This window comes from Olleya sp. Ti.3.14 (genome assembly GCF_038154885.1).
GTDB lineage: Bacteria > Bacteroidota > Bacteroidia > Flavobacteriales > Flavobacteriaceae > Olleya.
Genome location: NZ_JBAKAO010000001.1, coordinates 288,357 through 749,729, shown reverse-complemented (window position 1 = coordinate 749,729; position 461,373 = coordinate 288,357). Strand labels below are relative to the sequence as shown.

Annotated in this window: 430 protein-coding genes, 2 tRNA genes, 1 other RNA gene, 1 pseudogene and 1 riboswitch (2 of these 435 running past the window's edge); of the genes and pseudogenes, 217 read left to right on the top strand and 217 right to left on the bottom strand. The window is 31.3% G+C overall.

Annotation, left to right across the window (positions count from 1 at the left end; genetic code table 11):
- The 8 genes from V6251_RS03485 to V6251_RS03450 form a co-directional block, all read right to left on the bottom strand.
- Nucleotides 1-243: the start of an acetyl-CoA C-acyltransferase gene (locus V6251_RS03485; protein ID WP_341587052.1), read on the bottom strand. It extends 948 nt beyond the left edge of the window; 243 of the gene's 1,191 nt are visible here — the first part of the coding sequence; its start codon is at nt 241-243; its stop codon lies off the left edge, out of view.
- A 5-nt stretch (nt 244-248) separates the two neighbouring features.
- On the bottom strand, nt 249-2,657 hold the full coding sequence (locus V6251_RS03480; RefSeq protein WP_341587051.1) for a 3-hydroxyacyl-CoA dehydrogenase NAD-binding domain-containing protein: 2,409 nt from the start codon (nt 2,655-2,657) through the stop codon (nt 249-251).
- Between the two features lies 1 nt (nt 2,658).
- Nucleotides 2,659-3,114, bottom strand: a complete 456-nt coding sequence (locus V6251_RS03475) for a MarR family winged helix-turn-helix transcriptional regulator (protein ID WP_145002185.1) — start codon at nt 3,112-3,114, stop codon at nt 2,659-2,661.
- Between the two features lie 140 nt (nt 3,115-3,254).
- A complete protein-coding gene (locus tag V6251_RS03470) occupies nt 3,255-5,024 on the bottom strand; it encodes an AMP-dependent synthetase/ligase (RefSeq protein WP_341587050.1) in 1,770 nt (589 codons plus the stop codon).
- 263 nt (nt 5,025-5,287) lie between these two features.
- Nucleotides 5,288-6,094 (bottom strand): helix-turn-helix domain-containing protein, encoded by an 807-nt coding sequence (locus V6251_RS03465; protein ID WP_341587049.1) that lies wholly within the window; start codon nt 6,092-6,094, stop codon nt 5,288-5,290.
- Between the two features lie 69 nt (nt 6,095-6,163).
- The gene (purL, locus tag V6251_RS03460) at nt 6,164-9,862 is read right to left on the bottom strand and encodes a phosphoribosylformylglycinamidine synthase (protein WP_341587048.1); all 3,699 of its coding nucleotides are present in this window, start codon (nt 9,860-9,862) and stop codon (nt 6,164-6,166) included.
- Nucleotides 9,863-10,026: 164 nt separating this feature from the next.
- The gene (locus V6251_RS03455) at nt 10,027-11,865 is read right to left on the bottom strand and encodes an endonuclease (protein WP_341587047.1); all 1,839 of its coding nucleotides are present in this window, start codon (nt 11,863-11,865) and stop codon (nt 10,027-10,029) included.
- A 68-nt stretch (nt 11,866-11,933) separates the two neighbouring features.
- Nucleotides 11,934-13,145, bottom strand: a complete 1,212-nt coding sequence (locus tag V6251_RS03450) for an RsmB/NOP family class I SAM-dependent RNA methyltransferase (RefSeq protein ID WP_341587046.1) — start codon at nt 13,143-13,145, stop codon at nt 11,934-11,936.
- Between the two features lie 166 nt (nt 13,146-13,311).
- Between V6251_RS03450 and V6251_RS03445 the strand changes: the two genes are divergently transcribed.
- The 11 genes from V6251_RS03445 to V6251_RS03395 all read left to right on the top strand — a co-directional run bounded on the left by V6251_RS03445 (nt 13,312) and on the right by V6251_RS03395 (nt 21,785).
- Entirely contained in the window at nt 13,312-13,890 is a 579-nt protein-coding gene (locus V6251_RS03445; RefSeq protein WP_341587045.1) for an RNA polymerase sigma factor, read from the top strand.
- Between the two features lie 35 nt (nt 13,891-13,925).
- Nucleotides 13,926-14,240 (top strand): hypothetical protein, encoded by a 315-nt coding sequence (locus tag V6251_RS03440; RefSeq protein WP_341587044.1) that lies wholly within the window; start codon nt 13,926-13,928, stop codon nt 14,238-14,240.
- A gap of 2 nt (nt 14,241-14,242) precedes the next feature.
- The gene (locus V6251_RS03435) at nt 14,243-14,704 is read left to right on the top strand and encodes a Spy/CpxP family protein refolding chaperone (RefSeq protein ID WP_341587043.1); all 462 of its coding nucleotides are present in this window, start codon (nt 14,243-14,245) and stop codon (nt 14,702-14,704) included.
- A gap of 133 nt (nt 14,705-14,837) precedes the next feature.
- Nucleotides 14,838-15,122: an EF-hand domain-containing protein gene (locus V6251_RS03430; protein ID WP_341587042.1), complete on the top strand. Its 285-nt coding sequence runs from the start codon at nt 14,838-14,840 to the stop codon at nt 15,120-15,122.
- A gap of 32 nt (nt 15,123-15,154) precedes the next feature.
- Nucleotides 15,155-16,606, top strand: a complete 1,452-nt coding sequence (locus tag V6251_RS03425; protein ID WP_341587041.1) for a CotH kinase family protein — start codon at nt 15,155-15,157, stop codon at nt 16,604-16,606.
- Between the two features lie 168 nt (nt 16,607-16,774).
- The gene (locus tag V6251_RS03420) at nt 16,775-17,308 is read left to right on the top strand and encodes a hypothetical protein (RefSeq protein WP_341587040.1); all 534 of its coding nucleotides are present in this window, start codon (nt 16,775-16,777) and stop codon (nt 17,306-17,308) included.
- Nucleotides 17,309-17,330: 22 nt separating this feature from the next.
- Nucleotides 17,331-18,473 (top strand): YHYH protein, encoded by a 1,143-nt coding sequence (locus V6251_RS03415; protein WP_341587039.1) that lies wholly within the window; start codon nt 17,331-17,333, stop codon nt 18,471-18,473.
- A 73-nt stretch (nt 18,474-18,546) separates the two neighbouring features.
- Nucleotides 18,547-19,371 (top strand): YHYH protein, encoded by an 825-nt coding sequence (locus V6251_RS03410; RefSeq protein ID WP_341587038.1) that lies wholly within the window; start codon nt 18,547-18,549, stop codon nt 19,369-19,371.
- A 142-nt stretch (nt 19,372-19,513) separates the two neighbouring features.
- Nucleotides 19,514-19,969, top strand: coding sequence for a toxin-antitoxin system YwqK family antitoxin (locus V6251_RS03405; RefSeq protein WP_341587037.1), 456 nt, complete (start codon nt 19,514-19,516; stop codon nt 19,967-19,969).
- Nucleotides 19,956-20,612 (top strand): SCO family protein, encoded by a 657-nt coding sequence (locus V6251_RS03400; protein ID WP_341587036.1) that lies wholly within the window; start codon nt 19,956-19,958, stop codon nt 20,610-20,612. The genes V6251_RS03405 and V6251_RS03400 overlap by 14 nt, the downstream gene beginning before the upstream one ends.
- 75 nt (nt 20,613-20,687) lie before the next feature.
- Nucleotides 20,688-21,785, top strand: a complete 1,098-nt coding sequence (locus V6251_RS03395) for a WD40/YVTN/BNR-like repeat-containing protein (RefSeq protein ID WP_341587035.1) — start codon at nt 20,688-20,690, stop codon at nt 21,783-21,785.
- A 129-nt stretch (nt 21,786-21,914) separates the two neighbouring features.
- Here the strand turns inward: V6251_RS03395 and V6251_RS03390 are convergent, their stop codons facing one another.
- The 7 genes from V6251_RS03390 to V6251_RS03360 form a co-directional block, all read right to left on the bottom strand.
- Complete coding sequence (locus V6251_RS03390) at nt 21,915-22,364, bottom strand: glycosyl transferase family 90 (protein WP_145002160.1); 450 nt, start codon at nt 22,362-22,364, stop codon at nt 21,915-21,917.
- Nucleotides 22,365-22,375: 11 nt separating this feature from the next.
- Nucleotides 22,376-22,858, bottom strand: coding sequence for a hypothetical protein (locus V6251_RS03385; RefSeq protein WP_341587034.1), 483 nt, complete (start codon nt 22,856-22,858; stop codon nt 22,376-22,378).
- Nucleotides 22,859-22,891: 33 nt separating this feature from the next.
- Nucleotides 22,892-23,437 carry an RNA polymerase sigma factor gene (locus tag V6251_RS03380; protein ID WP_341587033.1) on the bottom strand — a complete coding sequence of 182 codons (546 nt, stop codon included), beginning with the start codon at nt 23,435-23,437 and terminating at the stop codon, nt 22,892-22,894.
- A 274-nt stretch (nt 23,438-23,711) separates the two neighbouring features.
- Nucleotides 23,712-25,550, bottom strand: coding sequence for an ABC transporter ATP-binding protein (locus V6251_RS03375; protein ID WP_341587032.1), 1,839 nt, complete (start codon nt 25,548-25,550; stop codon nt 23,712-23,714).
- A 4-nt stretch (nt 25,551-25,554) separates the two neighbouring features.
- Complete coding sequence (locus V6251_RS03370; protein ID WP_341587031.1) at nt 25,555-27,282, bottom strand: phospho-sugar mutase; 1,728 nt, start codon at nt 27,280-27,282, stop codon at nt 25,555-25,557.
- Nucleotides 27,283-27,353: 71 nt separating this feature from the next.
- Entirely contained in the window at nt 27,354-28,307 is a 954-nt protein-coding gene (locus V6251_RS03365; protein ID WP_341587030.1) for a glycosyltransferase family 2 protein, read from the bottom strand.
- A 36-nt stretch (nt 28,308-28,343) separates the two neighbouring features.
- Nucleotides 28,344-28,874, bottom strand: coding sequence for a DUF4199 domain-containing protein (locus tag V6251_RS03360; protein WP_341587029.1), 531 nt, complete (start codon nt 28,872-28,874; stop codon nt 28,344-28,346).
- Nucleotides 28,875-29,034: 160 nt separating this feature from the next.
- On the opposite strand from V6251_RS03360, the gene V6251_RS03355 reads away from it, so the two are divergent.
- The 4 genes from V6251_RS03355 (at nt 29,035) to V6251_RS03340 (ending at nt 32,149) form a co-directional block, all read left to right on the top strand.
- Nucleotides 29,035-29,286: a type B 50S ribosomal protein L31 gene (locus V6251_RS03355; RefSeq protein WP_145002153.1), complete on the top strand. Its 252-nt coding sequence runs from the start codon at nt 29,035-29,037 to the stop codon at nt 29,284-29,286.
- A 147-nt stretch (nt 29,287-29,433) separates the two neighbouring features.
- Nucleotides 29,434-30,609: a GlmU family protein gene (locus V6251_RS03350; RefSeq protein WP_341587028.1), complete on the top strand. Its 1,176-nt coding sequence runs from the start codon at nt 29,434-29,436 to the stop codon at nt 30,607-30,609.
- A gap of 110 nt (nt 30,610-30,719) precedes the next feature.
- Nucleotides 30,720-31,442 carry a lysoplasmalogenase family protein gene (locus V6251_RS03345; protein ID WP_341587027.1) on the top strand — a complete coding sequence of 241 codons (723 nt, stop codon included), beginning with the start codon at nt 30,720-30,722 and terminating at the stop codon, nt 31,440-31,442.
- 2 nt (nt 31,443-31,444) lie between these two features.
- Nucleotides 31,445-32,149 (top strand): lysoplasmalogenase, encoded by a 705-nt coding sequence (locus tag V6251_RS03340; RefSeq protein ID WP_341587026.1) that lies wholly within the window; start codon nt 31,445-31,447, stop codon nt 32,147-32,149.
- A gap of 16 nt (nt 32,150-32,165) precedes the next feature.
- Here V6251_RS03340 and V6251_RS03335 read toward each other — a convergent pair whose 3' ends face one another.
- Together V6251_RS03335 and V6251_RS03330 are read right to left on the bottom strand one after the other, a co-directional pair.
- Nucleotides 32,166-33,785: an ABC transporter substrate-binding protein gene (locus V6251_RS03335; protein ID WP_445933612.1), complete on the bottom strand. Its 1,620-nt coding sequence runs from the start codon at nt 33,783-33,785 to the stop codon at nt 32,166-32,168.
- Nucleotides 33,786-34,008: 223 nt separating this feature from the next.
- On the bottom strand, nt 34,009-34,305 hold the full coding sequence (locus tag V6251_RS03330) for a GNAT family N-acetyltransferase (RefSeq protein WP_186439197.1): 297 nt from the start codon (nt 34,303-34,305) through the stop codon (nt 34,009-34,011).
- Nucleotides 34,306-34,429: 124 nt separating this feature from the next.
- Between V6251_RS03330 and V6251_RS03325 the strand changes: the two genes are divergently transcribed.
- From V6251_RS03325 to cls, 3 genes are read left to right on the top strand one after another with little or no spacing between them, the layout of a single operon-like run.
- The gene (locus V6251_RS03325; RefSeq protein ID WP_341587025.1) at nt 34,430-35,089 is read left to right on the top strand and encodes an alpha/beta hydrolase; all 660 of its coding nucleotides are present in this window, start codon (nt 34,430-34,432) and stop codon (nt 35,087-35,089) included.
- 51 nt (nt 35,090-35,140) lie between these two features.
- A complete protein-coding gene (locus V6251_RS03320) occupies nt 35,141-36,070 on the top strand; it encodes a lytic transglycosylase domain-containing protein (protein WP_145002147.1) in 930 nt (309 codons plus the stop codon).
- Nucleotides 36,071-37,528 carry a cardiolipin synthase gene (cls, locus tag V6251_RS03315; protein ID WP_341587024.1) on the top strand — a complete coding sequence of 486 codons (1,458 nt, stop codon included), beginning with the start codon at nt 36,071-36,073 and terminating at the stop codon, nt 37,526-37,528.
- Nucleotides 37,529-37,587: 59 nt separating this feature from the next.
- Here cls and V6251_RS03310 read toward each other — a convergent pair whose 3' ends face one another.
- A complete protein-coding gene (locus V6251_RS03310; RefSeq protein WP_145002145.1) occupies nt 37,588-38,166 on the bottom strand; it encodes a DUF2892 domain-containing protein in 579 nt (192 codons plus the stop codon).
- Nucleotides 38,167-38,377: 211 nt separating this feature from the next.
- Here V6251_RS03310 and rpmH point away from each other — a divergent pair, with 211 nt between their 5' ends.
- The 3 genes from rpmH to V6251_RS03295 all read left to right on the top strand — a co-directional run bounded on the left by rpmH (nt 38,378) and on the right by V6251_RS03295 (nt 42,188).
- Nucleotides 38,378-38,539 carry a 50S ribosomal protein L34 gene (rpmH, locus tag V6251_RS03305; protein ID WP_028281753.1) on the top strand — a complete coding sequence of 54 codons (162 nt, stop codon included), beginning with the start codon at nt 38,378-38,380 and terminating at the stop codon, nt 38,537-38,539.
- A gap of 101 nt (nt 38,540-38,640) precedes the next feature.
- Complete coding sequence (gene carB / locus V6251_RS03300) at nt 38,641-41,493, top strand: carbamoyl-phosphate synthase large subunit (protein WP_341587023.1); 2,853 nt, start codon at nt 38,641-38,643, stop codon at nt 41,491-41,493.
- A gap of 65 nt (nt 41,494-41,558) precedes the next feature.
- Nucleotides 41,559-42,188, top strand: a complete 630-nt coding sequence (locus V6251_RS03295) for a T9SS type A sorting domain-containing protein (protein WP_341587022.1) — start codon at nt 41,559-41,561, stop codon at nt 42,186-42,188.
- Between the two features lie 51 nt (nt 42,189-42,239).
- On the opposite strand, the gene V6251_RS03290 is transcribed toward V6251_RS03295, so the two are convergent.
- The 7 genes from V6251_RS03290 to V6251_RS03260 all read right to left on the bottom strand — a co-directional run bounded on the left by V6251_RS03290 (nt 42,240) and on the right by V6251_RS03260 (nt 47,943).
- Nucleotides 42,240-42,794 carry an acyl-CoA thioesterase gene (locus V6251_RS03290; protein ID WP_145002142.1) on the bottom strand — a complete coding sequence of 185 codons (555 nt, stop codon included), beginning with the start codon at nt 42,792-42,794 and terminating at the stop codon, nt 42,240-42,242.
- Nucleotides 42,794-43,045, bottom strand: coding sequence for a hypothetical protein (locus tag V6251_RS03285; protein WP_341587021.1), 252 nt, complete (start codon nt 43,043-43,045; stop codon nt 42,794-42,796). The genes V6251_RS03290 and V6251_RS03285 overlap by 1 nt, the downstream gene beginning before the upstream one ends.
- Nucleotides 43,046-43,047: 2 nt before the next feature.
- The gene (locus tag V6251_RS03280; RefSeq protein WP_292946571.1) at nt 43,048-43,413 is read right to left on the bottom strand and encodes a 6-phosphogluconate dehydrogenase; all 366 of its coding nucleotides are present in this window, start codon (nt 43,411-43,413) and stop codon (nt 43,048-43,050) included.
- Between the two features lie 12 nt (nt 43,414-43,425).
- Nucleotides 43,426-44,811, bottom strand: coding sequence for a DNA recombination protein RmuC (gene rmuC, locus V6251_RS03275; RefSeq protein WP_341587020.1), 1,386 nt, complete (start codon nt 44,809-44,811; stop codon nt 43,426-43,428).
- Nucleotides 44,812-44,907: 96 nt separating this feature from the next.
- The gene (locus V6251_RS03270; protein WP_341587019.1) at nt 44,908-45,702 is read right to left on the bottom strand and encodes an ABC transporter ATP-binding protein; all 795 of its coding nucleotides are present in this window, start codon (nt 45,700-45,702) and stop codon (nt 44,908-44,910) included.
- 1 nt (nt 45,703) lies between these two features.
- Nucleotides 45,704-46,735: a FecCD family ABC transporter permease gene (locus V6251_RS03265; protein WP_341587018.1), complete on the bottom strand. Its 1,032-nt coding sequence runs from the start codon at nt 46,733-46,735 to the stop codon at nt 45,704-45,706.
- Nucleotides 46,732-47,943 carry an ABC transporter substrate-binding protein gene (locus V6251_RS03260; RefSeq protein WP_341587017.1) on the bottom strand — a complete coding sequence of 404 codons (1,212 nt, stop codon included), beginning with the start codon at nt 47,941-47,943 and terminating at the stop codon, nt 46,732-46,734. Before V6251_RS03260 ends, V6251_RS03265 begins: the two co-directional genes overlap by 4 nt.
- Before the next feature lie 128 nt (nt 47,944-48,071).
- A riboswitch (cobalamin riboswitch) is annotated at nt 48,072-48,295 on the top strand.
- Between the two features lie 31 nt (nt 48,296-48,326).
- On the opposite strand from V6251_RS03260, the gene V6251_RS03255 reads away from it, so the two are divergent.
- Both V6251_RS03255 and V6251_RS03250 read left to right on the top strand, forming a co-directional pair.
- Nucleotides 48,327-50,177: a TonB-dependent receptor plug domain-containing protein gene (locus V6251_RS03255; protein WP_341587016.1), complete on the top strand. Its 1,851-nt coding sequence runs from the start codon at nt 48,327-48,329 to the stop codon at nt 50,175-50,177.
- An 8-nt stretch (nt 50,178-50,185) separates the two neighbouring features.
- Nucleotides 50,186-51,232: a DUF5074 domain-containing protein gene (locus V6251_RS03250; protein WP_341587015.1), complete on the top strand. Its 1,047-nt coding sequence runs from the start codon at nt 50,186-50,188 to the stop codon at nt 51,230-51,232.
- An 87-nt stretch (nt 51,233-51,319) separates the two neighbouring features.
- Here V6251_RS03250 and V6251_RS03245 read toward each other — a convergent pair whose 3' ends face one another.
- Nucleotides 51,320-52,039 carry a Dph6-related ATP pyrophosphatase gene (locus V6251_RS03245; protein ID WP_341587014.1) on the bottom strand — a complete coding sequence of 240 codons (720 nt, stop codon included), beginning with the start codon at nt 52,037-52,039 and terminating at the stop codon, nt 51,320-51,322.
- A gap of 19 nt (nt 52,040-52,058) precedes the next feature.
- The gene (locus tag V6251_RS03240; protein WP_341587013.1) at nt 52,059-53,486 is read right to left on the bottom strand and encodes a S41 family peptidase; all 1,428 of its coding nucleotides are present in this window, start codon (nt 53,484-53,486) and stop codon (nt 52,059-52,061) included.
- A gap of 114 nt (nt 53,487-53,600) precedes the next feature.
- On the opposite strand from V6251_RS03240, the gene V6251_RS03235 reads away from it, so the two are divergent.
- From V6251_RS03235 to V6251_RS03220, 4 genes are read left to right on the top strand one after another with little or no spacing between them, the layout of a single operon-like run.
- Nucleotides 53,601-54,110 carry an RNA polymerase sigma factor gene (locus tag V6251_RS03235; protein WP_341587012.1) on the top strand — a complete coding sequence of 170 codons (510 nt, stop codon included), beginning with the start codon at nt 53,601-53,603 and terminating at the stop codon, nt 54,108-54,110.
- Nucleotides 54,097-54,573 (top strand): hypothetical protein, encoded by a 477-nt coding sequence (locus tag V6251_RS03230; RefSeq protein WP_145002129.1) that lies wholly within the window; start codon nt 54,097-54,099, stop codon nt 54,571-54,573. The genes V6251_RS03235 and V6251_RS03230 overlap by 14 nt, the downstream gene beginning before the upstream one ends.
- Before the next feature lie 24 nt (nt 54,574-54,597).
- The gene (locus V6251_RS03225; protein WP_145002128.1) at nt 54,598-55,164 is read left to right on the top strand and encodes a DUF4252 domain-containing protein; all 567 of its coding nucleotides are present in this window, start codon (nt 54,598-54,600) and stop codon (nt 55,162-55,164) included.
- A gap of 4 nt (nt 55,165-55,168) precedes the next feature.
- Nucleotides 55,169-55,711 (top strand): DUF4252 domain-containing protein, encoded by a 543-nt coding sequence (locus V6251_RS03220; RefSeq protein WP_341587011.1) that lies wholly within the window; start codon nt 55,169-55,171, stop codon nt 55,709-55,711.
- 48 nt (nt 55,712-55,759) lie between these two features.
- Here the strand turns inward: V6251_RS03220 and V6251_RS03215 are convergent, their stop codons facing one another.
- The 6 genes from V6251_RS03215 to V6251_RS03190 form a co-directional block, all read right to left on the bottom strand.
- Nucleotides 55,760-58,396, bottom strand: a complete 2,637-nt coding sequence (locus V6251_RS03215) for a carboxypeptidase-like regulatory domain-containing protein (RefSeq protein ID WP_341587010.1) — start codon at nt 58,394-58,396, stop codon at nt 55,760-55,762.
- Between the two features lie 2 nt (nt 58,397-58,398).
- A complete protein-coding gene (locus V6251_RS03210; protein ID WP_341587009.1) occupies nt 58,399-59,163 on the bottom strand; it encodes a GLPGLI family protein in 765 nt (254 codons plus the stop codon).
- Between the two features lie 55 nt (nt 59,164-59,218).
- Nucleotides 59,219-59,485 (bottom strand): hypothetical protein, encoded by a 267-nt coding sequence (locus V6251_RS03205; protein ID WP_341587008.1) that lies wholly within the window; start codon nt 59,483-59,485, stop codon nt 59,219-59,221.
- A 239-nt stretch (nt 59,486-59,724) separates the two neighbouring features.
- Nucleotides 59,725-59,928 carry a hypothetical protein gene (locus tag V6251_RS03200; RefSeq protein WP_341587007.1) on the bottom strand — a complete coding sequence of 68 codons (204 nt, stop codon included), beginning with the start codon at nt 59,926-59,928 and terminating at the stop codon, nt 59,725-59,727.
- Between the two features lies 1 nt (nt 59,929).
- Nucleotides 59,930-61,273, bottom strand: coding sequence for an adenylosuccinate lyase (gene purB / locus V6251_RS03195; protein WP_028281772.1), 1,344 nt, complete (start codon nt 61,271-61,273; stop codon nt 59,930-59,932).
- 93 nt (nt 61,274-61,366) lie between these two features.
- Nucleotides 61,367-61,930, bottom strand: a complete 564-nt coding sequence (locus tag V6251_RS03190) for an adenylosuccinate lyase (RefSeq protein WP_341587006.1) — start codon at nt 61,928-61,930, stop codon at nt 61,367-61,369.
- A 35-nt stretch (nt 61,931-61,965) separates the two neighbouring features.
- On the opposite strand from V6251_RS03190, the gene V6251_RS03185 reads away from it, so the two are divergent.
- Entirely contained in the window at nt 61,966-62,439 is a 474-nt protein-coding gene (locus tag V6251_RS03185; protein WP_341587005.1) for a heme-binding domain-containing protein, read from the top strand.
- A gap of 25 nt (nt 62,440-62,464) precedes the next feature.
- Nucleotides 62,465-63,709: a glycosyltransferase gene (locus V6251_RS03180; RefSeq protein WP_341587004.1), complete on the top strand. Its 1,245-nt coding sequence runs from the start codon at nt 62,465-62,467 to the stop codon at nt 63,707-63,709.
- A 100-nt stretch (nt 63,710-63,809) separates the two neighbouring features.
- On the opposite strand, the gene V6251_RS03175 is transcribed toward V6251_RS03180, so the two are convergent.
- Together V6251_RS03175 and V6251_RS03170 are read right to left on the bottom strand one after the other, a co-directional pair.
- Nucleotides 63,810-64,256, bottom strand: coding sequence for a KTSC domain-containing protein (locus V6251_RS03175; protein WP_145002118.1), 447 nt, complete (start codon nt 64,254-64,256; stop codon nt 63,810-63,812).
- 348 nt (nt 64,257-64,604) lie between these two features.
- Entirely contained in the window at nt 64,605-65,192 is a 588-nt protein-coding gene (locus V6251_RS03170) for an RluA family pseudouridine synthase (RefSeq protein WP_341587167.1), read from the bottom strand.
- Nucleotides 65,193-65,592: 400 nt separating this feature from the next.
- Between V6251_RS03170 and V6251_RS03165 the strand changes: the two genes are divergently transcribed.
- Nucleotides 65,593-67,230 carry an ABC-F family ATP-binding cassette domain-containing protein gene (locus V6251_RS03165; RefSeq protein ID WP_341587003.1) on the top strand — a complete coding sequence of 546 codons (1,638 nt, stop codon included), beginning with the start codon at nt 65,593-65,595 and terminating at the stop codon, nt 67,228-67,230.
- Here the strand turns inward: V6251_RS03165 and V6251_RS03160 are convergent, their stop codons facing one another.
- From V6251_RS03160 to V6251_RS03150, 3 genes are all read right to left on the bottom strand, one after another.
- Entirely contained in the window at nt 67,231-68,238 is a 1,008-nt protein-coding gene (locus tag V6251_RS03160) for a hypothetical protein (RefSeq protein ID WP_341587002.1), read from the bottom strand.
- Between the two features lie 117 nt (nt 68,239-68,355).
- A complete protein-coding gene (locus tag V6251_RS03155) occupies nt 68,356-69,282 on the bottom strand; it encodes a DUF4421 family protein (RefSeq protein ID WP_341587001.1) in 927 nt (308 codons plus the stop codon).
- Nucleotides 69,283-69,284: 2 nt separating this feature from the next.
- The gene (locus V6251_RS03150; RefSeq protein WP_341587000.1) at nt 69,285-69,956 is read right to left on the bottom strand and encodes an SIR2 family NAD-dependent protein deacylase; all 672 of its coding nucleotides are present in this window, start codon (nt 69,954-69,956) and stop codon (nt 69,285-69,287) included.
- Nucleotides 69,957-70,061: 105 nt separating this feature from the next.
- Here V6251_RS03150 and V6251_RS03145 point away from each other — a divergent pair, with 105 nt between their 5' ends.
- Both V6251_RS03145 and V6251_RS03140 read left to right on the top strand, forming a co-directional pair.
- Nucleotides 70,062-70,889 (top strand): hypothetical protein, encoded by an 828-nt coding sequence (locus tag V6251_RS03145; RefSeq protein WP_341586999.1) that lies wholly within the window; start codon nt 70,062-70,064, stop codon nt 70,887-70,889.
- Between the two features lie 62 nt (nt 70,890-70,951).
- The gene (locus tag V6251_RS03140) at nt 70,952-71,611 is read left to right on the top strand and encodes a TrmH family RNA methyltransferase (RefSeq protein ID WP_292946636.1); all 660 of its coding nucleotides are present in this window, start codon (nt 70,952-70,954) and stop codon (nt 71,609-71,611) included.
- Between the two features lie 79 nt (nt 71,612-71,690).
- On the opposite strand, the gene V6251_RS03135 is transcribed toward V6251_RS03140, so the two are convergent.
- From V6251_RS03135 to V6251_RS03115, 5 genes are all read right to left on the bottom strand, one after another.
- A complete protein-coding gene (locus tag V6251_RS03135; protein WP_341586998.1) occupies nt 71,691-72,536 on the bottom strand; it encodes a carboxypeptidase-like regulatory domain-containing protein in 846 nt (281 codons plus the stop codon).
- A 114-nt stretch (nt 72,537-72,650) separates the two neighbouring features.
- Nucleotides 72,651-74,531 (bottom strand): DEAD/DEAH box helicase, encoded by a 1,881-nt coding sequence (locus tag V6251_RS03130; protein ID WP_341586997.1) that lies wholly within the window; start codon nt 74,529-74,531, stop codon nt 72,651-72,653.
- A gap of 318 nt (nt 74,532-74,849) precedes the next feature.
- Entirely contained in the window at nt 74,850-75,425 is a 576-nt protein-coding gene (locus V6251_RS03125) for a non-canonical purine NTP diphosphatase (protein ID WP_341586996.1), read from the bottom strand.
- A gap of 33 nt (nt 75,426-75,458) precedes the next feature.
- Entirely contained in the window at nt 75,459-75,932 is a 474-nt protein-coding gene (gene rlmH, locus V6251_RS03120) for a 23S rRNA (pseudouridine(1915)-N(3))-methyltransferase RlmH (protein ID WP_145002106.1), read from the bottom strand.
- 31 nt (nt 75,933-75,963) lie between these two features.
- On the bottom strand, nt 75,964-76,740 hold the full coding sequence (locus V6251_RS03115; RefSeq protein WP_341586995.1) for a hypothetical protein: 777 nt from the start codon (nt 76,738-76,740) through the stop codon (nt 75,964-75,966).
- 198 nt (nt 76,741-76,938) lie between these two features.
- On the opposite strand from V6251_RS03115, the gene nadC reads away from it, so the two are divergent.
- The 4 genes from nadC to priA are packed head-to-tail and all read left to right on the top strand — an operon-like array spanning nt 76,939 to nt 81,670.
- Nucleotides 76,939-77,799, top strand: a complete 861-nt coding sequence (gene nadC / locus V6251_RS03110) for a carboxylating nicotinate-nucleotide diphosphorylase (protein WP_341586994.1) — start codon at nt 76,939-76,941, stop codon at nt 77,797-77,799.
- A gap of 36 nt (nt 77,800-77,835) precedes the next feature.
- The gene (locus V6251_RS03105; RefSeq protein ID WP_145002103.1) at nt 77,836-78,765 is read left to right on the top strand and encodes a YihY/virulence factor BrkB family protein; all 930 of its coding nucleotides are present in this window, start codon (nt 77,836-77,838) and stop codon (nt 78,763-78,765) included.
- A 2-nt stretch (nt 78,766-78,767) separates the two neighbouring features.
- Nucleotides 78,768-79,187 carry a DUF2147 domain-containing protein gene (locus V6251_RS03100; protein ID WP_145002102.1) on the top strand — a complete coding sequence of 140 codons (420 nt, stop codon included), beginning with the start codon at nt 78,768-78,770 and terminating at the stop codon, nt 79,185-79,187.
- A 29-nt stretch (nt 79,188-79,216) separates the two neighbouring features.
- Nucleotides 79,217-81,670, top strand: a complete 2,454-nt coding sequence (priA, locus tag V6251_RS03095; RefSeq protein ID WP_341586993.1) for a replication restart helicase PriA — start codon at nt 79,217-79,219, stop codon at nt 81,668-81,670.
- A 74-nt stretch (nt 81,671-81,744) separates the two neighbouring features.
- Here the strand turns inward: priA and V6251_RS03090 are convergent, their stop codons facing one another.
- Nucleotides 81,745-82,440 carry a LytR/AlgR family response regulator transcription factor gene (locus V6251_RS03090; protein WP_145002100.1) on the bottom strand — a complete coding sequence of 232 codons (696 nt, stop codon included), beginning with the start codon at nt 82,438-82,440 and terminating at the stop codon, nt 81,745-81,747.
- Between the two features lie 212 nt (nt 82,441-82,652).
- On the opposite strand from V6251_RS03090, the gene rpsF reads away from it, so the two are divergent.
- The 7 genes from rpsF to hisS all read left to right on the top strand — a co-directional run bounded on the left by rpsF (nt 82,653) and on the right by hisS (nt 89,990).
- Nucleotides 82,653-82,991, top strand: a complete 339-nt coding sequence (gene rpsF / locus V6251_RS03085; protein ID WP_145002099.1) for a 30S ribosomal protein S6 — start codon at nt 82,653-82,655, stop codon at nt 82,989-82,991.
- A gap of 2 nt (nt 82,992-82,993) precedes the next feature.
- Complete coding sequence (rpsR, locus tag V6251_RS03080; RefSeq protein WP_028281796.1) at nt 82,994-83,290, top strand: 30S ribosomal protein S18; 297 nt, start codon at nt 82,994-82,996, stop codon at nt 83,288-83,290.
- A 13-nt stretch (nt 83,291-83,303) separates the two neighbouring features.
- Complete coding sequence (rplI, locus tag V6251_RS03075; protein ID WP_145002098.1) at nt 83,304-83,747, top strand: 50S ribosomal protein L9; 444 nt, start codon at nt 83,304-83,306, stop codon at nt 83,745-83,747.
- 129 nt (nt 83,748-83,876) lie between these two features.
- Nucleotides 83,877-86,993: a TonB-dependent receptor gene (locus V6251_RS03070; RefSeq protein ID WP_341586992.1), complete on the top strand. Its 3,117-nt coding sequence runs from the start codon at nt 83,877-83,879 to the stop codon at nt 86,991-86,993.
- Between the two features lie 87 nt (nt 86,994-87,080).
- A complete protein-coding gene (locus V6251_RS03065; protein WP_341586991.1) occupies nt 87,081-88,019 on the top strand; it encodes a glycerophosphodiester phosphodiesterase family protein in 939 nt (312 codons plus the stop codon).
- A gap of 5 nt (nt 88,020-88,024) precedes the next feature.
- Nucleotides 88,025-88,492: a DUF6495 family protein gene (locus tag V6251_RS03060; protein WP_341586990.1), complete on the top strand. Its 468-nt coding sequence runs from the start codon at nt 88,025-88,027 to the stop codon at nt 88,490-88,492.
- A gap of 127 nt (nt 88,493-88,619) precedes the next feature.
- Nucleotides 88,620-89,990: a histidine--tRNA ligase gene (gene hisS / locus V6251_RS03055; RefSeq protein WP_341586989.1), complete on the top strand. Its 1,371-nt coding sequence runs from the start codon at nt 88,620-88,622 to the stop codon at nt 89,988-89,990.
- Nucleotides 89,991-90,249: 259 nt separating this feature from the next.
- Here the strand turns inward: hisS and V6251_RS03050 are convergent, their stop codons facing one another.
- The 3 genes from V6251_RS03050 to V6251_RS03040 all read right to left on the bottom strand — a co-directional run bounded on the left by V6251_RS03050 (nt 90,250) and on the right by V6251_RS03040 (nt 105,374).
- Nucleotides 90,250-95,619, bottom strand: a complete 5,370-nt coding sequence (locus tag V6251_RS03050) for a LamG-like jellyroll fold domain-containing protein (RefSeq protein WP_341586988.1) — start codon at nt 95,617-95,619, stop codon at nt 90,250-90,252.
- Nucleotides 95,620-95,863: 244 nt separating this feature from the next.
- Nucleotides 95,864-100,516 (bottom strand): LamG-like jellyroll fold domain-containing protein, encoded by a 4,653-nt coding sequence (locus V6251_RS03045; protein WP_341586987.1) that lies wholly within the window; start codon nt 100,514-100,516, stop codon nt 95,864-95,866.
- 178 nt (nt 100,517-100,694) lie between these two features.
- Complete coding sequence (locus V6251_RS03040) at nt 100,695-105,374, bottom strand: M14 family zinc carboxypeptidase (protein ID WP_341586986.1); 4,680 nt, start codon at nt 105,372-105,374, stop codon at nt 100,695-100,697.
- A 477-nt stretch (nt 105,375-105,851) separates the two neighbouring features.
- Here V6251_RS03040 and tssD point away from each other — a divergent pair, with 477 nt between their 5' ends.
- Nucleotides 105,852-106,247 carry a type VI secretion system tube protein TssD gene (gene tssD, locus V6251_RS03035; RefSeq protein WP_292946680.1) on the top strand — a complete coding sequence of 132 codons (396 nt, stop codon included), beginning with the start codon at nt 105,852-105,854 and terminating at the stop codon, nt 106,245-106,247.
- Between the two features lie 153 nt (nt 106,248-106,400).
- On the opposite strand, the gene V6251_RS03030 is transcribed toward tssD, so the two are convergent.
- Entirely contained in the window at nt 106,401-106,796 is a 396-nt protein-coding gene (locus V6251_RS03030) for a hypothetical protein (RefSeq protein WP_292946683.1), read from the bottom strand.
- A gap of 150 nt (nt 106,797-106,946) precedes the next feature.
- Between V6251_RS03030 and V6251_RS03025 the strand changes: the two genes are divergently transcribed.
- Nucleotides 106,947-107,939, top strand: a complete 993-nt coding sequence (locus V6251_RS03025; RefSeq protein WP_341586985.1) for a hypothetical protein — start codon at nt 106,947-106,949, stop codon at nt 107,937-107,939.
- A 24-nt stretch (nt 107,940-107,963) separates the two neighbouring features.
- On the opposite strand, the gene V6251_RS03020 is transcribed toward V6251_RS03025, so the two are convergent.
- Genes V6251_RS03020 through V6251_RS03000 form a run of 5 tightly spaced genes read right to left on the bottom strand, consistent with a single transcriptional unit; the run spans nt 107,964 to nt 115,990 of the window.
- Entirely contained in the window at nt 107,964-108,599 is a 636-nt protein-coding gene (locus tag V6251_RS03020; RefSeq protein ID WP_341586984.1) for a response regulator transcription factor, read from the bottom strand.
- A gap of 6 nt (nt 108,600-108,605) precedes the next feature.
- Nucleotides 108,606-110,573 (bottom strand): tetratricopeptide repeat-containing sensor histidine kinase, encoded by a 1,968-nt coding sequence (locus tag V6251_RS03015; protein WP_341586983.1) that lies wholly within the window; start codon nt 110,571-110,573, stop codon nt 108,606-108,608.
- Nucleotides 110,574-110,600: 27 nt separating this feature from the next.
- A complete protein-coding gene (locus V6251_RS03010) occupies nt 110,601-112,844 on the bottom strand; it encodes a tetratricopeptide repeat protein (RefSeq protein ID WP_341586982.1) in 2,244 nt (747 codons plus the stop codon).
- Nucleotides 112,844-113,500, bottom strand: coding sequence for a DUF1266 domain-containing protein (locus V6251_RS03005; protein ID WP_341586981.1), 657 nt, complete (start codon nt 113,498-113,500; stop codon nt 112,844-112,846). Before V6251_RS03005 ends, V6251_RS03010 begins: the two co-directional genes overlap by 1 nt.
- A 3-nt stretch (nt 113,501-113,503) precedes the next feature.
- Complete coding sequence (locus tag V6251_RS03000) at nt 113,504-115,990, bottom strand: hypothetical protein (RefSeq protein ID WP_341586980.1); 2,487 nt, start codon at nt 115,988-115,990, stop codon at nt 113,504-113,506.
- A gap of 412 nt (nt 115,991-116,402) precedes the next feature.
- On the opposite strand from V6251_RS03000, the gene V6251_RS02995 reads away from it, so the two are divergent.
- From V6251_RS02995 to V6251_RS02985, 3 genes are read left to right on the top strand one after another with little or no spacing between them, the layout of a single operon-like run.
- Nucleotides 116,403-117,539 (top strand): hypothetical protein, encoded by a 1,137-nt coding sequence (locus V6251_RS02995; RefSeq protein ID WP_341586979.1) that lies wholly within the window; start codon nt 116,403-116,405, stop codon nt 117,537-117,539.
- Nucleotides 117,540-117,578: 39 nt separating this feature from the next.
- A complete protein-coding gene (locus V6251_RS02990) occupies nt 117,579-118,253 on the top strand; it encodes a hypothetical protein (protein WP_341586978.1) in 675 nt (224 codons plus the stop codon).
- A 57-nt stretch (nt 118,254-118,310) separates the two neighbouring features.
- Entirely contained in the window at nt 118,311-118,742 is a 432-nt protein-coding gene (locus V6251_RS02985) for a hypothetical protein (protein ID WP_341586977.1), read from the top strand.
- Nucleotides 118,743-118,892: 150 nt separating this feature from the next.
- Here V6251_RS02985 and V6251_RS02980 read toward each other — a convergent pair whose 3' ends face one another.
- The 7 genes from V6251_RS02980 to V6251_RS02950 all read right to left on the bottom strand — a co-directional run bounded on the left by V6251_RS02980 (nt 118,893) and on the right by V6251_RS02950 (nt 128,631).
- The gene (locus V6251_RS02980) at nt 118,893-119,267 is read right to left on the bottom strand and encodes a hypothetical protein (RefSeq protein WP_341586976.1); all 375 of its coding nucleotides are present in this window, start codon (nt 119,265-119,267) and stop codon (nt 118,893-118,895) included.
- 91 nt (nt 119,268-119,358) lie between these two features.
- Nucleotides 119,359-119,979 carry a hypothetical protein gene (locus tag V6251_RS02975; RefSeq protein ID WP_341586975.1) on the bottom strand — a complete coding sequence of 207 codons (621 nt, stop codon included), beginning with the start codon at nt 119,977-119,979 and terminating at the stop codon, nt 119,359-119,361.
- 164 nt (nt 119,980-120,143) lie between these two features.
- Entirely contained in the window at nt 120,144-120,659 is a 516-nt protein-coding gene (locus tag V6251_RS02970; RefSeq protein ID WP_101202601.1) for a GNAT family N-acetyltransferase, read from the bottom strand.
- A 192-nt stretch (nt 120,660-120,851) separates the two neighbouring features.
- The gene (locus V6251_RS02965) at nt 120,852-121,265 is read right to left on the bottom strand and encodes a hypothetical protein (RefSeq protein WP_101202600.1); all 414 of its coding nucleotides are present in this window, start codon (nt 121,263-121,265) and stop codon (nt 120,852-120,854) included.
- Nucleotides 121,266-121,385: 120 nt separating this feature from the next.
- The gene (locus V6251_RS02960; protein WP_341586974.1) at nt 121,386-126,389 is read right to left on the bottom strand and encodes a DUF4132 domain-containing protein; all 5,004 of its coding nucleotides are present in this window, start codon (nt 126,387-126,389) and stop codon (nt 121,386-121,388) included.
- A gap of 140 nt (nt 126,390-126,529) precedes the next feature.
- Nucleotides 126,530-127,861, bottom strand: coding sequence for an exonuclease domain-containing protein (locus tag V6251_RS02955; protein WP_341586973.1), 1,332 nt, complete (start codon nt 127,859-127,861; stop codon nt 126,530-126,532).
- Complete coding sequence (locus tag V6251_RS02950) at nt 127,858-128,631, bottom strand: XRE family transcriptional regulator (protein ID WP_339808844.1); 774 nt, start codon at nt 128,629-128,631, stop codon at nt 127,858-127,860. Before V6251_RS02950 ends, V6251_RS02955 begins: the two co-directional genes overlap by 4 nt.
- A gap of 52 nt (nt 128,632-128,683) precedes the next feature.
- On the opposite strand from V6251_RS02950, the gene V6251_RS02945 reads away from it, so the two are divergent.
- From V6251_RS02945 to V6251_RS02870, 16 genes are all read left to right on the top strand, one after another.
- Nucleotides 128,684-129,898: a DNA polymerase Y family protein gene (locus tag V6251_RS02945; RefSeq protein WP_341586972.1), complete on the top strand. Its 1,215-nt coding sequence runs from the start codon at nt 128,684-128,686 to the stop codon at nt 129,896-129,898.
- Nucleotides 129,898-132,855 (top strand): DNA polymerase III subunit alpha, encoded by a 2,958-nt coding sequence (locus V6251_RS02940; protein ID WP_341586971.1) that lies wholly within the window; start codon nt 129,898-129,900, stop codon nt 132,853-132,855. The genes V6251_RS02945 and V6251_RS02940 overlap by 1 nt, the downstream gene beginning before the upstream one ends.
- A gap of 497 nt (nt 132,856-133,352) precedes the next feature.
- A complete protein-coding gene (locus V6251_RS02935) occupies nt 133,353-133,715 on the top strand; it encodes a DUF6567 family protein (RefSeq protein WP_099569642.1) in 363 nt (120 codons plus the stop codon).
- 106 nt (nt 133,716-133,821) lie between these two features.
- Nucleotides 133,822-134,217, top strand: a complete 396-nt coding sequence (locus V6251_RS02930) for a hypothetical protein (protein WP_341586970.1) — start codon at nt 133,822-133,824, stop codon at nt 134,215-134,217.
- A 5-nt stretch (nt 134,218-134,222) separates the two neighbouring features.
- A complete protein-coding gene (locus tag V6251_RS02925; RefSeq protein ID WP_341586969.1) occupies nt 134,223-134,651 on the top strand; it encodes a hypothetical protein in 429 nt (142 codons plus the stop codon).
- 10 nt (nt 134,652-134,661) lie between these two features.
- A complete protein-coding gene (locus V6251_RS02920; protein WP_341586968.1) occupies nt 134,662-134,868 on the top strand; it encodes a hypothetical protein in 207 nt (68 codons plus the stop codon).
- A gap of 154 nt (nt 134,869-135,022) precedes the next feature.
- Nucleotides 135,023-135,937, top strand: a complete 915-nt coding sequence (locus V6251_RS02915; RefSeq protein WP_341586967.1) for a hypothetical protein — start codon at nt 135,023-135,025, stop codon at nt 135,935-135,937.
- Between the two features lie 43 nt (nt 135,938-135,980).
- Nucleotides 135,981-139,307, top strand: a complete 3,327-nt coding sequence (locus V6251_RS02910) for an AAA domain-containing protein (RefSeq protein ID WP_341586966.1) — start codon at nt 135,981-135,983, stop codon at nt 139,305-139,307.
- Nucleotides 139,300-140,121, top strand: coding sequence for a hypothetical protein (locus tag V6251_RS02905; protein ID WP_341586965.1), 822 nt, complete (start codon nt 139,300-139,302; stop codon nt 140,119-140,121). The genes V6251_RS02910 and V6251_RS02905 overlap by 8 nt, the downstream gene beginning before the upstream one ends.
- A 68-nt stretch (nt 140,122-140,189) precedes the next feature.
- Nucleotides 140,190-141,758 (top strand): type I restriction-modification system subunit M, encoded by a 1,569-nt coding sequence (locus tag V6251_RS02900; protein ID WP_341586964.1) that lies wholly within the window; start codon nt 140,190-140,192, stop codon nt 141,756-141,758.
- Nucleotides 141,742-143,040, top strand: coding sequence for a restriction endonuclease subunit S (locus tag V6251_RS02895; protein WP_341586963.1), 1,299 nt, complete (start codon nt 141,742-141,744; stop codon nt 143,038-143,040). Before V6251_RS02900 ends, V6251_RS02895 begins: the two co-directional genes overlap by 17 nt.
- Nucleotides 143,041-143,045: 5 nt before the next feature.
- Nucleotides 143,046-145,196: a hypothetical protein gene (locus V6251_RS02890; RefSeq protein WP_341586962.1), complete on the top strand. Its 2,151-nt coding sequence runs from the start codon at nt 143,046-143,048 to the stop codon at nt 145,194-145,196.
- 376 nt (nt 145,197-145,572) lie between these two features.
- Nucleotides 145,573-147,171, top strand: coding sequence for a reverse transcriptase domain-containing protein (locus V6251_RS02885; protein ID WP_341586961.1), 1,599 nt, complete (start codon nt 145,573-145,575; stop codon nt 147,169-147,171).
- A 5-nt stretch (nt 147,172-147,176) separates the two neighbouring features.
- A complete protein-coding gene (locus V6251_RS02880; RefSeq protein ID WP_341586960.1) occupies nt 147,177-148,208 on the top strand; it encodes a hypothetical protein in 1,032 nt (343 codons plus the stop codon).
- Nucleotides 148,209-148,352: 144 nt separating this feature from the next.
- The gene (locus V6251_RS02875; protein ID WP_341586959.1) at nt 148,353-150,050 is read left to right on the top strand and encodes a DUF262 domain-containing protein; all 1,698 of its coding nucleotides are present in this window, start codon (nt 148,353-148,355) and stop codon (nt 150,048-150,050) included.
- A 1-nt stretch (nt 150,051) separates the two neighbouring features.
- Nucleotides 150,052-153,189, top strand: a complete 3,138-nt coding sequence (locus V6251_RS02870; protein WP_341586958.1) for a type I restriction endonuclease subunit R — start codon at nt 150,052-150,054, stop codon at nt 153,187-153,189.
- 165 nt (nt 153,190-153,354) lie between these two features.
- On the opposite strand, the gene V6251_RS02865 is transcribed toward V6251_RS02870, so the two are convergent.
- The 4 genes from V6251_RS02865 to V6251_RS02850 form a co-directional block, all read right to left on the bottom strand.
- Nucleotides 153,355-153,786, bottom strand: coding sequence for a hypothetical protein (locus V6251_RS02865; RefSeq protein WP_341586957.1), 432 nt, complete (start codon nt 153,784-153,786; stop codon nt 153,355-153,357).
- Nucleotides 153,787-153,836: 50 nt separating this feature from the next.
- Nucleotides 153,837-154,592 (bottom strand): hypothetical protein, encoded by a 756-nt coding sequence (locus V6251_RS02860; RefSeq protein WP_341586956.1) that lies wholly within the window; start codon nt 154,590-154,592, stop codon nt 153,837-153,839.
- Nucleotides 154,589-155,938 carry a tyrosine-type recombinase/integrase gene (locus V6251_RS02855; protein ID WP_341586955.1) on the bottom strand — a complete coding sequence of 450 codons (1,350 nt, stop codon included), beginning with the start codon at nt 155,936-155,938 and terminating at the stop codon, nt 154,589-154,591. Before V6251_RS02855 ends, V6251_RS02860 begins: the two co-directional genes overlap by 4 nt.
- 53 nt (nt 155,939-155,991) lie before the next feature.
- Nucleotides 155,992-156,065 (bottom strand) — tRNA-Met (locus V6251_RS02850).
- Nucleotides 156,066-156,207: 142 nt separating this feature from the next.
- Here V6251_RS02850 and V6251_RS02845 point away from each other — a divergent pair.
- Complete coding sequence (locus V6251_RS02845) at nt 156,208-156,594, top strand: START-like domain-containing protein (RefSeq protein WP_145002055.1); 387 nt, start codon at nt 156,208-156,210, stop codon at nt 156,592-156,594.
- A gap of 52 nt (nt 156,595-156,646) precedes the next feature.
- Nucleotides 156,647-157,489: an aminotransferase class IV gene (locus V6251_RS02840; RefSeq protein WP_341586954.1), complete on the top strand. Its 843-nt coding sequence runs from the start codon at nt 156,647-156,649 to the stop codon at nt 157,487-157,489.
- Here V6251_RS02840 and V6251_RS02835 read toward each other — a convergent pair.
- From V6251_RS02835 to V6251_RS02815, 5 genes are all read right to left on the bottom strand, one after another.
- Nucleotides 157,486-158,046, bottom strand: a complete 561-nt coding sequence (locus tag V6251_RS02835; protein ID WP_145002053.1) for a YqgE/AlgH family protein — start codon at nt 158,044-158,046, stop codon at nt 157,486-157,488. The genes V6251_RS02840 and V6251_RS02835 overlap by 4 nt on opposite strands.
- Nucleotides 158,047-158,165: 119 nt before the next feature.
- Entirely contained in the window at nt 158,166-158,438 is a 273-nt protein-coding gene (locus tag V6251_RS02830; RefSeq protein ID WP_028281811.1) for an HU family DNA-binding protein, read from the bottom strand.
- 192 nt (nt 158,439-158,630) lie between these two features.
- Nucleotides 158,631-159,581 carry a methionyl-tRNA formyltransferase gene (fmt, locus tag V6251_RS02825; protein ID WP_341586953.1) on the bottom strand — a complete coding sequence of 317 codons (951 nt, stop codon included), beginning with the start codon at nt 159,579-159,581 and terminating at the stop codon, nt 158,631-158,633.
- On the bottom strand, nt 159,578-161,479 hold the full coding sequence (locus V6251_RS02820; protein WP_341586952.1) for a RecQ family ATP-dependent DNA helicase: 1,902 nt from the start codon (nt 161,477-161,479) through the stop codon (nt 159,578-159,580). The genes fmt and V6251_RS02820 overlap by 4 nt, the downstream gene beginning before the upstream one ends.
- Nucleotides 161,479-162,021, bottom strand: coding sequence for an ATP-binding protein (locus tag V6251_RS02815; protein ID WP_341586951.1), 543 nt, complete (start codon nt 162,019-162,021; stop codon nt 161,479-161,481). The genes V6251_RS02820 and V6251_RS02815 overlap by 1 nt, the downstream gene beginning before the upstream one ends.
- A gap of 89 nt (nt 162,022-162,110) precedes the next feature.
- On the opposite strand from V6251_RS02815, the gene V6251_RS02810 reads away from it, so the two are divergent.
- The 4 genes from V6251_RS02810 to V6251_RS02795 all read left to right on the top strand — a co-directional run bounded on the left by V6251_RS02810 (nt 162,111) and on the right by V6251_RS02795 (nt 164,850).
- Nucleotides 162,111-162,404, top strand: a complete 294-nt coding sequence (locus V6251_RS02810) for a DUF493 family protein (protein ID WP_145002049.1) — start codon at nt 162,111-162,113, stop codon at nt 162,402-162,404.
- 72 nt (nt 162,405-162,476) lie between these two features.
- Nucleotides 162,477-163,136, top strand: coding sequence for a DUF4290 domain-containing protein (locus tag V6251_RS02805; RefSeq protein ID WP_145002048.1), 660 nt, complete (start codon nt 162,477-162,479; stop codon nt 163,134-163,136).
- An 8-nt stretch (nt 163,137-163,144) separates the two neighbouring features.
- Complete coding sequence (gene murA / locus V6251_RS02800) at nt 163,145-164,461, top strand: UDP-N-acetylglucosamine 1-carboxyvinyltransferase (RefSeq protein ID WP_341586950.1); 1,317 nt, start codon at nt 163,145-163,147, stop codon at nt 164,459-164,461.
- 5 nt (nt 164,462-164,466) lie between these two features.
- The gene (locus V6251_RS02795; RefSeq protein WP_341586949.1) at nt 164,467-164,850 is read left to right on the top strand and encodes a lipocalin family protein; all 384 of its coding nucleotides are present in this window, start codon (nt 164,467-164,469) and stop codon (nt 164,848-164,850) included.
- 388 nt (nt 164,851-165,238) lie between these two features.
- Here the strand turns inward: V6251_RS02795 and V6251_RS02790 are convergent, their stop codons facing one another.
- The 20 genes from V6251_RS02790 to V6251_RS02695 form a co-directional block, all read right to left on the bottom strand.
- Nucleotides 165,239-166,543, bottom strand: coding sequence for a cryptochrome/photolyase family protein (locus tag V6251_RS02790; protein WP_341586948.1), 1,305 nt, complete (start codon nt 166,541-166,543; stop codon nt 165,239-165,241).
- Nucleotides 166,544-166,546: 3 nt separating this feature from the next.
- Nucleotides 166,547-167,008, bottom strand: coding sequence for an SRPBCC family protein (locus tag V6251_RS02785; RefSeq protein WP_339809109.1), 462 nt, complete (start codon nt 167,006-167,008; stop codon nt 166,547-166,549).
- Nucleotides 167,009-167,018: 10 nt separating this feature from the next.
- Nucleotides 167,019-167,480 carry a TspO/MBR family protein gene (locus tag V6251_RS02780; RefSeq protein ID WP_341586947.1) on the bottom strand — a complete coding sequence of 154 codons (462 nt, stop codon included), beginning with the start codon at nt 167,478-167,480 and terminating at the stop codon, nt 167,019-167,021.
- Nucleotides 167,477-168,019 carry a glutathione peroxidase gene (locus V6251_RS02775; RefSeq protein ID WP_341586946.1) on the bottom strand — a complete coding sequence of 181 codons (543 nt, stop codon included), beginning with the start codon at nt 168,017-168,019 and terminating at the stop codon, nt 167,477-167,479. The genes V6251_RS02780 and V6251_RS02775 overlap by 4 nt, the downstream gene beginning before the upstream one ends.
- Before the next feature lie 4 nt (nt 168,020-168,023).
- Nucleotides 168,024-168,707, bottom strand: a complete 684-nt coding sequence (locus V6251_RS02770; protein ID WP_341586945.1) for an SDR family NAD(P)-dependent oxidoreductase — start codon at nt 168,705-168,707, stop codon at nt 168,024-168,026.
- Nucleotides 168,708-168,807: 100 nt separating this feature from the next.
- A complete protein-coding gene (locus V6251_RS02765; RefSeq protein WP_145002039.1) occupies nt 168,808-169,032 on the bottom strand; it encodes a hypothetical protein in 225 nt (74 codons plus the stop codon).
- 4 nt (nt 169,033-169,036) lie between these two features.
- Nucleotides 169,037-169,714, bottom strand: a complete 678-nt coding sequence (gene folE, locus V6251_RS02760; RefSeq protein ID WP_445933615.1) for a GTP cyclohydrolase I FolE — start codon at nt 169,712-169,714, stop codon at nt 169,037-169,039.
- A gap of 80 nt (nt 169,715-169,794) precedes the next feature.
- Complete coding sequence (locus tag V6251_RS02755) at nt 169,795-170,073, bottom strand: TIGR03643 family protein (protein ID WP_341586943.1); 279 nt, start codon at nt 170,071-170,073, stop codon at nt 169,795-169,797.
- Entirely contained in the window at nt 170,074-170,502 is a 429-nt protein-coding gene (locus V6251_RS02750) for a hypothetical protein (protein WP_341586942.1), read from the bottom strand.
- A gap of 111 nt (nt 170,503-170,613) precedes the next feature.
- Complete coding sequence (locus V6251_RS02745; RefSeq protein WP_341586941.1) at nt 170,614-172,098, bottom strand: cryptochrome/deoxyribodipyrimidine photo-lyase family protein; 1,485 nt, start codon at nt 172,096-172,098, stop codon at nt 170,614-170,616.
- A 177-nt stretch (nt 172,099-172,275) separates the two neighbouring features.
- Entirely contained in the window at nt 172,276-173,808 is a 1,533-nt protein-coding gene (locus V6251_RS02740; protein WP_341586940.1) for a cryptochrome/photolyase family protein, read from the bottom strand.
- Nucleotides 173,809-173,879: 71 nt separating this feature from the next.
- Nucleotides 173,880-175,193: a DASH family cryptochrome gene (locus V6251_RS02735; RefSeq protein WP_341586939.1), complete on the bottom strand. Its 1,314-nt coding sequence runs from the start codon at nt 175,191-175,193 to the stop codon at nt 173,880-173,882.
- The gene (locus tag V6251_RS02730; RefSeq protein ID WP_090840598.1) at nt 175,163-175,315 is read right to left on the bottom strand and encodes a DUF2256 domain-containing protein; all 153 of its coding nucleotides are present in this window, start codon (nt 175,313-175,315) and stop codon (nt 175,163-175,165) included. Before V6251_RS02730 ends, V6251_RS02735 begins: the two co-directional genes overlap by 31 nt.
- Nucleotides 175,308-176,732 (bottom strand): SDR family oxidoreductase, encoded by a 1,425-nt coding sequence (locus V6251_RS02725; protein ID WP_341586938.1) that lies wholly within the window; start codon nt 176,730-176,732, stop codon nt 175,308-175,310. Before V6251_RS02725 ends, V6251_RS02730 begins: the two co-directional genes overlap by 8 nt.
- A gap of 258 nt (nt 176,733-176,990) precedes the next feature.
- The gene (locus V6251_RS02720; RefSeq protein WP_341586937.1) at nt 176,991-177,608 is read right to left on the bottom strand and encodes a flavin reductase family protein; all 618 of its coding nucleotides are present in this window, start codon (nt 177,606-177,608) and stop codon (nt 176,991-176,993) included.
- The gene (locus tag V6251_RS02715; protein ID WP_341586936.1) at nt 177,609-178,919 is read right to left on the bottom strand and encodes an ABC1 kinase family protein; all 1,311 of its coding nucleotides are present in this window, start codon (nt 178,917-178,919) and stop codon (nt 177,609-177,611) included. It lies immediately after the preceding gene.
- Nucleotides 178,920-179,028: 109 nt separating this feature from the next.
- On the bottom strand, nt 179,029-179,688 hold the full coding sequence (locus V6251_RS02710) for a TetR family transcriptional regulator C-terminal domain-containing protein (RefSeq protein ID WP_101202698.1): 660 nt from the start codon (nt 179,686-179,688) through the stop codon (nt 179,029-179,031).
- A 224-nt stretch (nt 179,689-179,912) separates the two neighbouring features.
- Nucleotides 179,913-180,401 carry a GNAT family N-acetyltransferase gene (locus V6251_RS02705; protein ID WP_341586935.1) on the bottom strand — a complete coding sequence of 163 codons (489 nt, stop codon included), beginning with the start codon at nt 180,399-180,401 and terminating at the stop codon, nt 179,913-179,915.
- A gap of 1 nt (nt 180,402) precedes the next feature.
- Nucleotides 180,403-180,873 (bottom strand): DUF6428 family protein, encoded by a 471-nt coding sequence (locus V6251_RS02700; RefSeq protein ID WP_341586934.1) that lies wholly within the window; start codon nt 180,871-180,873, stop codon nt 180,403-180,405.
- Between the two features lie 34 nt (nt 180,874-180,907).
- Nucleotides 180,908-181,237, bottom strand: a complete 330-nt coding sequence (locus V6251_RS02695; protein WP_090840584.1) for an ArsR/SmtB family transcription factor — start codon at nt 181,235-181,237, stop codon at nt 180,908-180,910.
- A 147-nt stretch (nt 181,238-181,384) separates the two neighbouring features.
- Between V6251_RS02695 and V6251_RS02690 the strand changes: the two genes are divergently transcribed.
- The gene (locus V6251_RS02690; RefSeq protein WP_341586933.1) at nt 181,385-182,233 is read left to right on the top strand and encodes a DUF2911 domain-containing protein; all 849 of its coding nucleotides are present in this window, start codon (nt 181,385-181,387) and stop codon (nt 182,231-182,233) included.
- Between the two features lie 348 nt (nt 182,234-182,581).
- Here V6251_RS02690 and V6251_RS02685 read toward each other — a convergent pair whose 3' ends face one another.
- The 3 genes from V6251_RS02685 to V6251_RS02675 form a co-directional block, all read right to left on the bottom strand.
- Complete coding sequence (locus V6251_RS02685; RefSeq protein WP_341586932.1) at nt 182,582-183,211, bottom strand: tRNA (guanine-N1)-methyltransferase; 630 nt, start codon at nt 183,209-183,211, stop codon at nt 182,582-182,584.
- 129 nt (nt 183,212-183,340) lie between these two features.
- Nucleotides 183,341-184,789, bottom strand: a complete 1,449-nt coding sequence (locus tag V6251_RS02680) for a glyceraldehyde-3-phosphate dehydrogenase (RefSeq protein WP_099569598.1) — start codon at nt 184,787-184,789, stop codon at nt 183,341-183,343.
- A 151-nt stretch (nt 184,790-184,940) separates the two neighbouring features.
- Nucleotides 184,941-186,353, bottom strand: a complete 1,413-nt coding sequence (locus V6251_RS02675) for a S1C family serine protease (protein WP_191098896.1) — start codon at nt 186,351-186,353, stop codon at nt 184,941-184,943.
- Between the two features lie 125 nt (nt 186,354-186,478).
- On the opposite strand from V6251_RS02675, the gene dapF reads away from it, so the two are divergent.
- The 5 genes from dapF (at nt 186,479) to V6251_RS02650 (ending at nt 190,475) form a co-directional block, all read left to right on the top strand.
- A complete protein-coding gene (gene dapF / locus V6251_RS02670) occupies nt 186,479-187,258 on the top strand; it encodes a diaminopimelate epimerase (RefSeq protein WP_341587166.1) in 780 nt (259 codons plus the stop codon).
- Entirely contained in the window at nt 187,252-187,785 is a 534-nt protein-coding gene (locus V6251_RS02665) for a GNAT family N-acetyltransferase (protein ID WP_339809091.1), read from the top strand. Before dapF ends, V6251_RS02665 begins: the two co-directional genes overlap by 7 nt.
- Nucleotides 187,775-188,818 carry an endolytic transglycosylase MltG gene (mltG, locus tag V6251_RS02660; protein WP_341586931.1) on the top strand — a complete coding sequence of 348 codons (1,044 nt, stop codon included), beginning with the start codon at nt 187,775-187,777 and terminating at the stop codon, nt 188,816-188,818. The genes V6251_RS02665 and mltG overlap by 11 nt, the downstream gene beginning before the upstream one ends.
- A gap of 36 nt (nt 188,819-188,854) precedes the next feature.
- Nucleotides 188,855-189,730, top strand: a complete 876-nt coding sequence (locus V6251_RS02655; RefSeq protein WP_341586930.1) for a DUF2279 domain-containing protein — start codon at nt 188,855-188,857, stop codon at nt 189,728-189,730.
- A 106-nt stretch (nt 189,731-189,836) separates the two neighbouring features.
- Nucleotides 189,837-190,475: a peptidoglycan-binding protein LysM gene (locus V6251_RS02650; protein ID WP_292948527.1), complete on the top strand. Its 639-nt coding sequence runs from the start codon at nt 189,837-189,839 to the stop codon at nt 190,473-190,475.
- On the opposite strand, the gene V6251_RS02645 is transcribed toward V6251_RS02650, so the two are convergent.
- From V6251_RS02645 to dnaA, 3 genes are read right to left on the bottom strand one after another with little or no spacing between them, the layout of a single operon-like run.
- Nucleotides 190,472-191,185 carry an SAM-dependent methyltransferase gene (locus V6251_RS02645; protein ID WP_341586929.1) on the bottom strand — a complete coding sequence of 238 codons (714 nt, stop codon included), beginning with the start codon at nt 191,183-191,185 and terminating at the stop codon, nt 190,472-190,474. The genes V6251_RS02650 and V6251_RS02645 overlap by 4 nt on opposite strands.
- Nucleotides 191,186-191,211: 26 nt before the next feature.
- Nucleotides 191,212-191,664 (bottom strand): low molecular weight protein-tyrosine-phosphatase, encoded by a 453-nt coding sequence (locus tag V6251_RS02640; RefSeq protein ID WP_341586928.1) that lies wholly within the window; start codon nt 191,662-191,664, stop codon nt 191,212-191,214.
- Between the two features lie 12 nt (nt 191,665-191,676).
- Entirely contained in the window at nt 191,677-193,104 is a 1,428-nt protein-coding gene (gene dnaA / locus V6251_RS02635) for a chromosomal replication initiator protein DnaA (RefSeq protein WP_028281850.1), read from the bottom strand.
- 185 nt (nt 193,105-193,289) lie between these two features.
- Here dnaA and V6251_RS02630 point away from each other — a divergent pair, with 185 nt between their 5' ends.
- Nucleotides 193,290-193,694: an acyl-CoA thioesterase gene (locus V6251_RS02630; RefSeq protein WP_341586927.1), complete on the top strand. Its 405-nt coding sequence runs from the start codon at nt 193,290-193,292 to the stop codon at nt 193,692-193,694.
- Here the strand turns inward: V6251_RS02630 and V6251_RS02625 are convergent.
- From V6251_RS02625 to V6251_RS02605, 5 genes are read right to left on the bottom strand one after another with little or no spacing between them, the layout of a single operon-like run.
- Nucleotides 193,683-194,294, bottom strand: coding sequence for an IMPACT family protein (locus V6251_RS02625; RefSeq protein WP_341586926.1), 612 nt, complete (start codon nt 194,292-194,294; stop codon nt 193,683-193,685). The genes V6251_RS02630 and V6251_RS02625 overlap by 12 nt on opposite strands.
- Before the next feature lie 3 nt (nt 194,295-194,297).
- Complete coding sequence (locus V6251_RS02620) at nt 194,298-195,161, bottom strand: DMT family transporter (RefSeq protein WP_341586925.1); 864 nt, start codon at nt 195,159-195,161, stop codon at nt 194,298-194,300.
- Nucleotides 195,161-195,772: an HAD family hydrolase gene (locus V6251_RS02615; RefSeq protein WP_341586924.1), complete on the bottom strand. Its 612-nt coding sequence runs from the start codon at nt 195,770-195,772 to the stop codon at nt 195,161-195,163. The genes V6251_RS02620 and V6251_RS02615 overlap by 1 nt, the downstream gene beginning before the upstream one ends.
- Before the next feature lie 30 nt (nt 195,773-195,802).
- Entirely contained in the window at nt 195,803-196,897 is a 1,095-nt protein-coding gene (ribD, locus tag V6251_RS02610; protein WP_445933611.1) for a bifunctional diaminohydroxyphosphoribosylaminopyrimidine deaminase/5-amino-6-(5-phosphoribosylamino)uracil reductase RibD, read from the bottom strand.
- 2 nt (nt 196,898-196,899) lie between these two features.
- Complete coding sequence (locus V6251_RS02605; RefSeq protein ID WP_341586923.1) at nt 196,900-197,355, bottom strand: hypothetical protein; 456 nt, start codon at nt 197,353-197,355, stop codon at nt 196,900-196,902.
- Between the two features lie 65 nt (nt 197,356-197,420).
- On the opposite strand from V6251_RS02605, the gene V6251_RS02600 reads away from it, so the two are divergent.
- The 5 genes from V6251_RS02600 (at nt 197,421) to V6251_RS02580 (ending at nt 203,195) form a co-directional block, all read left to right on the top strand.
- Nucleotides 197,421-197,912 carry a GNAT family N-acetyltransferase gene (locus V6251_RS02600; RefSeq protein ID WP_341586922.1) on the top strand — a complete coding sequence of 164 codons (492 nt, stop codon included), beginning with the start codon at nt 197,421-197,423 and terminating at the stop codon, nt 197,910-197,912.
- Between the two features lie 9 nt (nt 197,913-197,921).
- A complete protein-coding gene (prmC, locus tag V6251_RS02595) occupies nt 197,922-198,794 on the top strand; it encodes a peptide chain release factor N(5)-glutamine methyltransferase (RefSeq protein WP_341586921.1) in 873 nt (290 codons plus the stop codon).
- Nucleotides 198,794-200,395, top strand: coding sequence for a hypothetical protein (locus V6251_RS02590; RefSeq protein WP_341586920.1), 1,602 nt, complete (start codon nt 198,794-198,796; stop codon nt 200,393-200,395). Before prmC ends, V6251_RS02590 begins: the two co-directional genes overlap by 1 nt.
- 1 nt (nt 200,396) lies before the next feature.
- Nucleotides 200,397-202,391, top strand: coding sequence for an NAD-dependent DNA ligase LigA (ligA, locus tag V6251_RS02585; RefSeq protein WP_341586919.1), 1,995 nt, complete (start codon nt 200,397-200,399; stop codon nt 202,389-202,391).
- A gap of 141 nt (nt 202,392-202,532) precedes the next feature.
- Nucleotides 202,533-203,195: a hypothetical protein gene (locus V6251_RS02580; RefSeq protein ID WP_341586918.1), complete on the top strand. Its 663-nt coding sequence runs from the start codon at nt 202,533-202,535 to the stop codon at nt 203,193-203,195.
- A gap of 2 nt (nt 203,196-203,197) precedes the next feature.
- On the opposite strand, the gene V6251_RS02575 is transcribed toward V6251_RS02580, so the two are convergent.
- Nucleotides 203,198-204,115 (bottom strand): bifunctional metallophosphatase/5'-nucleotidase, encoded by a 918-nt coding sequence (locus V6251_RS02575; RefSeq protein WP_341586917.1) that lies wholly within the window; start codon nt 204,113-204,115, stop codon nt 203,198-203,200.
- A gap of 7 nt (nt 204,116-204,122) precedes the next feature.
- Complete coding sequence (locus V6251_RS02570; protein ID WP_341586916.1) at nt 204,123-204,881, bottom strand: 5'-nucleotidase; 759 nt, start codon at nt 204,879-204,881, stop codon at nt 204,123-204,125.
- Nucleotides 204,882-204,951: 70 nt separating this feature from the next.
- On the opposite strand from V6251_RS02570, the gene V6251_RS02565 reads away from it, so the two are divergent.
- From V6251_RS02565 to V6251_RS02500, 14 genes are all read left to right on the top strand, one after another.
- Complete coding sequence (locus tag V6251_RS02565; RefSeq protein ID WP_341586915.1) at nt 204,952-205,479, top strand: DUF6913 domain-containing protein; 528 nt, start codon at nt 204,952-204,954, stop codon at nt 205,477-205,479.
- Nucleotides 205,472-206,359 (top strand): 4-hydroxy-tetrahydrodipicolinate synthase, encoded by an 888-nt coding sequence (gene dapA, locus V6251_RS02560; RefSeq protein WP_145002002.1) that lies wholly within the window; start codon nt 205,472-205,474, stop codon nt 206,357-206,359. Before V6251_RS02565 ends, dapA begins: the two co-directional genes overlap by 8 nt.
- A gap of 108 nt (nt 206,360-206,467) precedes the next feature.
- Nucleotides 206,468-207,268 (top strand): outer membrane protein assembly factor BamD, encoded by an 801-nt coding sequence (locus tag V6251_RS02555; RefSeq protein ID WP_145002001.1) that lies wholly within the window; start codon nt 206,468-206,470, stop codon nt 207,266-207,268.
- A 6-nt stretch (nt 207,269-207,274) separates the two neighbouring features.
- Nucleotides 207,275-207,604 (top strand): DNA-directed RNA polymerase subunit omega, encoded by a 330-nt coding sequence (locus V6251_RS02550; protein ID WP_292948562.1) that lies wholly within the window; start codon nt 207,275-207,277, stop codon nt 207,602-207,604.
- A 4-nt stretch (nt 207,605-207,608) separates the two neighbouring features.
- Nucleotides 207,609-208,820, top strand: coding sequence for a bifunctional phosphopantothenoylcysteine decarboxylase/phosphopantothenate--cysteine ligase CoaBC (gene coaBC, locus V6251_RS02545; RefSeq protein ID WP_341586914.1), 1,212 nt, complete (start codon nt 207,609-207,611; stop codon nt 208,818-208,820).
- Nucleotides 208,813-209,700, top strand: a complete 888-nt coding sequence (gene porD / locus V6251_RS02540; protein ID WP_341586913.1) for a type IX secretion system protein PorD — start codon at nt 208,813-208,815, stop codon at nt 209,698-209,700. The genes coaBC and porD overlap by 8 nt, the downstream gene beginning before the upstream one ends.
- Before the next feature lie 77 nt (nt 209,701-209,777).
- Nucleotides 209,778-211,430 carry a DNA repair protein RecN gene (gene recN / locus V6251_RS02535; protein ID WP_341586912.1) on the top strand — a complete coding sequence of 551 codons (1,653 nt, stop codon included), beginning with the start codon at nt 209,778-209,780 and terminating at the stop codon, nt 211,428-211,430.
- A 97-nt stretch (nt 211,431-211,527) separates the two neighbouring features.
- On the top strand, nt 211,528-212,352 hold the full coding sequence (locus V6251_RS02530) for an enoyl-ACP reductase FabI (RefSeq protein WP_145001996.1): 825 nt from the start codon (nt 211,528-211,530) through the stop codon (nt 212,350-212,352).
- Between the two features lie 245 nt (nt 212,353-212,597).
- Nucleotides 212,598-215,189: a T9SS type A sorting domain-containing protein gene (locus tag V6251_RS02525; protein WP_341586911.1), complete on the top strand. Its 2,592-nt coding sequence runs from the start codon at nt 212,598-212,600 to the stop codon at nt 215,187-215,189.
- A 73-nt stretch (nt 215,190-215,262) separates the two neighbouring features.
- On the top strand, nt 215,263-216,267 hold the full coding sequence (locus tag V6251_RS02520) for a glycosyltransferase (protein ID WP_341586910.1): 1,005 nt from the start codon (nt 215,263-215,265) through the stop codon (nt 216,265-216,267).
- Nucleotides 216,268-216,360: 93 nt separating this feature from the next.
- The gene (locus V6251_RS02515; protein ID WP_341586909.1) at nt 216,361-217,230 is read left to right on the top strand and encodes a CdaR family protein; all 870 of its coding nucleotides are present in this window, start codon (nt 216,361-216,363) and stop codon (nt 217,228-217,230) included.
- Nucleotides 217,227-217,826, top strand: a complete 600-nt coding sequence (gene coaE, locus V6251_RS02510; RefSeq protein WP_341586908.1) for a dephospho-CoA kinase — start codon at nt 217,227-217,229, stop codon at nt 217,824-217,826. Before V6251_RS02515 ends, coaE begins: the two co-directional genes overlap by 4 nt.
- Nucleotides 217,827-217,932: 106 nt before the next feature.
- Nucleotides 217,933-219,468 (top strand): sensor histidine kinase, encoded by a 1,536-nt coding sequence (locus V6251_RS02505; RefSeq protein WP_292948579.1) that lies wholly within the window; start codon nt 217,933-217,935, stop codon nt 219,466-219,468.
- 4 nt (nt 219,469-219,472) lie between these two features.
- On the top strand, nt 219,473-220,183 hold the full coding sequence (locus V6251_RS02500; RefSeq protein ID WP_028281877.1) for a response regulator transcription factor: 711 nt from the start codon (nt 219,473-219,475) through the stop codon (nt 220,181-220,183).
- 49 nt (nt 220,184-220,232) lie between these two features.
- Here the strand turns inward: V6251_RS02500 and V6251_RS02495 are convergent, their stop codons facing one another.
- From V6251_RS02495 to V6251_RS02460, 8 genes are all read right to left on the bottom strand, one after another.
- On the bottom strand, nt 220,233-221,228 hold the full coding sequence (locus V6251_RS02495; protein WP_341586907.1) for a hypothetical protein: 996 nt from the start codon (nt 221,226-221,228) through the stop codon (nt 220,233-220,235).
- Nucleotides 221,225-222,139 carry a tRNA (adenosine(37)-N6)-dimethylallyltransferase MiaA gene (gene miaA / locus V6251_RS02490; protein WP_341586906.1) on the bottom strand — a complete coding sequence of 305 codons (915 nt, stop codon included), beginning with the start codon at nt 222,137-222,139 and terminating at the stop codon, nt 221,225-221,227. Before miaA ends, V6251_RS02495 begins: the two co-directional genes overlap by 4 nt.
- A gap of 23 nt (nt 222,140-222,162) precedes the next feature.
- Nucleotides 222,163-223,023 carry an ion transporter gene (locus V6251_RS02485; RefSeq protein WP_341586905.1) on the bottom strand — a complete coding sequence of 287 codons (861 nt, stop codon included), beginning with the start codon at nt 223,021-223,023 and terminating at the stop codon, nt 222,163-222,165.
- 31 nt (nt 223,024-223,054) lie between these two features.
- On the bottom strand, nt 223,055-224,425 hold the full coding sequence (locus V6251_RS02480) for an exonuclease domain-containing protein (protein ID WP_341587164.1): 1,371 nt from the start codon (nt 224,423-224,425) through the stop codon (nt 223,055-223,057).
- 12 nt (nt 224,426-224,437) lie between these two features.
- Nucleotides 224,438-225,097, bottom strand: coding sequence for a YggS family pyridoxal phosphate-dependent enzyme (locus V6251_RS02475; protein WP_341586904.1), 660 nt, complete (start codon nt 225,095-225,097; stop codon nt 224,438-224,440).
- 17 nt (nt 225,098-225,114) lie between these two features.
- Entirely contained in the window at nt 225,115-226,353 is a 1,239-nt protein-coding gene (locus tag V6251_RS02470; protein WP_341586903.1) for a DUF1015 domain-containing protein, read from the bottom strand.
- Between the two features lie 112 nt (nt 226,354-226,465).
- Nucleotides 226,466-227,353, bottom strand: coding sequence for a 3-hydroxybutyryl-CoA dehydrogenase (locus V6251_RS02465; RefSeq protein WP_341586902.1), 888 nt, complete (start codon nt 227,351-227,353; stop codon nt 226,466-226,468).
- Between the two features lie 160 nt (nt 227,354-227,513).
- Nucleotides 227,514-228,473, bottom strand: a complete 960-nt coding sequence (locus tag V6251_RS02460; RefSeq protein WP_028281886.1) for a Gfo/Idh/MocA family protein — start codon at nt 228,471-228,473, stop codon at nt 227,514-227,516.
- 160 nt (nt 228,474-228,633) lie between these two features.
- Here V6251_RS02460 and V6251_RS02455 point away from each other — a divergent pair, with 160 nt between their 5' ends.
- The gene (locus V6251_RS02455) at nt 228,634-229,275 is read left to right on the top strand and encodes a protein-L-isoaspartate(D-aspartate) O-methyltransferase (RefSeq protein WP_145001983.1); all 642 of its coding nucleotides are present in this window, start codon (nt 228,634-228,636) and stop codon (nt 229,273-229,275) included.
- Between the two features lie 11 nt (nt 229,276-229,286).
- Here V6251_RS02455 and V6251_RS02450 read toward each other — a convergent pair whose 3' ends face one another.
- Nucleotides 229,287-229,961, bottom strand: coding sequence for a YiiX/YebB-like N1pC/P60 family cysteine hydrolase (locus V6251_RS02450; protein WP_341586901.1), 675 nt, complete (start codon nt 229,959-229,961; stop codon nt 229,287-229,289).
- A gap of 185 nt (nt 229,962-230,146) precedes the next feature.
- On the opposite strand from V6251_RS02450, the gene V6251_RS02445 reads away from it, so the two are divergent.
- Nucleotides 230,147-230,770 carry a LysE family translocator gene (locus V6251_RS02445; RefSeq protein ID WP_341586900.1) on the top strand — a complete coding sequence of 208 codons (624 nt, stop codon included), beginning with the start codon at nt 230,147-230,149 and terminating at the stop codon, nt 230,768-230,770.
- A 19-nt stretch (nt 230,771-230,789) separates the two neighbouring features.
- On the opposite strand, the gene V6251_RS02440 is transcribed toward V6251_RS02445, so the two are convergent.
- The 5 genes from V6251_RS02440 to deoC all read right to left on the bottom strand — a co-directional run bounded on the left by V6251_RS02440 (nt 230,790) and on the right by deoC (nt 235,877).
- The gene (locus tag V6251_RS02440) at nt 230,790-233,258 is read right to left on the bottom strand and encodes a DUF5686 and carboxypeptidase regulatory-like domain-containing protein (protein WP_341586899.1); all 2,469 of its coding nucleotides are present in this window, start codon (nt 233,256-233,258) and stop codon (nt 230,790-230,792) included.
- 202 nt (nt 233,259-233,460) lie between these two features.
- Complete coding sequence (smpB, locus tag V6251_RS02435; RefSeq protein ID WP_145001975.1) at nt 233,461-233,919, bottom strand: SsrA-binding protein SmpB; 459 nt, start codon at nt 233,917-233,919, stop codon at nt 233,461-233,463.
- Nucleotides 233,920-233,953: 34 nt separating this feature from the next.
- Nucleotides 233,954-234,460, bottom strand: coding sequence for a GNAT family N-acetyltransferase (locus V6251_RS02430; RefSeq protein WP_341586898.1), 507 nt, complete (start codon nt 234,458-234,460; stop codon nt 233,954-233,956).
- Between the two features lie 10 nt (nt 234,461-234,470).
- Nucleotides 234,471-235,169 (bottom strand): purine-nucleoside phosphorylase, encoded by a 699-nt coding sequence (gene deoD / locus V6251_RS02425; RefSeq protein ID WP_145001973.1) that lies wholly within the window; start codon nt 235,167-235,169, stop codon nt 234,471-234,473.
- Between the two features lie 36 nt (nt 235,170-235,205).
- Entirely contained in the window at nt 235,206-235,877 is a 672-nt protein-coding gene (deoC, locus tag V6251_RS02420; protein ID WP_341586897.1) for a deoxyribose-phosphate aldolase, read from the bottom strand.
- Between the two features lie 178 nt (nt 235,878-236,055).
- Here deoC and V6251_RS02415 point away from each other — a divergent pair, with 178 nt between their 5' ends.
- Nucleotides 236,056-236,673 (top strand): OmpW/AlkL family protein, encoded by a 618-nt coding sequence (locus tag V6251_RS02415; RefSeq protein WP_341586896.1) that lies wholly within the window; start codon nt 236,056-236,058, stop codon nt 236,671-236,673.
- Nucleotides 236,674-236,778: 105 nt separating this feature from the next.
- Nucleotides 236,779-238,266 (top strand): malate dehydrogenase (quinone), encoded by a 1,488-nt coding sequence (gene mqo, locus V6251_RS02410; RefSeq protein ID WP_341586895.1) that lies wholly within the window; start codon nt 236,779-236,781, stop codon nt 238,264-238,266.
- 36 nt (nt 238,267-238,302) lie between these two features.
- Here mqo and V6251_RS02405 read toward each other — a convergent pair whose 3' ends face one another.
- The 3 genes from V6251_RS02405 to clpB form a co-directional block, all read right to left on the bottom strand.
- Complete coding sequence (locus tag V6251_RS02405) at nt 238,303-238,704, bottom strand: hypothetical protein (protein WP_341586894.1); 402 nt, start codon at nt 238,702-238,704, stop codon at nt 238,303-238,305.
- 321 nt (nt 238,705-239,025) lie between these two features.
- A complete protein-coding gene (locus V6251_RS02400) occupies nt 239,026-240,942 on the bottom strand; it encodes a PEP/pyruvate-binding domain-containing protein (RefSeq protein ID WP_341586893.1) in 1,917 nt (638 codons plus the stop codon).
- A gap of 149 nt (nt 240,943-241,091) precedes the next feature.
- The gene (gene clpB, locus V6251_RS02395) at nt 241,092-243,701 is read right to left on the bottom strand and encodes an ATP-dependent chaperone ClpB (protein ID WP_341586892.1); all 2,610 of its coding nucleotides are present in this window, start codon (nt 243,699-243,701) and stop codon (nt 241,092-241,094) included.
- 268 nt (nt 243,702-243,969) lie between these two features.
- Between clpB and ytxJ the strand changes: the two genes are divergently transcribed.
- The 15 genes from ytxJ to V6251_RS02320 all read left to right on the top strand — a co-directional run bounded on the left by ytxJ (nt 243,970) and on the right by V6251_RS02320 (nt 257,366).
- Nucleotides 243,970-244,350: a bacillithiol system redox-active protein YtxJ gene (ytxJ, locus tag V6251_RS02390; protein WP_409994622.1), complete on the top strand. Its 381-nt coding sequence runs from the start codon at nt 243,970-243,972 to the stop codon at nt 244,348-244,350.
- Between the two features lie 4 nt (nt 244,351-244,354).
- Nucleotides 244,355-244,861: a DUF3124 domain-containing protein gene (locus V6251_RS02385; RefSeq protein ID WP_341586891.1), complete on the top strand. Its 507-nt coding sequence runs from the start codon at nt 244,355-244,357 to the stop codon at nt 244,859-244,861.
- A gap of 5 nt (nt 244,862-244,866) precedes the next feature.
- On the top strand, nt 244,867-245,472 hold the full coding sequence (locus tag V6251_RS02380; protein ID WP_145001963.1) for a MarC family protein: 606 nt from the start codon (nt 244,867-244,869) through the stop codon (nt 245,470-245,472).
- A gap of 115 nt (nt 245,473-245,587) precedes the next feature.
- Nucleotides 245,588-246,355, top strand: coding sequence for a hypothetical protein (locus V6251_RS02375; protein ID WP_341586890.1), 768 nt, complete (start codon nt 245,588-245,590; stop codon nt 246,353-246,355).
- Between the two features lie 174 nt (nt 246,356-246,529).
- Nucleotides 246,530-247,831: a metal-dependent hydrolase family protein gene (locus tag V6251_RS02370; RefSeq protein ID WP_341586889.1), complete on the top strand. Its 1,302-nt coding sequence runs from the start codon at nt 246,530-246,532 to the stop codon at nt 247,829-247,831.
- Nucleotides 247,832-248,007: 176 nt separating this feature from the next.
- Nucleotides 248,008-248,559: a hypothetical protein gene (locus V6251_RS02365; RefSeq protein ID WP_341586888.1), complete on the top strand. Its 552-nt coding sequence runs from the start codon at nt 248,008-248,010 to the stop codon at nt 248,557-248,559.
- Nucleotides 248,560-248,730: 171 nt separating this feature from the next.
- On the top strand, nt 248,731-249,558 hold the full coding sequence (locus V6251_RS02360; RefSeq protein ID WP_341586887.1) for a hypothetical protein: 828 nt from the start codon (nt 248,731-248,733) through the stop codon (nt 249,556-249,558).
- Between the two features lie 142 nt (nt 249,559-249,700).
- Complete coding sequence (locus V6251_RS02355; RefSeq protein ID WP_341586886.1) at nt 249,701-250,201, top strand: phosphoribosylaminoimidazolesuccinocarboxamide synthase; 501 nt, start codon at nt 249,701-249,703, stop codon at nt 250,199-250,201.
- 149 nt (nt 250,202-250,350) lie between these two features.
- Complete coding sequence (locus tag V6251_RS02350) at nt 250,351-250,908, top strand: hypothetical protein (RefSeq protein WP_341586885.1); 558 nt, start codon at nt 250,351-250,353, stop codon at nt 250,906-250,908.
- 337 nt (nt 250,909-251,245) lie between these two features.
- The gene (locus V6251_RS02345) at nt 251,246-253,003 is read left to right on the top strand and encodes an FAD/NAD(P)-binding protein (protein WP_341586884.1); all 1,758 of its coding nucleotides are present in this window, start codon (nt 251,246-251,248) and stop codon (nt 253,001-253,003) included.
- A gap of 166 nt (nt 253,004-253,169) precedes the next feature.
- Complete coding sequence (locus tag V6251_RS02340; protein ID WP_341586883.1) at nt 253,170-254,354, top strand: YHYH protein; 1,185 nt, start codon at nt 253,170-253,172, stop codon at nt 254,352-254,354.
- 181 nt (nt 254,355-254,535) lie between these two features.
- On the top strand, nt 254,536-255,147 hold the full coding sequence (locus V6251_RS02335) for an outer membrane beta-barrel protein (protein ID WP_341586882.1): 612 nt from the start codon (nt 254,536-254,538) through the stop codon (nt 255,145-255,147).
- A gap of 203 nt (nt 255,148-255,350) precedes the next feature.
- Entirely contained in the window at nt 255,351-255,917 is a 567-nt protein-coding gene (locus V6251_RS02330) for a hypothetical protein (protein ID WP_341586881.1), read from the top strand.
- 127 nt (nt 255,918-256,044) lie between these two features.
- On the top strand, nt 256,045-256,647 hold the full coding sequence (locus V6251_RS02325) for a short chain dehydrogenase (protein WP_341586880.1): 603 nt from the start codon (nt 256,045-256,047) through the stop codon (nt 256,645-256,647).
- A gap of 29 nt (nt 256,648-256,676) precedes the next feature.
- The gene (locus V6251_RS02320; protein WP_341586879.1) at nt 256,677-257,366 is read left to right on the top strand and encodes a M949_RS01915 family surface polysaccharide biosynthesis protein; all 690 of its coding nucleotides are present in this window, start codon (nt 256,677-256,679) and stop codon (nt 257,364-257,366) included.
- 94 nt (nt 257,367-257,460) lie between these two features.
- On the opposite strand, the gene V6251_RS02315 is transcribed toward V6251_RS02320, so the two are convergent.
- Nucleotides 257,461-258,642, bottom strand: a complete 1,182-nt coding sequence (locus V6251_RS02315) for a hypothetical protein (protein ID WP_341586878.1) — start codon at nt 258,640-258,642, stop codon at nt 257,461-257,463.
- A gap of 118 nt (nt 258,643-258,760) precedes the next feature.
- On the bottom strand, nt 258,761-260,053 hold the full coding sequence (gene fahA, locus V6251_RS02310; protein WP_292944575.1) for a fumarylacetoacetase: 1,293 nt from the start codon (nt 260,051-260,053) through the stop codon (nt 258,761-258,763).
- Between the two features lie 144 nt (nt 260,054-260,197).
- Between fahA and glyA the strand changes: the two genes are divergently transcribed.
- Nucleotides 260,198-261,472, top strand: a complete 1,275-nt coding sequence (glyA, locus tag V6251_RS02305) for a serine hydroxymethyltransferase (protein ID WP_341586877.1) — start codon at nt 260,198-260,200, stop codon at nt 261,470-261,472.
- A gap of 69 nt (nt 261,473-261,541) precedes the next feature.
- Here the strand turns inward: glyA and V6251_RS02300 are convergent, their stop codons facing one another.
- From V6251_RS02300 to V6251_RS02275, 6 genes are all read right to left on the bottom strand, one after another.
- The gene (locus V6251_RS02300; RefSeq protein WP_341586876.1) at nt 261,542-262,159 is read right to left on the bottom strand and encodes a hypothetical protein; all 618 of its coding nucleotides are present in this window, start codon (nt 262,157-262,159) and stop codon (nt 261,542-261,544) included.
- 95 nt (nt 262,160-262,254) lie between these two features.
- Complete coding sequence (locus V6251_RS02295; protein WP_341586875.1) at nt 262,255-262,476, bottom strand: YgaP family membrane protein; 222 nt, start codon at nt 262,474-262,476, stop codon at nt 262,255-262,257.
- Nucleotides 262,477-262,552: 76 nt separating this feature from the next.
- Entirely contained in the window at nt 262,553-264,106 is a 1,554-nt protein-coding gene (locus V6251_RS02290) for a hypothetical protein (RefSeq protein ID WP_341586874.1), read from the bottom strand.
- A gap of 71 nt (nt 264,107-264,177) precedes the next feature.
- Nucleotides 264,178-264,561, bottom strand: coding sequence for an acyl-CoA thioesterase (locus tag V6251_RS02285; RefSeq protein WP_341586873.1), 384 nt, complete (start codon nt 264,559-264,561; stop codon nt 264,178-264,180).
- A gap of 27 nt (nt 264,562-264,588) precedes the next feature.
- Complete coding sequence (locus V6251_RS02280) at nt 264,589-265,341, bottom strand: hypothetical protein (protein ID WP_341586872.1); 753 nt, start codon at nt 265,339-265,341, stop codon at nt 264,589-264,591.
- A 109-nt stretch (nt 265,342-265,450) separates the two neighbouring features.
- The gene (locus tag V6251_RS02275; protein ID WP_341586871.1) at nt 265,451-266,488 is read right to left on the bottom strand and encodes a glutaminyl-peptide cyclotransferase; all 1,038 of its coding nucleotides are present in this window, start codon (nt 266,486-266,488) and stop codon (nt 265,451-265,453) included.
- An 88-nt stretch (nt 266,489-266,576) separates the two neighbouring features.
- Between V6251_RS02275 and ffs the strand changes: the two genes are divergently transcribed.
- The 4 genes from ffs to fsa all read left to right on the top strand — a co-directional run bounded on the left by ffs (nt 266,577) and on the right by fsa (nt 268,890).
- Nucleotides 266,577-266,675: signal recognition particle sRNA small type (ffs, locus tag V6251_RS02270), an RNA gene on the top strand.
- A gap of 140 nt (nt 266,676-266,815) precedes the next feature.
- On the top strand, nt 266,816-267,616 hold the full coding sequence (locus V6251_RS02265) for an SDR family oxidoreductase (protein WP_341586870.1): 801 nt from the start codon (nt 266,816-266,818) through the stop codon (nt 267,614-267,616).
- Between the two features lie 2 nt (nt 267,617-267,618).
- Nucleotides 267,619-268,050 carry a hypothetical protein gene (locus V6251_RS02260; protein WP_341586869.1) on the top strand — a complete coding sequence of 144 codons (432 nt, stop codon included), beginning with the start codon at nt 267,619-267,621 and terminating at the stop codon, nt 268,048-268,050.
- Between the two features lie 186 nt (nt 268,051-268,236).
- On the top strand, nt 268,237-268,890 hold the full coding sequence (gene fsa, locus V6251_RS02255) for a fructose-6-phosphate aldolase (protein ID WP_090840428.1): 654 nt from the start codon (nt 268,237-268,239) through the stop codon (nt 268,888-268,890).
- Between the two features lie 88 nt (nt 268,891-268,978).
- Here the strand turns inward: fsa and V6251_RS02250 are convergent, their stop codons facing one another.
- The 8 genes from V6251_RS02250 to V6251_RS02215 all read right to left on the bottom strand — a co-directional run bounded on the left by V6251_RS02250 (nt 268,979) and on the right by V6251_RS02215 (nt 276,029).
- On the bottom strand, nt 268,979-269,395 hold the full coding sequence (locus V6251_RS02250) for a hypothetical protein (RefSeq protein WP_341586868.1): 417 nt from the start codon (nt 269,393-269,395) through the stop codon (nt 268,979-268,981).
- On the bottom strand, nt 269,388-269,828 hold the full coding sequence (locus tag V6251_RS02245) for a DUF2452 domain-containing protein (protein ID WP_341586867.1): 441 nt from the start codon (nt 269,826-269,828) through the stop codon (nt 269,388-269,390). Before V6251_RS02245 ends, V6251_RS02250 begins: the two co-directional genes overlap by 8 nt.
- Before the next feature lie 35 nt (nt 269,829-269,863).
- Complete coding sequence (locus V6251_RS02240) at nt 269,864-270,373, bottom strand: peptide-methionine (S)-S-oxide reductase (RefSeq protein ID WP_341586866.1); 510 nt, start codon at nt 270,371-270,373, stop codon at nt 269,864-269,866.
- A gap of 122 nt (nt 270,374-270,495) precedes the next feature.
- Nucleotides 270,496-272,058, bottom strand: coding sequence for a protein adenylyltransferase SelO (locus tag V6251_RS02235; protein WP_341586865.1), 1,563 nt, complete (start codon nt 272,056-272,058; stop codon nt 270,496-270,498).
- An 84-nt stretch (nt 272,059-272,142) separates the two neighbouring features.
- Complete coding sequence (locus V6251_RS02230; protein ID WP_341586864.1) at nt 272,143-272,904, bottom strand: patatin-like phospholipase family protein; 762 nt, start codon at nt 272,902-272,904, stop codon at nt 272,143-272,145.
- Nucleotides 272,905-272,911: 7 nt separating this feature from the next.
- Nucleotides 272,912-273,754, bottom strand: a complete 843-nt coding sequence (locus V6251_RS02225; protein ID WP_341586863.1) for a universal stress protein — start codon at nt 273,752-273,754, stop codon at nt 272,912-272,914.
- 89 nt (nt 273,755-273,843) lie between these two features.
- The gene (locus V6251_RS02220; protein WP_341586862.1) at nt 273,844-274,893 is read right to left on the bottom strand and encodes a response regulator; all 1,050 of its coding nucleotides are present in this window, start codon (nt 274,891-274,893) and stop codon (nt 273,844-273,846) included.
- Nucleotides 274,893-276,029: a PAS domain-containing sensor histidine kinase gene (locus tag V6251_RS02215; protein WP_341586861.1), complete on the bottom strand. Its 1,137-nt coding sequence runs from the start codon at nt 276,027-276,029 to the stop codon at nt 274,893-274,895. Before V6251_RS02215 ends, V6251_RS02220 begins: the two co-directional genes overlap by 1 nt.
- Before the next feature lie 130 nt (nt 276,030-276,159).
- Between V6251_RS02215 and V6251_RS02210 the strand changes: the two genes are divergently transcribed.
- The 9 genes from V6251_RS02210 (at nt 276,160) to V6251_RS02170 (ending at nt 282,429) form a co-directional block, all read left to right on the top strand.
- Nucleotides 276,160-276,543 (top strand): hypothetical protein, encoded by a 384-nt coding sequence (locus V6251_RS02210; protein WP_341586860.1) that lies wholly within the window; start codon nt 276,160-276,162, stop codon nt 276,541-276,543.
- Complete coding sequence (locus tag V6251_RS02205) at nt 276,540-277,619, top strand: efflux RND transporter periplasmic adaptor subunit (RefSeq protein ID WP_341586859.1); 1,080 nt, start codon at nt 276,540-276,542, stop codon at nt 277,617-277,619. Before V6251_RS02210 ends, V6251_RS02205 begins: the two co-directional genes overlap by 4 nt.
- Complete coding sequence (locus V6251_RS02200; protein WP_341586858.1) at nt 277,619-278,881, top strand: ABC transporter permease; 1,263 nt, start codon at nt 277,619-277,621, stop codon at nt 278,879-278,881. The genes V6251_RS02205 and V6251_RS02200 overlap by 1 nt, the downstream gene beginning before the upstream one ends.
- A complete protein-coding gene (locus tag V6251_RS02195; protein WP_341586857.1) occupies nt 278,881-279,555 on the top strand; it encodes an ABC transporter ATP-binding protein in 675 nt (224 codons plus the stop codon). Before V6251_RS02200 ends, V6251_RS02195 begins: the two co-directional genes overlap by 1 nt.
- 82 nt (nt 279,556-279,637) lie before the next feature.
- Entirely contained in the window at nt 279,638-279,850 is a 213-nt protein-coding gene (locus tag V6251_RS02190; protein ID WP_145001923.1) for a hypothetical protein, read from the top strand.
- Entirely contained in the window at nt 279,851-280,744 is an 894-nt protein-coding gene (locus V6251_RS02185) for a J domain-containing protein (protein ID WP_341586856.1), read from the top strand.
- 2 nt (nt 280,745-280,746) lie between these two features.
- A complete protein-coding gene (locus V6251_RS02180) occupies nt 280,747-281,043 on the top strand; it encodes a chaperone modulator CbpM (RefSeq protein WP_341586855.1) in 297 nt (98 codons plus the stop codon).
- A gap of 7 nt (nt 281,044-281,050) precedes the next feature.
- On the top strand, nt 281,051-281,959 hold the full coding sequence (locus tag V6251_RS02175; RefSeq protein ID WP_341586854.1) for a mechanosensitive ion channel family protein: 909 nt from the start codon (nt 281,051-281,053) through the stop codon (nt 281,957-281,959).
- A gap of 5 nt (nt 281,960-281,964) precedes the next feature.
- Entirely contained in the window at nt 281,965-282,429 is a 465-nt protein-coding gene (locus V6251_RS02170) for a pyridoxamine 5'-phosphate oxidase family protein (protein ID WP_341586853.1), read from the top strand.
- A 65-nt stretch (nt 282,430-282,494) separates the two neighbouring features.
- On the opposite strand, the gene V6251_RS02165 is transcribed toward V6251_RS02170, so the two are convergent.
- Nucleotides 282,495-283,265 (bottom strand): RNA polymerase sigma factor, encoded by a 771-nt coding sequence (locus tag V6251_RS02165; RefSeq protein ID WP_341586852.1) that lies wholly within the window; start codon nt 283,263-283,265, stop codon nt 282,495-282,497.
- A 192-nt stretch (nt 283,266-283,457) separates the two neighbouring features.
- On the opposite strand from V6251_RS02165, the gene V6251_RS02160 reads away from it, so the two are divergent.
- Complete coding sequence (locus tag V6251_RS02160; RefSeq protein WP_341586851.1) at nt 283,458-284,834, top strand: sugar porter family MFS transporter; 1,377 nt, start codon at nt 283,458-283,460, stop codon at nt 284,832-284,834.
- A gap of 255 nt (nt 284,835-285,089) precedes the next feature.
- Nucleotides 285,090-285,833 carry a hypothetical protein gene (locus tag V6251_RS02155; protein WP_341586850.1) on the top strand — a complete coding sequence of 248 codons (744 nt, stop codon included), beginning with the start codon at nt 285,090-285,092 and terminating at the stop codon, nt 285,831-285,833.
- Between the two features lie 133 nt (nt 285,834-285,966).
- Here the strand turns inward: V6251_RS02155 and V6251_RS02150 are convergent.
- Nucleotides 285,967-286,051 (bottom strand) — tRNA-Ser (locus tag V6251_RS02150).
- Nucleotides 286,052-286,257: 206 nt separating this feature from the next.
- Here V6251_RS02150 and V6251_RS02145 point away from each other — a divergent pair.
- From V6251_RS02145 to V6251_RS02130, 4 genes are all read left to right on the top strand, one after another.
- Complete coding sequence (locus V6251_RS02145) at nt 286,258-286,890, top strand: NAD(P)H-dependent oxidoreductase (protein ID WP_341586849.1); 633 nt, start codon at nt 286,258-286,260, stop codon at nt 286,888-286,890.
- 67 nt (nt 286,891-286,957) lie between these two features.
- Nucleotides 286,958-287,425 carry a thioredoxin family protein gene (locus V6251_RS02140; RefSeq protein WP_341586848.1) on the top strand — a complete coding sequence of 156 codons (468 nt, stop codon included), beginning with the start codon at nt 286,958-286,960 and terminating at the stop codon, nt 287,423-287,425.
- 107 nt (nt 287,426-287,532) lie between these two features.
- The gene (locus V6251_RS02135) at nt 287,533-288,726 is read left to right on the top strand and encodes a DegT/DnrJ/EryC1/StrS family aminotransferase (RefSeq protein ID WP_341586847.1); all 1,194 of its coding nucleotides are present in this window, start codon (nt 287,533-287,535) and stop codon (nt 288,724-288,726) included.
- A gap of 40 nt (nt 288,727-288,766) precedes the next feature.
- Nucleotides 288,767-292,507: a DUF3857 domain-containing protein gene (locus tag V6251_RS02130; protein ID WP_341586846.1), complete on the top strand. Its 3,741-nt coding sequence runs from the start codon at nt 288,767-288,769 to the stop codon at nt 292,505-292,507.
- A gap of 70 nt (nt 292,508-292,577) precedes the next feature.
- Here V6251_RS02130 and ribB read toward each other — a convergent pair whose 3' ends face one another.
- Genes ribB through tpx form a run of 6 tightly spaced genes read right to left on the bottom strand, consistent with a single transcriptional unit; the run spans nt 292,578 to nt 299,951 of the window.
- Nucleotides 292,578-293,732 carry a 3,4-dihydroxy-2-butanone-4-phosphate synthase gene (gene ribB, locus V6251_RS02125; protein ID WP_292944677.1) on the bottom strand — a complete coding sequence of 385 codons (1,155 nt, stop codon included), beginning with the start codon at nt 293,730-293,732 and terminating at the stop codon, nt 292,578-292,580.
- Between the two features lie 50 nt (nt 293,733-293,782).
- On the bottom strand, nt 293,783-295,945 hold the full coding sequence (locus tag V6251_RS02120) for an LptF/LptG family permease (protein ID WP_341586845.1): 2,163 nt from the start codon (nt 295,943-295,945) through the stop codon (nt 293,783-293,785).
- A 6-nt stretch (nt 295,946-295,951) separates the two neighbouring features.
- Nucleotides 295,952-296,587 carry a LolA family protein gene (locus V6251_RS02115; RefSeq protein WP_341586844.1) on the bottom strand — a complete coding sequence of 212 codons (636 nt, stop codon included), beginning with the start codon at nt 296,585-296,587 and terminating at the stop codon, nt 295,952-295,954.
- A 12-nt stretch (nt 296,588-296,599) separates the two neighbouring features.
- Nucleotides 296,600-299,023, bottom strand: a complete 2,424-nt coding sequence (locus V6251_RS02110; RefSeq protein WP_341586843.1) for a DNA translocase FtsK — start codon at nt 299,021-299,023, stop codon at nt 296,600-296,602.
- A gap of 60 nt (nt 299,024-299,083) precedes the next feature.
- On the bottom strand, nt 299,084-299,452 hold the full coding sequence (locus tag V6251_RS02105) for a diacylglycerol kinase (RefSeq protein ID WP_341586842.1): 369 nt from the start codon (nt 299,450-299,452) through the stop codon (nt 299,084-299,086).
- Nucleotides 299,445-299,951 (bottom strand): thiol peroxidase, encoded by a 507-nt coding sequence (gene tpx, locus V6251_RS02100; protein WP_292944692.1) that lies wholly within the window; start codon nt 299,949-299,951, stop codon nt 299,445-299,447. The genes V6251_RS02105 and tpx overlap by 8 nt, the downstream gene beginning before the upstream one ends.
- Before the next feature lie 214 nt (nt 299,952-300,165).
- On the opposite strand from tpx, the gene katG reads away from it, so the two are divergent.
- Together katG and V6251_RS02090 are read left to right on the top strand one after the other, a co-directional pair.
- Nucleotides 300,166-302,397: a catalase/peroxidase HPI gene (gene katG / locus V6251_RS02095; RefSeq protein ID WP_341586841.1), complete on the top strand. Its 2,232-nt coding sequence runs from the start codon at nt 300,166-300,168 to the stop codon at nt 302,395-302,397.
- 173 nt (nt 302,398-302,570) lie between these two features.
- Nucleotides 302,571-303,038, top strand: coding sequence for an ankyrin repeat domain-containing protein (locus V6251_RS02090; RefSeq protein ID WP_341586840.1), 468 nt, complete (start codon nt 302,571-302,573; stop codon nt 303,036-303,038).
- Between the two features lie 507 nt (nt 303,039-303,545).
- Here V6251_RS02090 and V6251_RS02085 read toward each other — a convergent pair.
- The 10 genes and pseudogenes from V6251_RS02085 to V6251_RS02040 all read right to left on the bottom strand — a co-directional run bounded on the left by V6251_RS02085 (nt 303,546) and on the right by V6251_RS02040 (nt 312,024).
- Nucleotides 303,546-305,048: an aldehyde dehydrogenase family protein gene (locus V6251_RS02085; protein ID WP_341586839.1), complete on the bottom strand. Its 1,503-nt coding sequence runs from the start codon at nt 305,046-305,048 to the stop codon at nt 303,546-303,548.
- Nucleotides 305,049-305,255: 207 nt separating this feature from the next.
- Nucleotides 305,256-306,088, bottom strand: a pseudogene (locus V6251_RS02080) (helix-turn-helix domain-containing protein).
- 50 nt (nt 306,089-306,138) lie between these two features.
- Nucleotides 306,139-306,861 carry an SIP domain-containing protein gene (locus V6251_RS02075; protein ID WP_341586838.1) on the bottom strand — a complete coding sequence of 241 codons (723 nt, stop codon included), beginning with the start codon at nt 306,859-306,861 and terminating at the stop codon, nt 306,139-306,141.
- 4 nt (nt 306,862-306,865) lie between these two features.
- Entirely contained in the window at nt 306,866-307,393 is a 528-nt protein-coding gene (locus V6251_RS02070; protein WP_341586837.1) for a DUF4405 domain-containing protein, read from the bottom strand.
- Nucleotides 307,394-307,463: 70 nt separating this feature from the next.
- The gene (locus V6251_RS02065; RefSeq protein ID WP_341586836.1) at nt 307,464-307,619 is read right to left on the bottom strand and encodes a hypothetical protein; all 156 of its coding nucleotides are present in this window, start codon (nt 307,617-307,619) and stop codon (nt 307,464-307,466) included.
- A 118-nt stretch (nt 307,620-307,737) separates the two neighbouring features.
- Nucleotides 307,738-308,172, bottom strand: coding sequence for a MarR family winged helix-turn-helix transcriptional regulator (locus V6251_RS02060; protein ID WP_341586835.1), 435 nt, complete (start codon nt 308,170-308,172; stop codon nt 307,738-307,740).
- 104 nt (nt 308,173-308,276) lie between these two features.
- Entirely contained in the window at nt 308,277-309,392 is a 1,116-nt protein-coding gene (chrA, locus tag V6251_RS02055; RefSeq protein WP_341586834.1) for a chromate efflux transporter, read from the bottom strand.
- Between the two features lie 191 nt (nt 309,393-309,583).
- Complete coding sequence (locus V6251_RS02050; RefSeq protein ID WP_341586833.1) at nt 309,584-310,057, bottom strand: hypothetical protein; 474 nt, start codon at nt 310,055-310,057, stop codon at nt 309,584-309,586.
- A 267-nt stretch (nt 310,058-310,324) separates the two neighbouring features.
- Complete coding sequence (locus V6251_RS02045; protein WP_341586832.1) at nt 310,325-310,846, bottom strand: hypothetical protein; 522 nt, start codon at nt 310,844-310,846, stop codon at nt 310,325-310,327.
- Nucleotides 310,847-311,142: 296 nt separating this feature from the next.
- Nucleotides 311,143-312,024: a LysR family transcriptional regulator gene (locus tag V6251_RS02040; protein WP_341586831.1), complete on the bottom strand. Its 882-nt coding sequence runs from the start codon at nt 312,022-312,024 to the stop codon at nt 311,143-311,145.
- 107 nt (nt 312,025-312,131) lie between these two features.
- Between V6251_RS02040 and V6251_RS02035 the strand changes: the two genes are divergently transcribed.
- A complete protein-coding gene (locus V6251_RS02035; protein ID WP_341586830.1) occupies nt 312,132-312,758 on the top strand; it encodes a LysE family translocator in 627 nt (208 codons plus the stop codon).
- 71 nt (nt 312,759-312,829) lie between these two features.
- On the opposite strand, the gene V6251_RS02030 is transcribed toward V6251_RS02035, so the two are convergent.
- The 6 genes from V6251_RS02030 to V6251_RS02005 all read right to left on the bottom strand — a co-directional run bounded on the left by V6251_RS02030 (nt 312,830) and on the right by V6251_RS02005 (nt 318,485).
- Entirely contained in the window at nt 312,830-313,933 is a 1,104-nt protein-coding gene (locus V6251_RS02030; RefSeq protein WP_341586829.1) for a polysaccharide lyase family 7 protein, read from the bottom strand.
- Nucleotides 313,934-314,063: 130 nt separating this feature from the next.
- Nucleotides 314,064-314,321, bottom strand: a complete 258-nt coding sequence (locus tag V6251_RS02025) for a DUF6952 family protein (RefSeq protein ID WP_145001895.1) — start codon at nt 314,319-314,321, stop codon at nt 314,064-314,066.
- 81 nt (nt 314,322-314,402) lie between these two features.
- Complete coding sequence (locus V6251_RS02020; RefSeq protein WP_101202575.1) at nt 314,403-314,711, bottom strand: thioredoxin family protein; 309 nt, start codon at nt 314,709-314,711, stop codon at nt 314,403-314,405.
- 6 nt (nt 314,712-314,717) lie between these two features.
- A complete protein-coding gene (locus tag V6251_RS02015) occupies nt 314,718-315,362 on the bottom strand; it encodes a peroxiredoxin (RefSeq protein ID WP_341586828.1) in 645 nt (214 codons plus the stop codon).
- A gap of 141 nt (nt 315,363-315,503) precedes the next feature.
- Nucleotides 315,504-316,976, bottom strand: coding sequence for a Na+/H+ antiporter NhaC (gene nhaC / locus V6251_RS02010; RefSeq protein WP_341586827.1), 1,473 nt, complete (start codon nt 316,974-316,976; stop codon nt 315,504-315,506).
- Nucleotides 316,977-317,270: 294 nt separating this feature from the next.
- Nucleotides 317,271-318,485, bottom strand: a complete 1,215-nt coding sequence (locus tag V6251_RS02005; RefSeq protein ID WP_341586826.1) for an aminotransferase class I/II-fold pyridoxal phosphate-dependent enzyme — start codon at nt 318,483-318,485, stop codon at nt 317,271-317,273.
- Nucleotides 318,486-318,648: 163 nt separating this feature from the next.
- Between V6251_RS02005 and V6251_RS02000 the strand changes: the two genes are divergently transcribed.
- From V6251_RS02000 to V6251_RS01975, 6 genes are all read left to right on the top strand, one after another.
- Complete coding sequence (locus tag V6251_RS02000; protein WP_028281948.1) at nt 318,649-319,107, top strand: Lrp/AsnC family transcriptional regulator; 459 nt, start codon at nt 318,649-318,651, stop codon at nt 319,105-319,107.
- Between the two features lie 49 nt (nt 319,108-319,156).
- Nucleotides 319,157-319,927 (top strand): response regulator transcription factor, encoded by a 771-nt coding sequence (locus V6251_RS01995; RefSeq protein WP_341586825.1) that lies wholly within the window; start codon nt 319,157-319,159, stop codon nt 319,925-319,927.
- A 191-nt stretch (nt 319,928-320,118) separates the two neighbouring features.
- Nucleotides 320,119-320,679: a porin family protein gene (locus V6251_RS01990; protein WP_341586824.1), complete on the top strand. Its 561-nt coding sequence runs from the start codon at nt 320,119-320,121 to the stop codon at nt 320,677-320,679.
- Between the two features lie 93 nt (nt 320,680-320,772).
- On the top strand, nt 320,773-322,173 hold the full coding sequence (gene lpdA / locus V6251_RS01985) for a dihydrolipoyl dehydrogenase (RefSeq protein ID WP_341586823.1): 1,401 nt from the start codon (nt 320,773-320,775) through the stop codon (nt 322,171-322,173).
- A 152-nt stretch (nt 322,174-322,325) separates the two neighbouring features.
- The gene (locus V6251_RS01980; RefSeq protein WP_341586822.1) at nt 322,326-322,817 is read left to right on the top strand and encodes a nuclear transport factor 2 family protein; all 492 of its coding nucleotides are present in this window, start codon (nt 322,326-322,328) and stop codon (nt 322,815-322,817) included.
- A 162-nt stretch (nt 322,818-322,979) separates the two neighbouring features.
- Nucleotides 322,980-323,945, top strand: a complete 966-nt coding sequence (locus tag V6251_RS01975; RefSeq protein WP_341586821.1) for a toxin-antitoxin system YwqK family antitoxin — start codon at nt 322,980-322,982, stop codon at nt 323,943-323,945.
- 12 nt (nt 323,946-323,957) lie between these two features.
- On the opposite strand, the gene V6251_RS01970 is transcribed toward V6251_RS01975, so the two are convergent.
- The gene (locus V6251_RS01970) at nt 323,958-325,307 is read right to left on the bottom strand and encodes a DEAD/DEAH box helicase (protein ID WP_341586820.1); all 1,350 of its coding nucleotides are present in this window, start codon (nt 325,305-325,307) and stop codon (nt 323,958-323,960) included.
- Nucleotides 325,308-325,349: 42 nt separating this feature from the next.
- Nucleotides 325,350-326,261: an aldose 1-epimerase family protein gene (locus V6251_RS01965; protein WP_341586819.1), complete on the bottom strand. Its 912-nt coding sequence runs from the start codon at nt 326,259-326,261 to the stop codon at nt 325,350-325,352.
- A 54-nt stretch (nt 326,262-326,315) separates the two neighbouring features.
- On the opposite strand from V6251_RS01965, the gene V6251_RS01960 reads away from it, so the two are divergent.
- The 13 genes from V6251_RS01960 (at nt 326,316) to V6251_RS01900 (ending at nt 341,892) form a co-directional block, all read left to right on the top strand.
- A complete protein-coding gene (locus V6251_RS01960; protein ID WP_445933614.1) occupies nt 326,316-327,620 on the top strand; it encodes an anthranilate synthase component I family protein in 1,305 nt (434 codons plus the stop codon).
- A gap of 22 nt (nt 327,621-327,642) precedes the next feature.
- Entirely contained in the window at nt 327,643-328,968 is a 1,326-nt protein-coding gene (gene tilS, locus V6251_RS01955; protein ID WP_341586817.1) for a tRNA lysidine(34) synthetase TilS, read from the top strand.
- Nucleotides 328,968-331,373 carry a protein-disulfide reductase DsbD family protein gene (locus V6251_RS01950; protein ID WP_341586816.1) on the top strand — a complete coding sequence of 802 codons (2,406 nt, stop codon included), beginning with the start codon at nt 328,968-328,970 and terminating at the stop codon, nt 331,371-331,373. The genes tilS and V6251_RS01950 overlap by 1 nt, the downstream gene beginning before the upstream one ends.
- A 55-nt stretch (nt 331,374-331,428) precedes the next feature.
- The gene (ade, locus tag V6251_RS01945; protein WP_341586814.1) at nt 331,429-333,051 is read left to right on the top strand and encodes an adenine deaminase; all 1,623 of its coding nucleotides are present in this window, start codon (nt 331,429-331,431) and stop codon (nt 333,049-333,051) included.
- A gap of 341 nt (nt 333,052-333,392) precedes the next feature.
- Nucleotides 333,393-334,352 carry a YheT family hydrolase gene (locus tag V6251_RS01940; RefSeq protein WP_341586813.1) on the top strand — a complete coding sequence of 320 codons (960 nt, stop codon included), beginning with the start codon at nt 333,393-333,395 and terminating at the stop codon, nt 334,350-334,352.
- 65 nt (nt 334,353-334,417) lie between these two features.
- Complete coding sequence (locus V6251_RS01935; RefSeq protein ID WP_341586811.1) at nt 334,418-336,295, top strand: CocE/NonD family hydrolase; 1,878 nt, start codon at nt 334,418-334,420, stop codon at nt 336,293-336,295.
- Nucleotides 336,296-336,342: 47 nt separating this feature from the next.
- Nucleotides 336,343-337,878, top strand: a complete 1,536-nt coding sequence (locus V6251_RS01930) for a YifB family Mg chelatase-like AAA ATPase (RefSeq protein WP_341586809.1) — start codon at nt 336,343-336,345, stop codon at nt 337,876-337,878.
- Nucleotides 337,879-337,948: 70 nt separating this feature from the next.
- Nucleotides 337,949-338,308, top strand: coding sequence for a hypothetical protein (locus V6251_RS01925; protein WP_341586807.1), 360 nt, complete (start codon nt 337,949-337,951; stop codon nt 338,306-338,308).
- A 5-nt stretch (nt 338,309-338,313) separates the two neighbouring features.
- The gene (locus V6251_RS01920) at nt 338,314-339,030 is read left to right on the top strand and encodes a hypothetical protein (protein ID WP_341586805.1); all 717 of its coding nucleotides are present in this window, start codon (nt 338,314-338,316) and stop codon (nt 339,028-339,030) included.
- Nucleotides 339,031-339,151: 121 nt separating this feature from the next.
- Nucleotides 339,152-339,652 (top strand): hypothetical protein, encoded by a 501-nt coding sequence (locus tag V6251_RS01915; protein WP_341586804.1) that lies wholly within the window; start codon nt 339,152-339,154, stop codon nt 339,650-339,652.
- 9 nt (nt 339,653-339,661) lie between these two features.
- Nucleotides 339,662-340,369, top strand: coding sequence for a hypothetical protein (locus tag V6251_RS01910; protein ID WP_341586802.1), 708 nt, complete (start codon nt 339,662-339,664; stop codon nt 340,367-340,369).
- On the top strand, nt 340,370-341,074 hold the full coding sequence (locus V6251_RS01905) for a hypothetical protein (RefSeq protein ID WP_341586800.1): 705 nt from the start codon (nt 340,370-340,372) through the stop codon (nt 341,072-341,074). It abuts the gene before it with no gap.
- Nucleotides 341,071-341,892 carry a sensor histidine kinase gene (locus tag V6251_RS01900; RefSeq protein ID WP_341586798.1) on the top strand — a complete coding sequence of 274 codons (822 nt, stop codon included), beginning with the start codon at nt 341,071-341,073 and terminating at the stop codon, nt 341,890-341,892. The genes V6251_RS01905 and V6251_RS01900 overlap by 4 nt, the downstream gene beginning before the upstream one ends.
- Before the next feature lie 10 nt (nt 341,893-341,902).
- Here V6251_RS01900 and V6251_RS01895 read toward each other — a convergent pair whose 3' ends face one another.
- From V6251_RS01895 to panB, 3 genes are all read right to left on the bottom strand, one after another.
- Complete coding sequence (locus V6251_RS01895; protein ID WP_341586797.1) at nt 341,903-343,273, bottom strand: aldehyde dehydrogenase; 1,371 nt, start codon at nt 343,271-343,273, stop codon at nt 341,903-341,905.
- 144 nt (nt 343,274-343,417) lie between these two features.
- Complete coding sequence (locus tag V6251_RS01890) at nt 343,418-344,113, bottom strand: RluA family pseudouridine synthase (RefSeq protein ID WP_341586795.1); 696 nt, start codon at nt 344,111-344,113, stop codon at nt 343,418-343,420.
- A 47-nt stretch (nt 344,114-344,160) separates the two neighbouring features.
- Nucleotides 344,161-344,979, bottom strand: coding sequence for a 3-methyl-2-oxobutanoate hydroxymethyltransferase (panB, locus tag V6251_RS01885; RefSeq protein WP_145001868.1), 819 nt, complete (start codon nt 344,977-344,979; stop codon nt 344,161-344,163).
- Between the two features lie 108 nt (nt 344,980-345,087).
- Between panB and V6251_RS01880 the strand changes: the two genes are divergently transcribed.
- Nucleotides 345,088-345,540 carry a nuclear transport factor 2 family protein gene (locus tag V6251_RS01880; protein ID WP_341586792.1) on the top strand — a complete coding sequence of 151 codons (453 nt, stop codon included), beginning with the start codon at nt 345,088-345,090 and terminating at the stop codon, nt 345,538-345,540.
- Nucleotides 345,541-345,544: 4 nt separating this feature from the next.
- On the opposite strand, the gene V6251_RS01875 is transcribed toward V6251_RS01880, so the two are convergent.
- On the bottom strand, nt 345,545-346,966 hold the full coding sequence (locus V6251_RS01875; RefSeq protein ID WP_341587163.1) for an L-serine ammonia-lyase: 1,422 nt from the start codon (nt 346,964-346,966) through the stop codon (nt 345,545-345,547).
- Between the two features lie 179 nt (nt 346,967-347,145).
- Here V6251_RS01875 and dnaK point away from each other — a divergent pair, with 179 nt between their 5' ends.
- The 5 genes from dnaK to V6251_RS01850 all read left to right on the top strand — a co-directional run bounded on the left by dnaK (nt 347,146) and on the right by V6251_RS01850 (nt 354,893).
- Nucleotides 347,146-349,047, top strand: a complete 1,902-nt coding sequence (gene dnaK, locus V6251_RS01870; protein WP_341586791.1) for a molecular chaperone DnaK — start codon at nt 347,146-347,148, stop codon at nt 349,045-349,047.
- 131 nt (nt 349,048-349,178) lie between these two features.
- Entirely contained in the window at nt 349,179-351,956 is a 2,778-nt protein-coding gene (locus V6251_RS01865; protein WP_341586789.1) for a BspA family leucine-rich repeat surface protein, read from the top strand.
- A gap of 93 nt (nt 351,957-352,049) precedes the next feature.
- Nucleotides 352,050-352,997, top strand: a complete 948-nt coding sequence (locus V6251_RS01860; protein WP_341586787.1) for an NAD(P)H-dependent flavin oxidoreductase — start codon at nt 352,050-352,052, stop codon at nt 352,995-352,997.
- 8 nt (nt 352,998-353,005) lie between these two features.
- Nucleotides 353,006-353,479, top strand: a complete 474-nt coding sequence (locus V6251_RS01855) for a hypothetical protein (RefSeq protein ID WP_341586785.1) — start codon at nt 353,006-353,008, stop codon at nt 353,477-353,479.
- A 163-nt stretch (nt 353,480-353,642) separates the two neighbouring features.
- Entirely contained in the window at nt 353,643-354,893 is a 1,251-nt protein-coding gene (locus V6251_RS01850) for a hypothetical protein (protein ID WP_341586783.1), read from the top strand.
- Here V6251_RS01850 and V6251_RS01845 read toward each other — a convergent pair.
- The gene (locus V6251_RS01845) at nt 354,890-355,462 is read right to left on the bottom strand and encodes a GNAT family N-acetyltransferase (protein ID WP_341586782.1); all 573 of its coding nucleotides are present in this window, start codon (nt 355,460-355,462) and stop codon (nt 354,890-354,892) included. The genes V6251_RS01850 and V6251_RS01845 overlap by 4 nt on opposite strands.
- Before the next feature lie 43 nt (nt 355,463-355,505).
- Between V6251_RS01845 and V6251_RS01840 the strand changes: the two genes are divergently transcribed.
- From V6251_RS01840 to V6251_RS01820, 5 genes are all read left to right on the top strand, one after another.
- Nucleotides 355,506-355,931, top strand: coding sequence for a PaaI family thioesterase (locus V6251_RS01840; RefSeq protein ID WP_341586780.1), 426 nt, complete (start codon nt 355,506-355,508; stop codon nt 355,929-355,931).
- A 3-nt stretch (nt 355,932-355,934) separates the two neighbouring features.
- Nucleotides 355,935-357,050, top strand: coding sequence for a chorismate-binding protein (locus V6251_RS01835; protein WP_341586778.1), 1,116 nt, complete (start codon nt 355,935-355,937; stop codon nt 357,048-357,050).
- Between the two features lie 42 nt (nt 357,051-357,092).
- Nucleotides 357,093-358,844 (top strand): 2-succinyl-5-enolpyruvyl-6-hydroxy-3-cyclohexene-1-carboxylic-acid synthase, encoded by a 1,752-nt coding sequence (gene menD, locus V6251_RS01830; protein WP_341586776.1) that lies wholly within the window; start codon nt 357,093-357,095, stop codon nt 358,842-358,844.
- A gap of 118 nt (nt 358,845-358,962) precedes the next feature.
- The gene (locus tag V6251_RS01825) at nt 358,963-359,304 is read left to right on the top strand and encodes a DUF2853 family protein (RefSeq protein ID WP_028281981.1); all 342 of its coding nucleotides are present in this window, start codon (nt 358,963-358,965) and stop codon (nt 359,302-359,304) included.
- 70 nt (nt 359,305-359,374) lie between these two features.
- Nucleotides 359,375-360,214: a CvfB family protein gene (locus tag V6251_RS01820; RefSeq protein WP_341586775.1), complete on the top strand. Its 840-nt coding sequence runs from the start codon at nt 359,375-359,377 to the stop codon at nt 360,212-360,214.
- On the opposite strand, the gene V6251_RS01815 is transcribed toward V6251_RS01820, so the two are convergent.
- Nucleotides 360,198-360,629, bottom strand: a complete 432-nt coding sequence (locus V6251_RS01815; RefSeq protein WP_341586773.1) for a hypothetical protein — start codon at nt 360,627-360,629, stop codon at nt 360,198-360,200. The two genes, V6251_RS01820 and V6251_RS01815, sit on opposite strands and share 17 nt — an antisense overlap.
- A gap of 179 nt (nt 360,630-360,808) precedes the next feature.
- On the bottom strand, nt 360,809-361,252 hold the full coding sequence (locus tag V6251_RS01810) for a hypothetical protein (RefSeq protein ID WP_341586771.1): 444 nt from the start codon (nt 361,250-361,252) through the stop codon (nt 360,809-360,811).
- A 300-nt stretch (nt 361,253-361,552) separates the two neighbouring features.
- On the opposite strand from V6251_RS01810, the gene V6251_RS01805 reads away from it, so the two are divergent.
- Nucleotides 361,553-362,392, top strand: coding sequence for a 1,4-dihydroxy-2-naphthoyl-CoA synthase (locus V6251_RS01805; protein ID WP_341586769.1), 840 nt, complete (start codon nt 361,553-361,555; stop codon nt 362,390-362,392).
- Between the two features lie 3 nt (nt 362,393-362,395).
- Nucleotides 362,396-363,298, top strand: a complete 903-nt coding sequence (menA, locus tag V6251_RS01800; RefSeq protein ID WP_341586767.1) for a 1,4-dihydroxy-2-naphthoate octaprenyltransferase — start codon at nt 362,396-362,398, stop codon at nt 363,296-363,298.
- Here menA and V6251_RS01795 read toward each other — a convergent pair whose 3' ends face one another.
- Nucleotides 363,299-364,090 carry an SDR family oxidoreductase gene (locus V6251_RS01795; RefSeq protein WP_341586766.1) on the bottom strand — a complete coding sequence of 264 codons (792 nt, stop codon included), beginning with the start codon at nt 364,088-364,090 and terminating at the stop codon, nt 363,299-363,301.
- Nucleotides 364,091-364,147: 57 nt separating this feature from the next.
- Here V6251_RS01795 and V6251_RS01790 point away from each other — a divergent pair, with 57 nt between their 5' ends.
- The 5 genes from V6251_RS01790 (at nt 364,148) to V6251_RS01770 (ending at nt 369,438) form a co-directional block, all read left to right on the top strand.
- Complete coding sequence (locus V6251_RS01790) at nt 364,148-365,182, top strand: o-succinylbenzoate synthase (protein ID WP_341586764.1); 1,035 nt, start codon at nt 364,148-364,150, stop codon at nt 365,180-365,182.
- Nucleotides 365,183-365,185: 3 nt separating this feature from the next.
- Nucleotides 365,186-366,142, top strand: coding sequence for a CPBP family intramembrane glutamic endopeptidase (locus V6251_RS01785; RefSeq protein WP_341586762.1), 957 nt, complete (start codon nt 365,186-365,188; stop codon nt 366,140-366,142).
- A gap of 2 nt (nt 366,143-366,144) precedes the next feature.
- The gene (locus V6251_RS01780; protein ID WP_341586761.1) at nt 366,145-367,203 is read left to right on the top strand and encodes an AMP-binding protein; all 1,059 of its coding nucleotides are present in this window, start codon (nt 366,145-366,147) and stop codon (nt 367,201-367,203) included.
- Between the two features lie 94 nt (nt 367,204-367,297).
- On the top strand, nt 367,298-368,773 hold the full coding sequence (locus V6251_RS01775; protein ID WP_341586759.1) for a VWA domain-containing protein: 1,476 nt from the start codon (nt 367,298-367,300) through the stop codon (nt 368,771-368,773).
- An 83-nt stretch (nt 368,774-368,856) separates the two neighbouring features.
- Complete coding sequence (locus V6251_RS01770) at nt 368,857-369,438, top strand: YfbK domain-containing protein (protein ID WP_341586758.1); 582 nt, start codon at nt 368,857-368,859, stop codon at nt 369,436-369,438.
- A gap of 85 nt (nt 369,439-369,523) precedes the next feature.
- Here V6251_RS01770 and V6251_RS01765 read toward each other — a convergent pair whose 3' ends face one another.
- From V6251_RS01765 to V6251_RS01750, 4 genes are read right to left on the bottom strand one after another with little or no spacing between them, the layout of a single operon-like run.
- Nucleotides 369,524-370,408 (bottom strand): hypothetical protein, encoded by an 885-nt coding sequence (locus V6251_RS01765; RefSeq protein ID WP_341586756.1) that lies wholly within the window; start codon nt 370,406-370,408, stop codon nt 369,524-369,526.
- Complete coding sequence (locus tag V6251_RS01760; protein WP_341586754.1) at nt 370,401-371,252, bottom strand: hypothetical protein; 852 nt, start codon at nt 371,250-371,252, stop codon at nt 370,401-370,403. The genes V6251_RS01765 and V6251_RS01760 overlap by 8 nt, the downstream gene beginning before the upstream one ends.
- Before the next feature lie 30 nt (nt 371,253-371,282).
- Nucleotides 371,283-373,268 (bottom strand): DUF3352 domain-containing protein, encoded by a 1,986-nt coding sequence (locus tag V6251_RS01755; protein WP_341586753.1) that lies wholly within the window; start codon nt 373,266-373,268, stop codon nt 371,283-371,285.
- A 4-nt stretch (nt 373,269-373,272) separates the two neighbouring features.
- Nucleotides 373,273-374,901 (bottom strand): acyl-CoA carboxylase subunit beta, encoded by a 1,629-nt coding sequence (locus V6251_RS01750; RefSeq protein ID WP_341586751.1) that lies wholly within the window; start codon nt 374,899-374,901, stop codon nt 373,273-373,275.
- Nucleotides 374,902-375,110: 209 nt separating this feature from the next.
- On the opposite strand from V6251_RS01750, the gene V6251_RS01745 reads away from it, so the two are divergent.
- The 5 genes from V6251_RS01745 (at nt 375,111) to ettA (ending at nt 378,856) form a co-directional block, all read left to right on the top strand.
- Entirely contained in the window at nt 375,111-375,641 is a 531-nt protein-coding gene (locus tag V6251_RS01745) for an NADPH-dependent FMN reductase (protein WP_341586750.1), read from the top strand.
- A 24-nt stretch (nt 375,642-375,665) separates the two neighbouring features.
- Nucleotides 375,666-376,106, top strand: coding sequence for a MarR family winged helix-turn-helix transcriptional regulator (locus tag V6251_RS01740; protein ID WP_341586749.1), 441 nt, complete (start codon nt 375,666-375,668; stop codon nt 376,104-376,106).
- Between the two features lie 13 nt (nt 376,107-376,119).
- Nucleotides 376,120-376,836: a pirin family protein gene (locus tag V6251_RS01735; RefSeq protein WP_341586748.1), complete on the top strand. Its 717-nt coding sequence runs from the start codon at nt 376,120-376,122 to the stop codon at nt 376,834-376,836.
- Between the two features lie 96 nt (nt 376,837-376,932).
- Complete coding sequence (locus tag V6251_RS01730; protein WP_028281998.1) at nt 376,933-377,115, top strand: CAL67264 family membrane protein; 183 nt, start codon at nt 376,933-376,935, stop codon at nt 377,113-377,115.
- A 49-nt stretch (nt 377,116-377,164) separates the two neighbouring features.
- A complete protein-coding gene (gene ettA, locus V6251_RS01725) occupies nt 377,165-378,856 on the top strand; it encodes an energy-dependent translational throttle protein EttA (RefSeq protein WP_341586746.1) in 1,692 nt (563 codons plus the stop codon).
- Nucleotides 378,857-378,919: 63 nt separating this feature from the next.
- Here the strand turns inward: ettA and V6251_RS01720 are convergent, their stop codons facing one another.
- The 3 genes from V6251_RS01720 to V6251_RS01710 form a co-directional block, all read right to left on the bottom strand.
- Nucleotides 378,920-379,111, bottom strand: coding sequence for a hypothetical protein (locus tag V6251_RS01720; RefSeq protein WP_341586745.1), 192 nt, complete (start codon nt 379,109-379,111; stop codon nt 378,920-378,922).
- A 53-nt stretch (nt 379,112-379,164) separates the two neighbouring features.
- A complete protein-coding gene (locus V6251_RS01715; protein WP_341586743.1) occupies nt 379,165-379,353 on the bottom strand; it encodes a hypothetical protein in 189 nt (62 codons plus the stop codon).
- Between the two features lie 214 nt (nt 379,354-379,567).
- Nucleotides 379,568-380,350 (bottom strand): MBL fold metallo-hydrolase, encoded by a 783-nt coding sequence (locus V6251_RS01710; protein WP_341586742.1) that lies wholly within the window; start codon nt 380,348-380,350, stop codon nt 379,568-379,570.
- A gap of 168 nt (nt 380,351-380,518) precedes the next feature.
- On the opposite strand from V6251_RS01710, the gene V6251_RS01705 reads away from it, so the two are divergent.
- The 9 genes from V6251_RS01705 to V6251_RS01665 all read left to right on the top strand — a co-directional run bounded on the left by V6251_RS01705 (nt 380,519) and on the right by V6251_RS01665 (nt 391,012).
- Nucleotides 380,519-381,859, top strand: a complete 1,341-nt coding sequence (locus tag V6251_RS01705; RefSeq protein WP_341586741.1) for a microtubule-binding protein — start codon at nt 380,519-380,521, stop codon at nt 381,857-381,859.
- Nucleotides 381,860-382,015: 156 nt separating this feature from the next.
- The gene (locus V6251_RS01700; protein ID WP_341586739.1) at nt 382,016-382,213 is read left to right on the top strand and encodes a hypothetical protein; all 198 of its coding nucleotides are present in this window, start codon (nt 382,016-382,018) and stop codon (nt 382,211-382,213) included.
- Between the two features lie 60 nt (nt 382,214-382,273).
- Nucleotides 382,274-383,335 carry a hypothetical protein gene (locus V6251_RS01695; protein ID WP_341586737.1) on the top strand — a complete coding sequence of 354 codons (1,062 nt, stop codon included), beginning with the start codon at nt 382,274-382,276 and terminating at the stop codon, nt 383,333-383,335.
- Nucleotides 383,336-383,469: 134 nt separating this feature from the next.
- Nucleotides 383,470-385,431, top strand: a complete 1,962-nt coding sequence (locus tag V6251_RS01690; protein WP_341586736.1) for an AAA family ATPase — start codon at nt 383,470-383,472, stop codon at nt 385,429-385,431.
- Nucleotides 385,421-386,005, top strand: coding sequence for an NUDIX domain-containing protein (locus tag V6251_RS01685; RefSeq protein WP_341586734.1), 585 nt, complete (start codon nt 385,421-385,423; stop codon nt 386,003-386,005). The genes V6251_RS01690 and V6251_RS01685 overlap by 11 nt, the downstream gene beginning before the upstream one ends.
- A gap of 45 nt (nt 386,006-386,050) precedes the next feature.
- Nucleotides 386,051-387,286: a DUF6638 family protein gene (locus V6251_RS01680; protein ID WP_341586733.1), complete on the top strand. Its 1,236-nt coding sequence runs from the start codon at nt 386,051-386,053 to the stop codon at nt 387,284-387,286.
- 67 nt (nt 387,287-387,353) lie between these two features.
- Nucleotides 387,354-387,890, top strand: coding sequence for a hypothetical protein (locus tag V6251_RS01675; RefSeq protein WP_341586732.1), 537 nt, complete (start codon nt 387,354-387,356; stop codon nt 387,888-387,890).
- A gap of 65 nt (nt 387,891-387,955) precedes the next feature.
- Entirely contained in the window at nt 387,956-389,719 is a 1,764-nt protein-coding gene (locus tag V6251_RS01670; RefSeq protein ID WP_341586731.1) for a hypothetical protein, read from the top strand.
- A 243-nt stretch (nt 389,720-389,962) separates the two neighbouring features.
- Nucleotides 389,963-391,012 carry a T9SS type A sorting domain-containing protein gene (locus V6251_RS01665; protein ID WP_341586730.1) on the top strand — a complete coding sequence of 350 codons (1,050 nt, stop codon included), beginning with the start codon at nt 389,963-389,965 and terminating at the stop codon, nt 391,010-391,012.
- Between the two features lie 53 nt (nt 391,013-391,065).
- Here the strand turns inward: V6251_RS01665 and V6251_RS01660 are convergent, their stop codons facing one another.
- From V6251_RS01660 to V6251_RS01650, 3 genes are read right to left on the bottom strand one after another with little or no spacing between them, the layout of a single operon-like run.
- Complete coding sequence (locus V6251_RS01660) at nt 391,066-391,542, bottom strand: GNAT family N-acetyltransferase (RefSeq protein WP_341586729.1); 477 nt, start codon at nt 391,540-391,542, stop codon at nt 391,066-391,068.
- A 2-nt stretch (nt 391,543-391,544) separates the two neighbouring features.
- Nucleotides 391,545-391,835: a hypothetical protein gene (locus V6251_RS01655; protein ID WP_341586727.1), complete on the bottom strand. Its 291-nt coding sequence runs from the start codon at nt 391,833-391,835 to the stop codon at nt 391,545-391,547.
- Complete coding sequence (locus V6251_RS01650) at nt 391,828-392,856, bottom strand: formimidoylglutamase (protein WP_341586725.1); 1,029 nt, start codon at nt 392,854-392,856, stop codon at nt 391,828-391,830. The genes V6251_RS01655 and V6251_RS01650 overlap by 8 nt, the downstream gene beginning before the upstream one ends.
- A gap of 94 nt (nt 392,857-392,950) precedes the next feature.
- On the opposite strand from V6251_RS01650, the gene V6251_RS01645 reads away from it, so the two are divergent.
- Complete coding sequence (locus tag V6251_RS01645) at nt 392,951-393,835, top strand: chromosome partitioning protein ParA (protein ID WP_341586724.1); 885 nt, start codon at nt 392,951-392,953, stop codon at nt 393,833-393,835.
- Nucleotides 393,836-393,935: 100 nt separating this feature from the next.
- On the opposite strand, the gene hutI is transcribed toward V6251_RS01645, so the two are convergent.
- Nucleotides 393,936-395,171: an imidazolonepropionase gene (hutI, locus tag V6251_RS01640; RefSeq protein WP_341586722.1), complete on the bottom strand. Its 1,236-nt coding sequence runs from the start codon at nt 395,169-395,171 to the stop codon at nt 393,936-393,938.
- A gap of 157 nt (nt 395,172-395,328) precedes the next feature.
- Here hutI and V6251_RS01635 point away from each other — a divergent pair, with 157 nt between their 5' ends.
- Entirely contained in the window at nt 395,329-395,919 is a 591-nt protein-coding gene (locus V6251_RS01635; protein ID WP_341586720.1) for a Crp/Fnr family transcriptional regulator, read from the top strand.
- Nucleotides 395,920-396,072: 153 nt separating this feature from the next.
- Here the strand turns inward: V6251_RS01635 and fumC are convergent, their stop codons facing one another.
- Together fumC and V6251_RS01625 are read right to left on the bottom strand one after the other, a co-directional pair.
- Entirely contained in the window at nt 396,073-397,470 is a 1,398-nt protein-coding gene (fumC, locus tag V6251_RS01630; RefSeq protein ID WP_341586718.1) for a class II fumarate hydratase, read from the bottom strand.
- Between the two features lie 148 nt (nt 397,471-397,618).
- Entirely contained in the window at nt 397,619-397,924 is a 306-nt protein-coding gene (locus V6251_RS01625; protein ID WP_341586717.1) for a winged helix-turn-helix transcriptional regulator, read from the bottom strand.
- Nucleotides 397,925-398,055: 131 nt separating this feature from the next.
- Between V6251_RS01625 and V6251_RS01620 the strand changes: the two genes are divergently transcribed.
- Nucleotides 398,056-398,568 carry a VOC family protein gene (locus tag V6251_RS01620; protein ID WP_341586715.1) on the top strand — a complete coding sequence of 171 codons (513 nt, stop codon included), beginning with the start codon at nt 398,056-398,058 and terminating at the stop codon, nt 398,566-398,568.
- Between the two features lie 140 nt (nt 398,569-398,708).
- Entirely contained in the window at nt 398,709-398,882 is a 174-nt protein-coding gene (locus V6251_RS01615) for a hypothetical protein (protein ID WP_162874834.1), read from the top strand.
- Between the two features lie 147 nt (nt 398,883-399,029).
- Here the strand turns inward: V6251_RS01615 and V6251_RS01610 are convergent, their stop codons facing one another.
- From V6251_RS01610 to prfB, 4 genes are all read right to left on the bottom strand, one after another.
- Nucleotides 399,030-401,450, bottom strand: a complete 2,421-nt coding sequence (locus tag V6251_RS01610) for an outer membrane beta-barrel family protein (protein WP_341586713.1) — start codon at nt 401,448-401,450, stop codon at nt 399,030-399,032.
- An 86-nt stretch (nt 401,451-401,536) separates the two neighbouring features.
- A complete protein-coding gene (locus tag V6251_RS01605; protein ID WP_145001818.1) occupies nt 401,537-401,914 on the bottom strand; it encodes an arsenate reductase family protein in 378 nt (125 codons plus the stop codon).
- 40 nt (nt 401,915-401,954) lie between these two features.
- Entirely contained in the window at nt 401,955-402,296 is a 342-nt protein-coding gene (arsC, locus tag V6251_RS01600) for an arsenate reductase (glutaredoxin) (RefSeq protein WP_145001817.1), read from the bottom strand.
- A gap of 2 nt (nt 402,297-402,298) precedes the next feature.
- Nucleotides 402,299-403,409 (bottom strand): peptide chain release factor 2 gene (gene prfB / locus V6251_RS01595; RefSeq protein WP_145001816.1). Its coding sequence is split into 2 segments (ribosomal slippage): nt 402,299-403,345 and nt 403,347-403,409, totalling 1,110 coding nucleotides; the frame shifts between segments, so codons are not numbered across the junction.
- A 100-nt stretch (nt 403,410-403,509) separates the two neighbouring features.
- Between prfB and V6251_RS01590 the strand changes: the two genes are divergently transcribed.
- Together V6251_RS01590 and V6251_RS01585 are read left to right on the top strand one after the other, a co-directional pair.
- Complete coding sequence (locus V6251_RS01590; RefSeq protein WP_341586710.1) at nt 403,510-404,529, top strand: threonine aldolase family protein; 1,020 nt, start codon at nt 403,510-403,512, stop codon at nt 404,527-404,529.
- A gap of 209 nt (nt 404,530-404,738) precedes the next feature.
- Nucleotides 404,739-406,970, top strand: coding sequence for an OmpA family protein (locus V6251_RS01585; RefSeq protein WP_341586709.1), 2,232 nt, complete (start codon nt 404,739-404,741; stop codon nt 406,968-406,970).
- Between the two features lie 74 nt (nt 406,971-407,044).
- Here V6251_RS01585 and V6251_RS01580 read toward each other — a convergent pair whose 3' ends face one another.
- Nucleotides 407,045-407,359, bottom strand: coding sequence for a YbaB/EbfC family nucleoid-associated protein (locus V6251_RS01580; protein WP_292945011.1), 315 nt, complete (start codon nt 407,357-407,359; stop codon nt 407,045-407,047).
- A 136-nt stretch (nt 407,360-407,495) separates the two neighbouring features.
- On the opposite strand from V6251_RS01580, the gene V6251_RS01575 reads away from it, so the two are divergent.
- The 3 genes from V6251_RS01575 to V6251_RS01565 all read left to right on the top strand — a co-directional run bounded on the left by V6251_RS01575 (nt 407,496) and on the right by V6251_RS01565 (nt 412,122).
- Nucleotides 407,496-409,565, top strand: a complete 2,070-nt coding sequence (locus V6251_RS01575) for a S9 family peptidase (RefSeq protein ID WP_445933610.1) — start codon at nt 407,496-407,498, stop codon at nt 409,563-409,565.
- A gap of 72 nt (nt 409,566-409,637) precedes the next feature.
- Nucleotides 409,638-410,678 (top strand): PLP-dependent cysteine synthase family protein, encoded by a 1,041-nt coding sequence (locus V6251_RS01570; RefSeq protein WP_145001812.1) that lies wholly within the window; start codon nt 409,638-409,640, stop codon nt 410,676-410,678.
- Nucleotides 410,679-410,862: 184 nt separating this feature from the next.
- Complete coding sequence (locus tag V6251_RS01565; RefSeq protein ID WP_341586706.1) at nt 410,863-412,122, top strand: aminotransferase class I/II-fold pyridoxal phosphate-dependent enzyme; 1,260 nt, start codon at nt 410,863-410,865, stop codon at nt 412,120-412,122.
- 197 nt (nt 412,123-412,319) lie between these two features.
- Here V6251_RS01565 and V6251_RS01560 read toward each other — a convergent pair whose 3' ends face one another.
- A complete protein-coding gene (locus V6251_RS01560; RefSeq protein WP_341586704.1) occupies nt 412,320-413,438 on the bottom strand; it encodes a GTP cyclohydrolase in 1,119 nt (372 codons plus the stop codon).
- 15 nt (nt 413,439-413,453) lie between these two features.
- Nucleotides 413,454-414,515: a transporter gene (locus V6251_RS01555; protein WP_341586702.1), complete on the bottom strand. Its 1,062-nt coding sequence runs from the start codon at nt 414,513-414,515 to the stop codon at nt 413,454-413,456.
- A 119-nt stretch (nt 414,516-414,634) separates the two neighbouring features.
- Between V6251_RS01555 and V6251_RS01550 the strand changes: the two genes are divergently transcribed.
- The 4 genes from V6251_RS01550 to V6251_RS01535 are packed head-to-tail and all read left to right on the top strand — an operon-like array spanning nt 414,635 to nt 420,151.
- Nucleotides 414,635-414,886 carry a DUF4834 family protein gene (locus tag V6251_RS01550; RefSeq protein ID WP_145001808.1) on the top strand — a complete coding sequence of 84 codons (252 nt, stop codon included), beginning with the start codon at nt 414,635-414,637 and terminating at the stop codon, nt 414,884-414,886.
- Between the two features lie 30 nt (nt 414,887-414,916).
- Nucleotides 414,917-417,355, top strand: a complete 2,439-nt coding sequence (locus tag V6251_RS01545; RefSeq protein ID WP_341586701.1) for a YfhO family protein — start codon at nt 414,917-414,919, stop codon at nt 417,353-417,355.
- Between the two features lie 36 nt (nt 417,356-417,391).
- Nucleotides 417,392-418,678, top strand: coding sequence for a glycosyltransferase family 4 protein (locus V6251_RS01540; protein WP_341586699.1), 1,287 nt, complete (start codon nt 417,392-417,394; stop codon nt 418,676-418,678).
- Between the two features lie 21 nt (nt 418,679-418,699).
- Entirely contained in the window at nt 418,700-420,151 is a 1,452-nt protein-coding gene (locus V6251_RS01535; RefSeq protein WP_341586698.1) for an oligosaccharide flippase family protein, read from the top strand.
- A 78-nt stretch (nt 420,152-420,229) separates the two neighbouring features.
- Here the strand turns inward: V6251_RS01535 and V6251_RS01530 are convergent, their stop codons facing one another.
- Nucleotides 420,230-421,342: a hypothetical protein gene (locus tag V6251_RS01530; protein WP_341586697.1), complete on the bottom strand. Its 1,113-nt coding sequence runs from the start codon at nt 421,340-421,342 to the stop codon at nt 420,230-420,232.
- A 170-nt stretch (nt 421,343-421,512) separates the two neighbouring features.
- Nucleotides 421,513-422,163, bottom strand: a complete 651-nt coding sequence (locus V6251_RS01525) for a hypothetical protein (RefSeq protein WP_341586696.1) — start codon at nt 422,161-422,163, stop codon at nt 421,513-421,515.
- A gap of 368 nt (nt 422,164-422,531) precedes the next feature.
- On the opposite strand from V6251_RS01525, the gene V6251_RS01520 reads away from it, so the two are divergent.
- Nucleotides 422,532-423,581, top strand: a complete 1,050-nt coding sequence (locus V6251_RS01520; protein WP_341586695.1) for a DUF3667 domain-containing protein — start codon at nt 422,532-422,534, stop codon at nt 423,579-423,581.
- Nucleotides 423,582-423,604: 23 nt separating this feature from the next.
- Here the strand turns inward: V6251_RS01520 and uvrA are convergent, their stop codons facing one another.
- On the bottom strand, nt 423,605-426,388 hold the full coding sequence (gene uvrA / locus V6251_RS01515; protein WP_341586694.1) for an excinuclease ABC subunit UvrA: 2,784 nt from the start codon (nt 426,386-426,388) through the stop codon (nt 423,605-423,607).
- 232 nt (nt 426,389-426,620) lie between these two features.
- Here uvrA and V6251_RS01510 point away from each other — a divergent pair, with 232 nt between their 5' ends.
- On the top strand, nt 426,621-427,205 hold the full coding sequence (locus V6251_RS01510) for an RNA polymerase sigma factor (protein WP_028282040.1): 585 nt from the start codon (nt 426,621-426,623) through the stop codon (nt 427,203-427,205).
- Nucleotides 427,206-427,260: 55 nt separating this feature from the next.
- Nucleotides 427,261-427,416 (top strand): hypothetical protein, encoded by a 156-nt coding sequence (locus tag V6251_RS01505; RefSeq protein WP_186439184.1) that lies wholly within the window; start codon nt 427,261-427,263, stop codon nt 427,414-427,416.
- Nucleotides 427,417-427,450: 34 nt separating this feature from the next.
- On the opposite strand, the gene V6251_RS01500 is transcribed toward V6251_RS01505, so the two are convergent.
- The gene (locus V6251_RS01500; protein ID WP_341586691.1) at nt 427,451-428,098 is read right to left on the bottom strand and encodes an endonuclease III domain-containing protein; all 648 of its coding nucleotides are present in this window, start codon (nt 428,096-428,098) and stop codon (nt 427,451-427,453) included.
- Between the two features lie 35 nt (nt 428,099-428,133).
- On the opposite strand from V6251_RS01500, the gene bcp reads away from it, so the two are divergent.
- Nucleotides 428,134-428,589 carry a thioredoxin-dependent thiol peroxidase gene (gene bcp / locus V6251_RS01495; protein WP_145001799.1) on the top strand — a complete coding sequence of 152 codons (456 nt, stop codon included), beginning with the start codon at nt 428,134-428,136 and terminating at the stop codon, nt 428,587-428,589.
- A gap of 69 nt (nt 428,590-428,658) precedes the next feature.
- On the opposite strand, the gene V6251_RS01490 is transcribed toward bcp, so the two are convergent.
- From V6251_RS01490 to V6251_RS01420, 16 genes are all read right to left on the bottom strand, one after another.
- On the bottom strand, nt 428,659-429,387 hold the full coding sequence (locus tag V6251_RS01490) for a YebC/PmpR family DNA-binding transcriptional regulator (RefSeq protein ID WP_028282043.1): 729 nt from the start codon (nt 429,385-429,387) through the stop codon (nt 428,659-428,661).
- Nucleotides 429,388-429,475: 88 nt separating this feature from the next.
- Nucleotides 429,476-429,769 carry a 4a-hydroxytetrahydrobiopterin dehydratase gene (locus V6251_RS01485; RefSeq protein WP_028282044.1) on the bottom strand — a complete coding sequence of 98 codons (294 nt, stop codon included), beginning with the start codon at nt 429,767-429,769 and terminating at the stop codon, nt 429,476-429,478.
- A gap of 23 nt (nt 429,770-429,792) precedes the next feature.
- Nucleotides 429,793-430,623, bottom strand: a complete 831-nt coding sequence (locus V6251_RS01480; RefSeq protein WP_341586689.1) for a sugar nucleotide-binding protein — start codon at nt 430,621-430,623, stop codon at nt 429,793-429,795.
- A 15-nt stretch (nt 430,624-430,638) separates the two neighbouring features.
- Nucleotides 430,639-431,553: a glutaminase gene (locus V6251_RS01475; protein WP_341586688.1), complete on the bottom strand. Its 915-nt coding sequence runs from the start codon at nt 431,551-431,553 to the stop codon at nt 430,639-430,641.
- 9 nt (nt 431,554-431,562) lie between these two features.
- The gene (gene gcvT, locus V6251_RS01470; protein WP_341586686.1) at nt 431,563-432,633 is read right to left on the bottom strand and encodes a glycine cleavage system aminomethyltransferase GcvT; all 1,071 of its coding nucleotides are present in this window, start codon (nt 432,631-432,633) and stop codon (nt 431,563-431,565) included.
- Nucleotides 432,634-432,773: 140 nt separating this feature from the next.
- On the bottom strand, nt 432,774-433,010 hold the full coding sequence (locus V6251_RS01465; RefSeq protein ID WP_341586685.1) for a hypothetical protein: 237 nt from the start codon (nt 433,008-433,010) through the stop codon (nt 432,774-432,776).
- Nucleotides 432,961-433,182, bottom strand: a complete 222-nt coding sequence (locus tag V6251_RS15530) for a DUF3108 domain-containing protein (RefSeq protein WP_445933609.1) — start codon at nt 433,180-433,182, stop codon at nt 432,961-432,963. The genes V6251_RS01465 and V6251_RS15530 overlap by 50 nt, the downstream gene beginning before the upstream one ends.
- Before the next feature lie 113 nt (nt 433,183-433,295).
- Entirely contained in the window at nt 433,296-433,889 is a 594-nt protein-coding gene (locus tag V6251_RS01460) for a type 1 periplasmic binding fold superfamily protein (RefSeq protein WP_341586683.1), read from the bottom strand.
- 17 nt (nt 433,890-433,906) lie between these two features.
- The gene (locus tag V6251_RS01455; protein ID WP_341586681.1) at nt 433,907-436,303 is read right to left on the bottom strand and encodes a TonB-dependent receptor; all 2,397 of its coding nucleotides are present in this window, start codon (nt 436,301-436,303) and stop codon (nt 433,907-433,909) included.
- 33 nt (nt 436,304-436,336) lie between these two features.
- Complete coding sequence (locus V6251_RS01450) at nt 436,337-436,666, bottom strand: hypothetical protein (RefSeq protein WP_341586680.1); 330 nt, start codon at nt 436,664-436,666, stop codon at nt 436,337-436,339.
- On the bottom strand, nt 436,667-437,158 hold the full coding sequence (locus tag V6251_RS01445) for a DUF6787 family protein (protein WP_341586679.1): 492 nt from the start codon (nt 437,156-437,158) through the stop codon (nt 436,667-436,669).
- 36 nt (nt 437,159-437,194) lie between these two features.
- A complete protein-coding gene (locus V6251_RS01440; RefSeq protein WP_341586678.1) occupies nt 437,195-437,626 on the bottom strand; it encodes a DUF6146 family protein in 432 nt (143 codons plus the stop codon).
- Between the two features lie 100 nt (nt 437,627-437,726).
- The gene (locus V6251_RS01435; RefSeq protein ID WP_145001789.1) at nt 437,727-438,365 is read right to left on the bottom strand and encodes a DUF937 domain-containing protein; all 639 of its coding nucleotides are present in this window, start codon (nt 438,363-438,365) and stop codon (nt 437,727-437,729) included.
- 122 nt (nt 438,366-438,487) lie between these two features.
- On the bottom strand, nt 438,488-439,444 hold the full coding sequence (locus tag V6251_RS01430; RefSeq protein ID WP_292945095.1) for a D-2-hydroxyacid dehydrogenase: 957 nt from the start codon (nt 439,442-439,444) through the stop codon (nt 438,488-438,490).
- 11 nt (nt 439,445-439,455) lie between these two features.
- Nucleotides 439,456-440,517 (bottom strand): 3-phosphoserine/phosphohydroxythreonine transaminase, encoded by a 1,062-nt coding sequence (gene serC / locus V6251_RS01425; protein ID WP_145001787.1) that lies wholly within the window; start codon nt 440,515-440,517, stop codon nt 439,456-439,458.
- Between the two features lie 107 nt (nt 440,518-440,624).
- Entirely contained in the window at nt 440,625-441,686 is a 1,062-nt protein-coding gene (locus tag V6251_RS01420) for an acyl-CoA reductase (protein WP_341586676.1), read from the bottom strand.
- 78 nt (nt 441,687-441,764) lie between these two features.
- Between V6251_RS01420 and V6251_RS01415 the strand changes: the two genes are divergently transcribed.
- Entirely contained in the window at nt 441,765-442,118 is a 354-nt protein-coding gene (locus V6251_RS01415) for a 4Fe-4S dicluster domain-containing protein (protein WP_341586674.1), read from the top strand.
- A 67-nt stretch (nt 442,119-442,185) separates the two neighbouring features.
- Here the strand turns inward: V6251_RS01415 and V6251_RS01410 are convergent, their stop codons facing one another.
- Both V6251_RS01410 and V6251_RS01405 read right to left on the bottom strand, forming a co-directional pair.
- Nucleotides 442,186-442,929, bottom strand: coding sequence for a class I SAM-dependent methyltransferase (locus tag V6251_RS01410; protein WP_341586672.1), 744 nt, complete (start codon nt 442,927-442,929; stop codon nt 442,186-442,188).
- A 109-nt stretch (nt 442,930-443,038) separates the two neighbouring features.
- Entirely contained in the window at nt 443,039-445,849 is a 2,811-nt protein-coding gene (locus V6251_RS01405; protein WP_341586671.1) for a TonB-dependent receptor, read from the bottom strand.
- A gap of 228 nt (nt 445,850-446,077) precedes the next feature.
- Here V6251_RS01405 and ychF point away from each other — a divergent pair, with 228 nt between their 5' ends.
- The 6 genes from ychF to V6251_RS01375 all read left to right on the top strand — a co-directional run bounded on the left by ychF (nt 446,078) and on the right by V6251_RS01375 (nt 453,968).
- Nucleotides 446,078-447,172, top strand: coding sequence for a redox-regulated ATPase YchF (gene ychF, locus V6251_RS01400; RefSeq protein WP_341586669.1), 1,095 nt, complete (start codon nt 446,078-446,080; stop codon nt 447,170-447,172).
- Nucleotides 447,173-447,254: 82 nt separating this feature from the next.
- Nucleotides 447,255-447,722, top strand: coding sequence for an SRPBCC family protein (locus V6251_RS01395; protein ID WP_341586668.1), 468 nt, complete (start codon nt 447,255-447,257; stop codon nt 447,720-447,722).
- A 103-nt stretch (nt 447,723-447,825) separates the two neighbouring features.
- Complete coding sequence (locus V6251_RS01390) at nt 447,826-449,685, top strand: DNA topoisomerase IV subunit B (RefSeq protein WP_341586667.1); 1,860 nt, start codon at nt 447,826-447,828, stop codon at nt 449,683-449,685.
- Nucleotides 449,686-452,358 carry a DNA gyrase/topoisomerase IV subunit A gene (locus V6251_RS01385; RefSeq protein WP_341586666.1) on the top strand — a complete coding sequence of 891 codons (2,673 nt, stop codon included), beginning with the start codon at nt 449,686-449,688 and terminating at the stop codon, nt 452,356-452,358.
- 43 nt (nt 452,359-452,401) lie between these two features.
- Entirely contained in the window at nt 452,402-452,758 is a 357-nt protein-coding gene (locus tag V6251_RS01380) for a hypothetical protein (protein ID WP_341586665.1), read from the top strand.
- Between the two features lie 169 nt (nt 452,759-452,927).
- The gene (locus V6251_RS01375; RefSeq protein WP_341586663.1) at nt 452,928-453,968 is read left to right on the top strand and encodes a hypothetical protein; all 1,041 of its coding nucleotides are present in this window, start codon (nt 452,928-452,930) and stop codon (nt 453,966-453,968) included.
- Nucleotides 453,969-454,029: 61 nt separating this feature from the next.
- Here the strand turns inward: V6251_RS01375 and V6251_RS01370 are convergent, their stop codons facing one another.
- The 3 genes from V6251_RS01370 to V6251_RS01360 all read right to left on the bottom strand — a co-directional run bounded on the left by V6251_RS01370 (nt 454,030) and on the right by V6251_RS01360 (nt 455,887).
- Nucleotides 454,030-454,815, bottom strand: coding sequence for a TerC family protein (locus tag V6251_RS01370; RefSeq protein WP_341586662.1), 786 nt, complete (start codon nt 454,813-454,815; stop codon nt 454,030-454,032).
- 3 nt (nt 454,816-454,818) lie between these two features.
- A complete protein-coding gene (locus V6251_RS01365) occupies nt 454,819-455,193 on the bottom strand; it encodes a DNA topoisomerase IV (RefSeq protein ID WP_341586660.1) in 375 nt (124 codons plus the stop codon).
- 256 nt (nt 455,194-455,449) lie between these two features.
- Nucleotides 455,450-455,887, bottom strand: a complete 438-nt coding sequence (locus V6251_RS01360; protein WP_145001778.1) for a helix-turn-helix domain-containing protein — start codon at nt 455,885-455,887, stop codon at nt 455,450-455,452.
- Between the two features lie 313 nt (nt 455,888-456,200).
- On the opposite strand from V6251_RS01360, the gene V6251_RS01355 reads away from it, so the two are divergent.
- The 3 genes from V6251_RS01355 to V6251_RS01345 all read left to right on the top strand — a co-directional run bounded on the left by V6251_RS01355 (nt 456,201) and on the right by V6251_RS01345 (nt 458,489).
- Entirely contained in the window at nt 456,201-457,337 is a 1,137-nt protein-coding gene (locus V6251_RS01355; RefSeq protein ID WP_341586659.1) for a M14 family zinc carboxypeptidase, read from the top strand.
- Nucleotides 457,338-457,410: 73 nt separating this feature from the next.
- On the top strand, nt 457,411-457,890 hold the full coding sequence (locus V6251_RS01350) for an Lrp/AsnC family transcriptional regulator (RefSeq protein ID WP_028282071.1): 480 nt from the start codon (nt 457,411-457,413) through the stop codon (nt 457,888-457,890).
- An 83-nt stretch (nt 457,891-457,973) separates the two neighbouring features.
- Entirely contained in the window at nt 457,974-458,489 is a 516-nt protein-coding gene (locus V6251_RS01345; RefSeq protein ID WP_341586657.1) for a DinB family protein, read from the top strand.
- Nucleotides 458,490-458,491: 2 nt separating this feature from the next.
- On the opposite strand, the gene V6251_RS01340 is transcribed toward V6251_RS01345, so the two are convergent.
- Both V6251_RS01340 and aroB read right to left on the bottom strand, forming a co-directional pair.
- On the bottom strand, nt 458,492-458,806 hold the full coding sequence (locus tag V6251_RS01340) for a hypothetical protein (RefSeq protein ID WP_341586656.1): 315 nt from the start codon (nt 458,804-458,806) through the stop codon (nt 458,492-458,494).
- A gap of 86 nt (nt 458,807-458,892) precedes the next feature.
- Nucleotides 458,893-459,957: a 3-dehydroquinate synthase gene (aroB, locus tag V6251_RS01335; protein WP_341586655.1), complete on the bottom strand. Its 1,065-nt coding sequence runs from the start codon at nt 459,955-459,957 to the stop codon at nt 458,893-458,895.
- A gap of 94 nt (nt 459,958-460,051) precedes the next feature.
- Between aroB and V6251_RS01330 the strand changes: the two genes are divergently transcribed.
- Entirely contained in the window at nt 460,052-461,227 is a 1,176-nt protein-coding gene (locus V6251_RS01330) for a proline dehydrogenase family protein (protein WP_341586653.1), read from the top strand.
- On the opposite strand, the gene V6251_RS01325 is transcribed toward V6251_RS01330, so the two are convergent.
- Nucleotides 461,224-461,373 carry the 3' portion of a hypothetical protein gene (locus V6251_RS01325; protein WP_341586652.1) on the bottom strand. It continues 234 nt past the right edge of the window, so 150 of the gene's 384 nt are visible here — the last part of the coding sequence; the start codon falls outside the window, past its right edge; the stop codon is at nt 461,224-461,226. The genes V6251_RS01330 and V6251_RS01325 overlap by 4 nt on opposite strands.

Genomic DNA, 461,373 nt, shown 5'->3' with positions numbered 1-461,373 from the left:
ATCCACTATGTCTAATCCCATTAAAGAGATTAAACGTGCCATATTTAATCCTTGAGAACCTTCTGGCATTGCGTTACCAACAATTACATCGTCAATACGCTTTGGGTCTAAACCTGGCAATTCCTTCATCATATACTTGATGGTTTCGGCTGCCAATTCATCTGTTCTTTTAAAACGGAACACGCCTTTTGGTGCTTTACCAACTGCGGTTCTATATGCTTTTACTATATATGCTGTTTTCATTTTTCTTAGTTTCTTAAAGGTTTACCTTTTGTTAACATGTGCTGAATACGCTCTAAAGTTTTACGTTCTGTACATAAACTTAAGAAAGCTTCACGCTCTAAATCCAATAAATATTGTTCTGTTACGCGTGTTGGTTCAGATAAATCTCCACCAGCCATTACGTAAGCTAATTTATTAGCGATTTTCATATCGTGTTCAGAAATGTAGTTAGAGTCTTCCATAGAGTCTGTACCTACCATAAACATTCCTAATGCTTGTTTACCTAGAACTAAAACGTCATCTCTTTTTACGGGTTGTGTGTAACCTGAATTAGCCATTAGCATAGCGTGTTGTTTTGCAACTGCTATTTGACGGTCTTTGTTTACAACCACAACATCTTTTCCTTTTTGCAATAAGTTTAAGTCAAAAGCTTCGTAAGCAGAAGTAGATACTTTAGCCATACCAATAGTTAAGAAATGCTCTTGTAAAACGTTTAATTGTACATCGCCTTTATGGAAAAGGTCTTGCGCTCTTAAAGCCATTTCTTTAGAACCACCACCACCAGGAATAACACCAACACCAAACTCTACAAGTCCCATGTAAGTTTCTGCTGCTGCAACTACTTTATCTGCGTGTAATGATAATTCACATCCACCACCTAAGGCCATTCCGTGAGGAGCAGAGATAGTTGGTATAGAAGAATAACGCATACGCATCATAGAATCTTGGAAATATTTGATAGCCATGTTAAGCTCATCATATTCTTGCTCTGCAGCCATCATGAAAATCATTCCGATGTTTGCACCAACAGAAAAGTTTGCAGCTTGGTTACCAACTACTAAACCAGCAAAATCTTTTTCTGCTAAATCAATAGCTTTATTTAATCCAGCTAAAACGTCTCCACCAATAGTGTTCATTTTAGATTGGAATTCTAGGTTAAGGATTCCGTCTCCGATATCTTCGATAACAACACCAGAGTTTTTAAACACTTCGTTTGTTTTTCTAATATTATCAAGGATAATGAAACTGTCTTGACCAGGTATTTTAGTTTGTTTTTTAGACGCAATATCATAAAAGAAAGAAGCTCCTTCTTTTACAGAATAGAAAGATGTGTTACCAGAAGCAACCATATCGTTAACCCAAGCAGCAGGTTCTAAACCTTCCGCTTTCATTAATTCAATTCCTTTTTCTACGCCTATAGCATCCCAAATTTGGAACGGTCCGTGTTCCCAACCAAAACCAGCTTTCATGGCATCATCAATCTTATAAAGCTCGTCTGAAATTTCAGGAATACGATTAGATACGTAAGCAAATAATGCAGTGAAGCTTTTTCTGTAAAACTCACCTGCTTTATCTTTTCCTTTTACTAATACTTTAAAACGGTCAACTACTTTATCAATCGTTTTCGTTAATTCTAAAGTTGCAAATTTTGCACGTTTAGCAGCACGGTATTCTAGTGTGTTTAAGTCAAGAGATAAAATTTCTTTTTTCCCTTCAGCAGACACCGTTTTTTTGTAAAAACCTTGTCCGGTTTTACTTCCTAACCATTTGTTTTCCATCATCGTGTTGATGAAATCTGGTAGTTCAAATAACTCTAAACGTTCGTCTTTAGGACAGTTTTCTCTAATCCCGTTTGCCACGTGAACTAAAGTATCTAAACCTACAACATCAACCGTACGGAAGGTTGCAGATTTTGGGCGACCAATTACTGGTCCTGATAATTTATCTACTTCCTCGATAGTTAAATCTAAATCTTTAACTGCGTGAAATAAACTTTGTATGCTGAAAATACCAACTCTGTTTCCGATAAAAGCAGGAGTATCTTTAGCAACAACAGAAGTTTTTCCTAAGAATTTTTCACCATATTCATTTAAAAACTCTAATACAGAAGGATCTGTATCTGGTCCAGGAATAATTTCGAATAATTTTAAGTAACGTGCTGGGTTAAAAAAGTGTGTACCACAGAAATGCTTTTGGAAATCTTCGCTACGACCTTCATTCATGAATTTTATTGGGATTCCTGAAGTGTTTGAAGTAATTAAAGTTCCTGGCGTTCTGTATTTTTCTAGTTTTTCAAAAACTTGTTGTTTAATGTCAAGTCTTTCTACTACAACTTCCATAATCCAGTCTACATCTGCTACTTTAGCAATATCGTCTTCTAAGTTACCTGTAGTAATACGACTAGCAAAAGCTTGGCTGTAAATAGGAGAGGGTTTAGATTTTAAAGATGCGGTTAAGGCATCATTTACTAATCTGTTTCTTACGACTTTGTCTTCTAAGGTTAATCCTTTAGCTTTTTCTTTGTCGTTTAGTTCTCTAGGAACGATGTCTAATAATAATACATCTACACCAATATTGGCGAAGTGACAAGCAATACCAGATCCCATAATTCCGGAACCAATAATCGCTACTTTTTTAATTCTACGTTTGCTCATATTATTTTAATGTGTGTTCTTTTTGATTGTATATTTTTTTGTTTGAGATCAATTCATTAATTGTATCCGAAACTTCGTAAAAGCTTTTTAATTTTTCATCAGATACGTGTTCTCTAATTGCTTCGTTAAAAACTAAAACACGCTCTTTGGCATCTTTACGTTTTTCTTTACCAAAAGGTGTTAGATAAATTAATACACCACGACCATCATTTGGGTTTGGTCGACGTACTATTAAATCTAATTCTTCCATACGTTTTAGGATTCTGGAAAGACTAGTTGCTTCCATACCCATAATTGGACCTAATGAGGTGGAAGGTGTTCCTTCTTCTTGATCAATACTTAACAAAGTAAAACCAGTAGCCATAGTTGTACCAAATTTAGCAGCTTCTTCGTTGTACATTTTATTAACTGCTAACCAAGTGGTTCTAAGGACGTAATCTATGGTTTTGTCTTTCATATTGTAATCATTATAAATGGTTATCTTTTCAAAGATAGTAAAAATTTATTATGCATGCATAATAAATTTAAAATTAGTGCATAAAAAAAAGCTACCTAAATTTAGATAGCTTTTTTGCAGATAAGATTTATTTTAAAGTATTAATAACCGTAAATATCGTTGTATAATGCTTTATATTTTTCTTTAATTATTTTACGCTTAAGTTTTAAAGTAGGAGTTAAGTGTCCACCTTCTACAGTCCAAGGTTCGGCTGTTAATCTAAATTGTTTAATTTTTTCCCACTTAGCAAATTTAGTGTTTGCTGTGTCTATCTCTTCTTGTATACGAGCTATTACTTCTGGATTAGCAACTAACGCTTCGTTAGTACCTAATGTTTTGTTATGTATTTTGGCCCAATTTCTGATAAATTCAAAATCTGGTTGTATTATCGCTGCTGGCATTTTTTCGCCTTCACCAATAACCATTATTTGATCTATAAATCTAGATTGTTTACATCTGTTTTCTAATAATTGTGGTGCTACATATTTACCACCAGAGGTTTTAAACATTTCCTTTTTACGATCGGTAATTTTTAAAAAGCCTTCGTCGTCAATGACACCTATATCTCCAGTGTGGAAATAGCCATCTTTAATAACTTCGGCAGTTTTGGCTTCGTCTTTATAATATCCCATCATGACCTGAGGTCCTTTTACACAAATTTCTCCGTCTTCGGCAATTTTAACTTCAGTACGATCTAATAATTTGCCGACAGTACCAATTTTAAATCCTCCGTTGCGCATATCATTTACAGATACAACAGGAGAGGTTTCGGTTAATCCATAACCTTCCATAACACCAAATCCTGCAGCATTAAATACACGTGCTAATCTAGGTTGCAAAGCAGCACTACCAGATGCCATTACTTTAACTTCCCCTCCAAGTGCAGCTTTCCATTTGCTAAATATTAATTTATTAGCAAGATTGAGTTTTTGTGTGTACCACCAACCATTTTCGTCATAGGGCTTGTATTGTAGTCCAACGTCTACAGCCCAGAAAAATAATTTTTTCTTAATTCCTGTTAACTCAGCGCCTTTAGCAATAATTTTGTCATATACTTTTTCTAGTAATCTAGGTACAGCAGTCATTACTTGTGGTTTAACCTCTTGTGCGTATTCGCTTATTTGGTCAATAGGAGCGTAGTGTATTGAGGCACCACAGTATTGGTATAAATATATAAGCATGCGCTCATATACGTGGCATAATGGTAAAAAACTTAAGGCTTTAGCTGTTCCTAATCCGATAGGTATTCTTTTAAAACTTTCTAAAGCATTGCTAACTAAATTATCGTGTGATAGCATTACACCTTTAGGTTTTCCAGTAGTTCCGGAAGTATATATTAAAGTAGCTAGGTCACTAGCTTTTACATTATCTTTTAACTTTTCAACTTCATTTTGGTTAGATTGGTCTTTTCCTAACTCTAACACTTCGTTCCAATTTTTGCAATTTTCTAACTGATCAAAGCAATAAACTTCTATTAACGATGGTACTTCTGCTTTTATTTTTATGACTTTATCATAAACGTCTTGACACGATATAAAACAATATTTAGCTTCTGCATGATTTAAAACGTATGCATAATCCTCTTCGGATATTGTAGGATAAACAGGGACATTTTGTGCACCAAGTTGTAAAATACCAATATCCATTATATTCCATTCTGTACGATTGGTAGAGGATATTACTGCTATTTTATCGTTTTTTGCAACACCTAATCTTAGTAGACCTCTACTAATTGTATTTGCTTGTTCTAAGTATTTTTTTGTAGAAATTGATACCCATTTACCATCATATTTTGTTGATAATGAATTTTCAAGATTGTATTTTTCAAGTTGATAGTATGGGAAATCGAAGAGTCTAGTTATTTCTATCATTAGTTTATTTGCGAAGTTGTTAAGAGTTGCAAAGTATGAAATTTTATTTCCATTTCAAATAGCAGTAAAAAAAAGGAGCTGTAATTAAACAGCTCCTATGCTAACTGATTGATAGCGTGAATATATGCTTTTTTGATTTTTATTTAATAACTAACTATTTTTAAATGAATCCCTTAACTTTCATTTAAATTAAATAAAACACATAAATTCGAAGCTAAATTATGTAAAATCTTTTGTTTAAATGATGTAAAAAATCGTAAAAATTAGAGTTTTAAATAATTATTTAAGAAAATATTCTCAGATTTGAAGTAATCTGAGGGCTTTTGGTTCATAAATAATTTAAAGTCTTTAGTAAAATGCGACAGGTCATAATAAGCATAATACTCTATTAATTGTGTTATTGATGCTTTTTTAGATTCATATTGCCTCATTAAACTTAAAAATTTATAAAGTTTTATAAATTTTAAAGGTGTTAATCCTATGGTTTTTTTAAACTGTACTTCTAGATGTTTTTGCGAAATTGGAAATATTTTAAGAAGTTCTTCTACATTAATTTTACCTTCCTTTTTGTATATCACCTTAATAGCTTCGTCCACTAATTTTGTGTTTTTACTTTCGTAAATTTGAAGCTTTGATAGTTGGCTTTCAATACGTTGTGCTAATGCTGTTCCGTGGAGATTTTCTTTAAAAACAGGATGTAATAACTCATATAATTTAGTATCTATTTTAGATAGGCTAATATGTTTATCTGTTAATTTAGAAATATCTGTTTTTAAAATTTTGTATAGTGCAGTTGGATGCAAATTAATCCCAAAATTAAAATAGGGGTTTTGTGCCTTCATCGTGTAAGATTTATAGGATTGCCCAAATACAACGATTCCTTTATTCTTATAAATTTTATTTCTTACGCCTGTTTCTAGTGGTGATTTTGATTTAAAAAATAATATATGCGATTGTGCAGTTGGTATAACTTTAGAAACTAAAGGTATACTGGTTTGCTCAACAGTAAGCTCAAAAAAGTTTTGTACCAACTGGTTAGTGTTGGTACATTCTATATATCTAAAATTCATTAATAGCTTTATGTTCTGAATTATTACAGCATAAACCTAAGAAATTTATTAAAAAAAATATGAATTATCTTACTTTTTATTTTCAATCCATTGCTTCGCATTTGTAAATGCTTCTAACCATGGAGATACTTCATCTTGTCTGTTATCTGGATAGTTAGCCCAATTCCATTGAAAAGTAGAACGCTCTATATGTGGCATCATTACTAAATGACGACCAGTTTTATCACATAGCATTGCAGTATTAAAATCTGATCCATTTGGATTTGCAGGATAACTATCGTAACCATATTTTGCAACAATGTTATACTCTTGCTCTGACTTAGGAAGATTAAATTTACCTTCTCCATGACTTATCCAAACACCTAAAGTTGTGTCTTTTAATGTTGAAAGCATTACCGAGTTATTGTCTTGAACTGTTACTGAAGTAAATGCGCTTTCGTGTTTTTTAGAGTCATTATGAAGCATTTTTCCATGCACCTCATGTTCTGGATTAATCAACTCTAATTCCATAAATAATTGACAACCATTACAAATACCAATGGATAAAGTATCTTCTCTTTTAAAGAAGTTATTTATGGCTTTATTAGCGTTTTCATTGTATTTTATTGCTCCAGCCCAACCTTTTGCAGACCCTAAAACATCACTGTTTGAGAAACCACCAACAGCACCTAAAAATTGAATTTCTTCTAAGGTTTCGCGACCAGAAATTAAATCTGTCATGTGTACATCTTTAACATCAAAACCAGCTAAATACATTGCATTAGCCATTTCACGTTCAGAATTACTACCCTTTTCACGTAAAATTGCTGCTTTAGGTCTTGGTTTATTTTGGTTAATAATTGGAAGTTTTCCCGTAAAATGTTTAGGGAAGCTATATTGTAAGGCTTGATTTTTATAGTTGTCAAAACGCGTTTTGGCAAGTCCGTTTGCAGTTTGTTTTTGGTCTAATAAAAAAGATGTTTTGTACCACATGTCTCTTAATCTAGAGACAGTCATAGTAAAGATTTCAATACCATTTATAACACTTAATGTATCACTATCAGTAACTTTACCAATGTTATGAAAAGCAATATTAGCGTCTGTAAGTACTTTTTCTATAGCAGCATCTTTAGATTGAAAAACAATCCCTGAATTTTCAGAAAATAATACTTTACAAGAGTCCTTTTGGTTTAAAGCAGTAATATCTAGTTCTGCACCTAAATTTACATCTGCAAAGCATAACTCTAATAATGTAGTAATTAGTCCACCAGAAGCGACATCATGTCCAGCTATAATTTGATTATCCTTGATTAATTTTTGGATAGTATTAAATACGGTTTTTACGTACTTGGCGTCTTTAGTGTTTGGAGTGTTATTACCAACTTTGTTTAATATTTGAGCAAAACTACTTCCTCCTAATTTAAAGTCGTCTTGAGATAAGTGTATATAATATATATCACCACCTTGTCTTTTAAAAACAGGCTCGATAACATTTTTAATATTATTACAGTTTGCTGCAGCAGAAATAATTACAGTTCCAGGAGAAATAACTTCTTCGTTAGGATACTTTTGCTTCATTGATAACGAGTCTTTTCCTGTTGGAACATTGATTCCTAAGTCAATTGCATATTCTGAAATAGCTTGTACTGCTTCGTACAAACGTGCGTCTTCACCTTCATTTTTACAAGGCCACATCCAATTGGCAGATAATGATACAGATTCTAGTCCATCTTTTAATGGAGCCCACATAATGTTAGTAAGTGCTTCTGTAATACTGTTTCTACTTCCAGCAACAGGATCAATTAATCCAGAGATAGGAGAGTGTCCAATAGACGTAGCAATACCTTCTACACCATTATAATCCAAAGCCATTACACCCATATTATTTAATGGGATTTGTAATGGACCAACACATTGTTGTTTGGCAACTTTACCACCAACACAACGGTCCACTTTATTTGTTAACCAATCTTTACATGCTACAGCTTCAAGTTGTAATACTTGGTCTAGATAATCGTAAAATAAGTTTGGATTATAAGAGACACCACCATAATTTCTGTCAATTGTGGTATCTGTCATTATTGTTTTTGGAGAGCTTCCAAACATATCCTCTAAAGCTAAATCCATTGGTGTATCACCTTTGGTTTTAGATTTAAATGTAAATCTATTGTTTTCTGTTACGTCACCAACAGTATAAATCGGAGAACGTTCTCTTTCTGCAATTCTATTTAAATGATCTAAATGTTTTTCTGCAATAACTAATCCCATTCGTTCTTGAGATTCGTTACCAATAATTTCTTTAGCAGAAAGGGTTGGATCACCAACAGGTAAGGCATCTAAATCTATAGTTCCACCTGTATCTTCAACTAATTCTGATAAGCAGTTTAAGTGTCCACCAGCACCATGATCATGGATAGAGACTATAAAATTCTCGTCACTTTCTACCATTCCACGTACAGCATTGGCAGCACGTTTTTGCATTTCTGGGTTAGAACGTTGTACAGCATTAAGCTCTATGCCAGAAGCAAATTCTCCTGTATCTGCAGAGGATACTGCAGCTCCACCCATTCCTATACGATAGTTTTCACCACCTAATATTACTATTTTATCACCTTTTTTAGGTGTGTCTTTTAAAGCTTGATCTGCTTTACCGTAACCAATACCTCCAGCTTGCATGATTACTTTATCGTAACCAATTTTTCTGTTGGTTCTTTTTTCACCATTAATAATCGTGCTTTTTGCTTCGTCGTGTTCAAACGTTAATACAGAACCACAAATTAAGGGTTGTCCAAATTTGTTACCAAAGTCCGATGCACCATTACTAGCTTTTATTAAAATATCCATTGGTGTTTGGTATAACCAAGGACGTGCATCCATAGCTTGTTCCCATGGTCTATTTTCTTCCAATCTAGAATAAGAAGTCATGTAAACAGCGGTTCCTGCTAATGGTAACGATCCTTTTCCACCAGCTAATCTGTCTCTAATTTCTCCTCCAGATCCTGTTGCAGCTCCATTAAATGGCTCTACGGTTGTTGGAAAGTTATGTGTTTCCGCTTTAAGCGAAATAACAGAGTCGTAATCTTTTTTTACATAGAAATCAGGAATATCTGCACGTTTTGGCGCAAATTGCTCCACTTTAGGACCTTTTATAAAAGCAACGTTATCTTTATAAGCCGAAACAATAGTGTTTGGATGTTGTTTGGAGGTTTCTTTAATCAGTTTAAAAAGCGATGTTGGTTTTTCTTTTCCATCAATGACAAATGTCCCATTAAATATTTTATGACGACAATGTTCTGAGTTGACTTGAGAAAACCCAAAGACTTCTGAATCTGTTAATGGACGACCTATTTTTTTTGATACGCCTTCTAGGTATTCAATTTCTTCATCATTTAGAGCTAAACCTTCTTGTTGATTATAAGATGCTATATCCTCAATATTTAATATTGGATCTGGTTGGATATTAATTGTAAAAGACTCTTGGTTTAATCCATTATATTTTTCTGAAATCATTGGATCAAAGCCTGTAAAGTCTTTTTGGCAAGCTTCAAATTCTTCAATTCTGATGATACCATCAATACCCATGTTTTGAGTAATTTCTACTGCATTTGTACTCCAAGGTGTAATCATTGCAGCTCTAGGACCAACAAAAAAAGCATCTAAAGATGCTTGTTCTATTTTTGGCTGGTTGCCAAATAACCAAATCAATTTAGAGATGGTTTGCGTTGATAATTCTTTTGTTGCTTGAACAGCAAAAAGGTTACTGTTTTGGTTTCCGAAGAAATGAATCATTATATTTTAGTTTGAGTGTTGTTTTTTATAAAGACACAAATTTAGGTTTTTTAAGGCTAATTATTGATAATAATTACCGCTTAATTTAAGAGTTATTCACTAGGTTTTAAACAAAAAAAAGCGGCTTAATTAAGTCGCTTTTTAAATTTTGGATTAAGATCTACTTATTCTTTAATCAGTTTTTTAGTAATACTACCGTTTTTGTTTTGTAGTCTTAAAATGTAGACACCTTTACTTAAGCTAGATAGACTAACTTTATTATTTTTAGAAGTCACATTACCCTTTAAAATCTTTTTACCTAAAATATCATAGATTTCAAAGCTAGAGTTTTCATTAACCTCAATAGTTAATAAGCTAGATTTAATAGGGTTTGGATATATTTTTATTTCTTGTTTATTAAAGTCTGTTGTGCTTAATGTTTGATTATGTTGTCCTAAGTTGGTACATGTATTAGATGGAGATTCGGTCCATTCATTTAGGTTAAAGGTACTATTTCCTCCAGAAATATTTGAATTTCTTACCAAAGTAGTGTTAGCAGCATAAATTGTATTATCTCCTAAAGTACCAATTATGTCAATTAGGATTCCGTTTTTAAATAATCCTATAGCATCATTACCATTAAATCCGGTAATGGTATTATTAGAGTCATCTACAGCAGCTGTACATACTGTTAAATTACTATTTCCTATAACATACACATCATTATTATTGATTGACGCACCACTAGGAAAGTTATATGTTGCTGTCCATCCCGAGTTACCGTTAGAGCTTAATCTTAGTTCATAACCTGCTAAGTCTGTTATAGCTGCTCCTGTAAAGTTTGCAATTTCCAAAGCTTTATTATTACTAGAACCTTCTATATATTCTGAAAAGTATAAATCGTTACTTATACCTGTACTTCCAGCTAATGTAGTTTCAGTAGCTGTTGTACTTAATGCAGAGGTGTTGTCTTCTGCGTCTTTTGCTCTTACAGATAGCGTGTAAGTCGTTTCTGGTGTTAATCCTGAAATAGTATATGTGGTTGCGTTTGATCCTGTATTTACGTAATTGCTACCATCAAAAACATCATAACTTACAACAGCTGTATTGTCAGTAGATGCTGACCAAGATAAATCAATTGTAGTTGATGTTGGATTAGAAGCTACTAAATTTGTAGGCACTGTTGGAGCTTGTGTATCTGTAGGTCCAGGATTCCATATAGCATTTGCGTATTCTGGATGACTAATAAATGGATTAGCGTTACCTTGAAAATTGTAAGCTGAGTTGTTACGTTGTATATCTCTGGCATCTACTGGATCAACATTATTATGCCAATCTAATAACAAACTAATAGCCCAACCCTGAAACACTTGGTCATTAGTACCATTAAACATGTCAAAACTGGTATAACCATCAACTGTGTTTTCATAACGTGTTGCAAAGTATAACAAAGCTCTAGCAACATCACCTTTAAACTCGTCAATTGGTTCAAAAACAGTTCCTGAATATCCAGCAACAGCACTTGTTCCTTTTTTAGATCCGTTAGAATATGTATGACTAGCAGAGCCAACAATACCAAATGCAAAGCTTCCGCGTCCACCATTAACATAGCCATCTGTTGGGTACACGTGATGTATATCATTTTTCATTGGAGAGGCTTCGCCAAATGATGATTGAGGCACTAAATGTTCTCTGTTATAACAAACACCTTCAGCATTGTAATTTCCGCATTGATCAGAATTGTATGTGTAGCTGTATTGGTCTGTAGCAGTAGGTTTTTCAGAATAAATATCTAAAATTGTATTATCGTTTTCATAATAAAGGTCTCTATCTGTGGTTTCATATCCCAACCATAAACCTGAATAGCCTTGATCAGAATGTCCATTAGTAATAATACTTCTTAATTCTGATTTAAGAGCATAACCAGTTAATCCAGTAGCACTATCATAATAATTAGCTGGTACTTGAGCAAAACTAGTAAGTGTTAGTAATAAGGTTAATGATAATAAGTAAAATTGTTTCATTGTTAAATTTTAAAGGGTATTACGATATGTAAATTAAATTTATATATGTTATTTAAGTTTAAATACAATTATTTTCTTTCTAAAAGGGCCATGTAAAAGCCATCATAGCCTGATTGGTGAGATAAAATTTTATTATCCTTGATTAAAGAAAACTCTTTACCACTTTCTGAAGCTAAAAATTTGGTTACTTGATCTTGATTCTCTGATGGTAAAATAGAACATGTAGCATACACTAATTTTCCTCCAGACTTAACCATTCTAGAATATGAGCTTAATATTTCGGCTTGAGTTTTTTTGATTTTTTCAATAAATTCTGGTTGCATTTTCCATTTAGCATCAGGATTTCTTCTTAAAACGCCTAATCCAGAACATGGTGCATCAATTAATACACGATCTGCTTTATCATAAAGTTTTTTAATAACTTTAGTAGAGTCTATGTGTCTTGGCTCAATATTATGCGCTCCAGCGCGTTTAGCACGACGTTTTAACTCTTTTAATTTATTATCGTAAATGTCTAGTGCAATTATTTGACCTTTATTTTCCATCAAACTTGCAAGGTGCAATGTTTTTCCTCCTGCACCAGCGCATGTATCTACAACACGCATTCCTGGTTCTACTTGTAAATATTCTGCAACTAATTGAGAAGAGGCATCTTGCACTTCAAAATGACCATTTTTAAAGGCTTCTGTAGTAAATACATTACCACGTTCGGCTAATTTTAAAGCATTTGGATATTTTGCTAATTCTTCAGTTTCAATATCTAAATCAAATAAATCGGATTTAAGTTTTTCTCTAGTTGTTTTAAGTGTGTTTACTCTTAAAATAACATCTGCTTGCTCATTTAAAGCAGCAGCTTCTTTAGTCCAAACAGCTTCGCCTAAAGCTTCAGCAGCTAACTCATCCATCCAATCTGGAAACGACTCTTTTATTTTTCTAATTTTAGAAAATTCGTCAAAACGACCTTTAATTTTTCTTGTCGGTGTATTTTCAAAATATTTCCAATCAGGTAGTGTAATACCTTTTAGTGTAGCCCAAACCGCAAACATACGCCAGATTTCATCTCTGTTAAATGGTTCTTTTACTTCAGCAATTTCTGCATAAAGTCTTTTCCATCGTACGATATCGTATGTGGTTTCTGCAACAAAACCTCTGTCACGACTTCCCCAGCGTTTGTCGCGTTTAAGTAATTGTTGAACAACTTTATCTGCATAATGACCGTCGTTAAAGATTAATAATAAACCATCAACTGTGGCAAAGCATAAATTTTTGTGTAAGCGCATTTTTTTGTATTTAATAACGTGCAAAGTTACTTAAATAACACCAATTTGTATTACTTTTTAGTATTAAGATATTATAGATTTGTCATTTAAAAAATAATTTTAAATAAATGCACAAGTTTTTTAAAAGTATTGCATCTAAACTTATTAATAGAATATCTAATCATTTTTGACAGAAACAGATTTTATACACCAGCTTAAGGCTAAAAGTAGCGCTTCTTATAGTAAGCTTTTGGAGGATTTTCAGCACAAAGTGTTTGGGACTTGTCTGTCATTTGTGCCAAATAGGGAAGATGCAGAGGATATCGCACAAGAGGTTTTTGTGGAGGTTTTTAATTCTATTCATAAATTTAAGCAAGAATCTAAGTTATCCACATGGATTTATAGGATTACAACCAATAAATGTTTAGAATTTATTAGAAAAAAAAATGCTAAAAAACGGTTTGCTTTTTTAGAGTCATTATCAAGTAATGACTATAATCTAGATAAAGCTAGTTACTTTACAGAGATTAATCATCCAGGATTAGTGTTAGAACAAAAGGAAACTAGTGAAATCTTATTTTTAGCAATTAATAAACTGCCAGAAGCACAACGTATAGTTTTTACACTAAATAAAATTGATGATAAAAGCTATAAAGAAATTAGCGAAATTACTAATAAAAGTATTGGATCTATTGAGTCTTTGCTGTTTAGAGCAAAAAAGAATTTACAAAAAACACTAGAAAATTTTTATAAAAATCAAGAGTAACACAAGTTTTTTAAGACTATTACATCTAAATTAATATGAACACAAATAATAACATTCAAGATAAAATAGATAGCACATTAAATGCTTTAGATACTTTAAATAGTGTCCAAGTTTCTCCTTTTTTTAAGGATAAAACTATGCAAAAAATGTTTGCAGAAAAACAGGTAACTTCTAAATCTTGGAGTTGGTTTACACCGCAATTACAATTAGCAACGTTAGTTTGTGTTGTAATTGTTAACGTATATGCTATCCGCCAAATTAATAGCGCAAAATATAACGACGCTATTTCTAGTTTTGCCTCAGATTATGGATTGAACTCAGATTCAGAATCTTCATTTTTAAAATTATAATCATGAAAAAACACACCGTTTTATATCTTTTACTTATTGTTTTAATTATAATGAATGGCTTTTTTCTATTCAATTATATAGGTCGTCCAGGTCAGAATGGACCTAAAACATCAGGAGATTTTATTGCAACTGAGTTAAAATTTAATGACCAACAATTAGCACAATTTAAAAGTTTAGAAGCTAAACATCACAATAATATGCGTGCAGTTGGTGATGCTATTAAGTCTTTAAAAGACCAATTGTTTAGTAATATTACTGCAGCTTCAATTGATCAACAAGAGATAGATAACTTAATAGCAAATATTGCAGACAAAACAATTACAAGAGAACACGAATTGTTTAAAAGATTAAGGGCAATTTATAATTTGTCTGACGATAAACAAAAAGAACAATTTAAATCTATAATAAAAAAAGCACGAAGATTTGATAATCAAGGACCAGAACATCCTAGAAGACCAGAGTAAAACACTTTTCTAAAATTTAAAAAAGACCTTCAGTAAATTGAGGGTCTTTTTTTTGTGTTTTGTTTAACATAGTTGGCCACAAGTTATTTTAAAACAAAACATCTAAATACCATAACAAATAAATTATTTAGATATGAAAAACAACATATTAAGTACAGCAGTATTAGTGTTTGGTTTAACAGTTTTAAGTGTAACTAGTGTTAACGCTCAATCTAGCGATAAACAGAAAAAAGAACCACCAACATTTAGTCAGTTATTAAAAGAATTGGATAAAGATGAAGACGGTAAATTATCTAAATCCGAAATCAAAGGACCTTTAAAAGAAAATTTTGATAAAATTGATACAGATGAAGACGGATTTATATCTGAAGCTGAATTTAAAAAAGCACCAAAACCAAAAAAAAGAGAACGTAACTAATTAGATAACATAACCAATAAACCATAAATAATATGAAGCATATAAAAAGCAAACTAAATCTTATATTAATCGTAGTTGTATTTGGTATAACGCTTACAGTCTTTACTTCTTGTAATGACGATGATAGTGTTACAACAACTGAAATAGAGGATGAAGACGTTGGAGTAATTGACGATACTGATTTTGAAGCCACAGATTGGACTTCTGAGACGCACAGTAAAGATGCAGATCCTAATTTTGAAGAAGTATTTGAAGATAACGCTGTAAAAAGATTAGATATAGTAATTACTGAAGCACGTTGGCAATCTATGCTTGATAATATGACAAGTCTTTACGGAGCTTTTGGAGCTGGTGCAGGCGGTCCAGGAGGAGGAGCTGGTGGTGGTGTTTTAACAGAAATTGACGAAGATCCAATTTTTGTACCTGCCGAAGTATTTTATAACGGTATTGAATGGTATCGCGTAGGTGTTAGATTTAAAGGTAATTCTAGTTTGCAAACTAGCTGGCAAAATGGAATTTTAAAACTATCGCTTAAATTAGATTTTGATGAGTTTGAAGATGATTATCCACAAATAGACAACCAACGTTTTTATGGTTTTAAAAAGTTAAGTCTTAAAAATAACTTTGATGATAAGTCTATGTTGCGCGAAAAAGTAGCGACAGATGTTTTTAGAAACTCAGGATTAGTAGCCTCACATACTGCATTTTATACCGTTTATGTAGACCATGGTGATGGACCACAATATTTTGGACTTTACACTATGGTGGAAGAAGTAGATGATACAGTTTTAGATACACAGTTTTCTGATGATGATGGTAATTTATACAAGCCAGATGGTGTTGCTGCTAGTTTTGCTATGGGAACTTATAATGAAAGTGAATACGTTAAAAAAACTAACGAAGATGAAGGCGATTTTGATGATGTTGCTAGTTTATTAGCTGTAATAAATGATGGTTCAAGAACTACAGACCCAGAATCATGGAGAGCAAATCTTGACGCTGTTTTTGATACAGATGTCTTTATAAAATACTTAGCAGTTAATACAGTCGTTCAAAATTGGGATACTTATGGAAGGATGACACATAATTATTTTTTATATAACAATCCAGATACTAGTAAACTAACATGGATACCATGGGATAATAACGAAGCTTTGCAAACAGGAAAAATGGGAGGCTCATTACCATTGGATTTTTCAGGATTAAATAACTCTGAATGGCCTTTAATTGGCTATTTGTATCAAGACTCGGTTTACAAAGCGCAATATGATACCTATGTTCAAGACGTAGTAGATAATGCTTTTAATGTTAGCACAATTCAGTCTCTGTACGCAAATTATGCAGCATTAATACAACCTTATGCAACATCAGAAGTTGCAGGTTATAGTTTTTTAGAAAATGGTTCGGATTTCCAAAATGCAGTTAACCTGTTAAATACACATGTATCATCTCGTTCAACAGCAGTTAGTGATTACTTAGATTAAAAATAATTAATTAGTTTTTTAATAGCAGTTAAAGGCTTCATTATGTAAAACTTATGAGGCCTTTATAATAACGATATGCTATTAAGAAGAAATAACTTCAATATAAAAACATTTTATCACAAGTTTTAAAGAATAAAAGCATCTAAAGCTTATAAACAGTATTTAAAAATGAAAAATAACCAATTAAAAACAGTATTAACAGTCTTTTCAATGCTATTATGTTTTAGCGTATTTGCTCAAAGAGGTGGAGGTAGACAAGGTGGAAGAGGAGGCGAAAGAGGAGGTGAAAGAGGTCAGCAACGTGGAGGAGCACCAGATGCGTCTGAAATTCTTTCAAAATTAGACACTAATAAAGATCTAGTGATTGATAAAGATGAAGCAGCTAGTGATGAAAGAGGGAAAATGTCAGAAGATTTTGATTTAATTGACGCTAACGAAGATGGAGTGATTGATTTGGATGAATTAAAAGTGTCTTTAGATGATAGTAAGCCTAGAAAAATTTCAGCTAAAAAAATAATCAAAGCTATTGATGATAATGGTGACGGAACATTAAATGAATTAGAAGTAGCTGCTAAAAAGAAAATTGAATTATCTGATAATTTTAGTAAGATAGATACTAATAGTGATGGTGAGTTAGATTTGGAAGAATTAAAGGCGTTTTTTGAAACTGATGATAAGCCTAAACGTAGAAAAAGAGATTGATTTAATTTCAAAAAAAAAGAATATGAAAAGCCTATATAAAGTTTTAGTAGTTGTAATGCTTGGTCTGTTATTTGGTTGTAATAGTCAAAAAAAGACAACAACACATAGCCATGATGGATCACAAAATCATTCGCATGATACAGATCATACATTTAAAACAACAAATAATTACTATGGTAATTATGAGCTTGAAGACACTACGTATGGTACAAAAACTAAGGTGACAATTAATGGTGATACACGTGTTATGGTAACTAATTCATTACCAAACCATGACACAGGAGCTTTTCCTAATCCAGGTAATCCAAATACTATTGCGCCTCAGGATATCACTTATTCATTTCCATTAATACCAAAATATACTGGTAAAGCGCAATGGATGAGAGAACCAGGAATTGCTTTAAACGGAATTAAATTTGAGCCTCAAACAGCAGAGGTTGTAGTGTGTGATACAGGAGAAAATTATCGTGTAGAGGCTATTCAGGACGTTATAGATCTTGGTTTGGATTTTAATCATGCACATGTACAACCCACAGGTGCTTATCATTATCATGGGACACCAACATCTATAATTTCAAAATTTGATACAGGACAAGATTTGGTTCATATTGGATTTGCTCATGATGGATTTCCTATGTACTATTCTAAAAGTGGGCAATATAAACCTAGCTTTAAATTGTTAGACGGATCCAGAGAAGGTGAGGATTGTACTTATGATAATCCACATCAGCATATGGATATTGCTGTTGCAGGACATCATGACGGAACGTATGGTTCAGATTACGAGTATGTCGCTGGTTATGGTGATTTGGACGAGTGTAATGGTATTACTGTCGATGGTAAGTATATGTATTTAGTAACTAATCAGTTTCCTTATGTTGGTCGTTGTGTTATGGGAGAAGTAGAAAGTCAAGAACAAGGACCTCCAAATGGTCAACATAATGGTCAAGGTGGACGTCCAGAACCATCACAGATTATTAAACAAATGGATGATAATAAGGATGGCAAATTGTCTAAAAAAGAAGTTAAAGGACCATTAAAAGAAGATTTTTCTAAAATAGACGCTAATAACGATGGGTTTTTAACTAAAGAAGAATTGCAAAAAGTCTCAAATAACAGAGGTCAAAGACCACTCGGGAAAAAAACTCAAGCTGCAAAAAATTAAATTTCGCTAAGACCACAAGTTTTTAAAATATCACGCATCTAAAATAACATAATCCGCTAACAACAACGCAAAAATGAAAAACGTATTTAAATTATCTATTTTAGTATTAACTATATTTGTATCATGTAGTGATGACGATGCAGCAACTACTGGTACAACAACAGATGGAGAAGTGACCACAGCAACATTGCATAATGCATTTTCAGAATTTAATGCAACTAATACCACCATTACATTAAATGGTACCAATATTACAATACAAACTAATGGGTTGCCTGACCATACGTCACCTTATTGGTCCAATACAGTTTCAAGATCTTTAGTAGGTCCGCAAGGTGTAACTTTTACAACAGTTTCTAACGCTGACCATCCATTATGGGTTGAGCCAACAGTAACTAGTTATGATCAAATGGCACCAGGAAATATTGACGATTTTAATGGATCATACTCCTTAACAGTATCTGCAAATCCGCAATTAGCAAGTAGCAGTACAGCAACAGGATTAGGTGCTATTGGTATCTCAATTTCAGGATCTGTAATTTATAATGATGAGGAAGGACCAAACGTACCTTTGGATAATGCAGTAGGATCTCTAGATTATACAGCAGCACATACAGGACCACAAAGTTATCACTACCATTTAGAGCCTAAAGCTTGGTCTAATGATGACGAAGCATTAATTGGTATTATTGCAGATGGGTTTTTTCTTTATGGTCGTAAATGTAACGCAACAGGTACATACCCTACAGATTTGGATGCATCAGGAGGACATACAAGTACAACGCAACATACAACAACAGCAGAGTACCATTACCATATCCAAAACGAATTATATTTAAACGCATATTATATTTTATTTCCAGGTGATTATCAAGGTACTCCAAGCAATATCCTTTAAAAACTGTTTTTTATTCAGTTTAATACTTATTTTTAATTGTCAAAATCAGACTAATAATACAGCGCTAGTTAGTAACGCTCAAACGGAAATAATAACTATTAAAATACCTAAGTCACAATTAGTCTTAAAACCAAACATTGGGTTGGTCTACTTCCAAGATAAGCCTTTTAGTGGGACGTCAATTTTAAAATATAATAACAACACTATTGCTGAAGCTATTGATTACAAAAACGGAATTAAAGATGGTGTTTTTAAAAAGTGGTTTGAAGATGGCATATTAAGTTTTGAAGCTTTTTATACCAATGGACAATTACATGGTGTGTCAAAATCATGGTGGTCAAATGGTAATTTAAGATCAGAGTCACATTATATAAACGGAAAAGCTAATGGTATTCAAAAACAATGGTATGTCTCTGGACAAAAATTTAAACTAATGACATTAGTCGATGGTAAAGAAAAAGGTATGCAGCAAGCCTGGAGACGTAACGGAAAAATTTATAATAACTATCAAGCTAAAAATGGTCGCATTTTTGGATTAAAACGCGCTAATCTGTGTTTTCAATTAGAAGAAGAAATTGTACAAGATGAAAAACTATAGCTTATTTTTTTTAGTAGCATTATTATGTAATTGTAAAGGTAAAACCGAAGTTAAAAGTAGTAGGGTAGATGTCTTACCTTATTATAGCGATGCTAGTTTTACGCCTCATTGGTTAGAGGGTAAAACAACCGATTTAAAATCGTTTCATAAAATACCAGAGTTTACATTAACAAATCAAGATGGACAACAAATTACTCAAAAAACGTTTGAAAATAAAATTTACGTAACAGATTTCTTTTTTACATCATGTCCTGGGATTTGTCCAAAAATGACAGAAAACATGTCTGTATTGCAAGACGCGTTTAAAGATGATGATCAAGTCTTATTACTATCACACTCCGTAACACCAGTTAAGGATTCTGTATCGATTTTAAAACATTACGCAGAAGGTAAAGGCGTAATAACTAATAAATGGCATTTAGTTACAGGAGATAGAAAACAAATTTATGATTTAGGAAGACAAGCTTATTTTGTTGAAGAAGATTTAGGAAACGAAAAGACAGATGATGACTTTTTACATACCGAAAACTTTGTATTAATAGATAAAAACAAACATATACGAGGGATTTATAATGGATTAAATAAAACTGCTGTACAACAATTAATTGCAGATATAAAAACCTTAGAGATTGAAGATAAATAATTTTGGTTGATTATTTTTCAGGAAAGCTTCGCTGTAATGGTGGAGCTTTTCTATTTTTATAGAAAATTAATAATCATGAAAAAAATAATATATCTAATATTTAGTATTTCGCTTATAATTGGATTAGGTAGTTGTGGTATTGGTAAATATAAAACGGTACCAAAACCAATAAAAACCACTTTTACAGCTGTTGAGATAGAAACGTTAATAGAAGATGACGCTTTAAATGTAAGAGCTATTGAAATTATTGATACTGTTGGTTTAGCCTACTTAACTTCTGAAGGAAAATTTGGTATGTATTTTAATAGTGATTTACCAGGATATAATGCGATTAAAAAGGTATTACCCATTCAAGTAAAACACGATAGCATTATTCCAAATTTTAGAGCTTTGGCTGTTACTAGTAATAAAGGTTATGGGTTAAGTATAGGGTCACCTGCTTTGATTTTTAATTTAGATGTTGATTTACATAAAAACACAGTCGTGTATCAAGAAAATCATGAAAAAGCATTCTACGATGCTATGGAATTTTGGAATGACCAAGAAGGTATTGCAATTGGAGATCCAACAGATGATTGTTTAAGTGTAATTATAACACGAGATGGAGGAGAGTCTTGGACAAAACTATCGTGTGATGTGTTACCAAAAGCAAAAGAAGGCGAAGCTGCATTTGCTGCAAGTGATACTAATATAGCTATTGTAGGCGATAAAACTTGGGTGGCTACAGGTGGTAAGGCTAGTCGTATTTTATATTCTCCAGATAAAGGAAACACTTGGGAGGTCTTTGATACACCAATTATACAAGGCTTAGAAACTACAGGTATTTATAGTATAGATTTTTATGATGAAAACAATGGTTTTGCAGTAGGTGGAGATTACACCAAAGCGGATGATAATGTGGCTAATAAAATAAAGACTACTGATGGCGGAAAAACATGGCAACTTATGTCTGATGGTACTGGACCTGGTTACAGAAGCTGTGTACAATACGTGCCAAATAGCAATGCGCAACAATTAGTTGCAATTGGATTTAAAGGAATAGATTACAGTAGTGACGCTGGTAATACGTGGACGCATTTAAGTGATGATGGGTATTATACTATTAGGTTTATAGATGAAACAACAGCGTATGCTGCAGGAAATAAAAAGATTAGTAAATTAACCTTTAAATAGATTGTTTTAATAGTAGAAGTAGCGTAATTATAAATTTATTTCAGAATCTCATAAGTATTCAATCAAAGAATTTAAAATCAAAACAAGTTAAGTTTAATGCAAAAAAAAGAAGCCTATTGGCTTCTTTTTTTAGTCTTTTTTATTGTCTTTGTGTCTTCCTCTAAACTCTTCTATCATTTTTCTTTTAAAGGAGCGTTCAGCATTAAAAAGTAGTACAATTTTTTTGTAACTAATTATTTTTGAAAGCTTATCAACGTAAATTTTATAGCTTTTTACTCTAGCGTCTTCCAAATCTTGCATGTCCTTAATTAGGGTTTCGGCTTCTTTGTTTGTTAATTTTGTAACATCAATATCCTTACGTTTGATGTCAGACGCTTCTCTTAATTTACTTTTTTGTTCTTCAAAGTCATTGTAAATAGGCCAAAAAGCTTCTGCTTCCTTGGAAGAAAAATCTAATTGCTCTGTAATGTGTGCTACTTTTAAAGCTTTAAGTTTTTCGTGTTGTTTTATTTTTTCTTTTTGTGCAATTGCACTAAAAGAAAACACTAAAACTAGTAATGTTATAATATGTTTTTTCATTGTAATATGTTTTATTCTTGGTATAAGTCGTTTAAATCTATGTCGTCAATATAGTCTTCAACTTCAATTAAATTATAATCTATAAAATCTGTTTGTGATAATTCCGAGTCATTAATTAACATATTAAGATCGTTAATTTCTATTTCATCTAAAATATAGTTTTCTACAGTATCTGTATCTAAGCTGTCTAATGTAGGAGCTGCTTTAAATAGGTTTAAATTAAATAATAGTACTATGGCTGCAGCAACGCTAGATAATGATACAATAGTTTTTTTGTTAAACAGATTAAATACTTTAGGTTCTGGCTTATCTAATTTAGATAAAATCGTATTTTCTAAAGTTTCAAAATAACCATCTGGAACATTAAAACCAGAGGTTTTAGAATGTGCTTCTAATGTTGCTTGCGCTAGAATGGCATCTTCTAATCCTTCAAAGTAGTCCTTAGGGATTTTGAATCCTGAAGTCTTGATTGTATTTAAGCTTTCTTTTTTCATTGTATTATTAAGACTAAAAAAAACGTAATTGGTTTAATGTTCTTTTAAATAGGCTTCTATTTTTTTAGAAGCTAAATGGTAGGATGCTTTTAGGGCTCCTTCACTGGTGTCAAGTATTTCTGATAGTTCGCTGTATTTTAAATCTTGAAAATATTTCATATTAAACACTAATTGTTGTTTTTCAGGAAGTGTTGTTATTGCTTTTTGAAGTTTAAGCTGTATGGCTTCTCCTTCAAAGTAAACGTCCGATTGTAAATTGTTTATTGCTAAATCCTGAGTATCGTGACTAGCAGTATTTTTTAATTTTGCGTTTCTTTTTAAATGTGTTAAAGCTTCGTTAGTTGCTATTCTATAAATCCAAGAGTATAATTGGCTGTCGCCTTTAAATTTATTAATGTTTTTAAAAACTTTTATAAACGTATTTTGTAAAACGTCATCAGCATCGTCATGAGATTTTACTATATGTCTAATGTGCCAATACAATCGCTCTTTGTATAGCGTGATTAGTGTTTTAAAAGCAGCGTTTTTTTCTGATTCAGATTGTAATTGCTGCACTAAAAGTGTTTCGTTCTCTGACATATTAATTATTAGACTCTAATTTAAGCTAATAGTTTAAAAGTTTTATTAGAATTTTTAATGATTATTAACTATTTGTAAATCATAGTTTTATAAAAAAATAAGCGATTAAACGCGTGGTTTATCGGTTTAAAAACAAATTATGCTTGTTTTTATGTATTATTTGCTTTAGATTTATGTTGTTAAATTTACTTTTGTTGTTGGCCCCAAATCTAGCAATGCACAAAAAAAAGGATAAACTTAGTTTATCCTTTTTTTAATTTATAGATTGTTTTAATTACTCAAAACTCTGCATTTCTACTAGCTTTTTATACATACCGTTTTTTTCTAATAGTTCTGTGTGTGTACCTTGTTCTACAATTTCTCCTTTTTGCATCACAATAATTTGATCTGCATTTTGGATGGTAGATAGCCTGTGAGCAATAACAATAGATGTCCTGTTTTTCATCATATTTTCTAAGGCAACTTGGACTAAACGCTCGCTTTCAGTGTCTAAAGCTGAGGTAGCTTCATCCAAAATCATAATAGGAGGGTTTTTAAGTACAGCTCTAGCAATACTTAGACGTTGTTTTTGTCCACCAGAAAAATTATTTCCAGCATCTCCAACATTGGTTTCAATACCTTTAGGTAACTCACTAACAAACTCCCAAGCGTTTGCAATTTTTAAAGCGTCAATAATTTGGTCTTCGGTTGCATCAGGTTTACCTATTAAAATATTGTTTTTTATAGTGTCATTAAATAGGATAGAGTCTTGTGTTACTAATCCCATTAGACTACGTAATGACTTTTTTGTAACCTTTTTTATGTCATTACCATCAATAGTAATGTTACCTTCATTTACATCATAAAAACGAGTCAGTAAATTAGCTATTGTACTTTTTCCACTTCCAGATTGTCCGACAAGAGCAACAGATTTTCCTTTAGGTACTTTTAAGTTGAATTTTTTAAGCACATTTTCTTCTTCGTATCTAAAATTGATGTTTTCGATTTTGATTTCGTGAGAAAAGCCTGTTAAGTCAATAGCATCACTATTTGATGTTATTGTTTCCTCTTGTTCTAAGATTTCAAATACACGCTCTGCAGCAGCTAGTCCATTTTTTACAGAATAGGATGCTTTAGAGATTGCTTTGGCTGGCGTTAAAATATTATAAGCTAAAAGTAGATACACTAAAAATAATTCGCCTTCTAGTGTTTTTTCAACTAAAACTAAATTACCTCCATACCATAAAAGAATAGCAATTGTAACAATACCCATAAATTCACTCATTGGTGAGGCTAGGTTGTTTTTGTTACCTATACTGTTTGATAATTTTAATAAACGGTCAACAGAATTATTGAATTTTTTTGTAAAACTAGATTCTGCATTGTAGCTTTTAACAACCTTTAATCCTGTTAGGCTTTCTTCAACAATTGAGATAAGTTTTCCAGATTCTTCTTGAGCTTTTGTTGATTTTGATTTTAAATTTTTACCGATTCTAGAAATTATAAAGCCAGAAATAGGCATGAAAACAAAAACAAAAAGTGTAAGATTTACACTAATTTTTAGCATAGCATAAATCGTGAATAGTATTGTTAAGGGCTCTCTAACAATAAGTTCTAAAATAACAAAAAATGACGATTGTACTTGGCTAATATCACCTAACATTCTAGCCATTATATCTCCTTTTGTACGATTTGAATAAAAAGGTATTGATAAGCTTATAATTTTTTGATACATTTTTTTACGCAGATCACTTAAAACTCCATTTTTTAAATGCATCATATGAAAGGATGCTAAATAGTTAAATAAGTTTTTAAGTAAAAATGTAGTAATTACTAAACCAACAGCTAACAATAATGAATATTGAGGACCATGTATTTCATTAAGTTTACCAATTTCATAGAAGAATGAATCTTTTAAATAATCAGTAATATTCCAAATGTCAGTGTATACAGGTTTTTTTGGAATAGTAGTGGGCTCTGAGTTTTTTTGAAATAACACTTCTAACAATGGAAACATTGTTATAAATGATAATGTGCTAAAAAGCGCGTATAGAATATTAAAAATAACATTCATCACTATATTAAACTTATAAGGTTTAATATATGGGATTATTTTTTTTAGATTTTGATCCATTTAATTATAACTGCATATCTTTTAATATAGCATCAATCTTGCTTTCCAATTTCTGTTCCTTAGCTTCAAATTCTGACACATTGTCTAAAGTTGTATTAACGCTAATGTAGAATTTTATTTTAGGCTCTGTACCACTTGGTCTTAAGGCTATTTTACTTCCGTCTTCGGTGTAATAAATTAATACATTTGATTTAGGTACATCAATAGTACTTGTAGTATTGTCTGTTGTATTTTTAGCTTCAGATAATTGATAGTCTTCTATCTTGATAACTTTTGACCCATTAACTGTTGTTAGAGGGTTTTCTCTTGCATCAATCATCATTTGTTTGATTTCTTGCGCACCTTCGATACCTTTTTTAGTCATGGATATTAAACGTTCTTTATAAAAACCATGTTTAATGTACAGTTGTATTAATTCTTTGTAAAAACTACTGCCTTTTGCTTTTGCTTGAGCTGCAATTTCGCAAGCAAGTAAAGCAGATGTTACAGCATCTTTGTCACGTACAAAATCACCAACCATAAACCCAAAACTTTCTTCTCCACCACCAATAAACTCTTGGTTAGGAAAGTCTTTAATCATTTTAGCAATCCATTTAAATCCAGTAAGACCAATTTTACATTCTACCTTAAAGGCATCTGCTAAAGCAGTCATCATTGGCGTAGATACAATGGTGCTTCCTATAAATTGATTGTCATTTATTTTGTTGTTATTTTTCCATTGTTGCAATAAAAAATCGGTCATCATGACCATGGTTTGGTTTCCGTTTAATAAAATCATTTTATTATCTAAACCTCTAACAGCAATACCAACTCTGTCGCTATCAGGATCTGTACCTATAACAATATCTCCATCTACTTTTTCTGCTAATTCTAAAGCCATTTTAAGAGCTTCAGGTTCTTCTGGATTTGGAGATTTTACAGTTGGGAAATCGCCATTAGGCTCACGTTGTTCTTCAACAATATTTACATTATTGTAACCTGCACGTTTAAACGTTTCTGGTATGCTAGTAATGGAGGTTCCGTGTAAGGATGTAAAAACTATTTTCAGATTATCTTTGGCAGCTTTGGTTGTATCAAAACTTCCGTTTTTTACTGCTGCATCAATAAAAACATCATCAACTTCTTTTCCTATATATTCTATTAACTCCGGCTTTGCTTCAAATTTTATTTCGGCATAGTCTAAGGCATTTATTATTTTAATAATTTCGGCATCTTGAGGTGGTACTAATTGTCCACCATCTTGCCAATATACTTTGTAACCATTATATTCTGGTGGATTATGTGAAGCAGTTAAAACGATACCACAATGACAGTCTAAATGTTTTAAAGCAAAAGATAACTCTGGAGTAGGACGTAGGTCTTCAAATAAATAAACTTTGACATTGTTTGATGAAAACACGTCTGCTACAACTTTTGCTAAACTTTTACTGTTGTGTCTACAGTCGTAAGCGATAGCAACTTTTAAGTCTTCTCCTGGAAAAACAGTTTTCATGTAATTACAAATACCTTGTGTGTTTTTTCCTAAGGTATATTTATTAATTCTGTTTGTCCCAATTCCCATTACACCACGCATACCTCCAGTACCAAACTCTAAGTCTTTATAAAAACTTTCTTTAAGCTCAGTAGGCTCTAAAGCGATAAGATTTTTTATATAATCTTGTGTTTCATTATCAAAAGCTGGAGTTAACCAAGTATTGACTCTGTTTAAAAGTTCTGGTTCAATATGTCTCATAGGTTGTGGTCTTAAATTAAGATAAATAATTACCTAAAGGTAGTTATTTGTTTTGTTAATAATTAATAAGTTTAGTCCTTTAAATTTAAGGATTCTTTAATTAAATATCTTTTTTTGTCTGATTTTTGACGTAAAATTATTTCGCCTAAAAAACCAGCAACAAAAAATTGTGATCCTAAAATCATGGTTACTAATGCTAGATAAAACTGAGGTCTTTGGGTGATTAGCCTACCTGAGGTATTAAAAAATAGTTTGTCTATTCCTAAATACAATGCAAAAACAAGTCCTAAGCCAAACATAATAACGCCTAATGCACCAAATAAATGCATTGGTCTTTTGCCAAATCTGGATAAAAACCAAATGGTAATTAAGTCCAAAAACCCGTTAACAAAACGATCCATTCCAAATTTGGTTTCGCCATATTTTCTGGCTTGATGTTGGACTATTTTTTCGCCAATGTTAGAAAATCCAGCATTTTTGGCTAAAACAGGTATGTATCTGTGCATTTCGCCATTTACATCAATGTTTTTAACAACATCTTTATTGTAGGCTTTAAGTCCGCAATTAAAGTCATTAAGTTGGACACCTGAAGTTTTTCTTGCTGCCCAATTAAATAATTTTGAAGGTAAGTTTTTAGTTAACTTATTATCGTAACGCTTTTTTTTCCATCCAGAAACTAACTCAAAACCTTGATTAGTAATCATGTTGTAAAGTTCAGGTATTTCCTCTGGATTATCTTGTAAATCGGCATCCATAGTGATTATTACATCTCCTGTCACTGTAGCAAAACCAGCATGTAATGCTTGGGATTTTCCAAAGTTTTTTAAAAATCTGATACCTTTAACGTTGTTGTCCGTTTCTTGAATTTTTTCAATAATTTTCCAAGAATTATCTGTACTACCATCGTCTATAAATAATAGCTCATAAGAAAAACCATTGGTTTGCATGACATTTGCAATCCAATGGTGTAATTCTGTTAATGATTCTTCTTCGTTAAGTAGTGGTATGACTACTGATATGTTCATAATTTAATTTGAAATATATTTTCAAATATAAAACTATTATAGGTCTTCGTTAGTTTTTTTCATTATTAATGAAACAATAAGTCCAATAACAGCTTGTATTACTAAAAACATGGCTGTTGATTGTATTTGTGGCATTAACGCGAATTGGTTTTTTTGCGCTTCCATAAGATCTAAAGTTTTAGCGATTTCCTCTTCGGGAGCATTAAAATTTTTCATGATTTGTAATGTTGCTTCAATTGTTTTTTCTTTTAAAGCAACAGCAGCTTCAGGGTCGATAAAATTAAAAACAAGTACACTTACCAAAGTGCTAATTATTACACCTATTGCAACCGTAATAAAATAGGAGCTAAAACTTTCTTTAAATGAAATATAACCACCTAATGATGCTTTAGATTTTGATACAGAAATAATTCCGTAGACAATAATTATAACGAATAATAAAATACCTAACCACCATTTAGTTAATAGGTCTAAGTACAAAGCATAGGCTAATACAGTGATTCCGCCTAAGGTTGCACCAAGGTACATACCAAAATTAATTGCGATTGATTTTATAGTTTTTTCCATAATTTTGTTGAGTTAATTAGTTAATAATCTATTAGTCTTAAAGTGCAATAATATGTTACAATATTACATAATTAATTTTTTTTCATAAATTAGTTGCTCATTTGTAAAAAATACTTAAATTTGCACCTCGAATTTAGTTAAGATAAAAAAGCATTTAGCGATGAAAAAAGGTATACATCCAGAAAATTATAGAATGGTAGCATTTAAAGACATGTCAAACGATGACGTATTTTTAACTAAGTCTACTGCAAACACTAGTGAAACTATTGAAGTTGATGGTGTTGAATATCCAGTTATAAAAATGGAGATTTCTAGAACGTCTCACCCATTTTATACAGGTAAGTCTAAACTAATTGATACAGCAGGTCGTATCGATAAATTCAAAAACAAATACGCAAAATTTAAAAAATAATTTTAGCGTTAACTATATTTTAAAAGCCTTTCATTTTTATGAAAGGCTTTTTTTGTTATCTTATTTTCAACTATTTTTGAATGCTAAACACAAAAAAGCAAAATGCTTAATTGTGTTTTGATGTCTAAACTTAAAATAAAAACCACAATGAATTATATCCTTTTTGATGGACCAGTACGCAACCAATTACTTCCATTTACTTATACTAGACCTGTTGCAGATATCAGAGTTGGTATACTGACAATTAGAGAGAAGTGGGAGATGTATTTACAAACGACAACTACAACAGTAACAGAGGATTATTTGGCAGATAAATATCCTATGGTTGAGTTAGAAGAAAATGTTATGTTAAATGCATCTTATTTACCAAATAATGAATTAGTTGAATTGATTATAGGGTTAGAAAAAAATCAAGCTATTTTTAAAGATGAGGATATAATTGCTTTTTATACAACAGATACTCAGGAAGACATAGATTTTGATACGTATGAAGCTATTGAGTTTGATAATGATGTTACTAAAATTGAACACACTTGGGAGATATTTTCTAAAAACGGAGAAGCTATACAACAAGATTTTGAATTGTTAACTAAAGACAGAAAATCTGAACCAATACCTACAAGTAATAATATTATTGCACCAGAAAACATTTTTATTGAAGAAGGAGCGGTTGTCCAGTTTGCTACATTAAATGCTAGTGCAGGACCAATTTATATTGGTAAAGATGCAGAGGTGATGGAAGGGAGTTTGGTTAGAGGTCCTTTAGCTTTATGTGATCATGCAACTTTAAAATTAGGAGCAAAAATATATGGGCCAACTACAATTGGACCACATAGTAAAGTAGGAGGCGAGGTTAATAACTCAGTGTTATTTGGGTATTCTAACAAAGGACATGATGGATTTTTAGGGAATTCCGTAATAGGAGAATGGTGTAATTTGGGTGCAGATACTAATAATTCTAACCTTAAAAATAATTATGTCGAAGTTAAACTATGGGATTATGAAACTGAGCGTTTTGCTAAAACGGGATTACAGTTTTGTGGTTTAATGATGGGAGACCATAGTAAATGTGGTATTAATACCATGTTTAATACAGGAACCGTTATAGGTGTTAATGCCAATATTTTTGGTAGTGGTTTTCCAAGAAATTTTGTGCCAAGTTATAGTTGGGGAGGCGCTTCTGGTTTTACAACCTATTTAACGTCTAAAGCTTTTGAGGTTGCTAAAGTTGTAATGGCAAGAAGAGGTGTGGAATTTTCTAGTCAAGATGAAGCTATTTTAACTCAAGTTTTTGAAGATTCTAAAAAGTACAGAAAAGAGTAATTATTATTTAGTACAATCTATTGGTGATTAAAGGTTATTCGTCGAAATTGTAAGTTTTTATGTGTTAATTCTGAATTAAATTTTTATATTGATTAGGCTTAATAATCAATATGAGTTTTATTTTTAAAAATACGCTTAGATTTACCATCTTATATCTTTTTCTATACGTTTTAGATTCTTTTTTTAAGAATAATGAAGCGTTATATTCCTATAGATACTTTACTAAATTAGCTCTTGGCATTACTTTGTTAGTTTTTTATTTATTTAAAACTAAGCAAAAGGACATTTCTAAAAAACGACTGGTAATTTATGCTTTATCTTTATTTATAATTGGAGATGTTTTTTTTATTACCGGAAATTCTGGCGAAATGACTCATTTTGTATTTGCAGCATTTTTATTTATTGGAGCTAAAATTTGTTATTCGATACGATTTTTAAATAGTAAAGATTTCAAGATTTCTAAATTAATTCCTTTTTTAATACTTGGTTTTGCTTACATGACTATTATCACAGATTTGGTGTATAATAATTTAGGTCATTATTTTTTTCCATTTTTAATCTACTTATTTGTAGTACTGTTATTAATGCAATTTGCTTATTTAAGAAAAAGTGAGGTCAATGGATTAAGTTTTTGGTTAGTCTTATTTGGTGTGTTTTTCTCAATGATAGCAGATAGTATTAATATTCTTAAAATATTTTATGATCCATTAATTGCTTATAATAAAATTACTGTTATGTTTTTTTATTGTTTGTCTCAGTACATGATTATATTGGGAGTGCTAAAAGAAAGTAGACTTACAGATAATATTGAAAAACTGAAAGTGAATACATAATTATGGATAAATTAATACGCTATTTTACACCTGTATTTTTGGCTTTGTTATTTTTAGATATTTATGTAAAAACTAATTTGCCTATAATTCCTTGCAGGTATTATTCTAAAATATTGGTGCTAGTCACTCTTATAATATTTACGGGTTATTGTGTTTACAAGAAAAAAAAATTGAACAATAGGTATGTTTTTTATGGATTAATTATTTTTTTTATAGGTGATATTTTAATTATTGACCACTTAAATAAAGTAAAGTTTATTATTAGTTTAATACTTTTTGTGTTTGGTAAATTGATCTACATTTTTAAATTTACACACAAGGAAGACTTTAGTAATAAACGTTTATTACCGTTTTTAGTGGTTTGTTTTTTATTTGTTGCGTTTTTGTATAATTTAATTTTTGTAAACCTCAAAGGATATTTTATTCCAGTAACGTTGTATTTTTTTATATCCTTAGTCATGACTCTTTTTGCCTATCTTAGAAAAGATGTAGCAAACAACAAAAGCTATTATACAGTTTTATCAGGTGTAGTTTTATTTGTATTCTCTGAAGCTACAATGGTTGTTAAAACATTTTATGGAGACATCCTATTTCAGGATTTTATAGTAATGTTTGGTTATGGATTTGGACAATATCTTATAATTTTAGGTTTAATGATTGACAAACCTAACTATGTTGAAAATAGTGATCTTATCTCTAAAATATAAAAATTAAAACTAGTAACTATTGTTTTTTAACATGCTTTAACTCTAATAAATTGATAGGATTATTACCAAGTCCAATAACATTTTTTTGAGTAAATCTAATCACTTCATCATAATATAAAGGCACTATAGGAGCATTTTTTATAACCAAACTATCCATTTTGGTGTACAATTTAGTTCTTTCAGATACTTCTGTAGTAATAAAAGCCTGGTTGTACCATCTATCAAAATCAGTATTGCTAAAATGAGTATAATTAGGACCATTTGGTGCAAAATTTTCTGAATAAAATAATGATAGATAATTTTGAGCGTCTGGATAATCTGCAACCCAACTAGCTCTAAATAAATCTAATTTTCCGTTGGCTTTACCTTCTTTTAAAGTTGATGCAGGAATGACATCTACCTTTATATTTAAACCAATTTTAATAAGCTCGCGTTGTATGTATTCGCAAAAGTTAAGATAATTACTAGTTGTGGTAATTGTTACCTCTGGCGTTTTATTATTGTTTTGTGCTTTGTATTCAGCAATAAGTTTTTTTGCTTTTACGGTTTGGTAAGTGTATCCAATATTAGCATTGTAACCTGGTAACCCTTTTGGTATAAATCCACCATTTGCAGCTATTCCAATTCCGTTACGTAAATAGGTCATCATTTTTTTTCTGTCAAAGCCATAATTTATAGCTTCACGTATTTGTTTGGATTGGATTTCATTTAAATCCGAATCCATATAAAAAGCCAAATATTCTGTATTTAAGTAAGGACCTCTATTTATGTTTATAGTATTAAGATATTTATCTCTTAATTCTCCATTTGTAGTCAATATTTCATCTTGATAAGAGGCATCTAAGCTATTTAAAAAGTCTAAATTACCTTGAATAAATTGCATAAATTCACTCTGCTTATCAGGTAAAAAGGTAATAGCTACAGCTTCCAAATGTGGTAGTTTTTGACCATCTTTAGTAGTTTCAAAATAGTTTTCATTTTTTCTAAAAACCAGTTTGATGTTTTCTTCCCAGCGTTTAAACTTAAAAGGACCTGTACCTATTGGATTTGATCTAAAATCACTACCATAATATTCTGTTATTTCTTTAGGCACGACACTACAATACTTCATTGTTAATAAGCCCAAAAATGCAGGAAAGGGTTGTTTTAAAGTGATATTAAAAACGGTGTCGTTTATTGCCTTAAAGGTGTCTACTTTATTAAAAATCCACTGACCTGACGACGCTATATTTTTATCCAACAATCGGTTAAAACTATAAACAAAGTCAGAAGCAATAACTTGTCTGGTAGAATCCTTACCAAATAATTTATGTTTATGAAAATAGACATTGTTTTTTAGCACAAAATTATAACTTAAACCATTATCTGATAGTGTCCAGTTTTTAGCAATACTAGGTTTAACATGTAAGCTGTCATCCATTTGAACCAATCCATTAAATAATTGATGTATTGCCCAAATATCTGCGTTGTCTTTTGCAAATGCAGGATCTAGTGATCCTATGTTTTTGTGTTCGTTATATCTAAAAACTAAATGGTCATTGTTTACGTTTTTAGTGTCCTTACAAGATACTAAAAATGTAAAAATAAAAATTAAGCTATATATAGGTAACGCTTTGTTGGTTATAATAGTTGTCAAGGTGCTGTTATTACTGTTTCTCTTTTTTTAGTGTAAAGAAAAGTGCTTTTTTTAAACTAAAATTATATAGTGTAAATATACACAATATAGCTAATTCTTTTTTTTATAGTTATAGCATGGTTTAATTGTTTCGAGTAGCATAATTATAATTAGTATAATCTTTATTTCAAAAAAAAAACCGAAGGTGTTAGCTTCGGTTTTAATTATGTTTTTATTGTAAAAGTTAGATTCTGACACCTACAGGTAAAAGTTTTTTGTATTGCCTATTGCGTCTCATGAATTTTGCTATCTCTGGACTGGTAGGCATTACGCTTAAATTACGTTCTTCAATATTGTCAAAAACAATTTTTAAAAACTCGTTTACAAAATCTTCATTATCCTGCTCCTCAGGCACTATTAATTTAGTTAAAAAGATTTTTCTTTCTTGTAAAGAGTATTCTATTTTAGCGAAATGATTATCAATTTTCAGTTCAAATTGACGTAAAAAATCATTGTCAACTAACTCAGCTGCATCAATCATAATGTATAAAGTTTTATTAATTATTAGGGGAGTTTCAAAAATAGTACCAAACTATTTTATAGCTTTACAGCACAAAGATACTCAAAAATCTAATAGCACTGTGTTTGTTTATTGTTAAAAGCTTATGAATCAAGAAGTAATACCTGTTTATCTAATGCCTGGTATGGCTGCTAATCCTACGATATTTGAGCACATTAAATTGCCTGAAAATCAATTTAAAATTTACTGGTTAGAATGGAAATTACCTAATCCAAATGAAACATTATCTAGCTATGCAAAACGCATGTGTGAAGATATAAAACATGATAATCCAGTACTCTTAGGTGTCTCTTTTGGAGGGATTTTAGTGCAAGAAATGAGTAAGTATATTAAGTATAATAAAATTATAATAGTATCCAGTGTAAAGTCCAAACACGAGTTGCCTAAAAGAATGCGTCTGTTGCGTATGACAAAAGCATATAAAATACTACCCACACAATTACTTAGTAATGTTGATTTGTTGGCTAAATATGCGTTTGGTAATACTATAACTAAACGTATTGAGTTATATAAAAAATATTTGTCGGTAAGCGATAAAATGTATCTGGATTGGGCAATACAGCAAGTGGTTTGTTGGGATCAAGACCAAGCATTAGATAATGTAATCCATATACATGGTGATAATGATAAAGTATTTCCTTTTGCTAATTTAGGAGCATGCGTAAGTATAAAAGGAGGTACACATATCATGATTATTAATAAATATAAATGGTTTAATGAAAACTTACCAAAACTAATCGCTTAAATATTAAGTGGTTTGAATAAAAAATTTTAAATTTAAACAAAAGATAAGAAGATGAAGATTGTACAAAAAAGTTTAGCTATTGTTGGCTTAGGTGTTTTAGGATTGTTATTTATTAACGCCTATCAAGATGCTCCTACTGACGAGAATTTTGAGAAAAAAATAATAAACGATTATAATGTATACGCAATTCAAATGCCTAGCTATTTGGAGTTTGCAGGAGAAGCTGTGCCATTATCAAATCCAGATATTTATGAGCGCATGGATAAAGAGCTTTTAGTTAATACCTATTGGCAATCTAATGGTTTGTTAATGTTTAAGCGTGCCAAAAAATATTTCCCTATTATCGAACCTATTTTAGCAAAAAACGGAATTCCTGACGATTTTAAATATTTGGCAGTTATTGAAAGTGGTTTAACAGACGCACGTTCTCCAGCAGGAGCAAGTGGGTTTTGGCAAATCATGAAAGCAACAGGTCGCGAACATGGACTAGAAGTAAACGATAATGTAGACGAACGTTATAATTTAGAAAAAGCCACAGAAGTAGCTTGTGATTATTTAAAAAAAGCTAAAGAAAGTTTAGGATCTTGGACATCTGCAGCAGCAGCATATAATGCAGGTAATTATGGTATTTCTAGACGCTTAAAAGAACAAGACGTTACTAGTTATTATGATTTGCTTTTAGGTGAAGAAACAGGAAGGTATGTGTTTAGAATAATAGCTTTAAAAGAAATTTTATCTAATCCAGATGCTTATGGATTTAATTTTAGAGACAAAGATTTGTATAAAGCAGTGCCAACCTATCAAGTAGCTGTAGATACTGCAGTAACTGACTTTGCAGGTTTTGCTAAGCAATTTGGTATAAACTACAAGATATTAAAATTACACAACCCTTGGTTAAGAGAACCACATTTAAATAATAGTTCTAGAAAACAATATTTTATTGATATCCCAAGAGAGGGTTACTACCAAACTAATCCGTAAATGCTTGATTTTTTAACTCAAAATTGGTGGACTATAGCAATTGCTATCAATTACATATTGGTAATAATTGCAGTTGCTACTATTTTATTTAAATCAATAAATCCAACAAAAACACTAACGTACATCATTGTATTGTTAGTGTTTCCTTTTTTTGGATTAGTAGTTTATTACTTTTTTGGACAAGAGTATAGAAAGAATAAAATTTTTAATCGTAAAGACGTTTTAAATAACCATTTAATACAATCTATTAATAAAGATTTAAAGATTCAGCCAGAATCCTTAACGCAATATGAAGCTAAAATTGACGAAGATCAAATTAGATTAATACATCTGCTTCAAAAAAATGATAAATCACCATTAACTAAATTTAATGATGTAGAAATCATAATTAATGGCGAAAATAAATTTGAAAAGCTATTTACAGATATTGATAATGCTAAAGAACATATCCATATTGAATATTATATCTTAAAAGATGATCATATTGGGACTAGATTTTTAGATTTATTATGCAAAAAAGCCAAGGAAGGCGTAACGGTAAGACTTAGTTTTGACGATGTAGGTAGTAAAATTTCTTCTAAAATGAAGAAAAAACTAACCAATGCTGGAGTTCAATATTTTGCTTTTATGCCAGTATTGTTTCCTAGATTTACAGGTAAAATGAATTATAGAAATCACAGAAAAATTGTGATTATAGATGGAGAAATAGGTTATGTAGGCGGAATAAATGTCTCTGATACTTACGTTAATTATCCCGAAAATAAAGACTATTGGAGAGATACACATTTAAAAATTATTGGCGAATCTGTTTTTACCTTACAAACTCAATTTTTAACCAATTGGAATTTTGTAGCAGATACTAGCTTGACATTAAACCGTTCGTTTTTTCCGCAAAACAAGGTTAAAACAATTACTCCAGTACAAATAGCAGCAAGTGGTCCAGATACAGATTGGGCTAATATTATGGAAGCTATATTTTTTGCAATAGTAACTGCCGAAGATTACGTTTACATAACAACGCCTTATTTTATACCTAATGATCAAATCATTACAGCCATGCAAGTGGCATCAAAAAGTGGAGTAGATGTCAAACTTCTAATTCCAGATAAATCGGACTCGTGGACAGCAAAACATGCCACAAACTCATATCTAGAACAATTATTAGAAGCCAATGTCAAAATTTATAGGTATGAAAAAGGCTTTATTCATGCTAAAACTATGGTTGTGGATGATGTTTTTACAACTATAGGAACCTGTAATATGGACTACAGAAGCTTTAATATTAATTTTGAAATCAACGCGCTTATCTATAATAAAGAAAAAGCAATTGAAGCTAAAAGCATATTTAATAATGACCTAGAAAGTGCTATCCAAGTTAATCTAGAGCAATGGACAGAGCGATCTAATATTAAGCGTATGCAAGAAGCCTATTGTAGACTTTGGGCGCCTTTACTGTAAAAAAAAAGGGTCAAACAAGTATTAATTAGTTTGACCCTTTTTAATTTATAAAAGTATAATTATCTACTACGTCTTTTTTGTGCACGTATTGATCCACCTTGACCAAAGTGTTGTTTAGGCGCTTGTGCGCGTTTCATGTTTTCTTTCATCATTTTAATTTGATCAGTTAACATACCTTGTTTATCAAGCTTTTGTGCTTCGGCTAATAATGTAACCGCTTCTTGCTTTCTTCTTTTAGACATTGCAACTCCAGCTAAATTAAGTTTAACCATTGCCATATCATGATCCATAGATAAACCTAATTGCTCTGCTTTTTTAAAATAACGTTCAGCTTCAGTCATATTATCCTGAGAAACCATAATACCATTTAAAAAGTTATAATACCCTTGTTGCTTTTTAACTAAAGCAGTATCTGGATTTTTAATTTTATCTAACCATTTTTTAGCACCAGGAAAATCTTGTTTTCTTAATCTTAAAAAAGCTAATAAAATAAATTCATTTTTAAAATATAAGAAGACAAATATTAGGGCTAAAAAGATGTACATGATACCATTACCGATGTTTCCTTCCACAAATTGCCAGATGGCTACACCAAAAATTCCGATTGCTAATATTAGTTTTATTACTTTATTGTACATTTTTTAAATTTTAAAAGTCTTGTATTACTTGATTTGTAACGTTTTTAAGCGTTATTTTTATTGGAGTACAAAGAAACTAAAAAAATCTTTAAAAATATTTTTTAAATTAGGTTTGTGAAATAAAAAACTCGTTGTATATTTGCGCTCAGTTTTACGTAAAGCATAAAACTAAATAAAACATATACTATTCAGATTTTAAAAAAATAAGACAATGCCAAAAAGAACGTTTCAGCCATCAAAGAGAAAAAGAAGAAATAAACATGGTTTTAGAGAAAGAATGGCTTCTGCTAATGGTAGAAAGGTATTAGCTCGTCGTCGTGCTAAAGGAAGAAAGAAAATATCTGTTTCATCTGAAACTAGACATAAAAAATAATGTTTAACAATTGTTAACATTTTAAAGGCGTTACTTAGGTGTAACGCCTTTTTTTGTATCTAATAATTACTATTTTTGATAATCGAAAAAAACAAACAAAAATGCCAAAAAATCCTAAGTTAAAGTCTATTCTTATTATTGGTTCAGGTCCTATCGTTATTGGGCAAGCCTGTGAGTTTGATTACTCTGGTACGCAAGCACTAAGATCTTTAAGAGAAGACGGAATCGAAACAATTTTAATCAATTCTAATCCAGCAACAATCATGACAGACCCAAGTATGGCTGATCATGTATATTTGTTGCCTCTTAATACAAAGTCTATTGTTCAAATTTTAAAAGAACATCCTCAAATTGATGCAGTACTACCTACAATGGGTGGACAAACTGCACTTAATTTATGTATTGAAGCAGATGAAAAAGGCATTTGGAAAGACTTTGGTGTAGAGATTATAGGTGTCAATATTGACGCTATTAATATTACAGAAGACAGAGAGCAATTTAGAGAGTTAATGCTTAAAATAGGAGTCCCTATGGCACCTCAAGCAACAGCTACATCATACTTAAAAGGTAAAGAAATTGCTCAAGAGTTTGGGTTTCCTTTAATAATTAGAGCCTCATTTACTTTAGGTGGTGCAGGCGCTTCATTTGTATATAAAGAAGAAGATTTTGACGAGTTATTAACACGTGGATTAGAAATTTCTCCAATTCACGAAGTCATGATTGACAAAGCCTTAATTGGCTGGAAAGAATACGAGCTAGAATTACTAAGAGACTCTAATGATAATGTAGTAATTATTTGTTCTATTGAAAATATGGATCCAATAGGGATCCACACAGGTGACTCCATTACTGTTGCTCCTGCAATGACATTAAGTGATAAAACATATCAAAAAATGCGTGATATGGCTATCCATATGATGCGTAATATTGGTGATTTTGCTGGTGGTTGTAACGTGCAATTTGCAGTTAGTCCAGATGAAAATGAAGATATAATTGCTATCGAGATTAATCCTCGTGTATCACGTTCTTCAGCTTTAGCTAGTAAAGCAACAGGATATCCAATTGCAAAAATAGCTGCAAAATTAGCTATAGGTTATCATTTAGATGAGTTAGAAAACCAAATTACTAAATCTACATCAGCATTATTTGAGCCAACTTTAGATTATGTAATTGTTAAAATACCACGTTGGAATTTTGATAAGTTTGAAGGAAGTGATCGTACACTAGGACTGCAAATGAAGTCAGTAGGAGAGGTTATGGGTATTGGACGTTCTTTTCAGGAAGCACTTCATAAAGCAACACAATCTTTAGAGATTAAACGTAATGGTTTAGGTGCTGACGGTAAAGGTTATACTAATTACGAACAAATTATTGAAAAGCTAACCTACGCAAGTTGGGATCGCGTGTTTGTAATTTATGATGCCATTCAAATGGGAATTCCTTTAAGTCGTATACATGAAATTACTAAAATTGACATGTGGTTTTTACGTCAATATGAAGAATTGCACCAATTACAAAAAGAAATTTCGACCTTTAAAATAGACACCATCCAAAGAGATTTACTTCTAGAAGCTAAACAAAAAGGGTATGGAGACAGACAAATAGCACATATGTTAGGCTGTTTAGAAAGTCAAGTATATAATAAAAGAGACGAGTTAGGTATTAATCGTGTTTACAAACTTGTAGATACTTGCGCTGCCGAGTTTGAAGCTAAAACACCTTACTATTACTCAACATTTGAAAATGATGTAGAAACAGCTGACGGAACTCGTTATGCGCATAATGAAAGTATAGTTTCTGATAAGAAAAAAGTTATCGTTTTAGGATCAGGACCAAACAGGATTGGACAAGGTATCGAGTTTGATTATTGTTGTGTACATGGTGTATTAGCTGCTGCAGAATGTGGTTATGAAACCATCATGATAAACTGTAATCCAGAAACGGTATCTACAGACTTTGACACAGCAGATAAATTATATTTTGAACCCGTTTTTTGGGAACATATCTATGACATCATTAGACATGAAAAACCAGAAGGTGTTATCGTGCAATTAGGTGGACAAACCGCTTTAAAACTTGCTGAAAAACTATCTAAATACGGAATTAAAATTTTAGGAACTAGCTTTGAAGCTCTAGATTTAGCCGAAGATAGAGGGTTGTTTTCTAACATGCTTAAAGAAAACAATATTCCTTATCCAGAATTTGATATTGCTACAACTGCAGATGAAGCAGCTGCAATTGCAGACGTGCTAGATTTTCCAATATTAGTTAGACCTTCATACGTACTTGGAGGACAAGGGATGAAGATTGTAATTAATAAACAAGATTTAGAAGAGCATGTAGTTGATTTATTAAGACGTATGCCTGGAAATCAACTGCTATTAGACCATTATCTGGATGGAGCTATTGAAGCTGAAGCAGATGCTATTTGCGACGGAGAAAATGTTTACATCATTGGTATAATGGAGCATATAGAGCCTTGTGGAATCCACTCTGGTGATAGTAACGCAACATTACCACCTTTTAATTTAGGAGAGTTTGTAATGCAGCAAATAAAAGACCATACCAAGAAAATTGCATTAGCATTAAATACGGTTGGGTTAATCAATATACAGTTTGCTATTAAAGATGATATTGTTTACATCATTGAAGCTAATCCAAGAGCATCACGTACAGTTCCATTTATTTCTAAAGCCTATGGAGAGCCTTATGTAAATTATGCAACTAAAGTTATGTTAGGCGAAAAGAAAGTTACTGACTTTAATTTTAACCCACAGTTAAAAGGTTATGCTATTAAACAGCCAGTGTTTTCTTTTAATAAATTTCATAATGTGAATAAAAAACTTGGGCCAGAAATGAAAAGTACTGGAGAAAGTATTTTGTTTATAGACGATTTAAAAGATGATCAGTTTTACGATTTATATGCAAGACGAAAAATGTATTTAAGCAAGTAATAAAAATAATCGATTGGTTTTTAGTAGGTTATAATTATTTTTTGTATTTTACAATAAAAGAGATTATGACAAAAAAACTACTATTTATTTTATTTGCTTTTGTAGCTTTAAGCGTATCAGCTCAAAACCAAACAGTTAATATAGATTGGAGTTTCGGCTCTAACTCTAATGCAACAGGACCAAATAATAATGCAGATCGCACCATTGAGGTTGGAGATACAGTTATTTGGGATTGGTATTCTAATGGTACGCATAATGTAGAAAGAACAGGAGGTACGTCCTCAGATAATTTTGTAAGTGGTTTTATGACTACAGGAGCAACGTTTTCACATACGTTTACATCTGTTGGTACAAATACATACCAATGTAATCCACATCCAACAAGTATGTTTGGTGTTATTACGGTAGTACCAGAAGGGACTTTAAGTGTGCCTAATTTTGCGACACGTTTATCTGCGATAAATTTGTATCCAAATCCTGCATCATCAACTTTAAATGTCGAAATACCTTCTCAGTTTAAAGAAGATTTGACTATTGAAGTGTATAATGTTTTAGGAAAAAAAATACTATCAAAAACAATTAGTCAATTAAAGACTAGTTTGTCTATTTCTAATTGGAATGATGGTGTGTATTTAATAAAAATAACTTCTGTTAGTCTAGGGACCACAATAACTAAACGATTTGTAAAAATTTAATACAAGTATTTTAAAATAAAAAAGCCTTCATTTCTTGAAGGCTTTTTTATTTTAAAAATTATCAGGTAAATCTATTCTAACTTTGTAATCTTTTAATATTGGAAGATAATCTGTGTGCGAAAAATCTTCATGGTCAAACTCATATTGTCGTTGTTTTTTAGTCTCCATTCGCTTAATAGCTTTTAAAAAACGTTTGACTTCAACCTTATCATTTAAAATAAGTCCAGCAACTTCCATGGATTGTCCATTATCATCTTTGGCTACCATTGTAAAGTAAGACGAGTTACAATGCTTTACAATACCAGTTTGTATATTTTCGGCTTCAACACGTATTCCTACAACCATAGATGTGTTTCCAACAAAATTTACAGAAGCTTTCATGGTTACTAGTTCGCCAACCTCAATAGGACTTAAAAAATCTACAGTATCTACACTAGCAGTCACACAGTAGGTTTTGGAATGTTTAGAAGCACAAGCAAAAGCTATTTGATCCATCAAATTTAGTATGTAACCACCATGTATTTTTCCACTAAAGTTAGAGTGTGATGGTAACATTAATTCGGAAATACTAATTCTAGAATCGTCTGCTTTTTTATATGCTTTCATTATAGTTTTTGTTGTTGTATGTAATATTCAATTTGGTTTTTTCTGTAAAATCCGACAATAATTAAAGCCAGTCCAAAGAAGAGACACATGATAATAATAAAGTTATTTAATTCTTCTCTTTTACTAAATTTTCCTGGCTCTATAAGCGTATCAAAACCAAAAGACAGTAGTCCTGCTCCTGCAATAAATATAAAAATATATTTAGCTCTTAAGCTCCATTTATATATTACATTTTGAGTAGAATTTGTCATAATTAATAATTAGAACGTCGTTCTTTATCTTCTTCTACCTTGGTAATAAAGTACTTAGTATCACCTAACCAAAAGAAGGTTTTGTAACGTTCAAAATATGAAAGTTTTACAAATTTACCTTGTAGACGATTTAAATCATTAATAACTTGTTTCTCTTTATCCTCTACAGAAAATTCGAAAAGTTGAGCTTCAGACACACCTTGACTGACCTCGCCTTCCCAAGTTTTAAACATAACACCTTTACTGCTAAATTTAACTAATTCTCCTGCTCTAACACCTTCGCTGTAAGTCGCAAAGTATATAAAACAAAAATATCCTACTAAAATTAGGACTATAATAACTAAGGTTTTTACTAAAAATTTTATCATAATTGTTTTCTGTTAATCGTCAAATTCTGCTCTTCTAATAATGGTTTCGGGTAATGCTTTTTTAGCTTTAGCACCTAATTTTTTCAATTTTTCAACACTTGTAATTAGGTTTCCTTTTCCTTCTACTAATTTATTCATTGCAGAGGAATAATCCTTTTTAGCATCGTCTATTTTTTTTCCAACACCAGTTAAGTCTTTGACTAAACCTTCAAATTTATCATATAATGCTCCTGCTTGTCGTGCAATTTCGATAGCATTTTGTTGCTGCTTTTCGTTATTCCACATACTGTCAACTGTTCTTAAAGTTGCTAATAACGTGGCAGGTGTAACAATAACTATGTTTTTTTCGAATGCTTTATTGTATAAACTATTATCGGCATTAATAGCAACTGCAAACGCAGGTTCTATTGGGATAAATAGTAATACAAAATCAGGACTTTCTATGTCATATAAATCCTCGTATTTTTTCTCAGATAATTGGTCTACGTGACGTCTTATAGAATTAATGTGGGCTTTTAAATATACCTCACGCTCGTCATCTTCAGCATTCACGTAACGTTCGTAATCTGTTAAAGACACCTTACTGTCAATAATCATTTTTTTATTGTCAGGTAAATGCAACACTATATCTGGTAGTACTCTTGTACCATCAGCTCTGGTAAAATTTTGTTGTACAAAGTACTCTCTGTCTTTTTCTAAACCAGATTTTTCAAGGACACGCTCTAGCACTAATTCTCCCCAATTTCCTTGCATTTTACTATCACCTTTTAAGGCTCTCGTTAGGTTGGTGGCTTCTTTAGTCATTTGCTGGTTTAAATCTTTTAAACCTAGTAATTGTTCTTTTAAAGCACTATGCATACTGATACTTTCCTTTTGAGTATCATCTACTTTTTTTTCGAAGGTTAGTATTTTTTCCTGTAGAGGATTTAAAATATTTTTGATATTTTCTTTATTCTGAAGGGTGAACTTTTCGCTTTTTTCGTCTAAAATTTTAGTTGCTAATAACTCAAAATCTTTACGCAGTTGCTCTTGACGTAATTCAACTTCTTCCTCACGTTTTAGATTTAATTGCTGTAAGTTTTCAAAATCTGCATTTTTTCTAGCTAAATCTTCATTTAAAATATCCTTTTCACGTCGGATACCTTCGCGTTCTATTTCAATTTTAGAAATAGTTTGTTTCAACTCTTGTAATTGGGTGTTAAATGTTGCGTTTTGTCTTTCGCTTTCAGTGGTGTAAAACTGTTTTAAATCCGATAGTTGCTGTTGTAAATTAGCATTCCTTTCTTCCAAGGTGCTTTTTTCGCTTTTACTTTTGAGTTTAGTGAAAAGCATACCTAAATAACCACCAATTATAGCACCAATTAAAATAGCCAAAACAAGGATAATGTTGTCGTTCATTTAAAATAAAAGGAATTTAATCAAAGATAGTTAATTTGTCTTTTAGTGCGAAGCTAAGCCTGAAATTCTAATTATGATTAAATTTCAAAGTAAAGATTACTTTTTAACTCTAAAACTGCCTGTTTTTTCATCAAAAACAATCATATCTTCCGGAAATAGCTTAGAAAACGCTCCTTTTTCGATTAAATTACAAGGTGTGTCACTTACAATACCCTGTTCTGACATGACAATCATACTGTCGCATAATTGGATGGCTAGATCTATTTCGTGAGACGAAAATAAGATGGTTTTACCAGTATCTTTTGCTAATTTTTGAAGCAGTTTTAGGATGTATGTTTTATGATACATATCTAAATGCGACGTCGGTTCGTCTAGAATAATTAAATCTGTGTCTTGTGCTAAAGCACGAGCAATCATAACCTTTTGAAGTTGACCATCACTAAGCTCGAAACATTTTTTATGTTTCAAATCTTCAATAGTTGTTTGCTTGATTGCATTATTTATAATGGTTACATCTTTGTCAGATAAATTACCAACCCAATTGGTATAAGGTTGACGTCCTAGAGCAACCAATTCAAACACGGTTAAGTTTTTTGCAGCAATAGGCTCTGTTAAGACTAAACTTAAAGTTTTGGCAAGCTCTAAATTAGAATAGTTATCTAAACTTTGATTATTTATTAAAACTTGACCACTTAAGGGTGTTATAACCTTTGTTAATGTTTTTAAAAGTGTGGATTTACCAATCCCATTACCACCAACCAAACCAATTAATTCGCCTTTATTTAAAGCAATATTAATATTTGACGCTACAATAGTTTGTGTTTTTTTAGACTGATAACCAACAGTTAAATTATCAGTTTTTAGGATGTTATGTTGGTTGTTTTCTTTCATTTTAAAACACCATTTTACGTTGTCTTACTAGTAACCAAACTACAATTGGTGCACCAAATAAAGAGGTAATAGCATTAATAGGTAGCATGTAATCTGTGTTTGGTAATTGGGCAATACTGTCGCAAATTAACATGATAATGGCACCAAATAAAAATACAGCAGGTAATAATATTTTATGATTGGACGTGTTAAAAACTTGTCTAGTAACATGCGGAATAGCTAAGCCAATAAAGGCTATTGGTCCTGCAAAAGCAGTAATAGTACCTGCTAGTAGACTAGTAGCAATAATAATTAATAATCGACTTTGTTTAATGTTTAAACCTAGACTTTTAGCATAATTTTCGCCTAACAATAAAGTGTTAAGACCTTTTATAGACAGGATACTAAATAGGATGCCAATACAATAAATGATTGTAAAAATAGTAACCTCGTTCCAGTCCAAATCTCCTAAACTACCAAAACCCCAAAAAATGTATTGCTGTAATTGTTCTGCACTACTAAAGTAGGATAGTACACTAACTATTGCTGCTGTAATACTACCAAACATTAATCCGATAATTAAAATAGCCATAGTATCTCTTACTTTTGAGGATACAATTAGGACTAATAATAAGACTAAAAAACTACCTAAACTTGCAGCAATTACTAAACTCCATTTAGTAAGTAAAAAAGTAGCTAAAAATCCACCAAAAATGCTGCTGCCTAGAATAACTAATGCAACACCTAGACTTGCTCCAGAGGTAATTCCTAAGACAAAAGGACCAGCTAAAGGATTTCTAAAAAGGGTTTGCATTAATAACCCAGAAATACCTAAACCAGAGCCTACCAAAACAGCTGTAATGGCTTTTGGTAAACGATAGTTTTGTATTATATATTGATGATTGTTTAAACTATCCGAATTTGTAAAAAAGCTGTCTATAATAGTATTAAAAGTTATGGATACTGATCCTAAACTTATGTTTACCAAAAATAATAGCACAAGCAGTATTGCTAATACTATAAAGGGAATGGTATAAGATTTGGATGTTATCACTTTAACGGTTTAAAAAAGTAAGTTTGATAATCTGGCAATAAGTCTGGATGACAAATTTTAATGATGTCTTTTAAAACTAAATCAGGTCTAGATAAACCAAGCTCATAATACAAAACGCCTCTTGTTTTTCCTGTTGTATTTGCAAAAGAGTAGATAGCATTATTTTTAAAAGCATCAAATTGTGTGTAATGCGTATTTGCGGTCTTTAAAGCCTCTAGACTACTATAATAGGATGGACTTAACCATAAATCTGCATGCTTTGCTTTTTCAAAAACAGCTTCAAAGCTTAAAGCCAAACTGCCTTGAGATTTAGTGTCAGCATATAAATAATTGACATTTGCATCTTTTAAAAATTGAGCTTCGGTACTTGTTCCATTTGGTAAATACCATACATCCTTATACATTGCTCCACTAATTACTGTTGGTTGCTCAGTGACACTTTGCGCTAATTGTTTTGCTGCTTTGTAATTGGTTTCGATAGTTTTAAAAACAGAATCTGCTTGTTTTTCTTTATTATATAAAGCTCCAAAAAACTTAATCCATTCGGCTTTAGCCAAAGGTGTTTTTTCTACCCAATCACCATTATAAATTACAGGTATTCTGGCATTACTTATTGTTTTTAAAGATTTACTTGTACCATCAACACCAAATCCAACCACTACATTTGGATTTAACTCTAATAACACTTCGGTGTTTAAACCTTCGTTTTTACCTAATTCTCTTACGTGTCCATGATCAATACGTTGTCTGATTTTTTCTGAAGAAATATAATCACTACCAGGAAATCCAATTAATGAGTTTTCTTCATTTAAAAGCTCTAAAGCAGGAATATGCGTTGTAGAGGTTACTACTATAGACGTTATAGGAGTAATGATAATGCCATCATATTCATCTTTCATAAAAGACGTTTTTGCAGCGTCTTCTTTACTAATTAAAACGTATTTATAGGTTTTTTCTGCTTTAGGCCAAGGATTGTTAACGGTTAACACTTTAAAATTACTATGATTTGTAATACTAAATCCTTCAGCGTAAGCGATACTATTATCCTCTTGTATTAAAGCAGGAAGTTTCCTGTCAATACCTGGATCTTCCTTACAGTTTAGAAATAATAAAAATGAAAGTAATAGTAATAAAAAAGCTTTGTTATGTAACATTTGTAGCGCTTTAGCGGAATATTTTCCTTTAAATTTATATAAAATTTTAGTCATGAGAGACGGTTCAAATTTAACAATATATATAGTAGGAGGAATTATATTATTACATTTTTTAATTGGCTTTATTTATTTAATCTATAAAATGAATAAGAAAAATGAAGAATGAATTAATTTAAAATAGTACATTCGCGCTGAATTTTGGTTTGACTTTGTGCTAATGCAAAGTCGATTAAAAGGGAATCTGGTTTAAATCCAGAACTGTTCCCGCAACTGTAAGTTTATGTTCAACATAGGTTGGACACCTTTTAAAGGATGTTATTCAAACTTAGACCACTGTTTTATTAAAAATGGGAAGGTAGAGTAACATATAACAAGTCAGGAGACCTGCCAGAATTTGTCATCTAATATGATCTTCGGGAGAAAGATCTTTAAGATTTATGAAAAAAACTATTGGATTACTAATTGCTGTATGTTGTAGTGTTGTGTCTTTTGCACAAACACAGCTAGACTCTGTTCAATATTTAGATGTTATTGAGCTTAGTGATATTAAGTTGAAACAAAATGCTGCAGGATTTAAAGTTACTATTTTAAACGACTCTGTTTTAAGTAAAAACACTTCTAATTTTACGGATTTATTACGATTTAATTCTAATATTTATTTTAAAGAAAACGGTTATGGGATGGTGTCTTCACCATCGTTTAGAGGGACTAATGCCTCGCAAACTGCTGTGATTTGGAATGGTATAAACATTAACTCTCAGTTAAATGGTCAAACGGATTTTAATACCATAAATACCAATAACATTAATCAAGTGGTTATTAGAAATGGAGGAGGTAGTGTGCAATACGGAAGTGGAGCAATTGGAGGTAGTGTGCATTTGGATAACAGATTAAGTTTTACGAAACATTTAAAAAATGAGGTCAAACTTAACTATGGTAGTTTTGAAAGTAAAAGCATTAGTCTTGTTACAGATTACGGACAAGATAAATTTGCTTTTAATTTAGGGGTAAATTATATAGATTCTGATAACGATTATAAATATTTGGACTCTGATAAAATAAATGAAAATGGTGCATTTAATAATCTAAGTCTTAATGTTAATTTAGGGTATTTTATTTCTGAAAAGGATGTAATTAAATTATACCATCAGTCTTTTATTGGTGAACGTGAGTTTTCCGGAACAACTGCAACACCATCTAAAAGTAAATATGAAGATGAAAACTCTAGGTCGATGTTGGAATGGGTTAGTACACATCAAAACTATAAATCTAATTTTAAAGTCGCGTATTTAAAGGAGTATTTTGAATTTTACCAAAACAAAAATTCTGAGTTTTTTACTTTTGGACAAGTCAATACTTTTCTGGCAAAACATAATTTTAATTATAAATTATCTAAGCAGTTAAGTGTTACTAGTATCTTGGATTACAATCTCTTTAAAGGTGAAGGCAGTAGTTTTGGTAATCCAGAGCGTTCAATCTTTTCTGCTACAGGATTATTACAGTATAATCCAAAAACGAATTTAAACTTAGGTTTTAATGTAAGACAAGATGTGACCTCTGATTTTACTAGTCCATTATTGTTTTCAATGGACGCTTTGATTGGTATTACCAAGTTTTATAAAGTCAAAATTAATGGTTCAAAAAATTATAGAATTCCAACGTTTAACGATTTGTTTTGGCAACCTGGAGGAAATCTTGATTTAGTGCCAGAATCGTCTTATCAATTTGATTTAGGTCATGTTTTAGACTTTAATTGGTTGCAACTACAGTTGAATACCTACTATATTAAGTCGAAAGATTTGATACAATGGAAACCAAATATCTCTGGGTTTTGGTCGCCACAAAACATAGCTGAAGCCCATAGTTATGGTGCAGAAGTAGGGTTAACTATTTCTAAAAAAGTTAATAATCATCAATTCAGGTTTAGCTCAAATTATTCTTACACAGTATCAGAAAATTTAGAAACAAACAAGCAATTAATTTATGTGCCTTTTCATAAAGCTAATGCCACATTAGCTTATAGCTTTAAAAGGTTTAGCGCACATTATCAGCAGCTTTTTAATGGAGACGTCTTTACAACTTCCGATAATTTAAAAGGTCCATTTTATAGTTTACAATCTTATAATGTAGCCAACTTAGGCGTTAATTATAAAGTATTACAACATTCTAATCACGAATTAGAGTTGGGATTAAAAGTAAATAATCTGTTTAATAAGCTATATCAAAACGTAGCATTTAGACCAATGCCAAACAGAAATTTTAATATTCAATTACACTATAAATTTTAAATCAAATTATGAAAAAAATCATTTACTCAATTGTAACCTTATCATTATTAGTCTTTTCATGTTCTAATGACGATGACGCATTTACACAACCAGAACCATTAGGAGCTTATGAAAACGGAATTTTTGTAAGTGCAGAAGGTGGACCATCTTCAATTTCTTACATATCAAATGATTTTTCTGTAACAGAAAATCAAGTCTATTTTAATGTTAATAATGAAAACTTAGGCGTGTATTTACAATCTGTAGGTTTTAATGATGATAAGGCTTATATCGTTGTTGATGCAGGAACAATCACAGTTGTTAATCGTTATACTTTTGAAAAATTAGGAACGATAGACACTGGTTTAACGTTACCAAGATATATTGCTTTTGATGGTAATACTGCTTACGTTTCTGATTGGGCTGATCCAAATGATGCTACAGATGATTACATTGCTGTTGTAGATTTAAACTCTAATACAGTAACATCTACCATAGCTGTTGCTGAAGGACCAGAGCAAGTTTTAGTTAATTTGGATAAAGTGTTTGTATCACATAAAGGAGGTTACAATACTAATAATATAGTAACAGTAATTAATACTGTGGATAGCACTACAGACACAATTACTGTACAATCTAAACCAGACGAAATGGCCATAAATAATCAAGGTCATTTGGTTGTGCTTTCTGGAGGTAACGAACCATGGACAGGTAACGAAACACCAGCAGCAATAACAAAAATAAATGTTGCAGATAACGCTATTGTATCATCTTTTGTTTTTGGAATAGGTCAACATCCAGGTTTAATGAGTTATAGTGATGGTAATACATATTACATTTTAGATAATGCAGTATATGGATTGTCTGATACAGATACTAGTTTACCAACAGCTTCATTATTTGACATTACTGCGACTAGTGCTTATGGAATGGCAGTAAAAAACAACTTGCTATATGTAACTGATGCTGGAAACTTTTCAGGAAATAGTACTTTAAAAGTATATGATTTGTCTTCTGGATCAGAAACCAATAGTTTTGACGTTGGAGTCATTGCTTCTAAAGTGTACTTCAACTAAGAAATAGTCAATAAAACCACAAACCAACCATTAAAAAGCCTCTAAATAATTTAGAGGCTTTTTTATATTTTATACTTAAGGTGATAGTTACGGAATTAAGTCACAATACCACACACCATAGGTTTCGGCATCACTTTTACAGATATCATTATCATTGGTTTTAGGTGCATTATATTCTCGGTATACTTTTTCTCCAATAGTAAATGGGATTGGGTTTTTAAAGATTGGTCCATCAAAACAAAAGGTATGGAATTCGCCATTTTCTCCACAAGAATCAACACCTTCGGGTAGATTATCTATAAAATGTTCATCTATAATAGTCCCTACAAAATCTTGATCAAAGTATTTAGAGTTTGCACAAACCACTATGGTTTTAAAACCAAGCGCTAAAAACTCAGTAATAAGTTGTTTTGTATCGCGCTTCCATAACGGAAAAACGGTTTTTATATTTTGTGTGGCTAGTTGGTTTTCTCTGTATACTTTTAAGTCTTCTAAATAGATATCGCCAAATGCACTATGTGTAAAATTGTCATCCTTTAACGTGGTTACAGCCTTTAGCATAATGTCTTCATAAGTGTCCATGCTTGGCATTTCTGGAAGTTCTATTAGACTGGACTTAATACCTAAAGCTTTGGTTTGTGCTGTTAGTAACTCCAATCTTAAACCATGCATGGTCACACGATTAAAATGGGTGTTAACCGTTGTAATTAATTGTTCAACAGAATAAGTTTCGTCTTGTTGTAAATAATATAAGGCTAAAGCCGAATCTTTTCCTGTGCTCCAATTAAAATATGTTTTATAGCTCAATAGGTTTTGTTTTTTTTCTTTATTTAAATACGTTTAATCCTTCACTGTCAATGTACATGTTGTCTTTTGTAATAGTATTAAGCTTTGAGTAATCTACTATTTTTAAGTTATTTAAAATAGGTTGGTTGCTAAAACGTCCATTACCTGTAATATGTTGAATGGCTCTTGCTAAAAGAGGTTCGTCTTGTTGTCCTAAAACTCCATAATTTACTACGTTTTCTTCTAAAGTTAATGTTGGTATTAAACCAGTTTCATATTCAAAAAAACCATCAGCATTCTCGCTTTTTCCAACTAGAGGCTGCATTGCCCAAGTGTGATTTGGATTAATACCTGTGGTGCAATTATAATTACAACTTGGACTATCATATAAAGTCGTCGAAAATTCATTTTTACCAACAGTAATATCACCAATATGTATGACATCAAGGTGTGGTCTTAAGCAATTTATAACCAACTCGCTAGCAGAAGCAGAACTGCCTTGCGCTAAAATGTATACTTTATTTAAGTTTAAGGTATTAATAGATGTACCATCAGAGAGTTGATTGGTAAAGTATTTGTTAACCTGAGTATCGCTAAGGGTTGCTTGTATTTTATTATTCCATTGTTGTTTTAAAAATACTGAGGTTGTAGGTTCTCCTGCAATCATACTTCCTAAATTAATAGCACTATTAACGCTACCTCCAGGATTGTAACGTAAATCTAGGACCAAGTCTTGGACACCTGCTGCAGCAAATTGACCAAAAATACTATTAAGCTGTTGGTCATAACCGCTTGTAAAACGATTATACATTAAATAACCAACTTTAATACCTTCCACTGTAAAGGTATTTGCTATTAAAATTGGATTTTCTTCATATACTTGTTTTGTAAGTGTAACGGTTTCGCCTGTTAGAACAGGATTGTCGGATGCATCTAATTCGGCAAGACCAAGAGTATAAGTATCGCTTCCAAAAAATAATAAGTTTCTGTAATTGTTTTCTGTTAGTTGTATTCCGTCTACGGTTAAAAAAAAGTTTCCACGTTGTAAGTTGTTTGTGGATGCGCTTGTATTTGGTAATACATATTGTACAACACCAAAAGCATTACTGCCACCATCAATTAAACCAACACCAAACTCCATTCCGTTGCTTTTAGATACACCATTTAAAGCGTTGTTTAAAGCAAAATAATCGTCTACAATCCAACTAAAACGATCTTGGTCAGATAATAAGCTATAAAACATTTGGTCAGGCGTATCAAAACTATTTAAAAACTGAGTATAGTCTGCAGTATCTAAAAATCGGTCATCTGCTAAGTCCGTAATTTGATCCTGCCAATAATACCACGTATTTAATCCAGACCAAATAAAATCTTTAATCTCTGTGTCAGAGATTGGGTTGTCATCCATATCTTGATAACATCCAAAAATAATAAACGGAAGTATAAGGACTAGGTATTTTATATTCATTTTTTTCATAGCACTAAAGGTTCTTTTTCATTATAAAAGTACTTACTTTATTTTATATTGAAAATAAATTGTAACAATTATAATAGTTGTTCGTCGTAATAGAAACCAACCAAAATGACGCAGTCAGAGTTTTTAAAATTAGTAATGCCTTTTAAAGATAAGGTCTTTCGTTTAGCAAAACGATTGCTAGTCTCTAGAGAAGAAGCAGAAGATGCCACTCAAGAGGTGTTGTTAAAATTATGGCGAAACAAAGGTCAAATAGAAAATTATAAAAATGTGGAAGCATTTTCCATTACTATGACTAAAAACTTTTGTTTGGATAAATTAAAATCCAAGCAATCGCAAAATTTAAAAATAGTACATAGTAATTATCAAGACCACAATGTAGCACTACAAAAGCAAATAGAATTAAATGACAGCTTACAATGGGTAGCAAAGATTATTGAAGATTTACCAGAACAACAAAAAATGGTAGTCCAATTAAGAGATATTGAGCAATATGATTTTGACGAAATAGCAAAAATGTTAGATATGAATCCTACAGCAGTGCGTGTAGCACTATCCAGAGCTAGAAAAATAATAAGAGAAAAATTAACAAGTACACATAATTATGGTGTTAAATAATATAGAAGACTTACTAGAAAAATACGAGAATGGCCAAACCACTCTACAAGAAGAAGCACAGTTAAAAGACTATTTTAACCAAGAGACTGTCGCACCACATTTAGAGTATTATAAAGCAATTTTTGGTTACTATACGGTTAACCAACAGGAGACTTTTACTAAACACGTACCACTAAACACTAAAAAGAAAATCAATTTTAAGTGGTTAAGCGTTGCAGCAGTAGCAGTGTTAATGGTTGGTATTTATCTGACCAGACCAAAAGAAGAAGTTATTACAGAAGCCGATAGGATAGCCTATAATCAAGCAAAAGCTTATCTAGAGTTGGTCTCAAAAACCTTTAATAAAGGGACTGCACAAGTTAGCTATTTAGGTGAAATTAATAAGGCTGGCACACAAGTTGACTATTTAAAAGAAATGGAAAACCCAATAGGACGTATTTTAAAAATTAGAAACATAAAATAATATTAAAATTTAAAACCAAATACAATGAAAAAATATATAACAATTACAGTATTAGCCATATTATTAATGCCATTAACAGGTATGGCTCAGGATATTTTTGAAAAATATAGTGATGATGACAAAGTAAGTTATGTGTCCATCAAACCTAAAATGTTTCAGATGTTAGCAAAAATAGATATAAATACAAATGATGCTGAAGCTAAAGCTTATATGGATATGGTAAATAGTATTACCAGTTTTAAAACTATGGCAACAGGTGACAAAACTATAGCTAAGGATATCACTAAATGGGTTGCAACACGCAGCGCTGTTTTAGAAGAATTAATGGAGGTTAAGGACAATGGAGTGGTCATGAAGTTTTATGTAAAAGAAGGTAAAGACAGTGACCATGTAAGTGAGTTGTTAATGTTTATTAATGGATTAGAAGCAGCAATGAAAGATTCTGATATTGAAATTAATGGAGAAAAGCGTACTATCGAAACTGTAGTAATATCTTTAACAGGTGATATTGATTTAAATCAAATTTCTAAATTAACTCAAAAAATGAATCTTCCAGGAGGAGAGGAGTTAAAAAAGAAAAGTAAAAAATAAACCCATGAAAAAAACCTTCCAAACCGTAATAACACTTCTTGCTTTAAGTATTGTTTTAGTAAGTTGTAGAGACCAAAACTCTATACAAACCTATTTTGTAGATCATCAAGAGTTGCCAGCTTTTATGTCCTATGACGTATCTGCAGATGTAATAGATTTTTCTAAAGCTAACTTAAATCCAGACGAGCAAAAAGCATATCAATCTGTAGATAAACTAGACATTTTAGCCTATCGTATTAAAGATAATAATTTAGAAAGTTACAAAACAGAGTTGCAAAAAGCTAAAAAGGTCTTTAATAACAAAAAGTATGAAGAACTAATGGAGTTTAAAGACAAGGGTGTTAACGTTAAGGTTAGTACATTAGGTAACGCAGATGCAATTGACGAGTTTTTAGTGCTTGCTAGCTCCAATGATTTTGGATTTACTATTGTACGTATTTTAGGTGACAACATGAAGCCAGAAGAGTTAGTCAAGCTAAGCGATAAACTTAAAAATGCAGATGTAGATCAAGCACAACTTAAAAGCTTAACTAACTTTTTTAAATAAAAATTAAATTACTATAAACAAAAAGGCTTATCCATTGGATAAGCCTTTTTATATTTTAAATCTAATTGACAGTAAAAAATATCTCTCTAATAAAGTTTGTGTACTTAAAGTAGTAGAGTAGTCAGTAGAATTCAATTCTTCAAAAAACTTTCTGTTAAGCAAATTATTAAATCGTAATTCATATTCTATTTTCTCATTTTTTTGAACATAATTAAAGATGGCATCCAAAAAGGTAAAACTGTTATTTCTAGTTTTTAAATTTGAATCAAAATATTTTGCTTCCATAATAAAATTAAATCTGTCATTTACAAATTTAGTCGAGAAGTTATTTTGAAAAGTTGAAAAATTCACTTGGTTTAAACCTTCTGTTGAAAATGAATTATTTTGAAATACAATCGAATTTTCAAAGTTTAGTTTATTATTAAAGCCAGTTCTAATGTCTAGTTTTAGCAATAAAGATTGACTTTTGTTATCTCTTATATCATTATTATTTAAAGTATTTTTATAATTATTGATCGTTAAAGTACTTTTTAAATCTATGGTAGATTTAATAAAATTAATATATTTTTCAGTTTCAATTCCTAATCGATAATTACTATTATCTAATTTTTCTAAATTAGTTATGTTTAATGAAGTGTCTTCCTCTATAAATAAAGTGTTTAGATAGTCATAATTTACTTTCGCATAGTTGAAATAAGAATTAAATTGAAATAAATTATAAAAATCATTTATTTTATATCCTATAGATACATTTTCACTTCTTATACGATTAAACTCAAAAGTGTTAGATAGTATGCTTCTATTTCCAATTTGAATAAGTCCAGAATACATTTTATCCAGTTCTGGTAATCTGTTGTTAATATTATAATTAATATAGATATTAGAGTGTTTAGTTAAACCCAAATAAGTAGTTAGTGATGGATTATTAATAATCTTTTTATTTTTTGTTGAGCTTGAATTGTTATTTATTTTTACATCAGAATAAAATAAGCTGTTTTCAAAAACAAATCTCCATTTGTTAATTTTAAATAGATAGTTAAAGTCAAAATATAAATTATTATCTCTAAATGTAACATCATTATTATTACTAAAATGGTTAAAGTTAACAATGTCATTATTAGATGTTAATAAGTTTTTTTCGCTTTTAATACCTAACGATAACGAATAATTTCCATTTTTTAGTTTAGATAAATATTTTGAAGATATATTAAAAGAGTTTTTAATAAATTTTGCGTCTTGATTTATGGAACCACTAGATGTTACGTCTATATTATTGAAGTCTAATTCTTGAGGAATGGTATTTTTTGATAGTTTACCAACCAATTGAAAAGCACTATTATTATTTAATTTATTTGTGTACTCTATGTTTTGATTAATAAATAAATCTTCACTCTTTTTTATTTCCCTAAATACTGAATTATTATTTGTACTAAATGAATTTATATCTAAGGTAGTATAATCTATTTTACCTTTAACATTTAAAATAGAGTTTTGTTTAGGTCTATGTATTAACTCATAATCTAAAACATTTACTTTTGGTTTTTTATTTTGGTCATAAATATTTGTAATTGATAAATCAATATTATTAAAATTTGTTTTAGTTGTATTGTTTAGTTCTAAGTTATCGGTTAAATAATTTGCATTAATCCTTAATGATGTTTTGTTTGAAAACTTATTTAAAACATTAAAACTTCCAAATAAGTTGTTATTTGACCCAACATACTCTTCGGGTATAAGAATATTAAAATTGTTTGATGCTAAATAATTATTAGTTCTAAACCTAAGCTCATTAATTTTTGATAAGTCAAAATTATTCGAGACAAAATTATAAGGACTAACATTTTGATTAATGTTATTATAATTAAGTAATCCAAACCCTTTTATTTTTTTTGAAATAGAAAGAATATTAGACATTAATCTATATTTATTTTCAACACCCAAGCCAATATTAATATCTCCAGAGACGTCAGTTTTACCTTTTTTAAGTGTTAAATTTAATGCTACATCCTCTGTGTTTTTAATGCCTTTTAATAATGGGTTTTTTTGGTAATCTTCAATAGCTTCAATTTCCTCAATTATTTCCGGATCAATATTTCTTGTACCTATTGTATAATTATCATCAAATAAATTGTCATTATCTAAAAGTACACGTGTTACTCGTTTGCCTTTAAAAGTTATAGACCCGTTTTTTGCAATATTTATTCCAGGTAGTTTTCTTAATAAATCTTCAACGTCTCTTTCTGTTCCATCTTTAAAATTATTTGGTCTAAAGACTGTAGTGTCGTTTTTTATTAAAATTGGTTTTTTACTTTTAACAATGACTTCTTCTAAAGTAGATATGGTTTCTTCTAGCTCAAAATTTACAATATATGTTTTTTTAGAAATTTTCTCTTTTTGAAGTTTTTTTAAAGAAGATTTATGACTTAATATTGATGTTTCTATTATTATTTCATCGTATTCGGAAGGAAACTCGATTAGATAAGTTCCGTTTTCATTACAAGTTGTATATGATAGAATAGTATTTTCATTATTCTTTATCAAAATATTTACAAAAGGTAATTTCTCATTTGATTGATTGTCTATAATAATGCCAGAGATAAAATGTTGTGAAAATAAATTATCACTATTTAAAAATAAGAAGACCATAATAAATATGGCTTTAAGGGTTGTTTTTATAGTGTTCAAAATCAATCTTTAATATATGGAGCGGTTTCTAATATTATCGTTTCAATTTTCTTTTTTGGTAGTGATCTTGTGGTACCATTTTCTCCTCGATAGTTTTTTAATTCATAATATTTTTTTTCATATTCTTTTTTGTAGGATTCCCAAGTTATGGGTTTTAAATCAATTTCGTCAAATGGGTTACTAATAGTTTCATTTGTTTTTTTTATAACAATCTGGTTTGCATTCATTTTAAAAACTTTATCTGTAGATTCTACAGATAAAATAACTCCAGGTAATCCATAAAATTTCCATGGTCCTGTTGGATATGGTATTTCTAAAGTGAAATATGCAATATATTCTCTTCCTCTAAAATGGGTTTTAGCTTTCTGACACTTGTAACCTAATATTTCTCTTTTTGAAGTATCAATTTTCCAATCAAAAAGATTCATAGTGTCTTTTACGTAAAATGGTTTCATTGAAACTCTTTCAATGCTGCTTATTTTTTTTTCTATAAAATTTTTAAATATATGAGGATTTTTTTTTGCCTTTATCGCATAAACAGAGCCACCTTCTTTACCTGCTTTTTCTTCCTCAAAGTTTAAATTTCCAACAAAGTCCATTTCGTAATTTGATGCAGTATGGTTAAAAGTTAATCTAGCATCAACACTTGTGGCTGAGGGTAATTCTTTCATATGAATATGGTGCGTATAATCAATTATGATTATATTTTCTTGTGCAAAAGATATTTTTAAAAAAAAGAAAAGTAAAATTAAAAGGTTTTTTTTCATAGTGCAATTTTTTTAACTCAAGGTTTAAAATTTTAAACCTTGAGTAAGTATTTTATTAAGGATAAGTACCACCTTGTTCTGAAATGTATCGATGTGCTGCCATAGTAGCAAACAAACAATCTGTTTCAGGAGTAGTCCCATAACCATAAACTGTTTCAACAACTTCTCCATTGTAAGTTATTTCTGCTCTACATCTATAACCTTTGTCGTAATGAAAATTGTATACTGCAAAATTAAGGTCAGATGTTTTAGAGTTTAAAATTTTAATAGTTGCATTTTGTTTTTCTATCACTTCTGCTTTAGAAAAAGAAAATAGTCCCAAACTAAGTACAAGTTAAAAAAAAAATATTGGATAAAAACGATGAAATTCTGTATTTAAAAAACAAACTTAACAAGTTAGAAGATAAATTGTTTAGCTAACAAACTGCAAAAGCATACATAGATCAAGCACAACTTAAAAGCTTAACTAACTTTTTTAAATAATAATTAAATTACTATAAACAAAAAGGCTTATCCATTGGATAAGCCTTTTTGTTTATTACAACAATAAACCTGTTGTTTTTACTTTTTAATTTTTGTTTCAAAAAAGTCATCGTCTCCATTACTGGATTTTTTAACTAGTACAAGGTTTAAAATAACGGTTAAATAAACAACAACAACCAACCCAACGTAAATCGGGTTACTTAATAAGTCTGTAATACCTCCAATAAATAAAAGTATAACAGTTACAGTGCAAAGTATTAAAGATGTCTTGTCATTAAACATGTTATATTCCTGTGTAATTACTTGGCGATATGGCTTTTAATTCTGTTTTAATAGCATCACTGACCTCTAAGGTATCAATAAAATTTGAAATAGAGGTTTTATTAATCGCTTCATTGGTTCTAGTTAATCCTTTTAAAGCCTCATAAGGATTAGGATAGCCTTCACGTCTTAAAATAGTTTGTATAGCTTCTGCAACGACAGCCCAATTGTTTTCTAAATCAGCTTCAAATTTAGCTTGGTTTAATAATAATTTGCCTAAACCTTTAAGCGTTGATCCAAAACCAATTAAAGTATGACCAAAAGGGACACCAACATTACGTAAAACAGTACTATCAGTTAAGTCACGTTGTAATCTTGAAATAGGTAATTTTGCAGATAAATGTTCAAAAATAGCATTAGCTATTCCTAAGTTACCTTCACTGTTTTCAAAATCTATTGGGTTAACTTTATGTGGCATAGCACTACTACCAACTTCTCCAGCTTTAATTTTTTGTTTAAAATAATCCATAGATACATAGGTCCAAATATCTCTATCTAAATCTATAATAATAGTATTAATACGTTTTAAACAATCAAACAAAGCAGCCATGTGGTCATAATGCTCGATTTGAGTTGTTGGAAACGAGTGGTATAATCCTAATTTTTCTTGTACAAATGTTCCTCCAAAAGTTTTCCAATCTATAGTTGGATAGGCCACTTTATGTGCATTAAAATTTCCGGTTGCACCACCAAATTTGGCAGCACTTGGGATATCATTTAATAAGTTAAATTGCTCTTCTAAACGTACAGCAAATACTTCAATTTCTTTTCCTAAACGGGTTGGAGACGCTGGCTGACCATGTGTTCTAGCTAGCATTGGTATATCTTTCCACTCTTCAGCAAGACGTTTTAATTCTTTTAAAACATTTAAGTATTCAGGTACGTAAGCCTCATTCATAGCATCCTTAATACTTAATGGGATTGCTGTGTTGTTAATGTCCTGAGACGTTAATCCAAAGTGTATAAACTCTTTAAATTCGCTTAAACCTAAAGCATCAAATTGTTCTTTTATAAAATACTCAACCGCTTTAACATCATGGTTGGTAACTTTTTCAATATCTTTTATAGCCTGAGCATTTTCAGTAGTAAACGATTTGTAAATGTCACGCAATGCTTCAAATTTACTAGAATCTACACCTTTAAGTTGTGGTAGTGGCACTTCGCATAAAGCAATAAAGTATTCGATTTCTACTAAAACACGGTATTTAATTAGTGCTTCTTCAGAGAAAAAATCTTGTAGTTTTTCAATTTTATTTCGGTAACGACCATCAATTGGAGAGATCGCATTAAGTTGATTTAAAGACATAAAAATAGTTGTTTTTTAACAAGCTATAAATATAGTTTTTTTAACGGGAAGACTAAAGGATTACGCTTTAAGAATTAATTAAAATAACAATTTTTATTTTTTAGTTTTATGTAAAATTTGCTTTGCTCTGGCTTTAAAAGCTGCACTTTGAGAAGCAAAATCACGTTCCAAAATGGTTATTAATTCTGGATGGACCCAATCATAGTCTTTACCAAACAAAAATAAAGTATTCATGCTATACGCTTTTGCAGCAACTTTAGCATCTGTAATTAACCAATCAAAACAAGCTTCAATAATTTTTTCCCGATGTCTCGGAAGTAAGGCCTTTTTTAATTTAGAAGGCGTTTTACCATAGTAGGCAATTGCAATATATTCGCAAATTTTTGCAACAGGTCTTTCTGCCGAATCTATATGCACACGACCCATGTTTTCTGTAAATGTATCTAAATAAGGGATTAAGGCATCTAGGTTTTCTTTACACATAAACTCTAAAACCCAAGCTGCTCTTGGAGATATTTTATCATCTACCTTAAAGGTAATATCTAAAATTTTAGGAATCAAACTGGTATTAGCCAATAACATTTGTGCATAATACAAACGTTTTTCACGAGAATGATTAACATAATTTAATTCTTGATATAAAGCGTCAGTCGTCAAAGATTTATTATTTTTAAAGTCTAAAAATAACTAAAATGAAATTACTTAAAAAGATTGGACTAGTTTTATTACTGGTTTTTATAGTTGCACAATTTTTTTCGCCTGAAAAAAACCAAGGTAATACAGAAGATTTAACCGCTTTTTTAAACGAAACAAAACCTTCTCCAGAAGTTAAAACCATTCTTGAAACCACATGTTTTGACTGTCATAGCAGTAATACTAACTATCCATGGTATGATAAAATTACACCAATAAACTTTTGGTTAAATGAACATGTTGAAGACGGTAAAAAACATTTAGATTTTTCTAAATGGTCAGATTACTCTATAGAACGTAAAGACCATAAATTTGAAGAACTTGCTGAAGAAGTTGAAGAAAAGAAAATGCCTTTACCAAGTTATACTTGGACGCATGGAGACGCTAAATTATCCGATTCGCAAATAAAAGCAGTAGTGGATTGGGTAAATCAAGTTAGAATGGGCTATGCATTAGCACCAAAAGCAGAATAAATTTTAATATCTAAATATCCCTCAATTGGCACCTAAAGTTTTAATAATTGGATTTGTTTGGCCAGAACCTAAAAGTTCTGCAGCTGGAAGTAGGATGATGCAATTGATTGAAGTATTTCAATCAGCTAATTATGACATTACTTTTGCTAGTGCTTGTGCTAAATCGGATAATGCATTTGATTTATCAAGTATTGGTGTTACCATAAAAAACATTGTATTAAACGATGCTAGTTTTGATACATTTATAAAAGACCTAAATCCATCCATAGTTATTTTTGATAGATTTATGGTGGAGGAGCAGTTTGGTTGGCGTGTGGCAGAACAATGTCCTGATACCTTACGTATCTTAGATACCGAAGATTTGCATTGTTTACGTAAAGGACGTGAGCAAGCGTTTAAAGATCAAGCTATTTTTGATAAAAATTACTTGCAAAATGATACTGCTAAACGCGAAATTGCAAGTATTTTACGTTGCGATTTATCATTTATTATATCACAAGTTGAGGTAGAGATATTAGTAAATCAATTTAAAATAGATGAGCATCTATTATATTATTTACCATTTTTATTAGATCCTGTATCGCCAGAAGCCCAAAGAAATAGTCCTAAATTTAAAGACAGAAACCATTTTATTACCATTGGTAATTTTATGCATAAACCTAATGTTGATGCAGTCATGTTTTTAAAATCTAATATTTGGCCACTTATTAAAAAGGAATTACCTAAAGCCGAAATGCATGTGTATGGATCCTACGTATCAGAAAAAGCAATGCAATTACATAATCCAAAAGAAGGATTTTTAATAAAAGGTTTTACGGACAATGTTAATCAGGTTATGCAAGACGCTAAAGTCTGTTTAGCACCTTTACGTTTTGGTGCAGGACTTAAAGGGAAGTTAATAGATGCGATGTTAAATGGTACACCATGTGTTACCACAACTATTGGAGCAGAAGGTATGTACGGAACCTTAAAAGATACCAATGCATTTATTGCTGACGATCCTGTTAATTTTGCTAAGCAAGCAGTGGAGTTGTATTCTAATAAAATTTATTGGAATGGGAAGCAAAAAAATGGATTTATGATTATTAATACATTGTATGATAAAGCTATTTATACCAAGGATGTTTTATATAAAATAGAATTGCTTAAAGCAGGATTAAAAGCACATAGGCAACAACATTTTTTTGGACAAATGCTAATGCATCATACCATGCAAAGTACTAAGTTTATGAGTAAATGGATTGAAGAAAAAAATAAACCTAAAGATTAAAGATTAATGATTTAAAAATTAGTAGTCAATTAATGTTAAATAAAAAAGAGCTAAAATTTAAAATTTTAGCTCTTTTTTTATGTGTATTAAGTATTAGCAATTAAGCTGTAACTTCACTCTTTTTAATTTTTCTGTAAGGAAAAGAATTAAAAATACTACGTTTAGCAAAACGTGTTTGCTTGTCGCTTTGAGAAAACTTAATGTATAACGCTTTATTTACACCAAAGTACTCATAAGTATCTCCATTTAAAAAAGTAACTTCTAATAATAAACCTTTATGCTTCCAATCCATAATAGGACTAGTAACCGTTACTGCATATTCTTCTTTGTTAGCCTCAATAGTTTCTGGAGAGATACTAACTAAAAAGTGGTATCCATCAATAACCTTACGACTCATTAATTCTGCTTCTTGCGCTTTTTCATCACCTGCTTGAAACTTATCAGGATGCCATTCTTTAACCAAATTACGGTAAGACGATTTTAACGTTTTTAAAGATAAATCTTGATCTACGTTAAATAGTTTTTTGTACTCATTAATACGCTTCATAACAGATGCTTTTTTTTAATAAGGCGCGAAAGTACTATTTTGTTTTGAATTGAGTGTTAGAAAGTTATAATAAATTAACGTATTTGTAATTTATAGTCTCTAAAACAGCTAATTAGTCTTAAAAGTTAGTTTTTGCTCTCTCTTTTTTTTATATCTCTCCTGGTAAGTATCATGGCTATAATTATAAGAAGATTAGATATTATTCCGCTAAAGGGTCCATTTTTAATATTATTAAAATCTAGATCATAAATATTAATAATTAATAATACAGTAGCAGCTAGAATAATGAAATTTGTAAAATGGAAGCGTGTCATTTGTGGGAGGTTTCTTTTTTAAATTTAATAAAAATTAAATGTCTGTAAATAACTTTTTAAAACGTTTAGGTAATTGATCCTTTAAATATAAGCTTTCATTAGTAAAAGGATGGATAAATTGTAAAGAATAAGCATGTAGATATAGACCTTTTCCGTTTAATATTAAATTTTCAAAGCCATAATCTTTGTCACCTAAAATAGGGTTACCTATACTAAAAAGATGTTTGCGTAATTGATGTCTTCTTCCAGTAAAAGGCTCTAATTGAACTAAATTTAATTTTCCAAAACGTTTAGAATCTATCGTTTGATGTACCTTATATTTTGATTTTGAAGTTTTACCATCTACAGTAGTGGTAATAAAACCTTCTTGTTCCATAGTACCTATAGTTACTGCGTAATACGTTTTTTTTATCGCTCTGTTTTTAAACAAAGTATTTAGGGCACGTATACTACTACTAGTTTTACCAATTAGTAAAATACCAGTGGTAGGGAAGTCTAATCTATGCACAGGCTGTGGTTTTGTTACGTCGCTAAGTTTACTTCTAGTTATATTTTGTGTCAGTGCATTGGTTATAGTTTTAAAGCTATTACCATTAACCAAAATACCTGCTGGTTTGTGGATAGCAGCTAGATAATCATCTTCAAATAAAACCTCTAATTTAAACGTTAGACTTTTTCTTGGAGGTGCATCTTGTGTTATTGTTAAGCAAATAGTTTCGCCTCCATTAATATAAGTTGCAGACGTTGCAATGTTACCATTTACAGTTATGTATTGCTTTTTTAAAACTTTTTTTAAAGCAGATTTTGTTAATGCAGCTTCAAAAATACCAACACCATAATCTTGAAGTCTTATTGGTACATGTTGTTTAGGTACAATATGGGTTTGAGATAAATTGATATTTGTCTAAATTATAATAGGGTTAGAATATTATCGAAGGTACTTGAAATAACAGACAAAATCAAATATTAAATAGAAGTAAATCCACACTTTTTATTACTTTCGCAACTTTAAAAAACAGACTATGATTTCTATAGATAATTTAGCAGTAGAGTTTAGCGGAACCGCCTTGTTTAGTGATGTGTCTTTTGTAATTAATCCAACAGACAAAATCGCTTTAATGGGTAAAAATGGTGCAGGTAAATCAACCATGATGAAGATTGTTGCAGGCGAACAAAAGCCTACAAGAGGTCATGTAAGAGCACCTAAAGACGCTGTTATTGCTTATTTACCGCAACATTTATTGACAGAGGATGATTGTACTGTTTTTCAAGAAGCAGCAAAAGCGTTTAAGCACGTTTATGCTATGCGTGACGAAATGGAAGCGCTTAATAAAGTTTTAGAAACTAGAACAGATTATGAAAGCGATGAGTACATGGCTATCATTGAAAAAGTATCTGATTTAGGCGAAAAATATTATGCTTTAGAGGATGTTAATTACGATGCAGAAGTGGAAAAAGCACTTAAAGGCTTAGGTTTTAAACAAGAAGATTTTACGCGTTTAACTAACGAGTTTTCTGGTGGATGGCGTATGCGTATTGAGCTAGCTAAAATTTTATTACAAAAGCCAGATTTAATTTTATTAGATGAGCCAACAAACCATATTGATATAGAATCTGTTATATGGTTAGAAGACTTTTTAGTTAATAAAGCTAATGCAGTAATGGTAATATCGCATGACAGAGCTTTTATTGATAATATAACCAATCGTACTATTGAGGTAACAATGGGTCGTATTTACGACTATAAGGCTAATTATAGTCATTATTTACAATTAAGAGAAGATAGACGTAGTCATCAAATTAAAGCCTATCAAGAGCAACAAAAATTTATTGCAGACAATATGGCTTTTATTGAGCGTTTTAAAGGGACTTACTCTAAAACAAACCAAGTCACATCACGAGAGCGTATGCTTGAAAAGCTACAAATTATAGAGATTGATGAAGTTGATAACTCAGCTTTAAAACTTAGTTTTCCGCCAGCACCAAGATCAGGAGATTATCCAGTATCTGTACAAAATTTGACAAAAAAATATGACGATGTCGTTGTGTTTAGTGACGCTAATATGTCTATTAAAAGAGGCGAAAAAGTTAGTTTTGTTGGACGTAATGGAGAAGGTAAATCTACTATGATTAAAGCTATTTTAGGGCAAATTGATTATGATGGAGCGTGTAGTCTTGGACACAACGTGCAAGTCGGTTATTTTGCACAAAACCAGGCAGCTTTGTTAGATAATGATTTAACGGTTTTTCAAACTGTAGATGAGGTAGCTAAAGGTGACGCTAGGACTGGAATTAAAAATATTTTAGGTCGTTTTATGTTTAAAGGCGATGATATTGATAAAAAAGTAGGTGTGCTATCTGGAGGAGAAAAAACAAGATTAGCAATGGTTAAGTTATTATTAGAACCTGTTAATTTATTAATACTAGATGAGCCTACTAACCACTTAGATTTAAAATCTAAAGATGTTTTAAAAGAAGCATTAAAATCCTTTGATGGTACATTAGTTTTGGTGTCTCACGACAGAGATTTTTTACAAGGTTTATCAGAAAAAGTTTTCGAATTTAAAGACCAACGTGTAATTGAGCATTTTGAAACTATTGATGCCTTTTTAGAACGAAACCGTATTAAAAGTATTGCAGATATTAATTTAATGAAATAGCTATTTTAGCTTATAGTTTTTAATAGAAAAGACTTCTTTTATTGTTAGCGCATTTAAAGGAAACTCTAAAAATACGTGCAAAAAACTTAAAAAGAATAAAGCAACTAATCCTGTTTTATAATCATATAAGTATAATGCAACTGAAGCTATCCATATACCTAATATTAAAAACCCTTTTTTAACAGAGATAGCTTTTTGCCAACCTATTATTGATGTTTTTGAAAACCAATTTAAATAATGGTAGGTATACGCAAAACCTATAAATATTTGAATCTTTAAACCTACTTCAGATAGTGCATAAAATTTTCCGTTTTCAAATAGATTTAAAAAGCCTGCTATAGTACTATTTACTCCCATCATATTACTATCTACATAAGTGTCAATAGCACTTTGTGACAAATTATAACCTTTGGCATTTATCGGAATTTGCCAAATAATAATAGGAACGCATAATAATATAAAAGCCAATATAAATCCATACTTGCTTTTAGCTTTTAAAGCTCCAAAAATTATAAATAAAAAAGTAAACAGATACACATGTATAAGCGTTGGTAAAAATAGCCCAACAAATAACAAGTATTTTGGCACATACAATGTTAAAGTGAAGGCTAATACTATAGCAATAAATAATATGAGTATTAGATGTTTAACCTTGCTAACAAATATTAATCCTACAGCAAGAAAAAATCCTATTAACAGCAAAGCGTTTGTGTTTTGGTTTATTAATTTTAAAAGATCATTAAAGGTATTATTTAAGCCTAAATCTAAAAATTTGTAAACAGGATATATAGCCAGTATTATGGCAAAAACAGTAAAAAAATACGTCCACTTTATATTATTCTGTACAAAGTAATTACGTTCTTTTAACCAATTAATTTCGGTTAAATAGTGTAATGGTCCTAAAATAGCATAAGAAAACAAAAACAATTCAAAAGGAATTTTTATTGCAATCAATAATGATATGGTAATAAGTCCAATATTAAGAAGGTCTATCTTCTTAGTATTCATATTTATTTAGTGGTTGGTTAATAGCGATTATTGATTAAATATATAACACCTTGACCATAATAACTAATTTGATTAAGTATATTTAACCATTTGGTTTTCAGTTTGTTTGATTGTTTTTTATAAGCCTATGGTGGATTCTATTTGTTCTACCGTTCGTTTTAAAAAATTTGGAGGCGTAAACCTATAGCCAAAATAAAGACTAGCATAACTTTTATCGTTAACCATACTTTGTGTCAGATCCTTATTAATAGCATTAGAGTCAAAATTAAAACTAGCTCCTGCACTTATCGTTTCAGAAGTATATCCAAATTGTAGTGTTAAATCTAATGCTCTCGATATAAAAGTGTCTTTATTTATAGCAGTGTTTAGTTTTTCGGTAGTAAACCTAACACCTACAGCTGGAGCAATAGACGAGGATATAAACCAATGTTCCTTGAAGGCCCAAGTATAATAATAAGCAGGAGCAAAGGAAAGGTCAAAACTATTTTCTGCTACTTTTTGATAATCAATAATATTACTTAATCTATTAAAACCGTATTTTAAAGTTGGGACAAAACTACCAGCTGTTTCTCGTTGCCATTCATTTAGATGTGTTAAATGTTTCAACGAAAAATTATCATTTAAAACATAAGAGGTTGTACCAAGCCAACTTGTTGTTTTTAAATCAGGAAATTGAGCCAACAACTGCGCATTGTTTTCTTGATAAAAACCTTTTACTTTTCTATACTCAAAACTTTGTATCCACTGTTTAATAAAGATATTTAATTGCGAATTCAAAAATTTTGATTTAAAATCAGAAGATCTGCTGCTTGGCGAAAATCCAATTTTTAATCCTAAAAATTTATAGTTAGCACCAACTTCTAACCGATAGGTATTATTAGCATTAACAAGAATAGATTGGTTGTTGTTTTGTATTGAAAAGGATTCGTTTTGCGTGTTAATATTTGATTTTAATAATAGATTTTCTCTAAACGAAAGTACAGCGTTTTGACCAACTACAATTGTACATAAAAACAAAATTAATACTACAAGCCAATATCTCATAATTATAAAACAGAGATAAATGTGTCAATACCCTTAGTGGCAGTTTCTGCAATGACAGTTAAGTTTTTTGAGCTAGAAATTGAAGGATCAGGATCAATAAAAAAGGTTGGTGTGTTTTCTGGCACATAATGCATTAAATTAGCAGCAGGATACACTTGTAATGAGGTACCTATAATTAATAATTTATCTGCAGTCGCGCAAACCTCTACAGCTTTGTCTATTAAAGGTACAGCTTCTCCAAACCATACAATATGTGGTCGTAATTGATGACCATTACTGTCTAAATCACCAAGGTTTAAATCTTTTTTCCAATCTAAAATGTTAGTTTCGGTTTTTGTACTTCGCACTTTTAATAATTCGCCATGTAAATGGATAATATTTGTACTTCCAGCACGTTCATGTAAGTCGTCAATATTTTGAGTAATTATAGTAATTTTAAAATGTTTTTCTAAGTTAGCCAACTCTAAATGTGCTTTATTAGGTTTTACTTGTAATAGTTGACGTCTACGTTGGTTGTAAAACTCTAGGACTAATGCTGGATTATTTACAAAGCCTTCTGGAGAGGCTACTTGCATAACGTCATGACCTTCCCAAAGCCCATCTGCACCTCTAAACGTTTTAATTCCGCTTTCAGCACTAATACCTGCACCTGTAAGTACTACTAGATGTTTCATTTTTTTTACTACATTTGAATTTCGATTATAAACTTAAGATTAATTCCCTTTAATATCTTAAAGCTTAGTAAAAAATTTAAGTTATTCATTTTAAAAAATTAATCCATGAAAACCCTCAAGTATCTTTTTCTTTGTATTTCTATTACATTATTTACCAATTGTTCTGATGATGATGCTTCAGAACAAATAACATCAATAGCTTCAGAAATTTTTAATATCGAAGCATTTGGTGACTCTAATATCTTTGGTACAATAGAATATTTTAAAAATTCCAACAGTACAATAACTATCGAAGTTAATTTGGTTGGAACCGAATCTAATCAGTTTTATCCTGCCAAAATCGCTTTTGACACAGCAGCAGATTATGATGGTGCAAATAGCCAAGTAGCAATAAATCTAGTTCCTATTGATGGTAATTCTGGAAAAAGCAGAACCACCTTTTCTACACTAGAAGATGGTACCACTATATCTTATGAAGCCTTATTAGATTTTGATGGAAATATTGTGATCAATCAAAGCGAAACAAGCAACGTTATTGTAACACAGTCAGATATTGGTCAAAATATATTAACAACAAATACTTTTAGTTATCCTTTAAGCGAAGTTGATGTGAGTGATATTTCTGGAACCATAACCTTTACTGAACGCGTTAATGGTGAAGCTCTTGCTGAAATATCTTTAGTAGGAAGCCCTGAAGGAGGTGTACATCCAGCACATATCCATTCAGGAAGTGTAGCAACAGCACCAGGAGCTATTGCTTTTACATTTAATCCTGTAGTTTCTAGAATTAGTAAAACTAATGTGGCACAATTAGATAACGGTACACCATTTGGGTTTGACGATGTTTTTACTGTCAATGGATACGTTAATGTGCACTTAAGCGCAACTAATTTAGGGGTTATACTAGCACAAGGTAACATAGGAGCCAATTAATTATATTATTAAACTATTTAAAAACCTGATGCTAATACCATCAGGTTTTTTATTTTTATACCATGATAGACTTACAATTATTACAACATCTAGAAACCTATTTAACAGACCATAGATTAGCACGGTTTAAACAAGTTTTAGATCAACGTACAAAACATTTTACTGTCGCAACAGAAGATGTTTACCAATTACATAATACTAGTGCTGTCATGCGTACTTGTGATGTTTTTGGTTTACAAGAATTAAATATTGTAGAAGAAACTAATAGTAAAAGTATTGATGGTGAAATAGCCATGGGAGCGCAAAAATGGGTAGACTTAAACCGTTTTGATACGGTAACAGATTGTATTAAAAACTTAAAACAAAAAGGGTATCAAATTGTAGCAACAACACCACATACCGATGATTGTGATTTGTATGATTTTGATGTCACTAAAAAAGCGTGTTTTTTCTTTGGAAGAGAAACTGAAGGCTTATCTGATGCTGTTTTAAATCAAGCAGATAGCTTTTTAAAAATACCAATGGTTGGTTTTACTGAAAGTTTAAACATATCTGTTAGTGCTGCAATTATTTTACAACATGCAACATCTAAGTTGAAAAAAACAGATATTAATTGGCAATTAACTGAAGACGAAAAGTTAGAAAAAAGACTAGATTGGTGTAAAAAAACAATTAAGAGTTATGACGACATAGTTGCGCGATTTTACAGCGACAAATCGTGATTGACTTTAATTTAGTATATAAAAAAAGCTCAAATTAAATTAATTTGAGCTTTTTTGTATTTCTTGTAAAATAGTTTAATTATAGTCTTTTTTTACGACCACGATTTAAAACCTTATATTCTTCATAACACTCACTAATAGCATCTAATATTTGTAAGTCATTAGCTGTTGTTACAAACTCTTCCGAGTAGTTGCATTGGCTAACAATTTCGTCTAAATCAACTTTATTAACACCAAGTAATGCTATCAACATTTCTCTGTCAAAGCGTGTAGCTAACGTGTTACGTATATTATCATCCTCTTTCATTTTTTTTAGCTTTCTAAGCTCTTTCCCTTTATTACTAAAGGTATTGTATAAAAAGTCAAGCGGATTAAATATTGATCCTAAAACCTTAGTTACAGCACTAGGTTGCTTTTTTCCGGCTTCATAACCATTAGAAAGACCTGAAATACTATATCTATAATTTGTGTTAATATTTACTTGCTTAATGTCTACTTCTAAATAACCTGTTAATTTTAATCCAGTAACAACAACTTCTTCGAGAGCTAAAGCTAACTCTGTAAGTGTAATAGTAGATTTTTCGATTTGATCAACCCAGTCGTTAGTTACTTTAACTTTAATGGATTTAAAACCTAAATAGGATAGGTGAAGGGTATCATTTGCTTGTGCACGCAATTCAAATTCACCTTTATCATTTGTAGCTGTACCTATAACTTGATTTAGATTAACAATGTTTACGTTTTCTAAAGGTTGTCTTGAAGTGGCATCAATAATTATACCTTTGACAGTAGATTCTGCTTTTACAGCAGAAGAGTCAATACTTTTTTTGATAGAAGTTACTACTTTTGTGTTTTCTTTTTTAGTTTGAGAAAAACCAAAAGTTGTGCTTAAACCAACTAGTAAAATAAATAAGTAGTACTTCATGTATGAAATTTCAGTTATAAAAATAACAAAGAAAACGCTATAAATAGCGTCTTCTTTTATTTTTGACTAAATATTAACAAAAAGGTTTAATTTTAAGTTAACTAGTAGGTTGTATTAATCTTTACGTCTAGAGCGTGTAGGTCTAGAGTGCGAGGTTTTAAACTCTGATTTATCTCTGTTAGAACGACTAGATCTCTCAGAACTACTATCGCTACTTCTGCGTCTGTCACTTCTGTTACCAGAACTGTCATCGCTTCTTCTAGACGATCGTCTTTCTCCTCTTGGTTTATCGTCACGACGTCTTCCGCCACCACTTCCACCATCGCGACGTCTTCCGCCACCTCCACGGTTTCTATCACGACCACCACCACGACTTCCGCCTCTGTCTTCTGTAACTTCTACATTAACAAAACGTCCGTTGTCCTTGTAGTCTGTAAAGAATGCTAAGACTTTTTCTTGGTGTTCTTTTTCAGTATTAAAGAAAGAGAATGTTTCTTTAACATCAACTTTAAATACATCATCACGACCTAAATTTAAAACTTCTTTTAAGAAATCTTTTAATTTCATCCAGTCATAACCATCTTTTTCTCCAACGTTAATAAAGTAACGTGCAGCACTTCCAGAAGATTGTGATCTTCCTTCACGACCACCATCACGTCCAGAGTCTCCAGCTGTAACGTTTAGGTTTTTAGATTTTTGATAGTAATTAAAGAAACGTGTAAACTCTACAGAAAAGAATTTTTTAATTAACTCTTCTTTAGATGTATCAGCAAACAACGCGTTGATGTCTTCTAAATACTTGTCAATTTCGTGATTAATTTCTGTGTTATGTATTTTGTTTGCTAAAGACATTAATTGTACTTCGCAAATTTCCATTCCGTTAGGAATTTCTTTTAATTCAAATTTTTGATTGATAATACGTTCGATACTTTTTAAACGACGTACTTCACTTTTAGAAACAATTACCATTGATACACCAGTTTTACCTGCACGACCTGTACGACCAGAACGGTGTGTATAAGTTTCTATCTCGTCACTTAATTGGTAATTAATTACGTGTGTAATATCATCTACATCAATACCACGTGCAGCAACATCTGTTGCAACAAGCATTTGGATTTGACGAGATCTAAATTGTTTCATCACAATATCACGTTGGTTTTGTGATAAATCACCATGTAATGCTCCTGCACTATAACCATCTTCGATTAAGTTTTCTGCTACTTTTTGAGTATCACGTTTTGTTCTACAAAATATAACCGAAAAAATATCTGGATTAGCATCTGCTAAACGTTTTAAAGCTTGGTAGCGATCACGTGCATTTACTAGATAGTATTCGTGCGATACGTTATCTGTACTTTGGTTTTTATGACCAACAGTAATTTCTTGTGGGCTGTTCATAAAATCTCTTGCAATACTTGCCACTTCTTTTGGCATAGTTGCAGAGAATAACCATGTGTTTTTGTCTTCAGGAGTACCAGCTAAAATATCTGTAATATCTTCTTTAAAACCCATGTTTAGCATCTCATCTGCTTCGTCTAAAACAGAATATTGAATTTTAGTAATATCTACTAAACGACGGTTGATCATATCTTTCATACGACCAGGAGTTGCTACAATAATTTGTGCACCTCTTTTTACTTCTCTTGCTTGATCCGTAATACTTGATCCTCCATAAATAGCAACAACGTTTAACCCTTTAAGGTGTTTTCCGTAAGCTTTCATCTCGTTAGCAATTTGTAAACATAGCTCACGAGTTGGAGATAATATTAAACCTTGTGTAGTACGACTGTCTACATCAATTTTTTGTAACATTGGAAAACCAAATGCTGCAGTTTTACCAGTTCCAGTTTGCGCTAACGCTACTAAATCTGTTTCTTGGTTTAATAAAATTGGGATTGCTTTTTCTTGTACTTCAGATGGTGTTTCAAAACCTAAATCTGCAATACCTTTTAATAGATCTTCGTTTAGACCTAAATCTTGGAATGTGCTCATTCTTTTATAGTATGTATTTCAATGTCAATCTGTTTGGTGTTACAAATAGAAGCGCATTGAATATACTTAACCTAAACTTCTAATAACACATCCTCTCTCTGAGGAATAAAATAACCCTCTTGGGTTTTTCAAGGTGCAAAGGTACGTTTTTATTTCTGATATTCAATTTTTATTATTTTATCCTCTGTAAGTGCACTAAATAAAAGGCGTAAGTGTTTTTGTGACTATGATGAATACATTACAAACAGTCATGAAATTAACCTTGAAAAGATAATTATTGGCTTAATTGAATTCAATTTGTTAAATCCTGTAACCTATTTAAAGATTATTAAGAAAATTGACTAATAATTGTACCGCTTTACCACGATGTCCAATACTGTTTTTTTCTGTTAAATCCATTTCGGCAAAAGTGTATGTGTATCCATTTGGTTTAAAAATGGGATCGTAACCAAAGCCTTTTTCTCCATACTTAACTGTAGTAATTTTGCCTTTACAAATACCAGTAAACGTGTCTAATTTGTTATTTATGTGTAACGCAATGACTGTTTTGAATTGTGCGTTTCTATTATTTTTACCTGTAAGATTGGTTAATAATAAATCCATATTATCGCTGTCGTTGCGTTGTGGTCCAGCGTATCTGGCACTAAAAACGCCAGGTTGTCCATTTAAAGCATCTACTTCTAATCCTGTGTCATCTGCAAAGCAATCATAACCATAGTTTTGTTTGATATATTCTGCCTTTTGTATAGCATTACCCTTGATATCTGGTTGGGTTTCTGGTACATCCTCAAAGCATCCAATATCTTTTAGGGTAAGTAGTTTTATGTGTGAAGGAATTAAAGCTTGGACTTCTTTAACTTTATTTAGATTATTAGTAGCAAAAACAAGTTGCATGTATATAATTTTTGATTATTAATTTAAATTGATTTACCTATGATGGTATGGTTCGTTCCTTAAAATGGTAAAGCCACGATATAATTGCTCGATAACAAATAGACGTACCATTTGATGAGAAAATGTCATTTTAGATAGCGATATTTTTCCTTGTGCTTTGGCATAAACTTCTGGGCTAAATCCATAAGGACCACCAATTACGAATACTATTTGTTTTGCTCCAGAATTCATATGTTTTTGTAAATAATCTGCAAAACCAACGCTGTCAAATTGTTTGCCATTTTCGTCTAATAATATTAAAATATCCGTAGGTTTAAGTTTGCTTAAAATTAGTTCGCCTTCTTTCTGTTTTTGTTGGTCTTCGCTAAGGTTTTTTACTTTTTTTAAGTCTGGTATAATTTCTAAATCAAAACCTATATAAAAGCCTAATCGTTTTGTGTAATCATCAATTAACTGTTGTAGTTGTTTATTGTCTGTTTTGCCTATAGCAAGCAGTTTGATAGTCATATGTTAATTTTAGAATTAGTTTGATGTGTTACTAAAAGCAGTGTTTGCTGTTATGGTAAAATTCATATTTACTAAATATACCTTTTCCTTCGGTAAAATTTTTAGTGTTAGACGCTTCAAGGTCGGCTTTAAATTTTGTCCAATCGTCTGTTTTAAGTAGCTTTTCAAATTTACTATTTGTTAGATGTCCACCACTTAAAAAGTATTCGCCATCAGATTTAATTATTAGTAGGTTATAATTATTCTGAACGTCAAAAAACTTGTTTTTAAAAGCGCCTTGATCTTTAATCCATTCAAAATCCACATAAGTACTTAAAGCGTTTTCTTCAGTTTTGTACATATGAACAAAATCTAATGGATAGCGTTTTTCATATTTTTCAATACATTTTTCTCTTCTTTTTTGCCAATCTGCTCTTTCTTCTTTAAATATGTCTTCATTAAACGGATGACTTTTTACTTGTCTTACATACACTTTGCCTGAGCCTCTATAAAAAGACTCTGTTATTTTGTGTTTAGTATGAATTTTTTCTGCTCTTTCAAATCCAAAAATCGAATCATAATATTTTATAACAATGTATTTATTATCCTTAGTATTGTTGGATTGAGATTGTATTAAGGTCTTAATTTGATCGTATTCATCAACCTTTAATTTGCCAAAACGATACATTGGAGAAAGCTTATTTACAGTCAAACTATCTGTTTTGTATTGTAAACATTTTTTTGTAATCCCTTTGCATTTTTTATAATAGCTAATAGAATCCATTGTTGTAAAATCTTCATCTATGTAAACTGAGTTTTGACTAAGCATAGCAGTACAAAAAAGAAAAATTAGTAGCAGAAAAAAAGTAGAACGATTAAACATGGGTGTATTATTTAGGTTTGAAGTTTACTAACTTAGTATTGTAAGTGATTAAAGGTCAATAGTGATAGATTTATTTTCAAAAATAATGTTTCTTAAATAATTATTCAACAAGCATTTGTTATTTTTACATCAAATAAGAAACACATGATAAGTCAAGCCCAATTTGATAAAGAAATAGATTTAATCATTACCAACGCGATTAGAGAAGATGTTGGCGATGGTGATCATAGCTCATTATCTTGTATTCCTGCTACTGCAGAAGGTAAAGCAAAATTGTTAGTTAAAGACGATGGTATTATTGCTGGTGTCCAGTTTGCTAAACAAGTATTTAAATATGTAGATCCAAACCTAGTTGTAGAGACTTTGATTGAGGATGGAAGCAGAGTGAAATATGGTGATATTGTATTTTATGTTACAGGTGCATCACAATCTATATTAAAAGCAGAACGTTTAGTATTAAATGCTATGCAACGTATGAGTGCTATTGCAACAAAAACAAGACAATTTGTAGATTTGTTAGAAGGCACAGGTACTAAAGTTTTAGACACACGTAAAACTACTCCAGGTATTAGAGCTATTGAAAAATGGGCTGTAAAAATTGGAGGAGGAGAAAACCATAGATTTGCACTTTATGACATGATTATGTTAAAGGATAATCACATAGATTTTGCAGGAGGCATCACAAAAGCTATTGATAAAACAAAGCAATATTTAAAAGAGACCAATCGTGATTTAAAGATAATTGTAGAAGCTAGAGATTTAGACGAAATTAAAGAGATTTTAAAATCGGATGGCGTTTACAGAATCTTGATAGACAATTTTAATTACGAAGACACTAAAAAAGCAGTTAAATTAATTGGTGACCAATGTTTAACAGAAAGTTCTGGTGGTATTAATGAAAAAACGATTAGAGAATATGCCTTATGTGGTGTAGATTTTATCTCTTCTGGTGCATTAACGCACTCGGTTTATAACATGGATTTAAGCTTAAAAGCAGTTGATTAATACATCCTGTAACAGTACAATAATTTTATCTAAATAATGTCTCAAGCAATAGAAGAAAAGCTTAGTAAAATCCCTGTGGTTAACCTTTTGGTTAAGCTATTAGGTAGGTTTAAATTGCCTGGACTAGAAGGTTTGTCATTATACGATTTAATAGAGTTGTACATTATTGGTATCGCTAGAGGAGCCTTAACAGCACGAGCAAGTGCAATTGCTTACAGCTTTTTTATGGCGTTATTTCCGTTTTTGTTATTTGTAATTATTGTTATTCCTTATATTCCAATAGAAGATTTTCAAACAGATTTTTTGGTGTTTTTAGAATCTATTTTACCGCCAACCACATCAGATTTTTTCTCGGATAATATATTTAACAATATTGGCGGAAATCAAAATGGAGGATTATTATCATCCGTATTTTTATTATCCATTTTTTTAATGGCTAATGGTATTAATGCTTTATTTTCTGGGTTTGAAAACTCGTATCACGATCAATTAACACGCAATGTGTTTAAACAATATTTTTACGCATTAGGCATTGCGTTAATTTTGTCGTTTTTACTAATTATAACCGTTGCTGTTTTAGGTTATTTTAATATCTATGTAATCGATAATTTAACCAATCATGGTTATATTGCCAAAAGGCAAGTTAGTATATGGAGTACGTTGGCACAATACGGATTTTTTGTAGTCATGGTATACATAGCAACAGCAGTGTTGTACTATTTTGGTACAGCAGAAGGGAAGTCGTCTAAATTTTTCTCGATTGGTGCATTATTTACTACCATTTTAATTTTAGTAACCTCCTTTTTATTTGGTGTTTATATTGAAAATTTTGCTCAGTATAATGAGTTATATGGATCAATTGGAGCATTATTAATTTTATTATTTTATTTATGGCTTAATGCTAATATTTTGTTATTAGGTTTTGAGTTAAACATGTCTTTAAAACAACTACGTAAAAGTTTTTAATTATGAAAAAGAGTATCATTATTGTAATAGTATTAATCTTTGGTTTTTCAGTAAACGCACAAGATATTTTAGGAAAATGGAAAACCATTGATGACGAAACTGGAGAGGCTAAGTCTATTGTTCAGATTTACAAAAAAGACGGAAAGGTCTTTGGCAAAATTATCGAGATTTTTAATAAAGAAAGACGTGACTTACCTTGCGTAAAGTGTAAAGGTGACGATTATAATAAGCCAATTTTAGGTTTAGATATTATTAAAAGTATGACCAAAGATGGTAAATACTTTAAAAACGGAACTATCGTAGATCCGCAAAATGGTAAAGAGTACGATTTAAGACTAATCGTAACAGATGAAGGAAAACTTCAGGTTAGAGGCTATATTGGTTTTTTCTACTCGACACAATATTGGGAAAGAATACAATAATATATTAATTAAACACAACAGCCTAACCATTGCATTTTATAGATGTCATACTGCCAATACCATTAGAAAAACGTTTTACATATAGTATCACGCAAGCAGAAAGCGAGTTTTTAACTATTGGTATGCGTGTGTCTATCCCTTTTGGGAAAACAAAAATTTACACAGGTATTGTAGCTGCAATACATCAAACAGCACCTGTTATATATGAGGCTAAAGAGATTCATCAAATTTTAGATGAACAACCCATTGTAACCCAAACACAATTACAATTGTGGCATTGGATTGCTAAATATTACATGTCTACAGAAGGCGAAGTAATGCGTGCAGCTTTACCAAATGCTTTTTTGCTTGAAAGCGAAACTATAATAAGTAAAAACAATGCTTTAGATTTAAATGAGAACGATTTAAAAGACGACGAGTATTTGATTTACGAAGCATTGCAGCATCAATCGTCGCTTAAAATTCAGGATATTTCTAATATTTTGGATAAAAAAAATGTGCTTCCGGTTGTCAAGAGATTAGTAGAAAAAGAAGCTATTATTTTAAATGAAGAAATCTACGATAAGTATAAACCAAAATATGTTAGATATGTCAAGCTAACAGACGCTTACAATAGTCAAGAAGCATTAAATCAATTATTAGAAACGTTAAGTAATCGTGCTAAAAAGCAACGTGACGTTGTGCTTACATTATTTTCTATTTCGGCAAAGACCAAAAAACCTGTTAAAGTAACAGATTTGATCACAGAAAGTCAAGCGTCTTCTGCAACCGTAAAGGCTTTAATTGATAAAAATGTTTTGGAGGATTATCATATCCAAACAGATCGTGTGGTGTATGAAGGTGAGGATACTGAGGATTCAAAAGCATTAAATCAGTATCAAACTGAAGCATTGCAAGAAATTCAGACTAGTTTTCAAACACAAAATGTTGTGTTATTACATGGTATAACATCTTCCGGTAAAACAGAAGTATATGTAAAACTGATAGAAGCTGTTATAAGTAAAGGACAACAGGTGTTGTATTTATTGCCAGAAATAGCATTAACAACACAATTAGTAACACGACTTCAAAATTACTTTGGAGAGCAGGTTGCAGTGTTTCATAGCAAGTATTCTGCTCATGAGCGTGTTGAGGTTTATAACCAAGTGCTAAATAATTCCGCGAAAGCGAAAATAATTTTAGGAGCACGATCGTCCATTTTTTTACCATTTAACGATTTAGGTTTAATTATCGTCGATGAGGAGCATGAGTCTTCCTTTAAGCAGTTTGATCCAGCACCACGTTATCATGCCAGAGATGTCGCTGTAGTTTTAGCTTCAATATTTAAAGCAAAAACACTATTAGGAAGTGCAACTCCAAGTATTGAAAGCTATCACAATGCACAAGATAAAAAATACGGTTTAGTCGAAATAAATCGACGATACAATAACGTGCAATTGCCTGATATCGAGCTTGTAGATATTAAAGATAAGCAGAAACGGAAAAAAATGAAAGGTCATTTTTCTGATAGATTAATAGAAGAAATGACTGAAGCTATTGCAGATGGACATCAGATTATATTGTTTCAAAACAGAAGAGGATATTCTCCAATTGTAGAGTGTAATACGTGTGGACATTCGCCACAATGCCCTAACTGTGACGTTAGTTTAACTTATCATCAATACCGCAAACAATTACGTTGCCATTATTGTGGTTATAATAGTGCTATGCAGCTAAAATGTATGGCGTGTGGTACACCAGGTTTAGATACTAAAGGTTTTGGTACAGAGCAAATAGAAACCGAAGTCAAATTACTGTTTCCAGATCTTAAAGTAGGTCGTATGGATTTGGATACTACAAGAGGTAAGTTTGGTTACGAAAAAATTATTACAGCTTTTGAGCAGCAAGAAATTGACGTTTTAGTTGGTACGCAAATGTTAACTAAAGGACTTGACTTTAGAAACGTCAAGTTGGTAGGAATAATGAATGCCGATAATATGTTAAACTTTCCGGATTTTAGAGCGCATGAAAGGAGTTTTCAGTTAATGTTACAAGTTTCTGGTAGAGCAGGACGTACCCAAAAACAAGGAAAAGTATTAATCCAGACGTATAATCCTTACCATAAAATTTTGCAGCAAGTATCTACCAATGATTATATTGGAATGTATAAGGAGCAACTGGAAGAACGTTATAATTATAAATATCCACCATTTTACAGATTAATTAAAATAACGATTAAGCATAGGGATTATAATAAGGTAGATTTGTCAGGAGATTGGCTAGCAAAAGCATTAACACAGTTGTTTAAGCATAATGTTTTAGGACCAGAGTTTCCGCCAATATCAAGAATAAGAAACCAGTATCATAAAAACATTTTAATAAAGATTCCGCAAGGTCAACCCTTAGGTAAAACTAAAGAAGCTATCAAAAAAGTACATACTAGTTTTGAGGCTATTGGTAATTTTAAAGGTGTTAGAGTTGTTATTAACGTCGATAACTATTAAGTTTAATTAACTACTAGGTATAAAAAAAACCTGCTTTTAAAAGCAGGTTTTTTTTAGGGCATTTTATTTTGTGATTAGATACTGTTTAAAGCATCTACTAATTGTGTTTTTTTGTTTCTACTTAACGGGATTTCATAAGCACCAACTTCAACATTTTTACTGTTAAAGCGATCAACCTTGTCAAGGTTTACAATGTAAGACTTATGGATTCTTAAAAACTTACCGTCAGGTAATTCGCTTTCAAAAGCTTTCATTGTAGATAATACCACTAAGCTTGTATCCTCAGTAACTAGTTTTACATAGTCACCAAGTGCTTCAATCCATTTAATATCTCTGATATAAACTTTTCGCTTTTTAAGATTACTCTTAACAAAGATATGTTCTCCTTCCTCTTGGTTATAATCTAACTTTAATTTATGATGCTCTACAGCTTTATCAACAGCTTGACTAAAACGTTCTCTAGTAATAGGTTTTTGTAAATAATCAGTCGCATCGTAATTAAATGCCTTAAAAGCGTATTCTGTTTTACCTGTAACAAAAACAATTTGGGGTTTATTGTTAAGTACGTCAAGTAATTCAAAACCATTTAAAACAGGCATCTCAATATCTAAAAAGATAAGATCAACTTTGTGGGTATTTAAACCGTTTTTAGTCTCTAAAGCACTGCTGTATTCAGCAATTAAATTTAGATGATTATTATTCTCTATTAATTTTACAATAGAAAGTCTTTGTATCGCTGAATCATCAACTACTACACAATTTAATATCATAGTATATGTTCTTTATAGGTTAAGTTATCGACAATAGTACAAAAAAAAGGGATTAAAACCAAAAAACATCGCTAAAATGTAGTTTTTAACATTTAGTTAAGACTTTTAATTGGCTGTAAATTAAGTTTAAATTTAGATTAAAAACTATTTGTGGGATTAAATAAAAAGAAGTATTTTTGCACTCATTTTTAACACAAATAAATTAGATTTTTATGAATCATTATGAAACTGTTTTCATCTTAAATCCCGTTTTATCTGAAACACAGATAAAGGAAACAGTACAGAAATACGAAGAATTTCTTGTATCTAGAGGAGCAAAGATGGTATCAAAAGAAGATTGGGGACTTAAAAAGTTAGCTTACCCAATACAAAACAAAAAAAGTGGATTTTATCACTTATTTGAGTACCAAGTAGAAGGAGAAGTAATCAATCCTTTAGAAGTAGAGTTTAGACGTGATGAGCGTTTTATGCGTTACTTAACTGTAACTATGGACAAACATGCAGTGTCATGGGCGGAACGTAGAAGAGTTAAACTTAAACAAAAAGCGTAATTATGTCAAGTATAGAACAACAATCAAAAGGAAAAAAAGAAGGAGAAATTAGATATCTTACTCCTTTAAATATTGAAACTAACAAAAACAAAAAGTATTGTCGTTTCAAAAAGTCTGGTATCAAGTATGTAGATTACAAAGATGCAGATTGGTTATTAGGATTTGTTAACGCTCAAGGTAAAATTTTACCAAGACGTTTAACAGGTACGTCATTAAAGTATCAAAGAAAAGTGTCTGTAGCTGTAAAAAGAGCACGTCACTTAGCTTTAATGCCATACGTAGCAGATTTATTAAAATAAAAATATCATAACAATGGAACTTATATTAAAACAAGACGTTGAGAATTTAGGATTTAAAGACGATGTTGTAACGGTTAAGAACGGTTATGGTAGAAACTTTTTAATCCCTACAGGTCATGCTGTTTTAGCAACAAAATCTGCTAAAAAAGTATTAGAAGAAACTTTAAAGCAACGTGCTTACAAAGAGTCTAAAGAAGTTGAAGAAGCTAATAAAGTGGCTGAAGCAATAAAAGCTTTAGAAATTAAAATCGCTGCTAAAGTTGGTCAAGGAGACAAATTATTTGGATCTGTAAACAACATTGACGTTGCTGAAGCATTAGCTAAAGAAGGTCAAGACATCGATAAAAAATACATTTCTGTAACTACAGTTAAGCGTTTAGGTAAATATAACGCAGCAGTACGTTTACACAGAGCTGTAAATGTTGATTTAGAATTTGAAGTTGTAGCGCAAGCATAACTTAGATTTGTTAACAATACGTTAATAAATTATATCATAATATTAAAGCCACTCTATTTAGAGTGGCTTTTTTTGTTATATTTTTGTTAAATATTATGCACGCATAATGTCTAACAAACACACAACACAATGAAAAAACTAAATTTAACTATAGCTTTATTGCTATTTACAGTATTAAGTTTTGCACAAGTTACCACAGCTAATATTAAGGGACTTATTACAGAAGACGCTAATATGCCATTATTTGGAGCTAATGTTGTTGCTATCCATGAGCCAACAGGAACAAAGTATGGTGCAATTACAAATTTGGATGGTCGTTACAATTTACTTAACCTTAGGGTTGGAGGACCATACAAAGTATCTATAACCTATGTTGGTTTTAAAGATCAAATTTTTTCTGATGTATATTTAACATTAGGTAAAACAACAAATTTAGATGCGGTTATGAGTTCTAGTGAAGTATCGCTAGATGAGGTCGTAATTACAGGATCGTCTTCCGGAACGTTTGGAAGTGATAGAACAGGAGCAGAAACAAGTGTTGGACGACGTGAATTAACTACGTTACCAACAATTTCTAGATCAGCTTCAGATTTTACTAGGTTAGAACCGTCATCATCAGGAAACTCTTTTGGAGGTAGAAACGACCAGTTTAACAACTTTACACTGGATGGAGCAGTATTTAATAATCCGTTTGGATTAGATGCAGCAACTCCTGGAGGTCAAACAGACTCGCAACCAATATCTTTAGATGCTATCGATCAAATACAAGTATCATTAGCGCCTTACGATGTGACATTATCTGGTTTTACAGGTGCTGCAGTAAATGCAGTAACAAAAAGTGGAACTAATGAGTTTCATGGTACAGTTTATGGTTTTACAAGAAATGAAGACATGACTGGTGGTAAAATAAGAGGAGAAGACGTGTTTCAATCAGATTTAGAGCAGAATCAATACGGAATTAGTATTGGAGGTCCAGTAATTAAAAATAAATTATTCTTTTTTGCAAACTTTGAAAAAGATGAGCGTTCAGATTTAGGAACAAACGGATTTGCTCCAAATAGAGGGACAGGTGCAATTAATGAAAGTCGAGTAGAGTTAGAAGACTTATTAACTGTACAAAATGCATTATTGGATTTGGGATATGATCCAGGAAGATTTGAAGGATTTAATTACGACTCAAACTCTACTAAAGGATTATTTAAATTAGATTGGAATATTAATGATAATAACCGTTTAGCGGTAATTTATAATTTTTTAAATGCCTCTAAAGAAAAGCCAGCCCATCCATCTGCATTAGGATTTAGAGGTCCTAATACTAATACACTACAATTTGAAAATACGGGTTATGAAATTAATAACAATATACAGTCAGTACAAGTTGAGTTAAATTCTACTTTATCAGGAAATGTGACTAATAAATTTCAAATGGGTTATACGCATTTTGATGATTTTAGAGACGCATTATCTTCACCAGCACCAACGATTACAATTACAGATGGTGGATCAAACTATATAATTGCTGGTCATGAGCCATTTTCAATTAATAATAGATTAGACCAAAAGGTGTTTCAATTTTCTAATAATTTAAATTATGTAGAAGGTGATCATACATATACTGTTGGTTTTTCATATGAAAAATTTCAATTTGATAACTCTTTTAATTTAGGTGCTTATGGTGCACAAGGGGTTTTCTTCCCAACCACAACAATGGATGATTTCCAAAACTTTGTGGATTCTGGTCAATTACAAAATTTATTTAACGAAGCTGCTGCTGCAGATGCTAGTTTACAAGCAAACGGAGAAGGTGTTGCAGGAGGATTTGCTCTGGCAGAAACTAATGTTGGACAATTAGCATTTTATTTACAAGATGAATGGAATGTTACAGAAAACTTTAAATTAACCTATGGTGTAAGATTTGATAAACCATTATTTTTTGATTCTTCTACAAAAGCACAAGAGGTTATCGACAGAGCATGTTGTTACTCTCCAGGTATTGAGTATATCAATCCAAATACAGGAGAAGGTGTGTTTTTAGATAACACTAAAATGCCTTCAAACAAAGTGTTAATTTCTCCAAGAGTTGGTTTTAATTACGATGTAAAAGGAGATAACAGTTTTCAAGTACGTGGTGGGACAGGATTATTTACAGGTCGTTTACCATTTGTTTGGTTAGGTAATCAAATAGCTAATCCAGAAGTATTTTTTTACCAAGTAGTAGATCCTGATTTTAAATTTCCACAAGTATGGAGAACAAACATAGGTACAGATTACAGATTTGAAAACGGTATTATTGCAACAGGAGATATCTCTTATACTAAGGATATTAATGGAGCACACGTTCAAAATTGGGGACTTCGTAATCCGTCAGGAACACTAAATGCTCCAGGAGATACAAGACCAATTTATACCTCAGGTGACATTATTAATAATGCTTATGTTTTTACAAATTCGGATAAAGGACGCGTTTGGAATTTTACAGCTAAAGCACAAAAGACATTTGATAACGGATTGTATACAACTATAGCATACAACTATTTAAATTCAAAAGACGTTAACTCAATTGAAGCCGAAATCACTGGAGATGCTTTTGCATTTAACCCAGTAGTTGGTAATGCTAACAACGACGTGTTGTCTTACTCTAAATATGGAGACACACACCGTTTTATTGGTGTAGCAAGTAAAAAGTTTACTTATGGTAAGGACAAATGGGCTACTACAATCTCTACATTTTTTGAATACGCACAAGGCGGACGTTTTAACTACACTTATGGAGGAGATTTAAATGGAGATGGATCTAACTTAAATGATTTGTTATATGTTCCAACTTCTTCAGAGTTACAACAAATGCAATTCTCAGGTGCAGGTCAAGCAGAAGCTTTTGAAGCGTTTATCCAACAAGATGATTACTTAAGTGATCGTCGTGGTGATTATGTAGAGCGTTACGGAGCATTAGCACCATGGAGAGGACGTTGGGATTTAAAATTATTACAAGACTATAAATTTAACGTAGGTGGAGATAATTATAACACAATCCAATTTAGCGTTGACATATTAAACTTAGGTAACTTATTAAATAGTGATTGGGGAGTAGTACAACAACCAACATCTGTACAACCAGTTGGTGTAGATGTAGATGCATCTGGTGTGCCAACCTATACCTTTACAGGTGTAACCGAAACTTTTTCATACGACACAAGTCTTTTGTCAAGATGGCAAGCACAATTTGGAGTTAGATACATTTTCTAGTCCATACGTCACAGATATTTTTTAAATTTGCGCTCCTTTACAGGAGCGCATTTTTTTTACACTAAAAAATATAAAAACCAATACTCAATGAAATTATTAAATCGCTTTCGCGGAAAGCAAGCCATTAACCCAATATATTTTTTATTAATTGCAATTAGCTTTATATCGTGCAAGAATAATGATAAAAAGGCAACTGTTGTAAATGAAACAGTAGTTACAACACCAAAACTAAAACCTTCTGCTTTAATTAACACGTTTAAATATACACCAGAGCAAGACGTTATTATCAGTGTGCATAGAGGTGGTAAAGGGTTAAAAAACTATCCAGAAAACTGTTTAGAAACCTTAAAATACATTAACGATAGCATACCTGCTATTTATGAAATTGATGTCGCACAAACTAGAGACAATGTATTAGTGCTAATGCATGATAATACTTTAGAGCGTACAACCACAGGAACAGATAGATTAAATAAATATACTTTTGAAGAGCTTCAGGCTTTTAATCTGCAAGATGATTACGGTAATGAGACTACTTTTAAAATTCCAGCATTAAAAGACGTTTTAGTATGGGCTAAACAAAACAATGTCGTGTTAACTTTAGACAAGAAAAAAAGCGTGTCTTTTGATGCTATTGTAGCATTAGTAAAACAAGTAGAAGCAGAAGATGTATCAATAATTATAACTTATGATATGGAGCAAGCAACAGAAGCACATAAATTAGCACCTAATTTATTACTATCTGTTTCTGCCAGAAATCAAAAAGAATTAGATTGGTTATTACATTCTAACATACCAACTCAAAATATGTTAGCCTTTACAGGTACTAAGTTATCACCAAATGACTTTTATAAAACAGTACAATCTCATGGTATTAAAACTATTTTAGGAACTTTAGGTAACTTAGACAAACAAGCTCAAGCTAAAGGAGAAGTACCATATACCATATGGAAAGACAAAGGAATAGATGTTTTTGCAACAGACAGACCTTTTGCGGTCGCTAAAGCGTTAAATATTAAGAAATAGAAAAAATGAAGTATTCTAGACTTACAAAAGAACAATTTGAAGAATTACATAAAGAGTTTATAAACTTTTTAGCAACACAAACTATTACAGCAGACGAGTGGGAAACTTTAAAAAAAGATAAACCAGAAGTAGCAGAACAGGAGCTAGATGTTTTTAGTGATTTAGTTTGGGAAGGTGTCTTAAACCAAGTAAATTATGTGGAGCAAATATCTGCACATAACTTACACTTATTTACTTTTAATGACGACCATATGCACGTCATAGGTATCAAGATAGATGGTCCAATAGATGTTACAACACCAGATGGTTTTAATTGGTTGCGCGAAAATTTAATGGACGAGTCAGTAACATTTACACAAGGTAAAAAGGACTATTCTCAGGATAAAAACTTAGATAAATTTAAGCTTATTCAATCAGGAAGTGCTATTACTAAAGGAGAATTGTATGAGTACATGAATAAGTTAATCAACTAACTAATTCCTGAAAACACAATAGTCCTTAAAAGAAATTAAAATTAAAACCAGTATTTTTGTTATTCTGTTAAACCTACAGAATATTAAAAGTAACACTAAAAAAATCCTTATAATATAGGGAATATATATGGCACAAAAACCAAGTATACCAAAGGGAACAAGAGATTTTAATCCAGAAGAAGTTGCAAAACGTAACTATATATTTAGTACTATAAAATCACAATTTCAACGTTTTGGATTTCAGCCAATAGAGACGCCAAGTTTTGAAAATTCTGATACCTTAATGGGTAAATATGGAGAAGAAGGTGATCGTTTGATTTTTAAAATTTTGAATTCTGGTGACTTTTTATCAAAAGTAGACGAGCCATTATATGCTTTAAAGGATTCAGGAAAAATAACACCAAAAATCTCAGAAAAGGCATTACGTTATGACTTAACAGTGCCATTTGCAAGATACGTAGTGCAACACCAAAACGAAATAGAGTTTCCGTTTAAACGTTATCAAATGCAACCTGTTTGGCGTGCAGATAGACCACAAAAAGGACGTTTTAGAGAGTTTTATCAATGTGATGCAGATGTTGTTGGTAGTGATAGTTTATGGCAGGAAGTAGAGTTTGTGCAGTTGTATGACAACGTTTTTACAGCTTTAAAGCTAGAAGGTGCTACAATCAAAATTAACAATCGTAAAATATTATCTGGTATTGCTGAGGTTATTGGAGCAAGTGATAAGTTAATCGATTTTACCGTTGCTTTAGACAAATTAGATAAAATAGGAGAGGATAAGGTAAAGGAAGAAATGCTTGGTAAAGGTATATCTCAAGACGGTATAGCTAAGCTTCAACCTTTGTTTACTTTAAAAGGTGATTTTGGGTCGCAAATAGAGAGTTTAAAATCTATTTTAAGTACCTCTGAAGAAGGTCAAAAAGGAATAGAAGAGTTAAGTTTTATTAATGAGGCTATAACTGCATTAGGTTTAAATTCTGCTAAATTACAGTTAGATGTAACCTTAGCTAGAGGTTTAAATTATTACACAGGAGCTATCTTTGAGGTATCTGCACCAGAAGGTGTAGCAATGGGATCTATTGGTGGAGGAGGTCGTTACGATGATTTAACAGGAATATTTGGTCTTAAAAATGTAAGTGGAGTAGGCATTAGTTTTGGATTAGATCGTATTTATTTAGTTTTAGAAGAATTAGGTTTGTTTCCAGAAACTATTACAAAATCTACAGAAGTATTGTTTATTAACTTTGGTGATAAAGAATCCTTATTTAGCTTAAAAGCAATTAAAGATTTAAGAGAAAATAATATAAATGCCGAGCTGTATCCTGATAGTGCTAAAATGAAAAAGCAAATGAATTATGCCAATAAGCGTAACATACCATTTGTTGTTTTAGTAGGAGAGGAGGAACTTAAAAATAATCAATTCACTCTTAAAAATATGATTTCAGGGGAACAGGATAAAGTAAATTTAGAGGTATTAATTACTAAGTTGAGATAATTGTTTCTTGGATTTTTCTTTAGACATAATTATCGATTTTGTTCTTAGATTTTCAGGTCAAACTATAAGATGGTTGTTTTATCCAGGAAAAATTAAGTTTAAAGATTTAAATAACAGTGTTTATAATTATATTTTGTCAGTACTTTTTATTCTGGTAATAGTCATTATTCTTAATGCTTAAATAGTATAAAATTAAAAAGCCGAAACATATGTTTCGGCTTTTCTTTTTAGTGAATTATAAAATGATTTGGGGCAATACTTATTCAACTAAAACTTTCTTTGAAATCTCACCTTCGCTCGTTTTTAATTTGATGATATAATTTCCAGTACTTAACTCGCCAGAATTTAATTCTATATAATCTTGTGTGTTTATATCCTTAAAGTTAGTTATGTGCTGACCTAAAATATTGTACAAATTAACAGACGTAATGGTGTTTAACTTAGGGTTATTAATAACAATGTGTTGTAAGCTGTTAGAGTAGTAGACGTTAATGTCGTTCTCTAATTCAGTATCCTCTACACTTAAACTTTCTTGTTGGTTGCTAAATACCAATTCAAATCTGTTACTATGTTCTCCTGCAGGTAAATTAATTATAAAATCACCTTGTCTTAAATCGTGATAAGTAGCATTTAAAACATCGTGTAAGTAAATGTCAAGGCTATTTGGTACGTTTTCTAAAGCATCTAAGGTAAGTGTATTATCACCAGCTGCATCTGTAATTAGACCTATTGGTAAAACCGTGTTTTGGTCAATAACATTTGTCCCTTGTATGATATAGTTATTGTTGTCAATAGTCCAATACATATCATCCATTTGAGCGTCTTTTTTCTCGCCATCATAAGCCCAATCATATCCTGGAGTCGCATGACTGTCTTGAGTTACTAGCAATTGTCTGTGTATTCCGTTAACAGAATTTAATCCTAATCTAATTTTTAATCTAGAGTCAGAGTTGTAATTATCTGCTACAGAGTTTTCAGAAGACATTCTAACAAACACAGATGATGATCCTTCTTTTTCAAAAACACGTTGGTTATTAGTAAATCTTAGTGTACCTGTATTTTCACTTTTTACAAAAAATCCTTGTGCAACCGGAATATAGCGACCTGGAAGTTTAGAAGGTGTACCACCTGTTGCTACCATAGGATCATTAGTACCATAACTTGCAGCAGGAGTTGCACCTGATAAATTATAGGTTGCATATCCACCTTGATAATCTGCTAGATTATGTGAGCCTCCTCCCCAATGTTCCCAAAAATATAATGTACCAGTCGTTCCTCCTGCTCCTAATATTGTTGGTGCATTATCCATAATAAATTGATGAGCATCTATTGCAGATGCATATGGATTACCAATTAAATATTCGTTTGAAGCAGTTATAGGTAAAGTTATATCACCATTATTTGGTTTTCCTTGTAACACATAATTTTGTTCTAAAGCTACATTTCCGCTTGTGTTTGTAACACCTTTCATTGTAAAGCCTTCACCAATTTGTAAAGATCCTGTGCTTCTTACATGTTGCCAATCAGCATAAGCACCAGATTGGTTAGCGTATTTCCATATCCAATAATCTGCAATACCAATTGGTGTTCCAGAAGTACCATTATAACTATTAGTAATAAAGTTGATATTAGTTGGAGCAGCAGGATTGGTACCATCTTTATAAATTGTTGGTAATGTGTAGCTGTTATTATTTGTAGTTGCATTGCTAGTTCCAACAGGCGACGACCAATAGTTATAGGTGTATAAATCCTGAGTACCTTGTTGGTCACGCTCTAATGTTCCTGAACTTGTAACATCTAGATCACTATTTAATGTTTGGATTAATTGTGATTCGCCTTCTAAATCTATCTTACCATCTAATTTTAAATAGTGTGTAATAGTCAAACCGTTACCTTGATTTAAACTGGTGTCACCATTGGCAGTTAGTTTATTACTTTCTACAAACAAACCTAAAACTGTTCTGTTTTGATTATTTCCAGAAGGAAGCGTGTTGTTATCTAATGTTAAATTATGGTTGGTTTTAACAATATTCCAATCTATAGTTACACTAGGATCAACAATACTAGCTGTTCCAGGCATATATAACTCGGCTCCATTAACCCAAGTACTGTTATTATCCCAACTACCATCACTTGAAGTGTTATAAGGTAAAGGAGAGGATTGGTACTCTAAAGTAAATTGATTAGGGTCTGTTAGACTACCTCTGTTACCATTACCAGAGACATCGTTAAGATGCGTTCCAATATAAGAATTCATGTTGTAATAAGCCTCTAGATTAGACCAGTCGACAACTTCAATATCATTTTTAGTAATTGCATTTGGGACTACAACACCATTTACAACAGTGCCTGCTTTTTGCAATTCTTGATTCATGACATATCGTAATTGAGTCAATGTTAATGCTTGGTCCCAAATTCTGATTTCGTCAATATCTCCTTTAAAAAAGTCTAAAATATTTAATTTGTCAATATAAATTGCACCAATAGCAAACTCGGCACCATTAGGCGTTGGATTGACAATGGTTTTTGAGTTATCTAAAACCCCATCAATATAAAGACTAGCAATGTTGTTATCGTAAATTACAGCTACATGATGCCAAATGTCGTTTGGTAAAGTTGTAATAGAATTTATTCGGTCTGTTGGATTGTTTCCTATTGAAAAACTTACAGTATTATTATCTGTTAAGAAAAATTTGTAACCATCTACACCATCATTTTTTGCAACTATTGTTTTGTCGCTAGCTAAGTTGTTAGAACCTTCAGGTTTTACCCAAGCCGAAGCAGTAAAGTCACCAGCTAGATCTACTTTATTACCTACTAAAGTAAAATTATCCACACCATCAAATCCTAAATGTCTAGATTTAACCTCTTCGTGTGCCACACCAAAAGTAAAATATTTAGTACCATCAAAATCGTAAGTACCTTCTCTAGTGCCTTGACCGTTAAAAGTACTTGGGTCTAAAAATACCGTTTGTAAGTTAGTTGTAAAACCAGCATCATCTGATACAAGCATAACATAAGCGTCATTTCCTGTTAATGGAGGTAATCCGGTTAAATCAGTATCAAATACAGATACCTCAACCGTTCCAATATCATCTCCAGCAGTTTCTACAATTTTCCATTTTCTGTTCATTACATCTGTAATAGTTGTAATAGTAGCAGGTCCTAAGCTAACTGTAACAGAAGCACCAGAAGTATTAGTGTTTTGACCATCATTACCCCAAACTAAAAACTCTTTATCAGTACTAAATGAGCTAGAGTTTAAGTTGTTTGTTAAAGCTGTGTTAGTTAATGATATAGCTACAATGCTTGAGTTATTTACACTTTTAGATTGTTTTTGGATTAAATCCGAATCATCATCACGTCCAATTCCTGCAATATCATAATTAAAACCAGAATTTGCAGACACATCCCAAATTACGTTTCCATTGGAATCTACATAATCCTGAGACGTACCATTAATACCTAAGGTAACACCATATTTGATAGCTAAATAGGATTGGATTTTATTACGTTCGTCTAATAAGTTAGCATCATTTTTTCTTGAAGAAAAAGAGATAATTTCTACAATTCTAGCGTTAGTAGCAGCCTCATAACCTTCGCTTCTTCCAATCCAATAACGCGAATCATTAACATTAGAAAAATCTGCAACGTCATTGTGCACTGTTGCTACATTATTAGCATTATAAAATAACTCTTGTCTAGTTGCAGCAGTATTGTTTCTAGCATTTAAAATACCAACATTATTATAATTTGTAGTCGTATTATTATCTGCGACACCATAACCTGTATATGGAGCCGAATTAGTTGTAGGTCCAACGCAATAGGCAAAAACCTCATTAGTAAATCTAGCCGAATAGCGACCATATCCAAAACCTGTAACGTCTTCAGTATCTGTAGCTAAATCTTCGTCACCACAGAAAATGTCCATGTTTCCAAAAGTGTTGTTAATGTTGTTATCAGGTAAAACAACAGCAAACATATCCTGAGTGTAAAAACCAGAATCACTCTTTAAAAAGTCTCCATTAGTATTGTCAAAAGAGTAGTCATTATCTGTAGGAGCTAAGCTGTAAGAACTATCAAAATCTACAACAGCATTAAAGTTAACATTATAACTAGGATGATCTCTGTACGTAGGTTCTTGTCCAGCCATATTTACTGTGGCATGATTAGTATTAGCTTGATCATACCAAGTTGTTAACGGTTGGTTGTCGGTAAGTCCTGCTCCATCATTTGCTTTTAACCACGTTTCAAGATTAGATGTTACACCTCCTGGACCTTGTGCTAAAGGCGTATTTCCATAACCCTGAACGTAAAAAGTGTAAGGGTTTTCATTTGAATCGTCATTAGCAATAGTAATTATGGCAGATCTTAATCCATTTGAAGAAGGATCAAAGGTGATGCTAAAAGTTGTATTACTTCCTGAGGCAATTGGAGTAGTTGGAATACTAGCTAAGGTAAAATCCGAGGCATTTGCTCCAGTTATACTAACATAAGGTAATCCACCTGTTAATGATAAAGGTAGTGTACCATCGTTGTTAATAATAAACATATTTGTATTACTACCAGAAGCAACATTAACAGACCCAAAATCTGTGTCATCTGTTGTGCTAGGTGTATTATCTCCACTATTAATTGTTGTACCATTTCCTGTAATATTAATTTCAGGTAGAGGCGTAGTAACCGCAGTTAATGAAATATCATCAATAGCCATATCACTTCTGTAATCAGTTCCTGTGTTTCCAGAAAATCTTATATTAATAGATTGCCCAACATAAGCGGTTAAGTTTATAGTTACTAAAACCCATGGAGATCCATTATTGGTTTGTACTTGGTTGCTTTGTGACCAAAGATTAACTGGGTATGTTGTACCTCCATTTGTACTTAAATCTACATTTAGGGTTCCCATGTTAGCACCATACATATGATGGTAAAATGAAAATTGAGCAGAAGTCGCTCCTGTTAAATCAAAACATGGACTTAATAAGTTTGCTGTTCTGTTGTTATTGCTAGATGCTTCAGTATATAAATACCAATTTCCGCCATTAGCATTTGAAGGTCCAGTATTACTAGATGGTGTACCATTTGAGTTTCTTGTCCAATTTAAATTTTCACTAGTATCCTGTGTCCAACTTCCTAAACCAGATTCAAACCCTTCGTTATAAGGAAAACTACTTACTATAGAAGAGCAACTAGTTGCACAACCTCCAGATACATTGAAAAATTGAGTAGCACCTCCTGGTGTTGCTCCATTACCTGAGTTTGTTAATACAGTGGTACCACTAGATGTAATGGTTATATTAGATGTCGTTCCATTCCAACCATCATTATAAGTATCATAAAGTACTGCGTAATAATTAATACCATCTGCTATACAGCCTAAATCTAATGTAGTGCTGTATGAGTTATTAGCACTACCGTTATATCCATTATCGATAGTAGCTAATAAAGTGCCTCCAGGATTATAAATTTCAACTCTGTTTTCAGAGGACCAACTTGGCCAATTTACAGAGACTTGTACAATAGACGTCTGAGCAAACGTATTACATAAAGTAAATAGACTTATTAGTAATATATGTTTCTTACTGAATAAGTTAGCTAATAAAGCTTTAAAAGTAAAGGTTGTCATAAGCAGGAATGTGTTTAGTTTAGGGACTAATTCAAAATTCGAGGTAAAACTATCGCTTTATTGGGTAAAATACAAATATTTTCGATGAAATGCACTTTTGAGGATTATGTCGAATCATTTATGGGTTTAAAAGCATAAAAAAGGGTATAAAGCATTATGTTTTAAATTAAGGTGAAATAAAAAAAAACCAAGACATCATGTCTTGGTTTTTTTGTTAATAAGAATAAAGTAGATTTGGGCTATATTATTCGATTAAAACTTTTTTAGATAATTTACCATCTTCTGTAATTACCTCTAAAACGTAAGTACCAGTGCTTATTTTGTTCGTTTTTAATTCGATTAAATCTGTAGATTCAAAATCATTAAAAGAAACAATTTCTTGTCCTAATATATTATAAAGACTTACTGTTTTTACATTTTCTAATTTAGGGTTATTTACTACTATAGTATTAGACCCATTTGCGTAGTAATAATTGATTGTAGTTTCTATTTCAAAATCTTCTGTAGACAATGAGTTAGATACTTGACTAAACCTTAAATCAAATCTGTCTAAATATGCTCCAGTTGTTAAGTCTAAAGCCACGTCATTTTGTCTTAGGTCATGGTAAGTATTTGTAACGTTGTCATAGATATAAATTTCTAAGTCATCTGGAACATTTTCTAAAGCATCAATTGTTATGGTGTTTATTCCATCAGTATCAACATGAATTCCTAGAGGTAAAATAGTTGCGTAATCAATAACATTAGTACCTTGTATTGTATATTTATTATCGCTAATCATCCAATACATATCGTCCATTTGCTCTGTTTTGGCTTCACCATCATAACCCCAATCATATCCAGTAGAAGCATTAGTATCTTCTGTGACTAATAATTGTCTGTGTACAGTGTTAACAGAATTAAAGCCTAATCTAATTTTTAATCTGTCATCAGCATTGTAACTATTAGATGTTGTTGCAGCTTCAGAAGTAGATCTTACAAATACTGAAGAAGCTCCTTCTTTTTCAAAAATACGTTGTCCATTATTAAATCTAATGTTACCCGAGTTTTCGCTTTTCACAAAAAATCCTTGAGACACTGGAATATAGCGACCTGGTAATTTAACAGGTGTACCACCTGTAGCGACTAATGGATCATTGGTACCATAGCTTGCAGCAGGAGTAGACCCTGATAAATTATAAGTAGCGTAACCACCTTGGTAATCTGCTAAATTGTGAGATCCTCCTCCCCAATGTTCCCAGAAGTATAATGTTCCGGTTGTACTACCAGCACCTTCTATTGTTGGCGCATTGTCCATTATAAATTGATGCGCATCTAATGCTGATGCATAAGGATTACCAACTAAATATTCGTTTCCTGCAGTAATAGGTAGGTTAATATCTCCATTATTTGGTTTTCCGTTAAAAACATAGTTTTGTTCTTGTGACAAATCATTACCAGTATTTGTAACTCCTTTTAAAGTAAACCCTTCTCCTGTTAATAAAGAACCTGTGCTTCTAACATGTTGCCAGTCAGCATACGCTCCAGATTGGTTAGAATATTTCCATATCCAATAATCTGCAATACCGATTGGTGATCCTGAAGTACCATTATAACTATTTGTTATAAAGTTTATATCAACCGGATTATTAGGATCAGTACCATCTTTAAATACCTGAGGTAAAGTATATGCATTGTTATTAGTACTATTATTTGTCACACCAACAGGAGAAGACCAGAAGTTGTAAGTAAACAAATCTTTAGTCCCTTGTTGGTCACGTTCTATCGATCCTGTACTTGATGGATCTAAATCACTGTTTAAAGATTGAATTAATTGCGACTCACCTTGTAAATCTATTTTTCCGTCTAATTTTAAATAGTGAGAAACTGTTATTCCGTTACCTGTATTTAAATCGTTATCACCATTTACAGATAATGTGTTATTAATAACATTTAAACTTAATACCGTTCTGTTATCATTGTTATTTGCTGGTAGGTTGCTGTTGTTTAAAGTTACGTCATGACTTATTTCAACAATATTCCAATCTACAGTAACATCAGCATCTACTATTGATGTAGATCCAGGAATGTAATACGTATTTCCATTAGTCCATGTGTTATTATTTGCCCAATCACCAGATGTAGTAGTAGTGTATGGTAAAGGTGCTGTTTGGAAATCAACCGTATTTAAGTTTTTTAAAGCCCCTTGTATATTATTCCCTGAAGCGTCGTTAGTATTAGTATAGGTATAAATTGACATTGGATAATATCCTTTTAAATTACTCCATGGTAATGAAGCTACCTCATTATTTGTTATTGTATTAGGTACTATTTTTCCGCTTGTAAACGAACCGTTTTCTTCAATTTCTTGGTTCATTAAATAGCGCAATTGTCCTTCGCTTAGATTAGTACTCCATACTCTAATTTCATCAATATTTCCTCTAAAAAATTGATCAGTAGATGTTTTTGAAGCAGCAGCAATTAAAAATGATTCGTCAGTATCAATAGGAGCAGACCTGTTAGCCGATTTATCTAATACACCATCGATATAAATTTTTACATTAGATCCATTATATATTGCTGCAACATGATGCCATTCGTTATCAGGAATTTTTGTTGTACTTGTTAGTCGTTGTCTACTACCATTTTGCCATTCTATTCTAATACGATTGTTATTTAAAATCTGAAAATCATATCCTGCATTAAAAGTACTATTACGTTTAGATAAAATTGATTTAGTACCAGAATCTCCAGCATCTCTTTTTATCCACGCAGAAACTGTAAAAGCAGATGGGTTTAAATCCAAATTATCTTCCATGTCAATATAGTTACTGGCACCATTAAAATATACAGATCTAATAACTTCTACCTGTGATGCATATCCAAATGTTATGTATTTAGTGCCATCAAAATCGTATGTAGTTTCTAAGTTTGTACCATTCATGGTCATTAATCTATAATCTGCAGTTGGGTCAAAAACTGGAGTATCTGATATAAACATGTAGTAACTACCTGGAGGAGAAATGTTTCTAATCGCGTTTTGCGGAATGGAAACTTTTACCTTACCAATATCTCCACCATTTTCTACTACTTTCCAAGTGCGTTGCATACCTAAAAAGCTTACTAAAGTTGATAAACCTGGTATACCACTACTCATGTCAACACTTATTACTTCTGGAGCTGCATCTAAATCTGCATTATTGTTTCCCCATGTTAAGTATTCACGATTATTTAATGATACAGGATTTGACGCTTTATTTAAACTATTTGTGTCGTAAATGTCAGTTAAGCCCATAGTAATTAATCCTCTAGTTTCTCCTGTAGCATCTAATTCCGAGTTTACACTTCTTGATTGTCTTTGGTCTAACTCAGCACTATCGTCACGTCCAATACCAGCAATATCATAGTTGTATCCATTATTTGCAGATTGATCCCAAATTACATTTCCTTGACTATCAACATAATCCTGAGAGATTCCGTTAACACCTAATGTGATTCCATATTTTATACCTAAATAGGACTGTATTCTATTACGTTCTTGTGTAAGGTTGTTATCAGATTTTCTTGAATTGTAAGTAATAACCTCAGCAATTCTACCATCAAAACTTCCGTTCCAATATTGACTTCTTCCTAACCAATACCTACCATTATTAATTGTTGCATATCTAGATATGTCATTAGTTTGATTACCAACTTGTTTGGCATTAAAATATAATTCCATGTTATTGTTAGCATTGTTTTGTCTAACATTAATAATTTGTATTTGATTGTAATCTGTCCCTGAATTTGTATCGGATAATCCATAACCATTTTCGGTTGGGTTTGATGGCGTTTCACTAGTCGTACCAATACAATAAGAAAGACGCTCATTAACAACCCTTGCAGTATAAGATCCATATCCAAAACCTGTAACATCCTCAGTAAAACTATCTGTTAATGGATCAGATCCAGTAAAGGTGTCTAAAGGATTCATGTTTGTGGTAATTTCTGGATCTGGCATTAAGACTACAAAAACGTCATTTGTACTAAAACCTCCAGTTCCTTTTAACTCATCCCTATTTGTTAAATAGGTCATATCTGCTTGAGAGGTATTGTTGTTATTTTCAAACTCGATAACAGGGTTAAAATTTAAGTTTTTAGAGCTATTGTCTCTATACACTGGTTCTTGTCCTGCAACTACAACTTCTGCATTGTTTCCTTTTCCGTTATCTACCCATTTACTAACGTTTGCACCATCTAAACCATAATTAGAACCATCTAATTGATCTGCTTTTAACCATAAGTCTAAATTACTTACAACACCTCCAGGTCCAGTAGTTGGTGTGTTAAATGTTGTACCAGTAATTGTAATGTTATCTATCATTAAATAATCATTAGTGTCACTTGCATCACATCTTATTCTAAATCTACCTGTTCCAAATAAAGGAAAGTTAAAATCAGTAGCCATTAAGGTTGCTGTTTTACTATAAAATATAGTTGAGTTACCTGATTGAAAGTCACCATTTTTATTAGCAACACTACCACTAACAAATCGTGCAACGGTTTGCCAACTACCACCTCCAAAGAAACCTCCTGAGCTATATTCTATAAAAAAGTCTTCTCCATTTTCCATACTATAGGTAGTAAAGAAAAATTTAAAGTCAATTTTGTCGTAAGCTCCAACATAAAACGATGGAGAAGTCATTGAAGAGTTGTCACCTAAATTATCTCTTAACCAAAAACTAGTATTTCCTTCGTAAGCATAAAAGGTATTAATTGCTCTGTAGGCTTGAGAGGACTCTGACCAACCTTGAGTTCCAGATTCAAAATCATAAAATCCTAAAGTCGTTTCGGTTTGACCAATTGCAGAATAGTTATTAGCAATACTTAATAATGCTAAAAGAATTAGTAGGGTTTTGTTGAGGGTAATGTTTTTCATAGTTTAAAAGGTCGATTTGAGGGGAATCTTTTTTTGTTAATATGATGTAAAATTAAATTTAAGCAAGCACTAAATAGGTTGACTTTAGTTTGAATGCAATTAACTGTCGACGAATGGATCGTTTCTTACTTTAGACCGTTTTCAGGCTATTTATTGCTTGCTTGTAGGTTGTTGTTGGTTAAAATTTAATTAGTTTTTGAGTTTGAACAAATGTATTTTTAGAATCTGAAATACGTAAAAAGTAAGGTGCTTGTTCTAAGCTTTCTAACTGATTTAGTCTAATCTTTCCATTAATAGGTTGCGTTACCCTATTGTATATCACTCTACCATTTAAATCAAATATTGAAACAGATATGGTGTCGTTATTTAAGCGTATTGGTAGTTTAATGTCTATAAAAGCATTAAAAGGGTTTGGACTAATAACAATGTTCTCATTTTCAAATTCAGTAACTCCTAAAGTCTCGGTTTCGTCAGATCCATTACAGTCTTCATCAATTCCGTTTTGTGGGATTTCGGTTGCTCCAGGATATACAGTGTCATTAGTGTCATCACAATCTGTGTTATCCGTTACATAACCAATAGGCTGCGTACATGTTAATATTGAATTACTAGCGTCTCCAAAACCATCTGCATCATTATCTGCATAATATGTGTTAGTAGCAGTTGTTACAGTGATGTTTAAAGTTTGATCTGCATCACATCCAGAACCAGTTACTGTAACATATGTATCTCCATCTGCACCATTATATGTTACACTGTTTACTGACCATGTGTAGGTTTCGTTTGAACAAATAGCAACATTGGTAATTACAGGTTCTGGAGGTGTTCCTGTAACAACCCAAGTACAAGTACTAGAGTTGTAAGTTGCTGTTTCATAACAAGCAGTTGTTGGAGCATCTTGTTGTAATATAGTAACAGTAGCAGTTGCTGTATCTATATTAGCATTTGTGTCGGTAACGGTAAGTGTTACAGTGTTTTCTCCAATATTAGAGCAATCAAAACTGGTTTGTGATAGACTGTAAGATGCAATTGCACAATTATCTGTTGATCCATTATTAACATCAGCAGGAGTAATGGTTGCATTTCCGTCTTGATCTAATTGCACATTTATATTTTGTGTTATGGCAATAGGATTAGTTAAATCTTCAATAATATTTACGGTAAAAGAAGCTGTTTCAGTATTACCAGAACTATCAGTCACGTTGTAACTAATTGTTGTTATTCCGTTAGGAAAAGTATCTCCACTATTTAATCCAGTAGTATCTGACCTGTTAGCTGTTAATGTATTATCACAATTATCCGTAACTGTTGGATCTGTCCAAGTTGGATTATTAGCGCCACAAGTCAATGCAATATTTTCTGGTACATTGGCAAATACAGGCTTAATTTGGTCTAATACAGTTATAGTAGCTGTACAAGTATCAGTTTGACCATCTGCATCTTCCACAGTTAATGTTACTGTAATAGGCGTACCAATATTGGAACAGTCAAACGTGTCTATATTAATACTATAATTTGTAATGGCAACATCGTCTGTTGATCCATTATCTATTTGTGATGCTGTTATTGATGCGTTTCCAGTAGCGTCCAACTGCACATTTATATTTTTACAATTAGCCACAGGTGGAGCAGAAGTCGCTAAATCAGAGGTAATACCTAATTTATCAATTGCAATGTCTCCAGACCATCCATCAACTGCGTTGGCGCTAGTTGTAGCACTTAATCTTAACTTAATAACTTGACCATCAAAAGATGATAAATCAACAGTTTGAGTTTTCCAAGCCTCTGTATGGCTAGCTTGTTGACTTCCAGAAAGTGTATAATCACTTAAAGTAATATAGTTTGCACCATTATCTGTACTTACATCTACTGTTAATACGCCAATAAAGTCTCCAAACATGTGGTAATCAAAATTGAAAGATGCATTTTCTCTGTCAGAAAAATCAATACATGGACTTAATAAACTAGCTGTTTTGCTAGGAAAATTAGGATCTGATGCTTCAATATAAATAAAGTAAATACCATCTGATGCTAATGAAGGTCCTGTGCCTGCAGATAGCGTAGAATTACCATCGGCTTCTTGCTGTTTGATTGTCCAATTAAAATCGTCAGTAGGTGAGGTTTGATCTGTCCAAACACCTAATGTGTTTTCAAAACTTTCAAAATATGGGAAGTTCGCAATTGCTGTTCCTGTACAAGGTGCAGAGGTAGTTGTTGTAAAATTAGTTATTGCACTGTAACTAGAATTACTAGAAGTACACTTTGTTCTTACTCTAACATCATAATCTGTAGCCTCATCTAAGCCATAAATAGTATACGTATTTGTAGCAATATCTGTAATGGTTGTCCATCCAGCAGATCCAGAACCTGTTTCTCTGTAACGTAAATCGTAAGTTGCTAACACGCCTTCATCCCAATTTACTTCTGCAGTAGCTGTTGTAATATTTGTTACAGTTACGTTGTTAGGTACAATAGGTTCACATGCATAAGTGATGCCTATAATTTTAAAGTCATCAATAAAAAAACCATCATTAGTTGTAGAGTAGTTTTCATTAACATTTAATGCGTCAGTCCTGAAGTTAAATCTGATTTTTACATTGTCAGAATTTAAAATTGAGGCATAATCACTGTCAATTGAAAACTCTTCCATAACCCAATTATCCATTTGGTCACCATCATATATCTGTCCAGAACTATTAGCTTGATAATTAGCATAAGTACCACTTTTATTGTCATGACTAGTTGTGTTACTAGTTGCGTTAGGTTTAGTGTAATTTCCGCAAAGCGAAATCCAATTTGATCCACCATCTGGTGAAGCTAAAACTTCTGCAAAGTCATAATTTCTTTCAATATCCCATTTTGAATAAAACTGAATTATTACTTCATCTGAATTAGAAAAATCATAACTATTAGTCGTAGTTAATGTTTTTGAAGCATTTGCCACATAAGATCCTGTGCTTATTGCACTACTACCATCATAAGAGTTTGATGTAATAGACCAACTTCCAGATTGTGTCCAACCATTTAATCCGTCTGTATCAGGACTGTTTTGGAACAATATCGTAGGTTGATAGTATTTTGTGTATTCAGCTTCATAAATAACTCCATTATCGTTTGATAACGCGACGTTGTAGACAATTTTTTCGTTTGGAGAAATGCCAGTATTTAAATTTAAAGAAAAACTAACGTTTCTTTGTTCTAGTACAGACATGCCTACTTCTGTTATTGGAGAAGCTATACTTGAAATGTTAGAAGATATTGGTGTTACAGTTACAGTAAAATTACTTGCTGTTTGTCCAATACGTTCAATACCTAATACAATATCATCACCAATTGCATTGCTAATTGTACTTTGAGTTAAATCGTGTAGTTTAGCATATTTACCTCCATAATAAGCAGTTGCTAAGGAGATACGCATGGAGTTTACCGCATTTAATCTTACGTTTGCATTATTAGGCCAAAATCCAGAACTGTTTGCACCATGTTCAGGTGTTGTTGCTAAAATAGCTTGACCAGAACCATTTTTTCCATTATTATCATCAGCTCCACCCATCATCCAATCATCTGGTAAACCATTAGATTCGTAAAAAATAGTTGCTCCGTAAAGGTATCTATTATACCTAGTCATTTCTTCATGCCATTTATAAAACTCATTTTCTCTACCAGAACTTAAAGTTGGTACACCACCATATGGATGCGGAACAGAATTAGCATAAGAGTGATTCCAAACACCTGTTTTAAAATTACGGTTAGTAATAAAATCTACCATAATTTGTGTTTCAGGTTCTGAAGCAGCAGATGGACCTCTATATAAATTACTTGTAGGAGATCCAGAAGAACCAACATCGTTATAATCCCAATAGTAGTCAAAGTTTCGGTTTAAATCTACACCTCTTGTTGCAGTCGAATTAGATGTGCTTCCAGTATTTGGTCTTAAGTTTTTACGCTGCATTCCACCTCCTCCTGGACTTAAATGTTGATTCCAACGTAAACCGTCAGGATTAACTACTGGTACAAAATATAACTCGTTATTATCAACTAATTCTTTAATCGCGTCGTTTGTATTATAGTTTTCAATTAAATACCACATAAAATATATGTTATTCATTAAAGCACTTACTTCTCTAGAGTGTATCATAGAAGTAAATAATATTTGTGGTTTTGTACCTTCAGCAGTAGCGCTTTCGTTACCTGTAATACGTATATAGTTAATGGTTTGTGGGTTCCATCTAGATGTACCTTGCCCAGAATAAGTTAATCCGTTGTTGGTAATTGTATTTTGTGGATTACCCCAAGTTTTTTTATTATTAGATGATGCATCTTGTCTAGCAGATACTATATTTAAGTTATTTGTAGCATCATAGGAATTCATATTATCCAGTTCGGTTAATACTTCGCTTATTGTTAAGCAATTTCCCATTGATCCAAAATGAAAATTAGTTGGTTCTACCCAATTAAATTCGTCACACCCTGTATATTGTATAATATTGTCTTTAATAATATTAGATACAGAAGCTCTTAATTGACCTTGTGATGCATCGTTGTTATAAGTTTGTTTACTGGTTGTAGTATTAATGTCATTTTTAATTCTATCCGCATAAAATTTTGTTAAGTCATCTATCACGACTTCAAACTGTATATTGTTTTCAGATAATATATCAAGTTCAGTATCTGCTAACTCTAAAGTTAAATTATCATGATCATGAGATGCTCCACAATTTAAATCAATACCTCCAGTTGCAATAATACGTTTTGTAGCAGCGTCTGGATTTGTGATTTTAATTCTAGAATGTTTTTCTTGTGAAAAAGAAAACGTACAAGTAAGTGTAATAAGAATAAGTAATGTAATTTTATTCATTGTTGTTGGTTTGAGGTATAAAGGATTTTATAATTAGACCGCTAAACTAGGAAAAATATTACGAAAATCTTCTTTTAAATGCATAAAAACACGACAAAATACATCTTTTTAATCTAATTAGTTGAAAATGTGTAATTTACAAAATGCTTTTTTTATCGATAAAGTGTAATTTTTTGTAAAAATCTTCGATAAAAAGCACTTTTTGTTAACTAAATATTATAATTAGCTGCTGCAAAATCATAAAATTATTCTAATTTTTAGGTGAAAAGTAAGAGGTTTCTTTACTTTTTATTGTCTTTTTTTCAATTGAATTTAATGCTAAAATTAGTAGTCCAATTACCTTGTTTTTTTTGTTTAATTAACAAGTTTTAGCATGACTAATTTATAATTTCACGGAATACCGTTAGTTTATTTGTTGATAAAAACCTCAATTTTGTAGTATAAGTGTATAACAATAATTTAATAGATGCATTAACTATGGAAAACGCTAGTAATATTAAAATAGAATTAATAATTAGAAAAGATAACACGACTACAAAACAGTTTGAGCTTACCCAATGTGACTATAATTTTTCGACAAATTATTATCAAGAGGAGGATAGTAGACCTGTAGAGGTTAATTTATCTGGCGGAATTAAAAACGGTTTAGATCCTTTGTTTATAGCTTGGATTACTAATCAACCAGGAACTTGGTCTGGTAGTATAACCATTTTTATTGAGGATAACAACCAACCTGCAGTGTCATTAAAGTTTGATAAAGCTACTGCTACAGGTTGTAGTCAATCTTTTAGTGAGTATAATACAAGTATTAACGAAACTTATTTTAATGCTAATTTAAAAGGTGTTGTCTTTAATGATTTGGCACTTAATTAATAGCTAATAAAATAATCAGATAAAAAGCCTTTAAGATTACATCCTTAAAGGCTTTTTTTATATCTAAATTTTAAATTAAAATGGACTGTATAAAAAAAGGAAAGCGCTTTATGCTTTCCTTTTTTTTATAGTTTTTCAAAAATATAATTTAGCTTATAAGTTGTTTTCTAAAAACTCGCGTATTACTAAGTCCGTAAAAAATCCACTATGGTGTCCTCCCCAACAAGCGGTTAATGCAAATACGCCTGCTTCTAATGTTAAAGATTTTTTGTCTTCAGCACCTTCGTTAGGTATACAATAGACTTCAATGGAGTTAATACTTTCTTGTATTGCTTCTTTTCCCATATCATCACTACAAACTTCTTTTAATCCATCTGTAAGCCTTTGTAAACAAACGCTTGGTACAAACTTTATATAATCCATTTCAAAAGTATCCCAATTAATATTAATAGGTAAGGCTTTACCAACAATGTCGTTAATCTCTTTTTGATAATCTGATAAATATTGGTCTTCAATTGATTTTGCTGCTTTTTTTTCTTTTAATCCCATGGTAAATGTTTTAGGTGTTATTTATGATTCAAAGGTATTTTAAGAGCTTATAAATTTTACACCTCATTTAAGTGAATATTAAAACTCACGGAATTCCGTGAGGTGGTAGCTTTTAATTAGCTCTAATTTTATACTCTTAAAAATTAAAAGATGAGGATTGTAATTATACTAGGTATATGCCTATTTGTACTAGTAATATTAGCCAAAGGATTTACCAGGTTAGTTGGAGGTATTTCTAAAAGGCAAGCATCAAATAATTTAGTGCAGTATTTAACCAGAGAATATAAAGGTGAGCTTAACTTTAAAGATTTAAACCGTTTTTTTAATAGCGGAAACATGAATCCAAATATGTTTAGTGTCCATATTTTTAATGCAGATAAACCTGAAATTGAATTTTATTGTCATATAAACTTAAAAACAATACTAGAGGATGGAGGAATAACGATGAATGGTTTGGATGTAAAAACGATAAATGATTATTATTTAGAAGCAATTAAACGTTACGACACAAGGCAAGCTATTAAACGAATTTTTAAAACTGAATTTTCTTTAATTGTATTTAATAACAATAGTATTGATTTAACCACTGATGTTAATTTAGAATCTGAAGCCTTACTATTGTTGCTAAATAAGTTTATTACACGTTTAAATTATTTTTATGAAGATTTAGATATCTATTCTGATATTGCTTTAATTATAAAAACACCTTATCATCCAGAAGGGTTTATTGAAGTCCCTTTGGAGGTTTACGATAACAAATGGAGTATGTCCTGTTTTATGTTATCGGATAAAGCAACAAATTTTAATATTATAGAATCCAGAATTAAACGTGATCTTATTAAATATTTAGAGCAGTCACAGCCAAACTTTGAGATATATGACTCTAAAAAGGTGTATATAGATAAAAATGAATTGTCAAGAGCAGCTAGTGTCCAATACCTTAGCGATAAAACTGTTAATAATGAAGGCACAGTAAAATACCAAAACCCGCTAAAAGGGGTTTATGCAACTTATTTTGATTTAGAAACAGGTCATATATACAAAGGCGAATTAATTACAGTAAAAAATGATAAAATCTCTTATGATGAAGAACTTGTTTTGATAAAAAAAACGCTTCAAGCAGAAGGGGTTTTAGCTTGGTAAAGTAATATTGCTGTTAATTATTAATTAATCAAATAAACCAGATTCTATTGCATATTTTACAGCACCAGTTGTTGTTTTAGAACCCGTTTTTAATAAGATGTTTTTTCGATGTGTTTCTACGGTATTAACAGAAATAAAAAGTTTTTCCGAAATTTCTTTAGACGTTAATTCTTCAGCTAAAAGCGCTAAGACTTCTTTTTCACGAGGTGATAACTCAATGTTTTTATATTTTTTTCGTTCAAAAACACTTTCCATGTAACGCTGTTTGATAATTTCAGAAAAATATTGTTCGTCACCTAAAACAGTTCTAACCGCTTTTTGTAATTCGTCTTTACTAGTAAATTTTGGAACAAATCCATCAGCACCTTTTTGAATAACTTTATGTACAGTTCTGTGGTTGTCTAACATACTTAGCATGATGATTTTAACGTGACTATGCTTTTTCTTTATTTCGGTTAGCAACTCAATACCATCCATTTTAGGCATATTTATATCGCTAATAATTAAGCCAATTTTAAACTGCTTAAGTAATCTAACCACTTGTTTTCCTTCGGTAGCTAGATGTACTTCTCCAATCTCTTCCATGTCACTTAATATGGTATTAATGCCTTCTAAAAACATTAAATGGTCGTCTGCTATAATGATATTTGTTTTTTTCAAAATGTCTTAATTTATAGGAATGTCTATGGTAATTGAAGTTCCGTTTCCAGAACTACTATCAATAGTTATTGAACCCTTAACTTTTTGTAAACGTTCTTTTATATTACGAAGCCCAATACCTTGTTTTTTATTGGTTTTAAACCCTTTGCCATTATCATTTATTACAATGTTTAGGTAGTCTTCATGTTTAGTTAATTGCACTTCTGCTTGTGTTGCTTGTGCGTGTTTAATAATGTTATTTACTAACTCTTGTACAATGCGATAGGCATCTGCCAAAAGGTCTTCAGGTAGTTTATCAATGTCTTCTTCTGGAAAGAAAAAAGTTTGAATCGCTAATGTTGTATTATTAGTAATTTGTGAGACAAAATCGTTTAAAAAACTAGTAAACCCTATTTTAGAAAACGATAAAGGATGTAATTGATGAGAGAGACTGCGTATGTCAATACAAGCATTTTCTATAGCAGTGCCAATACGTTTGGCTTGTGGTTCTGTATTGTGTTTTTCAACATAATGCTCAAAAGCTATTTTTATACCAGCTAAATCACTTCCAATACCATCGTGTATATCTCTTGCTAATCTAGCACGTTCTTCATCTTGACCTTCCTGATAACGCTCTATTACAGATAATTTATGATCCTGAATCATTTGATTAATTTTCTGCTTTGCGTTTTCCTCTTGTTGAAGATTTAATTGTTTTTGTACTCGTAATCGCTGTATATACAACAACCTTAAAACTATTAGTGTTATTAAAACTAACACAAAACCAGCAATAAATGCGTTTCTAACAAAACGTTGGCGTTTTAAGGTAAGTTCGGCTTTTTGTAACTCGGCATCACTTAATTTTTGTTCTTTTTCTAATAACTTAATTCGTGTTTCTTTTAGTTGTGTCTCATAACGTTCTTGTATTTTAACAACATATTTTTCTTTGTCAAGAGCGTTTTGTTCTGCTACTGTAGTGATTCCTTTTCGATAAAAAGTTAACGCATTTTTGTAATCACCTTCGTCTTGATATAATTGTGCTAAGTTTTTGTAAATATCAGATTTGTAGCTAAGTAAAGATTGTTCTTCTCCTAAAGATAAGGCTTCCTGAAAATAATTTATAGCTGCTTTTGTGTGTCCTAATTTACTTTCGCATAAACCTAAGTCGTTTAACACAATTACAATATCTGATGTAAAATTAAGTGCTTTTAATTGTGTTAATGTTTTTTTTAAAGACACTACAGCGTCTTCACATTTGCCTTCTTCCACAAGCATTTGCGAAAGGTTGATATTTATATACGCAATAACAGCTTTATTGCCTTCTTTTTCTCGATATCCAAGTACTGTTTGATAGTGCTTTCTGGCTTGGTCAAACTTGTTTTGCTCTTTTAAAATATTAGCAAAGTTAAATAAGGTTACCAATACACCATCATCGTCTTTTAAAGCACGATATAAGTTTGCTGCACGATCTAAGTTTTCGGTTGCTTTTTTATATTCTTTTTGAAGCACATAAAGTGTGGCTATATTTTGATAGGCATTGGCCTCTTGTACTTTATCATCATTTGCCTTAGCATAACTTAAACATTGTATAAAACTATCCATTGCATTGGGATAATCACCAAGGTTTTTGTAGCCCAATGCTAAAATGTTATAGCAAGCAGCCAGACCATTAGTAATGTTTAACGCTTTTAAAAGTGTAATTGCTGCTTTTGTTTCTTTAATAGCACTTTTATAATCTCCTGAAATATTACCTAAATTACCTAAAGCATAATGCGCTCTAACGGTTTGTAAATCTATTTTTAGTCGTTTACTTTCCTTTAACCAGTCTTGTGCTGCCTTTTTAGCAACTATTGGATTGGTATATAAGTTTTGTGCGTAGGTTTGGGATAACGAGTCAATTAATGGTGTATTAGCAGATGTTTGAGCAATAACCCAAGTATTAATTCCTAAAAAAAGGAATAGTGCTATTAAGGTATGTTTTGCTTTTAATGCCATGTAATAAAAAACGTAAATTTAAGATGTTTAGACAAAATAAGAGGCTGTTATTGTTGATTTGATTTGTAATAATTCATCTTTTTCTGCTTCTGTCATTTCAATATCCAATAGGCTATTACTTTCTAGTAAATTATGTCTTAAAAACAAGTCGTCCTTATAGTATTGATCTGCATAGGTTTGCTGTTCTTTTAAAAGGTTTTTGTTGGGTTGGTCTTTGCTTAAAAGCATAGCATTATACTTATGGTACTCACTTTTATTTTCCATACCTAAAGCACATTCTTTTAAAGCACGTGCTAAAAGGTTGTATTCATCTTTAGGAAAACCAAAAAAGGAGGCTTCTAAATAGCTTTGTATTAGGTCCCAATAGGCATTGTATGCAGCTGTATAATGTTTTTCTTTTTTTAATAACTCAGCGTAATTTAAATCTAAATGCCAATCCCGAATCTCAGGAAATTGATTTTTAATAGTTTTAGATAGTTGAAGACTTTGTGCATCATCATAGCCTTCATTAGCACATTCTAAGGCTAACTTTAGATAGTACGTTGTGTTTGATGCTAATTTAGAAGCTTCATATAAAGCATTGGCTCCTGATTTATTATCACCTAAAATCCAATGTAAAAATCCATTGTTACGGTAATCAATAAATGAGGTTGGTGTTTCAACTAAATCTGCTGTTGTAACATCCTCTAAATAGTCTGGTTTTGTAATTAAAAAATCATAAAAACATAGCCAATGCAATACAGGATATAAATGTGGGTATAATTTATCTTGTTCGTGGTTGTAGATGGCGTACTTATAACATTCTTGATAATCACCTTTTTCTAGAAGAGCTTCAACACCACTATTTATGGTTTGACAATAATCATTGTCACCTATTTTGTAAAAGTAAATCTCTTCATTTAAGTCTTCTAAAAAGGCTGTGTAATTTTGATTTTTTTTATGATAGTCCATACGCATACTATACAACCAAGGAGCATAAGAATGCATAGGATGCGGAAAATCTTGAAGCGCTTCATTTAAAACCTTTAATGCTGCATCATGTTGCTGTAAATTAACTAAGGCTCGTGCTTGAAAAAACAAGGTTTTAAGTGTAGGTGTTTGTCCTTTATGAAATTGCTCTACAATATTTAAAATACCTTGCCAGTTTTTTATGCGGTTATTGACTTCTAAAAGGTAAAAAAGATATTCGCTTAAGCGTAATCCATTTTTAAAAGCTTCGTGATAAGCAGCACCTGTTTGATTGTAGTCTTCCTTGGCATAAAAATAGTGGGCTTTAAGTACTAATAATAAAGGATTATTAGGGTTTTGCGCTAAACCTTGCGTGACACAAATGTTAAATATTTTTTCGTTACCTGTGTGGTAATAAGCCGAATTACCCACTAGTAAATAATGATGTTGTGCTAATTGCCAACCAGAATCTGCTAAACCTTGCATATAAGCTTTGTACTGGTCAAAATTTTTGAAGTTTTCCTCTGGAAAATCAGGTGTTTTAGGCGCTCTTAACATTTGAGCAACTAAGTCATAACGCAAAAATGTTTTAGCATAATCAGCTAATAAATAACGAGTGTTTGGTGTAAGGTCTAATAACTTCCATTCGTTTTTCCAAAGTTTGGCAATTTCTGCAGATTTATTATTCCAAAGGGCTAATTGTATGCGCACTAAACTTTGACTTTCTTGATCTAATTGATCATCTAATTGTAAGCCTTTTAAAATGTCTAAATTATGCGTGGCAGATGCTAAACCTAAAATAGCTTTGTAGTCTGCAGCTTCGTCAGTGTCACATAATAGTTGTAAGTATTCCGACTGTACTTCATGAAATAAAAATCTAACTTCGGTTAAAGCTGGATAACATTCTAAAATATATTTTAAAATTAAAATAGCATCAGTAAAACGTTTTTCATGTTTAAGTTTTAAGGCATAATGAAGATGTAATGTATCATTATATGGAAAAGCAACGACTGCTTTTTTGTATACAGATTCCTGACAGTGTTGGTAATGACTACAAAGTATTTCGTAATCCGAAGCTTGGACTTCGTTTAGACTTTCTAAAGCTTCCAAATAAGACTCCATTACAGGCATATTTAGGTCTTCAAAAGCACAAATGTATAACATAACGATACGATAAAATCTAGCGTAATCTGTTTCGTTTAACTGTTCAAAATGTTCTTGGACTGTAGTAATATGCGATGATAAATGCGAGTAAAGATTAGCTGCGTAAAGTTGTTCTGCACGCTCAATATGTTGTATTAGATCTTGTCTTGTTTTAGTCATTAGTTCCATGTTTTAAACCAATTGGCATGTTGTACGTTAAGGCGTTGGTAGTGTTCCCAAAGGGTTTTTGTTCCAGGGAATTTGCTGTTGTCCTGCTCAGTTGCTCCTAAAACAAATTCGTCACCCAAACACACATTACGATGAAATTCTCCCCAACTAGAAAATGTTTTTTTTATGGTGTCGTTAGCATCTTCCATACGTAAGATTAACTCGTCAGTGTTTATATAACCAACGACTGTAGCTAAGCGCATTAGGTAAATGTAGTAGGCCAGTTCATAACCAATAAATTGTTGGTCCTTTAAGCTAAAACGATACGTCCATACCATTTTATATTTGTGTTTAAGTTTTGGATTTTCTAACGCATTATATTTACCATCAAACGTTGTGGAAGTATCCATTCTAAGTTCTGTTGCTAGTTTAGTAAAAGTGTTGGATACCATTTGTCCGCTTTGGTAACGTTGCAAGCTGTGGCGTAAATGCAAACCAGATGTAATACCATGTAGCTTTAGTAGTCTTTTAGCTTGTTTAATTTGCATTTGGTCTTCACTATCAAAACCAGACCAGCTGTTAAGGTTTGCGTTATTATGGCCTTTTTTAAGTAGTAGAGCGGATAAATTTAATTGCTGTTGTATTTGTGGTGTTATGTCTGCTGTCATTGTCTAAGTATTTAAGTCGTTTACAACTTGTAATAAAGTTGTTTTTAATGGATCAGAATAAGCTCCGGAGTTAGCCATAGCTTTTAACCCTAAAGCATAAGTTATAGCCATGTTAGAATCTTTTGCTAATTGTATAAACAATTGTCTACAAAGGTTTCCGTAAGGTTCTAATGGTGTTTCTGGTGCTAAATCGGTGTCCAACAAAGTCATGTAAAGCGCTTGTATAAATCGCGCTTGTAATCCTGTTGTGTCTTGTGCTAACCAAGATTTAAAAGCTACTATTTTGGTGCTTAAAACTTCTAATAGTTTAGTGTTATCAGTAGCTTCGGTTTTATAATGTTCTAAATTATGTAATGCTTTAGTTATTAAAGTATTGTCAATCGGAATGTCCTTTGCGTCTATTTTTGTTAGCAGACCTTGTTCTCTAAGGATATTGATATTTGTTGTTGCTTCTTCTTTAAAATGAAAGTTGTAAATACTTGTAATGGTTTTGTTTAAAGCAGTATTATCTGTAAAACCATAACTTTTATCAATACTATAATTATAAATATACTTGGTCGTATGTTGGTCTAATTTGTCTGGATTTAATTCTTGAAGAAAATCGGCTAGATAAGTTTCAATCTCTGCAGTAATAGTAGTAAAAATGCTATTACTATCTTGTTTTTGTTTACTTTTTTTATGAAAATGAAGCATACGATTGATGCTTTTATTTAAAAAGAAAGTGACATCGTCTTTAAGACTATTAAAATAGATACCAGTGCGTGATCCTTGCGTTTTTAGCATGTCACTTACCCAAACAGCTTCCGTTGTTAAACTGTAATAATAATCGCCTAAAAAATTATACCAAGACTGAATGATATTAAGTTTTAAAGGTGCTTTTATATTTATATAATGTGATTGCGCAAACAAATTGCATTGATCTTTTATAACATGATCAATGTTTTTAAGTGCCCAAATTTGGTTTACGCGTGTAAAGTTTCCAGAGGTTTTGCATAATGAGCTTAAAATGCTAACTAATAAGGGTAGGTTTTTAGTTTTTATGGTGTCTGAAGCTTCTGTTGCAGAGTGTGCTAATGCTAAAGCAAAGGATTGTAATACCTCACGATCAGCTTCATTATATAGTGTTAATAACGCTTCGCGAGCATCATAAAACATAAGTATTAAAAACTGGTTTAAAGGATCATTTATACCTGCTGTTTCAAAAGGAGCCAGCCATTCTTTTAAATTATCTTCAATTTTAAATATTGTTGTAATTAAATACGCTCCTGTAATTTGAAAATCACTATTATCCAATCGCAAAACAGGAAGTTTGGACTTTAGATTTTTAGTTAATTTATGAAGAAATAAGTCATTGTAAACTGTTTTTTGAGTCTCAATACCTGTTTTAGGATGACACCTTTCAAACCAAAACGGAATGCATGCTACTGGTAGTGCTTTAGTGGTACTATCAAATAAAAAAGGTTTAGCATAATCTTTAAACGTTTCGGTGTAAAAATTACTGCTTTCATTTACTGTTAACCAATCTAACAATCGTAAATAGCAGGCGTCCAATTGCGTTTGCGTTAAATTTTTAGTGTTAAGTTTAAATAGTATCACATCACCAGAATCCCATTTTTTATTGGCTAATGTATGGAGTAGAGGATATAGTCCCTCATTTGTTTTTATATTTAATAAAGCGTCACTTTTATCTTCAATAAATGCATAACGCTCCTTAATAGCTTGAAGTGCTTGTATTGCATAATCTAAATTAGTAGCATAAAATTGTGCTAAATCATCAGTAAACCAATGTGCTATAATATTATAAGCATTTGGTAAGTAAGGTTTGCCAATAGGTAAGAGGTGATGAGTATTGCTTATTAATTGTGTCCAATCGCCTAAATAAAAATGATTAACAAACGTCTGATTTATTTTAAAAGAGTGTGAGGTATAGTCTTGATTGGTTTGATTAACAAAATATTGTCCATTTAATATCTCTTGTTTTAAACACTGCTGAATTATAAAGTCTGAGCTTAAATAATCTCTTGTATCAAAAGCTGTATTTAATAAAAATTTTGAGAGTGGAAGTGAAGCGTCCGACGGACTTTGTACAAGTAATTTTATAACATTAAAAATACGAGTTTGAAGCGATTCCTTAACCGTTTTAGATGTTAATAAGCTTAAGCTGAATTTTAAAAAATTAACTAATAAATCACTACTTTTTTTATCAGGATAAAAGCCATGATCTATCAAAGGAAACCATGAAGCTACAAACTCTAATCCCTGATTTTGGTCTGCATAAACCTCAGGATGATAATATAGTTTTTGAGCCAATACATTTGTAAAAACAGAGGTTGTTGATTGGTTGGTTATGCTGTTTTTTGCTTGTATGTAGGTTTCCGTATCTTGATAGTTAAGTAACTCTAAAGTAGTCACTAATGCTTTTGCTTCATTTGGATTTAAAGTGCTATTAGTTAGTGTAGCTTCTATTTTTGTTTTAAAAATTACTGACATTATATGTAGTGCTTTATTAGCAATTTTGCTGTTTTAATGCTATCAACTAGTTGAAAAATTAGTTTTAACAAAGTTGAGGTTATCATTAGTTTTTTTTATCACTGAAAATGGTGATTTTTTATTTTTTAAACATAATTAGTGCAAAAATTTTAATCTGATAAAAGGACTTGTTAAGGATTGTAAACACCTTATTACATTTAAAACAATCGTAAAATAACACACTAATTAAAGCGTGCTTTTTTGTTTTAAACCACACTAAAAATTTTAGCGTCTAAAATTGAGTATTTCTAGATATCATTAATTTCAGTGATGCAGCTCAGTATCCTACAATCTAATTTTGTCGTGTATTAATAAACACATCAATTATTACCAATTATCTATTTCAATAAACAGTTTAAAACACGCTATTTTTATGAGAAATAAATTATTTTTTTTCGCACTATTATTAGTCTTAAGCACGTCTTGCAGTAAAAAAAGTTATACGGTTATGCATAATGATTATTCTATGCTAACAGGAGATGAGGTAGCCTATCATTTATCTAAAGACCTTTTAAAAATAGAGATTGTTTATACCCTAAACGAGCCAAAGTTGGATAAACATGAAGGGAACACACAGTTTATAAATAACAACGCAAAAGTAACTATTGAAGATCCTATTAAGATTACAAAATTGTTGGTAGCAGATACGTCCAAAACCTATTATATAATAGGTCAAAAAGTTTCAAATACTTTATTTGTAAATACAAGTGAGACGCCACAAAATAGTATAGCCAAAGACAGCGTTTTTATTTCTGCAAATAGTGTAAAAAGTGACAATACATTATCCTTTTTAACGGATTCTAATATTGAAGTTGGTGCTTATAATTCAGTTTTAAATATAAAGAATAACATGTCCAAAATTACAACAAAAGATGAAGCTGAGTTTGCACTAAAATTGTTGCATTTATATAAAAAGCAATCTACTAGAAAAGACGATAAAGAAAAGCGTTACATAAATAAAACTAAGCTAAAATATACGGTCATTATTGATCCTTCAAAACGCTACGTTAAACAAGGTCATTGGTCTGCCATTAAAGACAATAAAATATATCACACTATTGCGCCAGATCATCTTTTTGAAGAACACGTGACGCTAAACGATGTTGTGACTTTACAACTACCAATGCCAACAACGGAAAACGTAACAAAAGTAGCGACTCAAAAACCATTGGAAGGTGTAGCGTATCGCAGTTTATCTACTGTAAATTTTACGCTTTCGCTGAATGATTCTCGTGTAGCATCAGATTCATTATCATTATCGCAATTGGGTACTATTAAAACTATCACAATAAAAGATTTGGAGAAGTCTAATGAATGTACTGTTACCTTATTTAAACCAATTACCCAGAGCAATCATCTAAGTACAAAAGAGAAAATAGAGCAGTTGGACTATGATTCTAGCAAAGCTATTGAGGCTTCACAACTAAAAATTAAAGCGGAATACACTGAAAAATTGAATACAATCGATTTGGTTATAAAATCTGTAGAAAATCGTATTGATCAATTCTAACCCTATTATATCATTTTCGTTATCCTTAAATCTATAGCAATGCACAAATTAATGACACTAATTACTATAATTTTTTTGACGTCATGTACTGACCATATTATAGATTCTACAACCTCAAAAATAACTTTAGCATTCCAAGATAAGCAAGATTTAAAACCTAAACATTTAAAACATTTTATTCCGCAAGGCTATACGATTTTTAGGACAGGAGGTAAGCTTAATAAAGTTAAAGCCTATTTAAATACAGATGATATTTATGACTACGCTGTATTATTATCCAATGGTAATCAACACAATGCTTATGCTGATGCAACACGTGTAACCCTTGCTATATTTGAAGGACAAAAGGACGGAACCTTCAAACTTAAAAGCCAAACAGGTAATTTGACTTATGCTTTTATTTATACTGCTGTAGAAAAACAATTGACCGTTTTAAATAATAACGTAATTACTTTAAGGCATCAATCCATGAGACATGATTACGAGTTAAAGTTTAAATATGAAGCAGACTATGAAGACTATATGCTAATTGGATCAGACTATAATAACTACGGAAACGCCATGCATATTGGTGCTGGCAACGTCAGTACCAATTTTGTGTTTGGTGTCCGAAACGAAACAATTGACTATATAAAAACCACGTATTTAAATACAGTATTACAACCTATATCAGTGGTTAATGCAGACAATGTATATGATTTGATTAGTGATTAGTCTGTACAGTAAAAACGAATAATGAATTAAAACTAACAAGCATTTTAAATAATACAAATGGAAACAAATTTAATTATAGAATCGGTTGAAGACGCCGGAAACTTGTTTAATAAACAGTATAACGCATTTATTGCAGCCCAACCACGAACAGTCACTATTGAAGATGATACATTTACACTGTATAGTTTTGAAAAAATGATTGCATTAACTAACATAGACGGTTTAGAAGTTAGCGAAGCGCGCGCTTTAAAAGGCTATGTTAAGACTTTAAAAACTATTTTAGGTCCTACTGTTTATGATCAAAAAGGAAAAAATTGGTCCATGTTAATGTTGTCCAGCAGCATCACTATTGGTAATAATGCATCAGGAGATTTATTATTTATAGATAGACATGATGGTAAAACATTGTATATTTTTCGTCATGATGATGGCAGCTTGTTTAAAACCAAATGGACCTTGAGCAAATTAATTAAAGCCTATTCTGAATAAATTTTAAACTAATAAACCGCAAGTTTAAGCATATAAAAAAGACCAACTACAAAGCTGTAATTGGTCTTTTTTTTGAGTTATAGTTAAAAAAATAATACTGCTATAACTGTGTTTTTTAGAATTTAAAAAGGTAAAATTAAAAGGTATTGTTTAGACCGCAATACGGTTAATAGCGTCCATCTTTTTAAGTATGATAGGCACAAATAAAGCAAACTTAGCATTAAACTCCTCTTGTGTTTTTGAAGTGTTTAAATTATTACCCATAGTGACCCAAGTTGCGTATAAAGCATCTTCAAAATCAACATTATCTGTGTCAATATTTAAGGCTTTAATCAGGTTAAAATTTTCATCTTGATTATAAAACCCTGTGGCATTAACTATTTCAAACACCAACTCAAAGATACTCCTGGTTTCTAAAAGCTCGTTAATTTTAAGTTGTGGTTCTTTGGATCCACTTATGGCATCAAACACATCAACCATTAAGTTTTGGATTCTGCCATTAATACTAAAGTCTAAATATTTCAAATCTTTTAATTTTAAATTATTAAAAAGTATTTACCGTTAGTTGGTTTTAAATAGCGGTAAATACTTCTTGTTTTTCTTTTTTTACGCTTTGTTATTCTGATAATGGAATATGTCCTGTAATACGTCCTTCTTTTACAATAAATAAAATATCAGAGATCTCTGCATTTCCAAAATTGTCGTCATTCCAAGTGTACTCATGTAGGTATACAAACTTATTTAGTAATTCCTGATCTGCATCTCTAGAAATAGCCATCATACACGTACGTCGTGCTAATGATACAAGTAACTCATCTGCTTGTAACATTTCGTGCGCTTTTAGCATGTGTGAAACGGATAAGATTCTTTCGCTTGAAAAATCATTACCGCTAGAGGTGACTACTTTGTTATCAAATGTTTCAGAATATTCAAATACGGTTTCGTAATTTTCTAAGTTTTGAAACGCTTGTTGCGTGATTTGTTGACCATCCATAGTTTCTAAGTGTTTTTTTGTTAAAAACACAAAATTATCTGGAGTATCTATACCGTAACCAATAACAACTTTAGGTCCGTTATCAGAATTTATTAAATTAGAATTTAAAGCGCCTGCTTTAAGACCAACCCAATGTCCTGGTTTTAAAATTGGATAGATTTTTTGATCACTTTGCTTTGTTTGCTCAATGATTTTTTCCAATTCTTCTTGAGATTTTTCTTTTCCGTGAATGACTTTGCTCATAATACTATTTGTTTAATTATTTACTACAAATTTATAATTGAACGCTGTTTTTATTATCACGGTATTCAGCCATTTACAGATTTAGTGGTTTGCTTTTTGAGCATAAAAAAAGGTGTTATACGCTTGTAAACACCTTATGGTTATAGTTTTAAAAAATAATAATATTAATACTCTAAAAACATGACGTGATTAGGATTACTATGTGTTTTTGAAATATTAAAATTATAAGCTCCAGCTATTTTAAAGCCCATTTTATTATAAAACTGAATGGCTTTTTTGTTTTCTACCCAAACGACTAACCACAACCCCTTTTGATTATGTTGTTTAGATAGTGCAATATTAAAATCCAACAATGTAACACCTAATTGTTTGCCTTGAAAAGCCTCTAAAAGATAAATCCTGTCTAATTTGGTGATGTTTTTGTCGGTAATATTATCGTTAGGCGTTTCTAATTGAATTTTAGAAAATCCTGCCAATTGGTTATCGTAATACAGTAAATGGTATAGCGCCTTTTTGTTTTCAAACTCTTTAAAAATAGTGTCTGTATTGTAGGTGTTTAAAATAAAACGGTCAATATCTTCCTTTGGCGCACTGTTACCATGAGACTCTCTAAAGGTCTGTTGTCCTAATGTTGCAATTATTTCTGAATCTTCAGAAGTTGCTTTTATAATTTTAATCATTTGCCTTAAAAATGCTAAACTGTAGTGTGTATTTTATTTTGCAAAATTAGGTGTTTATGTAATATGAAATCTAAATTATTTGTCTAGAATTAATGTTTTAAGGTGAATGGTTTTAGTATCAATTAATTGAAAGAGCCTTTATCTAAAAGGTTTTTGTATGTAAAAGTGAAACGTCTACATCAAATATAGTTTTTACCAATAAGTACCAACTAAAAAGGTTAATCTTATAAAAGCAATGACGCTTTCTGAGGTTAATTGTAAAGGAGCTTTTAAGTCGGTAATCTCTTGATCATCCACAAATACAACAAATAATCCGTCTGTAAAGGCTAGTAATACATTGTCTATTGCTTGTTGTTGGTTGGCCAAATTAGTATTGGTAATTTCTCCAAAATCAACTTTACCGCTGTGGGCTTGTTCTTGAATTTGTCTAGGCGTTAAAAATCCAATGACATTTACAGTTGTGCGCTTTGTGTTAAAAGCATCGACTTGATTTTTGACACATGCGATTAATAATTCTTCTAAATTTTTGGGTGTATGATCTAATGTAAAAGGGACTTCTTTTACTTTTTTCTTACCTAATCTTTTTAGTTGTAACGTGAATATCATGCTATACTGATTTTTTTTGCGTTAGGGATTGTCGTGGAAAGCCCACAGTGCGATAGCACGAGGACTTGCAACAGAAAGCCCGACCTCGCCTAAGCGAGGTAACGCCCTAATAATTTAAAGTTAACTATTTATCTGTGCTAAAATAGTTGGATCTTGGATTTTGTTGTCTTCTGATAGTAGTTTCATTTTTGAAATAATCTCAGCAGATTTTGGATCGTCGTCAACAAATGGTAAAAATAATCGACCTCTATGCTGACTGTGTACTGGAAGGATGGATAATGATAGTCCGTTTTTGCTGACTTGACCACTTCCTAAATGAATACTATAGTCTCCTAAAGTCCCTTTTATAAACAGATGACGCTCTTTTACAGTAATATTTTTTAGTTTGAATAATTTTGCAGAAGCCTCAGCTAAAGCAGCTCGCATTTGCATAGTACTGTGGCTGGCTTCAGGGTCGACACCACCAACATGAGCGACGCTTACAACTAGGTCAATATCGCGCATGATTTCGCTGAAAATAACTTCAGGAATTTCTGTTAACGGAATACGATTGTAGTTGTCTATAGATTGAAAACAAATGTCTTCCAATGTTGGCGATTCCGCATCAGAAGGCGAGTACCAGTCTGCCATAGCGTACATTGTGGCAATAAACCCGTGTTTGTGATATACTTTTTGCAAACCATCTTCCATGCTTACTGTCCAACCACGACTTCTTAAAAGTGCGACGGTTTTTTTAGGTTGTATTTGATGACCTTGGTAACGTTCTGATCGGTTACTATGTTCACGCTCATCCGCAGTAATTAAATACAATTCTCTAAACACTTGTTTAAATGGTTGCGTAATACGCGCTGCAAACAACTGTTTTTGGTAAAGATCCCATTGTACTGCTTGGTATAAATGCGAAGCATGTGCAATAAGTAACACGTCGTCTTCTTTTAAAGGATGCGTTGTTCCGGTTGCATCTGTTAAGTTACCTGAGTTGTAAAATCCTGTGATTTCTTTTTCTGGTACAATCAGCACTAATTTAGTTAACATCGCTTTTACAATAGGATGTTGCATCATATTATGAATTTCGAGTGCTGTAAATTGGTCTTGATTAACCATCGCGTTTTCTAATGATAAACGCGTACGACTGTACTGTTTTGATAAGTACGTTTTATTGTCTTTTAAGGCAATTACTTGTTTGTCTTTACGCAGTTTAACAGGAATATTTTTTAAGACTTTATCTGCTTTTGTTACTTTGATTGTAGTTTTACCAAGATCTGTAATTATAAGTGCTATTACCGTGTCATCAATAGTAACAATTGCTTGTTCCATAATGGCTTTTGTGGCTTTGGCTTCCATTGCCCAGCTAAATCGGACGCGATCTTTGTAACCTGCATTACGAGATAAATTGTCTAATGCTATTGTGACTGCAGCAGCTTCGCTTTCTTGACGTTGGGCACCAAATTGTTTGCTTTCTTTTAAAAAATCTTGGAGTAGGTTATAGCGTTTTAGTAGATCTTTTTCAGGAATGGTTTTACTTAACGGAATTAATCCCAATGCGCGTACGTAATCTTTATCACGCTTGTCTTTAATTTTTTTAAGTGTTTCTGTGATTTTTACTTCGCCTAACATGACGCTAGAATATAGTTTTACTTGTCGGTGTCCATTACCATCAGAGATATATTTAGCAGCATCATGAAGCAGTTTCCAATTGGCTTTTCCTAGGGTTTTATATACTTTATTAAACCAATCAATATCTATAGCGCCCAAAGCGAAATCGTTTTTTGGAATGTTAGAATAACGCGAAATAATGGTTTCTTTTTCGCTGTTCATATAGTCTGAAGCATGTGCTTGAAACCACCAAACTGCATTGTTTAGGCTTTCTATGTTAAGATATTGGCCAACAACTTCAGCCCATTGCGTGGCATAGCACGCTAGTTCTATTAATCGTTTTTTAGGTAAATTAGCTTGGTCTGCCAATCTTGCAAAATCGGCATAGCTTTCCGTGTCTTTAAAGGTTGTCTTTTTTAAGATATTACTAAAAATAGTTTTTTTACTGTCTCCGTAATAACTGTAACCACGTTCAAAATTATCTTTTCCTAAACGTTCTAAAACTCTAAAAACATAGTCTACACCTTCAACTTTATGGATGGAATTTATATATTCTGTAGCAGGCGTAATTAAATCACCACGCTCTAATTCGGTTTCTAATAAATTAGTTTTTAAAGGAAGAAAAACGTGCTTAGGTACCATGTCACGTTCAAAGCCATTTTTGTAATTCATCCTGTAATTAAAACCACCATCAATAACCGTCATTAATGATTTTGAATGTAGGGCTTGAAACAGTAAGTCGTCGTCTTTTATTAAGCCTTTTTTATAAAGATTTAAGGTGATTTCTATATTAGGAAATTCTAAATTACGTGGCTTTTTATTATTTTCAGTAATGACTTTTATATCTGTAGTAACATCCGGATGAGACATGTTTTGAGCAATTAAATACATGTTAAGACACCAATATTTTAAAAGCTCTTTATTAGAAAATTGATTTAAATAATTAAGACTAAAACTTGGTGTTAAGGGAAGGATAATACTAGTCCAATGGTATGTTGTTGTATAGTATTTGTCGCTGTCCTGAAAAGTTGTAAGCTTGTATTTATTAGGGAAATTAGCAATCATGTCCTCAAAAATCGAAAACTTGAAAGATCCTATAGTTTTGGTGTCTGCGTAAACCCTAAATAAACGTTTTAAAATAGTGTTGTAAGTATTTAATCTGTTAGAATAGTTTTTTGTAACACCTAGATTTAAACCGTTTAAATCTGGGTAATATTGCCTTACAAAAGGCTCTAAAGCTTTATAAGTCCCAAAAGGATAACTACGGTTGTTTATGTAGCGAATTGCAGCATACATTTCAAAATCATTAAGTTGACTTTTTTCATACCATTCTATCCATAATTTTGCCAACGGAATATTGTGTAAGTGCTCCTCAGGTGTTGGAGATTCGCCTAAACGCTTCATGTCATACAATCCTTTTTCTAAAAAAAGTGTACGCGTTTCGCCTTGATAGCTTTCCATTTGATATTCGTAGTTTCCATTTTCAGAAACTAGCCTAATTAAATGATTAACTTGATTAATAATTTTACTAGTATCTATAAATTCTTTGAATTTAAATTCAGAAGATTTTGACGTAGAGATTCCTAATTTATCAAAGAAACTGCTCTTATTTGTTTTAAAATGTGCTTGTGGTTGGTAAAGTGGTGTTAGGTTGTTATAATCAATGACACCAAAACCATTACTAAAGTTATACTCTTCTGTGGTATCAGAAAACTTATCTAAGTAAACTTGTTCGTTTTTAGTGATTTTAGGTCGTTGATTGTAGGCTTTTATGTGTTGTTCAATAAAATCGGGTTGCCTATTATCGTCATGTAAAACCGTTAATATTTCTAAGCCAGCAATACGTTGTTCTACATTTTTTGAAGTGATTAAATTTGTAGTACTATGTCTTAAACGGTCAACAGGAAGTTTAACTATTAAATGTATCAAGGCAGTGCGTAAGCCTTTGTTTTTACGTCTTAGTAAATCTTCGGCAATCTCTAAATCTGCATCATAAAGGTGCATTTTACTAAAGATATTTAGTCCTGTAGCCATAACCAGTTCATTTCTGTTATAAATGGCTTTCCTAGCTAAGGCTCTTTTCCATGAGTTTTGATCAAACTTTAAACGGACTTTGCTTTCTTGACTTTGTTTGTAATTGTAAAAGGAATAACTGTAATGTTTAGGAAACACTTTACGAATGTAAGCTTCTCTATATTCTGTAGGGAATGCCTCAAAATCAGTAGCCATTAACTCTAATTGCTGCTCTGTAGCGCTATTAATTAAAAACTGAAAGAAGTATGTTGGACCAGGAGTAAAAGACCACCAAGAGAAAATTTTGCTTTCAAAGGATGTTCCTTTTTCTATAACGTTTTTTGCTACGTTTAGTAGTTTGTCAAAAGTTTTATTATCTAAAGTCGTTGATGGTAAATTAACTGCCATCCAATGGTCTAAAGCGTAATCTTTTCCTAAATTTTCAATAAAATAAGGTACTAAAGCGTCGTTTGTTTTTTCTGTTGTCGAGATAAAATACAAGGCTAAAATTTTCTTGTTTCTATCTTCAGAAGCAAAAACAAGATCTAAAGCTTTTCTGTTTGCAGTATCTACATCCAAAATTCCAATAGACCATAACGCTACTAAAACCTCTAAATTATCTTTACTTTCAAGCAATGTGTCTACTGATTTTAGATTCAGAATTAAAGATTGTGCTAAATCTAACACACGATTAATTACTGATTTTTTAGGCGTTTCCCAATTTAAACCAAACCAAGTGCTTACAGCTCTAGTGACACTACTAAAGCGGGTAAGGTCGTTTTCTAATATAACATTAATTATAAATTTAAGAGCACCAAGACTAGAGTAGTCTAAGGCTTCTAAGATGGTTTGTCGTAAGCCTTCTTGACGTTGTGCTGCTAAAAGTAATTTAGCGACTAGTTCCCAATGTTTTTCGGCTTCAGACAACAGCAAGGCTTTTATAATATCTGCACTAATACCACCAATCTCATCTTCTGCTTGAATAATGTCGTCTAATAAGGGATCAAACATAGTTCCGGCATTGTGCAATACAGTAGCTAAAAAAATACTGTTTGCATTAGGATGATAGACACTATATTGAAAATGCTCTTGTAGTGATAGTCCGCAAAAACCCATGCGACTAAACTGTAAAAACCGAGTAAAATAGTTTAGTTTATTAATTAAAACAGTTTTAGAAGGTTTAGATCTAAAGGCTTTTCTGTTATAGTCTGTTTGATAGGGTAGCGTGTCCATAAAATCCCACATGGCAGCTAAATAAGGTGCTTGTACAACACCATAAAGTTGCATGGCTAAACGCATACCTTCCTGATTAGCCCAAGGATTAACAGTGATTGGACTGTCAAAAGCCTCCATAAAATCTGTTACATTATACCAAACACGTTTATCTTTTTCTACACCACCTAAAATTTTTCCTAACACTCTATATGGCGTAGAAAATTGTCTAAAGTCAAAACGATCAACTTCTGGTTTTTGATGTTTTTTAATGTATTTATTAGCTTCTTCTATTGGAACCATATGTTGTAATCCTTTACGTCAGTGTTTAATATTAACTATTTGCTTTTATCAAATAAAAGCTTAATTATTGACTGCAATATAAATGGAATTCAACTTTTTTTAATCACTGTATTTGGTGATATTTTTTGTTTCAATTATTATCACTTCAAAACCGTACGTAATATTTTCCAAACATCTAGATTATCTTTTTGTGGTATCAAAAAGGTTTCTAGATCTTCTGGATTATTGACTTGTTCAGACTTGTCTATAAAGCCATATCCCAAGTATATACTATTTTTAATTAGCACAAAAGCTTCCTCTTGATTATGTCTTCCTTGTTGTTTTAATACTACGTTTTCTTTGTTGTTATTAATGTAATCAATTGCTGAGGTTACTCGTAAATTGTAATTTGTCACACTTTCTTCATTTGCGCAAACACCTTTACAGGTTGTTATTTTGTAATGCGAACATTGTGCAACACCATCTTGTAAATGACAAAATTTAGGGCATAACGAAAACTTAGTACAGAGTAGCTCTAAATATTGTCTACAGTCTGTAATATTAGAAAACGTTTCAATTGGATTTGGTGTAGCTTTTAGTGTGTTAAATGCTAAATGCGTGATGCCTTGTCTGTCTTCATAACTAAAAATAGCATACGCTTTTGGAGTGCGTTTGGATACGACGTTGTATTCTGGGTAGTGCTGCTTGATTGCTGCGTCTTCCATTAGTAAAGCAATAATCTCGCTTCCTGATAACTCAAAGTCTATATCAGCAGTGTTACGACATAAGTCTAAGGACTTTTGTGCTTTACTGTAAAAGTGACTTAAAACACGTTTTTTAATGTCTTTTGCTTTACCAATATATATAATCTGTCCTTTTTTATTTTTAAAATAGTAAATACCTGCTGAATTTGGTAAATTATTAAAAACAGTGGTCGGTAAGTGAGAAGGTAATGTGGCTTCTTTAGACGATTTTTTTAAAAATTCAGCAAAGACCTTTTCGGTTTCCTCTTGATTAAGTAACATTTCAAATAAAACAACGGTTGCCTCTGCGTCACCTCTTGCTCTGTGTCTGTCTACAATATTAATATTTAGTGACTTGCATAATTTTCCTAGGCTATACGATTTATGACCTGGTAGTAGCTTTCGTGATAAGCGGACTGTGCATAGTTTTTTTCTGTTAAATTCAATACCTAAAGCTTTAAATTCATTTCTAATAACATTATAGTCAAAGTTAACATTATGTGCAACAAAAGTAGTGCCTTCAGTTATCGCTAAAATAGCATTTGCTACTTCTGCAAACGTAGGTGCATCTGCAACAGTAGCATTGTCAATACCTGTTAAAGATGTAATAAAATCTGGGATGTAAACCTCTGGATTAACTAAAGAGGTAAACTCGTCAATAACCTGTGTGCCATCATATTTAAAAATTGAAATTTCAGTAATCTTATTTTTAGACCCACTGGTTTCAACATCAATAATTGTATATATCATTTTATAGACTTCTCTAAAGCTTTTAATTCGACACCTAACTCGTTAAACATACCTAAAATACTGCTAATTTTCAACTCTTCTTGTGTGTATTCTTGTGTATTAATACTGCATGTAAATTCCCAAATTTCTAATACTTCATTAATTGGTACACTATAGTCGTTATAGGTTTTATTGTCTGATATTAGTAATAATGAGTTGTTTAAATCAATATTATTATACACACGTTTATAAACCATACCGTCATTTAAAGTAACTAAAACATAGGTTCTGCCACTTTTAATTTCGCTTCTATCTTCTACAAAACGACCAATAACAAACGAGCCATCCTTCATTGGTAACATCGAGTCTCCTTTTATAGGAAATGCACGATGTTTTCCTGTAGGAAGAAAAGGTAGTTTTATTTTTTGAAGTTGCTCAATATATTCTGGATCGTCATAACCTGCTAAATATCCAGCCGAAGCTTTTACAGGCACGACTTCAATTAAATTTTCATTATCATCATCAACAGTAATTGGAAATAGGACACGTTGATTATTTAACTCTATAAAAGAGAAATCTTTAGCTTTAGTTAAGTCGTTGCGCAGTAAAATATCTATAGGTATTTTAAAGTAATCTGAAAACGCAATTAAAAACTCTAATGTAGGTGCAGATCGGTTCTCTTCGTAAGAGCCAATTCGCGATCTGGTAACATTTAACTCTTCGGCAATTCCCTCTTGAGATAGCTTTTTGAGATTTCTTAAATGTTTTATGTTTTTAGATATATAATTCATAATACTACAAATGTAAGCAATAATTACTTAAATATGTAGCTAATTTTGTAGCATGCAAAATAATATTTTACATCTAGATTTAGACACCTTTTTTGTCTCATGCGAGCGACTAATAGATAGTCGTTTACAAAAAAAACCTTTACTAGTTGGAGGTACAGGAGATAGAGGTGTAGTGGCAGCTTGTAGTTATGAGACTAGAGTGTTTGGTATACATTCTGGTATGTCCATGAAAGTTGCTAGACGCTTATGTCCTGAAGCTACAGTAATTAGAGGAAATGCTTCGATTTACACAAAATTTTCGCATCAAGTTACAGAGATTATAAAAGAAAAAGTACCTGTATTTGAAAAAGCAAGTGTGGACGAGTTTTACGCAGATTTATCAGGAATGGATAAATTTTATGGCTGTTATAAATACGCGTCAGAGCTTAGACAAAAAATAATTAAAGACTCTGGATTACCCATTTCGTTTGGATTGTCTGCCAATAAAATTGTATCTAAAGTAGCAACTGGTGAAGCCAAGCCAAATAACCAATTACAGATAGATTCTGGTTTTGAAAAAGATTTTTTGGCACCATTATCCATTCGTAAAATACCATCTGTAGGAGAAAAAACCTATCAGGTGTTAAGAGGTTTAGGAGTGGATAAAATTAGCGTCATCCAACAAATGCCACTAGAGATGATGATTAGCGCATTGGGCAAAAATGGACGTACTATTTGGAGGCGTGCACATGGTATTGATAATCCACCTTTAGTCCCTTTTTACGAGCGTAAATCACTGTCTACAGAGCGTACTTTTGGAAAAGATACCATTGACATGGTCAAGCTTAGAACCACCATTTTTGCTATGGCAGAAAATTTAGCATTTCAATTAAGAAAGGGTAATAAACTAGCAGGAACACTAAGTGTAAAAATTAGATATTCAGATTTTAATACCTATTCTAAACAAATTAAAATATCATATTCTAGTGCAGACCATATTATAATTCCTAAGGTTTTAGAGCTGTTTGAAAAACTATACCAACGTAGATTATTAATCCGATTAGTTGGTGTAAAAATTAGTGATATCGTAACAGGAAGTTATCAAATAGACCTTTTTGATGATACCGAAGAAATGCTAAGTCTTTACAATGCTATGGACACAATAAGAAACAGATATGGTGACTTAAGCATCATGAGAGCGTCTGCAATGGGAGCAAAAACCATTGGTACATTTGATAACCCTTTTAATGGCGAACCACCAATTTTACTAGCACATCGTAACCAATAATGTATTTAAACTGTCATACATATTACTCCTTGCGTTTTGGAACTTTTTCTGAAACCGACCTTTTAGATTTAGCACAAGCTAACGCTTTGGATGCTGTAGCGTTGACAGATATTAATAATACATCTGCTTGTTTAAATTTTGTACGTCACGCAAAAAAACGCAAAATTAAAGCAATAATTGGTATCGATTTTAGGGTTGGAGCACAGCAAAATTATGTAGGCTTAGCAAAAAATAATGAAGGTTTTAAAGCCTTAAACCAATTTTTGTCTAAGCATTCCGAGCAAAAAATAAAACTACCTGATATTGCACCAACATTTGATAATGCTTTTATAATCTACCCTTTTGAAAAAGTATTGCAGCAAAATAAAAATACTTTTGCTAAAAACGAGTTTGTAGGCGTGTCAATTAATGATTTGCGTAAACTTAGGTTTTCAAAAATAAAACAACAACAAAGTAAAATTGTTTTATTGCAACCAGTAACCGTTAGAGATAAAAAAGATTTTAATGCACACAGATTATTAAGAGCCATAGATAATAATACATTATTAAGTAAACTTGAAAAAACGGAAGAGTGTAACCCATTGGATAAAATGTTGTCTTTGGACGAATTAAATACAGCTTTAGCTGAGTTTCCTTTTATAATAGAAAACACAAAAAACCTAATTAAGCAATGCGATATCAATTTTGGCTTTGGTGATGAGAGAGAATCTCAAAATCAAAAACTGTACACAGACTCGTTTGAAAATGATTGTTTACTACTAGAAAAATTATGTAATCAAGGTTTGCCAAAACGCTATGCTAATCCAACATCAAAAGTGTTTACACGTTTAAAAACCGAATTGGAGACTATAAAATCCATGCATTTTGTGTCCTTTTTTCTTATCAATCACGATATCGTGTCTTATGCTAAAAGTAAAGGTTATTTTCATGTTGGACGTGGTAGTGGTGCCAATAGTATAGTTGCTTATATTATTGGGATTACAGACGTAGATCCAATCGAGTTAGATTTGTATTTTGAACGTTTTATTAACCCATACAGGGCATCTCCACCAGATTTTGATATTGATTTTTCTTGGAAGGATCGTGAGGATGTGACAGATTATATTTTTAGAAGATTTAAGCACACAGCATTATTAGCAACCTACAATACGTTTAAATATAGAGCTGTAGTTAGAGAGTTAGGTAAGGTTTTTGGTTTGCCAAAAGAAGAAATAGATAAGCTTAGTAAGAATAATTATGATGTCTCTGATTTGGATGATATTTCAAAATTGGTTTTAAAATATGGTAAATTAATTGAAGGTTTTCCAAATCATTTAAGCGTGCATTCCGCAGGAATATTAATATTAGATAAGGCTGTGCATTATTATTCTGCGACAGATTTACCTCCAAAAGGGTTTTCTACGGTACAATTTGATATGATTATTGCAGAAGATGTTGGCGTGTTTAAATTTGATATTTTAGGACAACGTGGATTAGCAAAAATTAAAGAAGCACTAGAAATTATTGCAGAAAATAGACCAGAATTACCACCAATAGATATTACAAATGTGGAGGCTTTTAAAAAAGATCCCAAAATTAATAATTTATTAAAATCTGGTGGTGCAATTGGTGCTTATTATGTGGAGTCACCTGCTATGCGTGGCTTGATGCAACAATTACAAACTCAAGATTATTTAGGTTTAGTCGCAGCTAGCTCGATTATTAGACCTGGCGTATCGGGTTCTGGTATGAAAGAAGAGTTTATTAAAAGACACCGTCATCCAGAAAGACGCAAAGAGGCACATCCAATATTATATAACATTATGCCAGAAACCTATGGTGTAATGGTATATCAAGAGGATGTATTAAAAGTGGCAAATCAGTTTGCAGATTTAACTTTAGGCGAAGCAGATGTGCTAAGGCGAGGGATGAGTGGTAAGTTTAGGTCAAGAAAAGAATTTGAAGCAGTCGAGGAAAAGTTTATTGCTAATTGCAAAAACAAAGGGTATGCTGACAACTTAATTTTTGAAGTTTGGAATCAAATTAAAAGTTTTGCTGGTTACGCTTTCGCGAAAGGACACTCAGCATCTTACGCAGTAGAAAGTTATCAAAGTTTATATTTAAAATGCTATTTCCCGTTGGAGTTTATGACTGCTGTACTTAATAATGGTGGTGGTTTTTATAGCGCAGAACATTATTTTCATGAAGCAAAGCAACAAGGCGCAACTATTTGTTTGCCTTGTATTAATAAAAGTGATCATCCTAACAGGTTAATTAATACATCTATTTATTTAGGATTTGGATATTTAAAAAACTTAGAAGATTATACTGTTAATAGGGTTTTAACTGAAAGACAATTACATGGTCCATTTAAATCTTTAGATGATTTTATCGATAGGATTTTGATTACTATCGAACAATTAACCATTCTAATAAGGATTGATGCGTTTAGGTTTACTAATAAATCTAAAATAAAATTACTGTGGGAAGCTATTTTTAAATTGAACGCTAAAGAAAAAGAGACCATACAATCCAAATTATTTAAAACAGATCATAAGCAATTTACATTACCCAAATTAGATAATAATTGGATTGAAAATGCTTATGACCAAATGGAGTTACTTGGATTTCCGTTATGTAATTATTTTGATTTAATAAGTGAAACTATGACTGATGGATTTTTGGCAGATCAAATGAATCAATTTATTGGTAAAAACATGCTTATTTACGGAAATTTAGTGACCACACGTTTTAACAAAACGTCACAAGGCAAACTAATGCGACTTAGCACATTTGTTGACCAAAAAGGAGCCTATTTTGATGCAGTACATTTTACAGAAGTTGTTAATCAGTTTCCTGTTAACGGTCTAGGTGTTTATAGATGTTATGGAAAAATAACAGATAGATTTGGTTTTTACAGTATGAGTGTAGTTTGGAGTAAAAAGCTAGCAATACTTAAAGATCCTAGAAGCGTATAATTAGCGTCGTAAATTTTAGATGTTTAATTTTTAGTACTCAAATCGTATGCATTATCGTATTCACTTTCGTACGCAAATGTAATAATCTGTTTAAAATTAAGCATAAAAAAAACGGTTTAGAAGACTAAACCGCTTATTTACAATCGTTTTACACTTGTAGCGAGAAGGGGGCACGATCCCCTGACCTCTGGGTTATGAATTTCGAAAAAAAACACATAAAAACCAGTTTTATAGGTACTTCAAGCTGCAATTGTTAAAATCGTATGCAGTTTAATCTTGTGATTAATAAAATTATTTAATGCGAATTTGCGCAATTTTTGCGCAAAATGCAAGTGAAAACTGCGTAATTTTTTTTCAAGCTAATATTTTTTTATCCAATTGAGGATTCCCGTAAAAAATAAAAAACCTGATCATTTAAGTTTGTGTCTTTAAGTCGGAATTAAACCGAAAAAAGACTATAAACCGAAGTAGGTAAAACCTAATTAAACTTTTATTAAATGAAAAAATCTATTTTTTTATTGATGTTAGTAGCTATGTTTTTTACAAGTTGTGCATCACATTTTGGATTACCAAAAAATTACAATCAAAATACTACAGAAGTAGTCTTGACCAAAAAGAATTTTAAAGTAGTTAGTATAGTTAAAGGAGAAGCTCAAGCTACCTACATTTTTGGAATTGGTGGATTGGCTAAAAATGGATTAATAGCGGAAGCTAAAGCCAAAATGTTAAAATCTGCAGGTATGGAAGGTTCAGCTAGATCATTGGTTAATGAAGTTGTTGAGGTTAAAAGTTCTGGTTTTCTATTTGTAAATAAATACAAAGTAATTGTTTCTGGACAAATTGTAGAGTTTACAGAGTAATTCAATTATTGATTAATTCTTTTAGCACGACAAGGTCTTACATAATCAAGTAAGACCTTGTTTTAAATATCATTTTAAATAAAATATCTAATTAATAAATAAAATTATGTGGCATAAAATAATGGAAGTTACAGAATGGTTTGGTGCAGTTGCTGAGCGTTACCGACTAGTTAAAGATTTTAATAAAGCAGCTAAATACTCATTTGTAGCAGGTGTTGCACCTACGTTATTGGAGGCTAAAATTACTACAGGTGATAGTAATTACAAACATGCTTTTTCTAAATGGAGAGGAGGAGGATTTAGAATAAAAGCACTTTCTGGTAGAACTTTAGAAAAAAGTGAACTAATTGAAATTGGGAGAGTTGTTTTAGACAACGAAGTATTAACACGAAAAATGATTTCTCTAGGTTGGGATACACTTGAGGTACACGCTAATCAAGGGTACAATGGTGCTAAATGGGCTTTAAAAGATCATGCTAATATTGGAGGATTTATAAATTAAAGACTATGAAAAATATTTTATTACAAACAACGGAAGAAGTTGTAGTGCCAGAAGTTCTAGCAAATACAGAAGCAACGTCTATATCAATATGGTTTTGGATTGCTTTAGTCCAATTTTTAGTAATACTTTTTTTACTACTAAAATTAAAGAAAAAGCAACATAATTTAAAATTTGGAGAGGTCTCTAAAAGCAGTTTAAATAATGCGAAAAAAGGAGAGGTCGATATGGCAAATCTTATGAATAGTATAAGTGGATCAAAGGACTTATATAAAACACTAAGTAGAAGCTGTCATCCTGACCGCTTTATAAACACAGATAAGCATAATAGTGCAGAGGCGCTTTTTCAAGAGATTTCTAAATATAAAAGAGACTTTAATAAACTAACAGAATTAAAGCAAAGAGCTATAAACGAATTAAATATTAACCTTAAATAAATTTATAATTATGAATGAAGGAGCGATTTTTTTACAATTAATACTTAGAATTATTGGCGTACTTGTTTGTGTAAACAAAGCAAAAGAATTAAATAGAGACACTGGAGGTTGGGGCTTTTTTGGTTTTGTTTTACCAATAATAGCTATGATTTGGATTTATTGTTTAAAACCAGTAATGAAATGGGATGAAAATGTAAACATTAGAAAAAACGAATAAAGCGTTTAGTTTTATTGTTAAGTACAAGTATTTCATTGCGTTAAGTTAGCTTAGTGGTTAAAGGTGTGTTTTTACGATAATTTACATGATACATTTTTAAAAAAGGTTCTATATTTAAACTCTCCCTATATTACTGATTGATTTAAATAATTTTATGAAACAAAAATTATCTAGACCTAGAATCAATTTATTTGTAACTAATATGATAAAAAAAATAATTATACTGTTATGTTTTGTTATTACTCATACAATGCATTCTCAAGTAAGCGAAGTAAAAGAAGAAGTTAACAACGCCTACGAATATTATCAAGACGCTTACAGATATATACAAAGCGCTAGCTCAAATATTAGTTATGCTTTTGATGCCTCGTCTGTAGATGAAATTCAATCTTATGCAAGTAGTGCAGAAAGCGATTTGTCTTCTGCCAAAATTTATGTTGGATATGCGGAAGAAGATGCTGATGATGCAGAGGACGAAGCCAGTAATTTAAATTGTGATGATGCAGAGGATAGCGCTAGTGATGCAGAGGACTATTTTTATACTGCTAAAAATAAATTAAGCTATGCAGTCAGCGAATTATCAAGCGCAAGTTATGAGGACGATGTAGACTACTTAGCAGATTATCTTAATAACGCTAAAAGTTATATCTCTGAAGCTTTAACCCAATTAAATTATGCAGTAGACCAACTTAATTATACACTTAAAGATATTAATAATTGTGGAGTGCCTTCAGAAGCTTCATCTTATTATCGTAGCAACGATACACCAGCTTGTGATGATTTATTAAGTTTCATTGAAAATAATGGCTATAGTAAAGGCTCACTTAGTAATTATACTTTAGATTCAGATTGGTTATACCAAGTAAAAGCTTATGATTATGAGTATAAAATTTATGTTGTAGCAAAAATTAAAAAAAGCGAATACAGTTACCAAACCAATACTTATATATTCTGCGGAATCCCATCAACCAATTGGTCAAACTTTAAAAATGGTGGCTATGGAGATTCCAATTCTTATGGAGAACGCTTTCATAAATATATTATAGATTATAAATGCGATTGTTATTAAATGATAACAGAAAATTAAAAAATTAATTGCCAATATTTAGTAAATGATAAGCAGTAACAACTACGAAAATCTAAAACGAATAAAACAATATAATGAAAGTATTAGCTTATGGTTGTTAGAAGCTAATGATGGTAATCAATACGAAGGTTTAATAATTAAAGTTCAAGAAGGTTTTAATAATCTAATTAAAAGAGTTTTTAATAATGAAATAGCGCCTTTTTATAAAAATGAAGTTAAAGGTGTTCAAAAAATTATAGAATATGATTTTGATGCACTAAACAATCAATATTATATTATTTATGAGAATTCACAAGATGCATTTAAGCCTATAGAAAACTACAATAAGCAAAATTTACTAAGTTTTGTTAATACTCTTGGTGCGCTTAAAAATAACAATAGGTATGGTTTTTTAATTTCTCCTGAAACGTTTTTGGTTGACAACAATAACAATACCCTAATAAAATATATAGGTTTATTTGAGGTCTTTAAAGCGTATAAATTATTAAATGAGAACTATTTATCTCCAGAAGTTTTAAGTGATAAACTACCAAAATCTCAAGATGATATTTATGCCTTAAGAAAACTATATCTAGGCTTTTTATCTTTAAATATTGATATTTCTAAGTTTTTGTCAGATGATAGCGAGCAACAATATCTAAAATACTCAGAAGTAATAGATATTGTAAAAAAAATACCAGAATCTATTAGAGGTGAAAGCGAATTAGAAACTATTCAAATTGTATCGCAAGAACAAGAAAGTTTTAAGCCTATTTTAGATGAAATGAACCAAGATTGTTATTGGTTATTAGATTCAGAAAAATCAAAGAAAGGTGATTTTACAGGAGAGTTTGCTACAAATAATTATGCTGGTCGTTATTTTGTAGACTCTTCTAATTATCTATTTGTAATGCCTTATCATCAAAGCAATGGTAGTAGCAAAAAAATCAAAACAGATGGAGAACTAGCTAACTTCCATTTTTCTGAATTATCCAGCAGCTTCAATATAGTAACCTATTTCGAAGAAAAACATGATGAAATAAATGTTTTAGCAAAATTGCATACGCAACATCATAACGCATTAACAAAATGGCTAGTTCTACCTAAAAACGAAAAGAAGTTTATTGAAGAACAGGCCTTTAAGTCTAAATATTCAAAAAGAGAGCTTACAAAAGCTAACAATCAAAACATCAGGTTTGTTTTAAATGAAGAATCTTTAGATTGGCAATTCATTAAAAAACTTAAAAATGAAAACACCGTTTTAAGCATTAATGAGAATAAAATCGGAGAAATTCAAAGTTATAACCCTAAAGAAAACATATTAATAGTAAAAGATGCTTTAATAGACATTGATGAAATTCCTGAAAAAGGAGAAATTATTCAAGATGTAAGCCAAGAAACAAGTCAATATACCAAACAAGAAAAAGCTTGTGAGCAGTTTAAAGCTAGAGATATTCAAAATCCAGAAATTGCGTCCATAATAGCCACACCAGAACAAATGCCTGTATCTAACAGAGTAGTTTTAGATTATGAAGCTTTTATCGGAAAGGTGAAATCTCCATTTTTAAAAAATGATGAAAGTCAAAGAGATGCAGTTCTAGAAGCTATAAATAAAAAGCCTGTTTATTTAATTCAAGGTCCACCAGGTACTGGTAAAACTACTGTGATTGTAGAAATTATAGAGCAATTAGTACAGCAAAACGCTAATGTTAAAATTTTGATTACGTCGCAGTCTAATTTAGCGGTAGATAATGTTTTAGAAAAATTAATTCCCAAAGATATTTTGTTCATGCGTTTGGTTAGTGATTTAGCTGTAGAGAATGATAATGTTAGTCTAGAAATTGCAGATCATTTATTTAATACTAAATTACAGCAATGGGTTAACAATACACATAATAAGTCAAACTTGTACGTAAACAATAAGTTTGGTGACAAGTCTAAAAACAAAGTGCTTATAAATTTCTATACAGCTTATAATAGATTAGAAAGTAAAAAAAAGGAAAAGCAATTTTTAAATGACTTTTTAAATGAGTTAAGAATTAGACCTAGATACATTAAAAACCTGTTCGAAAATGTTAAATCTAAAAAAGACATTGATGCCATTTTTAATAAAGAGTTAGGTGAGCAATATTTAGATCTTCTAAAAATTCAAAAAGACTGGTTTGCATTCACAGCTAATGCTACTTCATTAGATGGTAAAAAGAAAAAATCAATGCTCAACAATGGTAGTACAGAAATAGATTTACACACAGCCTTTTGTAAAACTATAAATGTATTTGGTGCAACTTGTATACATATAGCCAGCTCAAAATATAACGATATCGATTTTAAATTTGATTATGTTATTATGGACGAGTCAAGTAAAGCATCGCCTGCCGAAACTTTGGTGCCTGTTACTATGGGTAAAAACGTGATTTTAATTGGCGATCATAGGCAACTACCTCCTGTAGTTACAAGAGAAGATGCAATAAAAGATAAAATTAAAAAAGAGTTAGACGATAATGGTTTAGATTTTAATAAAGAGTTTGGTATAAGTCTTTTTGAAACCTTAATCAAAGCATTTCAAAATACTGATAGATTAAAGAGTTATACTAAAATGTTAGACATTCAATATCGAATGCCAAGACAATTAGGGTATTTAATTTCTAAACATTTTTATAGCGATAATCCTGAAAGTGTTTTAAAAAATCCTGACGTAAGATTAGATACCTTAAAAAAATATGATGCAGATAAGTTTCATCAATTAAATTTAAAGGTTCCAAATGTTACTATTTTAGACAGTTTTACTAAAGTAATGGTAAAAGTGCCTAGTTCTATTTTGTTTATTTCAACATCTAATAAGCAAAACCCACAAGATAATGGTAATCCTACCAACAGAAACAACACTTGTAACGTATCTACAGTACAAAGTATTTTAGAAACATTGAATAAACAATACCAAGCAAATCTAGAACAGGAAAGCCCGTTTACTATTGGTGTAATTGCAGGCTATAGAGGGCAAGTAACCCTATTAAAAGAAACAATAAACACCAAAACATATTCTAATTTTTACAGTAAGCCTAATAGCTTAATAGAAATCAATACCGTAGATAAGTTTCAAGGTGCAGAGCGCGATATCATTATTTACGATATTGTTAAGAGTAGTAGAGGAGAAGATACCATTGGTTTTCTAGACGATTATAGAAGAATTAACGTTGCCTTTTCTAGAGCAAAACGTTTATTAATTATTGTTGGAGATAGTGAGTTTATTTTAAAACGTGCCAAACTGCATCCTAAATCTAGTTTTAAAGAGTTTAAACTTAAAAATATAGTCCAAGAACTGGCAGATCAAAACTTAGTGTTTAATACTTTAAAAGAAGCCATTAATGACTAAACAAGCAATTAAACAAAAACACCAAAACGTTTTTAACAACTTTAAAAGCGATAAAAAAACCGAAGGTTTCGAGCTTAAACAAATACACGAAATCTATTTGCCTTTTTATGAGTGTAAACAAACTGTAGTTGCAGAGAAAACAGTAACAATAGATAGGTTTACAAATATAATTTTAAGAACTATAAAAGCAGGTATAACAACACAAGCTGAAATTTGTGCGTTTTTGGGCGTTAAAGAAGACGATTTTGTGACCATGCAATTTCATTATTTATTAAAAAATGATCTAATTACAGAAACCATAAATGGCTATCAAATAACAGGTATTGGTATTAATTTTTTAAATAAAAAACATAAAATTAAGCAAGTAGAAGTTGTGGAGTTTAAGTATTATTATAATGCAATAACACAAACCTATTTTAATCCTTTACAACGTATAGATACTAATGTAAAAAAGAAGTTTTCAGGGTATAGAATGCTACAAACTCATAAACTGGTTAATACGTTTAAAATGGAGCATAAAAACCGACCAACTTTTAATACAATGAAACAAACAGAATTCGCAACACTTTTTAATAAAGAACATCCTAATATGTCGTTTTACGATTTTGAAAATCAAGATATTGAATCTCATAAACGTTCCATCGCATTTCTATGTTTAGAGTATGTAAGTGCAGACAATCAAAAGGAATACGAGATTAGACAGTTTAAAAAAACCGTAGAAAAAAGTAATGGCAATAGCTTAGAAAATACGCTAACCAAAGCCACGAATTCCTATTTAAAACAGAATCCAGACTTTTTTACGCAAAACGCCTAAAAAATAAATTATATTTAAGGCTTAACACTAGTAATAAAACAAGTGATTATATCACAATAACAATATACATGGCAAAAAAAGCAACAACCAAAAAAACAAAATCTATAGAAGAAACGCTGTGGGATTCGGCAAATAAACTTCGCGGTACCGTAGAAAGCTCAGAATACAAACACGTAGTATTAGGTTTAATATTCTTAAAATTTGCGAGCGATAAATTCCAAAAGCGTCGTCAAGAACTAATAGACGATGGTAAAGAAAAGTTTGTAGCCATGGTAGAATTCTACACGCAAAAAAATGTATTCTATTTAACCGAAGAGTCGCGTTGGAGCTACATCATCGCCAATGCCAAACAAGACGACATTGCTTTAAAAATAGATACCGCATTATATACCGTAGAAAAAAACAATCCTTCGCTAAAAGGAGCCTTACCAGACAACTACTTTTCACGTTTAAACATGGACATAAGTAAACTAGCCGCTTTACTAGACACTATAAACAATATAGACACCCTAAAAGACCAACAACAAGATATTGTTGGGCGTGTGTACGAGTATTTTTTAAGCAAATTTGCCATTGCAGAAGGAAAAGGTAAAGGCGAATTCTACACCCCAAAAAGTATTGTAAACCTTATTGCAGAACTCATAGAACCTTACAAAGGTAAAATTTACGATCCTGCTTGTGGTTCTGGTGGTATGTTTGTGCAGTCTATGAAATTTATAGACAGCCACAACGGTAATAAAAAAGACGTTTCTATTTATGGGCAAGAATACACTGCAACCACTTATAAGTTAGCAAAAATGAACCTTGCCATACGTGGTATATCTGCCAATTTAGGCGATGTACCCGCTGATACCTTTGCCAAAGACCAACACCCAGATTTAAAGGCAGATTACATTATGGCAAACCCACCGTTTAACCAAAAAGCGTGGCGAGCAGCAGACGAGTTATTAGACGACCCACGTTGGAGAGGTTACGATGTACCACAAACAGGAAATGCCAATTATGGATGGATACTAAATATGGTGTCTAAACTCTCAGACAATGGTGTGGCAGGTTTTATACTAGCCAATGGTGCTTTGTCTGGTGGAGGAACCGAATACGAGATACGTAAAAAACTGATTGAAAATAAATTGGTAGAAGCGATTTTAGTGTTACCACAAAATATGTTTTATACCACAAATATTTCGGTAACCATCTGGATTTTAAGTAACAATAAGAAAGAAAGACAGGTTAAGATTAATGATATTGAAAAGAGGTATAGAAATAGAGAAGATGAAATCTTATTTTTTGATTTAAGAGAAACAGGAATTCCTTTTGAAAAGAAGTTCATTCAGTTTAGTACTGATAATATTAAAAATATAGCCGAAACATTACACACTTGGCAACAAGATTCAGGGACTTACAAAAACATTCCAGAATTTTGCTACTCAGCAACTTTAGAAGACGTACGAAAAAAAGACTACTCTTTAGTGCCAAGTAAATATATAGAGTTTGTAAATCGCGACGAAAACATCAATTTTGATGAGAAGATGAAAAGCTTACAAACGGAGTTTTCTCAACTTTTAAAAGAAGAAGCGGAATCTAAAACCGAATTGCTAAACGTGTTTAAAAACTTGGGTTATGACATCGAATTATAGAAAAATAGGCGATTTCATACAATTGGTAGATGAACGAAATAAAGATTTAAAAGTGACTAAGCTTTTAGGTTTAAGTATTTCTAAACAGTTTATTCCATCTGTAGCGAATACAATTGGAACAAATATGAAGAATTACAAAATTATTCGTAAAAATCAATTTGCGTGCAGTACAATGCAAGTGCGTAGAGATAAAAAAATGCCTGTTGCTTTATCACAAGATTTTGAAGAAGCAATTATTTCACAAGCTTATCCTGTTTTTGAAGTTGTAGATGAAACTCAGCTAAATCCAGAATATCTAATGATGTGGTTTTCACGTTCAGAGTTTGATAGACACGCTTGTTTTTTAGCTGTCGGTGGAGTTCGTGGAAGTTTAGAATGGGAAGACTTTTTAGAAATGCCAATTCCTATTCCATCCATAGAAAAACAACGTGAAATCGTTAAAGAATATAACACCATCGTCAACCGTATTAAACTAAACGAAACCCTAAACCAAAAACTAGAAGAGACTGCACAAGCTTTGTATAAACATTGGTTTGTAGATTTCGACTTTCCAATTACAAAGAAAAGTTGTCCTGAACTTGTTTCAGGATCACCCGAATTGGAAGGTAAACCTTATAAATCTTCTGGTGGTGAGATGGTTTATAATGCCGAGTTGGATGTGGAAATTCCTGAGGGATGGGAAGTGAATGAAATTGATTCATTGATAGATTATAATTATTCTAATTACAGCAAAGAAGATAGTTTTGAGTCTATCTACTATCTTGATACTAGTAGTATTACAGAGAATAAAATTGAAGAATTACAGCATTTAATTGTTAGTGAAGATGTAATACCAAGTAGAGCAAAAAGAAAAGTAGAGCATAATGATATTGTTTATTCTACCGTAAGACCAAATTTAAAACACTATGGATTAATAAAAAATCCAGAAGAAAACATGTTAGTTTCTACTGGTTTTATGGTAATAAAACCAAAACAGGATAGCATTAGTAGTGAACTTTTGTTTTTGTGTTTGACAAGTGCAGAAATAACTAAATATTTACATGCTAAAGCTGAAATGAGCGTTTCTACTTATCCATCTATCAAGCCTGAAGATATTTTAGAAATTAAATTGGCTTTACCAAATGACTATAGTAACAGTTTGTTAGAGCATATTGAAAAAATGTTAAGACCTTTTTTTAAAAATCATTGGGTAAAAAATGAAGAAAATAAAAAGCTTTTCAAAATGAAAGATTTGATACTTTCCAAAATGTCAAAAGTAGAAACCAAAACAGTAGTAATTTAAAGACTATGGAAAAATTAAAATTAGATTTAGAGTATTGTTATGGTATTGAACGATTAACAGAAGAAATTGCTTTTGGTACTTCAAACACAGTAGTTATTTATGCTTCAAATGGTATAATGAAAACGTCTTTAGCCAATACTTTTAAGGCTTTACAAAATGGTACGCAACCTAAAGATAGATTATTTAATAAAGCATCTAAATGTGAAATTAGTTGCGACAATACAGTAATAGATAAAGATATGATTTCGGTTATTAAATCTTTTGATGATATTGACAGTATTTCTAGTCAAACCAAGCTGTTAGTAGATGAGGATTCTAAAAGAGAGTACGATAATATTTCAGCAGAAATATTAGATAAAAAGAAAAAAATTGTAGCATCTCTAAATAGATATTCTGGTGTAAAAAAAGAAGAGCTAGAAAATGTAATTTGTAAAGACTTTAGCAATAATGATATTCACAAACTCTTTTCAGATTTTGAAGCATTAGAAGTTTCTCAAGATTTTTCAGATATAAAATATACTGACATTTTTAATAAAGATGTAATTGATTTTTTAAAAGAACCGAATGTGGCTCAAAATATCCAAGAGTATTTTGAAAAATACCAAAGTATATTAGAATCATCTTCTTTATTTAAAGTTGGTGTTTTTAATCCGTCAAAAGCGGATAATGTAGCGGCTGTATTAAAAAAAGAAAATTTTTTCAATGCAGAGCATAAAGTGAAATTAAAAGGAGTAGATGAAGATTTTGATAGTTATGAAGACTTAAATAAAAGACTTCTAGAAGAAAAGAAAATAATTTTAGAAAATGCAGATTTACTAAAAATAGAAAAGCAAATAAAAAAAGTAGCTGTAAAAAACTTTAGAGAGCTGTTAGAGAAAAATAGAATTGTATCAGAACTTGCAGACTTAGATGCTTTTAAAATAAAACTTTGGAACTCTTATATGGATAAAGAGAGATTTCATATTACCGAACTAAATGAGACCTATAATGTTGGTTTAGAAAATCTGAAAGAAATAGAACAACGTGCAACTGAACAGGCAACTTCTTGGGATAATGTAATAAGTAAGTTTAAATCTAGATTTTTTGTTCCATTTGATGTAAGAGTAGAAAATAAAGCAAGTTCTATACTTGGTAAAGACGTACCTAACATTCAATTTGTGTTCTTAGATGAAGAAACAGGTAATGAATCTTGTTTTAGACAAAGAGAATTAGGAAATCAGGAAATTTTAAGTCAAGGAGAAAAAAGAGCAATGTATTTATTAAACGTTATGTTTAATATTGAGGAGAGAAAAGAAAGCGGGCAAAACACGCTTTATATAATTGACGATATTGCAGATTCTTTTGACTATAAAAATAAATATGCAATTGTTCAGTATTTAAAAGAACTTTCAGAAAGTCCAAATACGTTTCAGTTTATATTAACTCACAATTTCGATTTCTTTAGAACACTACAAAGTCGTGTTTTAGGAAACAAATATAGAAGAAGTCATTCTTACGTAACTATAAAAGAAGGTAATGTAATTAATTTTGTTGGTTCAGGACACAAATATCAGGATGAACCATTTACTCATTGGAAGAAAAATTTAGATAATAAAAGGTTTTTGCTGTCATCTATTCCTTTTGTTAGAAACTTAATTGAATTTAAAGAAGGAAATAAAGCTTATGATTTTATAGCATTAACTTCTTTATTACATAGTAAAAGTGACACAGAATCCAGAGAAATACAACACATAAAAAGTATATACGAAAGTATTTTGATTTGTTCTGGTTTCGAAGCACATAACGACACTGATAATGTTTTTCAGATGTTGATGAATGAAGCAGACTTAATTTATAATGAAGACACAGAATTAGGTATTAATCTTGAGGAAAAAATTATCCTTTCTATTGCAACACGTATTAAAGCGGAAAAATATATGTGGTCACTAGTCTCGGATACATCAGAAATTAGCAATAATCAAACGGGAAGATTATTTCAGAGATTTAAAACTGAACATGCAGCGAGTTACCCTAATCAATTAAAGATATTGGAAGAGGTTAATCTAGTTACACCTGAAAATATTCATATTAACTCTTTTATGTTTGAGCCAATAATAGATTTGTCTATAAATCATTTAAAGAGAATTTATAATGATGTTTCGAAACTGATAGATTAATCTTGAACAATTCCATTACGGAGTAAAATTAAAAATAATAAAATGTATATAGTTTTAGAGGAATTTTAAGATTTCTAATAGAATTAACTAACAAATAAAAAATTAAATGCTGAGTAGCCTCGTTAAGTGCTAGGCACTGTTTAAGAGCAGATTTAAGTATGGCCAATTAGCTCTTAGAGTTAATAAACACTGCTCTCTGTTGGCCCTTGTATTTTCCATAATATAACAAATATGGTTGATACATTCGATTCTTTTCGGTTTTATACCGACCAGAGGTGAAAGGCATTTATTTTAAGTAATTATGAATACGAGACCTTTTGAATATTATTTTTCTAAAAGTGAACTACTAAAGATTTTATGTAGGAAGAAATCTTTAATGGCAAAAAAGGAGCACGATAAATTGTTTCATAAGAGGTTAATGCTAAGTAAGGGCACTCAGCAGTATAATGAATTATATGAATTATTTCCGTCTAGAAAGGAATGTATAAGACTAAAAAAGAAAGAACGCAAAGGAAAGAACGCTTTAGAAATAAATGCAATACAACTTGAGAGAACAGTACTTCGGGCAACAAATAAATTTAGAAACAAACCTGTATTAGAATGGCAGAAAAAACTTTATGCTTATTTAGAAGATTTAAGTGTTGATGTTTTAAAAGGTACATTTGCAATACCTAAACCTAAAATAATTCCGCAGTTTAAGGAGGTAAAGGACTCAAAAACAATTTTCCGTCCTATAGCGCAATATACCGTTAAGGACAGAATAAAGATAAGTCAAGCTAGCAAATATCTTACTGAATGTTTTGATCCTACTTTCGAGGAATGCTCTTATGCTTTCAGATCTGCAAGAATATTAAAAAAATCATATTCACATCACTCGGCTGTAAAAGATATAATTGAATATAAAACCAAGTTCAAAGATCAAGATTTGTGGGTTTCTGAATGTGACATTAAAAAGTTTTATGATTGTGTTAATCATGATGTAGTAACAACAGTATTGAATAAAAAAATAGTAGAATGTAAAAAATTAGGATTGGCTATTGATAAACGTTCAATAGATATTTTTCATTCTTATTTGGATAGTTATACTTTTAATTTTGATGTTAGAACTATTAATTTGGGTAGAAATAGGCTATTCGGATGGGTAACTGAAAAAGAATTATTGAAAGTTGGTTCAGATTCATCTAAAGATAGAATAGGTGTTCCTCAAGGAGGTGCTATATCTTGTCTAATAGCTAACTTACTAATGGATTCTGTTGATAAGAAGGTTTTGAAAATGAATGTCGACGGAAATCTTTTTTATGCAAGGTTCTGTGATGATATGGTTTTACTTCATCCAGATAATTTAGTTTGTCAAAAAGCTTTGGATGAATATAAATTGGGCCTTGAAGAGATAAAATTATTAAATCATCCTTTTACAATTATGACTTCATATGATAAGAAATTTTGGAAATCAAAATCAAAAGCACCTTATCAGTGGGGAAATAATTTATTAAAAAAGAGCAATGTGCCTTGGCTATCATTTGTTGGTTATCAAGTATCTTACGATTTGATTTTACGAGTACGACGATCTTCTTTGAAAAAGGAAATGGAAAAACAAGTAAGGGAGACAGGAAAAGTTATTTCCTGTATTACTCAAGGTAAAGATTTTAGGGTCTCAGAAAAGTCGATAAATAAAAGATTGAAACAAAGATTATTGTCAATGTCTGTTGGACGCAAAAATATATTTGATATGCATAGAAGAGGTAATATGTGTTGGACATCTGGTTTTAGATTGCTAAAAGAATATCCTAATGTTCAATATCAAGCTAAACATCTTGATAAAAAGAGAATAGCTCAATTTGCACGATTAGAAAGTCACTTAAGAAAAATGGACGAAACGCAACGACCACCTGTAACTAAGAAAGCTGTAAAAATAGTAAAAGACCCTAAATACTATGGATCACCTTTTAGTTATCATTTTCAATTTAAAAATTAAGTATTATGTCTACAATAAAACTGAATCAAAAACTGAAACGTCTTGAAGTTCAAAAATTTGAACTGGACAATAGCATTGTATTTAATTATTTTGATAATGTGCCAGCTTCAGAACGGAATGAAAAGTTTATACGTGCATTATATATTGGTGTTTTAGCATTGATGGAAGATCGTATTTCTTCTTTTTTATCTAAAACATCTAATGAATTAGGCACAGAACTGGAGAGTTTAAAGATGATTTTTGAGATGAAAAAAGAGCTATTCTACAAGTCAACTATTAAAGGGATTTTAGCAGAAGATGAGATAGCGGAAGTACTTAATGACTTTTTTATTTCCAAAGGACTGAAAGATACCGCCAAATTAACAGGTAATACAGCTGGAAAAATTCCTAAAAATAAAACAGGTGATATCGTCTGTCTGATTAATGGTAATGATGATATTAAAATTACAGTAGAGTGTAAATTTGATAAAAGTATAAAGCTTGGAGAAATAGAATCGAAAGATATATTTATTAGAAAAACAGATACTGCTTGGAGTCAACTTATCGAGTCTGATGCTAATCGTGATTCAAGAGTAAGCGTTGTAGTTTTTGATATTTCTTTAGTAGATAATTCAATATTAAAATTTACAGATAATGTTGGCTACATACCTGAAATAGGTTTTGTTGCTATTATTGATTCTCAAAAGGGAGATTATAACAATCTTTTGATAGCCTATATGTTAGCAAGAGATATAGCTGTAAACGCAAAAAAAATAGAATTAGATAAAGAGGTACTTGCAGTTATCGTAACTCGTATTATTAAGGATATTAATGAAATAAAAGCGATTAAGACCTTGGTAGAAAAAAATATAGATAATAATAAAAACATTCTTAAACAGTTAGAAAAATCCATGTTGCTTATGGATTTCAATCAAAAATATCTCACTCAATTTTTAGCCACAGGAACACTAACTAAAAAGGACTTATTAGAGTTTTATATGGGTGAAGAAATTAAAGATCAGTATAAATTGATTGAGAAAGATATTAACGAATTGTAAAAATTTAATATGGCAAAATAATCAGTACATAAACAACCTGTAGTAACCTAATTATGCAAGATACAAACCTCTCTTAATCTAAAAGTAATATCTAAAAAGGGGCAGCCTTTTTTAGAGATAACGTAATATTATTAAATAGAAAATATGGCAGATTTACATGTAAGTAAGAAAACGATAAGCAAACTTTTTAGCGAAATGCAAGGCAAAAGGTTTGTTATTCCAGATTTTCAACGTCCTTATAAATGGAATATTGAAAAATGTGAAACGCTTTGGGAAGACATAGAGAACTTCACAAATACGGATGCAAAAAAAGGTTCAGATTACTTTTTAGGTACTATTGTTTCTTACACAAATGACGATAATAATCAAGAAATTATAGATGGTCAACAACGAATAACGTCTTTCTTTTTGCTATTAAGATCATTTTATAAAAAATTGGAAGCAATGCCAGAAGATGATGATGTTAAGGGTTTAAAAAACCAATTAGCACCTTGTATTTGGGATATTAATCCTATTTCTCAAAAAGTGTCTGATATGAGTAAAATTCATATTGAGTCTCTTGTAGCTACAGAAGAAGATAATGGTACATTCCATAAAATTTTAGAAACAGGGAATGTTAAGGAGTTTACAGTAGATAATTACTCAAACAACTATAGGTTTTTCAAGCAACGTTGTGATGAATATGCATCTACAAATCCATTACAATGGAAAGAACTGTGTGTTACAATTTTGCAAAAGTGTATTGTTTTACCAATAGAGTGCGATACACCAGAAACTGCGCTAACTATTTTCTCTACGCTTAATGATCGTGGCATGCCATTATCGGATTCCGATATTTTTAAGGCTCAAATTTATCGTAGTAAAAATACAGCTGAGAAACGCAAGGAGTTTACAGAGACTTGGAAAGAGTTAAGCAAAATATGTAAGCAAGGTAATTTATCTATTGATGAAGTGTTTAGATATTACAGTCATATTTTAAGAGGTAGAAATTTAGATAAATCTAAAGAAGTAGGTCTTAGAAAGTTTTATGCAGAGGACACTTATCAAAAGTTAAAAGAAACTACTTTAGTTCCTGAAATTATGACTTTAGCTAATTTTTGGAGGTATGTTAATAAAGGTGTCTTACCAAATGATGATGTAACTTATGAAATTTCTAATGAAAGCAGAAAGTATTTACATTGCTTAAGTCGTTATCCAAACGAATTCTGGAAATATATAATTAGCAGTTTCTTTATTAAGAATTTTGAAAAGGATTCTTTTGATACCGATTTTACTCAGCTTTTAAAAAAGCTAGTTGCTTCCTTGTTTGTTAAATTTATACATGCACCAACAGTTAACGCTATTAAAGACGACGCTTATCAGGCTTGTATTAATATTAGTCAAGGAAATCCGTTTAATTTTAGAATTAATTGGAACGAAGATTTATTGGTACAAGATATTGATTATCATCATTCTTCAAGAATCTCTAGAGCGCTTTTATTATTGCATGCTTATTTAAATGATAATCAATTAGGATTGATTCCTGTAACTTTTGACATTGAACATATATTTCCAAAAAAGTGGCAGAATACGAATTACAATGGCTGGAGTCAAGAGGATGCATCATTATTTTTGGATAGACTTGGTAATAAAATTGTTTTAGAAAAAAAGTTAAATATTCAAGCGGGTAATGGTTACTTTGGAATGAAAAAAGCAAAATATGAATTATCCAATATTGCAGTAATTAAAGATTTAGCATCTATGTCTCAAAATGATTGGGTTAAGAGTGATATTGAAAATAGAGAAGCTAATTTTAAAAATGATTTAATAGGCTTTTTCAAAGAGCAGTTAAGTATTAAATAAGATGAAATTCACAGAAGCACAACTAGAAAACGTTTTTATAGAGTTATTAGGTAACGAAGATATACCACATGTTTTGGGTAATACTTTTGTACGTAACCAAGACGAGGTTTTAATTAAAGCAGATATAAAAAGCTACTTACAAAGTCAATATAAAAACGATAATATTACAGATACCGAAATTAACACGGTAATTCGTAAGCTAGAAGTGTTTAGTGCTTCAGATTTGTACGAGTCTAATAAGCAAATCATGAAATTGGTCAGTAATGGCTTTCAGTTAGAGCGTGAAGATCGTTCTAAAAAAGACTTATATATTCATCTGATAGATTATTCAGAATTAGATAATAACACCTATAAAATTGTCAATCAGTTAGAGATTTATGGCTATGAGAAGCGTATTCCAGATGGTATTTTATATATAAACGGTTTGCCTTTAGTAGTCTTTGAATTTAAAACAGCAATAAGAGAGAATGTAACTATTTGGGATGCTTATGATCAATTGACCAATAGATATAGACGTGATATTCCAGAGTTATTTAAATACAATGCGTTTTGTATAATTAGTGATGGTGTAAACAGCAAAATGGGCTCGTTTTTTTCTAATTACGAGTTTTATTATGCGTGGCGCAAAGTACTAGGTTTGGATAAAGAAGTAGATGGTATAAGCGCAATGTACACCATGATACAGGGTTTGTTTAATAAAAACAGATTACGTGAGGTAATTCATAACTTTATATATTTTCCAGATAGTAATAAGCATGAGTTAAAAATTGTGTGTCGTTATCCACAATATTATGCAGCGACTAAGCTGTTAGAAAACATAAAACTTCATCAAAAACCAGAGGGAGACGGTAAAGGAGGTACTTATTTTGGGGCAACAGGTTGCGGTAAAAGTTATACCATGTTGTTTTTGTCACGTTTATTAATGCGTAGTCCACATTTTAAGAGTCCAACATTAATAATTATAACAGACAGAACAGATTTAGATGACCAATTAGCGTCTCAGTTTACAAATGCAAAAGGTTTTATTGGAGACAATACAATTATAAGTGTTGAGAGTCGTAAAGAGCTTAAAGAGTTGCTTAAAGGTAGAAAAAGTGGAGGTGTATTTTTAACAACCATTCATAAATTTACCGAAGACTTAGAATTGCTAACCGAACGAACCAATGTTATTTGTATTTCGGACGAAGCACATAGAAGTCAAATAAACCTAGACCAGAAAGTGACTGTTACCGATGAAGGTGTTAAAAAAACCTATGGATTTGCTAAATATTTACACGATTCTTTACCAAATGCCACTTATGTTGGTTTTACAGGAACACCAATAGACGCGACTTTAAATGTATTTGGAGATATTATAGACTCATACACCATGACAGAGTCTGAAAAAGATGAAATTACTGTGCGTATAGTTTATGAAGGTCGAGCTGCAAAAGTAGTTTTAGAAAATAAGAAACTATACGAAATAGAGGAATATTATAGATTATGTGCAGAAGAAGGAGCTAACGATTACCAAATAGAAGAAAGTAAAAAAGTATCTGCTAATATGAATGCTATAATTGGCGATCCCGATAGGCTTAAAGCTGTAGCAGAAGATTTTGTAAAGCATTACGAAACCAGAATAGAAGAAGGCGCAACTATAAAAGGGAAAGCGTTATTTGTATGTAGTTCTAGACAAATAGCGTTTAGTTTATATCAAGAGATTGTGGCTATACGTCCAGAATGGGCTGAGGTAAAAGCTTTTGAAGAAGGTTCTACACTTACAGAAAAAGAGAAAAAGGAAATAAAACCTATGGAGCGCATTAAAATGATAATGACGCGAGGAAAGGATGATCCAAAAGAAATGTACGATTTGTTAGGTACAAAAGACGATAGAAAAGAGTTAGATAGACAGTTTAAAAATGAAAAATCTAACTTTAAAATTGCCATTGTTGTAGATATGTGGTTGACTGGTTTTGATGTTCCCTTTTTAGATACTATGTATATTGATAAACCAATACAGCAACATAATTTAATACAAACTATATCAAGAGTAAACAGAAAGTACAAAACAAAATCTAAAGGTTTAGTTGTAGATTATATTGGATTTAAAAAACAAATGAATTTGGCTTTAAAGCAATATTCAGCGGTTGATGGTCAGAATTTTGAAGATATTGAAACTTCAATAGTTGTAGTAAAAGACCAATTAGATTTATTAGAAAAACTCTTCTATAAGTTTGATGCATCAGATTATTTTTCAAGTGAAGGCAGAAAACAATTAGAGTGTTTAAATAAAGGAGCTGAGTTTGTTCAGATAACCAAAAATATAGAAACGCGTTTTATGAATATTGTAAAGCGTTTAAAAGCAGCTTATGATATTTGTTGTGGAAGTGAAGTCTTTACGGATATTCAAAAAGATAATATTCATTTTTACTTAGCCATTCGTTCTATTGTTTTCAAACTAACAAAAGGTAATGCTCCAGATACAGCACAAATGAATGCTAAAGTAAGAGAACTGATTAAGGAAGCGTTGCAAAGTGATGGTGTAGAAGAGATTTTTAAACTTGGAGAAGAAAAACAAAGTGAGATAGATATTTTTGATGAGGCTTACTTAGCTAAAATTGAAAAAATAAAATTGCCAAATACAAAGATTAAACTATTGCAGCAACTACTGTTAAAGGCTATTGATGAGTTAAAGAAAACAAATAAAATGCAAGGGATTGATTTCTCTAAAAAGTTTAAAAGTATCGTAGACAAATACAACGAGCGTAGTGAACAAGATATTCTACAAAGTAACGTGTTAGAAGCTTTTACGGATGAAATCATTGATTTATATCATGAGTTACGCAAAGAAAAAGGCTCGTTTGCTGACATGGGAATTGATTTTGAAGAAAAAGCGTTTTATGATATTTTAAAAGCAATAGCTCACAAATATGATTTTGATTATCCAGATGATAAATTAATTCATTTAGCAAAAGAGGTTAAAAAAGTAGTAGACGATAAAGCTAAATATACAGATTGGAATCAGCGAGATGATATTAAAGCCGAACTTAAAGTAGATTTAATAATTCTATTAGCAGAAAATGGATATCCACCAATTACAAAAGATGAGGTGTTTAAAGAAATTTTTGAGCAAGCTGAGAATTTTAAGAAGTATAATTAATCCAACTATTAAGAACATAGAATTCAAAAGTAAATTATCAGGAAGAAGTTGCTATAAATTATTGAGAGATTAAAGTCAAACTAAAATATCCAACCAAAGTTTTAACAGGTACGACTTCAATTAAATTTTGATTATCATCAACAAAGATTCTGGAAATATATAATCTTAATTTGTATTCATATAAACCACATTTTTTGTGTCCATATCATAAAATGGAGATTGTCCAAATTGATTTTTTGCTATATTATTTATAGGAAAATAGCGTCTTGTGATTAGCGATTTTAAATCTGCAATATCTTTTTTGGTTGCAGGTTTATTTTCAGATGAGGTAAGAAAAGCTTTTAGACCATCTGCAATTATATTTCCAGCAGCAGCATTTCCAATTCCAGCAGCACTAATAGACTCACTTTTTGGTTGTGGTGGAGCAGTAGTTGCGCTTATATTGTCATTTTTTAGTTGCGAAGATGGTAGTGTATTCGATGCAGTTTTTCTATAATGGTATGCTTTAGATCGACAGGTGTTACTGCAATATTTTTGCACACGTCTGCGTGTTGGTTCAAATTCATTATGGCAATAATCACAAGTATAATGTTTCATTTTTATTAATTTAGCGTAAAACAAACGTTTGTTTTACGCTAAATTATAAATTATTCCTGAATATTAAAAATTTGATTTAATATAGCTTTTTCCGCTTGTTGCTCTGTAACTAATATTTTTTGTTTTGGTTTTACAGTTTTATTAGCCTTGTATTCGACTGTTTTTTCTAATAAATTATCAATAAATGCTTTGTTATAAATTGGATGCTCTTTATTTATTTCAAGTCCTGAAATTTCTTCGGATATAGGTGCGTTTATATTTGATTTAATGTTTTTAAAGTTAGTTTTAATTAGCTGTAAGACATTTAATCGATCCTCAGGCATTAATTCTGGATCAGGGTAAAATTGTTTAATAAAATCTTCAAAATGTTTTCTGTAAGTGTTGAACTGAATATTAAAAATACCTTTGACTTTATTGTCTAAATTCTTAATTTGATTTGAGTTGTTTTTTATCCAATTAGTAACAGAAAGACAACATTCTGTTTGTACATAATATTGATCTAATAGGTAGGAGAATTCAAACTCATTTAACTGACTTTTTAATTGTAAAAGATCAAAAATGATTTTACCTAAATTAGTCATTTGGTTCATATACTTTGTTCCATCAGTATCAAAGTCATATTCATAAATATTCATAGGTTCACCAACGATTAGCAATTTTTGATTAAAGGTGTTTTTCAACATTTCTTTACTGCTGTCATCTAAAGTTTCTAATTCATAGAAAATATTAGGGATAAAAAACACTAAGTTATTCCATGTTTTAAATGTCAACTCAGTGTATGTTTTATGTAAATCTAATTTACTCATTTGTTTTTTAGCATATCAGAATAATCAGTAGGTAGTTCAGCATCAATATCACGTAAATATTTTTCTAATGCAGACATACTTAAATGACCTGTAATTAACATTAATTTACTTTTTGCTTCAAAAGGAGAAGACTCTTTTACTAAAGCTCTATACAATTTAGTGATATAAGTATGTCTAAAACTATAAAGCCCATAATCTATACCTAAATCAAATTTTTGTTTTACATTTTTTTTAAATCGTTTGGAGTAAAAATCACGTCTGTTATTTAGTTTGGCATCCCAATGACCTCCAATTTGTTCTCCTGCAAACAATAAATCATCAGGATTAAATTGTGTAAGATCTGGTAGCTCTTTCCAAAGCAACTCAGGAATGATTTTAGTTTTTAGGGGACTGTTTTTAGCTTTAAACTGTATCGTTTTATTAGTAATATTTATATCCTTTATTTGCAATCGACAAACTTCTATTGGACGTAAAAAATTATAGGATATAAATTTTATAAATAGCAATAAGACTTGATCATTGTCCTCTAAGTGTTTAAAGATAGCCTCTTGGGTTTCTTGAGTATAAGTTTTATTTCTGTTAGGCGTTGTTTTTAATGTTGGAATTTTTTTGACAAAATTTGACTTAATTAATTCGTTATCCTCTAAAACTTGGATAATACTACTTAATTCTGTTCTATAATTGTTTCTATTTCTTGCGCTTGTATTTTCTAAAACGCTATTTAAAAACTCAAAAGTGATCTTTTTTGTTAACTCATCAATGTTATTTATAGTTGGATGAGTCGTATTAATCCATTTTAAAAAAACATCAATGCGGTTTTTATAACCTCTAAAAGTTGTCACACTTACGACCTGTTTTTTATAATTAAGAGCAAAGTTAAAAGCCTCGCGAATTTCCATTTTAGGCTCTTCAACTTTTTCCTCTATTTTTATTGGAGTAGTCTCTATGACTTCTTCAACTTCTTTTATTTCAGTCTTAACTGGATTTAAAGTTATAACGGGTTTTTCTACTTTCTTATTTAAACTAGAGTGCAATTGGCTATTATCTGCAAAAGGCGAATACCCTTGTTGTAAAAATTTAAGCAGTGTTTTTCTGTATTGCGTTAAAACCTGCATACGATCTTCTTTACTTCGATACTTATTTGCATCACCATAAAAGGGAGTGATACGTTTTAATTTACCTGTTTCTGGATTTCTGTAGGAGAAATAGACGTACCAACGCTTCGATAAATCACCGTTAGCGTCGTAAATTTTAGGTATTGAAAATTTCTTTTTTGTGTTCAAATCGTATGCATTATCGTATTCACTTTCGTACGCAAATGTAATAATCTGTTTAAAATTAAGCATAAAAAAAACGGTTTAGAAGACTAAACCGCTTATTTACAATCGTTTTACATTTGTAGCGAGAAGGGGGCACGATCCCCTGACCTCTGGGTTATGAATCCAACGCTCTAACCAACTGAGCTACCTCGCCATAATTTTGAGAGTGCAAATATATAAACATTATTCTTGTTGACAAACATTATTTTAAATAAAAATTTTTATTTGAAATATTTTCTAAACTTATTAATTAATGTATATATTGGACAAAATAAAATTTACAAGACTACAATTAAATGGAAGATAAAATAAAGTACGAGATGGAGTTTGTTGTACATGCTTCACCATCATTACTATACCAATATATATCGACACCTTCAGGGTTGTCAGAGTGGTTTGCTGATAACGTAAATTCTAGAGGAGAATTATATAAATTTATTTGGGATGGTTCTGAAGAACAGGCTAAATTAATTACAAAAAAATCTGGCGAGCGTATTAAGTTTAAATGGTTAGCGGATGAAGATGAACCATATTTTTTCGAAATAAAAATTCAAGTAGATGAAATAACAAAAGATGTATCAATAATTATTACAGATTTTGCAGAAGAAGACGAAGTTGATGAAGCTAAAATGCTTTGGACTAATCAAATTTCTGACTTAAAACAAGTATTAGGTTCTGCCTAAAAATAAATACATTTAAAGTATATTTGTCCCATTGAAAAATGGGACTTTTTTTATGATAAATTTTAACGGTAAACTTAAAGAAAATAATTTAGTAATTTCTAATAATAATCGTGGCTATTCCTATGGAGATGGGCTTTTTGAAACTATGAAAGCGGTACATGGTAAATTATTATTTTTTGAAGATCATTACTTTAGATTAATGGCATCCATGCGTATTATGCGAATGCAAATACCAATGGATTTTACAATGGAGTTTATAGAAGAGCAAATTATAAACACCTTAAAGGCTAACGATTTAAATACACAATCTGCACGTGTAAAAATTCAGGTTGATAGAGTGGAAGGTGGGTTATATTTACCTGAAAACAATACGATTAACTTTGTGATAAGTGTAAAAAAAATAGACAGTGATTTTTATCTTTTAAATGAAGAAAATTATGAGGTAGATTTGTTTAAAGATCATTATTTGTCTCCAAGTTTATTGACAACACTTAAGTCAAATAATAAAGCGTTAAATGTAATAGGTAGTATTTATGCAAAAGAAAACAGGTTAGACAACTGTTTATTAATAAACACTAATAAAAGTGTCGTAGAGGCCTTAAACGGAAATTTGTTTTTAGTAAAAGGTAATACCATAAAAACAGCTCCATTATCTGATGGGTGTTTAAAAGGTGTTTTAAGAAAACAATTAATTGATATTATTAAGCTCTTGCCAGATTACACCATCGAGGAAACATCAATATCTCCTTTTGAACTTCAAAAAGCAGATGAGATATTTTTAACAAACGTTATACAAGGTATCCAGCCTATTACTAAATATAGAAAAAAGGTATTTAAAAATGATACAGCAAAAATGTTGTTGCAAAAGCTAAACGTGAAAGTTAGATTAGGCTAATTATAACTTGGGTTTTCTGGTGCATTAGACCAAATGGAGTAGTCACCACCTAACTCGACCATTTTTTCTTTCCAAAGGGTTTCATAGCTTTTTTCAATAATATCTTTCTTGTAGGTGTTTTTTGTAACAACCCATGCATTGGATTTAAGTTCAGTTTCCAACTGGTTGCTTTCCCATCCAGAGTAGCCTAAAAAGAATTTGATATCATTTGCTGTGATTTTTTGTTCAGCAATTAAATTAGCGACAATATTAAAATCTCCTCCCCAAAAAATTCCTAAAGAAATCTCTACACTATTAGGGATTAAGTCTGGACGCTTATGTATAAAATATAAATTATCTTGCTCCACAGGGCCACCATTGTAGACTTTAAAAGAAGCATCTAATTCTGGAATTAAATCACTGATGGTATAATTTAAGGGCTTGTTTAAAATAAAACCTATAGCGCCTTCTTTATTATAATCTGTAAGCAGTACTATAGATCTATTAAAAGACATATCTCCTATTATAGAAGGCTCTGCGATTAATAAGTCACCCTTTTCTGGTTTGGTTGTAGTCATTTTAAAAGGATTTGTTTCTTAAATGTAGTATTATTTATTTAATAAACAAAGTATATGATGTATATAAAATAAAAAAAGCCTTCAATATTGAAGGCTTTTTGAAATATTTTAAACAAATACTAGTTAACAGCATTTGCTAAATCAGAACCAGCTTTAAACTTAACTACGTTTTTAGCTTTGATTTTGATAGTTTTTCCAGTTTGTGGGTTTCTTCCGTCTCTTGCAGCTCTTTTAGATACTGACCAAGAACCAAAACCTACTAAAGAAACTCTATTACCTTTTTGTAAAGATCCTTCAATTTCGATTAACGCACACTCTAAAGCTTTCTTTGCAGCTGCTTTAGTAATTCCTGCGTGTTCTGCCATAGCATCGATTAAATCTGTTTTGTTCATAATTTTAATTTTAATTATTAATAAATAGTTGATTAACAGTTTTTGTTAAATCCTTTTACAAATTTATACGGATTATGCTACTATGCAAGTAATAGCAAGGGAAATGCGCACATTTGTTAATAACTTATAGCATTTGTTAATAAAGAGGACTTTTTTTTAATGGTTTATAGCAATATCAATGATAATAAGGGTTTAGCGAAGTTTTGCGTCTTCGTCAAAATTGTAACCATTTAAAAGAGATTTTACTTCCATGTTACGTTTTCCTGGTAATTTTAATTCTAGTATAGATATAAACCCATCTTTAACAGCTACCTTAAGTGTGGATTTACTACTAATAATAGTACCTGCTTCTATGTTATGGTCTTCAAGTTCTTTTTCAGCTTTATAAATTTTGATATCTAAAACGTCGTCATTATTATGCAATTCGCACCAAGCAGCAGGATATGGACTTAATCCTCTTATTTTATTGTAAATAGCTTCTATAGGTTGTGTAAAGTCTATTTTGCAGTTATCCCTGTTAAGCTTATATGCTGTTCTAGAAATGGCATCTTCGGACTGTAATGTAGTTGTAACATCACCTTTTTCAATAAGTTTTATAGTGTCTATTATTAAGTCACTACCTAACATCATTAATTTATCATGTAGGCTTCCTGCGTTTTCAGAAGGATCAATTGCAATGTCCTTTTGCAAAATCATTTCGCCAGTATCAATTTTTTCGTCAATAAAAAAGGTGGATACACCTGTTTTTGTTTCACCATTAATTATAGCCCAATTTATTGGCGCTGCACCACGATAGTTTGGTAGTAATGAGGCATGTAAATTAAATGTGCCATACTTTGGCATATCCCAAACAACTTTAGGTAACATCCTAAAAGCGACTATTATTTGAAGGTTTGCCTCCAAAGCTTTTAATTCGTTTAAAAAATCGTCACTTTTTAAATTGGTAGGTTGTAAAATATTTAAGCCTTTTTGTTTTGCAAATACTTTTACTGCAGACTCGTGCATTTTACGTCCACGTCCAGCAGGTTTATCTGGTGCTGTAATAACACCAACTACATTATAGTCCTGATCTAAAATAGTTTTAAGGGTGGTTACCGCAAATTCTGGTGTACCCATAAATACAATTTTTATGTCTTTATTCATATATGTTTTAATTTATAACTATTAGTTTTTGTAAGTTCTACAATGTCATCTTCTAATAGTTTTTTAAGTGTATTGTTTATATCCTCTTCTGTAAAAGGTAACGTTTTAAATAATGTTTTAGAGTTTTTGTCTCCAAATTCTAAGCATTCAATTATTTTATTTTTAACTGTTTTAAAGTCTGTTTTAGGTTTCGCTTTCGCGGAAATACAAACACTGCAAATCCCACAAGGTTGTACATCTTTTTCACCAAAATAAGTTAGTAGTTGTATGCTTTTGCAAAGTTGGTCATTATTAATATAATCCAATACTGCTTGTACTTGTTTTTGTTTTAATGTGTTTTGTTGTTTAATTATGGATGCAATACGATTTATGGTTTTTTCGTCTTCACGAGGTTCTATAAAGGTAATTTGAGCATCTGTTTTATTAATAAGTAATGTAATAACTTCATCTTTAGCTAATTGTTCTAAAACATATACAAGTCTAATTTCTTTAATTCCTGCTTTATCAGAAATAAGACTGCTATTTATTTTTGTACTATGCTCAAAAATTCCGCCATAAGTTCTTAATATAGACTTTATAATAATTTCAAAATCTTTATGACCGTCCAAGTATTTAAATAAGGCGTGACTACTAATTAAAAATTGGACCTCAATACGTTTATTAAATTGCTTACTAAGCGTTATTATACTGGTATTGTCCAATATATTTAAGGCATTATAAGTAGTTACAGTGTTAAATTTATAAGTTTTGCAAAACTCATTAAAATTAAAATCAAAGGTTTGATATGCACCTTCACCATAGGATATTTGAAAATAGCTACATAGTTTTCTGTAAACAATTTTTACAAAATCTACCGTTGGTAAAACTTTTAAAAACTGATTGTTTAAAGCAGTATTATCATTTTTGTTTTTTAAAATTACAGCATAAGCTTTAGCTTCATCACGACCAGCACGTCCCGCTTCTTGAAAATAACTTTCTATACTATCAGGTAAGTTAATATGTATTACTGTTTTTACATCAGATTTATCAATTCCCATTCCAAAAGCATTGGTGGCAACCATGACTTGTTTTTTACTACTTAACCAATCGTTTAAATGTTGGTCTTTAATAGTATTGTTTAATCCTCCATGATAGTAAGTGCTGCTTATGTTTTTACTTTCTAGGTATTGGGTTATTTCTAAAGTTAGACGTCTGTTTCTAACATATATAATTGAGGGTTGTTTGTTTTTAAGTAATATGGCTTCAAGTCTAAAGTACTTATCCTCTTCTTCAAAAACCATATAAGCAATATTAGGTCTGTAAAAAGATTGTTTAAAAACTTTAGGACTAATAAAGTCCAATTCGGTTATAATATCCTGCACCACTTCTGGTGTTGCACTTGCTGTTAAGGCAATAACGTTAACCGTTGGATGTAATTGACGTAATATATTTATGTTTTTATAAGCTGGTCTAAAATCGTTTCCCCATTGACTAATACAATGGGCTTCATCCACAGCAATAAGATTAACATTCATCTGTCTAATACGATCTTGCACTAGCTCTTGTTGTAAACGCTCTGGTGATAAGTATAAAAACTTATAGTTTCCGTAGATACAATTATCTAAAAGGGTGTCTATTTCTTTATTTGGGATTCCGCTAGTTAATGCAATAGCTTTAATTCCTTTATTTAAAAGGGCATTAACTTGATCCTTCATTAATGCAACTAATGGCGATATTACAATACAAATACCCTCTTTAGCTAGAGCAGGTATTTGAAAACAAACACTTTTTCCGCCACCTGTTGGTAGCAATACAAAAGTGTCTTCGTTATTAATTACAGCATTAATAATATCTTCCTGTAATGGTCTAAAATCCGTAAATTTCCAATAACGTTCTAATATGTTTATTGGATGCGTCATTATAATGCTTTAACAACATCAATTATATGTTGCGCTCTAGTCTCTATACTACCAAACGGAACATCTTGTAAGTCGTAATCGTATTTATTATAAGTTTTTAAAAGGTTTTGATGAATAATTTTGGCTTCTTCAAAACTTTCGTAACGCACAGCATCACTTTGGTAAATTTCCTGCCAAGGAGCTAATATAAATACGTAGTCGTACACATTATCTTGGCACGATTTTACAAAAGCGTTAGGATAATCTTCGTTTGCATAATCCATGTATGCCACAACGTCAGGAACACCTCTGTCTAAAAAAACAAATTCACTATCGCTATTTTCAGCATCTTTATACTGTTGCTCGCGACCTTTTAATAATAGCTCGCTAAATAATAAAGGTTGTGTTAAAAACATTTGATCAATACCTTTTTCTCTTGCTTCAAGCGTCACTTGACGAGAAATTTCTTCGTAGCAAGTATAGCCACGTTTAGTTAATTCGTTTATGATTGCCGATTTTCCTGTGCTTGGACCTCCTGTAATTACTATTTTTTTTGCTTTCAAAGGGAAATAATTTATTTGTAAAAATCCGAAATATATTCTTTAAAAAAAAATATAAACAAAATGGTATATTTGTTGCTTATTAAAAAGGTATGAATAAGACACCAAATCCAGAAGAATTTTACGCAAAATTAAAGGCGCAATTACAGGACACAGCGATGTGGCCAAATGAATATTTATATAAATTTATTGTATTATCTGATTTACAAAAAATAGCCGAAATTGAAGCTATTTTTGATAATATGGGATCAGTAATTAGGACAAAAGAGTCTAGTAATGGTAAATATACAAGCGTATCTATTAATGTAACAATGAAAAATCCTGATCATGTTATAGAAAAGTATCTTGAAGTTACAGAAAAAGTAGAAGGCGTGATAAGTCTTTAATTTTTTTTTGTATTTTGCACAAGCATTAGAGACTTCAATGCAACACATATAAATTTCTACACTTTTTTTATTTTGATAGACGACATAGAGTATAACACAGAGCGTGAACATTTAATCATTCCAGAGTATGGACGCCATATTCAAAAAATGATTAATCATGCTAAAGCACAAGAGACCAAAGAAGAGCGTAATAAACTAGCTAAATCTATAATAGCAGTCATGGGAAACATGCAACCGCATTTGCGCGATGTAGCCGATTTTCAGCACAAATTATGGGATCAGTTATTTATAATGTCAAATTTTGAGTTGGATGCAGATTCGCCTTATGGTGCACCTTCAAAAGAAGAACTGTCAGAGCGTCCACAACCTTTAAAATATCCTCAAAATTTTCCAAAATATAGATTTTATGGTAATAATATAAAAACCATGATTGACGTAGCAAACACTTGGGAAGATGGCGAAATGAAAGAAGCGTTGACTTATACCATTGCTAATCACATGAAAAAGTGTTTTTTAAATTGGAATAAAGATACAGTAGAGGATGATGTGATTTATGATCATTTATATGAATTGTCTGATGGTAAAATTAATTTAAAAAATACAGACGAAGATTTAACAGACTCGACTAGATTAATGAAAGCCTCTAGTGGCAAAAAGTATTCTAACAGTTCTAATAAAAAAACAGGACAAAAGAAAAACAATAATCAAAACAGAAACAGAAAAAGATACTAATACTATTTATGGGAACATTTAAAATTGAAGGTGGTCACCAACTAAAAGGAGATATTCAGCCTCAAGGCGCAAAAAACGAAGCTTTACAAATATTATGTGCAGTTTTATTAACTCCAGAAAAAGTAACCATAAATAATATTCCTGATATTATTGACATTAATAAATTAATCACCCTATTAGGTAATTTAGGCGTTAAAGTTAACAAGATAAAAGACGAAACTTATACGTTTCAAGCAGACGAAGTTAATTTAGACTACATGCAAACTGCCGATTTTAAAAAAGAGGGTAGTGGACTTAGAGGGTCAATCATGATGGTTGGACCTTTATTAGCACGTTTTGGTAAAGGGTATATCCCAAAACCAGGAGGCGATAAAATTGGACGTCGTCGTTTAGATACTCATTTTGAGGGATTTATTAATTTAGGAGCTAAATTTAGATATAATCGTGAAGACTATTTTTACGGTGTAGAAGCAGATAAATTAATTGGGACAGACATGCTTTTAGACGAAGCCTCTGTAACTGGAACAGCAAATATAGTTATGGCAGCTGTATTAGCAAAAGGTACAACAACTATTTATAACGCTGCATGTGAGCCTTATTTGCAACAACTGTGTAAAATGCTTAACCGTATGGGAGCAAAAATATCAGGTGTTGGTTCTAACTTATTAACCATTGAAGGTGTTGATAGCTTAGGCGGAACAGAGCATACCATGCTACCAGATATGATTGAAATTGGGAGTTGGATTGGTTTAGCAGCAATGACTAAAAGTGAACTGACTATTAAAAATGTAAGTTGGGATGATTTAGGACAAATACCTAATGTGTTTAGAAAATTAGGAATTACTGTTGAAAGAAAAGGGGATGATATATACATTCCTGCTCATAAAGATGGTTATCAAATACAAAATTACATTGATGGTTCTATATTAACTATTGCAGATGCACCTTGGCCTGGATTTACACCAGATTTGCTTAGTATTGTATTAGTAGTAGCTACCCAAGCAAAAGGTGAAGTTTTAGTACATCAAAAAATGTTTGAAAGTCGTCTGTTTTTTGTAGATAAACTTATCGATATGGGAGCAAAAATTATACTTTGCGATCCACACAGAGCAACTGTAATGGGTCATGACTTCAAGTCTCAGTTAAAAGCAACCACAATGGTGTCTCCAGATATTAGAGCAGGTATTTCATTATTAATAGCTGCATTATCTGCCAAAGGAACATCAACAATTCATAATATTGAACAGATTGATAGAGGTTACCAAAAAATTGTAGAACGTTTACAAGCTATTGGAGCCAAAATAGAACGTTTAGAAGGAAATTAATACCTATGAAAAGCTTAAAAACACCACTAATTCTAGTATTAGTATTTACATTATTATCTTTTCAATCAATAGATAAGATATTAGGTAAATGGGAAATTGATAAAGTAACGGTCAATACCGTTGAGCAAGAAAAAGAAGAAGACAGGAATTATATTGAATTTTTAGAAAATGGTATAGTCAATTCGTATATAATTAATGAAGGCACTATTGATACTGAACATTCTGGTACTTGGATATATAATGAAGATGAAAATACACTGACAATTAAAGAAGAATATGTTCCTGAAGAACAATACAAAGTAGCAAAATTAGATAACGAAAATCTTATTATGAAATCAGTAAATAAAGAAGAGGACGTTGTTATTGAAATTTATTTCAAAAGAAAATAAAACTATTATAAAAAAGCTTCAATTAAAAATTGAAGCTTTTTTAGTTTTTATCAGTCATTGGATTTACAATGTATTATAAAATACTACTAACTAGATATTTTACCTTACGTAACTTATTAGACACAAACTTTTTCCGTTTGTTATCTTCCGCTGTCTTTAAAAATACCATCACAAGTCATTATCGCAGTAAAAAAAAATCATACCAAACTAGATCGCTAATAGTAATGGCATATAATTCTTAGAGGTTTTCTAACCATCCTTTACTTTTATTCCAGATATTTTCTTTCCGGAAGTTGTTTCTCATGGTATTTTTGGAATTTCTTTACACCCTACATTGTCTGCATATAATTGTTCTACACAGTCTAGGTTTTGACCTCCTATACACATATTAGGCAACCGCTTCCTTATAAACTTTTAAACAACGCTCTCTTGCTTCTTTATGATCAACAATTGGTTGTGGATAGGTAAGCTCCTGATAGTCCGGAACCCATTGTTTAATATAGTCATGTTGTTTATCAAATTTATCAATTTGAGTTGTTGGATTAAATATTCTAAAATAAGGAGAGGCATCGACTCCTGATCCAGCTACCCATTGCCAATTACCAACATTACTAGACATATCATAATCATGTAGTTTTTCGGCAAAATAAGCTTCTCCCCAACGCCAATCAATTAAAAGATGCTTGCATAAAAAACTACCCACTAACATACGTACGCGATTATGCATAAAACCTGTTTGGTTTAGTTGGCGCATGCCCGCATCTACCAGAGGATAACCTGTTTTACCCTCACACCATGCTTTAAATTCGGTTTCATTATTACGCCATTCTATACGATCATATTTTGCTTTGAAGGCCTCTTTATGTGTTTGAGGGAAATGCCATAATATTTGCATAAAAAATTCTCTCCAAATTAATTCTTGCCAGAAAATTTCATTGTTTTCTGCAATAGCTTTTTTAATCATTTTTCTGACACTTACTGTTCCAAAACGTAAATGTGGACCTAATTTAGAGGTGGCATCTTTAGCAGGAAAGTTTCTAGTCGCTTCGTAATTTTGAATCAATGTTGGTGTAACTGTGTAATCTTCTATTTTTTGTGATGATTGTTTAAAACCAATATCGGACAAACTTAAATTTGGCAATCTTGTATGTTCTACTAAATTGTTTAGGTAGGAATTTGTATAATAAATTTCTAGATTATAAGATTTAAAGTTTTCTTTCCATACACGCATATAAGGTGTGTAGACAACATAAGGGTCACCATCTTTTTTTACAACTTCGTCTTTCTCAAAAATAACTTGATCTTTATAGGTCTTAAATTTAATCTCGTTTTTTGATAATAAGTTTTCTATTTCCTTATCTCTTTTTGTAGCATAAGGCTCGTAATCGTGATTTGTAAAAACGGTATCTATAGTATACTCATCCATCAAAGTTTTAAAAACATCTTTTGGATTATCATAATACATTGCAATACTACTTTGGTGCTCTGCTTGCAATGTGTCACGCATGTTTTGTAAAGTATTATATATAAAACTTACACGTGCATCGTCTTTAGGTAATTGATCTAATATAGATTTATCAAATATAAAAATTGGTAAAACAGGATGGTCAGATTGTAACGCGTTAAAAAAACCAACGTTGTCATCTAATCTTAAATCGCGTCTAAACCAAAAAATGTTTATAGGTGTTTTCATGTATTAATATTTTCCAAAAAGTGCTTCCAATTTTTTCGTTCTGTGATTAAAAATTTCTTCCAGTTTAGGTTTAACTATTATGGGATGTACTAGCTGTCCTAAAATGCCAAAAGGGACTTTATAGTCTATGATGTCTTCCATTTCTACACCACCATCAATTTCTTTAATAAAATGTTTATGATGCCATAAGGCATAAGGTCCAAAACGCTGTTCATCTACAAAATACTCACCTTCTTTGACGTGCGTTATTTCTGTTACCCATTTTGTTTTTATACCTAAAACAGGTGTCACAATGTATTGTATAATTTGACCTGCAAACATGGGTCTATCTGCTCCAGACAAGATATTAAATCCCATGTAATCTGGAGTTATTGTTTTTAGGTTTTTTGGGTCTGATAAAAAATCCCAAGCTTGCGCTTTAGTAATTGGTAAGTTTTGTTTTTTATGTAATCTATAAATTTTCATAATAATTAGTCTAATTATATATTAAAATATAAGCGTTTAATGATGTAGCAATTATTAGCCATATTATATAAGGAAGCAATAAATAACTTAGATTTTTGATTGTTTGTTTACACTTAATAAATAGATATAAAATGACAATAGTTAATGCTACAATAACTATTAAAGCTAGGAACACTTGATGTAAATTGAAAAAAATATAATTCCAACTAACATTTAAAAATACTTGTAAAACATAAACTAAAATTAATTTTTTACTTTTTACAAGTGAAAATAATTTGGATAGGTAAACCGAAAAACACAGCATTATCAACGTCCAAGCTACACCAAAAACCCAACCTGGTGGTGTCCAAGGTGCTTGATTTAAATTAGTATACCAATCTGATAAAGGACCATTATCCATTAACCAACTTCCAAAGGCTAATCCACCAAAATTAATGACGCTAAATATTAAGAAAAGTAAAAGTTGCTTCATTTTAAATATTTAGTGATTTTTGAGCTATTTGGATTAGAAGTAGAGTATAGGTAGTCTAATAATTGACCCTCTGGACTAACAATGTATTTTTGAAAATTCCACTTTACTGATGAATTACTTTTACCGTTTTTTTGTTGTTGTGTAAGCCAAGCATATAAAGGATGTTGGTTGTGTCCTTTAACATCTATTTTTTCGGTAATTAAAAATGAAACTCCGTAATTTACTTCACAAAATTCTTCTATTGCATTAGCATCTCCAGGTTCTTGATTTCCAAATTGATTACATGGCACTCCTATAATTTGTAGTTTATCTTTATAAGTATCGTTTAAGATTTGTAAATCTTTATATTGTGGTGTAAAACCACATTTGGAAGCAACGTTAACAAACAAGATGTACTTGCCTTTAAAAGCACTTAAATTAATAGGTTGTCCTTGCAAACTATTAATTTTAATATCGTAGATGCTTGGTAGATTTTTTAAATCAATTTTAGGATTACTTCTAGAAAAAAAAGTAGCAACAAATACTTTAAATGGATTCATGTTATTAGATTTTAAAACTTACTATACCGCAATCCATTTCAAAGACTTGACCAGAGATTGATAACGCTTTGTCTGATGTTAAAAATTGGGCCATATCTGCTACTTCTTGAGGATTTAAAAACTTTTTAAGAGGATGCCTATCTGTTATATTCTCAATCATTTTCTCATTACGTAATAGTTTGGAGGCTAATTCAGTGTCTGTAACCGTTGGTGCAATAGCGTTAACCCTAATTGTTGGAGCCATTTCTGCTCCTACAGATTTAACCAGTCCTTCTATTGCACTTTTAGAGGCAGCAACGCTAGCATGAAAAGGCATACCTAATTTTGCAGCGACAGTACTAAATAATACAATGGACGGATTGTTTCCTTTTTTTAAAGGGTCAATGTACTTTTGTATTGCTTTAACTGCACCAATGACGTTAATTTCAAAATCTGCTCTAAAATCATCTAATTTTAGTCTACCTATAGGTTTAAGATTAATACTTCCTGGACAATAAATTAGTGTGTCCACTGCTTCTATATCAGGTAATGCTTCAGTTAGTATGTCACAATTATGATGTGTAAGGTTATCATGCTCAAAGTCAGGTTTAGTGCGACTTATGTTTATTACCTTATGGGTGTTTAAAAAAGTTTTTGTAATGGCTTTACCAATACCTTTACTTCCTCCTATAATTACTAAATTTTTCATGGCTTTTTTTTGATTTTTAGGTATAAAAAAAGTGGTATCAATAAGATTGCTCCTATTAATTAATACCACTTAATATGTCATTTGGATTATAATCTAGTGCTTATGCAGCAGACGGTCTTCCTTTTAATCGTTTTTCAATCTTTTGTTTGATAGCAGTCAAATCTTTCATAATATCCATTAACTTAGGATCTTTGTTTTCTTTGTAAAGCTCATTCACACCAAGTATTAAATCTTTAGCTTCTCTTGACGCAAGAATACGATCACTTGTTGTAATAAACTTGTGCTTTTTTTCTGTAAACTCTATTGCTTTTTCTACGATACTCATAATGCTACTCTTTTAAATAATTTTGTAATTCGGCTATTTTTTCTGGCGTATTAAATTTTCCACCATAAAAAGTCGTCACTGTTGCAGAAGTTTCATCTTTAATGCCTCGTGACGATACACATAAGTGTTTGGCATCAATTATAACAGCAACATCATCAGTTTGCAATGCGGCTTTTAGCTCTTCTGCTATTTGGTTTGTTAAGCGTTCTTGTACCTGAGGACGTTTAGCGAAATACTGTACAATTCTGTTTAATTTTGATAAGCCTATAACTTTCCCTGAAGAAATATAAGCTACATGAGCTTTACCTATAATGGGTACAAAGTGATGCTCGCAATTGGAGTAGAAAGTAATGTTTTTCTCCACCAACATTTGATTGTATTTGTATTTATTGTCAAATAACGCAATTTTTGGCTTATTTTGAGGGTTTAATCCAGAAAATATTTCATCAATGTACATTTTAGCCACCCTTTTTGGAGTGCCTTTTAATGAATCGTCTGTTAAATCTAAACCCATAACATCCATTATTTCTTCAAAAAGTATAGCAATTTTTTCTTTCTTTACTTCATCAGAAAACTTGAAAGCGTCACGCTTCATAGGTGTTTCAAGACCTGTGTACATGTGATCGTCTCCAATGTCTTGATAGTCAACACCATTAAGGTCTTGATGGTTTAGGGCTGGCATTATGTCTTGTTTAATCATTTTATCTTTTTATATGCTGTATTTGGTCAATCAAGCCAAATCAAAGCAGTTTTTGTAAATATCTAACGTTTAGATATTTTATTGTGAGTAATTTGTTTTTGTCTTGAGCATTTAAAACGACCATCGTCAAACGCTCTTTTTTTGCTGTGTTTTGTATTTCTGCCTTGCACTCTGGCTCTCCATAATCTAAAACTACTAGGTTTCATTTCACGACGCATTAAAGTAATAACGTCTTGCTCTTTTAACCCAAATTGAAATGTTATAGCATCAAAGGGTGTGCGATCTTCCCATGCCATTTCAATAATGCGATCTAGTTCTTCAATTGTAAATTCTTTTGTCATTTAAAGTGGCGAAAAATTAAATTGTTCGTCATATTTTATTTTCTCATTCATTAATTTATCAAAAAACTTTTTATTCTCTTTAAAGGTTTTATTATTTCTAAAATGAATAAACTTTCCGTTTGAGTGAATACTAGACCCATTTGTTTTATAAACTACTAGTTGGTAATATGGTATGGCCCAAGTAAAATTTGTCAAGCCTTTTGTTATGTGTATTAGTATACCAATTGGTCTTAACTCTATATTCCCATAATTAGTATCACTAACTGTATTCAAAATTGATGCCATATTAGGACTAACTTCGTCAACAATCATTCTTTTTGATCCTACACCTCTCATCTTAATAGATTGTATAAGACTAAAAGGCTTACCAACGATGTCATCAATTAGTTTTTTGTTCTCCTTATTAGTATGTGTTGTATTTAGTAACAAAGGTTGTTTTCTGTTTAATTATACTCAAATATACAAAATGTTTAACCTTTTTAAGTTAATGTTAAACAATATTTAACATATTGAATTTAATTATCCTTAAATAGAAGTAACTTATTGATTGCGAAGTAATTTATTACGGTCACTTAAAGTATGTCGTTTTAAGATACGATAACTTTCTTTTTTCACCAAAACATTGTCTTTCATGTTCCATAGTGTGTCACTAGCAAATGTCCTGGTTTGCTTCTCGTCAATTATTGGGTAAGGGTAATCAGTGCCAAGCTGAAATCCTGTCAGTTGCTGGTCAAAATATGACATTTGACTAGGGTTATGAATAAGTGGCGCTTCTAAAGATGTCAATTCTGGAACCCATTTTTTGATAAATAGGCCTTTAGGATCATGTTCTATGCTGTTTTTTAAAGGGTTGTAAATACGTAAAGTATTAATGCCTGTTTCGCCAGCTTGCATTTGTATTTGTGGGTAATGTATACCAGGCTCGAAGTCTAAAAATAAGCTTGCTAGATGCTCGCTCATATCCTGCCAAGGTTGCCATAAATTATGTGTAAAAAAAGAAACAACTAAAGCTCTCATTCTAAAATTTAGATAGCCAGTTTCTTTTAAACAACGCATGCACGCATCCACTAAAGGAAATCCAGTTTGTCCATTTTTCCAAGCTTCTTGATATTTTAAATTTACAGGTTTATTAAGTTGATGATAGCCTTTGTTTACACTTTTAAACTCCATTAGATGTTCCATTTCAAACTTTTGGATAAAATGTGCTTGCCAACGTAGCCTAGATACAAATGCATTGAGATGACGTTTGTATTTGGTATGCTTTACAACGTCTGATGCGCCATTAATAACCTGTTTTATGGATAAGTTTCCCCAAGCAATGTAAGGTGATAATCTACTACACCCTGTTCTTGCATCTAGTGGTTTAGAGATGTGATACATGTAATTGTGATAGCGTCCGTTGTAAAACGATTGCATATATTTTAATCCTGTTGTTGTGCCTCCTTTTTGGAACTTTTTTGAGTAGTCCGTTTTCACGGAAATTGTGTTTAGTTCTGATTCAAGTATTTTTATCTGATTAATATTTAGTAACTGATTTAATTTCGGTTGAAACAGAAACTCGGCTTGCATCATATAATTGTCCCAATTCTGATACCATGTATTTCTGTTGGTTAGTCCACGTTGCACTCCATTATTGTCATTTTCTGACCAAACAATAGTGTTATTGGCCGAAAATTCCGCGAAAGCGATATCTCGTTTAAACGTAGATAAAAGACCTGTTTCTTTATGAGAAAATACGTTGGTGACGTTAAAAGTTATGTTGATGGTTTTTATAACCTTTTGGATGTCATCTTGGACAACCAATACTTTGGAATTGTATGGTTTTAATTGTGCGTTTAAATCTTCTAGAGATTGTTTTACAAAGTCCCAATGACGCTGGCTATAATGTTTGTCTTGTAATAAAAAATCTTCAAAAGTATAGAGTAGGAGCGTGTGTTGACCTGAGTTTAAAGCATTAGTAATGGCTTCGTTATCTTGTAGTCGAAGGTCGCGTTTTAGCCATACTATGCTTAGGTTTTGTTTCATTTTATTGATTACTCTTTATTGCTTCTCGATACAATTTGCTCGTACCTCACAAATCACTCGAAGTGACGCTTGTGTGATTGCATTGTCTTTTAGTTTCTATTATTATTTATTTTTTAATCGTAATCGTCACTTCGCGTGGTTTTTAGTTTTTCTCTAAAAATTGTATCGAGGTGTTTTTTAAAAACTATCAGGATTTTCAATAATTTGTTGTGCTCTTTCTTTTAGGCTACTTAGTTGTTTAGCTTCCATTTTATCTAATAGGCTGTACATCATTTTCATTCTGAAATTATCTCCTAATTGTTTACGCTTGTCATCCAAAAAATTCCAATACAAACTATTAAAAGGACACGCTTTGTCGCCTAATTTTTCTTTTTTATTATAGTGACAACTGTCGCAGTAATTTCCCATTTTATGAATATAACTTCCGCTAGACACATATGGTTTTGTTGCTATTTTTCCGCCATCTGCAAATTGACTCATCCCTCTTGTATTAGGAAGCTGAACCCACTCAACAGCGTCAACATATATGCCCAAATACCAGGCGTCCACTTGATCAGGATCTATTTGTGCTAATAATGCAAAATTACCAGTAACCATAAGACGCTGGATATGGTGTGCATAACCATTGTCCAGACTATTGGTAATGGATTGTTTAAGGCAATTCATTTTTGTGTTTCCTGTCCAGTAAAAATCTGGCAGATTGTTATTGTTTTCAAGATAATTAAGCGTTTTATATTCTGGCATTAAAGCCCAATACATGCCACGCATATATTCTCTCCAACCTAAAATTTGCCTAATAAAACCTTCTACTTGACTAATATTTATATCCTCGACATGTTTGCGCCAATAATTAAGTACAGTGTCGACTATGTTTTTAGGTGAAATCAATTTTAGATTCATAGCAAAAGACAGTCTAGAATGAAACAAATAGACTTGGTCCGTGTGCATGGCATCTTGATAATCTCCAAAATGAATCAACAATACTTCGCAAAAATATTTAAGTTGTTCTAATGCTTGTTGCCTATTTATAGGATAACTGAAGGTTTTTGTGTCTAATGTTCCAAGTGTTTTAATGTTCTCTTTTTTTATTAGCGTTACAATAGCCTCGATATCATTTTTGAAATATTTGTAAGGCGGAATAGGATGCTCGGCTTTCCATTTATTTCGGTTGCTTTTGTCGTAATTCCATTTACCACCTTCAGGTTGTCCTGCAACCATTAGGATATCGTGTTTTTTACGCATATCACGATAAAAATTTTCCATTAGGTATTGCTTTTTACCTTTAAAAAATTGTTTTAAATCTTGACGTTCTGTATAAAAATGTTCTGTTGAAAATGCTTCTGTGTCAATGTCTAACGAGTTACAAAAAGTAGATAATTGCTCGTCTAATCGATATTCATCAGGTAATTGATATTCAAATTTAGTAACGTTATGTTCTTCAATTAGTAACTTAAGGTTGTCTGTTAAGCTTTGGGTGTTTTTATTGTCGTCTAGTTTTAAATATTGGACAGTAAAACCTTGGTCTTTTAAATGTTTACAAAAATCGCGCATGGCAGCAAAAAATCCAATGACTTTTTGGATATGATGTGTCACGTAGTCGGTTTCCTGACGCATTTCAAACAAACAATATATTGTGTTTTCCGGATTGTCTTTGTACCAGCTGTGTTTACTATTTAATTGATCGCCAAGTATTAGTCTTAATGTTTTCAATGATTGGTTGTTTTCTGTTTAGTTCTTTTTGTATTTTGCTTGTGCTTATAAAACACTTAAACGGACGTATCTTAAAAAAGGGTGTCTTGCAGCCATAATCGCTGATATTTCCCGTTAGTATCATAGCGTTCTGCTTGTAGTTTTACGTTAAATTTTCGGTCTCTTGGATCGTTTCCAACGCCTGCAACATACATCCAGTTTCCGTAGTTGCTATGCACATCATAATCTATAAGCATACTTTCAAAATAACTTGCTCCAATACGCCAATCTAATTCTAAAGATTTTGCAAAATAACTGGCAACATTTTGTCGTCCGCGATTACTCATCCAACCTGTTTTTTTAAGCTCAAGCATGTTAGCGTTAACAAAAGGTTCTGGTGTGTTACCATCAATCCATTGTTTAATTTTTGTTTGATTTGTAGACCAGTCGTATTGCTTGTTTAAAATACCACCTATTTTAAATAGTTGGTTACCGTGTTTTAAGGACACGTATTTAAAATAATCTCGCCAAATCAATTCAAAAATTAGCCAATAAGTAGATTCGTTTTTTAAATGTTCGTTTTCAAAACGTATAACTTCATGATAAATTTGTTTAGCAGATAAACTTCCGTTAGCCAACCATGGCGAAAACTTAGAACTAAAGTCTGTACCTATTAATCCGTTTCTAGTTTTTTTGTAAAAGCCTAATTTTTTGGTTTCGAAAAAATAATTATTTAAGCGTCTTAAAGCTTCGGTTTCTCCTCCTTTAAAAGGAAACGCATTATTAGGATGCGGAGTAATAGCATCCAATCCTAGAGTTTCTAAAGTAGGAATTGTTGTGTTGTTTGTTATGTTGAAGTTTTCCGCTGTAGCTGAATTAGTAACGTTTAAAGGTCTGATAGTACTCAGTTTTTCGCATTGTTTCCTAAATTGTGTGAACACTTGAGGCAATGCTTCCGTTTTAAACGGAATATCTTCCGGATGGTATAAAAACTGGTCGTAAGTTTCAATACATTCTATGTCATCTGAAAGATTAGCTTTTACTTGATTGATAACAGAAACCTCTTCATCTGTCCATTCTTTTTGAAGGTAAACAGTCGAAATATTATGTTGTTTAACTAAATCATGGATAGCGTGTTCTGGGGTTTCCGTGTAAACGAACAACGGAATATTAAGCTGCTTTAACTGCTGCTTTAAATCCGTTATGGTTTCGATTAAAAACTGCCCTCTAAAATTTTCAGTCTTTTTAAATCCAAAAGGGGATTTTTTAAATTGTCTTGGGTCAAAACAATAAACAGCAATGGTATTATTGCTGTTTGCTATCGCATTTTTAAGAGCAATATTATCTTGAGATCTTAGGTCGTTTTTAAACCAAACTAGGCTGTTTTTGTTTTGTTGCGTCTGCATTTTTCACTACAATATTTTACGTCATTCCAACTCTTTTCCCATTTTTTACGCCATGTAAATGGCAATTGACACGTTGGGCATGTTTTGGTTGGTAGGTTTTGTTTTTTTATGTTTTTAGGCATTGGCTAATTTGTTAATCATCCCTTTAAAAATAAAGCCATGAAATGGTAATACACTATACCAATACAAACGTCCCGCCAATCCTCTAGGTCTAAAAGTAGCACGTTGATAAACTTTACCTTTGGCCACTCTAAATTCTAACCAGGCTTCTCCGGGCAGTTTCATTTCTGCAAAGAGTATTAGACGCTGTTCTTCTTTATCTGCTAAAAGGACACGCCAAAAGTCTAAGGCATCTCCAGTTTTTATTTTTGTTTTATTTGTACGTCCACGACGCAAACCAATACCACCAACTAGTTTATCCAGAAAACCTCTGATTTTCCATAAAAACGTCCCGTAATACCAACCGTTTTCGCCACCAATAGCCCAAATTTTTTCAAGTGTACGCTGCTCGTCTTTGACTTTGCGTTCTTTTATGTCTGTAAAGCAACCGTGTTTTGGTACTTTTAAATATTGTGTGGATGCTCGTTTTTTAAATCGGCTATTAATAAGTGCATCTTTCCAGCTTGAAATAATATCGTTACCTTCAATCTTGACAAAAGCTAACGCTACAGCTTGTTTGTAAGACATAGGCGTGACGTCTAGTAGTTGGTTGATGTTACTTTTCTCGCCTATAATTTCAATACCCATACTATTTACTAGCGATGACGCTAATTTGTAAGACGTTGATGTTACAAAATATAACCAATAACTAGACAGTTTTGGTGTCATTACAGGTACCGTTAATATGTAGCGCTTTAATTTTCTGGCTTCAGCAAATTTTAATAACATTTGCTTATATGTCATGACTTCTGGTCCAAAAATATCGTGTGAAGTATTATATAATTTTGAGTTTCCTAGACCACGAATTAAAAACGTTAAGACATCTCTAACGCCAATAGGTTGTGTTTTTGTATTTAACCATTTAGGCGCAACCATTACAGGAAGTTTTTCTACTAAATCTCTTATAATTTCAAAACTAGCACTACCAGAACCAACAATTATACCTGCTTTAAAAACAGTTAAGGCGTAGTGTTTGGATTGTAAAGTTGTTTCGACATTTTTTCTAGATAATAAATGCTTAGATAATTTGGTATCGTTTGTAATACCACTTAAATAAATGACTTGCTTGGCGTTAGTTGTTTCAATATAATTTTTGAAATTTACAGCACAATCTTCTTCCATTTGATGAAATTGATCTACCGAATTTGACATAGAATGAATCAAATAATAGGCAGCATCAATATCTTTTGGAATATTACTTAAAGTTTCAGGCTTTAGAAAGTCAGCCTCAATAACGTGTAAATTTTCTTCTTCAGAATATTTACGTTCTGTACGTAATTTACCTCTAACAGCACAAACCACAGTGTGTCCTTGTTCTAATAGTAACGGGATAATGCGCTTACCAATGTAACCTGTTGCTCCTGTTACTAATATTCTCATGGGTTTGGTTTTAGTTTATGTAATTTTATTTATTTCTGTTCATTTTGTCTTGAAACAAAACGAACCAAAAATTCAAATCAATTTGAGGAAATTCCTGCGGAACATTCGTTCTCGAAACTTCATGCTTGAAGCTTTGCTTCGCAGTTACGTTTCTTCACTCTTTATTTCTCCAAATTGATGATTCCGACTGTGTCGAAATTTGGGACTTTCTTCCTGAAATAGTTTGTTTTTATTTCAAACCATTTTTATACTTTTTATTTATTTTCTAGGTCTTTGGTATTCTAAACGTTTCTCTAATCTAGGGATTGTATATCCATCTAAGCCATTAATGGCAGCAATATTAGCTTTAGATAAGTTTATAAATCCATCGTCTTGCAATAAATCGCCATTAATATGCAAGCCTTGTATTTCTCCGATTACTAAAATCGTGTTATTAGCTTTGATTAGATATTCTTCAACAAATTTCATTTCTAATTGAATTGGAGCCCCTTTAACAAATGGCGCTTTACAATTGTCTTTGTATTCTGATTCTAAACCAGTCATATCAAATTCTGAAATCGACTGGTCGTATTTAGCAGAGGTATGATGTGCGTCTTCAAAATTGTTTAAGTCAATATGATTTATAGTATAAACACCTGTGTTTTTTATGTTATCATACGTGTGACGTGTCACCGTTGTTGGTCTGCAAAAAAAGCCAAGTAAAGGCGGATTACTACCAATATGTGTTACCGAACTAAATACAGCTACATTTTCTTGTCCCTTGGTAGATTTTGTGCCAATTAAATTAGCACTTTTAAAACCAGAGCAACTATTAATTAAATTAATTTTATACAAATGCTCTAATTCTTGAATCTGTTTTAAATTAAAATAAGCCATTTATAAGGATTTGTAATTGTTGATTTGAACGTTTTTTGCTTTTAAATCAAACATTAAATTATATAAACCAAAGAAGGTTCTGTTGATGTAAATAAAGTGCTTAGAACCTCGGTTTCCATTCATTTTTCTTAACTCTGTACTTTTACTGTAACGTTGTCCCATTTCTGAAATAGCGTTAAAAAATTCAGGGTCTGAGAAATCAAAAGTATCTTCGTGGAAAGGTTTTGTAAATAAGCTTAATAACTCATGAAACATTGCAGAGAAAAAATCTAACTCTTCTTGAGTGTCTTCTTCTCTTAAAATCTCTAATTCGTACATTTTTTCGGTAAATAAGATTTTATTATCTATAACCTCTGGTTTTGCTAATTCAAAATAAGGCACGTAAAAATCTTCAGGGACTTCTTTCATACATCCAAAATCTAAAGCAATTAAATCGGCAGATTTAGAGACTAAGAAGTTTCCAGGATGCGGATCGGCATGTACTTTTTTAATAACATGCATTTGGTACATATAAAAATCCCAAAGGGCTTGTCCTAATTGATCCGCTTTGTTTTGATCTTTATTATATGCAGTAAATTCAGAAAGGTGTTCGCCTTCCATCCAATCCATAGTAATGATACGTTCTGAAGATAATGCTTCATAGTAGTTTGGAAACTTTAAATTAGGGATGTGCTTACACGCTGCAACAATAGCTTTACTTTGCTCAACTTCTAAAATATAGTTGGTTTCTTCTACTAATTTGTTTTCTACTTCTTGAAAGTACTTATCAGAGTCCTTACCTTTAATATTAAACATTTTTATGGCAATAGGTTTTACCATAGCCAAATCGCTAGCAATGCTATCTGCGACTCCTGGATATTGAATTTTCACAGCAAGTTTTTTCCCATCCTTTTCGGCTAAATGCACTTGTCCAATACTGGCAGCATTTACAGAATTTAGATTAAAAGAGTCATAAATTTGGCTTGGTAATTTACCAAAATATTTTTTAAAAGTTTTACTAACTAAAGGCGCAGAAAGTGGTGGTACAGAAAATTGTGCCAACGAAAACTTCTCTACATAAGCTTGTGGCAAAATACTTTTTTCCATGCTTAACATTTGTGCTACTTTAAGCGCACTTCCTTTTAATTGCTTTAAACCATCGTAAATGTCTTCCGCATTATTTTCGTTAAGTCTAGCTTTAGCTTCGGCTTCAGTTTTGGTGATTTTGTCACCATAGTATTTTAGGTAATTAACACCAACTTTTGCTCCAGTAGTAACAAGTTTAGTTGCTCTAGAAATTTTTGAAGTTGGTATTTTGTCTATCGTTTTCAATAGTTGTGGATTTTAGTAATAATAAGTATCCAGAAGTTTTAGAAACTTCTTTTTGCTCTGAATGACAATTAGAAGTCGTTGTATTTTAAGTACTTTGCTAAGGGTAATTTTAATTATTCATCTTAATTTTTTCTTTAAAGATGAATTTTCCAAAGTCAATTAGGCTTTTTAAAGGCATGACATTTAATACATCAAAACTAGTGTTCACAGATTTTTCTATAAAAATATCTGTTTTTTCAAACGAAGCAGAAGTATCATCCATCCAAAATTTCATGGTTAATAATAATTGTAACCATGCTGTTTCTGTAAGACCTCTATCTTGAATTTTGTTTAGCTGTTCTTGTTTAATGTCAATAAGCTCGATACCTAAATCTTTTATATAGTGTGCAAAACTTGCTTTAAGCTCTGATAACGCAGCGAAGCCTTTCAGACTGTTTTTATGTTTGTGTAAAGCATATACCACATAACTTCTGTTAGCGGTAAGATTTTCGAAAAAAGTAAAGTAGAAACTTAGTAATTTATTTCTAGGCTCAAAGTGTGCGTATTCCTCGCTAGCTTCTAAGGCGTGATGCGTATTGTCAAAAAAGGCTTTGAAGACTCCTTTTTCTATAGCATCAAATGTTCCGAAGTGCTCATAAAATTTAGATTCCTCAAAATTATTATGCTTCGCAAATGCGTAAACCGATTTAGGTTGTTCGTTATGTTCTAAGACAAAATCCATGTAAAATGAAATAATGTCGTTACTGCTTATGTTTTTCTTTTTTGCCATCCTGTGAAAATTTGATAGCATAAAGATATAAAATGTTTAACGATGTTTGATTAAAGTTAAACAAAATTTAACACGAGTTTGTGTTATGTACTGTTTTTAGTTTCAGTTTGCACTGAAATTGAAGAATAAGTGAGCTTGATGTTCTATTATAGTTAGTTTAAAACGAGCTTGAAAGTGATGAGAATGAATACATGTCGTTTACATCTTTCATTTGTATGTTGAATTTAGCAACCAACAGTTTTGCTGCGCCTTTCTAGTATAACATTGTCTAGCCAAATGCCATTTAATTGCCCTATTTTTTCTTTGTATCCAATAACTCTAAATTGATTATTGGTGTGTAATTTTAAGCTAGCAGTATTGGCCCGCATAATCCCGGCTTGTAGTGTCCATATATTATGCTGCTCGCTAATCTCAATTAGTTTTTTTAGCAGGAAATCTCCAACTTTTTGACCTCTAAAATGTTTTGAAACATAAACACTAACTTCTGCAACGCCGGAGTAGACCTTGCGTTTAGAGTTAGCGCTTAACGAGGCCCATCCTAAATATTGGTCGTCTTTTATTGCTAAAATACGACCAATAGGTAAGTGGTTATTATTCCAATAATCCCAATCAGGTACAACTGTTTCAAACGTTGCAACTCCAGTAGCAATACCATCTTGATAAATGGATTGTACTTCTGAGAAATTGGTTTTATTTATGGTAATAATTTTCATTCTAACAACATCCAGAACCTGGTGAACAAGAGTCTCCTGCTTGTATGTCTGAAAATTTAAGCTTTTGTTTAGGTTCCGGAATACCACATTTATCTTTTGCAAGACAATCGGTAAGTAAAGAGGTTAATTGAAACGAGTTGTTTTGAAACTCTAAACCAAATTTTTGAATGGTTTGTTCCCCTTGAAATTCTACTTCAATCTCTAAATCTTGAAGATTAAAGATGTCTTCAGAAAGGGTGATAATTTTAACTAGTTTTTCTGGGTGTAATCTGTGATCATAATCATCTGCATTCCATAATTGAAAATTTACTTTTTTCTCTTCCCTTACAGTTCCGCCACAATCTATAAAATGCTTTGTTACTTTGCCCACTTCTGTAACATGAAAATGGTTTGGGACTAAACTACCATCAGGTAGTGTAAAAGAAATAGTCTCTAATTGTGATAAGTGTTTTTTAATTTCTGAAAGTGTCATAATTTAATGTGTTATTATGATTAATATTTTGATGTTAGCAACACGTGTTGCTGTCTAAATTGTTGTTAAAAAAGCCATTTAAAAGTGTTTTCATGGCTGTCCAATTGTCCTTGTTAATACAATAGCAAACACTAGTACCCTCAATAGTACCTTGTATTAAACCTAAGTTTTTCAGTTCTTTTAAATGTTGTGAGATTGTGGGTTGTGCTAACCCAATCTCTTCTACTAAATCACCACACACACAAGCATTAATTTTAAAGAGATGTTGTATAATGGCTACTCTAGCAGGGTGTCCAAACGCTTTAGCAAATAATGCAATTTGATTTTGTGATTCTGAAAATTTTTCGGTTTTAATTAATCCCATTTTTTGTTTGTGTATTTGTACATCGCAATATTACGATTAATAGTTTGATTGATAAAACAGATTCCTCTTTTTTTAAGGTTTTATTAACAAACAAGGTATTTCTAATGCTTAATTTTACGTTTTAAATAACTTATTAAAAAGTCAACCATGAAAAAATTATTTACACTTATTATGGTGTTGACAGTATCATTTGCTGTTAATGCACAAATAGAAACGCCACAACCAAGTCCTTCTCAAAAAATTGAGCAAACAGTTGGTTTAACGGATGTTACTTTAGATTATTCTAGACCATCAATGAGAGGTCGTGAAATTTTTGGAAACTTAGTGCCTTTTGGAAAATTATGGAGAACAGGAGCAAATAAAAATACTATTATAACTTTTAGTGGAGATGTAACTGTTGGTGGTCAAGCTTTAAAAGCTGGGTCTTATGCAGTATTTACAACACCAAACGCAGCTAGTTGGGACGTTATATTTTACAACGATACTAATAATTGGGGAGCACCAAAAACTTTAGATGAATCAAAAGTAGCAGCTAAAGTATCTGCAGAAGTATATACTTTACCTATGGATATCGAAACGTTTACTATGTCATTTGATGACTTAACAAATGATTCTGCTGTTTTAGGGATTATGTGGGAGAAAGCTTATATAGCTGTAAAATTTGAGGTTGCAACAGATAAAGTAGTTACTGACGCTATTGCTAAAACAATGAATGGTCCTAGTGCAGATGATTATTACGCTGCAGCACGTTACTATTTTGAGTCAGGTAAGGATATCAATCAAGCTGTAACTTGGATGAATACTGCAGTAGATATGTATAAAGATGCTCCTAAGTTTTGGGTGTTACGTCAACAGTCTTTAATTAATGCAAAAGCAGGAGATAAAAAAGGAGCTATTAAAGCTGCTAAAGCGTCTTTAGCACTTGCAGAAAAAGCAGGTAATGCTGATTATATTAAGATGAATCAAGACTCTTTAAAAGAATGGGGAGGATTATAATCTAAAGATTATTAAATTATAATAAGGTGCAATCTATTAGATTGCACTTTTTTTTTGAATTAACTCTATATTTTGAATTTAAAATAGTCTTATTCTAGGCATGTTTTTATAATTCACTTTGATTAATTATAGTGTACTAAGGCTATTATTTTAGAGTCTATATGACTGTTAAATTTAGTTGTTACTCACTAGCTTAATTTCCGCGAAAGCGCTATTATTGTTAAAGTATTTATTTTTTACTGAATACATTGCTTTGCATTATACAGTTATTTGAATTTTAAGTATAAAAAAAAATCTGCAAATATTAATTTGCAGATTTTAATAATGTATAGAAAAGGCAGCTTAATGCTAGCTGTTTCTGTTTTTATTAAGTTCATCTTGAAGTTGGCGTCTTACTTTTTGTTCACGCTCTAAGGCATTACGTCTATGTTCTTCAAACTCTTCTTCGGTTTCTTCCAATCTTAATTTAGCTTCTTTAGTTACAGCATTACTGTTTTTAAATTTATAGATAAAGAAAAATAGAAAGGCTAGTAATCCTGCAATGATTGACCATAGTAATGTGTTGTATCCAACTTTACTCATTTGTAATCCAAATAGAGACATGCTGTCTTTTTCTTGGTTTGTTTCTTCTAAGTTGGTTTTTGTATTGCTTAAGCTACTTTTTAATTGCGTTACTTCTTGACTTTGAGAAGCTACTTTATTTTGAGTGTCTAATAATTCTTTTTTTAGTGCTTTTAGCGAATCTAAAGTGTGTGATTTAATTTTTTCAATCCATTCGTTTCTAACAACTTCATAAGATTGTCCACGTGCATCTCTCCAGTTGTTTGATCTTTTTGTTAGATATTCAAATTGGTTTTCTAAAGTTCCCGAATCTAAAGATAGTTTGTCATCTTCTTCTTCGGTTTCAGTTTGTGCAGTAGCAGTAAAAGTAAAAAGTAAAATAAAAAAAGCTGCTAATAGATAATTTGTTTTACGCATTGTATTTTGTTTGTTGTCTTTCGTCTTTGCGAAAATATAAAAAAAAGGTTTGCTATAAGGCTTAAATATAACAAAAAGCCTCACAATTGCGAGGCTTTTATATATACGTTTGTAATTAAAATTTGGATGTTAGTAATATGTAAAACGTCTTACTTTAGCAATATGCTTAGCTAATCTTATAACTTGATGACTATAACCATACTCATTATCATACCATACATATAATATTGCGTTTTTTCCATCTTTTCTAACAATGGTTGCTTTGCTATCGTAAATAGAAGGTGCAGAGCTACCAATTATGTCTGTAGACACTAGCTCGTCACTCATTTCGTATTTAATTTGCTCTACTAAATCTCCTTCTAATGCATACTTTTTTAATGTTGCATTAATACTGTCAATACTAGCTTTAGAGCTTAGCTCTAAATTTAAAATGGCTAAAGATCCATTTGGTACAGGTACACGAATAGCGTTAGATGTTAATTTACCTTCAAAGCTTGGTAAAGCTTTAGAGACTGCTTGACCAGCTCCAGTTTCGGTAATTACCATGTTTAATCCAGCAGCACGACCACGACGGTATTTACTATGGAAGTTGTCTACTAAGTTTTGATCGTTAGTATAAGCGTGTATTGTCTCTAGATGTCCACTTTTTACACCGTAAGTATCTTCCATTGCTTTTAAAACAGGAGTAATAGCATTAGTTGTACAAGATGCAGCAGAGAAGATGTCTATTTTATCAGGATCATTTTCTAGATGGTTAACACCATAAACAATATTAGGAATCCCTTTTCCTGGAGCAGTTAATAATACTTTATCAGCACCTGGAGAGTTTTTAAGTCTAGTTAAGGCTTCTTTATCTCTAAATACACCTGTATTGTCAATAATTAACGCATTATTAATACCATATTTGGTATAGTCAATGTCTTCTGGTTGGTTAGCATTAATTATTTTTACAGTTGTTCCGTTAATAATTAAGGCTTCGTTTTTAATATCTGCAGTTACAGTACCAGAAAAATCTCCATGTACAGAGTCGTTACGTAATAAAGCAGCACGTTTTTCTAAAACCGTAGCATCTAATTTACCACGTGTTACTATAGCACGTAAACGTAATTGGCTTCCTTTACCAGTACGTGTCATTAACTCTCTAGCAACTAAACGACCAATACGTCCAAATCCGTAAAGGACTACATCTTTAGGTGTGATATCTTTAGTGTTGCTTGCACCTTTAAGTTTGTTAGATACAAATGCTAAAGCATTACTGTATTTTTTTTCTTCTAAATGATACTCATAAGTTAATTTACCAATATCTAATTTAGCAGGAGGAACGTCTAAAGTTTTGATAGCTTGTGCAATCTCTACAGAATCAAATATTGAGATTGGTTTTTGTACAAATTCGCCAGCATATTCATGCAGGTTTAAAATTTCAGATACATTTCTGTCTATTAATTGGTTTCTAAAAATCACCAATTCGATAGATTTGTCATACCATAAATCGCTAACAATTTTAATAAATTCTACGGTAGCTCGTCTTCTGTCTGCTTGAAACGCTAATTCGTTTTCGTAAGTTTCGTTAATGGACATTTTAAATTATTTAGTGTGTGTTGTTAATTTAGACTTCTAAATTTTCGGCAAAAGTATAGATTTCAAACGATTTCGTAAAGTAAAAAGTGTAAAAAAATAAAAGCACTTAATTTTTACAATTAAGTGCTTTAAATTTAAGTTGGATAATTAATTACCTTAAACCATATCTGTTTTTCTCTCCTTTGGAGTTTATTAGCTCAATACTTAAAGGTTGGTACGTATCTCTGTTTTTTAAAATTTGATCAACATCCTCAATAGTATTTACTTTTACATTATTAATAGCAGTAATTATATTACCTGCTTCAATACCTTCTCTTTGTAAATATTGACCATAGGTACCATTAACTTTAGTGATTTTTACACCATTTTTAGTTTTGTATTTTTTTAAGTCTTCTGGTTTTGCATTTTTAATAACTCCAATAACAGGTAAAATATAGGTGTTGTTTTTAAGTAAAGTAACCGCAACCTCTTTGGTTTGGCCATCACGTAATAAAGTTACGTTAACAACATCATTAGGACGCTTAGTGTCTAAAAACCCTCTTAAATCAGAGAATTTTTTAATTTTAATATTATCAATCATTTTAATAATATCACCACTTTTAATACCAGCTTCTGCAGCACCAGTGTCTTCCTCAACATCATCCACATAAAAACCTTCAGTTTCTCCAACACCTAGCTTTTCTGCATAAGTACTATTTAATGATCCACCAATGACACCCAAAATTCCATTTTGGACATTACCAAACTCCATAATATCTTGTACCACTTTTTTTGCAATATTACTTGGTACAGCAAACGAATAACCAATGTATGATCCAGTCTGAGAGGTAATTGCTGTATTAATACCAATTAACTCACCAGCAGTGTTTACTAAAGCACCTCCAGAATTTCCAGGATTTACAGCAGCATCTGTTTGGATAAAAGACTGTGTGCTTTGTCCACTTAAATCTCTAGATTTAGCACTAATAATACCTGCAGTAACTGTGGATGTTAAGTTAAACGGATTACCAACAGCTAAAACCCATTCGCCAATTTTAGCAGTATCACTATCACCAAACGTTGTATAAGGTAATTGCTCATCACTTTCTACCTTTAACAAAGCAATATCTGTTTTTGGATCTGACCCAATAATTTTAGCAGTTAATGTACGGTTGTCATTAAGAGTAACACTTAATTGTTGCGAGTCCTCAATAACATGATTGTTGGTAATAATATAACCATCAGGAGATATAATTACTCCACTACCTGTACCCAATTGCCTTTTTTGTGGTACGCGACCATAAAATAAATCTTGTAAGGTAGGTTGCGCTGTATTTAACGCCACATTTTTAACGTGGACTACAGCATGTACTGTTTTATCTGCAGCATTAGTAAAGTTAATCCCTTCAGCAGCAGCTAAAGCAGTTGTGGTTGTTTTATAATTGGTAGGTAAAAAAACAGGATTATCCTGCGTAGTGTTAGTTGCAATTTGTACGTTGTCTTTTTCAAGAAAGGTTTTATATGTTCCTAGAGTAATTGCACCTCCTAATACCGAAACTAAAACCAAAGTTAACATCTTCTTCATAAAATACTTAGTTTAGATTTATTAGATAACGATTAAAATTAATTAAATATTGAATGTCTATTTCAACTTTAACGACGTTTTAACAACTGAAAAAACTTATATTTGTGCTTCAATTTTTCAGCCCAATGACATTGACTTTTTATAAATATCAAGGAACAGGTAATGACTTTGTCATGATTGATAATAGACAAAACTTATTCGACAAAAATAATACCAAACTTGTTGCATTTTTATGTGATCGTAGATTTGGAATAGGTGCAGATGGACTGATTTTACTAGAAAATCATCCAGAAGTAGATTTTAAAATGATCTATTACAACGCAGACGGAAACCAAAGTACAATGTGTGGTAATGGTGGACGTTGTATTGTCGCTTTCGCGGAATTTTTGCAGATTGTAAAACATGAGACCACTTTTGAAGCGATAGACGGTTTGCATTATGCAAAATTGACAGATGGTTTAATACATTTACAAATGAAAGATGTGGATACCATTAAAGTTTTTGAAAACCATCAATTTTTAGACACAGGATCACCACATCACGTTCAGTTTGTTGAAGACTTAGTTAATTTTGATGTTAAAACGGAAGGTTCAAAAATTAGATATGGACAACCTTATAACAAAGCAGGAAGCAACGTAAATTTTGTTGAAAAAATTAACGAAGATACTTTTGCGCTAAGAACCTATGAAAGAGGAGTAGAAGATGAAACCTTATCTTGTGGTACAGGTGCAACAGCAGTCGCTATAGCCATGCATGAGACAGGTCAAAGTACAACGTCCACAGTAAATCTTAATGTACAAGGTGGACAGTTAAAAGTGTCTTTTACAAAAACAGAAAATGTTTATAAAAACGTTATGTTAATAGGACCTGCAAAACAGGTTTTTAAAGGCGAAATTACATGCTAACATTACAAGGTAAACATATAAATTTAAGAGCCTTAGAGCCTGAAGATTTGTCATTTATACACCAAATAGAAAATGACGAATCCATTTGGGAAATTAGCAACACGATAACACCATATTCCAAATACCTTATCAAACAGTATTTAGACCACGCACACAAGGATATATACGAAGTCAAACAATTACGATTGGTCATTTGTAATAAAGATGAAGATGCAATAGGAATGATAGATGTTTTTGATTTTGATTATAAAAACAGAAGAGCAGGTATTGGTATTTTAGTAAAAGATACTGCTAATAGACAAAAAGGGCATGGTAAAGAAGCTTTGCAATTATTGACTAATTATTGTTTTAAACATTTAGATTTACATCAATTATATTGTAATATAAGTGAAGACAATACTGCAAGTTTAGCACTTTTTAAAAGTCAAGGCTTTAAGGAAATAGGATTAAAAAAAGACTGGAATTATTTAAACGGTCACTTTAAAAACGAATATTTATTTCAATTGATTAATACAGATGTACATTAAAAAAATTTTATTAGCTATTGCCTTAATTGGTTTAGTCGTAGCAGCTTATTTTGCCTATTTTATTTATGGAGCCATGTTTGAAAAAAATACAGCTTTTAATAACGACAAAGCTTATATATATGTTCCAACCAATGCAAATTACGATCAAGTTAGAGCGCAATTGGTCCCTTTATTAAAAGATATTGACAGTTTTGATGCTTTAGCAAAGCAAAAAAAATACACAACTAATATAAAAGCGGGACGTTTTGCTATTACTAAAAACATGAGTAATAATGATATTATAAACTCAATTAGAAGTAAAAACATTCCAATTAAATTAAGTTTTAACAATCAAGAGCGTATACAAAATCTTGCAGGTCGTATAGCACAACAAATTGAACCGGATAGTTTACAGCTTTTATCTGTAATGACGGATAATACTTTTTTAAAAGAGCATAAGTTTACTGATGCAACAGTTTTAAATATGTATGTACCTAATAGTTATGAGTTTTTTTGGAATACGTCAGCCGAAGGTTTTAGAGAACGTATGTTAAAAGAATATTATCGTTTTTGGAATACCACTAGACAAACAAAGCGTAAAACTTTAAACCTATCAGTAAACGAGGTTATGACCATAGCATCCATCGTACAAAAAGAAACTGCTAAAGTTGACGAAAGACCACGAGTAGCTGGAGTATATTTAAATAGAATAAAAAAAGGAATGCCATTACAAGCAGATCCTACTGTGATCTTTTCTAAAAAGTTAAAAGAAAATGATTTTGATCAAATTATAAAACGTGTGTTATATAAAGACCTTGAAATTGATTCGCCATACAACACGTATAAATATGCTGGTATTCCTCCTGGACCAATAACAATGCCTGATGTATCAGCAATTGATGCTGTACTAAATCCAGAATCTCATGATTACTATTACTTTGTCGCTAATGTGCAAAACTTTGGTTATCATAAATTTGCTAAAACCTTAAGTCAACATAATGCCAATAAAAACGAATATGTACGTTGGATTAATAGTCAAGGTGTTAACAGATAGTTTTTTTTGAATAAAATAATCACTTTATTACTTTTTTTGACTTCAATTTTAGCTTTAGGGCAAATTGATGACGACTCTTTTTTTAAACCCAGTGATACACTTAATACAAAACGTAAACAAGGTGTAATAATTACTCAAACCAGTTTGGCTACTTTGTCAATTGTTGGTTTAAATACGTTATGGTATTCAGATTATGAACGTTCAAAATTTCATACCACAAACGATAATTCCGAGTGGTTTAAAATGGATAAATTGGGTCACAGTTTTTCTGCCTATCAACTTGGTAAATTTGGAGCTCAAACTTTAAATTGGAGTGGTGTTAGCAAAAAAAATCAGTTGTTATATGGCGCAACTATAGGTTTTTCTTTTTTAACTGCTGTTGAAGTTTTAGATGGTTTTTCAGAAGAATGGGGTTTTTCTTGGGGAGATTTTACAGCAAATGCAGCAGGAGCAGGTTTGTATATTGGACAAGAATTACTTTGGGATGAACAACGCATTCAATTAAAATACTCTTTTAGTCAAAGTCCTTACGCTAATCAAAATCCTGAAAAATTGGGTAAAGGTTTACTTGAAGAGATTATTAAAGATTATAATGGACAAACCTATTGGTTAAGTGCCAACATACAGTCGTTTTTTAAAGACACAAAATTACCTAAATGGTTAAATGTAGCAGTAGGTTATGGTGTTGATGGCTTATTGTATGGTAATGCTAGTCTTCAAAATTTAGAATTTACTAACCAAAAACGAAGCAGACAATTTTATTTAAGTTTGGATATGGACTTAACCAAAATTAAAACTAATTCTACATTTTTAAAACAGGTATTTAACCTTATAAATGTTGTTAAAATACCTTTTCCTACAATTCAATTAAATGACAATGGAAAGGTAAAAGGACACCTTTTATACTTTTAACATAAGTTAACATATTGATTATCAGTATTTAATTTTTTTTCGTATATTTGCACGCTGAAATTTAAGTCTATCCCTTATTAATTTATAGACTTTTAAATCAATACAAATGAAAAAAAATATTGGAAAGTTTATATCAATAGTACTTACAATATCAATATTAGTATTAGTTGTCTTTGATCAAACAGAAGGTAATGCAAAACTAATTGAGCGATACGATATTAATGATTTAGAGAATCAGGATTTAGCAATAAATCAACAAAAAATATTTTCGCCACACCTAGGAAAATCTTTTACAGGGTTTAAAGAAGCTTTAGGTTTTAAGGAGTCTCAAAATGACTATTTTAGAGTTAACCAATTTGGTTACTTAGGTAAATATCAATTTGGGAAAAGTACCTTAAAAGTGCTAGGTATCCATCATCCACAATTCTTTTTAAACAATCCGGAATTACAAGAAAAAGCATTTATAGCAAATACACAGCGTAATAAATGGGTTTTGCGTAAGGATATTAAACGGTTTAAAGGAAAACTTATTAAAGGTGTGAAGGTAACGGAGTCAGGTATTCTTGCAGCTGCACATTTAGCTGGTCCAGGTAGCGTTAAAAAATTTCTTAGAAGTTATGGAGAAACCGGTTTTGCAGATGCAAATGGTGCAACTATTAAGTATTACATGAAAAAGTTTTCGGGTTATGATACCTCGTTAATTAAACCTGTTAAAAAGGTTAGAGTAAAATATGAAAGTGCTTAAAAGCTTTTGTGTATTATAAATAGTGTTGGTCTTTTATGTAGGTCAACACTATTTTTTTTCCATTGATTTACTGTTTTTGTTTTAATAAACTCAGTAGGTAATGTTATATCACAAGCCACACAAATTTCTGTGTTTTCGCTTAATGTGTTACATAAATCTTCTAATAATTTATTGTTTCGGTAAGGTGTTTCAATAAAAGACTGTGTCTGGTTATGTTCAAAACTTAAACGTTCTAAGCGTTTTAATTCTGCTTTACGCTCTCCTTTATCTATAGGTAAATAACCATTAAAAGCAAAACTTTGACCATTCATACCAGAAGCCATCATAGCAAGTAGGATAGAAGATGGTCCAACTAATGGAACAACTTGGATGTCATTTTTATGAGCTAAACTAACAATGTCAGCTCCAGGATCTGCAATTCCAGGACAACCAGCATCAGATATTAAACCAATAGTTTTACCTTCTAAACAAGGCTGTATAAAATTAGGTAAATCTGCAGATTCGGTAAATTTATTTAATTCAAATAGGGTTAAGCTAGACTGTGGTTTTACAGGAGCTATAGATTTTATAAATTTTCTAGCTGCTTTGGAGTTTTCAACAACAAAAGTATCCAAACTATCAATAATCGTTTTTACCTGAGCAGGTAAAACATGAAAAGGGTTGGACTCGCCAAGTGTACACGGAATTAAATATAATTTGCCTTTTGTCATAATTTTATAAATATATAAAATGTAGTTTATTTTAACCTAATTTTAATTTTATTACATGCATCATCAAGCATATTAAATACAGTTTCAAATCCTTTGTCACCACCATAATATGGATCTGGTACGTCTAAATTTAGATTTGGATGACTTTCGTTTAATATTAGATTTACTTTTGATTTTTGAATATCATTTTCTGCTAAAGCTATAATATTATTATAGTTAGAATTGTCCATAGCATAAATAATATCAAAATCCAAAAAATCTTGTTTTACAAATTGTCTAGCTTTTTGTTGGATAATATCGATACCTTTTTGTTTTGCAATAGCAATGGATCTAGGGTCTGGTTTGTTACCTATATGGTAACTGCTTGTTCCTGCAGAATCTACAAAATATAAATGATTATCTAATTTAGATTGTAGGATGCCTTCAGCCAAAGGAGAACGACAAATGTTTCCTAGGCAGACCATTAAAATTTTAGTCATTTTAAATAAAAATTAAACCGAAAGTTTTTTCGTTAAATCCTCAACGTATTTTCTAAACTGCTTGTCTGTAGTTGATAAATTATCAACCGTTTTACAAGCATGTAATACTGTAGCGTGATCACGTTTTCCTATCTGAGAACCAATACTAGCTAAAGAGGCTTTGGTAAACTTTTTAGCAAAAAACATGGCTAACTGTCTAGCTTGTACAATATGACGTTTTCTAGTTTTAGATTGTAAAGTATCCACATCCATTTGGAAATAATCTGATACTATTTTTTGTATATAATCTATTGAAACTTCACGTTTTGTGTTTTTAACAAACTTCTCAACAACTTGTCTAGCTAACTCTATATTAATTTCTTTTTTATTAAAAGAAGATTGAGCAATTAATGAAATAATGGCACCTTCAAGCTCTCTAATATTAGATTTTATGTTTTTAGCAACATATTCAATTATATCCTCTGGCATTTCAACACCATCTCTATATAATTTGTTTTTTAAGATGGACACACGTGTTTCAAAATCCGGAGTTTGTAACTCGGCAGATAATCCCCATTTAAATCTTGATAATAAACGTTGCTCAATATCTTGCATATCTACAGGAGCCTTGTCACTTGTTAAAATAACTTGTTTTCCGTTTTGATGCAAATGATTAAAAATGTGGAAAAAGACATCTTGTGTACCAGACTTACCAGATAAAAACTGAACATCATCAATAACCAATACATCTATTAATTGATAAAAGTGTATAAAATCATTACGATTATTCTTTTTAACCGAGTCTATATATTGCTGCGTAAATTTTTCTGCAGAGATATATAAAACAGTTTTTTCTGGGTATTTATCTTTTATATCAACACCAATAGCGTGCGCTAAGTGTGTTTTACCTAAACCAACACCACCAAAAATTAATAAGGGATTAAAAGATGTCCCACCTGGTTTTGCAGAGACTGCTAAACCTGCACTACGTGCTAAACGGTTTGAATCACCTTCTAAAAAGTTATCAAAATTATAGTTTGGATTAAGTTGAGATTCGATTTTTACATTTCTAATTCCAGGAATTATAAATGGATTTCTTAATTCCGGATTTTTATTATTTAGAGGCACATCTACATTTTGAGACTTTACTGCACTTCTGTTTGAACTCGGAATTTTTTCTGTAAACGGTTGTTTATTACCATACGTGTTTTCCATTTTAATAATGTAAACCAGTTTGGCAGTTTCACCTAACTCTTTAGTTAAAGAGACTTTTAATAATTTAACGTAATGCTCTTCTAACCATTCGTAAAAAAATTTACTAGGGACTTGGATACTTAATGCATTGTCTGTTAGTTTAACCGCGACTATTGGTTCAAACCAAGTTTTGTATGCTTGTGGTTGGATATTATCCTTTATAAATAGAAGACAGTTATTCCAGACCGTTTGCGCAGTTACACTCATGTTAATTGTAAAAAATATTTTTTATTAGTTAATTTGTCCCAATAATAGCAATAAGACAACTCTGTTTGTTAGCTTGGCAAATATGTGAACAAAAAACGTAAAAAAAAAATCATTTACTATTGAATTTATAGTTTTTTTTGTGCATGTTAACCAACCATTCGAAACTACAAAAAAAAATCAAGACTATGGGTATAATGCAAGATGAAATTCAAATAAGAGTACGATATGCAGAAACAGATCAAATGGGAATTGTACATCATGGTAATTACGCAATATATCTAGAAATGGCTAGAATTGAGTGGTTGCGTAAATTAGGAATTTCTTACAAAAAAATGGAGGACGAAGGACTTGGTTTACCAGTTGTGTCGCTGTCCTTAAATTTCAAAAAATCAGCATATTATGACGACGTAATTACAGTAAAAACTACGTTAAAAAAAGCACCAACTGCGTTAGTCGAGTTTGAATATGAAATACTGAATGATTTGCAACAAGTTTTATGTACAGCAACTGTAGTTTTAGCTTTTTTAGACATGAAAACTAGAAAACCTACTAGACCTCCTAAATATTTTTTAGAAGCTTTAAATAGCTAAATCTTTAATTTTAACTTCGTAAATAGTATCAAAAATTTCAAAAATAGTTTGCGCCTCTTTTTTTCTAACAGAGATCGTGATTTGGCAGTCTAGTTCTAATTTTTGGTTGATAACTTTTAAGTTTTTCTCTTTAATTACACGCATAACCTTATTCATATTTTTATAATCAAAACTGATAAGATATTCAATGTTGATAGTGCGTGTTACAATTTTTGAAGCTTCCAAAGCCATTTGAGCTCCAGTTTTATATGCATTAATTAAACCACCAACACCAAGCTTAACACCTCCAAAATACCTAACAACAACAATTAATACGTTGGTTACTTCAAATGATTGGATTTGTCCATAAATAGGCATGCCTGCACTATTATTAGGTTCGCCATCATCATTGGCTCTGTAGGCAATAGTTTCTGTGCCTATTTGGTAAGCATAACACCAATGTCTAGCTTGATGATGTTGTTTTTTTAAGTCTTCAATATGTTGTTTAACAGCTTCTTCTGTTTTTACAGGAAATGCATACCCAAAAAATTTGGAATTTTTATCTTTAAATAAGACTTCTTCTGACGGTTTAGTTATTGTTTTGTAAGTGTCTTTTTCCATGAATTATGATAATGTCACTAATATAATAGACAGTACAGCTATCCCAATACCAATCCAGTTTTTAGTTAATAAACGCTCTTTAAATAATAATAAACCAATTAAGGTTGTTAGCATGACTATAGCCACATTATTAACAGTAAAAATGGTCGAGCTTTCAAAATTTTCGGCATTTAAAGCTTTTAATAAAGTATAAATAGAGTAGTAGTTAACCACACCTAAAATCACACCAGATACTATACTTTTGGGGTCAAAAGTAAATTGTTTTTGTATCGCTTTCGCGGAAAGCAAGCCAATCCCAATCACTCCAGCAATAAAAAAGATGGTAGCAGAAAAAATGGGAATTCCGTTGTCTGCTAAATAAGTAGTTTCAATATATTTTATAGATGTGTCTATGGTACCTGACCCTAAAAATAATATAATAGGCAGCCATAATGTTTTAATTGAAAAACGTTGATCAGTTTTTGTTTTATATGATGCTAAGTAAACTGCTACTAAAGCCAATATAATACCTAATGCTTTTTGCCAACCTAAACTTTCGTTATAAAAAAATAGTCCAAATATAATAGGAATAACAACACTCATTTTACTAGCAACAGAAGCTACAGATAATCCATTACGTTGAGCTGTTAAAGCCATTACATTAAAAATGGCTATAAATAAAAATCCTAAACCTATTGCGCCAAAAAACCATTTAGATTGTATAATATCGCTTACATTTATAGGTGCATCATAGCTTAAAATACCATAAGTGAAAGCTGTAAAGTAGTTAAAAACAATAGTTTGTAACGTATTTATATTGCGTTTACCAACAACTTTAAAGATGACAAAAATTAATGTAGACGCACATATACTAAGTAATAAATACATTAAAACAAGTCTTTTTTAATGGTAAATAAATCTATAATATCTTCTGTTTTAGGATTGTTATTCCAAACGTTAATCCCTAAATTACTTGCAGTTTCTGTGTTTTCAGAAGTATCATCTATAAACAGGCATTCTTCTGGTTTTAGGTTGTTTTCATTTAGTACAAACTGAAAAATATCTTTGTTTGGTTTACGTAATTGTATTTCGTGTGAAAGGTAAAATTTATCAAACGCATTTTTAAATTCGTCATAAAACGATACCTGATTTTTAATACAATCAATATGCAACTCATTAGTATTACTTAGTAGTATTAGATTGTACTTTTTGTCTTTTGCTAATTGTTGTACAAATTCTAAACGTTTAACAGGAAAATCACAAATAATATAGTTCCAAGCTTCAACGATTTGTTGTTTGGTTAATTTTGGAAAATTACCCATGTAAAAATCTATAAACTCGTTAGTATCTATCAGACCTTGTTCGTAAAAACTATTAAAAGCAACGATTTCTTCTGATAATTCATCAACGTCAAACAGCTCTAAAGCGTTGGTCATTGCACCTTCTTTATCTAAATTAATAAAGACATCTCCAAAATCAAATATTAGGGTTTTAATCATAGGGTTAGTATCATTTTGCTAAAGCAAAACTTAATTAGTGTTTTTGTAAATATATAGTAAGTCGTCTAAAATGGAAGACTGATTAATTAATTCTCCTTGTAACTTAGGTGCTTTTACACCTTCGGTAAAAATAGTTTGACCCTTAAAAACTCTAGCTTCGTCCCAAAGTCTAGCATCTATAAAAAGTTGTAATGTTTTAGAGCCACCTTCAATAATTACAGAGTTGATGTTGTGTTTAAATAGAGTGTCACAAATTTGTTGTGCTTGAGATTTTTTTTGACTAAAATCAATTCCTGAATTTAAATCTCCAACCATTGTGTTGTTTGGTGGATGGATAGACCAGGTTGTGTTTTGTAAAGCCTCTTGAGTTGTGTTGTCATTATTGTAAATTAATAAGCTTTCCGCTTTAGCGTTAAAAACATGGCAGTCTGCTTTTAAGGTTTTATTTTTATCTAGTACGACACGTAATGGATTATTACCTGTCCAATCTCTAACATCTAGCGTTGGATTGTCTTGTATAACGGTATTAGTGCCTACTAATATGGCTTGCTCTTCAGCTCTCCATTTATGGACTAATTGTCTAGAATACGTGTTGGTAATCCAAACAGGTTTTTGTTCATTTTTAGATTTTGGTGCGATAAATCCGTCGTTAGATTCTGCCCATTTTAATATAATATAAGGTCGTTTTTTATTATGAAAAGTAAAAAATCGTTTGTGATGTGCTTTGCATTCGGCTTCCAAAACGCCGACTTTTACATTACGACCAGCTTCTAATAATATTTTAATACCCTTACCAGCAACTTCAGGATTATCATCAATACATCCAATAACTATATTTGGTATTTGATGGAGGATAATTAAGTCGCTACAAGGTGGTGTTTTACCATAATGACTACAAGGTTCTAGCGTTACGTAAATAGTAGCATCTTTTAAAAGGGATTGATTTTTTACGCTATTTATAGCATTTACTTCTGCATGATTGCCACCATATTTGCTAGTGTATCCTTCGCCAATTATACGATTGTTTAAAACAATAACGCAGCCAACCATAGGATTTGGACGTGTTTGTCCTAATCCACTTTTGGCTATTTGCAACGCGCGTTTTATGTAAAATTGATCATTCAAAATTATAACTTTATTTTAATGTCCTCTGTACGATCGACTTGGTAAGAATGAGAAAAACCTAAAATCTTGTATTTAATATCTCCAAGATATTGAACTTTTATTTTTTTACTAAAAAAACTACCTAATAAACTGCTTAAGTTTTTATTGCTTAGTAAGCTGTCTGTTGGTATTTTAGCTTGAAGTGGTATTGTAAATTCTTGTCGTGAAGGTACGTCAAAACTAACGCTTGAAACAGCACCAATATGATTGTTATTTACCAATACTTTGATGCCATCAGTTTTAATTTTACCACCAATACTATTAGGATTTAAAAAAAGAGCATCTGCTGTGATGGTTATAAATTTTGATGAAGACTCTAATACTTTTATGTTTTCAACTCTAATAAATTCTGGTTTTTCAGTCACTTTACAGTTAAAAAAACAGGTTAATATTGTTAATAAAATAAGTGCTTTCTTCATGGGTCTTTTTTTGGATTTAATGTATCTTCATCCTCTAAAATAAGGCACAAAAATACTATATAAAAGTGAGTAATACTATTATTGAAATAAGAGAAATCCAGCCACATGATAATCCTCAAATTGAGGCTGTCATTCGCGAGGTTTTTATAGAATATAATTTGCCTTTAGTTGGGACAGCATATGCAGATCCTGAGACACTAAAAATGTTTGAAGCCTATGCAGACCCAAAATCGACGTATTACGTCGTAGTGGTTGATGGAAAAGTTGAAGGAGGAGGTGGTTTAAAACCTTTGCATGGAATGGAAAAGGAGGTATTTGAAATTCAGAAAATGTATTTTTCTAATCGCTTACGCGGAAAAGGTTTTGGTAAAAAACTATTTCTGAAATGTCTGGAAAAAGGTAAAAATCAAGGGTTTAAAAAGGCGTATTTAGAAACTATTCCTATTTTAAAAGAAGCCATACATATTTACGAATCTAACGGTTTTAAGCATTTAAATGGTCCATTAGGTAGCACAGGACATTTTAATTGTGGTATTTGGATGGAAAAACAACTATAATATCAGCCTATGTTAATAAAAGATTTAAAAGCATTATTCCACAAGGAACTAGATGATATTTATGGTCCAGACGAAGTCTTTACCTTTTTTTTTATGTTGACAGAGCATTATTGTAATATTTCTAGATTGGATGTGGCTTTAAATACTAATTTAAGTGTGACAACGGAAGAGAAAATTCCGATATTTAAAGCTTTAGAAAGCCTAAAGCAGCAACAGCCCATACAATATATAATAGGTGAAACTGAGTTTTTTGGAATGCCTTTTAAGGTTAACCCAAACACTTTAATACCACGTCCAGAAACAGAGGAGTTAGTACAATTGGTTTTAGATAGTTATGACAATAAAAAACAAGGACATAATGCTTCGGTTTTAGATATAGGCACTGGTAGTGGTTGCATTGCCATTAGTCTGGCCAAAAAATTACCTGAAGCAACTATTTTTGGGCTTGATGTTTCCGCGAAAGCGATAAAAACAGCAACACAAAATGCTTTATTAAATAAAGTAAACGTGGATTTTATTGAAGCTAGTATTTTAGAAGATACTGCTTGGGAAAAAAATTTTAAGGATTTAAAATTTGATACTATTGTGTCAAATCCTCCTTACGTGAGACAATTGGAAAAGCAAGCAATGACGTCTAACGTGTTGGATAACGAACCACATTTAGCCTTGTTTGTACCTGATAATAATCCGTTAATTTTTTACAAAGCGATTACAAAATTTGCTTCGCAATACTTAAAAACTAATGGCAAATTATTTTTTGAAATAAATGAATATTTAGGTGAAGAAATGACAGCTTTATTGACCGATAATGGCTTTAAAAATGTACAATTAAAACAAGATTTTTTTGGTAAAGACCGAATGATTAGTGGTGTTAAACAATAATGAAAGTAATATATTACATACTACTATTTGTGTTAGTTTTAGGTTGTAAAAAAACCGATAAACAAATGGTAACGCCTGCTGTTAAAAAAGCAGTGGATAATAGTGCTTTTATTGACCGTTTTGAGGATGAATTTTTAGGCAGTGTTGGATATGTTGATCTAAAAAAACCACATTTAATTACTTCACGACTATTTAATACGTTTAGTATTTTATCTGAAGAAGAGAATACCGTACTTGAAACACAAAAGTTATTTAATACTCAGGATACGATTACTAAATTTGGAATGGCTTTAAATATAAATTTTAGTAAAGCATTTAAAGCGTTTGTAATCTACAAGTTTATTGAAGACCAAGTCATGGATTATAAATTAGTAACCTACACTAATAACTACCAATTTATAGATGCTCTTGACGTGTCTTATTATAATTTGACACATAAAATTAATCAAACCGAAACTTATGTTTATAATAATAAGTTATTTGTTCATGACAAACAGCTTAATAAGGCTATCCATTACTATTTAAACCCTAACGGAACTTTTGAAAAGCAAAGTGATAGTATAAAATTTAATTATTTACCACTAATAGATTATCAAACTTTGGATTATTTTAAAGTAAACTTTGATCAAAGGATTGTAAAGTCCAAAAACGGTTTAATCATTAGGGATAGTTTGGGTAATAAAGTAGGTAAGTTTGAGTATTTAAAAACCGTTTCTGTTATAGAATATACGGACAATAAAACAAAAATTATAGATAATGGTCAAGTTGTCTATAGTCGCAAAGCTAAAGTGATTATTAACCCTGAAGTTTTAAAGAAAGACGAGAATTTTTATATTGATAACACAAATATAGGTTACGTACCTGAAGCTTATTTTTTCAAGACTTATAGCAATGATGGTAATCATTATAATTATGATGGTTTGTCTGTTAAAGGAAAAAATTTACAACCAATAGCGCTTAGTGAGTTATTTGATGTAAAGCAAGTTGATATTAATGAGTATAAAAACCGAGTTTTATATCAACCCAACAGTATAGATGTTACTAAACTTTACAAGAAGGATAACGTCCTAACCTTATTGGCAAAAAATGGTAAAAAAGTAGTGTATAAAGACACGACTTACAACTCGGAGTTTAGTCCAACAAAAACATATAGTGTCTTTAAAAATTCAGGTTTTAAAGATGTGTTTTTGGTGCATTATCACATGGTTTTTGATTATCAACGTTTTGATTTTATTAGTCAAGAGACAGGAGAATTATTAGACCAATACGCAGGAGGTTATCCTCATGTATCGCCTAAAAAAGATATATTAATTTCTATAGATTATGATACTGAGTGTCCTAGCCAGCGTACATTATTTATAGACAAAATAGTGGATGGTAAAATCATAAAGGCTTTTGAGTTATATTATAATTTGGAAGAAAACTATGATCACATAACTTTTGAAAAAATCTCTGATGAGATGGAAGTCTATTGGTTAAGCAATAAAGAATTTATCGTGAAATTTTGGGGAGCATCAGAGTGCTATTCGGATTCAGAAAATTATTTTTATTATAAATACAAGATTAAACAGCAATTTTTAGAATTGCTTGAAGGCATATAATATGAGCATACAATTAAAAATAAACGCATTAAGAGAACAGTTAAGAGAGCATAATTATAATTATTATGTTTTAGACAGTCCGACAATTAGCGATTATGATTTTGATATACAATTAAAAGAGTTACAAGCTTTAGAAGAAGCGCATCCTGAATTTTTTGATGCAACTTCGCCAACCTTACGAGTAGGAGGTCAAGTGACTAAAAATTTTAATACACTTGTGCATAAGCATAGGATGTATAGTTTAGATAATTCGTATTCTCTTGAAGATTTAAAAGATTGGGAAGCACGAGTTAAGAAAATGGTAGATGGTGAGATAGACTATGTGTGTGAATTAAAATACGATGGTGCCTCCATAAATCTAACATATCAAAATGGAAGTTTATTAAAAGCTGTTACACGAGGTGATGGTGTGCAAGGAGACGAGGTTACTGCTAATATAAAAACAATTAATTCTGTCCCTTTACAATTAAAAGGTAGTTTTCCTGAAGAGTTTGAGATTAGAGGTGAAATTATTTTACCCTTTGATGGTTTTAATAAAATGAATGAAGAGCGTATTGCTAATGGAGAAGAGCCTTATAAAAACCCACGTAACACAGCCTCTGGAAGTTTAAAGTTGCAGGATAGTGCAGAGGTTGCAAAACGACCTTTAGATTGTTTGTTGTATGGTTTAGTAGGTGGCGATTTTGATTATAAAACGCACCTTGAAAGCTTAGAAAAAGCAAGACAGATGGGATTTAAGGTCCCAAAAGAAGTTAAGTTGTGTAAAACCATTGATGACGTATTTGCTTTTATAAATCATTGGGATACTGCTAGACATGAATTACCTTATGAGACTGACGGTGTTGTAGTAAAAGTCAATAATTTGCATCATCAAGACGAGCTTGGTTTTACATCCAAAGCGCCACGTTGGGCTATGGCTTACAAGTTTAAAGCAGAACAGGTTAGTACTATTTTAAATACTATTACTTATCAGGTTGGTCGTACAGGAGCTATAACTCCTGTTGCAAATTTAGAACCAGTAGAATTGGCTGGTACAATTGTTAAACGTGCATCGTTGCATAATGCAGATCAAATAGAAAAACTGGATATAAGAGAAGGTGATACTGTGTTTGTTGAAAAAGGTGGCGAAATTATACCTAAAATTATAGCAGTAAATTTTTCTGAAAGACCAGATAACTCTGTACCTACAAAGTATATAACACATTGTCCAGAATGTAATACATTATTACAAAGGGAAGCAGGTGAGGCTAAACATTTTTGTCCTAACTATAATGGTTGTAATCCACAAATAATTGGACGTATTCAGCATTACATCTCTAGAAAAGCAATGGATATTGAAGGTTTGGGAGGCGAGACTGTCGCGCTTTTAGTTAATGCAGGATTAATCCATAATTATGCAGACTTGTACGATCTAACTAAAGACCAAATCTTACCGTTGGAGCGTATGGCAGATAAAAGTGCAGATAATTTAATTGCAGGTATTGAAGCGTCAAAACAAATACCGTTTGAACGTGTTTTATTCGCGTTAGGTATCAGGTTTGTTGGAGAGACGGTTGCAAAAACGCTAGCTAAACATTATAAAAGTATTGATGCACTTGCTTTTGCGTCTGTAATTGATTTAGAGCAGGTTAATGAAATAGGTATCCGAATTGCTGAAAGTGTAGTCGACTTTTTCTCAAATCCAGAAAATCAAAAAGTCATTGATAGACTCAAGCAATGTGGTTTACAATTAGAAATCTCTGCAGAAAAGTTAGCCAACCAAACAGATAAGTTAAAAGGACATAATATTGTAGTTTCAGGCGTATTTTATAAAGTATCACGTACTGAGTTGAAAAAGCTTATTGAAGATAATGGTGGGAAAGTAAGTAGTTCTATCTCTTCAAAAACAAGTTATATAATTGCTGGAGACAATATGGGACCAAGTAAAAAAGACAAAGCTGATAAGTTAAATATAGACATGATTTCAGAAGATGATTTCTTAAATAGCTTAGAATAAACGTGTTAATAGTCGATTAAAAGCTTATTTTATCGTTTAATAACAAATTATTTGTATATTTGTCATCCCAAATAAATAATAATGAAGTTAACAAAGTTTAATTTAGTATCGATAATTTTAGTGATTCTCGTAATACTTACTATGGCTGGACGCATATTTGATGCGCCAACATTGTCTGATTATTCCTGGATTTTAGTGTTTCCTTTGTTTGCCTATTTATACTATAGTCAGACTAAGCAAACCAACCATTATTTTGGTTTTTTTCTTATTGGATTTTCTTTAGTAGAAATTCTGAAAATTGTCTTTTACGGAAATGACACTATGGCTTATTATGTTGCTAATTATCTAGTAATAGCTACTTATACTTCCTTAATTATTTTTCTAGTTAAAGATTTTAATATCAAGTTGTTATTAAAGGAATTTAAGTTGCATATAATTGTCTTATTAGTATTTAATGCATATATAATTTATGTGTTAAATCAGATGATAATGCAAGATGCAAAGTTAGCAGTATACTCGTTAGATTTTATAATTGAAGTAACATATAATGTATTGATATTGTTAGTGCTATCACTATCATTAATACATTATTTATATCACGAAACCAAACAAGGATTACTATTGTTTTTAGCCAGTGTTTGCATCGTTTTTTCCGAAATGGTACAAGTCGCTTATTTGTTTATATCTTCAGCATATTTACTTCAAATGGTGTACACTGCTTTAATAGGTGTAGGCTTTTACTTTCTATACGTTTACATTAAAATTAAATATAAATCCACTCAAAAAAAAACTGAAATCGCTTAGTTTTATACAATAATAGAAGTTCCTTCTGCTTTTTTAGTACTATCTGCATCAAAGTAAAAGTCTATTTTACCTAAATTTATACCATAACAACCTACTTGGTTAACTAATACGTTTTTACCTTCTAAATTTTGCGCAACGGTTGGCTTAGGTAAAAAAGTATGTGTGTGTCCACCAATAATTAAGTCAATATCTTTAGTTGCTTTAGCTAAGCTTAAATCGCTTATTTTATCAGGCGTTTTACTGTAATTGTATCCCAAATGTGACAAGCAAATAATAAGATCGCATTTCTCGTCGATTTTTAAAATACGTGTCATTTCTTGTGCAGCTTCAATTGGGTCTAAATACTCAGTTTCTTTGTACATTTTTTTGTCAACTAAACCATCTAATTGAATTCCTAATCCAAAAACACCAATTTTAATACCTTCTTTTTTAAATATTTGATATGGTTTTACATGAGTATCCATGACTGTATTTTTAAAGTCATAGTTAGCAGATACAAATCCAAAGCTAGCATGAGGTAATTGGGCATATAATCCATCTATACCATTATCAAAATCATGATTCCCTATTGTAGCTAGATCGTATTTAAGTTTACTCATTAACTTAAATTCTAATTCGCCACCATAGTAATTAAAATATGGTGTGCCTTGAAAAATATCTCCAGCGTCTAATAGTAATGTATTAGGGTTATCTTGTCTAATGTTTTCAATTAAAGTTGCACGTCTAGCCACACCACCTTTATTTGCATTTCTACCATCCTCTGGCCCAAAAGCATCAATGTGACTGTGCACATCATTAGTATGTAAAATCGTTATTTTTTTAGATTTTGAAGATGTTGCAAACGATTGTAATCCATAACCACCAACTGTAATTAAAGCTGTAGCTGCTGTTGCTTGTTGTATAAAATCTCTACGTTTCATTATGTGGTTATTTAGTTTGGATAAATCTATTGTCAATTACAGGTTTGATAGTATCAGTCTTTTTAAAGTAGTCTATCATCGCATTTCTTATTTTATAATCAAGAGTATATAGGCTATCATTTACCTGAAAAAATCGCATTCTGTCTCCTCCATTATATAGGTAATCATTAGTCGCAACGTAATAGGTTTTATCCTTTTCAATTGGATTGTTGTTTATTAAAGCCTGAGTAATATTATACGTTTTATCCAGTGTTAATTGTATTCCGCTTACAGGATGTGCACGCTTAGCCTGACTTAAATAATGTGTCATGCTATCTATTTGTTGTCCTTTTAGTGCGACTACTACAATACTGTTTTCAAAAGGCATAATTTCAAAAGCAGTTCTAGTGGTAATATTTCCTTTAGAAATTATAGATCTAATACCACCATGATTTAGGATAACAGCATCTATATTTTTTCCAGTACGTTTGTTAAAAATAGGATTGCTCTCTTGCATGACAGCATCAGCCATAAGATTACCAATTGCTGTATTTAAATCACCATCACTTTTGCTATAAGTTTCTGGAGCGTAAGACAAAACAGCGTCCATATCCTTATTTATGCTTTCGCGAAAGGGTTTTACAAAGTCATCGATAGCTTTATCTGTTGCTAAAGTGTCTGTAATTGTAATCTGTTTGCCTTCTATTTTACTCAACGAGTAAGTGTCTTGCTTACAAGAGTTTAAAAAAGTAATTAAAAGCAAGATGAAAAGATGTTTGTATTTCATATTTAATGTTGAATAATTTAAAGCTAATATAGTTACAATTACTACATTTGTAATAAAGGAATAAAGATAAATGATTTTAAAAGGTTTTAAAGAAAAATCTAATAAAAAGTACATTATTAAATGTGCTCAAAGTCGTGTAATTGCACCAAACGCAAACAGGATTAAACATGTTGGAGTCTTAGTAAATAGTCATGAGTTTTCTGATCCAGAATGGATTAATAGTTTGTCAGAGCAATTAAAAATTAACGCTAAGGACTTAAAAATCTTATCTCTTTTTAATGGTAAAAAAAACGAAACGTCTGCTTATAACCATACTTTTTCTGAAAAAGAACTTGCTTGGAAAGGACAATTTAAATCACAAACAGTAAAAGATTTTTTAGCCAATAAATTTGATTTGTTGATTAACTTTTATGAAACCGATTCCTTAGCTTTGCAAGCTGTTAGTGCATCAGCCAATGCCGACTTAAAGGTAGGTCTGCATAATGCTAATCCTGACGTAAATGATTTAATTATAGATATTAGAATAAAAGATAAAAACATCTTTAAAACCGAAATTATAAAATACCTAAACATTTTAAATAAATTAAGTAATGAATAACCCTTTTTTAGGCACAGGAATAGCAATTGTAACTCCATTTAATGATGATTTATCAGTAGATTACAAAGCGCTAGAAAATATTGTAGAATATAACATCACCAATGGTATCAATTATATAGTTATAAATGGTACAACAGGAGAAAGCGTTACAATTACAAAGCAAGAAAAACAGGATATAGTTGCTGCTATTATAAAGTATAACAAAGGACGTGTACCATTAGTTTTAGGTATTGGAGGTAGCAACACTGCACAGGTTGTAGAAGAAATTAAAGCTACTGATTTTACAGGTATTGCTGGAATACTATCTGTATCGCCTTATTACAGTAAACCAACACAGGAAGGTATGTATCAGCACTTTAAAGCGATAGCTCAGGTCTGTCCAATTGATATAATTTTATATAATGTTCCTGGCAGAACTTCTAAAAATATGACACCAGAAACAACGTTGCGTTTAGCAAAAGATTTTGATAATATCGTTGCAGTTAAAGAAGCTGGTAATAATGTGGCTCAATATTTAGAATTGCTAAGAGATAAACCAGACAATTTTTCTGTGATATCAGGAGACGACGATTTAGCTTTAGGTATTGTTTTAGCAGGTGGAGCAGGAGTAATATCCGTAATTGGACAAGGGTTACCTAAAGCTTTTTCTACAATGATAAATCTAGGTTTAGAAGGTAAAAACAAGGAAGCGTATCAACTTCATTTTAAAATGATGGATATCGTTAACATGATTTTTGAAGAAAATAATCCAGCAGGTATTAAGGCAGTATTAAATAGCCTTGAGTTATGCAATACAACCGTTAGATTACCTTTAGTTACTGCTACAACACAATTACAAAGTCGTATAAATACTTTTATGACTAATTTTAGTAAAAGTTAAATTATACTTAAACCTAAGTCCAACTTGATTTCTTCAATTAATTTAGCAATCAAATTATATTTTTAAAATCCATTTAAATAGCGTATTTTTGCGCTTCGTTAAAATTTTATGAAGAATTTACTTTACATCTTAATTACATTTTTAGTTTTCACTTCTTGTAGCGAGTATCAAAAGGCATTAAAGTCTGAAGATGTTGCTGTTAAGTTTTCAATGGGTGAAAAACTTTATAATGAAGGTAAGTATAACAAGGCAAGTCGTTTATTTACTCAAATTGTTCCTGCTTACAGAGGGAAGCCTCAAGCAGAAAAATTGATGTTTTTAGATGCCGATAGTTATTTTCATTTAGAAGATCATTATTTAGCAGGATATAGATTTGAGCGTTTTGCATCTGCGTATCCTAGAAGCGAAAAAGTAGAAGAAGCATACTATAAAAGTGCATTAAGTTATGCGCAATTATCTCCTGTGTATTCTAAAGATCAACACGATACAGATCATGCACTAGAGCAATTACAATTGTTTGCTAACTTATATCCAGACTCGCAATACATGCCAAAAATTAACGAGTTGGTTAAAGAGTTACAATATAAATTAGAATTAAAAGCATACAGTATTGCTAAGCAATACAATCATATTTCAGATTTTAAAGCTTCTATTAGTTCATTTGATAATTTTATTGCAGATTTTCCTGGTACAACCTTACGTGAAAAAGCGTTATATTATCGTTTTGATTCTGCTTACCAATTAGCAATGAAAAGTGTAGAGTATAAAAAAGAAGAAAGATTAAATACAGCTATCGCATATTATAACAACTTTAAAAAAACAAATGCAGAGTCAGAGTTTATTAAAGATGCAGATAAACAGGTAGAGGATTTAAAAGAACAATTAGAAAAATATAGTACTAAAAGCTAATATATTATGGATTTAAAAAAAATCGACGCTCCGTTAACAACAACGACTTACAATAGAAACGAGATAGATGCACCAACAAATAACATCTATGAAGCTATTTCTGTAATTGCAAGAAGAGCAGAGCAAATTAATTCTGAAATTAAAAAAGAATTAATAGAAAAGCTTGAAGAGTTTGCTACATATAATGATAGCTTAGAAGAAATTTTTGAAAACAAAGAACAAATTGAAGTGTCTAAGTTTTACGAAAAATTACCTAAACCTCATGCTTTAGCAGTACAAGAGTGGTTAGACGATAAAATATACCACAGAAATACAGAGCAAGATAACCAAGACTAAACCTATGTCTATATTAAGTGGCAAAAACATACTATTAGGCATCAGTGCTGGTATTGCTGCTTACAAGACAGCCTCATTAGTCAGAGCATTTATAAAAGCAGGTGCAAACGTACAAGTCGTTATGACACCTGCTTCTAAAGACTTTGTGACACCGCTTACATTGTCTACGCTTTCCAAAAATCCAGTACACTCAACATTTACCAACGATCAAGATGATAACGCTATGTGGAATAACCACGTAGAGTTAGGGCTATGGGCAGACTATATGGTTATTGCACCAGCAACAGCCAATACACTATCTAAAATGGCAAATGGTACTTGCGATAATTTATTATTAGCAACATATCTTTCTGCAAAATGTAAAGTCTATTTTGCACCAGCAATGGATTTGGATATGTATGTTCACCCTTCTTCAGTTAACTCATTTAAGACACTTCAAACCTTTGGCAATGTTATGATTCCTGCAACATCAGGAGAATTAGCAAGTGGTTTAGTTGGTCAAGGTCGTATGGCAGAGCCAGAAGATATTGTCTCTTTTATAGAAAATGATATTATCAGTGGTTTGCCACTAAAAGACAAAACGGTTTTAATTACTGCAGGACCAACCTACGAGGCTATAGATCCTGTACGTTTTATAGGTAATCATTCCTCTGGTAAAATGGGATTTGAAATTGCTAAAGCAGCAGCAAATTTGGGAGCAAAAGTTGTTTTAATTTCTGGTCCAACACATCAAACTGTAAAACATAGTTTAATAACAGTCATACCAGTAATTAGCGCACAAGAGATGTATGATGCAGCCCATTTGCATTTTAAAAGTGCAGACATTGCTATTTTATCTGCAGCTGTTGCAGACTATAGACCAAAAAATGTTGCAACTCAAAAAATAAAAAAGAAAGAATCTACGTTAACCTTAGAACTAGAAAAGACTAAAGATATTTTAGCCTCTTTAGGACAAATAAAAACAACTCAATTTTTAGTTGGTTTTGCTTTAGAAACTAATAACGAATTAGAACATGCAAAATTGAAGCTAAAAAAGAAGAATTTAGATTTAATTGTTTTAAATTCGTTAAACGACAAAGGTGCAGGTTTTAAGTCAGACACTAATAAAGTAACTTTGATTAACAAGGAAGAAGAAGCTACTGTGTATCAATTAAAATCTAAAACAGAAGTTGCTAAGGACCTTTTTAATACTATAATAAATACATTAAATGCGTAAACTTTTATTTCTATTTTTAATTTGTTTTAGTGTTTCATTACAGGCTCAAGAGCTTAATGCAACAGTAGTTGTAAATGCACAATTAACAGGAGACGAAAATTTACAGCAATTTAAAACACTAGAAAAACAATTAAAAGAGTTTGTTTCTGGTACAAAATGGACAAACAAAAAAGTTGAACCTCAAGAGCGTATTGATTGTAATTTTGTAATTAATATTGGAGAATATTCTGGTAATAGCTACAAGGCAACTTTACAAGTCCAATCGTCAAGACCTGTTTTTGGATCAAGTTACACAACACCTATCTATAACATAAATGATAAAGATTTTACTTTTGAGTATGTCGAGTTTCAAAATCTAATTTATAATCCAACACAGTACGCATCAAATTTAATCTCTGTTTTAGCATTTCATATCCACATGATTTTAGGTATGGATGCCGAGTCATTTAAACAAGAAGGAGGAGATGAGTATTTTAGACAAGCTCAAAATATTGTAAATTTTTCTCAGCAAGAAAACTACTCTGGTTGGAAGTTAGAAGACGGTTTGCAAAGTCGTTTTGCATTAATAGATAATTTACTATCACCAACATTTAAAGAGTTTAGAACTGTATTATACAATTATCACAGACGTGGTTTAGATACTATGAGTGATAATCAAAAGGATGCAAAAAATGAAATAGCTATGGCTTTAAGCCTATTTAATGACATGAACAGAAGACGTCCAAACTCGTATTTGCTTCGTGTGTTTTTTGATGCCAAAGCAGAGGAGATAGAACAGATTTTTAGTGAAGGACCAAGTGTTGATATTGCTAATCTGGTCGATACTTTAAACAAAGTAGCTCCAATGCACTCTTCTAAATGGAGAAATATAAAATTTTAGACACTAATTATTTTCATTCTTAAAAAGCGTAAAACCAAAACTTTTCACTTTTTAAATTTTAACCTTTCACTTTAAGAATGCTTACTGGATTAACCATAAAAAATTACGCACTAATTGATCAACTTCAAGTTAATTTTAATGATGGGTTTACCATTATTACAGGAGAAACTGGAGCTGGTAAATCTATACTTTTAGGAGGCTTATCATTAATTTTAGGTAAACGTGCAGACTTATCTAGTTTACGTAATCCTGAAAAAAAATGTATAATAGAAGCCTCTTTTGATATTTCTAAATACAAACTTAAAAACTTGTTTAAGGATCAAGATTTAGACTACGACACACAAACAATTATTAGACGAGAGATTTTACCATCAGGTAAATCTAGAGCGTTTGTAAACGACTCGCCTGTTAACCTGTCTAATTTGCAAGCTTTAGGAGAACATCTTATTGATATTCATTCGCAAAACGAAACATTACAGTTGGTGGATGACGCATTTCAATTTCAGGTCATTGATGCATTGGCAAATACAGAATCTAATTTAGAAACCTATAATCTGCATCTAAAAGAGCATAAAGTATTACAAAAGGAGCTAAAACAGTTACAGCAATTTCAGGCCGAAGCTATAAAGGAACATGACTATAATTCGTTTTTATTAAATGAATTAGTTGCAGCAAATTTAAAAGAAGGCGAGTTAGAAACTCTAGAAGAAGAGTATGAACTTTTAAATAATGTAGAAGCTATACAACTTAAATTAGAAGAAGCTAATGCGCTTTTAAGCGAAGAACAAGCAGGTGTTTTAACATCACTAAGAGAGGTTAAAGCAGCCTTTCAAAAACTGGCTGTAATATCAAATACTTATCAAGATTTATTGGATAGGGTTACTAGTAGTTTAATTGATTTAGATGACGTTTTGGTTGATATAGAACGTTTTGAAGACAAATTAGACGCTGATCCAAATAGGCTAGAGGTAGTTAATGCTCAGCTTATGACCTTAAATAACCTAATGCAAAAGCATTTAGTTAAGTCTATTGAAGAGTTGATTGAAATCAGAGAGGCTTTATCCAAAAAAGTGGAAGCAACTGAAAATGCTGACCAAGATATTACAGATAAGCAAGAAGAAATTAAAGCTTTAGAAAAATTATTAAATACTGAAGCTAAAAACATTACAGATAAGCGTAATAAAGCCATACCAGAATTAAAAAAACAATTAGAAGCTTTATTGACGCAATTAGGTATGCCTAATGCACAATTTAATATAAGTCTAGAAGCATCTAATACGTTTTTATATAACGGAAAGGATAATTTAAACTTCTTATTTTCTGCCAATAAAGGTGGTCAATTTAACGTGTTAAAAAAAGCAGCATCTGGTGGAGAATTATCAAGAATAATGCTAGCTATTAAGTCTATTTTATCAAAATATGTCAAGCTTCCAAGTATTATGTTTGACGAGATTGATACAGGTGTTTCAGGAGAAATTTCTAATAAAATGGCAGATATCATGTCGCAAATGAGTACTAAAATGCAAGTCTTTAGTATCACCCATTTACCACAAATTGCAGCTAAAGGAAACACGCATTATAAAGTCTATAAAGAAGACGTTAATGAAGTGACCACAACTAATTTAGTTAAATTGGACTATGATGAGCGTGTTGTAGAATTGGCTCAGATGTTGGGAGGTACCCAATTATCAGATTCGGCAATAGCACATGCTAAACAACTATTAAATTAGTGGCTAAATTTCCGCGAAAGCGAATTAAAAAAATATTAAATACTATCTTTGACAGATAATATAATAAACTAACATATCAACTGATAAACTATAAGTTATGTCATACAATTTATTAAAAGGAAAAAGAGGAATCATATTTGGAGCATTAGACGAAAACTCTATAGCATGGAAAACAGCAGAACGTGTCCATGAAGAAGGTGGTACTTTTGTACTTACAAATGCACCAGTTGCAATGCGTATGGGTCAAATTAATGTTTTAGCAGAAAAAACGGGCTCTCAAATAATTCCTGCAGATGCAACAAGCGAGGAAGATTTACAAAATCTTGTTACGCAAGCAATGGAAATCTTAGGAGGTAAAATAGACTTTGTATTACACTCTATTGGTATGTCAATTAATGTTAGAAAAGGAAAACATTATACAGATCAAAACTATGCTTGGACACAAAAAGGAACAGATGTTTCTGCAATGTCATTTCATAAAACAATGCAAACGTTATACAAGCAAGATGCAATGAATGAATGGGGAAGTATCGTGGCTTTAACTTATATGGCAGCACAACGTGTTTTTCCTGATTATAATGACATGGCAGATAATAAAGCCTATTTAGAAAGTATAGCACGTAGTTTTGGTTACTTTTTTGGAAGAGATAAAAAAGTTAGAGTTAATACTATATCACAGTCGCCAACACCAACTACAGCAGGTAGTGGAGTAAAAGGATTTGATGGATTTATCGCTTACGCGGAAAAAATGTCGCCTTTAGGTAATGCTACAGCTTTAGATTGTGCAAACTACACAGTGTCGTTATTTAGTGATTTAACTAAGCGTGTGACTTTACAAAACCTGTTTCATGATGGTGGTTTTAGTAACATGGGAGTTAGCGATGCAGTAATGAGCGCATTTGTAGATGGTATTGATAAATAGATACTACTAATACAATTTTAAAAAGCCTTACAGATATGTAAGGCTTTTTTTATGTAATTAAACTACTGGCAATCAGTTGTATGTAAAAACTTACAATTCTATTAATTACATTTAACATAAGGTTAATGGTATTTTAACCCTTTTTTAAGACTTCTTGTCGATTTGATGTCTATGGTAGTGCTAGGTTAAGAATAAATCAATATTTTTAGAAGATGATTAATTAATTACTAACTTATACTAAACTTATGATGAAAAAAATTACTTTATTATTGTGTGTTGCTCTTATTAGCTGTTTTTCGGCTATGGCTCAACATACCTTCCCTGTAATTACAGGACCTACAAATGTAACTCAGGGTTCACCTGTGACTTTAAATATTAACGATGCTGCTAATAGTGCTGCTGTTCCCTCTGGAAATTATGCTACTTTTAGTATTTCTATTGATTGGGTAAGCACAGATAATGCTTGGGCATCTGAGTGTGATTTGGATTTAACAACAGCAGCTGGAACTGTAAACTTTAATTTACCATCTACTGGTAGTGCAAATAGTGGTGCTGCAACAACAATTACATTTGATGGAAGCTTTACTGCAGATTACGATCCAGATGCGGATGGAACTTTTGATATTGTTTTAGATCAAACTTATTCAGGTTCGGCTGGAGATTGGTCAAATATAACAGTAACTATTGTTCCGGCTTTAACCTGTACTTCACCTGTAGCTACTGCTGTGGTAGGAACCACAGATTGCGCAGCAGGAACATACATGATTGATGTAGATGTTACTAATTTAGGTGATGCGACATCTGTAACTATTGCTAATGATGCAGGAGTTTCAAGTACACCAGCGACAGCAACAGGAATGGTTAGTGTGGGACCTTTCACACCAGGAACCGATGTAAACATTACTATTGAGCATGATCAAGATAGCTTATGTAACTTAGAGTTAAGTACTTTATCATATAATTGTCCACCATCTAATGATGAGTGTACTAGTGCAATACCATTGACTGTAAACGCAGACTTAGATTGTATGAATGTAACTTCTGGAACTATAGCAGCAGCTACAGCTTCTGGAATAGCAACAGCTTGTGGAGGAACAGAAGATGATGATGTTTGGTATAGTTTTATGGCTACATCTACCACTCACGTAATCGATTTACAGAATATTACAGGAGGAACAACGGATTTATATCACGCAGTTTATGATGCAACTTCTGGTTGTGAAGCATTAGGAACAGCTTTAACTTGTTCAGACCCTAATACTAGTACAACTTCAGGTTTGACTGTTGGAACTACTTACTTTGTACAAGTTTATTCTTGGACAGGTACTGCAGGACAAACTTCTAATTTTGATATTTGTATTGGTACACCACCACCACCACCAGCAAATGATACTTGCGAAGGTGCTATTGAGTTGACTTTATCGTCAGATGATTCATGTGATAACAGTGTTTCTGGGACAACTAACAGTGCTTTACCATCTGCTTCAGGAACTTGTTCTTCAACAAATAAAGATGTATGGTACACTTTTACACCAACTGAGGATAATAACTACGTATTTAGTGCTACTGAAACTTTTGATTCAGGATTTTCAACAACTTATCTTTCATTATATTCGGGAGACTGTGAGACTACTACTCAAGTAGGTACAACTTGTTTTACTACTGCAGCCCAAACTTTTACTTTAACTGGTGGTACAACTTATTTTGTGAATGTAAGAAGTACTTCAGGTACTGCATATGTTGATTTTGATTTATGTGTTTTCCTTGCTCCACCACCACCAGCAAATAATGCTTGTGAAGATGCAATTACTATTAATGCTGGAGATTCAATCTCTGGTGATACTACTTACGCTACTAATGTAGAGAACTTAACAGTATGTGAAGGAGGAACAGTAGGTACAACGTGTGATCCAGGTGGAGATTCTACACCTAACGCTGGTTTACTTGTTTTTGGTACAGGAGTGTGGTATGTATATAATTCACCTGGTAATGAATCTATTTCTATTGAGGATTCTGCTGGTGCTTTCGATTCAGAGATTCAAGTATGGTCTGGAGCTTGTGGTTCATTAGTTTGTGTTGCAGGAGATGACGATAGTTCAAATACAGGATCTGGTGGTTTTGTTTGTTTCGATTCTGAAGCAACAGCTACAACTTATTATATTTACATAGATGGTAATGCAGCTACTGGTGTAGGTGCTTATACATTAAATTTAAATACAACACCTTTACCACCTGCTAATGACGAATGTGCTGCTGCAGAAGCTTTAACTTTAGGAGTTGAAATCACAGGAGATAATACTGGAGCAACAGATTCTGGGGTAGCTGCAGATTGTTTTACAGGTGCAGTTGCTGATTTATGGTACTCATTTGTAGCACCTCCTTCAGGAGAAGTTACAGTGACTACAACTGCTGCTCAATATGGTGTTTATACAGATTGTGCTGGTACTTTAGTTGGTGCTTGTAACTCGTCTATAGTTGGAGGATTAACGGATGGTACTACTTACTATGTAAGAGTTAGTGATGATGGTACTGCTAGAGCACAAGCTCCAGGATCGTTTACTTTATTACTTTCTGAGTCTGCTTTAAGTACAGTTGAGTTTAATACAGAAGCTTTATTCTCATACTATCCAAACCCAGTTAATGACAACTTAACATTAAAAGCTCAAAAAGAGATTTCTAATGTATCAGTTTATAACATGTTAGGACAAGAAGTGTACAGAAACGCACCTAATAGTGTAGATAATCTAGTAAACATGTCTGACTTACAGTCAGGAGCATACTTTGTTAAAGTTACTATTGGAGATGTTACTGAAACAATAAAAGTTATTAAGAAATAATCTTAAACTTTAATACAATTAAAAGCCACCTTTTTAGGTGGCTTTTTTTATACGTTTAACTTACATTTGTTATATGGAATTAAGTTTTTCGTTTATTATACCTGTTTATAATCGTCCAATAGAGATTGAGGAGCTATTAGAAAGCTTTTTAACCTTAAAAGGTAACTATAGCTACGAAATTGTAATTGTAGAAGATGGATCTACCATTACGTCTAAAGCTATCGTAGATAAATACATGGATAATCTTGATATATCCTATTATTTTAAGTCAAATTCAGGACCAGGAGATTCCAGAAATTTTGGAATGCAACACGCTAAAGGTAATTACTTTATTATTTTAGATAGCGATTGTTTATTGCCTAGTCACTACTTACAAGAGGTAGAAGCTAGCTTAAAACTTAATTATGTAGACTGTTTTGGCGGACCAGATAAAGCACATCATTCGTTTTCAAATCTTCAAAAAGCGATAGATTTTAGTATGACGTCTGTAATTACAACAGGAGGCATTAGAGGTAATAAATCTAGTTTGGATAAGTTTCAACCTAGAAGTTTTAACATGGGATTATCAAAATTAGCATTTGAAGCTACCAAAGGATTTGGTAATATCCACCCTGGAGAAGATCCTGATTTGTCTATTAGACTATGGGACTTAGGATTTAAAACAACTTTATTTCCAGAAGCTTATGTGTACCATAAAAGACGTATATCTTGGAGTAAATTTTATAAACAAGTTAATAAATTTGGTTCCGTAAGACCTATTTTAAATAAGTGGCATCCACAAACTAAAAAAATTACCTATTGGTTTCCAACAGTGTTTTTTATTGGAGTTATTATAGCTTTGGTTTTAATACTGTTTAATCTATTTTTACCTTTATACTTAGTGTTATTTTATTATTGTCTAATCTTTGTTGTAGCAGTATTAAAAACTAAAAATATTATTATTGGTTTTCAGGCTTTATTAGCAGTATCCATCCAGTTTTTTGGATATGGTTACGGATTTTTAAAATCTACATTACTATTATTTTTAAAGTCAGAAAAACCAGAAACTATTTTTCCTCATTTATTTTTTAAAAATTAAGGCATGCAAAAACTTAAGTTAAAAATATTAGGGTTATTTAAAAGTAAAAAAATCAATATTTTTTTATTGTTTTTTTTATTAGCTTTTTCAATTTTGGTTTTAACAAAACTATCTAAAGTTTATACAGCTACGCTAGCTTTTAAAGTAAAACCTAAGGAGGTTAGTGATACGCATGTTATAGTAAATTCAAACAATCCAGAGCTTGATATTACAATACAGACTACAGGTTTTAATTGGCTTAGGTATGCTATTAAAAGACCAGAATTAGATATTAATTTTAAAACAGACATTTCAAAAAAAGATTCAACTTTAATTTGGAGTGTTTCCAAAGGGTTTTCAAATATTAATAAGCAGTTTAATAAAGAAGAAAAAATTATCAGTATTAATCCAGACACACTACTTTTTAGATTTGATGTCAATGATGTAAAATATGTACCAATAATCTTAGACTCTAAAATTCAATATGCTAAAGGGTATAACACTTTAGATACTTTAAAAGCTGTACCTGATAGTGTTAAGTTAATTGGTCCAAGTTCTGTTTTAAAAACAATTAGTAAAGTAAAGACTCAGTATTTAGAATTAAGGGAAGTGAAATCCAATGTAAATAAAACGTTATTACTGCAATTGGATAGTTTAAATAAAAATATTAAAACCAATATAAAGCAAGCTAAGTTGATGGTTAATGTTTCTAAATTCTCTGAAGGCGTTTTGGACATTCCAATCCAAATAATTAATATTCCGGAAGGTGTAAAAGTTAACTATTTTCCAAAGCAAGTGTCATTAAGTTTTACCACAAGCTTAGAAAAATTTAATACCATAAATGCCGAAGACTTTAAGGTTATTTGTGATTATAATGAAGCTTCAGGAAATTCTGCATTAGTTCCTAAATTAGCTAAACAACCTAAAAACGTTAAAAATATTAGGGTTTTACAACAAAAAATTGAATTTATAATTACAGAATGATACCAACAATCGTAGGCTTAACAGGAGGTATTGGTAGTGGTAAAACTACTGTGGCTAATTATTTTAAAGCATTAAATGTGCCTGTTTATATTGCTGATAATGAAGCCAAAGCTTTAATGGATCGTTCTAAAGTTATTAAACGTAAATTGATTAAACTTTTTGGGGATGAGGCTTATGTAGACAATACATTAAATAAACCATTTATTGCAAGTCAGATATTTAGTAATCAAGCTTTACTAAAAAAAATGAATGCAATTGTGCACCCAAAAGTTGCAAAACATTTCTCTAATTGGGTGAAAAAACAAAGCGCACCATACGTTATTAGCGAAGTCGCTATAATTTTTGAAAACGGAAGTCAAGGCAAATACGATTATATAATTACTGTCGTAGCACCAGAACAGACTAGACTAAATCGAGTAATTAAACGTGATAACTCGTCTGAAGCTAAGGTTAAAGCGATAATGAATAACCAATGGACTGACCAACAAAAGACAGAATGTTCAGATTTTGTAATTAATAATACGGATTTAAAAGACACAAAACTTCAGGTTCAAAATATTCATAGTAAACTCTTAAAATCTATAACAAAGAATTAAATTTTAACGTTTTTGTTAATGTAAGGTTAAATGGTAACATTGCTAAATGTTAAAATCTTAATTTTGGATGATGAACAAAAGGATTTTTTTTGTGTTAGTCGTTTTAATGAGTTGTTCCCTAATAGGAATCATACTAGTTCAGGCGTATTATATAAATAATTCACTTCAAAATACTGAAAAACAGTTTAACTTCAATGTAAGAAAAGCACTAAGCTATGTGTCTAACATTGTAGAAAATGAAGAAAAAGAGGATTATTTAAGAAAGTTTAATGATTTATTAAGCAATGGATCAATTAATGTAAATGATACAACTGCAATTATAAACATTTACATTAAAGAGGATAATCCTGACACAAACGAAACAGTAATTTATCGAAACGGTATTTTAGAAGAAAATTATAAAGTATCATCAGCGCTCTTTGACATAGGTTTAGATAGTTTAAACGTAAAACGTATTTTACAAAAAAGAGAAACCGAAATTATTGAAAACAACTCTATAGATGGTAGTAAAAACCTATCATCAATGCTTGCAAGGTTAAGTAAACTTAATGAAAGTACACGTATTGCTTTAGAGACTGTTTATAAAGATAAAGCCTATTTAAAACCAATACACAAACGTGTTGACGTAGACAAAATCAATAGGTTACTAGCATTAAAATTGTTAGAAAATGATATTGATATAGGTTACGAATTTGCAATATATAGCAACGATTTAGCAACAAAAATTAAAACTCAAGATTTTCAGTTAAATCCAGCATCTACGTTTAGTGTACCATTTTTTTATAATGAAAATGATAAAAGTAATTACAGACTATTAGTTAATTTTCCAGAACGTAAAAAGTTTATATTATCATCAATTTTAACGATGCTAATATTATCTATAGTTTTTACTTTAATTATAGTCATAGCTTATTCTAGCGCATTATATCAATTAATAAAACAACGTCAAATTTCTGAAATTAAAACAGATTTTATTAATAATATGACGCATGAGTTTAAGACGCCAATTGCGACTATTAATTTAGCATTAGATTCTATTAGAAACCCTAAAATAATTGACGACAAAGAAAAAGTCCTACGTTATTTAGGTATGATAAAAGAAGAAAATAAGCGTATGCATGCGCAAGTGGAAAATGTACTAAGAATATCTAAACTTGAAAAAAACGAACTAAACATTAGTAAGGAACGTGTAGAACTTAACGACTTAGTAGAAGATGCTATATCACACGTAGAGTTGATTATTGAAGATAGAGGTGGACATATTGAAACACATCTTGATGCCGAAAAATCCTCGGTTTTAGCAAACGAAACACACTTTACAAATGTATTAGTAAACGTATTGGATAATGCAATTAAGTATTCTCCAGATGCACCTAAAATTATTGTCACTACAGAGCTGGCAGGAAATAATATATTAGTGCATATAAAAGATCACGGAAGTGGTATGAGTAAAGTAGCTCAAAAACGTGTGTTCGAAAAATTTTACAGAGAGCATACAGGTAATATACATAATGTTAAAGGTCATGGATTGGGCTTAGCATATGTAAAACGAATAGTTGAAGACCATCATGGTCACATATCAGTAGAAAGTGAAAAAGAAAAAGGAAGTACTTTTACAATAAAGCTTCCGTTAATCTCGTAGTATTATGGATGAACAATTAAAAAGAATATTATTAGTAGAAGATGACCCAAATTTTGGAACAGTCTTAAAAGATTATTTATCAATGAATGATTACGAAGTTACCCATGCAAAAAATGGTATGGAAGGCTTTGAAAAATTTAAACGTGGTGATTTTGATTTATGTATTTTAGATGTCATGATGCCATATAAAGATGGATTTACTTTAGCTAAAGAAATTAGAGAGAAAAATGCAGAAGTGCCAATCGTGTTTTTGACTGCTAAAGCCATGAAAGAGGACGTGCTTAAAGGTTATAAAGTTGGTGCAGATGACTATTTAAATAAACCTTTTGATAGTGAAGTCTTATTAATGAAGATAAAGGCTATCATGCAACGTAAAGCAAACGATACAGTTGCGGACAGTAAACAATTTGAATTTAAAATTGGAGGATTTGATTTAAACTCTAAGCTTAGATTTTTAACATACAATGGAGGAGAACAAGTTAAGTTATCTCCTAAAGAAAACGAATTACTGCGTATGTTAGCTTTACATGAAAACGATTTAATGCCACGTGAGTTAGCATTAACTAAAATATGGAGAGATGATAATTACTTTACATCTAGAAGTATGGACGTGTACATTGCTAAACTTAGAAAGTATTTAAAGTTAGATCCAAATGTGGAAATTTTAAATATTCACGGAGAAGGATTTAGATTAGTAGTTAATCAAAACGATTAATTATCAAATATATATTAAAAAAGCTAGCATTTATGCTGGCTTTTTTTGTTTAATAAATCGAGTCTAAAATAATTTTAGCAACATTAGGTTTGTAATGGCTGCTTTCAAAATAGTTACTAATAGGCTCTGTTAAATTATTTTTCCCTGAAAAGTCAAAGACTTTATCTTTACCAAAAATAGAATAGAGTAGTACTAATTGTTCTTCTTCCATAGGGATTTGATCATACAAAGGCGAAACAACGATTTTGTAATTAGTATCATGTTTATTAAATACAGATTTTATTTTATTAAGTAAATCTATTTCTCTTTTAGTTTTTTCTAATGTAATATTAGGTTCTTGAGGTCTTTGATAAAATACACCTTGTTGTTTCAATTTATTATAATAACCTAAACTGTCTTCTTTAATCTCTTTAGCTAATCCGTAATACGAATCATTGAAAATTGGTGTAAACGTATCTGGATATTTGTCCATACGTACATAATTTTTCATATAAGTTCTATACGTTTTAAATAAAGTAAAATCGGTGTAAGCCATCATAAATCGTGGATTAAGATTTGCTAAAATAAAACTACTATAAAATTCGTATTTAGAAACATCATTAAACACTATTGGATTAATGTTTAAATGATTTAATCTTTTTTTTGTACCAGCCAACACCTCTCGATCAATAATAATTAAAGCATGGGTTATAGGCGAATTTAAATGGTCTAAAAATTCTAATTTTTTATAAATACCATATAAATCTTCACTATGTGCATCATAATGAAACGGAACCGATTTTTCTGGTAAATAGTGCTTCCAGATTGGAGTTTTAAAGGCTTGAGATCTTGAGCTACCAAAAATAAAACTGTCATAGTTTACACTGTCTTTATTTTTTAAAAAAATCTTTGTAGATACGTAAGTCCTATTTAAAGTAGTGATGTCTTGATTATAATAGTTTTCATAATCTTTAAAAATTTTAAAAATATCTAAGGATAAAACTATTATCACATAGAGTATAATAGGAATAAAAAAGAATGCTAATTTTTTTAAAAAAATCTTCATTCTAACTCAGATTCTATTTTAGTAATTATAGCGCTTAATGGTGTTTGATAGTCAAACCAAAGGGTTTCAGGTTTTCTTCTAAACCAAGTTAATTGGCGTTTTGCAAAACGTCTAGAGTTTTTCTTAATTTCAGTAATTGCAAACTCTAATGTCCAAGTCTTATCCAAGTAATTAAATAGCTCTTTATATCCAACAGTGTTAAGGCTGTTTAGATTTTTAAAGGGAAGTAAGGATTCCACTTCTTTAATCAACCCATTAGCAACCATAATATCTACTCGCTGGTTAATTCTGTCGTAAATAACATCACGATCAGCCTCAAGTCCTATAGTAATTGTTTTAAATGGTCTATGGTTTTTATCTTTATTTAAAAAGGAAGAATAGGGTTGTCCACTGCCAATACAAATTTCTAAAGCACGAATGACACGTTGTGGATTATCAATTTTTATGGTGTTATAGGATTGTTCATCTAAAGTTTTCAGCTTAAGCTGAAGTGTTTCCAAACCTTCCGTTTCTAATTGTTTATTTAGTTGCTCTCTTATCTTTTTATCGACCTCAGGAAAATAATCTAAACCGTTAGTAACAGCATCAACATATAATCCAGAACCACCAACCATTATAACAACGTCATTAGTTTTGTGTAGGTTTGTAATGCAGTCGATTGCTTCTTTTTCAAAAGCACCAACATTATAGTCTTCTGTTATAGATTTATTATGTATAAAATAATGTTTAGCAGCTGCTAATTCTTCTGCTGTAGGAGCAGCTGTACCAATACTCATTTCTTTAAAAAACTGTCTTGAATCTGCAGATATTATTTGGGTATTAAAATGATTAGCCAACTTAATACTAAGTGCAGTTTTACCAATAGCAGTTGGTCCAACAATTGAGATTAAATATTTGTTAGCGTGTTTCAAATTTATTGTAATTAAGTAATTGTTTAATGTAGGTTGTTACCACAAACTCTGCAAAAGTTGGCATCATCGTCATGATTGTCTTCATGACAATTAGAGCATCTTTGTGTATTTAAATTTAGTTTTTTACTTGTTGTATTAGAGGGTTGGTCCTCAGATTTCTTTAAGCTTTTAGAGTATTCTGCAGACACAATTCCTGTAGGTACTGCTATAATACCATAACCTAAAATCATGATAATAGTTGTAATAAACTGTCCAAGTGCAGTTTGTGGTGCAATATCTCCAAAACCAACTGTGGTTAATGTTACAATACACCAATAGACGCTTTTTGGGATGTTTGTAAATCCGTTATCTTCACCTTCGACCAAATACATAATAGTTCCAAAAATTACGGATGATATTAATACAGCAAATAAAAACACAAATATTTTTACACGACTAGCAATAATTGAATCTCTTAATTGGTTTGAGGCTCCAAGATATCTTGCTAATTTAAGTATTCTAAATACACGCAGTAAGCGTAACGCTCTAAGAGTTACTAAAGCGTGTGATCCTGCAAAAATAAACGAGATGTACATTGGTATTGTAGATAGTAAATCTAAAATACCGTAAAAGCTAAAGATGTATTTAAATGGCTTTTTTACTGTAATTATGCGTAAAATATATTCAATACTAAAAAAGATAGTTATAATCCACTCTCCAACATATAACGCGTTGTGGTACTTTTTATCAATGTGATTTACACTTTCTAGCATAACTAGTAGTATACTAGCTAAAATTAAAATAAGTAAAACGACGTCAAAAAACTTACCAGCAGGCGTGTCTGCTTCATAAATAATTTCATGAAGTTTATCTTTCCAATAAGTTTTATCGTTTGTTGGGCTCATGTGGTAAAAATACTATAAAAAAGAGAATTAATTACTTAGCGTCTAATTCTATAATTTTTATGCGTTTATTTTTTCTTAGGTAACTTTGTATAATGTGTTGTTGATCTCTATTATTCTCCATTGGAGTAATAATAGACTCTAGAATGTCCAAATTATTAATTTGGTAATTTAAATTATAAAAGCCAAAACCTTTAAATATTCCATTCTGGATTAAAATGGCACTACGCTCATCCACCTCTCGACCACGATCAATAATAACCATGTTTTTGTTTTTGTAGCTGTATTTATCTAATAATTCTTGTACGCGTTTATTATAATCTTCTGGAGATTCCTGTTGTACGCATGCACCTGCACATGTTTTTACTTCGTAATGGAAACAACTTGTTTTGGTTTTATATATTCCTGAAAGTTTTTGACACAAATTAAATTGTTCGACCATTTTTTCTAAAAAATGACGTCCACTTTGTCTAGTGCTAAAGGTTGTTATACAAGGTTTTCTGCCATCAGCTTTATCAATAGTAAGATTAATATAACCGTTTTCGTCTATAAAACTGTATAGTGCATGTGTAAAAATACTTCTGCGTAAAGCTCTATTTAATATAGGTTTATTACGCTTAATCTCTTCGCTTTCTTTTAAAAGCGCCACTAATTCACTTCCTGTAGCTTCATATTTTACAGCTGCTACTTGTGTTTGCATTTTCTTGGACTTTGGTGTAGTACCAGTAAAATGTTGATTAACGCGATTTTTTATGTTCTTACTTTTTCCAATATAGATTAACTCACCATCTGCTTTATACATGTAGTAAACTCCAGTAACAGAGGTTAAATTATCAATTATATCTATTAACCTAGGCTCCATCTGGAATTTTGGTTCTTTTTTAATAGATTCCTTAATAATTGTTTTATTAGTATCCTTAGTAAGTAATAGCTTAAAAAGTTTAACGGTTGCTAAAGCATCTCCAGATGCACGATGCCTATCTGTTACAGGTATGCCCAATGATCTAACTAGTTTACCTAAACTGTAAGATTTTTGATCAGGAATTAAATCTTTAGACAACTCAACCGTACAAAGGGTTTGTCTTTTAAAAGGAAATCCAAGACGTTTAAACTCGGTTTTTAAGATACGATAATCAAATTGCGCATTGTGAGCCACTAAAATAGTGTCTTCTGTAATTTCAACGATTCGCTTAGCTATCTCGTAAAATTTAGGCGCATTTTTTAGCATTTTGCTATTTATACCTGTAAGATTAACCACAAAGGGTTGAATCTCTCGTTCTGGATTTACTAAACTTATAAACTGGTCTACAACCTCGTGTCCATCAAATTTGTAGATAGCAATTTCGGTTATTCCTTCTTCATTAAACTTACCACCAGTGGTTTCTATGTCGACTATTGTGTAAATAAAGTTTGTTTTTTAATTATAATTTCTAGCACCAAATATACTACTTCCCACTCTAACCATGGTGCTACCACAATCTATAGCTAATTGATAATCACCACTCATTCCCATACTAATTGTCTTTAAACTAGGATGTATTGTTTGAAGCGAATCAAAGGTAGTTTTAAGTAAATCAAATTCTTGTTTAATCTGATTTTGGTCTTCAGTAAAAGTAGCCATTCCCATCACGCCAATAACATTAATATTAGTTAAAGCTGAAAATTCTTCAGATTGAAGTAAATTAGTTGCGTCTGGTATGGACATTCCAAATTTAGAATCTTCCGATGCTATTTTAATTTGAAGTAAACAATCGATGCTTCTATCGTGCTTTTTGGCTTGTTTATTAATTTCTTTAAGTAATTTAAAGCTCTCCACACCATGTATTAAGTCTACAAAATCAGCCATATACTTTACTTTATTGGTCTGTACGTGACCAATCATATGCCATTTAATATCTTTTGGCATTTCTTGATGTTTGTCTGCCATTTCTTGGATTTTGTTTTCTCCAAATATGCGTTGACCAGCATTGTAGGCTTCCATTAAATCATTAACAGGTTTTGTTTTAGAAACAGCAACTAAAGTTACATGTTTAGGAAGTGTAGCTTGTATTTGATTTAGGTTTTGTTTAATTGACATTTGCTTTATTTTTTTACTTAAAACTCGTAAATAGTAACACCACTTCTAATTTTAGGCTCGATATAAGTACTTTTTGGAGGCATTGTTAATCCGTCGTCTGCAATTTGCTTCATCTGAGAAATTGTTGCAGGAATCATACCAAAACCAACAGTAAATTCTTTACTATCCACCTTACTTTTTAAATTTACAATATCTTTTTTACCACTAAGGTAATGTATGCGATTATCGTTACGTAAATCTGTGATTCCTAAAATAGGTTGTAAAATGGTTTTAAAAAGTACTTGTGCATCTAATTCGTCCAAAGACGTATCAAATGTATATTCTGTTTTTCTTAAGTATAACGAGTAAAATTCGCCATCTAAATACATACTAAAGTGATGTGATTTTGAGGGTTGGTAAGGTGTTAATCCTCTGTTTTCAATTCGATAAACGGTATCTAGTTGAATTAAAAATTCTTCTTTAGTTAAGCCATTTAAATCTTTTACTAAACGGTTAAACTCGTGTATACGTAATTCGGATTCTGAAATTAAATAACTCATAAAAAAGTTATAGCTTTCTTTACCAGAATGATTTTTATTTTCATTTTTTAAATCCTCACAAAGTAATTGTGAGGATGCTGACCTATGATGTCCATCTGCAATGTACAACGTTGGCATTTTGCCAAAATTAGTAGTAATAGCTTGGATGTCTGTGTCGTCTTCAATTAACCATAAATAGTGCGTGTCTCTGTATGTTGTTGTAAACTCAAACTCGGCACGCTCTTTTTGTTTTTCGGTTATAATTTTAGAGATCGTATCATTATCAGGATAGGTTAATAGTACAGGTTCTGCATTAAAACCAACGGTTTTTAAATAGTCTTTAAAAACGGTTTCGCGAGAAGCGATAGTATCCTCATGTTTTTTAATAATATTATTGTTATAATCGTCTACGCTAGCAGCTGCAACAATACCATTAAATACTTGAGAATCACGATCTACTATTTTGTAAATGTAAAAGCATGGTTTTTGGTCTTGTTTAAATACACCATCTTCTTTAAATTCAGAATATCTGTTTCTAACTAATTTATAACGTGCTTCTCCAGAGATTTCTTTATCGTATTTGTATCCAGGATTTACAATGTGTAAAAATGAAAATGGATTATGGTCTAAACGTGCTTCTCTTTCGGGTTGCGTATAACTTTGATAGGAGCGTGAGGCTACTAAACTAACCTTATCTCTAGTAGGTCTAACCGCTTTAAATGGTAGTATTTTAGTCATTGTTATTGCAAATAAATCAAGAAAGATTAGACAGTTGGTAAACTTTAAAAAAAATAAAAGGCATAAGATTGCAAGTTAAAACTGTTAATCTAAATATGCCTTTTATTGTTAATTATATAAATTGCTGAGATACTTTTTCTGCCTTTCTGCTTTCAGAATAATCATAAAAACCTTCACCAGATTTAACACCTAATTTTCCTGCGTTAACCATATTTACTAATAAAGGACATGGTGCGTATTTAGGGTTTTTAAATCCATCGTACATGACATTTAAAATAGAAAGACATACATCTAATCCAATAAAATCTGCTAGTTGCAAAGGACCCATTGGATGTGCCATACCTAACTTCATTACTGTGTCAATTTCTTGAACACCAGCAACACCATTGTATAGCGTCTCAATAGACTCGTTAATCATTGGCATTAAAATACGGTTAGCAACAAAACCAGGATAATCATTAACCTCTGTGGGTATTTTACCTAATTGCTTAGATAATTCCATGATAGTATTAGTCACTTCATCGCTTGTATTATAGCCACGAATAATTTCGACTAATTTCATGATTGGTACAGGATTCATAAAATGCATTCCAATAACCATATCAGGTCTAGAGGTTACAGCTCCAATTTGTGTGATAGAGATAGAAGAAGTGTTAGTCGCTAAAATCGTGTCATCACCACAAGCTTGGTCTAATTGCTTAAATATTTTTAGTTTTAAATCTAAGTTTTCTGTTGCAGCTTCTACAACTAGGCTTGCATACTCAACACCTTCTTCAATACTAGTAAAAGTGCTAATATTACTTAAAGTTTCAGATTTGTCAGCTTCAGATATTTTTTCTTTAGCTACCATACGATCTAAGTTTTTAGAGATGGTATCCATTCCGCGTTTTAATGACGCTTCGCTAATATCTATTAATTGTACTTTAAATCCAGATTGTGCAAACGTATGTGCAATACCATTACCCATTGTTCCTGCACCTATAACTGCTATGTTTTTCATTTAAAATATATTATTTTTTAATCCCTTTATTCTGGGCTTTTATTATTTTTTTTACTGTTTTTTCTTACCACCAAATAATACATTGACAAAAAAATCTACAATGTAATTCCATAGTGTTTTCTTGTTTTTATTTTTTTGATTGGTCATAACTTAAAAGGTTTTAAAACTGATCTATAATCATGGTTGCCACTCTTAAAGCTTCCGTACCATCATGCAATGTTACTATTGGTGTTGTATTGTTGTTTATAGCATCAGCAAAAGATTCTAACTCATCTAAAATGGCATTATTGGCAGCAATTTCAGGATTGTCAAAATAAATTTGCTTTTTAACACCTTCTGCATTTTGTAAAACCATATCAAAATCTCCAGGTGTTTCTGGTGCATCTTTCATTTTTACAACTTCACATTTTTTCTCTAAAAAGTCAACAGAGATATAAGCATCACGTTGAAAAAAACGTGTTTTGCGCATATTTTTAAGTGAGATTCTACTAGCAGTTAAATTAGCAACACAACCATTAACAAACTCGATACGTGCATTAGCAATATCAGGTGTATCACTTATCACTGAAACTCCGCTTGCAGATACATTTTTAACTTTAGATTTAACTACACTTAAAATAACATCAATGTCATGAATCATTAAATCTAAAACCACAGGTACATCAGTCCCACGAGGGTTAAACTCGGCTAAACGATGCGCTTCAATAAACATAGGACTATCTAATTGATCTTTAACTGCGATAAATGCAGGATTAAAACGCTCGACATGACCTACTTGACCTTTTACACCATTTTCTGCAACTAAAGCTCTAATACTTTCGGCTTCATGCACAGTATTGGTTATTGGTTTTTCAATAAATATATGTTTACCTTTAGATATGGCTTGTTTAGCACAATCGTAATGAGAAAGGGTAGGTGTGACAATGTCTACAACATCTACAGCATCTATTAAACCCTCAATGGTATTAAAATATTTGTAACCAAATTCGGCTTCTACTTTTTTAGCGTTGTCCTCATCAGCATCATAAAATCCTACTAATTGAAATTTGTCTGATTGATTTAATAATCTAAGATGAATTTTTCCAAGGTGACCAGCACCTAATACACCAGCTTTTAGCATAGTTTGTTCTGTTTTCAACAAAAATAAGTTTTTTTACACAGTATTTAATATGAATTTGATAATTATATAATCGATTTAAGACAAAATTATAAATTGAATGAAAAACCTTTTCAGCTTTAAATTTTTGAAGTAATTTTATGCTCTAAACTATCCACTACCATTGAAAGACACTTTTAAACATCAAGGCTTACGACAGCAACTAGTAGCTGTTTTGAAGGACAAAGGAATTACTAATACCGCAGTTTTGGCTGCAATTGGCAGAATACCAAGACATTTGTTTATGGATTCTAGTTTTTTGGATCATGCGTATCAGGATAAGGCATTTCCTATCGCTGCAGACCAAACCATTTCTCAGCCTTATACTGTAGCTTTTCAAACCGAATTAATGCAAGTTAAACGAGGTGATAAAGTGTTAGAGATTGGTACAGGTAGTGGCTATCAGACTGCTGTGCTTTGCGAACTTGGTGCTAAAGTATATAGCATTGAAAGGCAACAAGAGTTATTTAAAATTACGAGTCGTTTTTTACCTAAATTAGGATATAGAGCAAAAAAACTGATTTTTGGAGATGGTTATAAAGGTTTAAAAACCGAAGCACCTTTTAGTAGTATTATTGTTACTGCAGGTGCGCCTTTTGTGCCAAACCCTTTATTAGCACAATTAGAAATTGGTGGACGTTTAGTAATACCTGTTGGAGATAAAGTACAAACTATGACGCTTTTTGTTAGAAAAGGTCCAAAGGACTTTGAGAAAACAGAGTTTGGCGAGTTTAGATTTGTTCCGCTTTTAGAGGATAAGAATTAGTAGATTAAGTTCTAATCATTTTCGTAATCATGAACAAAGGTAATATGACTGCTACTTGCCATTAAATTAGGGTTTGTTCCTTCAATGCCTTCTGGAATTGATTGGTTACGTGCTTTGTAATATTTAACCCAACTAGATAAAGGTTTACCAGAGCTATCGCTAAAAGTCATTGGATGTGTAAGAAAAGGAATGGAATCTTTAGGTAAGTCTTGATTTGAAAACATTTTGTAAACTAACTCTGAGCAATAATAGGAGGTGTCATCCCATAAAAAAATATCATCATAAGGTGTGTTAACTCTGGCAATACCATATTGTATCGCTGTTTTTAGATAAGGCTTGTAGTAGTTGTCTAGCCTTGCGACTGTGGTTTGCGGTTTATTAAATTTATTTTTATTCCTTTCTAAAAAATTAGCTATTGGTGTTATGCAAACGCCTTGTTTTGGTATAGCTTCTACAACAAACCATTTGTTGTCTTTTTGCATAGCCATACCAACATGAGAATAATTTTTGGCAGAAGCAGTTGCTGTAACGTCTTTTATAGCGTTATCAATGTCGTCTGATCCTGTGTTTTGGAATAGTAAATCCCCTTCATTTAACTCAAAACTACTGTTAGTTTTTGTATTGCAACCTAACAAAATACATGAGAGTAATACAATGTATGATATGCGTTGTAAAAAATAATTCATTATTTAAAAGTGTTAAAATGAATTATCAAAATTACGGAAAAACTGTACTTGATTAAAGTGAATACTGTAAAATACAAAAGCTTTTTATTTTTTGAAATTTAAGTTAAGTCTTAAAAAATGTTAATAGCTACTAATAATAAGCCAGACATGTTGTTTCTTTGTTTGCTTATAAACATTAATAAATTATGACATTTTTTATCTGCTTACTATTAGGTTTTTGTATTGCTGCTTTAGGAAGTATTACACCTAGTTTTTTAAATTTAACAGTTGTAAAGTATAGCTTAAAAAACGGTAAAAAATCTACATTTTATTTAATAGTTGGTTATGCAACAGTTTTGTTTTTTCAAGCAAATTTAGGCGCTTATTTGGCTAATATTTTAATGAAAAATTCTGAATACATCACCTTAATACAAAAAATAGGAACAGGTATTCTCTTTTTGTTATCCATTAATTTTTTTAGACTTTATTTTTCTCCTAAAAAGGAAGTTAGTGAGAAAGAAATTCCTAAATCTAAATCCTATTTTTACGGTATTTTAATGTCCTCATTAAATATGATGGCTATTCCGTTTTACTTTACATTTATTTCGTTATTAATTGGTTTTAAATACTTTGAATACAATGTGTTTAATGCTTTTTATTTTTCAATCGGTTCTACCATTGGTTCTTTTACTTTGTATACGATTTATGCGATTGTTGCTAAAAATATTGAACATAAACTAACTTACATTGCTTCTAAAATGGATTTTATCTTAGGTTGTTTAACTGGTGTTGTTGGTATTGGTAACGTGATCTATTTGTTTAGTAAGTAGTATAGGTAGTAGGCCTATATTAAAAACTAAACCCAAACATAAACGTATCGTTGACCAAACCGCTTCCTTGGTAAGCACGCACATAATCCACACGTAAAAAGCGCATTTTACCCCAACCTAAATTGCTTAATCCAAGCGAGTATTCGGTGTATGGTTTGTTTTCTTTAGTTGCTGCTGCATTAAATCCAGCAACCAAATTAAAATTAAGCTTATTTAATAGCGGAATTTTGTTTAAGATGTAACCCTTAAAGTTGTGTTCTGCATGAAATTCGGCGTAAGCCTTATTAGTACTTAAAGCGTAATATGGTAGTATTTTAAAGGCATTTATGTAATTACCGTCTATAACCGTATTGGTTTGATTACCATTAAAATGGTGGTAGTCTACAAAAGCAATATCGTCTGCATTATTAAATATTCCTCCTTTTGCTAAGTATGTTAAATCACCTTTGTTACCTAGGTTTAAGCTTTGGTAAATTTGAGCTTTAAATTGATCAAAATTATAGTTAGCGTTACTACTTCCAAAACCTTTTTCGTAACCTAGATATAAGGTCGGGATTTTACTATTAGGAAGGTTGTATTTTCCAAATGGGTAACTCATGTAATTTTGTCCAAAGTTAATACGTGTATTAAGATTAAACTTCATGATATTGTGCGCATCAAAAGAGGCTACACCATTTGCAGTTGGATCTAGTGGATTGTTGCTAGTGTAGTCTCTGTCATCTTGAGGTTGCCAGGTTTGATCTGTAGTGTTAAATAATGGTTTACGGTCGTTATAACTTAGGTCTGAGTATACATGTAAACCGTTTAGTACTTCATGACTATAATTTAATTGAGCAAAATTACGGTCGTAAATTTTTAGATAATTTTTTTCTGCCCACAGAGAATAGGAGGTGTTTAATACATCTAAACTAGTTAAGTTAGGATTAAATTGTTCCACTTTACTACCTCCTGATAAGGACACAAAAGCTCTGTTTTTATTATCAAATCTGTAATTTATAATTCCTGTAGCTCTTAATCTATCCTCTGACTCGCCATAGTTAATTGTAGATGACATATTAAAATACTCTGGACTATCGTCCTCAAATCGCTTAGTAAAACTTGCAGTTAATGATCCATTCCAACCTTGAACAGTGTTAAATCCTAGTTTGCGAATAGGAGAGGAGATATTAAAATACGTTTTATTATACGAGTCACGATAACTGTAACCACCTAAAATATCACCAATTTTAAACTTGTTATCTACTTGGTCTACAGAGTCTAAATAGGTTTTGGATTCTCTGATTAATTGTATACTATCTCTTCTAACATAATCATTAGCCTCTACAGTGGTTAATGGAACTGGTCTTTTGGCATCCCAATATAGCGAGTCCTTTTTATTTGCATTATCTTGAAAAGATAGGACTTCTCTGGTAAAATTCTTTTTATCAATATTTGGGTTAAAGTCATAATCACTGTAAGCTGCTGTAAAACGACCATCACCATTAAATCCAAATATTCCAAACTCAAAATCAAATAGTTGTGTGGTTTTAACCCATTGTTTTTCTTGGTCGTAATAGGTAAACGTTTGTTTAATTTTAAATAGATCCACAGCAGGTATTTGTGCTTGTTGTCCAGTTAAAGTGACGTCTGTTCCAAATAAACTCCATTGGTCTTCAACAATATAAATAAATCCTCCAAATGCTTTATCATTTTTACGTTTAGGAAGTAATTCAATTTTATTAATAAGGTTGCCCAAGTCGTCATAAAACGTACCGACTAGTTTGTATTTGTAATAGTTAAAGGCAAAGTCAGCAATAGGAGATACAATTTCGCTACCTAACTCAAAGGTGTTTTGATAAAAATTAAATTCGACGTCAGTCGCATTATTAAAACTAAAACCATTACTGTCTCCACTAATTTTAGAAGCGACAATGGTTTCTTTAATAGGTTTAGGAGATTGATTTTCTAGTTTGGATATTGTCTCTGATAAATAGACAATACCTGTTCTAGTCGAGTCTAATGCACCATCTAAATCGCCAACCTCTTGACCCATAATTTTTTCTGGGACATTGACCATTTTTAGTAACCCTCTGGAGTAAAACTCGGCTTTAAACGATTTAAGTTTATTTAAATTCTCTTTACGTTTAGCAATGGTTTGCCTGATAATTGCATTTGCTGGATTTTCATCCGAATTAATAACAATCTCGTCTAAATTGATATCTTCTTCAATTAAAACAACATCTAGTACAAACGGAAGCTTTGTTATAACGACCTTCTTTTTTATAGTTTTATAACCTAAGTATTGAAACGTAATGGTGTAATCACCTGTTTTATTGATGTCCAATATGTAATTACCATCATTATTGGTTGTGGTACCAGTGTACGTATTTTCAATAAAAATATTGACTACAGGAAGAGGTTCGTTTTGGTTTGATGTAACGGTTCCTGTAATTTGAGAAAAGGCAAAGCTGCTAAATAGGGTAAATAGCGTAAGTAAAGAGTATTTCATGATAAGTTGGTTGTTTAATAGTATAGACGCACATTTTTATAAAATGGTTGCCTAGCCTCAAACATATAACTTATTGAAATTGAATATTGTTATAAAAATTATAAAGTTTTTCTTGAAGAAAAATAAAAAAAGAAAGATCTGCTATTTTTGTTTTAGTCGAAACTAAAGCATAAAACGGAAGCAGCATAAGTAAGACTAATGTTTAGTTGAAAGATTTTTTAATACGATCTAAATCACGTTTATTATCTCTATCCTTAAGCGTTTCGCGTTTATCGTAAAGTTTTTTTCCTTTAGCTAAAGCAATGTCTAATTTGGCTAACCCTTTTTCGTTTAAAAATAGACGTAACGGAATAATGGTTAAACCAGAGGTGTTTACCTCTTTTAATAATTTTTTAAGTTCCCGTTTGTTAAGTAACAATTTACGTTCTGCTTTTGGTCTGTGGTTATAATAGTTACCAAATGCATATTCCTGGATATTCATGTTAATAACAAACAATTCGCCTTGTTCATTAAACTCGCAAAAAGATTCGGCAATAGACGCTTGACTGTTTCTAATGGATTTAATCTCTGTTCCGGATAAAACAATTCCAGCAGTGTATTTATCTAAAATTTCATATTGAAATTTAGCCTTTTTATTAAGTATGTTTATCTTTTTTTGCATTAGTGCAAAGCTAATAAAATAGAAGTTAAAGTAATTATAATTGTTTAGTCATTTTATGCATGCCTCTAAATTGATCTAAAATTAAATCAAAATCTAATGCATAAGAGTCCACGATTTTAAAACCACATTTTTTATAAAAGTTTAACGCCTGTAATTGTGTGTCCATAGCTTCTAACCAAATGGATTTGGATAGATTATCTGTTGCTATGTCATAGCTTAATTGCATTACTTGTTGTCCCAAACCTAACCCTTGATAATCTTGATCTAAATATAAACGGTGTAATTTGGTGGTTGACTTAGCTTTTTGATGCACTAATCTTAAAATGCCAATGGTTTTAGTATTGTATTTAATAAAAAAATAATTGGCATTTAGATCTTGTAACTCTTTGGTTAGTTGCTTTAAATCATATTGCGAGTTTATGTACCAATTACAATCATTGTTTACCCATAAGTGTTTGTAAGCAGGAGGATAAATACGTAGCATTAACTGCAATAACACCTCGTGGTTGGCTAGTGTAATGGGTTTTAAATTTAATTTCAAACGATTAGTTTTAAGCTAACTCTAAAGCAATATCTATCATGTCTTTAAAAGTAGTTTCGCGTTCTTTACTAGTTGTTTTTTCTCCAGTGACTAATGAGTCTGAAATGGTACAAATAGTTAAAGCATTAACATTGTGTTTGGCAGCTACGGTATATAAACCAGCAGTTTCCATCTCTACGCAAAGCACACCAAATTTACTCCATTTTTTATAGGACTCAAAATCGTCTGCATAAAACTCGTCTGAAGTAAAAACATTACCAGCTTTAATAGTAATATTTTTATTTTTAGCAGCTTCAACAGCTTTTTGAAACAATTCAAAACTAGCTGTAGGTGCATAATCTGCTCCTCCAAATCTAAGCTCGTTTACACCAGAGTTGGATGAGGCAGCCATAGCCAAAACGACATCTCTAATTTTAATGTGTTTTTGGTATGATCCAGCACTACCAACACGAATCAGGTTTTTTACGCCAAATTGTGTAATCAACTCATGAGCATAAATAGATATACTTGGTACACCCATTCCTGTTCCCATTACAGAGACACGTTTACCTTGATACGTACCAGTGTAACCTAGCATACCTCTAACTTCGTTAAAGCAAACAGGGTTTTCAAAAAATGTTGTGGCAATCCATTTAGCACGTAAAGGGTCTCCTGGTAATAAAATAGTTTCTGCAACATCGCCTTTTTGGGCTCCAATATGTATACTCATGTTTTTTTTATTTAGTTGAAATGAATAGCCTAGTGTTTAATAACTTTTATCTCTTGATGCATTGCCTGTCACAATTGCAATTCCGTTGGACGTTCCAATACGGTCAACACCTAGATTTATGTATTGTAACGCAGTGTCTGTGTTTCTAATTCCTCCAGATGCTTTTATTTTTGTATTACCATTATTAATGGCTTCCTTCATTATAGTTATTGCTTCAATAGTAGCACCAGAAGTACCAAATCCTGTTGAGGTTTTTATAAATTCGGCTTTAGCCTTAATGGCTAATTTACTAGCTTCACTTATTTCTTGGTTATCAAGATAACAAGTTTCTAAAATTACTTTTAATGTATTGTTTGGCATCACTTTTTTTACAGCTTCAATATCTTCAAATACAGTCTCAAAAGCTTCACTTTTAAGTAAACCAATATTTAAAACCATATCAATCTCATCTGCACCATCTTTTAAAGCTTGTTTGGTTTCTTCAACTTTAGCAATGGTACTCATAGCTCCCAAAGGAAAACCAATAACACTACATACTTTAACGTCGCTATCTTTTAATTCGGCTTTAGCCAAACTAACATAACAGCTATTGACACAAACAGAGAAAAATTGGTGTTGTATTGCTTCTTGACACAATTGTATAATATCTGCTTTAGTTGCAGTTGCTTTTAAAATGGTGTGATCTATGTATTTACTTAATGGTTTCATCTAAAAATATTAAGATATAAAGTTAGTTGTTTTTTGATTAAAAAAGTTAAAGAATTTTATCAAACTACATGCTGCAAAAACGATAAATAAACTTACTTAAACAATGACATAAGTCAGCTTTTCTGTTTTAAGTCTCACTTAAATTTGCAGTATACAAAAACAACTAATTTAATTTATTATGAAAAAAATAATTATACCCTTTGTGTTATTATTACTATTATCTTTTAGTGTAAAAGCGCAAGATGCACCTTCTAAAGATTCTGATTTTAATACTTGGCAAGCTCGTTTTAGAGTAGCAACTGTAATCCCTTCTCCAGGAGATAATCTTGAAGGCGCAGATGTTGATATTTCTACAACTGTAATTCCAGAGGTTGACTTTACTTATTTTTTTACCAAGCATTGGGCTGCAGAGCTTATTTTGGCAACCACTAAACATGAGGTTGAGGTTGAAGGTTTGGATTTAGGTCATGTTTGGTTATTACCTCCAACTTTAAATGTGCAATATCATTTTTATTCAGGAGATTTTAAACCTTACGTTGGAGCAGGTGTAAACTATACTATTTTTTATGGAGAAGATGCTGGAGATGTTGTGGGTATGGATTATGAAAACTCGGTAGGCTTTTCATTTCAAGCAGGAATTGATTATAATTTAAACGATAAATGGTTTTTAAATTTAGACGTTAAACAATTATTACTTAGTACAGATGTGATGGTAAATGCAGGTGAAGCTGAAATACCTGTAGAGGTGGATATTAACCCTTTAATTATTGGTCTAGGGATTGGTGTAAAGCTTTAATTTAAGAATACACTATATAAAAAAGACTACAATTTGTAGTCTTTTTTTTGTTTCAAACTTATTTTCTCGTTTGACTTATTTATATTTAAAAAAATATAATTTGGAATGAGCAAAGCTAAACTAGATAGTAAACAAGAATACGATTTAATTTGTGTTGGAGGTGGAATTATGAGTGCAACATTGGCACTGATTTCTAAACTGCTAAAGCCAGATTTAAAGGTGTTAATTGTGGAGCGTCTTGGTGAGGTGGCTCAAGAAAGTTCTGCTGCTTGGAATAATGCAGGTACGGGACATTCTGCGCTTTGCGAACTTAATTATTGCCCTGAAGAAGACGGTAAAGTAGTCATTGATAAAGCCATTAAGATTTGTCAACAGTTTGAAGAGTCTAAACAGTTTTGGAGCTATTTAGCGACGCTTGGCTTAATTGAAGATCCTGATGGTTTTATTGCTTCAGTGCCACACCATAGTTGGGTTTTAGGTAAAGAAAATGCAGATTATTTAGAGCATCGTTTTAATACCATGAAACATCATTTTATGTTTGATACTATCCAATTTACAAAGGATAAGAGTAAAATGAAAGAATGGTTTCCGTTAATTATGAATAACAGAGACGAGGATGAGGTAATGGCTGCTTCTAGAATTGATAGAGGTACAGAGGTTAATTATGGTACATTAACAAAAACATTATTCAATATTTTAGAAACCAAATTTGATACACCTGTATATTGTAATATGGAAGTTAAAGATATTGATCCAAGTCCAGATATTGATTGGACTGTAGAAATAGAAAATCTTGAAACTAACCAAAAACATAATCTAGAATCTAAACATGTTTTTATTGGAGCAGGAGGTGGTAGCTTATTGTTATTGCAAAAAGTAGAAATTGATGAAAAAGAAGGTTATGGTGGTTTTCCAATAAGTGGGGAATGGTTGGTTTGTAAAAACGAAGCCATTATAAAGCAACATAATGCTAAGGTATATAGTAAGGCAGGACTTGGCGATCCACCAATGTCTACACCGCATTTAGATACTAGATATATAAACGGAAAACGCGAATTGCTTTTTGGTCCATTTGCAGGTTTTAGTCCTAAGTTTTTAAAAGAAGGTTCTAATTTTGATTTGTTTAAATCGGTTAAATTTGACAATATCTCACCATTATTAGGTGCTTTTTGGCATAATTTACCTCTAACTAAATATTTGATAGAACAGGTAACTTCCTCTCATGAAGACCGTATGAAGGAGTTACGCAAATTTGTTAAAGATGCTAATAGTGATGACTGGGAAATCTTAGTAGCTGGACAACGTGTTCAGATTATTAAAAAGGATGAATTTGAAGGTGGTGTTTTACAATTTGGGACAGAAGTGGTAAGTAGTACAGATGGAAGTATTACTTGCTTACTTGGTGCTTCTCCAGGAGCATCTACAGCAACGTCAGTAATGTTAAAGGTCTTAGAAAAAGCATTTCCAGAACTATTAAACTCTGAAGAAGGTAAGACGGTAATGGATAAAATGATTCCTTTTTACAATACTGAGGTTACAGAAGACTTGTTTAAAGCACAATTAAAAAAGAGTGCAGTAGCTTTAAAATTGTAAGTAAAAATAGAGATTATAGCTTTTAATAAATCGAAATTATAAAATTTCAGATTTTTTCTCGTCTTCTTGTTTTATAATTTTAGACGTCCAAAGTATGGTATCGCTCAAATTTTCGAAAAGCTCAAACGGTTTGTTGTGAAATTTGTTTTCAAACCTGGAAGTTTCACGCATTTTTTCGTCAGTACTAATAACCGCAAAAGCAACTAAATTTGGAATTTCTTTTGCTGCACTATAAACTAAAGGATTAACAGTATAAGAGGCGACACGGTTGGAAATAAAAGCAAAATTTTTATTCTTGAAATGTTTTTCTATTATTTCAACAAATAATTCTGTTTCATCATCACTGATAAAAGCACCTTCTTTGACCTGTTTAATTAGAAAGTCATCAAAAACATAAATTTCGGCATTACCTATATCGTAATAATGGAATATTCCCATGTTGTTTTATGGTTTTGGTTGATAGTTCAATGTTTTCAAGGTAGTAATAAAAAAGGGACTTTTAAAATTTAAAATTAAATTTTGGAATTAGTAAAGGGCTTTATTTGTTTAAATTTAGCGTAGCTATTTGATATGCAATTAGCTATAGTAAGCTTTAGTTTTAATGATTTTTAATAGTCTTTATAAATACCTGTTTTACTCCTAAAAAGGCAATGCATAGACTTAATATAGCTTAAAAGTCTAGTTGTTAGCCATTAGAGTTGTTAGCCATTAGAGTTAGGGAAGTAGTCGTTATAACTTGGCATTACCATAATTTGTTACTTAATCGTTAAAATATCTTACCTGCTTTATATATAATTCTCTATCCGCTCCATCTAGTTTAAATTCTATATCCAAACCAAACTCTAAGTACTTCTGTTTGGATTTATACACGTTATAGTAATAGTGTTTTTTGATTTTTTCTAATTGTTCGGAGAGTGTAATTATTTCGGCTTCAGTCATTACTAATTTACCATTGTTAAGGTTAGAGTGTGATATGATTTCGACAATACGTTTTTCGTTATATAATTTAGAAGACGATCCAGAATAGCAAATAATCTGGTCGCAGGTCACACCATCTTCAGGTTGTACAACACTAGCTTCTCCAACTTGGACATTAATAACGGTTCCTAGGTAGTTTTTTCGATACAAATTTTTGGTAATAGCAACACCATTGGCTTTCTCGTTAGGGAAGGAGCGATGCACTAAAATACCCATTGCAATGCTATTTTGGTCAATATTGAAGTAGTCTCGTTCTAAAAAGGCACGCTCATACCATAGGCTTGACCATACTTTTTTGATTGCTTTTTCAATAGATTTTTTCTTGCTACCAACAATACCTGTTTTAGAGTCGTATAATCCTGCTCCCGAAAACCCAACAATATCTTCTGCATTTGTCGAGCTTCTAAATCGTAAGCGTGTCTCGTCTCCTAAACTTTTAATTTTGGCTTCGACATTAGATATTAATTCAGGATCTAAAGGTGTCTTTTTTATTAGTTTCTGAATTGTTTTTAGTTGCTCTGTTAGTTTATAAGCATCTTGATTGATTTTGTAATCATAAATCATTTGCTTGACTAAGCTGTCTGCTCCAGACGTTTTTAGATGTGCTTCATAATAGTAAAACGGAATGGCAAATGCCGATTCCGGAATTTTAAAGGCTTCTTTTTTAGCTAAATCATATAACACACCAAAGTTAGCAGCTTTTCCCCCAACGGTGTTTATTGAGTTTTGACTTAAGTTGTCTGCATTAATTAAGGTTTTTATCGCTGTGTTTTTTTCTAGAAACAACGTCGCTTTTTTCTGTTTTTTAGTTTTTCTTTCAAACAATTCTTTAGAGATTGGTTTGATATAAAAGGTATCTAAAGCCACTTCAAAAGAAACATATTGATTGTTGAAGCTTTTTAAAATATCAGATTGCATGGCTTTAGTATAAGCTGCAATTGGAATTTGTCTGTTTTTTCCTAATACCGAAATGTGACTTAATGGCGTTTGTAAAATAGTGGTTATAACGCCAGCTGTAATAGGTAATTCTAGGATAGGTTGATTAATAACAATTATATCATGTTTAGAAATATTGTTTTGTTTTAACGAATCAACAGCAACAAATTTTAAGCATCCATAACTTTTTTGAGTACTTACCGCTTGATACGTTTGGTCGCCATATAAATCTGAAGCAGATATTGTAGGAATGTCTAAAACAGCATCTAATTGTTCTAAACGTGCCGTATTTAAAAAGAAATTAAAGCTTTTAAAATACGTTGCTTTTTTGATGGCTTCGTAAAATGTTTTAATATCTGCAATTTGCATATCATCAATAGGAGAAAGCTCTAGGTTGTAGGTGTTGTTAGCTAAGTAATGATTTATGTTTCCTAATAAAAAGCGTTTGTTTTTATGCTGCGCTTTGTAGTTAGAATTATTAAATTCTCTTAAAGTTTCTGGGATTTCTAAATACCCTTTACAAAAATGGTAGTGGTATTTGTAGTTTTTACTGTTGATAAAATAGAGTTGTTGTTCTTTAATATCAAAAACGACTTTTAAAGCATCAATATTCCCATATTTATTAGTGTTTGGTGATGTTTTTAAGGCATTAAAATCGGTTTCCGAAGTTAATACACGTTTAAACTTAGTCTGAGATAAAACAAATGTTGAGGTTAATATAAAAAGAACGACGAGATGATTTTTTAGTTGGGATGTGATCAAGCTAAGTGGTTTTTTATTAGAGTAATACAATATAGAACAAAAAAAAGCAACACGCCACTTTTGTAAAGTATTGTGTTGCTTTTCAACTAACCAACCATAATTAAAACGTGCTCTTTTACGCTTTATTTTACGTTAACAGAACTTTGTGATTACAGTGCTTCTGTTACTAAATCGCCTTGATTTCTAAAGACTAATTCGCCATCAAAAGCATCTAGTAAAATAATACTATCTGTTGTTACTTTTCCAGATAAGATTTCTTTACTTAATTGGTTAAGTACGTCTTTCTGAATGACACGTTTTACTGGTCTTGCACCATATTCTGGATTATAACCTTTGTCTGCTAAGTAGGTAATAGCTTCTGGTGTAGCATCAAAAGTAATCCCTTGTTTTGCAATCATTTTAGAAATACCTTTTAGCTGTAATCCTACAATTTCTGTAATATTATCTTGCGTTAAAGGTGTAAACATAATAATGTCATCAATCCTATTTATAAACTCAGGTCTTACCGTTTGTTTTAATAAGGCTAAAACATCCACTTTTGCACCTTCAATAGCTGTTTCTACATCTTTTACAGCATCAAAACGCTCTTGTATTATTTGACTTCCCATATTGGATGTCATGATGATGATGGTGTTTTTAAAATCTGCAATACGCCCTTTGTTATCTGTTAGATGCCCTTCGTCTAACACTTGTAATAAGATATTAAACGTGTCTGGATGTGCTTTTTCAATTTCGTCTAAAAGTACTACAGAATAAGGTTTACGTCTAACAGCTTCGGTTAATTGTCCACCTTCATCGTAACCAACATATCCTGGAGGTGCACCAACTAATCTGCTTACCGCATGACGCTCTTGGTACTCACTCATATCTATTCTGGTCATCGCGCTTTCATCATCAAACAGATATTCTGCTAAAGCTTTGGCTAATTCCGTTTTACCAACACCAGTTGTTCCTAAAAACAGGAAGGTTCCAATTGGTTTTTCTGGGTTTTGTAATCCTGCACGACTACGTCTTACAGCATCACTAACCGCAACAATAGCTTCTTCTTGACCAACCACACGTTTATGTAATTCCTTTTCAAGATTTAATAGTTTTTCGCGATCACCTTGTAGCATTTTGGTAACAGGAATACCTGTCCATTTTGCAACAACCTCTGCAATATCCTCATAAGTAACTTCTTCTTTGATTAAAGAATTTTCAGATTGGTTATCTGCTAAGTCTTTCTGTAATTTTTCTAATGCTTCTTGAGCTTCTTTAATCTTACCATAACGTAACTCTGCAACCTTACCGTAATCTCCATCGCGTTCTGCTTTTTCAGCTTCAAGCTTAAAGTTTTCGATGTCTTGCTTTCTGTTTTGTATGTTGTCTACAACTTCTTTTTCGCTAATCCATTTAGCATTCATTTCGTTGCGTTCTTCTTTTAAGTTAGCTAAATCAGATTGTAATATTTTTAATTTACTTTCGTCTTTTTCACGCTTAATAGCTTCTATTTCAATCTCTAACTGCATCACTTTTCTGTCTAAAACATCAAGTTCTTCTGGTTTTGAGTTGATTTCCATACGCATTTTAGCAGCAGCTTCATCCATTAAATCAATTGCTTTATCTGGCAAAAATCTGTTAGTTATGTAGCGTTGAGATAACTCTACAGCACCAATAATAGCATCATCTTTTATGCGTACTTTATGGTGTGTTTCGTACTTTTCTTTAATTCCTCTTAATATTGAAATCGCACTTTCTGTATCAGGCTCATTAACCATTACTTTTTGGAAACGACGCTCTAAAGCTTTGTCTTTTTCAAAATACTTTTGGTACTCGTCTAAAGTTGTTGCTCCAATAGCACGCAATTCTCCACGAGCCAAAGCAGGTTTTAAAATGTTTGCAGCATCCATTGCACCTTGTCCGCCACCTGCACCAACTAAGGTGTGTATTTCGTCAATAAATAGTACAATATCTCCTTCGCTATCTGTTACTTCTTTGATAACCGCTTTTAGACGCTCTTCAAATTCTCCTTTAAATTTAGCACCTGCAATTAGGGCGCCCATGTCTAACGCAAAAATTTGCTTGTCGACTAAGTTTTCTGGGACGTCACCATCTACAATTCTGTGCGCTAAACCTTCCGCAATAGCTGTTTTACCAGTTCCAGGTTCTCCAACTAAGATTGGGTTGTTTTTAGTACGACGTGATAAAATTTGAAGGATTCTTCTAATTTCTTCATCACGACCAATAACAGGATCTAGTTTTCCGTCTCTGGCTAATTTGTTTAAATTTTTAGCGTATTTATTAAGGGAGTTGTAGGTCTCCTCTTGGCTTTGTGAGGTTACGCGATCTCCTTTTCTTAATTCGTCTATTGCTGCTTTTAAACCTTTTTCTGTTACGCCTTGGTCTTTTAGCATTTGTGCTATTTTGCTCTTTGATTTAAAGACTGCTAAAATAAAGTGCTCTATTGATACGTAATCGTCATTCATTGCTTTTGCAATAATAGACGCTTCGTTTAATGTTTTACTGGCTTCACGAGAGAGCATTAAATCTGCTCCTGTAACTTTAGGAAAACTTTCTAGTTGCTTATCTAATGCTAATTCTAATACATTAAGATTGACATTCAGTTTTTTTAAGATGAATGGTAGTACGTTTTCATCAACCTCAAAAATGGCTTTAAAAAAGTGTTCATTTTCTATTTGTTGATGGCCATAACTTTGCGCAATCTGCTGAGCGCGTTGTATGGCTTCTTGCGATTTGATTGTATAATTATCTGGGTTCATATATAGTATGTATTTTTTAATTTCCGCGTAAGCGAAAACCATAAGTTTATTATTGTTTACGAGTGCTATATTTCAATTACCTTACCAATTGTAATTGCAAGACAAAATGTCGCTTTGATGTGATTTTTAGCCGACTTTTAGTCAGTTAGTGGTTTCGTTTTATTTCTATGTAAGTTAATCAAAACCTTTCGACATAATCTATGATATGTATCATAAAAATGATATTTTTGTTTAACTTATAGCGTTAATTTGCTAAAAAGAAATTATTATGTTTGGAAAATTATTTGGAGGATCAAAAGCGCCAAAAGAAGAGAAAGTATTACCATGGAAAAATTTAACCGAAGTGTCTCAGTTATCAGAGATAGAGCGTTTATCACTTGGTAAAACACAGGTTATATTTAAGCATTCTACACGTTGTGGAATAAGTAGTATGGTTATGAACCAGTTTGTTGCTGCTTTTGATGTGGATGCTAATTTAGATTTATATTATCTAGACTTATTAAGCTACAGAGAAGTCTCTAATGAGACCGGTTATAAGTTTCAGGTAATGCACCAAAGTCCACAATTATTAGTGATAAAAAACGGAGTAGTGGTGGCACATGCTAGTCATGGTGCAATAAATGAGATTGATTTAACTAAATTTATTTAAAATTATGAGATATGTATTGCTTTTTATTATCGTATTAGTCACTTTTAGTTGCGAAACTGAACAGGAAGACGTCTATGTAGCTTCTAATAATTGGAAAGCGATGCAATGGAATAAACCACTTAGTGACTCGTTAGTTTCTGGGTCAACATATTTATCTGTGTACTCGCAAATATATAGTGTTACAGAGCATAAACGCCATGATTTGACTGCAACTGTTAGTATTAGAAATATTAATAAAAAGGATACTATTTTTATAAAAGAAGCAGATTTTTACAATACAAAAGGGGATTTAGTTAAAGTGTATTTTACCGAAACGATTTATGTAAATCCAATGCAAACTATTGAAATTGTTATTAATGAAAGAGATGTAGAAGGTGGTACAGGTGCTAATTTTGTTTTTGATTGGTTAGCGTCTAAAGATGCAAAACCGCCATATTTTGAAGCAGTGATGATCTCTACCTCAGGACAACAAGGTTTGTCTTTTACAACTAAAGGCGTTGAAATCGAGTAAAAAATATGAAAGACATTTTAACAACTATATTATTTTTAATTGCTGTAATTGATCCATTAGGATCAGTACCTGTTTATTTAGAAGCTACCAAAAATTTTGATAAAAAATATAAAAAACGTGTGGCCATCAGAGCTAGTATTGTTGCGTTTTTTGTACTTCTGTTTTTTATGGTTATTGGTCAATTTATTTTAGAAGGTATGCAAGTAACTTTAGATGCGTTTCAGATTTCTGGAGGTGTGATCTTATTTTTGTTTGCATTAACAATGATTTTTGGAGATGGTAAACCAGAAACCGAAAAACATTTAATTAAAGATTATAAACACGTCACTATTTTTCCTGTAGCTATACCATCCATAGCCTCTCCAGGAGCCATAATGGCTGTGGTTTTAATGACCGATAATCATGTTTATACAATAGAGCAGCAAACCATAACTATTTTATTAGTTTTAGTTGTTGTTGCAATTACATCGTTATTACTTTTAGCAGCAAATGTTGTGCAAGAAAAGGTTGGCGAGTATGGTATTACCGTAATAAGTAAAATTATGGGATTAATATTAGCCTCATATGCAGTTCAAAGTATACTGAGTGGCTTAAAAGATTTTTTTGCTTAACTATTAATTAATTGGCTTCTGATATTATTTGGGAGTTTATATGTTTGTTGTATGCAATTTGACCAATTTCTGTGCCTATTGGTATAATTGTTGATTGAAATACTAAAACCAATTCATGAAAACATCTAAATCTATTCTATTTCTGACATTTTTTTTAGTCACATTTTTTTCTTGTAATGATGAACCTGTGGATTTTACGTTAGAGGACAATTCTGCTTCTGAAAATAACGATATAAAATGGTGGATACTTGTGCATCCATCATATGGAAATCCGGGAATTTATCTATACAATGAAACCAATTCTACTATCGAAAACATTTTACCATTACCTGATTCAAATGGTTCACCTCATGCTTTAGATTTTGATGGAAACTCATTATGGTTAGGAGGTGCAAGCTCAATCAATACAACAAACGGAATCTTAACTCACAACCCAATTTACGAACTGAATCCAGATAATGGAGAAGTAATATCAACAATAGACAATATAAGAACCGAAGGAATTTCTGTTTCTAATAATCATATTTACTATTCAACTTATGGACAAATTATAGAAATTACAAAAACAGGAACTTTTGTTAGTTCGACATCTGTTGAAAACATTACTATTAACGATATTGCCATATGCAACTCGATTAAATATTATGTTTACAATGGTTCAATAGATCCAATTATAAAAGTAAACGAAGCATCAGGACAGGATGAAATTATTCTTGAAACTGATATTCCAAATCTTTATACTTTATCTATTAGAGATGATAATTTTGTAGTTGTGAGTAATAATCATTTTAGAAGATTCGATATGAATACAGGAGAACACTTATCTGATATTAAAATAGAAATTAATGGTTGGATTACAGCTATTGCACCTTACAATAAGTAATTTAAATAAAAAAACTGCACACAACAACATGTATAATTAATTGCTTGTTTTAAGTTTACTTACGAACATTCCTGCGGAATATTCTATCTGTGATTTATTTGCTAACTTAGTGCCTAAATAATGCAACTAACCATACACAATCACGTTGGTATACATTTAAACAAAAATTGAGACATGTATAAAACCCTTATATTTTTATTCATAATTATTATTTCCTCGCATACGAGATTAATAGGACAACAAAAAAACACCTATATTAAAGCTGGTTTTTTATACGAAAGTAAAAGCAATAAGCTACTAAAAAACAAACTTATACAAATTCAAGGGACAAAAATTATTTCTATTGGCGAATTTGAATCTTTACCTAAAAACAGCGAAGTTATAGATTTAACGAATTATACTGTTCTTCCTGGACTAATTGATGCTCATACACATGTCCTTTTTTCTCAAGAGGCCAATGAAGATTTTGCTGAACACAGCGTTAAATCGCTGACCATGGAGAGTGATGCTTTAAGAGCGCTTCGTGCTGCCAAAAGAGCAAAAAGTTACTTAGAAGAAGGAATAACAAGTATTAAGGATCTTGGAAACTCTGGTTTATACCTAGATGTAGCTCTTCGAGACGCTATTAATGAAGGAACGATTGATGGTCCTCGTATTTTTGCATCTGGTCCAATTTTGGCAGCAAATGGCGGACAAGTTTATGGTGTGCTACCTAAACATCAAAACATAATAGATTTAGAATATCGAATAATAACAAGTCCTGAAGATGCAAAAAATGCTGTCCGTGAACATGTTAATCAAAATGTAGACTTGATCAAAATTTGCGCTGATAATATTCCCAATAACACCTATTTAACAATAGATGAAATAAGAGCTATTGTAGAGACTGCTCACTCATATAATTTAAAAGTCACAGCTCATTCCGTAACAAATCAATCCGCATGGAATGCAATTGAAGCAGGTGTAGATGGAATTGAACATGGGTTTAATTTAGCAGATAGCACTTTAGTAAAAATGGCAGAAAAGCAAATCTTTCTTGTACCTACAGAAAATAGTAAATCATATATGTATACTTATGCAAAACTGGCCAATTATAACCAAAATGAGTTAGATTGGATTGATAACTATATTAATAGGATGAAAAAAAGACTTGATAGAGCAATTGAAATAGGTATTCCTATAGTGGCTGGTTCTGATAATTATACAGATATAAAAGTATCATCTGGAAAATCATCAAAAGACATGTATAGGTATTATTTTGAAGCAGGAATGAAGCCTTTAGATATACTTCAATCCAGCACATATATTTCAGCTTTTCAATTAGGAAGAGAAAATGAAATTGGACACATAAAACCTAAAGCAAATGCAGATATTATAGCTGTAAAAGGAGATATTATTAATGATTTCATCTCTACATTAGAAAACGTTGTATTTATAATGAAAGATGGAAATATTTATAGAAACAAAAATAACTAAAATACACTTTAAGCAAAAAACGTATGCCAACAGCGTATCTAATTTATTGCTGGCTTTTTGCTTACTTCCGAAAATCCTCGCGGACTTTCTATCCGGTTTTTATTTGCTAACTTAGTTATTTGAAGTACGCAACAAACCATATACAAATACATTGTAAAACATTTAAAAATAACATTATGAAAATAATACATTATATAGTCATCCTTTTTTTCGTTGGAATTAATGCGGTTAATGCTCAAGACTCGAATAATGAAAATAACTCTAATTACGAAGAATTGGCATCAAAAATTTGTTCGTATGGATATTGTACTTGGGGAAATACTAATCCAACTGATGAGTTTGATAGAGCAATTTTGCGAGAAGTTGGAACTGATTTAAACGACCCAGATAGAAAGAAAAAAGTTTCAGATTTTTTGAATAAAAATAGTCATATACTAATCTGTGGCGATGATGGCGTTGAGGGCATACGCGAAAGAGAACAATTACTCAAACGATCTGTTTCTAGTGGGTTTTATGGATATTTACAACAATTAGCAATCGACAAGACATATTCTGTTGATTTTAATACATATGAGATTATTAATGGCGAAAAAGAAACCCTTTTAGATTTTATTTATTTAATTATTAATGACGTGGATTTAGCTGAAGATTATAATATTCTTGAACTTGAAGCTTTAGCAGATGCTATTGAAGAGAAAGGTGGAAAAAGAGGAAAAGATCTTGAGTAAAAACTAATGATAATAATAGAATAACGTTTCGCAACAAAGCTTATAATTAATGGCTAGTTTTAGCCTACTTTCTAAAGTCCTCGCAGATTTTCTATTTGGTTTTTATTTGCTAAATTAGATGCTTAAACCACGAAAAAAGCCACACGCAACAGCGCGATACAACATTAAAAAATGAAAACGAAAAACATATTTTTATTGACTTTAGCATTAATTTGCTCAACTTATATTATTTGGGCTCAAGGTGGGCAAGATAGTTTAAAAATAAGGAAAATTATTCATGCAAAATACAGTACAAATAGATTTTCAGAAATGCCACGAGATTCTGCATTTAAAGACGACCATCTTGTAAAGTATGAAGTGTATGATGACAATGAAAAGATAATTGAATACGGTCAATACGATGGCAAAGGGAATATTTATAGGGTTACCAAAATTCAAAAAGACGAAAGTGAAAAACAAATAAAAAAAACAATTTGTGATTTAAAAGGAAACCTGAAACAATATTATATTATTACAATTGACGATAACGGAAATGAAATAGAATTAAAAAATTATAACAGCAAAAATAAATTATTTTATATCCAAAAAAACGAGTACGATATAAACGGAAATGTAATATCAAAAATTGGAGGCGTCCCTAAATCGGATAAAGTCTCTACAACTGAATTTGAATATAATTCTAATAATGAAATGATACAAAAAATACATTACAATTCATATGGAAGCAACGAAACTCAAACATACATTTATGATTCAAATGGAAATGAAGTGATTTCCGAATCTTTTAAAGCTAATGGTGATTACACAAAATTTATTTCTACTTATGATATGCACAACAACATCTTAACACAACATTGGTACGACAAAGATGAAAAACAAAAACAGTGGAATAATTGGGAATACCATTATGACAAGCAAGGACATTGGATAACTAAAAAAAGCTATACCAATGGAGATTTAGGTTTGGTATGGGAAAGAAAAATCGAATATCAAAAATAACGATATACAAAATCGTATATATTGTATTGCTGGCTCTGGCCTAACTACAAAAATCCTCATAGGTTTTCTATTGGGCTTTTATTTGCTAAATTAATAATAAACCAACGCAACAACTCATACACAAACACATTAGCATACATTAGTGAAAACCGAACAAACATTTAAAACTAAAACTGGATTTTGTCACATTACTGAGGACAAAATTATTCTGACTCGTGACGGAATTATTGGAAATGTGGCCGAGTTGACAATTGGAAAAAGTATCTATCGTATATTAGGAATGTATGGCATTATGGCTGTTATCTTGTTATATATGGCTTACACCAAATTAATAAAAAAAGATTGGATTGAATTAGCTATGTATTTCGGAATTGGAGCTTATCTAGTGTACAGTATGACTAAAAGTATAAATTTAAGTGCAATACCAATTATTGATCGGGATAAAATAAAAAACGTGGAATTTAAGTCTGCTAAAAAGTTTTTGACTAGAAGTTATTTTAAAGTGAATTTTGAGCAGAATGACGGAAAAATAAAAAGTCGCCTTATTATGCTTCCAGGATCATTAACTGATGGAATAAATGAAACAGAAAAAGCAATTGGAATTATGAAAAATGCTGGACTGATAAAAAATAACGTTGGGTAGCACTATATATAATCTACTACCAGTTTTATCTTACCAACAAAAACACTCACGGATGTTTTATCTGTGATTTATTGGTTAACTTTAGTTTGGAAACACGTATCTAAGTCGTACATAAATACGTTACCCAATTGAAGAAAAAAAACATCAAAATGACTAACAAATTTATTTATAATCTTAAAATAGTAATTATCCTTTTGTTAGTCACCTCTTGCAAAGTTGAAGACCAATATTATGATTTAAGTCAAGAAGGTAAAGCATTACTAACTTATGAAATAGGCGAAATTTTTCAATTGAAAAACATAGAAACTAATGAGATTATTTCTTTTTCTGTTAACTCAAAAACTATAGAATATATTGCTGATGGTCCTAACGAATCATCATTTATATTTGGCTCTTCTTCAGACGATTTTATAGAAGTTGGAAGAATTTCATTTATTGATAATTCAAATTGCTATAAAGGAGAGATAACTGTAAAAAGTGATAGAGATAATGACTTTGAATTTACAGCTTATTTTTATGATTGTTTTGGAGATGATTTTTATTATTTCCAAAATGAATTTATTGACACTACTAGTTTAGAAGGTGTTGATTATTCAAATGTTTATATTCTTAGAAATTATCCTAAAACGCTTTACTATTCAAAAGAAAAAGGAATTTTAAAAATTCTTGACGTCGATGAAAACACATTGTTTGGACTGATTGAATAAAAACGTTTGGTAACACCAATATATAATCTGCTACAAGTTTTACATTAATGGGAGTCCAATTTGAAAAGCTATAAAGACTGTGGCTAACACCATTTATAATTTTTGTAACTATAGTCTAGCTACTTTATTACTTATAGATACTTATCTGTTTTTTTCTAAGTTATAATAAAAACAAAACAAGAAGTAATAACATAAAAGCGCGATTTAGGTTAATATTTCAATTTTAAAAATGAGTCTGAAGGAGTATCTTATAATTAAATAGCAATTGTATTATGAATAAAAATATTCTTTAAGTATCTTACAATTCATTAGTGTCTTTTCAATTTTAAAATTATAAATGAGTACACCAAAAACTACAACAATTGCTATCATTGGATGTGGACCAAGAGGTCTTTCAGCATTAGAAAATATAATGATTGCATTATCAAATACTAATTTAAAAACACTTCCAAAAATTGTAGTTTTTGAAAAATCTGCTCAACTAGGTTGCGGTTCTATATATAATTTAGATCAACCAGATACTAACTGGTTAAATATTTCGGAACGCGCTTTAACTATCGCTAAAAGACCTGTAATAAAAATTAAAAACACTAAAATTGAAGGCTTTATGTCTTACCATGATTGGACAGGTAAAAGTCAAGATGCTATTTATAATAATAAACATGAAGTGTTTCCTAAACGTTCTGATGTTGGTAAGTATTTAAAAGCGCGCTATACTAGTATTGCTCAAGCGTTACAAAAACTTGATGTATTGACTGTTTTTAATTCTGAAGTTATAGAAGTAAAAAACAACAATCAATCCTTTACAATTACTGTTGACAATGGTAACAATTATAATGCAGACGAGGTCGTACTGACTATTGGACATCAGGAAACCAAAACATCCAAACAATTAAAAGATTGGATAAATTATGCTCAAAATAATAACACAGTTAATTTGTTTTTAAAAGCGTATCCTATAAAACACTTACTATCTAAAGATTATAAAAACATAGCTCATACAGTTGGACTTAGAGGTTTTGGACTAGCAACCATAGATGTTATTAGGGCTATAACCAAAGCAAATGGTGGTTATTTTGAAGTTATTGATGCCAACACAAACAAAATGAATTATCATCCAGGAAAAAGCACCTTAAAACTTATACCTTTTTCATTGGATGGTTTACCTATGGCTTGTAAACCTTTAAACTCCAAAATTGATGCGTTATTTACACCAAGTGATGCTAAAATTTTAAGTCTTAAGTCAGAATTATTACAAATTAAAGAGGATGTAAATTATAATAATGGCAACACCTTTTTAATTAAAGCTATGGCGACTATAGTTGCCAATCAATACTTAAAATTAGGTAATCACGCTTACCAACATAATTTTTCTGTTACAGCATTAAAAGTAATAATAGAAGCCTATCTAAAAGACGAAAATTTTAAACACGAGTTATTACTATCTCACGATAATGCGCCAGAAGTTATTATTCAAGCTTATGTAGATATGGCTACTGCAAAACAGCCAATAAGTTTAGATTATTGCTTAGGTCAAGTTTGGCGTCATTGCCAGCCAACATTATACGCAATGATGTCTCACTCAGCTTTACAAGAGGATATAATAAATAAAGTTATCGCGCTTGATGAGCGTATAAAACGTTACGCTTTTGGACCACCTATTGAAAGTTTACAACAGATATTAGCCTTAACTTATCAAGGTACATTAGATTTAAATTTTGTCAACGATCCAGAAATTAATTTAACATATAATGGCTGGCAATTACAAAAAAATAACCAAGAAATTACAGTAGACACCATGATTAACACTGTTTTAGACAGTCCAAAAATCGAAAAAGTAATTTCGCCAATTGTAACCAATTTATTAAATGATAATTTAATACAAGCCATACACAGTAAACTTGGTGTAGACACAAAACAAAATGGATTAGTAGTCTCTAAAAATAAAAAACAAACACTTAATCTAGCAGTTTTAGGTAGGCTTGCAAAAGGAAGCGTTGTTGGTGTTGATGCTATTTTAGAATGCTTTGGACCCAGAATTAAAGATTGGGCGAATGGTTTAGTAGAAAGATTAAAAACAGACAATCCATCTTAAAATATTTGATTGACGCCTTTAAAAAGTTAAACTTGACAATAACTAAAGGGATTTTTATTAGCTTTTTATGGTGAGATTTTGAATAGGTGGTATTATTTACGCTAATTTATCAATTACCTTAAACGAATAACTATTAAAAATATAAAACAACCTAAATAATCAACAAATGAAACAGACTTTATCATTTCTACTGGTTTTAGTACTCTTAATTTCGTGTAAATCAAATCAAGAAAAAAAAGAGCAACAAGAACCTAATGGACAAAGACCGTCTTTGACAGAATTAATATCAGAATTAGACAGTAATAACGATGGTAAACTGTCCGAGAGTGAGGTTAATGGACCAATTGCCAATGATTTTAAAAATATAGACAGTAATAATGATGGCTTTTTGACTTTAGACGAACTTAATAAAGCAGAAAAAAATCAAGAGGGTAGACCACCACGACAATCAAATGAAAACAAGGATTTATCAAACCAGATTGATACTTCTGTAAAGGTAATGCCTGTAAATACAGATTACTTTATTTCAGAAAATATTATTGACGGAATCCAAAAGCAAATGATCGAATTAAATGGAGTTGAAACCTTGTGCTACGTTATTAAAACAAATTCGCAAGCAACAGAACATAAAATGGGTCCTTGGTGTCCAAGACATATCGAGGATGGCATGGAAAAAGCAGGAATCTGGTTTAAAGATGATAAAGTATATGATGTTTCAGGTCATTTTATTGCCAAACTTGATGAGTTTTATAGCGACGATAAATGGCAGCTGTACAGAGAAGATGGAACAATAAGGGTTACAGACACAGAAGAAGGTTGTTTGGCTGCTGCTAAACCAGAAGTTGAGGAAGCCTACCATAATTATTGTGTGGAATGTTTACCAGAATATTTTAAAGATCAGGTAACCACTTTTATACTTCCTGTAAAACCTGTATATCTAAAAACCACTCAAAGTTTTGGAAGAGGCGGAATTGGAATTGCTTTTAACGGAGTTAAATATGATCCACCAGCACCAACGCACGCCATATTGGCTGCTCATACAATTGCACCTTTAGACGATCATGGAGGACACGTAAATCCACATGGAGGATACCATTATCACGCAGTAACAGGCTCGACAAAAGAAATCGCTCAAATCAATGCACATGCGCCAATTATTGGTTATGCGATTGATGGCTTTGGAATTTTTGGATTGTTAGACAAAAATGGAAATAAACCTACTAATTTAGACGAATGTGGTGGACACTTTGATGAAGAAAGAGGATACCATTATCACGCTGGCGAACCTGGAGGAAATCAAATTATAAAATGTTTACACGGATTACCAGGCTATACAGAAGTACAAGAGTAGAAAAATATGATTACACTAAGGTATAAAATAGCACTGGTCTAATCTTTAATACAAAAGTATGTGATTGTAAAATGGTATTGATTAACCAAAATCAATCTGTTAATCCGTGAGCAGTATTGTTTTGCCTTGTTTTGATCGACATTGGTGATTAAAATTATAGATCAAAAAATAAAAATATGATATGAAATATGTAATCTGCTTTGGCTTTTTAATTAGTAGTTTATTAAGTTATGGACAAACGACAGAAAAAGGAGATTTAGAAGTTACTCCAATAATAGGATATAGTGATTCTTACCAATTTCATTCTTTCCTTTTTGGCTCATCAGCTGTTTCTGGTATTCAATTAGGAGTTTACGGAAATTATTATTTTAACAACAATTGGAGTTTACGCTCAGGTTTGCTTTATCAAAAAATGGGAACTAACAATGCTGACTTTTTAATTTTTTCTGACAATTATTCCGAAAGAACAAAGTACATTACTGTTCCATTAACTATTAATTATCACTTTGGAGCAAAACAAAACTGGTACATAAATTATGGAATTAGTGTTGGATTTTTAATTGAAGCAGAAGCAAATTACAATGATGGAAATGGTTTTATTAGTATAAATGACTTGGCTAAATCAACTCAATTTGGAATTAATGGAGGCATTGGATATAAATTTCAAATATTACCCAATTTTTTAATGGTCGTTGAAAATTTTAATCTGATTGGACTTACCGACACTACTGAACAAAGAGGTGGAAAGAATTTTTATATGAGTTTTAATGTTGGTGCTGTTTTTAAAATCTAAAAATCACTAATTAACTCTGTGTGACAATTACACAAGCTAATTTAAAATGGCCTGATTTGTAGTTTGAAAAAAAAATAGCCAAACTTTTAAATACTTGTTCCAAAATTAAATTGGATAAAAAATCTAACGACAACAGCGTATAAAACTAATGTTTAAATTTATCCTTAATTAATCATAGTATAACAGTCTAATTATCTGAGCTTATGAAAGAATATCATAATAGTTTTGAATTTCAAATAAATTATAATGCAGTCACAAAGGACAAGCTTATTAACTATTTTGAAAATAATAATCTTAAAATTATTAAGGATGAAACCGATCTTGTTTTTGAGAAAAAAGGGTCAATTTTTGATGGCTGGAAACTAAATGTTCTAAATTGGGAATCTAATATTAGAGTCAAAAGTGTTGATAATCATAAAATTGTTATCCATCATACTGTTAAAACCTATGGTTTTGGAGTTATTACACCAATAGCTTTTTCATCAATTTTTGAAAAATATATAGACAATTTAAAACAGTATATTTTTAATAATGCGTCTTTTGAAAAAAAGAATAATGAGTTAATAAAATTAGGAAGAATTAAATTACTAAAATATTTAGCCATTTTAACCTTAGGTATTTTAGCAGGTTTATATTTTGGAACTGTTTTGAAAAATTTGACTCATATTAAACTATTTGGATATCTAGGGATTTTTTGTGGCGCTTTAATTACTCAAATAGTAATTAACAGTTACCTAATTAAAATTAATAATTCAAAAAATCTTGTTTAGCATTCTGCTAATTAGGGATTACGCTCAAGTACCAGTAAGACTTTCTGTTTATATTTAACCATTTGCAATTCAAGAAGTAACAAAGATAATTACAAGAAAAATCAATGTTTAACTTAAAAAACAAACTATGAAAATTTTAATAATAGGAGGAAACGGTACAATAGGAAAAACTGTTGTTGCGCATTATAAACAAAACAACCAAATAATAATCGCTGGACGAAACAATAGCGATGTAACTGTTGATATTGTAGATAGCAAGTCAATAAAAGCCATGTTTGAACAAATTGGAAAATTAGATGCCATTATTTGTATTGCAGGAGAGGCAAAATGGGACGATTTTAATAATCTTACTGAAGACGATTATTATATTGGATTAAAAAGTAAATTAATGGGACAAGTTAATCTGGTGCGTATTGGACAACAGTATTTAAACCCAAAAGGATCAATAACTTTATCCACTGGTATTTTAGCAGACGATCCTGTTGTTAAGACCACAAGTGCTGCTATGGTAAATGGTGGTATTCATAGTTTTGTACAAGCAGTGGCTCTAGAAATTGAAAATGGAATTAGAGTAAATGTGGTGTCTTCAGGAATGGTAGAAGATGCTTATATAAAATACAAAGACTATTTTCCTGGACATAATCCAATCCCTATGAATAAAGTTATAAATGGCTATGTTAGAAGTGTAAATGGAAAGGGAAATGGCGAAATAATTAGAATTTACAACTAACATAAATCAGGTTAATTCCCATTTTTTAAATGAATAAACTAATAATTATACTGTTACTTTTAATTAATAACGTCGCATTTGGACAAGATTTTAAAGTGATTAGTAAACAGTTATCAGAACAAGAAATTAATTCTTTATTTACAGTAAATATTAAAGATCAGTTACAGTTAGATTACGTGATACACACAGTTTATCAATATAAGGATAAAGCAGGTAAGCATTTTATTATATTGTCTAAAAACTTAAAGCAATGCCAAGTACAAGACACTTGTTTTGATGCTATTAAGGTTCATTGTTTTTTATACAATAACGCTGTTTTTGATTTAGAATGGAAATTAAACGATTTTATAATACCTGACTCCCAAGAATACACGATAACGCATTGGACAAAATATTTAAAAATAGAGGATTATGATAATGATGGTCTTGCCGATCCAATAATTGTATATGGTACTAAAGCTTTAAACGATTTTGATGATGGACGATTAAAAATATTGGTTTATTATAAGAATAAAAAAAGTGGAGTAAGACACCAAAACGGTATCCTTGATAATGAGAGAAACACACAGGTCGATAAACAGCTTTACAGCCTTCCTGTTACTATTAAAAACCAAGTAATAGTAATGATGAAAAACATTGTTAATAATGGTCATGGTATCTTTCCACATGGTTGGCAAGAAGCTATGAAAAATAATAAATTGAAGTTTGATGAAAACTAGATAGGTCAACTATTATTTAATTGCTTAATCAACTATTAGACATAAAAAACTCCCAAAGTTATTTGAGAGTTTTGTTTTGATATAGCACATAAATTTAACCTCTAAAACTATATCTTGTTATAATATCTTTTAATTTGTATTTTAAGTCTTCTCCAGTGTCATAAACCATTTGTTCATTACTAGGAAAGTGTACTTGTTGGTTTTTTAGTAATTGTAAATCTTCAGTGTTTAAAGCTCTGCGATTTCCTTTTACAGTTCCAAAAGTGTTTTCAAAAACAAACTCACTATCTATTAAAAAATTATCTATTATTTGATTTTGCTTTAAATCTGTATAAACAACCTTAGCAATAACTTGCGTAGATTTAAGTTGATTAACTTCAAAAAATCTAGCTTTAATATTTATAATTTTATCTTGTTTAACATCATTACCTAAACTGTCTTTTACAACATTTCCGTTACTGTCTAAAACATACTCCCAACCATCAATAATGTCTTTTTGACGTAATAATTGTCTTTCTGTAATATGCTCTGGAGAGATATTTATACGTTGTAATTGTAGCTCCATTGCATAATCGTAATCAATGGTATGATCTTGATTAGCATGATATGCTGTCCAAAACTGATTAAGGCCATAAGTATCAAAATTTAATAAATCGGCTTCCAAACGTTGTGGTAGTATCTGACGTGTCTGGTTTTGTACAGTAACTAAAACAAAATCTGTCCCATTTAAATGTGCCTCACTTAATAATTCTCTAACATTTTTGTAGTTAGGATTAATAGCTTCAATGGACTGTAACAACTCATAAGCATCACGATTGTAAAACTTATTATCTGTTGTCATTAACTGCTTAGCTTGTCCGTATTTATACTCAGATACTTTAGTTTTATAGTTAATTATTTCATCACTATAATCATTAAAACTAAGTTCTAAATTTTGTCCACTAATTTGTAAAGGTAAAACACGTTTGATTGCATTTTGACGACTATCTAAGTCTAAATAGGTGTTATATATCGTTTCATACAACTCTGGATTTCCATCTTTAGTTAAATGGTTTAAATTAGTATGATCTTCGTCAACCACTTTGTAATAGGCATCTTGAAGCATCATTACGTAGCTTTGCTTACGCTTTTTGTCTTTGTTATTTTCTAACTTTTTTAAAGCATTACTAATGGCTAAATCGTAATCACCAGAATGTAATTGTTTCTCGATTTGTTTTCTTCCAACACAAGATGTAAGCACTAGAAGAACTACTGAAATAAGTGTAAATTTTCTCATCTTTTTTGGATTTAATTGGTTTCTATATATATAGAAATTCAATTTACGTGCCAAACCCAAAAAAGAAACCCTTAAATTTTTAAATTTAAGGGTTAACTATTTGATATTTAATAAGTTGTTATTTTGCCTTTTTAGGCTCAAACACTGGTAATAATTTTGTTTTAACTTCTCCAAATCCAATTCTAGTACCATCTTTTTCGCAGTAACCTCTCATAATAACGGTATCATTATCATTAATAAATTTACGCTCTGTACCATCATTAAGTTTAACAGGTTTTTCACCTCTCCATGATAATTCTAACATCGATCCATAAGTATCTGGTGTTGGTCCTGATATAGTACCACTTCCCATCATATCTCCAGAGTTAACAGGACATCCATTTACAGTATGATGCGCCAATTGTTGCGACATACTCCAATACATATGCTTAAAGTTAGATTTACTAACCACAGTTTCTTTAGCTTTTTCTGGTTGTATAGCAACTTCTAAATTAATATCGTAACTCTTTTTACCGTTTTGTTGTAAGTAAGGTAAAAGCTTTTTAAGTGGTTTTGGGCTGTCAGCTTTAAATGGCTGTAATGCGTCTAAAGTAACAATCCAAGGAGATATTGATGACGCAAAGTTTTTAGCTAAAAATGGTCCTAATGGCACATATTCCCATTTTTGGATGTCACGTGCAGACCAATCATTAAATAATACTAAACCAAAAATATATTCTTCAGCTTCATTAACCGGAATTGGTTCTCCTAAATCATTCGCATCAGTAGTAATAAAAGCCATTTCTAACTCAAAATCCACTAATTTACTTGGTCCAAATACAGGCTCAGTTGCTCCAGCAGGTAAGGTTTGACCTTGTGGTCTATGCACTGGTATTCCAGATGGGATGATGGAGCTGCTTCTACCATGGTAACCAACAGGTATGTGTAACCAGTTTGGTAATAAGGCATTGTCAGGATCTCTAAACATAGTCCCAACATTAGTAGCATGTTCTATACTAGAATAAAAATCTGTGTAATCACCAATTTGTACTGGTAACTGCATTTCAATTTCGTCTAATCTAAATAAAACAACTTCTTTATGTTTTACATTATTTTTAAGCGAATCATTGTCAGCATCAAATATTTCAGCAATTCTATTTCTAACCAAACGCCACGTTTTGCGTCCATCAGCAATAAAATCGTTTAAGGTGTCTTGAAGAAAAATATCATCTGTTAATGGGATGCCTTCAAAATAACCTAATTGGTGTAAAGCGCCTAAATCAATTGCTGTGTCTCCAATTCGTGTTCCAATGGTAATAATGTCGTCTCTAGTTAAGAAAACACCAAAAGGAATATTTTGAATAGGAAAGTCAGAGTTTTTATCGACGTGTAACCATGATTTTCTGTCTGGATTATTTGCGGATAATGGCATATATATAATTGTTGATTTGTTGTTTATAAATTCTAAGTAAATATATGTTTTTTCAATTATTTACAAGCAGTATTTCTTATTTTTGATAAATATTTAACGATAAAACTATTTTCGCTTAAAGCGGAAATTTAAAAACATACAATTATGCAACGCGACGAACAAATTTTTGAACTAATTCAAGCAGAAAAAGAACGCCAACTAGATGGTATAGAATTGATTGCATCCGAAAACTTTGTCAGTGACCAAGTTATGGAAGCAGCTGGATCTGTGCTAACTAACAAATATGCCGAAGGGTATCCTGGAAAGCGCTATTATGGTGGTTGTGAAGTGGTTGACGAGGTAGAACAAATCGCAATTGACAGAGCAAAAACATTGTTTGGTGCTGCATATGCAAATGTGCAACCACACTCTGGAAGCCAGGCAAATACAGCAGTTTATCATGCAGTATTAAAACCAGGAGATAAAATCTTAGGTTTTGACTTATCTCATGGTGGACATTTAACACATGGCTCTCCAGTTAACTTTTCGGGTAAACTATACAACCCAGTTTTTTATGGAGTAGAAGAGTCTACAGGTGTTTTAAACTATGACACGATTCAAGAGATAGCAACGCGTGAAAAGCCACAATTAATTATCGCAGGAGCATCTGCATATTCTAGAGATATAGATTTTAAACGTTTTAGAGCAATAGCTGATAGCGTTGGTGCTTTGTTATTAGCAGATATATCACATCCAGCAGGATTAATTGCAAAAGGTATTTTAAACGACCCATTACCACATTGTCATATTGTAACAACTACAACACATAAAACGTTACGTGGACCAAGAGGAGGTATGATATTAATGGGTAAAGATTTTGAAAACCCATTTGGATTAAAACTTAAAAACGGAAATTTAAAAATGATGTCATCACTTTTAGATTCTGGTGTATTTCCTGGTAATCAAGGTGGTCCATTGGAGCATATAATTGCTGCAAAAGCAATTGCTTTTGGAGAAGCATTAACAGAACCGTTTATGCATTATATGCTACAGGTTAAAAAAAATGCATCAGCAATGGCAGACGCTTTTGTTAAGCGTGACTACAAAATTATATCTGGTGGTACAGATAACCACATGATGTTAATTGACCTACGTAACAAAAATATTACAGGTAAAGATGCTGAAAAAGCTTTAGTAAAAGCAGACATTACAGTTAATAAAAACATGGTGCCTTTTGATGATAAATCACCATTTGTAACTTCTGGAATTAGAATTGGTACTGCTGCAATTACAACAAGAGGTTTAAAAGAAAACGAAATGGAAGCTATTGTAGACCTTATTGATCAAGTAATCATGAATCATGAAAACGAAGATTTATTAGACGAAATAGCAATTAAAGTTAATGCAATGATGAGCGAGTTACCATTGTTTGTGGCTTAGTCTATTATAAAATGATTTTTCGCTTTCGCGGAAAAAAAAGCCTGCTATATTTTAGCAGGCTTTTTTGTTTTATAATTTTTCAAATATATCGTCTAACGACTTAAATTGGCTGCGCTTATATCTAATATTATCTCTATCTCTTAGATATTTTATCAAATCATGTTTTGGTCCAGAAGTCCAAAAATTCCATGTTTCAATTAATTGATTATCTACATCAATAATAACTTGGTCAACTAAGCTATTGTCAAAAGGATAATTAGCAGTGTCATAAACTATAACATCCTTATTATTATCATATACTTTTCGGTATAATTTACCATCGTCTTTTATAAATTCAAATATTGTATTACTGTCAGAATTTGGATTGTATAACATAACATCATTAATTTCATCCTTACAATAATAATGGTAAGTTTCTCCATCGTCATGCAACACAACATAATTATCAGTACTTGAATTGTTTAAACTAAAATATCCAATAAGAATTGATCCATCAGTCAAAGTCATTTCACCTTTATAAAAGTCATTTGGATGTGCGTTTAATGTATTAAAAAAAGTAATTAAATTTAAGGTTTCCAAAGCTAATAAGCTAGAGTTGCTTTTATGCTTTGTTTGTCCATTTGCAGTAATCATAAATAATAATAAAACTAAAGCTGCAATACGTTGAGTAATTTTACTTGATTTCATAAGATTATATTTAAGAGATTAAACTTTTTGTTTATTCTCAATAATCAGACCATTTTTATATAATGTAACTATAAAATCAAATGTTAATGAGGACGTTATAGATAGTCGTCAGAATCATAAGTAGAAATGTTAGTCGATTTGTAAAATGGGCAAAAAGCTGTAACACTAGCAAATAAAAACATAGCGGAAACGATTATAATTATATAAGCTATCAGACCATTAAATTCTCCAACATATAATATAGAGATAAGCAATATAATCACTATAAAACGGACTAATCTATCAAAATTGCTCATATTTCTTTTTAACTTTATCATGACTAAATAATTGAGGGTTGTTATTTAGTTCAAAACTAATTGAAAAAGCTAGCACTATTTTTTTCTTTCGTTCAATCTAAAAGATGATATGTTGAAATGCACCTAAGTCCGGACTAGTGGTTCTGTTAACGCCTAAAATATCGTTTGGGACTTGTGCAGCAAATGCTGTGTTACCTTGACCATTAGCAGCTGAGTTCTCACCAATAATCATATCGTTTTCAAAAACATCTCTAAAATCAGGATCTTGGTTAAAAATCATGTTTTCATAATGTGTGGCATCATCAAAATCATAATTAGGACTAGAAAAGAAATTACTAGAATCTTGAAAACGTAATAAACAATTAGTAAACTTAAAGTTAAAAACTACAGATGCGTCTTCAATTTGATCAATTAATAACTCAGGGTTATCATTTCCGTAAATAATACAATTACTAAAATTAGCTTCGATTAAATCCGAAATAAACGCAGTGTTTTCTTCATCGATAACAAAATTATTAATTAATAAAGCTGGAAATTGTCTAAAACTACTGTTCCAATAATTAGCAATAGTGGAGTGGGTGACATTGTATTTTCCACCTAAAGTGGCACCAAAACTAGCTTGTCCAGCATTATTTAAAACAATATTATCTGCTTTAATCGACGTGTTTCTACCTAAAATACCAAACGTACTTATATTATAGATTTGAGAGTTTGTAATGGTTAATTTATCGGTTACAGCATCTGCATTACCATCGGATAACACACCTACGGTTGCATTTTTAATTGTAGCATAATTAATAGTATTATTTTGACTGCCTTCAAATAACCAAATAGTTCCCCATTGTCCAGGTACATCACTGTATATTGGCTCTAAACGGTCACCTTCAAAAATGACTTCATTTTCTAATACTTCTGGGTCACTACTTAAAGTACCATTGACATTTAAAGTAGCACCTTCGGAGACTAATAAACCTGAGTTTGCATGAAAATGAACGCGTGCACCAGCATCTATGGTTAGTGTTTCTCCATTTGGTACAGCTGCATAGCCATAAATAACGTATGGTTTTTGATTAGTAAAAGTTAATTCTTCAGGCAATAACTCGCGACCTTGTATATCTGTTGCAACAGATTCTCCATCAATAGTTAAAGTCAAGGTTTCAATTATGCCAGTTGTATTATCCTTGTCAGGATAGATAAAAATAGCGTCTTTAACTAAAGTTACTAAATCTACATCTTGAAGATTATCTCCAGAATCAAACAATATTTTATCTGTATATACAAACTGATTATCAATAATAGGTGAGTTGTTTGTATTAAAAGTCGTTTCGATAAATATAAAAAGACTGTCTTTTGCTAGGATTTGCACGTCTTGAAAACTTTTTCCAGCTTGACCGTCTACATTTAAACGATATCCAGAGTTTTCTCCGTTTTGTAAAGATACATTAGGTATAGATATATCGTCATTGCTAGTGTTGTATACCTTTAAGTTGTACGTACTTGAACCAATATTTGCAAAAATAGTGTCTAAATAAACGGTGTCTTTGGAAAAACCTAAATTTCCAGTACTAGCCTGAAATTCAAAATCCTTACGACAAGAACTGCAAAATAATATAAATCCAAGACAGCAAATAAAATATAGCGTACGCTTCATAAAATGTAATTGTAACTTTGGTTGACTAAAATATAACTTTTTTGAGGGGTAAATAGTATATGACTTTAAAATTATTGAAAAATAGAAACAATGTCATTTGTGATTCTTGCAGGTTTATTAGTCTCCGCATGTATTAAACACCATTTGGTTTCGGAATACGCACAAATTTTATCATCAACCAAAATCTCCACAACACGAACAGATTTAACACCTTGGCAAGATTTAATGTAGGTTTTAAGTGTTACTGTATCACCCAAAACAATTTGATGTTTATAGTCAATATGGTGCGACAGTAATACCCAATAAAAATCATTTTGCATTTTAGTTGGTGCTTCTGTTTGCCAATGTGTTTTTGCAATGTGATTTACCCATTCAATATAGCGCACATTATTAACGTGATTTAGCGCATCTAAATCATCAAGAGTAACTATTAAATTTTTATTGTAGGTTTTCATATTTTTAATAAAGTACTAAAATACCACTTATTGTTGGTTTTTAAAGTCAGCAATAATTTTATTAAAAGTCTTTCCTTTTTGCACAAAAAGCTCTATTAAATCTACTTCTTTATCTTTTTTTAAAAGCTCGCTATCAAGTCTGTTTTTAATAACAAATTCAAAAAACATAGGAATGTATTCCTCTTCAATTGCTAAATCTTGAATTAAAAAGCGTCTGTTAAATACACTAGAATTTTCAAAAACTGTTTCTAAATCTTCGTAAGTCATTTCAATAAAAGGTGGCTCAACATATTTGTCCTTATTTTCAAACAACTTAGCAATCAGTCCAATAACTTGTATAATATCAATTCCACCAGTTGTAGGTTGTTTAGAGTACAAATGAGGATTATTTTTTATGTCTGCCAAAATCTGGTTTTTAAGCTCAGTTTCTACAACATTAATATTTGCTAAAGTTTCCTTGTATGGCTCAATAAGTTGTACTTCGTCTAAAGTATTAAGTACTTGTTTAAGCTCAATAACTACACTTTCATGGAAATGATAATCTTTTAAGACTAACTTTTGCTCGTTATAAAATACCGAACTAACATGAAGCGTATCTCCAATTTTTGCTGCTATTGAAAACGTTCCGTTAGTATCGGAAGCTGTCATTTTTTTGGAAGACAGGTTGGTTATTTTAATATTTTCTATGGTAGAAATGGAGTCGTAAACAATACCATTTACCGTTTGTGCGGATGCAAAATAGCTTGTCAAAAAGACTAATAAAAGCGTAAAATTTTTCAATAGTTGGTTGGTTGATTAGTCTCAAATTTAGATTTATCAATGACATGAAAAATTTAATTAAGAGACTTTAACACCTAATTTATAATCTTTTAACTTTTATAAGATGACGTTAATTGTCCAAGATTTTAACTTCAAATAATTTGTCCCAACGTTTTCCGGTTAAGAAAAACGTTTGTGTTTCTGGATTGTAAGCAATACCATTTAAACAGTTTTCGTTAATCGAAAAATTAGGAATTTGTTTGGTTAAAATAGTACAGTCAATTACAGCCTCTACAGCACCATTTTTAGGATTGATAATTGCAATTCCGTTTTTCTCCCAAATGTTAGCGTATAACTTGTTGTTAGCAAATTCTATTTCGTTTAATCTTCCAATTTTTCCTTTTGTAGTGCAAACTTGTATGTGATCTTCTTCAATTAGCGTATCTGGATTTAGGCTCCAAATTAAACTAGTACCATCACTTTTATATAATTTAGTTCCGTCGTTTGCAAATCCCCAACCTTCTTTACTTTGACCATAGTTAAAGCTGCTTTTCTTTTCAAGGGTAGTGGCATCATAAGTAAACCCTTTTTGACCTTGCCAAGTTAAATGGTAAACGGTATTATTAAGTACAGTAATACCTTCTCCAAAAAAGGCATCAGGAATAGCTGTTTCAGTAATAACGTCACCGGTTTTATAATCTATTTTTCTAATTTTAGATTCGCCACGTTGTCCAGTACTTTCAAATAGCACTCCATTGTTAAATTCTAAACCTTGTGTAAAAGAAGTGTTGTCATGCGGAAACGTATTAATTACTTCTATAGATAAAAACTTTGGTGCTACTGCACTTAATAACGCAATGGTTTTTTTGATTTCTGTAGTTTCGCCATCAAAATTAATAGTTGCTTTTAAGGTATGTTCTCCTAATTTAAAATCGGAAAGTGTTTGTTTAGCCTCAATATTTTTTCCGTCTAACTGATAACTTACAGAAGAAATCTGGATGTTTTTAGGGTTTTTTAATGCTACTTCTAGCGTTTTATCAATACTAATTGTACCGTTTTGGGCATTGGTAGTCATAGAAAAACTCTTTTTTTGCGCTTCGACGTTGTCTCCACACGAAAAAAGTGTTGTTGCTAAAAATATGATTGTAAGGTATTTAAATGCTTTCATTTTGTAAACTTATTTGAGAGCAAGTTATTTATTAAAATTCATTATAAAAAATGATTGCGAGAAAATAAAATGTGTGTATCTTTGCACCTGGCAAGTCCTACACAACCAGCTCCTGTTGAATCCTCCAGGTCGGGAACGAAGCAAAGGTAAATGGTCGTAGCGGTGTGATGTAGGTAGCTTGCCTTTTTTTGATTATTCTAAATCCTTTTATAAAAAGAGATTTAAAAACATAAAATAAAGATTTGTTAGTTAATTCTAGCAAATCTTTTTTGGTTACAGTCGTTTTGTAATTCAACTTTTTTACTTTTAACTTTTAAAATTATTTACATGTCTAAAGTCGTATTAATTACAGGAGGTTCTTCTGGAATAGGAAAATCTATAGGTGAGTTTTTAACCGAAAAAGGGTGTATTGTCTATGGTACCAGTCGTAATCCGTCTAATTATACCAACAGTAAATTTAAGTTGGTCGCTTTAGATGTTAATGATACGGTGACTATTGCAGCAGCTGTAAAAGCAGTGATTGCAGCAGAAGGGAAGTTGGATGTGTTGGTTAACAATGCAGGTGTTGGTATTAATGGTGCTATTGAAGAAATTCCGCAAGATCAAATCCAACATAATTTTAATACTAACTTTTTTGGACCTATAAATGTTATCAAGGCAGTGTTGCCTCAAATGAGAACACAACAGTCGGGTTTGGTTATAAACATTACATCCATTGCTGGATATATGGGATTGCCTTATCGTGGTATTTATAGTGCTAGTAAAGGTGCTTTAGAGCTTGTTACGGAAGCGTTACGTATGGAAACCAAGGATTTTGGTGTAAAGTTTACCAATATTGCTCCAGGTGATTTTGCAACTAATATTGCTGCAGGACGTTATCATGCACCTGTTTTAAAGGACTCGCCATACACTAAGTACCCAAACGTACTTAAAGATATTGATGATCACGTTGACAATAGTAGTTCTCCAATTGCTGTGGCTAAAAAAGTGCATCAAGTAATTAATACCAAAAATCCTAAAATACATTATAAGGTTGGTGCGCCGATGCAAAAGTTTTCTATTATTTTAAAGTTTTTGTTACCTGATACGATGTATGAGAAGTTGCTTTTAAATCATTATAAACTTTAATAATGAAAAAAATCCTAGCGTCTTTGTGTATAGCAGTAGGATTTACATTGACTAATTGTGTTAGTTATAAATATGTTTGTAAAACTGATGAGCGTTGGCCTGATTTTTTAGGGTTCCCGTTTGTACAAAGTACCGACCGTTCTTGGATTTTTTCTATGTCTGGTGATTTATTTATAAAAGGTTTTATAGGTAACATACTGTTTTGGGGTCTTTTTTTTTATGGAGTGATTTACTTGTTAGGTATTGCTAAACATAAGGTTTGTAAGATTATTTCTAAAAGTGTTATTACAATTTTTTGTATTTTTTCTTTAGTATTTATCTATTTTGAGATTACCGTTTTTGATTGGCGATTAGAATGGGATCATGATAATTTTAAAATGAATTATTACATACAAGACTTAGATTGCGAGAAAACCTTTAAGTTTTTTGAATAAAATGTTAATATCATTTGATATCATTATTTTACTTGCAAAAGTTAAATTGTAACTTTGCATTGCGTTAAGGATGGAAGTGGCATCCTTTTTTTGCTGCCACAAATGGCAAAAAAAGATATAACGGACAGCCTGACCCTTGTGGTAACGCCCAAAATAATTATATACACAACTTAAATATATTTTAGAATGAAATTTTTTATTGATACTGCCAATTTAGACCAAATTAGAGACGCTCAGGATATGGGTATTTTAGATGGTGTTACTACTAACCCGTCTTTAATGGCTAAAGAAGGGATTACTGGTCATGATAATATCATGAAGCATTATGTTGACATTTGCAACATTGTGGATGGTGATGTTAGTGCGGAAGTAATTGCTACTGACTTTGAAGGTATGGTTAAAGAAGGTGAGGCGCTTGCTGAATTACATGATCAAATCGTGGTTAAATTACCAATGATTAAAGATGGTATTAAGGCTTGTAAATACTTTAGCGATAAAGGCATTAAAACTAATGTAACGTTAGTGTTTTCTCCTGGTCAGGCATTATTAGCTGCTAAGGCTGGTGCAACTTATGTATCTCCTTTTATTGGACGTTTGGATGATATCTCTACGGATGGATTAAACCTGATTGCAGAGATTAGACATATCTATGATAACTACGCTTTTGAAACTGAAATTTTAGCTGCGTCTGTACGTCATACAATGCACGTAATTGACTGTGCTAAATTAGGTGCTGATGTTATGACTGGTCCTTTAAGCTCTATTGAAGGGTTATTAAGACATCCTTTAACAGATAGCGGTTTAGCTAAGTTTTTAGAAGATTACAAAAAAGGAAACTAATTTTGTGCTGATTAAATAGTTAGCAATTTGCGGACTATATAATATCATAAAAAATCCCAAGTGTTACACTTGGGATTTTTTTATGCTTTTATTTTACTACAGTTATTAGATTAATAATAAAAAGTAATGTCCAAATTGCTGTTCTAATCCAGTTTTTGGATACTAATTGACTGAGTGTTTTTTCTGTACTTTTTCCGTTGTTAATTGTGTTGTGTAACGGAACAAATATTGCAAATGTCGCTATCCACGCACTGATAGTTAAAACGGTTCTAATATAAATAGACGCATCTGCTTGCGTAAATACTAGATATAAATAGAGTATAAGCTGTCCAAACATTAACGGAATAACAATACCAGCTATTCTTACCGTGTATTTAGCGTGCCATTTTATTAATGACTCTTGATTGTGATATTTAAAACTTGGATAAACAATAAGCTGAACCATCCAAATTAATACCACTAATCCAAAATCGAAGAGTAGACTTATAATACTAAGATTACTCATTAGTAATTAGATCTTGGCCAATAATTTCTTGGTCTATTCTTTTCCAGATATGCTCAGAATTTAAGTAAAAACTACCTATAAAGTCAAAATTGCATTGTTCTGGAGCAATAATGGACAAAAAGGGTTGTCCTTTTTTATCTCTGTATAAATGATAGGTGTCGCCAATTATAGGCTGAAAACTAAATTTAGCATTATAGACTAGATTGTTATATTCTAGTTCTGCCATCATTTTCTCGTATTCGGCTTTTAGCTCTAAATACTTGGCTTTAATTTGCTGATTGGCTTTGTGTACGTTTTTGTTTTTCCAAGTAACGTTTTCCGTTACTTTTATGGCTGGCGCACCAACATTTGTTGCATACGGTTTTAATGATGCATCGTATTTTTGTGTCTCTTGGTTAAAGACAATATTATCAGGTTTTTTAGTGTCTGACATCCTTTTTCTTTTTTAACAAAGATACTAAATAGCTACTAGCTAATAGATTTACGCTGTAGGTTATCCGTTAAATGTTTGCTAAACTTTGCTTGTAATAACTTAAGTTTTGGGTTAATGTAAGTTTGACAAAAGGGTTTGTTTGGATTGTTTTTGTAGTAGTTTTTAAATTGTGCTTCTGACGGTTTAAAGTCCTTAAAAGGAAGTGTTTTTGTAATAATAGGTGCTTCAAATTCTGATTGTAAATTAGCTAGGAGTAAAGCAGTATCTTCTTTTTGTGCTTCGGAAAAATAATAGATTGCCGATCTGTATTTTGTACGCATGGAATGATTAGAAGTGCTTTTGTGCGTATATAAATGAATTTGAATTAAGATATCAATCGTAATTATTTCTGGATTGTAATGAACGATTACTGCTTCCGAGAAAGTTGTGTGGTCTTTAGTAGAAGCTATAAAGCCTTGTTCTACTTTTTGAACACCTTTTAAGGCTTGGAATACCGCTTCTGTGCACCAATGACACCCACCTCCAAATGCTATTTTATTGTTCATTGTTTTAAATAGGGTTTTAAAACTGCTTCGCGTTTTAGGTCAAACTCTCCGATTTAAGCTAAAGCTGAAATTCATCGCTCTTTAGTTAACGAGAGGAGTTAAAAATTATATATTTATAAAAACTAAGAGCTACATGACAACATAGAACAACCTACTTTATGTCTTGCCCATTCTGGTCGTTTTGCAAACCATTTTTCGTGTTTTGGTTGCTCTGCATAAGGTTGTTTTAATAAATTGAATAAGTCATCAATAAGTTTGTAGTCGCCTTTGTTAGCATCATCTATAGCTAATTGCGCCATGTAATTACGTAACACGTATTTTGGGTTTACGCTGTTCATGTTTTCTTTTTTCACTTTCGCTGAAATTGGGTCGCGTTCCAAACGGTCTGCATAACTCTCAAACCATAAGTTCCATCTGTCTTTTATAGCTTCGGTTACTGATTTTATGTCGTAAAACGACTCACGACTAATTTGTAACCCGTTAGTCGGATTTACACCATCAAAATCTGATAGATTACGGAAAAAGATAGTCATATCTGTTTCTGTTAACTGCAAACAGTCTTCTAGTTCTTGAATAAGATTGGCATCTAGTTGTTCTTCGGATGACAATCCAATTTTACTACGCATCATTTGTAGGTATTGGATGTCTTTCTGTTCCGCATAATTTGCTAACACCGCTTCTAAACCTTCTGCTTCTTCAATTAATGGATATAAGGCATTTGCTAATTGGTATAAATTCCAAAGGACAATATCTGGTTGCGCGCCATATTGGTAGCGTTTGTTCTGATTATCTGTAGTATTTGGCGTCCATCCAGGCTCAAAACCTTCTAACCATCCGTAAGGGCCATAATCGATAGTTAATCCTAGGATTGATAAGTTATCGGTATTCATAACACCATGCACAAAACCAACACGTTGCCAATGGATAACCATGTCTAAACTTCGCATAGCTACCGCGTTAAAAAACTGAACGTAAGCGTGTTTGTTTGGTGTACCTAAATGCGTAAAATGGGTGTTTATAGTATAGTCTACAAGTGTTTTTAAGGTTTCTGTATCTTGTCTTGAAGCTAAAATCTCGAAACTTCCAAAACGTAAAAAGCTTGGAGAAATTCTTGATACAATTGCACCTTTTTCGTAATCAGGATTACCGTTATACATGACGTCACGTAAAACTTGGTCTCCAGATAACGCTAAGCTTAAAGCGCGTGTGGTTGGTACACCTAAATGATACATAGCTTCGCTACATAAATACTCTCTAACAGAGCTTCGTAAAACTGCTAAACCATCTGCTGTTCTAGAATATGGTGTTTCTCCAGCACCTTTTAATTGTAGTTTCCAGTTTTTGTTATTGTGTTCGACTTCAAATAAATTAATAGCACGACCATCACCTAATTGCCCAGCCCAATGTCCAAATTGGTGTCCACCATAACACATAGCGTATGGCGTGGTGCCTTCCAACACAGTATTACCCGTAAACACGTTTAAAAACTGTTTTGTTTTAGCATCGTTTTCTGACATACCTAAGGTGTCCAACATCTCTGGAGAGACATGAACTAATTCTGGTTTTGCAGTCTGTTTTGGTGTTACAAAACTATAACATGCTTTAGTGACTTGACGTCTACTATTGTCTGTTATTGGATCTGCGGGAAGTTGTGAGGTAAATGTGTTTTTTATGTTCAGTTTCATGTAAAGCCTTTATATAACAAAGATACGGAATTGCTTGTCATAATAAGAGTCGTACATTTTAGGGAATGTTTACTAATTACATAATTAAGTATTAGTCTGCATATCTTTTAGTGCGGCTTTCATGCTGTCGTAACCAATTTTATAAATAGCATCGATATTTCTTTTATCAAAAAGCGCAAACTGACTTAAGGCATGAGGTGCCACTAAAATATCACAATCGGAAAACTTTTGTATATCAGCTTGTACTGCACCTATAGTAATGGAGCGCTCAATAATATTATGAAAATGTTTTAATTGCGCTTGTGTTTTGGTTTTGTATAAGTTTAAATAAACACCAATGACTTGATCGCAGTCTTTTTGTAATAACTCTACAGGAAAGTTATTTAACACACCACCATCTACATATAATCCTTGTTTCATTTTTATTGGCGAAAACAATCCAGGAAATGAAGCAGATGCCAAGACTGGTTTGATTAACTCACCATCCGTAAACACCTCTGAATCGCCACTTAAAATATTAGTAGCAGTTATAAAAAGTTTTTTGTTTAATGCGCTAAAATTATCTTCAGGAAACTGTTTTTTAAAGTAGTTGTAATATTTTTCGGCATCAATAAATCCAGGTTTACTAACTGCAAATTTTTTGTAATTAAAAAGCTGAATTGTTTTTAAAAAGTCCAACATTTTTTCGCAAGAAAAGCCATAAGCATATAATGCGCCAATAATAGCACCAGCACTTGCGCCTGCTATGTGTGTTGGGAAAATACCGTGTTCTTCCAATGCTTTTATAGCGCCAATATGTGCGGCACCTCGCATACCACCACCAGAAAGGACTAAGCCTGTTTTCATGTTTTAATTATTCGTGAAGCACTAAAAAGGGTACATCTGTTTGATAGCTAATGTCTTCAACTTTACTATGGAAAAGTATTTGTTGAAAATAGTTTAGATTTTTAGCTACCATAGCAATCATATCAATGGAATTTTCTTGTACAAAGGATTGTATTGCAGCTTCAATTTTTGTGTTAGTAAGGTAATGAAAACTATGCTTGTTAGCACTAAAGTAATCTGAAACAAACTCTTTATTCTTTTTTTGATCATTATTTAATACAGAGTTTTTCTTTGTAATATGAAGTACTCTTAATGCTGCATTAAATTTTTCTAAAATATCTACAACAGGTTGTAATGTTGTTATACCGTAAAATTGTAGAAAATCTGTAGGAAATGCAATTTGACTAAGGGTTTTAAAGGTTGCGTTTTCAGGTACCACTAAAGTATTGCATTTTACTTTGGTAATAATATCTGCGGTGTTGCTGCCTAGGATTAGCTTTTCTAATCCGGAAGCTCCTTTTGTACCCATAACTATAAGGTCTATCTTTTTTTCTAAAACTTGTTTTCTAACAGCGTCTATAAAAAAATCGACTTCGTTTATAGTATAAAAAGCATGATTTGAGTTATTTGGATATTGACTAGCTATTTTTTTTAAAAATGCGGTTAATTGTTTTTTAGCAGTAGCAGTATACGTCTCTTCAATAACAGCAGTATTAATGTTGTAATCCATTGTGTCCACAGAAACTTCTGCTAATCTATTGACATGCATTAAATAGAATGTACATGGTGTGTTTGCACAAAACTTAATTGCATATTCAATAGCGTTCCAGGAGTTTTTTGAAAAATCTGTAGGTAATAATATAGATTTCATTTAATTTTTATCTTATTAAAAACAAATCTATGCGTAACACTTGTTTTAAAAAATGATAAAAATCATATACACTTTATTTAATAAGGCTATTAGTTAACTTCTTTAAGTTTTTCGATATCAATAATTTTAATGTTTCGACCTTCAATTTCTATTAATCCTTGTTTTTTAAAGGATGAAATAGTCCTAATTAAGGTCTCTGTTGCTATTCCAGCTACACTTGCTAAATCGTTTCTAGAAATTTTAATAGGCTCTTTAGGTTTGCAATTTAATTTGTCCGCAAATTTTAAAATTGTAGTTGCTGTTTTTTTGTAAACAGAACTGTAAGCCATTTCTAATAATTGATTTTTTACACCAGAAATATCATCTGTAAGTAATTGTATTAACTCTAAAGTTAATTTGTGATTGGTGTTTAAAATATTGGTTAATTCGTTTTTAGATAGCCCAACTAATGATGTTTCGCTTATAGTCGTAGCAGTTTCTTGATATGGTATGTTTTGTGTAAAAGAGGTATAGCCAAACAAGTCATCTACTTTATGTAAAGCAGTGGTTAGCTCTTTGCCTTTTTCGTCTAATTTATGGCATTTTACTATACCTTTAAGTATTAAATAAACGTAGTTAGAGTTTTGACCTTCTTTGTAAATCTGCTCATCTTTACCATAATCAAACAGGTCTCCATTATCATCAAAAAAGTTTTTTAAGTCATTTAAATTTCTAAGCGTATCTGTTTTATCTGAGTCAGGGTTTTGGGCTTCACGACGATCTTTTAAAATAGCAGCTTTAGCTAATCTACTTTCTATTGCGCTTATTATTTCATCCTCTTCAAAGGGTTTTGTAATATAATCATCTGCACCTAAATCCATACCTTTTCTTACATCTTGTCTTTCGGTTTTTGCACTTAAAAAAATAAAAGGAATGTGCATAGTTTTTTCTTGCTTAGACAAGCCATCTAATACACTATATCCATCTAGTTCTGGCATCATTATATCGCAGATAATAATGTCTGGTGTGTTTGTTATTGCAGCTTCTAATCCTAATCTTCCGTTTGATGCAGTAGTCACGTGGTAGTCAGAAAGCTCTAAAAGTTCTTTAGTGTTTTCTCTTAAAACAGCGTCATCTTCAATTAAAAGTATGGTTTTCATTAGTTTGGTTGGTTTGGTATGGTAATGGTAAATGTGGAACCTTTATTTTCTTCACTTTTAAAACCTATGGTTCCTCCTAAGTTTTCTAAATGTGTTTTGACAATATTTAATCCTATTCCTGTGCCTTGATTTAACAGCGCATTTTCAGCCCTAAAATAACGATTAAATATGTTTTTTTGATCGTTTTCTGGAATTCCAATTCCGTTATCAATAATTATAAAAGTTGTATTGATTGCATCTTGTTTTACTTTTAACTGAATGGTAGTATTTTCTGGCGAATATTTAATGGCATTATGCACTAGATTAGACAATGCTAATTCCAAAGTTTTCTCATCTTGAATTAGTGACATATCATCAATATCTTCTGGATAATTTATTTTTTGACCTTCTTTTAAAAGCATATTTGCATTATAAATAACTTCATTTATAACCTTACTTAATCTAAACTCTGTAAACCTATAATTTACTTTTCCAGATTCAAGTTTTTCTACAGATAAAAAGTCATTTAAAATATTATTAAGGTAGTGTACTTTACTATTAATGGTGTTAATATGCTTGTCTCGTTTATCTTGTTGTTCTGCTAATTTGTATTTACTTAGTAGCATGGACGAGGTTAAAATTCCGGTTAAAGGTGTTTTAAATTCGTGCGAGACTAAAGATAAAAACTTTGTTTTTAAATCGTTTAGTTCTTTTTCGGTTGCTAATGCTTCGGTTAGCTGTTTAGTACGTTCAATAACTGTTTTTTCAAGTTTGTCTGTATAATTTTTTCGTTCTGTAATATCTATAGCCAAAGCCATTACATACTTTTTTTCAGAGACATTAAATGGGTTTAAACCAACCTCTACAGGAAACGTACTTCCGTCTTTTCTGGCAGCAAAAAGTGCACGTCCTTTACCCATAGTACGTTTTTCGCTGTTTTTGTAATAAGTATCAAAATGGTGACCATGACCTTTATGGTAGGTTTTAGGGATTAAAGTCTCCAAAGGTTTATTGTTTAACTCGTCTTTATCATAACCAAACATCTCTTCTGTAGAAGAGTTTACGGCTATAATTGTTTGGTTTTCGTCAACTATCAAAATACCTTCAGATATAGCTTCGGATAGTATTTCAAAAACGTCTTGATTAGTTTTTAGCATATAGTGTTTAAACGATATTATATTATGAATAAAATTACAAAAAAAAGCGAGAGCACTCTGCCTTTTGCTGATTTATATCATGAAATAAGTTAAACATTTGGCTTAATTTTCCGGTATTATATTTTTTGATATGAAAAAGGAAGACAATGCAAATACAATGTTTTACCAAAATCTAGGTAAGTTATTTTATGCAATAGCCTGTGTAGATGGTATTATTGAAGTTGATGAAATAAACACCTTAAAAACAATGGTGGAAGAGGAGTGGAGTATTAATGAAGCTGCTTTTACCATTTTGGACAGCTTTAATTGGTTGCATATGGATCAAGACTATGATTCTAACACGTGTTTTAATAGTTTTTTGAATTTTTTGAATATGAATAAATCAATATTTACTGAAAACAGAAAATCACTAATATTAAAAACAGCAAATGCAATTGCTAGTAGTTTTTCTAATCGTAATAAATCTGAACTAATAGTATTAGCGAAACTTGATATTGAATTAAAAAAAATATGAAAAAATATATTTTAATTATAGCTGTTTTATCACTATGGTCTTGTCAAACTAAAACAGATAAAATCCAACCAACAGAGCAAAATTTAACCCAATCTGTATACACGTCTGTTACCATCCAACCAGATAGCCTATACCAAGCATATGCTATTGTAGCTGGTATTTTAGATAAAAATTTTGTAGAAGAAGGTGATGTCATTAAAAAAAATCAAGCCATCTCGCAAATAATAAATAACACACCAGTTTTAAATACTCAAAATGCAAAACTGTCTTTAGATTTAGCTAATGAGAACTACAATGGAAGTGCTGCTATTTTATTTGGAATTAAAGACGAAATTGAAGCTGCTAATTTGAAGTGTAAAAACGATTCGATTAACTTTTTTAGACAACAAAACCTCTGGAAACAAAGTATTGGGTCTAAAGCAGAATTTGATGCAAAACAACTAAGCTACCAACTGTCTAAAAATAACTTAACATTACTTAAAAACAAATATAACCAAACAAAAAACCAATTAAATACTAGTGTAAAACAAGCACAAAATAATTACCAAACCTCATTAATTAGTACTAAAGATTTTACTGTAAAAAGTGCTATAAATGGTAAAGTGTATGCGCTTTATAAAGAATCTGGAGAGTTGGTTAACACCATGGAACCTATTGCATCTATTGGTAGTGCAACAACTTTTATTATTGAAATGTTGGTGGATGAAGTGGATATTGTAAAAATTGTAAAAAATCAAGATGTATTAATTACTCTAGATGCTTACGCAGGAAAAGTATTGGAAGGTAAGGTGTTTAAAATATATCCTAAAAAGGACGAGCGTAACCAAACCTTTAAAGTTGAAGCGGTTTTTGTAAATCCTCCAGAGGTTTTATATCCAGGACTTTCTGGCGAAGCTAATATTGTTATTTCAAAAAAAGATAATGTTTTAACCATTCCTAAAAATTACCTAATAAATAATAATCAAGTAAAAACGGAAGGCGGATTGGTAACTATTGCAACTGGTTTAGAAAATATGGAATTTATAGAAGTTACTAGCGGAATCACAAAAGACACATACATTTATAAACCCGAATAATGGTAAACTGGCCAATAATATTAGACATTGCAAAAAAGCAATTGTTAACAAAATTTAAGTCTACTGCTATTGCTGCATTAGGTGTTACTTTTGGTATAGGAGCCTATATTACTTTGGTTAGTTTTATGACTGGTTTAAACAACATGTTAGACGATTTAATTTTAAACCAAACACCACATATTCATGTTTATAACGAGATTGAACCTTCAAAAAAACAACCTGTAGATATTTACGAAGCGTTTAAAAACAGCTTCAATGTTGTGCATTCTATTAAACCTAAATTAAGTCAGAAAAAAATACATAATGCATCACCAATTATTCACTATTTAAATGAAAATAAAGATGTAAAAGGCGCTATTCCGCAAATAAAAACACAAATATTTTATATAGCAGGATCTATTGAAATTGCTGGTAATTTAACAGGAATACAACCTATTGATGAAGCTAGATTATTCAACTTTAGAGATTATATTATTTCGGGTTCTCCAGAAAAACTTAAAAATACAGAAAACGGTATTTTATTAGGTGCAGGAATTGCAAAAAAAATGGCATTATCTATTGGAGATCGTGTGCAAATAAGTACTATAAAAGGCGATATTTTCCCATTAAAAATTGTTGGTATTTATCAAAGTGGAATTGCAGATGTTGATGCCATTCAAAGTTTCGTGAATTTAAAAACAGTGCAACGTATTTTAGGTGAAGCACAAAATTATATCACAGATATTAATGTGAAACTTTACGACATTGAAAAATCACTACCATTATCTAAAAAAATAGAGCAACAATTTAATATAACAGCAATAGACATTAAAACTGCAAACGCGCAATTTGAAACAGGTACAGATGTTAGAAACCTAATTACTTATGCAGTATCAATAGCTTTATTAATTGTTGCTGGTTTTGGTGTTTACAACATTTTAAGCATGCTTATTTACGAAAAAATGAATGACATCGCCATTTTAAAGGCAGTCGGTTTTTCTGGTAACGATGTGCAGTATATTTTTATGAGTCAAGCCTTAATAATTGGAATAGCTGGAGGACTTTTAGGGCTATTAATTGGTTTAATTTTTACTAATATTATTAGCACTATTCCGTTTAAACAAGATGCATTAGCACAAGTAGATACGTATCCTATAAATTTTAGTATTTGGTATTATGTAATAGGATTTAGTTTTGCGATTATATCAACTTTTTTTGCTGGCTATTTGCCATCTCTTAAAGCTAAAAAAATAGATCCAGTTAGAATAATAAGAGGACAATAATGGAAACAGTTTTAGAAGCCAAAAACATAAATAAATACTTTAAAAAGCCTGTACTTTTTCATGTGCTTAAGGATATTAATTTTAAAATTAATAAAGGTGAATTTGTATCCATTATGGGAAAATCTGGTTGTGGAAAATCTACCTTATTGTACATTTTATCTACAATGGATACAGAATACGAAGGTGAGCTGTATTTAAATAACGATTTAATAACAGGAGATAGCAGACAGGAATTAACCGTTATTAGAAACAAGCATATTGGCTTTGTGTTTCAGTTTCATTATTTGCTTTCAGAATTTTCAGTTTTAGAAAATGTAATGCTTCCTGCCAAAAAATTAGGCGAAAAAAGTTTAAAAGAGATTGAAAAAGATGCATTAGAAAAACTAAGAATTTTAAACATAGAGCATTTAGCATATAAACGTGCTTCTCAAGTCTCTGGTGGCGAAAAACAACGTGTTGCTATTGCTAGAGCATTAATAAATAATCCATCTATAATTATGGGAGACGAACCTACTGGAAATCTAGACAGCCATAATGCAGATAATGTATTTAACATTTTTAAAAAGTTAAGTATAGAACAAAACCTATCCTTACTAATAGTAACGCACGACCAGGATTTTGCAAAACGTACAGACAGGATTATCACCATGGAGGATGGTAGGATAATTAGCTAATTATTAATATCTTAAAACTGATTTTAATCATATTATTCTTGTAACTTTAAAAGTAAATTTATTGTCATTAAATAAGTTAGGTATGAAAACAAAGCAAGAGCTATTAACGCAAATCACACAATTAACATCTAATATAGAAACCAATTATCCAGAATTGTACACCTTTTTGTTGGAGGAACCAATTACGATTCCTACTGAAAAACATCCACATATTGATATTCCAGAATTACAGGACTATTTAAACACCTTAAAACAGGAGCTTAAACACCACATAGAAAATCATAAAACAAAATAAATGGCAGTTATAGATTATTATAAATCCTTGGGTATTTCCAAAACTGCGTCAGATAAGGACATAAAGAAAGCCTACAGAAAATTAGCGCGAAAATATCATCCAGATTTAAACCCAAACGATAAGGAGGCTGAAAAAAAGTTTAAAGAGATAAATGAAGCTAATGAGGTGTTGAGCAATCCAGAAAATCGTAAAAAATACGACCAATATGGAGAGCATTGGAAAAACTCTGAAGCCTACGAACAAGCAAAACAACAGCAACAACAGCAACAACGTGCATATCAAGGTCAGGCAGGAAATTCTGGAGGTTACAGCGAACAGGATTTTGAGGATATTTTTGGAAATATGTTTGGTGGTCAAGCATCTGGAAGACAAAGAAGCACAAAATTTAGAGGTCAAGATTTTAACGCTGAGCTTCAGTTAGACCTTAAAGATGTTTATACAGAGCACAAACGTACACTTACTGTTAACAATAAAAACATTAGAATTACCATTCCTGCAGGAGTAGAAAATGGACAAACCATTAAAATTAAAGGTCATGGAGGTAAAGGTGTAAATGGAGGACCAAATGGCGATTTGTATATTCAGTTTTCTATTCAAAATCATTCCAAATTCAAAAGAGATAAAGACAACTTGTACACTACTGTAGATTTAGATTTATACACTGCACTATTGGGAGGCGATTTAATGGTAGATACTTTTAATGGTAAAGTTAAATTGACAGTTAAACCAGAAACCCAAAACGGAACAAAAGTGAAGTTAAAAGGGAAAGGATTTCCTAAGTATAAAAAAACAGATCAGTTTGGAGATTTATACATAACCTACCAAATAAAAACGCCAACAAAGCTTACAGATAAAGAGAAAGAATTATTTACAGAACTTCAAAAACTTAGATAATTATGGAAGTAACAGATTTAATTTCTATAACAACTTTTTGCACGCATTACAACGTGCCTAAAACGTTTATAAATGATTTAAAAGATTATGAACTGATTGAAATTGTGGTTTCGGACAACGATAATTATATTAAAACAACACAAATTAACGAGGTTGAAAAGCTCATGCGTTTGCACTTTGATTTAAATATAAATTTAGAGGGTTTGGATGCAGTTTATAATTTATTACAACGTGTAGAGGACATGCAAAATCAAATAACATCGCTTAATAATAAACTAAGATTATACGAAGATTTATAGTTAAATAATGGATAAAATAAATCAATGGTTTTTAGAGTATCCACTATTGCAAAGTATAATTAAATATATTGTAATAGTTGTTTTTGTATTGCTTTGTGTGCAATTTATTAGACGCTTTTTAAAAAAGAATATTGCTAATACATCAGTTAGATATAAGTCACAAAAAGGCATCGAGTTATTGGGTTATTTTCTGTTAGCTTTTGTTACTGTTTTGTATTTTACAGGAAGCATTAAAGACTTTACGGTAACGCTTGGTTTGTTGTCTGCAGGATTAGCGTTTACACTACAAGAGTTAATTTTAAGCATTGCAGGATCAGTGTACATTTTTGTTGTAAAAGTTTATGAACCAGGAGACAGAATAGAAATTAACGGAATTAAAGGAGACGTAATTGATGTAGATAGTATTTACACTACAATGATGGAAATTGGGCAATGGGTAGAAAGCGATAATTATACAGGCCGAATTGTAAAATTAAGTAATGCATTTGTCTTTAAAGGACCTGTTTATAACTACTCCAAAGATTTTCCATTTATTTGGGACGAGTTTAATTTGCCAATACGTTATGGTTCTGATATCGATTTAGCAAAATCCATAATTATAAAAGCAGCAACAACAACGTTAGCAGAATATACAAAAGCATCTAAAGATCAATGGAAAGAAGTCGTTAATAAATATTATATAGAAGATGCAATGGTAGAGCCTACTTTAGCAACCACACTAACAGATAATTGGATTAAATTTAATTTAAGGTATATCGTAGATTATAAAAAACGAAGAATAACAAAACACATATTAAATGATTTAATTAGGGCAGAAATTGAAGCAACCAATGGTAAAGTTGTTTTAGCTTCTCAAACTATTGAGTTAATTAAAATACCTGATTTAAAAGTAGAAACAAACACTAAAAAACACTAAGCATTATGTTTAAAAATCTAGAAGAAAAAGAAATAGAATACATTTTAGAAAACAATTATATTGGACAATTAGGTTATATATATAACAATACACCGTTTGTAATCCCAATAACTTATTTTTTTGATAAAGAAAAGCATGCAATTATATGTTACTCTGGAGATGGTCATAAAATGAATGCTATGCGTAAAAATCCAACAGTGTCAATGTTGGTTTCTGATGTAGAAAATGTTACTAATTGGAAATCTGTATTAATACACGGTAAATTTGAACAACACTTTGGTAGTGATGCTAAAGCCTATTTGCATAAATTTTCTTTGGGAATAAAAGATATTATTTTAGAAAAAGAACATAGTAAAGCTAACTTTATAAGTGATTTTTCTAGTAAAATTTATAAGGATGATATTCCTGCTGTGTTTTTAATTAATATAGAAGCTATAACAGGAAAAAAAAGATTAGACTTTAAAGCCTAATATTAAAATAGAATATAAAAAAAGAGCTATTTACTAATGGCTCTTTTTTTTAAATTAAAATCGGATTAATTATTTAAATACCTATTAAATAAGCTAATTTGTAAAGCTTTTTTAGCATCGCTAAATAATTTTTTAACTTCAGTAATAGACAATTTTCTAACTATTGCAATCTCTTCAAAGGATAAATGCTCATTAGTAAATAGCTCAAAAACTTGACGCATTGCATTTGGTAAATTTCCAACAACAAAAGCTGTATGTTTTTTTGCTTCATCTTGTTTTAAATGCTTATCAATTTTATTAATAAAATCGACTTCATTCTCTTCAATAAAAATAGGTTTTAATTCGTAGTCATTATGATTGTAAGAGCTATCAGACAACTCCTCAATTAACAATAAATCACCATCTGCATCCTTAGTATATTTTTCTTCCATAGCATCCCATTCAGGTTTAGAATAGGTATCAATATTTTTAAAAAACAACTCATTAAATTCTTCTTCAACTTTAATATCTTCCATTATTTGATCAACTTTTAAGTATAACCAAGCATAAAAGTCTTTTTCATGTTTAACGTCTTCAATATTATCGTAAATTTCTATAAAAAGTTGATCTATTATATCATCACCTTTATATTTTCCTTTGGAAAAATGTCCTTGACTAATATAAACATTAAGTTGTCTATTAATGTAATTCCGTAAAGCAGGTAATATTTTTAGAACTAAATTATTAAAGGCATCTTTATCTCCTTCATTTTTAAATTGAAGAAGATCAGAATGTGATTGTTTAACAAATAATCTAAATTCATTTTTACTTTGATAATACTTGATATTTGTATTCATAATAATAAGTTTACTATAAAATTACTTAAAATCTATACATTAAAACATGATATTAATCACATAAAATAATCTGTTAAGATTACTTTAATAATACAATGCTTACAATTAAAAAAACTACCCATACAAAAACCAAACATGTTGAATTTATTATCAATTTAATAGTATATTTATTGGCTAACAAAAATTATTTAAATGAAAAAAAGTGTTTTCTTACTTCTAATTGCAGCTGTATCAGCATTAGGAGGTTTATTATTTGGTTATGATACAGGTGTTATAAATGGCGCTCAATATTATCTTACAGAACATTTTCAATTAAGCGATGCTTTAAAAGGATGGGTTGTTGGTAGTGCACTATTAGGTTGCTTTGTTGGAGCAATAGTAGCAGGACCATTAAGTATAAAAATAGGTAGAAAATGGTCTTTAATTATTTCGGCATTATTATTTACACTATCAGCATATGGTTCTGGCTTACCAGAAATTTTTCCACAATCAGTTAGTATGCTAGTATTTTTTAGAATTTTAGGAGGATTAGGTATAGGTGTAGCATCTATGAATGCACCAATGTATATAGCAGAAATTGCACCTTCAAACATAAGAGGTCGTATGGTTACGTATTATCAATTAGCGATAGTTATAGGCTTTTTTGTAGTGTTTTTAGCAACTTATTATATAGGAAACAATTTAACAATAGCCGAAAACATAGAATTTGGATGGCGTCGTATGTTTTGGTCAGAGTTAATACCAAGTGGCTTATTTTTAATACTATTATTTTTTGTGCCTAAAAGTCCAAGATGGTTAGCTTTAAAAGGAAAAGATAAAGAGGCATTAATTGTATTAGAGCAAATTAATGATGCCAAAGTAGCGTCTAAAGAGATGTTACAAATAAAAAAATCTTTAAACCAAAATAACGATGGTATTAAGGTTAGTTATTTTTCTAAAGCTATATTAATAATCATAGCAATAGGTACTGCTTTGTCTATGTTGCAACAATTTACAGGTATAAATGCAGTGTTATATTATGGTGCAGATATTTTTGAAAAAGCCTTAGGTTTTGGAAAAGAAGATGTTTTAGCACAACAAATATTATTAGCATTTGTCAACTTAGTCTTTACTTTTGTAGCCATGTTTACGGTAGATAAGTTTGGACGTAAACCTTTATTGTACATAGGGTCAATAGGGATGATAATTGGATTTTTGCTATTAGGAGTTACATTACAACAAAAAAGTGTTGGTATGTTATCTTTAATAGGAGTTTTAATTTTTATTGCATCTTTTGCATTATCAATGGGACCAGTAGTATGGGTGTTATTGTCAGAGATGTTTCCAAATAAAATACGTAGTGTAGCTATGTCAGTAGCTGTAGCAGCACAATGGGCTGCAAATTATGTAGTTTCTCAATCATTTCCAATGGTTATGGGAAGCGAGACTAATAATAGTGCTCCATGGAATGGCTCTTTACCTTATTTTATATTTATTGCTTTTATATTAATTATAGTGTACGTAACCTATAAATTTATACCAGAAACTAAAGGTAAATCTCTAGAAGAGATTGAAGGGTTTTGGGAGTAATGTCAAAACTTATAATTTTAAAAAGCCATAACAGAATAGACGTTATGGCTTTTTTTTATGTCAAAATCTAATAGAATAAATAGTATGGTTTTTATAAAGTATTAAGACTAATAATTTCATCACATTTTTTGTCACAACTTTTAAGTATGTTGTATTAATAAGCTTATTTAAGAAAATTTTAATGTAATAATTAAATTATTGATGCTTAAATACACTAATTTATAGACTTAATTATAATATCTAAAACAACTTATTATGGATGATCAAATGCATTTGGCAGCTCAGTATTTAGCTGCAGCTGGAATTAGTTTTCTTGAAAAGAAAGACGACGACAGTCACACAAATTTTGGATTTAGTATAGCAGATAAGTGTTTATATACGCATTCACTTTCTATAAACGAAGATGTCTTAGGTTTAGATTACGACAACTTCGCATTAGTATGGAAGTCTAAAAAAGGTATAATAAGTTTTAGTTTGGATGGTGTCTCGCATAGCACTATCCTAAAGTGGCTTTCGGATATGTCTAAAAGCAATCTTAATAAGTTGTACACCTATAAGTTTCATTATACGTTGCCATATAGTATAAACGCAAGTTACACTTTTAAATTGTCTAATTTAGATCGTCTAAAAACATTGACAGCTCAACGTGTAATGGCAGAAAAAGTTATTGAAAGTATAAAATCAAATTATAAATTGGAAGCACCTTGCAGAGTATGGCCTCATCATTTTGATACTGGTATTTATGCAAAGATACCAGATACTAATTTAACCATTGGTTTAGGACTAGCGATTCCGGATAATGTATCTAAAACCCACTATTTTTATATCTCTGGATATAAAAATGATAAAATAATTAAACCTTATAATTTTAGTGAATTAACAATAGGAGAGTGGAAAACAGAAGATTTTACAGGTGCAATTTACGAATTGTTGGACGTAAATATAAATGATGCTATATCATTTTTTAAAGAAGCAATTAAGCAATTTAAATCAAAATAGATGTAATAAAAATATCAATAACCATAAGTAAATACGTGTAATAGGTTTTTCAAAAAAATATAGATCTCTGTGTAATTGATAAAATCAAAAGTTGAAATAATAAAAAAGCCTTACATAAAATGTAAGGCTTTTGCGGAGAATGAGGGATTCGAACCCCCGGAGGTGTGACCCTCAACAGTTTTCAAGACTGCCGCATTCGACCACTCTGCCAATTCTCCTTGAGTGTCTCATTGGATATCCTCCAATTGCGAGTGCAAATATAGATATGATTTTAGTTATTTTCAAATAAAAAATGCATTATTTTTTAAAAAGTTGTTTATCAATATGATAACAAGTAATTAAATCTTACATTATTTAAAAATCTATAGGGTTTTATGTGTTTTGCATGATTGATAAGCTTTATTTTTGCTTAAAAAAGGATATTATGGATATAATTGAAAAACTTAACTGGAGATATGCCACCAAAAGTTTTGATTCAAAAAAAATAATTGCACAAAGTGATATTAAAATTTTAACTGAAGCGTTTAATTTAACTGCAACATCTTATGGTCTTCAACCAATAAAGTTATTAGTTATAAAAGATAAAACTTTACAAAAGCAATTAGTGCCTTTATCATTTAATCAAAAACAGGTGCAAGAAGCTTCTCATTTATTTGTGTTTTGCATTGATTCAAAAATGGATACACCTTTTGTTTTAGATTATTTTAATAGAGTTAAAGAAATTAGAAACACTCCTAATGAGATTTTGGATCCATTTAAAAATTTTTTAGTTCAGGATTTTGATGCTAAAACTCAAATTGATAAAGAAACTTGGGCCTCTAAACAAGCTTATTTAGCTTTAGGAAATTTAATGACGGTTTGTGCGTTATTAAATATAGATGCTTGTCCTATGGAAGGGTTTTCGACTAAAGATTATGATGCTACTTTAAATTTAGAAAAGTTAAATTTAAAATCTGTACTTATTATGCCAATAGGATATAGGGCTGAAGATGATTTTATGTCTAAACTTAAAAAAGTTAGAAAACCTATTGAAGAAAGCGTAATTATTTGGAAATAGAATTTCGTGGCAAGATTATTGTTAATTCAGTAAAAAGAATATTTTTGTAAAGCTTAACACACACAATATGAAAAAAATAATATTTTTATTTGTCTTATGTATCTCTTTCACTGTTTCTGCTCAAGAAGAAGACGAAGACATGTCAAACTTAAATTGGTTGACGGATTTAAATGAAGCAAAGTCTGAGGCTATTTCATCTAAAAAACCAATATTAATTTACTTTACAGGTAGTGATTGGTGTGCACCTTGCAAGATGTTGAAAAAAGACTTTTTTAATACAGAAGCTTTTGAAGAAAAAGCAGAACAGTTTGTGTTAGTTATGATTGATATGCCAAGACGTACAGATATAATTTCTGAAGAACAACAAAAGAAAAACAATACTGTGGTTAGTAAATACAATACCAATGGAGGTTATCCAAATTTAGTGGCATTAAACGATCAATTAAATATTATAGGCGAATTATCTGGTTATACCTTTTTACGTGAAACAGACAGACATTTTGCTTTTATTGAATCTATTTTAGAAAACTACTAGTATAATAAATACCATCTATAGTTATTAAAGCGTCTAAATTAATATTTAGACGTTTTTTTTATTGCTTATTTTCTGTTAGATTTGGAATATTAACAAATATTATACAGATGCCAGGATTTGAAAGCTTTGGAGCTTTAGAGAGAAAAGAAGTAGAGGATGTTTTAGATAATGGTGTTTTGATGCGCTATGGTTTTGATGCCATGAGAAATGGACATTACAAAGCACAATCTTTAGAAGGCGAAATTCAACATACATTAGAAGTTAATCACGCACAATTAGTTACCAATGGTACAGCTGCTGTATCTGTTGCGTTAGCGCTAGCTGGTATTGGAGCAGGAGATGAAGTTATTATGCCTTGCTTTACATTTGTAGCTAGTTTTGAAGCTATTATGATGTTAGGCGCAATCCCTGTTTTGGTAGATATTGACGATACGTTAACCCTTAACCCTGAAGCTGTATCTAAAGCAATTACCAGCAAGACTAAAGCTATAATGCCAGTGCACATGTGTGGAAGCATGGCTAATTTAGATGCTTTGATGGCTATAGCTAAAGATCATAATCTTAAGCTAATCGAAGATGCTTGCCAAGCTATTGGAGGAACTTATAAAGGAAAATATCTTGGTACTTATGGTGACTTAGGATGTTTTAGTTTTGATTTTGTAAAAACAATAACTTGTGGAGAAGGTGGAGCAGTGGTTACTAACAATGCACAATATGCTAAAAACGCTGATTTGTTTACCGATCATGGTCATGATCATATTGGTAGTGATAGAGGAGCAGAATTACATCCATATTTAGGATATAACTTTAGACTATCAGAGCTTAATGCAGCTGTAGGATTGGCTCAAATAAGACGATTAAAGGATTTTATCGCTATTCAGAAAAAAAACTACACAATATTAAGGGAAGCACTGTCTGTGTTTCCGGAGGTGACTTTTAGAACGGTTCCAGAAGGAGGAGAAGAAAGTTACGCGTTTTTAAACTTTTTCTTACCTAATTTAGATACTGCCAGAAAAGTAGCTTCTACTTTTAAAGAAAGTGGTGTTGATGCTTGTTTTCATTATTATGATAATAATTGGCATTATATTAGAAAATGGGAGCATTTAAAAGATATTAAAACCTTGTATCCAGTATCTAACGACGTTAAAAAAGGTTTAGCGTACTTGCAAACTAAAACATTTGATGCTTCAGATCATTTTATTGGTAGAAACATATCTTGTTTGATAAAGTTATCTTGGACCGAACAACAAGTCCGTGAGCGTGCTCAAGTTATGGTAGACGCTATAAAACAATCACTATAATCTTTAATTTATTATCACAATCCCTTAAACCAACCACTAAATGAAAAAATTCGCTATACTATTTATTTTGCTAAGCTTTTATTCGGCTTTAGCCCAAGATAATTATGATCAATTTTGGCAAGAGTTATTAAGTAATAATCGTGTTTCTGCTACTGAAACATTAAAGAATGTTAATGACAATACTATTCAAAATCTTATTGTTAATGAAATGCTTAGGGTAGAGAATGGTCAATTTAGAACTAATAAAGAGTTTTTGCCTGCATTTTTAAATGATGCAGATTATCAGTATTACTTATATGCACTTTGGAATGAAAATTATTTATTTAATACGTATCTAGAAACTGGTTTTAATAGCAAAAATATAGGAGCAATTCAAAGCGTTGCTAAAAAAAATCCCACTCATAGCACTATCAAAGATGCTATAATTTACCTAGAGTCTGTTTTAGCAAGAGACAGTAAAGACTGGAAGACATATAATTCTAAAATGAACAATATACCATCGTTTAGACATTGGCAGTATTGTGGTGTTTTTGAAAACTTAAATAAAAGTGGTCTTGATCGTGTATATGGTCCAGAAACAAACGCTAATAGTGATGCGCCTTTTGATGCAGAAAGTAATGGTTTTGTTAATTGGTACACTGCAAAAAACCAAGAAGAGGCTTATCAGTTTTTTACAAATCATGAAGAGTATGGCTCTGGTGTTAATTATGCGCAAACATTTGTTACTGCATCACAAGACGAAACAGTAATTTTACGTATAGGAAGCGGATCTGCTTTTAAATTATGGTTAAATGATGTAGTAATTTTTGAAAACAAACAAGACGTCGTTACAGACCTAGATGCGTATCAAGTCAAAGTAACGTTTCCTAAAGGTAATAATAGGTTATTAATAAAAACCGCAGAGAGTGATTATGGTAGCTACTTTATAGTTAGTCCATTAAATTTAGATGGCTCACATAATACTAATCTAAAAGATACTGCAAGCTATGCTGACTATAATAAAAGTACTGTAAGTCAACTAAATGCAAAGCCAATTACTAATAGTTTTGAAGCTTATTTTTTAAATAAACTTGACCAAAACCCAAATAACTTTTTTAATGCCTATTGTTTAGTAAAAACGTATTTAAGAAACTCTAAATATGAAGAAGCTAAAAAAGTATTACAACCATTTTTAGAGCAATATCCAAAAAGCTCTTTATTAAGAAAATTAATGATTTCTGTGTATTCTTTAGAAGAAGATTATACTAGCATACAAGAAATTAATAAAAATATGGAACTGGATGACGACTCCTATTATCTACCAGTTTTATTAAAAGTGATGTTGTTTGACGAGTTGACTAGAATGAGTCTTACTGAGTTAGAAGAATACCTTGAGAAACTTAAAAAAACTATTGATTTAGAAATCATGCACGAAACTGCAGATTTTATCTACAATGCACGTCAGGAAAATAAAGCTAAAGTCAAAAAAAACCTAGATAAGTTAATGAAAATGGCAGATGGTAATACTAAGTTAGTATTACGTTATGCACCTTTATATGCGTCATTGTTTGAAGAGGAAAATAAGACCATTAGTATATTAGAAGATTTAGAAAAAAGCACCTTTGACTTAGCTTTAGTTAGACAGCTAGTGTCTTATTACGATAGACGCAATCAAAAAGATAAAGTCATGGATATGCTGACCAATGAGATTGAATATCTAGGGACAGATAATTATTACTTAAGATCAATTATTAATAAATTACATCAATATCAAAAACATAAAGAATCTTTAAAATATATTGATCAAGGATTATCAAATTTTCCAGATTCGTTTGTTTTTCAAGAGTTAAAAGGAGATGCTTTACTTCAAATAGATAAACAAAAAGCAATTACTGCGTATCAAGCATCATTGGCTCACAATAGCAACGATAAATCCCTAAGAAAAAAATTAAAAGATTTAAATAACGAAAATAACGTTTTAAAAGATTTAGTAACAGAAGATGCTTACGGATTAATTATGGACACTAGAGGTAAGATTTTAACCAATAATTATGGGTTTAATATATTACATGATAATAGTACTGTAGAGTTGTATAGTGAAGGTGGTGGTAATTATAGATCTGTTTTTATCTACGAAATTACTTCAGACAATGGAGTAGAACGTTTTAAAGAATATGATTTAGGTTTAAGCGGAACATATAATATTAATAAATCAGAAATTGTTAAACAAGATAAAAGCATCGTACCAGCAGATAAAAGTGGATCTAGCTTAGTATTTAACGGATTGTCAATTGGTGATGTTATTTATTTAGATTACGAATATTCGTTTTCTAAGTCAGGTCGTTTTTACAAAACGTATTCTGACCGTTTTATGTTAGGTTCTTTTCATCCTACTGCCTCTTCTTCAGTTAAAGTAATTGCGCCAAAAGATTATAAATTAAATTATAAAAGTGTTAACGGTAATACACAACCTAAAATAACAACTAAAGGTGATTCTAAATTATACGAATGGACTATTTTAAATAATCCAGGATTACCTCAAGGTGAAGACTATATGCCAAGCGATAGTGATGTTGCAGAGTATGTTCACTTTAGTACAATAGATAGTTGGAACGAAATTTCTATATGGTATTCTGACCTAGTTAGAAGTGTTATGGAGGTTAACGCGACTGTGCAAGATACATTTGATGCATTATTTCCGGAAGGTTACAAGCATTTATCAGAAGACCAACGTGCTAAAATTATCTACAATTATATACGTAATAATTTTACCTATAGTTATGTTAGTTTTAGACAAAGTGGATTTGTACCACAAAAACCATCTAAAACTATTAAAACTAATTTAGGAGATTGTAAAGACTTTTCTACTTTATATGTAACGTTGGCTAAAAAAGCCGAGTTAGACGCTAATTTAGTACTTGTTTTAACCTCAGATTACGGTTATAACAGTTTAGTATTGCCTAGTACAGATTTTAATCACTGTATTGCAAAAGTTAAAATTGATGGAAAAGATCAGTTTTTAGAATTAACAGATAAGTATTTACCGTATAAATCTTTACCAACATCATTAAGAGGTGCTACAGCTTTAGAGATTCCTTTGGATAGAAATGATACTAAAACGTATGATTTATTTAAATTAAATAATTTATCAAGAGAGCAAGCGGTCTCTAAAAACTTAGTTACATTAAATATCGATAATTCAAAAATTGGTATGGTAATAGACTCAGAATATAGAGGTCATATTAATTCTTATTATTCTAGTGTATTTGCAGAGCCAAATGCAGAGGTTGTTAAAAAATCTGTTTACGAAGATTATGATAATAGATTATCAGATGACTTTACTTTAAATAGTGTGAATAATATAGAAAGACTTAATGATGACATGTTGATTAAATATACATCAGATATGACATTAAATAAAAAAATAAATAAAATAGGATCTACTAATGTGTTGCAATTACCAATGGTATCTAATCCTTATACCAATAGTATTGTTAGTTTAGAAAAACGTGAGCATGTAATTGATTATACATTATACGAAAACATGGATGTTTACCAAGTAGACTATATTGTTAATATCCAAGCCGATCAGTCTTTTACTGAAATTCCTGAGAATGTTAGTCTAACTTTTAAAGACCATTCCTATAGCATAAGTTATAGTAAGTTAAAGGCTAATCAATTAAAGGTTGAAATTAAATCAAAGCCTTCAATGGAACGTATTCAAGCTGCTGACTATCCAGAATTTAAGACCTATGTCAAAAATGTATTAGATGCACAAGATACTTTTATAGGATATAAGTAGTAAAATAACATCTAAAAAAAGCTCCAATTAATAAATAATTGGAGCTTTTTTTTTGTGATAAAGTTATTAATTAATAACCCACGTATTCTATAATTTCTAAACCATAACCAATCATACCAACACGTTTTGTTTGCTGAGAGTTAGATATTAATTTTAGTTTATGAATATTTAAATCATGTAAAATTTGTGCTCCAATTCCAAAGTCTTTACTATCCATTGCAATAGCAGGAGCTTTAGCAACAGTGTTTGGCTTTTGCGCGCTTTTTAAAACAGACAAGCGTTGCAGTAAATTCATAGATTCTGCTTGTTGGTTTATAAATAATATAGCTCCACGACCTTCGTCATTAATTACACGGAACATATCATCTAATTTCTCGTCTGCGTTATTGGTTAACGTACCTAATATATCGTTATTTACTAAGGTAGAATTAACTCGTGTTAAAACGGTATCTTCACTAGTCCAATCACCTTTAGTTAAAGCTATATGTACTTGGTTATTTGTCGTTTGTTGATAAGCTCTTAATCTAAAACTACCAAATCTAGTTTCAATCTGAAAATCTTCTTTTTTAGCAATTAAAGAATCATGATCCATTCTATAGGCAATTAAGTCCTCAATGGATACTAGTTTTAAATCAAACTTTTTAGCAACTTCAATTAGTTGAGGTAAGCGAGCCATAGTACCATCTTCGTTCATGATTTCGACAATAACTCCAGCAGGTTGTAAGCCTGCTAATCTTGCAAAATCTATAGCAGCTTCCGTATGACCTGTTCGTCTTAAAACACCACCTTCTTTTGCTACTAAAGGAAAGATATGACCTGGTCGTGCTAAATCAAAAGGTTTAGTGTCCGGATTAGTTAATGATAGTACGGTTTTTGCTCTGTCACCTGCAGATATTCCTGTGGTTACTCCATTTCCTTTTAAATCTACAGATACTGTAAAGGCAGTTTCCATATGATCGGTATTGTTAGTAACCATCATATGTAAATCTAATTCTTCACATCTATGTTCTGTTAAGGGTGTGCAAATTAATCCTCTACCATGAGTAGCCATAAAGTTGATCATCTCTGGCGTAACTAATTCTGCAGCAGCTAAAAAATCACCTTCATTTTCTCTGTCTTCATCATCGACTACGATAATAACTTTTCCTGCTTTTATATCTTGAATTGCTTCTTCTATTGTATTTAATTGAAAAGAAGTTTGTCGTTCTGTTTTTGTAGTAATCATAACATTTGTGTTGTACTGCAAAGATATTGCATATTTCTTAGTTAGTATAACTAAGTATCTAGTTTTTGAGTTCTAAAGTAATGCGTGTAAGGGTAAAAAACAGCTCCTAAAACGGTAACTAATGAGTTGTCTTTTACTAATATTATTTTAAGTAGTTTTCTGTATTCAAGGGTTGCTTTAATATAATTAAAAAGAAACACTAAAAATGAAATTGCACTTATCTGAATACTAGCTTGTGAGAATACAGGAAGCTTGTTGTTTTTAAACACAAAAAATAAAATAAATAATACTAACGCGATTGTAAAAAACACGTAACTTAATTTAGATATTATTTTATAATTTTTAATATCACTAGCTTCCAAAGTAATTGGAGTAGTGGTTGCTATGTCTTCTAATGTGCTATTTGGTAAGATATTATAATCTGTTCCAATAGTAAGTTTTTGAACTCTTAATATATATATTAAAGGATAAATAACTATACCTATAATGGTTTGTATTAGAGGTTCTTTTTTATCAGAAATTAGGCTGTGTAACTTATTAAAGCTTAAAGTTGATTTTATATAATTAAATAAAAATACAATAAATGAAACTAAACTAATCTGTATTCCAGCTAAAGCTACAACTGGTAATTTGTTGTTTTTAAATACAAAGTATAAAATAAATAAAGCAACACTAATTATGTAAAAAGTAATACTAAGTGTTGATAATGTTTTATAGCTAGTTTTTTCGGTTTCTGGCAGATAGATTGTATCAGAGCTTAATGTGTCAGCTGTTATTTTAGTTTTACCAAATTTGGCATTATACCAATTTTTAACAGGAACTGTAATATGGTCAAATTCAAAAATACCTCTATCTTGAGTTGCGCGTTTAGTCAAAAATATACTTAAAGGTAACATGATTAACGTTGAAAACCAAGCAGAGAGTACAGGGTTTAGTTTTCCGTTTTTAGCACTATTTTCGGCAAATAAACCTATAAAATGATAACTTAAAAACAAGACTATAGCAATAACCATTGGTAAACCTAAACCTCCTTTACGTATTAAGGCACCTAATGGAGCTCCAACAAAAAACAGAATAATGCAGGCTATACCTAATGCAAATTTTTTGTGCAATTGTATACCATGTTTATAAATATTAGAGTTCTTTATTTGTAAAGCTGTGGTCTTAGATTTTAATATCTGTTGAGTACTAGATACACTATTAACTGCATAATCTAATACTTGTATTTTACGTTTGGTATTAAAAATGTCTAAAATATCTCCACCATAAATACTATCTTTTATGGATTTGATGGTCAAATTTAAAGTTGGTAAATTAGTCCTATTATATATGGTGTTGGAAAACTCGCTAACCACGCCATTACGTTCTGTTTTAAGCGAGTCTATTGTGTAATTTAACTCTGATACGTTAAGCATCGTGTATTTGTTCTCAACATTTTTTTGGTCTAAATCAATATTATTTAATTCAGATAAATCTAGAGATAAAATATGCTTTTTAAATTCGGCTTTACTAAAAGGTTTCTTGTTTCGTTCTTCCGCTTTTCTAGGTGGTGTATCATCGTAATAATATCCATCATACAAAACTAAATTAAGCACGTTTGAATCCTCTTGGCTTGCCAATTCTCCATGGTCTGCAACAATTGTGGTAAAGTTACCAGACATGCGACTAGACCCTTTTTTATGTATTGTTATACCTTTAAGAAATTTACCATTTTTACCAGACTTTTCTTCAACTTTAATATTAAAGGCATCACCTATATCGTTAAATTGACCTTCTGCTATAATCATAGCAGGTTTTACATTAGCAATGTTTCTTCTTAAATTAAAACTATTATATTCTGCCCACGGAATAACATTATTACTAAAAAAGAAGGTTAATACACCTAAGCCTACAATAAATAGACCTAATCCAGACATGGCACGTTGTAATGAAATCCCTGTAGACTTCATTGCAGCAAACTCATAGTTTTCAGCAAAATCACCAAAAACCATAATGGACGCTAACAAAATTGTAAGCGGTAAAATTAACGGAATAAGGGTAGGAGTGATATACATTAAAAACTTTAAGACGGTAACAATGTCTAAGTCTTTTCCTGCTAACTCTTTAATGTATAGCCATATAGCCTGTAAAACAAAAATCAGCATGAGTATTACAAACACGCTGATAAAGGTTTTAAGATATGTAGTTAATATGTACCTATCTAATATTTTCACTTAGAATTAATCCAGTTTATTGATGTAATAGTCCTTAAATTTATTTTTGTCAAAGGTAAATAAGGATTTTGATAAAGTCTCATTAGTTTTAAAAGAATTAACAGTCAAAGTTGTTTTTGTTCCGTTATTTCCAACCTCTATTAATCTATAGATGTGTTTCGTCTTAGTATCAATACCTAACAAAACATATTTAATTTCGGAATTAGAATCCATTGGTGTTAGTTTAACATATTGGATTTTTCTACCATTAACATCTTGTACAATATCCATTTTAAAAGTAAAACCTTCCTTGTAAAACGTTAACATTTTACTAGGTGTAATCGTGCTTTCATCTTGATCACTTCCTTTAGATACAGTAACCTCTTCATCTTCTGGGCTTATACTATATATATTTTGACCATCATAAATACGCGTAATACCTAAAATATTTAAACGGTATTTATCACCTTCCATAACAACGTCACCTTTGGTTTCTTGTTTTATGTTTTCTTCAGTATTTTCTAAAACGTATTTAAAAGCAATAGAAATATTGTTGTAACCTTTAGCTTTGTTTGAAACTTCGTTTAAAAGTTTATTTGCTTGGTCATCCTGCGCAAAAATGCTACTTGTAGCTAATAAAAATAATACTAATAATTTTTTCATTTTAAATGTAATTTATTTTTTTTCGTTTTCTAATAGTTGATCAAGAGCTACTAAATCTACAACTAAAACCTGTCTTGCTTTACTACCTTCAAATCCGCCTACAATTCCTGCTGCTTCTAATTGGTCAATTAAACGACCTGCACGATTGTAACCTAATTTTAATTTACGTTGTAATAAAGAAGCAGACCCTTGTTGAGCTGTCACAATAATTTCGGCAGCATCTTTAAATAAAACATCTCTTTCAGATATATCTATATCAAGACTTGTGCCACTTTCTTCACCAACATACTCTGGTAATAAATAAGCATCTGGATAAGCCTTTTGATTACCAATAAAATCTACAATTTTTTCAACTTCTGGAGTGTCAACAAAAGCACATTGGATACGTATCATATCATTACCTTGTGTATATAACATGTCTCCACGTCCAATTAATTGATCTGCTCCACCTGCATCTAAAATGGTTCTAGAGTCTATTTTACTAGATACTCTAAACGCAATACGTGCTGGGAAGTTAGCTTTAATTATACCTGTAATAACGTTTACAGAAGGACGTTGAGTTGCAATAATTAAGTGAATCCCAATTGCACGAGCTAATTGTGCTAAACGAGCAACAGGTGTTTCTACCTCTTTTCCTGCGGTCATAATTAAATCTGCAAACTCATCGACTACTAAGACAATATATGGTAGGTAAGCATGACCTTCGTTTGGATTTAATTTACGCGCTTTAAACTTGGTGTTATATTCAACAATGTTACGACATAGTGCGTTTTTAAGCATTTCGTAACGATTATCCATTTCTATACACAGCGAGTTTAATGTGTGAATCACTTTGGTATTGTCTGTTATAATAGCTTCAGCCTCATCCGGAAGTTTTGCTAAGTAGTGTCGCTCTATCTTATTAAATAAGGTTAACTCTACTTTTTTGGGATCGACTAAAACAAACTTGACTTCAGCAGGATGCTTTTTGTATAATAACGATGTTAGTACAGCATTTAAACCTACCGATTTACCTTGACCTGTTGCTCCAGCCATTAGTAAGTGTGGCATTTTAGCTAAGTCAATGACTAAAGTTTCATTACTAATTGTTTTACCAATTGCTATTGGTAAATGCATTTCGGTTTTCTGAAATTTTTGAGATGCAATTACAGAGCGCATGGAAACGATGGTTGCATTTTTATTAGGCACTTCAATACCAATGGTTCCTTTTCCAGGAATTGGTGCAATAATACGTATACCTAAAGCAGACAGTGATAAAGCAATATCATCCTCTAAATTTTTGATTTTTGAAATTCTGATTCCAGCTTCCGGAACAATTTCATATAACGTGACTGTTGGTCCAATGGTAGCTTTAATACTAGCAATTCCAATTTTGTAGTTATTTAAAGTGTCTACAATTCTATTTTTATTTTCTTCTAATTCTTCTTGGTTAATGGTAACCCCTTCATTATCATATTTTTTTAATAAATCTAAAGGAGGAAATTGATATTTGCCTAACTCTAAAGTAGGGTCAAACTGTCCAAAGTCTTCCACTAACTTATTAGCAAGATTATCTGTTTCGGATATTTCTTCTTTAACAGTTTCTACCTCAATTTCCATTTGAGGTTCTTCTATTTCAATTTTAGGTGTTGTTATTTCTGTTTTTATTTCTTTTGAAGACACCTCAGGAGTACTAACTTCTTGAGTTAATTCTATATTATTTGTGGTTTCTATTTTTGAATGGTTTGAAATTGTAGGTTCTACTTTTTTATCCACTTCAAATGCAGATTTCATAGCTTCAGCTTCGTCTGAATACGAATTATCTACAGGAACAAAATCATCTTTAAAATCGTCCTTAATATTCTTTCTAGCATTTTTAAAGATAGCTGCTATGCGTTGTGGTGTAAATTTTAAACGAATGGCTAAATAGCTAATAAAAGCAAAAGCTAATAATAATATAGTTCCAATTTTACCAACATAATCTTGGAAAAAGCTATTAATTTCAAAACCAATAGTTCCGCTTAATACATCATTTTTATGAGCAAAAAAGCCAAATAAAACTGAAAACCAAATAACAACTAAAATGCCCCAAAACCAATGTTTACGTAATTTAGTTTTGTTTAGGTCAGTAAGCACGTAGACTCCTGATAATAAGGTAAGACCAGAAAATATAAAAGCTGCTATACCAAAACCACGTTGGATAAATAAATCGCTAATCCAAGCACCTAGTTTACTTAGCCAATTTTGGGTTTCTACCTCTCTTGAAGAAAATTCGGTTAAGGCACTTTGGTCAATTTTACCTGTAAATAAATAGGACAAAAAGGATATAAAAAACAAGACACCTAAAATTATTAAAAAGCTACCTAAGACTAGTTTTTGCTGACTAGTTAGGGTTAAGTCAGGTTTTTTAAAACCGACTTTCTTTTTTGTTTTAGTTTGTTTTTTTGCTTTCGCCATTTTTGGGTTTAATTTGCGTAAAAATACAAATAGTTAACGTTTATCCTAATGGATAATTGTTTAAAATAGCTTTGGGATATAAATAATCAAACCAATGATTGTAGCAGCTATGGATGCAATAAAAACAGCACCTGCAGCAATGTCTTTAATAAAACCAATTTTTTCGTGATGTTCTGGATGTATAAAATCTGCAATAGCCTCAATAGCAGTATTCACACCTTCTACACTCATGACCAAGCCTATGGCAAAACACTGCATAATCCACTCAGTAGAGGAGATGTTTAAAACAAAACCAGTGATAGTAACAATAATAGCAATACAAAATTGTATTTGTATACTGGCTTCTGTTTTTAAAAGTAAGAGCATGCCTTTAAAGGCATACCCAACACTTTTTAAACGATTAATTATAAATGGTTCTTTTTTACTCATCTAATAATGCGTAAAGTGACGCTTTATAGTTAGGCTCGTCAGCCACTTCTTGTACTTGTTCTGTATATTGTACAATTCCATTTTCATCTAAAACCACAACACACCTAGAGTGTAACCCTTCAAAAGGACCAGATGCAAATTCTAAACCATAATCTTTACCAAATTGTCCAGTTTTAAAATCAGATAACATCATAACGTTATCAATACCTTCTGCACCACAAAAACGTGCTTGAGCAAATGGTAAATCTCTAGAGATACAAAGTACTTTAGTATTATCCATCTCTGCAGCTTCTTTATTAAACGATCTTACAGAAGTTGCGCATGTACCAGTATCTACACTCGGAAAAATGTTTAATACCACTTTATGACCTTCAAAGTCCGATAATTTTTGAGTCGATAAGTCGCTAAGTGTTAAAGTAAAATCTGGAGCTTTTTCTCCGATTTTTGGTAATTGTCCTATAGTTTCAACAGGAGTGCCTCCTAATGTTATTTTAGCCATTTTTATTGATTTTTTTGTTAAGCAAGTAAAAATAAGTAATAATGAGGTGTCACAATCAATGTTAGCAAAATTTTATCAAATAATTTTAAACTATTGAATTTTATATAGTCGATAAGCAAAACCTATTCTAAAATAGTAACAATCAATTTTTTTAATAGTAAATTTATAAGGTATATATCTAATTTTATCTCAAATTAAATCTAAAATAAATACTATGGAAAATAATCCTCATTCAAGTCATCAGCCAAATGGTAAAAACTTTGATATTAATGAAAGTTCAGCAAATTGCCCTTTTTTAAGTGGTACAGTTAAACATACTTCTGGTGGTGGAGTAAAAAATAGAGATTGGTGGCCAAACGAATTAAAACTAAATATTTTACGTCAAAATGCTTCTAAGTCTAATCCAATGGGAGATGACTTTGATTATGCCGAAGCTTTTAAAAGTTTAGATTATGAGGCCTTAAAAGCAGAACTTACAGCTTTTATGACAGACTCTCAGGACTGGTGGCCTGCAGATTATGGACATTACGGAGGATTAATGATACGTATGGCATGGCATAGTGCAGGAACGTACAGAGTTGGTGATGGTCGTGGAGGAGCAGGAGCTGGAAACCAGCGTTTTGCACCAATTAATAGTTGGCCAGATAATGGTAACTTAGATAAAGCTCGTTTATTATTATGGCCTATCAAACAAAAATATGGTAATAAAATTTCTTGGGCAGATTTAATGATTTTAGCTGGTAACTGCGCCTTAGAGTCTATGGGTTTTCCAACATTTGGTTTTGCAGGAGGTAGAGCGGATGTTTGGGAGCCTGAACAAGATATTTATTGGGGAAGTGAAACAGAATGGGGAGCAAATGAAGACAGATATAAAGAAGGCGATCTAGAAGATCCTTTAGCAGCTGTAATGATGGGTTGGATTTATGTTAACCCAGAAGGTCCAAACGGAGTTCCAGATCCAATGGGTTCAGCACATGATGTGAGAGAAACCTTTGGAAGAATGGCAATGAATGATGAAGAGACTGTAGCTTTAGTTGCTGGTGGTCACACTTTTGGTAAAGCGCATGGAGCTGCAGATCCAAATAAATATGTTGGTAAAGAACCTCATGGTGCATCAATCGAAGAAATGAGTACTGGTTGGAAAAATAGTTTTGGTACAGGTGTTTTAGACGATACTATTACTAGTGGTATTGAAGGTGCCTGGACACCAAATCCAACACGTTGGGATGCAGATTATTTTGATGTATTATTAAATTACGATTGGGAATTAACTAAAAGTCCAGCTGGTGCACACCAATGGAAACCAACAGCAGAGTCTAATGCCAAACGCGCTCCAAAAGCAGGTGACGCTAACGGAAGACAAGATTTAATGATGACGACTGCAGATATCGCTTTAAAAGTTGATCCTAAATATTTAGAAATTTCTAAACGTTTTCATGCCGACCATAAAGCTTTTGAAGATGCATTTGCACGTGCATGGTATAAATTAACGCATCGTGATTTAGGACCAACGTCTAGATATTTAGGACCAGAAGTACCTAAAGAAGAATTATTATGGCAAGATCCAATTCCAACAGTGGATTATACATTAAGTGATACTGATATCGCTAACTTAAAAGTTATGATTATAGATTCTGGTTTGACAGTTTCACAATTAGTAACTACCGCTTGGGCTTCAGCATCAACATTTAGAGGGTCAGATAATCGTGGTGGTGCCAATGGAGCACGTATTGCTTTAGAGCCACAACGTAGCTGGGAAGTGAATAATCCAACCGAATTAAATAAAGTCCTTGATGTACTAGAAGGTATTAAAACTAAATTTGAAGGCTCTGTTTCTTTAGCAGATTTAATAGTGCTTGCTGGAAATGTTGGAGTAGAAAAAGCGTTAAAAAATGCAGGATACAATCAGGAAGTAGACTTTTTACAAGGTAGAGGAGATGCTACACAAGAGCAAACAGATATCGAGCAGTTTGGGTATTTAGAGCCTTTAGCAGATGGTTTTAGAAACTACATTAAAGGAAACTTAAAAATTGCTGCAGAAGATTTGCTTATTGATAAAGCTAATTTACTGACGCTTTCTGTGCCAGAATTAACTGTTTTAGTTGGTGGTTTACGTGTGTTAGGTGCTAATTACGATGGCTCTAATAATGGTGTGTTTACAGATCATGTTGGTAGTTTAACTAACGATTTTTTCAAAAACATTTTAGACTTTACATACACTTGGAAAGCAACGTCTTCAGACGATAGATTCTTTGAAGGTAGTAACCGTAATACTGGTGAAGTTAAGTTTAAAGGAACTAGAGCCGATTTAATCTTTGGTTCTAACACAGAGTTAAGAGCCATAGCAGAAGTTTATGGCGCAAATGATGGTCAAGATCGTTTTGTAAAAGACTTCGTTGCAGCTTGGACTAAAGTGATGAATTTAGATCGTTTTGACGTGAAATAAAAGACGATAATATATAATACAAAGGAATGGATTTATGTAAAGTCCATTCCTTTTTTATTGATTATTAATAATTTAAATGAATTTTTTTAAGTTGAAACCTAAGGTTTTATATTTTGAATCACATTAAGAATATAGATTCAGACAGCTTTTAATAATAGTAAAAATGAAACAAAATGAATACAGATAAAGTTTTTGAAAGTATTAAAAATAATGATACAGCTACCTTAAAAGCATTATTAAATGAAAACCCAAAATTAGCAGAAGCAAAAGACCAACGTGGATTTACCCCATTAATTCTGGCAACGTATTTTGATAATGAAGATGCAACCAAAGTTTTAGTAGAACATAGTGCGCCTATTAACGCTAAAGATGCGTCTGGAAATACTGCTTTAATTGGTGTTAGTTTTAAAGGAAACGTCGCTTTTGCTAAGTACTTAATTGAAAATGGAGCTGATTTAAATGAAGTCAATACCAACGGGACAACAGCATTGACCTTTGCTACACAATATAATAAAGTTGAGATTGTAAAATTGTTATTAGAGCAAAAAGCAGATACTACCATTAAAGATAACGAAGGTAAGACCGCTTTTGATTATGCAAAAGCTAAGGGTTTTAGTGAGATTGTTGCGCTTTTAGGGTAGTTTTTTATTAGGTTTTAAGTGTGTGCAAGCATACATAATTAAAGTTATAATAATTAAACCATAATTTATATCCATACTTACATAGCAACCGTATTCAGTAAACTAGTATAAATGCTTATCTATTGTATCATGTTTTTTTAGCTTTTAATAACAAGAAATGTATAGAATATCTTTATTTCATAAGGGTATTGTTCCTTCGTGTAAATTAAATATTCTTGTTTTTTCATTTTAGAGCTCCAGTTACTTTACAATAGGTATTAATAGTAACGGAATTTAAAACATTGACCTTTACGACACAAAATAACAAAGGCTAAATAGTAAATGTTTTTTTGATTATAATGCAGATGCTACCTATAAATATTACGATGTTAAGACAGAGTTATATTATGCTAAATTAAAAGATTAAGTAAAATTGTTGATTTTTTTTAAAATAAAAGTAATTTCAATTATTTAAAAAACCTCAGACTTGTCTGAGGTTTTATATAAAAAGCTATAGTTGTTTCTTAATTAAAAGAAGCCCATTGGTTTCTTGTCATAAGAGATTAACATGTTTTTTACAACACGGTAATGGTCTAATGCCATTTTGTGGTTTTCACGACCAAAACCAGATTCCTTAACACCACCAAAAGGTGCGTGTGCTGGATAGGTATTGTATTGGTTTACCCAAACTCTACCTGCTTGTATAGCACGTGGTACTTGATATAATTCGTGAGCATCTCTTGACCAAACACCAGCGCCTAAACCATAAGGTGTATCGTTTGCAATAGCGATCGCTTCTTCCGTAGTTTTAAACGTTGTTAAGGCTACAACAGGTCCAAAAATTTCTTCCTGGAAGACTCTCATTTTGTTATCTCCTTTTAAAACGGTTGGTTGTACGTAATAACCTTCAGATAATACACCTTCATAGTTACCAGCTTCACCACCAGCTAAAACAGCAGCACCTTCTTCAATACCAATTTTAATATAGTTTAATATTTTTTCGTATTGCGCTTTAGATACCTGAGAACCAATCATTGTTTCTGGATCTAATGGGTTTCCAGGTTTAACTAATTTTAAACGTTCTTGCATTTTTTCAACAAAACGATCTGCAATAGCTTCGTGTACTAAAATACGAGAAGGAGAGGTACAAATTTCACCTTGATTTAAAGCAAACATTAATGCACCTTCAATAGCTTTGCTAAAAAACTCATCGTCTTGTGCTGCTACAGATGGAAAGAAAATATTAGGCGATTTACCTCCTAATTCCATAGTTACAGGAATAATATTTTCGGCTGCATTATGTAATACAGTGCGTCCAGTTTCTGTAGATCCTGTAAACGATAATTTTGCAATACGTTTAGAGGTTGCTAATGCTGCACCAGCTTCTTTACCAAAACCAGTAACAATGTTTAACACACCTGCTGGTAAAATATCACCAATAAGTTCCATTAACATTATTACACTTGTAGGTGTTTGTTCTGCTGGTTTTACAACTGCTGTACAACCTGCAGCTAAAGCTGGAGCAATTTTCCAAGCTAACATTAAGATAGGGAAGTTCCATGGGATAATCTCTCCAACCACACCAACAGCTTCGTGTAATACGATACTTACTGTGTCTTTGTCGTGTTCAGAAATACTTCCTTCATCTGCACGAATTACACCTGCAAAATAACGGAAATGATCAATACAGTAAGGAATATCTGCAGCGCGAGCTTCACGAATTGGCTTACCATTATCTATAGTTTCTAAGGTTGCTAAATACTCTAAGTTATCTTCCATAACCTGAGCAATTTTTAATAACGCATTGCTACGTTCTGTTGCAGACGAGTTGCTCCAAGCAGGAAACGCTTCGTGTGCTGCATCTAAAGCAAGATCGATATCTTCTTGTGTTGATCGTGCTGCTTGTGTAAATACTTTACCATCTACAGGAGATCTGTTTTCAAAATATTGCCCTTTTACTGGGTCTACAAATTTTCCTCCGATAAAGTTTCCATATCTTTCTTTAAATTCGGGTTTTGTTACATTTGCCATAATTATAAGTTTTTTTAATGTGAATATATGCTTTGTGACAAGCATTTTAATTATGGTACAAAGATAGAATGGAGGAGAGGCTTTGTATTTATTGATATGGTTCAATAACTTATGAAAACAGTCCAAATAGTGAGACTTGGTGTTAAATGAGTCTTAATTAATTATTAAAAACATGATTATCAGCACTTTAAAATAAAATTGAAATATTTAAATTTCGGTTGGACTAATTCCGAATTTGTTTTTAAACGCCACACTAAAGTTAGATAAGTTGTTGTAACCGACTTCTAGATAGATATCAGATGCTTTTAAATCGCCTCCTTGTAGTAATTCTTTTGCTTTTTGCAAACGCTTATCTTTTAACCATTTTCCTGGAGCTTCTTTATATTCAGCATTAAAATGTCTTTTAAAAGTCGATAAACTCATATTGCATAAAAAGGCAATTTCTTCTAATTTTAAGTTAGAGTTCACGTGATCTTCTATAATGTTTTTAAAAGGAGACACTTCTTTAGAGATTAAGGCGTGTAGATAATGCTCAAATTCGCTGCCATATTTGTCTAGTAAATACAATAATATTTCGTCAAATTTAAGCGCTAATATTGCATCACAATACGGAAAATCTTCAAAAGTAATGGAAGATAACGAACTTATAAAAGACGCTATATAATCATCATTTTCTATTACAAAATAGGGCACCTTTTCTTGGTAAGGCTTAACGTCTTTGGTGTACTTACTTAAAAAATCGGTTAGTTTTTTTCTGAAAAAAAGAAGAGTTTACAATAATAAATCGCTTCCGTGTCTAATAACTCTGTCCAAAGCCAGTTTCCTTTTTTTAACAATAATGATTGCTCGCTATTAACTGCTTTAGAGGTGTTTGCAAAATGGACTTGCTTTTTACCAACTTGTAGAAAACTAAACATATTCATGCTTAAATTTACTTTGCTTTTAACAACATCGCTGGTCATTTTAAAATCGTACACAAAAATGTCCTTACTTTTGGAAGGATTGTCAAAGTAGATTTCTGGAATGTTTTCTATTGCCATTTTGTTGTTAATTGGAGATTACAAAGTTACTAAGCTATTTTTTATGTCTGTTATTCTAAACCTTTTTTCTCAGGATTCCAAAACGGTTTAGTTTTTATAAGTTTGCTGTCCCAATGTAATTCTTTTCTGAAATAATGATTTAAAGCAATACAAACTCTACTATCTCCTGCAATATATACCATTTTTTTTCCTTTGAGATTTGGAAGTTGCTCCTTTACTTTTAGTAAAATACTATCGATAGCATTTTCTTCTAATTCATAAAAATTAAAAGGTTTAGTATCATCTACATCCTCAAATAAATCAGTTAGTGTATTATTATAAATAATGCTTTCTACCTGCTTGTTTTTTAAACCATTGTTTATACTATATAAATGTGATAAAGCAGATAAATCTCCAATCATTAAATAACTTTCAGCAGAAGTATCTAATGTAAAAGCACCTTTTTTTGTTTTGTAATAAACCGTATCACCAACATTACAATCTTTTACCCATTGTGCTCCAATACCATTGCTATCCGTAGCTATAGCTAGACTAATTGTATTGGTGTCTTTATTTATATCCCAAATGGAATAACTTCTTACCATATCTTTTTTTGTATTGGTGTTTGTGCCAATACCAATACCTAATCGTATAAAATATCCAGGAATAAAATCCATAGCTTGTACAGCGTCACTTGTAATGATTATTTTATAAACGCTATCTGTTAGCCTTATTTTGGATGTAATCTGGCCTTTATTCATTATTTTTTTCATGATGCTTTCTAATAGTGCCATAATTTTATTTTTTTAATTTCTTTTTGATTTTAATTACCAGTCCTGTTAATAGCGCAGGAATAGTTAAGAATACAGTAACTTTTACCAACGGTAATACATAAAGTAACCATGATTGTGTTGGTTTTTGAGTGTTTTTACTGGTGTTTTTTGCAGAATTTAAAGTGATTTGCTGTGCCCAATTAGAGTATTCAATTAACCAAATCCCTAAAGACAGGATTATACTTAATGCTAATAAAAGCAATAATGCTTTACGCTGTTTTTTAACAACAGTTGCGGTTTGTTTTAAGTAGTGTAAATCTGCTAGTAACTTTAGTTTTTTTATGGATTGGACAATCCACTTCCAATGTAATGCTAAATGAATACCTAAAAAGGCAATAAATAAAGTAGCCGATAGATTATGTGTTGCTGTCCAAAAGGTATTGGTTTTAAAATGAATACCAAAAACAGGTAAAGCAGCTTCTGAAATTACAATTCCGGAAACCGTTACTACTAGCATTAAAAGATATAAAAGCCAAATAAAAAAAGTAATCAAATTTAGTTTTCTGAATTTTATTTTTAATTAGTTTTTTAGACTGGTTTGCTATCCAATTCCAGTTAACTAATTAGTGTAAAAAAAATGGTAACAGAATAACTAAACTTAACCATTCGTGTATTGGAATACCTGTACTTTGTGGTATCAATACTAAAACCATAAGTATAAAAAATAACAGGTTAAGAATGACGCGTAATTTTGCTGAATTTTTGTTTGTTTTTTTCATTATTTTTTGGTTTTATAATTTAAAAATTGATGGCAGAAAGTAAGTATTCTCTAAAGTGTTTTTGTGTCATTTTACGCATTATAAAGTGTTGATTAATCAACAATTATTATATTTTTTTTTATTCTATGTGATTTAATAATTTATTTAATAATTGGTTTAGCGTTTTGGCTTCCGTTTCTGTAAAACAACTTAATGCTTCCGTGACCGTTTTTTTAGAGGCTTCTTTAAATACTTGTACTACATGTTCGCCAGCCTTAGTTAATGCAATAGTATTAGATCTTGCATCTACACCAGATTTTCTAATCACCAATTGTTTGTTTTCTAAATTATCCAGCATGCGTTTTGTAGCAGCTCTATCTTTATGTTGCAATTTGGCAATTTGGCTTTGGTTCATTTCGCCTTCGTTAGAAATTAAAACCAATAATCGCCATTGTTCTGGAGTGGTATTTAAATCTAAAGTATTAAAACGACCTTGCAATTTTTGTTTTAATATTCGTGATATGGTAGTGGTTAAATACCCAACCGAATCTGTAAAAATATATTTTTTTGACATTTGCAAAACTGTTGATTAGTCAACAAAATTACACAATTATTTGAATACACTATTTTTTTTAAGATAAAAATATGATTTGGATGTTTTTGTGGTATTAAAACTAACTAAAACAAGGTTAGCACAAAACCCAATAAAGCGCCACCAATAACAATAAAAGCACTATTTACTTTTTTAAATATAAAGACACAAAGTATGCTAACCATAGCAATGACTATAGTGCGCCAATCCGTTAGTGTGTCTTGTCCCATAGCTACACAAACCGCTATAATTACAGCAACAGCAGCAATATTTACTGCATCTAAAAAAGCAGAAACAACTTTAGATTTTCTCATTTTAGGCACAAACGGATTTAATATAGCAACAAACACAAAGGAAGGCAGAAAAATACCAACAGTTGCAGCTATAGCTCCCCAAAAACCTCCTAATTGCCAACCGATAAAGGTCGCAGTAGATAATACTGGTCCTGGTGTAAATTGTCCAACAGCAACTGCGTCTATCAATTCTTGTCTAGACAGTAAGCCAGTAGATACTAATTCGGCATCCAGAAAACCAAATAATACATAACCACTTCCGTATAGTAAAGCACCAACTTTTAAAAAGGTCCAAAGTATTTTTAATGTGCTTGGCGTTACTGATAATTGTAGCACCACAAGAGGTGTAAAACTGTTTAGGTTATTTTTATTGTTTTCAAAAAAGTACAATAGTAAACCTAAAAATCCGCAGGCAAATAACGCTACAATTTCGTTAGCACCAAATAAACATGCAATCAAAGTGTATGCGCCTAAAATACCCAATTGAACGTTTTTAAGTGCTTTTTTACCAAGTCTATAAACTGCACCTAAAATAATAGCAATTACAGCTGGTTTAATACCATAAATAAAAGGGTCTACTTTTGGAAGTTGTCCGTATTGTTGATACAACCAAGCAAAAAGCATGGTAATGGTTACCGCAGGAAATACAAAACAAAAACCGGCTACAATTAGTCCTTTCCAACCTGCTTTTTCATGTCCACAATGCATGGTCATTTCGGTGGAGTTTGGGCCAGGAATTAAATTAGTAGCACCAACCAAATCCAGGAAATGTTGTGGTGTTATCCATTTTCTTTTTTTAACCACCTCGTCCTCCATCATAGCAATATGCGCTGCAGGACCACCAAAAGCAATGCTTCCTAATTTGAAAAACAGTTTTGCAACTTCTTTTAGGTCTTCGTTGTTGGGCATTTTATTGTTTTGACTTTATAATTGTTATTTAGATCTTAATTTTGTAATGGCTGAAACGTGATTATGTTTGGGGTTTTTCGTGATTTAAGTAATAAACTAGCGAATAATTCAATCATCTTGTATTCCACAGGAATGTCCATAAGCAGGCTTAAAACAAGCAATTAATTATACACGGTTTTAGCAAATCGTTTTCATTCGTTCTTTATTTTATTATAAATCAAAATAATTGCAATTATTTCTCCTAAATAATAGAAAATTGATTGTGTAAAATATAGCATATGGTTATTTCCTAAATAGCCATAGTATTCTTTAATTCCGATATTTTCTACTTCAAATACGAAAAAGGATTTTATTGAAGGATAAGAAATTTGAATAACTTGAATAATAAAATAAGCAGAAAAACTCCAAATAAAATATTTCAGAACGTTTTCACTAATGGTTTTATAATTTATAAAAACACGATTAATTATAATATTAATTAATATTACAAATAGAATAAGTCCAAATAATTCCGAAATCCAAAAAGTCCAAGAAGGTTTGGAATCTAATAAAATCAATAAATCTTTCGTAAGGTCAGAAAAACTATAACTTAAACCTGAAATTGTCTTATAAGTAAATATTCCAATTCCGAAAAAACCAATTAATTTATTTCTTTCAATTCCCAATGAGATTAAGTTTAGAGTTTGAGTTTAATATTTGCTTACGTCTTGGCTATGGTTAGTACGGGAATTATAAGTAGTGAATTACCGAATAAGTACTTAGCCAAAACTTTTAATTTTGTTTTATTTTTCATTTTAAACCAAAACTTAAAAGTTTTAGCGGACTTGGTTAAAAAGTCTAAACTTTGGGTTAAGCACCAAAACGCGTATTAATTATAGCCATTGTTGAGCTTTGGTTATTTTTTATTGATTCATAATTCGGCTGTTTTTTTTTTAGTCTTTTTGATTATTTAATAAAAATTTTTTATGGTCTTCATTTCTATTATTCAATTCCCAGTTTTTTGCTATTTCGATAAACTCTTTACTATTATGCACAGAGGGTTCTTCATAGGCAATATAACCTTGTTCAGATTCGCAAATGTCTTTTAACTTTTTAAAATAATTATCTTCAATTTCTGTATTTGGAAATTTTGTATCACAATAGATTCCACATATTAAATATTTATCATCAGTAAAAAATAATTCCAAACCTTTCATTTCAGTTTTATCTGGGTTTTCCCAATAAAGTGTGTGTTTTATTTCTTTGTTTTTACATAGATATTTAATTGCTTCATCAGCATTTTTAAGTATCTCTATTGGATTATCAGAATATTGAGGAACTTCATATTCATCAGCTAATTCTCGTCTATTTGGTGTGAAGTAATCTAATAATTGAATAATAAAATCGTAATTTCTTTTTCCCGTTAACACATAACAGTCTGCATAGTAGCCTTGAATTTCATCTTTATTTTTCAATTTTTATTTTCAGTTTTTTAATGAAGCACAACTCGTTTTATATAAACTCTTATTATTCATATTCCATAAATATAGAGGGATATGATGAGTTTATTTATATTAAAAGTTATAAGCTTAAACGAAGTTACCAAAAACCGAATGAAAATCAACTAATTATCCAAACAAAAAACCACCAAGCTTCAGTCAGGTGGTTTTAAAATTAATATTCATAAAATGGTATTAAAACTAGTATACATTTTGGTGATTACTGTTCAATTTTTTGTGCTTTTTAAAGTTTTTTGATAATAATTTATTGCCTAATAGACGCTTGTATCCAACTGTTTAGTACAACCTATAACCTTGGTAATGGTTTTGTTGACTTCGTTTTTTCGCCAATGGATATACAAATCGATCTGTTGTTCTAAATCTATAAAACGCACATTATTAAATTTTGAATATTTAAAAGAATGCGGTAAAATAGAAATGCCAAGTCCTTTGGACACTAGATTTAAAATCATACCACCAAAATCGGATTCGATGCTAATTTTAGGTTCAAAACCATACTGATTAAACAAATTACGTAATAAAGACGAAAAATAGGTGGTTTGGTGTAAACCGGAAAGTATAAAGTTTTCGTGTTTCAGTTTGTCTATATTGTTAACGGTATCTGCATTTAACCAATGGTCGTTGGGAACAGCAATACAAATAGGCTCTGTAAATAATTTAAGCGATTGTATATTAATATGCGAAAGAGAGTCGCGACTAAACGCAATATCTGTTTGGTAATTTAGGAGTAGTTTTTCGTGGTTTTCGTCTGTAAGTTCGGCTAGTTCTAATTTAAGATCTGGCAAATTGGTATTAATAAGATCTAGAAAATTAGGCAACAAACTAAAGGTGATAGAACCAGGATAAGAGATAGACACTACGCCAGTATCACCTTGATTAATTTTTTTGGCTTGTTGGTAAATATGATCTAACTCGTTTATGGTTTTGCTCCAATGTTGTTGTAAAAACTTTCCAGTATCGGTTAGTTTTACGTTTCTTTTATTTCTTTCGAATAGTGAAAAACCAAGCTCGTCTTCCAACGCTTGTATTTGTCTGGTTAAAGAGGATTGCGAGATGTAAACCTTTTGTGCAGTGTTCCAAAAGTGAAGCTCGTCCGCTAACACTAAAAAGTATTTAATTTGCTGTGTGGTCATAATAAATGCGTTTTTTGCATTACTGAATCAAAAATATGTATTTTTTAGCACTTATAATCCTAGTTTCTTTGTGTAACATTTTATTATAATCCGTAAACTGAAATAGTATGTTTGGCATAGAGAATTTTATGACCTTTATGGTTACTGCTTTATTTTTTATAATGACACCAGGAATTGATACTGTATTTGTGTTGAATAAATCTATTGGTCAAGGTCGTAAATCTGGTATAGTATCAGCAATGGGTGTTAATACAGGTATTTTAACGCACACGTTTTTGTCTGCAATTGGTTTAACGGTTTTAATTGCAAAATCTGCGATAGCCTTTATGGTAATTAAGTATATTGGCGCAGTTTATTTAGTCTATATTGGCATAAAAAAATATAGAGATACTTCTGCTTTGTTTACAGAAAATGTGATAAAAAAAGCTGAAAATAGCTCTAAAAACGACTTTTGGTCTGGGTTTTTAACTAATTCTTTAAATCCTAAAGTTGCATTATTCTTTTTGGCATTTTTTCCACAGTTTATTATACCTTCTAAAATAGAAGATCCTATTCCGTTTATTTTATTAGGCATTACATTTGCAGTAATAGGTGTGGTTTGGTATGTGACTTTAACTATGTTTGCTAGTACGTTTTCAACTAAAATAATAGGGCATCCAAAATCAGGGATTTGGCTTAATAAAATTAGCGGATTTGTGTTTGTATTAATGGGATTACAGATTGCTTTTGGTTAGGAGAGTAATCACTAGTTTAAAAACCACTTTACAGTTATAAAGTGGTTTATAATTGGTATAATGCATGCTTTCTAATCGTTTTTAGAAAAATACCCATCATTAGAAACTGCATAATCACTTACTTCTATGCTTCCTGTTTTAAACCAAACTTCGGCATAATTACCATCCGCATATTGCTTTTGGATGTTACCACCATGTGTTTCTGCACCAGAACACCAGTTTTTGTTTACTTCTGGAGATTTTCCGTTAGTTTGATTGTAACAACCCAATTTGAAGAAACATCCTTCGCCTGCATAAGCTTCAGGACGCTCTACACCATCTTGTCCAATTGGAAAAAACAACTTTTTAGTTTGCTCTGGTATGTCAGATTTAGTAGTGTATTCTGATAGTAATAAGTTTTTTGTAAAGGTCTTGGTTTCATGATTAGGACTTGTAAAAGTTAAATTCATTATACCATCTTTTACTACGATTTGATAACTAAATTCTTCTCCCAATTCTATGCCTTCTTTTGGTTCATTTGGATATGTATTGGCATCTTTACCAACAACAGAAAAGTCATTGCCCCAAACAGCAGTGGAGTAGTCCCAACGTTTTGAGTTATCATTTCCTGCTGTATTAATTTCGTAATGCCAAAAGACAGAGCCTTTAGTGTGTCCTGGATATTTTTTATAAAATATTTTCAGAGGTTCATTTTCAAAAGCATCTGCACTGTGTATTTGTCCTACCACAACCGAATGTGATGCAGCCACAGTTGCATCTCCTGTTGCAGATACATTCATTACTTTTAATGTTGCAGATAATTTATCATTGGCAGTTTTTGGATACCATTTTTTTGTTTGTGCTAATTCGGTTCTGGTATTATTTGATGTCCCGTGGGTATCACCACCATTTGGCGATTTAAATACAATCCAGTTGTCTTTTCCATCGTTTTGAGTGTAGAAAAAATCTTTGTTTTCAAAATCTGTAGCAATTCCAGCATTTGAACCATCACCTAAAATTAGTTTCCATTGGTCAAAAAACGGAATAACATTACTAGCGTAGACTGTTTTAGAGACTTTTGTTTGCTCTGTTTTAGTTTGGTTTTTACTATTTATTTTGTCTTTACAGCTATTAAATACTAATATAGTAGTAATTATAAAGCAGTAAGATACTTGTGATAAGTGATTTTTGATCATGGTATTGGTTGTTTAGATTTGTAATACCTTGTAAGGTACTAAAAATTGGTTAACCAATTAATTGTTAGATATAAAAAAACCACTTTAGTATATAAAGTGGTTTTAATAATTCTTTTTCTTTCTCTCAAGCTTACTTATCAATAGAACCTAAAACACGTTTCATAAAGTTGTTTACAGCCTCTTTTTTAGGTGTACCATCTTTAATCATTTTATTAACTTCAATTGCGCCATACATATTAGAGATTAGCTCTCCAATAACGTCTAACTCTTCATCTTTTAAAGATGGTACTTCGGTTAGGGCTTCTAAAGTTTCAATAGTTTCAACGATGTAATCCTCGTCATTGTCTTCTATAAATTGAGCTAAATGTTTTATTACAGGTAATTTCATTGATAATTATTTTTTTTAATCCTATTGAAAATAGCCGAAGTATTTTACGCTTCGACTATACTCAACCTGACTTATTTGTTGTTATGCTACTTCGTCAACTAACTCTTTTAAAACGTCAAATTTGTTAGTCTGTGTTTGATTTACAAATTGTCCACCTTTAAATGTTGCAAACGTTGGTAAATTATCTACAGTAGCTAATTTTCTTGATTCCGGAAATTTTTCCGCGTCAGCGATAACAAATGTTATATTTTCTAACTCGCTAGCTAATTTCTTAACCTTTGGTTTCATGATACGACAGTTACCACACCATGTAGCCGAATATTGTACTACTACAGTGTCGTTGTTTGCTATAATTTCGCTTAAGTTATCTTGACTTAGTTCTTGTAACATAATAATTTAGTTTACGTGGTTTGCTAAATAAGCTGCAGTACCTTTAGCGTTAGCTTGCATTGCATCTTTACCTTCTTCCCAGTTTGCAGGACAAACTTCACCTTTTTCTTGTACGTGCGTTAATGCATCTACTAAACGTAAGTATTCTCCAACGTTTCTACCTAATGGCATGTTGTTAATGCTTTCGTGTTGTACGATACCATCTTCGTCAATAATATAAGTTGCTCTGTAAGTTACGTTGTCACCTTCTACTTGTACAGTTCCGGTTGCTTCATCGTAAGTTTCGTTTTTAATATCTAAAATACCTAAGATGCTAGATAAGTTACGGTTACTATCTGCAAGGATTGGGTAAGTTACACCTTCGATTCCACCATTATCTTTAGATTGGCTTAACCATGCAAAGTGTACTTCTGGAGTATCACATGATGCACCAATAACAATTGTATTTCTTTTTGCAAACTCTTCTTTAGCAGCTTCAAAAGCGTGTAATTCTGTTGGACAAACAAAAGTAAAATCTTTTGGGTACCAGAATAAAACTACTTTTTTATTGTTGTTTTTTGCTTCTTCAAGAACGTTGATTTTAAAAGTATCTCCCAACTCGTTCATTGCGTCTACGTTTAAATCTGGAAACTGTTTTCCTACTATTGCCATTTGTTTAAAATTTTAAAATTAATAACTTTGTTTTTACAGTGTGCAAAAGTACAGTATGATATTAAAAAAACAAGCCTAATAAAATTTTTAAATCTTATTAGGCTATAAATTTTAATTATAGTTTATGTAAAAAGGTATAATTTATAATGATTTATCTTTTAGCATTCTTATTTTAAGATTAAGAGCAGCAAAAAATAAGGTTGTAAATGGACTAAGCCAATTAAAGATAGCATATACAAAATACTCGCCAACACCTACACCTAAAACTTCCGATTGGTATGCACCACAAGTATTCCATGGGATAAGTACAGAGGTTACAGTTCCGGAATCTTCCAAAGTACGACTTAAGTTTTCTGGCGCAAGTCCTTTATCTTGATATGCTTTTTTAAACATTTTACCAGGTATTACTAACGCCAAATATTGGTCGCTAGCAATAGCATTTAAGCCTAAACAACTAATAACAGTACTGGCAAACAATCCAAAAACTGTAGTAGCTAATTTTAAAAGTGCTTTAGTTAATCTAGATAATGCACCAATTGCATCCATGATACCTCCAAAAACCATAGCGCAACAAATTAATAGGATGGTCCAAAGCATACCTTGCATACCACCAGCACTAAATAAGTCGTTAAGTTTATCGTTATCTGTAGTGATTTGCGTGTCTGTTAAAATAGATTTTATAATGGCAGTAAAGTTTGAGTCTGCTAATCCATTTAATACGTTTGATTGAAATATAAAAGCAAAAATAGCTGCTAGAATAACTCCAGTAACTAAGGCGATTAAGGGTTTAGTTTTAAATAATATTAAAACAATTACAACCAATGGTACAATAAATAACATTGGTGTGATATTAAATGTGCCTTCTATACTAGTTAACAAGCCACTTATATCAGCACTTCCTGTGGTTTCTATTGTAGCACTCATAATTCCAAAAGCAATTAGAGTGATTATTATAGTTGGTACAGTTGTAAAGGTCATGTACCTAATGTGTGTAAATAAATCTGTTCCAGCCATAGCAGGAGCAAGGTTTGTGGTATCACTTAAAGGAGACATTTTATCTCCAAAATAGGCTCCAGATATTACAGCACCAGCAATCATACCAGGACTAATACCTAATGCGCTTCCAATACCTATTAAAGCAATACCAACGGTTGCAGAGGTTGTCCAAGAGCTTCCCGTTGCTATAGATATAATGGCACAAATAATTACAGAAGCAGGTAAAAATATAGCAGGACTTAACACTTGTAGTCCATAATAGACCATTGCAGGAATTACACCACTGACTAACCAAGTACCAGCTAGAGCACCAACTAAAAACAAAATCATGATTGGTACAAAAACACTTTGTAGGTTTTCCCAGATTTCTTTAATCATAGGTTTAACAGAAACTTTATTAAATAATCCTACAATTGCAGCAGCTGCACCACCTAAAAGTAAGATGATTTGGTTAGTGTAAGTTCCAAACCACTCTTGACTTTCTACAAAAAAAATGTTGTATGCCAACATTGCCATAAGTATCACGACAGGAATTAGAGCTTCAATAAAATTAAGTTCTTTATTTTCAACTATATTTTGATCGTTTGCTTTAAATTCTGAAATATTGTCGTCTTGCATGTCAGTTAGTTTTTTTAGTGTTGTAATGTTACGATTTTACAATAAGTTATGCAAATGGATTTATGTGTTGAAAATTAGCAGGTTAAAAGTAATTGGCAACAAAGTTTATTATTCTATTAACTTCTGATTAATATTTATGTGAATTTGGAAAGGGTAATTTAGCATTGAATTTAGGTTAATTTGAAGTATAATTACAAGCTTTAATACATGTTGTTTTTGTGCTTTTTTAAATGAAAATATAAAAGCCTGAACATTGTATTTGCTCAGGCTTTTATTAAAAAATTACTAATCAAGTTATGCTGTTTCTAATTGTAAAACACCAACTTCAATCATACATGCTTTTATCATGTTAAAAGTACGCTCTATATCGTCATCCAATCCAATAGAAAATCTAATTAGACCTTCGCTTAATCCCATTTCTGCTTGTTCGTCTTGTGGTATTTCTGAAGATGTAGAGGTTCCTGGAGCACTAAATAAGGTTTTATAAAAACCTAAACTTACCGCTAAATAACCTACGTTTTTTTCTTGCATTAATTCCATTAACGCATTGGCTTTATCTAAGGATCCAGCATCTATAGTTAACATGCCTCCAAAACCATAAGCTTCATTCATCATAGATTTAAAAACGTCATGAGATGGGTGAGAAGTTAATCCTGGATATACTGTTTTAATGCCTAGTCCTTCAAATTTTTCGGCTAAATAAGACGCATTTTTACTGTGTTGCTTCATTCTGATATGCAGTGTTCTCATATTTTTTAAAATCGAAGCAGAGCGTAAACTGTCCATAGAAGCACCAAGTAACATACTTGCACCATCAATGACACTTTTTAATGAGTTTACAAACTCACTACTACCACATACAACGCCACCCATAGTATCCGAAGATCCATTTATAAATTTAGTCAAACTATGTATTACTATATCTGCACCTAATTGTGCTGGCGAAATAGATAAAGGTGAAAACGTATTGTCCACAACTAAGGTTAAGTTGTGCTTTTTAGCCAAAGCAGCTAAACCTTTAATGTCTGCAACTTCCAATAAAGGGTTACTTACAGACTCGCAATACAAAACTTTTGTGTTTTTAGTAATTGCAGCTTCAACCACGTCTAATTTTGTAATGTCTACAAACGACGTTTGGATATTCATTCTAGGTGTAAAATTCTTTAAAAACGCGTAAGTACCACCATAAATCGTTCGGCTAGAAACAATATGATCACCAGCACCACAAAGTTGTAATAGGGTAGGTGTTATTGCTCCCATTCCTGATCCTGCAACATTGGCACTTTCTGTCCCTTCCATAGCAGCTAATGCTTCACCTAAATAAAGGTTTGAAGGGGTAGAGTGTCTAGAGTATAAATAGCATCCATCTGTATTACCCTCAAAAGTATCAAACATGGTTTTTGCTTTCAAAAAAGTGTAGGTAGACGAGTCTGATATTGAAGGGTTTACTCCTCCAAATTCTCCAAAATATTGTAAGTCTTGTATGTTGTCTGCTGGTTTAAATTTCATTTGTATTAGTTTTAGTAATGATTACATCAAATATCATTGATGCTAGATTAATAATCAATAGATGTAATTGAATTTAGATTTTAAAACTAAATATTGTTAATTATATAGAAAATAAATTATGTATATTTGATTTTAATTTAATTCCACTGAAAATTTTTCCAATATGACCTTTGATGCAATTGACAAAAAGCTACTACAATTACTGCAAAACGATAGTAAACAGACCAATAAAGAGTTGTCAAACAAATTAAATTTATCGGTAACTGCTGTTTTTGAGCGTATTAAAAAGCTAGAAAATAATGGAGTGATTAATAAATATGTTGCTTTAGTAAAAAAGGAAAAGGTCGAAAAAAGTTTTGTTGCTTTTTGTCACATAAAACTATCGCAACACATCCAAGAATATGTCGTACAATTTGAAAAGGAGGTAACCAACTTAACAGAGGTTTTAGAATGTCATCATATAAGTGGTGATTATGACTACTTATTAAAAGTTATGGTTAAAGATATGGAAGCCTTTAGGGAGTTTATGGTAGAAAAACTTACCAACATAAACCATATTGGAAGTACACATAGTATGTTTGTTATCAGTGAAGTAAAAAGTACTACTGCCATACCAATTTAATTTTTTTTATAACTTGTTTACAAATTAATCGCTATTAATAATTTTTTAAATGAAGTATTCACAAATCAAGGAACTATATAAAAATATCTTTAAATCTTATGAAAAACCATCATTAGAAACACATATTAAAAAAATGATGGAATTGGATAGTTACTTACCCTATAGTTCCACCTTTTTTTGTGTGACCAATACACAAGATTTAAAATTTGAATACATAAGTAAAAACCTAAGTTCTTGCTTAGCTATAGATCCTAACATCTTAAAAACACAAGGGATGCGCTATTTTTGGAGTCGTATACATCCAGAGGATATCCAAGTTTGGTTAAGTGCCATGAACCAATTAATGGAGTTTACATTATCTAAGATTAAACCAACAGAAAGGAGTAAGGCTAACTATACTTGGAATTACAGATTTAAAAACGGAAACGACACCTATGTTAACATTGTGCAAAATACAACACCATTATCTTTTGATATAGACATGAAGCCAATAATTGGATTGGCGCATTACACGATTTTAGACCCAAAAATAAAAATGCAAATTACAGCTTCAGCTAAATTACTTAATGCTAATAATGAGTATGAAACGATATATTTTAATAATTTTTCCCAGAAATTATTAAAAGAGTCTATTAGTAATAGAGAGCGTGACGTTATTAGATTGTTAGTGTTAAATTTAACTAGTAAGGAGATTTCAGAAAAATTAAACATTAGTTCGCATACTGTAGATACACACAGACGTAATATTCTAAAAAAATTAAAAATTTCTTCTACTGGCGAGTTAGTTGGTATGCTAAAATTTAATAAAAATCTAATTTAAAATTAAAATTACTCAATTTAAGTATTGTGTTAATTATCAGTATTGTGCAATTTTACATTGCTATTAATCTAAATAGGGTAACCTATTATTAAAAGTCTGTATTTATATATTTTGTGTAAAAATATGTTTGCAGACTTTTTTGTTGTGTTTTAAATTTTACTTTTGAAAAACTAAAATAATCTAACCTCTAAATGAAACACAATTTATTATACTTTCTATTATTAATTACGACCTTGAGTTTTAGTCAAAAAGAAAAAAAAACATCTTATTTAGGTCTTAAATTAGGTGGTAATATAGCCACAATTTCAGGAGATTTTGCAGAGGAATACTCATCGCGATTTAGTTTTCATATAGGTTTAACAGGAGAGTTGGAGATAAACAATAAGTTACAATTAGTACCAGAAGTTTTGTTTAGCTCTGTTGGTGCAGAAAACGCAATATTAAACTATATAACTGTGCCATTAAGTTTAAGGTATTATCCTGTTAATAATTTTTATTTAGAAACAGGACCACAAGCAGGTTTTTCTGTAGGAGCAGTCAAAAAAGTTGGATCAACCAACTATAATAATGACATAACCAATGTTAATCAAACCGATTTTGGTCTTAATTTAGGATTAGGATTTAAAACAGATTCTAGAGTGTTATTTGGACTTAGGTATTATTTTGGTTTATCCAATTTAATAGAAGATCAAACCTATAACAATCATAATAGTGTTTTTCAATTTTCAATAGGGTATTTATTCAAAAATTAGCTACAAGTCTTTAGTAAATAATCACACAAAATCGTACTTTTGTTATAGTAAATAACAATTATTAATTTCCGCGAAAGCGAAAAAACAAAATATATGAGTCAATACGACGTAGCAATTATCGGTTCAGGTCCTGGTGGATATGTAGCAGCAATACGTTGCGCACAATTAGGAATGAAAACTGCAATTATTGAAAAATATTCTACTTTAGGTGGAACATGTTTAAATGTAGGATGTATACCAAGTAAAGCACTATTAGCTTCTTCACATCATTATGAAGAAGCAACTAAGCACTTTGAAGATCATGGGATCGAAATTCCGGGAGATATTAAAGTGAATTTAGAAAAAATGATTGGTCGTAAGCAGGCAGTTGTAGATCAAACTACGGGTGGGATTGACTTTTTAATGAAAAAAAACAATATAGACGTTTTTACTGGAGTTGGTAGTTTTAAAGATGCTACTCATATTGTTATCGAAGGTGAAGAAACAACTACAATCGAAGCAAAAAATACGATTATAGCTACAGGTAGTAAACCATCTACTTTACCATTTATTACGTTAGATAAAGAGCGTATTATTACCTCTACTGAAGCATTAAAACTTAAAGAAATCCCTAAGCACATGATTGTGATTGGTGGTGGAGTTATTGGTTTAGAGTTAGGTCAAGTTTACAGACGTTTAGGTGCAGAGGTTACTGTTATAGAATATATGGACAGAATTATTCCAGGAATGGATGGTGCTTTGTCTAAAGAGTTGAATAAAGTCTTTAAAAAGGCTAAATTTAACATGATGTTATCTCATAAAGTACAGTCAGTAGAGCGTGTTGGAGAAGAAGTAATTGTTAAAGCAGAAAACAAAAAAGGAGAGGTTGTTGAGTTTAAAGGAGACTATTGTTTAGTGTCTGTTGGACGTAAGCCTTATACAGATGGTTTAAATGCTGAAGCTGCTGGAGTTAAATTAACAGACAGAGGTCAAGTAGAAGTTAATGACCATTTACAAACTAATGTATCTAACATTTACGCAATTGGAGATGTTGTAAAAGGTGCAATGTTAGCACATAAAGCAGAGGAAGAAGGTGTTTTTGTTGCCGAAACTTTAGCAGGTCAAAAACCACATATAGATTATAACTTAATTCCTGGTGTTGTTTACACATGGCCAGAAGTTGCTGCTGTTGGAAAAACAGAAGAAGAGTTAAAAGAATCTGGAGTAGATTATAAAGTAGGTCAATTTCCGTTTAGAGCGTTAGGTCGTGCTAGAGCAGGAGGAGACTTAGATGGATTTGTAAAAATCCTTGCAGATAAAAAGACTGACGAAGTATTAGGTGTACACATGATTGGTGCACGTTGTGCAGATCTAATTGCAGAAGCAGTAGTTGCTATGGAATTTAGAGCATCTGCCGAAGATATTTCGCGTATGTCACATGCACATCCAACATTTGCAGAAGCGGTAAAAGAAGCTGCTTTAGCTGCAACGGATGATAGAGCATTACATGTTTAAAAGTTAAATAAATATTCCGCTTTCGCGGAAACAAAAAAAAGCGAGCCAATTTGGTTCGCTTTTTTTTTTTTGATAAAACTGTAACATATAATTATTTGCAATCTCTTTATAAAGTAATCAATCAAGTGATGCTTAACCAATAACAACTAATCATGAATATTAGCACAACCAAAAGTCTTATCTATCTACTAATATTAGTACTAATAAGTTCTTGCAAAATTAAAACCGTTATAAAAGTAGACAACGTAAAACCTCAAGAGGTAATAAATAAAACGTTGTATAATACAATTTTAGAGCAAGATCGTATTTATTTTGAAGCTTATAATACTTGTGATTTAATCTTACAAAATAAAATGATTCCTGAAGATTTAGAATTTTATCATGATAAAGGAGGATTAATGACTTCTAAATCAGACTATATGGAAGGCTTAAAAAACAATATTTGCGGTAAAGTAACTAGACAATTGGTAATGGGAAGTGTTGAGGTATATCCAATTAATAATTTTGGAGCAGTGCAAATAGGTATGCATACATTTTATAATAATCAAGAACCTAATGCCATATCCAAACCTAGCAAGTTTATAGTGATATGGAAAAAAGAAGCAAATATATGGCAAATGAGTCGTGTGGTTAGTTTACATTAAAATTTATATAATATCGTTACATTAAATTAAAGTATTTAAAGCAGGAGTAATAAATGTCTTTACAAAGACATGTTTACATAAAATTGACGCATATTTAATACGGAAGGTTTTAATTTTTAACATAATTTTCTATCTTGTTGGCTAAATGTTAAAATTTGCGAAATGAATAGTATTCTTAAAATCAAATTGTTAGTAGTCTTTTTTTTAGTTTTTATCAATTCACTTATTAGTCAAGACTATTCACAATTGGCGGATCAATATTTCAATGATCATAATCCAGAAAATGTTGCTTTTGTAAAAAACGTAATAGAAGACAACAATGCAGAACAATTGGTAATTGATTGGCAAGACTTGGAAGAGGAGCATGAATTAGATTTAATGGAATCTGAAAGTAAAATGAATGATTTAAATGTAAGCTTTAAGATCAATAACAAAAATCCAGATGATACTGCTATATGCAAAGCTTTTGAAGCTAATCACAATAAAAGAAAAGAATTAGATAGGAGGATGTCCACTTTAAAAGCGATGATGACACTAAGTGAAACGACATATAATTTATGTAAAAATAACATTTACAATAAATCCAATTGTAACAAAGAATATAATAATTATTCTAATAATGTAAAACTTTATAATAACGCAGTTAACGAGGGATTACGTGGTAAAAATGAATATTTAAATTCACGCACTAAATGTATTGAAGTTAATGAAAATTACAAAAATGAAAGAAGTGATATCAATAGAGTTATTGATCGTGTAAAGGACGAGTTTGAAAGTAGAAGTATAAAGAGAGAAGAGTCTATAAAAAACATATCAGAACAGATTAGAGATTTGATTTTGAAAACGCCAAGAAAAACGATGACTTATTTTAATGATGGTAAAGTTAAGCAAGAGTGTAGCGTAGATTTGAGAACTAATAAATTTGTTGGAGAATTAAAAAAATATCATGCTAACGGAAAACTATTTGTAACCACTAATTTTAAGGATGGTGTGCAGCATGGTATATTTACACAATATTTTGAAAATGGAGGTGTAGAGTATAAAATCAAGTATGAGAATGGCGAAGAAACTGGATCAACAACTTATGATCAAAAAGGTAATATTGTTAGTCAAAATAATATGGATTAGTATATAAAGTTTTTATTTCTTATTACGTTTATTGTAATTTTTATCACCTCTTGTTTTTGGCTTTTTGTACTTGGCAGCAATTTTAAATTTGTAACTACCACCTAAATTTTCTTTACTATTTTTTTCTGATTTTTCATGAAAAGCAGGTCCAGGTGCATCAATGTCTTTACGTTTGGTTGGATTGTTACGTTCTTTAATTACAGTACGTTCTTCTTCAATCAACTCCGTAGAGATTTCAACTTCCTCTGGAATTTGTATTTCCGGAATATCCATTTGCATTAGACTTTCAATTTTTTCAAGACTGTCTTGTTCTTTTTCGGTACTAAAAACAACTGCTTGTCCTTCGCGTTCTGCACGACCTGTTCTACCAATTCTGTGCATGTAGTTTTCTGGATAGTCTGGTGTATCAAAGTTAAAAACGTGTGTTACGTTATCAATATCTAATCCACGTGCCATTACATCAGTAGCGACTAAAACACGATTTATACCTTCTCTAAATTGCTCGATACTACGTAGTCTGTAGTTTTGCGTTTTGTTAGAGTGGATGACACACAATTCTTCTTTAAAAAACTCGTCTAAAGCTTCAAAAAGTCTATCTGCCATACGTTTGTTAGATACAAAAACTAATACTTTATTATACGTTTCAGCGTCTTGTAATAAGTGTACTAATAAATTAAGTTTAGTGTAATAATTAGGGACACTATATTTTGTTTGTGCTATGTTTTCTAAAGGTGTACCAGAAATAGCAATAGATACTTTTTGTGGTGCAGTAAAAAAGTCAGTAATTAATTCGTCAACATCCTCAGTCATTGTAGCAGAAAACATAATATTTTGTCTTCGTTCTGGAAGGATATCAAAAATATTAATCAATTGGTGTCTAAATCCTAAATCTAACATAACATCCACTTCATCAATAACCAGACGCTCTAAAGATTTAAGTTGTAGTACACGACTAACCGCTAAATCATACAATCGTCCAGGCGTTGCAACAATAATATCTTGACCTTGTGCAACTGCTTGTTTTTGTGTGTTAATGTTTGTACCTCCATAAACACCAAGTACACGCGTGTTTATGTATTTTGCTAATTTTTCAATCTCATCAACAACTTGCACTACTAATTCTCTAGTAGGTACTAAAATTAAAACACGAGGATTATCTTGCTTAGAAAATTTTAGGTTTTTAAGTATTGGTAACATGTAGGCAAAAGTTTTACCTGTACCAGTTTGTGCGATACCAACCATATCTTTACCACTTGCAACTACATTAAAAGCTTCTGCTTGTATTGGAGTTGGTTGCGTAAAACCTAGGTCGTCAATTGCGTTATATAAAGGGGTATTTAAATTTAAATCTCTAAAGCTCAAAACGTTTTATTTTAGCCTACAAAATTACTACTATTATTTTGTTTACCCTAAATGATGCTCATGTATTTGTATACTGTAGCTTGCATTAAAAGTTTCGTTTTGTGGTAATTTGATAATCCCTTCTTTTTCGGTTAGTTTTTGTGATGTGTTTTCAGCATCAGCAATACCTAACCATGGTTCTATACAAACATAAGGTGCGTTTGGTTTAGCCCAAATACCCAAATAATTAAAGTCTTTATAGGTTACATTTAGTATTTCGCCATGAGTTTTACTCACTAAAGCCACTTTTCTGGATTGTAAATCTTTAAAAATAAGCGCATCTTTAGTAAATAAATCGGGTCTTAATTGGATGCTGTTTTTAGTGTCAAAAGCAGGTTTTGTTTGATTGGTAACTAAACCATTATCCATATTTAATACATAGGTTTGAGCGGATTCGTCAGTCTCAAAAACCAGGCTGTAATCGGTATAATTTTCATCTTTATAAACAGGACATTTAAAAGCTGGATGTCCGCCAATACTAAAATAAATGCTTTGGTTATCTAAATTTTTAACCGTGTGATTTATATGTAACGTGTTATTAACTAAAGTGTAAATGATTAAAAATTCAAACTTAAAAGGAAACTGTTTCAGTAAGTCATCATTGTACATTAAACTAAACGTCAAACTGTTTTTGGTTTGATCTATTAGTTTAATAGCATCACTATGTCTTGTAAATCCATGTTTTGGTAATGTGTATGTTTTGCCTTCAAAGGTGTATTCATCATTTTTTAAAGCACCAATTATAGGAAACAAATTAGGTGCGTGGCTGCCCCAAATGTCAGGATCTGCATGCCACATAAACTGATTGTCGTTTTTTACGGAAGCAATTTCGCACAATTCTGCGCCTTTCGGTTTAACCGAAATTTTTAAGAGGGCATTGGATAGTTCAAACATCTGTTTTATATTTAATCTCATGACTAAAATACTCGTTTTTTTTAACATTTCTGTTTAACTTTACACAACATTTTTATAGTGAGAACAACGACAAAACATAAACTGACTAATCCTGAGGACTTCAAGCAAAATTTATTGTCTTGGAGCCAACAATTTGACGATGTCGTTTGGCTGGATTCTAACCAATATCAGCAACAGTATTCTAGTTATGATGCCGTTTTAGCTGTGGATGCCTTTACAGGGTTTCAAACGGATTATAAGAATGCGTTTGAACAGTTTAAAGAATACCAAACGTTAGCTAATGACTGGGTTTTTGGTTATTTGTCTTACGATTTAAAAAATGATGTAGAGCATTTAAAATCTGCTAATTATGATGGTTTAGCATTTCCTGATTTATATTTTTTTCAACCTAAAAAAATCTTTTTAATTAAAGGTGATACTGTTGAAATGCAGTATTTGAAAATGGTTGATGATGAAGTGGAAATGGATTTAAATCAAATACGTCAGTACAAGGATGAAGGACGTGACAATTTGCCGAATGAAAACGACCCAATTAAAATTGAACTGAGAATAGAAAAAGATGCGTATTTTGATAAGATAAAAACCATGCTTAGTCACATACACAGAGGTGATATTTACGAAGCTAATTTTTGTCAAGAGTTTTATGCAGAGGGCACAGTTATAAACCCATTAGAGATTTACAATAAACTTAATGCCATTTCAAAACCACCATTTGCGACGTTTTTAAAGCTAAATGATAAATACTTATTGTCTGCGTCACCAGAGCGTTACATTAAAAAAGAAGGCACTAAAATTATATCTCAACCTATAAAAGGGACCGCAAAACGTGAGGACGATTTTATATTGGATTCTATTTTAAAAAACAACTTGGTTACGGACCAAAAGGAGCGTAGTGAAAACGTGATGATTGTAGATTTGGTGCGTAATGACTTATCGCAAACCGCAACAAAAGGGAGTGTTAAGGTTGAAGAGTTATGTAAGATTTACACCTTTAATCAAGTACATCAAATGATATCTACAGTAACCTCTCAGGTGGCCGAAAACACACATCCAATAGATATTATTAAAAGTACATTTCCTATGGGAAGTATGACTGGAGCTCCAAAAATTTCGGCAATGAAAATTATTGAAACTTTAGAAGAAACCAAACGTGGTTTATATTCTGGAGCAGTCGGCTATATTTCGCCAACAGGCGACTTTGACTTTAATGTCGTTATCCGCAGTATTTTATATAATGCTAGTAATAAATACGTGTCATACTCAGTTGGAGGCGCTATTACTGCAAAATCTGATCCTTTAAACGAATATGAAGAATGTTTGCTTAAGGCTAAAGCCATGAGGACGGTTTTAGAGAGTTAAATAGAAATCTTTACATTTATACATGCAAGAACACTTCCAAAATCACATTAACAACACGCTTCCTTTTCTTAAAAACAGCAAACTATTACTTGCTATTTCAGGAGGTTTGGACAGTGTTATTTTAACGCATTTATGTAAAACATCTGGTTTAGATATTACATTGGCACATTGTAATTTTAATTTACGAGGTATTGAAAGCGATGGAGACGAAAAATTTGTTACTGATTTAGCAGATAGCTTGGAATTAGAAGTGTTTACTGAAAGTTTTGATACTAAGGCTTACGCCGAAAGTAATAAAGACTCCATCCAAATGGCAGCAAGAACATTGCGTTATGATTGGTTTCAGGAGTTAGCAGCACAGTTGGGTTTTGATTATATTTTAACTGCTCATCATGCAGATGATAATTTAGAAACTTTTTTAATTAATCTGACTCGAGGAACAGGTTTAGAAGGTTTAAAAGGTATTCCGGAAATAAATGAAAACATTGTTAGACCATTGTTGCCATTTTCTAGAGAAACTATCGAAGATTTTGCAGTGTCTAACAAAATACAATGGAGAGAAGATAGTAGTAATGCATCTACTAAATACTTACGTAATAAGTTAAGACATGATGTTATTCCGGTTTTAAAATCTTTAAATAATAATGTTTTAACCAATTTTAAAAACACATTAAATAATCTTAATGATACAGCAGATATTGTTGAAGAAAGTGTGCAAGCGGTTTTTAAACGTGCAATAATTGATATTGATGATACTCAAATAAGTTATAAAATATCAGAGTTTATTAAAGTTAGTAATCCTAAAGCATATCTATTCGAAATATTTAAAGATTACGGGTTTACCCAATGGACAGATATTGTTAATTTGTTGACTGCACAAAGTGGAAAGCAAGTGTTTTCTGCAACGCATCAATTACTTAAAAATAGAGAGACTTTAATTTTAAGTGAATTAAAAACGGAGGATAGTCAGCATGAAAATGAAGGGTCTGTATTAATTACTAATTTTAAAAACGAGGTAGATGTGTCGTTAGGCGTTTTATCTTTTGAAACCACAGAGAGTGTAGGAAAATCGGACACCTTGACGGTGTTTATTGATAAAGAAAAGTTAAAATTACCATTAACTGTAAGACATTGGGAAGAAGGAGACTATTTTTACCCTCTAGGCATGCAAGGTAAAAAGAAACTTAGCAAATATTTTAAAGATCAAAAGTTGTCTTTGTTAGACAAGAAAAAGGTCTTATTATTGTGTAGTCAAGATAAAATTGTTTGGGTTATTAATCATCGTGCAGATGATAGATTTAAAGTAACCAATCAAACCAAATCAATACTAAAAATTAAATTATCATAATGAAGCATATAACCGCTTTTATACTATTTTTTATCACTGTATTTACTGTAAATGCGCAAGTGTTAAAACCAGTAAAATGGAGTAACGAGATTCAGAAAATATCCGATCAAGAGTATGTTTTAGTATATAAGGCAAACATTAAAGAGCATTGGCATTTATATTCTCAACATTTGGATGAAGGAGGAGCGTTGCCAACGGAGTTTGTTTACGATTCAGTAAATAAAACTAACAACTTTGAGCTTATCGGAAAAGCGTTTGAAAGCGAATCTATAACGCAATTTGATAAGGTGTTCCAAATGGATTTAACCTTTTTTGATGGCGAAGCAACTTTTGCTCAAAAAATCAAATTATTAAATCCAGAGCAAAAAACAATTAAAAGTGAGGTTGCTTATCAAGCTTGTGATGACTCTAAATGCATTTATGAGTTTGAAGAAATTGTTTTTAATCTAAACCAAGCAAAGCCTTTAACAGAAACAGTTAACGCTTTAATATCTACTGAAAATATATTTAATCCAACATCTAAAATATTAGATCCAGTAAGTTGGAAAACTGGAGTTAAAAAATTAAGTGATACACAATATCAATTAACATATACTGCTGTTTTAGATCCAAAATGGCATATTTATTCTCAGGATAATAAAGAGCCAATGGGTCCAATACCTACTGAGATTACATTTAAAAATGAAAATAAAGATTTTAAATTAATAGGTGATTTAAAAGAATCTGAAACAGTTGAAAAGTTTGAAAACGCTTTTCAAATGAATGTAAAATACTTTGAAAAACAAGCAGTTTTTACTCAAATAATTGAAGTGTTAAATCCAACGTTAAACACTATTCAAGCCGAAGCGTATTATCAAGCTTGCGATGACGAGAAATGTTTGGCTCCTGCTTTTATAGATTTAGATATTAATTTAAATGGTTTAGCCACAGAGGACACTAAAGCAACTAATAATATTGATGAAGAAAGTAATGACAATAAAGGACTATGGAGTATCTTTTTTATAGCGTTCTTATCAGGATTTGCAGCGTTGTTAACACCTTGCGTGTTTCCTATGATACCAATGACAGTTAGTTTTTTTACAAAGCAAAGTAAAAGCAAGGCGTCAGGTATTAAAAATGCAATAATCTACGGGTTATGTATTATAGCTATCTATTTACTTTTAGGTACAGCGGTTACAGCTATTTTTGGTGCAGATGCTTTAAATGCATTAGCAACTAATGTTTGGTTTAACCTTATCTTTTTTGGATTATTAGTTGTATTTGCGTTTTCGTTTTTAGGTGCATTTGAGATTATGCTACCAAATTCTTGGGCAAATAAAGTAGACTCGCAAGCTAATAGAGGAGGTTTTATAGGTATCTTTTTTATGGCATTAGCTTTAGCAATCGTTTCTTTTTCATGTACAGGACCGATTGTTGGTACATTATTGGTGGAAGCAGCCTCTAAAGGTGGTATTGCACCAATTATAGGTATGCTTGGCTTTTCTTCCGCTATAGCGTTACCATTTGCATTATTTGCAGCGTTTCCAGGATGGTTAAACTCGTTACCAAAATCAGGAGGTTGGTTAAATACAGTCAAAGTTGTTTTAGGGTTTTTAGAGTTAGCTTTAGCGTTTAAATTTTTATCTCAAGCAGACTTAGTATTGCAATTACATTTGCTAGAGCGTGAAGTATTTATAGCTATTTGGATCGCTATTTTTGGGACGTTGGCATTATACCTTTTCGGAAAAATACAATTACCACATGATTCGCCTTTACCACATATATCTGTTGGTAGATTAAGTCTTGGATTGCTTGTTTTAACGTTTACTATTTATATGATTCCTGGACTTTGGGGAGCACCTTTAAACCTAATTAGTGCTTTTCCACCACCATTAGATTATAGCGAGTCGCCTTACGGAGTAGGTAACTCAAAAGGAGGAAGCAGTGCTAGTACTACTCACGATGATTTACCAGAAGGTGCACATTTATTAGCGCCACATGACATATTAGCCTTTAACGATTATGATTTAGGTTTAGCATATGCTAAAAAAGTGAATAAACCAGTTATGTTAGATTTTACAGGTTGGGCTTGTGTTAACTGTAGAAAAATGGAACAAAACGTTTGGCCAAAAGGGAATATTTTAAATGTCTTAAAAAATGACGTGGTTTTAATCTCATTATATGTAGATGATAAAAGAGAATTAGAAGCAGATGAAATTGTAGACTCTAAATTAAGACCAGGTAAAAAACTGAAATATATTGGTCAAAAGTGGAGCGAATTTCAAACCATTAAATACAAATCTAATACACAACCCTATTATGTGTTAATGGGTCACAACGAGGAGAATTTAAATACTCCAGTTGCTTATACTCCAGATTCCGACACCTATTACAATTGGTTAAAAGAAGGAATTAATAATTTTTAATTGAATAAAAATATCCTGCATTAGCGGGATTTTTTTTACTGTTATATAGTACAACATGAAAACAATACAAGGACAAATAGTAGACATACAAAACAAGCGTGTTTTTAGTGGAGAAATTACTATTAGCGCAGGTAAGATTACCTCTGTTACAGAAAAAGAACACGATAGTAAGCATTATATTTTACCCGGTTTTGTAGATGCACATATACATATTGAAAGCTCGATGTTAGTACCATCAGAGTTTGCTAAAATAGCAGTTAAACATGGGACTGTTGCTACGGTTAGTGATCCGCATGAAATTGCAAATGTATTGGGTGTGGCAGGAGTGGAGTTTATGATTGATAACGGTAAGAAAACACCGTTTAAATTCAATTTTGGAGCACCAAGTTGTGTCCCAGCAACTACTTTTGAATCGGCTGGAGCAGTTATAGATTCTGACGACATTAAAACGCTTATGGCTAATCCAGATATTAAGTATCTAGCCGAAATGATGAATTACCCTGGCGTGTTGTTTGATGATGAAGAAGTACTTAAAAAAATAGCGTGGGCAAAACACTATAATAAGCCCGTAGATGGTCACGCACCAGGTTTAAGAGGTGATGACGTTACTAAATATATCAATGCAGGAATTAGCACAGATCATGAATGTTTTACCTATGACGAGGCGTTAGAAAAGCTTCAAAAGGGAATGAAAATATTGATTAGAGAAGGTAGTGCTGCTAAAAACTTTGAAGCTTTAATAGATTTATTACCTGAGCATTATCATAACATGATGTTTTGTAGTGACGATAAGCATCCTGACGATTTATTATTAAACCATATAAACGCTCTTTGCGCTAGAGCAGTAGCAAAAGATATTGATGTGTTTAAAGTGTTGCAAGCAGCGTGTGTCAATCCTGTAAAACATTATAATTTAGATGTTGGATTATTACAAAAAGATGATGTTGCAGATTTTATTATTGTTGAAGATTTAAAAGATTTTAAAACATTACAAACGTATATAAATGGTGAGTTAGTGTTTGACAACGGAACGTCTTTAATTAAGCACGTAGATTTTGAAAATCTTAATAATTTTGATACTGAAATTAAAACGATTGAAGACTTTAAAGTCGAAAGTACAGCAAAACAAATACGCGTTATTGAAGCTTTAGAAGGGCAGTTGGTAACTAATCAATTAATTGAAGAAGCAACAATCTTAAACGGAAATTTAGTTTCAAATACAGTTACTGATGTCTTAAAAATGACAGTAGTTAACCGTTATAAAAACGACAAGCCAGCGTTAGCGTTTATTAAAAACTTTGGTTTAAAAGAAGGGGCAATTGCAAGTTCTGTGGGACATGATTCTCACAATATAATTGCGGTAGGTGTTAGCGACGAAGCTATTTGTAAAGCAGTTAATTTAATAATTGAAAATAAAGGTGGTATTTGCGCGGTGTCTGATACTGATCAAAAAATAGTATCGCTTCCTGTTGCTGGAATTATGAGCGATAAAAATGCCGAAACTATTGGGCATGCTTACGCGGAATTGGATGCATTTGCTAAACAATTGGGGACAACATTAAATGCACCTTACATGACCTTGTCTTTTATGGCATTATTAGTAATTCCTTCACTAAAATTAAGCGATAAAGGCTTATTTGATGGTGGGAAATTTGAGTTTACTAGTTTAGAGGTTTAGTGTTTATATACTAGCTAAACAATTGTCATTTTGAGCGCAGTCGAAAACTTGTGACCTTAGGTTGTATTGCATTTCGACTACGCTCAATGTGACAGTTTTAAAATAAGTGTTATTTGAGTAGCTAAACAATTGTCATTTTGAGCGCAGTCGAAAAACTTGAGATATTAGGTTTTGTAGCATTTCGACTACGCTCAATGTGACAGTTTTTAAAATAAATATTACTTGAGTAGCTAAACAATTGTCATTTTGAGCGCAGTCGAAAACTTGAGAGTTTAGATTTTATAGCATTTCGACTATGCTCAATGTGACAGAAATTTTAAAAATAAAAAAACAACTATTAAATGCCAATCCTAAAAACCACATATAAACCTAAATTCATGTTCAGAAATGGGCATATTTCAACGATCTATTCAGGTGTATTACGAAAAGTAGTAGGCGTGACTCAGAAACGAGAACGTATTATTTTACCAGATAGTGATTTTATAGACTTAGATTGGAGTTATGCTGGTAATAAGACTAAACAACTACTGGTGGTTTTACACGGTTTAGAAGGTAATGCACAACGCCATTATATGTTAGGTTCGGCTAAGATGGCAAACCAAAACAATATGGATGCGGTTTGTGTAAACTTTAGAGGGTGTAGTGGAGAGGTAAACAAAACGTTTCAATCTTACCATTCAGGAAAGACGGACGACTTAGCTTCAGTTATAAAACACATTACGACTCAGTTTGATTATGATACAATCTACCTAAATGGATTTAGCTTGGGGGGTAATGTTATTTTAAAGTATCTAGGTGAAACTTCAGATTTGCCAGAACAAATTAAAGCAGCAGTAACAGTATCTGTTCCCGTATATTTAAAAGGATCTTTAGAACAACTTATGTCCTCTAAAAATTATGTATATTCAAAGAAGTTTCTAAGAAATTTGAGAAGTAAACTAGTAGATAAACAACAGTTATTTCCTCAAAAAATAAACAATCAAGATTTGAGTGCTGTCAAAACTCTAAAAGATTTTGATGATGTATATACTTCAGTAGCGCATGGTTTTAAAGATGCTTATGATTATTATGAGCAATCTAGTAGTCTGCAGTATTTAAAACACATTTCAATTCCTACTTTGCTGATAAATGCACGAAACGATTCTTTTTTATCAAAAGAATGTTACCCGATTCAAGAAGCAGAGCAAAATGCTAATTTTTATTTAGAAATGCCTAAATATGGTGGACATGTTGGTTTTTATGATGAACAAAACACCTATTATTCAGAAAAACGAATGCTTCAGTTTATTACTAATTTGTAGCGTACAGCTTTAGTTTCAGTTTAGTAATAAAATACCTATCTTTAGTTTTTTAAAAGCAAAAATTAATGAAACGTATCCTTCTTTTATTAGCCATAACGCTAGTATTTTCGTCTTGTAAAGACCAACTAAAATTAGACACCACTACCACTGAAAAAGCAAAAGACACTTTTATTGTAGCAGAACATTACAATAAAAAAGAAGTCTCTATTGCTATGCGTGATGGTGTAAAATTACATACCACTATTTATTCGCCTAAAGATACTTCTAAACAGTATCCAATTTTAATGCAACGTACACCTTACAGTTGCAGACCTTATGGTGATGCCGAGTTTAAATCAAAGATAGGACCTAATCAATATTTAATGAGAGAGGGTAATATTATAGTTTATCAAGATGTTAGAGGACGTTGGAATAGTGAAGGGGTTTATGATAACATGAGACCGTTTATACCAAATAAAACAGGCAAACAGTTTGACGAAGCTAGTGATACGTATGACACTATAGATTGGTTAGTAAATAATGTAGATAACACCAATGGTAATGTGGGGACTTGGGGAATTTCTTATCCTGGGTTTTATGCGACTTACTCTACGTTATCGGGCCATCCTGCTTTAAAAGCAGCTTCTCCTCAAGCTTGTATTGGCGATTTCTTTTTTGATGATTTTTTCCATAATGGTGCTTTTTTGTTAAGTTATTGGAGAGCGACTTCAGTGTTTGGTTATATGAAGGATAAACCAACAAAGGAAGCTTGGTACAAGTTTCCTGAAATTGGTACTGAAGATCAATATCAATTTTTCTTAGATGCAGGACCGCTTAGTAATTTAAATAAGTATTACGGAGAAGATAATGAGTTTTGGAACCAAATAAAGAGCCATCCAAATTATGATGAATTCTGGCAGAGTAGAGGAATTCTACAACATTTAAAAGATATTAAACCAGCGACGCTAGTCGTAGGAGGTTTATTTGATGCAGAGGATTTATATGGACCATTTAACACGTATAAGTCTATTGAAAAAAATAGTAAAAACTATAACGGTGTTGTCTTTGGACCTTGGAGTCATGGGGATTGGGCAAGAAGTAATGACCGTCAAGTAGTCGGTAATATTCATTTTGGAGATAGTATCTCTGATTACTTTCAGAAGAATATAGAAACTAAATTCTTTAACCATTTCCTAAAAGAAAAAGCAGATGGTACAGTGGACTTACCAGAAGCTCACTTTTTTAATACAGGAACCAAACAATGGTCAGATTTTACGGCTTGGCCACCAGAAAACAGCGTTAAAGAAAGCTATTTTATGCAACCAAATCAACGTTTAACGCAAAAAGCAAATCGTATGATAGGGACTAGCGATTTTATTAGTGATCCTAAAAAGCCTGTACCATACACGGAAGATATAAAAGTGGTATTTACACCACGTAAGTTTATGACCGACGATCAGCGTTTTGCATCAAGACGTCCTGATGTTTTAACTTTTGAAACTGAAGTTTTAGAAAACGACATCACTTTAGCTGGAGATATTTTAGCTAAATTACAAGTGTCTACAACGGGTACATCTGCCGATTGGATTGTTAAAGTTATTGATGTTTTTCCTGCTGACACAGAAAACACAGACGATGTTCAGGACCATTTAAAACTAAGTAATTACCACATGCTAATTAGAAGCGAAACTATGCGTGGGCGTTTTAGAAATAGTATGACTAATCCAGAACCTTTTGTACCAAATCAAAAAACTGCTGTAAATATCACGTTGCAAGATGTGTTACACACCTTTAAAAAAGGACACAAAATACAAGTACAAGTACAAAGTACATTTTTTCCTTACATAGATATCAATCCACAAACGTACGTGGATAATATTTTTGAGGCTAAAGCATCTGATTTTAAAGCGCAAACGCACAAAGTTTACAACGATTCTGCAATAGAGTTTACGGTATTAAAGTAGAGTATTGAAACTTTTTTCCTACTTTTAGTATCTAAACTAACCATTTTATGCTAAGAAAAGTTTTTGGAAGTGCTGTCTTTGGTGTCGAAGCCACAACAGTAACCGTAGAAGTTAATATAGATAGTGGTATTGGATACCATCTTGTTGGGCTTCCGGATAATGCCATTAAAGAAAGTAATTTTAGGATTGCTGCTGCACTTCAAAATAATGGGTATAAAATTCCAGGTAAAAAAATAATTATAAATATGTCACCAGCAGACCTTCGTAAAGAAGGTTCTGCTTATGACTTGACTTTGGCTATGGGTATTTTGGCTGCGTCTAAACAAATAGCAGCAGATAATTTAGAGGATTTTTTAATCATGGGCGAGTTGTCCTTGGATGGTACTTTACAACCTATAAAAGGGGCTTTGCCAATTGCTATAAAGGCTCGAGAAGAAGGTTATAAAGGTTTTATACTACCTATACAAAACGTAAAAGAAGCTGCTATTGTTGATGGTCTTGAGGTTTATGGAGTAGAAAATATAAAACAAGTCATTAATTATTTCGATAAAGGAGAAGCTTTAAAACAAACTATAATTGATACAAGAAAAGAATTTGAAAAAAACTTAGACTTTCCTGAGTTTGATTTTAGTGATGTAAAAGGTCAAGAAAGTATAAAACGTTGCATGGAAATTGCAGCAGCAGGTGGACATAATATTATCTTGATAGGTCCTCCAGGAGCAGGTAAGACTATGTTAGCAAAGCGTTTGCCTAGTATTTTACCACCAATGACTTTACATGAAGCTTTGGAGACTACAAAAATACATAGTGTAGTTGGTCGTGTTAAGGACACTGGTTTGATGGCGCAAAGACCCTTTAGAAGTCCTCACCACACCATTAGTGATGTTGCACTTGTTGGTGGAGGTGCATATCCACAGCCAGGTGAAATATCACTATCACATAATGGTGTTTTATTTTTAGATGAATTACCAGAATTTAAACGTGGTGTTTTAGAAGTGATGAGACAACCGTTAGAGGACAGAGAAGTTACCATTTCTAGAGCAAGATTTACTGTAACGTATCCATCATCGTTTATGTTGGTTGCTAGTATGAATCCTAGTCCAAGTGGATATTTTAACGATCCTGATGCTCCTGTAACTAGTAGTCCTGCCGAAATGCAACGTTATTTAAGTAAAATTTCCGGACCGCTTTTAGATAGAATTGATATTCATATTGAAGTAACTCCTGTACCTTTTGAAAAATTGTCTGAAGAACGTAAAGGCGAATCTTCTGTAGACATAAGAAAACGAGTGACTCAAGCCCGAAAAATCCAAACCATTCGTTTTGAAACTTTTGAAAATGTACATTATAACGCACAAATGTCAACCAAGCAAATTAGGGTGTATTGTAAGTTAGAAGAGGCTTCAAAACAATTACTTAAAACAGCAATGGAACGCTTAAATCTTTCCGCAAGAGCGTACGACAGAATATTAAAAGTATCTAGAACCATAGCAGATTTAGAAGGTAGTGAAGATGTTAAAGGTAATCACATTAGTGAGGCAATCCAATACAGAAGTTTAGATAGAGATGGTTGGTTGGGATAAATGTTTAAAGTTTAATAGATTTTCTGTACTTTCGTAAACAGCTATTAATAACTATAAACCATATTTTAAAATGTCAGAACCAACTGGAAAAATTTCGGCTACAGAAGCCGAAACACTAAGTAACGCGTGGACGAAACTACGTCAAGATGCTAACAATATTGCTGCAGGTCAGGAAGATAATAGGTCTTCGTGGTATTCTCTTGAAGATATGCAAGCATTTCTAGAAATGATTAAAGAACAAAATCCTAATGTAAATGGTGTAAGATGCTATTTAGGTGTGCAAACCGATAAGGAAACATCTAAAGGGTTAACCACTATATTTATGGTGCCTACAGAAGATGTTAATGGTAAAAACATAGATATTAAAGGTGCAGATGGAATAGATAGAGGACAAGGAGGAATGCCTCCAGGAGCTGGTTATCCAAATTAATTATTATGGAAGAATTTTTAAAGGACAATTATAGTATTTTAACTAAATTCTTCATTTTAGTAGCAGTTGTTTCTGGTCTTGTAACTTACAAGAAACATAAAGGAACACCTGCTACTTTTTTTGTTAAAGTATTAGTATATTTTTTAGTTGTAGAGTTAATAGGTACATACTCTTCGATGTACAAAAATTTTGACTTTTTAGAGCCAATATATAACTCGTTATTTAGACAAAATTATTGGTGGTATACTATTGCTTTTGATATTATTGGTATTGTCTTATTTTCACTTTTATTTCAAAAAGTTATTCCTAATAAGCTTTTTAATAAAGTGTTAAAATATAGTACTTACGGGTTTGTTCTTTTTTCTATACTATATATTATTTATAATCGTGATTTGTTTTTCTTTCAGTTTTTTCCCGTAATTCAGATAACAGGAGCCTTAATAATACTTAGCTGTAGTGTCTTTTATTTTATAGAATTATTGCTGAATGATAAAATTATAAAATTTTATAAGTTTCTTTATTTTTACATTGCTATAGCCATTTTTATATGGTGGATTGTCGTGACACCATTAACATTTTATGATGTTTATATGGTAAATGGTGATTGGGATTATATTTTATTAAAGTGGGAAATTTACTTATCTCTAAACTTTATAATGTATATCTCATTTGCTATTGGTTTTTTTATCTCTGAGCCAGAAAATTTGATTAAACTGGACTAGTATAAGTCGCAGTAATACAATATTTAATATTTATTATAACTAGATAGTTTTCTTAGTAAAAGATAGTTAGCTAATTTATTTTTATTACTTTTAAATTGCTATTAACCAACTTTTAAAACAAATGAAAAACTTAGGCAGCTTAATCTTAGGATTAATTATTGGCGCATTGGTAATGTACTTTTATTCAAACACTTTAAATGGATCTCACGTTACTAACCCAGTTATAAAACCAAGAGGTGTAATTACACCAAATCAAGCAATAGTATTAGATTCTACCTACAATTCTAGACATGCTTTAATTAGCGACAGTATTGTAAAACGACCTGATAATCGCTCAAGCTGGTGGTCCTTAGGTGATGTTACGAATTATATAGATTATGCTAAAAACCAATCTGATAGCTTAGGTTATAATATGAGTGGATTAAGAGTATATTTAGGAGCTTATCCAACAAGTAAAAATCAGGTTGGATATACTACCATGTTTATGGTACCAACGGGAAATGTTAAAATGGTTGATGGAAGTAAAGGTTTTGCAGCATCAGCTAATACTGATATTGAAGGAGCTAACCCTTTAAATATGGGAACTGCTGGTAATCCTCCAAACTCTAATTATCCTCATTAATCCGTAATAGTGGAAACATTTTTAAGACAAAATTATAGTGTAATAACTCATAGTATAGAGTTGTTGGCTGTGCTTGTTGCAGTGTTTAGTTACAAAAAATACAAGTTTACTTCTGGAAAATACTTTATTTACTTTTTAGTTTATGTATTTATTATTGATTTGGTAGGCGAGTATCCTTCGTTTTACAATACGTTTGAGTGGTTAACTACTGTACAAAATTCTGTATTTAGATATAATTATTGGCTATTTACTATTTTTTACATTTTAGGAAGCATAGTGTTTTATATGTTTTATTATCATAAGATTTTAAAAAACAAAACACATAAAATTATAGTATTGGCAGTAGGTATATTAAGTTTAATAATTTCAATAATCTATATAGCATGTAATACAACTCAGTTTTTTAATGGCTTTTTACCTTTAATAAGTGTGTTAGCTGCTTTTTCTATAATAACATTTACAACGTGCTATTTTATCGAGTTGTTACAAAGTGATAAAATGCTTAGGTTTTATAAAATATTAGACTTTTATATTAGTATAGCGTTGCTTTTTTGGTGGTTAATTACAACACCAGTTATTTTTTATGGTATTTACAATTCTGATGAAGATTGGAATTTTGTAATCTTAAAATGGCAAATATTTTTGTTTTCAAATATCATGATGTACTTAACTTTTACTTTTGGATTATTAATTTCAAGTCCTCATGAAAACGATTAGATGATAGATTTTTTAACCAAACATTTTAATTTTATTGTTTATTTTTTTGAATTAATAGCGTTTATAACAGGCGTTATTTTATTTAAAAAGCATAAAAGTAAAGCAACAAAAATTTTTATATTTTTTTTAGCTTACATAGTCTTTGTCGAGTTTGTGGGTTGTGTCTTAACTTATCTTAAAGGTAACGCATTAGTGCACTTTGTAAGACAATTGGGCTTAACAACCCGACTATGGTATAATGTATTTTGGTTATTTGGAAGTATCGTGTTCATCTTGTTTTACTATTATAATTTGTTTAAAATCAAGATGTTTAAGACTATAATTAAATATATAAGCTTAATATATGTTTTAATTTTCACTATACATGTAGTCTTTAATTACGACGCCTTTTTTAATGCGCATCATACGTTTTATTTTATTTTAGACGCCTCAATAATTTTTATATGCGTAACGCTTTTTTGTTTAGAATTACTTAAAAGTGACGACCTTTTAAATCTATCAAAATCATTTGCTGTTTATGCTACTTTTGGGTTATTTTTATGGTGGCTAATAACAACTCCTATTATTTTTTACGAAACTTACAATACTACTGCAGACTGGGATTTTGCAAATTTAAAACGTCGCGTATTTCTATTTGCTAATATATTTATGTATACTTGTTTTGTATTGGGATTAATAGCTTCTAAACCACAAAAAAATAAATGATTAATATTTTAAATCTTATACAAACACAGGCAACCTCTACACAGTCAGAACGTTATTTGCTAATTTATATGATTGGTGTGCTTATTGTGGTTACCACCTTGGTAGTATTGTTTTTTATAGTATTTCAAAAAAGAAAAAACTCACTACTATTAGATAAAATTTTACAACAACGCGCATTTGATTTAGAGCTATCAAATGCCCAAACCGAAATACAAGAACAAACACTAAAAAATATTGGTTGGGAGCTTCATGATAATGTTGGACAATTATTAGCAGCTGCAAGCATGCAACTTAATATTCTTAAAACTAAATTAAATGTTGATGGAAACGAAAACTTTACTGAAGCCTCAGATTTTGTAAAACAAAGTTTAAAGGAAGTTAGGATGTTATCGCGATCATTAAATAATGAAGTGATACTAAATATTGGTTTTGAACAGTCCATTACCAACGAGTTAAACCGACTTAAAAAAATGAAGTTTGCTTCGGCAGAATTACAAGTTAAAGGTGATGTTGTTCCTTTTAATGATAAAAAGCACGAGATTATTATATTCAGAATTTTACAAGAGTTTTTTTCCAATACAGTTAAATATTCTGAAGCAAAAAACTTGACAGTAACCTTAAATTATCTAGCAGATAAACTAATTTTAGTAGCAACTGATGATGGTAAAGGATTTGATATAAATACAGTAAAAGAAGGATCAGGCTTATTAAACATGAAAAGTCGTGCCCAACTTATTAATACCACCTACAATTTAACTTCAAAACCAGGAAATGGTGTTAAGTTGCAATTAGAGTATCCCTTAATAAAACAAGCTTAATAGACTACTATTATAGCCATTTTAAAGCCTTTCTAACAAAGTTTAACTTATCCTTATAAGGCGCATAACGTACAGGTATATCCAACCAATTAGCTTTTTTAACAACACCTTTTTTATGACTAAACGTGTCAAAGGTGTACTGTCCATGATAAGCACCAAGTCCACTATTACCTACACCTCCAAACGGTAATCTATGATTAGCAAAATGTACAATGGTATCATTAATGCATCCTCCTCCAAACGAGAATTTTTGTATTAATTGTTTCGCTTTCGCGGAATTTGAGCCAAATACGTATAAGCTTAACGGTTTATTGTATGACATGATAATAGTGTCTAATTCCGAATCTTTTTGATAAGAAATCACAGGAAGAATCGGACCAAAAATCTCATCTTTCATCACTTCGCTATCAAGCTGTGGCTCATCAATAATAGTTGGTGCAATGTACAAATCAGAAGCATCAGTTTGTCCGCCAATAATGCACTTTTGATTAACTAACATTTTTGCTAAGCGCTCAAAGTTTTTGGCATTTATAATTCGCGCAAAATCTTTAGATTGTTTTGGAGTAGAGGAGTATGCTAATTGTATTTCATGCTGCATAGCTTTATAAAAAGCTCCTTTTTTGCTATCATGTATTAAAACATAATCTGGAGCAATACACGTTTGACCTGCATTTACAAATTTACCCCAAACAATACGTTTTGCTGCTAGCTTTATATTTGCTGTATTATCAATTATACAAGGGTTTTTTCCACCCAACTCTAATGTAACAGGAGTTAAGTTTGGAGCAGCAGCTTTAGCAACTATTTTACCAACTGCAACACTACCTGTAAAGAAAATATAATCCCAATGTTGCTCTAGTAATTTGGTAGAGATATCTACACCACCTTGTACGACCGTAACATGTTCAGGTTTAAAAACAGTTTTAATAATATCGCTAATTAATGCAGAGGTGTGTGGTGTTAACTCACTAGGTTTTAAAATGACTGTATTTCCTGCTGCAATTGCACCAACTAGTGGTGCCAATGCTAATTGATAGGGATAATTCCAAGGCGCTATTATTAAAACACTTCCATAAGGTTCTGCATACAAATAATCAGTGGACGGAAAGTTTAATAACGCTGGTAATACACGCTTTGGTTTTGCCCATTTATTTAACTTTTTTATAGTGTATTTTAAATCCTGAATTACAATCGCTGTTTCGGTTAAAACACTTTCAAATTCAGGTTTTTTAAAATCGTTATATAACGCATCTATAATCTCTTGCTCTCTAGTTTCTAATTGACTTAACAACGATTTTAAAAGTGTTTTTCTGTAGGGAACACTTAATGTTTTACCTGTTTTAAAATACGTTTGTTGATTGTTTAATAATTCAGGAATCATAGTAGTGTTTTAATATTAAAGATAAACTATTTTATTGGTTTGCTGCTCATGCGTTAGTGGTAGTAATGGCATCCTTTTTTTGCTGCCATAAATGGCAAAAAAAGATATAATGGATGACACGACCCTTGTGGTAACGCCCAAATATTACAAACAAGCGTTCCAAATAGGATCTTTAGGTAAAGGTGCTGTAATGTTTATATCGTCTTTAGAGACTGGATGAGTAAATTGTATGTTTCTTGCGTGTAAGCTTATGCTTGCGTCTTTGTTACTGCGATCAAATCCGTATTTTAAATCGCCTTTAATTGGAGAACCTATACTAGACAGTTGCGAGCGTATTTGATGATGACGTCCTGTTTCTAGATTAACTTCAAGTAAAAAATAGTTGTCTAGCTTTTTGATTATCTTGTAATGCAGGATTGCCTTTTTGCTATCTGGTACTTCTTTTATATAAGCTGTAGACTTGTTGTTTTTTGGATTTTTCTTTAACCAATGGATCAAAGTATCAGCATCTTTTTCTGGCCTATTTTTAACTAAAGCCCAATAGGTTTTAGAGATGTCCTTGGATACAAACAACTTATTTAATCTTGGCAAGGCTTTACTAGTTTTTGAAAATATAACTAAGCCTGTTGTTGGTCTATCTAGTCTATGGACAGTCCCTAAATACACATTGCCTGGTTTATTGTATTTTTGGGCAATGTAATTTTTAATAACGTCACTTAATGGTGTGTCTCCTGTTTTGTCACCTTGCACAAGGTCTCCAGCACGTTTATTAACGACAATAATGTGGTTGTCCTCATAAATAACTTGAAGGTTGTCTTTATTAGATAAAACTTTTGACATTAGGATATATAATAGTATTGCAAATTAGTCTTAATAGCTAAAAGTTATTAATACTGCTCGTTATCGTTAGGGAAGTCTCCACTTTTAACGTCTTCGCCATATTGAGCAATTGCTTGGCTCATTTCTTCATATAAATTCATGTAACGACGTAAAAAACGAGGGTTAAACTCATGCGTCATTCCTATCATATCATGTAAGACTAGTACTTGACCATCAACACCATTTCCGGCTCCAATACCTATTACTGGTATTGATACGCTTTGTGCAACCTCTTGAGCTAATTTTGCAGGAATTTTTTCTAATACAATAGCAAAACATCCAATGCGCTCTAACATAAGTGCATCTTCCTTTAGTTGGTCTGCTTCTTGTTCTTCTTTAGCTCTTACAGTGTAAGTTCCAAATTTATATATAGATTGAGGTGTTAAACCTAAATGTCCCATAACAGGTATTCCAGCATTAAGGATACGTTTAATAGAGTCTTTAATTTCTTTACCACCTTCCAATTTTACTGCGTGTCCACCAGACTCTTTCATGATTCTAATAGCACTTCTTAAAGCTTCTTTTGGATCACTTTGGTAACTACCAAACGGTAAATCTACTACAACTAAAGATCTGTCAATAGCACGTACTACAGAGGATGCGTGATATATCATTTGATCTAAAGTAATAGGCAATGTTGTTTCATGTCCAGCCATTACATTACTAGCAGAATCACCAACTAAAATAACGTCTGTACCTGCACCATCTACTATTTTAGCCATAGTATAGTCGTAGGCAGTTAGCATGGAGATTTTTTCTCCATTTTTTTTCATTTCTACTAATGATTTAACGGTAACGCGTTTATATTCTTTTTTTGCTACAGACATGTTTTGTTATTTATTATAGAATGTAAATGTACTAAATTAAAGGCTTATTCTAAATTTTAATTTATTTTGAAAGACTTATATTTAGCTAATAATTGTAATATTTTTTTTATGAAATTATTTAGTCTATTACTATTTATAATGTTTAGTAGTTTTTGTGTATCTCAAAATGATGAACAAGAAAAAGCAATTGAAACCATTACAACTTTTTTTGAAGGATTTCATAATCAGGATTCTGTAGTAATTAAAAGTGTTGTGTATAAAGCTGTTGTTATGCAATCAATAAGTGAAAATACTAATGGCAATTTGGAATTAATGACCTCTAATTTTTCTGATTTTATAAAACAGATTGTTGCTATTCCAGAAGACCAAACGTTTTCTGAAAAATTATTAAGCTATACTGTGCAAATTTATGGCAATATGGCAAATGTATGGACGCCTTATCAGTTTTGGTACAATGACAAACTTAGTCATTGTGGCGTAAACTCGTTTCAATTACTAAAAGTTAATCAAGAGTGGAAAATCTTTTATTTAGTAGATACTAGATCAAAATGCCAAGAATAAACGGTTAACAATCCGCCATATTAACACGTATAGCCAATCCACCTTCGCTAGTTTCTTTATATTTAGTGTTCATGTCTTTTGCAGTTTCCCACATGGTATCAACTACTTTATCTAAAGGTACTTTTACGTTTTTAGGATCGGTATCTAAAGCTAATTCGGCTGCATTAATAGCTTTAATTGCTCCCATACTATTGCGTTCTATACAAGGGATTTGTACTAATCCTCCAATAGGGTCGCAGGTTAATCCAAGATGATGTTCCATTGCAATCTCTGCTGCAATCATGACTTGTTCTGGGCTACCTCCAAGTAATTCGCATAAGGCTGCTGCAGCCATAGCGGAAGAGACACCAATTTCGGCTTGACATCCACCCATTGCAGCACTAATAGTGGCTCCTTTTTTAAAGATGCTACCAATCTCGCTAGCTACCAACAAGAATTTTTTAATGTCTTCAAAATCTGCATCATGGTTTTCTATAACCATATAATACATAAGTACTGCTGGTATAACGCCAGCACTTCCATTTGTAGGTGCAGTAACCACACGACCAAGAGAAGCATTTACTTCATTTACAGCCAAAGCAAAACAGCTTACCCATTTTAATATTTGTCTAAATTTAACTTCACTGTTTCTAATGCTTTCTAACCATTCTTGAGGTGTAGTGTATGGCATTTCAATGTTTAAACGCTTGTGTGTGTCAAAAGCACGACGTCGTACGTTTAATCCTCCAGGTAAGTTACCTTCGGTATGACAACCAATAAACATACACTCCAGCATGGTATCCCAAATGCGATGTAACTCGAAGTCAATCTCTTCATCGGTTCTAAGAGAGCGTTCGTTTTCTAAAACTATTTCGGAAATGCTTTTATTTTCATTTGTACAAAACGCTAGTAACTCTGTTGCTTTGTCAACAGGATACGGAAATTCTTTTTTTAATTCTTTATTTTCGGCATCGACCGTACGTTCTTCTTTTATAACAAAACCACCACCAATAGAGTAGAAGGTGGATGTGTGGATTTCGGTTTCCGCGAAAGCGGTAAACTTAATTCCATTTGCATGAAACGGTAAAAATGCTCTGTTAAAAATAATGTCTGATTTGGGAGTAAACGGAATAATACGCTCGTTATTTAAAACTAACTTTGAGGTATTATTAATGGATGCAATAATAATGTCAATAGTATCCGTTGGTATACGTTCTGGATCTGCACCACTTAAACCTAACATGACTGCTAAATCTGTAGCATGACCTTTACCAGTTAAAGATAAAGAACCATATAGGTCGATGGTTACCTTTTGGATACTGTCAAAAAGGTTAGCTTCTTTTAGTTCGTAAATCCATCGTTCTGCAGCTCTCCAAGGTCCTAAGGTATGAGAACTAGAAGGTCCTACACCAATCTTAAGCATGTCAAAAACCGAAATACACTCCATATCACTAAATCGTTTTAGTATTGAGCGACAAATATAGTTTTTTGTTGCAGATATAATAATTAAAACCATTTCAATTTTGATAGATTTCTGCCATCATGTCAGTCAACTTGTTATGGCATAATCATTGACTTATTGTCATCGTAACAATTACAATACAAAATTTAAAATTATATAAAATTATGAGTAAGATTATTGGAATCGATTTAGGAACAACAAACTCTTGCGTTTCTGTAATGGAAGGTAATGAAGCTGTTGTCATCCCAAACGCAGAAGGTAAACGTACGACACCTTCAGTTATCGCTTTTGTTGAAGGAGGCGAAATTAAAGTTGGTGATCCAGCAAAAAGACAAGCAGTAACTAACCCAACAAAAACAGTTTATTCTATTAAACGTTTTATGGGTAACAAATATTCTGAATCTAAAAACGAAGCAGAACGTGTACCATACAAAGTAGTTAAAGGAGATAATGACACACCACGTGTTGATATTGATGGTCGTTTATACACGCCTCAAGAATTATCTGCAATGATTCTTCAAAAAATGAAGAAAACTGCTGAAGATTATTTAGGTCAAGATGTAACTGAAGCAGTAATTACTGTACCAGCTTACTTTAATGACTCGCAAAGACAAGCAACTAAAGAAGCTGGTGAAATTGCAGGATTAAAAGTACGTCGTATCATTAACGAGCCAACAGCAGCAGCTTTAGCTTACGGAATGGACAAAAAAGGGACTGACCAAAAAATAGTAGTATTTGATTTTGGTGGAGGAACACATGATGTATCTATCCTAGAGTTAGGAGATGGTGTATTTGAAGTGTTATCTACAGATGGAGATACACACTTAGGTGGTGATGACGTTGATCAAAAAATTATTGATTGGTTAGCAGACGAGTTTAACAATGAAGAAGGAATGGATTTACGTAAAGATCCAATGTCTTTACAACGTGTTAAGGAAGCTGCAGAAAAAGCGAAGATTGAATTATCATCTTCAGAGCAAACAGAAATCAATTTACCATACATTACTGCTACAGCAAGTGGACCAAAACACTTAGTACGTACTTTAACACGTAGTAAATTTGAGCAATTAATTGACGATTTAGTAAAACGTACTATTGAGCCTTGTCAATCGGCTTTAAAAGCAGCAGGTTTATCAAAATCTGATATCGACGAAGTTATTTTAGTAGGTGGATCTACACGTATTCCAGCAGTACAAAAAGCAGTAGAAGCATTTTTTGGAAAAGCACCAAGTAAAGGTGTTAACCCAGATGAGGTTGTATCTTTAGGAGCAGGTATCCAAGGAGGAGTTTTAACTGGAGATGTTAAGGATGTATTACTTTTAGACGTAACGCCTTTATCATTAGGTATTGAGACTATGGGTAACGTATTTACTAAGTTAATTGAAGCAAATACAACAATCCCAACTAAAAAATCTCAGGTTTTCTCTACAGCAGCAGACAACCAACCATCAGTTGAGATTCACGTATTACAAGGTGAACGTGCTATGGCAGCAGATAATAAAACCATTGGACGTTTCCATTTAGATGGTCTTCCACCAGCACAAAGAGGTGTACCGCAAATTGAGGTAGCTTTTGATATTGATGCTAACGGAATCATTAAAGTTTCTGCTACAGATAAAGCTACTAATAAGACACAAGATATTCGTATTGAAGCGTCTTCTGGTTTAACTGAAGAAGAAATTAAGAAAATGAAAGCTGACGCTGAAGCAAATGCTGAAGCAGATGCAAAAGCAGCTGATAATGCTAAGAAATTAAACGAAGCAGATTCTATGATTTTCCAAACAGAAAATCAATTAAAAGAATTTGGTGATAAATTATCTGACGATAAAAAAGCACCAATCGAAGCAGCTTTAGCAGAATTAAAAACAGCTTACGAAAGCAAAGATATAGCAGTTATCGAGCCAGCGTTAGAAAAAATTAACGAAGCTTGGAAAGTAGCTAGTGAAGAAATGTACAAAGCACAAGCAGATGCTCAAGGTGGACAACCTGGACCAGATGCTAATGCAGGAGCAGATTCAACAGAAGGAAACGATGTTGAAGATGTAGATTTTGAAGAAGTAAAATAATTATAGATCTGATTAAGTATCAGAATCACATAATATTTAAAACGCAACCATTATTTTGGTTGCGTTTTTTTGTTTAAAAATTTTATTGTTTAGATTTGAAGAAACATAATTAGTTGCTAATCAATTTAAATATGAGAAAATTTTACACTTCTACCATCTTTTTTTTTGTATTAATTAACATCTATGCTCAACAACCCTTTATTACTACTTGGGAGGTTACAGATGGAAGTTTAGATATTGAAATTCCTGCATCAACTGATCCTGTATATAGCTATAACTATTCAGTGGATTTTGGAGATGGCACAATTTTAAGCACGAACAATATCTACAGTACCTCACATACATACGCACAAGCTGGTACTTATACGGTAAGTATTACAGGTAATTATTCTAAACCTAACTTTACTAGTGCATCCTATTTAAGTCAATTAAAAATAAAAAGCATTGAACAATGGGGAGATATACAATGGGAATCCATGGAAAATGCATTTAGAGGTTGCAGTAATTTAGTTATTAATGCTACTGATGCTCCAGATTTATCGCAAGTAACTAGTTTAAAATTTATGTTTGGTCAAGCAGCTAGTTTAAATCAATCTATTAATCATTGGGATGTTTCAACCATTACTAATATGGAAGACATGTTTCAAGGTGCTAGTTTATTTAATCAACCACTAAATAATTGGGATGTGTCTAATGTTACTAACATGAAAAGGATGTTTTTTTATGCTACTTCATTTAATCAACCAATTAATACTTGGGATGTTTCTAATGTTGAAGACATGTATGGAATGTTTTATCAGGCACACGCATTTAATCAACCATTAAATAATTGGAATGTGTCAAATATAACATCATTTAATCATATGTTTAGGTATGCAACATCCTTTAATCAAACATTAAATAATTGGGATGTTTCTTCTGTAGATGATTTTGGTTATATGTTTGATAATGCAATAACTTTTAATCAAGATTTAAGTAGTTGGAACACTAGTAGTGCTATTCATTTAGACGCTATGTTTTCATATGCTACTTCATTTAATCAGCCACTTGATAATTGGAATGTTTCTAATGTTGTTGACGTTTCAAATATGTTTTCAAATGCATCTGTCTTTAATCAACCTTTAAGTAATTGGAATACATTTGCTATACAAGAATTTCAAGGTATGTTTAAAGGAGCTACTGCTTTTAATCAATCTATAAATACTTGGGATCTATCTAGTGCAGTTTATATATATCATATGTTTTTAAATGCATCGTCATTTAATCAACCACTAGATAATTGGAATACGGCATCAGTTGAAGATTTTTATGGTATGTTTTATGGGGCTTCAGCATTTAATCAATCACTAGGTAATTGGGATTTTTCTAATGTAACTGATATCGACTATTTTGTAGCCAATAGTGGTTTAGATGTTCAGAATTATGATGTATTATTACAAAAACTATCCGTTTATTCAATACAAAATAAGCCATTTGATTCCACAGGTCTAGAATATTGTAATTTTACTGATAGAGATTATTTAATTAATAATTTAGGATGGACTATATTAGGTGATAATATGTCTACAAATTGTAACAATATTTCGGGTACTGTTTTATATGACCAAGATGTTAATGGTTGTGATTCAGGAGACGTTTTAACAAATGAATTTATTGTAAATGCGATTAATTCTGTAGGATCTTATTCAGGAGTATTACAAAATGGTAATTATAATTTTGCTGTTGTTGGTAGTGCTTATGATGTATCATTATTAAATTTGCCAGAATATTTCTCAGCCTCTCCACAATCTACTACTGTAACTTTTGATACATCATCAACAGAGCAAATTGATTTTTGTTTAACTTCTAATCAAACCGTTGAGGATTTAAATATCACCCTTTTACCTATTACTAATGCTCGTCCTGGTTTTGAGGCTAGTTATAAACTGGTAGTAAAAAATATAGGGACACAAACAGTAAATAATATAAATGCAAGTTTAAATTTTGACGATACTAAACAATCTTTTGTTTCTTCATTACCTGAACAAAATGCAGTATCATTAAATAGTTTGGATTTTTTAATAACTAGTTTAATGCCTTTTCAAAAGCAAGAAATAAATATTATCATGGAAACCTTTTCGCCACCTACAGTAAATGATGGCGACGTTATAAATTTTACTGCAACTGTATTACCTAATATCACAGATTATACACCTAGTGATAATATTTTTAATTTAGAACAAATAGCTGTAAATGCTTTTGACCCAAATGATAAAAGAGTTTTACAAGGAAATACAATTACTATAGATCAAGTAGACGAGTATTTAGATTATATTATTAGATTTCAAAATACTGGCTCTGCAAATGCGACTTTTGTAAGAATTGAAGACAAACTAGATGTTGAGTTAGATTGGTCAACCTTTGAAGTGATAAGTTCAAGTCATACATATGATGTAAAGATAACGAATGGTAGTGAAGTTGAATTTTTATTTAGTAACATTAACTTGCCTTATCAAGGTATTGATGATGCAGGTAGTAATGGTTTTATAGTATATAAGATTAAACCAAAATCAACTATAGCTATAGGTGATTTTATAAGTGGTGAAGCAGATATTTATTTTGATTATAACTTACCAGTTGCTACAAATACTGTAACCACCGAAGTTGTAAATAATTTAGGCATTAAAGAGTATTTAAATGGTAATTTAATAATGGTTTTCCCTAATCCAACCACTCACGGAATACATATTAAGACAGAGGATTCTGTAATTCTAAAATCTGTTAAATTATATAATGTCCAAGGACGTTTATTAATAAATAGAAATATAACAACTGATTTTTTAAATACTGAAAAATTATCTCCTGGAATGTATTTGCTAACTTTTGAAACTAATATGGGTCAAGTAATTAAGAAAATACTTATAAAGTAATTTTACGGTTTTTTGTGTTCATAATTGAAGCAAAAAAAAACTATGCATGCATAATAAATTTATTGTTATATTTGTTTAAATAACATTATGATTATGCAAACTAAATTAACTCAACTTTTAAATATACAATACCCAATAATTCAAGCACCAATGTTTTTGGTGTCTAATGTTGCTATGGTCACAGAAGCTATGAAAGCTGGTATTGCAGGATGTATTCCTGCACTTAATTATCGTACTTTAGATCAATTAAGAGAAGCAATACATGAGTTAAAAGCAAATAAAGTAGAAGGAGGATCCTTTGGATTTAACCTGATAGTGAATAAATCTAATATTAAGTATAAAGAACAACTTAGAGTATTATGTGAAGAAGGTTGCGATTTTATTATAACGTCTTTAGGGAGTCCAGAAGAAACCATTAATCAAGCTCACAAAGCAGGTATTAAAGTGTTTTGTGATGTGACAGACCTACGTTTTGCTAAAAAAGTAGAACAATTAGGTGCAGATGCTGCAATTGCAGTTAATAATGAAGCAGGAGGACACAGAGGTAATTTATCACCACAGGAATTAACTAATCAACTAAGTAAAGCTTTAAATATACCAGTTATTTCAGCTGGAGGAGTAGGATGTAAAGCAGATATTGATAAAATGTTAAGTTATGGAGCAGAAGGCGTATCTGTAGGAAGTCCATTTATAGCATCTGTTGAAGCTGGTGTTACAGATGAGTATAAGCAAGCATGTGTGGATTATGGCGAAAAAGATATTATCATGACAGAGCGTATCTCTGGGACACCATGTACCGTAATTAATACACCATATGTTCAAAAAATTGGTACTAAACAAACGTGGCTAGAACGTGTATTAAATAAAAATAAAAAATTGAAAAAATGGGTTAAAATGATTCGTTTTTCAATAGGTATGAAAGCAACTGAAAATGCAGCCAAAAAAGCAACTTACAAAACCGTTTGGGTAGCTGGTCCAAGTATTGAGCACACAAAAGCTATCTTGCCTATAAAGGACATTGTTGCTAACTTAATAGCTTAAATTAAATAATGATAATTGAGCCCAAAACTATAAGAAAGTTTTTGCAGGTCACTCTAGCAACTATTATTTTATTAGGTGCAGCTCTTTTTATTTCAATTATATACGAATCTAGACAAGACATTTCTGATGATTCTAGATTTTCAAAGCTTTTAAATACACCAATCCAAGTTAAAAGTATTAGCACATTACGATGGAATAAAAATAATATTCGCTTTAAACAGTATAGTCTAAATCAAAACGAAGATTCAAACCTTGACTTAGAAGACGTAAAGTCCGTTAAAAAATATCAAATAGGTGATACAATATATTTTTGTGCAGCAAAATCTTATAAGAGTCTGCATGTCGGAGAAAACTTTTATTTAATAGGTAAAGACACTTTAAATAATGGCGAAATTATAGAGTTTGAATATTTTACAGCTTCAGACTATTCCCCAGAAATTTGGGAAACGGAACAGGAATTTTTAAAAAGGGTTGCTAATTGATTTTAACTAAAAATCATTTTAAAATGCTACAAACTTATAATTTAACTTAATTTTTATAATTCTAGTTTCAAAAATTTAAAGACTTGTTTTACCTTTAGTATTTTACTTATTAACTTAAAGAAGGACTAAATTGATAAAAAAAGTTATTTACTTTATAATTGTGATGCTTATAATTTTTATAGGTCTTTTGTATTGGTCTACGTCATCTACAAACCAAACATTTAAAACCTCTCAGTTAGTTAATATTAATAATGTTAATATTATAGATTTTCATAATTTAGATTCTGTATTAGTAGCTGCAAGCGCTTTATATAAAGCAGATGAGATTAAAAAACTTTTTCAAGGAGAGCAATATCGCGCTGCTTGGGCAACACCAATTAAAGCTCCTGTATTATTTTTAGACACTTTATTTGGAGGTGTTACAATTACTAAAGAAGGTGGTGGTAAACAAACCCACTCTTTAAAACTAGAAACTAAAAATGGTATAGAATTAACGCTTAGAGGTGTTAATAAAGATCCAAAACAACTTATTCCAGATCTAGCAAAAACACTAGGTTTAGAAAATATTATAGTGGATGGTATTTCGGCACAACATCCATATAGTGCTATATTGGCTGCTGAGCTAGCTAATAAAGTAGCTATAATTAACACCAAACCTAAAGTGGTATTTCTTCCAAAGCAAAGACTATTGGGAGAGTATAATAACAAATATGGGAATAGATTATTTTTATTAGAGTACGAAACAGAAAGTAAAACCAATTGGACAAACTTAACCAACGTGTCTAAAATCGTTGACACCAAAAAACTACAAGAATTAAAATTAAGTAACACCAATATTGTATTTATTGATAAGCCTGCACTTATTAGAGCAAGATTATTTGATTTATTAATTGGCGATTGGGATAGGCATACTAAACAATGGGGTTGGGCTTTGCAGCAAACAGATCAAACTTACACAGCTATTCCAATTGCAGGAGATAGGGACAATGCTTTTATTAATTTAGAGGGAATTATACCTTCTATTTTGTCTAATGAAAACTTAGTTAAAGAGTTGCGTCCATTTGATAACGAAATAGATTTTATGCCAGGATTGGTTTATCCATTTGATCAATATTTTTTATTAAATACAGAAGAAAACTTATTTATTCAAGAAGCAAAGCAACTGCAATTACTTCTTAATGATGAAGCTTTGCTGCAAGCTTTAAAAGTTTGGCCAACTCAATTTTCTAAAATTGATGGCGAGGAGATCATTAGTAAAATAAAATCAAGACGAGATAGTTTAGTGTCCTATGCTAAATTATTTAAAACGACCATAGATAATAAAGGTTTGGTAACACAGCGTCTTAAAGGTTCTGAAGATTTAAGTCTTCCAGAACAACTTCAAGCTTGTTTTGAGTGTTATACTACAGATTAAAATCTTATAAAAGTATTAGATTTAATCGTAGGCCATTCGCTTTTTAAAATACCGTAACAGCATGTACTTCGTCTAAAACCATCAGACATTACAGTGTCTTGACGTAAAATGCCTTCAAGTGATGCTCCTAATTTTTCGACCGCTTTTCTAGATTTTTTATTACGCTCATCAATTCTAAATTCTACTTTGTCAAATTTCAAAGTTTCAAAAGCGTATTGTAACATTAAAAACTTCATATGATTATTTAAGCCTGTTCCTTGAAAATCATGTCCTATCCATGTCCAACCTATATGTAAAACCTTGTTTTTATGATTAATTAAACCAAAACGAGTACTGCCAGCAAAGGCTTGAAGTTGTTTATCATAAACAATAAAAGGTAATATTGTATTATTATAAAAACCATCTACAGCTGTTTGAACATAATCTCTTAAAGTCTCAGGAGTAGAAATGGTATTAGGCGAATAATAAATCAAATCAGTTTCTTTAGAAATAGTAATTAATTGTTTATAATTACTTAAGTCTAAAGGTATTAGTTTTACACGATTGTTTTCAAGAGTTGGAGCTGTCATTTTAGCGCTATGTTTTGTATTTTTACATTAAAATTAAAGATACATGAAGTATTCTAAAGCACAAGTGTTAGCAATAGCAAATAAATCAAGCAAAAACACTTTAATGGAAACCTTAGAGATAGAAGTTGTGGATTATGGCGAGGATTTTTTAGTATCCAGAATGCCAGTGACACCACGTGTACATCAACCAGATGGTGTGTTGCATGGTGGCGCAACAGCAGCTTTAGCAGAAAGCGTTGGTAGTTTTGCTTCGCATATATTTTTAGATTCAGAAAATTTAATGATTAGAGGTTTGGAGATTACAGCCAACCATTTAAAAAGTATTAGCTCAGGCTATGTTTACGCTAAGGCTACTTTTTTACATAAAGGACGTACAACGCAATTACTAGATATTAGAGTAACGGATGATGATGATAACCTTATTTCGTTATGCAAATTGTCAACCATTTCTTTACCTAAAAAGAAGTAAGTTATGACGTCTTCAGATTTTTTTGAACAGCTTGCTCAGCAGTTTACAAATCAGCTTCCTTTTGTAGCGTATAAAAAGCCCAATCAATTAGCAGTAAAAGCAATGCTTCAGGATAGCAATCAGCTTCATTTTACGACAAATTTTGAGGCTAGCGGTTTTGTGTTTTCACCTTTTAAAAATGAAGATAATACGGTATTATTTCCTTTCGATAAAAGCGAAGTAATAGATTGTTTGTTTGATAGTAAACCGGATCAGTCTAAAAGCCAATTAAGTAGCACGATAAATGTTTCAGCGAAAGCGAAACATATCCAAATAGTAGAGAAAGCTATTTCCGAAATTGAAGATGGTAGTTTTAAAAAAGTAGTGATATCTCGAGTTGAAACCGAAACTTTTCCTGAAGACAATACGCTTTTACTATTTAAAAAACTGTTAGCGACTTATAAAACAGCAATGGTGTATTGTTGGTATCATCCAAAAGTAGGACTGTGGCTAGGTGCAACGCCTGAAACGTTGTTAAAAGTAGAAGGCAACCGCTTTTTAACCATGTCTCTTGCGGGTACGCAACAATACAAAAACACAGTTGATGTCCAGTGGCAGTCCAAGGAGCAAGAAGAACAGCAATTAGTTACGGATTTTATAGTAGGTAGTTTAGAGGCATCAGTTAGTAGTATTAATTTGGGCACTACAGAGACTATCAAAGCAGGAAATTTATTGCATTTGCAAACTAAGATTTCTGGACTATTAAAGCCCGAAAATGGATTGCAGTCTGTTATTGCTAAATTACATCCAACACCTGCAGTTTGCGGTTTACCTAAAGAAAACGCTAAACAGTTTATATTAAAAAAAGAAGGCTATAATCGTGAATATTATACCGGTTTTTTAGGCGAAATAAATATTAAACAAGCCAAAACAAGAAATACCAATCGTAGAAACGTAGAGAATAACGCTTACGGATCCGTAAAAACAATATCGCATTTGTTTGTTAATTTAAGATGTCTGCAAATTAAGGATAACCAAGCATTACTCTATGTTGGTGGCGGAATTACAAAAGATTCTATACCTGAAAACGAATGGGAAGAAACCGTGGCAAAATCTAAGACTGTTAAAAACCTCTTATAATGGTTTTATTTAGGATTTGGGTTTCGTATTTTTGTTAAACACATGAAACACCCAAAAATACCTTTAGCGCAAACGGTAATTCAGCTTTGTAAAGCCAAGAATATCCAACACATTGTACTGTCTCCAGGAAGCAGAAATGCGCCATTAACCATTGGATTTACTCACGATCCTTTTTTTAAATGTTATAGTATTGTGGACGAGCGTTGCGCAGCTTTTTTCGCATTAGGTATCGCACAACAAATAAAGCATCCTGTAGCAGTTGTTTGTACTTCCGGTAGTGCGTTGTTAAATTATTATCCAGCAGTGTCAGAAGCGTATTATAGCCATGTTCCGTTAGTGGTTTTAAGTGCAGATAGACCTAAGTACTTGGTCGGAATAGGAGATGGACAGACTATAAATCAAGAAAACGTTTTTAAAAATCACATACAATACTCGGCTAATTTAAAGCAAGATTTAAATCCTGAAAAAGAAAACGCTTTCGCGGAAGACTTGCCAATAATGAAGAGTATTGAGAATAAAATCGAACGCTTTTTGGGTCTACAACAAGGTATCCAACAGCATAACGAAACCGAAATTAATAAAGCCTTTAATATTGCCATAACCACTCAAGGTCCTGTACATGTTAATATTCCGTTTGATGAGCCTTTATATCAAATGGTGGATGCACTTACGGTAACTCCAGAAATAGTGCCCGTACCAAAACCTAATATAGGTAGTGAAGATTATAACGCTTTCGCTGAAATTTGGAATAACTCCAAAAAGAAGTTAGTATTAGTAGGTGTTTTAGCTCCAAACAGCGTAGAGCAGCACTTTATTGATGTTTTAGCAGAAGATGAAAGTGTATTGATATTAACCGAAAGCACGTCTAACTTACATCACGATAATATTTGTCCAAGTATTGATAAATTAATTGGTGCGCTTTCTGAACAAGAGTTACAAGGCTTACAACCAGAAATACTATTAACCTTTGGAGGTTTAATAGTATCAAAAAAAATAAAGAAATTTTTAAGAACCCATAAGCCAAAACAACATTGGCATGTAGCAGAAAATGGGGCAAATGACACCTTTTTTGTGCTAAATAAGGTGTTTAAGCAATCAATAAACTCGTTTTTCCAATCTTTTATACCATTAACTAAAGCTTTAAAAAGTGATTATAATCCATTTTGGAAAAACCAAATGGATATTAGAAGAGAAAAGCATTTGCAATACATGGGGTTGATACCATTTTCTGACTTTAAAGCATTTGATGTGTTACTAAAAAGTATACCAAATCATACGCAATTACAAGTTGGTAATAGTTCTGCTATTAGATATACACAGCTTTTTGATATTAATCCAACGTTGGACGTTTTTTGTAATCGAGGCACTAGCGGAATTGATGGAAGTACTAGTACCGCAATTGGAGCATCAATAACAAGAGATAATCCAACCGTCTTTATAACTGGAGATTTAAGCTTTTTTTACGATAGTAATGCGTTGTGGAATAACTACATACCTAAAAACTTTAGGATTATAGTTATTAATAACGAAGGAGGAGGGATTTTTAGAATCCTACCAGGACATAAAAATACAGATAACTTTGATTATTTTTTCGAAACCAAACATCATTTAACTGCTAAGCATTTATGTGACATGTATGGTTTTGAATATGCTACAGCATCTTCAGAAAATGAATTCGTAGTCGCTTTGTCTGATTTTTATGACACTTCAATAACACCTAAATTATTAGAAGTATTTACACCTTCAAGAGATAATGATGCTATACTATTAGATTATTTTAAGTTTGTAAAATAATTTCAACGAAAAAATTGGGCGTTTATCGTAATTGTAATATTATTTTTTTTCGCTTAAAAAGAGATATAAAAAAATTGTACCTTTAAGAAGCTAAAAATATTAATCTAAATTTAAAATTATGAGTAAACGTGATGAATTAATCGCAAAGTATGCAACAGACCTAAAAGATAAGTGTGGTGTAACTGCAGATATGGATTTTTTAACTAAAGTAACTATAGGTTGTGGTCCATCAATATATAACAAAGATTCTGCAACTGTTTCTGGTTCTGATGCATCAGAATTAGCGACTGTAAAAAACAATTTTTTAATTAAAAAATTGGGCTTAGCAGATAGCGAAGATTTAGATAAGGCAATTGATTCTGTAATGGAAACTTACGGAAGATCAAATAAAAATAAGTACAGAGCAGTGGTTTACTATTTATTGGCTAAACATTTCAAAAAAGAGTCTGTTTACAAATAGAATTAAAAAAAACACATAAAAAAAGCGTTACAGTTCTGTAACGTTTTTTTTATATGCTTACATTTGCAAAATGATACAAATAGGACAATTCAATACACTTGAAATTTTAAGAGACACAGAACCTGGATTATTTTTAGGTGATGAGGACAATAACGAAGTATTATTACCTAATAGATATGTTCCAGAACATTTTGAAATTGGTGATAAAATCGAGGTATTTGTATATTTAGATAACGAAGAACGAATTATCGCAACAACTACAGAACCATATATTTTAGATGGCGAGTTTGCTATGTTACGTTGTAATGAAGTTACTAAATTTGGTGCTTTTTTAGATTTTGGATTGGTAAAAGAGTTGTTTTGTCCATTTAAAGAACAAGCCTTCCCAATGAAAAAAGGAGGTTGGTACTTGGTACGTTGTTATCTAGATGAGGTTACAGAGCGTTTGGTAGCTTCAAGTAAAACCAATCGTTTTTTAGATAATAAAGAGTTAACTGTATCTCAGTTTGATCAAGTAGATATTATTGTTTCTCATCCAAGTGATTTAGGGATGAATGTAATAGTTAATAATAAACATACAGGATTAATTTATAAAGACAATATCTTTCAAGACATTAGTGTTGGAGATAAATTAAAAGGTATTGTTAAAAAAATAAGACCAGGTAATAAACTAGATATTAGTTTAGGAGAGATAGGTTATAGAAATATAGAGCCTAACGCTGAGAAGATTATGCAAGAGTTAACAGATAATAATGGTTTTTTAGCACTTACTGATAAATCAAGTCCAGAAAACATTAAGGATGCTTTACAAATGAGTAAGAAAACCTTTAAAAAAGCATTAGGAACTTTGTATAAACAAAAATTAGTGGACTTAAAAGACGATGGGATTTACCTTAAGAAGCAAGATTAGTCTTATTTACTAAGTCATTTTTAATTCTAGCCCACTCAATAGCTTCATATAAGTCCTCAAAACGTTCGACTTCCGCTTTAGAGAATACTTTTTCCATTAGTGCGTTAAACCAACTTTTTTCACTCTTTGTGACAACAGCATAGCCATTTAGCGTATTGTTATTTCTATAAAATTTAAGCCAATCAGATGGTTTAACAGAATAGTTATTTATACGGTTAGAGATATAACATACACTTATGTTTGGACCATAAAAAGCATGAACTGTTTCAATAACTTTTTCAGCTTCTTTCCAAGTATAGGTAATGCCTTCGTTAATTTCTGAAATTACAATACCATCAAGAAAATAAAAATTACCTTGTTCTGTAATGTGAACATCCAAGATAAATTCTGCTAATGTGGAATCAATAATTGTCATATAAATATTAGTTGGTATACAAAATTAAATCACAAACTATTAGTTAGCAACTTGTTATAGTTCTAATGTTTAAAATTTCGACAAAAAATTGTATAAATAGGTCAAACGACAAAAAAAAAGCCACCTAAAAGAGGTTAGGGCTCTAAAAGGTAGCTATTTAAGCATCTAATTAAAATGCCTTAGGGTATATCAAATGTCACGCTATCATTGGTCGAATTTAATATATAATCATTAATTGTATTATAAGCTTTTGTAACGTTATCAAAATCTAATACAGGTATTTTGCTAAATTGTTTTTCTAAGCTAATATTTATGTTATTAAAATTAGTATTTCCAACTACGCCATAAAATTTTAAATTAGGTAAATTTTTACTGTACTTAGGTAAATCTAAAACCTCTATGGAGTACTTGTTTAATCTATTTGAAATAATACCAAATGGTTTTTTTAATGCTTCATAATAATCATAAATACATTTAAAAGGTAATTTGGTGCTATTAAAGCTTACATGTTCACCTTCATTAACTTGTGTAATAATCATATTTTCGAAGAAAAATAAATCACCCATAGGAAACTTGTGTACTTCTTTTATTTGATTATAGATTTCAGAATTTATTATATTCATTATAGAGGGATTATTAATTCTTAATCAAAGATAATAAGTGGTCATAAAATCTAAAACCAAATATAGTGTTTTATTTTTCAAATAGACAAAAAGTAAATAAATCAGTTAAAAAACATCTCTTTGAGTAGTTTTTGATTCACTTAAACACTCTTATTCAGAGTGTTGTTTCTTTTATAGGTTTTTTCGTCTTCATTAATTATCATAGGTAATCATAATTATTAGGTTTCTTAAAATCAATTTTAATTCTGATAAAAATTTTTATTTGCGTATTTTTATGCTCTTAAAACTTAACGACATCTTATGGAGCAAATTAAATGGATAAAGGCTAAAGAGTATGAGGATATAACTTATAGCAAATGCAATGGAGTTGCCAGAATTGCATTTAACAGACCAGATGTAAGAAACGCTTTTAGACCAAAAACGACAAAAGAATTATATGACGCTTTTTATGACGCAGGAGAAGACACATCTATAGGTGTTGTACTATTATCTGCAGAAGGTCCATCGTCTAAAGATGGTATTTATAGTTTTTGCTCTGGAGGAGATCAAAAGGCAAGAGGTCATCAAGGTTACGTTGGAGAGGATGGTTATCACAGACTAAATATATTGGAAGTACAACGCCTAATTAGGTTTATGCCTAAAGCTGTTATTGCAGTTGTGCCAGGTTGGGCTGTTGGTGGTGGACATAGTTTACATGTGGTTTGCGATTTAACTTTAGCAAGTAAAGAACATGCTATTTTTAAGCAAACAGATGCAGATGTTACAAGTTTTGATGGTGGTTACGGATCAGCCTATTTGGCTAAAATGGTTGGTCAGAAAAAAGCTAGAGAAATCTTCTTTTTAGGAAGAAATTATTCTGCACAAGAAGCTTTTGATATGGGAATGGTTAATGCTGTTATTCCTCATGATGAGCTAGAAACCACTGCTTACCAATGGGCTCAGGAAATTTTAGAAAAATCGCCAACCTCTATCAAAATGTTAAAATTTGCAATGAATTTAACAGACGATGGGATGGTAGGTCAACAAGTGTTTGCAGGAGAAGCAACACGATTAGCTTACATGACAGATGAAGCTAAGGAAGGTCGAGATGCGTTTTTAGAAAAACGTAAACCTAACTTTCCAAAACAATGGATTCCATAATATATGAAAGACTTAAAAAAGTGGTTGTCGGCAATGCGTTTACGTACTTTGCCTTTATCCATATCAGGTATTATTGTAGCAGCTTGTTTAGCAAAATATAATGGTGTATTTGATTATATAATTTTTGTATTTGCTATACTTACAACATTAAGTTATCAGATTTTATCAAACTTGGCTAATGATTATGGTGATGGTGTAAAAGGTACAGATAATGATCAAAGAATAGGACCTGTAAGAGCTTTACAATCTGGAGCAATTACTAAACAGCAAATGTTTAATGCTATTAAAATTAATATTTTAATAAGTATAGCTTTAACTATTGGGCTTATATTTTTTTCGTTTAAGGCCCAACATCTTCTATTAGCTTTTGTGTTTTTTATATTGGCATCTTTATCTATATATGCAGCGATTAAATATACTGTAGGGAATAACGCTTATGGATACAAAGGTAAAGGAGATGTTTTTGTATTTGTATTTTTTGGTTTAGTTAGTGTTTTAGGATGCTATGTTTTGTTTGCTAAACAAATTGACTATATCGTTATTTTACCAGCAATAGCAATAGGTTTGCTAAGTACAGCTGTATTAAATCTTAATAACATGAGAGACATCGTGTCTGACGTTACTGCTAACAAAATAACATTAGCAGTTAAATTAGGAGCTGTTAAGGCTAAAAAATATCACTATGTTTTAATTATTACTGCTATTGTTTTATCGGCATTATTTGGTGTATTGTATTACAAATCACCGTTTAATCTTATCTATTTTATAGCCTATATACCTTTACTATTACATCTTAAAACAGTGAAGTCGGTTACTAATCCAAAGGATTTTGATCCAGAGCTTAAAAAATTAGCGTTAACAACGGTATTACTTAGTTTACTATTAGGTATAGGTCAGTTATTATAATTATCTAACCTGACTTTTTATCACAAAACGATGTAACAGTCTTGGAAAAAAGCGTTTTAAGTAAACACCAAGTATTTCTTTTTTTCCAATATAAGCTTCAAACTTTTCTTGCTTAATAGCCTTAAGCATGCGTGTGCTAAACTCAGTAATAGATAATCCATTTTCAGTAGCCTTATCTTGACTGTTTTGTAAAGATCCATCGCCAATTAAAGCGTTTTTAGCAATATTGGTATTGACAAAACCAGGACAAATTAAAGTCACCTTTACATTATCTTTTTCATGTTCCATACGCATAGCATCAAAAAAGCCATGCAAAGCATGTTTTGCACCAAAATATCCAGAACGATAAGGCGAACTAAATTTACCCATCAAACTAGTTACTACAGCATAGTGGCCAGATTGGTTTTTAATAAAGTGCGGTAATAAGGCTTTGCTTAATGCAATGGTTCCTAAATAGTCAATCTCCATTAATTTTTTGTCTACACTAATGTCTGTGTCTATTATTAGCGATCTTTGGCTAATTCCACCATTATTTATTAATAGGTCAACAGATCCAAATAGACTTATAGCTGTAGCTACAATAAGTTTCATGTTTTCGTAATTAGCCAGATCAAAGGGTAAGATAGCAATGTTTTCAGGTTTAGGACATAACTGTTTGATTAGGTTCAAATCGGTTTCTTTTCTTGAAGAAATTATTATTTGACAATCTAATTTGGATAAGGCTAAAACTAACCCTTTTCCAATTCCGCTAGAGGCACCTGTAATCCAAATAACTTTATTTTTAAAGGTCATGTAATCGTAGTTTTTTAGGTGAAATTACGAAAATATTTAAGTATTTTTGAAATCCTTATGAAAGCATCGTATTACAAACATATTTTAGAATTTAAACAACCAAGCGGAACCTCTAGAGGTATTTTAAAAACTAAGGAAACTTGGTTTATAATTATCGATAAAGATGGAAAACATGGTATAGGAGAATGTGGTATTTTAAGAGGTTTAAGTGCAGATGATAGACCTGATTATGAGGCACAACTTAAGTCCACTTGTTTAGATGTTGAAAAAGGTTTAGATTATTTGTATGCTAAAAATAGTGAGTTTCCTAGTATCCAAATTGGATTAGAAATGGCCTTTAAAAGTTTAGAAAGCACAAATCCTTTTGTTTTATATCCTTCAGATTTTACAAACGGAAAAGCTTCGATTGATATAAATGGTTTGATTTGGATGGGTGATCAAGCCTTCATGAAACAACAAATTGAAGATAAAATTGCTTCAGGATTTAGTTGTATTAAATTAAAAATTGGAGCTATAGATTTTCAAACTGAATTGGATATTTTAAAGGGAATCAGGCAAAATTTCAGCGAAAGCGATATAGAGTTACGTGTTGATGCAAATGGCGCTTTTAGTACTACTGAAGCTTTGGAGAAACTTAAGCGTTTATCAGACTTTAATTTACACTCCATTGAGCAACCCATTAAAGCTGGTCAACCAGAAGATATGGCTAAATTGTGTGAAGTTACACCTTTAGCGATTGCTTTGGACGAAGAGCTTATTGGTGTTTTTAACGATGATGATAAAAAACAACTGTTAGAGTATATTAATCCACAATACATTATTTTAAAACCAAGTTTTATTGGTGGATTTAAAGGTAGTGATACTTGGATAAATTTAGCAAAACAACAAAATATTGGCTGGTGGATTACTAGTGCTTTGGAGAGTAATGTGGGATTAAATGCTATTGCACAATATACTTTTAAAAAAGAGAGTGATTTACCTCAAGGTTTAGGTACAGGTAGCCTTTTTACTAATAATATTACGTCGCCTTTAGAGGTGAAAAATGGAACGTTACAATATAATATAAATACTAATTGGGAATTTAATTTTTAAACTATGGATTTTATAAAACAAGCCTTTAATGTTAAGCACGAGTTTTGGCGTTATTTAGTAGGATCTTTAATTATTGCAATTTTTGCAGTTATTGGACAATTCCCCTTTGCTATCGCTGCAATGATTAAATATGTTAGTAATGGAGGCTCTATTGATGCTATGGATGAGCAAGCATTAATGAGTGTTTTAGAGCCTAATTTAAATTTATTTTTATTGTTATTATCCTTTGCTTTTGGATTTTTAGGACTAATTATTGTTGTAAAATATTTACATAATCAAACAATGAAATCGGTTACGACTGGCAAAAAAAAAATAGATTGGAAACGTGTACTATTTGCTTTTTTGTTTTGGGGAGTGATTACTTCTACGATGATTTTAATAGATTATTTTGCTAGTCCAGAGAGTTATGTATGGAATTTTGAGTTAAATCGTTTTTTAATTTTACTAGTAGTGGCTGTATTATTAATACCAATACAGACCAGTTTAGAAGAGTATATTTTTAGAGGTTATTTGATGCAAGGTTTTGGAATGTTGGCAAAAAACAGATGGTTTCCGTTACTAATGACTTCGGTTATTTTTGGAGGAATGCACGTTTTTAATCCAGAAGTAGGTAAGCTAGGTTATGGCGTGATGGTATATTACATAGGTACAGGATTATTTTTAGGTATTTTAACTTTAATGGACGATGGTATGGAGCTTGCATTAGGGTTTCATGCTGCTAATAATTTATTTGGTGCTTTATTAGTGTCTGCAGATTGGACTGTTTTACAAACACATTCTGTTTTAAAAGATGTGTCAGAACCAGGACAAGGTTATGGTGATATTTTTATTCCTGTGTTTGTTGTATTCCCTATTTTACTTTTAATTTTTGCAAAGGTGTATAAATGGACTAATTGGAAAGAAAAATTATTTGGAACTATAGAAGCACCAATCACTGAAGATTACAAAGTTTTAGATTAAAAATGATACCAAATTTTAATAAAGTACACAGTAAATTTAAGTTAAATGGTAATTATTATTCTTTTGAAGAACTAAAAGAGGTTGCCTATAGTTTTATTAAAGAAGGCTTGCCATTTGAGCAAGAGATTGGTGATTTTTTATCCCATTGGCTAGACAATAATAATTTTATATTAGTAAAAACATCAGGCTCTACAGGTCAGCCAAAAACCATAAAATTACAAAAGCAAGCGATGGTTAATTCTGCTATTGCAACAGGTGACTTTTTTAATCTTCAACCTGGTAATTCTGCTTTATTGTGTTTACCTGCTACCTATATTGCAGGTAAAATGATGTTGGTTCGTGCTATAGTTTTAGGTTTAGAAATAGATAGCGTGCAACCCACTACAAGTCCTATTTTTGATCCTGAAAAGCATTATGATTTTGTGGCTATGATTCCTGCGCAAGCAGAAAAAACATTACACAGACTCAGCAATATTAAAACTCTAATTATTGGAGGAGCGCCTTTGTCAAACCCATTACGACTAAAGTTAGAAACTTTAAAAACCAATGTTTTTGAGACTTATGGTATGACTGAAACTATTACGCATATTGCACTTAAGCAATTAAAAAGTGATGGATCACAATACTTTAATATTTTACCAAATATTACAATTTCACAAAATGAAAAAGCATGTTTAGTCATAGACGCTCCACTTTTAACCAAGGACCAAATTGTAACTAATGATGTGGTTAAATTACACTCTAAAACAACTTTTGAGTGGTTAGGACGTGCAGATCACGTTATTAACTCTGGAGGTGTTAAATTGTTTCCGGAACAGATTGAAGCAAAATTGCAATCAAAAATAAAGTCTCGTTTTTTCATAACTTCAGAAGATGATAAAACTTTTGGTAGTGTTGTAATATTAATAATTGAAGCAGAAAATAAGTCTTTAGATACTCATGTGTTTTCTAGTTTAACACCAATTGAAACACCTAAAAGTGTTTATGCTATTCCAGCTTTCGCTGAAACAAGTTCTGGTAAAGTTAACAGAAATGAAACACTTAAATTACTTAAAAAGTAGCGTTACCTAATTCAAAATAGGGCTTCCCTCAATACTGGTTTTACAATCTTTAGTATAGTTATAGGTTTGTTTTAAACTTTAAAACGACCTTATCATGAAAACAGGATTAAATTTAATAATTGCACTATTTATGGTAGTACAATTACATGCACAACAAAAAACGGTATCTGGTGTTATTACAGATCAAGACGGTATTCCATTACCATCTGCGACAGTATTACAAATGGGAACTGCCAATGGGACAACATCTGATTTTGATGGTAACTATAGTATTTCTGTTAATGTTAAGGATGTTTTGGAGTTTAGCTATTTAGGTTACAAGTCAAAACAAGTTGTGGTAACTGATGCTAATACCATTAATGTTGTTCTGCAAGAAAACGGTAGTTTAGATGAAGTCACAATTACTGTTTTAGGGATTTCACGCTCAACAGACGAAGTAAAAAAATCTGTGACGACCATTCAATCAGAGGAAATTATACAAGCTTCCAACCCAAACGTAGTCAATAGTTTAGCAGGAAAAGTATCTGGTCTAAAAATCAAAACTAAAAATAATGGTGTTAATCAAACTACAAGAATTGTATTAAGAGGTAATAGATCTTTATCAGGTACAAACGAGGCACTTATTGTTATTGATGGTAAAATATCTTCGGCTGAAAAATTAGTCAATTTAGCACCAAAAAAAATAGCGTCTACTCATGTAGTTAGAGGTGCAGAAGGATCAGCTTTATATGGATCACAAGGTGCCAATGGTGTAATTATAGTCACGACAGTAGATGGTAATAAAAACAATGCCAAAATTTCAAAACTTGTACAGACAAATAAAGAATTGCAACATAAATTTTTAAACGAAAGCTATACTAAAATACACGAAAATAAATTTAAAATAGCAGCCGCAACACCTTTGTCAACCTTTTCTATAGATGTCGATAAGGCTGGTTATAGCAATGTAAGACGTATGATTAACAATGGACAATTAATTCCTGCAAATGCGGTTAAAATTGAAGAAATGGTTAATTATTTTGACTACAATTACCCACAACCAACAGATGAACATCCATTTTCTATCAATACAGAAGTTGTAAAAACCCCTTGGCATCCGGATACTAAGTTGGTTAAAATTGGTTTACAAGGTAAAATTTATGATAATGAAAACTTACCAGCTGCCAATCTTACTTTTTTGATAGATGTTTCAGGATCAATGAGTAATCAAAACAAGTTACCACTTTTAAAAGAGGCTTTTAAATTATTAGTTAATCAATTAAGACCACAGGATAATGTTGCTATTGTAGTATATGCAGGAGCAGCTGGAGTAGTATTAGAGCCAACATCAGGGAAACATAAAACAAAAATTATTGAAGCTTTGGATCAATTAAATTCTGGTGGATCTACAGCAGGTGGTCAAGGTATTGAGTTAGCTTATAAATTGGCACAAGAAAATTTTAATAAAAAAGGAAATAATAGAGTGATATTAGCTACTGATGGCGATTTTAATGTTGGTGCCTCTAGTAATGATGCAATGGAAAAATTGATTGTTAAAAAAGAGAATCAGGTGTCTTTTTATCAGTTTTAGGTTTTGGTTATGGAAATTATAAGGATGATAAACTAGAAATTTTAGCTGATAAAGGTAACGGTAATCATGCGTATATCGATACTATGCAAGAAGCAAGACGTATTTTTGAAACCGAATTTGGTGGTACTTTATTTACTATAGCTAAAGATGTAAAAATACAAGTAGAATTTAATCCTAATCATGTAAAAGCTTATCGTTTAATTGGATATGAAAACAGGTTGTTAGCAGATGAAGATTTTGTTAATGATGCAATTGATGCAGGAGAACTTGGAGCAGGACATACTGTTACCGCATTATATGAAGTGCTTCCGGTTGGCATTGAAAGTGAGTACGTTAAACAAGCAATAGATTTAAAATACACACAAAATGAAGCTGTTATAAACCAATACAAGGATGAGTTGTTTACTGTTAAATTTAGATACAAAAAACCTAATGAAGATAAAAGTATTGAAATGATACATGTACAAAAAAATGAAACAACAGAAGCTACTGAAGACATGAATTTTGCTAGTGCTGTTGCGTTATTTGGAATGCAGTTAAGAGCGTCTCAGTTTTACAATAATACTAATACTCAAGATGTAATTGCGTTAGCAAATAAAGGTAGAGGTGAAGATAAGTCTGGATACAGAGCAGAATTTGTTAGATTAATAAGCACTTTTAAGTAATCTTATTTTTGGTTATTTCTGGATTATTTATAATAAAAAAGGAACACTATTTAGTGTTCCTTTTTTATGATTACAGTTTTAAAACTTATTCAAACTCATGATAAAAGCTCAGTAATATTTGCTTTTTTTTTAATAACTCTTTTGCTTTTTTATGATTGTCTTCAAATGTTTCTAAGTTGGTACCTTTACAAATTCCGTAGGAGTAATGGTATTTTATAATCTCAGTATCAAAATCTGATAATTGATAATCATTATTATGGCTCCCAGAAAAAAAGTGCTTGTTGTCTATGTTTCGGTTAAACTCAAAATGCCCTAATGATTTTATAAAATATTTTTTTAATTCTCTTAAACGTAAATTAGGTGTAAAAAAGTCTTCTTTTATAAGTCTAAGAGATAATCTATAAATTTGATTTTTATTGTTCCAATGCATGTAGAAGTCGGATTTCTTATAATTACTGATTCTTGATTCGTACTCAAAACCATCATTGTAATAAACAATATAATTAGAGTCTTCGACATGTTTAACTTCTTTTATGGATAAAGAATCAACGTGTTGTAAAGTCTTTTCGGCGAAAGCCATAAATTCTTTTTTAACTTTTTTATCTACAGCATTGGAAAAGAAAATAGCAATGTCGTCTTTCCAATATTTCATGGTAGTTTTTTTGCTAACAGAATCCTTGTAATGATTAAATGCTATGGTTTTATACACGTCTAAAAATGTGGAGTCTTTATACTGGTAAGGTACACTAGCGCCAGGTTTTCGGACATAATCCTTCACAATAATCATGGTGTCGTTATTTACATACACAAAGTTTAAAGTGTCTTTTGCAGTTAATGGCGTTTTATATTTAGCCTTAAACTGTTTTAAAGACATCCTGTATTGGACGTTTTTAGTTTGGTGTGGTGTTTGTGCCTGCACTAATTGCACTAAAGTTAGTGATATGATGGCTATAAGTAGTGATTTAGTCATTGGCTAATTGTTTGTAATAGTTTTCTAATGCTGAAAAAACAGTATAGTCTACTTTAAATTTATATAAGTTTTTGTAATGGTATTTAAGCAGCACAACATCAATCGCACCAAGAGTTGAAAAATTGGAGTTGGAAGACGATAATATAGAGGTGTTGTCATAAACACGATAGTCTTTAGACTGTATTAATGAGATAAAAAACACTTTTTTAACGTTATCCAATAATTGTGGATCGTTAATATAGGATGGACTAATTTGTAATACACCAGAATACATTTTATAATTATAATCACCATTCCAATCGTGTATTATTTTAGAAAAAGGATAGGTGTCAATTAGGTCTTTTGGCGTTTCTGCTTTTTGCTTGTCGGTTAAAGCTGACACCTCTTGATTTGCTATTTTGATGTAATAATTAGCTTTGTTTATATCTTTGCTAATAGTTATGTTTAAATTATCTATTTCGGGAATTGATAAAAGAAACTGACTTATATTTTTTGTGATTTCCTGCGGAATGTTATGATCAAAGTAAACAACAATAGGTTCTTTCCATTGGTAAATTATTGCACTACTATCTTGCTTAAAAATTAAGCTTTTATAATGTCTTAAAAAGTAATTATTTTTAAATAAATCAAAATCCTTAACAAAATTTAAAGCAGTCGTATCCTTACTTTTTATGGTTTTGTCTCTAGTAACGTTAGCGTGTAATGGATATTTGACATGAAGTGTATCTACATTTTTTTTAATGGTATAATCCGTTTTTAAAAGTGGTTTAAAATCTGTAGATTGAGAAAAACTGGTAGCAAAAGCAAGTAGCGTAACTAAAAAAACTATTTTTTTATAAATCAAAGTGGCTGGTTTTGTTTTTAAATGTAGTATTTAAAAACGTGTTTTAAAAATTAAATTTTCATTAATATCATACGCTTTCCAAGTGCCAACTTGTTTGTCTTTTCTATATTTCCCCGAAATTTTTAAATTTCCATTTTGATAATACGCTTTATAGCTACCATGTTTTAATCCATCCTTTAACTCTACAGAAAATTTAGTGTTTCCGTTGGAATATTTTTTGGTAAACACTCGAGCAGTTAAATCTGAAGGATATAATTCTGGGATGTTAAATACGATATCTTTATTAATGTTCTCTTCTGTAAGACTAGTAGAAGTTGTAATAACTGTTTTTGGTTTATCATCCTCAAAAGTATAGCTAGACTTAACTTTTTCAGGCGTTTGATACTCTAGTATTAATTGGCTTTTAAAGTCGTTTTTGCTTGGTGTTAATTGTATGCCTATTTGCGGAAAACAGATAAAGTAATCTTTATTAGTTTTTAGCTGTTTTTTAGTTGCAATATCTACAAAGTCATAAGCTGTATTATATAAATTAGGTGTGTTAACGTAAGCAAACACACTAGACCTATTATTAAACCTGTTGTCAAAGTCACTAAAGGCTTTAAAATAGTTTAAGGTCTCTTTGTTTGTATAAGCATTAATTATACTTTTTAAGGTATTGGGCTCATTACTAAATATTACATAATCGTCAATAATTGTAAAATAAGGTTTTTCAATATTTGAAAATAAATCGCCTAAAATGATTTTGAAAAAACCTTTGATAGACATAAAATTTATGGTGTATCCTTTGTAATTAACTTCTTTAAACTTTACTGGTGTACGTTTTCTAATTTGTTCTAAAATAAAATCTAAGTTGTCTTTAGCATCGTCAATCGCTTTTATTTTTAATATTAATGCGACATCTTTTTTTGAGTCAGATACATTAGAGTGAAGTTGAATTAAAGCAATCTCGTCATCAATCCAACTCATAAAATGGGTTTTGAGATTTATTTTTAAAAAGCTTTCTATTTGAGAAGTACCTTCAGCATAACTTTTAAATTGTTCAGGATTTTCTTTTTGAATAGTTTCAAAATTAGAATAAAAGTCTTCAAAACTTTTAAAACCGAAGCTTAAGTAAATTGCAGTATTATTAGGAACTACGTTTTTAATGGTACGCTTACCTTGTCCTGATTTTTGAAGCGCTTTTAAATACGTTGAAGCTTGGTCATTAGTATTTGTAATACCATTAGCTACAATAGCGTTTTTTTCTAAATCAAAACTAAAACCACTAAATTCTAAACTTTGACTAAGTGTTTTGGTTAAATCTCCAGGTGTATCTGAAAAAACATTAACAAATTCATCTAAATAATCATATTGAAAGTACAAACGAAACATATCATTATAACCAACATGTTTTTTGACTTCAATAAAATTAAGATTTCTACCAATCTCAGGATTACTATATTGATCAATTGAGGCTTCAACTAAAGTATGCGTATAGGACGCAATCATTTGATTTTTAATAAAGCTTATATAAAGGGTTTCGTGTTTTTTAACGTCGTAAATCTCCGTGATTTCATTTTCCTTATAATAGCGTTTACTAACTTTATAATTACTGTTTATAACAGTATTTAAGTTGTTTTTAATAACATTTAGCTTTGCTATTTTTTGTAAATCGACTACATATAAAAAGCCATATTGTTTTGGAGCATAAACGTGTGCCGAGATTAAAATTTCTCTGTTTCCAATACGATTAAAAACCCCTTGCTTTTGCTTAAATATAGTATCTAACTTATTTAAGTTTGTGGCAAGGGTATTAAAATATGTGTTTGTGTTTAAATGTTTCCAAATATCATTTTTACTTATATCATCCCAATTGTTTATTGGCTTTTGACTTTCTATAATGTAAACTGCGTCCTTAGGTACTAAATAAATAGACTGTATGTTGTCATTATTATCAAAATAAAATACATAGACTTGGTAAAGTCCAAAGCTGATTATAAAAGTGATAATTAGTAAAAATAAACTACGTTTTTTCATTTACCTATACTTGTAAAACACCCATGTTAAAAGGTTTTTCGATAGGAGCGTGGTTTGCAGCATCAATTCCCATGCTAATCCATGTTCTTGTATCTAATGGATCTATTACACCATCTGTCCAAATACGTGCTGCAGCATAGTAAGGTGATACTTGGTTATCGTATCTAGCTTTAATTTTATTAAATAACTCGTCTTCTTTTTCTTTAGTAATCGTTTCGCCTTTCTTTTTAAGCGATGCAGTTTCTATTTGTAATAAAACTTTTGCAGCACTATTACCACTCATAACTGCCAGTTCTGCACTTGGCCAAGCAGCAATTAATCTAGGGTCATAGGCTTTTCCGCACATAGCGTAATTACCTGCTCCATAACTATTACCTAAAATTATAGTAAATTTTGGTACAACACTATTACTAACAGCGTTAACCATTTTGGCACCATCTTTTATAATACCAGAGTGCTCACTTTTACTTCCAACCATAAAACCAGTGACATCTTGTAAAAAGACTAATGGGATTTTTTTCTGGTTGCAATTAGCAATAAAACGTGTCGCTTTATCTGCACTATCATTATATATTACACCTCCAAATTGCATTTCTCCTTTGGCGTTTTTAACTAAAGTACGTTGGTTAGCCACAATACCTACAGCCCAACCGTCAATTCTTGCGTAAGCAGTAATAATAGTTTTTCCGTAGTCCTGTTTATATTCATCAAATTCTGAGTTATCAACTAATCGTTTGATAATCTCTTTCATATCATATTGATCTGCTCTAGATTTTGGTAAAATTCCGTAAATGTCTTGTGGATTTTCTTTAGGTTTTTGTGGCTTATTTCGGTTAAAACCAGCCTTGTCGTAATCTCCAATTTTGTCTACAATACGTTTGATTTTCTCTAAAGCATCTTTATCGTCTTTAGCTTTATAATCTGTAACACCACTAATTTCGCAATGTGTGTCTGCACCACCAAGTGTTTCGTTATCTATTGTTTCACCAATTGCAGCTTTAACCAGGTAACTTCCTGCTAGAAAAATACTTCCCGTTTTATCAACAATTATAGCTTCGTCACTCATTATTGGTAAATAGGCACCACCAGCCACACAGCTTCCCATGATTGCAGCAATTTGGGTAATGCCCATACTACTCATGATAGCATTATTTCTAAAAATTCGTCCAAAATGTTCTTTATCTGGAAAAATTTCGTCCTGCATTGGTAAGTATACACCAGCAGAATCTACCAAGTATATAATTGGTAATTTGTTTTCAATTGCTAATTCTTGAGCACGTAAATTCTTTTTTCCTGTAATAGGAAACCATGCACCAGCTTTTACTGTAGCATCATTGGCAACAACAATGCATTGTTTACCTTTAATGTAGCCCATTTTAACTACAACACCTCCAGAAGGACAACCACCATGTTCTGCGTACATATCTTCTCCTGCAAAAGCACCAATTTCGATACTTTTTTTGTTGCTATCTAAAAGGTAATTAACACGCTCTCTTGCGGTCATTTTACCTTGTGCATGAAGTTTTTCTATACGTTTTTCTCCACCACCTAACTTGACTTTGGTTAGTTTGGTTTTAAGTTCAGAAAGTAATAATTTGTTATGATCTTCGTTTTTATTGAAGTTAATATCCATTGTAGTTGTTTTGTTTGTTGTAAAAATACAAAAGAAAATAGTCTAATAAAACTACAATTTTTTAATTGTACGCTATATTCAATAATTCTGCTTTTAATTACCAAACACTATTTCAGTTAATTTGTTTCGTTTTAAATATTAAACAAGGAATTAGTTTCCATGTAATATATATTATATTTTTTGTATATTTGTAAAAAATATATACTACAATGAAAAAAATATTAGCATTTGGAGCAAGTAATAGTAAGACTTCAATAAATAAACAATTAGCAACATACGCATCTTCTTTATTAAAAAACACAGAAGTAGAGGTTTTAGATTTAAACGATTTTGATGTACCAACATACAGCGTGGATTTAGAGGGTAAATCTGGAATTCCGGACAATGCACAACAATTGTTAAATAAAATAATTGCTTCGGATGGTTTAATCATTTCGTTAGCAGAGCATAATGGTGCTTATACAGCAATATTTAAAAGCTTGTTTGATTGGATGTCTAGGATTGATGTCAAATTATTTAAGCAAAAACCAATGTTATTAATGAGCACGTCTCCAGGAGCAAGAGGAGGACAATCAGTTTTTGAAATTGCAGAAAACAGATTTCCAATTCATGATGCAAACATTGTTGCTAAATTTAGCTTACCATCATTTAATGATAATTTTAAAGAAGAAAAAATTGTTGATGCAGACCTTAATACATCATTAGTAGAAGCTGTTAATACTTTAGCAGAACGTCTTTAATACTTAAATAATAAATTAAAAGTCATGGGTGATTTTGCCAAAGACATTAATTCTAAATTTGAAAATAACAGAATAAAAGCCATGCTAAATATTCTGTATACAGCAAATTATATTACTAGTTATCAAAACGACTTTTTTAAAATCTACGGTTTGTCTCCGCAACAATATAATATTTTAAGGATATTAAGAGGAGCAAAGGAGCCAATAAAAGTGCAAACTATAAAGGAGCGCATGGTGGAACGAGCACCAAATTTAACGCGTTTGACCGATAAACTTTGTGATAAAAAATTAATTAATCGTATTGCTTTTCCAGAGGATAGACGTGTAGTTTTAATTGAAATCACTAAAAGTGGATTGGATTTATTGGATAAAATTAAGCCCAACAATCCATCGCATAATTTAATTGATAAGTTAACGGAGGACGAAGCTGGTTTATTAAGCGATTTACTAGATAAAATGAGATAATAAATATTTAATTATGAAAACAATACTACACAAAGCATCAGATCGTGGTTTTGCAAATCATGGTTGGTTGCAAGCTAATCACAGTTTTAGTTTTGCACAGTTTTATAATCCCGAAAAAATTCAATTTGGAGCCTTACGTGTTTTAAATGATGACGTTATCGCACCAAGTATGGGCTTTAGTACGCATCCACATGACAATATGGAAATTATTACTATTCCATTAAAAGGGACGCTTAAACACAAGGACTCGATGGGAAATAAATGGGAAACCATTCAATCTGGAGAAGTACAAATTATGAGTGCTGGTAGTGGCTTGATGCATTCAGAAATGAATGCTAAAACAGACGAGTATTTAAGCTTGTTTCAAATATGGATTATACCAAATAAAACAAATGTTACTCCACGTTATGATCAACATTTTTATAATGCGGAAGATAGACAAGGTAAGTTACAAACATTAGTGTCATCTATTGATAATCAGGATGAAGGTTTAAAAATTCACCAAGATGCTAAGTTGTCCAGAATAGATTTAGCCCAAGGTCAAGAGTACACTTATAATACCATAAGTAAATCACACGGAACATACGTAATGACAATCTCTGGAGATGTTGTTATTAACGATAATGATTTATCGAGCAGAGATGCTTTAGGTGTATCAGATACAGATAGTTTTACAATTAATACTAAAAGCAGTGCACAATTACTTTTTATTGAAGTCCCTATGGCTTAATTTTGTGTAAATATTATCAAAAAAGCATCCTAAATAGGATGCTTTTTTTGTTAAAATAAACGATATTTGTAATTCACATTTTACTAAAAACAGATTATGGCAATGAATAAAAATACTGTGTTAGCTTGGGCTACCACAATAATGATAATAGTAGGATTAGCATTAATAGCATTAGGTGCTTTTAGATATGACGATGTTGCTGGATGGGGTTTTGCAGCTGTAGGTGTCGGTTTTTTCGCTGTAGCTTGGGTATTTAATGCACTTAAAGGTCGCGTTTAAAGCTTTTTGACTTAAATAAATAGCAATTAAAAAATAAATTAAAAATTATATGTCTGACGATAAAAAAGTAATTTTCTCAATGTCTGGTTTGACCAAGACATTTCAAAGTGCTCAAACACCAGTACTTAAAAATATATACTTAAGCTTCTTTTATGGCGCTAAAATTGGAATTTTAGGTCTAAACGGTTCTGGTAAATCTACATTACTTAAAATTATAGCAGGAGTAGATAAAAATTATCAAGGAGATGTTGTCTTTTCACCTGGTTATTCAGTAGGATATTTAGAGCAAGAACCTCAATTAGATGACGATAAAACGGTTATGGAAGTGGTGCGTGAAGGTGCTGCAGAAACTGTGGCTATTCTTGATGAGTACAATAAAATTAACGATCAGTTTGGTTTAGAAGAAGTCTACAGTGATGCAGACAAAATGGAAAAACTTATGAATCGTCAAGCAGAGCTTCAAGATCAAATTGACGCATCTAATGCTTGGGAATTAGACACAAAGTTAGAAATTGCTATGGATGCGTTGCGTACGCCAGATGGTGATAAAAAAATAGGTGTATTGTCTGGAGGAGAAAGACGTCGTGTGGCTTTATGTCGTTTATTACTGCAAGAACCAGACGTTTTATTATTAGATGAGCCTACTAACCACTTGGATGCAGAATCTGTACATTGGTTAGAGCACCATTTAGCACAATATAAAGGAACTGTAATTGCTGTAACGCACGATAGATATTTTTTAGATAACGTAGCAGGATGGATTTTAGAATTAGATAGAGGTGAAGGTATCCCATGGAAAGGAAACTACTCGTCTTGGTTAGATCAAAAATCTAAACGTATGGCTCAAGAAAGCAAAACAGCATCTAAGCGACAAAAAACTTTAGAGCGTGAGCTAGAATGGGTTAAACAAGGTGCTAAAGGACGTCAAACAAAACAAAAAGCACGTTTAAAAAACTATGATAAGTTAATGAGTCAAGATCAAAAACAACTTGACGAAAAACTTGAAATTTATATACCAAATGGGCCACGTCTAGGAACTAATGTGATTGATGCGATTGGTGTAAGCAAAGCGTATGATGATAAATTACTATACGAAGATTTAAATTTTAATTTACCTCAAGCAGGAATTGTTGGTGTTATTGGTCCAAACGGAGCAGGTAAAACCACAATTTTTAGAATGATAATGGGTGAAGAAGCGCCTGATAAAGGTGAGTTTAAAGTAGGAGAAACTGCTCAAATTGCTTACGTAGATCAAAAACACTCCAATATTGATCCAGAAAAAACCATTTGGCAAAACTTTAGTGATGAGCAAGAGTTGATCATGATGGGTGGAAAAGAAGTAAATTCTAGAGCTTATTTAAGTCGCTTTAACTTCTCAGGAGGTGAGCAAAATAAAAAGGTAAAACTATTATCTGGTGGAGAGCGTAACCGTTTACACTTAGCAATGACGCTTAAAGAAGAAGGTAACGTATTACTTTTAGATGAGCCTACCAATGATTTAGATGTTAATACATTACGTGCATTAGAAGAAGGACTAGAAAACTTTGCTGGTTGTGCAGTAGTAATTTCTCACGACAGATGGTTTTTAGACCGTATTTGTACGCATATTTTAGCGTTTGAAGGTGACTCTCAAGTCTATTTCTTTGAAGGTGGATTTAGTGAGTATGAAGAGAATAAGAAAAAACGTTTAGGTGGAGATTTAATGCCAAAACGTATCAAGTATAAAAAATTGGTAAGATAAGTTTACTAATTTTTAAGCATAAAAAAAGCAGACTAATTAGTCTGCTTTTTTTATGTTTTCTTTTTATTGATATAAATGACTATCAGTAAAATCTGTATAGTTATTACTATCTTTTTGCGATTTTAATAACGTTTCTATTTTTTTATTCTCCAGATCAAGCGCAATTTCTTTTCTATCTATTTTCATTTGTTTTTTTATCATTAAAATAAGAATAAAAACAAAAGCAAAACAAAGCATCCAAAAAGTAAGTGTCATCCACAAATCCATGATTAAATTTATTTTAATTTAGTATTAAGTGGGTATTCACTTTAATAAATATGATTATTATTAGTTTTGTAATTGAATAAATCTATACTTTCAATTTCGCTATTTTTAATGTCAAATTGGCGTAATGCTCTATTCCATTTTCTTTTTAAAATAAAAGATTTACAAATTGGTAATAAAAACACTAATGTAAAAAACAGTATACCATATATTATTTGAACAGCTAGAATCATGATTATTTAGTTTTAAGCCTTTTAATTTCTTTCTTAAGTTGGTATACTTTATAAATATTCAAGGTACACAAAACAATCATTATTAATAAGGCTATGGACAATATTGTGGTTAATTTCTGTAGCCAAATAGTATCAATTTCTAATATAATTACATTTAAAATTAAGTCTTTTAAAATCATATTTTATCAATTTGAGGATATTACAAATATAATAATTATTTTTCTTCAGGATACCATTCTAATTGGATAACCTCAATATCAGGATTACCTTCATTAACTAACGCTTTAAATTTAGCAACATCACTCAAACCATTTTTTCCTCTGTAGTGAAAAGGATACACTTGTTTAGGTTTAAAATCTAAAACAGCACTAGCAGCACTATCTACAGTCATAGTGTAAGGTAAATTCATACATACAAATGCTTTATCAATATTTTGTAAAGCTCTCATTTCAGTAATATCCTCAGTATCTCCAGAGATGTAAACACGTTCTCTACCAAAAGTTAAAATATAACCATTACCACGTCCTTTAGGATGTCTAGAGGTCTCGTCTTCCGGTAAATTATACATTGCAATTGCTTCTAACGGGATATCCTTTACCACAGCAGTTTGTCCATTAGCTATAATGCGAATCATAGGCTTAAAATCTGCTTTAAATGTATCAGCTACTGCTTGAGGCACAACTAACAAAGCATTGTTTAGTTGCAACTCTTTTAAAGTATCAATACTTAAATGATCACCATGTATATCTGTTATTAAAATAATAGTTGGGTCTTTTTGACCTTCAAATGCTTTTTTTCCTCCTGTAGGATCTACATATATGGTTTCGTTACCATAATTTAAGACCATTGTTGCGTGACTAATAGGTGTGATTTCTAAAGTTTTACTGACAGTTTTTGTAGTTTCAACCTCCGTTTTTACAATTTTCGTTTTTGGTTCACCTTTACAACTTGTTAATAGTAAGGCTATTATTAATATAGGTAGTGCTAATTTTTTCATTTTAAAAATTTTATTATAAAGATACTTACTTTTTATTGGTCAAAATTATTTGTAACATTTTTATAACAATTAATACTTATAATATGAGCAACAAATATTTCCACAACTAATATTTTTTAACGAAATTGCTTACACAAAATTTGTCCAACCTTAAAAACAAGAATATATATGTCTGATGATTTTGATTTATTAGAAACAAACGCTAACGAAAAAACAGAAAAAGTAGATGTCAATTGGGGAAAAGCAATTGATACCATGAAATCCAAATTAGCACAAGAAGACGATCCAGAAAGTCGTCAAAAAATCTTAAACGCAACGTTGGACGACGTTGTCGGTATGGCAGAAAAAGATCGTACCACACTTTTAGATGCTATTAAAGACTTAACAGACTACCAAGACGAGGTTGGTATTTTATTTGAGCGTTTTTCATCATTAAATGACAAAGAACAAAAAGTAATCGACGATGCTCAAAAAGCATTAGAGCGTTCTAAAATCGAGTTAGAAGACGCACAAAACAAACCTGACACATGGTGGAATAACCTTTGGGGTCGTAAAAGCAAAATTAAAGCTGCTGAAAAAGCTTTAGAAGCAGCCACAAAAGTACGTGCAGGAGCAGACAACAAAGCAAAAGCGATGTTTCAAGAGCGTATCGAGAGTGCAGATATACAAACACTATTAAGTGAGTTGTCATACAAATCTCAAGCAGCAGTAACACGTCTTAAAAATCGTGAGGTTGAAATTAAAGAAGTAGAAGATAAGTTACAAGATGCAATCGTAGAAGCATCTAAAAACCATACCAAAGCTTTAGAGAAAAAAGCCGAAACTGAAGCTAAATTAGAAACGCAATACGCATTACTTAAACAAGCACGTCAAGCACTAGAAGAAGTTGCAGATAAGCAATCTACAGAATACTCTGAAGCACTATCAAAAGTAACAAAACTAGAGCAAGAAGTAGAAGAGTTAGAAGGACTTAAAAACGCCTATACAACCCTTGCTGCCTCTAAAGATAGTTTTGTACATAAGCATAATTTAACAATCAAAGTATTGACGTCTTTACGTAGTAATTTGCAAACGCATCGTGCAAAATTAAAGTCAGATACAGAAGAGCGTCTTAAATATTACGACGGTTATGTCGTGGCTTTAAAAGCACGTACAGATCAAGAGTTTGCTGCTATTTTAGAGCATTTAGGAGTTAAAACAGACGAGCATATCGGAGAAACCTTAGCATCAATGCATACTGCAAGTGCAAGAGCACGTCAAGAAATGATGGACAATATTCCAGTGCACGAAAAAGTTATGCAAGGCGTTTATCGCAGTTATGCAGAGGCATTGCATGAGATTAGAGCAAAAGATGTGGATATCCAAAAGAATTTTGCAGACCGTTACGGTATTGACATGAAAGAGATTTTTGAAGAGTATTATAACTCAGATAACACAACACCTTCAGGAGACGATGCACCAGCAGGAGCACCAAAACCAGAAGCATCAAACGACGATTTATTGTCTTAAAATTAATTTAGCGTTACCTACTTTAGCTTTTAAGGGCTAAAGTAGGTCAGGCTTTACGTTATATCTTTTGCAAAAAAGCAAAAGGATGCCACTTCAATCCTTAACGCGCTTACTCAAACCTTAAAGTGCAAATCAAAAATAAAAGTCAAAAGTAAAATGTCAAAACAATTAAGACTAGTAATTGCAATCATAATCATGATAGGTTTTATTTTACTTGGTATTTACATCCTAAAAATCAGTAATACATTTATAGGTCAAATAATAGGTTGGTCTAATATTACCTTTTTTGGAGGTTTTCTAATTTGGGCATTATTTAAGTATATAACAAATAAAAAAAAGGGTTATCATAATTAAAACATTCAAAGCCTAACAGACTTTAAACGGACTATAACAACTGAATATTGAACATTTAAAATGAGTATAAACCACATTGTCACACCATTAGATTCATCTATATTAGATAGTAAAGATCAATATGTGTTTTATCATAAAAAGGTAGATTTTGCTTTAAAAGAATTAATTGTTGGCGTACAACAAAATGGCTTATGTACTCCACAAGAAATTGTTTTCTTTAAGCAATACTGCGACTTACTACTATACTCCATAGAAGCCATGCGTGTCAAATACATGTACGATGAGGAAGACAACATGAAGGTAGATGTTACAGATTCTGGTTTTCCTAATTATTTAGAGTTTAGATACCTATATAACGACCTGTCTTTACGCGACAACTATTTAAACAAATTAAAAGATGTGTCAGAACTTCAAGACGAATTTCTGGACCAATTATTACGCAAAAAACAACCTGTTAGACGTGATAAATTATTTCAAGCAGCATCAATAGTATATTACACATCAGTAGAGCAGCAATATATTTTTAACCGTTTTGTACAAGGTAAAATTATAAAAGCACCAGAAGGTAGTCAGGCAGCTTACATGACCAGTTGGAGTTTTTACGATGTCTCCTTAAACCGTCCCTTTATTTGCTATATGTACTTTGATTATGATGGTAAAGATCCATTAAAAGAAAAAGAAGACATATATGACACTTTAAAAACAGTGGCAGATCGTAAAATGAATATGGATACTATGGCTTATGGTATTGATAGACGATTAAAAAATGTATTTCCAAAACACATAAAACGTTTGGATATAGGTGCTTTTCATAACGTATTTGCTAAAGACGATAACGATTTAACGCACACCATTCTAGAAGCAATAGGTAAAAAAGAAATCCCTTTAGAAGCCTATGCTTTATCTTTTAAAGTACACGAAGTATTTACAGGTGGCCAATTTAAAGAAGGTGGATATTTTAGCAAACAAACACTCCAAAATTGGAGTACACCAATAAAAGAAGGTTACGTATTTGCACCACATCGTATCATCCAATTACTATACAATAAAAATCCAGAGATTATGAATAAGTTGGCAAAACCACCTTTTCAGGTATCTGATTTAAAAATTGATAAAAATTAAAAACAGTTTACAATCGCAGTCTCAGTTTTGTAGTGTTGCGATTTTAAAAAAAATAAATATTTAAAGTTTAAGAAGCGTAAGTATATTTGAGTAATCACTGTATAATGCGACGACAAACCGAAAACTAAAATTACATGGAACACAACTCAACCTTCCCTATAAAAAAATCAGAATTAGACGTTTTACGTGACGAAGCTTCATCATACTTAAAAAGTATCAGTTGGGAGCAAGGTTCTCGAGCAAAAAATAAAGATAAAGACGCTAAAGATGAGTCAATATTATTATACCTATCTAAAGCAAATAATGGATCGTCTGCATCAATCACTTCGGTTTCAAAAACCATTTTAGCATTAAAAAAGCGATTATTACCAGATTCGGTAGCCATACCAATTCGTTTAAATCAAACATTATACGCAGTACAAGAAGGTTTAACTTTAGGGATTTGGATCAAAGACAGTTATTATGATGCCTCAGGTTTATCTAGTCTAAACGAGCGTAAATCGGCTTTAGATAATGATGGTAGACGTGAGTATGAAAGTAAGATGCAAACAGCAAGTGCGTTTATGTTATTTGCGACTGCTTATAAAATTTTACACTTGTTAAAACCTCATGCTTCTGACGATTTAAGTGTTATGAAGCAAAAATTTGCTGGTATTCCAGAAGTTTCTTTACTATCACCATTAAAAAGTGTCTCTTGTACATTGTTTTATTATGATAAATATTTAGCACATCCAGATATTGTTAAATCAGATAAAGACGTTGCAGATTTTACTGTGGTATATTTTGAAGCCTTGTTAGCAGAGATTAGTTTAAGAAGAAGTAGTTTAGAATATACTGAGACCATTGTTGACAGAACATATAAACTAGAAAACAGTGATTTTGCTATTTCTGGTTGGGAAAACACCTTTCAAGGTACCGCAAAAAGTGTTGAGTTTAATAAAATTCAATTTGAGCAAATTGTAGGTAACAGAGATGCAAAACACTTTGCAAGACGTTTGACAGAGCGTATGTTGAGTTACGATTTTGAAGCAAAGAAAAACCCGTTTCAAGAGCTTGGTGGTTTTATGCCAGTTTTTATGGGTTATGGTATTCCAGGAACAGGAAAAAGTATGTTAATTGCTGCAATTGCAACTAGATTAAAAGAACATTGCGATAATTTAGATATTCCGTTTTTATTCCACCCAATGCCAGATACTTTAATTAGTACATTTCAAGGTGGATCTGCTGAGAAGATGGTGGATTGGATGAAACCCATGCAAGATCCTTCAAAATTAATTTTTGCACCTATCGATGATGCCGAAAATAACTTACAAGAGCGAACAGCACAAGGTGTTTCAGCAGGAGTAAAAGAGGTCATTGGTGTCTTTTTAAGATATACAGAAGGTGCTTACGCAGTTAATTATGGTAACAGCTCGATTGGGTTGTTTACTAACCTTCCAGAAATGTTAGATAAAGCAGTTATATCACGTGTCCAAGGTCGTTTTAAAATTGATGGTGCACGTAGTGAACATGATTTTTTAGATCAAGATCATTTATGGTGGAGTAAACTGGATAAGACTATGCCAGAGTTTGTTAACATGCAAGGACCTGCAGATTATAAATATTTACAGGATCAAGGACTAGCAACAAATATGGGAGAAATCTTAAACGTATCAGATAAACCAACGGAATTACGTGTTTTAGAAGCTTACGATAAAGCAGAAACACAACATAAAACAAACTCGCACCAATTTTATGCGACTTTATATAAAGAGATTCAAAAGATATTTCCATTTTTCTCTTCCAGAGATGTGCGTAATATCCAAAGTGCAGTGTCGCTACGTTTAACAGATTTTGATTTGGAACAAAGCTGGTTTGATAATCCGGAAACGTATTTCAAAAAAGATTATGATACTAAGTTTAATATGTTACAAGAATTAATGAAATCTAACATGAAAGGTTTAAACTTTTCAGAAATTAGAAGACAAGAAGTGGTAAGATATTTAGATAATGTAGCAACAATTGCAGATACGGACTTTAAACGTAAAGTAGACGCTAGAATCAACCAGTTAAATATAGAAACTAAAGCACGAGACTTATTTAGTAATGGGCAATAAAATAAAAAATGTAGTAATAAATACCTTATACAAAGGTTGGGCAACGTTAAACGAGGTGTCGTTTTCATATAAAATGAAAAATGAATCTTGGGTAAATCAAAAACGCGAATCTTATAATAGAGGTGATGGAGCAACAGTTTTATTATACAACAAGGTTAAAAAAACGGTTATTTTAACCAAACAATTTAGAGTGTCAACGTTTTTAAACGGAAATGACTCTGGTTTTGTTCTAGAGGCTTGTGCTGGAATGTTGGATAACGACCAACCAGAAGCTTGTATTATTAGAGAGATTGAAGAAGAAACTGGTTATAAAGTTAACACAGTTAATAAAATATTTAAGGCCTATTCTTCTCCAGGAGCATTGACTGAGATTTTACATTATTTTACTGCAGAGTATACAGAGGATATGAAAGTTAATGATGGAGGTGGTTTGGATAGTGAGCATGAGGATATTGAAGTGTTAGAAATACCATTTACAGAAGCTTTACAAATGATTAAAACTGGTCAACTAGTAGATATAAAAACCATTTGTTTGTTGCAGTATGCGCAAATAAATAATGTGTTTGACGCGTAACCGTAACCTTGTGATAAACAATAATAAAAGAAATTAAAAGGTGTAATGAATAAACTAAAATTAGCAAACCTTTACAGAAGTGAGCTTATTCCCATTAGTGGTAAGTTGGTAGATCGTTATAATCTATGCCTTCAAAAATTAGGGTTTACACCAACAAAACTGACCCATTTTTCTATTGATGGGATTGGTTATAGTCCAGAAATTGCAGAAGAAAAAGGAACAACCATGTACCTTAATAATGGAGAAGCTAATCCACATGCCATAATTATTTCACCTTTACAAAAAGGAAAACCTGTCTATTCGCCTTTTCATAGTTTTGATAGAGAGATGATGAAGCAGGTGTTTCAAGTTCATGGTCAAAAAATCAATGATATTACAAGGGATTCTGCTATATGTATAGATTTTGACCAAGATATTGATGCTTTTTATGAACCACTTGATGTGCTTAAATACGATAAGGTTTATATCAAATTTCATTTAATAAATAACTTAGATCAAATACAAAAGCAGCAACAGCAATTAATTGATACTTTTAAACAAGGTAATAATTTTATTGATGAAGATTTACATGCAAAACTTTTAGAATCAGCCCAAACATATGGCGATTTACGTGGACGCGATTTAAGCTTACATAGTTTACAATATCAAACAGATTCATTTTACACAAAGTCGTTTGGAGGTGTTTATGTTTTGCGTGATTTTATTTCGCCAATTATTGTTTTTGAAAATCTTAAATGGTACAAAGAAGCTATTAAAGACACGATTCACGACATTACTATTTTTCATATTGAGCAGCCAGAATTAATGGACAAATTGCGTAATCATGTTATTATTGAACACCATTTGGAAGAAGCTTTAAACACAGACAGATACCAACGTATTAAAAAAATGGAATTTGCTATGGCGTTAAAAGATACGCAACATCCATTACGTGATATTTTAAATGATGCAGTATTGTTTAAAAGTTACCTAAATAAACTAGATATTGATACCAGAAAACGCATCATGGGAGTAGAGTTGTATTTGGATAAACTAGAAGTTAGTAACCAATACAAAATAGCAGATATAGTAGATTTTAATTTGTTTAATGCATTGCATGTACCACACTCTTCATTAACAGCAAAGCATCAAGATTTAATATGGAAATTATTAATTAATGTGTCTCCAAAAGATGTTTTATTCTTGTATTGGTATGATAAAGAAGAGTTTTATAGACAATATAACACATGGGACGACTCATTTAAAGATTGGGTTATAGAAACCGTAAGTAACAATATTTAAAAATTATAGACTAATTTAGTAAAGGTTGCAATGGCGACCTTTATTTAATCAATAAACAAGTATAACCATGGGTTTAGAAATTATTATATTTTTTGGAGCAATTCTTTTCGGAATTTTTATTTATTGGACAGAGTCTAAAAGCAATGGTGTTTATCGCTTTTTTAATAAAGTTTTTAATAGCAAAGAGTTACAGATGAAACCAGGGAATCCAAAAGGATTTATCTATAAACAAGACGTTTTACCACGAGTTTTATTTGTTGCATTTACATTTTTAATTGCAGCGCTAATCATTCAGTTTTTAACTCCAATAGCTATTTTTAGTACTTATTATGGTATTTCAGCATTTGCTTCTGCTATTTTCGGAACTTTAATAGGAACTTATGTTGCAAATTTTGTGCTTAAATCAGGAGAGGTGATTGAGCAGCAATCAGACTCAATAGAAGATGTAGTAAAAGATGGTTTAAATAAAGGAAAAGAGTTTTTAGAAGACTTTAAAAATAAGGATGCTAAAGTTGTAGAAGCAGCTAAAAAAGAAATAAAAGAAACACCTAAAGCACCAGAAAAAAGCGCTAGAGAGCGTCTTAAGGATAAAGGACTAATGTAGTTTTCTCGGAGTTAAGCAAAAAAAAACTAGGTTTAAGTAAAGGTGTATACCTAAATTAAAGATATATGATTAAAAAGTATTGGAATCAAGGCGGAAAGCAAAAAGCAATAGTTATTATTTTGGCACTAATTGTAATTGCATTATTATTTTTTTTAAGGGATGACTATCAACCCTTATTACTATTTTTCCGTAAATATATTTTCGTCATTTTATTAAGTGGAATCCTTCTGTTTTTTGGACTTCGTAGCTTCCGCAACTCGGCATCTACAGGTAAACGTTTAGGGATACTTGCTGGACTGTTAGCCTTTTTTGGAGTGCTTTATGTTGCAGGTTGGCACTATCAACTATACGACTATATGAAAACGTATAACGTGTTTAATAATTTAAATAAAGTTGAAATTAATGAATTACCATTAACACAAAACGAACGTATCCAACCTTTACGAAACATTTTTTCTATGGCTAATGAAAGCGTCGGAGAAACCAAAGATGTCTCATTACCACATTTAGTAAGAGTGGATGACGAGAACAAATGGACTATGGCAATTCAACCTACTGAAAAATATGTGTGGCAAGGGATTAGTGATAATACTGAAGAAGTGTTTTCAGTCTCAAGTACAACACCTTTTCCTCGTTTCTCTAACGAAAACCGAATTTCAACCACATTTTCTATTGGTGAGTCTTTAAAATTTAGCAGAAACACATACAATGCAGTAGTACAACGTTTTAATCCATGGATGCTATTTAATTACGAACCAAGTGATACGTTTTATATGAAAAATGACAATGGTCAATGGGTAGAAGTGGTAAGTTTAATTAAATGGAAAGGTTTTTTCTTCCCTTATCCAACCTTTGGAGGTGTAATGGTAATAGATAGTGGTGCACATGATTTTAGCGATTATATTGAGCGTGTTACGATAGGTAAAGGAACCTTTATAGCACCAGAAGATATGAAGAATCATCCTTATTTGACACGTCAAAATACATTATCAGAAAAAGTATCACGTTTACAAGCCGAATCGCTTAAGTTTTTAGGTGGATTTAGTGATCCATTACCTTGGAACATGGAAACAGCTGTTAAGATACCTAATCTTCCGGATGATCAAAACCAACAACCATTTGTGACGGATTTTGATTTTTCAGATTCAAAATCTGATGCCTATAGTGGTTTGTATCATTGGTTTGGTCTAGAGCCTGTTGGCGATGAGCGTACAAGTTTAACGTTTAGCGTATTTGTGCCAGCAGATGGAACAAACAAACTATATTATTATGATCATGCCTCTAAAAAACAAGGTTACGCTGGTGTTTCGGCAATGCCTTTAAAGGTTATTGAATCCAGAAAAGAATATGATTGGTCTGTAAATAAACCTGTCGAGTTTAGACCATACATTAAAAATATAGCAGGTCGTAAACGTATGTTCTTTTTAGGAACTATATCTTCAATAAAAGCAGAAGGAGCACAATTTGATGGTTCTGCAACACCAGATTTAGCTTTAATTGATAGCGAATATAGAGATGTTGTTTGGATAGATGCAAAACACCCAAGTCAGTGGGAAAAATCTGTTTACGATCAATTAAATGAAGCTTGGCGAGCAAGTGAAGGTATTGATGATTACTATATGGACGATGAAAAAGCAGTAGAAGCTATAATGAAAGATTTAAACGATCAATTTATAGCTATTGATACTACAGATTTAAAAGGCAACACAATAAAAGAAAAAGAATCTCTAGAGGTCTTACAGCGTAAATATGACTCTATGGTCAAGCAAAGAGAAGCAGACGATATTGCTAAATTAAAACGCAAAATAGACTCGTTGGAAAATAAGTAAAAAACTAATTAATTATATTAAGCCTGTTTATAATATTGCTATTGTAAACAGGTTTTTTATTGTAAGAAAAAAACGACCAATGGTAATTAAATTGGTACAAATGGAACTTTTTTTAACCTTTTTAAATATATTTTTGCAACTGAAATAATGTAGCTATTATTTCAATTTTTTAATAAAATCTAATTAAAAACCCCTATCCTAAATTTTGCCGAAAATTAATTTTTAAGGCTTAAAAATTCGCTTATGAAACAAATTTACAATTTATTATTTTTAGTGTTTGGTATCTTTACAATCAATGCTCAAACAACTGTTGTGACAACTGGTACAACTAACCCTTATAGGTTATCATTGTCTGGTAACGACTTGTACATATCAGAGTTTAACAGTGGTATTGTCTCTAAATTAGATATTACTGCTCCATTACCAACAACTAAATCAAATGTTATTACAGGATTAAATAGACCAATGGGTATTGTTGCAACAGGTAACTTTATTTATGTGGCAGAACATTTTGGTAATAAAATATCTAGAATTGATATTTCTGCACCAACAGCAACAATGTCAACAGTAATTTCTGGTTTAAATAATCCAACAGGATTAGCTATTAAAGGAGACGAACTTTATTATGCAGAAACAGGTAGTAATTCAATCTTTAAAATAAATCTAACAGATGCAGTGCCAACCGCTGTTTTAGTTGCTAACGCATTTAATGCACCTTACGGAATCTTTTTTAAAAATGATATACTGTACATTGCTGAGTTTTCAGGTAATAAAGTGTCCACACTTGATGTAGCTTCAGGTGCAACAACAGGTACAGATTTTATTACTGGCTTTAATTCTCCTATCGATTTGACTATAAACGGAAACACGTTATATGTAGCAGAGTATACTGCAAATAAAGTTTCAAAAGTAGATATGTTAGCAGCAGTACCTACTAAGGAAGATTTAGTGTCTGGAGTACAAACTCCGATTGGTTTAGCAGCTAATACTAGCGAAGTTTATATAGCTGAATTTGATGCAAACAGAATTTCTAAATACAACTTACCTACTTTAACTGTGGATAGTTTTATTTTAAGTGAATCTTTACAATTATATCCTAATCCATCAAGTAACTTTATAAAAGTGTCTAACATGGAAAAAGCTTTAAATTATACTGTTTATAATAGTTTAGGACAACAAGTGTTAAAAGGTAAAGTTGAAAAAAATGAAAGTATAGATATTCAAAATTTATCTAGTGACTTATACCTATTTAAATTAGAAGATGGTAATACTTTAAAGTTTGTTAAAAAGTAAACGGTTACTTAATATCTTATAAATTAAAAGCACTAAATTTTTTAGTGCTTTTTTTATTCCTTTAAGTCAAATTCCATTTTTATATCAGCACGTTTATATGGTGTGTTTTTTTCTAACACGACTTCTTTAAAACCAAATTTATGATATAAATAAATGGCATTTTCTAATTTACGATTAGAGTAGAGTAGTAGTCTTTCAAAGTTTTTGGCTTTAGCAAAATTAATACAATGCTCTAGTAATTGTTGACCAATTTTATGACCTCTTAAACTTGGTGATACAGCCATTTTTGTTAATTCAAAACCAGCTTCATTTTTTAAGGGCATGAAGGCATAGGTACCAACGATTTGATCTTCAAATTTGGCAAAAAATATATAACCACCTTTATCAATGATGTGTTGGTCAGGTTTGCTTAACACCTCTTCGTCATAAGGTTCAACATAAAAATAGTGTTCTAACCATTCTCTGTTTAGTACGTAAAAATCCTTGGCGTATTTTTTATCAAAAGGGATAATGTTAATAGTAGGTTTCATTTTTACTTTAAAATATAAATTGCAAATAATAACAATAAAATTGAAATTACAGATATAAAAAAGGTTAGGTTAAATATAGACTTGTCTGCTACTTTTTTTCTAAATAAATCAACAATCATCCAAATAGGAATTGCAATACTTAATCCTAAAGCAGGTAAGGTCATAACACTTGATAATGTTGTAAACCAATTTAAATTAACTTGATTAATATGTAAAAAAAGAAGTGTAATTATAAAAACAAATACTAGTAAAGCTAATGTTAGTCTAATGTATTCTATTTGTAGTTTAGTCATTTTTATTAGAGTTTGAGCGTATAAAATCTGTAATTAAATAGCTAATTAGTTTACCAACTTGTGAGGCCTTTTTATTTTTAGCTACAGCTTCACAGATATGTAAATATTTAACATTGTCAAGTGCTGCAAAATAATGTAAAAATTGTCTTGTTTTTTCTGCTGAAAAGCCACTAGATGTTTGCGCACTACTAGGAGTGTTTATAATAGCATCGCAATCTATTTCAATTCCAAAATGGGTTGTATTTACATGTTTTTTGGCACGTCGTAATTCTTTTTTAAATTTTGAATTTTGTCTAATAGCTAGTGCTTCATAAGTATTAAAATCTAAATGTTTATTGTCTTTAAATTGAGTAAATACTTGTGACGATGTGTAATTTTCGTGTAACCCAAATGCAAAATAGCGTTTTAAAAAACCTTCAGCGTAAGCGTAACTAAAACCATTACCACTATGTCTTCCTTCTAATGCTCTAAAATCTGTATGTGCATCAAAATTAATACTATTTATGGGTTGTTTTAAAGCTAGGCTAGTCCCTTTTATCATTCCGTAAGCATTATTGTGTCCACCACCAATTGCGATGGGTATTTTACCTGCTTTTACAATATTGGACACTAAATCTACAACATGTGTATCCATTTGAGCCACTAACTTTCTGGCTTTAGCGATATGCTTAGGATCATCTTGATTTAATTTAGAAAGCTGTTTTTGCTCTTGTGTAAAATCTAAATGGCCTAGGACCAAAACTTTTTTGGCATTAGTAAAAGCATTGCTTTGGATATTTAACAAAACTTTAATTGAAGCATCCCAAGCGGTTGAAGTGCCTGATTTACCTAGATTTGCAAACACACCAATAGCTTCTGGTATACCAAAAATAACGTACTTGACGTCCAAAGGTTTAAGAGAATCGTATATATTTGAAACGCTGGTTAACGTGTTAGTGTGTTCTCCAAATTTAGTTTCGCCAAGACGAGTATTTAGTAGATTATTTATAATTGAGTTATCAAATAAAACTAATTTATCCATTTACTTTTTATGTAGTTTTGAAAAATTAAAATTACGTTTTTATTATTAAAGAATAACTAGAAAATTAACGATTACAATTTAAAAACAAATAATTATGGCAAATAAAACAGCAAGTGCAGGTTTGAAGGTTGCGTTAGGTATAGCCTTAGCTTTATTTATCGGAACCGGAATTTATACATCGACTTTGTATAAAGACAAACAACAAACTGAGCAGCAATTAACACAAGAAAAAAATGACGTTTTAAACGACTTAAATACAATGGTTGCTAAATATGATGTCGCTTTAAGCGAAAGTCAAGTGACTAACCAAAATTTAGTAGAAGCTAGAGAGCGTATTCAAAGTTTAATAGACTCGTTAAAAGTATCGGAAAACAACGTTAGTAGTTTATGGAAATACAAAAAGAAGTATTTAGCATTACAAGATGAAATGGATGTTTTATTATCTGAAAACGATAGATTAAAAGTGGAAAATATGCATTTAGCGACTACTTTAGATAGTACTAATGTTAGATATGAAGAAAGTAGAATGTTTAATGATTCTCTAGTTGTACAAAATACAGCGCTTGCTGAAGTAGTAGAAAATGCTGCAGTTTTAACAACAGCAAATTTAAAGGGTTTTGGAGTTATTGAACGTAACAATGGTAAACTTATTCCAACTGAAAGAGCAGGAAGAAGCGATAAAATTAGAGTATGCTATACAGTTGCTAAAAATAAATTAGTACAGTCAGGAGATAAAGAATTGTATGTGCAAGTTATAGATCCTAAAAACAATATATTAGGTGTAAATCAACAAATTAAGTTTGGTGAACAAACACTTAATTATAGTATTATAAGTAAGTTTAATTACGAAAATGGAAATCTAGATATCTGTGAATTTATAGTAAATAGTACAGATGATGATTTTGAAAAAGGACGTTACCAAGTAAACGTTTTTAACTCAAACGAATTGGTTTCAAGCTCTGAGTTTACACTTAGATAACAGCTTGAACTAATATTAATTGTTTATTCCATATCAAAAAACCTGAAGGCAAATGCGTTCAGGTTTTTTTATATTTAAAACACAAGGTACTTGTGGTTTGCTAGACTATTTCACCATTAATTATAACTGTTTCTATATGGTTATCACCAAAAGCATAGGGTAAATAATTATAGCTTGATATAGGTTTAGTAATTATTATATTAGCTTTTTTTCCTTTGGTAATACTACCATATTGTTTTGATATTCCCATTGCATAAGCTCCATTTAGTGTTGCAGCATTAATGGCTTCTTCAGGTGTTAACCTCATTTTTATACATGCAGTACTTACAACAAAATTCATATTTCCAGAAGGTGTTGAGCCAGGATTATAATCTGTTGCTAAAGCTAAAGGTAGTCCAGCATCAATTAATTGTCTTCCTGATGTGTATGGTATACTTAAAAAGTAAGAGCAAGAAGGTAACGCAACTGGCATTGTATTACTATCTTTTAAAGCAATAATGTCTTCGTTATTTAATTCTTCTAAATGATCAACACTTATGGCATTGTGTTTTACAGCTAAAGCAATACCTCCAAAGGCATTAAATTGATTAACGTGTATTTTAGGAATTAAATTATAGTCTTGTCCAGCCTTAAGTATCTGTGCTGTATCGTCTAAATCAAAATATCCTTTTTCGCAGAATACATCAATATACTGCGCTAAATTTTCTTTAGCAATTTGAGGTAACATGTCATTAATTATCTGATCTAAATACCCTTGTTTATTATCTTTAAACGCTAATGGTAATGCATGAGCACCTAAAAAGGTAGCTTTTACTTTTATTGGAAAATCTTTTTTAAGTCGTTTTATAACTCGTAGCATTTTAATTTCTGCTTCAGGAGTTAGACCATAACCTGATTTTATCTCTATAGCTCCTGTTCCTAATTTCATGACAGCTTTTAATCGTGTAACAGATTGATTATAAAGGTCATTTTCACTAGTGTTTTGTAATGTTTTGGCGCTATTTAAAATACCACCTCCACGATTAGCTATATCTTCATAACTTAAACCATTAATACGGTCTACAAACTCTTGAGATCTATCGCCAGCGTACACAATGTGTGTATGCGAGTCACACCAAGTAGGTAAGACCAATTTACCTGACGCATCAATAATTTGGTCCGCATTTATACCTGTGGCGTCAGACATATCTCCATAATCTACGATTGTGTCATTATCAATTAACAGGTAGGCGTTTTTTATAGTTGGTAATTCCTTCATTTGTAAACCAGAAACTTTTAAAATAGTTTCATCTCTTACTTGAAGTAATTCCTTGATATTTGTAATAAGTATGGTCATAATTGGGCAATAATTTAAGTTCAAATATAGATAAAATGCATAGTACTGAATAATTCTTTTTACATTACTTATTATATTAATATAAATGCGCTACATCGAAAATTTGTAGGCTCCATCATTTAAAATGATACATTTAACCTGTGTGTAAATAATTATTATGGTAGCTGAAAAGCCAATGTATTACAATGAAATTAAATCTTATATAACATCATTTTATCCAATATCTGAAGCATCTTTTAATTTGGTTTATGAAATTGCTCATATTAAGCAAGTTAAATCGGGAACTGTTTTAGTAAATATAGGAGACGTTCCTAATAAGATATATATGATAAATAAAGGGGTTATGCGCTCCTATGTTAGATTAGAAAATGGGAAAGAGGTAACAAAATCAATTTTTGTACCTAGAATTATTTTAGCGTCATTTCGTGCGTTAATAAATCAAACGCCTTCTGAGTGTATTTACGAAACTTTAACCGACTGCGAAATTTACGAGGTTGACTACTTTAAGTATAAAGCACTTTGTGAAACTAATGCAGAGGTACTTGGTTTTCATGCTAAGTTTTTAGAACAATTATTGTGTCAGCATGATGCTAAACATATTGAGCTACTAACAATGAATGCGAAGCAGCGTTATTTAAAATTAAGAAAAGTTATACCAAAGATTGATAATTTAATACCGCAATATCAAATTGCAAAATTTTTAAGTATCACTCCAGTGCAATTAAGTAGGATTAGAGCAAAACTATAATATTTATTAACATATGTTAATGAATAGAAATTTAATTAGTTATAAACTTGTAATGGTTATTTAAAACCATCCCTATTTATAATTAATAACTAACTAACAAAAAACCGATAAGTAAGCTTATCGGTTTTTTAATTTAAGATATATTATAATGTACTATTTTAAAGCACCAACCATGTCTTCTGGTTTAACCCACTCGTCATAATCTTCAGCAGTTACATAGCCTAAGTTAACAGCTTCAACTTTTAAAGTTGTTCCGTTTTTATGCGCTGTATTAGCAATTTCAGCAGCTTTATAATATCCAATTTTAGTATTTAAAGCAGTTACTAACATTAATGAGTTGTTTAGTAATTCTTTAATAACTTCATGGTTAGGTTCTATTCCTGCAGCACAGTTTACATCAAAACTAACACAAGCATCACCAATTAATTGCGCAGATTGTAAAATATTTGCAGCCATCATTGGTTTAAATACATTCAATTCGTAATGTCCTTGTGTACCACCAACACTAATAGCAACATCGTTACCCATGACTTGTGCACAGACCATTGTTAACGCTTCGCATTGTGTTGGATTTACTTTTCCTGGCATGATAGAACTTCCTGGTTCATTTGCTGGAATAATAATTTCGCCGATTCCAGAACGTGGTCCTGAAGCCATCATACGTATATCATTAGCAATTTTATTTAATGATACAGCTAATTGCTTTAAAGCACCATGACTTTCTACAATTGCATCATGTGCTGCTAAAGCTTCAAACTTATTAGGAGCAGTTATAAATGGTTGTCCAGTAAATTCTGCTATATATTCTGCTACACGCTTAGAATATCCTTTAGGTGTATTTAAACCTGTTCCAACAGCAGTACCACCTAAAGCTATTTCGCTTAAATGAGGCAATGTGTTTTCTAAAGCTTTTAATCCATGGTCTAATTGAGAGACATAACCAGAAAATTCTTGACCTAAAGTTAAAGGTGTTGCATCCATTAAATGGGTACGACCTATCTTAACAACGTTTTTAAAAGTTTCTGATTTCTTTTTTAAAGTATCACGTAATTGTTTTACACCTGGAATTGTTGTTTTTACAATCTTAGTGTATGCAGCAATATGCATTCCTGTTGGAAACGTATCATTTGATGATTGCGATTTATTTACGTCATCATTTGGTTGAATTGTTTTTTCGCCTTCTCCAACAGTTTTTCCTGCAATCTGGTGTGCTCTATTTGCAATAACCTCATTGACATTCATGTTAGATTGCGTTCCAGAACCAGTCTGCCAAATTACTAAAGGAAATTGATCATCATGTTGACCATTTAAAATCTCATCACAAACTTTAGCTATAAGATCTCTTTTTTCAATTGGTAAAACACCAAGTTCGCAGTTGGTATAAGCAGCAGCTTTTTTAAGATACGCAAAACCATATACCACTTCTAAAGGCATAGAGGCTACGTTGCCAATTTTAAAATTATTTCTAGAACGTTCTGTTTGTGCACCCCAAAGCTTATCTGCAGGTACTTTAACTTCGCCCATGGTATCTTTTTCTATTCTATATTCCATTATTAAGATTGATTAATTTTAAGATTACGAAATTACGAAAATTGTAGAGTTTAATATCCTCTGTTTATAAAATTTTAATAAAAATAACTTTGGTGAATTATAGTAGAAAAAAGACCAATATTGCTAGTTTATTATTGATTAATTTTAGTTAAACGACGTGTTTACAATCTTCTAAACCCCAAGTATCCATACTTTTTAAAATAGACTCTAAGGATTGTCCGCGTTTACTTAGTTTATACTCTACTTTAGGAGGAACAACAGGAAATACGGTACGTATTATTAAGCCATCTTTTTCTAACTCTCTAACCGTTTGAGTAAACATTTTATTAGAGATGCCTTCAATTTTACGTTGTAGTATTCCAGAACGTAAACCACCATCTATTAAGTGAAACAATATTAAGGGTTTCCATTTAGTACCAATCAAACCCATAGTATAATTTAAAGGACATTTCATTATTATAATCTAAATATTAATTATATGTTTCTTATAATCAATAATTTACTCGTTTTGGTAACTATATTACTTTTAAGTAAGTTATTGCCTATAAGGCAAATATATAGTAATTTTGAAAAAAAATATGAATTATGGAAACAATAAAAAATTATCCAAAATCATTTTCTCATGTAGGCATAACGGTTCCTGATATTAAGGAAGCTGTTAAATTTTATTCTGAAGTTATGGGATGGTATGTAATTATGGAACCGTTTATTGTTAAAAAAGAAAAGGAAACAGCAATAGGGCAGATGTGTATAGATGTTTTTGGAGATGATTGGACTACTTTTGAAATTGCACATTTAGCTACGTCTGATGGAATAGGAATAGAATTATTTTCTTTTCCAAATGGTGTAAAGGAAGCTCCAGAATTTAGTCCTTTTAATACTGGTTTATTTCACTTTTGCGTTCAGGACCCAAATATTGAAGCGTTAGTTGAAAAAATTGTGGCGTATGGAGGAAAACAAAGAATGCCAATTAGAGCGTATTATCCAGATGACAAACCGTTTAAAATGTGCTACGTGGAAGATCCATTTGGTATTGTGTTTGAAGTTTACACACATAGTTACGAATTAACTTACTCATCAGGTGCATACGCTAAGTAAAAATCGACTAATATCTGAAGTAATAAAGGATAATATATAAGGTTATTAACAACTATGTTAATAATTTTTGACTTTGTATTGTATAAAAAACAAGTTTACTTTATCTTTGCATTAATAATAAACTAGAAATTAAACACATTATGTTCGAATTTGACCAATATTTAGGCTTTTTAGCATTTTTAACTATCTTAACCATAGGGTTTTGGTTAATGATATTTTTAATAACTTTTGTAGTTCCTTATTGGATTGGAGGAAGTTTAATAGAGCGTTTAAACGAGATTAAAGAAGAGAAAAAAGCTAAGCGTAACGCTTAATTTTAATCAATTATATAAAAAAAGGGAAATTCTAACGAGTTTCCCTTTTTTGTTTTTACAATCTATTTTAGATACTAATTACTCAATCAAAAAAAATGTTGCTAATAATTATTAGCAACATTTTTATTTTTGTAAAAGTATTATATACTATCCTTCAAAATCATCGTCTCCACCATAGCTTCCACGTTCTACACGTTTTTTCTTCTGGTTAAATCTGTATGTAAAGGCTAAGTTAAAACTACGCTCTCTCCATTGAAACTCGCTGTAAGCATCAAAAGTTGGAGTAGTAGTGTTTTGTTGACGTTTTCTACTATTAAATAAATCATTAACGTTAAAGGCTATAGAAGCACTATCTCCAAATAAATCTTTACTAAAAGCCATTGTTGTTGTAAATATACCTTCAGATTTAGTTTGGGCATCTTCACTTGGACCTCTATAATTTAAATTAGTTTGCCAATCAATTTCTCCTGGTAATGTGTATTTATTATTAATACGTGCAAACCAGCTGTTGTTTGTATTGTCTAAAGATAATCCGTTTGGAGTTGTTCCTTTTGTGTCGTTTTGAAAAAAGTTGAAGTTACCATTAACTCTCCAATTTCTAGATGGATTGTAAGTTAGTGTAAACTCAAAACCATACCTGTCTTCTGTTGCTAAATTAATAGGTGTACGTTGTATGATAGGTAACGACTCTCCATTTACTATAGCAGTATCTCCTGTATCAAAACTTACAAAATTAAATACGTCTGTAGCGTGTGCATAATATAATGACGAGTTAAATGTAAATTTTCCAAAACGTTTTAAGTAACCTAAGTCAAATTGACCAGAGTAACTTGGGTTTAAACCAGGATTACCTTGAAAATAATTAGTTACACTTGATCTAGAAGGAAAAGGATTTAAGAAAAATCCACGAGGACGTCTTAAACGTCTTGCGTAACCTAAAGTTAAATTTTCTCTATCACTAAACTCGTAATTAAGATTAACGGTAGGGAATAATCCTGTAAAGTTTCTTTTGTTGTAATCTCCTGTTGTTGGTTGATCAATAGTTAACTGTGTGTTTTCTAAACGAAGACCTAATAAAAATGAAAACTTATTAATTTTTGTACCATATTGTGTGTATACAGCATTAAGATATTCTTTAAAGTTTAAAAGGTTAGTAAGATCTGTACTTAATTCAAATTGATTTGTGTCTGTATCTAATAACTCTACTTGAAAGTCTGTAGATGTGGTGTTAAAATTACCTCTATAACCTGCTTCAAATTGGCTATTTTCACCAATAGGTAAAACGTAATCTGTTTGCAATAAAATTTGTTGTTGATCTTCTAAAGTTGCAACACGTTCTGATATTACATTATCTACTTGTACTAATGAGTTTTCGTTTTCTGAGCTATCTTCATATTGAAAATCAAAAGTTAAAACGTGTCCACTATCGCTATAATTTTTTTGAAAATTTAAAGCGTATTGTATTGTTTTGTCTTCTTCAAACTCTGGATCTAATCTAACGGTTGTAGACAGCAAGTTCCGGTTTGTGTCAAATTGTTCTAATAGGTTGGTCGTGTTGTTTTCATCATCACTATCTCTGTACAAAACAGATGTTGTTAATGAAGCAGAATCATTTACATACCATTCTACACCAAAATTTGTAGTAAGACCTTTTCTAATACGATCAAAAGTATTTGTTTCGTCTAAAAAGTTTCCGGTTGAATTATATTGAGTAGAAGAGAAAGAGTTTCCTGGAGCTTCTCTGTAGCTGTAACCAGTAGTATTAAAGATGTTAATATCTCCTGTTCTGTAATTTATATTTCCGTTAATTCCTGCTGAAGGATTGTAACCAACATTAGTTGTGATGGCACCATTTAAACCTTCTAACTTACTTCTTTTTAAGATGATATTAAGTATACCTGCTGTTCCTTCGGATTCATATCTAGCAGAAGGCGAAGTAATAACTTCAACTTTTTCAATAGATTCGGCTGGTAATTGTCTTAATGCATCGGTAGAATTTAATCCAACTAATCCTGATGGTTTACCGTTAATAAGGATACGTACGTTATCATTTCCGCGTAAAGCAACATTACCTTCAACATCAACAGATACTGATGGTACGTTGTCTAAAACATCACTTACGGTTCCACCACGTACAGTTAAATCTTTTCCTACGTTGTATATTTTTTTATCCAGTCTAATTTCAACTGTTGTCTTTTCAGCAATAATTTCAATTTCATCTAAAGCTTCAGCATCAATAGATAAGTATTGCGTTTTAAAGGTTTGATTATCTGTTATGGATTTGTTTGGTAAAACTTCGGTTTTAAAACCAATATACTCAAAACTAACATTGTAGGTTCCTGATTTAATTTCGATTGAATAATTACCAGATGCATCAGTAATACCTCCAGAAAGATCTGCTGGATTAGTTGTGTTTTTAAATACTACAGTGGCATACTCTAAAGGTGCATTGGTATCTTTTTCAAGTATTTTTCCTTTAATAGTTACCATTTTTTGATCATTATTTTGTGCCAACGCAAGATTCAGGCATAAAATTAGTACGCAAAATGAAATAATTTTTTTAGTCATAAGTTTGGTTTTCTTAGTATGACCGCAAAAATACCGATAGGTTTAAGTAGGTTTGGTTAAAGGTTTGTTAAATAAAAAACGAGTAATTATAGTGTTGCTTTTTGCTGCGGTATGATATCAAAAATACGTTTTGCAGGTTTTCCTATTACAGCTTTTTCGCCATTTATGACTATTGGTCTTTCAATAAGGTCTTGATACTCAATCATTATATCTATCAAGCTGTCATCATTAAACAGGTGACCATCATCTTCTAAATGTTTAAAGTTTTCTACCCAAATTTTACTTTCTTTTCTAATAAGTTCTTCAGGTTTAATGTTAAGTATGTTAATTATTTTAACAAGTTTAATTTTATCTAATGGCTTATCTTGATATTTTATGACCTCGTGATCGTGTTTATGTGTTTCAAGTATTTTTAAGCAAGCGTTTGAGTCTGAAGACTCAGGATTGTGATATATTACTATCATTAGTTTAAGGGAAATTTTGGTTGCTATTAATAATTTTATACTATAAAATGCTAGAGATTAACTCTGTTGGTCGACCTATAACAGCTTTGTCGTTATTAGTAACGATTGGTCTTTCAATTAATTTAGGGTTATTAATTAAAGCCTCTATTACTTGGGCATCTGTTAAGGTTTTGTTTTTGTAGTTTTCTTTCCAAATAGCTTCGTTTTTTCTAACTAAATCTATTGGTTTTATTTTTAGAAGTGATAAGATTTCCTTTAATTCTTTTTCTGTTAAAGGGGTTTCTAGGTACTTAATAACTTCAAATTTTTTATTAGAATCTTCTAATAATTGTAATCCTTGTCTAGATTTACTACATCTTGGATTATGATAAATTTTAATCATTTTTAAAGGTTTTCGTTATCTACTTCTTGTTGTCCCATCATCATTAAATAGGCTTTTAAAAAGGGCTCGATGTTACCGTCTAAAACAGCGTCAACATTACCTGTTTCGTGACCACTTCTAACATCTTTTATTAATTTGTAAGGATGTAACACGTAATTACGGATTTGACTTCCCCATTCAATTTTCATTTTACCAGCTTCAATATCTTCGCGTTGTGCTAATTGTTTTTGCAATTCAATTTCATACAATTGCGATTTTAGCATTTGCATAGCTCTAGACCTATTATCGTGTTGTGATCTAGTCTCTGAGCAAGAAATTTGTATACCAGAGGGTTTGTGCGTTAATTGTACTTTGGTTTCAACCTTATTAACGTTTTGTCCACCTGCACCACTTGATCTAGCAGTTGTAATTTCTATATCTGCTGGATTTATTTCAATTTCAATAGTATCATCAACTAAAGGATATACATAAACTGAAGCAAAACTAGTATGTCGTTTTGCATTACTATCAAAAGGAGATATGCGCACCAATCTGTGCACTCCATTTTCACCTTTTAACCATCCAAATGCATGGTCTCCTTCAATCTCAAGGGTTACTGTTTTTATTCCTGCAACATCACCTTCTTGAAAATTTAGTTCTTTTACTTTAAAACCATTTTTTTCGGCATACATTAAATACATACGCATTAACATATTAGCCCAATCGCAACTTTCTGTTCCTCCAGCTCCAGCTGTAATTTGTAATACAGCACTTAGACTGTCACCTTCTTCAGATAACATGTTTCTAAATTCTAAATCTTCAATTAAAGTTAGTGCTTTGGTATATCGATCTTCTACATCTGCCAATGTAGCTTCGTTTTCTTTAAAAAATTCAAAAATAACTTCTAAATCTTCAATTAAAACTTTTGATTGGTTGTAATCATTGATCCACTTTTTCTTTTCTCGGATGGATTTCATTACCAATTCTGCACTTTTAGAATCGTTCCAAAAACTGGGATCAAAAGTTTGCTCTTCTTCATTTTGAAGCGCAATTAGCTTAGCATCAATGTCAAAGATATTGCCTTAATGATGTCAGGCGAGTATTAAGATCTTTTATATTCTCTAAAGTGATCATATATTAATTTTGGTTTACAACAAAAATAGAATTATTACTAACATTTAAAAATATTTGCCAACAATTTTTAATAGTTTTATACTGTAATAAAATATTTAATATGACTATAGATTTAAGAAGCGATACAGTAACTAAACCTAGTCCAGAAATGTTGGAAGCAATGTTATCTGCACAAGTAGGAGATGACGTATATAAGGAAGATGAAACCATAAATGCTCTTGAGGATAAAATTGCTAAGTTATTTGGCAAGTCTCATGCCTTATTTTTTCCTAGTGGTACTATGGCTAATCAAACAGCCATCAAATTACATACTAATCCAGGCGACCAAGTTATTTGCGATAAGTATGCACATATTTATAATTATGAAGGTGGAGGAGCCTCTTTTAATAGTGGTGTATCTTGTAATTTATTAGATGGTACACAAGGTATGTTTACTGCAAAACAAGTGACTGAAGCCATTAATCCACCCGATTTTTACCATAGTCCGTTAACAACTTTAGTCGAAATTGAAAATACAACCAATAAAGGAGGTGGAGCGTGTTGGGATTTTAATGAAATTTTAAAGATAAAACAAGTCTGTAAGGATCATAACTTAGGCTTTCATCTTGATGGAGCAAGGCTTTGGAATGCCTTAGTTGCTAAAAACGAAACGACTTTACAATATGGAGAAGCATTTGATACTATTTCGGTTTGTTTAAGTAAAGGATTAGGGTGTCCAATAGGATCTGTTTTGGTTGGAGATGAAACTATAATGAGTAATGCAATTAGAATTAGAAAAATTTTAGGTGGTGGAATGAGACAAGGTGGTTTTTTAGCAGCAGCAGGATTATATGCTCTAGAAAATAATATTGAAAGATTAGCTGAAGACCATAAAAAAGCAATTGAATTAGAAGTTGCATTAACCAAATCTTCATTTGTTAAAAAGGTAGAACCTGTTGAAACAAACATTGTAATTTTTGAGCTTAATGATAAATATTCAGAAAAAATATTTTTGGAAGCACTTTCTGACAAGAATATTAAGATAATTGGAATGGGAAGCAATAAGTTAAGATTGGTAACGCATTTTAATTATGATGATAATCAGCACGATAGAGTGTTAGAAGTGATAAGTAAATTGTAAAATTTATTTTTTAGTAATTTTTTTGATTTAATATATGTTAAAAAACAATTGTTGTTTAACGCTTTTATTTGCTCTTTGGCGAATTTTAACTAAATTTTAAGAATTAAAAGTAATAATAGTTTGATATGTATTTTTTTTGCTTGAAATTAGTGAACAGTCGTTATTAGTTCGGCTATATATTTATCAAATAACCATTTAAATTATTAAAAATGAAAAAAGTATTACTAACATTTTTATCTTTTGTAGTCTGCACCATTGCATTCGCACAAGATTTACCAACAAATCCTGAACCAGGAAAATGTTACAAACGTTGTGTGACTCCAGATGTATGGGTTAACCAAGATGTAACAGTACAAGTTGCTCCTGCGTACAAGAAGCTAAAAGTTGTTCCTGCTCAATACAGAACAGAGAATGAGGAGTTTGTTGTACAGTCTGCAGGACAAGAATTATCTGTAGTACCTGCACAATACGAAACTCAATCTTTTGAAGTAGTGACGCAAGAAGCTTCTCAGAGATTAGAGAAAGTTGCTGGATCTACAGATACTACTACAGAAGAGATGATGACTCAACCAGGTTATCAAGAATTATCAGTAGTACCTGCAAAATATGCTACAGAGAATTTTCAAATCGTATCTAATGATGCTGCACAATCTTTATCAGTTATTCCAGCTAAGCTAGGATCTGAAAGTTTTGAAGTTGTTGTTCAAGAAGCTAGTCAACGTTTAGAAGTTGTACCAGCTCAATACGAAACAAGAACAGAAACTGTAGTAGTACAAGCTGCTTACACTAAGTTAGAAACTGTACCAGCACAATATGAAACAAGAACAGAAACTGTTGTTGTAAATTCTGGAGGTCAACGTTTAGAAGTTGTTCCTGCTAAATGGACAACTGAAAATGTTGAAGTTGTTGTACAACCTGCATCTTCTAGAGTAGAGATAGTTCCTGCTCAATATGGATCTGAAAGTTTTGAAGTTGTAGTACAAAATGCTAGCCAACGTTTAGAAGTTATACCTGCAAAATGGGGAACTGAAACATTATCTTATAAGAAACAACAATTTGGTTCTACTTTATCTGTAGTACCTGCTAAGTTTACTTCTGGTTACCAAACTATCGAAGTTAAGCCTGCAACAGCTAAATGGGGAATGAGTGATACTCCAGCTGTTGATTGTCAATCAAACGATCCTAACGATTGTAGATACTGGTGTTACAAAAATATACCAGCACAAAACATAACAGTTAACACTACAGAATTAGCTACTGATGCACAAGTAATTACTAAGCCAGGATGTGATCAAGGTGAGAACAATGCTGAAGATTGTGGTATGGGTACTTACACTAGACGTGTAGTTCAAACGCCTGCAACAACAAGAGTTATTGATATTCCTGCTGTAACTAAAACAGTTAAAAAGACTGTAATGACAACACCTCCTACAACAAGAGTTATTGATATTCCTGCTATTACTAAAACAATCAAAAAAACAGTTTTAGTATCTCCAGCAACTACAAGAGTTATTGATATTCCTGCTGTAACTAAAGAAGTTAAGAGAACTGTAATGGTAACTCCTCCAACTTCAAAAGTTATTACTATTCCTGCTGTAACGAATGAAGTTAAGAGAACAGTAATGGTAACACCTCCAACAACAAGAGTTATTGAAATTCCTGCTGTAACCAAAACAATGAAGCGTACTGTGGTCTTAGAACCAGCTACAACAAGAGTAACAGCTATTCCAGAGGTTACTGCTACTATGAAGCGTACAGTAATGGCTACACCTCCTACAACAAGAGCGACGGATGTACCAGCAAAAATGACTACAATCAGAAAAACTGTTATAACTCCAGAATCTACAAGAGTTGTTGATATTCCTTCAACGTCTACTACAATGAAGCGTACAGTAATGGTAACACCTCCAACAACAAGAGTTATTGAAGTGCCTCAAAAAACTGCTACGTACAAGAAAACGGTTTTAGCTAGTGATGCTAGAGTAGAAGAAGTAACTGTTCCTGCGGTTAACAAAACTGTAACTAAAGAAGTACTACAAACTAAAGGTGGATTAACATCTTGGGCAGAAGTAGATTGTAAGTTAGTAGCTTATAATGATCTTAATGTAAACTGGGAATTAGGTTCTGCAACTTTAACAGCAGCTTCAAAAAGAGAAATCGATGCTAAATTATTACCAGTTTTACAAAATGGTGTATCAGTAGAGATTGCTTCTCATACAGATTCAAGAGGTTCTAAAGAGTCTAACAGGTCTTTATCAGAAAGAAGAGCTCAAGCTGTAACTAACTACTTAATCTCTAAAGGAATCAATTCTTCAAGAATTGTATCTAATGGATTTGGTGAAACTAGATTAACTAACAGATGTTCTGATGGTGTATCTTGTACAGAAAGAGAGCATTTAGCAAACAGACGTACTCAATTTAGAGTTATCGATGCTGAATAATATTTAGTAAATACTTTTCATAAATAAAAAAAGGAAGCCAATTTGGCTTCCTTTTTTACTTTGTATAAAATAAATTATTTAAACATATCCATTCCTGGAATGTTAGGCATTCCGTCTTTAGCGACAGCAGCAACTTCAGCTTCATTTACGTTAGTAGCTTTAGTAATAGCTTTATTAAGTACTAAAATTAAATAATCTTCCAATTGTTCTTTATCTTCTAATAAAGCATCATCAATTGTAATAGATTTAATTTCGCGATTGGCAGTCAATGTTACTTTAAGTAAATCGTCTGTACTTTTTTCGTCAATTAAAACGGTATCCATCCTTTTTTTTGTAGCCTCTACTTTTTCTTGGGTTTCTTTTAATTTACCCATTAAATCTCCAAACATTTTATTTGATTTTAAAGTTAATCCTGCAAATTTATTAAATATAAGTAAATATTAAGTGCAATTAAATATCAATAAAGTATAATTCAAACTAATTTTAAGTTTTACATTTGTGCTCTTCAGAAAAATAAGATTTAAAATGATGAAAGTTAGCACTAACGTTTCTGCACCTATTGCAAAAAAAATAGAAAAAAAACTTAGTATACATAATGATGTTAGAGTAGATAATTACTTTTGGTTAAACCAAAGAGAGGACCAAGAGGTTTTAGATTATCTAAATGCTGAAAATACATATACTGAGTCTGTTTTAAAACATACAGAAACTTTTCAAAAGTCTTTATTTGAAGAGATGAAATCTAGAGTAAAGGAAGATGATCAAAGTGTACCTTACAAATTAAATGGGTATTGGTATATAACTAGATACGAAATTGGAAAGGATTACCCAATTTACACTAGAAAAAAAGATAATCTTGACGCTGAAGAAGAAATTCTTTTTGATTGTAATAAAATGGCTAAAGGCTATAGCTATTTTAAACTAGGTGGTATCTCAATAAGTCCAGATAACACATTAGTAAGCTATTCTATTGATACTGTTAGTAGACGACAATACACATTGTTTATTAAAAACTTAGTTACAAATGAAGTTTTTGAGGATAAAATAGAAAATACCACAGGAAGCTCGACTTGGGCTAATGATAACAAAACACTTTTTTATTCCAAAAAAGACGAAGTTACTTTACGATCGGATAAAATATATAAGCATAAACTAGGTCAAAATAGTGTTGAAGATACTATCGTTTTTCATGAAGAGGATGATACCTTTAATACATTTGTGTATAAAACTAAATCTAAAAAGTATTTAGTAATTGGTAGTTCAAGTACGCAAACTACAGAATATAGGTTTTTAGATGCCAATACACCTGATGGTGAATTTAAAATTTTTCAAGAGCGCGAAAGAAACCTTGAATATTCAATAGCGCACTATCAAGATAATTTTTACATCATTACAAATAAGGATGAAGCAACCAACTTTAAACTTCAAAAAGTAGCCGAAACCAATACAGATAAGGCTAATTGGGAAGATGTTATTCCGCATCGTAAAGATGTTTTGCTAGAAGATATAGAGATTTTTAAAGACTATTTAATTGTAAACGAACGAGAAAATGGTTTAAATCAGTTAAGAATTATTAGTTGGGATGGTAAAGAAGACTATTATTTAGATTTTGAAAGTGAAACATACACAGCAGATATAGGGAATAATCCAGATTTTGATAGCATCTATTTAAGATACTCTTTTAATTCATTAACAACACCAAGCTCGATAATCGATTATGATTTAAAGACTAAAACAAAAACGGTAAAAAAAGAGCAGCAAGTATTAGATGATTCATTTAATAAAGACAATTATATATCACACAGGATTTGGGCAACAGCAAGAGATGGTGTTAAAGTACCAATGTCTGTAGTGTATAAAAAAGGAACAAAACTTGACGGAAATAGTCCTTTGTTACAATATGCATATGGCTCATATGGAGCAACAATAGACCCTTATTTCTCTTCAATACGACTTAGCTTATTAGACAGAGGTTTTATCTATGTAATTGCTCATATTAGAGGTAGCGAGTATTTAGGACGTCCTTGGTACGAAGACGGAAAACTAAAATCCAAATTAAATACATTTACAGATTTTATAGATTGTTCTAAATTTTTAATTGAAAACAAATATACCTCTAGTCAACACCTTTATGCAATGGGTGGAAGTGCAGGAGGATTATTAATGGGAGCAATAATTAATATGAATCCAGAATTATACAATGGTGTTATTGCTGCAGTACCTTTTGTAGACGTTGTAACTACAATGTTGGATGATAGCATACCGTTAACTACAGGAGAATATGACGAATGGGGAAATCCAAATGAAGAAGATTTTTATAATTACATGAAGTCATATTCGCCATATGATAATGTGACACCTCAAGCATATCCTAATATGCTAGTAACTACAGGTCTTCACGATTCACAAGTGCAATATTGGGAACCAGCAAAATGGGTAGCTAAATTAAGAGACTGTAAATTAGATAAAAATATTTTACTACTTAAAACAGACATGGATGCAGGACATGGTGGTGCTTCTGGGCGTTTTGAAGCATTAAAGGAAGTCGCTTTAGAATATGTATTTTTATTCGAATTGGAAGGAATCAATAAATAATCAAAAAAAATGCTTATTTTTGCGAGGTTTTGAGTTTCAAAACTCAAAATAAGTAGCTTTTAAATAGCATTTATGGAACAAAATAAACAAGTTTTTGATAGTGTATTAGACCTAATAGGTAATACACCAATGATAAAACTAAAAAAAATCACTTCAGGTTTTAAAGGGAATTATCTAGCAAAGGTTGAAGCCTTTAATCCAGGTCATTCATCAAAAGATAGAATCGCTTTATACATTTTAGAGCAAGCAGAAAAGCAAGGTATACTTAAACCAGGAGATACAATAATTGAAACTACATCAGGTAATACAGGATTTAGTATTGCAATGGTTAGTGTAATTAAAGGTTATGATTGCATCTTGGCAGTTAGTTCAAAATCTTCAGCAGATAAGATTGACATGTTAAAAAACATGGGAGCTAAAGTATATGTTTGTCCAGCAAACGTTAGTGCAGATGATCCAAGAAGTTATTATCAAGTAGCAAAACGATTACACGAAGAAATTAAAGGATCTGTTTATATTAATCAATACTTTAATCAACTAAATATTGATGCACATTACAATTCTACTGGACCAGAAATATGGAACCAAACAGAAGGTAAAATAACGCATTTAGTTGCATGTAGTGGTACAGGAGGAACAATTTCTGGAACAGCAAAGTATTTAAAAGAGCAAAATCCAAACATTAAGGTTATTGGTGTTGATGCTTATGGTTCGGTATTAAAAAAATATCACGAAACTAGAGAGTTTGACGATAAAGAAATTTATCCATACAGAATTGAAGGTTTAGGAAAAAATTTAATTCCTACTGCTACAGATTTTGATACAATAGATGAGTTTATTAAGGTCACAGATGAAGAAAGCGCACATACTGCTAGAGAGTTAGCACAAACCGAAGGGTTGTTTGTTGGCTACACATCTGGTGCTGCAATGCAAGCCTTAAAACAACTTAATGAATCTAACACTTTTAAGGATACAGATAATGTTGTTGTTATTTTTCCTGACCATGGTTCTAGATACATGAGTAAGATTTACAGTGACAAATGGATGAGTGATCAAGGCTTTTTTGATAGTAAAAATGAAGAGGCTGCGCAAAGTATTCAATATATTAAGTAAATAATTAAATAATAGACAGATTAGTTAATCTTAGTTGTTTTAAGATTAACTTTTTTTGTTAATAATACATAGGTTATTTGTTATGCACGTATAATAAAAATGCATAATTTTGTAGCATCTAACTAAATTTTAATAGCTTAAGCTAATATATCTAACAATAGTAGCTTAAAAATCGCGTTTTACAATGAAAGATTTATTTGAAAAAATATACAAAGATAAAGGACCACTAGGTAAATGGGCTGCACAAGCAGAAGGTTACTTTGTGTTTCCTAAATTGGAAGGTGAAATTTCTAATCGTATGAAATTTCAAGGAAAAGATGTAATTACATGGAGTATCAATGACTACTTAGGTCTTGCTAACCATCCTGAAGTCCGTAAGGTTGATGCAGAAGCTGCAGCACAATACGGATCTGCTTATCCAATGGGAGCACGTATGATGTCTGGTCACACAAATTTACACGAGCAACTACAAAACGAACTTGCTGAGTTTGTACATAAAGAAGCAGCTTACTTATTAAACTTTGGTTACCAAGGTATGGTGTCTACCGTAGATGCCTTAGTTGGTAAAGATGATATTATTGTGTATGATGTGGATGCACATGCTTGTATAATTGATGGTGTAAGATTACACCACGGAAAACGATTTACTTATAAGCATAACGATATTGAAAGTTTAGAGAAAAACTTAGGTCGTGCTACTAAAATGGCAGAACAAACTGGAGGAGGAATCTTAGTGATCTCTGAAGGTGTATTTGGTATGAGAGGTGAGCAAGGACGCTTAAAAGAAATTGTTGCTTTAAAGAAAAAATATAACTTTAGACTGTTTGTAGATGATGCACATGGTTTTGGTACCTTAGGTAAAACTGGTGCTGGAGCAGGAGAAGAGCAAGGTGTACAAGATGATATTGATGTGTATTTTGCAACTTTTGCTAAGTCTTTAGCTAGTACAGGTGCATTTATTGCTGCAGATCAAGAAATTATTGATTATTTAAAATATAATTTACGTTCGCAAATGTTTGCTAAATCATTGCAAATGCAATTGGTTGTAGGTGCATTAAAACGTTTAGATATGTTACGCACAATGCCTGAGTTAAAAGAAAACTTATGGAAAATTGTAGATGCGTTACAATCTGGACTTAAAGACAGAGGTTTTGATATTGGGACAACACAAAGTTGTGTAACTCCAGTATATTTAAATGGAAGTATTCCAGAAGCTATGGCTTTAGTTAGAGATTTAAGAGAAAACTATGGTATTTTCTGCTCTATTGTTGTGTATCCAGTAATTCCAAAAGGATTAATACTTTTACGTATGATTCCTACTGCAACGCATACATTACAAGATGTGACTGAAACTTTAGATGCTTTTGATGCTATTAGAGAACGTTTAGAAAACGGTACTTACAAACGTATGTCTGCTGCTTTAATGAAAGCAATGGGAGAGTAACAAAAATAAAATTTAGTTAAAAATCCGATTCATTTGAATCGGATTTTTTTTTGTTTTAATAATTATATGTATCATTATATAATTCATCTTTGATTAAATATAGTTATTTCTTAAAGGTTATGATATAGGCTAAGAGAGTATAGCTTATAATAATTATAAAAAAAGAGCTTATTTATTAATAGTAAGCTCTTGATGATTTATAATTCTTTTTTAAAAGTACAACGTCTTATATATACCTCTGGATCAAAGTGTTTCCAAATTTTATGTATAGCTTCGTTATCCTCTAATTCAGGTGTTCTATAACAGGTTTGTATTCCTCTTTCAGTAAACGTGTTGTAATATTCGTTAAAAATAACAGCATGTACACCTTTATTTTGATAATCAGGATGGACACCTATCAAGTAAAACATAACGTCTTTGCTTTCTTTTTTAGCTTTTAATAATTTTAAAAATCCAAATGGTAATAATTTACCTTTCATTTGTTGTAATGCATCAGCAAATCTAGGCATAACTACAGCAAATGCTACCAATTTGTTGTCTTTGTCAATAACAAATTTGATATATTCTGGATTAATAAAACTTATAAACTTCTTTTTAAAATATTCTTTTTGAATATCTGTAATCGCAACAAATGAAGATAGTGAGGCGTAGCTTTCATTAAATAAATCAAACATTTGATCTGCATAAGGCATGACTTCGGATGTTTTTTTTAAGTCTAAAGCTTTAAGCTGATAGCGTCTTTTTATTAATTCCTGTGCTTTGTAGAAAAATTCAGGTTTTACGTTTTTAAAAGGAAAACGACTTTCAGAATATTTTTTCTCAACAGAAAAACCATGTGATTTATAATGATTTACATAATAAGCGTGATTATACCATGTGATCATGTTACCTATAGCATCAAAACCCTCTGTAATAACTCCAACTTTATCCAAGTTAGAAAAACCGACAGGACCTTCAGTATAATGTAGGTTATTTGCATTACCAATGGTGTAAACTTCTTGCAAAAGTGCTTTACTAACGTCTAAGTCGTCTATAAAATCAAACCAACCAAAACGCATTTTTTTTATGTTTTGATCTTTCACTTCAAGCCAATTTATTATGGCAGCGATACGACCAACAACTTTATTGTCTTTATATGCTAAAAACAATGTTGCTTCGGCATCATTAAAAATAGGGTTTTTTTTAGCATCAAAAGTTGCTAATTCTTGACTTATAATTGGTGGTACCCAATATTTAGAGTCTTTGTATATTTCAAAAGGAAATTTAACAAATGCTTTGTAATCCGCTTTTGATACTACTTTTTTGGTTGTAATCATATAAAAAAGAAAGGGTTAGTTTTCATCATCGAAATCAATCTCTTGAGTTTCTTTTTTTCGTTTACCTGAATCTTCTGGTGTGTCAGAATCATTATCTTTTTTATTCTTATTTTTCTTTCTATTCGCTTTTCTTTCGTATTCTTCAAGTACATCAGTACCATTATCTATATCAGCTTCAGGATCTTTATGGAAATCTAAACGATAAGATGCGCCAAAGTTAAAGCTAAAAACCGAAGGTGTGTCCTTTGTGTTAAAAGTAATTGCAGTATCTAACTGAAAATCCTTACTCCATAAATATGCTCCACCAAATCTAAATAAATTGTCTGCATAATAATCACTTTTTATACCTTGAGTTTCTCCAAATAAAACCCATTGGTCAGTAATGGACTTGGTTAAAGTAACAATGTATTGAAAATCTGAAAAATCTGAACCAATTCTGTCTTTGGCAAAATTCATAACTAAAACCCAACCACTATTAAAGTTGTTTTGTGTTGCAACCATCACTTTAGGTGTAAAACCGCCTTCGTAATTTGGACTTGAAAACGGATTGCTATAAGGCACATAAATATTATCTTTAGCATCATAGTTTACACCAGCATATACAGCTACAGCCGGAATTAAATTACTCCACTTAAATTTTTTGTTAGCATGATAGCTGTAAATATTAGGTTTCTCCTCACCACGTTTTTTATAAGGATCGTACACTAAGTATTTTGCACCTAATGTTAAATATTTAAAATTAGCGCGATCAGTTTCCATTGGAAATAAGGTAGAACGATTATCTGTAAATGTATCGTTTTGGTAAGTACCTTCTATATTTAATTCTAGTTCTTCCCAAACTAAACCATAACGCGCTGCAAAGTCAATACCAAAACCTGAAGCTTCATTTTTTAATGGTGTATGCTCTTCTTTAAGCATATAAGGTCCAACCTCAAGCTGAGCCACATTTTTTCCGACTGCAAAAGCACTTCTGGATACACCTGGTCTGTTAGAGTTGATTACTTCAGTATATTGCGCATTAGCAGTAAAACTTGCTAATAAGAGTATATACGTTACAATTAATTTTGGGTTAAGCATATATTTTTGTTTAAAGTCAAATATAAGATTTTATATTTTTTTTAAGTATTTAAAACTCAATTTAAAACTCAAGAATTGTATTTTTGTTAAAGTATTGATAATTTAACTTTTATTTCAACATGGCTTTATTAAGAACCATACTTATAATAGCATTAATTTACTACGGATTAAAAATCTTATCTCGTTTGTTTGCACCTGCATTATTTAAATATGCAGCTAAAAAAGCAACCGAGCGTTTTGGAGGTGCGTTTAACCAACAAAGACAAGAGCCAGCTCAAAAAGAAGGCGAGATAACTATAGATAAAATGCCTAATAATAAATCTTCAAATAAAAATGTAGGAGAGTATGTAGATTACGAAGAAATTGAGTAATTTTCAACCTCATACTTTTTAAAACTTTTTATGCAATTTTCTTTTAAAAAAATCTTACCTCATCTTTTAGTTTTGGTAGGATTTATTGTTTGCTCTTTAGCCTATTTTAGTCCTGTTTTACAAGGAAAAGTCATTTACCAAAGTGATATTGTTCACTACACAGGAATGGCAAAACAACAAAAGGATTTTAAAACTAATTCTGGAGAAGAAACCTATTGGACTAATAGTGCATTTGGAGGTATGCCAACCTACCAATTAGGAGCAAAATACCCACACAATTATATTAAAAAGTTAGACCTGTCGTTGCGTTTTTTACCACGACCAGCTGATTACTTATTTCTTTATTTTGCTGGATTTTATATACTGCTTTTGGTTTTAAAAGTGGATTGGAAATTAGCAGGATTAGGTGCTTTGGCATTTGGTTTTTCTACCTATCTAATCATAATTTTGGGTGTAGGACATAATAGCAAAGCACATGCAATAGCTTATATGCCATTAGTTTTAAGTGGTATTATACTAACGTTTAGAGGTAAGTATGTTTACGGTTTTATCCTGACAGCCATAGCTATGGGCTTAGAGTTGGTGGCTAACCACTACCAAATGACGTACTATTTAATGTTGTTAGTCTTAGTTTTAGGTATCGCTTATTTGGTAGATGCCTATCGTAAAAAGATGTTGCCTCACTTTTTTAGAGCTGTAGGTGTGTTATTTGCTGCAGTAATCTTGGCAATAGGTTTAAATGCAACTAATATTTTAGCTACACAAGATTATGTTAAAGAGAGTACACGTGGTAAAAGCGAGTTAACTATCAATGCCAATGGGTCCAAAAGAGAAAACACAAACGGTTTAAGTAAAGAATATATTACAGAATATAGTTATGGTAAACTAGAAACTTTTAACCTATTTGTACCTAGATTTTTAGGTGGTGGAAGCGGAGAGGATGTAGGCGAAGATTCTGCAGTGTATAAATACATTGTTAATCAAGGTGTGCCACCAGCAGACGCTAGAGAATATACTAAAGGTCTACCAACATATTGGGGAAGCCAAACGATAGTAGAAGCACCAGCTTATGTTGGAGCAGTTGTAATATTTTTATTTGTATTAGGCTTGTTTTTAGTCAAAGGTCGTTTAAAATGGTGGTTAGTAGGAGGAACTATACTGTCATTATTATTGTCTTATGGTAAAAATCTAGAATTCTTAACAGATTTATTTATTAACTATGTACCATTATATAATAAGTTTAGAGCAGTCAGCTCAATACAAGTAATTTTAGAATTATGCATTCCTGTTTTAGCTGTTTTTGCTCTTGTTAGGTTGTTTAATGCTGTTGTTAAAACCGAGGAAAAACTTAAGGCTTTAAAAAACACAATTATTATTACAGCAGGTTTAGCAATCCTATTTTTATTAGGAAAAGCTGTTGGAATAATCGATTTTGTTGGTGGTATTGATGGACGTATTAGAGAAGGTAATGGACAAGCATTTTTGGATGCTTTAAGAGAAGACAGAGCTAGCTTTTTTACACAAGATACGCTTAGAACCTTGTTGTTTGTTTTATTAGCAGCAGGCGTTATCTATTTCTTTTTGAAAAAGAAACTTAACGAAACTAAAGTTATTATCGTTTTAGGATTATTAATTGTAGTAGATTTAGTTAGCGTAGATAAACGTTACGTTAACAACAAGGATTTTGTATCTAAGTTACAAATGGAGCGTCCTTATCAACCAAATAAAGCAGATTTAGAGATACTTAAGGATAAGTCTAATTATCGCGTGTATGACTTAACGTCTGGAGGAGCTAAAACTAGCTATTTTCATAATGCTTTAGGTGGTTATCACGCTGCAAAACCAAAAAGATATCAAGATTTGTACGAATTTTATATCTCAAAAAACAATATTAATGTATTAAGTATGCTTAACGCGAAATACATAATTGGTCAAGGAGAAGATGGCAGTCCGTTTCCGTTTGTAAATAACGACGCTAATGGTAATGCTTGGTTTGTAGAAAACACTAAAAAAGTAAGTTCTGCTGATGCAGAAATTTTAGCTCTAGACACATTAAATACTAAAAAAACAGCTATTTATTCTGAAGGTGTTTCTGATAAAACTAATCTTCCTAAGACGTTTGTTGTGGATTCTTTAACTTCAATAAAGACTTTAGATTACAAGCCTAATTATATTAAATATCAGTCTAATAACAGTAATAATGGTTTTGTTGTGTTTTCAGAAATGTATTATGGTTCTGGATGGAATGCTTATATTGATGGTGTATTAAAACCACATGTTAAAGTAAACTATGCGTTAAGAGGTTTAGTGGTGCCAAATGGTAAACATATTATTGAATTTAAGTTTGAACCTAATGTTGTTAAATCTGGTAGTACGATCGCGTTAGCTAGTTCTATTTTATTGGTATTATTAGTGCTTGGAGGTTTGATTTATGGTGTTAAAAGCATGAATAAGATTAGCGAGGAGTAATCACACGACGCTCAATTTCCGCGAAAGCGTTACATTATGGATAAAAAAAAGGTGCTAATTATTACGTATTATTGGCCTCCTGCAGGAGGACCAGGTGTACAGCGTTGGTTAAAATTTGTAAAATATTTACCAGATTTTAATATAGTGCCTGTTGTATACTGTCCATCCAATGCTAATTATCCAATTATAGATGCGACCTTGCAAAGTGAAGTTAATCCAAGTGTTACAGTGCTTAAGCAACCAATAAAGGAGCCTTACAAATTGGCACAATTGTTTTCTAATAAAAGTAAAACCATTAGTAAAGGGATTATTACTGAAAAAAGTAAACAAAGCCTTATGGAGCGTTTGATGTTGTTTGTTAGAGGTAATTTTTTTATTCCTGATGCCAGAAAAAACTGGGTAAAACCGTCGTATAACTACTTATCTACTTACATTTTAGATTTTAATATTGATACAATTATAACGTCTGGACCACCACATAGTTTACATTTAATTGGTTTAAAATTAAAAGAAAACTATGGTGTCAATTGGATTGCAGATTTTAGAGATCCTTGGACGACAATAGGTTACCATAAGCAATTAAAATTAACTAAGGCTTCAAAAAATAAACATAAGGCATTAGAAAAAAAAGTCCTTAATTGTGCTGACAAAATTATTGTAACTAGCCCAAGTACTAAAACCGAATTTGAGGGTATTACAAGTCAACCTATCCATGTAATTACTAATGGTTATGATAACGAAAAAGTAGTTGTAAATACCTTAGATAAAAAGTTTACATTGTCGCATATTGGGTCGTTATTATCTAAACGAAATCCAGAAGTACTTTGGAAAGTGCTTAGCGAATTGATGATTGAGGATGCTAGATTTGCACAGGATTTTCAGTTGAATTTAATTGGAGAAGTAGGCAAAGATGTTATACAATCTATAAAAACACATGGTTTAAGTAGTAGTTTAAATTATGTTGGATATGTATCTCACAATAAAGCTATTGAGTTTCAAAAAAAATCACAATTATTATTGTTGATTGAAATAAACTCGGAAGATACAAAAGCAATTATTCCTGGTAAATTGTTTGAGTATATGGTTGCTAATAGACCAATTGTTGCAATTGGACCAAAAGGAGCAGATGTAGCTTCAATTATTACAAAAACTAATACTGGTCAATTTTTTAATTATGATGATTATGATGCTTTAAAAAATAGTATTAAGCAGTATTATAAAGCTTACACTGAAAATAATTTAAAGACTAATCCAATAGGATTACAAGGTTACTCAAGACAACAGTTAACAAAAAAGTTAGCAGATTTGATTAATCAGTCCTAAAATATAAATGGTATAAAATATATGGGAATAGTCGTTAATCAATCTATTAAAAATACTATTATAACTTATTTTGGGTTTGGTATTGGTGCTGTTAACGTTATATTTTTATATACTCAATTTGTTAGCGAAGCTTATTTTGGTTTAATCACTTTTATCCTGTCTACAGCAAGTATTTTAATGCCATTTATGGCTTTTGGCGTGCATAACACAATTGTTAAGTTTTATTCTTCGTTTAAAACCAGACAATCACAAAATAGCTTTTTAAGTTTAATGTTACTTTTACCATTACTTCTAATAGTTCCGTTAGGATTAATTACGCATTTTGCTTATGATTTGATTGCCAATTGGCTATCTAAAGAAAATGCTATTATAAAGGACTACACTTGGTTAATTTACATTTGTGCAGCAGCTTTTGCCTATTTTGAAGTATTTTACGCCTGGAGTAAGGTGCAATTACGAAGCGTATTTGGTAATTTTATGAGTGAGGTGTTTCACAGATTTGTTACCATGTTGCTGTTGTTAAGTCTTTATTTTGGTTACCTAAATGTAGATCAATTAATTTACGGGATTGTTATTACATACATTGTCAGAGCCTTAATTATGAAGCTATATGCTTTTAGCCTTAGGATGCCAGTTTTTAAATTAACTAAAATCCCTAATATTGGAAGTATTTTAAAATATTCTGCTTTAATTATAATCGCAGGCTCTGTGGCTAATATAATATTAGAGATAGATAAGTTTATGCTTGGTCAGTTTCAGGCGCTTAATAATGTTGCCTATTATGGTGTAGCTATTTATATTGCTACGGTTATAGGTGTTCCTGCTAGAGCAATGCATCAAATAGCAAACCCTTTAACCTCTAAGCTTTTAAATGAAGGTCACAAGGTTGAACTTAAAATACTTTATCAAAAAAGTTCTATTAACTTATTTATTATTAGCGGATTTATATTTTTATGTATTATAATAAATATCAATAAGTTATATCTTTTAATTCCGGAAAATTATAGCGAAGGCTTTTTGGTTGTTTTAGTGATTGGTCTTGCTAAACTATCAGACAACCTTATTGGAAATAATAATGCCATACTTTTTAATAGCGACTATTATAGGGTAGTGCTAGTCTTTGGGATTTTATTAGCAATACTAACCGTAGTTTTAAACCTTGTTTTTATTCCGTTGTATGGAATAAATGGAGCTGCATACGCAAGTTGTATTACTATTTTTACATACAATACTATAAAACTATTGTTTGTGTATAAAAAATTTAAAATTCAACCGTTTACATTGGCTACCATAAAAACAACACTACTAATATTGGTTTGTGGTTTAAGTTTGTTTTTTTGGGAATTTAATTTTAATCCCATTATTAGCATTGTCGCTAAAACGTTAATTTTAATTATAATCTATGGATTGACTGTTTTTAAATTTAATTTATCAGAAGATATTTCAAAAATATTAAATCGCTTTATTCCATAAAAAAAACCTACTTAAAGTTGCTTTAGGGCAAACAACCTTAGTAGGAATTCTATTCAATCGACTAGTTAATAGTCTTTTCTAATTTCTAGATCTAGTACTTCTTCTTGATGAATCAGTGTTTTGTCTTGACGATGTACTTCTTGAAGTCGTAGTTCTAGGTTTAGAAGTTGTACGTTTATTAACCTGCGTATTACTTCTATTTGTTCTTGTATTTACTTTAGTATTAGTTCTGGTTCTAGGTTTAGAGGTTGTTGTTTGATTTCCTCTAGTTCTAGGTATGTTTGTAGTGTTACCTCTAGTTCTAGGTGTTGCAGTAATCACTTTATTGTCTCTAGTTTTAGTGTTAACCGTATTACCTCTTGTTTTAGGTTTAGTATTTACAGTATTATTTGTTCTAGGTCTAGATGTGGTTGCATTACCTCTTGTTCTTGGTGTTGCAGTTGTAGCCCTATTGTTTCTAGTTCGAGGTGTAGTGGTAGCTCTTGGTGCTCTTCCTGCTGTTCTAGAGGCTAAAGCTCTATTTCTTGAAATCGTATTACCTCTTCGACTTGCTACAGCAGTAGTACGTCTGTAATTATTAACGTAAGGTCTGTCGTATCTATATCTAATTGGTGTATAATGTCTTCTATAAGGTGTTGTATAAAGTACGCAGTAGTTTACTGGTGGAATTACATAATATGCATGCCAAGGTCTATAAACATAAGCTCTGTTGTAAATATTTATAAAGCCAGTACTATGAGAATAACGATTGTAGCGGTTGTAGTGTACATATAATCCTCCAACACGACTAATGTAACCTCTGTTATTGTAGTTAATATAAACATTTCCTACTTGATTAACACGACCGTAGTAGTCATAGTAAATAGGTGTGTTTTCAACTTGAATAACAGCTCCAAACTCGTCATATTGTACATATGCGCCATAATCATATCCTGTATTAAAGCTAATATTTGTGTTTCTATTATTAATTTCTACACTAACTTGAGGTCCATAACTAGGCATATAAAAGTCAAATTGACCATCTGCATAAATAGAAAACTCAATTCCTGCTTCAGTAAAAATGAAAGAATTACCATAACCTTTTACATAAGAGTTATTAGTCACACCATTATCTATCGTTGTGTTTGTGTCTGCATTAACAGAAAACCCACTAAGGAGAATTGCTGATAATAATAGGAATACTTGTTTCATAATTATTTGTTTTAAGATTGAACACTTACATAAATACAAGCATCGTGCCAAAAACAAAAAACTCAATATTCACAAGGGATTAAGGTTGTTTTTAAATTTATTAAAGGCGATAAAAAAAAAGCCATAAACAAAAGTTTATGGCTTTAAATAATATTTATAAATTAGATTTTCTACCTATTTTTTAGCTGAGTAGGTTGTGTATCGACAGTTTTTCTGTAATACATTGTATCATTATTATTACTTGTTTGGTATTGATAATGACCATTATTAGTTTGACCTATATAATGATTAGAATTACTTCTGTTAACTTGACCAATAGTTTTAATTAATTGTCCTTGTCTATTGTAGTATAAACGCATACTTCCAATTTGACTAACTAAACCTTGACGGTTGTAACTAATGTAAACAGAACCTAAACGTTTAATTTGACCACTCCTGTTATAATTTAAAAACACATTTCCTATGCGTCTAACTTTACCATCACGATCATGTGTTATTATCATACCTCTATCTCTAGGGTTATTGTAAGTTACTTGTGTACCTGGAGCACCATTTGTAACATTTAATGCTCTTCGTTTTGTATTGGCGTTAGTGCGTCTGTAATAATAGTCTCCTTGCGTGTGATTTATTGCTGTGTTAAAATCAAAACTTCCGTCAGGAAAAATTAAAAACTCCACACCACGTTCTGTAAACAAGATTGGTTGTGCGTAATAATTTCTGTTTAGTACTAAATCTTCACCTTGCGATGCAGATTTAGCTTCTGCTGTTACAGTCGTTAATCCAATTAACATACCTGTAAATAATAGTACTAGTTTTTTCATAGTATTAAGGATTTAGATTGTATCAGTTATTGTTTGAAATTATTATGAAATAAAATTTTGATTTTTGTCTTTATACAAGTAATAAAAATCAAACATAGCCTTAGTTATGTTTTCTTTTTTTTACGAAGTAGAAAGGGAAAAAGGACTTTTTATTATAATCATTTCAAATGATATCTGATATTATGCCTACTATTTAAGCGTTTCGGCATTCGCTATTTTGATTAAGTAGTTTCAATAGCTGTGCCAAAGTTGTTATGCATTGATTTTACTGCATGTACAAGACGTTTTGTTAGTTTATTTCAATTTAATTATATATTGAAAAGTTTATAGTTGATTAAAATATTTACTTTTATAAAAACTACTAACTAATGTCCTTAAAGTATACCAAGTGTAAAAATTGTGATAGCGATTTTAAATCAGGATTCCCATTTTGTCCACATTGTGGAATGAAAGATAAAGAGGAATTAACACTTGGAATTTTATTTTACAATACCTTAAATAATTATCTGCTGTGGGATTCTAAATTTTTAAAGAGTTTTATTCCGTTAATGAGTAAACCAGGATTTTTACCTAAAAGATTTATTGAAGGTAAACGTCTATCTTATTTGCATCCTGCACAATTATATTTATTTGTTACGTTTGTGTTTTTCTTTTTGTTTTCCTTTCAAATGAATAAAGTAGAAGAAGATTTAAATGAAGATTTTAAAGCGCAATCAACTAAAGTTTTAAATGAAATTGAAAGAAAAGAAATGGACTCTATTGAAAGAAGTGAAATTAGAGCCACGTTAAATAGTAATAAGTTACTGTCCGGAATGACAGATAAACAGATAGATTCTATTGTAAATCAAAAAGAAATTAAATCAAGTAATAACGTTTTATTTGGGTACGAGAGTCAAAAAATAGACTCATTATTAACTGTTGGAGCGTCAAAGGAATCTATTTACATAGCTATGGGAATGGATGATAATCCAGGATGGTTTGATAGGATGTTATATCCTAGACTTTTAAAGTTTCATCAGGATAGAAAAGCTGGTACGATTTGGATGTCCATGATAAATACAACACCAATAGCATTATTTATTTTATTACCAATTTTTGCTTTCTTTTTGAAATTATTTTTTTGGAAAAAAGGACGATATGCTTACCATTTGGTGTTTTCTTTTTACTTTTTCGCCTTTATTTTTACAGTGTTTAGTATTTTATTAATCAGCAATTTTATTATTGATGTACCTAATTGGATAGACTTTTTAATAGCCTTGTCCACATTTATATATTTAGTAATTGCTGTTAAACGGTTTTATAATCAACGATTATTTTACAGTGTTTTAAAAAGCGGAATTGTGTCTTTAGTTTTTTTAGTAGTGTTAGTACCTATTGCTTTTTTGGTATTGGGTTTTATTTCGTTTTTGTCCTATTGATTAAAAATCAAATAATAAAACGGTTATAATTTATCTTTTAAATACTTAGCTGTCACACTATTTTTAACCTTTACAACTTCTTCTGGAGTACCAAACGCAACCAAATGACCACCATTTTCGCCACCTTCAGGACCTAAATCTATAATATGATCTGCACATTTAATAAGTTCTAAATTATGCTCCACAACAATTATAGAATGTCCTTTTGCTATTAGCGCATAAAAGGATTTTAATAATTTTTGTATATCATGAAAATGTAAACCAGTAGTAGGCTCGTCAAAAATAAACAACATTTTTTCTTTAGTAATTCCTTTACCTAAAAAGGTTGCTAACTTTATACGTTGGGCTTCACCACCAGATAGGGTAGAGCTGCTTTGTCCTAAGGCAACATAACCTAAACCTACGTCTTGTAAAGGTTGTAGTTTGTTTTTAATCTTAGAGACTCCGTTTTTATCAAAAAAGTCAATAGCATCATCGATAGTAAGATTTAAAATATCATCAATATTTTTATCTGCAAAAGTGACTTCTAATACTTCTTTTTTAAAACGCTTCCCTTTACAAGTTTCACATTCTAAATGGACATCAGCCATAAATTGCATTTCGATAGTTACTTCACCTTCTCCTTTACAAGTTTCACAACGTCCACCATCCACATTAAAACTAAAGTGTTTAGCAGCGTAATTGCGTATAGTACTAAGTTTTTGTTTAGCATACAACGCTCTAATATCATCATAGGCTTTAACGTATGTCACAGGATTAGATCTAGAGGATCGTCCAATAGGGTTTTGATCAATAAACTCTATATTTTTTATTATATTATAGTTCCCTTTTAACTCAGTAAACTGTCCTGCTTTATCACTAAAGCCAGTTAAGTACTTTTGTATGGCAGGAAATAATATTTTTTTAACCAAAGTACTTTTTCCACTTCCAGAAACTCCAGTAATAACCGTTAGCATTTCTAATGGAAAAGACACATCTATGTTTTTTAAATTGTTTTCTCTAGCTCCAATAATGTCTATGCTGTACTTGCTAGTTCGACGTGTTTTAGGTACTTCAATTTTTAAAGTTTCGTTTAAATATTGTGCAGTTAATGATGTTGATTTTAAAATATCAGCATACGTACCAACAGCAACAACTTGACCTCCTAAAGTCCCAGCTTCTGGACCAATATCTATTATTTGGTCGGCTTCTTTCATGATGTCTTCATCATGCTCTACCACAATTACTGTATTACCCAAATCGCGAAGTTGTTTTAATACTTGAATTAAACGTTCAGAGTCTTTTGGATGTAATCCAATACTAGGTTCGTCCAAGATATACATGGATCCGACTAAACTACTTCCTAATGAAGTGGCTAGATTAATACGTTGGCTTTCTCCACCAGAAAGAGTGTTGGATTTTCGGTTTAAAGTTAAATAATCTAAACCTACATTATGTAAAAAGCTAAGTCTGTTTTTAATTTCTACTAATAGACGTTCTGCAATTTTTGTATCGTACTCATTTAACGTGATAGTATCAAAAAACACAGCTAGTTTACTTAACGGTAATTCTACTAATTCTGTTAAAGTTGCATTACCAACTTTTATATAGTTTGTTTCTGGTCTTAAGCGTTTACCATGACAGACTTTACATTGTGTTTTACCTCTGTATCGAGAGAGCATTACACGATTTTGAATCTTATATGCTTTGCTTTCTAACTCGGCAAAAAAGCTATTTAAACCTTCAAAATATTGGTTTCCTTCCCAAATTAAAGCTTTATGTTCTGGACTTAATTGAAAATATGGCTTATGTATTGGGAAATCAAATTTATGAGAATTGTTTACCAATTGATCTTTATACCAACTCATGCTGTCACCACGCCAAGGAAAAATAGCGTTTTCGTAAACAGAAAGAGCTGTATTTGGTACAACTAAATCATCATCAATACCAATAACATCACCATAACCTTCACATTTTGGACAAGCTCCATAAGGATTATTAAAGCTGAATAAATGAACGTTTGGTTCTAAAAATTGAAGCCCATCTAATTCAAATTTATTACTAAAATGACGACTGGTATTGTCTGCAAGAGTTTCGATATAACAATTACCTTTTCCTTCAAAAAAGGCAGTTTGTATGGCGTCTGCTAATCTGTTATAAAAATCCTCATCGTCTTTAGTAACAATTCTGTCTACTACTAAAAATAAATCTTTAATAGACGTTAAGTCCTTAGCATCGTCAATTCTTAAGACTTTATCTTTTACTTTTATTCTAGCATACCCTTGTGCATTTAAAGCATTTAGTTTGTCTTGTAATTCACGACCTTCTTCAAGTACAACAGGAGCTAACAATAAAAGCTTTTCATTTAAGGCTAAGCCTTTTATATAATTAATAACGTCAGTAACGGTATCTTTTTTTACTTCCTGACCAGAAATAGGTGAGTAGGTGCGACCAACTCTGGCAAACAATAGTTTTAAATAGTCATAAATCTCTGTTGTTGTTCCAACAGTTGATCTAGGGTTAGTACTATTAACTTTTTGCTCGATAGCTATAGCAGGCGCAATACCTTTGATATAATCTACTTTAGGTTTGTTTAAGCGTCCTAAAAATTGTCTAGCATAACTACTTAAACTTTCTACATAACGACGCTGACCTTCTGCATACAAAGTATCAAAAGCTAAACTTGATTTTCCAGAACCTGATAAACCAGTTATTACAACCAATTTACGACGTGGTATAACGACATCAATGTTTTTAAGATTGTGCAATTTTGCACCTTTAATTATAATGTTTTCTTTTGGATTTACTTCAGAAAGCGGTGTTGTCATAGTTATTTTTACGTCTTGACTACAAAGATAACATAACTTAATCATCTAGTAAAAAAGATTATTGTGCAATAAAATGTTAAAACTTTAGATTTTTTTTGCTTTTTCGGAATGATTGTTGTTATATTTGATGCATATCAATGACCTAACTTAATTTTTGCCTATACTATAACATTACTTTTTTTTTATAAACCCCAAGCCAGAGCCTTTTTTTGGTGTCCAAAAAGTAATGATTATGCAAAAAGTAACAATCACAGATGCTATTCTTGTTAGTAACTATATTAAAGGAGACGAGTCTGCTTTAGAAGTATTGATTACTAGACACAAACAACGTATTTATAGTTTTATTTATTCTAAAGTATTTGATAGAGATATTGCTGAAGATATTTTTCAGGATACCTTTATTAAAGTCATTCGTACTTTAAAACGTGGTAAATATAATGAAGAGGGTAAGTTTTTACCTTGGGTTATGCGTATTGCACATAATTTGGTAATTGATCATTTTAGAAAAAATAACAGAATGCCAAAATTTGATAATTCTGGTGATTTTGATATCTTTTCTGTTATTAGTGATACGTCTTTAAATGCTGAAAAAGTTATGGTTAAAGAGCAAGTTGAGTCAGATGTAAGACGTTTGATAGACGAGCTGCCAGAAGATCAAAAAGAAGTTTTAGTTATGCGTATGTATAATGATATGAGTTTTAAAGAAATATCAGAGCGTACAGGTGTTAGTATTAACACTGCATTGGGTCGTATGCGCTATGCATTAATTAATATGAGAAAGGTTATTGAAAAGCACAATATAGTATTGACTAATTAAAATACAATAAAGTATAATTTTGCTCGTTATTTGTTTATACCTTAAACTAATATACATGGCAAAAATTTACTCAGAACATTCTAATACCCCAAAAAAACACGGTTTTAAACTAAAACCTAAAGATGAAACCATAAGTTTTATCTTAAATTATAGCAAGGCTTTAAGTGTTATAAATTATAAAAATTTGAAGTTTGAAGCACTTCAAAACTAAACTTGGAAACGTCCTGATAGTCTCAGGACGTTTTTTATTTGTAGTACGCTTTTAGGACAGACGCTCTCCCAATAGTCTTAGTTATAATATCTTTTTCTAAATCCCAACCTCTGGCAGGAGAATACTCGCGTCCATACCATATTATTTGAAGGTGTAAATCATTCCAAGTATGTTCTGGAAATAAACGTTTGGCATCTTTTTCTGTTTGTTGCACACTTTTACCATTAGTTAAATTCCATCGATACATTAATCTATGTATGTGCGTGTCAACCGGAAATGCAGGAACACCAAAAGCCTGACTCATAACTACGCCTGCAGTTTTGTGACCAACTGCAGGAAAGGTCTCTAAAGCTTCAAAAGACTGTGGTACAACACCATTGTAGTCTTCGACTAGCATTTTTGATAATCCGTATATACCTTTACTTTTCATTGGTGATAAACCACAAGGTCTGATTATTTCTTTAATTTCTTCCACACTCATCTTAATCATATCGTATGGATTATCTGCCTTAGCAAACAATATAGGTGTGATTTGATTGACTCTAACATCAGTACATTGTGCAGATAATAAAACAGCAACTAATAAAGTGTAGGGATCTTTATGATTTAATGGTACAGGAATTTCGGGATATAGCTTATTTAACGTATTTATAACAAAATCTACCTTTTCTTGCTTAGTCATTAATTGTATTTTTGAATGAAACCAAAATTACAACTATGAATACATTAAAACAAGGTGATAAAGTACCAAATTTTACAGTTAATGATCAAGACGGAAACCCTGTGTCATTATCCGATTATAAAGGAAAAAAACTAATTGTTTTCTTTTATCCAAAAGCTAGTACACCTGGTTGTACAGCAGAAGCTTGTAATTTAACCGATAATTATAAAGCCTTACAAGATAAAGGTTATGAGATTTTAGGAGTAAGTGCAGATTCTGAAAAAAGACAGACTAATTTTAAAAATAAATACAGTTTTCCGTTTCCGTTATTAGCAGATGAAGAAAAAGAAGTAATTAATGCTTTTGGTGTTTGGGGTTTAAAAAAGTTTATGGGTAAAGAGTATGATGGTATCCACCGTAAAACGTTTTTAATTGATGAAGATGGAGTAGTAGCCCACGTTATTGATAAGGTTAAAACCAAAGATCATGCAGCTCAAATTTTAGAGTTGTAACAAAATTGACACATAATAAAATTAAAAAAAGCGACCAATTGGTCGCTTTTTTATACTTATAAGACTAGATTATTCATCATCATTATCTGTTTCTTCCATAGTGTGATATACGTTTTGTACATCATCATCATCATCTAATTTTTCTAATAATTTTTCTACATCAGCAGCCTGTTCTGGAGTTAAAGCTTTAGTAACTTGTGGTATGCGTTCAAATCCCGAAGATAAAATTTCAATTTCACGTCTTTCAAGTTCTGCTTGGATAGCTCCAAAACTTTCAAAAGGTGCGTAAATTAAAATACCATCATCATCTGCAAATACTTCTTCTGCTCCAAAATCTATAAACTCTAGTTCTAATTCTTCAGGGTCTAAACCTTCAGCAGCAACTCTAAAGTTACAAGTATGGTCAAACATAAATACTACAGATCCTGATGTACCTAAACTACCATCACATTTATTAAAATAACTACGTACGTTAGCTACAGTTCTGGTGTTATTATCTGTTGCAGTTTCAACTAAAACAGCAATTCCATGAGGTGCATAACCTTCAAAAATTACTTCTTTAAAATCACCTTGACTTTTGTCACTTGCTTTTTTAATAGCACGTTCCACATTGTCCTTAGGCATGTTTACTGCTTTGGCATTTTGTATAACTGCACGTAAACGTGAGTTACTAGCTGGATCTGGTCCACCTTCTTTTACAGCCATTACAATGTCTTTTCCAATGCGTGTAAAAGCCTTGCTCATTGCAGACCAACGTTTCATTTTACGTGCTTTTCTAAATTCAAAAGCTCTTCCCATGATTATATGTTTTTATAGTTTCGCTGTAGCAAAACCTAGATTATTTTATTGAATCACAAATTTAAAAAAATATGTGAATAAAGTGGTATTAGTCCTCTTCCTCTTCAACAATATGCTCAATTGCTAAGGCTAATTTAAAATCTTTATCTGTAACTCCACCTGCATCATGTGTTGTTATTGTAATTTTAAGGACATTATATTCGTTAGTCCATTCAGGATGATGATTTAATGCTTCGCACTCAAAAGCAATTCTGCTCATTGCGCTAAAACAATCTTTAAAATTTTCAAATTCAAATTCTGCATGGATTGCATTATCATAATGTTCCCATTCTGGTAGTCTAAGTAGACGTTGTTCTATTTCTGTTTGTGTAAGTAATGCCATATTTTTTATTTAAAAATAATAAATTAAACTTCTAATTCTGTTAAAATTTCTTGACTTAATAACTGTAAATGCTTAGGTAGCTTGTTTTCTTTAGAAAGGACTGCTAAATACCTGTCGTCATTGGTTGTGTACACTTGTTTTAAAAGTGGGTTTTTTATGTTTAGCGACGCGATAATTTCTTTTATAAAATCGTCATGATGCACTAAATCTACACTACCTAAATGGAATATGCCTTTTTTATTTTGGTTTATTAAATAATGAATTTGTTGTGTGACTTTAGTATCTGTGGTGACATTCATTATTAAATTTGGAAATACTTCAAAGGGTATTTTTTCTTTAATATGAAATTTAATCTCTTGTATTCTTGGAGATTGCGCTCCAAAGACCATTGGTAGTCTTAAAATCGCATAATATTGTTTTGGCAAACGCAATAGCATGTTCTCTATTTTTATTTTAAAATGACCATACATACTATGACTTAATGTTTTGTCATTTTCATAGCTAGGAAATTTGCTATAGGCATCAAAAACATTTGCTGATGATAAAAATATTAATTTACTGTTGTTGGCAATAATGTACTCGGTAATATGCTGGTGAGCAATAATTTGTGCCGAAAAATTACCTCGTATTGCAGAAATTACAATGGTAGGTTTTACAATATCTAGGATTTCAAAAATATCATCTTCTTCAATATTGTATTGAAAGTAATGTTGGTTTTTATTAAAGGCGTAATTGTCTCTGCAATAGGTCCCAAAGGTTCTAAAATAGCCACATAACTCTTTGTATAAAGCCTGTCCAATAAAACCACTGGCACCTAAAATCAGTATGCGATGTTTGTTATTTATCTCTTTCATTAGTAAGGATAACGTTTAGAAAATAGATAAATTGGTCTGTGTTGTAAATTGTTCTAACGCTTGCATTCCAATTAACGAATTACCTTTAGCGTTTAGACCAGGACACCAAGTAGAAATTATAAAATGGTTAGGTAGTAAGGCAACTATACCACCACCAACGCCACTTTTACCAGGTAGTCCAACTTCAAAAGCAAACTCACCAGACTCGTCATAAAAACCACAAGTTAGCATGATTGCATTTATACGTTTGGCTTGACTACTTGAAATATGTTGCTTATTATTTATGCATTTACCTTTATTAGCAAATAAATAAAATGCTTTTGCCAGTTGAGAGCAAGTCATCTCTAGAGCACATTGATGGAAATAAAAATCCATTACATCCTCTACATCGTTATTTAAATTATTAAAAGATTTTAAAAGGTTGGCAGCAGCATAATTGTTATATCCCGTTTTACGCTCTGACTCGGCAACTTTATAATTATAGTCAATAGTTTGGTCGTTGGCAATATCACGTACAAATTGTAAAAAATCGGCTTTTGGATTTTCAAATTTAGAGCATAAAATATCTGCAACTACTATGGCACCTGCATTTATTAAAGGGTTTCTAGGAATACCATTTTCTAACTCTAATAAAGACAAATGATTAAAAGGGTTTCCTGACGGTTCCACATCCACACGCTTCCATATATCATTGTTTTCAAAAGCAATCGCTTTGGATAAGGATAAAACTTTAGAAATACTTTGTATTGAAAATGGGACTTCTGCATCACCAACCTTAAACGATCGACCGTCCATGTGTTGCATGTAAATGCCAAATTGATTGACATCTTGTTTTGATAATTCTGGTATATATGAAGCAACAACACCCTTAACAACGTTGTCTTTTAGGTTATTATGGATGTTGTTTATTATTGTGTTAAAATCTAACATAAAGTATAATTACACTTTGTAAAACGGAAGTTTTACAACAGTTGCAGGCACTGCATTTTTACGTATTTGTATATTTATTTTACTGTTTACATCTGCAAAAACCGTTGGTACATAACCTAAACCAATACCTTTATTTAGCATAGGTGACATGGTTCCGGAAGTAACTTCACCAATTTTTTTGCCTTGTCCATCTACAATGTCATAGCCTTGTCTAGGGATTCCTCTTTCGTCTAATTCAAAAGCGACTAATTTACGGTCTACACCTTTGCGTTTTTGTGCTTCTAAAGCATCACTATTAGTAAAGGTTTTAGTGAATTTTGTTACCCAACCTAATCCAGCTTCAATAGGTGATGTTGTATCATCAATGTCATTTCCGTAAAGGCAATAACCCATTTCTAAACGTAAAGTATCACGAGCAGCTAAGCCAATTGGTTTTGCGCCAGCTTCAGTAACTTTATCCCAGATTTGTTTAACCTCGTCATTTTTACAATAAATCTCAAAACCACCACTTCCAGTATATCCAGTTGCAGAAATAATGACATTGTCTATACCTGCAAAATCACCAACTTTAAAGTTGTAAAATTTAATGTCAGATAAATCATGACTAGATAAAGCCTGCATTTTTTCAACTGCATTAGGACCTTGAATAGCTAATAACGAGTAGTCTTCAGACAAATCACGCATATCTGCACCAACTGTGTTTTTAGAGCTAATCCAGTTCCAGTCTTTTTCAATATTACTAGCATTAACGACTAGTAAATATTGTTCTTCTTTTAATTTATAAATAATTAAATCGTCAACAATTCCACCATCATCATTTGGTAAACAAGCATATTGTGCTTTACCAATAGTTAACTTAGACGCATCATTACTACTTACACTTTGTATTAAATCTAATGCATTTGGACCAGAAATTAAAAACTCTCCCATATGTGATACATCAAACACACCACAGTCTTTTCTAACTGCTTCATGTTCTATATTTACACCATCATATTGTACAGGCATGTTGTAACCTGCAAAAGGAACCATTTTTGCACCAAGTGCTTCGTGTGTTGCTGTTAAAGCTGTGTTTTTCATGAAATATATTTTTGTTTTACCGTCAAGCGGAAATTTTAAAATGTTGTCTAACAAAAGTATTGAAAATTATTGAGTTGCTTTTAGGTTTAGAAATAATATCAAGTTAAAATTTACTTAGTCTTTTATTAAGATGCAGAATGCTAATCAATTATTTCCATTGTCATTAATCTACCATTAAAAGCTATATCATGTTTTAGTATTTTTCTGTTAGTAACGTCAATATAATAAGTGCTAATAGTTTGATTTTTAGAGATGTCGTCTGTTGTTTGCACTTTCCAAACTTTAGTTTCTTGACCATTTAAGTTTAATATTACCAATTCTGTATTTTTAATAGTAGCTGTTATAACACCTGTTGAAGTTGTAGGATTTGTAGTCAAAAATGGCAATACTATTTTGATAACCTTCCGTTAACGGTAAAAAACTAATAAGTTGTGGGTAAAAATTACTGTCAAAAAAAGGTTTAGATGTAGCTTCATTAATTGCTGTTTTAGTATTGGTTTTTTTATCTAAATAATAACCAGTAACCTTAGAGTTAAAATGTAATACCATATCACGTAGTTGATTGTATGAAGAGTGGTATATAGGTTTAAAGTTTGAAACAAAAAACATCCCGTAATTTACGGGATGTTTTTATTAAAAATAGTGGTAAACTTAGTTAACTATTATTGTATTACAACAGGAAAAACAGCTTGCACATCAGTTTCTCCACCTGCGTTTGTAATGTCTCCATCGCTAACACCAACTGCAGATTTGCTTGGTTCATGACGTAAAGTAATTGTTAGATTTCCAGTCATAGCTGTAGCAGCTGTAGTTAAAGTAAACTCTAAACCTAAAGGATTTCCGTTATCATCAAAATCCGCATAAGTAAAAGTAGCAATGCTATTTGTTACATTATAAAAAAATTGGTGGTCATTACTTTCTTCTTCAATTTCTTCATTTATTTCTTCAGCAGGAGATTCAGTTTCGTTTAACAAAACTAGACTACCATTATATACTGTGTTGGCCACTAAGTCTGATGATACTGTTATTACTGGAGCATTTGGTCCATCACCATCTAAATCACGTGTTTGCATTGTTACGGTTGTACCTCCACCCACTGGAATAAGTGTAGCTGTTAAGGTTGTGATTACTTCCTCCTCATTAACAGGTTCTGGGTTGTTTGTATTATCATCGTCGCTTGAACACGCTGTAAATGCAATTGAAATTAAAAATAATAGTGATACTTGTTTTATGGTTTTTAATGTTAAAGTTTTCATTGTTAATATTTTTAGTGTTAATAGTTTAATTTTAATTGTAACATTATATTCCTTCCTACATCATCACCAAAATAACGTAATCTATTAAGGTTTTCTCGGTAATTTGTATTAAAAATATTTGTAATATTTAGACCAATATTTAGGTCTGTTTTTTCAGAAATATCTAAACTAATATTGCTTTGTAAATGCAATAAGTGATAGGCTGGAGGTGTAGTGCTAACATCTACCAATTCCATTTGTCCTGTAGTTGGTATAAATACTTCAAAATTATTATTTGGGTAATCATTTTGTCTAAAGACCCACTCACTTTGTAATTCGGTTTTAAGATCTAACCATTTTGGGTTAGAATACCCTATGATATTTACAGTTTTAAACGAAGGCATATCAATTAACGCTTGATCTTGACTAACATCCTTTCCTTTTGTGATTGAGGATTTATTATTTAAAAACCAATGGTCATTAAAGCTATAATTAGCAGTAAGATCTAATCCATATAAAGCAGCATTTGTTTGATTGTAACTCCACACTGGGAAGGCACCACGAATGGTTTGTTCTGTTCCAGTAGGCTCTATAAAAATGTAATCTTTTATATAATTATAGAAAGCTTCAATGTTTAATGATAAATTGTTTTTTTGAAAATTATAACTACCAGAAATACGATTTGATGTTTCTTGTTTTAAACGTAAATCTCCTAATTCAATTCTAGCTGCCGAGTGATGTAAGCCATCACTAAATAACTCGGATGGGTTAGGAGCACGATTAGATAATCCATAATTAAATATAAAACTATTATATTCATTTAATTGATAAGCAATACCTGCTGATGCTGAAACATTTTGGTAATTAAAAATTGGATTAGTCAGTAATTGTGTGCCTAAATCGTCAATCACAATATTTCCAAAATCCAAATCATAGTTACGCTCATTCCAACGACTAGTTAAGTAGTATTTTTTAGCATCAATTTGATTAAAATCATAACGTAAACCAAAATCCATAGATAGGTCATTATTTAATTTTAATTCAGTAACAATAAATGCTCCTATATCATACTTGTCATAATCCGGAATTAGGCGTCTAACACCTGTGTTTGCTGCAAAATTATTTTGATATCCAGCATTTACTCCAAAATTATAAGAAATATTGTTTTTAGAATCTAAAGTCACGCTAGTTTTTAAAGTATGTGTTTTTAGAGTTAAATCTATAGCAGGTTTATCTCTATCATCACCAACACGTATGTCATACTCAAAACGATGATTGTTTTGGTAATCATACTGTATGTCTACACGTCCAAATTTTTTAAAACGTTTAAAAAATTCAGTTTTAAAAACATGATGTGTAACGTCCTGTTTAGGCGCATTAATATCATAACTAAAATCTTCAATTACTAATGGTTGTGGATTGTTAATCGCATTAACTAAATCTTCAATGTTACCGATATGCGCTGCTCTTAAAATAGCTATTTCATTATCTAAATAACTATAATATACATTAAAGCCTTTTTCAAAAGTTTTAAAACCACCATTAACAGAAAAACCTTTAGTGTTTAAGCCAGTATTGGTTAAACTATAATCTGGTGCTTCCATATCGCCTGAACGTTTTACAGAAGCCTGTGCACCTATATACCAACCTTTTTTGTACGTTTTTGTTAATGAGGTATTTAAATTATAACCTTTACCATTGGTGTTACCACTTACTATTGTTTTACCGTAAAGTGAATCTTTTAAACTGATGTTAGAAGGTTTTAAAACGATTACGCCTCCAATTGCATCACCACCATAAGCTAGTGCATTGGCACCTTTAATAACGTTGATGCTACCAGCAGTGTTTAAATCTATATTTGGTGCATGTTCAATTCCCCATTCTTGATCCTGAAGCCTTACACCATTAGTCATTACAATAATTCTGCTACTATGTAAACCGTTAATTACAGGTTTAACAATACTATTACCAGTATTTATGGAAGATACACCACTAATCTGTTTTAAAGCATCACCTAAATTAAGTGAACTAAAACGATCAATAACATCGGATTTTAAATGAGTTTCTTGTGCAGTTTTAGTCAATTTAATGCCAGAAGCACCAGTAACTTTAACCTCATTTAGCTCTTCTATATGATGCTCTAGGTTAATTTCTATAAAGGTATCGTTAACAATGTTAACGTCTACTGTTTTGGTTTCGCATGCAAGATGGCTAACCTCCACAACTATTAGAGAATTACATAGATTATCTATATTAAAACGTCCATTAATGTCCGTAGTGGTATACTTATTAAGGCTTTTAATAAAAATGGTAGCATTTACTATTGGTGTGCCATCATGAAAATCATGCACTTCTCCTGAAAAAGTAGCATTGCAGTTTTGACTTTGTGCCCAACTTAAAACACAGCAGCACAAAACCATTAAATAATATTTCATTGTAAAAAAAATTAGTTTAAATAATAACTTATGTTAAACTAAAAAAGGAGGACCTCGAAGCGAGTACGATAATTGCTGATGATTATACTTAAAGTTATATAATGTATTGTTTATTTTTAAGAAATTATCTTCTATATTTAATAAAGAAATTTCAAAAAAAGTATAGTATTGGGTGTTAAGTTTAAACTTATAAAATTCACATTCTACATCAGTTTCATGCATGTGAGACGTAATATTGTCTAAACACACTTCATGCGTATGGTTTTCTAAAACATGTGTAAACTTTACAGCAGAAGGTAGCATTACAGCAAGTAGTAAAACTATTGCTATATATTTAAATGCTATGTGCTGTTGTTGTTTCAATTAATCTACGAATTTACCTAAACCAAAACGTCTTATCATCTTTTTTTCAAATTCCCAAAAGAATTTGTGTTGACCTGAAAGCCACCCAAAAAAGACTAACATTATTTGATAGAAAATTAGCCCAATGATAATATATAAAATCCAATAGACCACAATATTTAAGTTTTCTTTAGTAATTCCTAACCAATATATTATTGGTCTTCCTACAAATAAAGAAGAACTACCAGTAACAGCAAACACTATAAATATGCGTATCATTTCCCATTTATAAGTGACTTCCCACTTGTTTTCTAGTTTTTTAAACAGAAATAATACAAACTTTAATAATACTGAAGTGGTTATTATAGTAAAAGTAATAACTAAGAATATGTTGTTGTCAATCATTTTATTAGCAAGCTTATAGCTAGAATATGCTAGTGCTAAAAATCCTAATACAGGAAATAATAGTTGCCAATTTTGTTGGATTTCCCAACGTTTTTTAAATTTTTCCATTGCAATTTTTATCGTTGCAAAGATATAGAAAAGGCTTTAATTAGGAGGAATACGACCACCTAAAAGATTTTGTTTATATCTGTTTTGGAAATAAACAAAATAATTATACAACTTATAATTAACGTCATAACCATAATCTATGTTAGATTGGTAGTCAATTTGGAGTTCGTATAAGTTTGGGTTGTAGCGTTGTGGCTGTAATGCACGATTATTCCAAGCTGATACATACATTACATTTTTATTTTCTAGATATTGTTGTGTATAATAGCCTTCCGGTTTAGCTACAGTTTGCAACCAAGTATTAAAACCTGGCTCTATAATAATAATATCATATTCTGTTTTGTCACTTGATATGGTAATAGTGTCACCAGGTTGAGCCAATGATAAATCTTTGGAACTAGCAACTTTATTGGTGTTACAGCTAAAAGCTATCATTAATAATAGAGCAAATAAAAGTATGTTTTTCATGCGCTTCTTTTTCTTAAAAATACAAAAAAATAAGTTGATATAAGTCACAAAAAAAAGCCAAACAGAGGTTTGGCTTTATATAAATTATAAAATGAAAGGTTTATTTTCCAAAAAGACCACCTAATAAACCAGATAATCCTCCTTTTTTACTAGATCCACCACCAAGTACCATTCCTGCAACATCATCGATAATGCTACCATCACCATCTGCATCTAATATTTTTTCTAAAAAGCTTTGTTCGTTTTTAGTTTCGTTTCCACCAAGTAAACCACCAAGTAAACCACCTAAGTCATTTGTAGAGCTTACGTTGTTTTGACTTGCTTGTTTTCCTAAAACACCCATTAAAATTGGAGCTGCTACTTTTAATATGTTTGCAACTGATCCAGAATCTAAGCCAGATTTTTGTCCTATTACTTGTTGTACACCATCTCTTTTAGCACCTAATACATGACCTAAAATTTTGTCACCATCATTAACAACTTCTTCATTTACTCCACCTCCAAAAAGGTCTCCTAAATTATCTAATATGCTACCATTGTGCTTTCCTTTAATTGCTCCTAAAAGTCCTTCTGCTCCTTCTGGTGTTGAAGCGTTGCGCTCCATTGCTTTCATTAACACTGGTAAAGCCATTGTTAAAACACTTCCTGTTCTGTCTTGGTCTGTTCCTGTTGATCCAGATACACCACTGATAATTGTTTTTCCTAAATCTGAGTTTAATAGGTCTAAAATTCCTGCCATTTTATATAAAAATTAATAGTTAATACGATTTGATAGTTGAAAAGTACAAAAAAAAGCCACATTTTAACAATGTGGCTTTTTATAAATTCCGTTTTTAATAAGTAAACGTTTAAATGTGTTATTTATCCGTTTAAAAGTATATTTTTAATTTGTGTAGCTAACTCTGTACCAATTCTATCTTGTGCTTCATTAGTTGCAGCTCCAATGTGTGGCGTTAAAGAAATTCTACCATTCATTAATAATTGTACTGCTGGAGTAGGTTCGTTTTGAAACGTATCCAAACCTGCAAATGCTAGTTTTCCGCTTTCAAGCGCACTTACTAAATCTACTTCATTAACAACACCACCTCTTGCAGCATTAATTATAGCAGATCCATCTTTCATGACATCAAACTCAGGTTTGCCTATAACGTAGTCTTTTTGTGCTGGTACGTGAAGTGTAACAAAGTCTGATTGTTTTAAAACATCCTCCATTGTTTCAGTTTTAATATTAAATGTTACTGATTGTCCATCAAAAAAGTCAACACTAACATCTGCAGCTTCTATAAATTTATCTGCTGCAATAACTTTCATTCCAACACCTAAACCAATTTTTGCAACTTCTTGACCAATACGACCAAATCCAATTACACCAAGCGTTTTTCCTCTTAACTCAACTCCTTTAGCGTAGTTTTTCTTTAATTTTTTAAATTGTGTGTCACCATCTAAAGGCATGTTTCTGTTAGCGTCGTGTAAAAATCTTACTCCACCATATAGGTGAGCAAAAACTAACTCGGCAACAGACTGCGATGATGCTGCTGGTGTATTTATAACGTGTAAGCCTTTTTGTTTGGCATAGTCAACGTCTATGTTATCCATTCCGACACCACCACGTCCAATAATTTTAAGATTAGGACAAGCGTCGATTAGATCTTTTCTTGCAGTTGTAGCGCTTCTTACTAGTAAAACACTAATGTCTTTATCGTTTATGTAATTAATTAACTGCTCTTGGGCTACTGTTGTTGTGTTAACTTCAAAACCTGCAGCTTCTAAAGCGTCAATTCCGCTTTGTGAAATTCCGTCGTTTGCTAATATTTTCATTTTCAATAATTTTATGCTTTACTTTCTAATTCACTCATTACTTCAACAAGTACTTTAACGCTATCTAAAGATAAGGCGTTATACATGCTTGCTCTGTAACCTCCAACGCTTCTATGTCCATTTAATCCACTAACGCCAGCTTCTTTCCACATGGTGTCAAAAGTTTCTTTTAAATCTTCATTAACTAATGTAAAGGTAGCGTTCATGTCTGATCTGTCTTCTTTAGCTGCAAAACCTTTAAATAGTGGGTTTAAATCAATTTCAGAATACATTAATCTTGCTTTTTTGTCATTTTCTTTTTCGATAGCTTTAATACCACCTAAATCCTTTAACCATTGTAAAGTTAACATAGAAGTGTAGACTGCAAATACAGGAGGTGTATTAAACATACTGCTTTTGTCTATATGTACTTTATAGTCTAACATTGATGGTATTTTACGCGATACTTTTCCTAAAATATCTTCTTTAACAACAATTAAGGTTGTACCAGCTGGTCCCATGTTTTTTTGAGCTCCTGCGTAAATTAAGTCAAATTGAGAAAAGTCTAATGAGCGTGAAAAAATATCGCTACTCATATCACATACTAATGGGATTGGTGATTTAGGAAAACTTTTCATTTGTGTTCCAAAAATAGTGTTGTTGGATGTGCAATGAAAATAATCATGATCTTCTGGAATATCGAAACCTTTTGGAATATAATTATAGTTAGCGTCTTTAGAGGATGCAACTTCTACAATATCTGCGTAAATTTTAGCTTCTTTAATAGCCTTGTCTGCCCAAGTTCCTGTGTTTAAATAGGAAGCTTTTTTTTCTAATAAATTTTGAGCGACCATTAAAAATTGCATGCTTGCTCCACCTTGTAAAAATAAGGCTTTGTAGCCTTTACCTTCTAGGCCTAATAACTCTAATGCTAAAGCTCTAGCTTGTTCCATCACATCAACAAAGGACTTACTTCTATGCGAGACTTCGATTAAGGATAATCCGTTATCAAAATCTAATAAAGCTTGTGATGCTTTTTGTAATACTTCTTGAGGTAATACGCATGGTCCTGCGCTAAAATTATGTTTTTGCATGGTTACAAATTTAGTTTTCTGGTTATACAGAAATTATCTTATTTTATCAATTAACAAAGGTGCTAATTATTGATTTAAATTAAGTTAAGAATTTAATAATTTATCCTTTAGATTTTTAATAAAAATGCAATTGTGTCAACATCGTCTGCGTAATCTGAAAGTTCTGGTTGTTGTGTTTTTCCAAACGAAACTTCTGAATCATCAAAATTATTAGCGACAATACATTGTATTAAATCTTTATCAAGTTGTAATTTTTGCTTTAAAGTTTCAATAGAATCATAATACTCATAAAACACAGTAGCTATTGGTGATGCGTAGCTTTGGTCTTCTTTAATCATTAAAAAACCATTTTCTAGCATATCAAATTCGCTCATTATATATACTGCTTTATTATAGTCGTAATTGTTAGCGTATTTGGCTTCGTTAATAATCGGATTCCATTTATACATGGCATTAAAAAAAGCATCAAAATTATAATCTCTAGGAATAAACATTTTAGAAACATTTCTGCAACCTAAACCATAGTATCTAAAAATATCATCAGATAAGGCGTCTAACTGTTCTGGAGTTTCAGATCCTGTTAATATTGCAGCCGAGTTTCTGCTTTTTCTAATTATTGAAGGTTTATTCTTAAAATAAAACTCAAAATAGCGTGCTGTGTTATTGCTTCCGGTAGCAATTACTGCGTCAAAGTTTTGTAATTTATCTTCTGTAAAGGTTATTTTTCCTTTTAAATCTGGAGTTACATGTTCTAAATATTTGGCTAAATAGGGTAGAAGGTGTTTGTCGTTAGAAGATTGTTTAACTAATAAGGAATGTCCAGTTAGTAAAACACATAAAAAATCATGAAAACCTACTAACGGAATATTACCAGCCATAATTATGGCAACGGTTTTAGGATTGGTAGTCGTTAAATCGTACTTTTTTAACCAATTTTGAAGCGTTGCTTTAGTTAATTGGTCACTCCAACCTTTTAAAGCATATTGAATATTTTGTTGTGTAAACCAACCATTATGTTCTTTTGCTAACTTAATTTGATGTTTAAAACCATCAAAAAACAATTGGTTATGTAGTATGTTTTCTTTTTTCTCAGGACTTTCTGTAGTAAATTGACTAATAAAATGGCCTAATTGTACAAATGCTTCCGTTATGTGATCTTTGTTACTCATTATTATTTGTATAACACCTTTTTTGGCTTTATTTTTGCACCACAAAGTTAAGTAAACAAAAAAGATTAAAAATACGCTATGGCAATTATTATAACAGACGAATGTATTAACTGTGGAGCTTGTGAACCAGAATGCCCAAATACAGCAATTTATGAAGGTGCTGATGATTGGAGATATAAAGATGGAACAAGTCTTAACGGTAAGTTAGTGTTAACGGATGGTAAAGAAGTTGATGCAGATGAAGCACAAGAGCCTATTAGTGATGAGATTTATTACATTGTACCTGATAAGTGTACAGAATGTGTAGGTTTTCATGAAGAGCCACAATGTGCAGCAGTTTGCCCAGTAGATTGTTGTGTACCTGATGATGATCATGTAGAGAGTAAAGATGCTTTATTAGGAAAACAAAAATTTATGCATCCTGATGGATAATATCTTTTAGAAGCATATACTTGATATAAACTAAATTAAACCTAAGCAGCACAGTCTTAGGTTTTTTTTATGCTATTTTTTGAGCCACTACAGCGTAACAATCAAACATATAAGCTGGCTTGTCAATACACTCTAATACCTTAAAATTATTAAGGTTTAGCAGAAGTTCCCACTCATTTTTAATAAATGCTCTTACTTCTGATTTATCCTCTGCTATTAGTTTTTTTTTGTTTTGTTTAATTTGAAAGTATTTAGAATCCCAATCAAACATAAAGTTGTTTGATGTATTTGTGTTTAAATAGCTATCTCTAGTATACTGATTGTTATTAAATGATGCAGCATGATGTATATGTTTGCCACCTTTTATCATTTTAAAAAACCTGTTAGCATCTATAAAATCAAAACATAATATACCATTATCATCTAAGTTTAAATAAATTGCTTGTAAAGCGTTAGTTACGTCTAGGTTTGATAGTAAGTAGCTAGTCGACCGTCCTGTAATAATAATACTTTCAACAGTGTTATTAAGTTTAAAATACCTCATGTCACCTTGCTTAAAATGACCATTTGGCAGCTTTGAGGATGATAAATTTACCATATCTTGACTATAGTCCAATCCTTGATAATTAAAATTGTTGTCTATAAAATGTTTAGCTAAGTTACCTGTTCCGGAACCTATTTCTAATACACTATTTTTATTATATTTTTTAAGTAGTGTGTTGTAAAATAGATACTCATCTGTATAATTTATAAAGGTTTGATACATAGCATCATAAATCTTTTCAAATCCATTGGAGTATAAACTTTGCATAATTTATTTAGTGTGTTAATTAACTTATTAATGGAATAATACTAATTAAAGATAAAAAAAAATACTGCTCGTAAAGAGCAGCATTTTTTTATTAAAACTATTTTAAATTTTAAAACTTATAGTTTAAAGATAAATTAAACATTGTCCCTAGTTGACTAAAATGGTAACCATCATAAGTCATTTGAGAGTAACGTTGGTTAAAAGTTATTAAATCTGATTGATTTTGAATCTCAGTTTGACCAGTAGAGGTTATTGACGTATCGTTAATTATAGCTTCACCAGCAGCATTTTCAGCTTTGAAGCTCCATTCTGGAAGTACATTTAAAATGTTATTAATGTTTAACGCAATAGTTAATTTATCAGAAGCACTGTAATTGATACCTAAGTCTGTTACAATTTTAGGTGTAAACTCAGTACGTAAATTATTATCTAATCCTTGTTGTTTAAATGTTGTTTTTCCAAAATAGGTGTTGTTTAATGAAAGTCCAAATTTGTTAATTTCATAGTTAGCACCAAGGATCCATTTAGTTTCTGGTCTAGAAGTAAAAAATAAAGCTTCTTGAGTTGCATTTACTACAGATTGACCAGCTTGTGCTACTAAAGGTATGTCTTTAACGTCACCATCTCTTTCGTTTTGGAAAGTGTAGTTTCCTGATAAATTTAAATCCAAGTCTCCATTACCGATTTCAATATTTTTTTTGCTTAATACTACATCAATACCAGATGTTCTTGTGTCAATTGCGTTAGAGAAAAAGCTTATATCTGACAAGTTGTTATCCCTTAAAATATCATCTAGAGGTGTTGTACCAATATTATTACCATTAACGTCAAAAGCTGTACCTGTAATTTCTGCACCTAATACAATTCTGTCTTTTACAGAAATATTATAGTAATCTAAAGTAAAGCTAAAATTGTTTTCAAGTTTACCACCAAATCCAATTGTAAAGTTGTTAGATGTTTCTGCGTCTAAATTAGGGATTCCTAATAAAGTTGCTTGAGTGGATACATTATTAGCTAATCCACCAACAACAATTGCACCACCTGGTTGGAAAGAGTATTGCGATTTTTGTGTGTAAATTTGGTGTAATGTAGGTGCTCTAAACCCAGAAGAAACTGAAGCTCTTGCTGTAAATTGATCGTTTAACTTTAATCTAGAACTAAGTTTGTAAACAAAGGTGTTTCCAAAATCTGAATAATTTTCTGTTCTAATTGTACCACTTAAAAGAAAAGCATCACTTACGTCATAATCAATTGAAAAGTAACCACCAAAATTGTATCTATTAAATTTACCTGAGTTTTGAGGCGTATTTCCAGCAAAAGAATCTGCTCCACCACCTTCGTAAGATGCAGCACCACCTTCGATTACTTCAAAAGTTTCGTTTCTAAACTCTGTACCAAATCCAATACTTACTTTATCGGATAGTACTCTAGAGATGTCAATGTTACCAACGTTATGTGTAAATCTAGTTCCTCCTGGATCAAAAGATTGTGGACTATTAGCTCTGTATAATTCTACAGCTTCAAACTCTCCTGTTTCAGGATTGTAATTTGCTGCATAAACTTCATTTCCGTTATGAGATTGATTAACCTTATAGGTCTGTGTGTTTCCTCCTGTAGTATAACTTAAATCAACATTCCAATCGTTTATTTTAGTTCTTACTCCAACGGTACCATTGTAATCGTTTAATAAACCTTCAAAAGTTGGCACATATCCATCATATCCATTAGTTGTATTTGGATTATTTCCAGGAAAAAAATCTGCTAAATAAGCATTGTCATCATTTAAAGCCCTCCAATATGGCGTTCTGTAATTAGCAAAGCTATTTACTTTTTTATATACGTAAGCTGCGTTAAAATAAAGTTCTGTGTTTTCAGCTATATCTAACCCACTATTAATTAAGAATTTTGAAGCTGCATTTTCAGGAGAACCATTAATATTTCCTGCATCTGGACGACGAGATAAAAATTCTTGAACAAATCCTAAATCAGCATCAAATCCTAAATCAGCATCAGCTTCTGCTATAGCATTTACTGTTCCTGGTCTATTTGCTAAATTAGTTTTAGAAAAATCTATAGTGTAATTAATAAAACCTTTATCGCCTCCAATTGTAGAACCATTATTTACAGCAATTCCAATCATTTCTCCATCACCTTCACTAGTAATACCACTTCTTAAAGTTGCAGATCCAAAATTTGCATTATCTTTTAGTATAATATTCATTACACCAGCAATAGCATCAGAACCATATTGAGCAGACGCACCATCTCGTAAAATTTCTACACGTTTAATCGCGTCTGTAGGTATGGCAGAAATATCTGCACCAGTTTCTCCACGTCCAGGAGAAGTTTGTGTGTATAATAAAGCACTTAAATTTTTACGCTTTCCGTTAATTAGTATTAAGGTTCTGCTTGGACCCATGTTTCTAATTTCATAAGGGTCTAATAAAGAAGTCGCATCATTAACAGGTGTTTGTACTGTGTTAAAGGATGGTATTCTGTACTGTAGTGCTTTGTCAAAGGTAGCTTGACCAGTGGATGTTAGTTCTTTTGTACCAACTACGTCAATAGGCAATGCGCTGTCTACATTACTTCTGGGAGCTGTTCTAGAACCAACCAATACAACTTCATCCAATGCCTCACCACTTGATAATGTAACATTAACTGTAGACTGACCGTTTACCGATATTTCTTTACTTTCATAACCAACGTAACTAAATACTAAAGTAGCATTGCTTGACACGTTTAATGAGTAATTACCATCAAAATCCGTTGTTGTTCCGTTAGAGGTTCCTTTTTCTACAACATTAACTGTAGGTATGCCAAAACCATCGTCACCTTTAACAGTACCAGTTACATTGGTTTGTGCACTTGCAAATGCTACAGAGAGCAGAAGTAAAAACAATAATTTAAGTTTTTTCATATTTAAAGATTTTAAGTTGATTAGACGCTAAATTATGTTAAAATTTTAACAAAACGATGTTGTTTGTTTATAAAATTTATAAAATTTGTAAGAATTTATCAGTATTTTTGTTAAATATTAAGTGTTTTATTGGGTTTTTGTAGAGTCAATTAAATATAAAACAACTGTAATTTAGTAAATAAGATAGTGCTATATTTGCAGCCTTAATTTGAAATAAATTTTCTTTACATGAAAGCAGGAATTGTAGGATTGCCTAACGTTGGTAAATCAACATTATTTAATTGTTTATCAAATGCAAAAGCGCAAAGTGCTAACTTTCCGTTTTGTACTATAGAGCCTAACATAGGTGTAGTAAATGTACCAGACCCAAGATTAGAAAAGTTAGAAAGCTTGGTTAATCCAGAACGTGTATTACCAGCAACTGTTGAGATTGTTGACATCGCAGGATTAGTAAAAGGAGCAAGTAAAGGTGAAGGTTTAGGGAATCAGTTTTTAGGAAACATTAGAGAAACAGATGCAATCTTACATGTTTTACGTTGTTTTGACAATGATAACATTGTGCATGTTGATGGCAATGTAAATCCAATTAGAGATAAGGAAACTATCGATATGGAATTACAGTTAAAGGATCTTGAAACTGTAGATAAAAAACTAGAAAAAGTTAAACGTGCTGCAAAAACAGGTAATAAAGAGGCTCAAAAAGAAGAGGCTGTGTTACTAAAGTTAAAAGCTGGTTTAGAAGCAGGTGTGTCTGTTAGAGCTTTAGAGTTTACAGAAGATGAATTAGAAGAATTTGTTAAGCCATCGCAACTAATAACAGGAAAACCTGTATTATATGTTTGTAATGTGGATGAGGATAGTGCTGTCTCTGGAAATGCTTACGTAGATTTAGTTAAAGATGCTGTTAAAGATGAAAATGCTGAAGTATTAGTATTAGCAGTTGGAACAGAAGCAGACATTAATGAGTTGGATGATTATGAAGAGCGTCAAATGTTTTTATCAGATATTGGATTAGAAGAGCCAGGATCTGCAAAATTAATTAGATCTGCTTATAAATTACTAAACCAACAAACTTACTTTACAGCAGGAGTTAAGGAAGTTAGAGCATGGACTATAAATGTTGGGTCAACTGCACCACAGGCTGCAGGAGTAATTCATACAGATTTTGAAAAAGGTTTTATTCGTGCCGAAGTGATTGCTTATGATGATTATGTTACTTACGGTAGCGAGTCAAAAGTTAAAGAGGCTGGTAAAATGAGAGTAGAAGGTAAAGGATACACTGTTAAAGATGGAGATGTAATGCATTTCTTATTTAACGTGTAAGCCTACTAAAATAAAGTTTTTACAACGCCATAATGATGCATGTCATTATGGCGTTTTGTATTTTTACAGTAAAGTAATTAATATGCCTTTAATACAACTTAAAACAGTTATACATGCGCGTTTAAAAACATGCTTTGATTTGTCCAGAGATATAGATTTTCATAAGGATTCATTAAAACACTCAAATGAGAAGGCTATTGCAGGTAAAACCTCTGGCTTAATAGGTTTAGGAGAATCGGTAACATGGGAAGCTACTCATTTTGGAATCCGTCAGCAACTAACCTCCAAAATAACACATTTTGAATCGCCTAATTACTTTGTTGATCAAATGGTTTCAGGAGCATTTAAAAGTTTTAAGCACGAACATATTTTTAGTACAAAAGGAGGAGATACCATCATGATTGATATGTTTTATTTTCAGTCGCCTTTTGGTGTTTTAGGTAGATTGGCTAACGTGTTATTTTTAACTAGTTACATGAAAAATTTGCTTGAAACTAGAAATCATTATCTAAAAATTAAGGCCGAAATCATACAAAATCAACAATCTTAACACTAATAGTTATACATTGTTAATTACTTTATCTATGCAGTGTTTCATTTTTTAAAGGGTTATATTATATTAGCAACGTATCTCCAAATTGCATCAAAATTTTATGTCAGAACAAACTAAATATACCGAAGATAATATACGATCACTAGACTGGAAAGAGCATATTCGTATGCGTCCAGGAATGTATATTGGAAAGCTTGGTGACGGATCGTCTCCAGATGATGGTATATATATTCTACTAAAAGAGGTGTTAGATAACTCCATTGATGAGTATGTCATGGGAGCAGGAAAGACCATAGAAATCTCCATACAAGGAAGCAAAGTTATTGTTCGCGATTATGGACGTGGTATTCCTTTAGGAAAAGTTGTAGATGTTGTGTCTAAAATGAACACAGGAGGTAAGTACGACTCAAAAGCCTTTAAAAAATCTGTGGGATTAAATGGTGTCGGTACAAAAGCAGTAAATGCATTATCATCTTATTTTAGAGTAGAGTCTTCTAGAGATGGTAAAAGTGCTTCTGCAGATTTTGCTCAAGGTAATTTAATGGACGAGGAGTTTTTAGAAGAAACAACGCGTCGTAAAGGTACCAAGGTATCCTTCGTTCCTGATGATATTATATTTAAAAACTACAAATACAGAAGTGAATATGTAGTAAAAATGCTTAAAAACTATGTTTACCTAAACCCAGGATTGACTATAGTTTTTAATGGAGAAAAATTTTATTCTGAAAACGGATTAAAAGATTTATTAGCAGAAAAAATAGCTGAATCAGACTTGTTATATCCAATCATTCATTTACGTGGTGATGATATTGAAGTAGCATTAACACATAGTAAAACACAATATAGCGAAGAATATAACAGTTTTGTAAATGGTCAAAATACAACACAAGGAGGTACGCACTTAAATGCCTTTAGAGAAGGTTTGGTAAAAACCATTCGTGACTTTTTTGGAAAACAATATGATGCTTCAGATATACGTAAGTCCGTTGTAAGTGCTGTAGCTATAAAGGTTATGGAACCTGTTTTTGAGAGTCAAACAAAAACAAAACTTGGATCTACAGACATGGGAGGAGAGTTACCTACTGTTAGAACCTATGTTTCAGATTTTTTAAAAACACATTTAGATAATTATTTACACAAAAATCCAGAAACAGCAGATAAACTACAACGTAAAATTTTACAAGCAGAACGTGAGCGTAAAGAGTTATCTGGAATTAGAAAATTAGCAAAAGACAGAGCTAAAAAAGCAAGTTTACACAATAAAAAATTACGCGATTGTCGTGTACATTTTGGTGATATTAAAAATGAACGTAACCTAGAAAGTACCTTGTTTATAACAGAGGGAGATTCGGCATCAGGTAGTATCACAAAATCTAGAGACGTTAATACACAAGCAGTATTTAGTTTAAAGGGTAAACCATTAAACTGTTATGGATTAACAAAGAAGATTGTTTACGAAAACGAAGAGTTTAATCTCCTGCAAGCTGCTTTAAATATCGAAGAGTCGCTAGAAGATTTAAGATACAACAACGTCGTTATTGCAACAGATGCCGATGTTGATGGTATGCACATTAGATTATTATTAATTACTTTCTTTTTACAATTTTTTCCAGAAGTCATTAAAGAAGGGCATTTGTATATACTGCAAACCCCTTTATTTAGGGTTCGTAATAAAAAAGAAACCATTTATTGTTACTCAGAAGAAGAGCGTAAAGACGCTATTGAGAAGCTAAAACCTAAACCAGAAATTACTCGATTTAAAGGTTTAGGTGAAATTAGTCCAGATGAGTTTGTTCACTTTATAGGTGAAGACATTAGATTGGATCCAGTAATGTTAGATGATAACATGTCTATTGAAGAGTTGTTGTCATTTTACATGGGTAAAAACACACCAACCAGACAAGAGTTTATTATTGATAATCTTAAAGTTGAACTTGATTTAATTGAGGAGGATAAATAGATGATAGAAGAAAACGACGACCTAGCTAACGACAATTTAGAAAACTTAGATAATCAAGAACCTCAAGAAACCATTACCAGGATTACTGGTATGTATAAAGAATGGTTTTTAGATTATGCCTCATATGTAATTCTGGAACGTGCAGTTCCAGCAATTGAAGACGGTTTTAAACCTGTACAACGTCGCATCATGCATTCCATGAAGGATTTGGATGATGGACGTTATAATAAAGTAGCCAATATTGTTGGACATACTATGCAGTATCATCCACATGGAGATGCAAGTATTGCAGATGCTATGGTACAAATTGGTCAAAAAGATTTATTAATAGATACACAAGGAAACTGGGGAAACATCCTAACAGGAGATCGTGCAGCAGCAGCACGTTATATTGAAGCTCGTATATCAAAATTTGGATTGGATGTCGTTTTTAATCCTAAGATAACAGAATGGCAATCGTCCTATGATGGTCGTCGTAAAGAGCCTGTGAATTTACCAGTAATGTTTCCTTTATTGCTTGCACAGGGAGGAGAAGGTATTGCAGTCGGACTTTCTACTAAAATATTACCACATAATTTTATTGAGTTAATTGACGCTTCGGTTAAACACTTGCAAGGCAAACGCTTTACATTGTTTCCAGATTTTCCAACAGGAGGTATTGCAGATTGTAGTGATTATAATGATGGATTGCGTGGCGGAAAAGTACGTTGTCGTGCTAAAATTAGCCAATTAGATAAAAACACATTGGTTGTTAATGAGTTGCCTTTTGGTACTACAACCTCTTCATTAATAGATTCGATATTAAAAGCTAACGACAAAGGAAAAATTAAAATCAAAAAAATTGAAGACAATACAGCTGCAACTGTAGAGATTTTAATTCATTTACCTTCTGGTTTGTCTCCAGATAAAACCATTGATGCCTTATATGCATTTACAGCTTGCGAAAGTTCAATTTCGCCTTTAGGTTGTGTTATTGAAGATAACAAACCACTATTTGTTGGTGTGACAGAAATGTTACGTCGTAGTACAGATAATACTGTAGATTTATTAAGACAAGAGTTAGAAATTAGACTAGGTGAGTTTGAAGAGCAATGGCACTTTGCGAGTCTTGAACGTATTTTTATCGAAAATAGAATCTATCGTGACATTGAAGAAGAGGAAACTTGGGATGGTGTTATTGAGGCTATTGATAAAGGATTGCAACCACATATACAACATCTTAAACGTGCAATTACAGTAGATGATATTACGCGTTTAACAGAAATTAGAATTAAGCGTATTTCTAAATTTGATATTGATAAAGCTCAACAAAAAATTGACGCATTAGAAGCGCAAATAGCTGAGGTTAAACATCATTTAGCAAATTTAATAGACTATGCCATAGCCTATTTTACAAGACTTAAAAAAGAGTATGGCGAAGGTCGTGAGCGTAAAACAGAATTGCGTGCGTTTGAAGATGTGGATGCTACTAAAGTAGTGATTAGAAACACCAAATTATATGTAAATAGAGAAGAAGGTTTTATTGGTACATCACTAAAACGAGACGAGTATGTTTGCGATTGTAGTGATATTGATGACATTATTGCTTTTACTGCAGAAGGTAAAATGATGGTCACAAAAGTAGATAGTAAAACCTTTATAGGTAAAAATATTATACACGTAGCAGTCTTTAAAAAGAAAGACAAGCGTACTATTTATAATTTAATTTATCGTGATGGCACAAAAGGTCCAGCATACGTTAAGCGTTTTGCAGTGACGTCTATTACACGAGATAAAGATTATGATTTAACCAACGGAAACAAAGGGTCTAAAACCTGGTATTTCTCTGCTAATCCAAATGGAGAAGCTGAGGTTGTTTCTATTAGTTTACGTCAGGTTGGTAGTATTAAAAAACTAAAATGGGATTTAGATTTTGCAGATATTTTAATTAAAGGTCGTGCGTCTAAAGGTAACGTGGTGACTAAACATGCTATTAAATCTGTAGAGTTAAAAGAAAAAGGAATTTCGACTTTAAAGCCAAGAAAAATATGGTTTGACGACACTGTACAGCGTTTAAATGTTGATGGTAGAGGTGAGTTGGTTGGCGAGTTTAGAGGAGAGGATAAACTGTTAATAATAAATCAAAAAGGTATAGTAAAAACCGTTACTCCAGAGGTAACGCTTCATTTTGATGACGATATGATAGTCATGGAAAAATGGTTGCCTAAAAAGCCTGTATCTGCTATTTATTATGATGGCGAAAAGGAGCGATATTATGTTAAGCGATTTTTAATTGAAAATGAAAATAAAGAAGAATCCTTTATTACAGATCATCCTAATTCGCAATTAGAAATTGTATCTACAGACTGGAAACCTGTTGCCGAAATTGTTTTTGCTAAAGAAAGAGGCAAAGATAGAAAGGATAACGAAGAAGTGAATTTGGAAGAATTTATAGCAATTAAAGGGATTTCTGCTTTAGGAAACCAACTAACTAAAGACAAAGTAAATGCCATTAATTTATTAGAGCCTATTCCTTATGAAGCACCAGAAGAAACTCCAGCACAAGAAATAGAAGTGAAGGAGGAGGAGAATATTTCTGAAAAATCAGAATCTAAAACAGATGAAAAATCTAGTAAAGATGATGATAGTCAGGATTATGGGTTAGATGATAAGGGTCAGGTGACTTTGTTTTAGTGTTGCCATTCATTGCGTAACGCGCTCAAAACCTAAAAATTAAATGAAAAATAAATTTGGATTTCAAGTTCTCATAAATGGAAAAAAAATATGTCGAGCTGGATTTGAAAATGAAAACGCTATAGTTACCTGTATTCTAGATTCTTTAAGACGAGAAAAGGATAATTCAGAAGAATTAAACATCTCAATTAGCGGATTAAACTCGGATACTCATCAGCACGCTGATTGGTTTAGGAATAAATTACAGGAAGGCGACAAGGTTTCTATAGAAATAGTATCTAACAATTTTGATACTCCAATTTCAATAAGTAAAGCTTTCTCAGAAAAAGATATATTATCCCAAAAATTAAAATCTTATCATAAATTAAAGGAGGAATTAAAAGATTATCTGAAGGAATAAAAACTAAGCAAACATATTGCATATGACCGAATATTTGCCAAACAAGATCTTTAAATCAGGCTTGTTACCATAGCCAATAACGTTAACAATATCATAAAATTTAAAATATTAAAAACTGCTTTTAAAGTGTTTACGTAAATACTTATAAACCAATAAATATTTTAAAATTATGAAAACATCAAATTTAGCAAAAAACACAATGTTATCCCTTTTCGTTTCGGCAGCACTAGTATCTTGTAGTGATGATGATAACGATGCAATAGTCATTAACGATGGTGAACCTACTTCAGTAAAGTTATATACTTCTAATAACGCAGATGGTAATATTACAATTTATGATGTTACAGATCAATCTGCTGTAACGTCTAAAACATTAATTACAACTAGTATTGCTGCAGACGGAGTATATTATGATGCAACAAACGATTTTTTATTACAAGCTTCTAGAACAGATTTAGGATTAGAGGGTTATAATAATACAAGTAGTTTGGTTTCTGGCGCTACGTTAACAGTAGATGTGGATGGAACCAATGATATGCAAAGTCCAAGAGAAGTTGCTGTTAATGGCAATTTTATTGTGGTTGCAGATAATGCAGATGTGGATGGAGATCCATTAACTCCGGACGGAAGATTATACGTTTACACAAAAGATGGTAACACCATTACATTGCGTAATACTATTACAACGTCGTTTAAATTATGGGGAATAACGTTTGACAACAATAACCTATATGCTGTAGTGGATGCTACAAATGAGTTAGCAGTGTTTACGGACTTTTTATCTAACACAACAGATATGACTTTGGCAGCTACTAAAAGAATTGCTGTAGAAGGAATTGTTAGAACACATGGTTTAACTTTTGATGCTAGTTCTGATGTTATGATATTAACAGATATTGCAGATGCTGCAAATGGTCAAGATGATGGAGGTTTTCATTACATCGAAAATTTTACGTCAAAGTTTAATGCTGTAGCTAATGATGGGACTTTAGAAGTGTCACAACAAGTTAGAGTATCAGGTGCTTCAACATTATTAGGTAATCCTGTAGATGTTGCTTATGATGCATCAACACAAACTGTTTACATTGCAGAAGCAGGTAATGGAGGCGGAAGAATTTTAGCTTTCAATAATTTTGAAGCAGGAGGAAACATTGCTCCTTTTATTAATAATAGTTTAGCAGCTGCATCAGCAGTGTATTTGTCTAAATAGATAAAGCTTATTAAATAAAAAAAAAGACCATCGTTAGATGGTCTTTTTTTTATTCCTTTTTTTATTTCTTTTTAGAAATTTTTTGATTTAAAAACTCTATAAATAACGAGAAGGCTATAGCAAAATACAGGTAACCTTTAGGTATAGCTCCAACAGTATTACCAAAAAATGTGGTGTGCGATAGGTGGCCAGCTTCGGTAATTAGCATAAAACCTATTAAAATTAAAAAGGATAATCCTAAAATTTGAATACTTGGGTTGGCGTCTATAAAACGTCTAATTTTATTAGCAAAAGCAATCATTATAATAATAGATATTACTACAGCAATAATCATTAATATTAAATTATGATTGTGGTTATTAGATAATCCATTGGTCATACCAACTGCTGTTAAAATACTATCTATTGAAAATATAAAATCTATAATTAAAATCTGAACAATAGCTTGTTGCAAGGATTTAATCGGTTTGCTTTTTACTTCATCTTCATCATGTGATGGTGTTTCTACTTTTTCTCTAATTTCCGAAGTAGATTTATAAATTAAAAATAATCCTCCAAAAAATAAAATTAGAGCTTGCCAACTTAATTCAAGGTGCATCCAGCTAAAGTCTACTTTATAAAAGGGTTCTGATAATCCCACTAAAAAGGATACAAAAAACAACAAGATTATACGTTGTACCATTGCTAGTAGTAGTCCAATGTTTGTTACTTTATTGCGTTGGTCTTCGGGTAACTTATTTGCAGCAATAGATATAAAAACAATATTATCAATCCCTAATATTATTTCTAAGAAAGTTAAAGTTAATAATGCAAAAATAGCATCACTAGAAAGCAGAAAGTCTAACATGTTTTATTTTTTAATATAAGCTACACCTTTTTGTTTATTGGTCTCTCCAACATAAGAATATTCAAAAGTATAAGAAGTATCTGTAGTGACTAAAACTTTAAGATGTACATCTTTACGTTCAGCCATATTTTTAGGATTTATAGTTTTGTAAATGACTTCACAATCATTTACCCATCTAACTAATGTGCTATCAACTTTACCTTCATATGTTTCTATTTGTAAACTATCTGTTCTAGTAAATGTAGATTTATAAATAACATCTCCAACTTTAACTTCGCTATAAAATTGACCTGTTTTAAAGTCTTTGCAGTTTCGTTCCACTTTGTAGCAGCTAAAAAAGCTAGTTAAAATGATAAGGTATATTAGTTTTAATTTCATTGCATAAGGTTTACAACAAAATTAATGAAATGTTTGTTTAAAACTTAAAAAATTCAACCTTTCTATAATTCGCGTATTTGAAAATTTTATGTACCTAACTACAAATTCGCAAAATTTGAAAATGGCGACAAAAAGTTGAAAAGGCGAACAAATTTAAATTTTTAAGAATTTATGACGTTTGCGTTCATTTTTGTAAAATTTACAAAACAGAAATTTTATTCAAAAGAAAATGAAAAATAAAATAGAGGAGTCTTAATTAAGAATTTTCGAAATTAGAAAAACTTCCATCAGAATAAAAAATTACGATGCGTTCAATAATTTTTCCGTTAGAAGATTTTTGATTTAAATTTTGTAGTAAATCAGAATTTTTAGTTTCTACTGGATTTTCATTTTTTGTATTAGAAAATAAATCTTGATCTTCATTTTTAGAAATTGGTGCAATTGGTGTTTGTCTGTTTTTAGTTTCACTTTTTGGAAATTCACCTTTTCCATTCATCAACCAATACAATTCTACTTCCTCAAAAGAGGAGAGCACTTTCAGTACAAATTCTAAACTTGGTTTGTTTCTACCTGATAATATATGTGATATACTAGAGCGTTGCACACCAATTTTTTCGGCAAAAGAAGAGGCGTTCTCACCGTAATAATCCATGACTTTTTGAAGTCTTTTTGAAAAATCTGCATTGTTTATCATAACGATACAAATGTAAACATTTAATCTGAATACTTGATGTTACAAATGTAAATATTATAACTATTAAAGGTTAATTAACATAGGTATCGTGTAAATAATATCAAATAAAAACTTTAAATAAAAAGCCTTAACTATCTGAAAAATAGTATTTTAAAATAGTTTTGTAAGAATTAGAACTAATTGGTTCTTAGCGTTATAGTATTTGCCTTTTAAATCACCATAAATGTTTACATAAGTAAATTACAAATGTAAATTTTATTGGTTACAATTGTAAATAACTATTTGGTTACATTTGTAAACTAATAAAACATCTATGGCTAATCAATTATTAAATACCTTATATACTACCTATAAAGCGACTACTTTGTTTGGACGTTATATTCAGTTAAAAGACATTACTCCACTTATAAATAATCTACCTGAATTTTGTAAAGTAGAAGTTATTGGCCAATCTGTTTTGGGCGAAAGTATTTCTTCTATAACAATTGGTAATGGACCAATTAAAGTGTTAATGTGGTCACAGATGCACGGAAATGAATCTACGACTACAAAAGCGGTATTTGATATGTTAAACACTTTTAGTGATGCTAGTATGCAGTCTCTTTTAGATGCGTGTACGCTAAAAATCATACCTATGTTAAATCCTGATGGCTCTGCAGCATATACTAGGCTAAACGCTAATGCTGTCGATTTAAATAGGGATGCACAGGATTTATCTCAACCTGAAAGCGTTGTTTTAAACACTTGTTTTAAACGCTTTAAACCCGATTATTGCTTTAATCTTCATGGACAACGCACTATGTTTAGTGTTGGTGATACTAATAAACCTGCTACTTTATCTTTTTTATCTCCATCGCAGGATAAAAATAGAAGTGTTACTACGACTAGGCAAAAAGCTATGCATGTTATAAGTGCTATTAATATGGGTTTACTAGATGATTTACCTAACCAAATTGGGAGATATGACGACGGTTTTAATATTAATTGTGTTGGTGATGCGTTTCAAAGCTTAAATGCGCCTACAATCTTGTTTGAAGCAGGACACTATAAAGATGATTACAATAGGGAAGTGGTACGAGGTTTTGTTTATAAATCACTTTTACTAGCTTTAAATTATATAGTTAGTGAGGATAAGCAGCGGTTTGATGTGACACATTATAATGCTATCCCAGAAAACGGAAAGCGATTTTATGATGTAATTATACGTAATACACAATTTAAAGATCAGATATTAGATATTGGTATTAATTATCAGGAGCGATTGCTAAATAATACAGTAAAGTTTATGCCTAAAGTTGTTGTTATTACAGATTTATCTAAATTTTATGGTCATAAAGAAATAGATGCTAACCACAATAAGGTTCTAAATCACGATAATAAGTTGATATCTATAGATTACGAAAACGATTTCGTTGTTATTAATAATGTGAAATTATCATTAAATCTTTAAAAATTTACAATTTTAATGTATAAAATTCATTAAAAATGTTTTAATTTTGTCTATTATTTAATAAAAACATAAAATGGCAAAGTTTAAACTAGACGAAATTGATCATCAGATTCTTGATATGTTAATTGAAAACACAAGAGTTCCTTTTACAGATATAGCTAAAAAATTATTAATTTCAGCTGGTACAGTTCACGTTAGAGTGAAAAAGATGGAAGATGCAGGAATAATTAAAGGATCGTCATTAACGCTTGATTATCGTAAATTAGGGTATTCATTTATAGCTTACGTAGGTGTGTTTTTACAAAACACTTCTAAAACGTCTTTTGTTTTGGAGCGTATAAATGAAATTCCTTTTGTGACTGTAGCGCATGTTACTACAGGTAAATTTAATATCTTTTGTAAAATTAGAGCTAGAAACACAGAGCATGCAAAGGATGTAATCTTTATGTTAGATGACATAGAAGGTGTTTACAGAACAGAAACAATGATATCTTTAGAAGAAAGTATTAACGATAAAAAACGTTTAATGCACAGTATTTTTAACGAATTATAATTCATTAAAAAAACACTTAATAAAATTTAAAACGCTTCAATATTGAGGCGTTTTTTTGTTTATTTATACTAAATTTTAAAACTATGACCATATCAGATTTAAATGACACGGAATATATTCCTTATTTTAAAGGGTATATTGATATTGCTAAAGGACTTAAGTTGTTGCCAGGATTGCAATCTAGTTTTGACGAAGCTATTCTTTTTTTTCAGTCTATTGATGAAGATAAATTAAGTTATAGATATGCAGAAGGTAAGTGGACTATTAAAGAGATTATTTGTCATTTAATTGATACTGAGCGTATATTTTGTTACAGAGCATTACGTTTTGCTAGACAAGATAAAACAGTGTTGTCGGGCTTTGATGAAAATGAATATGTGGAGTATTCTGGTGCAGATGATAAGGCTATTTATAGCTTGTTAGAAGAGTATAAAAGTGTTAGGCAAGCTAGTATAGCGTTGTATAATAGCTTTAGTCAAACAACGTTGTTATCCAAAGGTGTAGCTGGCTCAGGACATGTATCTGTTAGGGCATTAGGCTTTTTAATAATTGGTCATGAAAAACATCATATACGTATTATTAAAGAGCGTTATTTATAGCTTTATTCCTCTTCATCAGATAAAATCAAATCGCTGTCAAGTTGTTTTTGATTAAAATCTACAATAATATGACCATCTCTATTTGTTTCTAAGTTAATTTTAGAATCAAAATTTGTCATCGTGTAATGTAATTTACAGCTAACCTTGACTAAATAGATAGTATCTTTAGTTTGGACTTCAACAGCTTCAATAGTTTCATTGTTATGATTGTCAAAGGTGATAATATCTTTATCGCCATAACCATCCGGAAACTTTTGAGTAAGTAAATCTAATACCTCAGGTGTTAATTTTTTATAATCTACAATAACTTTTCGCATACCAATATATTTTAAATTAAACTGGTTAGAATAGTTCTGTAACATAGCAATTAACTAAAATTACAAATTATTTTAATGCAAACGTATTATTCGTTGTAAAATTTAAAAGAATTGATTATCAAGTCATTATCTACTATGCAATTGATTTTTGGTTGACCAATAGTTTCTAATAATACAAAATTGATATTACCTTTTTCGTTTTTCTTGTCAAACTTCATCAAATCAATAATAGCCTCGAGATCTTCTGTTGGAATATCTACTTTGCCATATATCTTTATTAAACTGTTTTTAATGTCAATAACCTTTCCTTCAGGGAAGTCAATTAGTTTTGAAGATAAGTAAACTTCCAAAATCATACCTATCGCTATGGCTTCTCCATGTAATAAAGCTTTAGTCTCATGGTTTAAATAAAACGACTCAATTGCATGACCTAGCGTATGTCCAAAATTTAAAGATTTTCTAAGGTTTTGCTCGGTTGGGTCTTGTTCTACAATTGCTTTTTTAATCAAAACAGAGTCATAAATTAGCTGATCCAAGTCTTCAAGTGTTAGTTTGGATAAGGCTGTTAACTTGTTGTAATATAATTCATTGTGTATTAATCCATGTTTAAGCATTTCTGCTAAACCAGAACGCATTTCTCTGCTTGATAAAGTGGAAAGGTAACTAGTGTCGATTAACACCATATTAGGTGTTTTAATGATGCCTATTTGATTTTTTATGTGGTCTAAGTCTACACCATTTTTACCTCCAATTGACGCATCAACCATAGATAAAAGTGTGGTCGGAATATTTACAAATTGTATACCTCTTTGATAAGTACACGCCACAAAACCACCTAAATCCGTAACAACACCTCCTCCTAAATTAATCATTAAAGATTTTCGGTCTGCGCTTAACTCGGATAACGTTTGCCAAACACCCAAACAAGTTTCGATGTTTTTATGTTTTTCGCCAGCTTCAATTTCAATTATTTCAATAGTCAAATCTGTTGTTAATTCTGATAACAACTTAGGTAAACAAAGGGTTGACGTATTGCTGTCTACTAAAATAAAAATATTTGAAAACGTATTTTCAGAGATATAAGTATTTAATGCAGAGTAGCTATTTTGATTAAATTGTATGCTGTAATCTTGGGTTTTAATAGGAGTCATAAATGCGTAAAAACGTTAATGGGTAAAATTAATAGTTTTTTTAAAAAATAAGACTAATGAGTAGTATATTTGTGCTGTCAAAATTAAAATTATTATGTTGGACAACACTATTTTTGAAAACACTGAAGTTGCATTTAAGCTTAAAAGCAATACTGAGTTAGATCGTGCTTACTTTTTGTTTAAAATGATATCTAATCAACCCTTAGTTAGAATAGGTACTGCAGCTACAAATTTTGCTTTAAAAGCACATTTACCTGTAGAAGGCTTGATTAGAGCGACTGTTTTTGATCATTTTTGTGGTGGAATAAATGAGCAAGACTGTTTACCAGTTATTGATAAAATGTATACTGCAGGTGTTTGTTCGGTTTTAGATTATTCTGTTGAAGGTAAAGCTGTCGAAAATCAATTTGATTCTGCTAAGGAAAAAATAATGAAGCTTGTCGAGTTTAGCGATAAGAAAGACGCTATGCCAATTGTAGTCTTTAAACCAACAGGTTTAGGTCGTTTATTTTTGTTTCAGAAAAAAGGAGAAAGAAAAGCTTTTACTGATGCTGAGCAGCAAGAATGGGATAGAGTAGTAGCTAGATATCACGCCATTTGTAAAATAGCAAAAGAAAGAGATGTTGAAGTTTTGATTGATGGCGAAGAAAGTTGGATGCAAGACGCTGCAGATGATTTAGCGATAGAAATGATGAAGGTTTATAACACAGATAAACCTATTGTTTATAATACTTTACAAACGTATAGACACGATCGTTTAGCTTTTTTAAAAGTATCACATGAGCGTGCTAAATCTGAAGGTTATACTTTAGGTTATAAGATTGTTAGAGGTGCTTACATGGAGAAAGAGCGTGAACGTGCTAATGATAAAGGTTATGAATCACCGATTTGTAAAGATAAAATCACGACCGACAGAAACTTTAATGATTGCTTATTGTATATTTTAAATAATTTAAATACAATCTCAATATTTATTGGTACGCACAACGAAGAAAGCTCTTTACTAGCCTTAAAACTAATGACAGAATTAGGAATAAGTAAAGATGATAATCGTGTATGGTTTGGTCAATTATATGGTATGAGTGATCATATTAGCTTTAACCTAGCTGCTCATGGTTATAATGTTGCAAAATACTTGCCTTTTGGACCAGTTAAAGACGTGATGCCATACTTAATTAGACGTGCAGAAGAAAACACTTCTGTTGCTGGACAAACAGGACGAGAACTAACTTTGTTAAAAAAGGAGCGTAAAAGACGAAAATCTAATTAATCTAAAACTTTTATAGTTTGCAAGGTTGCAATGCTATCACAGTTTTCTATATAAAATTCGTAGTTTTTACTGTCTTTAGTTTCACCATAAATAAAATACATACCACAAGGTTCTTTTCTAGGTTCACTTTTAGAAAAATCTACATC

Excerpts from the sequence above, each read along its gene's own strand:
- V6251_RS03480 (WP_341587051.1), bottom strand. The coding sequence starts at position 2,657 with ATGAGCAAACGTAGAATTAAAAAAGTAGCGATTATTGGTTCCGGAATT.
- V6251_RS03475 (WP_145002185.1), bottom strand. The coding sequence starts at position 3,114 with ATGAAAGACAAAACCATAGATTACGTCCTTAGAACCACTTGGTTAGCA.
- V6251_RS03470 (WP_341587050.1), bottom strand. The coding sequence starts at position 5,024 with ATGATAGAAATAACTAGACTCTTCGATTTCCCATACTATCAACTTGAA.
- V6251_RS03465 (WP_341587049.1), bottom strand. The coding sequence starts at position 6,094 with ATGAATTTTAGATATATAGAATGTACCAACACTAACCAGTTGGTACAA.
- purL (WP_341587048.1), bottom strand. The coding sequence starts at position 9,862 with ATGATTCATTTCTTCGGAAACCAAAACAGTAACCTTTTTGCTGTTCAA.
- V6251_RS03455 (WP_341587047.1), bottom strand. The coding sequence starts at position 11,865 with ATGAAACAATTTTACTTATTATCATTAACCTTATTACTAACACTTACT.
- V6251_RS03450 (WP_341587046.1), bottom strand. The coding sequence starts at position 13,145 with ATGCGCTTACACAAAAATTTATGCTTTGCCACAGTTGATGGTTTATTA.
- V6251_RS03440 (WP_341587044.1), top strand. The coding sequence starts at position 13,926 with ATGAACACAAATAATAACATTCAAGATAAAATAGATAGCACATTAAAT.
- V6251_RS03435 (WP_341587043.1), top strand. The coding sequence starts at position 14,243 with ATGAAAAAACACACCGTTTTATATCTTTTACTTATTGTTTTAATTATA.
- V6251_RS03430 (WP_341587042.1), top strand. The coding sequence starts at position 14,838 with ATGAAAAACAACATATTAAGTACAGCAGTATTAGTGTTTGGTTTAACA.
- V6251_RS03425 (WP_341587041.1), top strand. The coding sequence starts at position 15,155 with ATGAAGCATATAAAAAGCAAACTAAATCTTATATTAATCGTAGTTGTA.
- V6251_RS03420 (WP_341587040.1), top strand. The coding sequence starts at position 16,775 with ATGAAAAATAACCAATTAAAAACAGTATTAACAGTCTTTTCAATGCTA.
- V6251_RS03415 (WP_341587039.1), top strand. The coding sequence starts at position 17,331 with ATGAAAAGCCTATATAAAGTTTTAGTAGTTGTAATGCTTGGTCTGTTA.
- V6251_RS03410 (WP_341587038.1), top strand. The coding sequence starts at position 18,547 with ATGAAAAACGTATTTAAATTATCTATTTTAGTATTAACTATATTTGTA.
- V6251_RS03400 (WP_341587036.1), top strand. The coding sequence starts at position 19,956 with ATGAAAAACTATAGCTTATTTTTTTTAGTAGCATTATTATGTAATTGT.
- V6251_RS03395 (WP_341587035.1), top strand. The coding sequence starts at position 20,688 with ATGAAAAAAATAATATATCTAATATTTAGTATTTCGCTTATAATTGGA.
- V6251_RS03390 (WP_145002160.1), bottom strand. The coding sequence starts at position 22,364 with ATGAAAAAACATATTATAACATTACTAGTTTTAGTGTTTTCTTTTAGT.
- V6251_RS03385 (WP_341587034.1), bottom strand. The coding sequence starts at position 22,858 with ATGAAAAAAGAAAGCTTAAATACAATCAAGACTTCAGGATTCAAAATC.
- V6251_RS03380 (WP_341587033.1), bottom strand. The coding sequence starts at position 23,437 with ATGTCAGAGAACGAAACACTTTTAGTGCAGCAATTACAATCTGAATCA.
- V6251_RS03375 (WP_341587032.1), bottom strand. The coding sequence starts at position 25,550 with ATGGATCAAAATCTAAAAAAAATAATCCCATATATTAAACCTTATAAG.
- V6251_RS03370 (WP_341587031.1), bottom strand. The coding sequence starts at position 27,282 with ATGAGACATATTGAACCAGAACTTTTAAACAGAGTCAATACTTGGTTA.
- V6251_RS03365 (WP_341587030.1), bottom strand. The coding sequence starts at position 28,307 with ATGAACATATCAGTAGTCATACCACTACTTAACGAAGAAGAATCATTA.
- V6251_RS03360 (WP_341587029.1), bottom strand. The coding sequence starts at position 28,874 with ATGGAAAAAACTATAAAATCAATCGCAATTAATTTTGGTATGTACCTT.
- V6251_RS03355 (WP_145002153.1), top strand. The coding sequence starts at position 29,035 with ATGAAAAAAGGTATACATCCAGAAAATTATAGAATGGTAGCATTTAAA.
- V6251_RS03350 (WP_341587028.1), top strand. The coding sequence starts at position 29,434 with ATGAATTATATCCTTTTTGATGGACCAGTACGCAACCAATTACTTCCA.
- V6251_RS03345 (WP_341587027.1), top strand. The coding sequence starts at position 30,720 with ATGAGTTTTATTTTTAAAAATACGCTTAGATTTACCATCTTATATCTT.
- V6251_RS03340 (WP_341587026.1), top strand. The coding sequence starts at position 31,445 with ATGGATAAATTAATACGCTATTTTACACCTGTATTTTTGGCTTTGTTA.
- V6251_RS03330 (WP_186439197.1), bottom strand. The coding sequence starts at position 34,305 with ATGATTGATGCAGCTGAGTTAGTTGACAATGATTTTTTACGTCAATTT.
- V6251_RS03325 (WP_341587025.1), top strand. The coding sequence starts at position 34,430 with ATGAATCAAGAAGTAATACCTGTTTATCTAATGCCTGGTATGGCTGCT.
- V6251_RS03320 (WP_145002147.1), top strand. The coding sequence starts at position 35,141 with ATGAAGATTGTACAAAAAAGTTTAGCTATTGTTGGCTTAGGTGTTTTA.
- cls (WP_341587024.1), top strand. The coding sequence starts at position 36,071 with ATGCTTGATTTTTTAACTCAAAATTGGTGGACTATAGCAATTGCTATC.
- V6251_RS03310 (WP_145002145.1), bottom strand. The coding sequence starts at position 38,166 with ATGTACAATAAAGTAATAAAACTAATATTAGCAATCGGAATTTTTGGT.
- rpmH (WP_028281753.1), top strand. The coding sequence starts at position 38,378 with ATGCCAAAAAGAACGTTTCAGCCATCAAAGAGAAAAAGAAGAAATAAA.
- carB (WP_341587023.1), top strand. The coding sequence starts at position 38,641 with ATGCCAAAAAATCCTAAGTTAAAGTCTATTCTTATTATTGGTTCAGGT.
- V6251_RS03295 (WP_341587022.1), top strand. The coding sequence starts at position 41,559 with ATGACAAAAAAACTACTATTTATTTTATTTGCTTTTGTAGCTTTAAGC.
- V6251_RS03290 (WP_145002142.1), bottom strand. The coding sequence starts at position 42,794 with ATGAAAGCATATAAAAAAGCAGACGATTCTAGAATTAGTATTTCCGAA.
- V6251_RS03285 (WP_341587021.1), bottom strand. The coding sequence starts at position 43,045 with ATGACAAATTCTACTCAAAATGTAATATATAAATGGAGCTTAAGAGCT.
- V6251_RS03280 (WP_292946571.1), bottom strand. The coding sequence starts at position 43,413 with ATGATAAAATTTTTAGTAAAAACCTTAGTTATTATAGTCCTAATTTTA.
- rmuC (WP_341587020.1), bottom strand. The coding sequence starts at position 44,811 with ATGAACGACAACATTATCCTTGTTTTGGCTATTTTAATTGGTGCTATA.
- V6251_RS03270 (WP_341587019.1), bottom strand. The coding sequence starts at position 45,702 with ATGAAAGAAAACAACCAACATAACATCCTAAAAACTGATAATTTAACT.
- V6251_RS03260 (WP_341587017.1), bottom strand. The coding sequence starts at position 47,943 with ATGACTAAAATTTTATATAAATTTAAAGGAAAATATTCCGCTAAAGCG.
- V6251_RS03255 (WP_341587016.1), top strand. The coding sequence starts at position 48,327 with ATGAAAAAAACTATTGGATTACTAATTGCTGTATGTTGTAGTGTTGTG.
- V6251_RS03250 (WP_341587015.1), top strand. The coding sequence starts at position 50,186 with ATGAAAAAAATCATTTACTCAATTGTAACCTTATCATTATTAGTCTTT.
- V6251_RS03240 (WP_341587013.1), bottom strand. The coding sequence starts at position 53,486 with ATGAATATAAAATACCTAGTCCTTATACTTCCGTTTATTATTTTTGGA.
- V6251_RS03235 (WP_341587012.1), top strand. The coding sequence starts at position 53,601 with ATGACGCAGTCAGAGTTTTTAAAATTAGTAATGCCTTTTAAAGATAAG.
- V6251_RS03230 (WP_145002129.1), top strand. The coding sequence starts at position 54,097 with ATGGTGTTAAATAATATAGAAGACTTACTAGAAAAATACGAGAATGGC.
- V6251_RS03225 (WP_145002128.1), top strand. The coding sequence starts at position 54,598 with ATGAAAAAATATATAACAATTACAGTATTAGCCATATTATTAATGCCA.
- V6251_RS03220 (WP_341587011.1), top strand. The coding sequence starts at position 55,169 with ATGAAAAAAACCTTCCAAACCGTAATAACACTTCTTGCTTTAAGTATT.
- V6251_RS03210 (WP_341587009.1), bottom strand. The coding sequence starts at position 59,163 with ATGAAAAAAAACCTTTTAATTTTACTTTTCTTTTTTTTAAAAATATCT.
- V6251_RS03200 (WP_341587007.1), bottom strand. The coding sequence starts at position 59,928 with ATGTTTAATGACAAGACATCTTTAATACTTTGCACTGTAACTGTTATA.
- purB (WP_028281772.1), bottom strand. The coding sequence starts at position 61,273 with ATGTCTTTAAATCAACTTAATGCGATCTCTCCAATTGATGGTCGTTAC.
- V6251_RS03185 (WP_341587005.1), top strand. The coding sequence starts at position 61,966 with ATGAAATTACTTAAAAAGATTGGACTAGTTTTATTACTGGTTTTTATA.
- V6251_RS03175 (WP_145002118.1), bottom strand. The coding sequence starts at position 64,256 with ATGAAGCGTATTAATGAGTACAAAAAACTATTTAACGTAGATCAAGAT.
- V6251_RS03165 (WP_341587003.1), top strand. The coding sequence starts at position 65,593 with ATGATTTCTATAGATAATTTAGCAGTAGAGTTTAGCGGAACCGCCTTG.
- V6251_RS03160 (WP_341587002.1), bottom strand. The coding sequence starts at position 68,238 with ATGAATACTAAGAAGATAGACCTTCTTAATATTGGACTTATTACCATA.
- V6251_RS03155 (WP_341587001.1), bottom strand. The coding sequence starts at position 69,282 with ATGAGATATTGGCTTGTAGTATTAATTTTGTTTTTATGTACAATTGTA.
- V6251_RS03150 (WP_341587000.1), bottom strand. The coding sequence starts at position 69,956 with ATGAAACATCTAGTAGTACTTACAGGTGCAGGTATTAGTGCTGAAAGC.
- V6251_RS03145 (WP_341586999.1), top strand. The coding sequence starts at position 70,062 with ATGAAAACCCTCAAGTATCTTTTTCTTTGTATTTCTATTACATTATTT.
- V6251_RS03140 (WP_292946636.1), top strand. The coding sequence starts at position 70,952 with ATGATAGACTTACAATTATTACAACATCTAGAAACCTATTTAACAGAC.
- V6251_RS03135 (WP_341586998.1), bottom strand. The coding sequence starts at position 72,536 with ATGAAGTACTACTTATTTATTTTACTAGTTGGTTTAAGCACAACTTTT.
- V6251_RS03130 (WP_341586997.1), bottom strand. The coding sequence starts at position 74,531 with ATGAGCACATTCCAAGATTTAGGTCTAAACGAAGATCTATTAAAAGGT.
- V6251_RS03125 (WP_341586996.1), bottom strand. The coding sequence starts at position 75,425 with ATGCAACTTGTTTTTGCTACTAATAATCTAAATAAAGTTAAAGAAGTC.
- rlmH (WP_145002106.1), bottom strand. The coding sequence starts at position 75,932 with ATGACTATCAAACTGCTTGCTATAGGCAAAACAGACAATAAACAACTA.
- V6251_RS03115 (WP_341586995.1), bottom strand. The coding sequence starts at position 76,740 with ATGCTTAGTCAAAACTCAGTTTACATAGATGAAGATTTTACAACAATG.
- nadC (WP_341586994.1), top strand. The coding sequence starts at position 76,939 with ATGATAAGTCAAGCCCAATTTGATAAAGAAATAGATTTAATCATTACC.
- V6251_RS03105 (WP_145002103.1), top strand. The coding sequence starts at position 77,836 with ATGTCTCAAGCAATAGAAGAAAAGCTTAGTAAAATCCCTGTGGTTAAC.
- V6251_RS03100 (WP_145002102.1), top strand. The coding sequence starts at position 78,768 with ATGAAAAAGAGTATCATTATTGTAATAGTATTAATCTTTGGTTTTTCA.
- V6251_RS03090 (WP_145002100.1), bottom strand. The coding sequence starts at position 82,440 with ATGATATTAAATTGTGTAGTAGTTGATGATTCAGCGATACAAAGACTT.
- rpsF (WP_145002099.1), top strand. The coding sequence starts at position 82,653 with ATGAATCATTATGAAACTGTTTTCATCTTAAATCCCGTTTTATCTGAA.
- rpsR (WP_028281796.1), top strand. The coding sequence starts at position 82,994 with ATGTCAAGTATAGAACAACAATCAAAAGGAAAAAAAGAAGGAGAAATT.
- rplI (WP_145002098.1), top strand. The coding sequence starts at position 83,304 with ATGGAACTTATATTAAAACAAGACGTTGAGAATTTAGGATTTAAAGAC.
- V6251_RS03070 (WP_341586992.1), top strand. The coding sequence starts at position 83,877 with ATGAAAAAACTAAATTTAACTATAGCTTTATTGCTATTTACAGTATTA.
- V6251_RS03065 (WP_341586991.1), top strand. The coding sequence starts at position 87,081 with ATGAAATTATTAAATCGCTTTCGCGGAAAGCAAGCCATTAACCCAATA.
- V6251_RS03060 (WP_341586990.1), top strand. The coding sequence starts at position 88,025 with ATGAAGTATTCTAGACTTACAAAAGAACAATTTGAAGAATTACATAAA.
- hisS (WP_341586989.1), top strand. The coding sequence starts at position 88,620 with ATGGCACAAAAACCAAGTATACCAAAGGGAACAAGAGATTTTAATCCA.
- V6251_RS03050 (WP_341586988.1), bottom strand. The coding sequence starts at position 95,619 with ATGACAACCTTTACTTTTAAAGCTTTATTAGCTAACTTATTCAGTAAG.
- V6251_RS03045 (WP_341586987.1), bottom strand. The coding sequence starts at position 100,516 with ATGAAAAACATTACCCTCAACAAAACCCTACTAATTCTTTTAGCATTA.
- V6251_RS03040 (WP_341586986.1), bottom strand. The coding sequence starts at position 105,374 with ATGAATAAAATTACATTACTTATTCTTATTACACTTACTTGTACGTTT.
- tssD (WP_292946680.1), top strand. The coding sequence starts at position 105,852 with ATGGAAAACGCTAGTAATATTAAAATAGAATTAATAATTAGAAAAGAT.
- V6251_RS03030 (WP_292946683.1), bottom strand. The coding sequence starts at position 106,796 with ATGGGATTAAAAGAAAAAAAAGCAGCAAAATCAATTGAAGACCAATAT.
- V6251_RS03025 (WP_341586985.1), top strand. The coding sequence starts at position 106,947 with ATGAGGATTGTAATTATACTAGGTATATGCCTATTTGTACTAGTAATA.
- V6251_RS03015 (WP_341586983.1), bottom strand. The coding sequence starts at position 110,573 with ATGGCATTAAAAGCAAAACATACCTTAATAGCACTATTCCTTTTTTTA.
- V6251_RS03010 (WP_341586982.1), bottom strand. The coding sequence starts at position 112,844 with ATGACTAAAACAAGACAAGATCTAATACAACATATTGAGCGTGCAGAA.
- V6251_RS03005 (WP_341586981.1), bottom strand. The coding sequence starts at position 113,500 with ATGACAGCAGACATAACACCACAAATACAACAGCAATTAAATTTATCC.
- V6251_RS03000 (WP_341586980.1), bottom strand. The coding sequence starts at position 115,990 with ATGTCAGTAATTTTTAAAACAAAAATAGAAGCTACACTAACTAATAGC.
- V6251_RS02995 (WP_341586979.1), top strand. The coding sequence starts at position 116,403 with ATGAGAAATAAATTATTTTTTTTCGCACTATTATTAGTCTTAAGCACG.
- V6251_RS02990 (WP_341586978.1), top strand. The coding sequence starts at position 117,579 with ATGCACAAATTAATGACACTAATTACTATAATTTTTTTGACGTCATGT.
- V6251_RS02985 (WP_341586977.1), top strand. The coding sequence starts at position 118,311 with ATGGAAACAAATTTAATTATAGAATCGGTTGAAGACGCCGGAAACTTG.
- V6251_RS02975 (WP_341586975.1), bottom strand. The coding sequence starts at position 119,979 with ATGAGCAAAGTCATTCACGGAAAAGAAAAATCTCAAGAAGAATTGGAA.
- V6251_RS02970 (WP_101202601.1), bottom strand. The coding sequence starts at position 120,659 with ATGATTAAAATTATAAAAGCAACTTCTGAAGATTCAGAAATAATTGCA.
- V6251_RS02965 (WP_101202600.1), bottom strand. The coding sequence starts at position 121,265 with ATGATATTCACGTTACAACTAAAAAGATTAGGTAAGAAAAAAGTAAAA.
- V6251_RS02960 (WP_341586974.1), bottom strand. The coding sequence starts at position 126,389 with ATGGTTCCAATAGAAGAAGCTAATAAATACATTAAAAAACATCAAAAA.
- V6251_RS02955 (WP_341586973.1), bottom strand. The coding sequence starts at position 127,861 with ATGATATATACAATTATTGATGTTGAAACCAGTGGGTCTAAAAATAAG.
- V6251_RS02950 (WP_339808844.1), bottom strand. The coding sequence starts at position 128,631 with ATGAATTATATATCTAAAAACATAAAACATTTAAGAAATCTCAAAAAG.
- V6251_RS02945 (WP_341586972.1), top strand. The coding sequence starts at position 128,684 with ATGCAAAATAATATTTTACATCTAGATTTAGACACCTTTTTTGTCTCA.
- V6251_RS02940 (WP_341586971.1), top strand. The coding sequence starts at position 129,898 with ATGTATTTAAACTGTCATACATATTACTCCTTGCGTTTTGGAACTTTT.
- V6251_RS02935 (WP_099569642.1), top strand. The coding sequence starts at position 133,353 with ATGAAAAAATCTATTTTTTTATTGATGTTAGTAGCTATGTTTTTTACA.
- V6251_RS02930 (WP_341586970.1), top strand. The coding sequence starts at position 133,822 with ATGTGGCATAAAATAATGGAAGTTACAGAATGGTTTGGTGCAGTTGCT.
- V6251_RS02925 (WP_341586969.1), top strand. The coding sequence starts at position 134,223 with ATGAAAAATATTTTATTACAAACAACGGAAGAAGTTGTAGTGCCAGAA.
- V6251_RS02920 (WP_341586968.1), top strand. The coding sequence starts at position 134,662 with ATGAATGAAGGAGCGATTTTTTTACAATTAATACTTAGAATTATTGGC.
- V6251_RS02915 (WP_341586967.1), top strand. The coding sequence starts at position 135,023 with ATGAAACAAAAATTATCTAGACCTAGAATCAATTTATTTGTAACTAAT.
- V6251_RS02910 (WP_341586966.1), top strand. The coding sequence starts at position 135,981 with ATGATAAGCAGTAACAACTACGAAAATCTAAAACGAATAAAACAATAT.
- V6251_RS02905 (WP_341586965.1), top strand. The coding sequence starts at position 139,300 with ATGACTAAACAAGCAATTAAACAAAAACACCAAAACGTTTTTAACAAC.
- V6251_RS02900 (WP_341586964.1), top strand. The coding sequence starts at position 140,190 with ATGGCAAAAAAAGCAACAACCAAAAAAACAAAATCTATAGAAGAAACG.
- V6251_RS02895 (WP_341586963.1), top strand. The coding sequence starts at position 141,742 with ATGACATCGAATTATAGAAAAATAGGCGATTTCATACAATTGGTAGAT.
- V6251_RS02890 (WP_341586962.1), top strand. The coding sequence starts at position 143,046 with ATGGAAAAATTAAAATTAGATTTAGAGTATTGTTATGGTATTGAACGA.
- V6251_RS02885 (WP_341586961.1), top strand. The coding sequence starts at position 145,573 with ATGGCAAAAAAGGAGCACGATAAATTGTTTCATAAGAGGTTAATGCTA.
- V6251_RS02880 (WP_341586960.1), top strand. The coding sequence starts at position 147,177 with ATGTCTACAATAAAACTGAATCAAAAACTGAAACGTCTTGAAGTTCAA.
- V6251_RS02875 (WP_341586959.1), top strand. The coding sequence starts at position 148,353 with ATGGCAGATTTACATGTAAGTAAGAAAACGATAAGCAAACTTTTTAGC.
- V6251_RS02870 (WP_341586958.1), top strand. The coding sequence starts at position 150,052 with ATGAAATTCACAGAAGCACAACTAGAAAACGTTTTTATAGAGTTATTA.
- V6251_RS02865 (WP_341586957.1), bottom strand. The coding sequence starts at position 153,786 with ATGAAACATTATACTTGTGATTATTGCCATAATGAATTTGAACCAACA.
- V6251_RS02860 (WP_341586956.1), bottom strand. The coding sequence starts at position 154,592 with ATGAGTAAATTAGATTTACATAAAACATACACTGAGTTGACATTTAAA.
- V6251_RS02855 (WP_341586955.1), bottom strand. The coding sequence starts at position 155,938 with ATGCTTAATTTTAAACAGATTATTACATTTGCGTACGAAAGTGAATAC.
- V6251_RS02845 (WP_145002055.1), top strand. The coding sequence starts at position 156,208 with ATGGAAGATAAAATAAAGTACGAGATGGAGTTTGTTGTACATGCTTCA.
- V6251_RS02840 (WP_341586954.1), top strand. The coding sequence starts at position 156,647 with ATGATAAATTTTAACGGTAAACTTAAAGAAAATAATTTAGTAATTTCT.
- V6251_RS02835 (WP_145002053.1), bottom strand. The coding sequence starts at position 158,046 with ATGACTACAACCAAACCAGAAAAGGGTGACTTATTAATCGCAGAGCCT.
- V6251_RS02830 (WP_028281811.1), bottom strand. The coding sequence starts at position 158,438 with ATGAACAAAACAGATTTAATCGATGCTATGGCAGAACACGCAGGAATT.
- fmt (WP_341586953.1), bottom strand. The coding sequence starts at position 159,581 with ATGAATAAAGACATAAAAATTGTATTTATGGGTACACCAGAATTTGCG.
- V6251_RS02820 (WP_341586952.1), bottom strand. The coding sequence starts at position 161,479 with ATGACGCATCCAATAAACATATTAGAACGTTATTGGAAATTTACGGAT.
- V6251_RS02810 (WP_145002049.1), top strand. The coding sequence starts at position 162,111 with ATGAATAAGACACCAAATCCAGAAGAATTTTACGCAAAATTAAAGGCG.
- murA (WP_341586950.1), top strand. The coding sequence starts at position 163,145 with ATGGGAACATTTAAAATTGAAGGTGGTCACCAACTAAAAGGAGATATT.
- V6251_RS02795 (WP_341586949.1), top strand. The coding sequence starts at position 164,467 with ATGAAAAGCTTAAAAACACCACTAATTCTAGTATTAGTATTTACATTA.
- V6251_RS02790 (WP_341586948.1), bottom strand. The coding sequence starts at position 166,543 with ATGAAAACACCTATAAACATTTTTTGGTTTAGACGCGATTTAAGATTA.
- V6251_RS02785 (WP_339809109.1), bottom strand. The coding sequence starts at position 167,008 with ATGAAAATTTATAGATTACATAAAAAACAAAACTTACCAATTACTAAA.
- V6251_RS02780 (WP_341586947.1), bottom strand. The coding sequence starts at position 167,480 with ATGAAGCAACTTTTACTTTTCTTAATATTTAGCGTCATTAATTTTGGT.
- V6251_RS02775 (WP_341586946.1), bottom strand. The coding sequence starts at position 168,019 with ATGAATCCATTTAAAGTATTTGTTGCTACTTTTTTTTCTAGAAGTAAT.
- V6251_RS02770 (WP_341586945.1), bottom strand. The coding sequence starts at position 168,707 with ATGAAAAATTTAGTAATTATAGGAGGAAGTAAAGGTATTGGTAAAGCC.
- V6251_RS02765 (WP_145002039.1), bottom strand. The coding sequence starts at position 169,032 with ATGAGTATCGTAGAAAAAGCAATAGAGTTTACAGAAAAAAAGCACAAG.
- folE (WP_445933615.1), bottom strand. The coding sequence starts at position 169,714 with ATGCCAGCCCTAAACCATCAAGACCTTAATGGTGTTGACTATCAAGAC.
- V6251_RS02755 (WP_341586943.1), bottom strand. The coding sequence starts at position 170,073 with ATGACAAAAGAATTTACAATTGAAGAACTAGATCGCATTATTGAAATG.
- V6251_RS02745 (WP_341586941.1), bottom strand. The coding sequence starts at position 172,098 with ATGAAACAAAACCTAAGCATAGTATGGCTAAAACGCGACCTTCGACTA.
- V6251_RS02735 (WP_341586939.1), bottom strand. The coding sequence starts at position 175,193 with ATGCAGACGCAACAAAACAAAAACAGCCTAGTTTGGTTTAAAAACGAC.
- V6251_RS02730 (WP_090840598.1), bottom strand. The coding sequence starts at position 175,315 with ATGCCTAAAAACATAAAAAAACAAAACCTACCAACCAAAACATGCCCA.
- V6251_RS02725 (WP_341586938.1), bottom strand. The coding sequence starts at position 176,732 with ATGAGAATATTAGTAACAGGAGCAACAGGTTACATTGGTAAGCGCATT.
- V6251_RS02720 (WP_341586937.1), bottom strand. The coding sequence starts at position 177,608 with ATGGCTTATTTTAATTTAAAACAGATTCAAGAATTAGAGCATTTGTAT.
- V6251_RS02710 (WP_101202698.1), bottom strand. The coding sequence starts at position 179,688 with ATGGCAAAAAAGAAAAACATAAGCAGTAACGACATTATTTCATTTTAC.
- V6251_RS02705 (WP_341586935.1), bottom strand. The coding sequence starts at position 180,401 with ATGAAAATTATTACCATAAATAAAACCAATTTCTCAGAAGTACAATCC.
- V6251_RS02700 (WP_341586934.1), bottom strand. The coding sequence starts at position 180,873 with ATGACACTTTCAGAAATTAAAAAACACTTATCACAATTAGAGACTATT.
- V6251_RS02695 (WP_090840584.1), bottom strand. The coding sequence starts at position 181,237 with ATGGGATTAATTAAAACCGAAAAATTTTCAGAATCACAAAATCAAATT.
- V6251_RS02690 (WP_341586933.1), top strand. The coding sequence starts at position 181,385 with ATGAAAAAATTATTTACACTTATTATGGTGTTGACAGTATCATTTGCT.
- V6251_RS02685 (WP_341586932.1), bottom strand. The coding sequence starts at position 183,211 with ATGCGTAAAACAAATTATCTATTAGCAGCTTTTTTTATTTTACTTTTT.
- V6251_RS02680 (WP_099569598.1), bottom strand. The coding sequence starts at position 184,789 with ATGTCCATTAACGAAACTTACGAAAACGAATTAGCGTTTCAAGCAGAC.
- V6251_RS02675 (WP_191098896.1), bottom strand. The coding sequence starts at position 186,353 with ATGAAGAAGATGTTAACTTTGGTTTTAGTTTCGGTATTAGGAGGTGCA.
- dapF (WP_341587166.1), top strand. The coding sequence starts at position 186,479 with ATGACATTGACTTTTTATAAATATCAAGGAACAGGTAATGACTTTGTC.
- V6251_RS02665 (WP_339809091.1), top strand. The coding sequence starts at position 187,252 with ATGCTAACATTACAAGGTAAACATATAAATTTAAGAGCCTTAGAGCCT.
- mltG (WP_341586931.1), top strand. The coding sequence starts at position 187,775 with ATGTACATTAAAAAAATTTTATTAGCTATTGCCTTAATTGGTTTAGTC.
- V6251_RS02650 (WP_292948527.1), top strand. The coding sequence starts at position 189,837 with ATGAAAAAAAATATTGGAAAGTTTATATCAATAGTACTTACAATATCA.
- V6251_RS02645 (WP_341586929.1), bottom strand. The coding sequence starts at position 191,185 with ATGACAAAAGGCAAATTATATTTAATTCCGTGTACACTTGGCGAGTCC.
- V6251_RS02640 (WP_341586928.1), bottom strand. The coding sequence starts at position 191,664 with ATGACTAAAATTTTAATGGTCTGCCTAGGAAACATTTGTCGTTCTCCT.
- dnaA (WP_028281850.1), bottom strand. The coding sequence starts at position 193,104 with ATGAGTGTAACTGCGCAAACGGTCTGGAATAACTGTCTTCTATTTATA.
- V6251_RS02630 (WP_341586927.1), top strand. The coding sequence starts at position 193,290 with ATGGGTATAATGCAAGATGAAATTCAAATAAGAGTACGATATGCAGAA.
- V6251_RS02625 (WP_341586926.1), bottom strand. The coding sequence starts at position 194,294 with ATGGAAAAAGACACTTACAAAACAATAACTAAACCGTCAGAAGAAGTC.
- V6251_RS02620 (WP_341586925.1), bottom strand. The coding sequence starts at position 195,161 with ATGTATTTATTACTTAGTATATGTGCGTCTACATTAATTTTTGTCATC.
- V6251_RS02615 (WP_341586924.1), bottom strand. The coding sequence starts at position 195,772 with ATGATTAAAACCCTAATATTTGATTTTGGAGATGTCTTTATTAATTTA.
- V6251_RS02605 (WP_341586923.1), bottom strand. The coding sequence starts at position 197,355 with ATGAAGAAAGCACTTATTTTATTAACAATATTAACCTGTTTTTTTAAC.
- prmC (WP_341586921.1), top strand. The coding sequence starts at position 197,922 with ATGTTAATAAAAGATTTAAAAGCATTATTCCACAAGGAACTAGATGAT.
- V6251_RS02590 (WP_341586920.1), top strand. The coding sequence starts at position 198,794 with ATGAAAGTAATATATTACATACTACTATTTGTGTTAGTTTTAGGTTGT.
- ligA (WP_341586919.1), top strand. The coding sequence starts at position 200,397 with ATGAGCATACAATTAAAAATAAACGCATTAAGAGAACAGTTAAGAGAG.
- V6251_RS02580 (WP_341586918.1), top strand. The coding sequence starts at position 202,533 with ATGGCTGGACGCATATTTGATGCGCCAACATTGTCTGATTATTCCTGG.
- V6251_RS02575 (WP_341586917.1), bottom strand. The coding sequence starts at position 204,115 with ATGAAACGTAGAGATTTTATACAACAAGCAACAGCAGCTACAGCTTTA.
- V6251_RS02570 (WP_341586916.1), bottom strand. The coding sequence starts at position 204,881 with ATGAAATACAAACATCTTTTCATCTTGCTTTTAATTACTTTTTTAAAC.
- V6251_RS02565 (WP_341586915.1), top strand. The coding sequence starts at position 204,952 with ATGATTTTAAAAGGTTTTAAAGAAAAATCTAATAAAAAGTACATTATT.
- dapA (WP_145002002.1), top strand. The coding sequence starts at position 205,472 with ATGAATAACCCTTTTTTAGGCACAGGAATAGCAATTGTAACTCCATTT.
- V6251_RS02555 (WP_145002001.1), top strand. The coding sequence starts at position 206,468 with ATGAAGAATTTACTTTACATCTTAATTACATTTTTAGTTTTCACTTCT.
- V6251_RS02550 (WP_292948562.1), top strand. The coding sequence starts at position 207,275 with ATGGATTTAAAAAAAATCGACGCTCCGTTAACAACAACGACTTACAAT.
- coaBC (WP_341586914.1), top strand. The coding sequence starts at position 207,609 with ATGTCTATATTAAGTGGCAAAAACATACTATTAGGCATCAGTGCTGGT.
- porD (WP_341586913.1), top strand. The coding sequence starts at position 208,813 with ATGCGTAAACTTTTATTTCTATTTTTAATTTGTTTTAGTGTTTCATTA.
- recN (WP_341586912.1), top strand. The coding sequence starts at position 209,778 with ATGCTTACTGGATTAACCATAAAAAATTACGCACTAATTGATCAACTT.
- V6251_RS02530 (WP_145001996.1), top strand. The coding sequence starts at position 211,528 with ATGTCATACAATTTATTAAAAGGAAAAAGAGGAATCATATTTGGAGCA.
- V6251_RS02525 (WP_341586911.1), top strand. The coding sequence starts at position 212,598 with ATGATGAAAAAAATTACTTTATTATTGTGTGTTGCTCTTATTAGCTGT.
- V6251_RS02520 (WP_341586910.1), top strand. The coding sequence starts at position 215,263 with ATGGAATTAAGTTTTTCGTTTATTATACCTGTTTATAATCGTCCAATA.
- coaE (WP_341586908.1), top strand. The coding sequence starts at position 217,227 with ATGATACCAACAATCGTAGGCTTAACAGGAGGTATTGGTAGTGGTAAA.
- V6251_RS02505 (WP_292948579.1), top strand. The coding sequence starts at position 217,933 with ATGAGTTGTTCCCTAATAGGAATCATACTAGTTCAGGCGTATTATATA.
- V6251_RS02500 (WP_028281877.1), top strand. The coding sequence starts at position 219,473 with ATGGATGAACAATTAAAAAGAATATTATTAGTAGAAGATGACCCAAAT.
- V6251_RS02495 (WP_341586907.1), bottom strand. The coding sequence starts at position 221,228 with ATGAAGATTTTTTTAAAAAAATTAGCATTCTTTTTTATTCCTATTATA.
- V6251_RS02485 (WP_341586905.1), bottom strand. The coding sequence starts at position 223,023 with ATGAGCCCAACAAACGATAAAACTTATTGGAAAGATAAACTTCATGAA.
- V6251_RS02475 (WP_341586904.1), bottom strand. The coding sequence starts at position 225,097 with ATGTCAATTAAACAAAACCTAAATCAAATACAAGCTACACTTCCTAAA.
- V6251_RS02470 (WP_341586903.1), bottom strand. The coding sequence starts at position 226,353 with ATGACTAAAATACTACCATTTAAAGCGGTTAGACCTACTAGAGATAAG.
- V6251_RS02465 (WP_341586902.1), bottom strand. The coding sequence starts at position 227,353 with ATGAAAAACATAGCAGTTATAGGTGCAGGAACAATGGGTAATGGTATT.
- V6251_RS02460 (WP_028281886.1), bottom strand. The coding sequence starts at position 228,473 with ATGCTAAAAGCTGGTGTATTAGGTGCTGGTCACCTTGGAAAAATTCAT.
- V6251_RS02450 (WP_341586901.1), bottom strand. The coding sequence starts at position 229,961 with ATGAATTATTTTTTACAACGCATATCATACATTGTATTACTCTCATGT.
- V6251_RS02445 (WP_341586900.1), top strand. The coding sequence starts at position 230,147 with ATGACATTTTTTATCTGCTTACTATTAGGTTTTTGTATTGCTGCTTTA.
- V6251_RS02440 (WP_341586899.1), bottom strand. The coding sequence starts at position 233,258 with ATGAAATACTCTTTACTTACGCTATTTACCCTATTTAGCAGCTTTGCC.
- smpB (WP_145001975.1), bottom strand. The coding sequence starts at position 233,919 with ATGCAAAAAAAGATAAACATACTTAATAAAAAGGCTAAATTTCAATAT.
- deoD (WP_145001973.1), bottom strand. The coding sequence starts at position 235,169 with ATGAGTATACATATTGGAGCCCAAAAAGGCGATGTTGCAGAAACTATT.
- deoC (WP_341586897.1), bottom strand. The coding sequence starts at position 235,877 with ATGAAACCATTAAGTAAATACATAGATCACACCATTTTAAAAGCAACT.
- V6251_RS02415 (WP_341586896.1), top strand. The coding sequence starts at position 236,056 with ATGAAAAAAATAATTATACCCTTTGTGTTATTATTACTATTATCTTTT.
- mqo (WP_341586895.1), top strand. The coding sequence starts at position 236,779 with ATGAGCAAAGCTAAACTAGATAGTAAACAAGAATACGATTTAATTTGT.
- V6251_RS02405 (WP_341586894.1), bottom strand. The coding sequence starts at position 238,704 with ATGGGAATATTCCATTATTACGATATAGGTAATGCCGAAATTTATGTT.
- clpB (WP_341586892.1), bottom strand. The coding sequence starts at position 243,701 with ATGAACCCAGATAATTATACAATCAAATCGCAAGAAGCCATACAACGC.
- ytxJ (WP_409994622.1), top strand. The coding sequence starts at position 243,970 with ATGTTTGGAAAATTATTTGGAGGATCAAAAGCGCCAAAAGAAGAGAAA.
- V6251_RS02385 (WP_341586891.1), top strand. The coding sequence starts at position 244,355 with ATGAGATATGTATTGCTTTTTATTATCGTATTAGTCACTTTTAGTTGC.
- V6251_RS02380 (WP_145001963.1), top strand. The coding sequence starts at position 244,867 with ATGAAAGACATTTTAACAACTATATTATTTTTAATTGCTGTAATTGAT.
- V6251_RS02375 (WP_341586890.1), top strand. The coding sequence starts at position 245,588 with ATGAAAACATCTAAATCTATTCTATTTCTGACATTTTTTTTAGTCACA.
- V6251_RS02370 (WP_341586889.1), top strand. The coding sequence starts at position 246,530 with ATGTATAAAACCCTTATATTTTTATTCATAATTATTATTTCCTCGCAT.
- V6251_RS02365 (WP_341586888.1), top strand. The coding sequence starts at position 248,008 with ATGAAAATAATACATTATATAGTCATCCTTTTTTTCGTTGGAATTAAT.
- V6251_RS02360 (WP_341586887.1), top strand. The coding sequence starts at position 248,731 with ATGAAAACGAAAAACATATTTTTATTGACTTTAGCATTAATTTGCTCA.
- V6251_RS02350 (WP_341586885.1), top strand. The coding sequence starts at position 250,351 with ATGACTAACAAATTTATTTATAATCTTAAAATAGTAATTATCCTTTTG.
- V6251_RS02345 (WP_341586884.1), top strand. The coding sequence starts at position 251,246 with ATGAGTACACCAAAAACTACAACAATTGCTATCATTGGATGTGGACCA.
- V6251_RS02340 (WP_341586883.1), top strand. The coding sequence starts at position 253,170 with ATGAAACAGACTTTATCATTTCTACTGGTTTTAGTACTCTTAATTTCG.
- V6251_RS02335 (WP_341586882.1), top strand. The coding sequence starts at position 254,536 with ATGAAATATGTAATCTGCTTTGGCTTTTTAATTAGTAGTTTATTAAGT.
- V6251_RS02330 (WP_341586881.1), top strand. The coding sequence starts at position 255,351 with ATGAAAGAATATCATAATAGTTTTGAATTTCAAATAAATTATAATGCA.
- V6251_RS02325 (WP_341586880.1), top strand. The coding sequence starts at position 256,045 with ATGAAAATTTTAATAATAGGAGGAAACGGTACAATAGGAAAAACTGTT.
- V6251_RS02320 (WP_341586879.1), top strand. The coding sequence starts at position 256,677 with ATGAATAAACTAATAATTATACTGTTACTTTTAATTAATAACGTCGCA.
- V6251_RS02315 (WP_341586878.1), bottom strand. The coding sequence starts at position 258,642 with ATGAGAAAATTTACACTTATTTCAGTAGTTCTTCTAGTGCTTACATCT.
- fahA (WP_292944575.1), bottom strand. The coding sequence starts at position 260,053 with ATGCCATTATCCGCAAATAATCCAGACAGAAAATCATGGTTACACGTC.
- glyA (WP_341586877.1), top strand. The coding sequence starts at position 260,198 with ATGCAACGCGACGAACAAATTTTTGAACTAATTCAAGCAGAAAAAGAA.
- V6251_RS02300 (WP_341586876.1), bottom strand. The coding sequence starts at position 262,159 with ATGAAATCAAGTAAAATTACTCAACGTATTGCAGCTTTAGTTTTATTA.
- V6251_RS02295 (WP_341586875.1), bottom strand. The coding sequence starts at position 262,476 with ATGATAAAGTTAAAAAGAAATATGAGCAATTTTGATAGATTAGTCCGT.
- V6251_RS02290 (WP_341586874.1), bottom strand. The coding sequence starts at position 264,106 with ATGAAGCGTACGCTATATTTTATTTGCTGTCTTGGATTTATATTATTT.
- V6251_RS02285 (WP_341586873.1), bottom strand. The coding sequence starts at position 264,561 with ATGAAAACCTACAATAAAAATTTAATAGTTACTCTTGATGATTTAGAT.
- V6251_RS02275 (WP_341586871.1), bottom strand. The coding sequence starts at position 266,488 with ATGAAAGCATTTAAATACCTTACAATCATATTTTTAGCAACAACACTT.
- V6251_RS02265 (WP_341586870.1), top strand. The coding sequence starts at position 266,816 with ATGTCTAAAGTCGTATTAATTACAGGAGGTTCTTCTGGAATAGGAAAA.
- V6251_RS02260 (WP_341586869.1), top strand. The coding sequence starts at position 267,619 with ATGAAAAAAATCCTAGCGTCTTTGTGTATAGCAGTAGGATTTACATTG.
- fsa (WP_090840428.1), top strand. The coding sequence starts at position 268,237 with ATGAAATTTTTTATTGATACTGCCAATTTAGACCAAATTAGAGACGCT.
- V6251_RS02250 (WP_341586868.1), bottom strand. The coding sequence starts at position 269,395 with ATGAGTAATCTTAGTATTATAAGTCTACTCTTCGATTTTGGATTAGTG.
- V6251_RS02245 (WP_341586867.1), bottom strand. The coding sequence starts at position 269,828 with ATGTCAGACACTAAAAAACCTGATAATATTGTCTTTAACCAAGAGACA.
- V6251_RS02240 (WP_341586866.1), bottom strand. The coding sequence starts at position 270,373 with ATGAACAATAAAATAGCATTTGGAGGTGGGTGTCATTGGTGCACAGAA.
- V6251_RS02235 (WP_341586865.1), bottom strand. The coding sequence starts at position 272,058 with ATGAAACTGAACATAAAAAACACATTTACCTCACAACTTCCCGCAGAT.
- V6251_RS02230 (WP_341586864.1), bottom strand. The coding sequence starts at position 272,904 with ATGAAAACAGGCTTAGTCCTTTCTGGTGGTGGTATGCGAGGTGCCGCA.
- V6251_RS02225 (WP_341586863.1), bottom strand. The coding sequence starts at position 273,754 with ATGAAATCTATATTATTACCTACAGATTTTTCAAAAAACTCCTGGAAC.
- V6251_RS02220 (WP_341586862.1), bottom strand. The coding sequence starts at position 274,893 with ATGAAAACCATACTTTTAATTGAAGATGACGCTGTTTTAAGAGAAAAC.
- V6251_RS02215 (WP_341586861.1), bottom strand. The coding sequence starts at position 276,029 with ATGCTAAAAACTAATCAAGACGTTTTTGAAATACTATCCGAAGCTATA.
- V6251_RS02210 (WP_341586860.1), top strand. The coding sequence starts at position 276,160 with ATGAAAAAGGAAGACAATGCAAATACAATGTTTTACCAAAATCTAGGT.
- V6251_RS02205 (WP_341586859.1), top strand. The coding sequence starts at position 276,540 with ATGAAAAAATATATTTTAATTATAGCTGTTTTATCACTATGGTCTTGT.
- V6251_RS02200 (WP_341586858.1), top strand. The coding sequence starts at position 277,619 with ATGGTAAACTGGCCAATAATATTAGACATTGCAAAAAAGCAATTGTTA.
- V6251_RS02195 (WP_341586857.1), top strand. The coding sequence starts at position 278,881 with ATGGAAACAGTTTTAGAAGCCAAAAACATAAATAAATACTTTAAAAAG.
- V6251_RS02190 (WP_145001923.1), top strand. The coding sequence starts at position 279,638 with ATGAAAACAAAGCAAGAGCTATTAACGCAAATCACACAATTAACATCT.
- V6251_RS02185 (WP_341586856.1), top strand. The coding sequence starts at position 279,851 with ATGGCAGTTATAGATTATTATAAATCCTTGGGTATTTCCAAAACTGCG.
- V6251_RS02180 (WP_341586855.1), top strand. The coding sequence starts at position 280,747 with ATGGAAGTAACAGATTTAATTTCTATAACAACTTTTTGCACGCATTAC.
- V6251_RS02175 (WP_341586854.1), top strand. The coding sequence starts at position 281,051 with ATGGATAAAATAAATCAATGGTTTTTAGAGTATCCACTATTGCAAAGT.
- V6251_RS02170 (WP_341586853.1), top strand. The coding sequence starts at position 281,965 with ATGTTTAAAAATCTAGAAGAAAAAGAAATAGAATACATTTTAGAAAAC.
- V6251_RS02165 (WP_341586852.1), bottom strand. The coding sequence starts at position 283,265 with ATGAATACAAATATCAAGTATTATCAAAGTAAAAATGAATTTAGATTA.
- V6251_RS02160 (WP_341586851.1), top strand. The coding sequence starts at position 283,458 with ATGAAAAAAAGTGTTTTCTTACTTCTAATTGCAGCTGTATCAGCATTA.
- V6251_RS02155 (WP_341586850.1), top strand. The coding sequence starts at position 285,090 with ATGGATGATCAAATGCATTTGGCAGCTCAGTATTTAGCTGCAGCTGGA.
- V6251_RS02145 (WP_341586849.1), top strand. The coding sequence starts at position 286,258 with ATGGATATAATTGAAAAACTTAACTGGAGATATGCCACCAAAAGTTTT.
- V6251_RS02140 (WP_341586848.1), top strand. The coding sequence starts at position 286,958 with ATGAAAAAAATAATATTTTTATTTGTCTTATGTATCTCTTTCACTGTT.
- V6251_RS02135 (WP_341586847.1), top strand. The coding sequence starts at position 287,533 with ATGCCAGGATTTGAAAGCTTTGGAGCTTTAGAGAGAAAAGAAGTAGAG.
- V6251_RS02130 (WP_341586846.1), top strand. The coding sequence starts at position 288,767 with ATGAAAAAATTCGCTATACTATTTATTTTGCTAAGCTTTTATTCGGCT.
- ribB (WP_292944677.1), bottom strand. The coding sequence starts at position 293,732 with ATGATTACTACAAAAACAGAACGACAAACTTCTTTTCAATTAAATACA.
- V6251_RS02115 (WP_341586844.1), bottom strand. The coding sequence starts at position 296,587 with ATGAAAAAATTATTAGTATTATTTTTATTAGCTACAAGTAGCATTTTT.
- V6251_RS02110 (WP_341586843.1), bottom strand. The coding sequence starts at position 299,023 with ATGGCGAAAGCAAAAAAACAAACTAAAACAAAAAAGAAAGTCGGTTTT.
- V6251_RS02105 (WP_341586842.1), bottom strand. The coding sequence starts at position 299,452 with ATGAGTAAAAAAGAACCATTTATAATTAATCGTTTAAAAAGTGTTGGG.
- tpx (WP_292944692.1), bottom strand. The coding sequence starts at position 299,951 with ATGGCTAAAATAACATTAGGAGGCACTCCTGTTGAAACTATAGGACAA.
- katG (WP_341586841.1), top strand. The coding sequence starts at position 300,166 with ATGGAAAATAATCCTCATTCAAGTCATCAGCCAAATGGTAAAAACTTT.
- V6251_RS02090 (WP_341586840.1), top strand. The coding sequence starts at position 302,571 with ATGAATACAGATAAAGTTTTTGAAAGTATTAAAAATAATGATACAGCT.
- V6251_RS02085 (WP_341586839.1), bottom strand. The coding sequence starts at position 305,048 with ATGGCAAATGTAACAAAACCCGAATTTAAAGAAAGATATGGAAACTTT.
- V6251_RS02075 (WP_341586838.1), bottom strand. The coding sequence starts at position 306,861 with ATGGCACTATTAGAAAGCATCATGAAAAAAATAATGAATAAAGGCCAG.
- V6251_RS02065 (WP_341586836.1), bottom strand. The coding sequence starts at position 307,619 with ATGAAAAAAACAAACAAAAATTCAGCAAAATTACGCGTCATTCTTAAC.
- V6251_RS02060 (WP_341586835.1), bottom strand. The coding sequence starts at position 308,172 with ATGTCAAAAAAATATATTTTTACAGATTCGGTTGGGTATTTAACCACT.
- chrA (WP_341586834.1), bottom strand. The coding sequence starts at position 309,392 with ATGCCCAACAACGAAGACCTAAAAGAAGTTGCAAAACTGTTTTTCAAA.
- V6251_RS02040 (WP_341586831.1), bottom strand. The coding sequence starts at position 312,024 with ATGACCACACAGCAAATTAAATACTTTTTAGTGTTAGCGGACGAGCTT.
- V6251_RS02035 (WP_341586830.1), top strand. The coding sequence starts at position 312,132 with ATGTTTGGCATAGAGAATTTTATGACCTTTATGGTTACTGCTTTATTT.
- V6251_RS02030 (WP_341586829.1), bottom strand. The coding sequence starts at position 313,933 with ATGATCAAAAATCACTTATCACAAGTATCTTACTGCTTTATAATTACT.
- V6251_RS02025 (WP_145001895.1), bottom strand. The coding sequence starts at position 314,321 with ATGAAATTACCTGTAATAAAACATTTAGCTCAATTTATAGAAGACAAT.
- V6251_RS02020 (WP_101202575.1), bottom strand. The coding sequence starts at position 314,711 with ATGTTACAAGAACTAAGTCAAGATAACTTAAGCGAAATTATAGCAAAC.
- V6251_RS02015 (WP_341586828.1), bottom strand. The coding sequence starts at position 315,362 with ATGGCAATAGTAGGAAAACAGTTTCCAGATTTAAACGTAGACGCAATG.
- nhaC (WP_341586827.1), bottom strand. The coding sequence starts at position 316,976 with ATGCAAGACGACAATATTTCAGAATTTAAAGCAAACGATCAAAATATA.
- V6251_RS02005 (WP_341586826.1), bottom strand. The coding sequence starts at position 318,485 with ATGAAATTTAAACCAGCAGACAACATACAAGACTTACAATATTTTGGA.
- V6251_RS02000 (WP_028281948.1), top strand. The coding sequence starts at position 318,649 with ATGACCTTTGATGCAATTGACAAAAAGCTACTACAATTACTGCAAAAC.
- V6251_RS01995 (WP_341586825.1), top strand. The coding sequence starts at position 319,157 with ATGAAGTATTCACAAATCAAGGAACTATATAAAAATATCTTTAAATCT.
- V6251_RS01990 (WP_341586824.1), top strand. The coding sequence starts at position 320,119 with ATGAAACACAATTTATTATACTTTCTATTATTAATTACGACCTTGAGT.
- lpdA (WP_341586823.1), top strand. The coding sequence starts at position 320,773 with ATGAGTCAATACGACGTAGCAATTATCGGTTCAGGTCCTGGTGGATAT.
- V6251_RS01980 (WP_341586822.1), top strand. The coding sequence starts at position 322,326 with ATGAATATTAGCACAACCAAAAGTCTTATCTATCTACTAATATTAGTA.
- V6251_RS01975 (WP_341586821.1), top strand. The coding sequence starts at position 322,980 with ATGAATAGTATTCTTAAAATCAAATTGTTAGTAGTCTTTTTTTTAGTT.
- V6251_RS01965 (WP_341586819.1), bottom strand. The coding sequence starts at position 326,261 with ATGAGATTAAATATAAAACAGATGTTTGAACTATCCAATGCCCTCTTA.
- tilS (WP_341586817.1), top strand. The coding sequence starts at position 327,643 with ATGCAAGAACACTTCCAAAATCACATTAACAACACGCTTCCTTTTCTT.
- V6251_RS01950 (WP_341586816.1), top strand. The coding sequence starts at position 328,968 with ATGAAGCATATAACCGCTTTTATACTATTTTTTATCACTGTATTTACT.
- ade (WP_341586814.1), top strand. The coding sequence starts at position 331,429 with ATGAAAACAATACAAGGACAAATAGTAGACATACAAAACAAGCGTGTT.
- V6251_RS01940 (WP_341586813.1), top strand. The coding sequence starts at position 333,393 with ATGCCAATCCTAAAAACCACATATAAACCTAAATTCATGTTCAGAAAT.
- V6251_RS01935 (WP_341586811.1), top strand. The coding sequence starts at position 334,418 with ATGAAACGTATCCTTCTTTTATTAGCCATAACGCTAGTATTTTCGTCT.
- V6251_RS01930 (WP_341586809.1), top strand. The coding sequence starts at position 336,343 with ATGCTAAGAAAAGTTTTTGGAAGTGCTGTCTTTGGTGTCGAAGCCACA.
- V6251_RS01925 (WP_341586807.1), top strand. The coding sequence starts at position 337,949 with ATGTCAGAACCAACTGGAAAAATTTCGGCTACAGAAGCCGAAACACTA.
- V6251_RS01920 (WP_341586805.1), top strand. The coding sequence starts at position 338,314 with ATGGAAGAATTTTTAAAGGACAATTATAGTATTTTAACTAAATTCTTC.
- V6251_RS01915 (WP_341586804.1), top strand. The coding sequence starts at position 339,152 with ATGAAAAACTTAGGCAGCTTAATCTTAGGATTAATTATTGGCGCATTG.
- V6251_RS01905 (WP_341586800.1), top strand. The coding sequence starts at position 340,370 with ATGATAGATTTTTTAACCAAACATTTTAATTTTATTGTTTATTTTTTT.
- V6251_RS01900 (WP_341586798.1), top strand. The coding sequence starts at position 341,071 with ATGATTAATATTTTAAATCTTATACAAACACAGGCAACCTCTACACAG.
- V6251_RS01895 (WP_341586797.1), bottom strand. The coding sequence starts at position 343,273 with ATGATTCCTGAATTATTAAACAATCAACAAACGTATTTTAAAACAGGT.
- V6251_RS01890 (WP_341586795.1), bottom strand. The coding sequence starts at position 344,113 with ATGTCAAAAGTTTTATCTAATAAAGACAACCTTCAAGTTATTTATGAG.
- panB (WP_145001868.1), bottom strand. The coding sequence starts at position 344,979 with ATGTCTGTAGCAAAAAAAGAATATAAACGCGTTACCGTTAAATCATTA.
- V6251_RS01880 (WP_341586792.1), top strand. The coding sequence starts at position 345,088 with ATGAAATTATTTAGTCTATTACTATTTATAATGTTTAGTAGTTTTTGT.
- V6251_RS01875 (WP_341587163.1), bottom strand. The coding sequence starts at position 346,966 with ATGGAGTGTATTTCGGTTTTTGACATGCTTAAGATTGGTGTAGGACCT.
- dnaK (WP_341586791.1), top strand. The coding sequence starts at position 347,146 with ATGAGTAAGATTATTGGAATCGATTTAGGAACAACAAACTCTTGCGTT.
- V6251_RS01865 (WP_341586789.1), top strand. The coding sequence starts at position 349,179 with ATGAGAAAATTTTACACTTCTACCATCTTTTTTTTTGTATTAATTAAC.
- V6251_RS01860 (WP_341586787.1), top strand. The coding sequence starts at position 352,050 with ATGCAAACTAAATTAACTCAACTTTTAAATATACAATACCCAATAATT.
- V6251_RS01855 (WP_341586785.1), top strand. The coding sequence starts at position 353,006 with ATGATAATTGAGCCCAAAACTATAAGAAAGTTTTTGCAGGTCACTCTA.
- V6251_RS01850 (WP_341586783.1), top strand. The coding sequence starts at position 353,643 with ATGCTTATAATTTTTATAGGTCTTTTGTATTGGTCTACGTCATCTACA.
- V6251_RS01845 (WP_341586782.1), bottom strand. The coding sequence starts at position 355,462 with ATGACAGCTCCAACTCTTGAAAACAATCGTGTAAAACTAATACCTTTA.
- V6251_RS01840 (WP_341586780.1), top strand. The coding sequence starts at position 355,506 with ATGAAGTATTCTAAAGCACAAGTGTTAGCAATAGCAAATAAATCAAGC.
- V6251_RS01835 (WP_341586778.1), top strand. The coding sequence starts at position 355,935 with ATGACGTCTTCAGATTTTTTTGAACAGCTTGCTCAGCAGTTTACAAAT.
- menD (WP_341586776.1), top strand. The coding sequence starts at position 357,093 with ATGAAACACCCAAAAATACCTTTAGCGCAAACGGTAATTCAGCTTTGT.
- V6251_RS01825 (WP_028281981.1), top strand. The coding sequence starts at position 358,963 with ATGAGTAAACGTGATGAATTAATCGCAAAGTATGCAACAGACCTAAAA.
- V6251_RS01820 (WP_341586775.1), top strand. The coding sequence starts at position 359,375 with ATGATACAAATAGGACAATTCAATACACTTGAAATTTTAAGAGACACA.
- V6251_RS01815 (WP_341586773.1), bottom strand. The coding sequence starts at position 360,629 with ATGACAATTATTGATTCCACATTAGCAGAATTTATCTTGGATGTTCAC.
- V6251_RS01810 (WP_341586771.1), bottom strand. The coding sequence starts at position 361,252 with ATGAATATAATAAATTCTGAAATCTATAATCAAATAAAAGAAGTACAC.
- V6251_RS01805 (WP_341586769.1), top strand. The coding sequence starts at position 361,553 with ATGGAGCAAATTAAATGGATAAAGGCTAAAGAGTATGAGGATATAACT.
- menA (WP_341586767.1), top strand. The coding sequence starts at position 362,396 with ATGAAAGACTTAAAAAAGTGGTTGTCGGCAATGCGTTTACGTACTTTG.
- V6251_RS01795 (WP_341586766.1), bottom strand. The coding sequence starts at position 364,090 with ATGACCTTTAAAAATAAAGTTATTTGGATTACAGGTGCCTCTAGCGGA.
- V6251_RS01790 (WP_341586764.1), top strand. The coding sequence starts at position 364,148 with ATGAAAGCATCGTATTACAAACATATTTTAGAATTTAAACAACCAAGC.
- V6251_RS01785 (WP_341586762.1), top strand. The coding sequence starts at position 365,186 with ATGGATTTTATAAAACAAGCCTTTAATGTTAAGCACGAGTTTTGGCGT.
- V6251_RS01780 (WP_341586761.1), top strand. The coding sequence starts at position 366,145 with ATGATACCAAATTTTAATAAAGTACACAGTAAATTTAAGTTAAATGGT.
- V6251_RS01775 (WP_341586759.1), top strand. The coding sequence starts at position 367,298 with ATGAAAACAGGATTAAATTTAATAATTGCACTATTTATGGTAGTACAA.
- V6251_RS01770 (WP_341586758.1), top strand. The coding sequence starts at position 368,857 with ATGCAAGAAGCAAGACGTATTTTTGAAACCGAATTTGGTGGTACTTTA.
- V6251_RS01765 (WP_341586756.1), bottom strand. The coding sequence starts at position 370,408 with ATGACTAAATCACTACTTATAGCCATCATATCACTAACTTTAGTGCAA.
- V6251_RS01755 (WP_341586753.1), bottom strand. The coding sequence starts at position 373,268 with ATGAAAAAACGTAGTTTATTTTTACTAATTATCACTTTTATAATCAGC.
- V6251_RS01750 (WP_341586751.1), bottom strand. The coding sequence starts at position 374,901 with ATGGATATTAACTTCAATAAAAACGAAGATCATAACAAATTATTACTT.
- V6251_RS01745 (WP_341586750.1), top strand. The coding sequence starts at position 375,111 with ATGAAAAAAATATTAGCATTTGGAGCAAGTAATAGTAAGACTTCAATA.
- V6251_RS01740 (WP_341586749.1), top strand. The coding sequence starts at position 375,666 with ATGGGTGATTTTGCCAAAGACATTAATTCTAAATTTGAAAATAACAGA.
- V6251_RS01735 (WP_341586748.1), top strand. The coding sequence starts at position 376,120 with ATGAAAACAATACTACACAAAGCATCAGATCGTGGTTTTGCAAATCAT.
- V6251_RS01730 (WP_028281998.1), top strand. The coding sequence starts at position 376,933 with ATGGCAATGAATAAAAATACTGTGTTAGCTTGGGCTACCACAATAATG.
- ettA (WP_341586746.1), top strand. The coding sequence starts at position 377,165 with ATGTCTGACGATAAAAAAGTAATTTTCTCAATGTCTGGTTTGACCAAG.
- V6251_RS01720 (WP_341586745.1), bottom strand. The coding sequence starts at position 379,111 with ATGACACTTACTTTTTGGATGCTTTGTTTTGCTTTTGTTTTTATTCTT.
- V6251_RS01715 (WP_341586743.1), bottom strand. The coding sequence starts at position 379,353 with ATGATTCTAGCTGTTCAAATAATATATGGTATACTGTTTTTTACATTA.
- V6251_RS01710 (WP_341586742.1), bottom strand. The coding sequence starts at position 380,350 with ATGAAAAAATTAGCACTACCTATATTAATAATAGCCTTACTATTAACA.
- V6251_RS01705 (WP_341586741.1), top strand. The coding sequence starts at position 380,519 with ATGTCTGATGATTTTGATTTATTAGAAACAAACGCTAACGAAAAAACA.
- V6251_RS01700 (WP_341586739.1), top strand. The coding sequence starts at position 382,016 with ATGTCAAAACAATTAAGACTAGTAATTGCAATCATAATCATGATAGGT.
- V6251_RS01695 (WP_341586737.1), top strand. The coding sequence starts at position 382,274 with ATGAGTATAAACCACATTGTCACACCATTAGATTCATCTATATTAGAT.
- V6251_RS01690 (WP_341586736.1), top strand. The coding sequence starts at position 383,470 with ATGGAACACAACTCAACCTTCCCTATAAAAAAATCAGAATTAGACGTT.
- V6251_RS01685 (WP_341586734.1), top strand. The coding sequence starts at position 385,421 with ATGGGCAATAAAATAAAAAATGTAGTAATAAATACCTTATACAAAGGT.
- V6251_RS01680 (WP_341586733.1), top strand. The coding sequence starts at position 386,051 with ATGAATAAACTAAAATTAGCAAACCTTTACAGAAGTGAGCTTATTCCC.
- V6251_RS01675 (WP_341586732.1), top strand. The coding sequence starts at position 387,354 with ATGGGTTTAGAAATTATTATATTTTTTGGAGCAATTCTTTTCGGAATT.
- V6251_RS01670 (WP_341586731.1), top strand. The coding sequence starts at position 387,956 with ATGATTAAAAAGTATTGGAATCAAGGCGGAAAGCAAAAAGCAATAGTT.
- V6251_RS01665 (WP_341586730.1), top strand. The coding sequence starts at position 389,963 with ATGAAACAAATTTACAATTTATTATTTTTAGTGTTTGGTATCTTTACA.
- V6251_RS01660 (WP_341586729.1), bottom strand. The coding sequence starts at position 391,542 with ATGAAACCTACTATTAACATTATCCCTTTTGATAAAAAATACGCCAAG.
- V6251_RS01655 (WP_341586727.1), bottom strand. The coding sequence starts at position 391,835 with ATGACTAAACTACAAATAGAATACATTAGACTAACATTAGCTTTACTA.
- V6251_RS01650 (WP_341586725.1), bottom strand. The coding sequence starts at position 392,856 with ATGGATAAATTAGTTTTATTTGATAACTCAATTATAAATAATCTACTA.
- V6251_RS01645 (WP_341586724.1), top strand. The coding sequence starts at position 392,951 with ATGGCAAATAAAACAGCAAGTGCAGGTTTGAAGGTTGCGTTAGGTATA.
- hutI (WP_341586722.1), bottom strand. The coding sequence starts at position 395,171 with ATGACCATACTTATTACAAATATCAAGGAATTACTTCAAGTAAGAGAT.
- V6251_RS01635 (WP_341586720.1), top strand. The coding sequence starts at position 395,329 with ATGGTAGCTGAAAAGCCAATGTATTACAATGAAATTAAATCTTATATA.
- fumC (WP_341586718.1), bottom strand. The coding sequence starts at position 397,470 with ATGGAATATAGAATAGAAAAAGATACCATGGGCGAAGTTAAAGTACCT.
- V6251_RS01625 (WP_341586717.1), bottom strand. The coding sequence starts at position 397,924 with ATGAAATGTCCTTTAAATTATACTATGGGTTTGATTGGTACTAAATGG.
- V6251_RS01620 (WP_341586715.1), top strand. The coding sequence starts at position 398,056 with ATGGAAACAATAAAAAATTATCCAAAATCATTTTCTCATGTAGGCATA.
- V6251_RS01615 (WP_162874834.1), top strand. The coding sequence starts at position 398,709 with ATGTTCGAATTTGACCAATATTTAGGCTTTTTAGCATTTTTAACTATC.
- V6251_RS01610 (WP_341586713.1), bottom strand. The coding sequence starts at position 401,450 with ATGACTAAAAAAATTATTTCATTTTGCGTACTAATTTTATGCCTGAAT.
- V6251_RS01605 (WP_145001818.1), bottom strand. The coding sequence starts at position 401,914 with ATGATAGTAATATATCACAATCCTGAGTCTTCAGACTCAAACGCTTGC.
- arsC (WP_145001817.1), bottom strand. The coding sequence starts at position 402,296 with ATGATTAAAATTTATCATAATCCAAGATGTAGTAAATCTAGACAAGGA.
- V6251_RS01590 (WP_341586710.1), top strand. The coding sequence starts at position 403,510 with ATGACTATAGATTTAAGAAGCGATACAGTAACTAAACCTAGTCCAGAA.
- V6251_RS01585 (WP_341586709.1), top strand. The coding sequence starts at position 404,739 with ATGAAAAAAGTATTACTAACATTTTTATCTTTTGTAGTCTGCACCATT.
- V6251_RS01580 (WP_292945011.1), bottom strand. The coding sequence starts at position 407,359 with ATGTTTGGAGATTTAATGGGTAAATTAAAAGAAACCCAAGAAAAAGTA.
- V6251_RS01575 (WP_445933610.1), top strand. The coding sequence starts at position 407,496 with ATGATGAAAGTTAGCACTAACGTTTCTGCACCTATTGCAAAAAAAATA.
- V6251_RS01570 (WP_145001812.1), top strand. The coding sequence starts at position 409,638 with ATGGAACAAAATAAACAAGTTTTTGATAGTGTATTAGACCTAATAGGT.
- V6251_RS01565 (WP_341586706.1), top strand. The coding sequence starts at position 410,863 with ATGAAAGATTTATTTGAAAAAATATACAAAGATAAAGGACCACTAGGT.
- V6251_RS01560 (WP_341586704.1), bottom strand. The coding sequence starts at position 413,438 with ATGATTACAACCAAAAAAGTAGTATCAAAAGCGGATTACAAAGCATTT.
- V6251_RS01555 (WP_341586702.1), bottom strand. The coding sequence starts at position 414,515 with ATGCTTAACCCAAAATTAATTGTAACGTATATACTCTTATTAGCAAGT.
- V6251_RS01550 (WP_145001808.1), top strand. The coding sequence starts at position 414,635 with ATGGCTTTATTAAGAACCATACTTATAATAGCATTAATTTACTACGGA.
- V6251_RS01545 (WP_341586701.1), top strand. The coding sequence starts at position 414,917 with ATGCAATTTTCTTTTAAAAAAATCTTACCTCATCTTTTAGTTTTGGTA.
- V6251_RS01540 (WP_341586699.1), top strand. The coding sequence starts at position 417,392 with ATGGATAAAAAAAAGGTGCTAATTATTACGTATTATTGGCCTCCTGCA.
- V6251_RS01535 (WP_341586698.1), top strand. The coding sequence starts at position 418,700 with ATGGGAATAGTCGTTAATCAATCTATTAAAAATACTATTATAACTTAT.
- V6251_RS01530 (WP_341586697.1), bottom strand. The coding sequence starts at position 421,342 with ATGAAACAAGTATTCCTATTATTATCAGCAATTCTCCTTAGTGGGTTT.
- V6251_RS01525 (WP_341586696.1), bottom strand. The coding sequence starts at position 422,163 with ATGAAAAAACTAGTACTATTATTTACAGGTATGTTAATTGGATTAACG.
- V6251_RS01520 (WP_341586695.1), top strand. The coding sequence starts at position 422,532 with ATGTCCTTAAAGTATACCAAGTGTAAAAATTGTGATAGCGATTTTAAA.
- uvrA (WP_341586694.1), bottom strand. The coding sequence starts at position 426,388 with ATGACAACACCGCTTTCTGAAGTAAATCCAAAAGAAAACATTATAATT.
- V6251_RS01510 (WP_028282040.1), top strand. The coding sequence starts at position 426,621 with ATGCAAAAAGTAACAATCACAGATGCTATTCTTGTTAGTAACTATATT.
- V6251_RS01505 (WP_186439184.1), top strand. The coding sequence starts at position 427,261 with ATGGCAAAAATTTACTCAGAACATTCTAATACCCCAAAAAAACACGGT.
- V6251_RS01500 (WP_341586691.1), bottom strand. The coding sequence starts at position 428,098 with ATGACTAAGCAAGAAAAGGTAGATTTTGTTATAAATACGTTAAATAAG.
- bcp (WP_145001799.1), top strand. The coding sequence starts at position 428,134 with ATGAATACATTAAAACAAGGTGATAAAGTACCAAATTTTACAGTTAAT.
- V6251_RS01490 (WP_028282043.1), bottom strand. The coding sequence starts at position 429,387 with ATGGGAAGAGCTTTTGAATTTAGAAAAGCACGTAAAATGAAACGTTGG.
- V6251_RS01485 (WP_028282044.1), bottom strand. The coding sequence starts at position 429,769 with ATGGCATTACTTACACAAACAGAAATAGAACAACGTCTACTTAGACTA.
- V6251_RS01480 (WP_341586689.1), bottom strand. The coding sequence starts at position 430,623 with ATGAAAGAGATAAATAACAAACATCGCATACTGATTTTAGGTGCCAGT.
- V6251_RS01475 (WP_341586688.1), bottom strand. The coding sequence starts at position 431,553 with ATGTTAGATTTTAACACAATAATAAACAACATCCATAATAACCTAAAA.
- gcvT (WP_341586686.1), bottom strand. The coding sequence starts at position 432,633 with ATGAAAAACACAGCTTTAACAGCAACACACGAAGCACTTGGTGCAAAA.
- V6251_RS15530 (WP_445933609.1), bottom strand. The coding sequence starts at position 433,182 with ATGGTATTACATTTTAACTCTAAGGTTACTGGTTATTATTTAGATAAA.
- V6251_RS01460 (WP_341586683.1), bottom strand. The coding sequence starts at position 433,889 with ATGAAAACTTTAACATTAAAAACCATAAAACAAGTATCACTATTATTT.
- V6251_RS01455 (WP_341586681.1), bottom strand. The coding sequence starts at position 436,303 with ATGAAATATTATTTAATGGTTTTGTGCTGCTGTGTTTTAAGTTGGGCA.
- V6251_RS01445 (WP_341586679.1), bottom strand. The coding sequence starts at position 437,158 with ATGGAAAAATTTAAAAAACGTTGGGAAATCCAACAAAATTGGCAACTA.
- V6251_RS01440 (WP_341586678.1), bottom strand. The coding sequence starts at position 437,626 with ATGAAAAACATACTTTTATTTGCTCTATTATTAATGATAGCTTTTAGC.
- V6251_RS01435 (WP_145001789.1), bottom strand. The coding sequence starts at position 438,365 with ATGGCAGGAATTTTAGACCTATTAAACTCAGATTTAGGAAAAACAATT.
- V6251_RS01430 (WP_292945095.1), bottom strand. The coding sequence starts at position 439,444 with ATGAAAATATTAGCAAACGACGGAATTTCACAAAGCGGAATTGACGCT.
- serC (WP_145001787.1), bottom strand. The coding sequence starts at position 440,517 with ATGCAAAAACATAATTTTAGCGCAGGACCATGCGTATTACCTCAAGAA.
- V6251_RS01420 (WP_341586676.1), bottom strand. The coding sequence starts at position 441,686 with ATGAGTAACAAAGATCACATAACGGAAGCATTTGTACAATTAGGCCAT.
- V6251_RS01415 (WP_341586674.1), top strand. The coding sequence starts at position 441,765 with ATGGCAATTATTATAACAGACGAATGTATTAACTGTGGAGCTTGTGAA.
- V6251_RS01410 (WP_341586672.1), bottom strand. The coding sequence starts at position 442,929 with ATGCAAAGTTTATACTCCAATGGATTTGAAAAGATTTATGATGCTATG.
- V6251_RS01405 (WP_341586671.1), bottom strand. The coding sequence starts at position 445,849 with ATGAAAAAACTTAAATTATTGTTTTTACTTCTGCTCTCTGTAGCATTT.
- ychF (WP_341586669.1), top strand. The coding sequence starts at position 446,078 with ATGAAAGCAGGAATTGTAGGATTGCCTAACGTTGGTAAATCAACATTA.
- V6251_RS01395 (WP_341586668.1), top strand. The coding sequence starts at position 447,255 with ATGCCTTTAATACAACTTAAAACAGTTATACATGCGCGTTTAAAAACA.
- V6251_RS01390 (WP_341586667.1), top strand. The coding sequence starts at position 447,826 with ATGTCAGAACAAACTAAATATACCGAAGATAATATACGATCACTAGAC.
- V6251_RS01385 (WP_341586666.1), top strand. The coding sequence starts at position 449,686 with ATGATAGAAGAAAACGACGACCTAGCTAACGACAATTTAGAAAACTTA.
- V6251_RS01380 (WP_341586665.1), top strand. The coding sequence starts at position 452,402 with ATGAAAAATAAATTTGGATTTCAAGTTCTCATAAATGGAAAAAAAATA.
- V6251_RS01375 (WP_341586663.1), top strand. The coding sequence starts at position 452,928 with ATGAAAACATCAAATTTAGCAAAAAACACAATGTTATCCCTTTTCGTT.
- V6251_RS01370 (WP_341586662.1), bottom strand. The coding sequence starts at position 454,815 with ATGTTAGACTTTCTGCTTTCTAGTGATGCTATTTTTGCATTATTAACT.
- V6251_RS01365 (WP_341586660.1), bottom strand. The coding sequence starts at position 455,193 with ATGAAATTAAAACTAATATACCTTATCATTTTAACTAGCTTTTTTAGC.
- V6251_RS01360 (WP_145001778.1), bottom strand. The coding sequence starts at position 455,887 with ATGATAAACAATGCAGATTTTTCAAAAAGACTTCAAAAAGTCATGGAT.
- V6251_RS01355 (WP_341586659.1), top strand. The coding sequence starts at position 456,201 with ATGGCTAATCAATTATTAAATACCTTATATACTACCTATAAAGCGACT.
- V6251_RS01350 (WP_028282071.1), top strand. The coding sequence starts at position 457,411 with ATGGCAAAGTTTAAACTAGACGAAATTGATCATCAGATTCTTGATATG.
- V6251_RS01345 (WP_341586657.1), top strand. The coding sequence starts at position 457,974 with ATGACCATATCAGATTTAAATGACACGGAATATATTCCTTATTTTAAA.
- V6251_RS01340 (WP_341586656.1), bottom strand. The coding sequence starts at position 458,806 with ATGCGAAAAGTTATTGTAGATTATAAAAAATTAACACCTGAGGTATTA.
- aroB (WP_341586655.1), bottom strand. The coding sequence starts at position 459,957 with ATGACTCCTATTAAAACCCAAGATTACAGCATACAATTTAATCAAAAT.
- V6251_RS01330 (WP_341586653.1), top strand. The coding sequence starts at position 460,052 with ATGTTGGACAACACTATTTTTGAAAACACTGAAGTTGCATTTAAGCTT.